Annotated in this window: 330 protein-coding genes, 2 tRNA genes, 1 other RNA gene and 4 pseudogenes; 163 read left to right on the forward strand and 174 right to left on the reverse strand. The window is 41.7% G+C overall.

The window, feature by feature from the left end; genetic code table 11:
• Positions 1 to 597: polysaccharide biosynthesis/export family protein (locus H2245_RS04805; protein ID WP_182406267.1), on the reverse strand; the 597-nt coding region annotated here is incomplete at its 3' end.
• A gap of 1,239 nt (positions 598 to 1,836) precedes the next feature.
• Here H2245_RS04805 and arcC point away from each other — a divergent pair.
• A complete protein-coding gene (arcC, locus tag H2245_RS04810; protein ID WP_182406268.1) occupies positions 1,837 to 2,778 on the forward strand; it encodes a carbamate kinase in 942 nt (313 codons plus the stop codon).
• Between the two features lie 243 nt (positions 2,779 to 3,021).
• Here the strand turns inward: arcC and H2245_RS04815 are convergent, their stop codons facing one another.
• From H2245_RS04815 to fdrA, 4 genes are all read right to left on the reverse strand, one after another.
• Entirely contained in the window at positions 3,022 to 3,516 is a 495-nt protein-coding gene (locus H2245_RS04815; RefSeq protein ID WP_182406269.1) for a DUF1097 domain-containing protein, read from the reverse strand.
• Positions 3,517 to 3,576: 60 nt separating this feature from the next.
• Complete coding sequence (locus tag H2245_RS04820) at positions 3,577 to 4,449, reverse strand: DUF2877 domain-containing protein (protein WP_182406270.1); 873 nt, start codon at positions 4,447 to 4,449, stop codon at positions 3,577 to 3,579.
• 79 nt (positions 4,450 to 4,528) lie between these two features.
• Positions 4,529 to 5,950 (reverse strand): DUF1116 domain-containing protein, encoded by a 1,422-nt coding sequence (locus H2245_RS04825; protein WP_182406271.1) that lies wholly within the window; start codon positions 5,948 to 5,950, stop codon positions 4,529 to 4,531.
• Positions 5,951 to 6,002: 52 nt separating this feature from the next.
• A complete protein-coding gene (gene fdrA, locus H2245_RS04830; protein ID WP_182406272.1) occupies positions 6,003 to 7,541 on the reverse strand; it encodes an acyl-CoA synthetase FdrA in 1,539 nt (512 codons plus the stop codon).
• 398 nt (positions 7,542 to 7,939) lie between these two features.
• On the opposite strand from fdrA, the gene H2245_RS04835 reads away from it, so the two are divergent.
• A complete protein-coding gene (locus H2245_RS04835; RefSeq protein ID WP_182406273.1) occupies positions 7,940 to 8,350 on the forward strand; it encodes a heme-binding protein in 411 nt (136 codons plus the stop codon).
• Positions 8,351 to 8,708: 358 nt separating this feature from the next.
• On the opposite strand, the gene H2245_RS04840 is transcribed toward H2245_RS04835, so the two are convergent.
• From H2245_RS04840 to H2245_RS04875, 8 genes are all read right to left on the reverse strand, one after another.
• Complete coding sequence (locus H2245_RS04840) at positions 8,709 to 9,662, reverse strand: NAD(P)-dependent oxidoreductase (protein WP_182406274.1); 954 nt, start codon at positions 9,660 to 9,662, stop codon at positions 8,709 to 8,711.
• 1,038 nt (positions 9,663 to 10,700) lie between these two features.
• Positions 10,701 to 10,777, reverse strand: a tRNA-Ile gene (locus H2245_RS04845).
• Positions 10,778 to 10,837: 60 nt separating this feature from the next.
• A complete protein-coding gene (locus tag H2245_RS04850) occupies positions 10,838 to 11,644 on the reverse strand; it encodes a pteridine reductase (protein ID WP_182406275.1) in 807 nt (268 codons plus the stop codon).
• A complete protein-coding gene (locus tag H2245_RS04855; protein WP_182406276.1) occupies positions 11,641 to 12,858 on the reverse strand; it encodes a tRNA nucleotidyltransferase in 1,218 nt (405 codons plus the stop codon). The genes H2245_RS04850 and H2245_RS04855 overlap by 4 nt, the downstream gene beginning before the upstream one ends.
• Positions 12,859 to 13,052: 194 nt before the next feature.
• Positions 13,053 to 15,374 (reverse strand): NADP-dependent malic enzyme, encoded by a 2,322-nt coding sequence (locus tag H2245_RS04860; protein WP_182406277.1) that lies wholly within the window; start codon positions 15,372 to 15,374, stop codon positions 13,053 to 13,055.
• 288 nt (positions 15,375 to 15,662) lie between these two features.
• The gene (locus H2245_RS04865) at positions 15,663 to 17,135 is read right to left on the reverse strand and encodes a YdiU family protein (protein WP_182406278.1); all 1,473 of its coding nucleotides are present in this window, start codon (positions 17,133 to 17,135) and stop codon (positions 15,663 to 15,665) included.
• 156 nt (positions 17,136 to 17,291) lie between these two features.
• Entirely contained in the window at positions 17,292 to 18,488 is a 1,197-nt protein-coding gene (locus H2245_RS04870) for a fatty acid desaturase (RefSeq protein WP_182406553.1), read from the reverse strand.
• 600 nt (positions 18,489 to 19,088) lie between these two features.
• Positions 19,089 to 19,967 carry a glycerophosphodiester phosphodiesterase gene (locus H2245_RS04875; protein WP_182406279.1) on the reverse strand — a complete coding sequence of 293 codons (879 nt, stop codon included), beginning with the start codon at positions 19,965 to 19,967 and terminating at the stop codon, positions 19,089 to 19,091.
• Positions 19,968 to 20,387: 420 nt separating this feature from the next.
• On the opposite strand from H2245_RS04875, the gene H2245_RS04880 reads away from it, so the two are divergent.
• On the forward strand, positions 20,388 to 21,332 hold the full coding sequence (locus H2245_RS04880) for a hypothetical protein (protein ID WP_182406280.1): 945 nt from the start codon (positions 20,388 to 20,390) through the stop codon (positions 21,330 to 21,332).
• 134 nt (positions 21,333 to 21,466) lie between these two features.
• On the opposite strand, the gene H2245_RS04885 is transcribed toward H2245_RS04880, so the two are convergent.
• Positions 21,467 to 22,102: a cob(I)yrinic acid a,c-diamide adenosyltransferase gene (locus tag H2245_RS04885; RefSeq protein ID WP_182406281.1), complete on the reverse strand. Its 636-nt coding sequence runs from the start codon at positions 22,100 to 22,102 to the stop codon at positions 21,467 to 21,469.
• Positions 22,103 to 22,366: 264 nt separating this feature from the next.
• Here H2245_RS04885 and cysS point away from each other — a divergent pair, with 264 nt between their 5' ends.
• From cysS to pdxH, 5 genes are all read left to right on the forward strand, one after another.
• The gene (gene cysS, locus H2245_RS04890) at positions 22,367 to 23,827 is read left to right on the forward strand and encodes a cysteine--tRNA ligase (protein ID WP_182406282.1); all 1,461 of its coding nucleotides are present in this window, start codon (positions 22,367 to 22,369) and stop codon (positions 23,825 to 23,827) included.
• Between the two features lie 173 nt (positions 23,828 to 24,000).
• A complete protein-coding gene (locus H2245_RS04895; RefSeq protein ID WP_182406283.1) occupies positions 24,001 to 25,947 on the forward strand; it encodes a mechanosensitive ion channel family protein in 1,947 nt (648 codons plus the stop codon).
• Positions 25,948 to 26,241: 294 nt separating this feature from the next.
• Positions 26,242 to 27,714, forward strand: a complete 1,473-nt coding sequence (guaB, locus tag H2245_RS04900; RefSeq protein ID WP_182406284.1) for an IMP dehydrogenase — start codon at positions 26,242 to 26,244, stop codon at positions 27,712 to 27,714.
• A 274-nt stretch (positions 27,715 to 27,988) separates the two neighbouring features.
• A complete protein-coding gene (glmM, locus tag H2245_RS04905) occupies positions 27,989 to 29,356 on the forward strand; it encodes a phosphoglucosamine mutase (protein WP_182406285.1) in 1,368 nt (455 codons plus the stop codon).
• Between the two features lie 78 nt (positions 29,357 to 29,434).
• Positions 29,435 to 30,079, forward strand: coding sequence for a pyridoxamine 5'-phosphate oxidase (gene pdxH / locus H2245_RS04910; RefSeq protein WP_182406554.1), 645 nt, complete (start codon positions 29,435 to 29,437; stop codon positions 30,077 to 30,079).
• Between the two features lie 128 nt (positions 30,080 to 30,207).
• On the opposite strand, the gene H2245_RS04915 is transcribed toward pdxH, so the two are convergent.
• The 7 genes from H2245_RS04915 to H2245_RS04945 form a co-directional block, all read right to left on the reverse strand.
• Positions 30,208 to 31,605: an HlyD family secretion protein gene (locus H2245_RS04915; RefSeq protein ID WP_182406286.1), complete on the reverse strand. Its 1,398-nt coding sequence runs from the start codon at positions 31,603 to 31,605 to the stop codon at positions 30,208 to 30,210.
• Between the two features lie 102 nt (positions 31,606 to 31,707).
• A complete protein-coding gene (locus H2245_RS04920; protein ID WP_182406287.1) occupies positions 31,708 to 33,324 on the reverse strand; it encodes an MFS transporter in 1,617 nt (538 codons plus the stop codon).
• Between the two features lie 268 nt (positions 33,325 to 33,592).
• Positions 33,593 to 34,228: a glutathione S-transferase family protein gene (locus H2245_RS04925; protein WP_182406288.1), complete on the reverse strand. Its 636-nt coding sequence runs from the start codon at positions 34,226 to 34,228 to the stop codon at positions 33,593 to 33,595.
• 44 nt (positions 34,229 to 34,272) lie between these two features.
• A complete protein-coding gene (locus tag H2245_RS04930; protein WP_182406289.1) occupies positions 34,273 to 34,950 on the reverse strand; it encodes a type 1 glutamine amidotransferase domain-containing protein in 678 nt (225 codons plus the stop codon).
• A 247-nt stretch (positions 34,951 to 35,197) separates the two neighbouring features.
• Positions 35,198 to 36,259 carry an NADP-dependent oxidoreductase gene (locus tag H2245_RS04935; protein ID WP_182406290.1) on the reverse strand — a complete coding sequence of 354 codons (1,062 nt, stop codon included), beginning with the start codon at positions 36,257 to 36,259 and terminating at the stop codon, positions 35,198 to 35,200.
• Between the two features lie 112 nt (positions 36,260 to 36,371).
• Entirely contained in the window at positions 36,372 to 37,592 is a 1,221-nt protein-coding gene (locus H2245_RS04940; RefSeq protein ID WP_182406291.1) for an iron-containing alcohol dehydrogenase, read from the reverse strand.
• Positions 37,593 to 37,947: 355 nt separating this feature from the next.
• Positions 37,948 to 38,586, reverse strand: coding sequence for a TetR/AcrR family transcriptional regulator (locus H2245_RS04945; RefSeq protein WP_182406292.1), 639 nt, complete (start codon positions 38,584 to 38,586; stop codon positions 37,948 to 37,950).
• A 276-nt stretch (positions 38,587 to 38,862) separates the two neighbouring features.
• On the opposite strand from H2245_RS04945, the gene H2245_RS04950 reads away from it, so the two are divergent.
• Positions 38,863 to 40,353: an aldehyde dehydrogenase family protein gene (locus H2245_RS04950; RefSeq protein WP_182406293.1), complete on the forward strand. Its 1,491-nt coding sequence runs from the start codon at positions 38,863 to 38,865 to the stop codon at positions 40,351 to 40,353.
• A 105-nt stretch (positions 40,354 to 40,458) separates the two neighbouring features.
• Here the strand turns inward: H2245_RS04950 and H2245_RS04955 are convergent, their stop codons facing one another.
• Positions 40,459 to 40,689, reverse strand: coding sequence for a hypothetical protein (locus tag H2245_RS04955; protein WP_182406294.1), 231 nt, complete (start codon positions 40,687 to 40,689; stop codon positions 40,459 to 40,461).
• 183 nt (positions 40,690 to 40,872) lie between these two features.
• Here H2245_RS04955 and H2245_RS04960 point away from each other — a divergent pair, with 183 nt between their 5' ends.
• The 4 genes from H2245_RS04960 (at position 40,873) to H2245_RS04975 (ending at position 44,751) form a co-directional block, all read left to right on the forward strand.
• Positions 40,873 to 42,285, forward strand: coding sequence for a DASH family cryptochrome (locus H2245_RS04960; protein WP_182406295.1), 1,413 nt, complete (start codon positions 40,873 to 40,875; stop codon positions 42,283 to 42,285).
• A gap of 53 nt (positions 42,286 to 42,338) precedes the next feature.
• Positions 42,339 to 42,776 carry a DUF3429 domain-containing protein gene (locus tag H2245_RS04965; protein WP_182406296.1) on the forward strand — a complete coding sequence of 146 codons (438 nt, stop codon included), beginning with the start codon at positions 42,339 to 42,341 and terminating at the stop codon, positions 42,774 to 42,776.
• Positions 42,777 to 42,908: 132 nt separating this feature from the next.
• A complete protein-coding gene (locus H2245_RS04970) occupies positions 42,909 to 44,162 on the forward strand; it encodes an NnrS family protein (protein WP_182406297.1) in 1,254 nt (417 codons plus the stop codon).
• A 37-nt stretch (positions 44,163 to 44,199) separates the two neighbouring features.
• Positions 44,200 to 44,751 (forward strand): Rrf2 family transcriptional regulator, encoded by a 552-nt coding sequence (locus tag H2245_RS04975; protein ID WP_182406298.1) that lies wholly within the window; start codon positions 44,200 to 44,202, stop codon positions 44,749 to 44,751.
• A 144-nt stretch (positions 44,752 to 44,895) separates the two neighbouring features.
• Here H2245_RS04975 and H2245_RS04980 read toward each other — a convergent pair whose 3' ends face one another.
• On the reverse strand, positions 44,896 to 45,738 hold the full coding sequence (locus H2245_RS04980) for a carbonic anhydrase (RefSeq protein ID WP_182406299.1): 843 nt from the start codon (positions 45,736 to 45,738) through the stop codon (positions 44,896 to 44,898).
• 335 nt (positions 45,739 to 46,073) lie between these two features.
• On the opposite strand from H2245_RS04980, the gene H2245_RS04985 reads away from it, so the two are divergent.
• From H2245_RS04985 to H2245_RS05000, 4 genes are all read left to right on the forward strand, one after another.
• Positions 46,074 to 46,865, forward strand: coding sequence for an ankyrin repeat domain-containing protein (locus H2245_RS04985; RefSeq protein ID WP_259365086.1), 792 nt, complete (start codon positions 46,074 to 46,076; stop codon positions 46,863 to 46,865).
• Between the two features lie 381 nt (positions 46,866 to 47,246).
• A complete protein-coding gene (locus H2245_RS04990) occupies positions 47,247 to 48,377 on the forward strand; it encodes an MFS transporter (protein WP_182406556.1) in 1,131 nt (376 codons plus the stop codon).
• 249 nt (positions 48,378 to 48,626) lie between these two features.
• The gene (locus tag H2245_RS04995) at positions 48,627 to 50,291 is read left to right on the forward strand and encodes a fatty acid--CoA ligase (RefSeq protein ID WP_182406300.1); all 1,665 of its coding nucleotides are present in this window, start codon (positions 48,627 to 48,629) and stop codon (positions 50,289 to 50,291) included.
• A gap of 241 nt (positions 50,292 to 50,532) precedes the next feature.
• Complete coding sequence (locus H2245_RS05000; protein WP_182406301.1) at positions 50,533 to 51,807, forward strand: enoyl-CoA hydratase/isomerase family protein; 1,275 nt, start codon at positions 50,533 to 50,535, stop codon at positions 51,805 to 51,807.
• 36 nt (positions 51,808 to 51,843) lie between these two features.
• Here H2245_RS05000 and H2245_RS05005 read toward each other — a convergent pair whose 3' ends face one another.
• Complete coding sequence (locus H2245_RS05005; RefSeq protein ID WP_182406302.1) at positions 51,844 to 52,602, reverse strand: IclR family transcriptional regulator; 759 nt, start codon at positions 52,600 to 52,602, stop codon at positions 51,844 to 51,846.
• 643 nt (positions 52,603 to 53,245) lie between these two features.
• Here H2245_RS05005 and H2245_RS05010 point away from each other — a divergent pair.
• On the forward strand, positions 53,246 to 54,166 hold the full coding sequence (locus H2245_RS05010; protein WP_182406303.1) for a hypothetical protein: 921 nt from the start codon (positions 53,246 to 53,248) through the stop codon (positions 54,164 to 54,166).
• Between the two features lie 121 nt (positions 54,167 to 54,287).
• Here H2245_RS05010 and H2245_RS05015 read toward each other — a convergent pair whose 3' ends face one another.
• Together H2245_RS05015 and pal are read right to left on the reverse strand one after the other, a co-directional pair.
• Positions 54,288 to 55,058: a 4'-phosphopantetheinyl transferase superfamily protein gene (locus tag H2245_RS05015; RefSeq protein ID WP_182406304.1), complete on the reverse strand. Its 771-nt coding sequence runs from the start codon at positions 55,056 to 55,058 to the stop codon at positions 54,288 to 54,290.
• 219 nt (positions 55,059 to 55,277) lie between these two features.
• Complete coding sequence (gene pal, locus H2245_RS05020; protein ID WP_182406557.1) at positions 55,278 to 55,790, reverse strand: peptidoglycan-associated lipoprotein Pal; 513 nt, start codon at positions 55,788 to 55,790, stop codon at positions 55,278 to 55,280.
• Positions 55,791 to 56,255: 465 nt separating this feature from the next.
• Between pal and pepN the strand changes: the two genes are divergently transcribed.
• Positions 56,256 to 58,898 (forward strand): aminopeptidase N, encoded by a 2,643-nt coding sequence (pepN, locus tag H2245_RS05025; protein ID WP_182406305.1) that lies wholly within the window; start codon positions 56,256 to 56,258, stop codon positions 58,896 to 58,898.
• Positions 58,899 to 59,013: 115 nt separating this feature from the next.
• On the opposite strand, the gene H2245_RS05030 is transcribed toward pepN, so the two are convergent.
• Positions 59,014 to 60,096, reverse strand: coding sequence for a 3-deoxy-7-phosphoheptulonate synthase (locus H2245_RS05030; RefSeq protein WP_182406306.1), 1,083 nt, complete (start codon positions 60,094 to 60,096; stop codon positions 59,014 to 59,016).
• A 273-nt stretch (positions 60,097 to 60,369) separates the two neighbouring features.
• Between H2245_RS05030 and lpxB the strand changes: the two genes are divergently transcribed.
• The 3 genes from lpxB (at position 60,370) to H2245_RS05045 (ending at position 63,809) form a co-directional block, all read left to right on the forward strand.
• Positions 60,370 to 61,614: a lipid-A-disaccharide synthase gene (gene lpxB, locus H2245_RS05035; protein WP_182406558.1), complete on the forward strand. Its 1,245-nt coding sequence runs from the start codon at positions 60,370 to 60,372 to the stop codon at positions 61,612 to 61,614.
• A gap of 30 nt (positions 61,615 to 61,644) precedes the next feature.
• Positions 61,645 to 62,499, forward strand: coding sequence for a ribonuclease HII (locus H2245_RS05040; RefSeq protein ID WP_182406307.1), 855 nt, complete (start codon positions 61,645 to 61,647; stop codon positions 62,497 to 62,499).
• A gap of 98 nt (positions 62,500 to 62,597) precedes the next feature.
• Positions 62,598 to 63,809, forward strand: coding sequence for a CAP domain-containing protein (locus H2245_RS05045; protein ID WP_259365087.1), 1,212 nt, complete (start codon positions 62,598 to 62,600; stop codon positions 63,807 to 63,809).
• A gap of 21 nt (positions 63,810 to 63,830) precedes the next feature.
• Here H2245_RS05045 and H2245_RS05050 read toward each other — a convergent pair whose 3' ends face one another.
• Positions 63,831 to 64,514, reverse strand: coding sequence for a DUF924 family protein (locus tag H2245_RS05050; protein WP_182406308.1), 684 nt, complete (start codon positions 64,512 to 64,514; stop codon positions 63,831 to 63,833).
• A 108-nt stretch (positions 64,515 to 64,622) separates the two neighbouring features.
• Here H2245_RS05050 and H2245_RS05055 point away from each other — a divergent pair, with 108 nt between their 5' ends.
• The 5 genes from H2245_RS05055 to H2245_RS05075 all read left to right on the forward strand — a co-directional run bounded on the left by H2245_RS05055 (position 64,623) and on the right by H2245_RS05075 (position 72,119).
• The gene (locus H2245_RS05055) at positions 64,623 to 65,876 is read left to right on the forward strand and encodes a carboxynorspermidine decarboxylase (RefSeq protein ID WP_182406309.1); all 1,254 of its coding nucleotides are present in this window, start codon (positions 64,623 to 64,625) and stop codon (positions 65,874 to 65,876) included.
• 269 nt (positions 65,877 to 66,145) lie between these two features.
• Positions 66,146 to 67,420 carry a saccharopine dehydrogenase family protein gene (locus H2245_RS05060; RefSeq protein WP_182406310.1) on the forward strand — a complete coding sequence of 425 codons (1,275 nt, stop codon included), beginning with the start codon at positions 66,146 to 66,148 and terminating at the stop codon, positions 67,418 to 67,420.
• A 173-nt stretch (positions 67,421 to 67,593) separates the two neighbouring features.
• Entirely contained in the window at positions 67,594 to 68,262 is a 669-nt protein-coding gene (locus H2245_RS05065) for a hypothetical protein (RefSeq protein WP_182406311.1), read from the forward strand.
• 367 nt (positions 68,263 to 68,629) lie between these two features.
• Entirely contained in the window at positions 68,630 to 70,933 is a 2,304-nt protein-coding gene (betT, locus tag H2245_RS05070) for a choline BCCT transporter BetT (RefSeq protein ID WP_182406312.1), read from the forward strand.
• Positions 70,934 to 71,150: 217 nt separating this feature from the next.
• A complete protein-coding gene (locus tag H2245_RS05075; RefSeq protein ID WP_220464380.1) occupies positions 71,151 to 72,119 on the forward strand; it encodes a DUF3644 domain-containing protein in 969 nt (322 codons plus the stop codon).
• Positions 72,120 to 72,147: 28 nt separating this feature from the next.
• Here the strand turns inward: H2245_RS05075 and H2245_RS05080 are convergent, their stop codons facing one another.
• Complete coding sequence (locus H2245_RS05080; protein ID WP_182406314.1) at positions 72,148 to 72,609, reverse strand: DMT family transporter; 462 nt, start codon at positions 72,607 to 72,609, stop codon at positions 72,148 to 72,150.
• 39 nt (positions 72,610 to 72,648) lie between these two features.
• Complete coding sequence (locus H2245_RS05085; protein ID WP_182406315.1) at positions 72,649 to 73,092, reverse strand: DMT family transporter; 444 nt, start codon at positions 73,090 to 73,092, stop codon at positions 72,649 to 72,651.
• Between the two features lie 311 nt (positions 73,093 to 73,403).
• Here H2245_RS05085 and H2245_RS05090 point away from each other — a divergent pair, with 311 nt between their 5' ends.
• The 6 genes from H2245_RS05090 (at position 73,404) to H2245_RS05115 (ending at position 77,056) form a co-directional block, all read left to right on the forward strand.
• Positions 73,404 to 74,039 carry an FMN-binding negative transcriptional regulator gene (locus H2245_RS05090; protein ID WP_182406316.1) on the forward strand — a complete coding sequence of 212 codons (636 nt, stop codon included), beginning with the start codon at positions 73,404 to 73,406 and terminating at the stop codon, positions 74,037 to 74,039.
• 88 nt (positions 74,040 to 74,127) lie between these two features.
• Positions 74,128 to 74,544 (forward strand): hypothetical protein, encoded by a 417-nt coding sequence (locus H2245_RS05095; protein WP_182406317.1) that lies wholly within the window; start codon positions 74,128 to 74,130, stop codon positions 74,542 to 74,544.
• 79 nt (positions 74,545 to 74,623) lie between these two features.
• Positions 74,624 to 75,208, forward strand: a complete 585-nt coding sequence (locus H2245_RS05100; RefSeq protein WP_259365088.1) for an HD family hydrolase — start codon at positions 74,624 to 74,626, stop codon at positions 75,206 to 75,208.
• 103 nt (positions 75,209 to 75,311) lie between these two features.
• Positions 75,312 to 75,773, forward strand: coding sequence for an isoprenylcysteine carboxylmethyltransferase family protein (locus H2245_RS05105; protein WP_182406319.1), 462 nt, complete (start codon positions 75,312 to 75,314; stop codon positions 75,771 to 75,773).
• 107 nt (positions 75,774 to 75,880) lie between these two features.
• Positions 75,881 to 76,702 (forward strand): PhzF family phenazine biosynthesis protein, encoded by an 822-nt coding sequence (locus H2245_RS05110; protein WP_182406320.1) that lies wholly within the window; start codon positions 75,881 to 75,883, stop codon positions 76,700 to 76,702.
• A gap of 12 nt (positions 76,703 to 76,714) precedes the next feature.
• Positions 76,715 to 77,056, forward strand: coding sequence for a YnfA family protein (locus H2245_RS05115; RefSeq protein WP_220464381.1), 342 nt, complete (start codon positions 76,715 to 76,717; stop codon positions 77,054 to 77,056).
• 194 nt (positions 77,057 to 77,250) lie between these two features.
• Here the strand turns inward: H2245_RS05115 and H2245_RS12070 are convergent, their stop codons facing one another.
• Positions 77,251 to 77,373, reverse strand: a complete 123-nt coding sequence (locus H2245_RS12070; protein WP_259365089.1) for a hypothetical protein — start codon at positions 77,371 to 77,373, stop codon at positions 77,251 to 77,253.
• 263 nt (positions 77,374 to 77,636) lie between these two features.
• On the opposite strand from H2245_RS12070, the gene H2245_RS05120 reads away from it, so the two are divergent.
• From H2245_RS05120 to radA, 11 genes are all read left to right on the forward strand, one after another.
• Positions 77,637 to 78,251 (forward strand): 6-carboxytetrahydropterin synthase, encoded by a 615-nt coding sequence (locus tag H2245_RS05120; RefSeq protein ID WP_182406321.1) that lies wholly within the window; start codon positions 77,637 to 77,639, stop codon positions 78,249 to 78,251.
• A complete protein-coding gene (tsaE, locus tag H2245_RS05125) occupies positions 78,251 to 78,751 on the forward strand; it encodes a tRNA (adenosine(37)-N6)-threonylcarbamoyltransferase complex ATPase subunit type 1 TsaE (protein WP_182406322.1) in 501 nt (166 codons plus the stop codon). The genes H2245_RS05120 and tsaE overlap by 1 nt, the downstream gene beginning before the upstream one ends.
• Before the next feature lie 72 nt (positions 78,752 to 78,823).
• A complete protein-coding gene (gene mutL, locus H2245_RS05130; RefSeq protein WP_182406323.1) occupies positions 78,824 to 80,629 on the forward strand; it encodes a DNA mismatch repair endonuclease MutL in 1,806 nt (601 codons plus the stop codon).
• Between the two features lie 87 nt (positions 80,630 to 80,716).
• Positions 80,717 to 81,895 (forward strand): tRNA (adenosine(37)-N6)-dimethylallyltransferase MiaA, encoded by a 1,179-nt coding sequence (miaA, locus tag H2245_RS05135; RefSeq protein ID WP_259365090.1) that lies wholly within the window; start codon positions 80,717 to 80,719, stop codon positions 81,893 to 81,895.
• Between the two features lie 378 nt (positions 81,896 to 82,273).
• Positions 82,274 to 82,819 (forward strand): RNA chaperone Hfq, encoded by a 546-nt coding sequence (gene hfq, locus H2245_RS05140; protein WP_182406324.1) that lies wholly within the window; start codon positions 82,274 to 82,276, stop codon positions 82,817 to 82,819.
• Positions 82,820 to 83,123: 304 nt separating this feature from the next.
• The gene (locus H2245_RS05145; protein WP_182406325.1) at positions 83,124 to 84,116 is read left to right on the forward strand and encodes an SIS domain-containing protein; all 993 of its coding nucleotides are present in this window, start codon (positions 83,124 to 83,126) and stop codon (positions 84,114 to 84,116) included.
• Positions 84,117 to 84,307: 191 nt separating this feature from the next.
• Complete coding sequence (locus H2245_RS05150; protein WP_182406326.1) at positions 84,308 to 84,883, forward strand: HAD family hydrolase; 576 nt, start codon at positions 84,308 to 84,310, stop codon at positions 84,881 to 84,883.
• Positions 84,880 to 85,464, forward strand: a complete 585-nt coding sequence (lptC, locus tag H2245_RS05155; protein ID WP_182406327.1) for an LPS export ABC transporter periplasmic protein LptC — start codon at positions 84,880 to 84,882, stop codon at positions 85,462 to 85,464. The genes H2245_RS05150 and lptC overlap by 4 nt, the downstream gene beginning before the upstream one ends.
• A gap of 222 nt (positions 85,465 to 85,686) precedes the next feature.
• A complete protein-coding gene (gene lptA, locus H2245_RS05160) occupies positions 85,687 to 86,172 on the forward strand; it encodes a lipopolysaccharide transport periplasmic protein LptA (protein ID WP_259365114.1) in 486 nt (161 codons plus the stop codon).
• Positions 86,173 to 86,448: 276 nt separating this feature from the next.
• On the forward strand, positions 86,449 to 87,159 hold the full coding sequence (lptB, locus tag H2245_RS05165; RefSeq protein WP_182406561.1) for an LPS export ABC transporter ATP-binding protein: 711 nt from the start codon (positions 86,449 to 86,451) through the stop codon (positions 87,157 to 87,159).
• A 352-nt stretch (positions 87,160 to 87,511) separates the two neighbouring features.
• Positions 87,512 to 88,954 carry a DNA repair protein RadA gene (gene radA, locus H2245_RS05170; RefSeq protein WP_182406329.1) on the forward strand — a complete coding sequence of 481 codons (1,443 nt, stop codon included), beginning with the start codon at positions 87,512 to 87,514 and terminating at the stop codon, positions 88,952 to 88,954.
• A 156-nt stretch (positions 88,955 to 89,110) separates the two neighbouring features.
• Here the strand turns inward: radA and H2245_RS05175 are convergent, their stop codons facing one another.
• Positions 89,111 to 89,725: a septal ring lytic transglycosylase RlpA family protein gene (locus H2245_RS05175; RefSeq protein ID WP_182406330.1), complete on the reverse strand. Its 615-nt coding sequence runs from the start codon at positions 89,723 to 89,725 to the stop codon at positions 89,111 to 89,113.
• A 1,059-nt stretch (positions 89,726 to 90,784) separates the two neighbouring features.
• Positions 90,785 to 91,933, reverse strand: coding sequence for a rod shape-determining protein RodA (rodA, locus tag H2245_RS05180; RefSeq protein ID WP_182406331.1), 1,149 nt, complete (start codon positions 91,931 to 91,933; stop codon positions 90,785 to 90,787).
• Positions 91,934 to 92,268: 335 nt separating this feature from the next.
• Here rodA and H2245_RS05185 point away from each other — a divergent pair, with 335 nt between their 5' ends.
• Positions 92,269 to 93,273, forward strand: a complete 1,005-nt coding sequence (locus H2245_RS05185) for a D-Ala-D-Ala carboxypeptidase family metallohydrolase (RefSeq protein WP_259365091.1) — start codon at positions 92,269 to 92,271, stop codon at positions 93,271 to 93,273.
• A gap of 319 nt (positions 93,274 to 93,592) precedes the next feature.
• Positions 93,593 to 94,150, forward strand: a complete 558-nt coding sequence (locus H2245_RS05190; RefSeq protein WP_182406332.1) for a hypothetical protein — start codon at positions 93,593 to 93,595, stop codon at positions 94,148 to 94,150.
• 67 nt (positions 94,151 to 94,217) lie between these two features.
• Here H2245_RS05190 and H2245_RS05195 read toward each other — a convergent pair whose 3' ends face one another.
• Complete coding sequence (locus H2245_RS05195; protein ID WP_182406333.1) at positions 94,218 to 95,768, reverse strand: pitrilysin family protein; 1,551 nt, start codon at positions 95,766 to 95,768, stop codon at positions 94,218 to 94,220.
• 122 nt (positions 95,769 to 95,890) lie between these two features.
• Positions 95,891 to 97,414, reverse strand: a complete 1,524-nt coding sequence (locus H2245_RS05200) for a pitrilysin family protein (RefSeq protein ID WP_182406334.1) — start codon at positions 97,412 to 97,414, stop codon at positions 95,891 to 95,893.
• A 284-nt stretch (positions 97,415 to 97,698) separates the two neighbouring features.
• On the opposite strand from H2245_RS05200, the gene H2245_RS05205 reads away from it, so the two are divergent.
• The 3 genes from H2245_RS05205 (at position 97,699) to H2245_RS05215 (ending at position 100,479) form a co-directional block, all read left to right on the forward strand.
• Positions 97,699 to 97,986: a hypothetical protein gene (locus tag H2245_RS05205; RefSeq protein ID WP_182406335.1), complete on the forward strand. Its 288-nt coding sequence runs from the start codon at positions 97,699 to 97,701 to the stop codon at positions 97,984 to 97,986.
• 949 nt (positions 97,987 to 98,935) lie between these two features.
• Entirely contained in the window at positions 98,936 to 99,847 is a 912-nt protein-coding gene (ftsY, locus tag H2245_RS05210) for a signal recognition particle-docking protein FtsY (protein ID WP_220464386.1), read from the forward strand.
• Positions 99,848 to 99,909: 62 nt separating this feature from the next.
• Positions 99,910 to 100,479, forward strand: a complete 570-nt coding sequence (locus H2245_RS05215; protein ID WP_259365116.1) for a methylated-DNA--[protein]-cysteine S-methyltransferase — start codon at positions 99,910 to 99,912, stop codon at positions 100,477 to 100,479.
• A gap of 134 nt (positions 100,480 to 100,613) precedes the next feature.
• Here H2245_RS05215 and H2245_RS05220 read toward each other — a convergent pair whose 3' ends face one another.
• A complete protein-coding gene (locus H2245_RS05220) occupies positions 100,614 to 101,366 on the reverse strand; it encodes a YebC/PmpR family DNA-binding transcriptional regulator (RefSeq protein WP_182406336.1) in 753 nt (250 codons plus the stop codon).
• A gap of 340 nt (positions 101,367 to 101,706) precedes the next feature.
• Here H2245_RS05220 and H2245_RS05225 point away from each other — a divergent pair, with 340 nt between their 5' ends.
• Complete coding sequence (locus tag H2245_RS05225) at positions 101,707 to 102,537, forward strand: ion transporter (RefSeq protein ID WP_182406337.1); 831 nt, start codon at positions 101,707 to 101,709, stop codon at positions 102,535 to 102,537.
• Positions 102,538 to 102,594: 57 nt separating this feature from the next.
• Here H2245_RS05225 and H2245_RS05230 read toward each other — a convergent pair whose 3' ends face one another.
• Together H2245_RS05230 and aroQ are read right to left on the reverse strand one after the other, a co-directional pair.
• Complete coding sequence (locus H2245_RS05230; RefSeq protein WP_182406338.1) at positions 102,595 to 103,890, reverse strand: AarF/ABC1/UbiB kinase family protein; 1,296 nt, start codon at positions 103,888 to 103,890, stop codon at positions 102,595 to 102,597.
• Positions 103,891 to 104,142: 252 nt separating this feature from the next.
• The gene (gene aroQ / locus H2245_RS05235; protein WP_182406339.1) at positions 104,143 to 104,682 is read right to left on the reverse strand and encodes a type II 3-dehydroquinate dehydratase; all 540 of its coding nucleotides are present in this window, start codon (positions 104,680 to 104,682) and stop codon (positions 104,143 to 104,145) included.
• Positions 104,683 to 105,185: 503 nt separating this feature from the next.
• Here aroQ and H2245_RS05240 point away from each other — a divergent pair.
• Positions 105,186 to 105,398 carry a cold shock domain-containing protein gene (locus tag H2245_RS05240; RefSeq protein ID WP_182406340.1) on the forward strand — a complete coding sequence of 71 codons (213 nt, stop codon included), beginning with the start codon at positions 105,186 to 105,188 and terminating at the stop codon, positions 105,396 to 105,398.
• A gap of 317 nt (positions 105,399 to 105,715) precedes the next feature.
• Complete coding sequence (locus tag H2245_RS05245; RefSeq protein ID WP_182406341.1) at positions 105,716 to 106,870, forward strand: DEAD/DEAH box helicase; 1,155 nt, start codon at positions 105,716 to 105,718, stop codon at positions 106,868 to 106,870.
• 131 nt (positions 106,871 to 107,001) lie between these two features.
• Here H2245_RS05245 and H2245_RS05250 read toward each other — a convergent pair whose 3' ends face one another.
• The 8 genes and pseudogenes from H2245_RS05250 to ilvA all read right to left on the reverse strand — a co-directional run bounded on the left by H2245_RS05250 (position 107,002) and on the right by ilvA (position 113,576).
• On the reverse strand, positions 107,002 to 107,910 hold the full coding sequence (locus H2245_RS05250) for a sulfite exporter TauE/SafE family protein (protein WP_182406342.1): 909 nt from the start codon (positions 107,908 to 107,910) through the stop codon (positions 107,002 to 107,004).
• A 121-nt stretch (positions 107,911 to 108,031) separates the two neighbouring features.
• Positions 108,032 to 108,298 carry a cbb3-type cytochrome oxidase assembly protein CcoS gene (ccoS, locus tag H2245_RS05255; protein ID WP_182406343.1) on the reverse strand — a complete coding sequence of 89 codons (267 nt, stop codon included), beginning with the start codon at positions 108,296 to 108,298 and terminating at the stop codon, positions 108,032 to 108,034.
• Between the two features lie 152 nt (positions 108,299 to 108,450).
• Entirely contained in the window at positions 108,451 to 109,221 is a 771-nt protein-coding gene (locus H2245_RS05260; protein ID WP_182406344.1) for a YdcF family protein, read from the reverse strand.
• The gene (gene murB, locus H2245_RS05265) at positions 109,211 to 110,287 is read right to left on the reverse strand and encodes a UDP-N-acetylmuramate dehydrogenase (protein WP_259365117.1); all 1,077 of its coding nucleotides are present in this window, start codon (positions 110,285 to 110,287) and stop codon (positions 109,211 to 109,213) included. The genes H2245_RS05260 and murB overlap by 11 nt, the downstream gene beginning before the upstream one ends.
• Before the next feature lie 140 nt (positions 110,288 to 110,427).
• On the reverse strand, positions 110,428 to 110,925 hold the full coding sequence (locus H2245_RS05270; protein WP_182406346.1) for a low molecular weight protein-tyrosine-phosphatase: 498 nt from the start codon (positions 110,923 to 110,925) through the stop codon (positions 110,428 to 110,430).
• 221 nt (positions 110,926 to 111,146) lie between these two features.
• Positions 111,147 to 111,566, reverse strand: coding sequence for an RNA-binding S4 domain-containing protein (locus H2245_RS05275; protein WP_182406347.1), 420 nt, complete (start codon positions 111,564 to 111,566; stop codon positions 111,147 to 111,149).
• Positions 111,567 to 111,647: 81 nt separating this feature from the next.
• Positions 111,648 to 111,797: pseudogene (locus H2245_RS12210) on the reverse strand (excalibur calcium-binding domain-containing protein); the annotation flags it as partial.
• Positions 111,798 to 112,022: 225 nt separating this feature from the next.
• Entirely contained in the window at positions 112,023 to 113,576 is a 1,554-nt protein-coding gene (gene ilvA / locus H2245_RS05285; RefSeq protein WP_182406349.1) for a threonine ammonia-lyase, biosynthetic, read from the reverse strand.
• Between the two features lie 324 nt (positions 113,577 to 113,900).
• On the opposite strand from ilvA, the gene rpiA reads away from it, so the two are divergent.
• Positions 113,901 to 114,560, forward strand: a complete 660-nt coding sequence (gene rpiA / locus H2245_RS05290; protein ID WP_182406350.1) for a ribose-5-phosphate isomerase RpiA — start codon at positions 113,901 to 113,903, stop codon at positions 114,558 to 114,560.
• A 126-nt stretch (positions 114,561 to 114,686) separates the two neighbouring features.
• Here rpiA and argF read toward each other — a convergent pair whose 3' ends face one another.
• From argF to dnaB, 3 genes are all read right to left on the reverse strand, one after another.
• A complete protein-coding gene (gene argF, locus H2245_RS05295) occupies positions 114,687 to 115,607 on the reverse strand; it encodes an ornithine carbamoyltransferase (protein ID WP_182406351.1) in 921 nt (306 codons plus the stop codon).
• Between the two features lie 283 nt (positions 115,608 to 115,890).
• On the reverse strand, positions 115,891 to 116,997 hold the full coding sequence (gene alr / locus H2245_RS05300; protein ID WP_182406352.1) for an alanine racemase: 1,107 nt from the start codon (positions 116,995 to 116,997) through the stop codon (positions 115,891 to 115,893).
• A gap of 149 nt (positions 116,998 to 117,146) precedes the next feature.
• Entirely contained in the window at positions 117,147 to 118,547 is a 1,401-nt protein-coding gene (gene dnaB / locus H2245_RS05305) for a replicative DNA helicase (RefSeq protein WP_182406353.1), read from the reverse strand.
• Positions 118,548 to 118,939: 392 nt separating this feature from the next.
• On the opposite strand from dnaB, the gene pdxA reads away from it, so the two are divergent.
• The 3 genes from pdxA to H2245_RS05320 all read left to right on the forward strand — a co-directional run bounded on the left by pdxA (position 118,940) and on the right by H2245_RS05320 (position 121,985).
• Positions 118,940 to 120,016, forward strand: coding sequence for a 4-hydroxythreonine-4-phosphate dehydrogenase PdxA (pdxA, locus tag H2245_RS05310; protein WP_182406354.1), 1,077 nt, complete (start codon positions 118,940 to 118,942; stop codon positions 120,014 to 120,016).
• Between the two features lie 141 nt (positions 120,017 to 120,157).
• Positions 120,158 to 121,021 (forward strand): 16S rRNA (adenine(1518)-N(6)/adenine(1519)-N(6))-dimethyltransferase RsmA, encoded by an 864-nt coding sequence (rsmA, locus tag H2245_RS05315; protein WP_182406355.1) that lies wholly within the window; start codon positions 120,158 to 120,160, stop codon positions 121,019 to 121,021.
• 127 nt (positions 121,022 to 121,148) lie between these two features.
• On the forward strand, positions 121,149 to 121,985 hold the full coding sequence (locus H2245_RS05320) for a symmetrical bis(5'-nucleosyl)-tetraphosphatase (protein WP_182406356.1): 837 nt from the start codon (positions 121,149 to 121,151) through the stop codon (positions 121,983 to 121,985).
• Positions 121,986 to 122,178: 193 nt separating this feature from the next.
• On the opposite strand, the gene H2245_RS05325 is transcribed toward H2245_RS05320, so the two are convergent.
• From H2245_RS05325 to H2245_RS05365, 9 genes are all read right to left on the reverse strand, one after another.
• A complete protein-coding gene (locus H2245_RS05325; RefSeq protein WP_182406357.1) occupies positions 122,179 to 122,724 on the reverse strand; it encodes a DUF2058 domain-containing protein in 546 nt (181 codons plus the stop codon).
• Positions 122,725 to 122,952: 228 nt separating this feature from the next.
• A complete protein-coding gene (locus H2245_RS05330) occupies positions 122,953 to 125,409 on the reverse strand; it encodes a site-specific recombinase (protein ID WP_182406358.1) in 2,457 nt (818 codons plus the stop codon).
• A 457-nt stretch (positions 125,410 to 125,866) separates the two neighbouring features.
• Complete coding sequence (locus tag H2245_RS05335) at positions 125,867 to 127,651, reverse strand: acyl-CoA dehydrogenase C-terminal domain-containing protein (protein ID WP_182406359.1); 1,785 nt, start codon at positions 127,649 to 127,651, stop codon at positions 125,867 to 125,869.
• Positions 127,652 to 128,010: 359 nt separating this feature from the next.
• The gene (locus H2245_RS05340; protein WP_182406360.1) at positions 128,011 to 129,804 is read right to left on the reverse strand and encodes an acyl-CoA dehydrogenase C-terminal domain-containing protein; all 1,794 of its coding nucleotides are present in this window, start codon (positions 129,802 to 129,804) and stop codon (positions 128,011 to 128,013) included.
• Positions 129,805 to 130,208: 404 nt separating this feature from the next.
• Positions 130,209 to 131,897 (reverse strand): bifunctional diguanylate cyclase/phosphodiesterase, encoded by a 1,689-nt coding sequence (locus H2245_RS05345; protein WP_259365092.1) that lies wholly within the window; start codon positions 131,895 to 131,897, stop codon positions 130,209 to 130,211.
• 107 nt (positions 131,898 to 132,004) lie between these two features.
• Complete coding sequence (locus tag H2245_RS05350) at positions 132,005 to 132,889, reverse strand: 16S rRNA (uracil(1498)-N(3))-methyltransferase (protein WP_182406362.1); 885 nt, start codon at positions 132,887 to 132,889, stop codon at positions 132,005 to 132,007.
• A gap of 278 nt (positions 132,890 to 133,167) precedes the next feature.
• Positions 133,168 to 134,016 (reverse strand): methylenetetrahydrofolate reductase, encoded by an 849-nt coding sequence (locus H2245_RS05355; RefSeq protein WP_182406363.1) that lies wholly within the window; start codon positions 134,014 to 134,016, stop codon positions 133,168 to 133,170.
• A 23-nt stretch (positions 134,017 to 134,039) separates the two neighbouring features.
• Positions 134,040 to 135,464, reverse strand: a complete 1,425-nt coding sequence (ahcY, locus tag H2245_RS05360) for an adenosylhomocysteinase (protein ID WP_182406364.1) — start codon at positions 135,462 to 135,464, stop codon at positions 134,040 to 134,042.
• 382 nt (positions 135,465 to 135,846) lie between these two features.
• Positions 135,847 to 137,742: a TonB-dependent siderophore receptor gene (locus tag H2245_RS05365; RefSeq protein ID WP_182406365.1), complete on the reverse strand. Its 1,896-nt coding sequence runs from the start codon at positions 137,740 to 137,742 to the stop codon at positions 135,847 to 135,849.
• A 429-nt stretch (positions 137,743 to 138,171) separates the two neighbouring features.
• Between H2245_RS05365 and H2245_RS05370 the strand changes: the two genes are divergently transcribed.
• Positions 138,172 to 140,001 (forward strand): mechanosensitive ion channel family protein, encoded by a 1,830-nt coding sequence (locus H2245_RS05370; protein ID WP_259365093.1) that lies wholly within the window; start codon positions 138,172 to 138,174, stop codon positions 139,999 to 140,001.
• Between the two features lie 125 nt (positions 140,002 to 140,126).
• Here the strand turns inward: H2245_RS05370 and H2245_RS05375 are convergent, their stop codons facing one another.
• From H2245_RS05375 to H2245_RS05390, 4 genes are all read right to left on the reverse strand, one after another.
• Positions 140,127 to 140,858: a Smr/MutS family protein gene (locus H2245_RS05375; protein ID WP_182406367.1), complete on the reverse strand. Its 732-nt coding sequence runs from the start codon at positions 140,856 to 140,858 to the stop codon at positions 140,127 to 140,129.
• Between the two features lie 71 nt (positions 140,859 to 140,929).
• Complete coding sequence (gene trpC, locus H2245_RS05380; RefSeq protein WP_182406368.1) at positions 140,930 to 141,826, reverse strand: indole-3-glycerol phosphate synthase TrpC; 897 nt, start codon at positions 141,824 to 141,826, stop codon at positions 140,930 to 140,932.
• Positions 141,827 to 141,969: 143 nt separating this feature from the next.
• Entirely contained in the window at positions 141,970 to 143,064 is a 1,095-nt protein-coding gene (trpD, locus tag H2245_RS05385) for an anthranilate phosphoribosyltransferase (RefSeq protein WP_182406565.1), read from the reverse strand.
• Positions 143,065 to 143,227: 163 nt separating this feature from the next.
• Positions 143,228 to 143,851, reverse strand: a complete 624-nt coding sequence (locus H2245_RS05390; protein ID WP_182406369.1) for an aminodeoxychorismate/anthranilate synthase component II — start codon at positions 143,849 to 143,851, stop codon at positions 143,228 to 143,230.
• A 475-nt stretch (positions 143,852 to 144,326) separates the two neighbouring features.
• Here H2245_RS05390 and glnA point away from each other — a divergent pair, with 475 nt between their 5' ends.
• Both glnA and H2245_RS05400 read left to right on the forward strand, forming a co-directional pair.
• Positions 144,327 to 145,736: a type I glutamate--ammonia ligase gene (gene glnA / locus H2245_RS05395; protein WP_182406370.1), complete on the forward strand. Its 1,410-nt coding sequence runs from the start codon at positions 144,327 to 144,329 to the stop codon at positions 145,734 to 145,736.
• A 199-nt stretch (positions 145,737 to 145,935) separates the two neighbouring features.
• Positions 145,936 to 146,817, forward strand: coding sequence for a DUF4124 domain-containing protein (locus H2245_RS05400; RefSeq protein ID WP_182406371.1), 882 nt, complete (start codon positions 145,936 to 145,938; stop codon positions 146,815 to 146,817).
• Positions 146,818 to 146,941: 124 nt separating this feature from the next.
• Here H2245_RS05400 and H2245_RS05405 read toward each other — a convergent pair whose 3' ends face one another.
• On the reverse strand, positions 146,942 to 147,661 hold the full coding sequence (locus H2245_RS05405) for an SIMPL domain-containing protein (protein WP_182406372.1): 720 nt from the start codon (positions 147,659 to 147,661) through the stop codon (positions 146,942 to 146,944).
• Positions 147,662 to 147,853: 192 nt separating this feature from the next.
• On the opposite strand from H2245_RS05405, the gene ffs reads away from it, so the two are divergent.
• The 11 genes from ffs (at position 147,854) to H2245_RS05460 (ending at position 160,746) form a co-directional block, all read left to right on the forward strand.
• Positions 147,854 to 147,950: signal recognition particle sRNA small type (ffs, locus tag H2245_RS05410), an RNA gene on the forward strand.
• 370 nt (positions 147,951 to 148,320) lie between these two features.
• Complete coding sequence (locus H2245_RS05415) at positions 148,321 to 149,163, forward strand: hypothetical protein (RefSeq protein WP_182406373.1); 843 nt, start codon at positions 148,321 to 148,323, stop codon at positions 149,161 to 149,163.
• Between the two features lie 137 nt (positions 149,164 to 149,300).
• Positions 149,301 to 150,410, forward strand: a complete 1,110-nt coding sequence (serC, locus tag H2245_RS05420) for a 3-phosphoserine/phosphohydroxythreonine transaminase (RefSeq protein WP_182406374.1) — start codon at positions 149,301 to 149,303, stop codon at positions 150,408 to 150,410.
• Positions 150,411 to 150,612: 202 nt separating this feature from the next.
• Complete coding sequence (locus tag H2245_RS05425) at positions 150,613 to 152,448, forward strand: extracellular solute-binding protein (protein ID WP_182406375.1); 1,836 nt, start codon at positions 150,613 to 150,615, stop codon at positions 152,446 to 152,448.
• 129 nt (positions 152,449 to 152,577) lie between these two features.
• Positions 152,578 to 153,357, forward strand: a complete 780-nt coding sequence (gloB, locus tag H2245_RS05430; protein ID WP_182406376.1) for a hydroxyacylglutathione hydrolase — start codon at positions 152,578 to 152,580, stop codon at positions 153,355 to 153,357.
• 57 nt (positions 153,358 to 153,414) lie between these two features.
• Positions 153,415 to 154,482, forward strand: coding sequence for a microcin C ABC transporter permease YejB (gene yejB / locus H2245_RS05435; RefSeq protein ID WP_182406566.1), 1,068 nt, complete (start codon positions 153,415 to 153,417; stop codon positions 154,480 to 154,482).
• The gene (locus H2245_RS05440) at positions 154,482 to 155,600 is read left to right on the forward strand and encodes an ABC transporter permease (protein ID WP_259365094.1); all 1,119 of its coding nucleotides are present in this window, start codon (positions 154,482 to 154,484) and stop codon (positions 155,598 to 155,600) included. Before yejB ends, H2245_RS05440 begins: the two co-directional genes overlap by 1 nt.
• A 79-nt stretch (positions 155,601 to 155,679) precedes the next feature.
• Positions 155,680 to 157,296 carry an ABC transporter ATP-binding protein gene (locus tag H2245_RS05445; protein WP_182406568.1) on the forward strand — a complete coding sequence of 539 codons (1,617 nt, stop codon included), beginning with the start codon at positions 155,680 to 155,682 and terminating at the stop codon, positions 157,294 to 157,296.
• Positions 157,297 to 157,502: 206 nt separating this feature from the next.
• Entirely contained in the window at positions 157,503 to 158,081 is a 579-nt protein-coding gene (locus tag H2245_RS05450) for a PepSY domain-containing protein (protein ID WP_182406377.1), read from the forward strand.
• A gap of 166 nt (positions 158,082 to 158,247) precedes the next feature.
• Positions 158,248 to 158,910 (forward strand): response regulator, encoded by a 663-nt coding sequence (locus H2245_RS05455; protein WP_182406378.1) that lies wholly within the window; start codon positions 158,248 to 158,250, stop codon positions 158,908 to 158,910.
• Positions 158,911 to 158,994: 84 nt separating this feature from the next.
• Positions 158,995 to 160,746 carry a histidine kinase dimerization/phospho-acceptor domain-containing protein gene (locus H2245_RS05460; RefSeq protein ID WP_182406379.1) on the forward strand — a complete coding sequence of 584 codons (1,752 nt, stop codon included), beginning with the start codon at positions 158,995 to 158,997 and terminating at the stop codon, positions 160,744 to 160,746.
• A 64-nt stretch (positions 160,747 to 160,810) separates the two neighbouring features.
• Here H2245_RS05460 and H2245_RS05465 read toward each other — a convergent pair whose 3' ends face one another.
• Together H2245_RS05465 and folE are read right to left on the reverse strand one after the other, a co-directional pair.
• Complete coding sequence (locus H2245_RS05465; protein WP_182406380.1) at positions 160,811 to 161,575, reverse strand: DUF1345 domain-containing protein; 765 nt, start codon at positions 161,573 to 161,575, stop codon at positions 160,811 to 160,813.
• Positions 161,576 to 161,723: 148 nt separating this feature from the next.
• Complete coding sequence (gene folE / locus H2245_RS05470; protein ID WP_259365095.1) at positions 161,724 to 162,320, reverse strand: GTP cyclohydrolase I FolE; 597 nt, start codon at positions 162,318 to 162,320, stop codon at positions 161,724 to 161,726.
• A 370-nt stretch (positions 162,321 to 162,690) separates the two neighbouring features.
• Between folE and H2245_RS05475 the strand changes: the two genes are divergently transcribed.
• Both H2245_RS05475 and H2245_RS05480 read left to right on the forward strand, forming a co-directional pair.
• On the forward strand, positions 162,691 to 163,509 hold the full coding sequence (locus tag H2245_RS05475; protein WP_182406382.1) for an enoyl-ACP reductase: 819 nt from the start codon (positions 162,691 to 162,693) through the stop codon (positions 163,507 to 163,509).
• A 268-nt stretch (positions 163,510 to 163,777) separates the two neighbouring features.
• On the forward strand, positions 163,778 to 164,473 hold the full coding sequence (locus tag H2245_RS05480) for a YoaK family protein (RefSeq protein ID WP_182406383.1): 696 nt from the start codon (positions 163,778 to 163,780) through the stop codon (positions 164,471 to 164,473).
• A 73-nt stretch (positions 164,474 to 164,546) separates the two neighbouring features.
• Here H2245_RS05480 and H2245_RS05485 read toward each other — a convergent pair whose 3' ends face one another.
• Positions 164,547 to 164,711 carry a hypothetical protein gene (locus H2245_RS05485; RefSeq protein WP_182406384.1) on the reverse strand — a complete coding sequence of 55 codons (165 nt, stop codon included), beginning with the start codon at positions 164,709 to 164,711 and terminating at the stop codon, positions 164,547 to 164,549.
• Positions 164,712 to 165,077: 366 nt separating this feature from the next.
• Between H2245_RS05485 and H2245_RS05490 the strand changes: the two genes are divergently transcribed.
• Positions 165,078 to 166,496: a DASS family sodium-coupled anion symporter gene (locus H2245_RS05490; RefSeq protein WP_182406385.1), complete on the forward strand. Its 1,419-nt coding sequence runs from the start codon at positions 165,078 to 165,080 to the stop codon at positions 166,494 to 166,496.
• 142 nt (positions 166,497 to 166,638) lie between these two features.
• On the opposite strand, the gene H2245_RS05495 is transcribed toward H2245_RS05490, so the two are convergent.
• Positions 166,639 to 167,811: a cupin domain-containing protein gene (locus H2245_RS05495; RefSeq protein ID WP_182406386.1), complete on the reverse strand. Its 1,173-nt coding sequence runs from the start codon at positions 167,809 to 167,811 to the stop codon at positions 166,639 to 166,641.
• A 206-nt stretch (positions 167,812 to 168,017) separates the two neighbouring features.
• Here H2245_RS05495 and H2245_RS05500 point away from each other — a divergent pair, with 206 nt between their 5' ends.
• Positions 168,018 to 168,212: an NF038104 family lipoprotein gene (locus H2245_RS05500; protein WP_182406387.1), complete on the forward strand. Its 195-nt coding sequence runs from the start codon at positions 168,018 to 168,020 to the stop codon at positions 168,210 to 168,212.
• A gap of 113 nt (positions 168,213 to 168,325) precedes the next feature.
• On the opposite strand, the gene purB is transcribed toward H2245_RS05500, so the two are convergent.
• Both purB and mnmA read right to left on the reverse strand, forming a co-directional pair.
• Positions 168,326 to 169,723, reverse strand: a complete 1,398-nt coding sequence (purB, locus tag H2245_RS05505; RefSeq protein WP_182406388.1) for an adenylosuccinate lyase — start codon at positions 169,721 to 169,723, stop codon at positions 168,326 to 168,328.
• Between the two features lie 95 nt (positions 169,724 to 169,818).
• Positions 169,819 to 171,045: a tRNA 2-thiouridine(34) synthase MnmA gene (gene mnmA, locus H2245_RS05510; RefSeq protein WP_259365096.1), complete on the reverse strand. Its 1,227-nt coding sequence runs from the start codon at positions 171,043 to 171,045 to the stop codon at positions 169,819 to 169,821.
• A 186-nt stretch (positions 171,046 to 171,231) separates the two neighbouring features.
• Between mnmA and ispF the strand changes: the two genes are divergently transcribed.
• From ispF to H2245_RS05535, 5 genes are all read left to right on the forward strand, one after another.
• Entirely contained in the window at positions 171,232 to 171,732 is a 501-nt protein-coding gene (gene ispF / locus H2245_RS05515) for a 2-C-methyl-D-erythritol 2,4-cyclodiphosphate synthase (RefSeq protein WP_182406389.1), read from the forward strand.
• Between the two features lie 131 nt (positions 171,733 to 171,863).
• The gene (gene grxD, locus H2245_RS05520; protein WP_062533107.1) at positions 171,864 to 172,211 is read left to right on the forward strand and encodes a Grx4 family monothiol glutaredoxin; all 348 of its coding nucleotides are present in this window, start codon (positions 171,864 to 171,866) and stop codon (positions 172,209 to 172,211) included.
• A 174-nt stretch (positions 172,212 to 172,385) separates the two neighbouring features.
• A complete protein-coding gene (locus tag H2245_RS05525; RefSeq protein WP_220464382.1) occupies positions 172,386 to 172,922 on the forward strand; it encodes a hypothetical protein in 537 nt (178 codons plus the stop codon).
• Between the two features lie 240 nt (positions 172,923 to 173,162).
• Entirely contained in the window at positions 173,163 to 175,058 is a 1,896-nt protein-coding gene (gene mnmG, locus H2245_RS05530) for a tRNA uridine-5-carboxymethylaminomethyl(34) synthesis enzyme MnmG (RefSeq protein ID WP_182406390.1), read from the forward strand.
• Between the two features lie 155 nt (positions 175,059 to 175,213).
• A complete protein-coding gene (locus H2245_RS05535; RefSeq protein WP_182406391.1) occupies positions 175,214 to 176,173 on the forward strand; it encodes an AEC family transporter in 960 nt (319 codons plus the stop codon).
• A 122-nt stretch (positions 176,174 to 176,295) separates the two neighbouring features.
• On the opposite strand, the gene H2245_RS05540 is transcribed toward H2245_RS05535, so the two are convergent.
• Positions 176,296 to 177,657, reverse strand: coding sequence for an HmuY family protein (locus tag H2245_RS05540; protein ID WP_182406392.1), 1,362 nt, complete (start codon positions 177,655 to 177,657; stop codon positions 176,296 to 176,298).
• A gap of 136 nt (positions 177,658 to 177,793) precedes the next feature.
• A complete protein-coding gene (locus H2245_RS05545) occupies positions 177,794 to 180,046 on the reverse strand; it encodes a TonB-dependent siderophore receptor (RefSeq protein ID WP_259365097.1) in 2,253 nt (750 codons plus the stop codon).
• Between the two features lie 338 nt (positions 180,047 to 180,384).
• On the opposite strand from H2245_RS05545, the gene H2245_RS05550 reads away from it, so the two are divergent.
• From H2245_RS05550 to H2245_RS05570, 5 genes are all read left to right on the forward strand, one after another.
• Complete coding sequence (locus H2245_RS05550; protein WP_182406393.1) at positions 180,385 to 181,539, forward strand: ChuX/HutX family heme-like substrate-binding protein; 1,155 nt, start codon at positions 180,385 to 180,387, stop codon at positions 181,537 to 181,539.
• 182 nt (positions 181,540 to 181,721) lie between these two features.
• Positions 181,722 to 182,591 carry a hemin ABC transporter substrate-binding protein gene (locus H2245_RS05555; RefSeq protein WP_182406394.1) on the forward strand — a complete coding sequence of 290 codons (870 nt, stop codon included), beginning with the start codon at positions 181,722 to 181,724 and terminating at the stop codon, positions 182,589 to 182,591.
• 116 nt (positions 182,592 to 182,707) lie between these two features.
• On the forward strand, positions 182,708 to 183,694 hold the full coding sequence (locus H2245_RS05560) for an iron ABC transporter permease (protein WP_182406395.1): 987 nt from the start codon (positions 182,708 to 182,710) through the stop codon (positions 183,692 to 183,694).
• 61 nt (positions 183,695 to 183,755) lie between these two features.
• Positions 183,756 to 184,589, forward strand: coding sequence for an ABC transporter ATP-binding protein (locus H2245_RS05565; protein ID WP_182406396.1), 834 nt, complete (start codon positions 183,756 to 183,758; stop codon positions 184,587 to 184,589).
• Positions 184,590 to 184,732: 143 nt separating this feature from the next.
• On the forward strand, positions 184,733 to 185,764 hold the full coding sequence (locus H2245_RS05570) for an ornithine cyclodeaminase family protein (RefSeq protein ID WP_182406397.1): 1,032 nt from the start codon (positions 184,733 to 184,735) through the stop codon (positions 185,762 to 185,764).
• A gap of 117 nt (positions 185,765 to 185,881) precedes the next feature.
• Here H2245_RS05570 and H2245_RS05575 read toward each other — a convergent pair whose 3' ends face one another.
• From H2245_RS05575 to H2245_RS05585, 3 genes are all read right to left on the reverse strand, one after another.
• A complete protein-coding gene (locus H2245_RS05575) occupies positions 185,882 to 186,028 on the reverse strand; it encodes a hypothetical protein (RefSeq protein WP_182406398.1) in 147 nt (48 codons plus the stop codon).
• A gap of 45 nt (positions 186,029 to 186,073) precedes the next feature.
• A complete protein-coding gene (locus H2245_RS05580) occupies positions 186,074 to 187,093 on the reverse strand; it encodes an LLM class flavin-dependent oxidoreductase (RefSeq protein ID WP_182406399.1) in 1,020 nt (339 codons plus the stop codon).
• A gap of 320 nt (positions 187,094 to 187,413) precedes the next feature.
• Positions 187,414 to 188,343: a LysR substrate-binding domain-containing protein gene (locus tag H2245_RS05585; RefSeq protein ID WP_182406400.1), complete on the reverse strand. Its 930-nt coding sequence runs from the start codon at positions 188,341 to 188,343 to the stop codon at positions 187,414 to 187,416.
• A gap of 571 nt (positions 188,344 to 188,914) precedes the next feature.
• On the opposite strand from H2245_RS05585, the gene H2245_RS05590 reads away from it, so the two are divergent.
• The 5 genes from H2245_RS05590 to H2245_RS05610 all read left to right on the forward strand — a co-directional run bounded on the left by H2245_RS05590 (position 188,915) and on the right by H2245_RS05610 (position 195,225).
• The gene (locus H2245_RS05590) at positions 188,915 to 190,558 is read left to right on the forward strand and encodes an AmpG family muropeptide MFS transporter (protein ID WP_182406401.1); all 1,644 of its coding nucleotides are present in this window, start codon (positions 188,915 to 188,917) and stop codon (positions 190,556 to 190,558) included.
• A gap of 50 nt (positions 190,559 to 190,608) precedes the next feature.
• Complete coding sequence (gene prmC / locus H2245_RS05595) at positions 190,609 to 191,511, forward strand: peptide chain release factor N(5)-glutamine methyltransferase (RefSeq protein ID WP_404944659.1); 903 nt, start codon at positions 190,609 to 190,611, stop codon at positions 191,509 to 191,511.
• An 18-nt stretch (positions 191,512 to 191,529) separates the two neighbouring features.
• Positions 191,530 to 192,333, forward strand: coding sequence for a HesA/MoeB/ThiF family protein (locus H2245_RS05600; RefSeq protein ID WP_182406402.1), 804 nt, complete (start codon positions 191,530 to 191,532; stop codon positions 192,331 to 192,333).
• A 126-nt stretch (positions 192,334 to 192,459) separates the two neighbouring features.
• Positions 192,460 to 193,803: an AarF/ABC1/UbiB kinase family protein gene (locus H2245_RS05605; protein WP_182406403.1), complete on the forward strand. Its 1,344-nt coding sequence runs from the start codon at positions 192,460 to 192,462 to the stop codon at positions 193,801 to 193,803.
• A 129-nt stretch (positions 193,804 to 193,932) separates the two neighbouring features.
• The gene (locus H2245_RS05610) at positions 193,933 to 195,225 is read left to right on the forward strand and encodes a YbfB/YjiJ family MFS transporter (protein WP_259365098.1); all 1,293 of its coding nucleotides are present in this window, start codon (positions 193,933 to 193,935) and stop codon (positions 195,223 to 195,225) included.
• Positions 195,226 to 195,317: 92 nt separating this feature from the next.
• Here H2245_RS05610 and H2245_RS05615 read toward each other — a convergent pair whose 3' ends face one another.
• Entirely contained in the window at positions 195,318 to 195,806 is a 489-nt protein-coding gene (locus H2245_RS05615; protein ID WP_182406404.1) for an Lrp/AsnC family transcriptional regulator, read from the reverse strand.
• Between the two features lie 287 nt (positions 195,807 to 196,093).
• Between H2245_RS05615 and leuA the strand changes: the two genes are divergently transcribed.
• Both leuA and H2245_RS05625 read left to right on the forward strand, forming a co-directional pair.
• A complete protein-coding gene (gene leuA / locus H2245_RS05620; protein WP_182406405.1) occupies positions 196,094 to 197,875 on the forward strand; it encodes a 2-isopropylmalate synthase in 1,782 nt (593 codons plus the stop codon).
• A gap of 277 nt (positions 197,876 to 198,152) precedes the next feature.
• Positions 198,153 to 198,662: a hypothetical protein gene (locus tag H2245_RS05625; protein ID WP_182406406.1), complete on the forward strand. Its 510-nt coding sequence runs from the start codon at positions 198,153 to 198,155 to the stop codon at positions 198,660 to 198,662.
• Positions 198,663 to 198,828: 166 nt separating this feature from the next.
• On the opposite strand, the gene accC is transcribed toward H2245_RS05625, so the two are convergent.
• The 5 genes from accC to H2245_RS05650 form a co-directional block, all read right to left on the reverse strand.
• The gene (gene accC, locus H2245_RS05630) at positions 198,829 to 200,196 is read right to left on the reverse strand and encodes an acetyl-CoA carboxylase biotin carboxylase subunit (protein ID WP_182406407.1); all 1,368 of its coding nucleotides are present in this window, start codon (positions 200,194 to 200,196) and stop codon (positions 198,829 to 198,831) included.
• Positions 200,197 to 200,369: 173 nt separating this feature from the next.
• Positions 200,370 to 200,798, reverse strand: a complete 429-nt coding sequence (gene accB, locus H2245_RS05635) for an acetyl-CoA carboxylase biotin carboxyl carrier protein (RefSeq protein WP_182406408.1) — start codon at positions 200,796 to 200,798, stop codon at positions 200,370 to 200,372.
• A 497-nt stretch (positions 200,799 to 201,295) separates the two neighbouring features.
• Complete coding sequence (locus H2245_RS05640) at positions 201,296 to 202,687, reverse strand: MATE family efflux transporter (protein ID WP_182406409.1); 1,392 nt, start codon at positions 202,685 to 202,687, stop codon at positions 201,296 to 201,298.
• Between the two features lie 272 nt (positions 202,688 to 202,959).
• A complete protein-coding gene (locus tag H2245_RS05645; RefSeq protein ID WP_182406410.1) occupies positions 202,960 to 204,000 on the reverse strand; it encodes a hypothetical protein in 1,041 nt (346 codons plus the stop codon).
• Positions 204,001 to 204,286: 286 nt separating this feature from the next.
• Positions 204,287 to 204,754, reverse strand: coding sequence for an EVE domain-containing protein (locus H2245_RS05650; RefSeq protein ID WP_182406411.1), 468 nt, complete (start codon positions 204,752 to 204,754; stop codon positions 204,287 to 204,289).
• Between the two features lie 301 nt (positions 204,755 to 205,055).
• Here H2245_RS05650 and hemW point away from each other — a divergent pair, with 301 nt between their 5' ends.
• The gene (gene hemW, locus H2245_RS05655; RefSeq protein WP_259365118.1) at positions 205,056 to 206,273 is read left to right on the forward strand and encodes a radical SAM family heme chaperone HemW; all 1,218 of its coding nucleotides are present in this window, start codon (positions 205,056 to 205,058) and stop codon (positions 206,271 to 206,273) included.
• Between the two features lie 80 nt (positions 206,274 to 206,353).
• Here hemW and H2245_RS12080 read toward each other — a convergent pair whose 3' ends face one another.
• Both H2245_RS12080 and H2245_RS05660 read right to left on the reverse strand, forming a co-directional pair.
• Positions 206,354 to 206,494, reverse strand: a complete 141-nt coding sequence (locus H2245_RS12080) for a lipoprotein (protein ID WP_259365099.1) — start codon at positions 206,492 to 206,494, stop codon at positions 206,354 to 206,356.
• 101 nt (positions 206,495 to 206,595) lie between these two features.
• Positions 206,596 to 206,736 carry an entericidin A/B family lipoprotein gene (locus H2245_RS05660; RefSeq protein ID WP_182406413.1) on the reverse strand — a complete coding sequence of 47 codons (141 nt, stop codon included), beginning with the start codon at positions 206,734 to 206,736 and terminating at the stop codon, positions 206,596 to 206,598.
• Positions 206,737 to 207,163: 427 nt separating this feature from the next.
• Here H2245_RS05660 and H2245_RS05665 point away from each other — a divergent pair, with 427 nt between their 5' ends.
• Positions 207,164 to 207,706 carry a tRNA (cytidine(34)-2'-O)-methyltransferase gene (locus H2245_RS05665; protein ID WP_182406414.1) on the forward strand — a complete coding sequence of 181 codons (543 nt, stop codon included), beginning with the start codon at positions 207,164 to 207,166 and terminating at the stop codon, positions 207,704 to 207,706.
• A gap of 65 nt (positions 207,707 to 207,771) precedes the next feature.
• Here H2245_RS05665 and H2245_RS05670 read toward each other — a convergent pair whose 3' ends face one another.
• From H2245_RS05670 to H2245_RS05690, 5 genes are all read right to left on the reverse strand, one after another.
• Positions 207,772 to 208,119: a TusE/DsrC/DsvC family sulfur relay protein gene (locus H2245_RS05670; protein ID WP_182406415.1), complete on the reverse strand. Its 348-nt coding sequence runs from the start codon at positions 208,117 to 208,119 to the stop codon at positions 207,772 to 207,774.
• The gene (locus tag H2245_RS05675; RefSeq protein WP_182406416.1) at positions 208,116 to 208,445 is read right to left on the reverse strand and encodes a hypothetical protein; all 330 of its coding nucleotides are present in this window, start codon (positions 208,443 to 208,445) and stop codon (positions 208,116 to 208,118) included. The genes H2245_RS05670 and H2245_RS05675 overlap by 4 nt, the downstream gene beginning before the upstream one ends.
• A gap of 104 nt (positions 208,446 to 208,549) precedes the next feature.
• Positions 208,550 to 208,873 carry a hypothetical protein gene (locus tag H2245_RS05680; protein ID WP_182406417.1) on the reverse strand — a complete coding sequence of 108 codons (324 nt, stop codon included), beginning with the start codon at positions 208,871 to 208,873 and terminating at the stop codon, positions 208,550 to 208,552.
• Positions 208,874 to 208,896: 23 nt separating this feature from the next.
• Positions 208,897 to 209,319, reverse strand: a complete 423-nt coding sequence (gene tusD / locus H2245_RS05685; protein WP_182406418.1) for a sulfurtransferase complex subunit TusD — start codon at positions 209,317 to 209,319, stop codon at positions 208,897 to 208,899.
• A 52-nt stretch (positions 209,320 to 209,371) separates the two neighbouring features.
• A complete protein-coding gene (locus tag H2245_RS05690; RefSeq protein ID WP_182406419.1) occupies positions 209,372 to 210,409 on the reverse strand; it encodes an NADP-dependent oxidoreductase in 1,038 nt (345 codons plus the stop codon).
• A 350-nt stretch (positions 210,410 to 210,759) separates the two neighbouring features.
• Between H2245_RS05690 and glnE the strand changes: the two genes are divergently transcribed.
• Both glnE and H2245_RS05700 read left to right on the forward strand, forming a co-directional pair.
• The gene (gene glnE / locus H2245_RS05695; protein WP_182406420.1) at positions 210,760 to 213,663 is read left to right on the forward strand and encodes a bifunctional [glutamate--ammonia ligase]-adenylyl-L-tyrosine phosphorylase/[glutamate--ammonia-ligase] adenylyltransferase; all 2,904 of its coding nucleotides are present in this window, start codon (positions 210,760 to 210,762) and stop codon (positions 213,661 to 213,663) included.
• A gap of 347 nt (positions 213,664 to 214,010) precedes the next feature.
• Positions 214,011 to 214,940 (forward strand): branched-chain amino acid transaminase, encoded by a 930-nt coding sequence (locus H2245_RS05700; protein WP_182406421.1) that lies wholly within the window; start codon positions 214,011 to 214,013, stop codon positions 214,938 to 214,940.
• Between the two features lie 148 nt (positions 214,941 to 215,088).
• On the opposite strand, the gene H2245_RS05705 is transcribed toward H2245_RS05700, so the two are convergent.
• From H2245_RS05705 to H2245_RS05720, 4 genes are all read right to left on the reverse strand, one after another.
• On the reverse strand, positions 215,089 to 216,069 hold the full coding sequence (locus H2245_RS05705) for a ChbG/HpnK family deacetylase (protein ID WP_182406422.1): 981 nt from the start codon (positions 216,067 to 216,069) through the stop codon (positions 215,089 to 215,091).
• Positions 216,066 to 216,542 carry a GtrA family protein gene (locus tag H2245_RS05710; protein WP_182406423.1) on the reverse strand — a complete coding sequence of 159 codons (477 nt, stop codon included), beginning with the start codon at positions 216,540 to 216,542 and terminating at the stop codon, positions 216,066 to 216,068. Before H2245_RS05710 ends, H2245_RS05705 begins: the two co-directional genes overlap by 4 nt.
• Entirely contained in the window at positions 216,535 to 217,671 is a 1,137-nt protein-coding gene (locus tag H2245_RS05715; protein ID WP_182406424.1) for a glycosyltransferase family 2 protein, read from the reverse strand. Before H2245_RS05715 ends, H2245_RS05710 begins: the two co-directional genes overlap by 8 nt.
• A gap of 105 nt (positions 217,672 to 217,776) precedes the next feature.
• The gene (locus tag H2245_RS05720; protein ID WP_182406425.1) at positions 217,777 to 219,348 is read right to left on the reverse strand and encodes a glycosyltransferase family 39 protein; all 1,572 of its coding nucleotides are present in this window, start codon (positions 219,346 to 219,348) and stop codon (positions 217,777 to 217,779) included.
• Between the two features lie 317 nt (positions 219,349 to 219,665).
• Between H2245_RS05720 and H2245_RS05725 the strand changes: the two genes are divergently transcribed.
• Positions 219,666 to 220,529, forward strand: a complete 864-nt coding sequence (locus H2245_RS05725) for a glycosyltransferase (protein ID WP_182406426.1) — start codon at positions 219,666 to 219,668, stop codon at positions 220,527 to 220,529.
• A 71-nt stretch (positions 220,530 to 220,600) separates the two neighbouring features.
• Positions 220,601 to 221,407, forward strand: a complete 807-nt coding sequence (locus H2245_RS05730; protein ID WP_182406427.1) for a glycosyltransferase family 25 protein — start codon at positions 220,601 to 220,603, stop codon at positions 221,405 to 221,407.
• A 35-nt stretch (positions 221,408 to 221,442) separates the two neighbouring features.
• On the opposite strand, the gene H2245_RS05735 is transcribed toward H2245_RS05730, so the two are convergent.
• Together H2245_RS05735 and H2245_RS05740 are read right to left on the reverse strand one after the other, a co-directional pair.
• Positions 221,443 to 222,138 carry a putative nucleotide-diphospho-sugar transferase gene (locus H2245_RS05735; protein WP_182406428.1) on the reverse strand — a complete coding sequence of 232 codons (696 nt, stop codon included), beginning with the start codon at positions 222,136 to 222,138 and terminating at the stop codon, positions 221,443 to 221,445.
• Between the two features lie 43 nt (positions 222,139 to 222,181).
• The gene (locus H2245_RS05740; RefSeq protein WP_182406429.1) at positions 222,182 to 222,949 is read right to left on the reverse strand and encodes a hypothetical protein; all 768 of its coding nucleotides are present in this window, start codon (positions 222,947 to 222,949) and stop codon (positions 222,182 to 222,184) included.
• A 144-nt stretch (positions 222,950 to 223,093) separates the two neighbouring features.
• Here H2245_RS05740 and H2245_RS05745 point away from each other — a divergent pair, with 144 nt between their 5' ends.
• A complete protein-coding gene (locus tag H2245_RS05745; RefSeq protein ID WP_182406430.1) occupies positions 223,094 to 224,206 on the forward strand; it encodes a glycosyltransferase in 1,113 nt (370 codons plus the stop codon).
• 7 nt (positions 224,207 to 224,213) lie between these two features.
• Here H2245_RS05745 and H2245_RS05750 read toward each other — a convergent pair whose 3' ends face one another.
• The 4 genes from H2245_RS05750 to aspS all read right to left on the reverse strand — a co-directional run bounded on the left by H2245_RS05750 (position 224,214) and on the right by aspS (position 229,005).
• On the reverse strand, positions 224,214 to 225,071 hold the full coding sequence (locus tag H2245_RS05750) for a hypothetical protein (RefSeq protein ID WP_182406431.1): 858 nt from the start codon (positions 225,069 to 225,071) through the stop codon (positions 224,214 to 224,216).
• Positions 225,072 to 225,158: 87 nt separating this feature from the next.
• Positions 225,159 to 225,875: a glycosyltransferase gene (locus H2245_RS05755; protein ID WP_259365119.1), complete on the reverse strand. Its 717-nt coding sequence runs from the start codon at positions 225,873 to 225,875 to the stop codon at positions 225,159 to 225,161.
• A 172-nt stretch (positions 225,876 to 226,047) separates the two neighbouring features.
• Positions 226,048 to 227,016, reverse strand: coding sequence for a lysophospholipid acyltransferase family protein (locus tag H2245_RS05760; RefSeq protein WP_182406432.1), 969 nt, complete (start codon positions 227,014 to 227,016; stop codon positions 226,048 to 226,050).
• A 132-nt stretch (positions 227,017 to 227,148) separates the two neighbouring features.
• Positions 227,149 to 229,005 (reverse strand): aspartate--tRNA ligase, encoded by a 1,857-nt coding sequence (aspS, locus tag H2245_RS05765; RefSeq protein ID WP_259365100.1) that lies wholly within the window; start codon positions 229,003 to 229,005, stop codon positions 227,149 to 227,151.
• Between the two features lie 477 nt (positions 229,006 to 229,482).
• Between aspS and sohB the strand changes: the two genes are divergently transcribed.
• From sohB to H2245_RS05785, 4 genes are all read left to right on the forward strand, one after another.
• Positions 229,483 to 230,463, forward strand: a complete 981-nt coding sequence (gene sohB / locus H2245_RS05770; protein WP_182406433.1) for a protease SohB — start codon at positions 229,483 to 229,485, stop codon at positions 230,461 to 230,463.
• A 209-nt stretch (positions 230,464 to 230,672) separates the two neighbouring features.
• Positions 230,673 to 231,299, forward strand: a complete 627-nt coding sequence (locus H2245_RS05775; protein ID WP_182406434.1) for a DUF1543 domain-containing protein — start codon at positions 230,673 to 230,675, stop codon at positions 231,297 to 231,299.
• A gap of 82 nt (positions 231,300 to 231,381) precedes the next feature.
• The gene (locus tag H2245_RS05780) at positions 231,382 to 232,134 is read left to right on the forward strand and encodes a histidine phosphatase family protein (RefSeq protein WP_182406435.1); all 753 of its coding nucleotides are present in this window, start codon (positions 231,382 to 231,384) and stop codon (positions 232,132 to 232,134) included.
• A gap of 195 nt (positions 232,135 to 232,329) precedes the next feature.
• Positions 232,330 to 233,199, forward strand: a complete 870-nt coding sequence (locus tag H2245_RS05785; RefSeq protein ID WP_182406436.1) for an SDR family oxidoreductase — start codon at positions 232,330 to 232,332, stop codon at positions 233,197 to 233,199.
• Between the two features lie 122 nt (positions 233,200 to 233,321).
• Here the strand turns inward: H2245_RS05785 and H2245_RS05790 are convergent, their stop codons facing one another.
• From H2245_RS05790 to H2245_RS05805, 4 genes are all read right to left on the reverse strand, one after another.
• A complete protein-coding gene (locus tag H2245_RS05790; protein ID WP_182406437.1) occupies positions 233,322 to 235,013 on the reverse strand; it encodes an AMP-binding protein in 1,692 nt (563 codons plus the stop codon).
• 238 nt (positions 235,014 to 235,251) lie between these two features.
• Entirely contained in the window at positions 235,252 to 236,046 is a 795-nt protein-coding gene (locus tag H2245_RS05795; protein ID WP_182406438.1) for an ABC transporter permease, read from the reverse strand.
• 130 nt (positions 236,047 to 236,176) lie between these two features.
• Positions 236,177 to 236,995 (reverse strand): ATP-binding cassette domain-containing protein, encoded by an 819-nt coding sequence (locus H2245_RS05800; protein WP_182406439.1) that lies wholly within the window; start codon positions 236,993 to 236,995, stop codon positions 236,177 to 236,179.
• Positions 236,996 to 237,005: 10 nt separating this feature from the next.
• Positions 237,006 to 237,599, reverse strand: coding sequence for a hotdog domain-containing protein (locus H2245_RS05805; protein ID WP_182406440.1), 594 nt, complete (start codon positions 237,597 to 237,599; stop codon positions 237,006 to 237,008).
• Between the two features lie 260 nt (positions 237,600 to 237,859).
• Here H2245_RS05805 and xthA point away from each other — a divergent pair, with 260 nt between their 5' ends.
• The 3 genes from xthA to H2245_RS05820 all read left to right on the forward strand — a co-directional run bounded on the left by xthA (position 237,860) and on the right by H2245_RS05820 (position 240,794).
• Positions 237,860 to 238,684 carry an exodeoxyribonuclease III gene (xthA, locus tag H2245_RS05810; protein WP_182406441.1) on the forward strand — a complete coding sequence of 275 codons (825 nt, stop codon included), beginning with the start codon at positions 237,860 to 237,862 and terminating at the stop codon, positions 238,682 to 238,684.
• A gap of 137 nt (positions 238,685 to 238,821) precedes the next feature.
• Positions 238,822 to 240,045, forward strand: a complete 1,224-nt coding sequence (gene argJ, locus H2245_RS05815) for a bifunctional glutamate N-acetyltransferase/amino-acid acetyltransferase ArgJ (protein WP_182406442.1) — start codon at positions 238,822 to 238,824, stop codon at positions 240,043 to 240,045.
• 350 nt (positions 240,046 to 240,395) lie between these two features.
• Positions 240,396 to 240,794 (forward strand): DUF4377 domain-containing protein, encoded by a 399-nt coding sequence (locus tag H2245_RS05820; protein WP_182406443.1) that lies wholly within the window; start codon positions 240,396 to 240,398, stop codon positions 240,792 to 240,794.
• 332 nt (positions 240,795 to 241,126) lie between these two features.
• On the opposite strand, the gene H2245_RS05825 is transcribed toward H2245_RS05820, so the two are convergent.
• On the reverse strand, positions 241,127 to 242,560 hold the full coding sequence (locus H2245_RS05825) for an L-serine ammonia-lyase (RefSeq protein ID WP_182406444.1): 1,434 nt from the start codon (positions 242,558 to 242,560) through the stop codon (positions 241,127 to 241,129).
• Between the two features lie 552 nt (positions 242,561 to 243,112).
• On the opposite strand from H2245_RS05825, the gene H2245_RS05830 reads away from it, so the two are divergent.
• A complete protein-coding gene (locus H2245_RS05830; RefSeq protein WP_182406445.1) occupies positions 243,113 to 244,513 on the forward strand; it encodes a solute carrier family 23 protein in 1,401 nt (466 codons plus the stop codon).
• A 31-nt stretch (positions 244,514 to 244,544) separates the two neighbouring features.
• On the opposite strand, the gene H2245_RS05835 is transcribed toward H2245_RS05830, so the two are convergent.
• Positions 244,545 to 245,483, reverse strand: a complete 939-nt coding sequence (locus H2245_RS05835; protein WP_182406446.1) for a DMT family transporter — start codon at positions 245,481 to 245,483, stop codon at positions 244,545 to 244,547.
• 345 nt (positions 245,484 to 245,828) lie between these two features.
• On the opposite strand from H2245_RS05835, the gene H2245_RS05840 reads away from it, so the two are divergent.
• Positions 245,829 to 246,962 carry a WG repeat-containing protein gene (locus tag H2245_RS05840; protein WP_182406447.1) on the forward strand — a complete coding sequence of 378 codons (1,134 nt, stop codon included), beginning with the start codon at positions 245,829 to 245,831 and terminating at the stop codon, positions 246,960 to 246,962.
• Positions 246,963 to 247,048: 86 nt separating this feature from the next.
• Here the strand turns inward: H2245_RS05840 and H2245_RS05845 are convergent, their stop codons facing one another.
• Positions 247,049 to 248,044 (reverse strand): alpha/beta fold hydrolase, encoded by a 996-nt coding sequence (locus H2245_RS05845; protein WP_182406576.1) that lies wholly within the window; start codon positions 248,042 to 248,044, stop codon positions 247,049 to 247,051.
• A gap of 81 nt (positions 248,045 to 248,125) precedes the next feature.
• Entirely contained in the window at positions 248,126 to 248,290 is a 165-nt protein-coding gene (locus tag H2245_RS05850) for a rubredoxin (protein ID WP_182406448.1), read from the reverse strand.
• A 307-nt stretch (positions 248,291 to 248,597) separates the two neighbouring features.
• Here H2245_RS05850 and H2245_RS05855 point away from each other — a divergent pair, with 307 nt between their 5' ends.
• On the forward strand, positions 248,598 to 249,164 hold the full coding sequence (locus tag H2245_RS05855; protein ID WP_182406449.1) for an adenine phosphoribosyltransferase: 567 nt from the start codon (positions 248,598 to 248,600) through the stop codon (positions 249,162 to 249,164).
• Positions 249,165 to 249,295: 131 nt separating this feature from the next.
• Here H2245_RS05855 and H2245_RS05860 read toward each other — a convergent pair whose 3' ends face one another.
• Positions 249,296 to 250,237: a transaldolase gene (locus H2245_RS05860; protein ID WP_182406450.1), complete on the reverse strand. Its 942-nt coding sequence runs from the start codon at positions 250,235 to 250,237 to the stop codon at positions 249,296 to 249,298.
• A 376-nt stretch (positions 250,238 to 250,613) separates the two neighbouring features.
• Here H2245_RS05860 and pheA point away from each other — a divergent pair, with 376 nt between their 5' ends.
• The 6 genes from pheA to H2245_RS05890 all read left to right on the forward strand — a co-directional run bounded on the left by pheA (position 250,614) and on the right by H2245_RS05890 (position 257,963).
• Entirely contained in the window at positions 250,614 to 251,795 is a 1,182-nt protein-coding gene (gene pheA, locus H2245_RS05865; RefSeq protein ID WP_182406451.1) for a prephenate dehydratase, read from the forward strand.
• 222 nt (positions 251,796 to 252,017) lie between these two features.
• Positions 252,018 to 253,133 carry a histidinol-phosphate transaminase gene (gene hisC / locus H2245_RS05870; protein ID WP_182406577.1) on the forward strand — a complete coding sequence of 372 codons (1,116 nt, stop codon included), beginning with the start codon at positions 252,018 to 252,020 and terminating at the stop codon, positions 253,131 to 253,133.
• Between the two features lie 87 nt (positions 253,134 to 253,220).
• Positions 253,221 to 255,662 (forward strand): bifunctional prephenate dehydrogenase/3-phosphoshikimate 1-carboxyvinyltransferase, encoded by a 2,442-nt coding sequence (locus tag H2245_RS05875; protein WP_259365101.1) that lies wholly within the window; start codon positions 253,221 to 253,223, stop codon positions 255,660 to 255,662.
• 240 nt (positions 255,663 to 255,902) lie between these two features.
• Positions 255,903 to 256,853, forward strand: coding sequence for an EamA family transporter RarD (gene rarD, locus H2245_RS05880; protein WP_182406452.1), 951 nt, complete (start codon positions 255,903 to 255,905; stop codon positions 256,851 to 256,853).
• A gap of 65 nt (positions 256,854 to 256,918) precedes the next feature.
• On the forward strand, positions 256,919 to 257,359 hold the full coding sequence (gene folB, locus H2245_RS05885; protein ID WP_182406453.1) for a dihydroneopterin aldolase: 441 nt from the start codon (positions 256,919 to 256,921) through the stop codon (positions 257,357 to 257,359).
• A gap of 28 nt (positions 257,360 to 257,387) precedes the next feature.
• Positions 257,388 to 257,963 (forward strand): 2-amino-4-hydroxy-6-hydroxymethyldihydropteridine diphosphokinase, encoded by a 576-nt coding sequence (locus H2245_RS05890; RefSeq protein ID WP_182406454.1) that lies wholly within the window; start codon positions 257,388 to 257,390, stop codon positions 257,961 to 257,963.
• On the opposite strand, the gene cysE is transcribed toward H2245_RS05890, so the two are convergent.
• The 11 genes from cysE to H2245_RS05945 form a co-directional block, all read right to left on the reverse strand.
• On the reverse strand, positions 257,955 to 258,896 hold the full coding sequence (cysE, locus tag H2245_RS05895) for a serine O-acetyltransferase (RefSeq protein WP_182406455.1): 942 nt from the start codon (positions 258,894 to 258,896) through the stop codon (positions 257,955 to 257,957). The genes H2245_RS05890 and cysE overlap by 9 nt on opposite strands.
• Before the next feature lie 179 nt (positions 258,897 to 259,075).
• Positions 259,076 to 259,516: a YtoQ family protein gene (locus tag H2245_RS05900; RefSeq protein WP_182406456.1), complete on the reverse strand. Its 441-nt coding sequence runs from the start codon at positions 259,514 to 259,516 to the stop codon at positions 259,076 to 259,078.
• Between the two features lie 194 nt (positions 259,517 to 259,710).
• Entirely contained in the window at positions 259,711 to 260,577 is an 867-nt protein-coding gene (locus H2245_RS05905) for an RNA methyltransferase (RefSeq protein ID WP_182406457.1), read from the reverse strand.
• Positions 260,577 to 260,951, reverse strand: a complete 375-nt coding sequence (locus H2245_RS05910; protein WP_310734119.1) for an Hpt domain-containing protein — start codon at positions 260,949 to 260,951, stop codon at positions 260,577 to 260,579. Before H2245_RS05910 ends, H2245_RS05905 begins: the two co-directional genes overlap by 1 nt.
• Positions 260,952 to 261,044: 93 nt before the next feature.
• On the reverse strand, positions 261,045 to 264,746 hold the full coding sequence (dnaE, locus tag H2245_RS05915) for a DNA polymerase III subunit alpha (protein ID WP_182406458.1): 3,702 nt from the start codon (positions 264,744 to 264,746) through the stop codon (positions 261,045 to 261,047).
• Between the two features lie 362 nt (positions 264,747 to 265,108).
• Positions 265,109 to 266,368, reverse strand: coding sequence for an FAD-binding oxidoreductase (locus tag H2245_RS05920; RefSeq protein WP_182406459.1), 1,260 nt, complete (start codon positions 266,366 to 266,368; stop codon positions 265,109 to 265,111).
• A gap of 141 nt (positions 266,369 to 266,509) precedes the next feature.
• The gene (locus H2245_RS05925) at positions 266,510 to 267,958 is read right to left on the reverse strand and encodes a sodium:alanine symporter family protein (RefSeq protein WP_182406460.1); all 1,449 of its coding nucleotides are present in this window, start codon (positions 267,956 to 267,958) and stop codon (positions 266,510 to 266,512) included.
• A gap of 106 nt (positions 267,959 to 268,064) precedes the next feature.
• Positions 268,065 to 269,561 carry an aldehyde dehydrogenase gene (locus tag H2245_RS05930; RefSeq protein ID WP_182406461.1) on the reverse strand — a complete coding sequence of 499 codons (1,497 nt, stop codon included), beginning with the start codon at positions 269,559 to 269,561 and terminating at the stop codon, positions 268,065 to 268,067.
• A gap of 106 nt (positions 269,562 to 269,667) precedes the next feature.
• Complete coding sequence (gene dapA, locus H2245_RS05935; RefSeq protein WP_182406462.1) at positions 269,668 to 270,534, reverse strand: 4-hydroxy-tetrahydrodipicolinate synthase; 867 nt, start codon at positions 270,532 to 270,534, stop codon at positions 269,668 to 269,670.
• Between the two features lie 132 nt (positions 270,535 to 270,666).
• Positions 270,667 to 271,920, reverse strand: a complete 1,254-nt coding sequence (locus H2245_RS05940) for an FAD-binding oxidoreductase (protein WP_182406463.1) — start codon at positions 271,918 to 271,920, stop codon at positions 270,667 to 270,669.
• An 89-nt stretch (positions 271,921 to 272,009) separates the two neighbouring features.
• Positions 272,010 to 272,999: a proline racemase family protein gene (locus tag H2245_RS05945; RefSeq protein WP_182406464.1), complete on the reverse strand. Its 990-nt coding sequence runs from the start codon at positions 272,997 to 272,999 to the stop codon at positions 272,010 to 272,012.
• Between the two features lie 375 nt (positions 273,000 to 273,374).
• Between H2245_RS05945 and H2245_RS05950 the strand changes: the two genes are divergently transcribed.
• Positions 273,375 to 274,181, forward strand: a complete 807-nt coding sequence (locus tag H2245_RS05950) for an AraC family transcriptional regulator (protein ID WP_182406465.1) — start codon at positions 273,375 to 273,377, stop codon at positions 274,179 to 274,181.
• Positions 274,182 to 274,214: 33 nt separating this feature from the next.
• On the opposite strand, the gene glcF is transcribed toward H2245_RS05950, so the two are convergent.
• From glcF to H2245_RS05975, 5 genes are all read right to left on the reverse strand, one after another.
• The gene (gene glcF / locus H2245_RS05955) at positions 274,215 to 275,426 is read right to left on the reverse strand and encodes a glycolate oxidase subunit GlcF (protein ID WP_182406466.1); all 1,212 of its coding nucleotides are present in this window, start codon (positions 275,424 to 275,426) and stop codon (positions 274,215 to 274,217) included.
• Positions 275,427 to 275,438: 12 nt separating this feature from the next.
• Entirely contained in the window at positions 275,439 to 276,497 is a 1,059-nt protein-coding gene (gene glcE, locus H2245_RS05960) for a glycolate oxidase subunit GlcE (protein WP_182406467.1), read from the reverse strand.
• On the reverse strand, positions 276,494 to 277,978 hold the full coding sequence (locus H2245_RS05965; RefSeq protein ID WP_182406468.1) for an FAD-linked oxidase C-terminal domain-containing protein: 1,485 nt from the start codon (positions 277,976 to 277,978) through the stop codon (positions 276,494 to 276,496). Before H2245_RS05965 ends, glcE begins: the two co-directional genes overlap by 4 nt.
• Before the next feature lie 272 nt (positions 277,979 to 278,250).
• The gene (gene ggt / locus H2245_RS05970; protein ID WP_182406469.1) at positions 278,251 to 280,227 is read right to left on the reverse strand and encodes a gamma-glutamyltransferase; all 1,977 of its coding nucleotides are present in this window, start codon (positions 280,225 to 280,227) and stop codon (positions 278,251 to 278,253) included.
• 362 nt (positions 280,228 to 280,589) lie between these two features.
• Complete coding sequence (locus H2245_RS05975; RefSeq protein WP_182406470.1) at positions 280,590 to 281,102, reverse strand: Spy/CpxP family protein refolding chaperone; 513 nt, start codon at positions 281,100 to 281,102, stop codon at positions 280,590 to 280,592.
• A 269-nt stretch (positions 281,103 to 281,371) separates the two neighbouring features.
• Here H2245_RS05975 and H2245_RS05980 point away from each other — a divergent pair, with 269 nt between their 5' ends.
• The 4 genes from H2245_RS05980 (at position 281,372) to H2245_RS05995 (ending at position 286,566) form a co-directional block, all read left to right on the forward strand.
• Positions 281,372 to 282,058 (forward strand): response regulator transcription factor, encoded by a 687-nt coding sequence (locus H2245_RS05980; protein ID WP_182406471.1) that lies wholly within the window; start codon positions 281,372 to 281,374, stop codon positions 282,056 to 282,058.
• A gap of 92 nt (positions 282,059 to 282,150) precedes the next feature.
• The gene (locus tag H2245_RS05985; RefSeq protein WP_259365102.1) at positions 282,151 to 283,719 is read left to right on the forward strand and encodes a cell wall metabolism sensor histidine kinase WalK; all 1,569 of its coding nucleotides are present in this window, start codon (positions 282,151 to 282,153) and stop codon (positions 283,717 to 283,719) included.
• Positions 283,720 to 283,953: 234 nt separating this feature from the next.
• Positions 283,954 to 285,873: a bilirubin reductase, long form gene (bilR, locus tag H2245_RS05990; protein ID WP_182406473.1), complete on the forward strand. Its 1,920-nt coding sequence runs from the start codon at positions 283,954 to 283,956 to the stop codon at positions 285,871 to 285,873.
• Positions 285,874 to 285,936: 63 nt separating this feature from the next.
• A complete protein-coding gene (locus H2245_RS05995) occupies positions 285,937 to 286,566 on the forward strand; it encodes a DedA family protein (RefSeq protein ID WP_182406474.1) in 630 nt (209 codons plus the stop codon).
• A 4-nt stretch (positions 286,567 to 286,570) separates the two neighbouring features.
• Here the strand turns inward: H2245_RS05995 and H2245_RS06000 are convergent, their stop codons facing one another.
• Complete coding sequence (locus H2245_RS06000) at positions 286,571 to 287,050, reverse strand: hypothetical protein (RefSeq protein ID WP_182406475.1); 480 nt, start codon at positions 287,048 to 287,050, stop codon at positions 286,571 to 286,573.
• Between the two features lie 254 nt (positions 287,051 to 287,304).
• Between H2245_RS06000 and H2245_RS06005 the strand changes: the two genes are divergently transcribed.
• Positions 287,305 to 289,194 carry an autotransporter domain-containing protein gene (locus H2245_RS06005; RefSeq protein WP_182406476.1) on the forward strand — a complete coding sequence of 630 codons (1,890 nt, stop codon included), beginning with the start codon at positions 287,305 to 287,307 and terminating at the stop codon, positions 289,192 to 289,194.
• A gap of 226 nt (positions 289,195 to 289,420) precedes the next feature.
• On the forward strand, positions 289,421 to 289,834 hold the full coding sequence (arfB, locus tag H2245_RS06010; protein ID WP_182406477.1) for an alternative ribosome rescue aminoacyl-tRNA hydrolase ArfB: 414 nt from the start codon (positions 289,421 to 289,423) through the stop codon (positions 289,832 to 289,834).
• Between the two features lie 33 nt (positions 289,835 to 289,867).
• Here arfB and H2245_RS06015 read toward each other — a convergent pair whose 3' ends face one another.
• On the reverse strand, positions 289,868 to 291,142 hold the full coding sequence (locus H2245_RS06015) for an amidohydrolase family protein (RefSeq protein ID WP_182406478.1): 1,275 nt from the start codon (positions 291,140 to 291,142) through the stop codon (positions 289,868 to 289,870).
• Positions 291,143 to 291,450: 308 nt separating this feature from the next.
• On the opposite strand from H2245_RS06015, the gene H2245_RS06020 reads away from it, so the two are divergent.
• The 3 genes and pseudogenes from H2245_RS06020 to H2245_RS06030 all read left to right on the forward strand — a co-directional run.
• Positions 291,451 to 291,873 carry a tetratricopeptide repeat protein gene (locus tag H2245_RS06020; protein WP_182406479.1) on the forward strand — a complete coding sequence of 141 codons (423 nt, stop codon included), beginning with the start codon at positions 291,451 to 291,453 and terminating at the stop codon, positions 291,871 to 291,873.
• A 74-nt stretch (positions 291,874 to 291,947) separates the two neighbouring features.
• Positions 291,948 to 292,334: an arsenate reductase (glutaredoxin) gene (arsC, locus tag H2245_RS06025; protein WP_182406480.1), complete on the forward strand. Its 387-nt coding sequence runs from the start codon at positions 291,948 to 291,950 to the stop codon at positions 292,332 to 292,334.
• 217 nt (positions 292,335 to 292,551) lie between these two features.
• Positions 292,552 to 292,880, forward strand: a pseudogene (locus H2245_RS06030) (arsenical resistance protein ArsH); the annotation flags it as partial.
• Between the two features lie 192 nt (positions 292,881 to 293,072).
• Here the strand turns inward: H2245_RS06030 and H2245_RS06035 are convergent.
• Positions 293,073 to 293,507: an MgtC/SapB family protein gene (locus tag H2245_RS06035; RefSeq protein WP_182406481.1), complete on the reverse strand. Its 435-nt coding sequence runs from the start codon at positions 293,505 to 293,507 to the stop codon at positions 293,073 to 293,075.
• Between the two features lie 339 nt (positions 293,508 to 293,846).
• Between H2245_RS06035 and H2245_RS06040 the strand changes: the two genes are divergently transcribed.
• Complete coding sequence (locus H2245_RS06040; protein WP_182406482.1) at positions 293,847 to 295,601, forward strand: LytS/YhcK type 5TM receptor domain-containing protein; 1,755 nt, start codon at positions 293,847 to 293,849, stop codon at positions 295,599 to 295,601.
• Between the two features lie 12 nt (positions 295,602 to 295,613).
• Positions 295,614 to 296,351: a LytTR family DNA-binding domain-containing protein gene (locus H2245_RS06045; protein ID WP_182406483.1), complete on the forward strand. Its 738-nt coding sequence runs from the start codon at positions 295,614 to 295,616 to the stop codon at positions 296,349 to 296,351.
• A gap of 81 nt (positions 296,352 to 296,432) precedes the next feature.
• Here the strand turns inward: H2245_RS06045 and H2245_RS06050 are convergent, their stop codons facing one another.
• Positions 296,433 to 297,884 (reverse strand): YfcC family protein, encoded by a 1,452-nt coding sequence (locus H2245_RS06050; protein ID WP_182406484.1) that lies wholly within the window; start codon positions 297,882 to 297,884, stop codon positions 296,433 to 296,435.
• Between the two features lie 1,022 nt (positions 297,885 to 298,906).
• Between H2245_RS06050 and H2245_RS06055 the strand changes: the two genes are divergently transcribed.
• Positions 298,907 to 299,617, forward strand: coding sequence for a hypothetical protein (locus H2245_RS06055; protein ID WP_182406485.1), 711 nt, complete (start codon positions 298,907 to 298,909; stop codon positions 299,615 to 299,617).
• 96 nt (positions 299,618 to 299,713) lie between these two features.
• On the opposite strand, the gene H2245_RS12215 is transcribed toward H2245_RS06055, so the two are convergent.
• Both H2245_RS12215 and H2245_RS06060 read right to left on the reverse strand, forming a co-directional pair.
• On the reverse strand, positions 299,714 to 299,827 hold the full coding sequence (locus tag H2245_RS12215) for a hypothetical protein (protein ID WP_404944660.1): 114 nt from the start codon (positions 299,825 to 299,827) through the stop codon (positions 299,714 to 299,716).
• 25 nt (positions 299,828 to 299,852) lie between these two features.
• Positions 299,853 to 300,155, reverse strand: coding sequence for a DUF1810 domain-containing protein (locus tag H2245_RS06060; RefSeq protein WP_259365103.1), 303 nt, complete (start codon positions 300,153 to 300,155; stop codon positions 299,853 to 299,855).
• 171 nt (positions 300,156 to 300,326) lie between these two features.
• Here H2245_RS06060 and H2245_RS06065 point away from each other — a divergent pair, with 171 nt between their 5' ends.
• The 8 genes from H2245_RS06065 (at position 300,327) to H2245_RS06100 (ending at position 310,809) form a co-directional block, all read left to right on the forward strand.
• Complete coding sequence (locus H2245_RS06065) at positions 300,327 to 300,974, forward strand: glutathione S-transferase (RefSeq protein ID WP_182406486.1); 648 nt, start codon at positions 300,327 to 300,329, stop codon at positions 300,972 to 300,974.
• Between the two features lie 784 nt (positions 300,975 to 301,758).
• Positions 301,759 to 302,922 (forward strand): L-aspartate--glyoxylate aminotransferase BhcA, encoded by a 1,164-nt coding sequence (gene bhcA, locus H2245_RS06070; protein WP_182406487.1) that lies wholly within the window; start codon positions 301,759 to 301,761, stop codon positions 302,920 to 302,922.
• A gap of 92 nt (positions 302,923 to 303,014) precedes the next feature.
• Entirely contained in the window at positions 303,015 to 303,995 is a 981-nt protein-coding gene (gene bhcB / locus H2245_RS06075) for a beta-hydroxyaspartate dehydratase BhcB (RefSeq protein ID WP_182406488.1), read from the forward strand.
• A gap of 124 nt (positions 303,996 to 304,119) precedes the next feature.
• Positions 304,120 to 305,271, forward strand: a complete 1,152-nt coding sequence (gene bhcC / locus H2245_RS06080) for a 3-hydroxy-D-aspartate aldolase BhcC (protein WP_182406489.1) — start codon at positions 304,120 to 304,122, stop codon at positions 305,269 to 305,271.
• A gap of 104 nt (positions 305,272 to 305,375) precedes the next feature.
• Positions 305,376 to 306,365 carry an iminosuccinate reductase BhcD gene (gene bhcD, locus H2245_RS06085; RefSeq protein WP_182406490.1) on the forward strand — a complete coding sequence of 330 codons (990 nt, stop codon included), beginning with the start codon at positions 305,376 to 305,378 and terminating at the stop codon, positions 306,363 to 306,365.
• 553 nt (positions 306,366 to 306,918) lie between these two features.
• Positions 306,919 to 308,046, forward strand: coding sequence for a carboxypeptidase family protein (locus H2245_RS06090; RefSeq protein WP_182406491.1), 1,128 nt, complete (start codon positions 306,919 to 306,921; stop codon positions 308,044 to 308,046).
• 8 nt (positions 308,047 to 308,054) lie between these two features.
• Positions 308,055 to 308,519: a DUF6977 family protein gene (locus tag H2245_RS06095; RefSeq protein WP_404944663.1), complete on the forward strand. Its 465-nt coding sequence runs from the start codon at positions 308,055 to 308,057 to the stop codon at positions 308,517 to 308,519.
• Between the two features lie 607 nt (positions 308,520 to 309,126).
• Positions 309,127 to 310,809 carry an NAD-dependent malic enzyme gene (locus tag H2245_RS06100; protein WP_182406492.1) on the forward strand — a complete coding sequence of 561 codons (1,683 nt, stop codon included), beginning with the start codon at positions 309,127 to 309,129 and terminating at the stop codon, positions 310,807 to 310,809.
• Positions 310,810 to 311,081: 272 nt separating this feature from the next.
• Here the strand turns inward: H2245_RS06100 and H2245_RS06105 are convergent, their stop codons facing one another.
• Positions 311,082 to 311,600, reverse strand: a complete 519-nt coding sequence (locus tag H2245_RS06105; RefSeq protein WP_259365104.1) for an HAD family hydrolase — start codon at positions 311,598 to 311,600, stop codon at positions 311,082 to 311,084.
• A 266-nt stretch (positions 311,601 to 311,866) separates the two neighbouring features.
• Between H2245_RS06105 and H2245_RS06110 the strand changes: the two genes are divergently transcribed.
• Entirely contained in the window at positions 311,867 to 312,409 is a 543-nt protein-coding gene (locus H2245_RS06110) for a TetR/AcrR family transcriptional regulator (protein ID WP_259365105.1), read from the forward strand.
• Between the two features lie 8 nt (positions 312,410 to 312,417).
• Here the strand turns inward: H2245_RS06110 and H2245_RS06115 are convergent, their stop codons facing one another.
• The 10 genes from H2245_RS06115 to H2245_RS06160 form a co-directional block, all read right to left on the reverse strand.
• The gene (locus tag H2245_RS06115; protein ID WP_182406493.1) at positions 312,418 to 313,209 is read right to left on the reverse strand and encodes a sterol desaturase family protein; all 792 of its coding nucleotides are present in this window, start codon (positions 313,207 to 313,209) and stop codon (positions 312,418 to 312,420) included.
• Positions 313,206 to 313,871, reverse strand: a complete 666-nt coding sequence (locus H2245_RS06120; protein WP_182406494.1) for a CDP-alcohol phosphatidyltransferase family protein — start codon at positions 313,869 to 313,871, stop codon at positions 313,206 to 313,208. Before H2245_RS06120 ends, H2245_RS06115 begins: the two co-directional genes overlap by 4 nt.
• Positions 313,872 to 313,932: 61 nt before the next feature.
• Complete coding sequence (locus H2245_RS06125; protein WP_182406495.1) at positions 313,933 to 314,625, reverse strand: ATP-binding cassette domain-containing protein; 693 nt, start codon at positions 314,623 to 314,625, stop codon at positions 313,933 to 313,935.
• Between the two features lie 205 nt (positions 314,626 to 314,830).
• Entirely contained in the window at positions 314,831 to 316,621 is a 1,791-nt protein-coding gene (locus tag H2245_RS06130) for an ABC transporter permease (RefSeq protein ID WP_182406496.1), read from the reverse strand.
• Entirely contained in the window at positions 316,618 to 317,916 is a 1,299-nt protein-coding gene (locus H2245_RS06135; RefSeq protein ID WP_182406497.1) for an ABC transporter substrate-binding protein, read from the reverse strand. Before H2245_RS06135 ends, H2245_RS06130 begins: the two co-directional genes overlap by 4 nt.
• Before the next feature lie 109 nt (positions 317,917 to 318,025).
• Positions 318,026 to 320,179, reverse strand: coding sequence for an FAD-dependent oxidoreductase (locus tag H2245_RS06140; protein ID WP_182406498.1), 2,154 nt, complete (start codon positions 320,177 to 320,179; stop codon positions 318,026 to 318,028).
• Positions 320,180 to 320,250: 71 nt separating this feature from the next.
• Positions 320,251 to 320,919 (reverse strand): DsbA family protein, encoded by a 669-nt coding sequence (locus H2245_RS06145; RefSeq protein ID WP_182406499.1) that lies wholly within the window; start codon positions 320,917 to 320,919, stop codon positions 320,251 to 320,253.
• A 399-nt stretch (positions 320,920 to 321,318) separates the two neighbouring features.
• Positions 321,319 to 321,630 (reverse strand): LysR substrate-binding domain-containing protein, encoded by a 312-nt coding sequence (locus tag H2245_RS06150; protein ID WP_259365106.1) that lies wholly within the window; start codon positions 321,628 to 321,630, stop codon positions 321,319 to 321,321.
• 462 nt (positions 321,631 to 322,092) lie between these two features.
• Positions 322,093 to 322,165, reverse strand: a tRNA-Arg gene (locus H2245_RS06155).
• A gap of 113 nt (positions 322,166 to 322,278) precedes the next feature.
• Positions 322,279 to 323,085 (reverse strand): hypothetical protein, encoded by an 807-nt coding sequence (locus tag H2245_RS06160; RefSeq protein WP_182406500.1) that lies wholly within the window; start codon positions 323,083 to 323,085, stop codon positions 322,279 to 322,281.
• 568 nt (positions 323,086 to 323,653) lie between these two features.
• Here H2245_RS06160 and H2245_RS06165 point away from each other — a divergent pair.
• The 3 genes from H2245_RS06165 to recD all read left to right on the forward strand — a co-directional run bounded on the left by H2245_RS06165 (position 323,654) and on the right by recD (position 334,976).
• Positions 323,654 to 328,147, forward strand: coding sequence for an exodeoxyribonuclease V subunit gamma (locus H2245_RS06165; protein WP_182406501.1), 4,494 nt, complete (start codon positions 323,654 to 323,656; stop codon positions 328,145 to 328,147).
• A gap of 72 nt (positions 328,148 to 328,219) precedes the next feature.
• Positions 328,220 to 332,671 carry an exodeoxyribonuclease V subunit beta gene (locus H2245_RS06170; RefSeq protein WP_182406502.1) on the forward strand — a complete coding sequence of 1,484 codons (4,452 nt, stop codon included), beginning with the start codon at positions 328,220 to 328,222 and terminating at the stop codon, positions 332,669 to 332,671.
• An 88-nt stretch (positions 332,672 to 332,759) separates the two neighbouring features.
• Positions 332,760 to 334,976 (forward strand): exodeoxyribonuclease V subunit alpha, encoded by a 2,217-nt coding sequence (recD, locus tag H2245_RS06175; protein WP_182406503.1) that lies wholly within the window; start codon positions 332,760 to 332,762, stop codon positions 334,974 to 334,976.
• A 94-nt stretch (positions 334,977 to 335,070) separates the two neighbouring features.
• Here recD and H2245_RS06180 read toward each other — a convergent pair whose 3' ends face one another.
• Both H2245_RS06180 and H2245_RS06185 read right to left on the reverse strand, forming a co-directional pair.
• Positions 335,071 to 335,634: a hypoxanthine-guanine phosphoribosyltransferase gene (locus tag H2245_RS06180; RefSeq protein ID WP_182406504.1), complete on the reverse strand. Its 564-nt coding sequence runs from the start codon at positions 335,632 to 335,634 to the stop codon at positions 335,071 to 335,073.
• 84 nt (positions 335,635 to 335,718) lie between these two features.
• Positions 335,719 to 336,387, reverse strand: a complete 669-nt coding sequence (locus tag H2245_RS06185; RefSeq protein ID WP_182406505.1) for a hypothetical protein — start codon at positions 336,385 to 336,387, stop codon at positions 335,719 to 335,721.
• A 477-nt stretch (positions 336,388 to 336,864) separates the two neighbouring features.
• Between H2245_RS06185 and H2245_RS06190 the strand changes: the two genes are divergently transcribed.
• The 3 genes from H2245_RS06190 (at position 336,865) to H2245_RS06200 (ending at position 340,139) form a co-directional block, all read left to right on the forward strand.
• Positions 336,865 to 338,523, forward strand: coding sequence for a carbon starvation protein A (locus H2245_RS06190; protein ID WP_182406506.1), 1,659 nt, complete (start codon positions 336,865 to 336,867; stop codon positions 338,521 to 338,523).
• 218 nt (positions 338,524 to 338,741) lie between these two features.
• The gene (locus H2245_RS06195; protein ID WP_182406581.1) at positions 338,742 to 339,032 is read left to right on the forward strand and encodes a cory-CC-star protein; all 291 of its coding nucleotides are present in this window, start codon (positions 338,742 to 338,744) and stop codon (positions 339,030 to 339,032) included.
• 90 nt (positions 339,033 to 339,122) lie between these two features.
• Complete coding sequence (locus H2245_RS06200; protein ID WP_182406507.1) at positions 339,123 to 340,139, forward strand: ArsA family ATPase; 1,017 nt, start codon at positions 339,123 to 339,125, stop codon at positions 340,137 to 340,139.
• Positions 340,140 to 340,161: 22 nt separating this feature from the next.
• On the opposite strand, the gene H2245_RS06205 is transcribed toward H2245_RS06200, so the two are convergent.
• Positions 340,162 to 341,805 carry a DUF3482 domain-containing protein gene (locus H2245_RS06205; RefSeq protein WP_259365108.1) on the reverse strand — a complete coding sequence of 548 codons (1,644 nt, stop codon included), beginning with the start codon at positions 341,803 to 341,805 and terminating at the stop codon, positions 340,162 to 340,164.
• Positions 341,806 to 341,917: 112 nt separating this feature from the next.
• Positions 341,918 to 343,339 (reverse strand): DUF2868 domain-containing protein, encoded by a 1,422-nt coding sequence (locus H2245_RS06210; protein WP_182406582.1) that lies wholly within the window; start codon positions 343,337 to 343,339, stop codon positions 341,918 to 341,920.
• Positions 343,340 to 344,048: 709 nt separating this feature from the next.
• On the opposite strand from H2245_RS06210, the gene H2245_RS06215 reads away from it, so the two are divergent.
• Together H2245_RS06215 and H2245_RS06220 are read left to right on the forward strand one after the other, a co-directional pair.
• Positions 344,049 to 345,536, forward strand: coding sequence for a nucleobase:cation symporter-2 family protein (locus tag H2245_RS06215; RefSeq protein WP_182406509.1), 1,488 nt, complete (start codon positions 344,049 to 344,051; stop codon positions 345,534 to 345,536).
• A 241-nt stretch (positions 345,537 to 345,777) separates the two neighbouring features.
• Positions 345,778 to 346,533, forward strand: coding sequence for an SDR family oxidoreductase (locus tag H2245_RS06220; protein WP_182406510.1), 756 nt, complete (start codon positions 345,778 to 345,780; stop codon positions 346,531 to 346,533).
• Positions 346,534 to 346,639: 106 nt separating this feature from the next.
• On the opposite strand, the gene H2245_RS06225 is transcribed toward H2245_RS06220, so the two are convergent.
• The 10 genes from H2245_RS06225 to H2245_RS06270 form a co-directional block, all read right to left on the reverse strand.
• Entirely contained in the window at positions 346,640 to 348,157 is a 1,518-nt protein-coding gene (locus H2245_RS06225; protein ID WP_182406511.1) for a bifunctional 2-methylcitrate dehydratase/aconitate hydratase, read from the reverse strand.
• Between the two features lie 114 nt (positions 348,158 to 348,271).
• Complete coding sequence (locus H2245_RS06230) at positions 348,272 to 348,790, reverse strand: GNAT family N-acetyltransferase (protein ID WP_182406512.1); 519 nt, start codon at positions 348,788 to 348,790, stop codon at positions 348,272 to 348,274.
• A gap of 72 nt (positions 348,791 to 348,862) precedes the next feature.
• The gene (locus H2245_RS06235) at positions 348,863 to 349,429 is read right to left on the reverse strand and encodes a GNAT family N-acetyltransferase (RefSeq protein ID WP_182406513.1); all 567 of its coding nucleotides are present in this window, start codon (positions 349,427 to 349,429) and stop codon (positions 348,863 to 348,865) included.
• A 109-nt stretch (positions 349,430 to 349,538) separates the two neighbouring features.
• Positions 349,539 to 351,392 carry an ABC transporter ATP-binding protein gene (locus H2245_RS06240; protein WP_182406514.1) on the reverse strand — a complete coding sequence of 618 codons (1,854 nt, stop codon included), beginning with the start codon at positions 351,390 to 351,392 and terminating at the stop codon, positions 349,539 to 349,541.
• A 58-nt stretch (positions 351,393 to 351,450) separates the two neighbouring features.
• Complete coding sequence (gene prpF, locus H2245_RS06245) at positions 351,451 to 352,704, reverse strand: 2-methylaconitate cis-trans isomerase PrpF (RefSeq protein ID WP_182406515.1); 1,254 nt, start codon at positions 352,702 to 352,704, stop codon at positions 351,451 to 351,453.
• Positions 352,705 to 352,850: 146 nt separating this feature from the next.
• Complete coding sequence (acnD, locus tag H2245_RS06250; protein WP_220464391.1) at positions 352,851 to 355,484, reverse strand: Fe/S-dependent 2-methylisocitrate dehydratase AcnD; 2,634 nt, start codon at positions 355,482 to 355,484, stop codon at positions 352,851 to 352,853.
• Positions 355,485 to 355,736: 252 nt separating this feature from the next.
• Positions 355,737 to 356,891 (reverse strand): 2-methylcitrate synthase, encoded by a 1,155-nt coding sequence (gene prpC, locus H2245_RS06255; RefSeq protein WP_182406517.1) that lies wholly within the window; start codon positions 356,889 to 356,891, stop codon positions 355,737 to 355,739.
• Positions 356,892 to 357,024: 133 nt separating this feature from the next.
• Positions 357,025 to 357,918: a methylisocitrate lyase gene (gene prpB / locus H2245_RS06260; RefSeq protein ID WP_182406518.1), complete on the reverse strand. Its 894-nt coding sequence runs from the start codon at positions 357,916 to 357,918 to the stop codon at positions 357,025 to 357,027.
• Positions 357,919 to 358,308: 390 nt separating this feature from the next.
• Positions 358,309 to 359,613, reverse strand: a complete 1,305-nt coding sequence (locus H2245_RS06265) for an NRAMP family divalent metal transporter (RefSeq protein ID WP_404944661.1) — start codon at positions 359,611 to 359,613, stop codon at positions 358,309 to 358,311.
• A gap of 225 nt (positions 359,614 to 359,838) precedes the next feature.
• Positions 359,839 to 360,813: a LysR family transcriptional regulator gene (locus H2245_RS06270; protein WP_182406519.1), complete on the reverse strand. Its 975-nt coding sequence runs from the start codon at positions 360,811 to 360,813 to the stop codon at positions 359,839 to 359,841.
• A 192-nt stretch (positions 360,814 to 361,005) separates the two neighbouring features.
• Between H2245_RS06270 and H2245_RS06275 the strand changes: the two genes are divergently transcribed.
• On the forward strand, positions 361,006 to 361,809 hold the full coding sequence (locus H2245_RS06275; RefSeq protein ID WP_182406520.1) for a hypothetical protein: 804 nt from the start codon (positions 361,006 to 361,008) through the stop codon (positions 361,807 to 361,809).
• A 267-nt stretch (positions 361,810 to 362,076) separates the two neighbouring features.
• Here H2245_RS06275 and H2245_RS06280 read toward each other — a convergent pair whose 3' ends face one another.
• The 3 genes from H2245_RS06280 to H2245_RS06290 form a co-directional block, all read right to left on the reverse strand.
• Positions 362,077 to 362,415, reverse strand: a complete 339-nt coding sequence (locus H2245_RS06280) for a hypothetical protein (RefSeq protein ID WP_182406521.1) — start codon at positions 362,413 to 362,415, stop codon at positions 362,077 to 362,079.
• 404 nt (positions 362,416 to 362,819) lie between these two features.
• Positions 362,820 to 363,680, reverse strand: coding sequence for a universal stress protein (locus H2245_RS06285; protein WP_182406522.1), 861 nt, complete (start codon positions 363,678 to 363,680; stop codon positions 362,820 to 362,822).
• A 337-nt stretch (positions 363,681 to 364,017) separates the two neighbouring features.
• On the reverse strand, positions 364,018 to 364,506 hold the full coding sequence (locus H2245_RS06290; protein WP_220464385.1) for a hypothetical protein: 489 nt from the start codon (positions 364,504 to 364,506) through the stop codon (positions 364,018 to 364,020).
• Positions 364,507 to 364,766: 260 nt separating this feature from the next.
• On the opposite strand from H2245_RS06290, the gene H2245_RS06295 reads away from it, so the two are divergent.
• Complete coding sequence (locus H2245_RS06295) at positions 364,767 to 365,396, forward strand: hypothetical protein (RefSeq protein WP_259365109.1); 630 nt, start codon at positions 364,767 to 364,769, stop codon at positions 365,394 to 365,396.
• Positions 365,397 to 365,530: 134 nt separating this feature from the next.
• Here the strand turns inward: H2245_RS06295 and H2245_RS06300 are convergent, their stop codons facing one another.
• The gene (locus H2245_RS06300) at positions 365,531 to 366,286 is read right to left on the reverse strand and encodes a zinc-dependent peptidase (RefSeq protein WP_182406524.1); all 756 of its coding nucleotides are present in this window, start codon (positions 366,284 to 366,286) and stop codon (positions 365,531 to 365,533) included.
• A gap of 267 nt (positions 366,287 to 366,553) precedes the next feature.
• On the opposite strand from H2245_RS06300, the gene H2245_RS12220 reads away from it, so the two are divergent.
• The 3 genes from H2245_RS12220 (at position 366,554) to H2245_RS06315 (ending at position 370,681) form a co-directional block, all read left to right on the forward strand.
• Positions 366,554 to 369,031 (forward strand): circularly permuted type 2 ATP-grasp protein, encoded by a 2,478-nt coding sequence (locus H2245_RS12220; RefSeq protein WP_182406525.1) that lies wholly within the window; start codon positions 366,554 to 366,556, stop codon positions 369,029 to 369,031.
• Positions 369,032 to 369,101: 70 nt separating this feature from the next.
• Positions 369,102 to 369,887 (forward strand): transglutaminase family protein, encoded by a 786-nt coding sequence (locus H2245_RS06310; protein WP_182406526.1) that lies wholly within the window; start codon positions 369,102 to 369,104, stop codon positions 369,885 to 369,887.
• 53 nt (positions 369,888 to 369,940) lie between these two features.
• Positions 369,941 to 370,681 carry a peptidase gene (locus H2245_RS06315; protein ID WP_182406527.1) on the forward strand — a complete coding sequence of 247 codons (741 nt, stop codon included), beginning with the start codon at positions 369,941 to 369,943 and terminating at the stop codon, positions 370,679 to 370,681.
• Positions 370,682 to 370,831: 150 nt separating this feature from the next.
• On the opposite strand, the gene H2245_RS06320 is transcribed toward H2245_RS06315, so the two are convergent.
• The 4 genes from H2245_RS06320 to yghU form a co-directional block, all read right to left on the reverse strand.
• Complete coding sequence (locus tag H2245_RS06320) at positions 370,832 to 372,076, reverse strand: DUF819 domain-containing protein (protein ID WP_182406585.1); 1,245 nt, start codon at positions 372,074 to 372,076, stop codon at positions 370,832 to 370,834.
• 190 nt (positions 372,077 to 372,266) lie between these two features.
• Entirely contained in the window at positions 372,267 to 373,940 is a 1,674-nt protein-coding gene (locus H2245_RS06325) for a DEAD/DEAH box helicase (RefSeq protein ID WP_182406528.1), read from the reverse strand.
• Positions 373,941 to 374,391: 451 nt separating this feature from the next.
• Positions 374,392 to 375,474 carry a DUF1176 domain-containing protein gene (locus H2245_RS06330; protein WP_259365110.1) on the reverse strand — a complete coding sequence of 361 codons (1,083 nt, stop codon included), beginning with the start codon at positions 375,472 to 375,474 and terminating at the stop codon, positions 374,392 to 374,394.
• A gap of 269 nt (positions 375,475 to 375,743) precedes the next feature.
• Positions 375,744 to 376,631, reverse strand: a complete 888-nt coding sequence (yghU, locus tag H2245_RS06335) for a glutathione-dependent disulfide-bond oxidoreductase (RefSeq protein ID WP_182406530.1) — start codon at positions 376,629 to 376,631, stop codon at positions 375,744 to 375,746.
• 273 nt (positions 376,632 to 376,904) lie between these two features.
• Here yghU and H2245_RS06340 point away from each other — a divergent pair, with 273 nt between their 5' ends.
• Entirely contained in the window at positions 376,905 to 378,281 is a 1,377-nt protein-coding gene (locus H2245_RS06340) for a DHA2 family efflux MFS transporter permease subunit (protein WP_182406586.1), read from the forward strand.
• A gap of 105 nt (positions 378,282 to 378,386) precedes the next feature.
• Here the strand turns inward: H2245_RS06340 and bfr (H2245_RS06345) are convergent, their stop codons facing one another.
• The 8 genes from bfr (H2245_RS06345) to H2245_RS06380 form a co-directional block, all read right to left on the reverse strand.
• Entirely contained in the window at positions 378,387 to 378,869 is a 483-nt protein-coding gene (gene bfr, locus H2245_RS06345; RefSeq protein WP_182406531.1) for a bacterioferritin, read from the reverse strand.
• Between the two features lie 81 nt (positions 378,870 to 378,950).
• On the reverse strand, positions 378,951 to 379,439 hold the full coding sequence (gene bfr, locus H2245_RS06350; protein ID WP_182406532.1) for a bacterioferritin: 489 nt from the start codon (positions 379,437 to 379,439) through the stop codon (positions 378,951 to 378,953).
• A gap of 452 nt (positions 379,440 to 379,891) precedes the next feature.
• Positions 379,892 to 380,083: a bacterioferritin-associated ferredoxin gene (locus tag H2245_RS06355; protein ID WP_182406533.1), complete on the reverse strand. Its 192-nt coding sequence runs from the start codon at positions 380,081 to 380,083 to the stop codon at positions 379,892 to 379,894.
• Between the two features lie 308 nt (positions 380,084 to 380,391).
• Positions 380,392 to 381,114, reverse strand: a complete 723-nt coding sequence (locus H2245_RS06360) for a sulfate/molybdate ABC transporter ATP-binding protein (RefSeq protein ID WP_182406534.1) — start codon at positions 381,112 to 381,114, stop codon at positions 380,392 to 380,394.
• A gap of 92 nt (positions 381,115 to 381,206) precedes the next feature.
• The gene (cysW, locus tag H2245_RS06365; protein WP_182406535.1) at positions 381,207 to 382,136 is read right to left on the reverse strand and encodes a sulfate ABC transporter permease subunit CysW; all 930 of its coding nucleotides are present in this window, start codon (positions 382,134 to 382,136) and stop codon (positions 381,207 to 381,209) included.
• Between the two features lies 1 nt (position 382,137).
• Positions 382,138 to 383,022, reverse strand: coding sequence for a sulfate ABC transporter permease subunit CysT (gene cysT / locus H2245_RS06370; RefSeq protein ID WP_182406536.1), 885 nt, complete (start codon positions 383,020 to 383,022; stop codon positions 382,138 to 382,140).
• Positions 383,023 to 383,299: 277 nt separating this feature from the next.
• Positions 383,300 to 384,421 carry a sulfate ABC transporter substrate-binding protein gene (locus H2245_RS06375; protein ID WP_182406537.1) on the reverse strand — a complete coding sequence of 374 codons (1,122 nt, stop codon included), beginning with the start codon at positions 384,419 to 384,421 and terminating at the stop codon, positions 383,300 to 383,302.
• Positions 384,422 to 384,698: 277 nt separating this feature from the next.
• Positions 384,699 to 385,859, reverse strand: a complete 1,161-nt coding sequence (locus H2245_RS06380) for a sulfate ABC transporter substrate-binding protein (RefSeq protein WP_404944662.1) — start codon at positions 385,857 to 385,859, stop codon at positions 384,699 to 384,701.
• Positions 385,860 to 386,309: 450 nt separating this feature from the next.
• Here H2245_RS06380 and H2245_RS06385 point away from each other — a divergent pair, with 450 nt between their 5' ends.
• Together H2245_RS06385 and H2245_RS06390 are read left to right on the forward strand one after the other, a co-directional pair.
• Positions 386,310 to 386,888, forward strand: a complete 579-nt coding sequence (locus H2245_RS06385) for a hypothetical protein (RefSeq protein WP_182406538.1) — start codon at positions 386,310 to 386,312, stop codon at positions 386,886 to 386,888.
• 148 nt (positions 386,889 to 387,036) lie between these two features.
• A complete protein-coding gene (locus tag H2245_RS06390; RefSeq protein WP_182406539.1) occupies positions 387,037 to 387,405 on the forward strand; it encodes a hypothetical protein in 369 nt (122 codons plus the stop codon).
• 162 nt (positions 387,406 to 387,567) lie between these two features.
• Here the strand turns inward: H2245_RS06390 and sat are convergent, their stop codons facing one another.
• Complete coding sequence (gene sat / locus H2245_RS06395) at positions 387,568 to 388,842, reverse strand: sulfate adenylyltransferase (protein ID WP_182406540.1); 1,275 nt, start codon at positions 388,840 to 388,842, stop codon at positions 387,568 to 387,570.
• 404 nt (positions 388,843 to 389,246) lie between these two features.
• Between sat and H2245_RS06400 the strand changes: the two genes are divergently transcribed.
• The 7 genes from H2245_RS06400 (at position 389,247) to H2245_RS06430 (ending at position 401,209) form a co-directional block, all read left to right on the forward strand.
• Positions 389,247 to 390,932, forward strand: a complete 1,686-nt coding sequence (locus tag H2245_RS06400) for a nitrite/sulfite reductase (protein ID WP_182406541.1) — start codon at positions 389,247 to 389,249, stop codon at positions 390,930 to 390,932.
• Complete coding sequence (locus H2245_RS06405; RefSeq protein ID WP_182406542.1) at positions 390,925 to 391,527, forward strand: DUF934 domain-containing protein; 603 nt, start codon at positions 390,925 to 390,927, stop codon at positions 391,525 to 391,527. Before H2245_RS06400 ends, H2245_RS06405 begins: the two co-directional genes overlap by 8 nt.
• A gap of 110 nt (positions 391,528 to 391,637) precedes the next feature.
• The gene (locus H2245_RS06410) at positions 391,638 to 392,276 is read left to right on the forward strand and encodes a phosphoadenosine phosphosulfate reductase family protein (protein WP_182406543.1); all 639 of its coding nucleotides are present in this window, start codon (positions 391,638 to 391,640) and stop codon (positions 392,274 to 392,276) included.
• Positions 392,277 to 392,541: 265 nt separating this feature from the next.
• On the forward strand, positions 392,542 to 394,191 hold the full coding sequence (gene cysG, locus H2245_RS06415) for a siroheme synthase CysG (protein WP_182406544.1): 1,650 nt from the start codon (positions 392,542 to 392,544) through the stop codon (positions 394,189 to 394,191).
• Between the two features lie 157 nt (positions 394,192 to 394,348).
• Entirely contained in the window at positions 394,349 to 395,845 is a 1,497-nt protein-coding gene (locus H2245_RS06420; protein ID WP_182406545.1) for an exonuclease SbcCD subunit D C-terminal domain-containing protein, read from the forward strand.
• A 63-nt stretch (positions 395,846 to 395,908) separates the two neighbouring features.
• Entirely contained in the window at positions 395,909 to 399,904 is a 3,996-nt protein-coding gene (locus H2245_RS06425) for an AAA family ATPase (protein ID WP_182406546.1), read from the forward strand.
• A 54-nt stretch (positions 399,905 to 399,958) separates the two neighbouring features.
• A complete protein-coding gene (locus H2245_RS06430; protein WP_182406547.1) occupies positions 399,959 to 401,209 on the forward strand; it encodes a WG repeat-containing protein in 1,251 nt (416 codons plus the stop codon).
• Positions 401,210 to 401,392: 183 nt separating this feature from the next.
• Here the strand turns inward: H2245_RS06430 and H2245_RS06435 are convergent.
• Positions 401,393 to 404,686: pseudogene (locus H2245_RS06435) on the reverse strand (NAD-glutamate dehydrogenase); the annotation flags it as partial.
• 483 nt (positions 404,687 to 405,169) lie between these two features.
• On the opposite strand from H2245_RS06435, the gene purD reads away from it, so the two are divergent.
• Both purD and H2245_RS06445 read left to right on the forward strand, forming a co-directional pair.
• Positions 405,170 to 406,486, forward strand: a complete 1,317-nt coding sequence (purD, locus tag H2245_RS06440) for a phosphoribosylamine--glycine ligase (protein WP_182406588.1) — start codon at positions 405,170 to 405,172, stop codon at positions 406,484 to 406,486.
• Between the two features lie 252 nt (positions 406,487 to 406,738).
• Positions 406,739 to 408,145, forward strand: a complete 1,407-nt coding sequence (locus H2245_RS06445) for an AarF/ABC1/UbiB kinase family protein (RefSeq protein WP_182406549.1) — start codon at positions 406,739 to 406,741, stop codon at positions 408,143 to 408,145.
• Between the two features lie 142 nt (positions 408,146 to 408,287).
• Here the strand turns inward: H2245_RS06445 and H2245_RS06450 are convergent, their stop codons facing one another.
• Positions 408,288 to 408,980: a DUF938 domain-containing protein gene (locus H2245_RS06450; RefSeq protein WP_259365112.1), complete on the reverse strand. Its 693-nt coding sequence runs from the start codon at positions 408,978 to 408,980 to the stop codon at positions 408,288 to 408,290.
• 275 nt (positions 408,981 to 409,255) lie between these two features.
• Between H2245_RS06450 and H2245_RS06455 the strand changes: the two genes are divergently transcribed.
• Both H2245_RS06455 and H2245_RS06460 read left to right on the forward strand, forming a co-directional pair.
• A complete protein-coding gene (locus H2245_RS06455; RefSeq protein ID WP_182406550.1) occupies positions 409,256 to 409,447 on the forward strand; it encodes a DNA gyrase inhibitor YacG in 192 nt (63 codons plus the stop codon).
• Positions 409,448 to 409,612: 165 nt separating this feature from the next.
• Complete coding sequence (locus H2245_RS06460) at positions 409,613 to 410,794, forward strand: aspartate aminotransferase family protein (RefSeq protein WP_182406551.1); 1,182 nt, start codon at positions 409,613 to 409,615, stop codon at positions 410,792 to 410,794.
• Between the two features lie 157 nt (positions 410,795 to 410,951).
• Here H2245_RS06460 and H2245_RS06465 read toward each other — a convergent pair whose 3' ends face one another.
• Both H2245_RS06465 and H2245_RS06470 read right to left on the reverse strand, forming a co-directional pair.
• Complete coding sequence (locus H2245_RS06465; protein WP_182406552.1) at positions 410,952 to 411,851, reverse strand: LysR family transcriptional regulator; 900 nt, start codon at positions 411,849 to 411,851, stop codon at positions 410,952 to 410,954.
• A gap of 273 nt (positions 411,852 to 412,124) precedes the next feature.
• A pseudogene (locus H2245_RS06470) lies at positions 412,125 to 412,661 on the reverse strand (DNA polymerase III subunit gamma/tau); the annotation flags it as partial.

Below are 412,661 nucleotides of genomic sequence, written 5' to 3' on the forward strand. Positions count from 1 at the left end.
GCCGTATAAAGATACGGGGGCATCAGCAATGTTAAATTCGCCTGGCTGTTTGACTTCGCCGTCGATAAAGAACTTATTGCCTCGATAGTCGATAATTTTGACTTGAGGGTCTGAGAATTTTAGGTAACGTTGAAGTTGTTTTTGTAGATTTGCGGTGAATTGGGGTACGCTGAGTCCACTGGCTTTAATGCGCCCGATAAGGGGGAACTGGACATAGCCTTGTTGATCAACTGGGAATCCTGAGGCGTAAGGGGTACCGCCATTGGCTGGAATGGGGGCAATATCAGGATATCCGGATAGGATAATGCTTAGGATGTCCCCTTGAGAGATGCGATAGTCGGTACGCCCTGAGGTTCTCAGCAGTCGAGATAGGTCGCTATTTGGAACGGCGGCTAACTTTGGTGGTAGGGTGGCTAAGGTCAGCGGTTGAATGTTGAATTCGATGCCATTTTCAGCGACGAAGGCGCCATTAGGAGGAAGTTCACCTGATTTTAACCCTGCGCTTATGGTGGGGGTCGTGGTGCAGCCTGAGGTTAATCCAATCATCAGAGTACAGGCGATAGTAACGCAAAATGATTGCTGAATTTTTAAAGGCATTATGATCAACTTCTACTATGAATTACAGTTTGATAAGCAATTAAACTTAATATGTACTAAAAAACTTCCGCATTCTAACATGTTTAAACGGTTATTAAATGGTTTTATGTATCTTTTGCGGACTTTAGTTCTTATTTAATTAAATTAGTCAACTAATTATAGACCGATAAGAAGAGTTTTCCGTCAAATGGTAAGCGTTAAATTTTACTCATTTATACATATTAACACCCTTGTTTAGAGCGAATAATCAAGGTTTATGCGTCACTACTATGCAAAAAATCCATTAATCTGCAGTTCTTATGAGGCAGATTGCGCTATATAGTATTGAAACTTAAACTGTACTTTTTAGCTTTTTATACCATTATTGGAATGCTCAATTACTATATGAGATCTAAGTCGTTTGTAGTCAAGTTAATTGATTGAATACGTAATGTAGGAGTCATAAATTACTGATCATTTTAGTGGTTTTTACCATAATTATTGACAGTTCATTATGAGTGGTTAGAAGATATGAAGAGCAGCTTTTAAATTAGATAACCTCATAATAAGCTTATCTATACCACATTCATTAGATCAATTCAGGATTTTTTGTGGGGGAATAATTTATTAAAAATAATATGAATTGAAAGTAAATAGAGTGTTATAGACCTATATTGCTTAAATTATTTATTTAAAGTAATTATGAACGCCATAAAAAAGGCTTGCCGCATCATTGCGAACAAGCCTTTTTTCTTTGCGCCATATAAATATGGTGAGCCTAGTATCAACTGAAATTAATATTTAACCACTTGATGTTAAAGGGTGTCATCTATTAATAAATTCCTTATACCAACTAATACATCAATAATTTATTTAAGTGGATAACTACTTATTTAGTCGAATTTAGAGCTACAAACCCTATGAAAAATATTGTTATCTATTGTTAAGCGTAGGTGGTTTATTATCTTTACGCATGTACTTTGTTTATTTCAAACCTTAGCATCTTCAAAGTCATATTCTAGGTAGTAAGATGATCTCAATAATGACCTTCACCCACAAACTCAATATTTGTATCACACCCATGATAAGATAACGAAAAGATAAGATACTACAAGCCAGCCCGTAAAGTAGAGCTGAATCATTAGGGTGGATATCAAAAGATAGCTTTAGTGCTATCGAATCAAACTAGGTCTATATTGTACTCGAATTATTATGAGTAGATATAAAGATGATTAATATTATGACTAACCGGAGGTATTGATGGCAATAATTGTCGTAGCATTAGGTGGAAATGCATTGCAGCGCGATGGCAATGCCTCAGCCGCTGATCAAAAAGCAGTAGCTTGCGAGACGGCAGTAAAGCTGGCGGCAATCGTCAGCCAAGGGCATCAGCTGATTATAGTCCACGGTAATGGGCCGCAGGTTGGTAATATACTACTTGCACAGCATGCCATTGAATCTACAGAGATACCAGCCTTGCCGCTCGATACTTGTGTCGCGATGACTCAGGGCTCAATTGGTTATTGGTTGCAGCAAGCACTGAATAATGAGTTTCAAAAAAACAATCTTAATAAACAAGCTGTTTCTATAATAACTCAAATAATCGTCAACAAAGATGATCCAAAATTTCTTAGTCCAGACAAGCCAATTGGTCCATTTTATGATTCCAAAGCTGAAGCAATGAATGCTGCTGATGGACAAGCTTATACTTTCCATGAGGATTCTGGTCGTGGCTGGCGACGTGTTGTGCCTTCACCAGCACCGGTTGCAATAGTTGAGACGGATGCAATCAAAGCTTTGATAAATGCTGGAGTGATACCAATTGTCGCAGGTGGCGGTGGAATACCTGTCATTAAGCAGACTGATAATAGCCATCAAGGTATAGAAGCAGTGATTGACAAGGATTCTTCAGCAGCCCTGATAGCTGAACTTTTAGGGGCTGATCAATTTATTATATTGACGACAGTGTCGACCGTTATGTTGGGATTTGGTACCCCTGAAGAGACTGCCTTAGAGAGGGTTAGTAGCGATGATATCACACGCTATATTGATGATGGACAGTTTGGCGCTGGCAGTATGCTACCAAAAGTTCAGGCCGCCCAGCAGTTTGTAAATCACTCTGGTAATAATGCCGTTATTGGTGAGCTAAGTGCAATTGAAGCTATTATGGCAGGTCATGCTGGCACAACGATTACCCCTTAGCTTGTTAGTTTTGGGGATTTTTATTACGAGTAGCTTTCTTTTTTAGTACTCATTTTGCCAAGTAGATAGCACAATACTGAACCTATCGTATAGTCAATTCATAATAAAAGAGATACGTTTATAGTAGCATTGTATCTTTTTTAAATGAGATCAACTGTATGATAGGTTTTTTGCTGTCGCTAGGATTTATAACAATTATACGTAAGAACAATTATATATAAGAATAATCATATGCAAAAATAGCTACGCCACAACTTTTTCAGTCATCTTTGGTGCGTACTTTGCAAATATTGCTTTACCCAGCCAATCACAGGCTAGACCTAGGATAGCACCGGCTAACAGCGACAATACAAGCAGCAGCACATTGTTATCAGGCATTGCAAATAATGAAAAGGTACCCACGAAGATACCGGGAACAAAAGCTGTCCACTTAACTTGACCCATCAACACAATACACATGACAAACACGCCAACTGCAAAGGCATAAGCGCCATCGCTACCACCCAACATCTCAGCGCCTCCAATCATTAGCCATGCAAAAAAAACACCGAATAGGGTAGTAATGACGGTCATAAAAAATCCTGATAAAAAACGCATACCCGTTGCAAAGTAAGCTGTCGTGCTCGCAAATCCTGCCCAAGCCACGAGGCCAATTGCACCCGCATAACCGCCCCAAAGTCCACAGAGTATACCGGTAACGGCTGCCGTACCGAGCGTATAGATTAGTTTGTTGTCCATAGGGTATTGTCCTTATCACCTATTTACGTAAGTATCAGTTACTTATTCATATACCAACTTCTAACCATAGTTCCTTGTAGCAATGTTCTGTAGTAACTTCCAAGCATCAAGCATGCCGACGCAAGTATCTTGACCTGAGGTGGCGCCGTGCGCGAGTACCGTTTGTAATGCCGGCTCAAATGCACTGGTTTGACTAGTGATGGCAATAAGTAGCTCGCGCAGTGGTGTGCTGTAGCGGCAGTTAAGTCCAGCACCTAAACAGGCTTGGCTAACCTCAGTTGTCGTTGTGATATTGTCTAAAATCGCCTGCTTCATGGTGATTAAATTGATGCTGTTAGCCGCTATTGAATGGTTTAGAACCAATAGTAGCCCTAGTAGATAATCGTCACCAGACGGCGTTAGTCCAATGCCAAGCCCAATCAGTTGCTTGGTTGCATTAGCAATGTCTTCAGACACTGCCTGTGCCCAAGCCTGCTTTAGTTGCGTGCGTCCATTTTCAAGTCTAGCGACCTGAGCGCTATTAAACACGTCGCCGGACATAGCACCGTAGAAGCTGCCTTTTTTAGCCTGAGCTTGCACGCGTTGTTCAAATTGCTTTAGATAATTGTGGCTTGGTAAGGGTAATTGGCGCTCAGCTAAACTATTGGTCACAAACTTACAGTTATCGAGTACGATAGTTGTGGTGTTAAAAGTAATGGCTATTGGGGACAGTTGAACTGTTTCACCAACAATGCCTAAATTTTGACCAATCCTATGTGAGCCTATCAAACCAGCTGGCGCGTTTGGGCTACCAATTGGAAAAATAGTCAGTAGCTCACCACTATCAAGTTGCAGATTAAGTGCACGATGAAAGGTACTTTTAACCGTAGCAGTCTTAGGAATCTGAATTGCCGTGTGCCAAGCGCTGTCAGCTGTGATAGCGATAAATTGCATTTTGTATAGCTATACCTATTAGTGAGCTTACTATTAATTAAGTCAAAGCCAGTTGCGCCAATGAAGTTAATTGATTTATTTAGTTAATTGAAGCTGCCAGAAGAACAATTGCTTTTTCAAACACCTCAAACGGTGGATTTACAAGACCCGCGCCAATCATACCAATACCAGCGTCTTTATGAGCAATAGCGGTGTTGATAATAGGCGGCACGCCAGTTTCTATAACTTTGATAACATCAATACCCGTTGCGAGACCACGGAAGTTAAGAATTGGAATGGTGATATTAGGGTTAGTACCCGTAGTGATATCCATCATATCCTTTGAATAGTTTAGTGCATCTTCAACGGTACCACCGACCAGAGGAATAATTGCCGGTGCCGCTGCCATTGCAAATCCGCCAATACCAAAGGTTTCAGTAATTGAGCTGTCGCCAATATCAAGGCCTGAATCTTCTGGTTTGTAGCCAGCGAACATAGGACCCATGACTTGCTGAGCAGGTCCGGTAATCCACTGAAAACCATCCATATGTGAGACTCGAATACCAAACTCGGTACCGTTACGGCACATAGTGGTGACGATGGTGCTGTTCTCTACACCATGCGCGGCGTCCATAGCGTTTTTTGATACCGCCATCCAAGTTGGACCTGAGAAATAGTCGCTTGATTTTACAAACTCAAAGACATCTTTTTTCTGCTCATTGGTAAAATCAGTCTGAATAATGTATGGGGCAAGCTCTTGCATCAGTAGCAGTGAACCGGCAAAGTTACGGTTATGATCTTCATCACCCATATGGATGGCTTGAGATAACAATAAGCGGAGGTCAATCTCGCCAGCGAGTTTCATCGCAGCGGATAGCATAGGGCCGTGGACGTCGCGCATCCAGTTAAGGCGATCAATAACGGATTGGTCGTTAGCGCCCATGCGTAGAATTTTTGCGAGTTGTTCAGACAAATTAGTGTAAGAGACGTTACCGTAAGTTTTGTTTTTAACCACATGCATGTACATGGAGGCTGACGTCACACCAGCCATGGAACCGACGCAATCGTGCTCGTGACAGGGTGAGAACTGCACACCCCCTGAAGCGGCGACTTTTTCGGCTTCTTCGATTGTTTTGGCTAGACCTTCAAAGACAATGGCTCCTGTAACAGCACCGCGCATAGCGCCGCACATTGCATCCCATTCGATGGGTGGTCCTGCATGTAAGATAGTGGTTTTGGTCATACCAGGGACGACATCAATAGCTTGCTCATAACCTGTCAGCACTTGATGCGACTGCGTAATCTTCTCAAATACTTCTTGGTTAGCGGCTTTAATCTTGGCGGCTATTTCTGGATGCTGAAGCTTCTTTAAAGCATCACGTACTTCTTGAGAGTACTGGCGCGGTGGTGTCCAGTTGACCTGTAGCGCGCTCGCACTTTGTTTCTCAATATCGCTGGCGAATGAGCTGAGACCAACATTTATAATGGTCATGTCTTTCGCTTTTTTACCAAATAATGACATCTTATTTTTCCTTTATTTATGTGTTTATAATTTACTTAGTAGCGTTTATTCATTATTGAGGTATCATTTTTAGCGCGACATTACCCATATCAACGACTGAATCGACGACATGAACACCCAAGTCTTTTAATTGACTGATCTGACTTCTTTTACCTTGGGGATCACGGTCCGTACCGAGAACGTAGGCAACAATTTGTAGCGAGCGCTTACCATTTCCGGCAGCCTCATAAGCTTGTTGAATTGAGTCAGTAGCCGCTCCGACTGGGTCGTCGTTTGAGCCGTAGCCAAGTACAAAATCAAGCAATATAACTGCGGTTTCAGGATCTTGTGCTTCTTTGATAAGGCGAGCATTACGAGCGGTTGGGTCAATCATTGGATGTGGCCTGCCACTGGTGAATTCATCAGAACCCATATCAAGTAGCGCGTTATCGTGACTAGTGGCACCAACTGGTAATTGATCTTTGGCATTTTTCGCGACATTGCTGACAACATTATCAGTGGCATCTTTTAGAATATAAAACACTTCATCGCAAATAGTTCCACCGCAGAAAACTCCGCGAATAAATTTTTGGGTTTTAGCAAACGAAGAATTAATTTTTTCATAGTCGAAGTCGTAGCTTTTGGTATCAGTATCAACAGATATACCCGCTGCTTGAACGGCTTTTTTTGCAGCTTCTAAGGTATTATTGGTAAAGTGTAGGTTGGCACTATTTTCTGTTGCGTCACTTTCTGTTGAGGTGTCACCAATAAAGCAGGCTACTATTGGCTTATCGATGCCCTTAGCTACTTCAAGTACTTTAACAGCGACTGCTTCTGCTGGTGGTTTTGAGACCAGCACGATAACTTTAGTTTGATCATCTTGCACCAGCATCTTTAAACCATCAATCATCATAATACCGCCGATATCCTCAGATAAATCGCGTCCACCAACCCCAATAAGTTGGCTGATACCACCGCCTAGTGCGTCAACTTGTACGCTAAGTTCCTGCGCGCCAGTACCAGAAGCGGCAACAACACCGACTGAGCCCTCATTGATAGCGTTGGCAAAACATAAACCAACATTATTAATAATAGCGGTACCGCAGTCCGGCCCCATAACCAGCAAACCTTTTTCGTGAGCCAATTGCTTGAGTGCCAATTCATCTTCTACGCTAACATTGTCACTGAACATCATGACGTTTTTATCTTTATTTAATGCTTTACGAGCCTCAGCAGCAGCGTATTCACCGGGTACTGAGATGATAACTAAGTTAGAATCACTATCTTCGATGGCTTTATCGAGTGAGCGGTAGGAGGTTTCCTGATTTTGGTCAGCAACCGAAGCCGTTCGCAGCTCGTCTATCTTCGCTAGTACTTCAGCACACATCTCTTCAGTTTCGCATTCTACAACGTAAATCATGTCACTAGTGGAGGCTGCTTCGATTTCAGGTGACATTAAACCAACGTCGCTGATAACCGCTTTGTTCATCGCAGTGCCCATCCCAATCATGGCTTTTTCCACGCCCGGCAACTTATTTACCTTAGTTGAGAGCGCCATTAGAGTCATTGAATCGGAGTAGACTCCTGATAGTATTTTTGCTTGTACAGGCATTTTTATATCCTTTTTTTAATTATGGTTATAATATGAGTATAGCTTAAGATTTGGGAGCATGTAGCAGTTTAAGTAACAAAGACGATTCCCTGAATTAATAGCTTACTCAAGAAAAAATTTATGAGGTAATATTAATCGATATAAACGAACTCTAGTATTGAACATATCACCTAAGTGAAACACTAAATACAAGAAATTTTGTTAACACTATATATAACATTGTGTTAACAACCTTTTTATTACCGTGATAATTACATGAATATTGACATTCAAAATATTTTATAAAATACAGAGTGCTCAGTTGTTAAAGCAAACCTCTGTTTTTTTTGATTATAGTCTGTGCCAGAACTCTACAAAACAATCAAATTAAACCGAAAGCAGTCAACTCTCGAGCTTATATGGTAACTATTCCTGTATTAACTGGTGAAATGGCACAGAACATGATCAACGCTGCTTTTCTACAAGCTAAAAAGGATCAAGTGATGCTATCAGTAACCGTCGTTGATGCTTCAGGACAGACTTTAGCAGTGTTAAGAGAGCATCAAGCAGGCATGCACACCCTTCGTGCCAGTTATAAAAAATCTTATGCTGCTAATTCACAAAAAAGAGAAACGGCGGTTATTGCTAAGGAAATTGCAGATGGGTCTATTCCTGATGATATTAGATATCTAGGTGAAAGCATGTTGATGATGGATGGCGGCATGCCCATATATATTGATGGCATTGTGGTTGATGGTATTGGAGTAGGTGGTGCGCATGGTAGTCAAGATGTTCGCATCGCTAAAGCAGGTATAGAAGCTTTGAAATAGAGCGTGCTAGACTCTTAGAGTTATCATATTTTAATATACAGACGATTTATTGCGACTTAAAAGCTGTAGTACGATGTCTTCTTCGATCGCTAAACATATTAAAGGTAATAAAAAGTAGGGTATTAGCTGCTCTAAATACCTCTAAGCCGAACTGCAACAGTATGGCCGCTATCATCATACCAATGAAACAAAGAATATTTTTTCGATTTCCCATCTGTTATATCGTTATACTTATAATAAAATAAAACATAATTAAAGTTTAACAGGTAGGGCTGAAATCTCATTTTCTTCCAATAAAAAACAAACCTACCGTGACGATAGGTTTGTTTTGAATTCTTTTGAGCTGTTTTGCACTACTTTAAATAACGATATTTTCTTGTTTGTCTTTTTCCCATGTAATAATATTATTAAAGGTAATTTCGGCTCTTCTTACCATGGCTTCCTCTGTTGCATAGCCGATGTGCGGAACAAGTACCGTATTTGGAGCACTTAGGATAGGATAATCTGTAGGAACGGGTGGTTCCATCTCCACTCTGTCTAAACCAGCGCCAGCGATGGTTCCATTGTGCAGGGCTTCTGCTAAAGCGTTATGATCAACAATTGGTCCAATGGCAGTGTTGATTAAGAATGAACTGGTTTTCATCAATGCCAGCTTATCTTTATTAATTAAGTTTTTGGTCTCAGCGGTTAGTGGTATATGAAGGGTGACAATGTCACTCGTCTTTAAGACGTCATCTAGCGACTTATATTCTACCCCTTTATCCACCAGTTCTTGGTTTATGCTTCTGTTATAAGCAATGACCTTACAGCCATAAGCCAAACCTAACTTTGCGACTGCACTACCTATGTCACCAGTACCTAATATTCCCAAGGTTTTACCATTTAAATCAGTCTGGCGGTAGCCATTCTTAGTACCACCTTCTCTGGTTATCGCATCTAACGGTACAATGTTGCGTAACAGTGCCGTTATTAGCCCAAAGGTCAGTTCGGCTACAGAGTTGGTGCTATAACCGGCGGCATTTGAGACTTTAATGCTTTTCTCTTTACACTTTTCTAAATCGATATGGTTATAACCCGTAAAGGCGATTGAAATATACTTTAGTTTTTCTGCCGCTTCGATCACGTCGCCACTTAGTGGCGTATTAGCGAGTACTAAAACTTCAGCATCTTTGATTCTGACCTTAATAGTTTCATCATCTAACTTTCCATCGTCATATACCACTAACTCATGACCATTATCCGTTAAAGGTTTTGAGATTAAAGTTAATTCTTCATCATTAATTCCTAGGGATTCTAAGATTACAATTTTCATTTTTTATCTTTCCTTATTTTTTATATTTACTTTTAGTAATATTGTTACATTTTTATCTAAGTGTATAATTCTTCAAGCGTTTTCTAGAATTCATTCATATGAGAATAACTAATAGTAATGACTTTACTAATAGTTATGGTTGGTAGAGTCTAGGTTATAGAGCTAAATAAGGCAACCCGTTTAGCATTATGGTAACGGCTTTTACGAACACTCAAGCTCCAATAATGACAATATCACCCAAGAAAAGCAGACTCTATACATCAGTCCTCCATACTATATTAATAACAGCGTGTAGAAGTTTTTCTACCTTCTAAAGCAAAATCATTCTTTGTCATTTGGATATTTTATTAGTATTTTGAACACCATAATATTGAGGTGTTTACTATCTAATAATTTAGAATTTAATTTAATTTTTACTGGTAGCTCTCTTAAGTATAAGATTGCTAATCAATAGAATTAAGCTGCCTGACTTAGTTTCTGCATTGGCGTAAAGCCGTCATTACGCAGCTCATGATTGTAGTGATATAACCAATCTTCAGCATAGCTCAATCATAAGTTGTAATAGTGCTTTTAGCTAAGCTAGTCTTCGTCGATTTGAAATAGTTATAAGCTCTTTTTAGTGTTGGTACGTTGTTAGTCTTATCTCTCGCGTTATACAAGTTATGATGAGGCCCATCATAAACATGGGTTTCCTCTACTTTATCTCGATATAATTTCCTACTAATACGCTTATGTAATGTATGGCGTTTAGATTGTTTACCTACACTACACGTAGAGCAAATCCAGTTAGTACATCGTCCATATAGATGTCAGTACCATTGGTGGCATGATTTACTGAGTCGATAAATTTTTAGTAAGTTTTATCTTCATATTCCACCTAATTATAATAAATAACTGTTATAACAGTATCCAGCATACTTTATTTGTTAAAGGTATCAAAGTATCACGATAGTATCAAAAATTTTAATACTATTATATTTTACTAAAATTTAAGCAATAAAAAACCCTTACAGACCAATTGCTGTAAGGGTTTGAATTTGGTGGGCCCAGTAGGACTTGAACCTACGACCAAAGGATTATGAGTCCTCTGCTCTAACCAACTGAGCTATGGGCCCTAACGTTAGACGCATCATAATACCTGATTCTAAAAGTTTTTCAAGTAAAAAATACATTGTTTAGCGATTACCACCCGCTAAAGTTAAACTACGTCCACCATCGACACTAATAATCTCGCCTGTGACATAGTCTGCTTGTGCTAAATACAGTACGCTATGGGCGATATCATCAGGCGTTCCAACACGTTGCATCGGTATACTATCAATAATATTTTGCTGCTGCACAGGATCTATTGCTTGATCGCTATCCGCTTCGGGTAAAATATTAACCCCCGGTGCAACCCCATTGACCCGAACATAAGGCGCCATCTCTAATGCTAATGACTGCACCATCATGCGATGAGCAGCTTTTGCCATGTTATAGACCGTATAACTGCTAAACGGTTTATTATCTGCATGGATATCGAGTAAGCTAATAATGCAGCCATGCTGGGCTTTTAAATGGGGCATTAAAGCCTGACTCAGCAGTAAGGGCGCTTTGGCATTGCTTAAAAACAGCTCATCCCACTGTGCATGATTAATATGACCAAAGGGTGTGGGGTAAAACCGCGATGCATTGTGTACCAAGACGTCAAGCTGACCAAAAGTCGCAAAAATTTGAGTGGCAAATCGGCGCAAATCCATATCGTTATTAACGATAGCTAAATTAGCAATAATGACCGCTGCACTATTATTACGGCTACGATTGAGCATATCCGCTAGGGCGTTAGCTTCGTGCTCACTATAATTACAATGGATAATAACGCGATAGCCTTGGTTATGAGCTGCATGAATAATGGCAGCACCGATACGTTTGGCACTACCAGTTACCAGCATAACGGGGGCTAGTTGATTCGTTACGTTTGCGTTAGAGGCTGTTTCGTTCATAACACTATTGATATTTTATTATTTATAGCCATCGTTTGCACTTGCAAATGGTCAATACGTGCAAGGCGTAACGCTGCACCGATATCCGCCCCTTTAAGGTCTGGCGCGATATCTGCTATGCCGATAGCATGAAAACTATTCAGCGCTAGCATCATTTGGCGGTGCTGTTGTGCCAATTGTAACACATGACTCGTTACCAACAGTTGAGACAATTTATCTGGCTCTTTATGAGCGCTACAGGCTTGAAGCAAATCTATTTTTTGTGCAGCTGTCAGCGTGTTTATCTCCTTTAAATATTCTGCTTGTTGGATAAATAAACTGGCAAACTGAGTGTGGATTTTGGGCGCTTTAACCGTGTTGCCAATACTGTTAATTTGTTTGACAGTAGCATTTGTATCATGGTTATTATCAATATTAATATTTGAATCAAATAACGCTGGATTGAGACTGGTCATCAGCAATGCCCAACGCTGTGATAGGTTCAATTGCATTTGTGCTGAAAAATAAAGCGCCGTTTGGACAGTCTCACGTATATGAGTATTGTGCCAAGCCTGATGTAGGGGCGCAAAACAAGCTTGCAGTACACCGCTTATAAACAGTTGCTGCCAATAAACTTGCGGGGAGTTCTGCATCATGGCGCGGCTTGATTCTTGCCAGATACGTTCCGCACTTAAATGCGCGAGCTCACCGGAGCTGACCAGCATTTGCATTAAATGTAAGGTTTCTTCAGCAATAGAAAATCCCAAATCATAATAGCGGCTATAAAAACGTGCGGTTCTTAAAACACGTAATGGATCTTCACTAAAAGCCTCTGACACATGGCGCAAAACTTTATCTTCAATATCTTGTAAGCCACCATAATAATCAATGACTTCACCATTAGTATGGCTATCATCAGTAAGGCTAGTTACCTCGATAGCCATCGCATTGACAGTTAAATCACGGCGTTGTAAGTCTTCTTTTAACGTCACTATTGGGCTTGCATGAACGCTAAAGCCCTGATAGCCATGTCCAAGCTTACGCTCTGTACGTGCCAGAGCATATTCTTCCTGCGTATCTGGATGCAAGAAGACGGGGAAGTCTGCGCCCACTTGATTAAACCCAGCGGCAAGCATGTCAGCGACCGTCGAACCTACTACCACAAAGTCTTTATCTTTAACGGGACGACCTAATAGTTGATCGCGTACGGCACCACCAACAAGATAGACTTGCATCGCACCCTCTTTATAATTTTATGAATGTATTTGCTTTATAATAGTTAATGATGCTAAATAAAATGCCAAAAAAAACCAGCTAACGCGATTGTGACGGCGTTGGCTGGTTTTATTATAACAGACTGACACTACAAATTAATGATAGTGAGCCTTTACAGTTAATCTTATCGTAGCGCGTTAATTTATATAATTAACTACTTCTGCTCGTTTTCTAAGTCTTGTGCTTCAGTGACGGCAAGGGCAGTCATATTAACCACACGGCGTGCTGTTGCTGACGGGGTTAAGATATGAACTGGCTTATTGGCACCTAATAAAATAGGTCCAATAGTGGCGCTGCCAGTCGCTGTTTTAAGCAGGTTAAAGGCAATATTTGCCGAATCTACCGTTGGCAAAATAAGTAGATTTGCCGCACCTTGGAGTTGGCTTGATGGCAAATCATGGGCACGGATATTAACATCTAATGCCGCATCACCTTGCATTTCACCATCAAAGTCAAAGTCAACGTTCATCTCACTGAGCAACTGGAATACTTTACGCATTTTCACAGCGCTGGCGCGATCTGAGGTGCCAAAGTTGGAATGCGATACCAAGGCCACACGCGGAGTAATGTTAAAACGACGTAATTGATCAGCGGCCAATACCGTCATCTCTGCCAATTGTTCAGCAGTTGGGTCTTCATGAATATAGGTATCTGCAATAAAAATGTTGCGATCTTGCATCAACACCGCATTCATAGAATAAAAATCACTGATACCTTCTTTTTTACCGATAACGTTTTGCAAATATTTAAGATGCAATTGATAATGACCAAAGGTACCGCAAATCATACCATCGGCATCGCCATTTTCAACCAGCAAGGCACCGACTAGCGTCGTCTCACGGCGAACATCGCGACGTGCAAGTTCAATGCTAACACCATTGCGTTTGTTGTTCTCGTAGTAGCCTTGCCAGTAGTCTTTGTAGCGTGAATCATCATCAATGTTCACAATAGTGATATTGTCACCATCTTTTAAACGTAAGCTGAGTTTTTTGATATTGGCTTCAATGATTGCTGGGCGACCAACCAAGATAGGCTGTGCCAAACCTTCATCAACCACAACTTGCACGGCAAGTAGAACGTTATAGTCTTCACCTTCACAGTACACAATACGTTTAGGGGCTGACTTCGCACGGGCAAAGATCGGCTTCATAACGAAGGCTGAGTTATAAACAAACTCAGATAGACGCTGACGATATGCTTTCATATCTTCAATAGGCAATGTGGCAACACCAGTGTCCATTGCAGCTTGGGCTACAGCAGAAGCGATCTCAATGATTAAGTTTGGCTCTAGCGGTCCTGGAATCAAGTATTCACGACCAAAGCTTGGCGTGTTTTCGATATTTTTGGCGTTTGCCGCTGGAGTAGCTTCCACATGTGCCATTGCAGCAATTGCACGTACACATGCAATTTTCATTTCTTCATTAACTGTCGTTGCACCAACATCTAGCGCACCGCGGAAGATATAAGGGAAGCATAAAGCATTGTTTACTTGGTTTGGATAGTCTGAACGACCCGTTGCCATAATGACGTCTGGACGTACAGAATGTGCCAATTCAGGCATAATCTCAGGCGTTGGATTAGCAAGGGCAAAGATGATTGGGTCTTTTGCCATACGGCGAACCATATCAGCGGTCAACGTTCCAGGCATAGATAAACCTAAGAACATATCCACGTCATCTATAAGCTCGTCAATAGTCGTGGCTGTCGTATCACGAGCATATAACTGCTTTGTTTCATCTAAATTTTCACGGCTGGTAGTAATGATACCGCGTGAGTCAGATACATAGATATTATTTTTATTAACACCAAGTGCACAGATAATATTTAAGCAAGAAATGGCTGCTGCACCTGCACCTGAACAGATAATTTTTAAGTCTTCAATTTTTTTGCCAGTAATGATTAACGCATTTAGCATTGCTGCGGCAACAATAATAGAGGTGCCGTGCTGGTCATCATGGAATACCGGAATATTCATACGTTTGCGTAATGCACGCTCGATTTTGAAACATTCGGGTGCTTTGATGTCTTCTAAATTGATACCACCGAAAGTGGGCTCTAAAGCAGCAACGGCTTCAATAAATTTATCTGGATCTTCTTGGGCAATTTCGATATCGAAAACATCAATACCGGCAAATTTTTTGAATAAAACACCTTTACCTTCCATTACAGGTTTGGATGCCAATGCGCCAATATTACCTAAACCGAGCACCGCCGTACCGTTAGTAATAACTCCAACTAGATTGCTACGAGCCGTATATTTTGCCGCTAAAGAAGGGTCTCTTTGAATTTCAAGACAAGGCACTGCCACACCAGGTGAATACGCCAACGCCAAATCACGTTGGTTTGCAAGCTGTTTGATAGGAGTGACCGAAATTTTACCCGGACGCGGGTGGGAATGGTAATGCAGCGCCGCTTGCTCAAACTGCTCTTTGTCCGTATTGTGATTATCCATATTCAAATTAGTATCGTCATTCATAGTCTTAGCCATTGTTAGAGTAAATTGGAATAAACTGTAATAGAGTGAAATCAACGCTTTAGATTATACTGTTAATGAAGAAACACCTTAAAAGCTGAAGGTGTTATAGACAAACGAAAGTTGACAGCAGTTTATTCTAGCACTATTAATAATTGAGTTCCTAGTGAACAAAGATGAAATATGTAAATATAGCGAAAATTAATATTCAATATTTAGTATATTGATGATAAGTGTTTAAATTGTGATAGAGATATCAATAGTTATATTTTCTTTAGTAAAATACTGGATTTAAGAAGAACAACTAATTGGCAATGGTCTTGCATGTGGCGCAGGCGGACGGCTATCTAAATCAGTAGCAATAGTTTGTACGATATAAGGCGTATTTAGTAAGTCAAAAAGTCGCGCAACTTCCTCAAACTGTCCTTGTTCAGCCGCGTCAATAGCGCATTGTGCCATATCATTACGCAAAATATAGACCGGATTGTTTGATTGCAAATCAAGCACAACTTGCTCTTGGTTAGACGATTGAATTTGGGTCATATAACGCGTTTGCCAATTTTGCCAAACCTGTTTGGCGTCCTCATTAAGCTCAGCAAGCATGGTTAATAACAGTTGCTGCTCATAAGAATATGTCTCTGCTGAGACCAGTCCCAGTAATGCTCGAAAGCTATTGGTATAATCTAATAAGTTATCTTCTAAGAAAGTTAGAAATTCAAACGCTAATATTAAGCTCTCGGACTGATGGGGCAGTCCTAATTTTCGGCACAACCCTTGCTGATAATGCTGCATAAAGACTGGCTCATAGACCTCTAAGCAATCCGCCAAACTGTCACGTGTGACGCCAGCTTGGGTCAAACGCATAAAGTTCGGTAACCAATTATTAAGATTCCAATGTCCGATAGCAGGCTGATTCTGATAGGCATAGCGCCCACTATGGTCAGAATGGTTATTAATCCAAGCAGGGTTAAAACGTTCCATAAAGCCAAACGGACCAAAATCTAACGTGCTACCAGTAATGGACAAGTTATCCGTATTCATCACCCCATGCGCAAAACCAATCAGCTGCCAATCGGCAATCATCCGTGCTGTGCGTTCAACCACCGCTTGTAAAAATGCCAATACTGGCTTCTCGCTATTACGGCATTCTGGGTAGTAAGTATCAATCATATAATCAGTAAATTCGCCCAATAAATCTGGCGCAAAGCTGGCAATCCATTCCACGTGACCAAGACGAATATGACTGTCAGCAACGCGCATTAATGCCGCACCGGATTCTATACGTTCACGGCGTACTGGCGTGTCCGACACGATAAACCCGAGCGCATTAGAAGATGCAATGCCCAATTGCGTGAGCGCATGACCACACAAATATTCGCGAATGGTACTACGTAGCACCGCACGTCCATCACCCATACGAGAATAAGGCGTCAGACCACTACCTTTTAAATGCAAGTCTTGTAATTGACCATCTTTATTCAGCACTTGCGCCATCAGTAAGCCGCGCCCATCACCCAATTGTCCTGCCCATTGACCAAACTGATGACCTGCATATGCCATAGATAATGGTGCAAATTTATCAGGCACATAATGACCACCAAGAATCTCAACCCAACGCGCCATTAAATCCGTGTCATCAAGCCAGCCAAGTTGCTCCGCCACTTGCAAATTAAAATGCCCAGCACGTGGATTATCAAGTGGTGTTGGTAACTGGCGAGTATAAAGACGGGTATCTAAGTTTTTATAAGTATTGTGGTAGCGCATATAAAGTATCCGTGTATATATAAATAATATCAAACCACTATAACATAGCCTAAAAATTGCCTAACTAAAACCCTGCATAAAAAAATCCCCTCTATCTAATCTAGATAAAGGGGAGGAGAAACTTTTAAAATAAACAACTTTTTATGATATGAAGACTTAAGCCGCTTTATTATTATAGCCAATAGAGCGGAAGGCTATTTTTAAATTATCATTATGCGCATGGATTTTTTCTTCAATCTTTGCGTATTCATGCTTAAGATTTTCATCAACTTCATGCAGACGGTCAGCAAACTCAGTCTTTTTCATCTCAATTGCTTTAGCTTTCAAGGCTTGCCATTCTTCAACCGTTTGGGTAAAGGCGTCAAATTCAAACTTAATACGGTCTTGGAAACTTTGCATTGCATGGGTGATATCAAGTCCACCTGATTTCACCGTATCAATTTGCTGATGAGCTTGTTTAAACTGCATTTGTACTTCAGCATGCTTAATCGTGGTGTCATCAACCGTACGTAGCTCAGAAGTTAAGCCTACTTTTGACAATCCAGCAATCAGCCATTTAGTAGGGTCATATTGCCACCATTTCACTCCGTTACGATAGTCGTATTGGAAGAAGTGATGGTAGTTATGATAACCCTCACCCCAAGTAAATATGGCTAAGAAAAAGTTATCACGCGCCGTATTGGTATCTGTATAAGGGCGTGTACCCGTGATATGACATAACGAGTTGATAAAGAAAGTAAAGTGATGGGTTAATACCAGACGTAACAGTCCAGCAAGTACTAACGTACCCCATACATCGCCAACCAACCAACCAACTGCCGATACTAAGCCAACGTTCGCGGCTAATATCCAAAGACCATAATATTTATGCTGAATTTGTAGCACTCTATCTTTAGTTAAATCAGGAATGTTCTTATAATCAAATCTGCCACTTGGATAGTTGCGTAACATCCAACCCATATGGCTAAAGAAAAACCCTCGCTTCGCTGAATACGGGTCATCTAAGCGGTCATCGACATGACGATGATGGCTGCGGTGACCTGATACCCAATCAAAAGCTGAGCCTTGAACTGCAAGGGTAGAACCGAGCAATAAAAAGTTCTTAACGATAGGATGGGCTTTATAAGCGCGATGCGACAACAGGCGGTGATAACCTGCAGTAATACTAATACCTGTCCATACCATAAAGGCACCAAACACACCCCATACTGGCGCACTGACTTGATGGGTTATAAGATACCACGGTGTAATAACAGCAGCAGCAAGTGGCGTCGCTATTAAAACAGCAGCCGGTATCCAGTTGATTGGGGCTTTCTTAAACTCAAGTTCTCGAATATCGATAGTCTCATTCATAGACACCGAATCCTGATTGCTTGCATCAACAGATTTATCCGTTATATAGCCGCGTGTTGCACTAGGCTGCTCATTTAGAACTTCACCAGCCTTGCTATCATCGAACCACGTCTTAAAACGTAATGCTTGAGTGCCAGCCGTTTGTATGAGCGTGTCACCAGACTTAATAGCCAAACGTAAGCCTTTAAGTGGTAAGCCCATTGCTTTTTTTGCAATCATATAATATCCCTAACGGTATTGATTTCAGTCTCTATATTACCCTAAAAATACAGGAAAGTGAACGGTTATACACTAGAAAAATCCTACTAAATAACAATAACTTGTATGAATTATAGAATACTATCTGCTAAAAACCTTACTAGCTATCAGGAATTGAGTAAATGTGTAAATAGTAGCACTTTTGTGTTAAAGCTGGCTTGAATATAAAAGGCTGATTTTCGATGAAGAGGGTAGACGAAAATGAAAAGAGTGCGGTCTGTAGTAGACGTGAAATAAACTCTAAGTAATTGATTGTAATAATTAATCTTGAAGATTTTTATAAGTGATTTTTCATAAGTAATAATGCTGGCAATATATTATTGGTAGAGTAATTTTTTGATTTTATAACAGCTTCGTTGGAATATCGGTAATAATAAAATCAACTTGCCAGTCTACCAGTTCCTTTATATTTTCAATATCATTTACCGTCCACGCGCTAACGAGCAGACCGTAACGATGACAATTTTGAATCACTGCACGAGTTAGCAATGGATAGTAGACCCCAAGCTGTATACAACCAAGCTGCAATGCTGTATTGGGAGCAGTATCCAAACCTTGTTGTGTTCGTACCAACAAGCTGCGTCGAAGCTTATTAAGGGCTTTATGGCGCTGAATCTTGGCATGAAGATAAGTATCAAAACTTGTAACGACAATGGGTAAACTGGCAAGTGGGCTGTCGACCAGATAGTTAGCTAAGGCTTTGATTAACTGACGATAATTAGTTCGATCATGAGTTTTTACTTCCAACTCAATGTGAGTAAAGCGAATCAGAGCATGTGCTTGCGACTCTACGCTGGAGGTTGCTGATAAAAAGGGTGCAATATTAGGTAGTCCATATAAACTATTTCGTGCCCGTTTTTGCAGTTCGAACAATAATTGCGCCGCCGACAGCTTTGATGCTGCAAGTTCTTTTAACGATAAGGGCATGGCTTGTGATAACGCATCTAAAGTAATGATTTGATGCCCGTCTTGTGAATGGCGCTGTATTTCGGTAAGGCTAAGCTGGTCAATACGCGCTTGTAAGCCACACAACCGCAATAAAGTATTGTCATGAAACACCACTAAATGTCCGTCAGCGGTCAACTGTACGTCAAACTCGACCCCAGCCAAACCACGCGCCTGTAAACTGTGTGCATGCTGAAAACCGAACAAAGTGTTTTCTGGTGCTTCACTGCGTGCACCGCGATGACCTAATAGACGAGTGGTTTTAAAGTTTATCATTATTTATAACCAGACTTGAAATCACATAATTATTTTATAGATTATCTATACAGTATATTTAGCGTTAAGATGAAAGCATCTTATCCATAGGAAATTCATATTGAATAATTTATATTCAACGATGTCAATTTTACTAGCCTTGCTATTATTGTAAGAAGAGATTGTGTCGGAGTTAGCAGTATTCTCGCCATTATTTGTTATACTTTTGCAACTAAAAATACTATTCGGGGCTAAAGCTACGTTTTATTTGTATATCAAAGGGCTGACGTGATGACCATTTCAATGAAACCTCGTATAATGGCGTGATTTTTCTATCCATATTTTCTATCGATCACTTTTTATTAGGTGATATCAAATTAAGTGATGTCAAACACCGTCTATCGGCAGTGGCAAAATGAGTAACTTGGGAGCACAACCAGTATGAGCGTCGCAAATAATAGATGGGTAAAATGGCAGCACGTTGCCGGTATTGGTATGCTGTGCGGCTTGGCCGTGACCGGCTGTAGTCGCTCAGATAAAACGGATGATACTGAGGCTCAGGTTGAGCAGCCTGCTACTGAAAGTACCGCTGCACCCGCTGTTGGCTGCGATAATCCATTGGTACAAGATAGGCTCAGAGCATCATTACAAAATATGCTCTATCAGGAAGCGCAAATACTGTCTAACAACTATGCCAATAATGCTGAAATAAGCCTTGAGAGTGGGGCAGTCAGTAGTAAGGTCAATGGGGTTGCCATTAATGTACAAAATGCGTCTGTATTGCAAGAAGCGAATGCCAATGGTATGACAACGTGTCAGGCTACTGTGAGTATTACAGTACCAACTGAGGACTTGTATCAAGCGAGTCAGGTTAATGCCGCGAACAATCAACCGGGTTTAGAGACGGTGTTGGCACAAGGCAATATCCGTATTAATGATAATATGCTGATTGATGATGCCTTTACTTATGTTGCAGGTGCACAGGGTGGACAAGTGCGTGTACGTATTGCTGGGCAGCCTGCATTAACCAGTATTGTAGCGGACATTTTGGCAACGTCATTATTAAAATCAGCTATAGATGGCTTGCAAGTACAAGTACCAATTCAAGTACAGCCGCGTCGCCGTGAGCCAGATCAAAACAACAATCAAAACCAGCCTGTACGTCAACCAAAGCCAACAGCGCCTGCCAAACCTGCTCAGCCGGCACAACCAGCTAAACCTGCGTTGCCATCGACAAAGAATCAAAGCAACGAATCAGCATCAATACCAAAAACGCCGCAAAAGCCTGAAGCAAGCGCCCCTGTCACACCAAAAGCGCCTGCAGCTGTACCAAAAGATGAAACTATTGATATGGTTATCATTGAAGACGATAGCGCTACGTATTAACTATTTTTGAGAGTATAAATTAATAAACTTTAAGTCGAATAAAAACTAAAAAAGCGCCCGTAACTGATTCAATTTATGGGCGCTTTTTTAGTTTTTAAATTTATTCTTTAAAATCTTGTTTATTAAAAGACTGGTTATTTTTGATTATTGGCAAGCTTATGTAACACTTGGCTGTCCCATAATACTTCTGAAACATGGGCAGGATCGGTACAAAATCTAGCAGCGACAAATAGCCAGTCAGATAAGCGATTGATTAAACTAACCGCTGTACTACGAATTGCATTGGGCTGTTGCTGCTGTAATAATACCGCTTGACGTTCAGCGCGGCGACACACAGTACGTGCCACATGCAGCTGACTGACCAATACAGAACCTGTCGGTAAAATAAAGTCTTTTAACGGTGGCAAAGTGGTATTCATCGCATCAATTTGCTGCTCTAACCAGTCGATATGACTGGCATTAATCCCTTCATATTCGGGCATTGCCAGCTCACCACCGACATTGAATAATAAATGCTGAATAATAATAAGTGCTTGAGTAAAATCTACCTCATTTTGTGAGTTTAAGCGCTCAACTAAGAATTGATTAGCCACATTAGATGAGCTCTGTAATAGATGCGCACGCACCAGTCCGATATGAGAGTTAAGCTCATCAACATCACCCATGACGCTGAATAAGTTATCCGCTTTACTGATACGGCTACCATCTGCCATGCCGGTGCTGCCATCATCTCCGGTGCGAGTGTAGATTTTACTTAAGCGATTACCCATGATTCATCCTTATTTTTGCCAGTTATTTATAATTGATTGTTTATTTATAGTATTTTATCAGTTGAAAGTATTCTGGAGCATTGTCTTTGAGCCCGACCATTGTAGTATTTTACGGTTATTTTAGCTAAGATACATTGTTGTTGAATTGGGCAGTTTGTTGGCAGCGGACGGCAAAAATAACTTGTTTAACGCTATTATTGCTAACCACTTATACTTTACTGTGCATCTATATTAATAATATTTTTACCTACAAGGCTATTTATAATGACCACTCCACTTGCTAATGCTATGTCTCAGCTGTCTATTTACGATTCGCTCACGGGACGTAAACAGACGTTTATACCGCTTAAAGCAGGGCAAGTCAGTATGTATGTGTGTGGTATGACTGTCTATGACTATTGTCATATTGGGCATGCGCGGGTGATGGTCGCCTTTGATATGGCGGTACGCTGGATGACTCAGTTAGGCTATCAGGTGAATTATGTGCGTAATATTACCGATATTGATGACAAAATCATCACGCGCGCTGCGGAAAATGGTGAAGATATCGGCGCGTTAACCGAACGTTTTATTATTGCCATGCACGAAGATGCTGAAGCACTGGGCTGTTTAACGCCAAATGCTGAACCACGTGCCACCGATCATATTGACGAGATGCAAGATATGATTGGCACCTTGGTTAAAGAGGAGTATGCCTACGCCGCTGATAATGGTGATGTCTACTATGCCGTCGATAGTTTTGCTGATTACGGCAAATTGTCTAAGCGTAATCTAGATGACATGCAAGCCGGCTCACGTGTTGAAGTTGATAACGTGAAGCGTAATCCGTTTGACTTTGTATTGTGGAAAGCGGCGAAACCTAATGAGCCACAATGGGCATCCCCATGGGGTCAAGGTCGTCCTGGTTGGCATATTGAATGCTCAGCGATGTCAACCAAATGTTTGGGCAATACTTTTGATATTCATGGCGGTGGGCACGATTTGCAGTTCCCGCATCATGAGAATGAAATTGCCCAATCAGAAGCCAGCACTGGCTGTGAATATGCGCGTAACTGGATGCACGTCGGATTTATCAATGTTGACGGCGAAAAGATGTCGAAATCTTTGCATAATTTCTTTACCATTCGTGAGGTAATGGCACGATATTTACCAGAAACGGTTCGTTTCTTCTTATTATCAAGTCATTATCGTAGCCAAGTGAATTTCTCAGACAGCGCCTTAGATGAAGCTCATAATAGCCTAAGTAGACTGTATCACGCTCTAAAAGCAGCGGAGCAACTACAAGGGCAAACGCTTAGCATTAGTGATGAACTTATTAACGAAACTTACAGTACACCAGCTGGGCAAGAATTTATTGCTGCGATGAATGATGACTTTAATAGCTCTTCTGCTATCAGTATTCTCTTTGGACTGGCACGTGATATCAATAAAGCCGCTAAAGCAAACGATGTGGCGCAGGCATGGCAATTGGCAAAACAATTAAAAGCGCTTGCTCAGTCACTCAATATATTGCAGCAACCCGTGCAGCAGTTTTTGCAGGCAATGATTGGTGATGCACCAGTTGACGGTTTTAGTGATGCGGATATTGAGGCTTTAATCCTTGAGCGAGTTGATGCCAAAACCAATAAAAACTTTGCTCGTGCCGATGAGATTCGGGTGTTATTGAAAGAGGTAGGAATTGAGCTAGAAGATAGTCGTGCTGTTACTACTTGGCGCCGTGCTTAATGTTTAAACATTGATGCATTTGGATAGTACTATAATTAAATATCGATATACTTAAACATTAACAATCTTTTTATCGCCTATCTAAACTTATTCTTATAAAAAGTCAGTGTTATGCTGGCTTTTTTTATGGCGCAAGTTAGTTGAGCAGTTACCCATAAAATATATGTCATGCTATGAAAAAAATTCCGCGCCATTTTTCTACTTCTGTTTTCAATAATGATAATCCTCATTTAGCTAAGCAATCACCAATTATGAAAATATGCATCAGTGCTTTATTAACCCTATTTTATTTACTGTTTATGCCGATTGGCTTTGCTGCTACTGAAGAGCCAAATAACACCCGTCAGCCAGACACTTTTATGGGTTATGCTGAGCAAAAACTTGCACGTATAAAAGACAAAGAAATCAGTGTTTCTGAGATGGTAGAGGAGGTCTTTGACCCGTTAGAGACTAATGCCACGCAACAAGCAGGATATTTGCAAGGCGATGAAGGGCTCACGGGTGACTACAATGAAAGCTACTATGCATTGACCTCATTAAATGACGGCCTGCCGCCCTTAGCAAAGCCTGCTAACTTGTCAACGCCACTGGCAACGTTGGAGTTTTTTCAGTCTGCTGTGATGAAGCAGCAATATGATTTGGCAGCCTATGCGCTCAATATGAATCTGCTGGATAAAGAGCTACAGCGCAATCGATCTATTGAGCTGTCTAAACGCTTGGATTTTTTATTAAGTAAAAAAGACTTGTATGTGTTTGATGAATTACCAGACCGTCCCGATGGCTTAATTGAGCCGCCTATTGGTAATGACAGTAGTATAATGGGCGTGCCTAGACGCTCTATTCAGCTTGGCTATATTGATTATCGAGAGCGCCGCGTGCCGATATATTTGCAGCATGTACGGGTAGGTGATAGCGCGCCACTTTGGGTGTTTTCTGCTCAAACGGTGGGCAATATTGATAACTTATATGAACAGTATCGCCCGGCTCAGTTTGAGCGTTATTTACCCGTTTGGATGAAGCTGCGGTTTTTTGGTATTGCCATTTGGGAGCTGGTTGCGCTTGTTGTTTTCTTTTTATTGACCATGGGTTTAGGATGGCTGTTTAGTAAAGCCGCTGGCAAGATTATCAGTCGTTATATCACCGATGAGTACCCTGAAGCTACTATCAGTCATAGCATTGACAGTAGTAATGGCGTGGTGGACTTGGTCAGCAAGTTGACCGTACCGCTGACTTTTACTATCAGTTTTTCATTGGTTTTTACGCTAGTGTCCGGCGGCTTTCCTTATTTGGATGCAGTGGCATCTTCTACGCGACCGATTATTTGGATTGGTTTGGTACTAGGTGCCATGTGGCTTGGCATTCGCGTTATTAACTTTTTTGCCAATCGCTATCAAAATTTACAAATTGAGAATCTTGCCGACGAGCATTTTGATAAAGAACGCATTCGCCGTACCTATGTATCCATATTTCGCCGAGTCTTTATTTTTGTTATGATTTTAGGCAGTATTTGGATTGGTTTAAGTGAGTTTACCAATATCAATGGCTTGGGAAAAACATTATTAACGTCCGCGGGTATTGCTGGCGCGGTTATTGGTATTGCAGCTCAGCCTATTTTGGGCAATATTATGGCTGGTATGCAGGTGGCAATTACCCAGCCGATTCGTATCGGCGATACAGTAATGATAGAAGAAGAATGGACAACGATTGAGGATTTACGTTATACCTATGCGGTACTAAAAACGTGGGATGAGCGCCGATTAATCGTACCCATGCGTCACTTCATCACGGAAATTATCGAAAATTGGTCGCATACAGAATCGCATCAAACCTGTGTAGTGTATCTCTACGTCGACTTTGGAGCAGATATTACTGCCATTCGACAAAAATATTTCGAGCTGGTAAAAGAAAATCCGTTGTGGGATGGCGAGACAGAGCCGGAATTGGTAGCAGTATCCGTCAGCGAAACTGCCACAGAATTGCGCGGGACTGTAGCATCCGATAGTCCATTAAATGCATGGACATTGGAATGCGCGGTACGCGAGCAAATGCTTCGCTATCTATATCAGCAGCAAAAAGAATCTTTGCCTATTGAACGTTTTACTTTTAAGGCTGATGATTAATGCTAAGGTAAAAGTGAATAGGGTAAAGGTACGACAAATAATATAAGTAGGCTAAAATAAGCGGGTAAAATTATTATACGTTGGGTGTACTTTTTTGTTATAATGTGTCGTTATTTTTAAGGGATAAACGCATTGTCAAGAGTAAAGCGATGCTACATTTGCATGGCTACTCTATTAATGATTCATAATGGTCTAACAGCGGTTATATTAATCCGTTGCCAATGATTTTATGTTTGATTGACACCCTTAATGCTAAGCTCCCACCCATCAAAATAACCACCGCTAGGGGTATATATGTTACGTATTGTCGATGAAGCCTTCACCTTTGATGACGTGTTATTGTTGCCAGCCTATTCTGAAGTCCTGCCAAAAATGGTTAATTTATCCACGCGACTGACCAATAGTATCACACTGAATCTGCCCCTTATCTCAGCGGCAATGGATACGGTGACTGAGTCTGATATGGCGATTACGATGGCACAATTGGGTGGAATGGGTATTTTGCACAAGAATATGGATATCGCTCGTCAAGCTATGCAAGTGCGCCGTGTGAAGAAATTTGAAGCTGGTACGGTTGTTGATCCTATTACTGTGCATCCAGAAATGACTATCGGTGAGCTATTAAAGCTTACTCACGATAATAATATCTCAGGCGTACCAGTGGTTGAAAAGGGCACAGATAAAGTAGTTGGTATTGTCACCCATCGTGATTGGCGTTTTGAAACCAATTTGCGTCTGCCCGTTAGCCAAATTATGACCCCGAAAGAGAAGTTAGTGACGGTTCATGAAGGCGAGAGCAACGAAAATATCAAACGTTTATTGCATGAGCATCGTATTGAAAAGGTTATCGTGATTAATGATGACTTTCGTCTGCGCGGTCTGATTACTGTTAATGATTTTGCGAAAGCGGAAAATAACCCGAATGCTTGTAAAGATGAGCAGGGTCGCTTGCGTGTGGGCGCAGCTGTCGGTACGGGCGCAGATACCCAAGCTCGCGTTGAAGCCCTAGTCGCTGCTGACGTTGACGTGATTGTTGTCGATACTGCTCATGGCCATTCACGCGGTGTTATTGATAAAGTTGCTTGGGTTAAAAAGAATTTTCCACATATCCAAGTTATTGGTGGCAACATCGCTACAGGCGATGCGGCTAAAGCGTTACGTGACGCTGGTGCTGATGCAGTAAAAGTGGGTATCGGTCCTGGTTCAATTTGTACCACGCGTATCATTGCGGGTATTGGTGTGCCACAAATTTCTGCTATCGATAGTGTTGCTAGTGCCCTACAGGACAGCATTCCATTGATTGCTGATGGTGGTATTCGCTACTCTGGTGATATGGCAAAAGCGATTGCAGCTGGCGCATCGTGTATCATGGTTGGCTCATTAATGGCAGGCACTGAAGAAGCACCGGGCGAAGTGGAATTGTTTCAAGGTCGCTATTATAAAGCCTATCGCGGTATGGGCAGCTTAGGCGCGATGTCAGGCGAAAACGGTTCATCAGATCGTTATTTCCAAGATGCCAAAGAAGGCGTGGAAAAATTAGTGCCTGAAGGTATTGAAGGTCGCGTTCCTTATAAAGGACCAGTTGCAGGTATTGTCAATCAACTGGTTGGTGGCTTACGCTCATCAATGGGTTATACAGGTTGTGCGACCGTCGAAGAGATGCGTAATAAACCAGAGTTCATTCGTGTCACTTCAGCAGGTATGAAAGAGTCACATGTCCATGATGTACAAATCACGAAAGAAGCGCCAAACTATCGTGTCAATTAATATCTACTTTTATAAACAATAGTATGTTATAAAGTAGATATGTAGAAAAGTCATTGCTAGTCACGTTATTCAATTAATAGTTAACGGCGACACTATACGACTATTGTGACCGCAAGATACAAACAGTCAACAATGCTCACCCATTGTTGGCTGTTTTTTTTGTAAAATAACTCGGCTATAGACTTTCGTAGTAATGTGTTTAGGTTCGCTCATATATGCGTCGATCTACGCTTTTATTTTTAGCAGTTGGTTTTAGGATAAGGAAATAATTATAATGAGCTATTTTGGTACAGATGGTATTCGCGGACAGTTTGGTAAGATGCCAATTACTCCAGATTTTATTCTAAAATTGGGTTATGTTACCGGTCGCGTTTTGATAGAAAATAGCGATACACCTGAGCGTAAGCCTAGTGTTGTGATTGGTAAAGACACACGCCTTTCAGGCTACGTGATTGAAGGGGCATTGCAAGCCGGTTTTAATGCGGCAGGTGTCGATGTATATATGCTCGGACCTTTGCCCACCCCAGCTATTGCTCATTTGACTCGCAGTTTTAGCGCTGATGCAGGTGTGGTTATTTCAGCGTCACACAACCCTTATTATGATAACGGTATTAAACTGTTCTCAGCAGATGGTAAAAAGTTATCGGATGAGATGCAAAATGCTATCAACGATAAAATGCAAGCCATCATGAATAGCACTAATAATGAATCGTTACTTATGCCAATCATTGATCCTGCAAATCTGGGTAAGAACCATCGCATAGATGATGCCAAAGGGCGTTATATCGAATTCTGTAAAGGTACCTTTCCTTATCAATATGACTTAGATCATCTGACAGTGGTGATAGATTGCGCTAATGGTGCAGGGTATAGCGTTGCCCCACGTGTCCTACGCGAGCTTGGTGCCACTGTAATTGCGATCAATAATACACCTGATGGTATCAATATTAACGAAAATTGCGGTTCTACTCATCCTGAAGTGCTGCAAAAGGCGGTTTTAGAGTATGAAGCAGACGTTGGTATTGCCTTAGATGGTGACGGCGATCGTATTGTGATGGTTGATGAGGCGGGTAACCTAGTCGATGGTGATGGTATATTGTATGTCCTTGCCACGCAAAGCGCTCAGCCAGTAGCAGGGGTTGCGGGTACATTGATGACCAATATGGGTCTAGAGTTGGCGCTGAAAGCGGCTGGTATTGGTTTTACGCGTGCTAACGTCGGTGATCGTTATGTGATGCAAGAGCTGGATGCTAATGATTGGATATTAGGCGGTGAACCATCAGGGCATATTTTATGTCTGGATAAAAGTCGAACCGGTGATGCCATTATTGCAGGATTACAAATATTGGCAGTAATGAAAGCGCAAGATAAAGCCTTGAGTGAGCTGACAGAAGGATTTGAAGTATTGCCACAAAAGCTGGTTAACGTACGTTTAACCACGATGCAAGATCCGTTTGCGCATCAAGAGTTGGTCACTGCGTTTGATAGCGCACGTGCTACATTGGAAGGTCGCGGACGTCTACTGATTCGCCAATCAGGTACTGAGCCTATGATTCGGGTCATGGTTGAGTCAGATGATGAGATAGAATGTGACGTCATGGCGAATGATTTAGCTAAGCAAATTAAGACTGTGCTCGGATAATTAACCATTATCTTAAATTGATAATAGACTTTATGATACTAACAAGTTCGATAGCAATAATAAGGAACAGTAATGAGCATGGATTTTACCGATCAGCGGTTATCATACGAAAAAGGCAGTCTTGATCAGTCATCTGTACCGGCATCACCGTTTGAGCTATTAAAAGGCTGGATTAATGAGGCGACGGAGCAAAAAGTAAAAGAGCCTTATGCCATGAGTCTAGCAACTTGCGGCGCAGACAATAAACCTAGTGTACGTATTGTTCTGTTGCGTGAAATTACAGAAACAGGTATTGTTTTTTATACTAATTACGAAAGCGCGAAAGGTCAGGATATCGCTGAAAATCCTAATGCTGAAGTATTGTTCTTTTGGCATGAGCTTGAGCGTCAAATTCGTATTAGCGGTAGTATTGCTAAAATTGATGCTGATAAGTCTGCGGCCTATTTTCAAAAGCGTCCTCATGATAGCCAAGTGGGCGCTTGGGTCAGCCAACCGCAGAGCGGTGAAGTTATCAATCGTGATGTGATGGAGCAAACATTTGCACAGTTGCAAAGTGATTATCCAGAACAATCACCCGTACCCACACCAGAGTTTTGGGGTGGTTATGAAATTACTGTTGATAATATTGAGTTTTGGCAAGGGCGCGCCAGTCGTATGCATGATCGCATTGTCTATTACAAAGAGGCAGATGGCAGCTTTAGTACCAAACGTTTACTACCTTAAGTAATATTGATACTTTACATTTCAAACTTATAATAAGTCGTATATCTAAAAAAATCCCCTTAACCTGCCATATTGATATGGAAGGTTAAGGGGATTTTTTATATTAAGTTAGGTCTTTTAAAGCTTGGTTACTTGGTATCTACATTAACAGTAACCGACATCCCAGGACGCAGTTGCTCAAGCTTAGACTGACCTTGGTCTAAGTCAATACGTACGGGAATACGTTGGGCGATTTTGATATAATTTCCTGTCGCAGGATTGGCAGCACCAGCACTAAATTCACTACCAGTTGCCGGTGAGATATTACTAACCCGTCCACGGAATTTTGTACCACCCAAAGCATCGACTTGAACAGTTGCTGTCTCGCCAACGGTCATATTCGCTACTTGCGTTTCTTTAAAGTTGGCGATGATCCAAACACCTTTTGGCACGATATACATAAGCTGCGTACCAGCGGTGACATACTGCCCTGTTTTAACGCTTAGTTGGCTTAACTGACCCGATTCAGGGGCGCGAATAATTGTATTGTCTACATTAATCTGTGCTTGCTTAGCTGCCGCTTCAGCATTTTTAATATTGGCATCTAATGAAGCGCGGCTTGCGGTGGTTTTTTTGCTGCCTTCTTTCGCTACTTGCAAGTTGGCTTCAGCTTGCTGAACTCCAGCTTGCGCTTTTGCTAATTGGGCTTCGGCATGGGCAACATCGGCTTGAGCAACTGCGCCAATAGCAACCAAACCTTGATAACGGTTAACGTCCTCTCGGGCACTGTTAACACTCACTTTAGCGCTATAAACATCTGCCTCGCGCGCCTCGATTTGCGCTTGACTGGTTCCTGTATCTTGCGCGTTACTTGAACGGTTGGTTAAGGCAATATCGATATTGGCTTGGGCTTGCTCAAGCTGCTGCTGAAAGGTGCGATCATCTATTTTTACTAATAAGTCACCCGCTTCAACACTCGCAAAATCTTCTACCGCTACTTCAGTGACATAGCCGGAGATTTGTGGACTTATAATTGTGGTTTGACCTTTCACAAAAGCATTATCAGTATGCTGTACTGTTGGGGTAAAGGGCGGTAATTTCCAAGCATACAAAATTAAAGACACGCCAATGACAATCAAGGCAATCAGTAAGCCTAAATTAAAAAATGACTTCTTTTTTGGTGACCAACCAGCAGGTCCAGGAATGGGCTCAGTAGGTGGCATCGGCGTATCATCTGCGTCATCGACTGTATTAATATTGTCTATTTTATCAGTTTCAACTGCGTTTATAGGCTTATTAGCATCGGTTAGTAAATCATTAGAGTTATTTGTTTGAACCCTTGTTTTAGATGCTGCAGGCTCAGGTTTAATTGTTATAGTATCGATATTATCATCTGTATTTGCACTAGCAACCACGTGTGTTTCTGCTGGCGCGTCCTCAACGGTTCTAATTACTGGTGATTCAGTAGCTTGAGTATTTTCAGCACTCTTAGCTACTTTGTTAGGGGTGCTTGCGTCATCAAAGCTGTTGGGTTTGTCTTCGTTCATGACGCGCTCCTAAGGGTTTTAATAAACATAATAGATAACTTAAAAAATAATAATGAGAGAGAAAGATAGGTACAGAATACACAATAAAATCTGCACTATCTGCTATTTTTTTCCCATCATTTCTGCTAACGCGGCAAGCTCTTTGCCAAGTGGGTTGCGGTTATGATAACGATAATAAAAATAAACTATCAATAGATAGATTACAGTTATCGTAGCGCTCACTGCCATTAAAAAGAACAAATCGTCATAAGCGGAGATGGTTGCTTGACGCTGAATCCCTTGCAGCATTTGGGTCATCGTTGCCGGATTGCCCGCGTCCATTGAGCTGACCATATCAGCATAATGCATTTGTGTGCGAATGGTGGTAAAAGCTTGAATACCAGCGGCTCCAGCAAGCCCGCCAACCGTTTGTGAGATTCCAAAAATTACTGAAAAACTAATAATATACGCAGGACCATTGGCAATGGCGCGGAACATGCCTTCAAATACCATCGGACCCATAAAGTACACAGCAGCAAAGGCAATTATAAACTGACTGAAATAAAACATAGCAGGAGTAGAGTTCAGCGACACGCCTGTATCTATCCACGCGCCAATTGCAATCAATGCCACCGAAAAAATTACGGGTCTGCGTAAATCCATGGCATTGGTTTTGAAAATACTAATTACTAATGCCAGTGCACTTGCGACTAATATTACGGCATAAAAGACAATCAACTGATCGTTACCATAGCCAAGATTTGCTAATAAACCTGCTGCGCCAACGCTTTGCTCAGACAGCAAAATACGCATGACAGCGCCTGTTATCATAAAGGCAATAATCGTTCGGCTGCGCATCCAGCGGACTTGCAGCATTGGGTTTTTACGGTGCGTTTCAATCCACAAAGCAATAGAAATTGTTACTACAGAAATGATAAGTGGATAGCTGAGCCAAGGCGTCGTCCACCACAAAATGCGCCCTTGTACCAAAAATACGGACAAGGCGGCAAGACCGGTTGCAAAAAAAGCAAAGCTGACAATATCGAGTTTCTCAAACACCTTTTCGGTATTGCCCGGAGGTAGCTCGAGGATATTAATCAAACCGAAGCATATCAATGCCAATCCAACTTGAAATAAAAACAAGCCTTCAAGTTGACCGTCAATCGCAAGATAGGGCGAGATAATACGCGATAAAGGAATCCCAAACTGCACCAAACCAAAGCCTAAAATCAGCCCACTGATACGCCGTGCGGTTGGCATGCCCTGTAAGCAGTAAAAAATGGACAATACCGTCATGGCACTAGCAACTACGCCACTAAAACCACGAGCTATCAGCTCTAAATAATAAGGCTCAATGCTAATACCTGTTGTTGAACTAAGCAGATTGCTACTGACCAACCACTGCATACTGGTCGCTGCAAGTAGAAAAAATAAGGTAATTTTACTAAATAGTGACATACCAAACTGTTGGCGAATTTTGTACAGCAGTACAGTGACACAGGCATTGGTCATATTGTAAGCGACCGATATCCAACCGCCTTCAACAGGTGTTAAGCCCATTGCGCCTTGAATTTGAGTAAGATTGGCGACCAGTAAGCCATTTTGGAAGCTTGCGGTTAAGCCTATAAAAATACCGATAAGCAAATAAAACACTTTTCGGCGCGTAGGATGATCAGGAGTGGCAGGTGAACCCAGCATAAACGGTTGTTCATGGGGTTTGAATTGATAGTCAGTACTCATGGGCTATATATCGTCTGTATAAATGGATGGTGTAAATTCATGAAATCTCTCCCAATTATCAGGCTTTGCCAGATGAGCGCAAATAAGCATCGTCAACTACACTCATGCCGTTTTAGTCTTAGTGCTTATTATTAAAACGATAATCACGATAGAAAAATAAAAATAGCCCAAGACGAGCTTGAGCTATTTTATCATAGTTTTTAATTATCGTTTGCGTTTAGGTGACACCAACTTTTAGTTAAGTATCGTTAAGCATAGGTGCATACCGTTAAGCAGCGCTCGTTTTATCATGGTTCGCTTCTAGACGCATGGCACGTTGATAACTATCAAGGGCGCTCAGCTGCCTGGTGTATTGAACAATATGAGGATAACGTTCTAACTGTTTACTTTGTGCAAGCATCATTAAATTAAACGATAACATAAAATCAGCACCGCTTAGCTTATTTCCTACAATAAAGGATTTGCCTTCAAGCTCGTCATTTAAATAGCTTAGTAGTTTGTGTTTTTCTTCACTGATGTAGCCACTTAAAAACTCATTATCATTAACACCTGCTTTTTTAGTAAATAAATCAAGCAATAAGGGCACCATCAACGAACTCTCCGCAAAATTAATCCATTGCAAATAGTGACCATAATCTGAATTATCTATAGCAGGACGTAAACTATCGGGCGCAAAACGCTCAATTAACATCTCAATGATAGCACCTGACTCTGTATAAACTTCGCCATCCATCTCAATAACTGGAGATTTACCAAGTGGATGGACGGCTTTTAGGCTGTCTGGTGCCAGATGCGTTTTGGCATCGCGCTGGTGGCTAATAAGCTCATAAGGTTGCCCTAACTCTTCTAAAAGCCATAACGTACGTAATGAACGTGATTGATTGAGGTGATGTAAACGAATCATGTGGTTAGACCTTTAGCTATTTTAAATTTGGCGTATTTTATATATTAAGCCTGTAGCTTGGCGAGTAAACGCTTCGCCGCTTCTTCTGATGAGGCTGGATTTTGACCAGTGATTAACAGACCATCTTCGACTACATATGATTCCCAATCAGTGCCTTTTTCGTAGTTGCCGCCATTGGCTTTAAGGACATCTTCTAACAAGAAAGGCACGACGTCTGTAAGCTGAACGCCTTCTTCTTCAGTATTACTAAAGCCGGTAACAGTTTTACCTTTGACCAGATATTCGCCATCAACTTTGACGTTTTTAAGCGCAGCTGGTGAATGACAAACGAAAGCCACAGGCTTATCTTGTTTGATAAACGTCTCAATCAATGCAATCGAGTTTTTATCAACTGCCAAATCCCATAAGGGACCATGCCCACCTGGATAGAATACGGAATCAAAATCTTCAGCTTTCATATCAGCGAGTTTTTTGGTCGTTGCTAGGTGCTCTTGAGCCTCAGAGTCTTCTTTAAAACGTTTGGTGTCTTTGGTTTGGGCGTCTTCAGTGTCACTACTTGGGTCTAGAGGTGGTTGACCACCAGCAGGAGAAGCAAGTGTGATATTGACACCGGAATCTAAAAAAGCATAATAAGGGGCGGCGAATTCTTCAAGCCAAAAGCCTGTTTTCTTACCAGTATCACCCAACTTATCGTGTGAGGTTAGTACCATTAAAATATTCATAATTATCCTTATTTATTATTGACGTTTATAATTGCTATTTATAGTTTAAAGCTATCAGTGCTGTGTCGCAGTTATCATTATAAAATTAGCAGTACCATCAAAAAGCAGCAACGCTACACAAAACTAACTGCACACAGTATTCCTTTTTTAGAACTGACTTTCAGTAGTTGTCTTAACGATTTATGTTGTTAACTGGTTATTTTAAGACACTTTGATATCAGCTATCGCTACAACTTATTCTTATAAATTATTGAACATCAGCGATTTTTACCACGGTTTTACCGAAATTTTTACCGTCCAACATATCAAAGAAAGCTTGCGGTGCTTTTTCTAAGCCATCGACGATATGTTCTTTGGTTTTGACTTTGCCAGATTCTAACCAGCCGCTCATGATTTTCAAAAACTCTGGGAAATGGTCGCCGTACTCTTCAAAGATAATAAAACCTTTGACCGTCAGACGCTGTCTTAATATTAATCCCATTAATACGCCCAAACGATCGCCACCTTCAGGCAGTTCAGTGCCGTTATATTGTGAGACCAAACCACACACAGGGATACGGGCATGAGCATTCAGTAGTGGCATGACGGCATCAAATACTTTGCCACCGACGTTTTCGTAATAAATGTCGATACCATCTGAACAAGCGGCTTTTAATTGCTCAGCAAAGTCATCGGCTTTATGATCAAGACAGACATCAAAGCCTAGTTCTTCAACCGCATAAGCACATTTCTCCGCACCGCCTGCTATACCAACAGTACGTAAACCAAGTTGATTACCAGTTTGTCCAACGGTCGCGCCAACCGGGCCTGTCGCTGCTGCAATGACTAATGTTTCACCTGCTTTTGGTTTACCAATATCAGTCAAACCCATGTAGCCGGTGAAACCTGGCATACCAAGCACACCAAGACCATAAGATGGGTTTGTCATGTTTTTATCAAGTTTTAGTACGCCCATCCCATCACTGACGCTATAGTCCTGCCAGCCTGAATTTGAGACGACTAAGTCACCAACGGCGAAATTATCGACATTAGATTCGACCACTTGCGCGACCGTACCGCCGAGCATTACATCACCGACCTTTAACGGGTCAGCATAGCTTTTGGCATCGCTCATGCGTCCACGCATATAAGGGTCAAGTGACATATAGACGGTGCGTAATAGCATTTGTTTGTCGTTTGCTGTTGGAATCTCGCCAATCGCTAGCTCAAAGTTATCGGCAGTTGGCGCGCCATGTGGGCGGCTGGCAAGTTTGATTTGACGGTTTTGTTGTTGGTTTTGTTGTTGGTTTTGTTGTTGACTAAAGCTCATGATAAATTACCTTCTTTTATTTATTTTAGGGTGTAGCGTTAGCCGCCACTCTAAAGTGACAGGCTAGTAGTTTCTATAATAACAATGTCGCTATAAATATTTATTAAGAGAGTTAAGCTTTACTAGTAATGGCACGCTCTAAGATGCGACGTGATACTGCTAAGTCGTTTTTGCCATGCTCACCTAACTTGACCATTTTGTGTACTTCAAGTTGGCTGATAATAGGGTCAATGGCAGCAGCGTCTAAACCTGCATCTTCTAAGCTGACCGGTAAGCCAAGCTCACGGAAGAAGTTTTCAGTTTGTTTGATAGCCGCTTCAATGATGGCATCATCATTTAGCTCGGCACCATTATCGTCGGCTTTAATGTTCCAAACATTACGGGCATATTGAAGCAATTTTTCTTTTTTACTGTCTTTAAGCTCACGCAGCACGGACGGCAATATGATAGTCAGCGTGCGCGCATGGTCAATCGCGTGCAATGAAGTCAATTCATGACCGATCATATGCGTTGTCCAATCTTGAGGTACGCCTGTACCAATCAGACCATTTAATGCCATGGTCGCTGTCCACATGATATTTTTACGCGTTTCTAAATTCTCTGGATCGGCTTTTACCGCTGCACCTTCTTCAATCAGAATTTTCAGTAAACTCTCAGCAAAGGCATCTTGAATTTTCGCATTCACAGGATACGTCAGGTATTGCTCCATTACGTGTACAAAGGCATCAGCCACACCGTTCATCACTTGGCGTTCAGGAAGCGTCAAAGTTTTAGTCGGGTCTAGAATTGAGAATTTAGGGAAAGCAAGTGGGTTACCAAACGGTAGCTTTGCTTGACGTTCGCTATAATTGATCACGCCGCCTGAGTTCATCTCAGAGCCAGTCGCTGGAATGGTCAATACCGCGCCCAAATCAACTGCTGAGTCAATATTTCTGCAATAACTGGTCAGTGCATCCCATGCCTTATCACGTGATACTGTGCCGTTTTCTTCTGTCAATGACGATACCAGCGCGACAAATTTACTGCCGTCAATGACTGAACCGCCACCAACTGCCAATAAGAAATTAATATTATGCTCATTGACCATATCAGCGGCTTTTAGTAGCGTTGTAAATTCCGGATTGGCTTCGATACCACCAAACTCGAATACCTCGCGATTGCCACTGGCTGCCAATGCTTTTTTGACTTCATCTAACGTACCCGTACGCTGTGCTGAACCACCACCATAGGTAATTAATACACGGGCATCTGTCGGTACAAGATCAGCTAACTTCTCGATCTGACCTTCACCAAATACGATACGGACGGGATTGTAATATTGAAAGTTATTCATAATATTCCTAATAGATTTATAAGTATGAAAAGCGTATTTAATAATGAAAATAAAGTATGCAGGTTATTTGCATCTATTCGCATTATATATTAATTAGACCGGTCGTCTAGTAATTATGTTTAATATTTACAAAACTATCATATAAGCATTTTGCACAATAGGAGTATTGAAATGTCATTCGATCGAATGTTGAGTGGAGAATTTAATAGTATGGTTAAAGAATCCTTGCCTACTAAAGATTGATAGTTAGCCAAACAAGGATATGGAAATAGAAGATAGGCAGGAATATAAAAATGAAGCATGCAGGTGAGTAAATAGATAAACAAAATCGATAAGACAGTAAAAGGAAGAGAGTTTAGCGTCCCATTTCAGTCGTGGTCATCAGCCAAACTTCTGCTAGTGGCGTGTCTGTTTGGCTAACTTTAGCTACTAAGCTAGCGCCCAACCAAGCAAAGTACCAACGCTTTGCCATACTCTCAGCTGACACATTAGCAGGACGAGGGACAGAGTTGTCCTCCCAGCCGGCTTTGATTTGGGTTGCAAGCCAAGTAATGGTTTGCTGGTAACCTGCATGTAAAGCTTTACGCATTGGTTCCGACATGTCAGCAACCTCAGCGCTAAGCTTTACTACCAAGCATTTTTCATGGTCACAGTTATTTTGCTGGGTGTCATACCAGTTTTGAAAATAATCATACAGCTTTTGTTGAGCGCTGACATTTTGTGACCCAATAATATCTAAGCGCTGCTTATACTGGGTAAAGTAGTGGCTGATAATAGCCTCACCAAATGCTTCTTTTGAGGCAAAATAATGATAAAAAGAACCCTTTGGGACGCCTGCGGTATCTAAGATTTGCTTAATGCCAACCGCAGTAAAACCCTTTTGTGCAATGAGCATATAACCCGTCGTTAATAGATGTTCTTTGGTGTTTGATAGTGCAATAGTTGAAGATACGTTATCAGCATTCATTTTTTTTATAGTACTAGGTATAGACATATCGTTTATGTTCTCCTTAGAGAGACGTATTTTTGAGTGTTAATTATTAAACATGAGTGGTTTATAAGAATAAATTACGTTTGTTCAACAAAGAATGAGGTTAAAAGATGTTTATTTCTATACTACCTATGTTAGCATTAGACCAGTCGTCTAGCAAGTTACATTTGTCATAGGTAGTTAACTGCCTATGACGATGAATATCAAATTTTAGAAATAAATAAGTCTATAAAAGAATTTATTCAATCAAATAGAAACCAAAAATAAATAAGGATAATTATGTCAACCGAGACTAAAAATACCCAGCCAAATGCTTATACGGATTTCCATCTGCAGTATATTGCAGGTTCTTGGCAGGAAGGTGCAGATGATAGCGTCAATACCGATACCAATCCCTTTAACGGCGATACATTGGTAACAATTCAGCAAGCCACCAAACAGCAGCTTGATGAAGCGTATCAAGCGGCAAATGCAGCTCAGAAAAAATGGGCGCAGCAAACTCCGAATGAACGTGCTGCTATACTTTATAAAGTGGTCAGTATTTTTGATGAGCGGCAAGATGAGATTATTGATTGGCTCATTAAAGAGTCAGGTAGTACGCGCATTAAGGCGATGGTCGAGTTTAGTAGTGCACGGGCGATTACCCTTGAAGCCGCAAGTTTCCCTAATCGGGTGCATGGTGAGATTCGCCCGTCTAATACGCTGGGTAAAGAGAACTTCATTTATCGCGAACCAATGGGCGTGATTGCGGTGATTAGTCCATGGAACTTTCCGCTACATCTTACCCAGCGTTCTATTGCCCCAGCGTTGGCACTTGGTAATGCTGTAGTGCTAAAACCGGCTAGCGATACGCCTGTTACCGGTGGTTTATTATTAGCAAAAATATTTGAAGAAGCTGGTTTGCCAAAAGGGCTATTAAACGTCGTTGTCGGTAGCGGTAGCGAAATTGGCGATGCCATTGTCACGCACGATATTCCAAGTTTGGTATCGTTTACTGGCTCAACGTCAGTTGGTAAGCATATTGGTGAATTAGCGAATGGTGGCGATTATCTCAAACAAGTGGCGTTAGAGTTAGGTGGTAACAGTCCATTCGTAGTATTAAAAGATGCCGATATTGAACAAGCGGTCAAAGCGGCAGTTTTTGGAAAATTCCTTCATCAAGGTCAGATTTGTATTGCCATTAACCGTATTATTGTCGAAGATGAGATTTATGATGATTTCGTAGAGCGTTTCTTAGCTCACGTTAAAACCTTAAACGTCGGTGACCCGAGTAAAGCAGATACTGCGGTCGGTCCGATTATCAATGAAAAACAAGTCAAGTCGCTCAAAGAGAAAATTGCTAAGACGCAGCAAGAAGGCGCAAAAATGATTTTGAGTGGTGAGATTAAAGGTCAAGTCGTGCCACCGCATATCTTTACTGAAGTCACACGCGACATGGACTTATCCTGTAATGAGGTATTTGGACCATTGGTTGGTATTATCCGCGCCAAAGATGAAGATGATGCGCTATCGATTGCCAATGACTCTATGTATGGGCTATCAAGTGCTGTATTTACTCAAGATATGGAAAAAGGTCTGCGTTTCGCCCGCGGTATCAAAGCTGGCATGACACATATTAATGATATTTCGGTCAATGATGAAAGTAATGTGCCATTTGGTGGAGAGAAAAACTCAGGAATCGGACGTTTTAATGGCGAATGGATACTTGAAGAATTTACCACGCTGCATTGGATTTCGGTTCAGCATACGCCACGCGACTATCCATTCTAAATATTTCATTCTAAACAATCTGCTTTAAATATTTTGGATAGAGACTATTATCAAAAAAAGACTGCCAGTGGGCAGTCTTTTTTTATGAAAAGTTTGAGAATATAATTATTTAAGATGAAAGCCTAATAATCCCTGTATCTCTTCGATAGACACATGCCTGACAAGCGCTTGTTCTTCTACTGACAAGCGATTGGTATGTTCTTTTATCATGGTATGAATACTGCGAGCGACCTCAGATGTTGAGGCATAATACATTTGTGGTTCTTCTTGGGTAAGTTTCGTCAAAAACCTATTGATAAGTTTACGCTTTTGAGCGGAAGCGTGTTCTTCAGTCATGACATTCTCCTAAGTTTTAAAGCAAGTAAGTTACTGCCAATAAAAGGTAAAGTGTTGTGCAATATCGACAATTATTATCTGAGAAAAGAGTAACAGCTCATATGTGGTATATCTTATTTTAAACCATTATAGTCGATACTCAGCAGTTAATTGAGCACATCGCGCTATTTTGGAGTTGCTAATATGTTACACCTGCCAGAAGAAAGTTTGACGGATAACCATACCCCTAAAAAGATCGTCTTAGTATTATTCCATAATGATTTCCGTGTCAATGACAATGCTACATTAGAGCACGCGGCAACGTTAGCTAGCAGTAATCAAGGTCGCTTACTGCTACTTTATGCCTCATCTTTAACTAATACGGATAAGCAAAAGACTTGGAGTAAAGCTTACCACTTTGATGAAATGGGCTTTGCTCGTCAGCAGTTTTTAGCTGAGAGCTTAGCTGATTTAGATGAGTCGCTGCACCATCTTGGCAATAAGTTGCTTTATTTACCAACAGACAGTTTATCGACAGATAATTCACTATCAAAAATAGACACATTTACACAGCTATGCCATCTTATTGAGCAACAATCTGTCACCGATATTTGTGTCAGCCGCACAGCAGACTATGCCCAAAATCAAGCTTATGCTGCTTTGCAAGTTAGATTCCCGCAGATAAGTTGGCACAGTCAGCCAACCACTACCTTATTTACTGCGATGCCCACTAAAGATTTACCCAAAAGTTTTACTCAATTTCGTAAACAGGTTGAATCAAATTATGATTTATTAAATGGAGATAACGACCTTACTGTTACACCAATGCCAAAATTTCTACCGCCATTGCCTGATGATATGATAAGTAACAGTGTATTTTTTTATCAAGCGCAAACGTTTGATAAGCACGCACAGCAGGAGGCACGTTTTAAAGGTGGTGAAACAAGTGCAAGCGCTCATTTGACTGACTATTTTAACTCTGAAGCACCAAGTAATTATAAGACGACGAGAAATGCCCTTGATGATTGGACACATTCTACTAAGTTTTCAGCGTGGCTAGCGAATGGAAGCTTGTCAGTTAAAGTGCTGCTTAATCGCTTAAGACAATATGAGCGCGACGTTATTGCTAATGAATCCACCTATTGGATATGGTTTGAGCTGCTATGGCGCGAATATTTTTATTGGTATGCAATGAATCATCAACAAAAGATATTTTTATTTCAAGGGATCAGTAGTCAAAAGCCAATGACACGTTCAGATAAAAAGCTTGCTCAACAGCGTCTGCAGCAATGGCAAACAGGTACAACGCCATATCCTATCGTCAACGCTTGTATGCATCAGCTTAAAAGTACAGGGTATATGTCCAATCGTGGTAGACAAATTGTCGCCAGCTGTTTTATCCATGAATTGGGTTTAGACTGGCGTTATGGAGCAAGTTATTTTGAGCAGCATCTTATTGATTATGATGTCGCCAGTAATTGGGGTAATTGGCAGTATTTAGCAGGAGTGGGGGCTGATCCAAGAGGGTGTAGACAGTTTAATCTGGTGAAACAAACCGAACAACATGACCCCAATGGTATTTTTATTGATAAATGGCAGGGTAAAGGGATAAGTTGAAATCGATATCGAACTCTAAATTAAAACTTTAAACACGAGATAAATTTACGACTATGAAAAAACCAAGTCCTTACTTAACCTTTGCAGGCGCTATTCCATTCGTCGTCTGCGCTATTTTCATTATTATCGGTATTGATGCTATACCTGTTTTAGGAAATACCGCTCATATTTTGTCTATATATGGTTTGGTCATTGCCTCATTTATGGCGGGTGCGCATTGGGGCAACCATCTTAATTTAGCGGATGACGATACATGGGCGATTAAGCTGCCTATATTTAGTAATATCATCGCACTTGCTTTATGGCTTGGCTTTTTAAGCTTATCAAATGTTGGCTTTATGTGGTTACTAGTCATTGGCTTTATCGCCATGTTAATGATTGATTATGGTCTTCATCAAGCCCATATCATTAGCAATAATTATTTTAAAGTTAGGAAGTATGTCACTTTGATAGTGGTTGTCTCACTTATTGTTATCGCCATACAATTGTAAATAATGTTTTATGTGCATCATTGACTTTTACAAGTACCTTAAAAAATGAAATGAATTGAATATTTTATAAGGTTCATTTAAAATGAATATTTAGGAAAAGTCTTCCAACTTTATAATAATAAGAAGAAAATAATGCAATCTATCAGTCTACCGAGCAAACCGCCAAGCGCGCCACATCCTATCCTTAACTTGAGCTTTCGGATATTTTTTAGTGCTGGTGCACTGTTTGCGATCATCACAATGTCATTGTGGGCATTTATCTTTACTGGAAAGACCAATATAGATGCGCAAACTTTGAATCCTCTGTACTGGCATGGGCACGAGATGATTTATGGTTATGCGTTAGCCATTGTGGCAGGATTTTTATTAACAGCGGTGAAGACGTGGACTGGCGTCATGATGCCGTATGGTTATAAATTGTTAGGTATCTTTGTCTGTTGGCTGCTGGCACGTTTAGGCTGGATAGCTTTTGGCTTAGGAATTGATGTTGGTATTGAGCAAAGTGCTTGGTTATATATAGCTGCAGTATTTGATTTATTGTTTATCGGCTCAATGGCATTTGTGATTTTTCGCGCTGTACTACAAGTAAAGCAGTATAAGCAGATGGGCATATTGGCAAAGCTTGCGTTATTAACGCTCGGTAATGGACTGTGTTATTGGGGCATAATGAGTGCCAATATGAATATGACAAAGATTGGTGTTTATTTGGGTTTCTATCTTATCATTGGCTTGGTATTGACCATTGGTCGTCGCGTGGTGCCGTTCTTTATTGAGCGTGGTTTGAGTATTCCTAATGCGGCAGGCGTGGCAGAAACGGTGACTGTACGTAATAGTAAAGTACAAGATATCGCAAGTTTACTATTTTTCTTTGTTTTTTTTATCATTGATTTATTTTACCCTAACAAGTATTTGCTAACTATAACGGCGCTAGGCGTGGCAGTGGTCAATATCGTGCGCTTAATGGGTTGGTATCATCGCGGTATTTGGCAAAAGCCCTTATTATGGTCGCTATTCATCGCGTTTTTGGGCATGTGTTTAAGCTTTTTGTTGTACGCACTACAACCCTGGTTAGGCTATAACCATAGCATTGCAGTACATGGGCTAGCAATTGCAGGCGTTGGAATGATGACCATAGCTATGATGTCGCGCGTGTCGCTTGGTCATACTGGACGTAGTATTCATACGCCACCCAAAACGCTTAATGCGATATTTGGATTAATGGTATTAGTATTTATCAGTCGCGTATTATTGCCGTTGGTTGATATGAATCATTATTCATTATGGATTATGATTGCTCAAGGTGCTTGGATTGCCTGCTTCGTATTGTTTTGCAGCAGCTATCTACGTATTTTAGCAAGTCCACGTCCTGATGGTTTATTTGGTTAATCGTTATTAAAAAGTATAAAAACAAGAGAGGTTTTAGATGAGATTAACCAATTACAGTGATTATGCGCTGCGCTCATTAATATATTTGGCGACCAAGCCCGACCCGTATCTATTAGCGAATATTAGCGATATTGCTAATAGCTATAACATCTCTAAAAGTCATCTGACCAAAATTATTCACCAATTGGGACAGCTTGGCTATATTGATAGTGTGCGTGGTAAAAATGGTGGTATTCGCTTGGCTTGCGCTCCAAAAGACATTAATTTGGGGGTATTAATTAAAAAGATTGAGCCGGATTTTGCATTGGTGGAATGCTTTGCCACATCATTACCTAGTATTGCTGCTAATAATAAGCAGTATAATGAACAAAGTATGGAACAGGTTATTGGAAAAAATGAGAAGTCTATTATTTTAGTTAATGAAAATAAGAGTGTTGATCGAGAGTCATTAGGCTGTGTTATCAGCCCGGCATGCCAATTAAAAGGGGTGTTTTTTGAAGCATTAACAGCGTTTATGGCTGTGCTTGAACGTTATACATTGGCAGATATTATTACTAATAAGGATGAGCTGTCAGCGTTATTATTATAAAAGCATGTAGTCAGACATTTATTATTCATCGTAAAAAAGCGCCAAGACTATTTAATCAGTCTTGGCGCTTTTTTACGGACTATACAATCAACATAACACTAATAATTGCCACTAATTATGAGTATTTATCAGTTATGAATAATATTAATGGCTAAGCTGTTGTACAGTACGGCTTCCTTGTGGCTGAACTGGACGGTTATTGCCGTCATATAAGTCAGACAATACAGTAAACTGTGTGCTGGCAAGTGTCAGTGGCTGTTTACTGACGAACCATTGCACCTGTTCTGAACAAGGTGGCGTGGTCAGCGAACCTGCATAATGGTAAAAAGTAGCGGCAGTAGGGGCGAGGGCTGACAAATTCATAGCCGTAATCACTTCATCGTCATTTTGCGTGGTACGTAATGTCCCTTCAATTAATGGACGCAATACTTCACTGGTATTGCCAATGTTGAGCATCACGCCAATGACAGCAAGGTTGCCTTGACTATTCGCATGAACAAAATGAATCTCGCCCGGATAATTTTTTTCACCAAACTGATGTTCACTTGGCGTATGATAGTGAAATTGCTTTAGCATATAGGTATCATTATTTAAACGTATGCTATTGTCTTCAGTCGTTGGCGTATACACAACCGTATGACCATTGTCATGAATACGAATATTACTTGACTGGCGATAATTGACCACTGGAGCAATAGCGGTACCGGTAGTTACGCGGCTGATATTAATAGGTGATTGCGCCTGACCAATTTTACAAATGCTCGCACCTTCTACATCGCCCCAAGACTCAGGACCCGTATCCCCGCTATACGACCATTTTGGATGATGGACATCTTTGCCAGTCGTATTTTTGCTGGTTGAATTTTCAACAATACTCTTACTATTTGGCGTAGCAGTTTGGTTGATATTTTGAGTAGTAGAAGTGCAAGCGACAATGCTCATAGCACTGACGGCGATTATTGCAGCCGTTAAATAGTTGCGATTCATTTAATTATCCTTAATATTTTTTAAATTATACAAATATAAACAGTAAATCTAATCAATAATAGTTACTTCACAGTATGATTAGTGTTTTTAATTATTTAAAAACAAAAATAATTTTTAAGCGTGTTTTGTAACAGAATAATACCAATAAAGCAAACACTTGTTTAAATTTTAATTTAAGAAAGTAAGTGGATTTTATGTATTAAAACTATTGAAAATTAATAACTACATACTAAGGTTTTGATACTGTCATTAATATCTTACTCAATGTTGATTATTGTTTAACAAATCTGCATAATAATGGCACTTTATATTTTCCAGTTTTTTAAGGTTAAATCATGAATTTATTTTACAAAATGAGCACTTCAGCGGTGCTAGCAGCGATGTTATTAACTGGTTGTAACAGTTTAAGTACGGATAATAAGTCTGTTAAAGACACAGCAGTTCAAGTAATTCAAGTAGCACCAACACCGCAAACCGGTTTTCGCTTTAGCGCGGCTGAGAACTTTGATATTGCCAATAAAGACAGGTTGTCTTATCGCAATTTTTACTCGAAACCATCAGAGGGTGTAGATGCCAAATGGTTTGATGCCGTAAAACGTGGCGACTTGCCAACGGTTAAATATATGGTGGCAAATGGGCAAAATTTAGAAGCCAAGGATACAGGTAATCTTGACCAAACGGCGCTAGGTTGGGCTGCATTTATCGGCTATGAAGATATGGCGGATTATTTAATCAGCAAAGGTGCAAGCATTTATGCGACTGATAAAGGCGATGTCTATAACGTTATGAAGTCGGCTACTTTAGGTGGAAATACTAATATCGTCAGAAAAGTTCATCAATTATTGAATGCCAAAGCGCCTGTAAATTTAAATGATCAGACGCAAGAAAGTGATGGCGAAACCTTAATTATGGTAGCGGCAAGTAATAACCGTATTGAAACGGTTAAATATCTATTGGCGCAAGGGGCAAATCCAAATCTAGTGGCAACGACCAAAGATAAAAAAATGGGCTCGTATAATCAAGGCGCTTACTCTTATGCCTGTACGCGTGATTTAGTGGATATGCAAAAACTATTGGCTGCTAATGGTGCTATTAATCACCGCACGGGTAAAGCCAGCTGTGAATAAGTATTATGTTGTGTCTTAACTAGCGCATGATTAATTAAAGTATGGTTAGTTAAGGCATAAGATGACGTATTCTAAAAAGGCTGCTATTAATATTAGCAGCCTTTTTTATGCTTTTGAAACTTGTAACCACACTTCAAATTCTATCAAATCGTTTCAATGTGATACCATAATATATGTATTATGCCAAATTCTAGATGATTATAAGTGTAGGTATATTGATGCCTACTATCTCTCACTCACGCTTAAACAATCGCGTCCAACATAGTCAGTATTCTTGTGAATAAACCCATCAGCCCGACTCAAAAAAACGCTCCATTGCATTTATTTCCGCAAACCGATGCGCCTTCGTGGGTGCTCAAGCTGACCATATGTATGATTGGCATGTTTGCCTTTTTACAAGTGTATTCCATTCAGGCAGTATTGCCAGTATTAATGCTCGATTTTGCTGCCACAGAAGTGCAAGCCGGTATGATTGTTGGCGCAACTGTGATGGCAATTGCGATTATGTCGCCATTTTTGGGCATGCTCTCTGATGCTGTTGGACGGAAGTCTTTTATTGTTGGCGCGTTGTTGTTTTTAGCGATACCGACAGCGTTGATTGCTCAAAGTCCCAGTATCGCTTGGATGGGTATCTTTCGTTTTATGCAAGGGTTGTCCGTTCCTGGCATTACGGTGGTGACCATTGCTTATATTGGTGAAGAGTTTAAAGGGCGTGCGGTCACAGAGCTAATGTCGTTTTATGTTTCAGGGTCGGTACTTGGCGGCTTTTTAGGGCGCTTCTTACTTGGGCATTTACATGAATTTATGGGCTGGCGGCATGGTTATTATGTGATGGCGGTCATGACGTTAATAGGTGGCGTGTGGGTCGGAAAAATGCTGCCAAAGTCGAGTTGTTTTGAAGCCAATCCAAATTTCCGCTCAGCGATACAGACGCTTGGGGAGCATTTGACTAATCGTTATGTGGTGACCGCATGTTTACTTGGCTCATGTGTATTATTTTCGCTCGTTGGTTGCTTTACCTTTATTAATTTACATCTTGCTGGTACGCCTTATGAGTTGAGTACGGGACAGCTGGCCAATATATTTGCAGTGTATTTAATCGGCGTTGTTATTACCCCATTATCGACCACTTTATTACGTCGATTTGGTTCAGCGCGTACGGTTCGAGTGGCAGTAGTTTTCTCAATGATAGGTGTGTTATTAACCTTAGTGACACCGTTATGGGGCATTATCGTTGGGCTTGCCATTATGTCATCAGGTGTCTTTGTAACGCAGGCGGCAACCATCAGCTATATCGCTGTCAATGTTGAAAAAGGGCGTTCATTAGCTTCTGGTTTATATTATATGGGCTATTACGCAGGCGGTACGATGGGCGCATGGCTGTGTGGTTTGGCGTATGCGCGAGGAGATTGGTCGATGACAGTATGGTTACTATTAATCGTGCAGATTTTGGCATTGTTGATAGCGAGCTTTGGGATGATTAAGACTAAAAAAATTACTGCTGAATCCTAACAGTGGCTAACATAATACTGTCCTCGGCAAAACAATAATAAACGAACCTCCGGTATTGTTGTGTTTACGTGGGTACACTTTACATGGTATTGCTTTGTTCTTACTATCAATGGGTACGTTTGATTAAGTGACTTTAAATAAGTAACTTTAATTAAATAGCGGTAATTAAGTGGCAAATACTATTGATTAAAAATAGTTAAAAAAACAAATAGTGTATATTTTACTCATGACAACAAGGACGTTAATATCATGTCAAATACTTATCCTAGTGCGCCTTCTGCCTATTCATTCCCTTTGCTGATTAAGCAATTATTAAACCGTGCTAAGACCGTTTCTTTAGACCAAGAAATTGTTTATGCTGATAAACAGCGTTTTACTTATAATGATTTATTTAATCGTATTAATCGCTTGGCGAACGTTTTAGATAGCCTAAACCTTGCATCTGGTGACGTTATTGCAGTGATGGATTGGGACAGTCATCGTTATCTTGAATCCTACTTTGCCATACCGATGTCGCAGTACATTTTACAAACGGTAAATATCCGTTTGTCCCCTGAAAAAGTGCTGTATACCATTAACCATGCCAAGCCTAAAGTATTGTTGCTTAATTCTGAATTTGCACCACTCGTCAAAGACTATCAGTTTGAAAATTCCAGTATTGAACACATTATTTGGTTGGATGATAATGGAGTGACGTCCGAAGGCATTTTTGGTAGTAATCAAAGTCGTGTCACTGGCGAGTACGAGGCGTTACTGGAAGCCGCCAACGATAATTTTAACTTTCCAGATTTTGACGAAAATACCATTGCCACCACCTTCTATACCTCAGGTACAACAGGCGACCCTAAAGGGGTGTTTTTTAGCCATCGCCAATTGGTATTACATACCTTAGCAGAAGCAGCATCGCTGGGCATGCTACCGAATAAGCAGGGCGTTAGCTATGGCGATGTTTATATGCCAATGACGCCAATGTTCCATGTGCATGCGTGGGGATTTCCATTTACCGCCACGATGACAGGGTTAAAACAAGTGTATCCGGGACGCTATGCGCCTGATAGCTTACTTAACTTAATCATTAATGAAAAGGTCAGTATCACGCACTGTGTCCCAACAATTTTGCAAATGCTACTCAAAGAGGCGCAAGATCGTAATGCCAATTTTAATGGACTAAAAATGATTATCGGTGGCTCAAGGCTTACCGAAGGTTTGGCCAAAGCTGCACTTACACAAGGGATTGAGGTATACACTGGATATGGGATGTCAGAGACGGCGCCGCTCATTAGCCTAACAGATTTTAGTCTGAATGAACCTGAGCTGAGCGAAGAAGAAGATATCGCACGCCGCTGTATGACCGGTAAGCCTGTACTAATGGTCGATGCACAAGTCTGGGATGAGCACAATCATCCTGTAGGCACAGGTAAAGATAATACTGGTGAATTGGTATTACGTGCGCCATGGCTGACCCAAAGCTACCTAAAAAATGAAGATGCAGGCGCTGAGCTATGGGAGCATGGTTATATGCACACCCAAGATATTGCTTACATGCGCCGAGATGGGACTATTAAAATCACAGACCGTCTAAAAGATGTGATTAAATCAGGTGGCGAATGGATATCCTCACTTGAGATTGAGACTATTTTATCACTGCATCCAGCGGTAGCTGATGTGGCAGTGATTGGTATTCCTGATAAGCAGTGGGGCGAGCGTCCGTTGGCACTTATAGTTCTTAAGCCCAATTGCCAAAATACCAGCAGCGACGATATTAAAGCGTTGGCTGAACAAGCGGCTAGTAAAGGCATGATTCCCAAATATGGTGTACCTAGCCAGTTCAAATTTGTAGAGGAGTTGCCAAAAACCTCGGTAGGCAAACATGATAAAAAAGTCATGCGTGAAATATACGCCAATCAGACATAGACATATAGAGTCTTTCGCAATACGATTTTGTTCATTTTTTCTTATTTATATTGTCGCAAAATTTTGTTAGGCTATTCTACAAATTAAGTTAGCAATATAATATTAAGCAAACTAAAACCGATTCATGACTGAGTCGGTTTTTATATTTAATAAGCTATAAGTTTACTCACGTATTACGTTAATAAAGCAAAAAGCTAGCAGAATATTAATAATATTTTTTAACCCAAATTGGATGTTTATCATGATAAATGACCGCGATAATAAAAATACCTCATCAATTGCAGGGAATGATTTACCAGAAGCATCCGTTATTTTTAATACCGAACCAACAGATAGTGGTCATCTGATTGGTATCATGATGCTTAATGCACCCAAATCGTTAAATGCGCTTAGTGTGGAGATGTGTAAACTGTTATCGCAGCAGCTCACGCAGTGGCAAGAAGATACCAATGTGGTGGCAATCTTGTTAAAGGGTGCTGGCGATAAAGCATTTTGTGCCGGTGGCGATATCCGCAAGCTGTATAACAGTATGTCGGATACTGCACCAATACCTAATCCTTATGCCACAGAATTTTTTGGACATGAATATCGTTTATTTCGACAAATGCATTTCTATCCTAAACCTTTAATAGTATGGGGCGATGGCATTATCATGGGTGGTGGTATGGGTCTGCTTGCCGCCTGTAGCCATCGTATAGTTACCGAGCGTACGCGTTTTGCAATGCCAGAGGTAACGATTGGTTTATTCCCAGATGCTTCTGGTAGTTGGTTCTTACCGCGTATGCCTGCTAAAACAGGTTTATTTTTAGGATTAACAGGCGCTCAATGTAATGGCAACGATGCGTTATTGGTTAATTTAGCAGAGTATGCAGTGTCAAGCCATGACTATGAGACTGTTTTACAGCGTTTAATCGGAAGTGATTGGCAATCCATAAATACTTTTGATGATGAAAATGGTACTAGTACAAGTTATTCCGATACAGCGCATAATATAGTCAGCCATGCGTTAGCGACTTTGCCTGTGGCAATTCTTGCAGAGAGTAAACTCGGATTATACTGGCAAACCATTCAGCGATTAATGAACAGGGGTGGCCTGGCTGATATTGATAGCATATTGCAAGATGATAACGCATTGGCGCAGTTTGATGCGAGATTTGCGGCTGATGAGTGGACGCAAAAAGCCATTGCCACTTATCGTCACGGTTGCCCGGTCACTATTGCCTTAGCTTATACACTTTATCATCAGACAGCCCAGCTTTCGCTAGAGCAAATATTATATTTAGAGACCAATGTTGCTGTCCATTGTGCTGCAAATCCTGACTTTAAAGAAGGCGTACGTGCGCTACTGATTGATAAAGATAAAAACCCGCAGTGGTTACGATCATTAGCAGACTGCCTAACTGTGGAGGGTCGCCACTATATTCATCAGCATCTCATCAGCCCTTATCCTACCGGTGAGCATCCTTTTGATAATTGGCTAGGCATAGAGGCGCTCGGTGTGCAAACCGTCCGCTAAATAAAGTTGGGGATAAATGGAGTGATATTAATTGACTCAACTTTGTAAATCATAAACCAAGCCTTGGATATCCTGTGCCGCCTCTTGCAAGCGCGGTACGTGCGTTAGCAGCTCTTCTAGCGATATTCGAATCGTTGGAGCATGAACATATAGTGATGCTAAATAACGTGATTTTTTATCTAGTATTGGCACAGCAACCGTTACCATCTCTGAGATAAACTCTTCATTATCGATACCAATGCCAGTTTTAGCGATGCGATCAAGTTCAGCATTTAGTACATCAATGTCGACCATAGTATTTTTAGTAAATTTACTGAGCGGTAAACTATTAAGCATCTTACGGCGGCTGGCTTTAGACAGCTGGCTCAAATAAAGCTTGCCTGTCCCTGTACACCACATCGGTGACTTTGCGCCAACCGGTAAATAAATTTGTAAGGGCAATTCTGTTTGTACGCGATTGGTATAAGTCATATTCATCTGATACGGAATCGCAATGCCGCATGACTCTTTTATATCATCAACCAGTCTTTGCAAAACAACTTGACGCTCATTAAAAAAGTGGCGCTGTTGCCATAGCTCAACGCTCAAATTGCGAACACGTTTACCAGGGATAATACCGCCCGTGATATCTACTGCCACAAAACCTTCATCGACTAGATTTTGAATCAATCGATGAATAGTAGGTTTAGGGATATCGAGCACTTGTGATAATTCAAGAGGAGAGATTGGCTTAGGTGCGTAAGATACGGCTTCAATGATTTCTAACACACGGGTAATCGAGGAAACTTTAGGCATAGGAACACTCGGTAAGAAAAGGGACCAGTAACAGATAAAATAGAACAAAGAACTGATAAGTTAAGAGGTAATAAAATGAGCATAAAAACAGTAATAGTATAAAGTGTTTATATATTATTTAGCAGCATTTTTAATTGTTTTCAAGTAGATAAAAGGGGGAAACATAGCCGGTCAAGTGAACGTAAGATAACAAAGTAGGTCATTCTTTTATAAAATTGTTATTGAGTTTGCACGAGAACTACGACATTATAGCGCCATAGTTTGCCATATTGTTACACGTGATTTGGCTTTTTATGTCTAAATCGTTATTAGAAAGTGACAATAAGTGAGATGAGCATTATCACATCTTATGTTGTAACGTCCTGATTTTTAGGCGCTATATGCTTGTATTGTTATCTACCCAGTTTAGGGGTATTGTGTAACACTAAAGTCATGTTCTATGGTTTCGTGTAGGAATTATTACAATATCTATGCAATCTTTACATAATGGCAAATAAAAAGGGCATCTTTAGGGGTGACTTTTTACGCCAAAATTGTTTTAATCTGCTCAACAAAATGATTGTTTAAAATAAAGGCTAGATAATCGTTTTTTTGCAGGTCATCTGTTTTATATCTATTTGTGTTATATCTGAGGAGCGTAATCATGAAGTTTATTAAATTAACAGCTATTTCTGCTGCTGTATTGGCATCTAGTGCTGCTCTAGCAGCTGATCCTATTGTCGTTGTTGACGATGTAGAAGTTTATGAGGCGCAGCCTGTAGCAGTTGCTTATGAAGTTGAGCCTGTAGCAGTTGCCTATGAAGCTGAGCCAGTTGCAGTTGCTTATAATGCCAACGCAGGTGTTGTTCGTAACACTGCTGGTGCAGTTGTTGGTGGCACTAAAACTTTTTTCCAAACAGTAACTCATCCAGCAGCTATTAGTGCTGAAGTTGGTACACTAGGTTATGGTGCTAACATCGGTTGGGGACTTAACGAAAAAACTGAACTACAAGCCGGTTGGGCAGGTGGTGATGTAGCTGATCTATTCGGTGGTGACTTCGATGCTAACGATATCAACTATGACGTTGATACTGATTTTAGTAACCCGTACTTAGGCGTGCAGTACCGTCCTATGGCTAACTGGTTCACTATGGGCGCTGGTATTATCGTTCCTGATAACGATATCGATGTTCGTGCTAATGCTGAAGGCGAAGGTTTCTACAAAATCGATGGTAAAAAGTACTATACAGGTGTAGCTGCAGATAAGCGCGGCGATGACGACTTTGGTGCTGATGGTGTTGGTAACTTAGAAGGTAACATTCAGCATCGTAACAAGTTAGCTCCTTATGCTACTATTGGCTTCCGTCCTAACATCACCAATAACTTTGGTGTGTTTGGTGAAGTTGGTGCAGCTTATATGGGTAAAGTAGACGCAAACATCAAACGTGTTGGCGGTGTTGATGGCGATGCTATTAATATAGCAGCAGCAGATCAAGCGGCTCGTGATGCAGAAAAAGATCTAGAAGACAAAAGCTGGTTAGAGTGGATGCCAATTGTTAAAGTTGGTGCAACCTACCGCTTCTAATAATGATTCATGATAAATAATATCTGCTATGAATGATTAAGATAAAGAAACGACCTTCGGGTCGTTTTTTTTGTTTTCAAATTTTTATTTTAGGAAGAGCTTTCGAAGTTATGGAATAGTATTAGAAAACGACTACGGTTTGTTGGCAAGGTAAAATTGTAATTTGATAACCGTTTCGGGTATTGTTAATTACAGTATCTGTTGAGTAATCCTCATTTAAGCTAGCAATAAGCTTAGGGATAATTTCTGCATAAGACATGCCCAATCCTTGCGCTAATTTATATTGGTAAATCTTAATAAAGCTTTCTTTAAACTGCCATAGCCATCTAACAATAATGTTACGCTGATATATGGCTAGGTCTGCTAAAATTTCAATCTCAGCAGGATGATAAAATCGCTGCGCCACCTGCCAAGCGATATCTTGAATTTCAATATCGATACCAACGGCACGGTCAGCACTGATAATAACTGCGACTTTATCAGTAAGCTGACTGCTGGCTATATCAACGTCACCAGAATGACTGAAGCATACGTAATAGCCGCTATTACTGAGCCGATAGGGAAATTGGGATTCATCTAAAGTCTCGGTTATTCCTATCTTAACAAGCAGTAATTGTAATAATAAGCGTACACCTTTACGCTGTTGTCGCCGTCTATTTTGAGCGATTTGTCGTGCTGATAAGAGGCTATTAATGTTGTTATCTAATCGGTAAAAAGTATGAGAGTAAAGTTTGGTTAGGCAAGATAATGGTGTAAAAGGAGCTAAGGGCTTGGATGATGTAGGACAATTATATGTCAATGACAATAATGGTGAGGCAATTTGAGCGGTGGCGCACCATGTTATAGGATTAAGCTTAGTGTAGACTATATTTTGCAAAGATAGAGTTAGCATGGTTTCTTATTTACATAGTGATTGAAATAGTTAAGAACATTCAAATTTTTGTGAATAATATTTTTAAAAAAAAAGTTTATATTTTCCATGATATTTTGTCTAATGTTTTATCATAAAAAGAGCCTAACAAAAGTAAATTGCTAGGCTCTTTTTATTCTATACTATTATTATAAGTTAGTTAGCTTGAACATAACTGCTCTTAGCTAAGCTAAATAAACATTAGTATGACAATTCTGCACGGCGGTTTTGAGAATAGGCAGATTCGTCAGCACCTGTAGCAGCAGGACGCTCTTCGCCATAGCTAATCACTTGGATGTTATTAGATGCAGCACCTTGCGCGGTAAGATAGCTACTGACAGATTGAGCACGACGTTCGCCAAGTGCCATATTGTATTCACGGCTACCGCGTTCATCGGTATGACCAGCAATTAATACACCAGCGCCAGGATTTGCGCTAAGTAAACTTGCATGTTGGCTTAATACGCTGGCAGATTGCGAAGTAATGTCACTGCTGTCAAAATCAAAATAAACCACGGCTTGTAAGTTATTAGCAGCAGAAATAACAGCCGCAGAGTTATTAATATCAATACCGCCTGTATAACCAACTTGACCACCAGGAATACCTAGTGGGGCAACCACAACTTCAGATGTAGCGCGTTTGGTGGCACAACCTGTGGTAAGTGCTACAGTCGTAGAAAGTACGGCAAGCGCAGCGATTTTAGCGAAACGCATTTTTGATGGCGTATTAGATAAAGTAAGGCTGGTAAACATAGTGAGCTCCTAAATTTTTAATCAAATTTGTTATTTTAAAACTGCTTATAATAAAACCTAGGCAATTGCTGCTTATAGTAGAAGGTATGTTACGTTATGTAAATAGCATTACTGTAAATCATGTCAAATTTTGCCCATTAATTCAATATGTACTTTGCAATAGGGTACATAAGTTCGTAGTCTAGCCAGTCACCTATAATTTTTTATTGCCATTCTTCTTGCGGTTCGACTGCATTTTAGCTTAACTTATTTGGCCTTGAAATGTTCTAGCCTGAACCAATGTAATCATAAGGCTATTAAATCTTAGAGGTATATAATAAAAGGTAATATGACCAGTCATTCAGGTGTATTTTAACTTTATTATAATGCTTTTATAAATATAATCCGCTATACGATATTTGCCACTACTCAAAAATAGGAATAACGATGTCTATCGCTGAACAAGATGCTCAAATTATTAATCCTGAAATACCTGATGCGCCATCACATCTGCCTCATGAAACCAATCAAAAAATTAATTTAAAAGACTATCAGCCGCCAAGTTTTGATGTCGAAACGGTTGATTTAGATATTAAGCTGTTTGATGACTATGCGCAGGTTGATAGTACGTTGCATATGGTACGAGAAACGGCTGGCGATTTGGTGTTGTTCGGTGAAGAGCTAGAGCTGCTTAGTCTTTCAATGAATGGTAAAGCGCTTGCGTCCGAAGAGTATCAGCAAAATGCTGGTGCATTGATAATTGCAAATGCACCTGATAAAGTGACATTAGAATTATCTGTTAAGATTTGCCCACAGACCAATACTGCCCTTGAAGGCTTATATATTGCCGGCAGTGGTAGTGAGACGATGTTTGTTACCCAGTGTGAGCCTGAGGGCTTTCGCAAAATTACTTTTTATCCCGATCGCCCAGATGTGCTGGCGATATTTACCACCCGTATTGAAGCCGATAAGCGTTATCCAACATTATTAGGCAATGGCAACTTGGTTGAGCAAGGCGGAGTGGCGGACGCACCAGAGCGCCATTATGCGATCTGGCATGACCCAACCAATAAACCAAGCTATCTGTTTGCCTGCGTGATTGCCGATTTAGATGTGTTGACTGATTCTCATACCACTAGTGAGGGTCGCGATGTGACGCTTGAGCTGTATGCTAAATCTAGTGATATTGAAAAATGTCATGTGGGCATGCAAGCGTTGAAAGATTCAATGGTCTGGGATGAGGTTAATTATGGGCGCGCTTATGATTTAGACCGTTATATGATTGTTGCCGTGAGTCAATTTAATATGGGGGCGATGGAAAATAAAGGGCTGAATATTTTTAATACCGCTTGTGTGTTATCAAGTCCGGAAACCACGACCGATGCGCGCAGCTTTAATGTCAAAGCAGTAATTGCTCATGAGTATTTTCATAACTGGACGGGCAATCGCATTACCTGCCGTGATTGGTTCCAATTGTGCTTAAAAGAAGGCTTTACCGTTTATCGTGACCAGTCCTTTTCTGCCGATCAGCAGTCTAGTGCGGTTCAGCGCATTGATGATGTCGCAACTTTGCGCGCCTATCAGTTTAACGAAGATGCAGGACCGCTTGCGCATCCGGTACGTCCTGAGAGTTTTGTTGAGATTAATAATTTTTATACCACGACGGTGTATGAAAAGGGCGCAGAAATCGTGCGCATGCTTGCTAATACCTTAGGGGCAGAAAATTTCCGTAAGGGTACAGATGAATATTTCCGTCGTTATGATGGGCAAGCGGTGACGGTGGAAGATTTTTTATCGGCATTAAGTATTACTGATAGTAAGATTACAGATTTTATTGATTGGTATCGTCAGCCGGGTACACCGATGGTATCAGGTCATCAAGAGTATAATTCTGAGACGCAAACCTTAACCATTATTTTGAGCCAGCAGACGCGTCATGTGCCAGGGTTTGATGCTCCAAAACCATTACCAATCCCAGTTGCAACGGCACTTTTTGATAAAGATTCTGGCAATATCATTGCTGAGCGAATGTTACTGCTTGATCAAGCAACGCAAGTCTTTAGCTTTGACAATGTAACGAGTGAGCCTGTGGTGTCATTGCTGCGAGATTTTAGTGCGCCCGTTCAGCTCAATTATGATTATCAAGATGAAGACTTAGCCTTTTTATTGACTCATGAAACCAATGGCTTTAACCGCTGGCAAGTAACGCAAATGCTGGTCAATCGTATTTTGCTACAAAACAATGATGCTAAAGTGTATTTGAAAGCGTTGGTGGATACGTTGCCTAAACTAGCAGCTGAAGATGCGATGCTTGCCGCGCGCTTATTAGATATACCATCGCAGCAAGAACTGGCAACGGCTATAGCGCAAAGTTATGACCCAGTGCTGATTAAAAAGCAGAGAGAGGAGTTATACCAACAGGTTGCTGAATCGCTAAAAGAACAGTGGGCGGTGCTGTATCAACAATCGCCGTTGCAAGCCTATTCTGACAGTCCTGAAGCGCTTGGCGCGCGGGCGCTACGTAATGTCGTGCTTGATATGTCATTGACCGCAAAAGTTGCAGAAGCTGCCGATTGGGCAAAGCAGCAATACGATAATGCCAGTTGTATGACTGAGCGTTTTGGTGCGTTAAAAGCCATGGTGAATCATCAAGTGGTAGGATATCAGGATTACTTAACTGATTTCTACCAGCGTTTTCAAGCCGATGATTTGGTGATTGATTTGTGGTTTAGTGTGCAAGCATCTGCAGAGCATGTAAATACGGATACTATTCAATCCTTACTGGAACATGCTGATTTTGATTGGCATACCCCAAATCGAGTACGCGCAGTAATTAGCGCCTTTACCTCGCAGCCAACAGTATTGTGGACGCCTGAAGGGCTAGATATCTATATGAGCGTGATTAAAAAGATGGATGAGGCCAATCCGGTGCTCGCCTCACGCCTGCTACAAGTGTTGGCACGTTGGTATACCTTGGTTGAACCACGTCGTCACATGGCGCATGAGCAGCTGCTTGAATTACAGCAAACTGCCACCTCAAAGCATGTTCTTGAAAGCTTGGATACCGTTTTAGGGGCAGCTAATAATTAATCTATATTAAGATTCAAGTTCTTTTAGTGGTTTCAGCAATAAAAAGCCCATCTTATATAGATGGGCTTTTTGATTTTACATTTTTAATAAAATGAATAGTTCATAGAACTAACAATTAGCGATTAGGCAAAACGTCTTTTACAGTATCACGTAAGTTATAAAGCGCGGTGACGGTGCTATCCCAATCTAAGCAGCCATCTGTGATTGATACGCCATATTCTAAAGCGCTCAAATCAGCCGTTAAGTTCTGATTGCCGCCTTTGAGATGACTTTCTATCATCATGCCGATAATAGATTTATTACCGTTTTTGATTTGCTCAGCAACGTTTTGGATAACCATAGGCTGCAAGTACGGGTCTTTACCAGAGTTGGCATGGCTTGAGTCAATCATGATTTTGCTGCTAGTTTTACCTTTGGCTAATTCATTCTCAACTTGGGCAACGGCAGTTTCATCATAGTTAGGTTTGCCATTACCACCACGTAATACGACGTGCGCGTAAGGATTCCCTTTTGATTTGATGATACATACTTTGCCATCTGAGGACAGACCTAAGAAGCTGTGACCGGCTTTTACCGCTTGCATGGCGTTAACGGCAACGGTCATACCGCCATCGGTACCATTTTTAAAGCCTACTGGGCACGATAAACCTGAGCTCATTTCTCGGTGCGTTTGGCTCTCGGTAGTACGCGCGCCAATGGCTGACCAGCTGATTAAATCTTGCATGTACTGCGGTGTATTTGGGTCAAGGGCTTCGGTCGCACACGGCAGACCTTTTTCATTTAAGTCAATCAGCAGTTTACGAGCAGTACGCAGACCTTTTTCGATATCAAAGCTGTCATTCATATCGGGGTCATTAATCATGCCTTTCCAGCCGACCGTGGTACGTGGTTTTTCAAAATAAACCCGCATCACCACAAAAATAGTATCTTCAATTTCTTTTGCCAATATGGCTAAGCGATCTGCATATTCATGAGCCGCTTTAATATCATGAATAGAGCAAGGACCGATAACCACGAACAGACGCTTGTCTTTACCGTCCAAGATATCTTGGATAGTATGGCGACCCTTTAAAACAGTGTTATAAGCCGATTCTGTAAGCGGTAGCTCAGCTTTTAGCTCAGCTGGAGTAATTAAAGGGATGAATTGTGCAATATTCACGTCATCAATATCTGCGTTATGAGTAGCTGGTGTAGTCATAGTTATATGTCGTCTAGCTAATTTATAGGAATATTCATTATGCGTTGAAAACAATGCGTTGACAAGGGCAGTCACTGAGTTAATTGACTGATAACTGGAATGTCAAAACCAATATTTTGTTATACTTGCCGGTTACGTGGGTGCTTAAAGGTGTTTATACGCTTAAAAATGCATCTGTTGTTTGCTTATTATTGAGAATGGTTCATGATTGTCATCACCGCGAATGCGGATACTCAAGCGTCACATCAGGCGTTGGCACATACGCCAGAAGCAATGTCCAAATCTATACCAACCAAATCTAAGCCACTTATCATTGGTATTGTCGCCGGTGAAGTGTCGGGCGATAGCTTGGGTGCTGACTTTATGCAGCAGATGAATAATTTGCGCAGTGACATTGTCTGGGTGGGCGTTGGTGGTGCTAAGATGCAGGCGCAAGGTCTGCACAGTATTTTCCCATTGTCACGTTTAGCCGTAATGGGTTTGGTTGAAGTGTTATCGCAGTTGCCAGACTTACTAAAAGCGCGCCGTGAGCTGCTCGCTGCTTTTGCAACCGCACAGATTAATTGGTTTGTGGGTATTGATGCCCCTGATTTTAATTTGCGTGTTGCTAAGAAGCTGAAGCCGCAAGGCGTGTTTTGCGTGCAGTATGTTAGCCCGTCCATTTGGGCGTGGCGTGAGTCCCGTATTCATGGTATCAAGGCGGCAACTGACCTCGTGCTATGCCTATTCCCATTTGAACTGCCAGTATATGAGCGCCACCACCATCCCGCCATTTGTGTAGGTCATCCTTTGTTGCATACTATGAATCAGACTTTGGTTGATACGCCAACGCATCAGTTGCGTAGCGAAATGGTTTGGCATAATGACGGCTTACAGCAATTTTTTGTTGAGCGTTTTAATGCGGTTAGTCAGCTGATTTGTGTGATGCCAGGGTCAAGGCGTGGTGAGATTCAGGCGATATTACCTCTGATGTTGGACGGTATTGAAAAGTTATTAGCGTTAGATTCCAAGCTTTGTTTTATTATTCCAACGGTTGATAAAAACCATCAGTATATTGTACAAGAGGTGATTGATCAGCGCTCAGAACTCTTGCAGGCTGCCATTGTTGTTGTCTATGATGAAAGCCAGCCGAACTTTAGCCAACAAGCCATGGCAGCATCAGATATCGTAATGCTGGCATCTGGCACCGCCACTCTTGAAGCCATGCTGCTTGAACGACCAATGGTAGTGATTTATCAGCTGAATGAGTTAACCTATCAAATTGCTAAACGCTTGGTAAAAGTACCTTATGTTGCGTTGCCTAATATTTTAGCCGATGCGCCTATCGTGATAGAGCTGATTCAAGAGCAAGCGAGTGGCGCTAGTATTTGCCGTACGGTGACAAAATTATTGCAGCCACGCGCTTATAAGGAGCAATTACAAGCCCTTAGGCGCACCAAGCAAATCTTGCAGCAGCAAAGCAACCATAATCCTGCCAGTAGCGTGATTGAACAATGGTATGCGCAAAATTCTCGCTAATCTTTAGCACATAAAAAAGATAATAAAATTATGACTAAGATAATTATTTTAGATAATCATATTCTACCTATTTCAATAACTATTGAACACATTGAGATTAAAGGTCAATATATCAACCTAGCTGCGCCTATCATGTTAACTGGGCAGCTAAATACCGATAAATTATTGGCAGAATATCAGCTTAAGCAAGATGAGCCATTACAAATTGGTGTCGATGAAGCAGGGCGTGGTCCTTTGCTGGGTAGTGTTAATGTGGCTGCGGCTATATTGCCTAATGCATGGTCAGATTTGATAGAAAATAAACCGCTACAAGATACAGAGTTGTCTATTTTAACCGACTCCAAGCAACTCAGTGAAAAAAAGCGCGATATCCTTTATCCGTTAGTCCAGCAACATGCTATAGGATACCTTATCGCCGATATTCCAGCGGCGGTGATAGATCAGATCAATATTTTGCGAGCGACTATGCTTGGTATGCGCTTATGTACAGAAGAATTATTGATTGCCATAGCAAATTATCTACAGGAAATCTCAAGTAATACACTTGATAAAATACAAGCCGAACTATTATTTGATGGCAATCGCTGTCCCGAACTGGATTACTCAATGCTTGTAAAAATGGGTATCGAAAAGTCAGCCATTGACTGCCAAGCGTGGGTGAAAGGGGATGCACGTCATACCAGTATTGCTGCCGCCAGCATCTTGGCAAAAGTCAGCCGTGACCAAACCATGTATGAGCTGGACTCTCAATATCCACAATACGGAATTGCTCAACATAAAGGCTATCCAACCAAGGCGCATATGCAAGCCGTCGATGATTATGGCGTTTTACCTGAGCATCGCCGTAGTTTTGCGCCTGTACGGCGGGCATTGGAAGCTCAGTAGCAATTGATTGGTTAATTATGAGATGCTGAATAATTTTCCTTCATAAATATAAAAATAGCCTAGGTATTAATACTTTTAATCTAGAATAGGCAATAACCTTGAATACATTAACCAAGAGCATTACGACAGTCATGCTATCGATTCCATTTTTGACGACTTGTGGGGTTCTGTATAAAGGAGAAACCAAAAAATTATCATCCGTATCAACAATATTTAAGCCACATCAGCCAACTAAATCTAAAAATATTATTGAACCAGATATCGTGTCACAAGTTGGTGAGACAGAAATAAAAGCAAATAATATTACCAATGAAAACCACAGCCAAGCAGCAGCTGTTGGTTCCATACTAATTAGCAGTGCCCGTCAAAACTGTGGGTTGGGTGCGGTCACAGTAGACACGGAGCTGACCAAAATCGCTACCCAACACGCGCAATACATGCAGTATATCTTTGCTAATGTCACACCAACCGCTTTTAATGCTCATAATGAACATGAAATCGCTGCTATTAAACAGTGGACAGGGCAGAATAATCCCTATTTTAGTGGCGTTACCATTACAGACCGTCTGGCTAATGCGCAATACTCTAACCGGTTTTATGGTGCGGTTGAAAACATTTCTCATACGGTACTTTTTAATTCAATAGGTAAAGTAGCATCGCCTGATTATGTCGCGCAAACATTAGTAAAATCGCTATTAAGCGCGCCCTATCACCTAAGATCGCTCATGCTACCAACCCTAAGTCACACCGGATCAAGTGCTGTAGCTTATAGCCCTCACGGCAAAGTGGCAGATAAAAGCAAAGGGTATATTTTTGTCAATATTTCCTCACCCACCTATAATACGCATCATGATACGGTTCAAGGAATTTTCACCTATCCTTGCGATAATACCATCGGTACGCATACCGCTCTATATGACGAATCTCCAAACCCCGTGGCACGTACCAAGCGCGATTTAAGAACAGCGCCTATCGGACAGCCCGTCTATATCAATATACCGTCCGCTCAACATATTATCGTCAGGAATATTCGTCTCTACGACATACAGCGTACTGCCAAAGTTAAGGTTGAGCTGCTTGATTATCGTAATGATCCGCATAAAGGCACTAATCATGAACTCAAAGAGAATGAAGCCTTTATTTTACCAATTACGGATAATCATAAAAGCTGCGAAGTGGGTGCACGTAAAGGCTTAAACTGTGGGCTCTATGGTCATAGCGAGTATAAAGTCAGCTTTACTGTGTTAGTAGACGGCAAAAAACTGGAGAAAAAACAATTTACCTTTAAAACCGGTAATGTAAATTACTAAATGCCTAAAAATAAAAAATAACTAAAACGATGAATTAGGCTGCTGTAACAAGGCAAGCTCTGCCGCTGTAGAGACGCGATTAAGCGCCGCATTGCGATGCGGATAACGTCCAAATTTTTCAATGATCGCTTGATGTGTGTAGGCAAAATCAAGGGTTGACGGATCGTTTAACTGCTTAAATAAAGGCAAATATTTCTCATGAATAACTGCAGATTCAGAATGCATAAACGGCATAATCATAAACTTACGCCACGGCATTGGTAAGGTATCAAAGTCTGGCTGAACAATGGCTTCTTGTGCCAATACCAGTGCCATTTTATCTTGGGCAAAGGCATCGGCTTGCCCGCGACATAAATTACGTGAAAATTGATCCAGTACGATAATCTCCGCCAAACGTCCAGCAAGATTGAGCATTAAATTATCTTTATCGAGATTAGCTGTATGGAAATTATCTGTATCAGTTGCTAACTTGCTATTGGCTTGTTGTTCATTGCGTCGCCAATATGCGCATTCACCTTGTATGGCGGCTTGCCAAACCGTGCCAAACTTGTCGTCAATTTGCTTATCAAAATTATCATCGGCTATAAACCAGTATGGCTCATTATCTTTTTCAAACCAAAATTCTAGTACAGCACGAGAATCAGCATTGAGCAGGGTTAAATTAGGTTGAGATTGAGGTATTGAATTATTTGTTGAGAGCATCATAAACTATTCTAATTATCATGGGTTTAGTCTACTATAGCGAAAATATGGCTATTAATCATTATCAAGCGCTATTCGCCACCGTTATCAAATGCTACTAGGTTATCTATTATGAATGTATCGCTCACTGCACAATCTATCAATGTACCAACCCCTTATTACTTTCTTGATGAAACTGCGATTGTTGCTAATATGCAGATTATCGCGCGCTTGTGCGAATTGTCGGGTGCCAAGGCGTTACTCGCGCTAAAGTGTTTTGCGACGTGGGGTGTCTTTGATGCAATGGCGCCTTATTTGCATGGCACGACGTCCTCTTCACTTAATGAGGTTAGACTAGGCTTCGAGACTTTTGGTAATAATGATAATGCAGCGGATAAGTTAGAAAAGAAAGAAACGCATGCATATAGCGTGGCGTATAGCGCTGATGAGATACCAGAAGTATTAAAGTATGCCGATAAAATTATTTTTAACTCGTTCTCGCAGCTGAGTGCTTTTAAAGACCAAGCACAGGCGCAAAATATTCCAGTCGGCTTACGTCTTAATCCAAAAACTAGCAATTCCTCCTTTATTATTGCAGATCCTGCACGTCCGTTTAGTCGCTTGGGCGAGCATGACAAAACCCGTATTGCTGCAGTATTGGATGATATTACGGGTGTGATGATTCATAACAACTGTGAAAATGACAGCTTTGAAGCGTTTAGCGAAAGCTTGGCGAATATTGAAGCGCGCTTTGGCGATATCTTACAGCAGCTCGAGTGGGTCAGCTTAGGCGGTGGTATTCACTTTATTGCCCCTGATTATCCATTAGAAAAGTTAGCCGAACGCTTAAAAGCGTTTAGTAAAAAATATGGCGTACAAGTCTATCTTGAGCCAGGTGAAGCGAGCATTCATGGCGCTGGTACGTTGGTCACTACCGTGTTAGATACCATGCACAATGAAAAAAATCTAGTCGTGGTCGACTCTTCTATTGAAGCGCATATGCTCGATTTACTGATTTATCGTGAGTCCGCGCTGATAACGGCTGTCAATGATGAAACTGTTACTATTGCACCCTTGGATACCGCATTAAATAAAGACATGGTAGATAGGGATAGTGAGGAATTAACTAACAACCCATCAGCAGAAAACACTATTATCTACGGTCGCTCTTGTTTAGCTGGTGATATCTTTGGTGAATATAGTTTACCAAATACCTTAAAAGTGGGCGATACGGTCACTTTTGGTAATGCAGCCGGTTATACCATGGTTAAAAAGAACTGGTTTAATGGTGTTAATATGCCTGCAATTGTCATTCGTCGCCTTGATGGAACGGTTGATATTCAGCGCGAGTTTGATTATCAAGAATATAAAGCAAGCTTATCGTAAGCTGTCTGCCACTCTAGCCCTAATTGACATTATAAATAAGCATGATTATTTGGTGCAGTTAAGTAGCATGGTTATTTTATGATTAATTATTGCCGAAAAGGCGTTAAACATTGTTATAATTGGCGCGGGCAAAAGTAGCTATAGTTGTCCATTGGGTGCGTGGGTTTTCCTCGGTCTTCCTTTTTAATTCACGCATATCATTCACTCGTTTCTGTTTTGCATCGTCATTATTAATGGCACTGACAGGGACACAAAGGAGGATTGTTGCCTTGACATCCACTCAACATACCAAAAAAGCTAAAAAAAACGTACTTATCATCGGTGCAGGCGGCGTGGCACAAGTTGTCGCGCATAAATGTGCGATGAATAATGATGTGCTTGGCGAACTTCATATCGCTTCACGTACCAAAGACAAGTGTGATGCTATCGCCGAAAGCGTTGTCGAAAAAGGTAGCTTTAAGCAGCCTGCAACCTTACACACGCATGAACTTGATGCGCTAGATATTCCAGCAGTGATTGCCTTAATCAAAGAAACGGGCATTCAAATTGTCATCAATGTGGGCTCACCTTTCTTAAATATGAGCGTGTTAGAAGCATGTATCGAAACAGGCGTGGCGTATATTGATACTGCGATTCATGAAGATCCTCGTAAGATTTGTGAGACGCCGCCATGGTACAACAATTATGAGTGGCAGCGTAAACAGCGTTGTGCCGATAATAATATCACTGCCATTTTAGGCGCAGGCTTCGATCCCGGAATGGTCAACGCTTATGCGCGTCTTGGCTATGACATGATGGATAAAGGCTCAGTGACTGATATTGATATTATCGATATCAATGCCGGCAGCCATGGTAAATACTTCGCGACCAACTTCGATCCTGAGATTAACTTTCGTGAATTTACCGGTACGGTTTACTCTTGGCAAAACAGCAAGTGGCAGTCAAATAAAATGTTTGAAGTCAAACGTACTGATGACTTACCAGTTGTTGGCGTGCAAAACAGCTACTTAAGTGGTCATGATGAGATTCATTCGTTATCTGCCAACTTAGATGTGCCAAATATCCGTTTTTGGATGGGCTTTGGCGAGCATTACATCAATGTCTTTACTGTATTACAAAGCTTAGGTTTGTTATCTGAGCAACCAGTAGTTACCGCTGAAGGCTTAGAAGTTATTCCGCTAAAAGTTGTCAAAGCTGTGCTTCCTGACCCAAGCTCATTAGCACCGAACTATACCGGCAAAACCTGTATTGGCGATGTAGTAAAAGGTAAAAAAGACGGTGTTGATAGCGAGGTATTTATTTACAATATCTCTGACCATAAAGAAGCTTATGAAGCTATGGGCAGCCAAGGTATCTCTTATACCGCAGGTGTTCCACCAGTTGCTGCTGCCATGCTTATCGCTACGGGCGAGTGGGATGCAGGCAAAATGGTCAACGTTGAAGAGCTTGATGCCAAGCCATTCATCAATTTGCTGAATAAAATTGGTTTACCAACGCGTATTAAAGATGCCGATGGTGATAGAGCACTTGAATTTGACATCTAGTTGATTATTTAAATATGACGATTGTTATATTTAAATAATAAGATACACCTAAAAACACCGTATTAAGTTTCGACTTGATGCGGTGTTTTTTTATTACTAGCACGCGTAAATTTGCAATTAGGCTTGCGCTTATTTATCCTAGTGTATACAAAGTGCTATAAAGGACAGCTATTTTGACCACAAATTCACCGCTAGAGCGCTATCAACTCTTTGATTTAATCGAAGATATTACCCAGCTTAATGTGTTATTGGTATTAGAATCACCACATATCAATGAGTATATCCACAGACATCCGGCTGCCGGAAATGCTGCTGCCGAGCTGACGAAATTTTTTACCGCTCAAGGCTATGCCAATTGCTTTAACGACGATTTGCCCATCGGTTGTAATATTAAAACGCAGCACTATCCATTTTTAGGCATTATGAATTGCTCTTCATTACCGATGAATAAAGAATTCTATCCGTGCAGCATGGCAGAAGAGAAAGCGGTGCTTGTCGATAAATTGATGGCAATGAGAACACAATTGGGTAAAGGTATTGATGCAGACTATATCAAACCATCTGCGCCAGAATGTGAGCTATTCAGTGAATTTGCTAAACGCTTAATGGCTGTTATTAATGCCACATCAACGAAAGTATCAATAGAAGCACCAAAAGAGAATAATCTTATTATTGTGCCTTGTGGTTTTGTGGCAACCAATTTTGTCAAAAAATTCCAAGCGAATTATAAAGGCAAGTTAAATGTTCTGGATCATCTTCCGCATCCTAGCGTGGCAGATTGGCAACAGTGCATTAAAAATATTACTATCACCGATTGCATTCCGCAAGACATGCTGCCTTAAATATTCAATATTAAGTATCAAATAACGTTAGTATGCTGCAGTTATCTCGTCATCTTACTTATGCATCGTTACAAATGCTTCTACGGTCATCAACTTTATAACCAGCTATCTTTTCAAATAGTTTCAATAAAAAATAGCTTCGATAAAAATAGTTCCTATAAAAAACAGGTCAATCACTGACCTTAGCAAAATAATCGTTGATAAGTGTACCTGTTCATTCGTAGCAATAAGCTCGCGATGCCTTTTCTGTTGCTATACGTTTTTTACAACGCTATTTATTCTTTATGACGCTATTAAATGCGTTATTTACCTTCTTAAAAAAACTATTTAATGGCGTGTACGCTAATTAAATGCAAGGAATACCACCATGACAATTGACCCATCAGACGACAAATTATCTGAAGTGTCTCATTCAAACCAGTCAAATCAGCCAAATACTTCTAATCAAGACGGTGACGATCAAAACAATATTAATCAAAATAATCTTAATCAAACGACTACGCAGACCGAAAAGACAAAAACGCCCTTTGAGCGTAGTCAGTTTGGTGGCTCACAGCGCCAACCCAAAAATCATCTTGATGATGATGTTCCCATCTCAAAAAGTGACCTAAAAAAAGCAGCGCAAGAGCTATCCAAAAACAGTACGGCTCATATTAATTGGAGCGTGCTCATCATCTCATCATTGGTGATTGTAGCGTTCTCGATTTGGGCAATTGTCATGCCAGATAATGCGCATATGACGATGGGACATATCGTTGACTGGATTGCAACGAATCTTGGTTGGTATTACGTGATTACCATGACTTTGATTATTGGCTTTGTGGTATGGGTCGCATTTTCAAAAGAAGGTGATATTCGCTTGGGTCCAGATGACTCGCGCCCGCAATATAAGCTGGGAACGTGGGTGGCAATGCTATTTGCGGCAGGGGTCGGGATTGATTTGTTATTCTTCTCGGTCACAGGTCCGGTCGTGCAGTATCTTACGCCGCCAACGGGTGAAGGTGCCAATGCGGCCGCGCTACAAGATGCCGTAGTATGGACGATGTTCCATTATGGTATCGCTGGTTGGGCGGTGTATGCGCTGCTTGGTATGGCTATGGGCTATTTTGCCTATCGCTGGGATATGCCATTGTCCATTCGTGCGGCACTTTATCCACTGCTCGGTAAACGCGTCAGCGGTCCAGTGGGTCATGGTATCAGTATTGTGGCTTTGGTTGGCACCGTGTTTGGTGTGGCGACGACAATGGGAATCGGCGTGGTGCTGCTGAACGTCGGATTCTCTAAATTGTTTGGTTTTGAAGAAGGCATCACGCTACAGATTGCCTTAGTCGTTGGTGCGGTTATGCTGACCATTGCCGCGACGACTTCAGGCGTTGATCGCGGTATCCGCTGGATATCCGAGCTGAATTTGTGGAGTGCGGTGGCGATGATGGCGTATATTCTCATCGCTGGACAAACAGCATTTTTGTTAAATGCGTTAGTGGAAAATTTAGGACAATTCTTCGTTACTTTACCAGCGCGTATGTTTAAAACCTTTGCTTATGTGCCCGGTAGTAGTGAGTGGATGGGCGGTTGGACGCTGTTCTTTTGGGCGTTTTGGCTGGCGTGGGGACCCTTTGTTGGGGTATTCCTGGCGCGTATTTCTCGCGGTCGGACGTTACGTGAGTTTGTGATTGCTGCGATTACGGTTCCAGTCTTATGTGATTTTATTATTGTCTCTTTCTTTGGTAATTCAGCACTTTATGAAGTCTTACAAGGCAATACCGCCTTTGCTGAGCTTGCCGTACAAAGCCCTGAGCGTGGCTGGTATGCGTTGTTAGAAACATTCCCTGGTGCGACTTTCTTAATTGCCTTAGCAACGTTTTCAGGATTATTATTTTATATTACTAGTGCGAACTCTGGCGCGATGGTAATGTCGAATTTTTCTGCGTCCATTCCTGATCCTTCAAAAGACGGTCCAAAGTGGTTACGTATCTTTTGGGCAGTACTAACGGCAGTATTGACCATTTCAATGTTGCTGGCAGGTGGCGTCATTACCATGGAATATGCAACGCTTATTTTCGCTTTGCCAGTGACGATTATTGCGTATCTGGTGATGTTCTCTTTCTATAAAGCGTTACGCATTGAGCGTGCTGAGCGTGAGGGTAAGGTGCTGCGCCGTCCGTCTATCGCGCCAAGTGGCGGTCATATACCGGAGCGTTCATGGACACAGCGGTTGGGGCGTATGCTTACTTATCCGTCCAAGCGCGAGTCTGTACGCTTTCTTGAGCGTATCGTGCGCCCAGCGCTTGATGATGTTGCCAATGAGTTTCGCCGTCAGGGTTATGATGTCGAGCGTATCAATGCGGATCATGATAGCAATGCAGCGACCATTGACTCAAATGGCATGCTAGCGCCAACAGGACCATTGTTACGCTTGTCGACCAGCGCGACGGATGATTTTTATTATCAAGTATCAATGGTTGAAACCCCGGCACCTACCTTTAGCGGTAAAATGGCTACGGATACTGATGTGTATTATCGTCTAGAAGTGACCACGCAAACGGGTTCGGGCGGTTATGATTTGACCGGATTAACCAAGCAGCAAGTTATTGATGATGTGCTTGAGCAATATGAGGCTTATTTGACGTTTTTGACGACGCCTATGGATATAGATGAAGGGTTAGGTTAAGCGATATTGGTATTGGGTAAGAAGTGATACGATTGGGCAGATGGCGGGAAGATAATTCTGCTATTTGCTATACAGCACAACCCTGCTATAGTCGGAACTATTAATTGAATTACGCATTTAATCTTAGCTAATGTAGTTCATAAATGTATTTATTTTAAATATAGTAGATTTACTTTAATCTTTAAAAAGGTGGTTTATGAAGTCTAGGTCTAGATTAATGTTAGATAAATCAATTGCTGCCATGCTTTCAGCCATAGAGATATATAATAAGCCAGATTTTAAGTATCGTGAAGAAACGTTTGCCATTTTATGTATTAATTCATGGGAGCTTCTACTAAAAGCTAAAGTTCTTAATTTATCTAGTAATAAGTTGGCGTCACTTTATATTATGGAATATAAAGTACTCAAGACTGGTAAGAAATCTAATTTCCTAACTCCTAAGCGAAATAGATCTGGTAACCAGATGTCTATTAGTCTGTTTGAGGCGTATAGAATTATTACTGAAGAATATGGAGTAAGAATTGAAAAAATTGTAAATGACAACCTTATTGCATTAACTGAGATTAGAGATAACTCAATCCATTTCGTTAACGATGACCTTCTTCTTTCAATGAAGGTACAAGAATTAGGAAGTGCTTCGCTTCAAAACTATCTTCACTTAGTATCTACATGGTTTGGTGATATTTTAACTAAATATAATTTTTACCTTATGCCTTTATCGTTCTTTAGAAATTTTGACGATGCCCCTGGAGTAGCTTTAAACGCAAATGAAAAAAAGGTTTTAGATTATATAAATAAATCTGAAAAAGCATATGATAATGACGAGATTGGTGACTATAATTTGACATTAAGAATTGATGTTAAATTTCAAAAAGTTAAAAGTACTTCCGGATTACCAGTTCATGTTACTAATGACATAGGGGCTACGGCTATTATGTTATCTGAAGAAGATATGACAGATAAGTATCCTTGGGATTATGAAGTTCTAAACACACGCTTAGCAAAGCGATATTCTGACTTTAAGATGAACGCTAAGTATCATGAAATCCGTAAAGAATTGGAAGAAGATAAGCGATATGCTTATGAAAGGTTTTTAAATCCCAAAAATATAAACGGTGGGAAGAAAACATTTTATAATCCAAATATTCAAAAAGCATTCGATCAGCATTATATGAAGGTAGTTTAGTGAAAGCTAAGGTGTGATTTTCGTCACCTTAAATATTTACCTTGCTCCTTACATTACTCAAATAAATCAAATACAACGCGCCAGCGAGTAGAGCGATAGCCGCCATGCGTTTTTCATCCAGTCTCAGTTGCGTATTGCCAAACCAGCCAAAATGATCGACCAACAGCCCCATGATAATTTGTCCAGCGATGACCGCCACAATGGTTGCCGCCGTACCAATACGCGGCACGCCAATTACGATAGCTACCATAGAAAACGTACCAAACAGCGCGCCTGATAATTGCCAAGTCGGTACACTAAACATCGTCGCTGCTTGTGGCGGTTCAAAGAAAATCACCAATACCCATAAAATTAACGCTGCGACAACGTTGGCAAGCCATGCCGTTGTCACTACATCGGTACGGACGCTGAGTGTACCATTGATGGAGGACTGCGCGGCAATTGCCATACCGCCCATCAATAACAAAGGGAAGGCAAAGGTTAATAGCATGGGATGTTCCTTAACAACGTATTTTTTTCATCATTATTTTTAATAAATGAGCCAAAGAGCAATCATAATCAGCACCAATGCAAACACTCGATAAATATCAATGGCGCGGCGTTCACTGCCCAAAATCCCAAAATGGTCAATGGCAAGACTGGCGGTAATTTGTCCACATAAAATCCCAACCATCGTTGTGCCAACACCAACTAATGGTGTGGTGATAGTGAGCACAATGGTATATATAAAACCGACCAGACCACCTGTTAATAGCCAGCGTGGCTGCTTGGGTAATATGGCTAAATAGTTGCGTTTGCCTGCGAGTTTTAGCCCGACCATTGCCACACTAAATACGATAACCCCAATCAGGAAGATGGATAAAGACGCTGATAAGCGGCCAATGTTCTCGCCCAACGGTCCTAAAAATGCCGCCTCTAATGCCAGCGCCATGCCGCCCAGAACGACGAATAACAACATCAAAATTTGCTTCATGGCTTCCCTTTTTTTTGTGCCAAACGTTACTTTAACCATTACTTTAACCCTGCTGATAATGACAGCGCCCACATTGTAGGGCCATGTTGAGCGCTAAGCAACTGGATGGCTTGATACAGCGATATTATTTAATAATAGTTAATTAGTAGAATGCTACCAAAATATTGAGAGACAGATATCACTTTGCCATAGTTTCAATTAGACTTGATGGCGAATTGTGGCTACAGCTATCACTAAAATAACCAGCTGAACAAGTTGGCTACTTTATGGACATACCTTTTATTTTTAGCGTGAATTTTCAAGGAAGAGTAATGCACATTCCAAAGCAGTTTAAGCAAGAAAACGATACGGAGCTTTTAGAATTGATGCGCGAGTATCCTTTTGCAACGCTTATCACTCATTCCACATCAGGCATGGAGGCAAATCATCTGCCGATATCTCTGTCATGGCAAGAAGATAAGCTATACCTGCATGCGCACATTGCTAAAGTGAATTGCCTTTGGCAATCTGTAGCTAAGTCCTCAGAAGTGCTGGTTGTTTTTAACGGTCCTAATTGTTATATCTCGCCAAATCATTATCCAACCAAACAGCAAACGGGTAAAGCCGTTCCCACGTGGAATTACGTTGCCGTGCATGTCAAAGGCAGCATCTCCTTTATTAATGATGCTGCATGGATATATCAAGCGCTAGAAAATCTAACCGATGAGCATGAGTTCGGACTGGATAATCCATGGGCGATATCTGATGCGCCCGCGCCTTATATTGACAAGATGTTACCTGCTATTGTTGGTATTGAGATAGCGGTGACCTCTATTACGGGACAATGGAAGTTAAGTCAAAACCAACCATTAGTAAACCAAGTAGGCGTTATTGATGGATTGTCTGCCAGTACAAAGCAAAACGATAAAACTGTAGCGGATATGGTTCAAGCGCAGTTGCAAGCATAAGTAAGTTTTTTGCTAAGAAATACCAATGATTTAAGAAATAAGTTAAACCATATATTTCGTCTTATTTCTTATAATAGGAACTTTTTTAATGCTACCACCAGTCATTCAAGAAGAAGCCACTGGCTGCGGTATCGCCTCTGTTGCTAATATTTTAGGAAAAAGCTATCAGCAGATGAAATTGATTGCTAATTCTATGGGTATTTATGCCGATGATAAATCGCTGTGGTCAGATACGGAATACGTCAGAAAATTATTAACAAACACGGGCGTTAGCATATCGTCAGAGGAAACGCCGTTTGACTCTTGGTATAAACTGCCTGACACCGCTTTACTCGCTATTAAACCTCATTGTATCAATGGTATAAACTATTGGCATTGGGTGGTATTTAAGCGTATTAATGGTCAGTCTGTGGTCTTAGATTCAGCCAGTTATTTACCTTGTAATCTCCGCACGGACTTTGATGCGATGCAGCCAAAATGGTTTATTGAGGTAAAAGGTCTATAATTCTAATTAAAATGAATAAGATAGACTTAAAGCCATTTTTCGCTTTTATATGACCGTAAAACTATCTAAGGAGTTTATCTTGTCAAATGGATTAACAGCAATTACCGAGTATTTTCTCGAGCTTGATGCCTTAAAGCTTATTAATCGACGCACTTATATAGACGGTGGCGCGCGCCTTGAAAATTCGGCTGAACACTCATGGCATTTAGCAATGGCGTGCTGGACGATATCGAGAAGTTTTAAGCTTGACGTCTCTGAAGAAAAGCTCTTAAAAATGGCGCTCATCCATGACTTAGGTGAAATTGATGCTGGTGACACCTTTTTATATGCTAGCGACAGAAGTAGCGCTCATAGCGCCGAGCGAGACGGGGTAAAACGCTTGGAAAGTCATAAAGGCAATGCGGTTACTGAACTGTCCATACTATGGGAAGAGCAAGAAACTGGCACGAGCATAGAGACCAAATTGCTCAAAGTCGTCGATAGAATGTTGCCTTTTTTACACAATATATCGAGCGAAGGTAAAACGTGGCGTGAGCAGAGCATTAAGAGATCTCAAGTATTAAAGGCTCATGCTTTTATTGCCAATGATTTTCCTGATATTCATGCGTGGATGCTTGATAATATTCAAATGGCAGTACGAGAGGGGTGGTTACAGGATGCCTAATTAACGCTATTATTGCTAATCTGACAGAGCTGTAGCGAATACCGACCACAAAGTAGCGTATAGTTTAGGATTCAATAATGATACGTCTTTATAAGGGAATATTATGAATGCTTTAGAGCTTAAAATACCTCCTCCATTGCAAGTCATCATTACTGCTACTGCGATGTATGGCGTATCTAAAACGCTGCCAATGTTGAAATTTTCGGTTACTGGCTCAAAGTGGTTAAGTGTGGGTCTTGGAATTACTGGGTTAAGCGTTGCCGCTATGGGCGTTACTCAATTTAAAAAAGCCCAAACGACGGTTAATCCGAAAACGCTTGAGAATGCTACTCATTTAGTGACCAGTGGCATTTATCAATATACCCGTAATCCGATGTACGTAGGATTGGTTCTAATCTTGTTGGCATGGGCGTTATACTTATCTCATCTTCTAACGTTGGTTTTGCTTGCTGTTTTTATCAGCTATATCACTCGTTTTCAAATTCTGCCTGAAGAAAGGGTTATGAAACAAAAGTTTGGTGATAAATATCGAGCCTATCTTGCACGAGTTAGACGCTGGGTGTGAAGACTAATATCTGATAACTACTATAAAATAACGACTATAAATAACCAGTCGATACCAACTATTTATATACTTCTATCTTTACAACTTATTAGAAATGAGAAAATAATATGCAGCTCGAAATTAATGTGATTGATGCGTTTACAGATACCGTTTTTAAAGGGAATTCTGCCGCAGTTATCATAACCGATAATTGGCTGAGCGATGAATTAATGCAGTCGATAGCCATGGAAAATAATTTATCCGAAACTGCATTTTTAGTAGCGGATGAGTCAAGCAATGATGAATCAATCAATAATGATACTTACCATATTCGCTGGTTTTCACCGCTGACTGAGATTGATTTTTGCGGTCATGCAACATTAGCATCTGCTTTTGTTTTATTTAGCAAGAATCCTGATTTGGCATTGATTAAGTTGGTAGCAAAAGCGGTGGGCGTATTAACTATTGTACAAACGGACAACGGCAAAATACAAATGGATTTTCCCAATAAAAAGCCTGAAAAAGTTGATGTTATTCCTGAGAATTTGTCAGCTGGCTTATCCATCGCTCCGGTTGAAGTGTATCGCAACTCGCAAGCTTATTTTGTGATTTATCCGTCTGAAGCTGATGTGCTGTCCATCGTGCGTGATAACGAAAAACTTAAACAGCTTGCACCGTTTAATGTGGTGGTTACCTGTCAGTCAGAAAGGGATAACTACGATTTTATTTCCAGATATTTTTGGCCAGCAAATGGTGGCGATGAAGATCCAGTAACAGGGTCAGCGCATACGGGACTTGCGCCACTGTGGGCTGAACGTCTGCATAAAAATGAATTGGTCGCTTATCAAGCCTCAGCTCGTGGCGGGGTGCTCGATTGTGTGGTTGCGGGTGACAGAGTATTCATTTCTGGTCATGCAGTACAGTATTTAACAGGGTTTATCACTGTTTAGGAGTAGGTGATTTTGCCTGAATTTCCTGTCTTGAGGACGGTTGGACTTTTTGCAGTTACAGCACTGGCAGAGATAGCCGGTTGCTATTTGCCGTATCTTTGGTTGCGAGAAGGCAAGTCAATTTGGCTACTGGTACCGGGTGCTTTGAGTTTAATGGCTTTTGTATGGCTATTGTCGCTACATCCGACGGCTACGGGCAGGGTATATGCCGCTTATGGCGGGGTATATATTTTTATGGCGATTATGTGGTTATGGACAGTGGATGGTATTCGCCCATCGACTTGGGACATTGTAGGCTCAGTCGTGGCACTTTGCGGCATGGCAATTATTATGTTTGCGCCGCGTAGTAGCTAGCTGCATCTAATAATAGTGCCTAGATTGTGCATTGAATCTTATTTATGAAAGCTCGATTATTGAAACTTGCGTCTCAGTACTTATGCATTCAAAGTTTGTTAAGTTAAATCAACATTAAAAAATGCCAATCAAACCATGTGGTTCAATTGGCATAGTGATTCGAGTAATAGTATTTAATGGTCATACAATCACGATTAATGCTTGCCTAAAATACTGCCGCTATCGTCTTTCTTCGCTTGTTTAGCTGCTTTCTTCTCTTTTGCCGTTAATAGCGGTTTCTTTTTGACATTTTTCTTACTATCTTGACTTTTTGCCATGAGACTATCCTTTTAAGTGAACAATTAATATCTAGTAAAATGAGTATAGCCCTAAGTCTGTGCAATAGATAGCTATCGCTTAGTAGACACTTAGCAAGCATTTAGCAAATAAATACTAGTGTTAATACTTACTTACGGATAGCGACTGATTTGCTATAACTGTTTTGCTATAATAGCGCATAAGCTTGGCGTCACGCTCGGCAAACTGTCATGTAGCACCTGTGAAAAATACAGGCGCTCACTGTTTTGGTTAAATTATTATTATGCGTATCCGTAAACTTTTTAAATTTGAAAATGCTCATATTGTCCGCAATTGTAGCTCTGAGCGCTGCAAACATTCTATTCATGGTCACAGCTATCAAATTGAGTTGATTCTTGAAGCCCAGAGGTTAGACCATGGGCAAATGGTCTATGATTTTGGCTTATTAAAATCATCGATTAAAGATATCATTGATAGCTTCGATCATGCGATTTGTTTTTGGAATCAAGATGATCCTGAATATATCGCGGCTTGCAAAAAATTCAGCGCGCGCTGGATAAGTTTGCCGGTATCGCCTTCAGCTGAGCAATTCTCACGAGTCATATTCTTTTGGTCACAAGAAATTCTCAAGCAAACCCAAATGAAAAATGGTGAGTCGGATGTCAGTGTCTATTCGGTAATCGCACACGAAACTGCAACCGGTTATGCGCAATGCTTTAGCGATGACGTTGCTAATGAGCAAATGGGTAAGCTTGAGCTTGCTGATTTTGAGTTTAGTGAACAAGTCAGTAGCGAGTGGCATGATCCAGAACTGTATGCCAAGCTGATTCGTGGTGAGCGTTTTGTGAATCCAGAAGTGAAGATGCAAGTATCTGTAAGTGATTCAGGAGTTGCCTGATGTCTAATGGTAATGAATATTTGCAAACGTTTACCCTATATTCAGAAGCAGATACGCAGCGTTTAGCCGAGCAACTGGCGGCGTTACCGTTATCAGGTAGTGTGTGGCTGGCAGGAGATTTGGGTGCAGGCAAGACCACATTGACACGCTATTGGTTGCAAGCGCTTGGTCATATTGGCGCAGTAAAAAGTCCGACGTATACGTTGGTTGAGCCGTATCAGATTCAACAGAAAGACGGTACGGTCAAGCCAGTTTATCATGTGGATTTATATCGTTTACAAGATCCTGAGGAACTATCCTTTATTGGCTTTGATGAGTATCTTGATGAGCCAAATGTGCTGATTATTATCGAATGGGCAAGCCGTGCGGACAGTTATTTGCCGCCACCCACTTTATTTATTGATATTAGCCAAGCTGCAAATAACAGTCGTCACGTTGAGTTAAGGCTTTCAAAAGTTGGACAAGCGCAAGGGTTGGATTTATCTTTAATAACAATATAATAAGTGCGTTAGCTCAGTCTTTAAAACCTATATGTTCTAAAAATATGCCTTATAAAAAACGTGTTTACCACTATGCTGGATAATATTGCTATCACTCGAATTAAAAAACTATCACCGCTACTGATCAATCAATTGGCAGCCGGTGAGGTCGTCACGCGTCCGGCAGCTGTGGTCAAAGAGCTGCTTGAGAATGCGATTGATGCTGGCGCGACTCATATTGAGGTGCGTATTACCCAAGGCGGTATGGGTATGATTGAGGTCGTGGATAATGGTTCAGGCATTCATCCTGACGATATGGTCATGGCAATTACCCGTCATGCAACCAGCAAAGTCGCTGATATTGCTACCCTACAAGGGATTAATACCTTAGGGTTTCGCGGTGAGGCACTATCGGCGATGGCGGCGGTGTCACGCTTGACCCTTATGAGCAGTCATGATGACAGTGGGGTTGGTCGCCAGTTACAGGTGGCAGGCGTCTTAGCGGATTTGCCAAAACTGACACCAGTTGTCCATAATCGAGGCACAACCGTTACCGTTAAAGATTTATATTTTAATGTACCAGCGCGGCGCGGCAATCTAAAATCTATTGGTACTGAATTTGCCCACATTGAAAATATTGTTCGTGAGGTGGCACTGGCGCGCGCGGATGTGACGCTCAGTCTTTTTCATGATAATAAAAAACGGTTATTACTATCAGCAAGTTCGGTTGAGACTGATACCAATATTAATAATAGCCGTTTGCCATTATCGCGGCTTGAGCAAGCATTGGGTACAGCATTAACGACCAACGCCATGCCAATCATCGTTGATTTATCCAGTTTGCTACAGTCTGCTGTAGAACCGCTAGAAACATCGGCAATGATTAGTGGTTGGTTATGGACAAGCCAGCAATCGCAAACGACATTGCCAAAACTACTTTACGTCAATGGACGGCTTATTAAAGAAGCGCTCATTAATAATCAATTACGCCAGCTGGCAGCAAGTGCGCAACTCGACGGTATTGGTTATGCACTGTATTTTGACTTGCCAACCCAATGGCTCAATATCAATGTACATCCGACCAAGCAGCGCATAAAAATTAGCCCGTTAAATAATATTATGGCGCATTTGGGACATGTGGTTGGGATTAAGCTTAAAAGCTTGCAGCGTAATATTTGTGCTACAAATAGCAAAGTAGTTAATGATGGCGTTAGTAATATAGATGGTATTACCGATACAAATGTCCCAAGAACATCAACTCCTATCTTAGATTTCAAACAGCAGATAAATAAAGAAATATCGTATAAAAGTGGTGCTAGAAGTCGTTCAGTTCAAAATGAACGCACGCGCCAGCATGTGGCATCATCACAAACGCCTTATCAACGTTCACTAATAACAGGTTTAGTCGCTAGTGATGTTAAATCTGAAAACGCCTGTGACGATAAACTACTTCTAGTGCTTTCTAATAATAACATCACGTTACCTCATTGCTTAGAGGTACTAGACAACAGCTTACCTAGCTATTCTGGTAAAGGTCTATTTTTGTCGACAGAGGATGACCGCTCAGCGCAGGGACTATTATTTTATAGTCAAAATCAGTGTTTATTGATTACAGAGAAAAACTGGCAAACTATTTGGCAAACCGTATTTAAAGATGAACTGGAATCTACTAATAAAGCTGGTATCACTTATTTAGCAGAACCACCGTTATTGATAAAAGATGTAAAGGACATTAACGCTCAGATTATTAATCAACAAATATGTAGCCATGTCATTCAATTGTCGGCTCAGCATTTGGATGAATTTGCAGCTGCGTTCGAGTACGCTTTACAACAACATGCGAGCGCTCGTATGGATACTAAGCAGTTACTCAGCATTATGTTGTCCTCTTCATCATAATAAATGCTCGCATTAATAAGCTAAGCGCTTTTAATTGTCCTTCATTGTTCATTGATTTACGCCACCATTTTTATACAAGGCAAATATATGCAATCGCCCTCTCGTAACTTATCTCATGGTTTGTATAATAAATTAGCGGATAATAGCGTGGTATGCTTGATGGCACCGACTGCCAGCGGCAAGACGGCATTGGCGTATGAGTTATATGATACTGGGCGCTATGAGTTAATATCCGTCGATTCAGCTCTTATCTACCGCGATATGAATATAGGAACGGCAAAACCGACCGCTGAGGAGCTGGCACGCTATCCGCATCATTTGGTGAATATTATTGATCCCATGCAGAGCTATAGTGTGGCTGAGTTTGTCACAGATGTTGCACGACTTATTGATACCTGTCATCAAAACGGCAAGATACCGTTGCTGGTTGGCGGAACGATGATGTACTACATGGCGCTATTAGATGGATTGTCACCAGTACCTGATAGCGACGATAATATACGCCAACAAGTAGAGGCGTGGCGACAAAGTGAAGGCATTCAGACGTTATATGAATATTTGGGCAAGGTTGACCCCGTTTGTCAGCAGCGTCTGCAACCTACCGATACCCAGCGTATCACTCGAGCCGTTGAGGTTTATTTACAGACAGATACGCCTATCAGTGAGTGGCAGCGCCAGCCAAAATCTGCCTTATCACACAATAAAAATCAGCAGTGGCATGCCATTACCATTATGCCTGATCGCGCATGGCTGCATCAGCGTATCGCTCAGCGCTTGGATATCATGTGGCATGAAGGACTAGTCGCTGAAATAATTGGCTTACTCGAACATTATCCTTTGACACCAAATCTACCTTCCATGCGCTGTGTGGGCTATCGACAAGTATTAGAGTATCTGGTGCAAATAAAGCACCCAGTATTTGAGCAGTCGCATTTAGATAGGGCACAGTTTTATGCAGCATTTGCCCCAGTTGAGGTGCCGTCTCAAGTTCAAGTGACTCAAGGTAACGATATTTTGGCAGCGGCACAAAAACCAAAGCCAAATAATACGCCTGAGGCGCTTGCTTGTTATCATATGCAAAATAAGGCATTATATGCCACAAGGCAGCTGGCAAAGCGTCAATATACTTGGTTACGTAAGCTGAATCAGTTGCCTTATGATCAATCAGGCGTATTTATGCTGACAGAATCACTTGATATTGGGCCGCTTAATACTATTTTTAGGTCATGTATTACGATGGAACAGGCAGCTCATTATTTGCGCTAACTTCTGTTATAGTCGTTAGCAGTTATGAATTTCGTTCCATACCTAAAAATACTTAGAATAAAACTAAGATATATAATGACACAAATGATGCTGTGCTGCTTACAGTTACAATGCATAACTATATGCCATATATAAAAGAACGAATAATAAGAAGTTTCCAAGCATAATAGTCATGACTGTTATAATATTAATATATTAAGACAAAGTGTTTCAAGATTAAACGTATTAACTAGATTATTTCAATAAAATAGCTTAAGCAGTGTTAATGCCTATTTAGATACGTTTCATTAATAACAATTATCATTGTATCTGAATATAATTATTATAATTACACCAGCGTTAATACTATAAATATGTACACCATTTAGGAGAGATTTCATGTCAAAAGGACAAACCTTACAAGATCCGTTCTTGAATTCGTTGCGTAAAGATCGCATCCCTGTCTCTATTTTTTTAGTAAATGGTATTAAACTACAAGGTCAAATTGAATCATTTGATCAGTATGTTGTGCTACTTAAAAATACAGTCAGCCAAATGGTTTATAAACATGCCATTTCAACCGTAGTGCCAGCGCGTAATCCAAGAGCTAGTAGCGCTACAGCCGTTACTGGACAAGTTCAAGGATCGCCATCAGGGTATCAAGGTAGCACGGGTAGTGGCTTTGAGCGTAGTAGCCCTGAGCGTGGTACAAGTAATGAGCGTAGCAGCACACCGAGTACTGGCTATGAAGATCGTGGCTTCGCAGCAGGACGCAGTAGCTTTAATCGTGGTGGCTTCGGTCAGGATCGCGGTTTTGAGCGCGGCGGCTTTGGTCAGGATCGCGGTTTTGAGCGTGGTGGCTTCGGTCAAGACCGAGGTTTTGAGCCGCCAGCAGATAACTCAGGCTTTGATCATACGCCAACTGATGATGATAATAATGGCTAGGTAATAGGTTACTACAGCATATAAAGATATTATCTCTTATTTAGCTTATAAAAAGACCTACTCATTAGTAGGTCTTTTTATATTGTCTACCTTTATTTTTTAATATTAAATTTAAAATTAGCCATTTAACCTCATATCTTCTTATAGCTTATATATTCTAAGTTTTAGCGTATCTATATTTAGAGAATATTATTAAGTTTCATGAAGTTTTTATATTAAGCCTAGTACGGTACTAATGACAGCGCAGATGATGTGAAACAAAACAGTAATTTATCACTATTGAATCAAAAAAATGAGTTCATTTATGAGTAATTCTAACCGAAGCTTAACCCATGAGCAGTTTATCTTGACCGCTATTGAAGCCATTACTACTGAAAAGTCGGCACTTGCACTACTCATAGAGCAGATAGACGATCGGTTTGCACAAGCTTGTGATACTATTTTGGAATGTAAAGGTCGGGTGGTAGTAACCGGAATGGGTAAGTCTGGACTGATTGGTCGTAAAATAGCTGCGACGTTTGCTTCTACCGGAACCCCATCGTTTTTTATGCATCCAGGTGAAGCAGGGCATGGCGATTTAGGAATGGTGGTCAAAGGCGATGTGTTGATTGCTATCTCTAACTCTGGCGAATCTGATGAAATCAGAACGTTGTTGCCAGTAGTAAAACGTTTAGGTATTCCACTGATTAGTATTAGCCGTGATAAGCGTGGCATGCTACCTCATGCTGCCGACATTGCTTTAACCTTAGGGCATTCACAAGAAGCCTGTCCGTTAAATCTCGCTCCGACTTCAAGCACGACGGCTACTCTTGCTTTAGGCGATGCGCTTGCCGTGGCGCTGGTTCACGCACGCAATTTTACTTCTGAGGATTTCGCCTTATCACATCCAGCTGGCGCGCTTGGTCGCCAATTGCTCACGCGAGTTGAGGATTTAATGCATACGCGCTTGGAAAATCTACCCGTGATTGATGAGCAAGCGCCTCTTCGTACAGCATTATTTACCATGACCAACGGTCGTCTAGGAATGACTGTGGTGACCGATGAGGCGCAAAAAGTTGTTGGTGTCTTTACTGATGGCGATTTACGGCGTAGTTTAGAGAAAGAAATTGATCTTGACACGACTATGGGTAAAATAATGACACGCAATCCTCGCCATGTTAGCAAAACCATGCGCGCATCTGATGCTCTTAGTGTTATGAATGAGAATGCTATCGGTCAGTTATTAGTAATGGATGAGAACGCTCATTTGGAAGCTATTATTACGGTTCATGACTTGCTAAATGCTGGAGTTAAATAAGTATTAAACGCTATAATGTTTTTATTTGCCAAGCAGCTTATATTTTAAGTAGGGCGCATTTTTATACTGTAGTATTATGACCGAAAAATGATGTGAATTAGAAATTGCTATTAATAGAAGAACGTTGCCAATAAAAGTGTCATAAATTAAAAATATCACAAACTAAAAATAAAATAGATAAGAGACCACTCATGCAAGATTTAATTAAAAAAGCCGGTAAAGTTAAGCTGCTCATAATGGATGTGGATGGTATTTTATCCAATGGGCAGATTATCTATGATGCTGATGGCATTGAGACTAAAGCCTTTTCAGTGCAAGATGGTGTAGGCGTAAAGTCATTAGCACGCTATGGTATTTTGACCGCCATTATTACCGGTCGTAGCAGTGCTATGGTGAATAAACGGGCTGCTGAAATGGGCGTCAATTACGTAATACAAGGGCGCGATGATAAACTGGTTGCTTTGACTGAGCTGTTGTCTACTATTGACAAATCGCTTAATATAAGCGTCGCTGATTGCGCTTATATGGGTGATGACTTACCTGATATTAAAGCCATGCAATCAGTTGGCTTTGCTGCTACTGTGCCTAATGCGCATTCAGAAGTGATCAACCGTAGTGATATGGTCACCACTCGGGCAGGTGGTTATGGCGCAGTGCGAGAGGTTTGTGATCTTATTTTAAAGGGTCATGGATATTATAAAGATTTTATCGCCCATCACACATTACCTCACTCTTCATTAGGTAGTGCTCAGGATAACTTGTCGTGAATACTCGTGTTTTAATTATTTTAGCGTTAATTATCGCCGTTATTGCTGGTTGGTTCTTTCAGCAGCAAGGCGAAATCGCACCTCCTGTTAAGATAGCGCCTTCTGAAGTGGATTATGAAGCGACAGATATTAAGGCGGTACAGACTAACGAGCAGGGTGAGACGGAATATGAAGTAAACGCAGAGTCATTGACGCATAATCCGGTCACTAATCAAGATGAGATGTCCGGCATTACGATGAATTGGGAACCGTCCGATGAGCAGCGCTACCGAATTCAAGCTGGCAGCGCTGCTATCAATCAGCAGACAGGGGAGCTGCGCTTGTCAGGCGGTTTTACCTTGAGTAGTGAAGAGCAAAAAGCAGCAACGGGTATTGAGCCTATTACAGTGACCGGTCAAACCCTCAAAGGCAACACCAAATCACGGCAGGTATATAGTAATGAGCCGGTTAAAGTGGAACAAGGGATGAACCGTTTTCAAGCGTCCAGCATGAAGGCAAATCTTGAAACTGGTGAATATGAGTTTGGTCAAGTTGCGGTTAGCTTTACCCCAGCAGCTCGAAAGGATAAAGCGCTTTTTTAAAGCACTGCCATTTTGTCGCATTGCCCTTTATACTTAACCTATTATTTTTCTGGTTTGTCTTTGTATTTAGCATCTATCTAATATACCTAATCTGGTTTGCCTGAGCGCATTATTTATTCATTATCACAAGAGTAATCATTTATGAAATTCGACTTTTTGCCGACTGTGCGCTCAGTATCGCGCCGCCTTCAAGTTCCACGTTATGTGCGCTCGGTATCAACGATGATGTTGCTGGCACTACCGTTATACAGTCATGCATTGCCGTCAGATGCAAATCAGCCTATTAAACTTTTGGCAGATAAGGCAACGTATAGTGAACGTACCGGGGTAACCAGTTATTCAGGCAGTGTCATTATCACTCAAGGCTCGCTGAAGATGACTGCAGATAATATTACGGTTAATCTGTCTCAAGGGCGCAGCATTAATTCTGCAGTAGCAACCGGTCGACCTGCAACGATGCAACAGATTGTGACTCAAGAAAAGGGTCTCGCAAAAGGGCAAGCAAATACCATTGACTATAATGCCGTTACAGGCATTGTTACTTTGACTGGTAATGCCAGACTGGTACAAAATGGAGCAAGTTTTGCTGGTAATGTCATCCGTTATAGCCTAAAAGCGGGTGATGTTGAGGCCACAGCAGGCGGCAATCAGCGCGTTGAATTGGTGTTCCCGCCCAATAATAGTAACAGCCAGCGTAGCATTCGCTAATTAGCAGCATGATAATGCAATCTTAGTTTCATTTAAATTTTGTAATAGCAAGAGTACGGTATGAGTGATAATAATTTCAACAATACCAGTAGTAACGGTAATAATGTTACTGAGCATGATGGCAATACTAACGACGACATCCGTGGGCAGCAGGCACAAGCAACTGTGCATGAGTCAGCACATGTCAGCTTTAATAAAGAGCCTTATGACAATGAACTGCTCAAAAAAGAATCGACTACTGATTTAAATTTAAACTCAGCCGTTCCTACCTTGGTTATGCAGAACTTGGGCAAGCGATATGGTAAGCGCTGGGTTGTGAAAGATGTGTCTTTTTCGGTTGAACAAGGGCAAGTCGTTGGGCTATTGGGTCCTAACGGGGCAGGCAAGACCACCAGTTTTTATATGGTGGTTGGTCTGGTCAATATGGATAAAGGGCGGGTCACTTTAGGTAAAATGGATTTGTCCAAATACGCCATGCATGAGCGCGCGCGCGCAGGCATTGGTTATTTACCGCAAGAAGCGTCTATCTTCCGCAAACTATCTATTGAAGATAATATTTTAGCGATTTTGCAAACCCGTAAAGAACTGTCAGTAGCAGAACAACGTCAAGAGCTTGAAAAATTGATTGGTGAGTTTCATTTAGAGCATGTACGCCAATCGCTCGGTATGAGTGTGTCAGGCGGTGAGCGTCGACGCTGTGAGATTGCTCGTGCTTTGGCTGCGAATCCTAAATTTATATTGTTGGATGAGCCATTTGCGGGTGTCGATCCAATTTCTGTTGGTGATATTAAAGATGTTATTTTAAATCTAAAAAATCGCGGTATTGGTGTATTAATCACCGATCATAACGTCCGTGACACCTTAGCTATTTGTGAAAAAGCCTATATTGTATCCGAAGGGGCTATCATTGCTAAAGGTACACCGCAAGATATCTTAGATAATGAGCTGGTGAAAAGTGTTTATTTGGGTAAAGATTTTCAAGTATAAGAGTTAGCGTTTTGTAAACGCATCACTTTTCTATAGACCAGTACCGTTTATCATTATGACGCTACTGGTTTGCATCAGATGTTTTTTTGATATATCGCCAAACTTCTCTACAATGTAATGTCTTTTCAATTGAGCTTAGAGACTGATCCTTATTGTATATCGTCTTATTCAAAACATTACTTCTTCTCAAGCTATCATTTTACTCATATCATTATACCTATTACGGTTTATCTAGCAGAGGCAGACGTATCTAAAATATTTGCTATTTTTAGATGCTTTATTGCTCAACTGCTCTCGTTGTCTATTAATAATAAATACTCTTAATTGCTAATTTAAATAAGGCTTATATTTCATGGCAAAAAATAAAAGTAGCTATATCTGCCAGCATTGCGGTGCGCATTTTGGGCAGTGGGCAGGGCAATGTACCGATTGTGGTGAATGGAACAGCTTGGTTGAAGCGCCCAATGTTAGCATGCCGCATCATAATAAAAGCACGGCGAAACCTCATAGCAGTCGTGCTACCCCGCGTATCCCTAGCAGTGATGCAAAAGCAGGTAACTATGCCGGAACACATAGTGCGGTCATGCCACTGAATGCTGTGAGTGTGACGCTGGATACTCGTATGCCGACAGGAATCAGCGAGTTTGATCGAGTATTGGGTGGCGGCTTGGTAGCGGGTTCTGTAGTGCTTATTGGTGGTGACCCTGGCATTGGTAAATCGACTATCTTGCTACAAACAGCGACTAATATGGCGCGCGCTGATTCATTAGCAGGCAGTGCGTTGTATGTGACTGGTGAGGAGTCGCTTGCGCAAGTTGCTATGCGTGCTAAGCGTTTAGATCTGCCAGCGGATCGTTTGCGCGTATTGGCTGAGACCAATGTTGAGACTATTTGTGCCGCATTAACACAAGAACAGCCTGCCATTGCTATTATTGACTCGATTCAGACCATTTATACCGATGCGATTAATTCTGCACCCGGCGGCGTCAGTCAAATTCGTGAATCTGCGGCTATTTTGACTCGTTATGCTAAGCAAACAGGAACGGCACTATTTCTAGTGGGTCACGTGACAAAAGAAGGTACATTGGCAGGACCGCGAGTGCTTGAACACATGGTTGATACGGTTTTGTATTTTGAAGGACAATCGGATTCGCGTTTTCGTATGATTCGTGCGGTCAAAAATCGCTTTGGCGCGGTTAATGAATTGGGTATTTTTGGAATGACAGATATGGGGTTAAAAGAAGTTGCGAACCCTTCTGCTATTTTTCTGAGTCGCTATGATAAACCAGTTGCTGGGTCAGTGGTGATGGTTAGCCGCGAAGGCACACGTCCATTATTAGTGGAAGTCCAAGCACTGGTGGACGATTCGCAAGGACAGCCAAGACGTATGGCGCTTGGGCTTGATTTTCAGCGCTTATCGATGCTGCTTGCGGTTATGCATCGTCATGGCGGTATTCATACCAGTGGGCAAGATGTGTACGTCAACGTTGTGGGTGGAGTAAAAGTTATCGAGACGGGCTCAGACTTAGCAGTGTTACTGGCATGTGCGTCCAGTATCAAGGAGCGAGCATTACCTTCATCATTAGCAGTATTTGGTGAAGTGGGCTTATCGGGTGAAATTCGTCCAGTACCTAATGGACAAGAACGCTTAAAAGAAGCCATGAAGCATGGTTTTACTCATGCTATCGTACCAAAATCCAATGCACCAAGTACTAATAGTGCTCAATTTGCAGGCATTACCATTATTGCAGTAGAACGATTGGATGATGCCATTCAAAGAGCTTTCGAATTATAACTGCTATAAATGTTGGTATTAATAATAAATTGATAGATAGATTAATAATAGATACATAAAAAAGTGCCTTGCTAAATTAATAGCAAGGCACTTTTTTTATAAAATAAATCAGTTCAAATTCAATAAATTAAATCTATAATAATTAATTATCTATAATTAAGGTCCAGATACACGCTCAATAGATACATTACCAACGCCTTTACTGGTGATGCCAAGCTGCTTGGCTGCGCCATAAGATAAATCCATAACACGATTACCATGGAATGGACCTCGGTCATTTACTTTTACCACAACAGACTTACCATTGCTCTTGTTAGTCACTTTCACATAACAGTTCAATGGCAATGAGCGGTGCGCTGCCGTTAAACCATTCATATCAAAGGTATCACCACTGGCAGTTTTACGACCATGGAACTGACGACCATACCAAGAAGCCAAACCATTTTGCTTAAATTTACTGACAGAGTTTGATGCTACTGCGGTTAAACGTTCAAGCACATCTTCATCATCGGTTGCTTGACTGCTATTGCTCGCAAGTAACGAGCTACTAAGGGCCAGTGATGTAGGCTGACGAGCAGATTTAACTAGGCTTGATGCATTGTTATGCTGGCGAGTAAGTTCGCCGAGTACACGATCGATATGGGAGGCGTTATCTTGAGACAAAGTCACAAGAGAGGTTTTGGATTCTGCTGCCTGTACGTTGGAGGCCATTGCTGAGCCCGCAAATACACATAAAGACATAGTCAGTAAACCAGATAAACGCTTATTCATAAATACCTCTATAACTTATACCTTAAAACCTAATCTACGTTAAAACTTACTATTAACGGTCGCAGATTGAGCATGACTGCATTAGACCACTCTAATGACGAGACGTACTCTAAAGCCTTGTATAATACACTATCACCCGAAAGTGTAGTGTCAGAAGCTTTAATAGATTTTAACATATGGATAATTTTTTTAATTCATCATAAGATTGCGGGCGATCGTGTAAATACACATATGACATACTAACAATAATGATATGTTCACAGGACAGAAGATACTGTCACGCTTAAAAAATATAGCATGCTTCAAATATTAATTATCAACAATAATCTACTATTAAAATAATGAAATAGCAAATCACCATTTTAAATGATGATTACCTACTTCGAGCCAGCACTATAGTCAGTAGAGGGTAATGATAAGATACGACCACAGAATATTTTTGTTTTTAAATTTTCTATTACCGTTCAGTGGCTCGTCATAGTTGTCTGAATTCTTATTATAGTGAGTAGCTCCCACCCAACTAGAATCAAATGCTAACTTATTTAGTAGCTCTGTACGGCTTATGTATCAAAAACACAGTAAAAAGAGAGTAACGCAATTTTTTGTAAAAAACAAGTCTTAATACTTAGGGGAAAATATGAAGAAATAGTAGATTGCTAGCCTATAAGAAGTATAAATATTTACATTTATTTCCAATAAAAACAAATAGTTAGTATTACTGATATCAGGGGTATATTAAGGTTAATATTCAGTATTTGTTAATAAATATTAACCATTGAGACACATTGGTTATAACTTAATTGGCTTATTTTTCTGTCTTTTTAAAGTAAAAACCTAAGAGTAACAAGCGTAGATATAAGTGTTTTTCGTTAATTTAGTATATATAAAACATTAATTATTAAATGAGATAAGTAAGAGTAAGCTTAAGAAGGTTATCCTACATAAATATTAATATTCAAATACTTCACCTAGCTTTTCTTCCAATATTTTAGAGGTGGATTGACTCATTCAAGGAGTGATATCCTTTATAGAAGGTGTAGTTATAAAGGATTATATAGCTTACATTAGGAGTTTTTTATGAGTATTGATCGACATTAGTATGCCAAACCCACCCATCAATGTCACAATAGCTGTGCCACCGTAGCTGATAAACGGTAGAGGCACACCAACAACAGGCAAAATACCACTAACCATCCCGACATTAACAAAAATGTAAACGAAAAATGACATAGTAATCGCGCCTGCTAAGAGACGACTATAAGTATCAGGATGAGTAAAGGTAATGTATAGAGCGCGGCTGAGCAGACAAGCATAGAGAAAGAGTAATAGTATAACCCCAACTAAGCCAAACTCTTCAGAGAATGCGGCAATGATAAAGTCAGTATGACCTTCTGGTAAGAAGTGAAGATGCGATTGCGTACCATCTAAATACCCTTTACCCGTGATGCCTCCTGCACCGATTGCCGTTTGCGATTGAATAATATTCCAACCAGCCCCTTGCGCATCTATTTCTGGATTAAATAAAGTCAACACTCTCATTTGTTGATAGTCATGCAATAAAAAATTCCAGGCAAATATCATTATAGGTATAGATAACGCGATAGCACCGCCAATCATCCACCATGATAAGCCCGCTAGAAACAATACGAAAAAACCGCTCGCTGCGACGAGTAATGAGGTGCCTAAATCAGGTTCTTTAGCGATTAATAAAACAGGTAATATGATAAGGATTAACGTTATCGCAATACTAGAAAAAGAGGGCGGCAATTCACGCTTGGATAAAAACCAAGCACACATCATCGGCATCCCAAGTTTCATAAACTCCGATGGTTGCACACTGCCAAATACTGGTAGATTGATCCAGCGCTGTGCACCCATCCGCACTTCTCCAATAATATCCACCAAAACCAATAACACCAGACCTAAAACATAAAAAATGGGCGTAAAGGTGTAATAAAGTCGAGGCGGGATTTGCGCCATAATAAACATCACAACAAAAGCAATACCATAGCTGGCAATCTGCCGTAAAATCATTTCGCTGTCTTGAGCGGAAGCACTATATAAAATAGTCAGCCCAACACAACATGTGGTCAATAATAATAGGGTTGTCCATGGATCAAGATGCAGGCGTTGCCATATAGTCGTCTCAGAATAAGGATCGAAATAGGAGCTCTGACGTGACAGGCGATATTGTGAGCTAAAAGACATAGGCGGCAGGTGACTATACTAAAGAAAGAAAAAATAGAGAGGAAAAAAATAAGTTATAAAAAGAATGTATTTAAAACGGGTGTAAAAACAACTTAATTGTAGCAACTTAGTGATTGTTTAAAAGTGGCAAATTAAAAGCCATAAAACAACGTAACATAAGCGTAAATACTATCATCAAACCGTAACTCTATAGCAATCAAGTAACGTAATTATTAAAACTTATAAGGATAAGTGTTAATAAGCCATAATGAGCCTAGTGTAACGGACGATATTTTAGCCTGTCCATTTAAAATTTGGTAGTATCGATACCATATTTTTTGAGACAGCTGTTTGCAATGAAAAACATAATTATTAATAAGACGAGACGAGTGCTGTGGTCTGATCATAGTCTTACTATCCTCTCATTTGTTTCTGCTAATATTAAACCATTTTTATCGATCTTTGTCTTCGGTATGAGTGCTGCAACGGTTCAGGCTGCTATCATCAGCGATAGTAGTGAGCGCCGGGTCCAAGTGAGACAAAGCAGTGGCACAGGATACATTAGTAAAGCGCAGCCAAATGTCATGGACGATAATGGCATACGTATGGTCAGTCGCAATGAGCTAAATGGCGATAGTATGCAAGGACTCATAGAACAAAAGCAGCGTGAGTTCGATTTCGACGCCAAGCTATCAATCGATGAAAGTAAGCGTGTCCATATTAATAAAAAGCTACCTGCTTACAATACTGTTTATAACACGACTTCTGACCCTGTTTATAACACAGGTAATCGCGATTATAGTCAATCTACAGCACTAGATTTTAATAGCTGGCTTAATACAAATAGCTATCGCGCTCAACAAATTGCCAGTTTTCAACGTTATCTAAACGCCCAGTTGGGTGCCAAAAATGTGCCGCCAATGGCGCAGCTGTTGACCACTGCTCGAAGCTGGGATAAATGTGGCTATGAGCCGTATCAATTGCCGCCACAAGAATTATGGTCAAATATCGTACCAACGCTACGGCTGTATAGTAATTTAAAAAATCAAGGCGTCCTGCCACGTAGTGCCGAAATTCGCTCCGTATATCGTAGCCCTGATTTGAATGCCTGCGCTGGCGGTGCTAATAGTAGTAAGCATATGACAGCGGGAGCGATAGATATTTGGGTGCCTGAATATGAAAACAACTTATGGGCACGCAGTAGTATGCAAGATGGCTTGTGTCAGTTTTGGCAATACCAAGGTGAGATTTACAGCTTTGGACTTGGCTTATATGCAACCGGTGCCATTCATCTGGATACACAAGGCTATCGTAAATGGGGTTTTGACCATGCCAGTAGTAACTCAACCTGCCGATATTAATCGAAAGATGCCATAATATAGTTATTATTATTATTTACCTTCAATAAATTTAGTTCGCACGACAAGAGAAAAAAACTGATGGTCGTGTATATTTCTTTTGTCAAAGGCTGTTAATATCCATAAATATTATATAGAAATCGCTAAATATTCAAATTAACAGATAATTGGTCGGAAATACAGATGGGCGGAGGAGAGGTTCAGAGGGAAATATGTTCTAATACTGGCGGATTAATGTTCATTATTATGTTTAAAGCTTATTTTGATCCTTTCTATGTAAATTGTCGATTATAGGGGTAATAAATAGGCATAAGTGAGATTTATGAAAAGCTTGTGGTCAGCAATAACAAAAACGCATTACTTTCATTTGGGTCGATACTTAGCCATACCGTTAAATTTGGTTCATATATTTCTTATCATTGTTTCTCTTGTAGTATTGGTACTAATCAATATATATAACTCTACAGAGACTGTTGCGTCCTCAGGGGACAAAAATTCAGCGTTAAAAAAACAACAAATTGCTGAAATCGAAGATAGTATTAACAATTCCCATGCCCGTTTAGCCGCTAATCACTTGGATATATGTCCAAAAATGCTACAAAAAAAGGTGGGCGACAATACTATTGAACGCGTGGGCGAAGTGATGATCAATGAATATTGTGATTACTTTTTTTATCCTCAGAGTGGTGAGGTAATTGGTACTAAGGTTAGTGATAGTAAAATTGAAGCTTTATTAATCGTACCAAGTGTGCACAATTTCGCTGATGGTGATTACCGAGTTGATTCTTACGATAAGCATGTCATACGATTGTCCTACAATGGTACTGAGTATCCGCCCAAACAACTAACCTATGATTTCACTATTAGCTTTAATAATTAAGAACTCAGTACTTAATTATTAAAGCTTAAGTTCTTAGCTTGCAATATCATCAGCCTCAGCTCGTTACTTATTTTACCTTTTTGCTATCTTTAGTATTTTTCCATGGATTATTTTCGCCTACCGTTACGATTAAAAAAGTATCGGGCTGCAACGTGTCGCGTAGCGTTTGGTTAACGGCAGGAAGCTGAACCTTATCAATACGCGCTATGTAGTTGTTTAAATAATCATCGGGCAATTGATAAAAATTCATCATACCTAACAAACCATTAATTCCAGCATTGCTAGCAAAACCCATTGGAAAACTATTCTTTAAGTTATCCGTGGTTAACTCCATCTCAGCGTTGTTGATACCTTTATCTAAAGTATCGTTGATAACTTCAATACTGGCATCAATCGCGGCTCGTGCTTTATCATTGCGCGTGGCAAAGCCAATCTGGTATGGACCGCGCGCGAGCATGGGACTCATAGAGCCCGAAATACCGTAAGTATAGCCAAGGTTTTGGCGAATCTCAGTCATCAGACGGGCATTAAAGTCACCACCTGCCAGAACCTCATTGCCAACGGCAAAGTTGGTTTGCTGCTGCTGAGCTTTTGGGTCAGTAGCACGTTTTTCGCCTAATTGTCCCATTAAGACCGTTGTTTGTGTGCTGGGAAAAGGAATATGAATATGCTGCGCTTTCGTTAAGGGTTTAGGCTCTGGCAGCATTGCCGCCTTTTTGCCAACTGGTAGGTCAGCAGTGAGACTGTCAGCCATTTTTTTGGCTTGGCTTAAGGTTAAGTTACCTGTTATCGCCAGTGATGCATTAGCAGCCACCAAATAGCGTTTTTGAAAATCGGTCAGATCCTTTTGTGTAATACTGGGGACTGTATCGAGCGTACCGGAAGTGGGATGGGCATAAGGGTGCGTGCCATATAACGCTTGATTAAAAGCGATGCTGGCAAGGCTGCCAGGGTCTTGTTTTTGTTGTTGTAAACCTACCAATAATCGTGCTTTATTACGCGCTAAAATTTTGGCATCGAAACTTGGCGTGGTCAGCATTTGGGTCATCAACTCAACCGAAGGTAATAAGTGCTCATCATCAGACAAGCTGCGCAAGGATACGATAAACATATCTTTATAAACGCTGCTATCTAAATTAACGCCTAAAGTTTCCACCGCGCGCGTAAAGTCATCTTCAGCTAATGTAGTGGTGCCTTGTGGGAGCATCGTTGCTACCATATTGGCAATGCCAAAACCATCAGCACGAATGTCACCGTCACGTGCGCTACCAGCATTAAAGCGTAAATCAATATCGACAATCGGTAGTGCTTCTGCTCGAACAAAAGCTACTGGTACCCCAGAGCTGGTATTGAAATGTTCAATGGTGGGTACAGTGACTTTTAACGGTTTGACATTATCAAGACTACTGAGTTTTGAGAGTGCGGCAATGGGTGCGCTGGTATCAATCGTGGCAGCCGATGCGCGATTTTCATCGGCATAAGCGGGCGCTACTAAAGCGGTTAATGCGAGAGTTATACTTAACGTCAAAGTTGAGGTTAAAAAAGATTTTCGTATTGAAGGGATATTATCTGTCGTAAATGTTTTTACATTCGGCGATATAGAAGTCTTATAAGTCATCACGCTCTTCTTAATAATAAGTTTTAAAACCATACTGTTTAAAGATGAACACGCATGGTTGATTAAATATGAGTCTGCATAAAGTAGCTAAGGGCACATAGGAGCAATATTAATTAGTAGTCTTAATTAGCGACTTTAGCTCTGGTTATCTTAGTGGTCTGATTCGTTTTTGCTGCGTCAGTCTTTCCTGCTTTATCAGCGGGTGGAACGATATGCATGACAGTTAAGTTGTCTTTAACCAGATATTTTTTGCTTGCTGCCTGAATATCGGCAACCGTAATACTATCGAGCTTAGCAGGTAAAGTCGCAAGCAGTCGATCATCCAGTCCAATAGATTGTAGCGAGCCTATCATTTGCGCTTGTCCTTCCATACTGTCTTGAGCGTAGATAAGTCCGGTGACGGTATTGGTTTTGGCACGGCTAATCTCATCGGGTGCAATTGGATCCGTCGTCAATTTATTGATTTCGGCGATAATTGCCTGTTGTGCCTGCTCTAAACTAACACCTTCACGCGGTGTGGCTTGAATTAAAAACAACCCATCGCCACGATCTAACAAGTTATATGAGGTGCCAACGGAGGTTAGTAAACCTTGCTCGCGAATCAAACGCTTCTCTAAACGCGCAGACAAGCCGCCATCTAATACGTCCTGAGCAAGCGATAAGGCATAAGCTTGCTTCTCATCTTTTGCGCCTATCGTCAGTAAGCTTGGTACGTTATATCCCATGAGTAATACAGGCACTTGTACTGCTTGCTCGGAGCTAACTTGTTTATAACCGCGAAAACCTCGTTGGCTGACAGATGGACGCTGGGGCAGCTGACTGATCGGCAGCTTACTAAAGTAGCGTTTAACCTGAGTTAATACCTCTTCAGGCTTCACATCGCCAACGATAACCAACGTGGCATTATTAGGTGCATACCATGTTTTATACCAGTCTTTTAACTCGGGCAAGGTAATCGATTCAAGCTCGCTCATTGGACCAATGACGGACTCACCTTTAGGGCTGTTGGGCAAAGCCAGCAGGCGAAACGACTCATAAGCCTTTGCAAGTGGATTGTCATCGGTACGCTGACGACGCTCTTCCATTACCACTTGATGCTCTTTGGCAAATTCCTTAGCATCAAAGCGTAAATTGACCATGCGATCCGCTTCTAACTCTAGCGCTAGTGGCAAGCGATTCGCTGGAAACAGCTCGTAGTAGCCCGTATAGTCGTAGCTGGTAAACGCATTATTGACCCCACCAAATTTTGCAATCAGCCGCTCAAAGTCTTCACTAGATACATTACTGGTACCTTTAAACATCATGTGCTCCAGTAGATGTGAGATACCACCCTTATCCAGCGGCTCATCGGTTGAACCCACTCGATACCAAATTTGGGTCATAACCACAGGGGCACGGTGATCTTCTTTGATAATTACCTTTAAGCCATTATCCAGCACATATTCATGACGCCCTGAGATATCCATTGCTAGTTTTGACGGCTTAAGTGATGAGTTGTCAGTTTGCGTATTTGTGGTTTGATTGGCTTGGGGTACTGTGGGCAATGACGATGCATCAGGTTGGGTGAGAGTAGTGGTCTGACAAGCGGCAAGGGTACTGGCAAGGGCTAATGCGAAGGCGTTACGCAAGACAATAGAAGATGACATAAAAGCTCTACTTATAAAAATGATGTCTGAATGAGTTTATGCTAAAGATTTATTTTTGATCTCTGATGCTGCTAAATGGAACAATCTTCTTAAAGTAATCAGATATTAACTGCCAAATTCGACTATAAAATATCTTTAATGTTAGAAATAAAAATGGCAGTTGGTTCAAGTGCTTGTAACGTTGCGCAACCAAAAGTCGAGTAGCACAGTGCCATAATAAATAGTGCATTGATAATGTTAGTTATTGTTTTAGGTATAGTTCTGAACGTTTTATTTGTACGTGAGTGCAGTATACGCAACATGATAGACCTTATTTATTCAAAGTAACGCTGGTGATTGTTAATACTCAACCTTGTCATAACGATTCATTATTGATATTTATTGTCATGGGCTATAATTATAAAGATTTATGCGCCCCAACTATGACACTGGCAGTTGGCTTAAATTCATGTGTTGTATTGCATCCTGTCAAAGACATCATTAATGTTACTGTTGTGCATACCATTCCTAGTTTTAAGTATTTTGAAAAATACGAATTGGTAAGACGTGTTGTAGCAGATAAATTAGCATGAGGAGTTAATGACATAACAATTCCAAAAGTAGTTAATGAACAGGGGAAATAATAGGACAATTATGAGTAAAGTTATAATGGACTTTATATGACGACATAACGGTAAGCAGACTGTAGCGAAGTTTAGCGTAGCAAAAGTCATAATTTTGTGACTAAACCTTAAGCTAACCTCTCTTAGAAGCATTAAATGGAATAGTAATAGCCCTTATCATGGGGCTGAGCGTCGACTGAATTATGCTAAACTATAATAAAAATGCATACTGTTGCTAGTATTGTTGCCCGTGCAGCTATAACCGGCATGATAATTATATTACTCAAGATACCAATTTTAGGGCGAATTTATGAATAATGCAGATAATGCCAATCGTGTCGTCATCAACCTAGATGGAGGGTTTGATGACTTGGATGACGATGATATTACCTTACCCAGCATGCCGGTGCAATCGGTGCCGATAATTGATGAAGCAGACGCGCTAATAGACGTGCAAACTAGTCAGGACGCTTTAAGTCAGCAAAAAATCCAGGTCAATAACGATGTATCAGCACCCAATGTGAGCAAAGATATTGCGTTGGGTACACCCATTATCTCACCAGAAACAACTAAGCCAACTGAAATAGAAGTATCAAGTGGCTTATCAACTGTACCATCAACAAGCTCTCAACCGAAGCCTGTTATTGATCAATCAATCATTCCTAAAATGCCATTACAAGCGCAATTGGGCGACGGAGTAGCGGTTACTTCGATAGCTGTTAATGCTACAAATGCCAGCGCTATAACCTCTAGTATTACTAATAATAATATTACCAATGCTAATAATAAAAGCAATCCCATAGAGTCATCTACGGTTACGCAAGAGCAGGAAAATACATCACAATACTCCGAACAAAACCTGCAAGAAAGCCAAGAGGGTCAGCAACAAGATAAACAGAAAGGTAGCTGGTTTAATCGGATGAAAACTGGACTCAGTAAGTCTCGCAAAAATCTTGCTGAAGGTATGGTTAGTATTCTTATTGGTGGTAAAGAGATTGATGATGAGCTATTAGAAGAAGTTGAAGACCAGCTGCTAGTTGCTGATATTGGCGTGAGCGCCACCAATCGCATCATCAAAAGCTTAACCGAACAAACCGCGCGTGGCGATTTGATATATGCTCATTCGCTTTATAAAGCGCTACAAACCGAGCTGGTTGATATCTTAACGCCAAAAGTTGCGCCTTTAGTTATTGATACTACCAAACAACCTTTTGTTATTTTAGTCGTGGGTGTAAATGGAGTGGGAAAAACCACCACTATTGGTAAGCTTGCCAAACGCTTACAAGGCGAGGGTAAGTCGGTCATGCTAGCTGCGGGTGATACCTTCCGTGCGGCTGCTACTGAGCAGTTACAAATTTGGGGTGATCGTAATGACATCCCAGTTGTCGCTCAAGGTCATGGCTCTGACAGCGCTTCTGTTATCTTCGATGCCATGCAGTCGGCTAAAGCAAAAAATATTGATGTCCTGATTGCTGATACTGCAGGACGCTTGCAGAATAAAACCCATTTGATGGCAGAGCTTGAAAAAGTAGTTCGGGTTATGCGTAAAGCTGACCCCAGCGCGCCCCATGAAGGCATGATTGTACTCGATGCGGGCACAGGTCAAAACGCGATTAATCAAGTTGAGTTATTTAATAAGGTTGTGCCATTAACGGGTATTACTATTACCAAATTAGATGGTACCGCAAAAGGTGGCGTGGTCTTTAATATTGCTGAAACCACTGATGTGCCAATTCGCTATATTGGTGTTGGCGAGTCGATTGATGATTTGCGCGCCTTTAGTCCGAAGCAGTTTGTCGCAGCATTGTTTGAAACCGACGATAAAGAGTAAGTTCTAATAACCTTTCTAAAGGGTTTATAGCTATGATTATCACCCGTGTTGCGCTATCAGATATGACTCATAACCATCGATCATATCCTAAAGCTGCGTTATTGCTAGCAAGTCATATGGTAAATAATGTGCCTAAAATGGTTAGTATAGATTGGCTGTCAGAGAATCAAGAGTGGCAAGAATCTAAGGCTTTAGGACTACTCAAAAAACATTATTCCATTAACGAGGATGGTTTTAATTTTATTGCTCAAGATAACCTTAATGATAATGAGGTTAACCAAGCATTATTATTAAAGGCTATTCAACAAATCAATGAATATACTAACGGTAAGCGCCAGTATTTTGACTTGCCGCTTGATGTCAGTATAGGAACGCCATTCCAGCAAAAAGTATGGGCGTCGCTGCAAAAGATACCTTATGGGAAAACTATTAGCTACGCTAAATTAGCAGATAATATTGATCAACCAACAGCGTTTCGAGCAGTTGCTAATGCCAATGGAAAAAATCCTTTTAGTATTATCGTCCCTTGCCATCGCGTCATTAGTAGCGATGGTAAGCTTGGCGGTTATAGTGGCGGGGTAGATAAGAAAGCGTATCTATTAGCGATTGAAGGTGTCCAATGTAATATATAAATGCTGTGTTAAATACTCATTCTTTAAAGTATTAATCAAGTTAAAAGTAATAAAAAAGCCAAACGCTTTGACCGTTTGGCTTTTTTATTTAATGTAGTTTTTTGCAGTTTAACAAATAGTTATTTGAACCACTACTATTGTGCTTCAAGCTGCGCCATCACCTCATCTGTGAAATTGACATTACTATATACGTCTTGTACATCATCAATATCTTCTAGCATATCAATCATTTTCATTACTTTAATCGCATCATCGATATTGTCAATATCTGCTGTGGTCGCAGGTGACATAGTCACTTCTGCATTATCCGAGACCAAGCCAGCTGCATTTAAGGCATCTTTTACTTGTCCAAAATTTTCTACGTCAGTGATTACTAATAGTGTGTCGCCATCGTTCTCAATATCAAGTGCACCTGCATCCAATGCTGCTAGCATCACTTCATCTTCTAAGCTCACATCATTAAAGCTGATTTCACCACGTTTATCAAATAGGTAAGCGACAGAGCCTGAAGTACCCAAATTGCCATCATGCTTGGTAAATGCGTGACGCACTTCACTAACCGTGCGATTGACATTATCAGTCATAGTCTCGACCAATACCGCCACGCCACCGATGCCGTAGCCTTCGTAACTTATTTCTTCCATATTGTCATTGTCACCGCCGCCGGTACCGCGCGCGACAGCACGATTAATAGTATCTCTTGTCATATTGACGGACAAGGCTTTTTCAATGATGGCGCGTAGACGTGGATTTTTATTAGGGTCGGGGTCACCTTGCTTGGCAGCAGAGACAATTTCACGAATAATTTTGGTGAATATTTTGCCTTTTACCGCATCCTGACGGGCTTTGCGGTGTTTAATATTAGCCCATTTTGAATGACCTGCCATGTTACATCCTTAACTGTTGCTGACGATTTATAGTACTAATAAAACAGTAGTTGATATAGATTCTTATATTTTTTTATTTTACAAAGTTTACATTGTATATTGAGAGACTCAATATGCGCTAAAATTTGTATAAGCACTCATGCAAATAAATGAATATTATATTGTTACCGACGAATTTTTGCTACACTGTCAAAAATTACACCGTGAGTGGGTCATATTATAAACCACTTCTATGTAATTTAATCACTCTCAGCCACTCTATCTCTATTTAAAGCATGCGCAACTATAAATGTATATTTATTTACGCACCCATCCATGAGTTCACGAACCTACTGATTTTATGAAGCAACCAACTGCTGAAGCCGTAACCCATCTGCGTAATCGCATTCACATTATTGTTGAAGGCACAGATACGCGTTTGGGTAAAATTTTTGATGTTATATTGCTAATTGCAATTTTAGCCAGTGTGAGCGTAGTGATGCTCGATAGTGTGCTATATATGCGTTTACAGTTTGGCACGGTATTTTTTTATGCTGAATGGTTTTTTACTATTTTATTCACTATTGAGTATCTTTTACGACTGTTTTCAGCACCTAATCGCTTACGTTATGTATTTAGCTTTTTTGGGGTAGTGGATTTATTATCGGTATTACCAAGTTATTTAAGCTTAATGTTTGTGGGCGTTCAATATCTATTAGTTGTTCGAATTTTGCGAATTTTGCGAATATTTCGGGTACTTGGGCTTAAGGCTTATATGCAGCAAGCCGGATTTTTAGCATCAGCGTTAAAGACAAGCCAGCAAAAAATTACCGTATTTTTCTTGTCTCTGGTATTGTTGGTTACAATTTTTGGCGCGGTTATCTATGTGGTTGAAGGTGCAGAAAATGGCTTTACCAGTATTCCGGTGTCCATTTATTGGGCAGTTGTGACCGTGACCACAACTGGCTATGGCGATATGTCACCTAAGACTCCAATCGGGCAGGCGATTGCGTCTATGGTCATGATAACTGGTTATTCTATCATTGCCGTACCGACCGGAATCTTTACTGCTGAGCTGGCACGTAATATGCGTCCGCAGTTGAACCCTATTGCCTGTCCAAACTGTGGTAAATTTGGTCATGCAGTAAATGCTACGTTTTGCGATCGTTGTGGTCATGCCTTGCATATCTAATCTTTATTTTCATATATTCACTTGCGAATAATTATGTCTTACCTGTCATTTAATTATCTATAAATACTCATGAACCAACAGTGACAAATCAATTTTCACCCCTAAATTAACCAAATTCCAATATTGCCCAGATACGGTGCGATCCAGCATCATTGTGGTTGCAGAAGGTTGAAACTGCCCAAAGTATTTGAGCGAAGTTCTCATCTGAGCGATGACATCGTGATGCACGTGACTGTTTGCAAAGTCAAATGGGCCTTCTTGATAAGGGGGGATAGACAACGGTTTGAGTCCAATTGTTAACCACTGCTGATAAAAATCCCCTGGAACCAAACTGCTATCATCGCGGCGGACTTCTAGCGCAATTAAATCTTGTTCAAGAGCGGTCACATCACCTTTGATGGCATGCTGAGCGAAACGACGAAACAGTTGTACTTCGCTATCACTGTAGCTTCGAATACCGCCAAAGTCGTAAGCAACGACACTACCATCAGCGCGAAAAGCAAAATTGCCCGGATGAGGGTCGCAATGCATTCGGTATAAGCCAAACAGCTGTCCTGCGGTGAAGTGAAATAAATGAGTGGCTATTTTTTGCTTAATATCATTATCCCAGGTTGCGGCAACGGCAAGCGGCTCACCCATCTCTTCTGTCAGTGTCAATACTCGTTTGGAAGAATGGCTACTAATGACTCTGGGAATAATGATACCGTCATCCCGAGAATGAAATCCGCCAAAAATGCGTAAATTGTGCGCCTCTTTAACGTAATCAAGCTCATCGTGTAAGCTTTGGCGAATTTCGGCAAATAGTTGCTCTTGTAGCGCTCGGCTCATATTCAGTACGCCTGCGATTTTAAGCGCCATACGTACTTGTTTTAAATCGCTATCACAGTTTTTGTCGACATCAGGATATTGTACCTTTACGACAACATGCTGCCCTGAAGGCAAAACCGCTTTATGGACTTGACCGATAGACGCGGCTGCAAACGGAGTCTCTTCAAACTCAGCAAATAATTCAGTAATATTCCCTTGCAGTTCGCGCTCAACTTGGGCTTTAATCTGTGCATAAGGCATCGGCGGCGCATCTTTTTGCAGCTTTTCTAATGCCGTTGCCACTTCCGGGGGAAACACATCTTTATACTGTGAAGCAATTTGCCCCACTTTCATCACTGCGCCTTTCATTTCACCTAGCGTTTCTGCGATCTGAATACCCACATCTTGCATCATGTCTGAACGTGCTTGCAGACGTTTTTCTTCGTCACTAGATAGGTGCTTTAATGAATTCTTCGCTGCCTTACCTGCAATACTTGCCGTCATGCCCGCCAATTTCATAAAGCGTTTTCCGGACGATTGTGCCATTCATATCACCGTGTTTTATTGACTGTCTGTGTGTTATTAATTATTTATTAAGTCGTAAGTTATTTATTATTGCCACGTTTATAGGGGCTCAATATCGATACTGACCGCCACTCTATATTGATATTTATGCTCAATATACAAGGTTGCTTTTTGCAATAAATCTAGGGCGCAATAAATACAGTGTAATCAAACTATAAATCTTTAACCAGTTGGCTTGCGTTACTAAAGCTATCCGCCGTGCCAAGTAACCCATTATTCAGCATTTAAATCAATGTTATAGGTATTTATTAGCCAGTAATCCAGCGCTGTTTGATAGCCTAAAGCGCCTAAACCACAAATAACACCCACTGCCACATCGCTTAGATAAGACAAATGGCGAAACGGTTCTCGACTATGAACGTTCGATAGATGCACTTCGATAAAAGGTCTTTGCGTGGCAAGGAGCGCATCACGGATTGCGACAGAGGTATGGGTAAAGGCAGCAGGATTGATGATAATGGCATCAACTTGTACTTTAGCATCAGCCAACAAGCCATAATGTTGGATATCGTCAATCAATTTGCCTTCATAATTAGATTGAATGCAGATAAGCTCAATCCCATATTTTGCAGCTTTAGCAGTGAGCTGTGCCTCAATATTAGCAAGTGTGGTATGTCCATAGATTTCAGGTTCACGCTTGCCCAGTAAATTTAGGTTTACGCCATTCACTAGTAATAGTTTATGAGTCAAGTTTCGAGGTAGCTGTGTGGATACAGATTGAGATTGGACGTTAGGGACAGAAGGGTTGCTCATAAAATTCTCTGTGTATGTATAATAATAAAAGAGTTTGCTGAGTAAAAACAAGTTGTTTCAATATAAAATTTTTTAAATATAAGACCGTTGTTTAGTATTTTTATGAAAGACTATTTTTTATTATGATATTTGTTATTTATGACTATCTATAGTTCTATAACTACTCTTGTAATTACTGCAAGCTTTTATCATAACAGTTTGAAAATTATTTTATAAAAAAATTACACAAAATGCCATATAGTCGTCAAAAATCGGGTTAAAAGGCTTTATGTTACTAGAAACCCATGCTATGATATTTTTTAGGTGGTAAACATTGCAAGCTTGTTACAGATATGCTTGCAAACGACTGGTGTCTAAAAGAATAGCGCTAATAAAGCTAACTTGTTTGGCTTTACGAGTAGTCATCATTTTAGATACTAATTTCATGATTTTATTTAGACCCCGCTTATATGCAATTTAGCAAAGGGATTTGGGGCTAAGCACACTTTTTAGGAAGTAATATTATGTCAGCTCGTGAACAAGGTATTGTCAAGTGGTTCAATGATTCAAAAGGTTTTGGTTTTATTCAGCGCGATAGTGGTGAGGATATTTTTGTCCATTTCCGCGCTATTCAAGGTGATGGCTATCGCTCACTACAAGACGGTGAAAAGGTAGAATTCAGCGTGACTGAAGGTGAAAAAGGTCTACAAGCAGAAGAAGTTCGAAAGGTAGACTAAGTAGCTAAGTGAATTATTTGGTATTTTGTAAAAGTCATTTAGTCATTATTACCGTTGAGTGGTGGTGACTTGATGAACTACTGATATACTAACGAGCCAAGCCTGTCTTATCTTACCGATAGGGGCATTATCACAATGTCTGCGGTGCGATTATGGCATTAGGTTTGGCTTTTTTGTGTCTGATAGTTTACATTGAAGGCTGTTGTAATTCAGACTTTTATACTTAAGAGCTCTATATTTAAAATCTTGTACTTAAGATAATTTTATTAAAGACTTGTACCTCTTATATCAGCCGTTACTATAGTAAGGATAATTTTTTGAGTAACTTCATAACCTTTACGGACTTGCCACTTTCAGAACCAACGTTACGGGCGATTGATGACCTAGGTTTTACGGAACTAACGGCTATTCAAGCAAAAATATTGCCGCATACCTTAGCCCATCAAGATGCTATCGGGCAGGCGCAAACTGGTACCGGGAAAACTGCGACATTTTTGCTAACCATTATGCAGTCGTTGCTGACGCGACCATTTGCTGACGATGAAGAGCGTTATTTGGGAGAGCCACGAGCAGTAGTTATGGCGCCTACGCGTGAGCTTGCCCAGCAGATATTTGATGATTGTATTGCTTTAACGAAATATACGGCGCTGCACAGCGTCTGTATTATGGGCGGCACCAATTATGAAACCCAGCAGCATGAGCTCGAGCGACAATATGTAGATATTTTGGTAGCGACACCGGGGCGCTTGATTGATCTTGTTAATCGAGGCATGGTGTATTTGGATCGGGTGGAAGTGTTGGTGTTAGATGAAGCAGATCGAATGCTAGATATGGGCTTTATTCCTGATATTAAGCGTTTGGTTGGGAAGATGCCAGCCAATACGGATCGCCAAAGTTTACTGTTTTCAGCAACCTTTAATCAAGATGTCATGAATTTAGCCTATCGCTGGCTTCATGAGCCGCAGTTTGTCGAAATTGAGCCTGAGCATAAAACCAGTGAATTGGTGGATCAGCATTTTTATCTTCTAAGCGAGAGTCAAAAGTTAGCAGCGCTTGAGCGTATCCTTAGTGATAACTCTGTCGATAAAATTATTATTTTTGCTAATCGTAAAGATCAAGTGAAGCGACTGTATCATAAATTGCGCCAAGCTCATAAAGTTGTCATGTTATCAGGTGATGTGATTCAGCAAAAACGTGAAAAATACTTGCAACGTTTTAAAGAGGGTCATGCTTCAATATTGGTGGCGACTGATGTAGCAGGGCGCGGTATTCATGTTGATGATATCAGCCATGTGATTAATTATACCTTACCGGATCAGCCAGATGATTACGTGCATCGAATTGGGCGTACGGGACGCGCAGGACAAGCTGGAATTAGTATTAGCTTTGTTAGCGAAGATGATGCCTTTAATATTCCAGAGTTAGAGAAGCATTTAGATACTAAGTTTACGCTTGAGCAGTGGCAAGAATAATTTAGAACAAGCTATGAACTAGCTAATTATCATAAAAAAGCCCTTAACGTTAATCATGACGTTAAGGGCTTTTTATAATGAAAATTACTGAGTTTTTAGTAAAAACTATTGTTATAGCGGTTATCAAAACATTATTGATGAGCATGCTCTGTTGACGCTGAATGCTGGCTATTCATATGAGGTTCACTTGGCATATCATCCATATTTTGCTCCATACTATGATTCATATCGGCATGTGCATTATGTGTCATATCGTGATCCATATGGCTCATATTAGCTTGATGAGACATACTTTCTTTGGACATCATGGCTGAATGGGCGCTATGATCCATAGGCATACCAGCGCCATGCCCAGAGTGTCCACCATGCATACTACTCATAGCTATCGGTACGACGATAACCGCCAGTCCTGATAGCATCATAATCGCACCATTCATTTGCCGTAAGCGCCAGCGTCCGATTTGAGTGCGTAGCCAATTAACCGTGCCATGAGTCGCCACCAACATGGGCACAGTGCCCAAGCCAAACGCAAACATTAATACGGCACCTGTTAATGGATCATGTCCGACCACCGCAATCAATAATGCACCATATACCAGACCACAGGGCAGAAATCCCCATAATAAACCAGCTGTTAACGCTCGTGGAAAAGTCGTAAGTGGGAATACCTTTTTGCGTAAAGGGGCTAACGCTTGCCAAAAGTGCATGCCTAAGCGCTCAAGCTTATTTAAAAATGGTGCGCCAAGCATGATCATACCCACAAAAACCAACACCAAACCAAGCAAAATACGCGGGATATTATTACCCACCATCAGTGGTGCTAACACAGTGGTGCCAATAACGCCGGCTAACAGCCCTAATGATGCATAGCTGAGCAGTCGCCCAACGTGGTAAGTAGCAATTAAGCCACGACGTTTTGCTGGGCTAACATCCTTCATGGATAGCCCAAAAGCAGCAACCAACCCACCACACATCCCTAAGCAATGCGGTGAACCAAAAAATCCCATCAGCAAGGCAGCAACCAATAAAGCAATGGTCATAATAAGTATCTCTTAATATGAAAGGCAGTTTAAAAAACAATTTAAAATTTATATAACGTGATAGGTGGTGTTGCTATGAGTGATTTTAACAATAGATAGCACGATGATTGATTAACGATCATCACTTATTAGTTTCACTCTTATTATCAGCAGTAGAGGAGTTAAGAGCTGTATCATCAATAATAGATAAGTTTGCTTGGTCACTAGCAGCCGTAGTTTGATGAGCATTTATGACTTGCCTACGCTCTTGGCGATCATCCAAAATAATACGCTGAGAAGCGTTGTCTAAGTCTTCAAACTGATTAGATTTTACTGCATAACGTACTGCCCAAATGGCGACCACAAACAGCATTAGACTTAATGGAATTAATAAAAATATGCTGAGCATGAAACACCTCTTGGCTGACGGTTTTGATAAAGGAACACATTCATTATACGCTGTTTATCAGCATAATGAATGCGCACTATGATACTTGCCATTGATTATATTGTATTCATAATCAAATTGATAAGAGAGTACGAGTGTTAAAAATTGTCTATTTAAGGGAAGGTTTTTACTGCACTGCCTCTTGGTGTTAAGAGTTGCTGCTCACTAACTTCGTCAGCATGACGGCAGTTGGATTGGGGTCTGAGAATATCTCGAAGATATGCGGCAATTTCATAGACAGCGCGGCGTGAGTGGGTTAGGTTTTGCGCTGGTTGCATCCAGTCAAGATTGACCGGTAAAGGCGCTGCCATGGCTGTGGTATTAATATTACTGAGCGCAAACTGACGCCTTGCGCGCGCCATATGGTAGCTATCAGTGATTAGATAAACGTGATGTAAAGGTATACGTTTGGCAGTAAAACGCGCATTTTCACACGTGTTCATGCTGGCATTTTCACTAATAATGCCGTCAATGCCATGTTCAATCAGCCATTGCCCAAGCCATGGAGCCTCAGCACCGCTCAAGACTATGGGTAACGGCAAATCGTGATACGCGGTTGCCGCTGTACGAACGCGGTTTAGGCTATAACCGTTTAAGATAGTACGATTATTATGATCATTGGTAAGACCGCCGCCAAGTATGACATAGGCAGTTGGTGGTGAACTCATTGCAGCACCTGTCATCAGCGGTAATGGCAAATGCTGAAATAAATAGACAACGGTGCGCGAAAACAACGGGGTAAATAAGCTGATAATAACCACAATCACCATGGTTGTACCAATGATAAAAGTAATATTGATGATACGAAAAATTTTAATCGTGCGTTCAGCTGAGCGCAAGTAACAGCGCCATAGTCGTTTTGATAACAGACGTCTAGACGGCATGGTTGCCAAGTCCAATCGTTGCGTCCACTTGTACCCACACCGGCTCACGCATAATGGTAATGGCAAATTTTTCATATACACAGCTTGCGATATAGTCTTGTGCCGCTGCTACATTTTTTTGAGTAGCCATAAAGGGCGCATGATTGGTCAATACCAATGCTTGTTGTCTATGCGTCATAATTGGGGCAATACCGCCGCCTTTCAGGCCTACTTGCTCAATGAGCCAACCTGCTGCGACTTTGACCATAGAATCTGGCATAGGGTAGCCGACAATATTAGGGTAAGACTCTTTCAGTTCGGTAAACTGTGCTTGGTGAATAATTGGATTTTGGAAAAAGCTGCCACAATTGGGCAATTGCTTGGGGTCAGGAAGTTTTTGTTGGCGAATATCAATAATTGCCTGCATTACATCGACAGGTATGGGCTTTTGACGACCCTGATTATCAGCATAACGCTGTGCGATCGACTGCACATCGCCATAACTGGCTAAAATACGCGTCGCATCAGTATGTAGACGCAAGCCAACACGGCTAATCAGCCATGTATTGGGTTCCCTCTTAAACACACTATCGCGATAGCCAAATTGACAATCAAGCGCTGATAATTGATGCCAAGTATTGCTCGGTAAATGATAGGCGCGCACATATTGTAAACAGTCGTCTAACTGTACACCATATGCACCAATATTCTGTACTGGTGCCGCGCCCGTCAGCCCAGGAATTAGCGCTAAATTTTCTAGCCCATACCAACCTTGACTGACCGTATATAAAACCAACTCATGCCAGTTCTCGCCCGCCATCACTTCAATATCGACATAATCATCCGTATGTTCAATCAGATGAATACCGCGCATGTGTGGTTGTAACACTGTCGCTTTTAACGTAGCTGGCAACAACACATTGCTACCGCCAGATAATACAAATAAAGGCGCTTGCTCATCATTATTGCGATAGCCCGCCATAAAATCATCAAGCTGCGCCTCATCTGTTAATGTCACTACCGTATCTGCCACGCAAGCTAGTGCCATCGTATTAGCTTGCGACAGATCATGCTGCTGTTTAAGCATCAAGTCATCATGAGTATGCAAAGCAGAGCGTGAAGCTAACGTCATAAAACGACCTATGTGGCGAATGGATAAGGGTTTAAAGTATCCTATAGACTAAAGGATAGAACATAACAAGGCATAGCTATAACAGTAAAAATGGCTTAGTTACTCTTCCAGCTCTCAATCCAAGCTTGCGCACTTGATTCGATACGCTCAATGACCTCTTCAAAGGCATCACCATCACCAGTATACGGATCAGGAACATCATCACCACCATAAGTAGGGTCTTCTTCACTAAATAAAGCCAATTTAGCCAAGTTCTCTTTTTCGCCCCCCACGCTATCTTTGATTGCTTGTAAGTCGGCTAAGTTTTGACCATCCATCGCTAAAATCAAGTCAAAGTCATGGAAATCATCCGCACTTACTTGGCGGGCTTTGAGTTTACTGATGTTATAGCCATGCGCTTTTGCATGACGTTGCGCGCGTTCATCAGGTGCATGACCAATATGCCAATCTCCAGTACCGGCAGAATCGACCTTAATCTCAAACCCTGCAACCGCAGCTTGCTGACGAAAGATTTCTTCGGCAGTTGGGGAGCGGCATATATTGCCTAAGCACACCAATAATACAGATGAAGGGGCAGACGCTTTAATCAGCATAATAGTACCTTTTATAACCATAAAAAAACATGCCAGCACAAACCAGCATCGCAATGTTGGCGTATCGGCATGTCAATAGCGACAGTATTCGCGCTCAGCGTAACGCTTAATTAAGCGGATGGCAATAGCCGACACTAAACAATACCGTCATTCGAGACATTGCCAAATCTCGCTAAGCGCATCAACAAATTAATAATAGCATTACTTAACGGCTTAAATACTTAGTCTTGACTGCTTTTAAAGCGGTGCAAATCGCGGCGCTCTTTCTTATTGGGCTTATTGTCTGGGCGAGCAAGATTGGCAAGTTTGCGCTGCTCCGCATAATGAGCGCGACGTGTTTCACTCTCCTCTGTTTCAGAATACAGTATTTGTGCGGCAGTCGCATTGCCACGTTGCATCGTTAATGCCTCAACAATAACTGTCTTTTCAGTCATTGCCGTGGCAGAGCCTTGACGAATGGTTAACTCATCGCCAACGGCAATCTCTTTGCTGGTCTTTACCCGACTGCCAGCATAATGCACGCGACCACTTTCAATGGCTTGCTTAGCAAGAGTGCGCGTCCGATAAAACCGCGCCGCCCATAACCATTTATCAAGGCGGATTTTGGCTGGCACACCAGCGTTATCATTATGTTTACTCATCAAAACCTCGTTAGCAGATTAAGATATAAATGAGGTCAAATACCTTAATTAAAAGTCTAAGTTTTGTGCAGGTATTACTTATTAATGGCACCACTGCTGCTCACAAGGAACGCCATCATTATTACCGTCCATCTGCGTATTAGGGCAATGTTGAATAAAGTAAGTTGCTTCAGCGCAGGACGTCATTTGTGAACAATGTTGCCTGCCGTCACAAGAGAAATTTGCGGCAACGGGCTGTATGGCTTCATCATCCACGTAAGTTGGCGCAATATTATCAACGTCAGCAATACTCATAGCAGATGATGACACGCCCGCAGACGCGTTACTATCTATATCACCTTTAGCTTGAAAGTGTTGATAGCTATAAAATGCCAATATTAATAATATAACAACGAGCATTGTTTTTTTCATAATGGCATCTTTTTATTACTATTCACTATGTAATTGGTGAGGTGTTTATTTTAAAAATAACTGATAGCCGATATTATCATTGATAGCGATACAGTCATAGCCGATATCGAGCAGCGCATCTTGTAATAAGCGTGAATTGCTCTCAGAGGCTTGTAGCCCGACCAATACCCGACCTTCAGCAGCGCCATGATTGCGATAATGAAATAAGGTAATATTAAAGTCATCACCCAATTTTTCTAAGAAAGTTAATAAAGCGCCCGGACGTTCAGGGAATTTGATTTTTAATAATTGCTCATTTTCGACATGGGCATGACCGCCAATCAAATGGCGAATGTGCGATTTGGCAATATCGTCATCGGTTAAATCATACGCTAGATAGCCGTCAGCGGCTAATTGATTGCTGATAGTCTCGCGCTCTTTATCGCCTTCTTTTAGTGCAATACCTACAAAAATAGCCGCCGGATCCATAGAGTCGGGTGACTGTTGATGGTCGGCACGATAGTTAAACTCAGTGATATTACGGCCATGTAAGCTGCGACAGAAGTTTAAAAATGCACCCGTTTTTTCAGGAATGGTCACGGCAAAAATAGCTTCTTTTTTCTCACCAATTTCAGTACGCTCAGCAATATAGCGCAAGCGATCAAAATTCATATTGGCACCGCAGATAATGCCAACGCAGTTTTTACCTTGTAAATTATTCGCTTTGATATATTTTTTCATACCAGCAACGGAGAGCGCGCCAGCAGGCTCAACGATGCTACGGTTTTCTTCAAACACATCTTTAATAGCAGCGCACACTTCATCATTGGTACAAGTAACGACTTCTGGCTCAACAACAGGTCCTGAGTTATCGCTTTTTTGCATACGCACCACATCGAACGGCAGTTTACCTATTTGGGCAACGGCAACACCATCGACGAATAAACCTACTTGTGGCAGTATTACTCGCTCATTGGCTTCCAGCGCTGCTTTTAAGCTAGCCGATTGATCCGCTTCTACCGCAATGACTTTTACATGTGGTGCCACTTCACCCAAAAATGCTGCAATTCCTGAGATAAGACCGCCGCCGCCAACGGCTACAAACACATAATCCATATTGCGCCATTGTTGGGTCAGCTCAAGCCCAATTGTTCCTTGTCCAGCAATGACCAGTTCATCGTCATAAGGCGGAATAAAAGTTAAGCCTTCACGTGCAGCGCGATCAATCGCATAACGATTTGCCTGATCAAAGCTATCGCCATATAAATCAACATTACCGCCCAATGCTTTTACCGCATCGACTTTAATGTCTGGGGTAGTGGTTGGCATGACGATGATATTGTTTAGCGATAGTTTACGAGCAGAGTAAGCCACGCCTTGAGCATGATTGCCCGCTGATGCACAAATGACGCCACGCGCTTTTTGCTCGTCACTCAGCTGGCTAATACGGTTATAAGCGCCACGTAATTTAAAAGAAAAAACTGGTTGTAGGTCTTCACGTTTTAGACGAATATCATTAGCAAAACGCTGGGTCAGCTTGGGTGCAGGCTCAAGAGGGGTTTGAATGGCAACGTCATAGACGGTGGCTTGCAAGATGGCTCGTACCCAGTGTGACAGCATAACGGTTCCTAATGTAGATGTGAATAAATAGAAGACAAACAATGGTAAAAACGAAATAGATTAGCCTATGCTGATTTTCAGTATCTTGCAAGACACAATTGCAATTTTTGCCATCCATTTTAAGGCGATAAGGGTGTCAGCTTAACTTTAAGTATTAATTTAACCTATAAAATGGGTAGATTATTATAATAATAGGCTGTTTTTAATACGAGAATATCAATGAATGGTTATCAATGACCTCAGACAAGCATAGCCAGTGCTTAGCCCTATCAGTTATAATAAGCGCGCATTTTTTATATTATTTTACCTTGCCAAGGATTTAAGATGAGTGATCAGCACGCACAAAAGCAAGCCGCTGCCAAGGCTGCGCTACGCTATATTGAAGACGATATGATACTTGGTGTAGGGACGGGCAGCACGGTCAATTGCCTGATTGAGTTATTGCCACAGCTCAGACTTGCCGGTGCGGTTGCCAGCTCGCAAGTGACGGAAGATAAGCTGCGTGCGCTGGGTATTGAAGTGGTCGATTTAAACTTTGCCGGTACGCTTGATTTATATATCGACGGCGCAGATGAAGTGAATGCACATTTGCAATTGATTAAAGGCGGTGGTGGCGCATTAACCCGTGAAAAAATCGTTGCCGCAGCGTCCAAGCAATTTATATGCATGGTTGATGACAGCAAGATGGTTGATGTTTTAGGGCGCGCATTTCCGGTGCCGATTGAAGTCTTACCACAAGCACGCTCGTATGTCGCTCGCCAGTTGGCACAATTGGGCGGTGAGCCAGTATATCGTGAAGATTTCGTTACTGATTATGGCAACGTAATTTTAGATACTTATGACTTGGATGTTAGTGACCCTATCGCCCTTGAACAGCAATTAAATAATATCGTTGGCGTAGTTTGTAATGGTATTTTTGCTGCTAATCAAGCGGATATCTTACTCAAAGCTGGCAATGATGGCGTTAAAACTATTCTGCATTAATGCTTGCTGCGTTAAATATTCATTAATAAGTTGATTAATGAATATTTAAGTAAAAGATAAGAAAAAGGCAGGTTACGTTAAGTAGCCTGCCTTTTTTATGTGCTTTTTAATTACGTTTTTATATGATTAAGATAATTTAATTTTATCTTTTAATAAAAATTCCATCAGTGCTTTTTGAGCATGTAAACGGTTTTCAGCTTCATCCCAAACGACTGAACGCGGATCATCAAGCATATCGTGAGAAATCTCTTCACCACGATGCGCAGGCAAGCAGTGCATAAACACCACATCAGGATCAGCTTTATCCAATAGCGATGGCGTCACTTGATAAGGCGCAAAACGACGCGCGCGGGTGCTTTGCTCAGACTCTTGCCCCATACTTGCCCACACATCGGTGACAATAAGATTTGAGTTTTTTGCGGCATCTTGGACATTTTCAACCAAGCTGACGCAATGTGAGAAGCGCTCCATAAGTACAGGATCTGGCTCAAAGCCGTAAGGTGCTGCTATGCGTAGCTCAAAGCCAAACTGATTTGCTGCTTGCATATAAGAGGCACACATATTATTACCATCACCAACCCACGTGACGATTTTATTTTCGATACTGCCGTGATGCTCATAGTACGTTTGCATATCCGCCAATAACTGACACGGATGAAATTCATCAGTTAAAGCATTGATAATTGGTACGCTAGAGTATTCTGCAAAGGTTTCAACTTTTTCATGCCCAAAGGTACGAATCATAATGATATCGACCATGCTGGATATCACCCGCGCGGAGTCTTCAAGCGGCTCACCGCGACCTAATTGGGTATCATTCGGTGACAAAAATATCGCGCTGCCGCCAAATTGTCCCATGCCAGTCTCAAAGGAGATACGCGTACGGGTAGAGGACTTCTCAAAAATCATGCCCAACGTCCGACCAACAAAAGGTTGGTAAATCTCGCCGGCATGCTGCATTTTGCGCAACTCGCTACCGCGTTTGATAAGGGCTTCTAGTTCTTGTTTGGTTAAATCAGATAAGGTCAAAAAATGGCGCAAACTCATAGCAATCCTAGCAGTCGATCACAGTCAATGAAAAAAGGAAGGTTATCAGTGGTCAACGACATGGCAAAATGACCAATACCGTGCTGACAACAAAATTTTAGTATAGCGTAATTAAGGATAATGTAAACGCCCAATTTTGCCATAATAAATTTGACCATTTTTCTATGAAAATGATTTACGAATAAAGCCACTTACTAAAATATTTACCTGCTATTTTGGGACTACTTTTAAGATCGCTTTATTAACGATAAGATTAGGATTTACTATTATGATGTGCTGCTGCCTAACTCTGTACGCGCATCGGTCGGGTACTTAGGCGACATAACAATTCATATCCTATCGTTCCAGCATGGTTCGCTACCTCATCAACATGCGGCGCGCTGCCCCAGAGTATCACCTTACTATCTAAAGCAAGCGTTATAGGCGTGGAGCTGATATCAATGACAATCATATCCATCGCCACCCGACCGCGAACGGGACAAGGGTAGCTTTGATTGGTGCTTTCATCGATAACTGAAACATAAGCATCTTGATTGAGTATGCGCGGATAGCCGTCACCATAGCCAATACTTACCAACGCAGTTCTGGTTTCTTGCTGCGCAATCCAGTGACTGCCATAGCCAATGGCATCACCCACTTTTATCGTTTGTAGCGCCATAATCTGCGCGCTAAAATCCATCGCTGGTTGCAAGTTTAAATCATGCGCACACATATTCTTAATGGGTGAGCTGCCGTATAGCATGATACCTGGACGTACCCAATCGTAATGACTATCGGGAAAATTGATTAATCCCGATGAATTACATAGCGAGCCTTGAATATCTTGGCTCACAGTCTCTCGTAAGATATTAAGCATATCGGCAAAGCGTTGTTTTTGAATGGCATTGAGAGGATGATGAACATCATCAGCATTGGCAAAATGAGTGGTTAATATCATTTGATAGCCGGCATCATGCAAACGCTGAGCGGCATCCAAAATAGTCTGCTCATTAAAGCCCAAACGGTTCATACCGGTGTTATATTTTAGCCATACTTGCCGTGTTGAACTGTCTATCGCTGGGATATTATCTAATGCCCATTCAAGCTGCGGATAATGGTGAATCACACAGCTTAAATCATTGTCAATCGCTTGCTGCCATTCGCTTTGAGTAAACACCCCTTCGATTAAGCCTATGGTTTTAACCCAACCCAAGTCGCGCGCTTCTATTGCCTCTAACAACGTTGCTACACCAATACCATCAGCCTGTGCGAGCGCCGGTAATACCGCTTTAACCCCATGTCCGTACGCATTGGCTTTTACCATGGCTAATATTTTAGCAGTGGGCGCTCGTTTTTTGACTTGGTTTATGTTGTGGGTAAGTGCTTGAGGCTTAATCGTGATGGTGCGCATAATCGGCTTCTTTATTAGCAGGGTTTTAAAGCAAAGCTACAGATCAGTCAAAGCTCTTTTTATAAATAGCAATTTACTATCCGTAGCGGAATAGGATTAAAAAAATGGATGAAAAATAAATTAACGAATAAATAGCAATCACTTAAGTGCTACTCATCATCAAAGCTCCTGCCTTGATAATACTCAGGCGTCAAGTTGGTAAAGCGGGTGAATTGACCCTCAAACGCTAATCGTAGCGTGCCAATAGGACCATTACGCTGCTTACCAATAATGATTTCAGCCACGCCTTTATGGTCTGAATTCTCATTATAAACCTCATCGCGATAAATAAACATAATCAAATCGGCATCCTGTTCAATTGCTCCAGATTCGCGCAAATCTGACATGATTGGGCGCTTATTGGGGCGATTCTCCAAGCTGCGATTCAACTGCGATAGCGCGATAACTGGACATTCAAGCTCGCGCGCTAATGCTTTTAAACTCCGTGAAATCTCTGAGATTTCCCCAACACGGTTACCATCAAGACTAGGCACTTTCATTAATTGTAGATAATCGACAATGATGGCGCCTAGTTTGCCGTCATGGTTTTTGGCAATACGGCGGCAGCGAGAGCGTAGCTCGGAGGGCGGTAGGGCGGTACTGTCATCAATATATAAATGCTTGGATTGCAAATGCTGAATCGCATTCATCATTTTTGCCCATTCATCCTCATTCATTTGTCCTGAACGCAAATGGGTCTGGTTAATTGCTCCCCACGACGACAACAGACGCATCACGATAGATTCTGCCGGCATCTCCATTGAAAATACGACGACAGGCAAATCTTCATTAAATAAAATTCCTTCGGCTAAGTTCATTGCAAAGGTCGTTTTACCCATTGAAGGACGCGCTGCAACAATGACCAAATCGCCCGCTTGCAAGCCTTGAGTTTTATTATTCAACTCCACAAAGGGCGTTTGCAGTCCAATCATGCCATCAGGATTAGATTTTAGCTCTTGGATTTTATCAATCACATTGGTTAAAACCGCCGTAATACCAACGGGTCCACGTTGCTCAGCGCGCTTATTATGTTGCTCATTAATACTAAAAATAGTCGCTTCGACACTATCTAAAATATCACTGACGGTTCTGTCTTTAGGGTTATATGCCAAGGTTAGCATCTCATTGCCAGTCGTAATGAGCTGGCGCAGCGTTGATAGCTCGCGGACGCGCTGAGCATAGGCGGTCAGATTAAATAAAGTCGCTGGGCTTTGGCTTAAAATATCGGCAAGATAGCTGTCACCGCCTGCATTTTTTAATAGCTTTTGTGCCTCTAACCAATCATGCACCATTACCGTATCATAAGGCTCATTTACCGCTGCCAAATGCGCAATCGCATCAAAAATATGTTGATGACGTCCGGCATAAAAGTCATCTTTAGAAACGATATCGGCGATCTTGTCGTACGCTTCTTCAATACTCATTAAAGAGGCCAGTAGCGCCTTTTCAATATCAATATTGTGCGGCGGTGTCTGATTGAGTAAGTCGTCAGTTTTGTCGGTGTCTGCCATGAGTGCCTAATTGTTCATCAGTATATAAAAGTTAAAAGAGTTAGAAATCATAAAATCGACCGCGTCAGGATTATTGCTATGACAAGCGATTACCATCAAAAGCAATTACCATTATAAGCAAATACTGTCACAAGCAATATCTTCAAAAAATGCATTAAGTACCAACAATAGCGGTACCAAAACGAGCGCTAACGACGCAGTAATTGATGTTACAATCAAGGGCGAAAGTCTATCACATTACGAGCACACTGAGTTCTATATTGATGATTTTTCGTCACTACTCGCGTGCGCTTATGCGTATAAATCATACTCTAAGCTACATTTTGAAACACCAGCCTATACTTAAAAAACACAATAAAAACTGATAGTTAAAAATTAATAAGGATATTGCTATGCAAAAACAACCTTTACTGCTAACAACGGGTGAGCCTGCCGGAATTGGTATGGATGTGGTACTAATCTTGGCGCAAGAAAATAAATTACAAGGTTCTGGACGTCCTATTTGGGTGACTGCCGATGCCGAAGCGATGCAGGCACGCGCAGAACAGCTTATTGCTGCGGGCGTGCTACAGAGTTGTCCCGCGTGGCAAATCGTAGATGCGCAAGCAGAAGCAACTGATTTTGTTGAGGCAGTAGCACAGCTGACTAGCAATGATGCGGTTGCCAATGATTTTATCTTGCTCGATGTGCCATGCGGTGCACCTGTGATTGCCGGACAAATTGACATTAATAACGCGATTATGGTCGCTCAGCAGTTGGAGATTGCCCATCAACTTGCTGTCACTCACCAAGTCGCTGCCATTGTCACCGGTCCCTTGCAAAAGTCCGCGTTGATTGACGCTGATATTAAATTGTTAGATGGCACCATGTTCAGCGGACACACCGAGTTTTTTATGCAGCAAAGTGGCTGTGATAAAGTAGTGATGATGCTTGCCAATCAAGCGATGAAAGTCGCGCTTGTCACTACTCATTTGGCATTAAGAGATGTTCCTGCGGCAATTACTAAAGAAAATGTACGACAAACAGTACAAATTGTGCTCGATGATATGCGTTCGAAGTTTGGTCTTAAACAGCCGCGTATATTAGTTTGTGGTCTGAATCCGCATGCTGGTGAGGGTGGGCATTTGGGAATGGAGGAGATTGAGATTATCAATCCGGTGTTACAAGAGTTTATTGCCAAAGGGGCTGATATTTCAGAAGCCATGCCAGCTGATACCTTATTTACACCACGACATCTTAGCAATTGTGATGCCGTTATTGCGATGTTCCATGACCAAGGCTTGCCGGTGCTTAAATCGCATGGTTTTGGTGATACCGTTAATTTAACATTGGGCTTGCCGTATATTCGCACTTCAGTCGATCACGGTACGGCGCTTGATTTGGCAGGGCGTGGCGGTGCTAGTGCTACTAGCTTATACCAAGCATTAGTAATGGCAGATGAGATGGCAAGTAAAGCGTTAGCGGATTAACTGGTCGATTTGTCACAGCGAAAGCGAATGCAAAATACAGTCTGATAATGAGCTGTGATATAATTTCAATATTATAAACATCTCATTTATTGCCTGATTCAATGGCAGTGACTATTTTACTTTTTTAATTAAGAACTATTTATGTCTAAGCCTTCATTTGACGCCAAAACTTTGTCTGATAGTTTACGCGCTGCAAAACACCAACCGCGAAAACGCTTCGGTCAAAACTTCTTACATGATCGTAGTGTGATTCGCGAGATTGTTGAAAGTATTCGCTTAGAGCGCGATGATAATTTAATAGAAATTGGTCCCGGTATGGGCGCACTAACCGAACCGCTACTTGCTGAAGTAGATGCAATGACAGTGATTGAGTTGGATCGTGATTTGGCAGATAGCTTGCGTATTCGCATCGGAGCTAATAGCCATCCGAACTTTACGATTATTAAAGACAATGCCATGAATGTCGACTATCGTGCGCTGTATACTTTAGAGCGCGGTAAGCTGAGAGTAGTTGGTAATCTGCCTTATAATATATCTACGCCAATATTGTTTCATTTACTCAGTTATGCTGATGTGATTCAAGACATGCATTTTATGCTGCAAAAAGAAGTAGTCGAGCGTATTACTGCTGATGTGGGTAGCAAAACCTATGGTCGTCTATCTGTTATCATGCAGTATCATTGTGATACCGATTATCTATTAACGGTGCCTCGCGGTGCGTTTAATCCACCACCAAAAGTCACCAGCGCGGTTTTTCGTTTAACGCCACATATCAACAAACCCATCGTTGCAGAAGATGAACAGTATTTTGCAATCGTAGTACGCGAAACTTTCAATCATCGCCGCAAAACCTTGCGTGCTATCTTTAAAAACTCAACCTTGCTACCAACATTAAGCGAAGATGATTTTGCCGCTTGTGGTATTGATCCGCAGGCACGTCCAGAAACTCTGAGCGTTAGTGATTTTGTGGCACTGAGCAATCAGGCAAAGTCGTTAGAAGTTTAATACGCTAACAGACGATAAAGATAAAATAAGTAGAGCTATTTCTATGTATAACAATAGCCGCCATTCACAAAACGATTATGAACCAGTCGTGTTGATAATCGTTATCTGTCATTGTAATTGAGGTAACATGAGTTTTCGCCATCAATATGTCATCGGTGACTTGCAAGGTTGCCATGCTGCGTTTTGTCATTTTCTTAAAAAGTTAGATTTCGATCCCAAGCAAGATAAACTATGGTTTACGGGTGATTTGGTCGCGCGCGGTGAGGATTCGTTAAATACTTTACGCGATGTCAAAGCCTTGTGCGAACAAGGGGCAGCAGCCACGGTTCTTGGTAATCATGATTTAAATCTATTAGCAGTATGGCGCGGTGTGACTAAAATCCGTAAAAAGGACAAGACTGCACCTATTTTTGCGGCTAAAGATAAAGATGATTTACTACAGTGGTTACGTCATCAGCCTATATTAGCCTATCCTGATGAATGTACCGTGATGGTTCATGCCGGTATTCCGCCGCATTGGACGTTGGATGAAGCAGAATTATATGCTAAGCAGTTAGAAGCACAGTTGCAAGGCAGTTTATACCAGCTGGATAGACTGTTGCCGCATTTATATAGCAATACTGCGGACGACTGGTATGATGGTATTAATGGCTTCACGAAAATGCGTGCGATTGCCAATTATTTTACCCGTATGCGTTTATGCAAACAAGATGGCACGTTAGAGTTTAGCTTTACCTCTAGCCTTGATGATGCCATGCCAGACGACTTTGCTCCGTGGTTTGAATGGCAAGTACCTCGCGAGCGTAAGATATTGTTCGGACATTGGGCGGCTTTAAAGGGTAAGGTTGATTTACCGCATGCGCGCGCGCTTGATGGTGGCTGCGTTTGGGGCAATCATTTGATGGCTTACCGCTTGAGTGATGGCAAGGTGTTTACGTCAAGTGCAAAATGTCCCATGCCTTAATCAAATATCGTCTCAGAAAAAATAGTATTAACTTAGCCAATCTCTGATAGGTTCTATTAATATATATGCCATGCAAAAGCCTTCATAGATTTTATTAGCCTATGAGGGCTTTTTATATTTAAATAAGATTTTTTGTTTTAATAATAAGGCGTGACTGCAAAAGGGCATTCATGCTAAACATTAATAAAAACTATTACCACATTAAATCATCAGGTATCACATAAGCGGCATAAGGATCATCCGTTTCCAGCTCAGCCTCGGATTGATCGTTTGATACAACGATGAAGCCTTCGAGCTTGGCATTAATACGATCGGCTAGAGGGCGCGGGAGTAGCGCATAATCTAAGTCATTATTTTCCTCTAATCGTGCAATCACCACATGACCTGCTACGATTTGGTCATACAGTTTTTGAGTAATATAGAGTTTTTTCACTTTGGATTGATCAACAAACTGGTAGCTAATCTCGCCTGATATTTCTGTAATCTGATGCTGCTTAATCATCTGTATAATATTGGCATAGAGCATTTTTTGCTCTAGCTGCTGTTGTCTTTCTTGATTAAGCTGCTGATCTTTGACAATCTTTTTAGCTTGTGCTTCAGCCAGTGCTTTTTTGGCAGCAACACTTTCTGCATCGCCAGTACGCTTAGCATGCTGAGACTGTTTGCTAAGTTGCTTGGCTTTTTTATTATCCACCAATCCGGCTTTTAACAGTTGCGCCTGAAGGGCATTTTTGGTCATGATCTAATCACCTAAGTAATGAGGTATAAATTTTAAATATAGTAACATCGATGTTTAAAAATAGATGGTAGCAAATTTTGTACGAGCGTGTCATTTCTTAATCTGATATCTTAAATTGTCAAAATATTATCTTTTTAACCGCCTACAATCTTAAATGCTTTAAATATTTTGAATAAGCTATCAATATTCTTAATATTTAAATAGCAAAAATAACGATTAGGGTCGTCACTAACTGGGTAGGTTTGGCGGCTTTTTAGGTTTTGGTAAAGGCGTTTTGGCATCGCCAGCGGCTTTGCTATCAGGACTTGTGCTGTCGTTTACGCCTGCATGAGCGCCCAAGGTTTTGGTCGCTTTATCATACTGAATATCATCGCTGTAAGGTGTACTATTTAAGGCTTCATCGACCAGACCGTCATCAAGATTGATGACCTTTTCTGGCGAGCTATTAGTTAATGTGGTTTGGGTTTCGTGTTCTGTGTTAGCACCCTGACCCTGACCTTGACCTTGAGGTTGATTCTGATAATGAATGTCGGTTTCCACTGTGGTAGCCAACTTAGATTTTGGTAGTATTTTTACATCAGACAAACGCCTGACGACATAGTTGCTGGGTAATGGCTTGCCACTATTTTGTATAGCACTATCGTCAAATATCATATGCCCTTGACTGTCAATCCGCGCGTACTTCATCGGTTTATCACGTGGCCAAAAAAAGTCTGAAGGATGAGTGAGCATATGACTGAATAACTGCTTGGTAAGGCGACTCCATTCCAAAAACTGTACTTCTTTTGAGCGTAGTGCCACAAATAAGGCAAGCGAGAAGCTGACCATCAAGTTGACCATACCAATCATTAATACACCCATGACGGACAGCAGGATGATTTGCCAGCTCATTTGATCGGGTGCTAAGTTAAATAGACCATGTGCTAAGTTTGCTGAAGCAAAGGCAATATGACGAATATCAATGGGTAAACCGAATAAGAAACCAATCGTTGCGGTACTGCCCAAGAATATACCAAAAATAAAGTTACCCATAATCGCGCCAAGATTGGCTTCTATAAAGGTGCCTAGACGCTCAAGCCATGCTGCTGGTAGTAAACGCTGTAAGAAGCGATGGCGACGAATACGCGCGCCAATATTGTTATAAACGGCTAAATTATCATAGTAACCAGCAATCAGTCCTGATAAAAACAAATAAACCCCAGCAATCGCTGCATGCGGCAAGGCTAATGAAGTAAAAGGATCGAGTTCATGTAATAAGTGTCCGGCTTTGTCCGTATTAATCATTGGTATGCCAGAAAAATGTAGCCACATATATGAGATAGTAAAGGCAACCGGAATAGCCATCATAATATTGCCCATGATAGCTATAAACTGGGTACGCATAATATCAACTACCAGTTCTGACAACTTGGTTAACTGATGAGATTTTTTCCCTGAGCTATCAGAAATAGTGGAGGCAATAGCCGCTGCCGTCATGGCTGGCTGTTTGGTGGCGACCGTACCATGCACAATATGAATAAAGACAAAGCCTAATCCGTAAATCATGCTGTTTAAAAAGGCGCGACCCATAGGCGCAATCGCCAGCTGATAGGTCACAATTTTAGTGGTTGCCATAAAGGCGATAATAAAGCCGCCAATCGAGGCTTTTTTAAACATTTTTTGATAGCCGGACTTGTCCGTACTGATGTAGTGTTCACCGACGCGGCTTGCGTTTTCAGTGACTTTTCGCGATAACAGCTTGGTATTGTTATCAATCAAATGACCAATGCTGTAGCGACGATTTGCTGTTACTACTAAGGTTTGAATCAGCTCAATAATAGCGCGATCGCGCTTGAGTCCATCAATAGATACCAGCTTGGTTAAGATACGTATACGCTGTAAGCTTTGATCAAGCCTCAGCATCATATTAGTCAATCGAATAGAGATGCCCGTTTTGTAAATACGCTTACGAACCGTTGCAACAATATCCTCGCACTGCTCAACCATCACGAGTAAGGGGTCAGCACTAACCGCTTGTTCAGGGGTAATATCGGTTAAATTATCCAGCTCATGCGCCTGCCGATATTGATTGACGAACAGTACTGCTTCTTGATTTTGCGCCACAAAAGATGCTGAATAGTTTAATATTTGCGGGTACGACTCCATCAAATCAGGATGTAGTCCAATACCACTAACGCGATACGACAAAATAATGATGGCGTTTAAGATATTGTTTTTGGCATTGGCAACTAAATCTAGATGCTCTTTTCGAACTTTAAGTAACTCAACCAGCACTTCCCAATTGTCTTTATTGATGCTGGCAAGCCAGTGCTCGTCTTGGCGTTGATCAAATAAGTAGCCAACCAACTCAACAACCGAGTCATCTTGCGGTAATAACGGCAAAAATCGGTGACCTATTAAGCGGCGTAGGCTGCTAAAAAAGCCCTCGTCTGACATGATGCCCGTATCGGTATACAGAGCAATTTGCCGATATTGAATGATGAGCTTTAATACAAAGCTGGCAAGTCCATCACCATATTCTGGATGCCGCTGCATAATCTCAATCAATGATTGAATTTTTCTATTGGCAAGGGCTGGGTTTTTCTCAGTGACCCTAAGCTCATCGATCAAGCGCTTGAGCACCGACGCATCGGGCACATCGCTTAAGGCAGTAATCTGCTGCAAAATGCGTTTAACTTCTGACACAAGGTACCCTTTATTATTATTGCTATGATTGTAATGGTATTTGCTTTTGGCTCAGGTTTTCATACTGTTATTTGAATGAGAGCTTCAAAAGAAGGTAGTAGAAAAGGGTGATAAACAAAAATTATAATAGTGCAAAAATATAACCGAATAAAAATAAGAGTAATAAGCCCGGTAATATTACACAAAATAGGCAGTGGGGCTAGAGAAGATTAGGATTATACAAAGTATTGTTAGTTGTTTAATGCCTCTTTGTGAAAGCTTGATATCCGACATCTCATGGTTGTTACTGACCCTTAATGTCAGTTATTCTAATCTGAACGACGAAAAGATGGGCAATTATTTTGTTAGCAATTAATATGGTATAAAAAAAGGCAGTAGTTATACTGCCTTTTTTAACTTAAGATAATTTTTAACCTATTTACATATTATCTTTTGAATTAAGAGCACGCTCTAGCAATTAGCTGGCAGACACTTGAAAGTAATCAAGATCAAAGCTCATGATTGGGTCGCTACCAGCTTCAACCATCTGAGCATGGGCATTAAGGCGTGGCAGGATACGCCCGACAAAATAATCAGCAAGCTTGGCTTTATTGGTATAAAAATTGCCTTTTTGACCATCCGCTGCTTCTACCATCATAGCGAACATATAGGAGTAGCACAGATAGCCAACCGCATGCATATAATCCACCGCACAACCGTTAATCTCACTTTTGCGGGTACTAATATTAGCGAGTACTGTTTTGGTTAGCGTTTCTACCGTATCCGCTGCCGTTAATGTCGCTTGTTTGATGCCGTGCTCTGCGGTCATTGAAGCAACATAATCGCGAATTTCGCCCAAGAAGTTGATGATATATTTACCATCGTTACGAGCAACTTTACGACCAAGAAAATCGAGCGCCTGGATACCGTTTGCGCCTTCATAAATCTGGGCAATACGGGTATCTCGGACGATTTGCTCCATACCCCACTCTTTAATATAACCATGACCACCAAAGACTTGCTGGCAATCAACCGTAGCTTCCAACGCTTTATCGGTCAAGAAAGCTTTTGCAATCGGCGTTAACAATGCCACACGGGCAGCGGCAACTTGAGCTGCTTCAGGGTCGGTGCTGAATTTCTCCGTGTCTAGTTGCTTAGCAACATACATGGCAAAGCAGCGTGATGCTTCGCTATTGGCTTTAGCATTTAGTAGCATTCGGCGTACATCGGCATGATAAATGATGGCGTCTGCAGGCTTTTCTGGGCTTTGAATTTGGGTATCGCTGCGCCCTTGACCGCGCTCAAGCGCATATAATGCTGCGTTCTGATAGGCAAGCTCTGTACCGCCAAGGCCTTGTAGACCCATCGTCACACGCTCATAGTTCATCATGATAAACATTGATGACAAACCGGTGTTTTCAGCACCAACCATCCAGCCTTTTGCGTTATCAAAGTTCATCACACAAGTGGCTGAGGCTTTGATGCCCATTTTATGCTCGATAGAACCGACTGCTAAGGTATTGCGTTCACCTAAGCTACTATCATCGTTGACTAGGAATTTCGGTACGACGAATAAAGAGATGCCTTTTGAGCCTTCAGGTGCGTTAGGTGTTTTTGCCAATACCAGATGAATAATATTTTCGGTTAAATCGTGCTCGCCACCAGTGATAAAGATTTTGGTACCAGAAATCTGATAGCTACCATCGTCATTAGGGATAGCTTTGGTTTTGATAATACCCAAGTCTGTACCCGCATGTGGCTCTGTTAAACACATCGTACCTGACCATTCACCTGCGTACATTTTTTCTAAATAGGTTTGTTTTTGTTCTTCGCTCGCCGCTGCGTTTAAGCACAATGTTGCGCCAACGGTCAAGTTCGGATACAAGGCAAACGATTGATTGGTAGTGAATAACATCTCTTCGGTCAGCATCGTGACCATTTTTGGAAAGCCTTGCCCGCCATATTCAGGGTTGCCGCCCAACCCTACCCAGCCAGATTCGGCATATTGCTGATACGCCTCTTTAAAACCAGTCGGGGTTCTGACCACACCATTACCTTGGAATGTCGCGCCTTCTTCATCGCCACTTTGGTTGATAGGAAGTAGGACGTTTTTGGATAATTTTGCCATTTCTTCTAAAATCATATCGACCGTTTCCATGTCAACATGAGAGAGATTAGCATTGTTTTGCCAAAACTCAGGGGCTTTAAAGACGTCTGTTAACATAAAACGCATGTCATTGAGGGGAGCATTATAGACAGACATAAATATTCCTTTGATAGTAATAAATGAAAATAACGGAGCAAAGTAAATTTGTTTTGTATGATTTTTAAAAGGTTGTTATTAATAGCTATTGTTAACAACCTTTATGGATTACAGATACTTGTTATTGGTTCAGAAAGTTTAGCAAATTAGTTTCTTAGCTTGTGTATCTCTTCGTGAATTGTGCGTACACCAAAAGTTTATGTGATTGCCTTGTATATACCGAGTATCTAATAATTAAATAAGGGCTTAGTAAATAAATATTGACCCGTAAAAAAGGCAACATCCCGGAGTATGTTGCCTATTGAGTTTAATTCAAGTTGAATTTAATATTGCTTACAATAAGCGATTAATGATGCTAATTAAAAAGCAAACTGTTCAACATCCATACTCATGTATGGCTCAACGCCCGTGCTGATACGCTGCACATAAGTTGTGGTACGCGGTAAGAGTTTGGCGTAGTAGAATTGCGCAGTTTTAATTTTTGCATCATAAAACGCTGATTCAGTTGTGCCGTTAGCAATCGCCGTCTGCGCAACCAGTGCCATACGCGCCCATAGATAGGCGAGGGTAACGTAACCGCTAAAATATAGATAATCAACTGCTGCACCTCCGACTGCTTCAGCATTTTCGGTGGCTTGCATGCCAATACGCGCAGTTAAATCGCCCCATTCTTTGAGATGCTTAGCAAGTGGGCGGATAAATTGTCCCATCTCGTCGTTGTCTTTATTATCTTCACAGAACTGTTGAATCACTTGTACAAAGTTGGCGAGTAATTTGCCCTGTGAGCCGAGCACTTTACGACCAAGCAAATCTAAGGCTTGAATCTCAGTCGTTCCTTCATAAAGACAAGCAATACGGGTATCACGGACATTTTGTTCCATACCCCATTCGCTGATATAACCATGACCACCGTAAATTTGCACACCATGATTTGCGGCTTCTAAACCAGTTTCGGTTAAGAATGCTTTGGCAATTGGAGTGAGTAATGATAGCATTTGGTCAGCAAACTCGCGCTCATCACCATTGCCTTTGGCTACGGTATCAACGAAATGTGATAAGTAATACATTAAGGCACGACCGCCTTCAGCAAAGGCTTTTTCCGTTAATAACATATTACGGACGGCAGGATGCACAATGATTGGGTCGGCAACCTTATCAGGTGCTTTAATACCCGATAGCGCGCGCATGGCAAGACGGTCTTTTGCATAGGCAAGTGAGCCTTGGAACGCATATTCAGCAGCCGTTACGCCTTGCACTGCCGTACCAATACGCGCCACATTCATAAAGGTGAACATGCATTGTAAGCCGCGATTTTCAGGACCAATTAAGTAACCGACTGCGCCATCAAAGTTCATGACACAAGTCGACGAGGCTTTGATACCCATCTTATGCTCGATAGAGCCGCAAACGACGTTGTTTCTATCACCTAAGCTACCATATTTATTGACCATAACTTTGGGCACGATAAATAACGAGATGCCCTTAGTGCCCGCAGGTGCGCCCGGTAGACGTGCCAATACAATATGAATAATATTGTCAGTCAAATCGTGCTCGCCGGCTGAGATAAAAATCTTTTGCCCTGTGATATTGTAGCTACCATCGTCATTTGGCTCAGCTTTGGTACGGATAATACCCAAGTCAGAACCGGCATGCGCTTCAGTCAGACACATGGTGCCTGACCATTCGCCCGTGACCATTTTTTCTAAATAGGTGTCTTTTTGAGCATCTGTACCATGATGTTCGATGGTTTGAATGGCGCCGTGCGACAGACCGGGATACATAGAAAATGACCAGTTCGCTGTGCCCACCATCTCATTAATCACAGTTGATAATGAGAACGGCATATTTTGCCCGCCAAAGGCTTCTTCAGCCGATAATGCAGGAAAGCCAAGCTCACAAAACGCTTTATAGGCCTCTTTAAAACCTTTAGGCGTAGTCACTTCACCATTATTAAAATGACAGCCTTCCGCATCGCCACTTTGATTGAGCGGTGACAGCTCATTTTCTGCAAAACTTGCCGCCATCTCAAACAAACTGTCCATCAATTCACGGTCAGTGTCTTCAAATTCTGGGATGGTTTTATAATGACTTTCGCTATCAAGCAGTTCATGCATGACAAATTTGATATCGCGTAGAGGTGCTTTGTATTGCATAAGGTCCTGTCCTATTGTGAATACGAATATGAATAAGATATGACCGATATTGTGTAAGCAATCTGCTCATTAAACGACTGTCTAAATTCACAGTACCGTAATTATTGAGGTCATATTTCTGCATAAAAGATAGGCGTTCACAGAAGATTATACAAGTTTGGCAGTAATACTGATAAGTCATCAACCTGCCTTGCATCTTACGAGCAATCAAGGGTAACTGATAAGATATCCGTGATGTTGAATAAAGAAAATCACTGTAATATTAGTGCCTTAGAATAAGGCTTATGGGAAAGGTAGTAGGGTAGCTTGCAGTAGAATTATAGTCGATTATCAAAAACTAATGATAAAGTTTCAGAGCGGAACGTTAGAGGCTACGGTCACACTATAGTAAATATTGATGTTGATTAGGCTCGACGCATTAGCATGGTAGTGGCATCCTCAGCGGTAAGCGGACGGCTAAATAAATAGCCTTGTCCATATGTGCAGCCAATATCCAATAATAACTGCCATTGTTCGTCAGTCTCGATACCTTCAGCAATAACTTTCATATCTAAAGCATTTGCCAGCTCTAATATGGCTTTTACAATTGCATATTGAATATGGTCATCGACGATTTTTGAAATAAAGCTTCTATCAACTTTAATAAAATCAAAGGGATATTCTTGTAAGTAGCTAAGAGAAGCGTACCCTGTTCCGAAATCGTCCATTGCTAAGCAAACACCAAGTGCTTTAAGTGCCACCAATTGCTGTTTAACGCTCAAATGGTTAAGCATCAATGATGATTCGGTGATTTCAATATGTAATTGATGTGGATACATACAATGCTGATCAAATAATGTAACGATAAATTCGAGAAACTCAGGATGAGTAAACTCAGCGGCGTCAGCATTAATACAAATATGCTGAGTAAAACCTATCGCTTGCCAAGCAGATAATTGCTCAGCAATTTGAATTGCCATTTGGCAAAACAGATCGAAAGACAGCTTATAGGTAATGATAGCATCGATAAAATCGACGGGTTGAAGCAAACCGCGTGTTGGGTGTTGCCAGCGTACTAAAGCTTCAAACCCTGTGATTTCTCCCGTCGCTAGCGTTATTTTTGGTTGATAATAAGGGATAAATTGACATTCATCGATAGCGGTTCGCAGTTCAGCTTCTAACTGCAAGCTATCAATACAAACATAGTTGATTTCTTCGCGATACCAACCCACATCATCGCCACCATTCTGCTTGATATAGTTAAGTGCTTTCTCCGCTTTGGAGAGTACCGTTGACAGCTGTGTGCCATGCTCAGGAAAATAGCTGACACCAACAGAGATGCGCAAATAAATAACATTGCCATCAAGGGAAAAAGGGCGCTCACACATTTGCATCAAACTATTAATCTGATGGCGCACCATACGAGTGTCAGTAAGCTCAAATGACAGCGCAAAATCATCACCACCAAAATGAGAAAAGCAACGTAAGTGAGTCAATTTAAGATCATTAATTCGTTTAACAAAAAGGTTCAATAAGGTGGTTACCTTATCCGTTCCTAAAGTGCTGGCAAGCATCCGATAACGGTCAATATTAAAGCGCGCGATTGCCACTTCTTGATAGCTTTCTAACAGCAAATCACTGGTTTGGCTTAAAAACACTTTTCGATTAGGCAGACCTGTGTCTTGATTAAAATTGAGTAAATGTATTAACTCTTCTTTATCTTTGGTGACTGCGGAAGTATCACGAACCATACCGACATAGTAAACCTTAGAAGCTAAATCTAATTTACGAAACGTCATATGGCAGTTTAAAGTTTGTCCATAACGGGTTGCTATAGAAAAATTATTCTCATAAAAGCCATCTTTATCGAGATGTTCAGCCACACTCAGAAATATATCTCGTTCAACATCTGGCAAAAAATCGACAGCGTAAACACCTAGTGGACGTCCAATTAAAAAAGCTTCTTGATAACCAATCATCATCTCATAAGCGGCATTCGCTGACATATAACGTAAATTAGCATCTAATATAAATAGACCATCTTCAAGACAATCACATAATTGAGTCAGCAACTGCTGCTTTATATGTTCGGTAATTGGACTAAAAATAGTCATAAAATGTCTCATGGTGAATACAACAAACAATACAAGACCAGCAAAACTGGCGCAAAAGAATTTTTCTACTTTTTATAGCTATATATACCAGCGTTGTACTGTAACAGCTAGTTTATCAATGCGTGTAAAATAGCTAAGGCAACCACTGGAGCTGTCTCTGTACGCAGCACCCGAGTCCCGATTTGCCAAGGGGAAAAACCTACCGCTTCTGCTTGTACGCTCTCCTCCTGACTGAGTCCGCCTTCAGAACCAATCAGCAACTCAAGGTAAGGTCTCTTTTGTGCCAATACGGGTAATAATGTAACTGGCATCAAAGGCTGACCGGCGGCAGGTACGCTTAACATTAAACGTAAATTAGCTGGTTGCCTTAAAACATTATAATAAGAGTCTTGGCTAAGGGCTGCCACTAGTGGGCTGACGGCTAAGTCTACAGCAATACCGCTAGAATCTGCTTGTTGCAGCCATACTTTAAGAGGCTGGGGCGCTAAAATAAGAGGTGGACGATTTAAGCCGCATTGCTCACAAGCGGCTATAGCTACTTGTTGCCAGTGAAGTAGTTTTTTTTCTACTTGGTCAGGTTTTAAATTGACTTCACCGTGTTGACTACTGAGCAACTGAATGGCAGTAACCCCCAGTTCAGTTGCCTTTTGAATAGCATAATCCATGCGTTCACCTCGACTCATCACTAAGCCGATTTTGCTTATAATAGGCGCAGTACGGTCATTGCTATTAGTGGTCAATAATTTCGCCGTTGCCTGTTTTTTACTGATAGATTGTAGCTGTACGTGATACTCACCGCCAAAACCATCAAATAAAATCCCTTCATCGCCAACATTGGCACGCAAGACACGGCACCAGTGATGAATGATGGTATCAGTCAATGGAATGTCACTTCCAATAGATAATGTGTTTAATTTTGGCAAGCGTTCAGTCTTGTTATTAGCATGTTGATCTGTTGCATCATGACTAATAGCATAAAAAAATCGGCGCATGCTTTTCTTTCCTATGATGAAATACTAGTAAATAAAAATTAGAACGAAAAAAATTAAATCGAAATGTCATTTTTCTATTTTAAAATCGCGCTTGCTTGTTAATGAATATTACCATCATCTAGTAAAGATATAGTATAAGACCAAAATAAAGTTTACTATAGCAAATATTTTAGTGTGATGGACACAAGCAACATAAAAATTGGGATAAGAAAAACAGGATATAAAAAAACTGGCGTTCCTAAGAACGCCAGTCGAATACACCATTTATCTATCAGATATTAGGTAGTAAGACCCAATGCTTCTACTAAGCGCTTATTTGGTTCAACCTTATTCATGCTATAAAAGTGCATGGCAGGAACACCTTCATGGATCAAACGCTCGCATAAGCGATAAACGATATCAAAGCCAAATTCACGGATGGCACGACGATCATCACCGAAGTCAGCAAGCTGCTTACGCACATAACGTGGAATATCAGCGCCACAACTATCAGCAAAGCGTATCAGATTGCTAGAATTGGTAATCGGCATAATGCCAGCAACTAAAGGTTGGGCAACCGTATCGATACCGCGTTTTTCTAAGCTATCACGCAAGTACAGATAACTGTCTGCATTATAAAAAAACTGAGTAATCGAGGCATTAGCACCCGCTTTATATTTATTAACCAAGTTGTCGACATCAGACTCGAAGCTCCGCGCTTGAGGGTGCATTTCAGGGTAGGCGGCCACTTCGATACGGAAGTGATCTCCTGAGTGCTCACGGATAAACCTTACCAAATCTACTGCAAATGGTAGCTCACCCATACCAACTTGACCTGACGGTAAGTCACCACGAAGTGCAACAAGGCGCTTGATACCTAAGCTTTTATAATGATCAAGCAACCCCGCGATTTCGACTTTATCATCACCGATACAAGACATGTGCGGCGCGATATCAGTATCACCGCGCGCGCATAACGCCTGCACGATATCTAAAGTGCGACTGCGTGTTGAGCCTCCAGCACCATAAGTCACTGAAAAATAAGCTGGTGACAAATGGTTTAGCTCATCATAAGTACTGAGTAGTTTTTCATGTCCTTGCTCAGATTTGGCAGGGAAAAACTCAAAAGAAAAAGCGGGCTTACTCACAGTCGTGCTCCTCAGTACTACTATTAGTATTTATAAGCGTCAGGCTTGAACGGACCTTCAACTGGCACGCCTAGGTATTCAGCTTGTTTTTCAGTCAGTTTTGTTAGCGTACCATTAAAACCAGCAACCATTGCTGCAGCGACTTCTTCGTCTAACTTCTTTGGCAACACTCTAACGTATAGGTTTTCAGTACGCTTATCAGCTGGCAAATCCGCGAACTTTTCTTCGAACAGATACATTTGCGCCAATACTTGGTTAGCAAATGAGCCATCCATCACGCGTGATGGATGACCAGTAGCGTTGCCTAAGTTTACTAAGCGACCTTCAGCTAATAAAATGAGGTAATCGCTCACGTCATCAGAACGGAAAATTTGATGCACTTGCGGCTTAACTTCTTCCCAGCGCCAGTTATCACGCATAAACTGAGTGTCAATCTCGGTATCAAAGTGACCGATATTACACACCACAGCGCCTTTTTTTAGCGCAGCTAGCATGTGTTTGTCACAAACATGATAGTTACCAGTAGTGGTGACAATCATGTCAGTGTCATCTAACAGGCGAGTATTGATGCCTTCTGCACCGCCCGTATTGTCGCCATTAATGTACGGTGATAATACTTCGTAGCCGTCCATACAAGCCTGCATCGCACAGATAGGATCAACTTCTGAAACCCGAACAATCATGCCTTCTTGACGTAAGCTTTGTGCTGAGCCTTTACCCACATCGCCATAACCGATAACAAGGGCGCGACGACCGGCAAGGAACATGTCCGTACCGCGTTTGATCGCGTCATTTAAGCTATGACGGCAGCCGTATTTATTGTCATTTTTAGACTTAGTCACCGCGTCATTAACGTTGATAGCAGGTACTTTTAATGTGCCTTTATTTAACATCTCAATTAAACGGTGCACGCCAGTAGTGGTTTCTTCTGAGATACCATGCATGTTATCGAGTAAATGAGCATAATCATTATGAATCAATGCGGTTAAGTCACCACCATCATCCAAGATTAAGTTGGCATCCCAAAGCTGACCAGATTCTTCGCCACCAACATGTATTTGCTGACGTAAGCACCATTCGTACTCTGCGTCCGTTTCACCTTTCCAAGCAAATACAGGAATACCGGCAGCAGCAATCGCAGCTGCAGCATGGTCTTGAGTTGAGAAAATATTACATGAAGTCCAGCGTACTTCAGCACCAAGCGCGACTAAAGTCTCGATAAGTACGGCAGTCTGAATCGTCATATGAATACAGCCGACGATTTTTGCGCCTTGCAAAGGTTGTGCTGCTTCATAGCGACGACGCAAGCCCATTAAGGCAGGCATTTCGGCTTCAGCAAGAGTGATTTCACGGCGACCATAATCGGCTAAGCTAATGTCAGCGACTTTATAATCTGTGAAAGCGGGATTGATCGTATGGGCAGAGGGGGCTTTAGACACTGCGTCCATAATATGCTCCTATCAGTGATAAATTTATGATAAAAAGAATAATAACGCAGGTGCCGTTGTTTGCCCTGTCAATAATCAGCACCAATTAGTATTGTGATTATTCAACAGTTACCGAGCCTAACATAAAGAATAAATAGTAAGATTTAAATATAAACCAGACTATTGATATTTATGGTGCAACACCTCTCGGAGGTCGTTATTGTAAAGGATGATGAGTAATTTGTCACCTATTGGCTTAGATAAATAATGAAGATAAATAATATGTTATTAAACACTATAGCGCGGTTTTAAAAGACTTGTTCTTAATGCTGGGCAATAAAAAAGGTCACCAATTAATGATGACCTTTTTATTTATTTGAACTTTAAGAAATATTAAATAAGCTTAGAACCAGCTATAGGTGAGTGAGGTGAAGAAGTTTGTGCCGTCAGTATCATAACCTGGCGTTGTTATATATTTTTTATTAGCAATGTTGTTCAGTCTTGCGGTCATAGACAAGTTATCGCTCAACTGATAATTACCGCTGATGTTAAATAAGCCGTAACTATCGACAGATTGCGCGTCGGTATTGGCAATACCACTATAGTAATCATCCACATATTGATATTCAGCGCGAAGATCTAGGCTTGGTAAGCGGTAACCTGCATATACTAATCCTTTGTGCTCAGGACGATAAGGTAAAGAGTTGCCATTATAATCATCTGCTCTACTGCTATAGTCGCTATTATCTTTGGCGCGTTGATAATCATAGCTACCGCCGAATAAATAATTATCTAGCACCCAATCTGAAGTTAGCGATATACCATTAATTTTGGCATCATTTATGTTTAGAGTTTGGTAAGTGGGCGCAGGAGAGGCGATCAAGTCATCGACTTTATTATGATAGCCTGTAAGTCGGGTAGTTTGGAATAAAGTGTTGTATTCCATAAACGCTTCATAGTTGTCACTGGTTTCAGGCTTTAAATCAGGGTCACCACTAAAACCTGGATAGATATCGTTAAAAGTAGGAGCACGGAAGCCCTTAGCATAACTGGCACCTAGTCTAAAATTTGGGTTTAGGTGATAAGCTCCGCCTAGATTATATGTAGTTTTATTGCCATATTGAGAGTTGTCATCAAAGCGCAGATTTGCTTGGGCGTCAAATTGATTGTTCGCCAATACGTAACCTAAAAATGCACTTTTCACATTACGGTCATCGATACTGTAAGCGGAGCTATCGAGGCCTTGATTGAGATACTCTAATCCATAAATCCCTTGACCTACAGGCAATTTATGCTGACCAATAAGGCTGATTTGGTCTTGCTTAGTATTATAAATGCTTTGGTAAACTAGGTTGTCTGATTTATCAATGGAGTGACCATATTGTAGTTTGAGTGAGGATCCGGGTAAATAACGCCAGTCAACAAACGCTTGCGCCGCGCCATTTTCTTGGTCAGCTTGGGCGTCTTTAAAGTTGCCGTCATCAAAGTTGGTATTGGATTTACTATAAAGCGCACTGGCACCAGCAAGCCACTGCTCATTGATACGTTGATTTAAGGCAATGCTAAAATTATTGCTGCTAAACCCATCATTGTCTTTATTGTATTTACTAGTATTCGGCAAAGTGGCATTAAAGCCTTTAATTTGATTGCGACTTGCCCCAAGGCTGATAGTTGTGCCCGTATCGTTGGTGAACTGAGCACTGGTTCCATAAGTATATTGATCATGCGAGCCTGCACCTAAAGTCACAGAAGCGCCACTTTTTTTGACATTATTGCCTTTAGTAAATATCTGAATCACGCCGCCCATGGCATCTGCACCATAAATACTAGAGCCGGATGCGCCATATAAAATCTCGATACGGTCGATTTGATCAGCTGGTAACAGATTAAGTGCAGCGCCACCCAGACTCGCTGAACTATAACGAATACCATCGATGAGTACCAAGATTTGCTTACTGTCATAACCACGAAGATAAAAGTTATTGGCTGTTCCCATGCCGCCATTAGAGTAATGGCTAAACCCAGGCTGGCGTGTAACAATTTCAAGCGCGCTTTGACCTTGATAACGCTTTAGTTCTTGTTCATCAATCACGCGCGCTTGCGCGATGGTATTACTAAGTTTAGTCGGCGTACGCGTGGCAGTCACCACGATTTTATCAAGCTCAACTTGCGGTAGCTCGTTATCGTCAGCGACCGTTACATCAGTCGTGGCAGCGGTAACGTTAACGGCAAATACACCAAGAGCACTTAAAATACACAACCGAAGAGAGGTGGTTGAAGATGAGCGTGATAAAACCATAATGAATTCCAAAGTCAAAAAGCAAAAGTTACAATAGCAAATCTTTAAGTAATTAAAAGTTACAAGAAACACTAAATAAATTACATGCGCTTATTATCTATAAAAGTAACGGCTTTATAAACCATTTTAAGCTAACGTTTATTCAGTATAAGCTGAACTGTATTCATGTTATGGCGTTATGACTAATACACTATTATGGATATCGGATTATGCTTCTTAGGAGTCAATATCAAGTAGCATATTGCAAACAATAGGAACATTTTTATTGCGATGATAATCCTTTACCATAGCTGTTTAATCGTGCGGTCTATTTTCTCTAATACGAAGAGGTTTGTTTTGTTTATTAAGCGTCACCTAAGTTCATTCAGCATCTTTTTACGGCTTATATCGCAATTGCGCTTGGTGTCGAGTGTATTGCTAACATTTATCATGGCGCTATTTTTAAGCTTATTGATATTAATCATACCTAAGTCAGCATTGGCAGTTGAAGCAAGTGTTCTTGGTATTGGGGGTGGCAGTAGTGAGGAAGCTGTGAGCGAGCCGGTGCCTGATGCATTCGGACGCGATTCGCCACGCCATACGGTACAAGGGTTTATCAGTGCCTTGGGTGATAATGACTATTTGTTAGCAAGTAATTATTTAAATTTATCAAAATCTGAAAATCCCACTACAGTTGTGCGCCAGTTTAAGCAAGCACTGGATGCAGGGGGGCGCTTTCAGTCAGAGTTACAGATTAATAATACGCTAGAGGGCAACTTAACCGATCAGCTACCGCCAAGCCAAGAGAAGGTTGGCAGTATTAAAATTAATGATAAAGATGTGCCTTTACTGCTGGAACGCGTCGTTGCTAAAGATGGTGAACAGTATTGGCAGTTTTCTCGCGAAACGCTAAATTCTATTCCAGAAGTCATTGAGGATACTAAGCCCACCTTAATCTCGCGTTATACCTTGGATGGATTTGAAGATAAAAAGCTGTTTGGCTATCAAATTACTGATTTAATCGCTGCAGTCGCCATTACCATTGGTAGCTTTGTGTTGACCTATATTTTGGTTTGGTTGTGGTATCACTTATTGAATATCATTTATCCACGCTTACGCAGAGAGCCGCTTGGCTTGCCTGATAAGGTCATCTTGCCACTTTCTGTGGTCATTATGGCACTGATGCTATCCGAGATTATGGTGTATTTTGGGGTATCGGTCACGCTACGCGAACCTGTTAATCGCTTTACTGAAATTGCCTCGTGGCTGGCGCTGACATGGCTATTGCTACGAGTCATCGACGCTATCTTTACTCGTGCGGTCAATCTCAGCTATAAAAAGAACTATACTGAGCGAGTATCTATTTTAGGATTGCTGCGCAAAATCGTCAAAGCGCTGCTGTTAATATTTGCCATTATTGTCATTTTTGGTAATTTGGGTTTTGATCTGACGACTGGTATTGCCGCATTAGGTGTTGGTGGTTTAGCGCTGGCATTGGGGGCACAAAAGACCATCGAGAACTTGGTCGGTAGTGTGGTTGTGGTAGCCGATTCACCAGTACGAATAGGTGACTATTGTAAGTTTGGGACATATGAAGGAACAGTAGTCGATATTGGTATTCGTTCTTCGCGTGTGCGTACGCTTAACCGGACGATAGTAACCGTACCAAATGGTGACTTTTCATCCATGCAAATTGAAAACTTTACCTCACGCGATATGTTCCACTTTTTGCATTACTTGTATATTAAGCGTAATGCTGATATCGATGTGGTCTTTAAAATGGTTGAAGCGCTAAATAAATTTTTAGACACGCATAAATTGACCAATCAAGAATGGAATCAGGCGAATATCTCAGAGCTGCGCCAAGATTGTTATGTCATACAATTGCGCGCTTATGTGAATGCTGTTGATGCCACCGAATTTTATGGCAAACAAGATACCTTATTGATTGATGTTTTATCTCTGGTGAATAAATATGATGTTGAACATGCGTTGCCGACGCAGCAGCTTATCATGGAGCAAAATGAGCATATAGACGTGCAAAAAAATGCTATAGAAGAAGTAATAGAAAACGATGATATAGAAGAGTTTAAAACAGAGGATGATTTCGAGAATCTTAATAATGATAGCAGGGTTGATTTAAGCAAAGAACCTACACATACTGCTGAAAGCCCCAATCCTACTGAAACTAATAATAAAAAATCGATTATGGGTCGTGAGTTTAAATATATCAAACAAGGCTTTCGTTTTCCTAAAATGAAAAATCATAAGTCTCATTAAGGATTGTGTGTACATCGTATCTAACGATGCGCTGGTATAAAACATTAAGATTGAACAGACGTAAAAAAAGGACTGCATAAGCACAGTCCTTTTTTTATGGCAAAATAATATCAAATACTTTTTATTTATTCAGCATCGGTCTTGTTCTTTTTGAGCAATACCAATACCGCGCCATTGCCGCCATCTTTTGGTGGAGCTGAGCAAAATGCCAGTACTTCTGGCAGTTGGCGCAACCAGCCATTAACACAGGTTTTTAGAATAGCTTCACTACCTTTGCCGTGGACGATTTTCACTGAGGTTTCATTATTTTGTTTAGCTTGGCTGAGCAACTGCGTCATTGCCACGCGTGCCTCTTCAATAGTGCAACCATGAATATCAACGGCATCATACCAACGTAATTTACCTTGTTTTAACTGTGTAAATATTTTGTTTTGCAGCGTTGGGTTTTTATAAGATAAATAAGCTTCACCCGCAACCGGATTTAGTAACGCCTGCATGTCTGACAGCCCAGCGCCTAAGTCCGCAGCATCACTGCCTTGCGCCGCTGCACGTTTTGATAACGTTGCGGCATCAGGCTTACTGCCTTTTTTAGCACCAGCAGGTGAGCGGACATTTTTGTCATCAAGCTGATTAACGCCATGCATCGCTTGCATAAACAATACTTTGTCATCATCAACGTGCTCAGAATCGAGCTGCTTTACCGTTTTCTTAACTTGTTTTTGAGTCAGTAAAGAGACCGGCTCCGTCGGCTTTCCGTTGTCGCCATCAGGTGCAGTAGTATCACGACCTTTGCTCAGTTGACCTTTTAGCTCTTTGAGTTGGTCTTGCATTTCTTGTGAAAATAGAGAATTTGCCATAAAAGTGAACGCATCTGTTTAATGAATGAATAGGTAAGAATGGTTAAATAAGTACTGCTGTATTCGTTACTTTACGCGCTCAACGAGACGCTCGCAAGTAAGGATTGTAACGCTTGTCCTGGATGCTCTGTCTTCATAAACTGCTCACCAATTAAAAAGTGCTGGATATCATGGCGCAGCATTAATTCAATATCGTCTGCGCTATGAATACCACTTTCAGTGACAATTAGCGGCTTTAATAAAGGTTCTTTATTATCAGCATGGTCATTATTATTATCGGTAACTAATGCTTGCAGTAATATATTTTTTAAATCTAGGGTGGTTTGCAGATCCACCTCAAAAGTGTTTAGATTGCGATTATTAATACCATAAATATTATGGTCTGAGCGCGGCAGCTTTAGTGCGCGTGCCAATTCTCCAGCAGTATGCACTTCAATCAATACATCCATACCTAGCTTGATACTCAATGCGTGTAACTCGTGCACTTGCGCATCATCAAGACACGCCATAATCAGCAAAATACAGTCCGCGCCTAGCAAGTATGATTGATAAATTTGATAGACATCAATCATAAAATCTTTGCGCAAGACAGGCAGCTGACAGGCAGCACGTGCTTGCACGAGATAACTGTTATTGCCCTTAAAGTAATCACGGTCGGTTAACACGGATAGGCAACTGGCACCCGCTTGCTCATATTGTGCGGCAAATTCGCTTGGCTGGAAGTTATGATTGATAATGCCTTTAGAGGGAGAAGCTTGTTTAATTTCAGCGATAATGCCGATACCTTTGCCCATGTTTGCCGCTCGTAAGGCGTTGGCAAAGCCGCGACGATGACGAGTATCAGCAGCAACTTGGGCTTGCAGCTCGGCAAGCGATACCTCGTTAATAGCGGCGCGAATTTCTTCGTGTTTAGTGGCGACAATACGTTGTAATACTGAGGGAATGGCAGAATCTGAAGTGGCAGTCATGGTGATATCCGTATACTTATAAGTGTTATAAAGCTCAATTGAAGTTATTTCTTACATTAAAATAGTTATTTAAAGTATTACCATTGTTTAAAGTAAGGCGGCTGTTTAAAATTAGATAACCCATCAAAACAACCGTTTAAAAGCTAGTTGTGCGACAACTGTTTGGTGTGCTCAGCCAGTGCCTGAAGCTTAGTTAATGCCGAGCCATTTTGAATGACTGCTTGCGCTTGTCGTACGCCACTAGCATAGTCGCTGGCAAGTCCGGCAGTATAAATAGCCGCCCCAGCATTTAGAGCAATCATATCGCGAGCTTTTAAAACTGCGCGCTCAGAGGTATCGTCACCAGATAAGGCAGCCCGAATCAAAGCAAGGCTTTCTGCTGGTGAATTGATATCCAATCCAATGAGAGTTTGGGATTCGATTCCGGCATCTTCTGGCATGATGTCATAGACAGAGATTTCACCATCTTTTAACTCAGCGACGGTGGTGGAGGTGGCAAGGCTAATCTCATCTAGGCCATCTTTTGCCCCAACGACCATCACATGCCGCGCGCCAAGATTTCGCATAACCTTTGCCATTGGCTCACATAAGCGCGCAGTAAAGACGCCAATTACCAAATTAGGTACGCCAGCAGGGTTGGTCAAAGGACCTAAAATATTAAAAATCGTTCGTGATTTTAGCTCACGGCGTACCGGATTGGCATAACGCATCGCGCTGTGATGATTGGGCGCAAACAAAAAGCCAATACCTTGCTTTTCAATACAATCCAGCGTTTGCATCGGTGTTAGCGCCAAGCTGATACCGGCTTGCTCAAGCAAATCTGAGCTGCCAGACTTGGTAGAGACACCGCGATTACCGTGTTTGGCAACTTGAGCACCTGCCGCTGCCGCAACTAAGGCTGATGCTGTAGAGACATTAAATAAATTGGCACCGTCGCCGCCTGTACCGACAATATCAACCATATGATTGCAACCTTGTGGTGCAATATTCTCTGCCAACGCCCGCATGGCACTGGCAGCAGCGGTAATCTCATCGATAGATTCTCCCTTCATGCGCAGACCGGTCAAAATAGCACCCATCATTGCGTTGCTACATCTGCCTTGCATGATAATCAGCATCACCTCATGCATCTCATCAAAGGTTAAATCAATATGCTGAAAAATGCGATCTAAAGCGCTGGTCAGTAAGGTGTGAACGTCCTCATCTGAAAGGTTAGCGATATCATCAGCGCGGCTCATGGAAGTTAAAAGAGTAGGGTTTATAGATTGGCTGTTCGTAGCCAAATTATCAACATTCATTATAAAGGTCTCACTTTCTATTATTATTTTATATTCATGATAAAGGCTATTTAAAGCGTTATGATTTTATTTGGTGTAGCTAAAATAAGACGCTAGCCTAAAACTAGCCAACTTGTGGTAACTCATCGGTGCTTAGCTTTGCTAAATTATGGGTTTTCAAAAAGTTATTCAGCAGCTGGTAACCGGCTTCACTTAAGATGGATTCTGGATGAAACTGCACGCTTTCAATGGCAAATTCTTTATGACGGAAGCCCATAATCTCCTCAATACTGCCATCCTTATTTTGCGTCCATGCCGTCACTTCTAAGCATTCAGGCAAGCTGGTTTTATCGACCACAAGTGAGTGATAGCGTGTGGCTTGAGTAGGGTTAGGTAAATCTGCAAATACGCCTTGATTATCATGATACACGGCAGATAAACGACCATGCATGACTGCGCCAGCTTTGACCACTTGACCGCCAAACGCTTGCCCGATAGCTTGATGACCCAAGCAAATGCCTAAAATAGGAATGCTTCCTTTAAAGGTAGCAATGATATCTAATGAGATACCGGCGCGATCAGGATCGCAAGGACCCGGACCAATCACAATGATATCCGGTGCCAGTGTTTTAACATCTTCTAAAGTAATCTGATCATTACGCCAAACGGTGATGTCCTGCTGCAATTCACCGAAGTACTGTACAATATTGTACGTAAAGCTGTCGTAATTATCGATCATTAGAATCATGATGGGTTCAACCTATGGATGTGTTTTTGTTTTATAAAGGTAGGTTTATGGCTATATACTTATCATGCTGAATATATGATAGGCAATATAGGTAATACTTATTGATTGTGTTTATTTGAACGCTCACATTTTTACCGAGCACTGTTATCTTACCATTATTTTATGTTCTGTTAAATGTCGTCTGTAGCTGCGCGCTGCTTAAAAATATTATTCATATAAAGCTATACAAAAACCCTGAATAATGAGAATCTTATGCCCAATAATGATAAACAGCGTGTGAAAGGGTGCATAACAGTTCAGCATTATTGGTCAGATATTGCTAAAATAGCGCCAGCGTTGAACAAGTTTGCAAAAGTTTGCGTGAAATCACGATAGCACAGTGTCACTATAGACCTTGCAAACCCATTAACATCATCCGTAATGTTAGCTACGATCTTAAATCGCAATACTATGATAATCACGAGGGAAATTTTTTATGTCGAATAAATTACTAGATCTTATCAAGTCATCTAATGCTAAATGGGTTGACTTTCGCTTTACTGATACCCGAGGCAAAGAGCATCATATGAGCTTTCCCTCTCATACCATCGATGAAGAAGTGATGGAAGATGGCAAAATGTTTGATGGTTCATCAATCGCTGGTTGGAAGGGTATCGAAGCGTCAGATATGATCTTGCGTCCTGATCCAGAGACTGCATTTATCGACCCGTTCTTTGATGCGGTTACCGTGGTTGTGACTTGTGATATTATTGAACCATCAACTTTACAAGGTTATGACCGTGATCCACGTTCTATCGCGCGCCGTGCTGAAGAATACTTAAAGTCAACCGGTATTGGTGATACTGCATATTTCGGTCCTGAGCCTGAATTTTTCGTATTTGACGAAGTAAAATGGTCGATTGATATGGCAGGCGTGAGCCATGAGATTGTTGCTGAAGAAGCAGCATGGTCAACCAATAAAGACTACGAATGGGGCAACATGGGGCATCGTCCACGTGTCAAAGGTGCATACGTTCCTGTACCACCAGTGGATAGCTCGCAAGATATGCGTGCGGTTATGTGCGACCGTATCGAAGATATCGTAGGTGAAGGCTGTATCGAAGTGCATCATCACGAAGTTGCGCCTTGCCAGTTAGAAATCGGCGTTACCTTTAATACTTTAGTGCGTAAAGCGGATGAAGTACAGCAGCTGAAATATGCGGTTCATAATGTTGCGCATCAGTTTGGTAAGACGGCAACCTTTATGCCAAAGCCTATCGTTGGTGACAATGGTTCTGGTATGCATGTGCATATTTCTATCTCAAAAGATGGTGTCAATACCTTCTCGGGCGATGAATATGCTGGTCTGTCTGAGTCGGCACTATATTTTATCGGCGGTATCATTAAGCATGCCCGCGCGCTAAATGCTATTACCAACCCTTCAACCAACAGCTATAAGCGTCTAGTACCGCATTACGAAGCGCCTATTAAATTGGCTTATTCGGCATCTAACCGTTCAGCGTCTATCCGCATTCCGCACGTTAGCAGCCCAAAAGCGGTACGTGTTGAAGCACGCTTCCCTGATCCAGCTGCCAACCCATATCTAGCCTTTGCTGCGTTATTGATGGCTGGTCTTGATGGTATTCAAAACAAGATTCATCCAGGCGAAGCCGCTGATAAAAACTTATATGATTTGCCACCAGAAGAAGAAGCATTGATCCCAACCGTTGCTGAAAACTTAGAAGTGGCACTGCAAGCGTTAAGAGAAGATCATGAGTTCTTATTAAAAGGCGATGTATTCACTAAAGATATGTTAGAAGCCTATATCGCACTTAAAGAAGAAGAAGTCCAACGTGTGAATATTACTGTACACCCTGTTGAATTTGACTTGTATTACAGCTGCTAATCGATCGTTAAAATCTTGACTTATTAATAAATTAAAACCAGCTAAGGATAACTTGGCTGGTTTTTTATTGGCTGGATTTTAATGGTTTTTTAATAATTGTTAATGCATAACTAGACTTGTAAAGACAGAGGCAAACTGTCATCTTCTAAAAAAGAGGCTGACAACTATAATGAATATTGAAAGCAAAGGTGGACTGACAATGACACGATTAATGAAGGAATTCGCATCAAAGCGGCTATTATCAAAAGGGTTAGAACAAAATGAAGGGATAGCTGCTCAGGGGCACAAGGTGGTATATAAAAAATATAAATTAGCCAGCCTATTAATAGGCGTAGCGGTATTTTATGCGCCAATGAGCAATGCGGCACCCGTTTATAAAATTGTGGATGAACAGACAGGACGCGTTACCTTTACTGATAATCCACAAAAATATGAACAGCAAGCAGGTAAACTAATTAGCCAAATAACCACTGTTACGCCTACTACTAACAGTTCAGCCAGTGCCAATGCTAATAATAGCGATGCAAATGTCAATACGACTCAAACGCCAGCCAATCCATTAGCGTCTAATAGATCTAATAGTAATGCCAACACAGCGCCTGCTCAACCTTCGACCGCTTCTCCAAGAGTAAACTATCAGTTAACCCTCCTTGAGCCAAGTACGGAGCGTGCGTATCGCCGTCCTGCCCAAAGTATTGACGTTAAAGTACAACTCAAACCCGCCCTACAAACAGGTGATATTATTACTATTTATTTGGATGGTAATCAAGTCGCACAAGGGCTAAGTACATCCATTGCTACGGTAAATATTTTGCCCGGTGCGCATACTATTAAGGTGGTGGTGAGCAATGAGAAAGGTCAGAGTATGGCGCAAGTATCGCGTACCGTGTACGTGATTCAAAACACGCCGACTCTACAAGATAATAAGAGAATTGCCCAACAGCTTTTGGCGTATGAGCAATTGCCTTTGCATCAAAAAATTCTGCTCAAACTGCGTCAAGATAATATACAACTGAACACGCCTTCTAATAAGCCAAAAACGGATACACCGATGACGCTTGAGCAACCAGCGATTAAGTAGATTGTGGTAAATAATATTATATGAAGAACATAGTCACTGATTGCTATAATTTAAATTACAGTTATAGCAACGCCTATTTAAATAAAATAAAGGCAATCTCTATATTTAGCGATTGCCTTTATTGCTATTTGGTCAATTCAATCGTACCGCCCGCAGTAACCGAAATAGTACTATTACCTGATTCAAAGCTTTGACGAGGTACGGACGCGTCAGCCGCTTCTGCTTTCATATTCATACTGCTATACATTGGGCGTGGATAGTTATTATTGTTGGTATTAAGGTTGACTGTTAACACGCGATAGCTACGTGCGTCCCAAGCGCGAGTTAGATTTTTTGCTTGGTTTTGAAAGGCGCGTGAGGCGTCTGTCATTAGCTTTTGTTCAATCGTATTTTTCTTAGTATCTGAAACCCCGAAGTTAAGATTATCCATCACTAGCGTCTCTTGCAGTGCTGCAATCAGCTGGCTGGTCGCGGCAAAATCAGTGCTTTTTATGTCTATATTGGCTTGTCCCGTCCAGCCGATAATTTTGTCATTTTTATCGTAGCGCGGATAAGTGCTTTGCTGTCCGGTACTGACCGTCACACTCGGATAGCGTTTGGCGATCGCTAAGGCTTTATTGACGGTGGTATTAAGCTGTGTCGCCAGCGTTTTGGCATCGGCAGCTTGAGCCTTTTTATAAAGGCTGGCACGCACTTCGTCATTTGCCACTTCTTCTTTTACTTCCGTCTGAAAGTTGAGCTGATCATAACCGGTTGGGGCGGCTTGTGCGCCTGTCATAACAAAGGTAAGAAGGCAGGCGGCACTAGATGCCATGAGTGCTTTGTTTAGTAGAGCATTTTTCATGATAAACTCCTCAATAAGAACGGCAATGAAATAGGTTTTTGTTGATTATTTGGCTAAAATAGCAAATTCTAAATAATATGTTGTAACAATTTTGTCAGCATATTGCTAGATTCTACATCGTTCTAAGAAAACAATTTTGCTTTAGGGGTTGTAATACTGCAAAAATCTTGTATAATTTGCGACTGGTGGCTCCATTGGTAGCCTCGCAACATTGAATTATGAACCCCGCCAGGACCGGAAGGTAGCAACGGTAATAATTATAATGTGTGCCGAGGATGTGCTGATGGAGTCGCTTTTTTTTGCCTGAAATTTGGTAATGCTTAGTATTTGGTAATTCCTAAGAATAGTTAAGATTTTTTCTGTACGAAGTCCTTCATTTGTAAGGACTTTTTTTGTTCAATTTTTGCATGGTGTATTTACTGAATACTGACAATGATTAGTGTTCATGTTTAATAGTGAAAAGATCTATTGCGTACTTACAGCGACTGGCTATATTAAAGATAAGAGGCAGCAGGGTAGTGATTAAATAGCTTATAATACGTATTGGTTATAACTTTCAGAACCTTTGATGTTGTCATGTTAAATATCACGAATCGACACTTTGTGAGCATAACGATAGACAACTAAGTTGTGATAAATAAGTAGGATAGTGTGCACTAATGAGTGATGTTCAAGACAATATAATCTTAAGACAACGGCAAATGCAGCAGCGTCAGATATTGGCGATGATGGGCATACCGCAATGGGTGCAAGCTGACTCGCCAACGATAAATATGGCAGATATGGTGCTGCCAGAAGCTACTTTAAATGATAATATAACTACAGATACGCATATTTTAAATGCTGAGCAAACTCGTGTTCAATCGCCAGCGAATCAATCTCTGAGCCATCAATCACAAGAATTGCAATCCGGCTCTCCTATTTCGTCCTTGAACGAAAATATCCCAACACATTACTCAGAAACTCATTTAAACACGGCGCTACAAAGTCCGGTTAATCTTACCGATGATACTAACCCGAATCAAACGGCAGAAAAAACATACAGTATTGACACGCTATCTCATGTATCACAAGTAGTAGAGCCACTCGTAGATTCATTAATAGATAAGTTCGGTAATCAAGAAGCAGATGATAGTCAAGCGACAGTAATACCATTTGATTTACAAGGAGGGCGTTATGGCAATTGGGTATTATTGGTCGATATCCAAGCACTAACCAGCGTCAGCCAAAAGTTGTGGCAGAATATTACTCAAGCATTATCACTCTCTTGTGAGACCAGCTCTTTTCCTATTTGTGCGGGCATGGATACCGCCGAGCTTGCCAATGCCAGTCTAGCCGGTTACATTTTTAAGCTAGGTAGACGCGAAGATATCCACGTTGCCGCACTGACCACATTACCAGATGGGCTGCACCATCCTAATATGGTCAGCGTACCGACATTAGATGAAATACTGGGCAATGCTGGCTTAAAACGTATTTTGTGGGAAAAGGTGTCAAACTAGCCGCTATTAGTAGTGTTCTAATGATGTTTCAGCGGTGTTGCCTTACACGACATACTCCTTTAAAGTAAGGAGCTTGTTTAGAATCTTATCAATTGATGCATCTTTTTTGCTACTCATCCACCTTTAGGATAATGATTATGACCACAACGACTACGGCACATCGCTTACCAAATTTCTGTGCAGGTCCGGCAGCTATTCCTACGCCTGTCTTAGCACGTGCCCAACAAGAACTGCTTGATTGGGAGGGTCGCGGTCTATCGATAATGGAGATGAGTCACCGCAGCAGTGATTATGTGGCCATTACTCAAAAAGCAGAAACTCAGCTGCGCTCGTTGATGGACATTCCAGATAACTATAAAGTACTGTTTTTACAAGGTGGCGCAAGTTTACAGTTTTCAGCCATTCCTTTGAATTTATTAAATGGTGGACGCGCAGACTATCTAACTACAGGCGCATGGTCGGGTAAGGCGATAAAAGAGGCAGAGCGTTATGCTGCGCTAGGTCTAGGTGAGATTAACCTAGTCGCGACGGGTAAAGGCGATAACTTTACTGATGTACCAGCGCAAAATGAGTGGAACATTAGCGGCGATGCGGCTTATTTCCATTATTGCGCCAACGAGACCATTCACGGTTTGCAAATATTTGAGCCACCACAAGTTGATGCACCTATTATCGTTGATATGTCATCTTGTATTTTATCGCAGCCGATTGATGTGTCCAAGTTTGGTATGATTTACGCAGGGGCGCAAAAGAATATCGGTCCTGCAGGATTAGTCATTGTTATCATCCGTGAGGATTTATTAGGTCGTGCTAGTGACTGGTGTCCAATGCTGCTTAATTATGAGCATCAAGCAGATAAAGAGTCGATGTCCAATACACCGGCAACTTATTCTTGGTATCTTGCAGGCTTGGTGTTTGACTGGTTAGAAGAACAAGGTGGCGTTGCTGCTATTGGTAAAATTAACCAGCAAAAAGCGACATTACTGTACGATACCATTGATAACAGCGCCTTTTATAATAATCCAGTAGCGCATAATCATCGGTCTATTATGAATGTTCCGTTTACTTTAGCTGATAGTAACCTTGATAAAGTGTTCTTAGAAGAATCAGAAAAAGCAGGCTTGCTTAATCTAAAGGGTCATCGCGATGTAGGTGGTATGCGTGCGAGTATCTATAATGCAGTGCCGCTTGAATGGGTACAGTTATTAGTAGACTTTATGCAAGACTTTGAGAAAAAATACGCTTAAGATTAAAACTATAACAAGAGTAGTTGTTTTCATAAATAAAAACGTCGCTAAAATAGTGGCGTTTTTTTATCTCAAAATAACTTACCTGAGTTCATTACTGCAAAGCATTAGGTTAAAAAAGCTAAGTTTGGTATGATAAATTTTTGTAAATTGCTCTTATGATTCTATTGTTGTTCCTAACCACAGGTTTATTATTATCATAATGCCTATAAAAAATAAGCTCTTTATTGCCATTTGCTTTAGCTGCGCGCTAAGCTCGATATCGCCTGCTATGGCAGCGCCCATCACAACGACTGCGCTTGGGCATAATAGTACGGCTGAGTATGTTGACGCGCCCTTTATGCCTTACGCCAATCCAAATGCGCCAACAGGTGGCACGTTATCACTTGATGCGCGTGGCACCTTTAATACGGCAAATAAATGGATGACGACTGGTGTGGCGATGATTGGCACCGACTATCTATATGATACCTTGATGACAGGCTCATTAAATGAAGCCTTTACCATGTATCCGCAGCTGGCAACGAGCGTCACTTACGATCCTGATGATAGCAGCTGGATTATTTATCATATCAACCCTGCCGCGCGTTTTTGGGATGGCTCATCAGTTACCAGTAGCGATGTTAAAGCAACTTATGAGGCGTTATTGACTAAGGGTCCGATGTTTGTTCGTAGCTATTTGAGTGATATTAAAGAGATTCAGACCCTGAATAAGCACCAAGTAAAATTTATCTTTGCCTCCGATGACAATAAAGAAATACTGCTGACGGTCGGGCAGTTTCCTATTTTTGCCAAATCCTCTATTGATGCTAATTTTGAGAAAATAAGCTTAACGCCTTTGATGGGAAGTGGTCCTTATCAGCTCGGGCGTGTCGATGTTGGGCGCTCAGTGACATATATACGCGACCCCAATTATTGGGGGCGCGAGTTGATGGTTAATCGTGGTCGCTATAATTTTGATATGATTAAGTTTGTTTATTATCAAAGTGATGAGATTGCCTTTGAAGGCTTTAAATCGGGTCAATATCGCTTTCGTCCGGAAAACAAAGCTTCAAATTGGGCGACGGCTTATAATTTTCGCGCGGTTAAAGCAGGCTTGATTAATAAAGAGTCAATAACCAGTGAAAATCCTGTGCCCATGCAAGGATTGGTGATGAACGTACGCCGACCGATTTTTCAAGATATTCGAGTGCGTCAAGCCTTAACGGCGGCTTATGATTTTGAATGGATGAATAAAACCTTATTTCATGGTCAATATGAGCGATTGCAAAGTTTTTTCCATGGTTCAGAGCTTGCTGCGACGGGTATACCATCGGTTGCTGAGATGCAAATTATTAAGCCTTTATTAACCCAGCTTGAACCTCTACAACGCCAAGCAGTGTTGGATGAGTGGCAACTACCAGTTAGTGACGGCGGTGGTTTTAACCGTCAAGGATTGTTAAAAGCACGACAGTTATTATTAGAGGCTGGATTTTATTATCAAGATATGAAGTTGTATCAGCCAGACGGTAAACGTGCCGACATTGAGATTCTAATGACCGGCGATACGATGGGGCGGGTATTACTGCCTTATATTCGTAATTTACAACGCTTGGGGTTCGATGCAAAATTACGCCAAGTCGATGGACCTCAGTACTATGAGCGTATGCGTAATTTTGATTATGATATGACTGTTGATGTATTCGCACAGAGTTTATCTCCCGGTGCAGAGCAATCAGCATTTTGGGGCAGTATTGCCGCTGATGAAGCAGGTAATAATAATACCATTGGTATTAAAAATGCTGCCATTGATAGTGTTATCACCAAACTTAGTGATGCCAAAAGTCGAGAAGAGATTATTTTATACACTCATGTATTGGATCGCTTGCTACGTGCTGGTTATTATCTGGTACCGTTATATGGTAAGTCCTCCACCAATGTCGCCTACTGGAATCAATATCGCCATGCTGAAAAACTGCCTACTAATGCGGTTGGTGTTGATTACTGGTGGGTGGATAAAGAAGCGGCTGCACGCGTTGATAAATATCTCGGACAATAAGCTATTTTTATAAGCATTATAGATTAAGGTATGATTAGGGCTTTTTAAAAGTGATATGAGTATAGTCGAGCCAGCTTTTTTAACGTTTTAATATAAACCACCAAAAATAATTTTTGCTAAGGATTTAATATGAGTATCCATATTCACCCGATTAAAGCGTTTAATGATAATTATATTTGGACATTGATTAATGATAATAACAAACAAGCCATTGTCATTGACCCCGGGCAATCCGCGCCAGTCATCGACTATTTAGAGGCGCAAGGATTGGAGTTAACGGCGATTTGGACGACTCATCATCATCATGATCATATTGGTGGAGTAGCTGAGTTACAAGAGCATTTTCCGATGACCCATCTTGTTGCGCATAGTGAGCACAACGTTGATGAAGACCAAACAATTAAAGATGGCAGTAAGGTCAATGCTTGGAGATGCACAGCTCAAGTGTGGGATATCTCTGGGCATACTGCCAGCCATATGGCTTATGTTTTAGATATTGAGGGAAGTAAGCACTGCTTTTGTGGTGATACGCTATTTAGTGGCGGCTGTGGTCGTGTTTTTACCGGTACAATAGAGCAGTTATATAACAGTTTTAAGCGCTTGAACGGTTTGCCTGCTGAAACGCTACTTTATCCGGCACATGAGTACACTGCCAGTAATATGCGTTTTGGTCTATCGATTGAGCCTGAAAATATAGCCATTCAGCAAGCATTACTACAAGCTGAAGAAAAGACCGCGCAAGGCATCCCCACGCTGCCAGTAACTCTCGCGCATGAACGAGCAGCGAATGTGTTTTTACGGGCAGATGTGCTCAGTGTTATCAGTGGTGTTAAGGCACAATTGCCACTTGTCGACGATAAGCCGTTAACCGTGTTTACCGCTTTACGATCGCTGAAAAATGATTTTTAGGTAATAGGTTTTTACATTAATTTTTGTTTTATTCTTGCCTGCTAGGAAGCTAACATGATGGGTCGTTATATCTTAAAAAGGTTGTTATTGATATTACCGACGCTATTTTTAATCCTGCTGGCTAATTTTGTAATTGTGCAAGCGGCACCGGGTGGTCCTGTTGAACAGCAAATTGCATCTATTGAACAAAGTGCGAAATATGATGCCGTCAATGGCAGTGTCGGTGCGGGTAGTGCCGGTACTAGTAGTACTTACCAAGGAACGCGCGGACTGTCTGAGGATATGGTAGCGACAATTAATAAGCAATATGGCTTTGATAAATCTGCGCCTGAACGCTTTTGGTTGATGCTAAAAAACTATGCGCGTTTAGATTTTGGCGAATCGTTTTTTAAAGGACAATCGGTAACAGAGTTGATTGTCGAAAAACTACCGGTATCTATCTCACTTGGGCTATGGAGTACACTGCTTATTTATTTAATTGCGATACCGCTGGGGATTTATAAAGCGATGCATCATGGCTCAGCAGTGGATAAAGCCACAGCAATGCTGTTAGCAGTCGGGCACGCGATTCCGGTATTTGTGTTTGCAGTAATATTATTGGTGTTTTTTGCCGGTGGTAGCTATTGGCATCTGTTTCCGCTACAAGGGCTGACCTCTGAGAATTTTGACCAATTATCACTGCTTGGTAAAGTTAAGGATTACTTTTGGCATTTAGCATTACCACTACTAGCAAGTACGGTAGGCGGTTTTGCGGGATTGACTTATTTAACCAAGTTTAGCTTTTTGGAAGAACTGGGTAAGCAGTATGTATTGACGGCGCGCGCTAAAGGATTAAACGAGCGCCAAGTGTTATATGGTCATGTGTTTCGCAATGCGATGTTGATTATTATTGCTGGTATTCCTGCGGCTATCGTCGGTATATTCTTTGCCAGTAACTTTTTGATTGAGATTATTTTTAAACTGGATGGACTTGGATTGCTAGGCTTTGAAGCGATTCAGCAGCGCGATTATCCAGTAATCTTTGGTACTCTATTTATATTCACTTTGGTTGGTTTGCTATTACAGCTAATTAGTGATTTAAGTTATCATCTGATTGATCCACGTATTGATTTTGAGGGTCGCTAATGTCAAGTATTCAGCCACCCTTGATGACTAATGGGTTAAATAAATCTAATGCTCAGCCACCACAAACACCACTCTCAACGCCACCAGCAACTAGAAAAAACCGTTTAAATCCGATATGGCAAGCACGGCTTAATCGGTTTCGTCACAATCGCTTAGGAGTGATATCACTTATCGTTTTTACGCTCGTTTTTTTCGTTTGTATGGTGGCTAATGTGATTGCCAATGACAAACCCCTTGTTGTGCAGTATGACGGTAGTTATTATTTTCCAGTGCTAAAAGCCTACCCGGAAACCGCATTTGGCGGTATTTTTGAGACTGAAACCAATTATAAAGACCCTGCGGTGCAAGAGTTTATCAACGCGCAGGGCTATTATGTCATGCCGCCCATTCCCTTCGCCGATCAAACGCCTAATGTCGAGCTAGGTATTCCGTATCCGGCAGCGCCTAATAGCCAAAACTGGTTAGGCACGGATGATATGGGGCGTGATGTGCTGGCGCGTATTTTGTACGGGTTGCGTGTGTCGTTGTTATTTGGCTTGGCATTAACGATAGCTGGAGCGCTGATTGGTATTATCGTTGGAGCGATTCAAGGGTACTATGGCGGCTGGGTAGATTTGGCAGGACAGCGATTTATGGAAGTGTGGGGCGGCATGCCACAGCTGTTTATGATTATTATTTTAGTCAGTTTGTTTAGCCCAAGTATTACTGTCTTGTTTGGCATGATGCTGTTATTTGGCTGGATGGGCTTGGTTGGATTGGTGCGAGCAGAGTTTTTACGAGCGCGTAACTTCGATTATGTCCGTGCGGCGCGTAATCTAGGAGTGGCGGATAGCCAGATTATGCTACGACATATTTTGCCTAATGCGCTGGCATCGAGTTTATCGCAATTGCCTTTTATTCTTACCGCCAATATTATTGCCCTGACTTCCCTAGACTTTTTAGGTTATGGCTTGCCGCCCGGTTCGCCATCACTAGGGGAGCTTATGGTACAAGGTAAAAATAATCTTGATGCACCGTGGCTGGCGTTATCCGGATTCTTTAGTTTGACCTTGGTATTATCACTCCTTATTTTTATTGGCGAAGCGCTACGCGATGCGTTTGACCCGAGGCGCTCTTAATATGACCACGTCAAAATTTAATAGTAGAGCGGCTAACAAATCCGAAAATAGTGCCAATGATAAGACGTTAAATACAGATATGGTGTTAACAGACACACTATTAACGGTAGCTAACCTAAGTATTACAACGCAAGCAGGCGCGTTATTGGTTGATGATTTATCTTATGAGCTAAAATCTGGACAGACGCTGGCGGTGGTAGGAGAGTCCGGTTCAGGAAAATCCATTGCTAGCTTGGCGTTATTAGGACTGTTGCCTGAGAGTTTGACGATTAACGGCGAAGTAACGCTGGTAGGTGTTGGCAGTCTCCAGATTGCAAATGATAGCACCCGTAATCGCTCGCTACGGGAGATTCGTGGTCAGCGTATTGGGATGGTATTTCAAGAGCCGATGACCGCGCTCAATCCGCTACACACTGTCGAAAAGCAAATTGCGGAATCCCTACGTTTAAATGGTATTCCAAAAAAACAGTGGCATGCGCAAACGATAGCGCTTTTACATGACGTCAATATTAGTAATCCAGAAGATAAATTATCCCGTTATCCACATGAACTGTCCGGTGGTCAACGTCAGCGCGTGATGATTGCTATGGCATTGGCGCAGCAGCCGGATATTTTGATTGCTGATGAGCCGACCACTGCTCTTGATGTGACTTTGCAGCATGAGATTCTAACGTTACTTGATACGCTCAAGCGTGATCGCAATATGGCAATGATTTTAATTAGCCATGATCTCAATCTTGTTAGGCGTTATAGTGATGAGATTATTGTGATGCGCCAAGGACAGACTATTGAGCAAGGCAACACCTTAGCAATTTTTAGCTATCCTAAAGCAGAATATACCCGCACACTAATGAATCAAGACTTTGGTCAGGCGCTTAATATAAGTAATAATGACGCTGTAGAAAAGCAAACACCAGTGCTAAAGGTGAACAATTTACAAGTAAAATTCTCTATAGAAAAAAGCTTCTTTGGCACTACCACGCGCTGGTTCGATGCGGTAACAGATATTGATATGCACCTATACACGGGGCAAGCATTGGGCATTATTGGTGAGTCAGGCTCTGGTAAGACGACCATTGCGCTGGCATTGAGTCAGCTTTTGACCAATCAAGCGCGTGTTAGTGGACAAGTATTGGTAAACGGTCAAGATATCACCAAACTGTCTAAAACAGCACTGAGTCAATTCCGCGCTCAAATCCAAATGGTCTTTCAAGACCCGTTTGCCAGTATCAATCCGCGCATGACCGTCATGCAAATTATCGAAGAAGGTTTATTGGTACAAGGAATCGATAAGGCAACGCGGATTAAAGCCGTATTGGATAGCTTACAGACCGTACACCTTCCTGCCGATTTTATAGAGCGTTATCCACATGAGTTATCTGGTGGTCAACGTCAGCGCGTAGCACTGGCGCGCGCCCTCGTCATGCAGCCGCGCTTGCTAATTTTAGATGAGCCAACCTCGGCGCTTGACAGCACCACACAAGTGACCGTGGTTAATTTACTCCGTGAAATTCAACAAAAATTAGATATCAGCTACGTATTTATCAGCCATGATTTAAAAGTCGTCCGTGCATTATGTCAGCATATTATGGTACTCAAAGATGGCATCTGTATCGAATCGGGCGCCACTGAAGATGTTTTCAATCAGCCTCAGCATCCTTATGCACAGCGCTTATTGCAAGCAGGACTGTTATAGTTTAGATTTTTTAGCTCAGTTTAGTTAAATTCTATTGATTGAATATCCACATCAAATTTTCGGTAGTTATATTTTCCGCGCTTATATAATCTTAGTGTCACGCTAAGTTTCTCCTATGTCTAGTTTTGTATGATGGAATCATCACCCCAGCGGCTTATAACAGATAAGCGCTGTAACCAGCAAACAAAAAAGAGATAGTATTACTTATGTCCACTTTAACCATGCTCAATCACCTATTCCTTATGATACTCAACGTTGCCGGCGTTAGTAATATGGCTAATGCCGTCGAGCAAACGACGCCCATCGCCACTTTACCAGCCGCCACTATAGTCAATAAAAAAGAGAAAATCACGCTTGAACAAGCCTTGGTAGTTGCTAATAATATGGTTAAAGGCGATGTGATTGAGGCGGAGTTTGAGCCAAGTAATGAGCAGGCTAATGGGAAATATGAAATCAGTATCATTGCACAAGGTATCGCGCATGAAGTTAACATCGATGCCAATACCGGTAATGTGTTAACCATTAAGCAAAAAGCTTTAAAGACTAAAGGTTTAGCAGAATATAGTGCCATGAAACAGGCGAACGTAAGTCTTACACAGGCGCTTGAGCAGGCAAAACAAACCATTAGTGGGACTGTTGTTGAAGCAGAGTTTGATGGTGACAATGGTAAGTCTGTTTATAAGGTTAAAGTGGTTCAAGACGCGCAATTACATAAGATGGTAGTTGACAGTTTAACTGGCGCGCTTATCACTAATCCTATAAAGGTCGCTGATAAGGCTGCTTAATGTTAACTAAACTTCAAATAGTAATGATAACGCGCATAAAATTTTATCTAGATTTTGATATATATAATTGTTAATACGTAACATTGTTAATACGTAACGTGGGAAGCGGTATACTTGCTGGACGTATCCTATCTATAATAATAAGCGATAACAATAAGGCTGTCTGATGCGAGTGTTACTGGTCGAAGATGATGAGATGATTGGCGAAAGTTTGAGTGATGCCTTGCAAGATGAGGCGTATATCGTCGATTGGGTCAAAGATGGTCGCCAAGCTATTTTGACCCTAAAAGTGCAGCCTTATGACATTGTTTTATTAGATTTAGGTTTGCCTGAGGTGGATGGCATGGGCGTACTGAATACCATTCGGCATGCTCAAATTAAAACGCCCGTCTTAATTATTACTGCCCGTGATGAGGTCAAAGATAGGATAGCAGGGCTGGATTCAGGCGCAGATGATTATGTCGTCAAGCCTTTTGAGCTCGGAGAAGTGTTTGCGCGGATGCGAGTGCTAATTCGTCGTGCGCAGGGGCAGGCGGACAATTTGCTTATTGTGGGTAATGTACAACTGGATACCACGCACAAGCGCGTAATTATGGATGATAGCCCTGTCGATTTGACGGCAAAAGAATATATGCTGCTTAACATTTTCATGCTTTCGCCTGAAAAAGTGATGTCGAAAACTGAGCTGGAAGACTCCCTTTATGGCTGGGGCGGCGAGGTTGAAAGCAATGCCGTTGAGTTTTTAATTCACAGTCTTAGAAAAAAAATAGGGCAACAGAGAATTAAAAATGTTCGAGGTCTAGGTTGGTATATTAGCAATAGTAACTAATAACAGCAGCTAACGGTAACCGTTAATATGCTTTCCATATGTAATGACGTTGCTTGCTATTATTTATTTTTAAAGAGTCCTGCCATGCTGCCTGTCCGCCAACACTTTAAATCCATGCAGTTTCAGCTGATTTTTTGGTCAGTGCTAACGCTATTATTGTTAGCAATAGTCGCTGGTGGGTATGGATTTTGGTATAGTTATGAGGATTTTAATGACTTTCAAGACGACAATCTTAAAAGTATGTCAGCGTTACTGGAACAAACAATTGATATTAAAGACTCTGATGCTAGCCCGCTACAAAAGAAGAAGAAAATCCATTTTGAAACCGATGAGGATGAAGGTAGTATCACCGTTGATGTGCTTAACAAGGCATGGACATCAGCAAAAACAGATAAATCACCGCAAAAGAATAAGACAAAGCGCAATAAAGAGCCCGATAATGGCGATTTTAAAAATACCAGTCTTAAAGATACCAATATTAATGTTAACAATATCAGCTCTGATGATATTAGTTTAAAAAATCTTGCATTAATACCCGCAGGTATCAGTACCCAAACGATAGATAATAAAAAATGGCGCGTTTATCGCAGTGACCATGAGAGTCGTGTCATCATTGTACGTCAGCGTACTGAGTTTCAAGAAGATTTAGCTGAAGCCAATGCTATGCAAGCCTTTTTGCCATTACTTATTGCCATGGCATTTTTGATGGTGCTGCTACCTTTTATCATGTGGCGGATGCTCAAACCTGTACGCCAGCTGCATAGTGAGATTAACAGCCGTCAAGAAAGTGATCTAAGTCCCTTATCTATCAATAATCTGCCAACTGAACTTCTGCCATTAGCCCAATCGTTAAACCGTCTATTAGCCTTAGTGAAAATTAGTATCGAGCGTCAGCAGCGTTTTATTGCTGATGCCGCGCATGAGTTGCGCTCGCCATTGACTGCGGTTTCCTTACAACTGCAACGCTTGCAACGCATTAATAAGGATGAAGTAATGGCGGAAGGATTAACAAAGCTTGCTATTCGCCTAAAGCGTAATCAGCAACTGGTCGAGCAGCTACTAACGCTTGCTCGTGCTGGCAATATGACGATGATTAATCAAGCTGAGTATGCACCGGTTGCAGTCAATGAGGTCATAGAGCAGGTTATTGGGCTGCTGATTCCTATTGCCGATCATAAAAATATAGCGCTGAGCGTTCAACTGGATACTGATGCTAAAGTAGCAGTAGAAGAAACGGTCTTATTAATGCTGATTAAAAACCTTGTCCAAAATGCCATTGTTTATACACCAAAGAACGGACAAGTGGCTATTAGATTGTTTTATCTTCCTAACCCTATCGATGCGTTAGAAACTACTGCAGTAAACCCTTATGCGAACTTTGGTACGCAGGTGATTCACTCAGGAAAGCCACATAAATTATCCGGTGCAGGGACATTGGCTGGTACGCTGGTATTACAAATCATGGATTCGGGTGCGGGTATTGCTGCTACTGATTATGACGGCGTCTTTGAGCCCTTTGTTAGGTTAAGTCAAACAGTATCAACCGCAGAAAATTTGATGGAAAAATCGAGTAATACAGCGCGTTCAGACAGCGTTGCAAAATCTAATTTAACAAAAAATTATGCAGAAAAAATAACTGTGCTAGAAACAGGTACTAGGATAGAAAAAGAAAGTAACATAGATAGAAGCAATGAAATAGAAGGGACAGGATTAGGACTCTCTATTGTTAAAACCATCTGCCAGCAAGCAAATATTGATGTCTTTATGGGTGCATCTACCTTAATCTCAGGCTCCGATCAACAAGCAACTGGGCTGTGTATCACCCTTGTGTTTTAGTTAATACTGCTACGGATAGCTGATTATAGGGGCTTATTATAAAAGACTTGTTATAAGGAACTTATTATAAATAACTGGCAATAATATTAATTAATAATGAAATGATAACTAAGTTGAATACAAATGCGACAATGCTATGTAAGGTTGCAAGCGCCCTCCCAGCAGTTGAGGTAAAAGCAATATCAGCGGTTTGACCTGAAGTGCCAATCGCCACTGCACCATAAAAGAAGTCTTCAAAGCTAACGTTATCTGTTGGCTTGTGCGGCTTATTAGTCTGGTTATTAGAATCTTTACTCAACTTTTCATCTTCTTCACTTATTTGGTTACTATCAAGGTCATTATCTAGCAAAGTTTCAGGAAACATAAACGGCTTTAGCGCCCCTTTACGCTGTTTAGCGAAGTATAAATAGGCATATTGCAGTGCAAAAATAATCTGTATCATAAACCAAGTGATAAAAATAGTAACGACGGTCAATATGATGGTCAGCAGGCGTGCCGTTCCGGCATAATCTTTGCCAATCTGTGTTTGCGCAACAATAGCCAACAAACAAATTAAACTCCCCACTATAATCAGCGCTAAAATAATTGCTTTACCTTCGTGCGCTTGGTTTAAATGGCTATGCAAGGTATTGTTACGCATCATGACCACGATGCTGATAATATAGAGTATCACTGCACTGTCCCAACCGATGATAAAACTGGTGCTTAAAGACCCAGCCTCTATTATCGCTACTGCAAAACCTATCATGGCACCTATTATTAAACTGCCAAGCAAGCGCCAGTGACTGGCTAGCCAAGACGGTCTAATATGATGTTGGGTCGTTAGCATAAGAGCTCTCGTAAAACTGCCGCTAATCTTTTCTTGATTAATGTATGATTCTTAGTCTTTTATATTAAACCATGCACCATAAAAAAGGACGCCACTGCGTCCTTTTCTTGATTCTGATATTTTTATACTGGTGAATAGCCAATATGTATTAAAATGCAGGTTGGCGTTTCGGAATAGCGCTCAAAAACTCATTACGCGCTTGGTTGTCATGGACATATTCACCAAGCATTGCTGTCGTACGCGTGGTTGAATGTTGCTTGTTAATACCACGCATCATCATACACATGTGCGCGGCATCCATAACCACCGCAACGCCGCGGCAGCCTGTTACATCCATAATCGTTTGCGCCACTTGTTCGCTTAAGTTTTCTTGTACTTGCAAACGACACGCAAACATATTCACGATACGCGCAAATTTAGATAAGCCTAAAACTTGCCCGTTTGGCAAATAACCAATGTGAGCCACGCCATGAAACGGTAGCAAATGATGCTCACATAACGAGTAAAATTCGATATTTTGTACCAACACCAACTCACGATTGGTCGATGGAAACAGGGCATCATTTACCACTTCATCTAAATCTTGGCAATAACCGCGCGTCAAATGTGCAAATGCTTTAGCCGCACGCGTTGGCGTATCTATAAGACCGGCGCGCTCTAAATCTTCACCGGTTGAGCCGATCAATTGACGATAAGATTCGATGCTTTCTTGATAATCTGTTGCTATGATTGGGGTGTTACTCATAAGTTTGGCAGCCATCCAAAATGTGGGTATCGCTTAACGCTAAATCCTTGTTTACAAACAACGGTTGTAAAGGATTTATATAAAACCGTGCAAGCTTGGAAGGGGTAAGATTATACTTGAAAATGGGGCAACTTAACACTGCTATCCCTAATACCGTATGTTTTATTGGACACTATTCGATGGCACTATCTAATAGCCAATGTCTGTTAATAAAGCGGTAATAGTTTACGAGTGTTTACTTAATTTGTTTCGTGTATAATAAGACAGCTCTTTTTGTCCGGATTATGTCAGTAGTGGATAGATTTTATTTATAGTAAACTGCTGTTATTAATAATAAATACTCGCCTCAAACCTCTAACAAGGAAATATTATGCTACTTCAAGGACAACGCTTTGTCGTGACCGGCATCGCCAGTAAACTTTCTATTGCTTGGGCAATTGCTGAAGCTTTGCATCGCGAAGGTGCCTCATTAATATTAACCTATCCTAATGATAAAATTAAAAAACGTGTGGATATGGCAGCTGAGCATTTTGAAGCTGACTTGGTACTTGAGTGCGATGTGGCATCGGATGAGTCCATCAAAGCCTGCTTTGAGCAAGTAACGGCGCATTGGGGCGACGGTATTAATGGTGTGATACATGCTATTGGCTTTGCACCGATGGATCAGTTAGATGGTGACTTTACCTCAGCGACTACCCGTGAAGGCAGTCAGATTGCCCATGATATCTCAAGCTATAGCTTTGTTGCCCTTGCTAAAGAAGCGCGCGAATTATTAGCCATGCGTCACGGTTCTATGTTGACCTTAACTTATGAAGGTAGTATTTCGGTCTTACCAAACTATAATGTCATGGGTATGGCAAAAGCTAGTTTAGAGGCAAGTGTCCGTTATTTAGCGACGTCGATGGGCGGTGAGGGAATTCGTGTGAACGCTATCTCAGCCGGTCCTATTCGCACATTAGCAGCAAGTGGCATTAAGTCTTTCCGCAAAATGCTAGATATCAGTGAAAAAATTGCTCCGTTACAGCGTAATATTACTCAGATGGAAGTCGGTAATGCGGCTCTATTTTTATTGTCACCATGGGCATCTGGTATCACAGGTGAGATTATGTTTGTTGATGCTGGGTTCAATACCGTTGCCATTAGCGAACAATTGATGATGATGGATGCGGTAACTCCTAATCAGAAATAATATATTAACTAGGATACAGTGCTAACTGACAGTACTTATATATTAATAGCAAAGTATCAATAGCAATGTGTTAATCATTATAAAAAGGTAGCCTATGGGCTGCCTTTTTTGTTGCTCCCAGATATGAGTCACATCAGCGTATAATAGCGCTTTTGGTTCCTCTAGCTTCTGTTTTTAACATTCTTAATAAAAAGGCTGTCAGTAGCAAAGCTTTTGAGAGTAGATGCTTTAGTAGTAGGATTTTAATAGCAGAACATAGGTGGCGAGTATGATTACCAGACTTCCCAGATGGATATTTTGGGGCGGTGCAGTATTGGCATTTAGCGCAGGCTGTGTGAATACCGCAGCACTGATGGGCTTTACCAATTTGTCGGTATCGCATGTAACAGGTAACGTAAGCTTGTTTGCTGCCGCTGTGGCGCATTTTGACGGGCGCAGTATCCTTTATATTGGCGCATCACTATTGTCGTTTTTGCTGGGCGCAATCTTGAGTGGCTATATCATTGGGCAAAAGTCGCTCAAACTGGGCAGACGTTATGGTAGTGCCTTATATCTTGAAGCGACCCTACTGCTTATCAGCTATTTTTTATATAAAGAGCATGACTATCTCGGTCAATTAACCGCTGCAATGGCTTGCGGATTGCAAAATGCAATGGTAGCGACGTATAGCGGCGCAGTTATTCGTACCACGCACTTGACAGGATTGACATCAGATATGGGCGCTACAATCGGCAATTGGCTGGCAGGTCGCCCTATCAGTAAGCCCACGCTCGGTTTCCAAGCTATTATTTGGTATTGTTTTTGCGGTGGCGGCGCAGTTGGTGCTTTTTTATACGCCAGAATCGGTTATGGTGCTTTATTTGTACCCATCACTATTGTGTTGGCGGCGGCATTTTTATATAACCATGCATCAGATAATCTACCAGAACGACGCCAACCTAGAAAAAAGCGCTTACCAAGATGATAAGCGCTTTTTTTATCTGAGACATTCTTTACTTAAGATATTTTGTATAAACCATTAAAAAGGTAGGAGTTCACTACTCTTCATCTTCTTCTTCATGATTTTCATGATCATGTAAGCCTTTCATCATATCAAGAGCGCATTCATCGGTGCGCTGTTGGTCTTTTTCAGCCAGACCATCTTGGTTGATATCTTTCGGTGCCATTTTAGTGGTTTTATCAGTTTTATTAGAATTTGGCATGGTGTACTCCTATTTATTATCAGGATATTAAAGACACTTTTGCAATAACATTCAGAGAGTCTTTAGATTTGGTTAACCTTTAAAGTATGGAAGAACGACTTTTACTTGTACATAGGTGTATGAAGCACATTTGGTATCGGTGTGTAACTAATATTAAGAATATTTATGTGAATAACTCTTTTATTGTTTACTAAATCAATTCAATTTGTATCGATAATAGAATAAAATCATATCGCTATTAACTATGTGTTTATTAATGTACTGCCATGTAACTATTCATTACGTGACAATTGCTGGCTTATATTAAGATATATGATGCAGTTTAGGGCGATTTGAACTTTATTCTTGGATACCAAGGGATTTTTTATGTCAGAGCAATTAGACAGCCATCTGCCAAAAGATGGTAATGAGTATTTATTTACGGATACCTTTCCAAAAGGTACAGGTAAGGGTTTAATAGTGGTGGCAATCGCTGCAATTATTAGTATGGTTATTTACAATGTATTACCGTTTGATATAAATGCTAGTAAAGGGCTAGCGATGCTGTTCTTTATTGGGGCGTTATGGCTGACTGAAGCCGTGCATGTGACGATTACTGCGCTGTTAGTGGTAGTGGTTGGTACTCTCATTGGTATACCAGAATTTAATGCTGAAGTGGGTTTACAAAGCTTTGCCAATCCGACCATTTATTTGTTTTTTGGTGGTTTTGCTTTGGCTGCTGCCTTACATGTTCAGCAGTTGGATAGAAAGATTGCTATCAAAATCTTATCTTTATCAGGAGGTAAGCTGAGTACGGCAGTATTTTTAATCTTTGGGGTGACCGCCTTTTTATCAATGTGGATATCGAATACGGCAACAGCAGCGATGATGCTGCCGCTAGCGCTTGGTATTTTAACGCAGGTAGACCGTAAAAATGATCGCGGTACTTTTGTATTTGTCTTGTTGGGAATCGCTTATTCTGCAAGCCTTGGTGGGTTAGGCACGATTGTTGGCTCACCGCCGAATGCTATCGCTGCTAAAGCTTTGAATATTAATTTTGTCGATTGGATGAAGTTTGGTGTGCCGATGATGCTGGTATTATTGCCGACATTATTGGGTGCCATGTATCTGTACCTTAAACCCAATCTAAATCGTATCGTGGTGTTTAATGAAGAAGCGCCTATTCCTTGGAATAAACCGCGTGTAGTGACCATTACGGTATTTATCATTACCGCATTAAGCTGGATATTTTCCAAAAAAATCGGTACAGCGCTGGATATTGCGGATACTGATGCCATTGTGGCATTATCGGCAGCTGCCGCAGTGGTGAGCTTAGGGTTGGTCTCATGGAAGCAAGTGTCTGACAATACTGATTGGGGCGTTCTTATGTTATTTGGTGGCGGTATTGCGCTGTCGACCATTTTGAAGGTATCAGGTGCGTCGTTAGTACTAGGGCAAACAGTTGCTAATGCTTTGTCTACTGCACCACTTATTTTAGTCATGCTGGCGGTATCGGCATTTATTATTTTCTTAACAGAGTTTGCCTCAAATACCGCATCAGCCGCGCTACTCGTACCAGTTTTTGCCGCCATTGCTGAGCAAATGGGCTTGCCGAATGAGGTGCTGGTCCTAATTATTGGTATTGGTGCGTCATGTGCCTTTATGTTGCCAGTTGCCACGCCGCCTAATGCGATTGTGTTTGGTACAGGATTGATTAAGCAAACAGAGATGATACGGGTTGGGGTTATTTTAAATATCATTGCTACGATTATTGTGGGACTGTGGGCATATTTCTTCTTAATTTAATTTATTTAAAAGTGATATTCGCTTTAGCCTATTAGCAGTAGGCTTTTATTAGCTAAAAACACCGTACAAAAAACCGATTGTTGAGAATGTTCAACAATCGGTTTTTTTAATGAAGGTTAAATAAAGCTAAAGTTATTAGAGCTTACTCAGGATAGTTAACCCATATCCAGCCATTTTCTAGCCACTCCATTACCTCATCAGGGTCAATCCCTTCCAAATCATCAAGGCTTAAATGCTCGCCATTAGATAAGCGTACAAGTAGCGCTATCGATATTTCATGCAAATCATCTAAGCGCTGACCATTGGCATATAGGGTAATGCCATCAGAAGTTTGAGTGTGCAATAAGCGATTACTATAATCGGCTTGTAGCGTCGCACCAGTTGCCAATGCCGCTATCATCTCATCGGTCGTTGCCGTATCTTCTGGCACAAGTACATCATATTGACGCTTGCTCACCACCTCGCACACGGCTTGGTGAATAATCGTGTCACCGCGCTCAGATTGTAGCAATTGCAATAATTGCGCTTTAATTGCCTCAATACTGTCGGTCTTTAATTCACCTGACGCTTGCACAGCTTGTGGCAATAACATGGGTATGAATAAAGCGCTGTCATTGGTCGCCACATCCGTTAAGCTGTCAATAATTTGCATTAAATTTGGACGGCGGCAGCCAAATGAGAAGGTCAAACAATCATCTTGCGCCACACCAAAATGCGCTAGTTTGGGCGGTACATACAGTACATCACCGGCTTCCAAAATCTCATCAAAAATAATATCGCCCATATCATCAAATAGGCGTATCGGCTCATCAGCGACAAATTCGGTTTGCTCATCACAAAACTTGCCCAATTGCCAGCGTCTAGAGCCAAAACCTTGCGCTAAAAACACATCATAATCGTCATAATGCTTGCCAACAGATCCACCTTTTGGTGCATAAGAGACCATAATATCATCGCGCTGCCATTGCGGAATAAAATCAAGCGCCTGCCATAACGCGCCAAGTTCTGGCGACCACTGCTCAAGATTCTGTACTAATACTGACCATTGCTCAGGTAGATTATCAAAATCTGCTTCAGTCAGTGGGCTTTTTTTAAGCTGCCATTGCGGCTGACCGTCTTGCTTGCTCGTAGCTTGAGTTAGTAGCCTTGCGGTAGCGTCCTCATCTATTGATAAGCCTAAAATATCTTCTGGTTCAAACATACCGATTAACTGCGGTAAGCCTTGCTTGATCAAAAGTGGTTTTTTTTGCCAATAGTCGCTTAAAAACTGCGCGGCGGTGATTGACTCGGGTAAACAACGTTTAACAGCACTCATTGATAAATCCATGTGATTAATTTGGCATTGAACGAATAAAAGCTTAATTTTTAAGATAAAGATGGGCTTTACTTTAGAAAATGTAAGGAATCGTATATTATTGGCGATTATCATATAACGGATATTTTATGATGAGCTCCATTATCAAGCAAATCGCAACATAAAAGAGTCGTCAAAATAGCCATCACGACACGCCTAGGAACTTTATGAAAAAACTATCCATTATCGTCATACTTGCTAGTATGTTTTTGTTACAAGCTTGTGTGCACAAACTCGTTACTGTACCCGTAAAAGTTGCGTATAAAACTACCAAAGGTGTGGTTAAAGGCACCGTTGCCGTGACTAAAGCCATTATTCCGGGCGATAGTGATGACGATAAAGAAGATAAAAGGAAAAAATAAAACCTTATTCATCGGCTATGCTGAATGACAGTTTAGCCGATGAATAAGGTTAGCAGTTAATCGCAATGAGCACCTAACCGGTACTCATTGCTTTTTTTTATGCTTCAGCTGGGTTATTTATCGAGCTTAGCAATCCACTCTTTAATCGTGCGCGCTTGCTCAGCTGCGTTACCGATATAAGTCGCTGGCGTCATCTCACGTAGACGCGCTTTATCCGCATCACTAACCGCAGAGAGCTCATCACTTTCAACGAAAGTCAGCATTGCTTCACGGGTCATTGCATTGCCACGTGTTAGCGCTTTTAGCTTCTCGTATGGATTTTCAACACGGTAGCGACGCATCACGGTTTGAATCGGCTCTGCTAATACTTCTTGGGCGTTGTCCAAATCATCGTTTAAACGCTGCGCATTCAATTCAAGTTTGCCTACGCCTTTGAGGCACGCATCATATGCAATCATACTTTGTGCCAGACCAACACCGATATTACGCAATACGGTAGAGTCGGACAAATCGCGTTGCATACGTGAAATTGGTAATTTTTCACCCAAATGAGCAAGCATGGCATTGGCTACGCCAAGATTGCCTTCAGAGTTTTCAAAATCAATTGGGTTCACTTTATGCGGCATGGTAGAAGAACCAACTTCACCATCTTTTAGACGCTGCTTAAAGAAGCCTAAGCTAATATATTGCCAAATATCACGATTAAAATCGATTAAGATGGTATTAAAACGCTTTACCACATCGAATAACTCAGCAATATAATCATGCGGCTCAATTTGCGTGGTATAAGGATTAAACGTCAGTTCTAAACGCTCATTAATAAAGCTTTCGGCATGACTTTGCCAATCAACGTCAGGGTATGAAGCGTAATGGGCGTTATAGTTGCCGACCGCGCCATTAACTTTGCCGAGTAGCTCAACTTGACCCATTTGCTTGATTTGCCGCGCTAAGCGGTAAGCGACATTAGCCATCTCTTTACCTAAAGTCGTTGGGCTAGCCGTTTGACCATGGGTACGTGATAACATCGGTTGATCAGCGTGAGTAATTGCTAAATCAACAATACTATCCGTCACTTCTTGCATTTTAGCAACGACAATTTCGCGACTGTCTTTTAGCATTAATGCATACGATAAGTTGTTAATATCTTCACTGGTACAAGCAAAATGAATAAATTCTAATGAATCCTCAAGTGCCGCCTGACCACGGAATTTGTCTTTGATGAAATACTCAACTGCCTTCACATCATGGTTGGTCGTCGCTTCGATATCTTTAATCGCTTGTGCGTCCGCTTCACTAAAATTATCAACGATAGCATTTAAAAAGGTATTGGTATCGGTATCAAATGCGGCTAATTCACCAATGGCAGCATTTTCGGCTAAAGACTGTAACCAGCGAATCTCAACGGTCACGCGTGCTTTAATCAAACCAAATTCAGATAAATAAGGGCGCAAGCTGTCGGCTTTGGACGCATAGCGACCATCGATTGGGGATAGGGCAGTAAGTAGATTCATAACGATACCTCAAGTAGTGATCAGAAGGGATGGAAATTAAGAATAAATACAAGTTAAAAAATAATACAACGCTGAAAATTTACAGAAGAATATGATTAAAACCCGCAAGGCGCATCAATAGACGCAATTACGCCGCCGCCTAAACAGACTTCATCAATATAAAAGACGGCTGATTGACCAGGGGTAACAGCACGTTGCGGTTCATCGAAAACGACACGCACCTCGCTGCCATTTTCATTAGCAGCGAATACGCTACAGGCTTGGTCGGGCTGACGATAGCGACACTTTGCCATACAGCGTAACCCTTCATTGCTAAAGATATCAGCAGGTGGCAAACCATCGACCCAGTCCAGCTTATAAGCCTGTAACTCATTACTCAGCATCATAGGATGTTCGTGACCTTGACCGACGATTAGGCGGTTCTTATCCAAATCTTTAGCGAGTACAAACCATGGCTCTTCAGGGCGGTCTTTCACACCGCCAATACCGATACCACCGCGCTGACCTAAAGTGTAATACATCAGCCCGTCATGCTTACCAATAATGTGACCATCGTCTGTGACAATATCGCCTTTTTGCGCAGGTAAGTACTGCTGTAAAAAGTCTTTAAAGCGGCGCTCACCAATAAAACAAATACCGGTTGAGTCTTTTTTATTGGCGGTAATTAAATCATGTGCTTCCGCAATTTGACGAACCACTGGTTTTTCAAGCTCACCCACTGGGAATAATGTTTTGGCGATTTTATCACCACCAACCGCATGTAAAAAGTAGCTTTGGTCTTTATTATTATCAAGACCGCGTAGTAATTGCGCTACTTCAATACCGTCGTTATTCTCATAATTCACGCTGCGACGCGTATAGTGACCAGTAGCGATATAATCAGCGCCAAGCGTTAAGGCATAATCTAAAAATGCCTTAAATTTGATTTCTTTATTGCATAAAATATCGGGATTGGGCGTGCGTCCGGCTTTGTATTCGGCTAAAAAATGCTCAAAAACGCGATCCCAGTATTCCATGGCAAAGTTAGCAGTATGTAATTTTATGCCAATTTTATCGCATACCGCTTGCGCGTCGGCTAAATCGTCCATTGCCGTACAGTATTCAGTGCCGTCATCTTCTTCCCAGTTCTTCATAAACAGACCTTCGACTATAAAACCTGCCTGTTGAAGCAAAACAGCAGAGACAGAAGAGTCGACACCACCTGACATCCCAACAATCACTCGCGTGGTCGTAGGGTTTTTAATATCAGAGAGAGTCAAGGCTCGCTGGGCGCTGACAGAATTTGGAGATTGGGTGGCGGATGTATCGGACATAGCTAACATAACAAAGCGCTCAACTACTTATGGTAAAATAAGCGTCATATTATAACAGCTAATTGAAACGGGTGGCGAGCTGCCCAGCTATTCGGCTATAAAATTTTAAATAATGAGTATTGATAGCTTTTAGAAATATCGTTTTATACGTTAAATTATCCCTGTATTTTATCCTTAATAAGCTTTGGAATAATCATGATAAAAATCGGTCAAGGTATCGACGTTCACGCTTTTCATAATACTGGTGAGCAGCAACAATATGTGGTGCTAGCAGGTGTGCCTATTGAGCATACGCACAGTTTGCTGGCGCATTCTGATGGGGACGTGGTATTGCATGCGCTTGCTGATGCGCTACTTGGGGCGTTGGCACTTGGTGATATTGGGCAGCATTTTCCTGATACCGATGCCACGCACGCAGGTTTAGATTCGCGCATATTATTACGTTATGTTTATGGCAAAGTGCAGGCGGCAGGTTACAAGCTGGGTAATGCCGATATCACCATTATGTGTGAGCGTCCAAAAATAGCCCCTTATAATCAGGCTATGCGTGATAATATCGCCAGTGACTTACAGACAGACGTGTGCAATATTAGTGTCAAGGCGACTACCACTGAAAAATTAGGGTTTACGGGTCGACAAGAAGGCATTATGGCAAATGCCGTGGTATTATTAGTGCCGAGTGTGTCTGGCATATAATCTACTGATTGCTGCGTATAGCTACTGATTACGCTTGTAATAAGGCCATGATTGCCCCATGTAGCAGCAACACGCCAAATTTAATGTGAACGATCTTTTTTAAGATAAAAATTTAATAAATAGGAGTTTTTATGACTGAGCAAACCCAAACCCCAGCTAGCGATGTTGAACAATTGATTCGTGATCAAATTCGTGACAACAAAGTTATTCTATACATGAAAGGCACACCGCAATTTCCGCAGTGTGGTTTTTCTGCGCGTTCTATTGAAGTGTTGACTCAAATCGGTCGTCCATTCGCGTTTGTAAACATCTTAGAAAATCCAGAAATCCGTGCGACGTTACCAAAAATTGCCAACTGGCCAACCTTTCCACAATTGTGGATTGACGGCGAATTGATGGGCGGTTCTGACATTATTTTGCAAATGTATCAATCAGGCGAGCTTAAGCCTTTGGTTGAAGCGAACAGCCCAGCTGCCTAATATTTGCTTTAAAAGATTAATCTAAGTTTATAAAAGTCCGAGAAGTCCAGTACTGACTTCTCGGACTTTATTGTTTTTAGTCGCAGAAATTTTTATTGTTTTTCTGCTTTTTGACACTATATAGTGCTCAAGACTACTGCCGTATTAGTGCAAATTAAATAACAAGAGAGTGTTATGAATCATCAAAAAATAGAATCGCAAACCGTCCATCAAGAGACAGAAAACAAAGAAGCGCGTGAACAACAGGCACTTGAGTTACGCCGTGAGCGCCTAAAAGCAGAGTCTGCGCGTATTATAGACGTTGCCAACACGGAACCGCATTCTGCGTTGCGCTGTATTCATCAGCTCAGTGTGGCAGGCGGTGCAACCGAAGCCACCTATTTGGCGATTGAACAGCGCATCATGACCGATCAAGACCCAGCCGGTGCTTATCATTTAACGTTACTGGCGCAAAGTACGCTTGATTTACCGATTGATGTGCGTCAGTTGGTCGAATTGGTCATTGCCGAAGGTGATAATCAACAACGATTAGCGTTACTTAAAAACTTGCGTGTGCCACCGGTTGATATGATTAAAACGCAAATTTTAGCCAGTAATGACAGTGACGCTATTGCACATATGAACAAGTATTTGCAAGCCAATCCACAAGGGCATGGTAGCGAACATATGCTGAGTAGTGGTCAATCTGATCAGATTGTACCATTAAGTTAAGCTTATTTAGGATAATCCAATTTATAAAATAGGATGGCTTCTATGCAGTGGTCAGGGTCTATTTGAAGGCTGCTACTGCAAATAATTGCAAAGCATCTCAAAAAAGCATCCAAAAATTGCTATAATTACCAGCTATTAATTTTCTACAGACGACCAATGCACATTGAACAATCGGCAAGTTATGGTTAACGAATCAATAACTTGCAGGGCGATCGTAACCATTTGTCAAGCGAGGCATACATGCAATACCCAAAAATTTACGACGTGGTAGTGATCGGTGGCGGTCATGCTGGTACAGAAGCGGCACTGGCAGCGGCGCGTATGGGTGCGCAGACCTTGCTATTGACCCATAATATCGAAACGCTTGGGCAAATGAGTTGTAATCCGGCAATTGGTGGTATCGGTAAATCGCATCTGGTGCGTGAGATTGATGCGCTTGGCGGTGCAATGGCGCTAGCAACCGATAAATCGGGTATTCAGTTTCGGGTGTTGAATAGTCGTAAAGGGGCAGCTGTCCGAGCCACACGCGCGCAAGCGGATCGCATTTTGTATAAAGCAGCGATACGCCATACGCTTGAGAATCAGCCGAACCTTGATATATTTCAACAAGCGGCTGATGATATTTTGGTTGAAAACGGTCGCGCTACGGCGGTTGTGTCAGCCACTGGGATTGTTTTCAAAACTGAAACTGTGATTTTAACGTCAGGTACGTTTTTAGGTGGCGTTATTCATATTGGGCTTGAAAATTCAAAGGGCGGGCGCGCGGGTGATCCACCGTCTATTAAACTGGCGGATCGGTTACGTGAGTTGAAATTGCCAGTTGGTCGCCTGAAAACCGGAACGCCGGCTCGTATCGATGCGCGCAGTGTTGATTTTAGTGTCATGACCGTACAACCGGGCGATACGCCGTTGCCAGTGATGAGTTATATGGGCGATGTATCTATGCATCCTGAGCAGGTCAATTGCTATATCACCCATACCAATGCGCGCACGCATGATATTATTCGTGAAAATTTAGACCGCTCGCCAATGTTCTCAGGCAAAATAGAGGGCGTAGGTCCGCGTTATTGTCCATCTATTGAAGATAAAATTCATCGCTTTGCTGATAAAGACAGCCATCAAATCTTTATCGAACCTGAGGGTTTGACCACCCATGAGCTATACCCCAATGGTATATCAACCAGCTTGCCGTTTGATGTACAGCTAGAATTTATCCATAGTATGAAAGGGTTAGAGAACGCGCACATCACGCGCCCTGGTTATGCGATTGAATACGATTATTTTGATCCACAAAGTCTGAAACCCACTCTTGAAACCAAGTCTATCGAACGTCTGTATTTTGCGGGGCAAATCAACGGTACAACGGGCTATGAAGAAGCAGGCGTGCAAGGCTTACTAGCCGGAACCAATGCCGCATTAGTCACCACTAATAATAGTGACTTTGATATCTGGACACCACGCCGAGATCAGGCATATTTAGGTGTGCTAGTTGATGACTTGATTACCCATGGCACGACCGAACCGTATCGTATGTTTACCAGCCGCGCTGAATATCGCTTATTGCTGCGTGAAGATAATGCGGATCAGCGTTTGACGGAAATAGGGCGTAAGCTTGGCTTGGTTGATGAGGTGCGCTGGTCAGCTTATCAAGAAAAAATGGAAGCAATTACTAAGGAAACAGCGCGCTTAAAAGACATGTGGGCAACGCCTATCAATGATTTGGGGGCAAAAGTAAGCGCGCAAACCGGCGAGGTGTTGTCAAAAGAGTCAACGGCTTATGACTTACTAAAACGTCCGCAAATTCATTTTCCTGATATCGCTGCCATTACGGGCTCTCAAGTCGATACCTTAGTGGGTGAGCAGATAGAAATTTCGGTTAAATATGCCGGTTATATCGACCGTCAGCAAGAAGATATCGAGCAGATGAAGCGCTTAGAAAATACGGCGCTGCCCGTAGATTTTGATTATAGCGCGGTGTCCGGCTTGTCTAATGAGGTGGTACAAAAGCTGGCGCAAGTACGTCCGGCAACCTTAGCGCAAGCGGGTCGGGTCAGCGGTGTTACTCCAGCTGCCATTCAAATTCTAGCAATGACGGTTAAAAAACAGAAAAAAGCAAAAGCGGCGTTAGCGTTATAACTCATTTCAATATTGGTCGTTTTAATCTGTACTGATTTTCCCACATTAATTTCTGATTAGTAACGAGTTGATAGCCAGTTATTCCCGAATTGCTTCTTAATTAACTATAATGCCACGTTTGTTAAGCGTGGCATTATGCTGACCTGAGTCTGTCTATGATTGCAGCCATTATATTTGCCATTACGATTATTTTGCCCAACCTGATACTTATGGGGTTGGGTTTTTTTATGCAAAAAAATGGACAAGCCAGCAAAGCATTTATTGACCAAGCATCGAGTTTCGTATTTAACTATTGCTTACCCTGCTTATTATTTTTTAGTGTGATTAATAGTGAAGTGGATTACGCCAAGCAAGTTATTTTAATCATGGCTGGGGTGGCGGTCACCTTTATCTTGTTTATTGGCTCAGAGATGTATGCCAGTCGCTTTATCCGTAAACCTGCGGATAAAGGGGTATTTGTCCAAGGCGTATTCCGCAGTAATATGGCTATTATTGGTCTGGCTACGGTCGCCAACGCTTATGGCGATCAGGGCTTAAGTATCGGTGCCGTTTATATGGGCGTGATAACGATTTTATTTAATATCCTTGCAGTCATTACCTTAAGTCGGGTGTCCAAAAGCGCAGAAGATACGTGGGTCAGTCGTACGCTTATGATTTTAAAAAAGCTGGCGACCAATCCGCTGATGATTGCACTCATTGGGGCATTTGCGTATAAAGCATTGGCATTACCGCCTTTAACGGGCGTGATTCAGACCACAGGGAATTTGTTAGCGGCGGTGGCATTGCCGCTAGCATTAATTTGCGCGGGTGCCAGTATTGACTTGAGGTCAATGCTGAGTCCTTCTGGGCTATCCATGCAGGCAAGTATTGGGCGTATCGTGCTTGCGCCGCTAGTAGCTATAGGCGTTGGGCTTAGTTTTGGTTTAACGGGTATGCATATGGGCGTGCTGTTTTTAATGGTAGCAGCGCCGACGGCAGCAGCAAGTTATGTGATGGCAAAGGCGATGGGCGGTAATGAGGTGCTGGCGGCAAACATTTTGGCTTTTACCACTGTCGTTGGTTTATTTGGGATGGCAATCGGAGCAGCATTGTTGCGCGGTATGGGTTTGATGTAAAAATTTTACATGAAAAAAGCTATACGTGAAAAAGTAATTTTGTCTAATGCTAAAATAACCCATTAAAAAAACCAGTATTGTTAAGGCAAGACTGGTTTTTTTAACGCATAACTTTGTAGAAATTACTTTATTGCTGGTTGAATATCAAAGTGAAATACCCATGAGCTGGCAGCTTGAGCACTACCATTGGGATAATTGATACTGTCTAAGCGCATCCGTGCATAGCTGTTACCTTCAGCAGATCGTAGCAATACGCCTTTACTTGCGTTTTTTGCTTTAGCAGTCAACTGATGGGTTGCGCCATTGTAGATATACCAGCCAAAATCCAAATTGGGGAAACTACCAGTATAGGCAGGATTGAGATCTGAGCCTTGACGGTCAATTACCCAGCCTGTCTGCGGCTGATAGTTGCTCACAGTGGTCAAATCCTTCAATGTTGCCTCACTGCCATCCGTCATAAATTTACTGGGAATAACTTCGCCTTTGTCCGCGCCTTCTTTATTAACGTAATAGCCATTTGGCTTGATCGCAAGCGCACCGCCGACTTGACCTTTACTTACCTCACTGCTTGAGTCACCACCATTTAAAATCACATCGTTACGTTTAAAACCGATATGCCATGCACTGTTTTTATCAGAGCTATGTTGTCCTGTTTTTAAATTAACATATACCCATTGGTCATTGCTTGAGGCGTCAACAGTCAGGGTTTGGACATTATTCGGTAAGGCAGTATCAATCCAGCGGATTGTCGGCTGAGCTGATTTGCCGGTATCGCTATAATAATTGATAATTTGCAAAGCATAAACGGGCTTTAATACCGTGCTGTCAGTTGACGGGTCACGATAATCGGTTGTGATACGATAGACACGATTGTTAGGGTACAGTTGGTGCTTGCCTTGTAAATTGTATTCAAACCACGGTTGTTCAGCAAAAATACCACCGCTACGGTCGGCAATATAATGACTGGCAATGTCGCGCCCACTGTCAGGGTTTTGAGTTGCATTGCGATAACGTCCCAAATCCTGCCAATCCATAAGCCCAAATACGCCGCCCTTACCTGTACCTGAGCTGCCACTGTTTGACCAGAGTTTGACCCCACGTGCTTGATTTTCAAACTTCACATCCCAAGTTGTGCCACTACAATCACTGGCAGCTTGCGCATCAAAGTCATAGCACGACTGAGCGTTGGGGGCAAAATTGGTGACTTCCCAAGTGGCAGATTTGCTGAATTGTCCGGCATTCACCGGTGGCATGGGTGGGGTTCCGCCAGTATTGCCACTGCTGCCATTATTGTTGTTTCCGCCACCGCCACTATTATTATTTCCGCTGCCGTTATTGCTGCCATTATTACTACTATTAGTCGTGCTACTGCTATCATCACCACCGCAGCCTATTAAACTTAACGATAACAGACTGCTGATGGTTAAGGTGAATAAGGAGCGGGTCAATGTATTTTGATAGGAAGTAGCGGTAGAGATGGTCATATGGTTTGCATCGAAGGTTTTGATAATAGAATTTTTAGGATCTTTGTTTATTTTATTAATAGTGTTTTTATTAGAATTTTGACAGGTAAATAGCACGATAAAAATATGAACTTATAAATATGAGCTTAAGCCCTAATTACCAATGATAACTGGCACCAAGCAGCCATTCACGATTGTCAATCGGGCGATAGTCATTGCTATTACTGATATTGCGTTGCACATCAAATATATTATTGATGGCGACATAAACGCTTAAATTTTTGCTGGCATCATAATTAAGTTTGCTATCAAGCGTCCACCACGATGGCGAGTAAGACATATCTGCTGTGCTAACGAGCTGTTCTGACTCGTAGTTAAGACGCGGAATCAGTTGCAACTTATCATTGATTTGATAATCCAACGCCAGCATCACCTTATGATTGGGTTTATAGGTCAATTCGGTGTCACTGACATTATTATGGGTCTTGATATAGGCATAGTTGGCCTGTAGTTTGGCGTTGTCTTGTAATTGCCAATCAACACCGATATCGCCGCCATACGTTTTGGCGCTATCGACATTCATATATTTATAAACCGCGATATTGCCCTCAAAGGTGGTTGGGTCTTCATCAGTTTGAATCAAATTATCAACGTTATTATAAAAACCATTCACACTCACATTGAGCCGTTCACTCAGTTGACCTTGATAACCTAGTTGATAGCTGGTTGATGTTTCAGGCTGTAAGTCAGGATTGCCCAGTACTTTATAGCCCAAATTGCTATGGTCAAAGACGTAATAGCGCTCTTTTAAATTGGGCACACGGTAGCCACTACCAATGCTACTGCGAAAGATATGCTCGCGCCCTTGAGAGTCTAAATGGTTGTATTTGACCGCAACTTTAGGCGCAACATGGTCACCAAAATCTTCGTCATTTTGATAGCGAATGCCACTCAGTACTTCCCAATTCTCATCAATGAGCCAATCATCTTGTAAATAAAACTCCCCCACATCCCGACTGACCTTATCTTGCGTCAGCTCGCTGGTTTGATTTTTAATTTGGCTCAGCTTGTCTTGCTGTAGTTGCCCACCAAGTTGTAATAGATGTGTGTGCCGATCGGACAATACCCATGCTGGCAAGTCGAGCTGTGCTTGAGCAAGGGCAGTAGTGATGGTGCTGTCGCGAGTGCTGGTGATCATTTGATTGGTTTTGGTCGCGGAGTTGCTTTGATAATCCTCATATAACGCTTGGGCTGACAGTTTATACACCTTACTGCGGTCATCGGCATTAGGTGCAATGTCAGTGCGACCGCCAATGGTCACGCGTTGCTTGGTAATGCTTTCATCACGTTGCTGAGGCAAGTAACGTGGCGCGACATAATAGTTAAATCGGCTGATATCGTCCTCTTTATAATGACTGGTCTCTAACCAATATTGGCTGTTTTTTAATAGCCGTGACTCATTATTATCGTTAGCTGCTTTATCTTGCAGTGAACGTTTACCGTCTGGGGTATAAGTCAAGCGCGCGCTGAGTTGAGATTGCTCGCTTTTGTCTTTGAGCTGCGCCCATGCTTCAGGGTTGAGGCTAAGACCTTGCTGATCGAGATACGAGCCAGATAGCCTAGCGTGTATGCGCTCACCTTTATCAAGTGCCCCTTCCATGCTCGCCTCAACATAGCGCTTATTGGCATCAAAACCATTTCCGGACGGATTTTGTTTGCCATTGCTGGCAATTTCAGTAGTGATGTGGGCGCTAGTGGCATGAATAGGTTTGGTAATGATATTAATCACCCCGCCCATTGCGGCGCTGCCGAACTGAGCCGACGCTGCGCCTTGTACGACTTCAATTTGCTCAATATCCATATTTAAATATTGATTAAGATTGACCGTTGAGCCTGTACTGGCAGTAATCGGCAAGCCATCAATCAATACCAACACCTGATCGCCAGTAAAACCCTGCATACTCACCTCATAGCCCGTTTTGCCATGTACTTCGCGCAAATAAACATTTGGCAATAAGGCTAGGGCGTCTTTGAGCGTATGCGCATGATTGTCATCGAGTTTTTGCCGACTTAGCACTTGCACACTGACCGGTGCATCACTAAGCGTGCGGTCTGAGCGCGTTGCGGTCACAACGATAGGGTCAAGTCGAGTTGTCGGCAGCGGCTTATTTGCTACGCTTGCTTTTACTGTATTGGTTCCAGAATTTGCTATTTGTTTAGCGCTATCAACGCTGCTATGACTGTCGGTTAAGTCAGATGCTGCTTGAGCAGATAAAGGAATTAACGCAGAAAGTATCAATGCCATGCTTGCCGCTAAAGGATGAGGATAAAACAGCTTTTGATCTGTCTGCTTTTGAGCGATCAGATTTGAAGTATTCATGATGGAAATAAGTGAGAGTAATCGTGACATGAGTAAAGTAAATCCCAATACCAATAAGAAAATAAAACCCTGAAACTAAGAGCAGATGACAAAATATGTTACGGAATAATTAATCTTCAGTAAGAAAGTGCGAACAGGTTAATACAAATGATATTAGTTATCAATATCTAAATAATAATTATTATCATTTACAAATTAAAAAAAGCCAGTTATAGTAGCCGCCACGATGAGAAGCTGTATAACATGACAAGACTATGGCAAGGCAGCTAAGCAAAACATACCTGCCACGCGACTCATTTCCGAACAATGTATATTTAATTGTTATTGTTTATCTATCTACCTATTTTTATTTATTTATGGAGCTGACTATGAGCTATGCTTTATCACTTACTGAAAAAAACACTGCATTATGGCAAGCCTATCAAGATAAAAAATCACAAACGCCCATGCTATTTCCAACTGAAGGCGCTGCGGTATTAGGCGTAAGCGAGCTTGAGTTGATGTTAGCAGCACCGCATAGCCAATATATGGGTGGTGAATGTAAAGTGGTGCTCCAGCAGTTTGAAAACTTTGGTGAAGTGGAAAGTATTGTTAGAAATGCATTGGCTGTCCATGAAAAAACTGCCGCTTATCATAACTTGAAGCTTGGCGATAAAATGGGTTTGGCGCTTAATGTGGGCGGTTTGGACTTGCGCTTTTTTATGGGGCGTTGGCAGCATATGTTAGCGGTGACGGATATCAGTCGTAGCGATAAGCCGTCGTATAGCATTCAGTTTTATGATGAGCAGGGCGCAGCGATTGATAAAGTATATCTGCGTAACTTGAGTGCGGAGATAATTTCGCGCTGGCAAGATATGATTCAGCAGCAAGTGGAAACAGTCAGCCAAGACGTACTGACATTGGTAGAAAAAGAGCCCGACACTGAGTGGCAATATAAGCAGTTGAGTGATGATAAGCGTGACGAACTACAGCGCAGATGGCGCAAGATGACAGATGTGCATCAGTTTTATTACTTATTAAGCAAGCTTGAAATTGACCGCGCCAGTAGCTACCGTCAAGCGCCTGAGCAGATGACACGCCAGTTAAGTGTTGACGCGGTGGTCGCTACATTTGAGCAAGCGCGTGATATCGAATGCCCGATTATGATTTTTGTTGGTAATAGTGGCATGGTACAAATTCAAACGGGTACGGTGAAAACCTTAAAACGAATGGGCGATTGGATTAATATTTTAGATAAAGCTCATAATAATTTTACTCTACATCTCAAAGATACCGCTCTTGCGCAAGTATGGTGCGTGAAGCGCCCAACGGCAGACGGCATTGTGACTTGTATTGAAGGCTTTGATCATCAAGGTGTCAGTATTTTTAGTATCTTTGGGCAGCGTATTGAAGGCACACCCGAGTTGCAAGCATGGCAAGATATCACCGCAAAAATTGTAGCAGAATATTCATTGGAAGCGTCAAAATTACAGACTAATGCTGAGACAAGTGCCGGAACCAACGCTGAAAAAGAGTTGGCTTAACTGCACATTTTAAAGCTAACAGGATAAATGAACATCATCATTGCTTCTGATACTTAATGGTTAAAGGCTGTTATCTCGCCCTTTATACCCATTAAGTGTTAGATCCAAGTTCAATTTATTCGTGCCATCAATATAATCAATAAAATTCTGCCACTATCAAAGTTAGCAAAAAAGGAGCATTTATGTTCTCTCTATCAATAGATAAATTAGCAGTAACTAAATCATCATTAGGCAAATTGAATACAAAATCCGCAAAACCATTTATCACTGCGACTGTCATCACCTGCGCCGCAATCGTGCCGTCATTATCCGCACACGCTTATAACCGTATTGTCGCTATGAGTCCAGATGTGGCGGATGTGGTTGTGGCATTAGGCAGCGCTAATAAACTGGTCGGCAAAGACGCCACAAATGATAATCCAGCACTCAAAAATGTCCCTGCAGTGGGTATGCATCGTAATATTACCGCTGAATCCATCTTGGCCGTCAAGCCTGACCTCGTGCTCGGTAGCTACATGGTGCAGCCTGCCAGTATTTATCAGCGCCTAAATGGTTTGAAAATAAAAGCGGTGAATGTAGCGCCCAAAGAAGAAGTGGCTACCTTTGCCAATAGCATCAAAACCATCGGCAGCTATGTTGGTAAAAAAAATCAAGGTACGCGCCTTGCCAATAGTTGGAATAAAGAGATGCGCCCCATGCCAAAAACTGGCAAACGCTACCTGCTCAGCTACGATGGTCGTATTGTGGCGGGTAAAGGAACCGTCGGCGATGAGCTGATACGCCGCGCTGGCGGTATCAATGCTGCTAATGTATCAGGTCTAAAGCCAATGTCACGTGAAGGGTGGCTAGCGGCGAAACCAGATGTCATTATTATCGCAGAACACAATCAAGCGGTGGTTGGCGGATTAAGAAAATTTAGCCAACGTCCTGAGATTGCGGTCAGTAATGCGGGTAAAAATGGTGGTGTACACTTTTGGTCAGCGGATACATTTTTACGCTACAGCTTAGAATCACCACAAGTCCTCAAAAAAATCAATAGCCTCGCAAAATAGCCGTACAGTAAAAAGGGTGAGAATGGTGGGATTATAATCTAAGCCTGTCACCATATTTCTTAATGCCAATATCTCTGTTAAGGCGTCTCTCTATTATTTAATAAGACTATTTTATTATGGCAAATACACTCATTGCGGCTGTCCCTGTGCCAGTCAGAAAATATAAGCACACCATTAGCTATATTGTGGCGGTTATTGGCTCGTTATTGTTAATTTGGTTGGCGCTAGGTATTGGTTTTGGCGACTGGTCAAATCCGATGAATGTGGATGACACCATCTGGCAGCTACGCTATCCACGCGTGGCAACCGCGCTCTTGGTTGGCATGGCACTCTCGGTCAGCGGTGCGGCACTACAAGCGTTGTTTGAGAACCCACTAGCAGATCCCAGTTTAATTGGCACGTCAGGCGGTGCGGCACTGGGTGTTGTGTTGGTATTGGCGATGGGAATTGGCGGTATTGGCATTCCACTAGCAGCCTTTACAGGTAGTGTTTTGGTCTGTTTGTTCATTCTTTCCTGTCATCGATTTTTAGGTGGTGGTCAGATGGGATTATTAATATTAGGATTTGTTATTAGTGCCTTTTGTGGGGCTGTTGTCAGTTTAATTTTATTTATATCTGATGATATGGTGCTGCGTTCTGCAACCAATTGGCTGTCTGGCAGTATGGCAGAAGCGGGATTTGTACCGCTGCGTTATTCTATTATTTCTATGATATTGGGCATGGCGATTTTATTGCCATTAGGGCGTCAGCTTGATGGGCTTATGCTGGGTGAGAGCGCTGCAAAATCTTTAGGAATTAAAGTTGGGGCAGTGCGCTGTTTGGTCGTTATTGCCTCTGCATTATTGACAGGCGCTGCCGTATCGCTGGCAGGGGTAATCGGCTTTATTGGTATGATGGTACCGAATTTACTAGCGATATTGTTCGGTGGTGGGCGCATGCGCTTGATGATATGGTCAGGGTGGCTTGGGGCGATGATGCTATTGGTGATTGACGGTATGGCGCGTCATGTGGCGTATCCTGTTGACGTTCCAGTTGGTATTGTCCTCGCCTTACTTGGCGGTCCTTTCTTTATTTGGCTATTCGTACGCAGTAGTCGCCGTTAGCTACAACTTAGATAGCAATATTAATTTTAAGCATAAAAATAATGAATAAAGGGTAAGCGTTATGATTGAGTCTACCATTTCTTTATCGTCAAAATATTATAAACATAATAATAGCCTAAGTAATAAAAATGATAATTTGTTGGATATACAAGGTATTCAAGTCGCTCATGGCACCAAAGTTTTATTAAATATTGATAAATTAACCTTACCCAGTCAAAAGCTAATTGCCTTTATTGGTCCCAATGGTGCAGGCAAAAGCACTTTATTACACGCTATATTAGGTCAGCATACTGGTACAGGACTTAAAACAAACGGTCAGATTCTGATGCAAGGACAGCCAATAACGGAGGTGTTAAACTGTGGGCATATTGCATGGGTCGGGCAACATGAGCGTTTTGAATTACCCTTGACCGTTCTTGATTATGCTTTGCTTGGTGTATCGCCCAATCTTGCTTGGTACAAACGCCCAAATGCTGAACATATAAGCCAAGCAATGCACTTATTACATGATTTTGAGCTCAGCACATTCGTAAATGCGCGAGTACAGACCTTGTCCGGTGGAGAAAAGCAGCGTTTAGCGATAGTGCGAGCACTAATGCAAGACACGAAAATTATGATGTTTGATGAGCCGACCAATCATTTGGATATTCGCCATCAGCGTTTTTTATTACAATATCTGCAAAGGCTGGTGCACCGTCAACGCAAAAGTATACTTGTCGTATTACATGATTTGACCCATGCCCATCGTTATACAGATGAGGTAGTGTTATTGAATCAAGGTAGAGTGGTAGCGCAAGGGTTACCAGATGTAGTAATGACCAGTCGACAGTTAAGTGAGGTGTATCATGTCGATATTAAAGCTCATCATACTGAAGACGGTTTAGTATTCGTATAAGTAATTTATGGGGTTTCTCTATATAGAAAGATGCCAATTTTGGATTGCTATTGGTATTGCTGATTTATCTCGGGTAGGGCATGATAAGTGGTTCGCTACAATGGATCTGTTAGGCGTTTTCTCATTTATAAGGAAGAATCATAATGCAATGGTTAAACCAAAAAGCTGTTACCGAACACCTAACTATGCAATCGGCTATCGATACGATTGAAAATCTGCTTCATCAGCAAGCTGAGCACCCAAGCTGGGTTAAATCGCCTGAACGTTTGGTTATAGAAACGTTTAGCGAGGATAAGGAGCATAGCACAGGCTCACATTTATCAATGCCAGCCACTATCTATGATGGCGCGCAAGAGTACACTGCGGTAAAGTTAGTAACCATTTGCCCTGATAATCCTAGCCGTGATTTGCCAACCACTACTGCCATTATTACCGTCTCTGATAACGCAACGGGTGAAATACTCGCTGTAATGGATGGGGTTTATATTACTCAAGTTCGCACTGCTGCATTATCAGGCATTGCAACCAAGTATATGGCAAAAACAGACTGCCAAAGTGTGGCGGTAATAGGCTGTGGCGGCATGGCGTATGAACAATTAAATGCAGTACTGACCGTGCGTCCAGAAATAAAAAAAGTCTATCTATGGAATAGAAATACAACAGGATCAGAGCAGTTTAAAACTCAGTTCGCTCGCGATTATTCGCAATGGAATGTTGAGTTTCAGGTTTGTGCACAGATTGTCGATGCTGTTACAGACGCAGATGTTATCAATCTAGCTACTCGCGCGACACAGGGGTTATTCAGTGTTGACCAAATCAAACCCGATGCCCATATAAACGCAGTTGGCGCTTATTTACCGTCAATGAAAGAAATTAGTAATGATGTTATAGAAAATAGCCGCATGGTTGTCGTTGATGATTTAGCAGGCTGCCATCACGAAGCGGGCGATTTAATCCAAGCAAATGATGCAACATATTGTACGTGGACATGGGATCAGCTCAGCGGTGATTTACAAGCGTTAGTAACTGGGAAGCTTACTAAGACCAAAGCTGCCAAGACTGAATCTGACATCACTGTTTTTAAATCTGTAGGCGCTGCAAGTTTTGATGCCGCTGTAGCACTATATATAGCAAAACGTGCCCAACAACAAAAAATTGGTACATCACTTTGCTAGAGGTCAAAAACTAAGTGTGTAATAAGCTTTATTAATTATAAAATATAACTTTACCTATGAAAAAACCTCCTGTTTATATATAAACAGGAGGTTTTTAATATTTAGGTGATTCATCGGTTAACGCCGATTATTGCGTTTTTCTTCTCGCCGTTTTTTACGACCTGGGCTAATATGATAAGTAAAATAACCAGCAATAATCATAACCACGATAAAAGCAAGGATATATATAAATATTGAAATGCCAATAGGAGGAGATGCGTCCATAACAATAACCTCATTAACGTGAATCCATAAAGGATGACACAATAATTATGCTGGCATTGAATCCGATTGTAAAGTAAACAAATTTAACTGCGGTACTAAATCTAATGACTTCAAGCGTGCTGCTTGGTCATAAATATTAGCAGTAACAAGCAACTCGTCGGGTTCATATTTCGCAATAAAATCAGCAAGCTTAGGTTTGACGGATTCAACTGAACCGACAAAGGATACGGATAAGGCGCTATCAACCATCGCTTTTTCTGTTGAGCTCCATATTACGTCCATATCTTCAACAGGTTTTGGCATTTGTCCCCGAACGTCACGGCGCAAATTCACAAAACTTTGCTGCGCTGACGTAAAGTGATACGCTGCTGTTTCGTCATCATCAGCAAGAAGTAAATTTGCCGCTAGCATCACATAAGGCTTATTTAAATGAGCAGAAGGGCGAAAGTGATCACGATAAGTGCTGACAGCCGAACTGAGCATTTGTGGTGAAAAATGAGAAGCAAAAACATACGGCAAACCTAAATGTCCAGCTAGCGTCGCTCCAAATAATGAGGAACCTAATATCCAAACAGGCACTTTTGATTTTGCCCCAGGGAATGCTTGAACGGGACTACTGTCCGTATTGTCACCTAATAAATAAAATAATTCTTGTATATCTTGAGGAAAACGTTCTGCATCACTCATTTGTCGACGTAGTGCTTGAATAGTAATACCATCTGTGCCAGGCGCACGTCCAACGCCTAAATCAATTCGATCACCGTATAACGCTTGTAGAGTACCGAATTGTTCAGCAACTATTAGTGGGGCATGATTAGGAAGCATGATACCGCCTGCGCCAATACGAATGTGTTCCGTCTGACTGCCGATATGAGACAATAGTACTGATGTTGCAGCGCTAGCAATGCCTGGCATATTATGATGCTCTGCCATCCAATAGCGATTGAAGCCTACCTGTTCTGCCCGCTGAGCCATCTCAACAGTTTGAGCAATGCCTTCAGCAACAGTTTTACCAGTAGGGACGGGCGCTAAATCCAAAAAGGATAAGGGAATGTTCTTACTCATAAATCACCTATCAATACGATATCAGCTCAATATTCGCACTGTTATATTAATAATAGCACTGTATTTTTGTTATAAAGGTTTAGTAGATGTAATAGAACCACCATTTCACTACCTATATTGAACAATGTACTTGTTTATAATTTTTTCTACTTTGTCTAAAAGCAAGTACTCGGTATTAATGCGTACTAGAGTAGAACAGTTAGACAAAGAAGCTAAATTTAAATAAAAAAAGACTGCACTATTTTTATAGTGCAGTCTTTATTATAAACTTTTTCATTACGAATAAGTACTATTTACTACCGTTAATCGGATTAACAGTGCTATTTGCTAAATTGATTCTGACACAGCTCCATAAAAGCGCGCCCATACTGACGAATTTCGGCATCATCGCGTACTGCCATCCAGCTGGTAAAGCGTCCAAAATGATCGACTGGGATTGCAGTCAGGTTATGATAGTGGCTGGGCTCAAATGCCATCTCAGCAATAATACCGATACCTAAGCCTAAACCTACATAAGTACTAATCACATCCGCATCAAGCGCCGCTAGAACAATATCAGGCTCAAGACCAGCGTCACTAAACGCTTTATCAATAGCGCCGCGACCGGTAAAGCCCCCATGATAAGTAACTATCGGATAGCTGGCAAGGGTAGGTAAGTCGATACTCTCAAGCCCAGCAAGCTCATGGTCACTCGGCACAATCACCCGATGCGTCCAATCATAATAACGATAACAGCGTAGATAATTATTATGTAGTAATGATTCAGTCGCAATACCAATATCTGCCTGCCCTCGAATGACCATTTGGGCAATGGTTTCAGGGTCTGCTTGTTGTAAGATTAAATTTACTTTAGGAAAACGTTCTTTAAATTCTTTTACCACATGCGGCAATACATAGCGCGCTTGAGTATGGGTGGTTGCAATGGTTAGCGTGCCGATATTAGGATTATTGAAATCAAGACTGAGGTTTTCAATGGTTCGAATTTCTGCAAAAATAGATTCAATATGCGGCATCAGCGCCGTACCCATAATAGTAAGACCAGTCAGACGTTTACCTTGGCGTACGAACACTTCCGTTTTGAGCTGATTTTCAAGCGCGGCGATATGTTTTGAAAGGCTTGACTGACTGGTATGTAGTACTGTTGCTGCTTGGCTTAGATTATAACCATTGACCACTGTATGCCAAACGGTCTCCAGCTGCTTGAGCTGAATCTGTAGATGCCGTTGATTCACTACTACATCAATTGCCATAATCCATAATCCCTAATCAATATAAAAATATAAATTGTCTCTATATGAGAAATAAAAAGTACAAGAAAATCAAGATACCTATAAAAAATCTAATGCATTGCTAGCAGCTTAGTGTAATTTAAAGTTAATATTCTTGTATATAATAAATAGTTATCTAATTATACCATTTAGGAATAATAAGGAAGCAAAAAATTAACTTTATTGATTTCGTGTTTTTTGAATAGAGAGCAATATTTTTAAGCTGTAACTTACCCATCGTTGTTAAAGTTTATAACAGCCAAGCAATCTTAAGAAACACAGAGTTGCGTTTTAGATGTAAATTAGAAATTATAAAAAGCGAAGTGTAGTTGCTTGTGTAAAAATATCAGCAGAATGTCTAGTCAAGATAGGCGTTCTGAAGTACCATTATGCAATTTTGTAGTATGAAAGGTTTTCTTTTTACAGGGCTAGGCAGTTTTTTACGTTTATTTATACCGAGCAGCATTTTTATTCTAAAAATATTAGGTATAAGTATTGATTAAGAAATAGCGCACTGTGGTGTTCTTTTTGTTTTAAGTTTTGGTGAGTTATTATGTCTGCTGTCCAATCTGTACCACCCAATCCTCCAGTCGCCAAAAAATCATGGGGCGAGGCGGCAAAAGCTTATCTTGATCGGCGTGCGCTTATCATGCTGTTCTTAGGTTTTGCCGCTGGCATTCCGATTCTACTTATTTTCTCAAGTCTGTCGTTATGGCTACGCGAGGCGGGTATCGAACGTGGCGTGGTCACGACGTTTAGCTGGGCAGCATTGGGCTATTCGTTTAAGTTTATTTGGGCGCCGCTTATTGATGCAGTGCCATTGCCTATACTAACTAAGTGGTTGGGGCGCAGGCGAGCATGGATGCTGGTTTCACAGTTGTTGATTATTGGTGCTATTTGTATCATGGCCAGCGTCAATCCTATTAATGATGATATGTTAACATATATGGCAATAGGCGCGGTGTTGCTCGGATTTTCATCAGCAACGCAAGATATTGTCATTGATGCCTATCGAATCGAGTTGGCACCGCCAAGTCTACAATCAGTACTATCGGCGATGTACACCGCTGGTTATCGCTTAGGGATGATTTTCGCGGGAGCAGGCGCTCTGTATTTAGCCGACTATTTTGGCTCAACGGAAGCATTATATAGTTATGAAGCATGGCGCAATACGTATTGGATTATGGCAGCCGTTATGGGTGTCGGTGTCGCGACGACTTTAATTATTCATGAGCCTATTAGTACGCAAGTTAGAATTGAGCAGAAGTCGACTGATTATGTCAGATTGGTATTTGTATTTTTATTATCGGTATCTGCGTTCGTTATGACGTTTATCTATGCTGGGCAGATACTACCTGAAAGTGACAGTGTCGCTATCGAATTTTTATTTGAAGTAGTGCGTATGCTGTCTAGCTTGGCGATAGCGCTAGTAGTGGGCTATCTACTGGTAAGGGCTGGTTTAGTTAATAAAAAAATGGCCTATGTCACCTGGATTGAGCCTATTGTCGATTTCTTCCGCCGCTATGGTAAAAAGGCGCTGTTGCTATTGGCCCTCATTGGTCTCTACCGAATCTCTGATATCGTTGCTGGCGTCATGTCGAACGTTTTCTATCAGGACATGGGTTTTAGCAAAACGGATATCGCTACAGCAGTGAAGTTGGTCGGTGTCATTATGGTCATTGGTGGCGGCTTCTTAGGCGGTATCTTGGCGCAAAAAATACGCATGATGCAAGCGATGATGATTGGGGCAATATTAGCGGCAGTCAGTAATATGTTATTTGTCTTGCTGACCTATCATCCTGGTAGCTTGCAATATATGTATCTGGCAGTTATTTTTGATAATTTAGCAGCCGGTCTTGCCAGTGCCGTATTTATTGCTTTCTTATCAGCGCTGACCTCAATTCGCTTTACCGCCGTACAATATGCGATTTTCTCATCACTGATGACCTTATTGCCTAAAGTTTTGGGTGGCTATTCAGGTACTATTGTCGATAACATGAGCTATCCATTCTTTTTCACCTTTACCTTTTTAATTGGTATTCCTATTTTGGTACTGATTTATTTGGTTGATAAACATATTGTGATTGGTGATAACGATGATATTTATGGTGACGATAACAGCAGTGGCGGTGATAAACTTACAAAAGCCAATCCAAGCTTGACCGATACTAATGAGCCACCACGTGCATCAGAATAAGGCGTGAATGAACATAAAATGAGTACACTAATAATAATGAAGAATCGTTGATGACCATGCCTAATATACAAAAAATGACTGTAAAAGACATCAAGCAGCAGGCTAAAACGATATCAGAAAAATCGGCTATTCCAACGTTTTGGATAACTGATTGGCTGCTTTATGTTATCAATAAGCCGGCATTGTTTTTAATGACTGATCCTGATTATTTATTGTCGGCAACAGAGCAAGAGCGATTTGCTGCCGGCATCACGCAAATGCACAACGGTATACCGTTAGCGTATTTGACAGGCACACAAGAATTTTGGTCGCTTGGTTTTAAGGTCAATGAGCATACATTAATACCAAGACCCGACACTGAAGTGCTGGTCGAACAAGTGCTGCATTGGATAGCCAGTCAGCCGAATGACAGTACACCCAATAATACAGCACCTAAGCGTTTGCTAGACTTAGGTACAGGTTCAGGCTGTATAGCGATTAGTTTGGCTCATGAATTAAAACACGCGAGCTGGCAAGTCACCGCTGCTGACTTATCGTTAGAGGCGTTGAAAGTTGCTCAGTCTAATGCAGTAAGTAATGAGGTTGATGTTAAGTTTGTGCACAGCAGTTGGTATCAAGCATTACCGATTCATGAGAATGAGTTGTTCGATGTTATTGTCTCCAATCCCCCTTATATCGACGAAAATGATGAGCATTTACAACGCTTGCAAGCAGAACCTATTAGCGCTTTAAGTGCCCCTAATTATGGTTTGGCTGATATCGAACATATTGTTCAGCAAGCAGGAATATATTTGCGTGCAGGCGGACTCTTGGCAATTGAGCATGGCTTTGATCAAGGTTTAGCAGTGCGCCAGCTATTTTTAAATAATAACTTTAACGCGGTAAAAACGGTGCCAGACTACGGTGGTAATGAGCGTGTGACGCTTGGGTGTTTGGCTACAATCGACTCTTAATCATAAGTGTGATAAAACATGCACCCTAATATTGATACCCACTTATCAAAAGAATTAACAGATGAAGAACTTCTTCGTTATGCTCGCCAAGTCTTGCTCGATGGTTGGGATATTGATGCTCAGTTGCGGCTTAAGTCTGCGCGTGTCGTTATAATTGGCGCAGGCGGTCTTGGTTGCCCTTCTTCTGAAACGCTGGTGCGCGCTGGTCTTGGACAGGTGCATCTAATTGATGATGATGTGATTGAAGCCAGCAATTTGCAGCGGCAAACGTTATTTTTACCTACTGATATTGGTCAGCCTAAAGCCTTGACTGCAGCAGCGATGCTCAAAGAAATCAATCCGTTGATTGAAGCGCGTGGCACGGTTGCTCGTCTTAGCGAAGACAATGCTGATGAGCTGCTCGATATTACATCTGGCAAGCCGGACTTGCTGTTAGATTGTACGGATAATTTTGCGACGCGCGATATCATTAATCGTATTAGTGTTCGCTATCAAATTCCGCTATTATCGGCTTCTGCGATTGCTATGCAAGGACAGTTGGCATTATTTGAACCACACTTAAATAGCGGCTGTTATTATTGTGTGTTTGGTGAACATGATAGTGAGGCGGTTACTGATGAGCGCACCTGTGCCAATTCTGGGGTGCTAGCCAGTACGACGGCGATTATGGGCAGCTTACAAGCCAATGCGGCTTTGCAATATTTAGGCTTGAATCGCAATCCACTGGCTAATAAATTATTATTATGGGATGGTAAGCTGATGCAGCAGCGCGTGATGGGCTATCGACCAGATAAGCTATGTCCTGTCTGTAGTAATCATTAGCATTTGATTAATGGATGGCCGTTTATTGAATGTGCTATTAATCAATATATAATTATTCAAATTATTATCCATCAACTTTCATTCTATTTATCTACTTATTTTTTTCCCTCTATATAGTTGTCTTTTATGAAAACTCATCGCCCTCATTTATTAAAGCATACTTTCAATGTTATGAATCGCGTTCGACAGACGGCTAGTGTTGCTGGTCTATCAGCGTTGCGTGTGGCGAAAGGTGAAAAACCTGATGCAACCATGTTAAAAGATACCTTTGAGCAATTGGGTACGACTTACATCAAAATTGGACAGTTTGTTGCTAGTACACCTTCTTTATTTCCGCGTGAATATGTTGAAGCGTTCCAAGGCTGTTTGGATCAAACGACGCCATTATCATACGATTATATTGAGCAAGTACTGACCGATGAGCTGGCAGTTAACGGGCGCATACTAGCAGATAGTTTTGCTTATATTGACAAAAAACCCTTAGCGTCTGCGTCTATCGCCCAAGTTCATGCGGCGCGGTTGCATAATGGCGACGAGGTAGTTTTAAAGGTACAAAAGCCAGATGTAGAAACCATCATGCAAACAGATTTAGGGGTGTTGCACGCAGCAACTAAGCTATTAGAGCTGGCAATGCCTTCTATGAAATTTGCTAGTATTGCCCCAATTATTGATGAAATTCGTTTGCGTATGCTGGCTGAAACCGACTTTATTGCCGAAGCACACAACATACGTGATTTTCAGCAGTTTTTATCGGTATCGGGCAATACGCGTGTGGTTGCTCCTACGGTATACGATGAGCTGACGACGAAGCGCGTGCTGACGATGAGTCGATTGCACGGGGTATCGATGATTGATGAAACCGCCATGCGTCAATATTGTGATGATCCAGCGCAAGTAATGGCAGATACGTTAAACACTTGGTTTGCCAGCTTGATGTTATGCAATAGCTTCCATGCCGATCTGCATGCGGGTAATCTCATGTTGTTAACCGATGGGCGCATTGGGTTTTTGGACTTCGGTATTGTGGGTAAGCTGAAAGCTGAAAGTTGGCGCGCTTGTATGGGCATGATGCAATCATTGCAAGATAATAATTATCAAGCCATGGCGCAGCATATGGTTGATATGGAAATGACGCATGGGCGTGATATCGATGTGGCAGCGTTAGCGCAAGATTTGCAACGGATGATGCAGTCGATTATGGCTGAAGACAAAGTTTTTACCAGTGGTATACCTTTTAACACGAAAGAGCAGGCGGATGAGCTTAATAAAATGATGCTGGAGATTGTCGGTGTGGGTAAGCGCCATGGGATTCATTTTCCACGTGATTTTGCTTTATTAACTAAGCAACTCTTATACTTTGATCGCTTTATGCGTACGCTGGCACCTGATATGGATATGTTTAGTGATCAAAGGGTGCAGATACTTGGGCAAGACAGCTTAGCATCAGATGTGGCAATGATTAGCAAATAATAGTTTTTTATATGAGCCTTTTCATAAAATTTTATAAGCGATATTGTTTTAATTTTTCCTAAAATTATTTTGCGTACAGATGATTAGGATTGTGCGCTATCTATCATAATGTAGCGATGTAACATTGTCATGATGATCTTTTCCCAAAGCCATAGCAAATTTATCATTACCAATCAGACAGCAACCGCTTTTATTGGGCTGTATTGCATGGCGGTGGTGATGGGATTCGGTCGTTTTTTATTCACTGCCACCCTGCCTGATATAATGAGCCAATTGTCACTATCAACACCAATTGCAGGCTGGCTTGCCTCTATTAATTATATTGGCTACTTTTTTGGCGCGCTTATTGCGATATTTGTGCCACATCGATTGACATGGCAGATGTTGATGCTATGGGTAAGTGTCAGTATCGTGACTACTCTGCTGCTTAGCATGTCGCAATTATCATTAAATATATGGTATGGGATTCGCTTTTTGGCAGGGGTAGCAAGTGGGGTAGCGATGATTTTAAGCTCGTCGCTCGTGATTCAGCGCTTTACTGATGAGCGCCGCTATATGCTGTCCTCCATTCATTATGCGGGTATTGGCGCTGGAATCAGTGCGTCTGCCATCCTTAGTTGGGTGCTATTAGCGTGGGGTTTTCATTTTGACTTAATATGGCGCAGTGCAGCTATCATCAGTTTACCTGTGGTGATATTGCTGTTTGCCATTCGTCCGTCTAAACCGACAATAGTAGATAATTCAAACCTTGCTGATAACAATAAAAATAGTCATAAGGTCAAAAAAAACTCTATTTATCAAATCTATATTGAGTTTAAACGGGCGATTTATGACGCCGTAATTGGTCATACGACCGCCATTGCATTATTATCAGCCAGCTATCTGCTGGCAGGTTTTGGTTATATTACTTCTGCAACTTTTTTACCAGTAATGGCAGTGCAGCGGCTAACGGAACAAAGCACGACTGGGCAAAATAATTCAGGGTTGTTAATATGGTTGATTGTCGGTATTTTTGCCATGCTATCAAACCCTATCTGGGGCGCGCTTGCCAAACGTATTGGTGAGATTAAAACCTTAATGGGCTTAACGTTATTACAGTCTTTGGGCATGTTATTGCCATTATGGTTGGATGGCGCGTCAGGGCTATACGGTAATGCTGTTATTTTAGGACTAACTTTTGCCGGTATTGTGTCCATGACCCTAGTCATTATTAAAAACATCAATCCTATTTATTCTAATTTACTGATGGGGCTTGCTACTTTAGCCTATAGCATTGGGCAATTTATTGGACCATTAGTAACGGTTGCATTAGCTGGGCAAAGCAATAATTTTAATGCTGGCTTACAAGTTGCAGGTGTCGGATTGTTCTTCAGCTTAATATTATTAATATGGTTTTATCGCCAGACGAGCATTACTAATTAACAAGTTAAAGCAAAATATTATCCTATAATTAATTTGAACGTGTGCTGTCAAATATTTTAAAGCTAAATAGTGTGTTGTTAAATTAAATGTCATTAGATAATACTGCGGTTAAAAACTTCGCGCAGCTCAAAGCTGGTATGAACTTGCGCAACACCTTCAATACGATTTAACCTGTGTAATAAAAACTCTTCATAATGTGCCATATCGCGCACGCGCACCTTTATTAAATAATCTTCGCTGCGACCAGTGACAATGCTGCAACTGATGACCTCATTAAAGCTTTGTATTTTACGCTCAAACATCTCAAAACGCTCTGCCGTATGGCGATCCATACTAATTGCAATCCATACCGCTAAAGGATAACCAAGCTTTTGCGCATCGGTTTGGGTCTGGTAGCCAGTAATAATGCCCGTATCTTCTAGACGCTTGATTCTACGCGCGCACGGCGTTGCGGACAAATTAACGTGCTCAGCAATCTCAGTAATACTCATGCGCGCGTCGGTCTGTAACAATCTTAAGATACGTTTATCGATATCGTCGATATCAGGTATTAAGGAATTATGAGAAGTGCTATTAATCATGAATTTTAAAATAGTAGTGAATAAAACTAATTATAACGATTAAATGAGTGTTTATCACTAAAATATGTAAAATACTGGCTAAATAAAGCAGATTTCTATTGCCTTTATTTTGTTATTATAATGTCATCGACACTGGTTATCTCGTCTGATAAATGCAGATTGGCTTACCTGTTAATTATTAGACTATGCTAGTTATTAAGTTATTAAGTTATTAAGCTGCCAAAACTATAAATTTCGTTTTTTCCTATTTCTATATATCTTCTTTATCTATTATCCAAGGATTGATTATGTCTAACCATGCCACACGCACGTCAGCCCCTAAGTCATCAACAGTGACGCCAAAGCACAGTGCTTTTGATTACAAAAAGTACCGTCCTTTTGCATTTGCGCCGTTATTATCGGATCGCACGTGGCCAAGTAAGACAATTGAAAAGTCTCCAATTTGGGCAAGTGTGGATCTGCGTGATGGCAATCAGGCATTGATTGACCCGATGACCATTGACCAAAAAATGCGTTTTTTTGAAACGTTAGTAGGCGTTGGATTTAAAGAGATTGAGATTGGCTTTCCGTCAGCGGCGCAAGTTGAGTTTGATTTTGCCCGCAAATTGATTGAAGAAAATCATGTGCCGGCTGATGTGACCTTGCAAGTATTGGTACAAGCGCGCGAGCATTTAATAGCCCGTACCTTTGAGTCCTTAAAAGGGGCAAAACGTGCCATCGTGCACGTTTATAATTCAACTTGTCGCATTCAACGTGAAAAAGTATATGGTAAAGATAAAGCTGAGATTAAAGAAATTGCCATCACTGGTGCCAAGTTATTGGTTGAATATGCTGCCAAATATCCAGAAACTGAGTGGGTATTTCAGTATTCGCCAGAGAGCTTTAGCCAAACTGAGACGGAATATGCCGTAGAAGTATGTGATGCAGTCTGTGAGATTTGGCAGCCTGAAAATGGTCAAGAAGTTATTTTGAATTTGCCTGCGACCGTTGAAGCCTCTATGCCTAATGTCTTTGCTGATCAGGTTGAGTATTTCTGTCGCAATCTAGCCAAGCGTGAGCATGTGACTGTAAGTTTGCATACTCATAATGACCGTGGCTGTGCGGTTGCTGCTGCTGAGCTTGGTGTATTGGCAGGCGCGGATCGTATTGAAGGTACGCTGTTGGGCAATGGTGAGCGTACGGGAAATATGGATATAATGGTCATGGCGATGAACTTATTTAGCCAAGGCATTGACCCTGAGCTTGATTTTAGTAATATGAGCGAAATTGTGCAGGTAGTGAGCGAATGCAATAACTTGCCACTACATCCGCGTCATCCTTATGTGGGTGAACTGGTCTTTACTGCTTTTAGTGGCTCGCATCAAGACGCCATCAAAAAATGTTTGGATTATAATGAGCAGCATAACGAGCAGACAGCCAACATTTGGGATGTTGCGTATTTACCGATTGATCCGGCACATATTGGGCGCAGCTACCAAGATGTGGTACGCATCAATAGCCAATCTGGTAAAGGTGGCGTTGCGTATATATTACAGCGCAACTATGGCTTTAATCTACCGCGCTGGATGCAAATTGACTTTAGCCGTGTGGTTCAGCATAAAGCCGAAACCACCGCACGCGAACTACAAAACGATGAGATTTTACAGGCCTTTGAGCAGACGTATTTGCAGCAAGGTGGTTTTGAATTGCTAGACTACAGTGTTAATAATAAAGGTGGAGAAGTTTACTTTAATGGTCAGGTACAAATGAATGGTGACACTATCACCATTGATGGCACTGGTAATGGTCCATTATCCTCATTCATTGATGGTCTAGCCAAGCATACTGGTAAGTCATTGCATGTAATCAACTATGCGGAGCATGCGATCAATCCTCAGCACAGTAATAACGGTATCGATGATGACAATAACAGCGACAATAAAACCAATGCCAATGCTGCTGCCTATATCCAGCTTAATGTAGATGGTGAGGTTTACTCAGGTATTGGTACGTGTAGCAGCACCGTATCCGCCATGTTAAAAGGCGCGTTGTCTGCATTTGCCCAAGCCCCAACAACTTTGTCTGCATAGACTGCATGATTTAATGTCATAATTATTGGCTGAACGTAAAAATAAGATACAGTTGATAAAACGCCATAACTGCTGCGCAAGCATCAGTTATGGCGTTTTTTATGGTTTATAGTTACATATTATTTAATGGCTGTTTTATGCCGGTCTTATAACGCAGTTAGTATCGCTAACTGAGCCTTCTGCTTTTGAAATAGCATATTGTTACTTGTATTCTTACTATCTAAGTCTTACGCTAAAGACTATTATTTATTATTGGTTTTTTAAGAAAAGGTTTATTATGGCATCGCTTGCACTGGCTACATTCACGTTGGCATCTGTTTTGTCTTCATTACCTTCAGCAGGGGATAAGGTTGGTCAATCTGTGATTACCACCCATATCAGTCCTGCCATTGCTGGGCAGTGGGAGATTGATTTGGCAGACCTCAATATTAAAAATAAATTAACACCAGAGTCTGCTACAGCAAAAGCGCCGATATTAGCAAACACAGAATTATCAGGTCAGTGTCGTGAGTTATATAACTTTGCTGCTGACAATGAAATGTGGGCGGTGAGTGGTAAAGAATGGACGTATGGTCGTTATCTGGTCACACACCTCGATGAAGGGTTGCCAGTTATTGCCATGAAAACTGTATACGATAATAACGAAGTGGATTGTTCTGGCAATAAAATTGATCAAACTAATGAATCTTTTATTGCCTTTTTAAAGCATCAAGGTAATGAGATGCAGTGGTGCGCGGATGCTGAAGGCAAAGAATGCTTTATGAGCTTTCACCGTGTACGACCGTAGTTCTTAGCAAAATTATTGATTAGTAAAGTAATTAGTAAAGTAATCAAATAAATGACACCAAATACAAAAAAGCCGCTATCTATTAAGATAACGGCTTTTTTAATACTAAAATGATTAATAACGTGTTCAGCCTATAAGAATAAAACAACAGTTATTATTGAAAAAACTATAGCGATGCTTCAGTTTTTTCTTTATCTGCTACTAATAATTCTCTTTCAAGATAATGAATATTTTGAGCTTCAGTAGTAAACTTCTCATCAGCTAAAATCACGTCGCGATGGAGAGAAATATTGGTATTAACCCCTTCAATAATCAATTCGTCAAGAGCATGCAACGTCTTAGCAATGGCTTGCTGGCGCGTTTGTCCATGACAAATAAGCTTACCGATGAGTGAATCGTAGTAGCTTGGAATAACGTAGCCCGGGTAGAGATGCGAGTCAAAACGTACGCCTGCGCCACTTGGGGCAAATAACTGCGTTACCTTACCAGGAGATGGCATGAAAGTCTTGGCATCTTCAGCATTAATACGGCATTCGATAGCGTTGCCTTGAACTTCAATTTCGCTTTGACGATAAGATAAACCATAGCCTGCTGCAATTTTTAATTGCTCAACCACCACATCGATGCCGGTAATCATCTCAGTGACTGGATGTTCAACCTGTACACGTGTATTCATCTCAATAAAGAAGAATTCATTGTTTTCGAATAAGAATTCAAATGTACCTGCACCGCGATACTTTACCAATTCACACGCTTTCACACAAGCATCTAAGATAGGTTGGCGCACGTCATCTGGAATGTCAGGAGCAGGGGCTTCTTCTAATACCTTTTGATGGCGGCGCTGTAGCGAGCAGTCACGATCATACAGGTGAATAGCATTACCATTACCGTCGCCCAATACTTGAATCTCGACATGGCGTGGGTTTTGTAAATAACGCTCCATATAGACGGTGTCATCGCCAAACCACAGCTCAGCTTCTTGCTTTGCTGCTTGCACTTGACCGACCAGCTCATCAAAGCGCTCAACCACGCGCATACCACGACCACCACCGCCTGACGCAGCTTTGATCAGTAATGGAAAGCCAATATTGCGCGCTTGCTCTTCAGCATTGTGCATGTTGACTGCGCCTACTGAGCCTGGTACCGTTGGCACGCCTGCCTTTTTCATGGCATTAATGGCAGATACTTTGTTACCCATTAGGCGGATATGGTCAGCATTAGGACCGACAAAGGTTAACCCCGCTTCCTCAACGCGCTCCGCAAATTCAGCACTTTCTGCTAAAAAGCCATAACCGGGATGAATGGCGTCAGCGCCCGAGATTTCAGCAGCGGTCAAGATAGTACTAATATCTAGGTAACTTTGGTTGGCATTGGGCTTGCCAATACAAATCGCTTCATCAACAAAGCGCAAATGCATTAAGTTTTCATCAGCAGTCGAATAGACGCCAACGGTTTCGATACCAAGCGCTTTACAAGCACGGACGATGCGTAACGCAATCTCGCCTCGATTGGCAATGAGCAGTTTTTTTATCATGGGGTCATCCTTATCAAAGCGGCAGTCATTAACTCACCTGTTATGGCTGATTGGCTTATATGGGCGTTTACCATTTAGATAGCTAAATAAATAGTGATTCAAATAGTAAGCGCGGATACAGTAGCAATCATAAAAAGTGAGCAATCATAACCATATAAAGTAGGCAATTACCGTTAGGCTTTATAGCGTACTACCGGTTGGCCAAACTGTACCACTTCAGAGTTATCCACTAAGATTTCATCGATGACACCACTTTGAGTAGCTTCAAGCGGATTCATAATTTTCATGGCTTCAATGATACCTATCGTATCACCTGCCTGTACTTTTTGTCCGACCTTAACAAACGGAGGATCATTAGGGGTAGGAGCCGAATAAAACACGCCCACCATAGGTGAGGTCTCAACACTACCAGCTTTCACTGCAGCCTTAGCGGCTGGTGCAGCAGGCGCGGCACCTAAAGCAGGCGCTGCCATCATGGTTGGAGCAGGCGCAGCATAATGACGAGTCAGACTGATGTGTTCATCATCTGAACTCACTTCCAAGTTGACCAGTTCGTTTTCTTCCATAAGAGCGACAAGCGTGCGTATTTTTTCAATATCCATAATTTTTATGACACCTTTTGATAGGGTTTAAGAGGAATGTAATAGGAGTTAAGAGGTAAATAGTGTAACAAAATATTGTTTGATTAACTGCTAATGATACCTATATTCAGGACAATGAGCAATCAATGTACAGTTGTTAACTGGAATTTTTACATATTTTTAACGTTAAAGCGAGCATTAGTGAGACTTGCTTTATATTTCAAGACTTTTATTAAGGGTAGCTTTATTAATTTAGCACCAATTCATTACAACTATGCTGGCAATACGGTAATAGTCACATACTACTATTAATATAGTCTATGTCGCTTAGAGTCGCTAGTACTGGTTACTAGATGCTACGATAAAGATATATAAGGAAAGTTTAAAGAGGACATTCAATAAGGATAATCAATTAAAACATTTAAATAGTTGAGCAATAAAAAAACCGTCGCGTAATAATAGGCAACGGTTTTTATCATTATTTTAGCTTTTATTAATAATTTTTAATCACTCTGTCTTTAACGACTAACCTCGGTTGCTTCAGCTGTCCAATGAGCGTGTAAGCGTTTTTGTTGATAATATAAGCGTAACGTAAGCAAAATAGAGGATAGGAATAATCCGGCAATTAATGCCATCCAAAACCCTTGTGCGCCTACGTTAGTATAGCGCACCAAGTAAATACCTGCTGGCAATGCAACGATCCAATAGCAGAATAGCGTCACCCACATCGGCACGGTCGTATCCTGCATACCGCGTAAAATACCGGCAACATTCACTTGCCAGCCATCAAACAGCTGATAGGCAAGCGCAAAAATTAATAAATGCATTGCTTGCGCGCGCACTTCGACATTGTCAGTAAAAGCGGCTGCTAATTGAGGTCTAAAGAGCCAAATGCCAAGCATGGAAATAAAGGCAATGATGACCGTCCAAATAAGTCCTGTCGCTTGTACATGACGCACAGCAGTGAGATTTTTTTCACCAAAACGATTCGATACCATGATGGTTAAAGCCATAGCAATGGATATGGGAATCATAAACAGCTGTGAGGTAACTGATAAAGCGACCTGATGCGAGGCAGTCGCTAGCTCCCCTAAGGGACTAATTACCAAAGCCCCTAAACTAAATAAACTGGCTTCAAAAAAGATAGAGATACCAATGGGTAGTCCAAGTTTAAGTAGTTTTGTAATTTGCACGCGATTAGGCGCGGTAAAGCCAAGGAAAAAACGAGTACTGGCAAATTGTTCACGCTTGGTAAAGGCAGTATAAGTGGCAAGCAAAATTACGTTAATCCATAATACAATCGCCGTTGCCACCCCGCAACCTGCACCGCCCATCTCAGGCATCCCAAACAGACCGTGAATAAAAATATAATTCAGCGGTATGTCTGCCAATAAACCAATAATACTAATCACCGTAACGGGTTCAGGTCGTCCAACCGCCTCGCAATAGCTGCGCAATACCGCGTATATCGCAAGGGCAGGGAAGCCAAAAGATACCCCATGTAAATATTGGGTGGCAATAGGCTGGATATTGGCGGGTACACCCATGACTCCCAAAACATTGGGCGCTAAATTAACAATGACAAATCCAATAATCCCAATAACCGCTGCCGTCCATAGCGACTGCTGAGTGATATGCGGTACATTAGCGTGATTGTTTTGACCAATTGCCTGACCAATCAAAGGCGTGGTAGCAATCAAAATACCAGTGGCTAATAAGAATAACGGGAGCCAAATACCTGCGCCAACCGCAACAGCTGCCAAATCGAGTGCCGATACTTGTCCTGCCATAATCGCATCGACAACGCCAAGGGCAGCTTGGCAAAACTGGGTAACTAAAATAGGTAAAGCAAGAATGCCTAAGCGTAAACTGTAACTCTTAAAATCTACAAATGATATTGGGGAAACCATGGTTAGCAACTTTTCATTATTCACGGTGGTTAATATTGATGGACGAAAATCGCTATTAATAAGATAAAATCTGAACGCTAAAATAAAAATAACCCGTCCATTCAATAGATGAGTGGACGGGTTAAAAGTAGACAAGATGGTAAAGAAGCGCAAGCATGATGTCAACGGTTATGACGCAATATCTAGCTGGCTGATATTAAAAATGTAGGTATGACCCTACAGATATGCCGCGTCATTCAGCACATCGCTTATGTCTTTAAACGACTATGCCACTATAGTGCTTCAGGTAAATCCAGCACAATCGCTTGATAACCAATTAGCTTGTTATTTAAATCGAAAGCTTGCACAACAATAGCGTAGTTAGTAGGATTGGCTGGAATGACCGGTGCAAATTGGGTTTCATTGTTGCTTAATACCACATTCTGCTCATAACCGTTGGCACCTGAGCCTGCTTTATTCACGTTAATTTGACTTACTAAAATCCGCTGAGTATTGGTAGGATTTTTCCAAGTAATATTTTTTTGGCTACCGATACCAGCGACAGTAACTGCCATATCGCCAAGTTTATAATCGAGAGGATAGGTCACGAAATTGGCGCGATCGCTTAGCGTATAAGTAACAGGACAGTTAGCATCACCGCTGGAAAGCTTTTTACCGCCTAAATAATCTTGATATTCAAAGCTGCCCATCCAAGGTGCACCCAGCTCTTTATTCTTAAAGCTGCCCGCAAAGGTTGTTAAAAGATTTGGGGCTTCAAGGTTTAAATCATTCACATACTTAATATCCAAGAATTTCAGTGTATCAAGACTGCCTGTGACTTTGCCAGCAATATAGTTGTCTACTTTGATGCCAGTATTAACATCGAGGGTGCGGTTTTCTTGACATGCTTGCTGCTGATAGCTGATACGACCATCAACACTGCCAGCCCCGGCTTCACTGATATCAAAGTATACGGCACCGATATCGATATCATTGTTATCACCGTCATTGAGTTCAATAAAGTGACCCGCGTATAACCCGCCACGCCCGCCTTCTGGAGTCAGTTTATCCAAAAATTTATCTAAAGACTCTTCTGGTAAAAAGATAGACTTTAAAATCTCAGCCATACTTTTTTCATCATTACTGAGTTTGCTTTCAACCTTTTTATATTTGTCTTTCACTTTATCTTCGATACGGTCATATTTATCTTTGACCTGGTCTTCAATACGATCGTATTCTTCTTTGACTTTCTCGCTATCACTGCCGCATGCGCTAAGACTGAGGCTTAATAGACTGACTGTCAATACTGATAGTAGCAGTTTGGGTGTGCTCATAAATATATCCTAAAAAGTGAAAAGTCGTTAGCACGCTATAGGTGAGCTATGAGTAAAATAGCTAAGAAGCGGACATTTGTATAAGTATAGATGAATATAGCAAATTTACGACAAAGTTAGAAAAATAGAGCTAGAAAAATTATCGGGTACTATATTGAAATTTAAAAAAATGTTCAAGGAAGAATAATCGATCAAATATAGCAAATACTGAAAAGGAATTAAAATTTTTGAAGAGCTGCATTTAGCTAAGTAGTTACTTGACACGCTACACTACACACTTATCCCTTTATTGTGAAGTTTCTACCAAATCCATAATCGCGTACCAATGCTTAGGCTCAAGGGGTAGAATGGTTAACTGCTCGCAGCCCTTTCTAAGTAACAATGAATCCTCAAGCGCTGGCAGAAACTTAAGCGTCGATAGTGGCAGGATATCATCAAACGCTCGCTCAAATCTCACGTCGACCATATACCAGCGTGGCGCGTCTTCCGTTGCCTTCGGGTCGTAATGTCGGTGTTCAGGATGGAATTGGGTGGGGTCAGGGTAGCCAGCTTTAGCAATGCTAACAATACCCGCAACGCCTGAAGGTTTAGCACTAGAATGATAAAAAAAGGCGGTATCGCCAACCTTCATATCATCGCGCATAAAGTTACGGGCGCGATAATTGCGCACGCCATCCCACATCTCTGTGCCTAAACGCTGTATGTCTGTTATTGAAAAACAATTCGGATTGGATTTTATTAGCCAATATGCCATCTTTTGTATCCTTAGCTAGAATTTATTATAATGATGTCGCGTTAATCAGAGCTATTTTGCCAATAATGACGCGGGGTTAATATGAGCGTTTGTTAATGGTTTTGTCATTGAACTGCCTTTCTTAAATTTAACCTTTTTTTTAATGCGCTTAGGCGTTATCCTAGCGCTAAATTTTTGCTGTTAATAACAGTGTTATAACCGATAAATAAGTTACTTTATGTCTGAACCTGAACAGCTTTTACAAAGCCAATTACAGCACCATCAATCGTCGCATTCTGCTCATATAGAAAATGCTTTTAATATGAATAATATCAATGTATTGAGCATTCCACTGGCGTTATATATACATATTCCGTGGTGCGTGAAAAAATGTCCGTATTGTGACTTTAACTCGCATGAACAGCCTGAGGATATGCCGTATGCCATGTATGAAGAGTACGTAGACGCGCTATTATTAGATGCGCGTATGCAGCAGCCATTGACTCAAGGGCGCAAGATTGGCTCAATATTTATTGGCGGTGGCACGCCGTCATTATTGCCTATTGCTCAGTATCAGCGCTTGTTTAGTCAATTGCGCATTATTTTTGATTTTGCGAGTGATATAGAAGTCACAATGGAAGCCAATCCGGGAACATTGGAACATGCGCCCTTTGCTGAGTATTTAGAAGTAGGAATTAACCGCCTGTCCATTGGTGTTCAAAGTTTTGCTGCTGATAAGCTTGTGACACTTGGGCGTATTCATAATCCGGAGCAAGCAGTGACGGCTATTAAGGCAGCGCGTGCAGCTGGGTTTGAGCGGGTCAATGTGGACTTGATGCATGGGCTGCCGCAGCAGACATTACCTGAGGCCATGTATGATATTCAGTTGGCACACGATGCGGGCGCGACTCATATTTCTTGGTATCAATTAACCATTGAGCCTAATACCGTATTTTATCGCAGTCAGCCCTTGTTGCCTGATGAGGATAGTTTGGCAGATATCGAGCAGGCAGGGCAGGCGTTATTGCAACGTTTAGGCTATGATAATTACGAAGTTTCCGCTTGGGCAGGCGCATCCGATATGTCTTGTCGACATAATGTAAACTATTGGCAATTTGGTGATTATCTAGCGATTGGTGCTGGCGCGCACGGTAAAGTGAGTATTGCGGATAAAGTGTTAAATAGTCTTGGGGATAATGAATTATTGGCTCACTCTGGCATTTATCGCTTTAGTAAGTCAAGATTGCCAAAAGATTATGTTGCCCAGTCTGATGGAATGCTAAGTGCCCCTAAAATGGTCGGCTGGCAAACCATTGCTCAGGATGAGCTGGTCAGTGAATTTATGCTTAATGCCTTACGGTTACATAGTGGCGTCGACTGGACAATATTTGAAGCCAGAACAGGGCTAACCTACGCCATTATTGCAAATGAAATAAAGGCTTTGGTGGAAAAAGGGTTGCTGATACAGAGTGCTGATAGATTACAACCAACGTTGTTAGGTCAACGTTATCTTAATCAGATATTACGAGCATTTTTATGACGTATGAAAAATCATCATAAAGAGTAATAAAAAAGGCCTACCATTGGGTCAGCCTCTTCAAGGAAACAGCTAATAAAAACTCAAATGTTTCCTTGAACTTCTTGAGCAGTACTACTTATAGCATTACCAGCGATTGATAAGTCTTGGCCTAGACCTGCGAACGTGTTGCAGCCAGTTAGTACAAACATAGCGGTCAAAGATGCGATAATTACTTTTTTCATAGTAGTGTCCTTAAAAGGAATAAAATTACGATAATTTATACAAAGTATAAAAAAAGGCCTACCGTTTGGTAAGCCTCTTAAATATAAAATCTAATTAAAACTTAGATTTTATTTTGTACTTCTTGTGCAGTGCCAGTTACAGCATTACCGGCGCTTGATACGTCTTTACCAAGACCTTTAAAAGTGTTACAACCAGTCAATACAAACATAGCAGCTAAAGATGCGATGATTACTTTTTTCATAATAATGTCCTCAAAAATAAATGGATTCTTACAAGTAACGACAATAATGGAAAGTGTTTTACTTAAACATCACTGGCAATATAGAGGATAAAATCGTAATGCGATAATGCCAAATAAAAAAGCATACTGGCATTTTTCTCATTATCAAGTTGTCCTTTGCAGATATCATAGTGAAAGTAAAAAAATATGCCCAGTACTAAAATGTAACAATTGACAGCAAACTGTAACTTTTGATTACCTATCGCTATAGCGTATTTCATAAAGCGGTTAGGTGGTAAAACGATTTATCCTATAAATCCAAATGCTTAAGTGGATAGTTATCCTATTATTAACATTGCTATTGGTAAAATTATTAACGTTAAAAAAATATTTCTACTTCACATTCATTGCCTACATATTGTTCTCTATCCATCGTTACGGAAATATCATGACCATTCATATCGTGTTAGTAGCCCCCAAAATGCCCAGTAATACCGGCAATATTATTCGTTTGTGTGCCAATAGTGGCGCACAATTGCATCTGGTAAAGCCTTTGGGGTTTGAGCTTGATGATAAAAAACTGCGCCGTGCAGGACTTGACTATCACGAATATGCACACTTGAAAGTGCATCAAGATTGGCATGCAGCAAAGCAGGCATTAACTGCAGCGAATTGTCATATTATCACTGCTTTAACCACCAAATTAAGCAAACCGTTTTATAATTACGATTTTACTGGGGAAATTGAAGGTAATGTACCAAGCGTGGCATTGGTCTTTGGCTCAGAGACGGCAGGGCTAGCCGATGAGATTCGTGAAGATGTCGGTACCGACAACTGGTTGCGCTTACCGATGCTGCCTGACTCGCGTAGCCTAAACCTGTCTAATAGCGTGGCAATTTGTTTATATGAAGTATGGCGGCAGCAGGGTTTTGCAGGAGATGAAGGTCGCAGTATTGGTTATGAGACATTGACCGTCTATGACCCAAAATAATACGTTTAAACACTTAGTATAAATGCCTTAATAATTGAAAAATATAGCCCAAACAGCATGTACCGCTATAAGCAATTTGGCGGTTTAGGTAATCCTGCCAGACGATTGACATGGCGAGCAACCAAACCGGTATTAAACAGCTGCTGCAACTTTTGGTTGCTAATATCATATTCAGGCAAGCATTGTTGTAGCCATTTAATCAATGGGCGCGTTGATGGCGCGTGATTAAATTTAGTGAAAAATGCGCGAACTTGCTGCAAAATCTCTAAATGTTCAATATTTAAACGAACATCAAGGGTATCTGCAAGGTGTTGGGCAAGCGCTGGTGTCCAAATAGTATAATCACAAAGGTGTCCATCTTTATCCAATTCGACGTTAGCCGTTAGATTATCTGGTTTGATGGCAATATTCATAAGGCGATGGTCACCACTTTATCAAATTGGGTATCTTGGGTCAGTTTTACCCAATCACTATCTGTCAGTAATGCGCTTAACTTCCCCTCAAGCTTCAATTGCGCTGATGTCTTGACACCCAATTCCGCCACATCCGTTGCAAGGGCGTATATGCCAGCGATGCCTTCTATGTCAGTCTCATTTATATAGGCATTGAACCAATCAATAAAAGCTACGGTCGTACCCAATAGAATAATGCTATCGCCTGCGCGCCACGTCCGTGCCATCTCATTGGTATTGCGTCTGAGTGTATCCATTGGACTATGTAGTTGATATAAGGTCGCCATATAAATATCCGTTGTTTGCCAATTTCACTAAATGTAAAGTATTAGAGTTACTGCTAATGGACTTAATTGTCAATGATGCCTTGTTTTGTAGCTGTACTCACCTGTTAAAAGGTAAGAATTTGGTCAAAATATTGAGTATCAACAACTTCAGGTACAAAGGTTAATTGCGCCGCCAAATCGTTAGGAAGCATGCCGGTCACCCAGCCACTAAAGACATCGTCAGGTAACCAAGCGGCTGGCATATCATACAATTCTAGTGACTGTATCATCCCATGCAAACGCGATTTGGGTTGCATCAATAATCCAAAAACAGGCGCGTCCAAATAAAGCTGTACTTGATGCCCAAAGGTCGCTAAGGTTAAAGCAAGGGCGCAACCTTCATAGCTTGACATCTCAGTAGGCGTGCGCAATTGAATCAGTAAGTTCATCTGTTATCCTTAATAAAACCGTTCTAAAACTGTATCAGACGGCAGTCGCTTTGCATCATCATAGCAAGTTCACTTAAACCGACCAGATGAAACCCTTTAGCGATATTATCACCCTGTAGCTGATGGCGCGCGCTATTATCATCGTCGCTCACGCCACGACTCAAAGCGGTGCTGACACAAATGTCGAGTGGCAGCTGATAATGCTCAGCCAATACCTGCCATTCTTGAGTAAGGTTGGTTTGATCTGCGGACTGCCAACGTAGACGATTCGCCGTATATGCAGCATCGGCATAGAAAAACACGTTTATCGCTGGTTTAGTAGTCTCGGTATTTGCGCTTATTTCTGCTTGCTCAAGAACCGCTTGGGCATAACGTAGCGCTAAATGCGCAAGTGGATGACTGGGATCAGCAGTAATCAGTAAAAGTGGGGTGGATTTTATGGTCATAATTGGGTAGTCACAAGTCAGTAGTGATTAATAATGATAGCGTATTATAGGCTTAAAATTCTTCGGCATCGGCAATTTTAACCATTTGCTTACCAATATTCTCACCTGAAAACAAACCCATAAAGGCAGCAGGAATATTGTCAAACCCATGAATTAGGTTTTCTTTATAGGTTAGCTTACCCTCGTTATACCATTCGCTCATTTGTTTCTTGGCATTCTCAAAGTCATCACTGAAATCGTAAGCTACAAAACCTTCCATGCGTGCACTTTTTTTGATTAATTTATGCATGGGTCGTGGACCTTGAGGTGGATTTTCTTCATTATAATCGGCGATTTGCCCACAAATAGCAACGCGAGCGTGCTTATTGATATTGGCAAAGACAGCATCGAACAGCTCGCCACCGACATTATCAAAGAACACATCAATGCCATCGGGACATGCCGCTTTTATTGCTGCGGTTATATCTTCGGTTTGCTTATAATTAATCCCTTTATCCAGACCTAAGTTGTTTTCTAAATAATCGATTTTCTCAGGTGAACCTGCAATTCCAATCACTCGGCAGCCTTTAATTCGAGCAATTTGAGCAGCGATACTGCCTACTGCACCAGCAGCGCCAGATACAACGACCGTTTCGCCTTTTTTTGGTTGCCCAATGTTCAGCATACCGAAATAAGCAGCTAAACCCGGTATGCCGAGCATACTGACAGCAGTGGAGATAGGCGCAAGGGTAGGATCTACTTTTTCGATATGGTCTGTACTTACCGTTTGGTATTTTTGCCAAGCAAACCGTCCGTGTACAATATCGCCTTTTTTAAAATTATTATGTTTACTATCGATAACCTGTGCGACGGTTCTACTGGTAATTGGTTGATTTAATTTAAATTTATTGCCAGCAGCGTCGTCAACGCCTTTATCCATGAATCCGCGCATACCGGGGTCGACTGATACATAAAGGCTTTTTATCAACACTTCGTTGTCTTTACAGGTCGGCATATCGATATCATTAAATTTAAAATTATCTGCTTGGACAGCGCCTGAAGGGTGTTTCGCCAGTACGATTTCTTGGTTTTGTTCTTTGTTATTGTTCATTACTAATGACCTTTTTATTAATCAACTATTTTTATTAAGCGGTTATATCACTACAAGTATTTCTACTGTATTGTTTTTCTAATCAGCTTTTCTTTCAATAGGGCTTTTAGTACATTTTTGAATGGTGAGTGAGTTTATAACACTACATGGTTGTCATTCATCGCCTATCATTTTTAGATAAGTATTCCATGCTACTATAAAGCACATTGTATTGAGCCGTCTGTATAGCATTTGATTTGCTGCTTTATAAGCAGTTCAGTTATGCTTATTTTATAAAAAATATAACTAATATTATTCGCCATTTTCTCTAGATCATATCGTTAATCTAGGCTGCAAGGGGTTTTAACATTATGTCATCTGTTGTGCCATCAGCTATACCCTCCGTTACATCGACTCCTACGTCCAACGTCACAAACTGTCAGCCTACAACCGAACAATTACAAGTTTTGCAGACTGCCAGTGAATTTGCTTATCATGTGTGGGAGAGCCGGACAATTTCGTGTCAGACATTTATACGCAGTTATCCGTTAGCGCAGACGTTGACACGGCAGCAAATTGACGATTTAATTCAAGATTATACGCTTGATGAGAATTATCAGGTTGCCGATGAATCTCTAGTAATGAGTGGCTTGCGTCATTTGCGAATGCTGCTGATGATGCGCTGGATTTGGCAAGATGCATTAGGGTTTGTTGCGCTTGAGCAGCTCACTGACGAGCTGTCTGAGTTTGCTGATGGTTGTATTGTATATGCAAAGGATTATACGTATCAGCAACTGATAGCGCAGTACGGTCAACCGACTTTTAGAGATGCTAGAGGGGTTGTGCATATCGATGATATGGCAATCATGGCGATGGGTAAGCTTGGCGCTCATGAGCTAAATTTATCTAGTGATATTGACTTGATATTTATCCATCAAGCACGTGGTGAGACTGATGGTGATAAAGCCAATGGCACGCGCAGCATCGATAATAAGCGTTTTATGACACGTCTTGGTCAAGGTATTATTAAGTTGCTTGACAACTGTACTGCCGATGGTTTTGTATTTCGGGTAGATATGCGCTTGCGTCCTTGGGGCGATGGCAGTGATTTAGCGATTCATTTATCCGCGCTACAAAAATATTTTAGCAATCATGGTCGGGCATGGGAGCGCTTTGCTTGGTTAAAGGCGCGCGTGGTCGGACAGATTGACCCGCCGTTTTATGAAGAATTGCAGGCACTAATTAAGCCGTTTGTGTTTCGTTATTATGTCGATTACAGTGCGTTTTCCGCGTTGCGTGAGATGAAGTCTTTGATTCAGAATCAAGTGGCACAGCGCGAGGATTTAGATAATATTAAGCTTGGCGCTGGTGGTATTCGAGATATTGAATTTATTGTTCAAGCGTTCCAGCTCATTTATGGTGGGCGGCATCCGCAGCTACAAATTAAACCCTGCCTGCAAGCCATGTATGAGCTATGTAAACTAGAGTATCTTGACCAAACCACTTATGAGCATCTGCAAGCAGCTTATCGATTTTTACGCAGGCTTGAGCATGCTATTCAAGCGATAAATGATCAACAAACCCAGCGCCTTCCACACGATGAGCAATGGCAGCACAATTTGGCAATAACCCTTGGCTTTGATGATTGGGCAGCACTGCTTGACACCCTCAATAAGCATCGAGAAAATGTCAACGTACCGTTTGAGCGGATGGTGACTGAACGGAAAATACCGACGCAAGATAATGTAACACTTGAGCCATCCAGTTTTGATACGCAAATGGCACAGCTTGATACGGTATTAAGTGCCGAAAGCCGCACTCAACTACAAAATTTTTGGCACTCAAAAATGGTGGCAAGTCTCAGTAAAGAAGCAAGAGTCCGCTTAGATAATGTCTATCCGGTTATTGTGCACGCTTTGCTCACCCATCAAGCACAGGAGCGATTGGTAAATACAGCGTTGCCGCGTCTTATAGCGCTACTAGAAGCCATTTGCCGCCGTTCCATTTACTTGGTTATGATTGCTGAAAACCCAAATGCGACCGCTGCGCTGATTCCTATGTTGTCCGCCAGTCCTTGGATTGCCCATGAGCTGGCACGTTATCCAGTATTGCTGGATACCTTTTTACAGCAGCGCTATCGTCATTTGCCAGACAAACCAGAGCTGCGTGATATTTTACGTCAGCAGCTGCTACGAGTTGAACCTGACGATGAAGAGGAATTGCTGAGCGTTTTGCGTTTGTTTAAAAAAAATCAAGTCTTAGCAGTGGCAGCAAGTGATGTGTTAGCTGAGCGCCCGATTATGAAAGTCTCGGATTCATTAACTTATATTGCAGCAGTGGTATTAGAGGCAGCGCTTGAGCGTGCCTTTGCCGAAATGGTCAAGCGTTACGGTTATCCTATTGCTCAAGATGGCGATCCAGTGACGGAAGCGGATTGCGGCTTTGCCATTATTGGTTACGGTAAATTAGGCGGTTTAGAATTATCGTATTCGTCTGATTTAGACTTGGTATTTTTGCATAAAATAAAAGAGCAGGGCATGACCACTGGTGAAACTTCCGTCAGTGGTATGAAATTTGCGGCACGCTTGGCGCAAAAACTGATGACTTATCTGAATACCCAAACGCGCGATGGGCGCGCTTATGAGGTAGACATGCGTCTGCGCCCTTCTGGTAATGCTGGCATGATGGTCGTCTCCTGCCATGCGTTTGAGACTTATCAGCTAGATAAAGCATGGTCGTGGGAGCATCAAGCATTGGTACGGGCGCGCGCTATTTGTGGCGATAAACGGGTAACAGCGCGTTTCTGTGCCATTCGCCGAACGGTATTGGCGCTGCCGCGTACCCTTGAACAAGTGCGTATTGAAGTCACCAGTATGCGCTTAAAAATGCAAAAACATCTTGGCAGTAGCCCACGAAAACAACAAGATGGCAAATTTCATCTTAAACAAGATGCAGGCGGCATTGTTGATATTGAGTTTTTGGCACAATTTGCCGTGCTCGCTTATTCCCATCAGTATCCTAGCCTAACCAAATGGAGCGATAACGTACGGATTTTTGAAGAAGTCGCTGCACTTGGGATTTGGGAAGCGTCCGTATGTCAAGACTTAACTGACGCTTATCTGCGTATACGTGCAGCAAGCCATCAGCTGGCACTGTCAGAGCAGTCGCTCTTGGTAGATGAAGCACTTTGGCATGACACGCGGCTACTTGTACAAGCACAGTGGCATCATTTAATGGGCGTGGCTGCAGATGATATAGACGATAACTCATTTTGAGATTTTGACTCAGGTTACAACTGAGGTAAGCATTAGAATTTAGGGCAGCTTTAGTGAATATGATGCTCATTATTATACAGACTATACACTCTGTATAAAAAGATGATAAAAAAAAGCCTGATGGGAGCAAACTAAAAGATTTCATTTCATTTCGCTGCCAGTGATATAATATTTTACACCCTATAAAAAAGGCGTGGAAACTGACCTTTAAAAACGATAAGAACGGTTAAAATCCGCCTATAAAATATCTATATTTGAAAATGGGCGACAACGATACGGTTTTATTGTATTTTATTTACTCAACGAAAAAGAAAGTTAGACACTTACGCTAGCATAAGGATTATTGAATGGATATGTCAAAAGAAGACGGTAAGCTTTGGATGAATGGTACGATGATTAATCAGCCAGACGCTAAGGTTCATATATTTACCCACAGCTTACATTATGGCATAGCCGTGTTTGAAGGTGTGCGTGCCTATCAAACCGATGATAACCGCACGGCAATTTTTCGCTTAAAAGATCATACTGAGCGTCTGCTTGGTTCTGCTAAGATTTTTCAGTTGGACGTGCCGTTTGATGCTGCAACCCTTGAGCAGGCGCAAAAAGATGTGGTCAAACAAAACAATTTAGCAGAAGCTTATATTCGCCCATTGATTTGGATTGGTGCAGAAAAGCTTGGCTTGTCCTCACGTGATAACAGTATAAATGCCATGGTTGGGGCGTGGCATTGGGGTGCATATCTTGGTGATGAAGGCATTAAAAATGGCATCCGTGTCAAAACTTCATCATATACCCACCATATGCCAAATGTAACCATGTGCAAAGCAAAGGCTTCAAGTAACTATCCTGTATCCATCATGGCGAACCAAGAAGTCACGCGCAGTGGTTATGACGAAGCTATCTTGATGGATCCGCAAGGCTTTGTATGCCAGGGTGCAGGCGAAAACTTATTCTTAGTAAAAGATGGTGTGCTACATACGCCAGATTTAGCAGGCGGTGCATTGGACGGCATCACTCGTCGTACCATCATTCAGTTTGCTAATGACTTGGGTATTAAGGTTATTGAGCGCCGTATCACGCGCGATGAGTTTTACTTAGCCGATGAAATCTTTATGACTGGTACTGCTGCGGAAGTCACGCCTATTCGTGAATATGATGATCGTGTTATTGGCAACGGTGGTCGCGGTGAGCTGACAGAAAAATTGCAAACCTTATATTTTGATGTGGTTCATGGTCGCAATGAGCAATATATGGATTGGTTAAGTTTTATTGATTAAGTCTTTTTGATAAGCAATTCTTATAAGTAATGTCGACAAGTAACAAGCGATATACTAAAAAGCCGAGACTATGATAAGTCTCGGCTTTTTTTAACAAAGAAAGGTATTAGTAATAGTCTTTATAACAGCTATTAGTTATTGACACTAATTATCTAATATCCGACCAACGCAGCAAACGTACGTCGTAATCATATAATAACTGTTCAAATTGATGACTCATTAGCCACTCGTATTCATGCTCACGCGCTATTTTAATCTCATCTTGCCAGTGATTGGCTGGAATGGCAGGATGGCACATAATCAGAGTTGTGGTGACATTATCGGGTAGCGCAATCGGAGCCGCGTGAATGGCTGGGGTAGTGGAGCCATATTGTGCATAGGTACCCAATGATTCAATACTGAAGGGCAATGTATGCAGCGCAGGCGCTAAATATGGTGTGCGTGGGGTATTGGCTAACCAACGCTCCCACAACACTGCAAGCTCTTGAAAACCAGCATCAAAGCCATATACCCCACCAAAATAATCATTTGTCGTAATATGGTTTTCTGAACATAGTTTGCGCCACGCATGACCACCAAGACCGTAAATAATCCAAGATTTGAAATCATTAACCAATGGCATAGTGGCACGTGCGCTAATTGAGTTTCGCGTTTCTTCACCATAACGGGCACTGAGCTCTTTAATCAGGCTCTGACGAATGAAGGGGAACTGATGAATATGTTGGTGACCGTCAATAAAAATAGGCGCGCGACCAAAGGTATTCTCAAAACTATCCAGTTGTCGACGAATGATATCAGTCACTTGTGCTACTTTAAGACGTCGCAGGTAGCTACTTATCACCAAAGATTTTAATGAACTACGCAATTCTGAGGGAAATATACCTGTGAAGTCTAAGTGCAAGCCAATATCTACATTCAATTGTGTCAGTGTACTGATATCACCATCAGTAATATGACCACCTACCATATAGCTACTGGCACCAACACGTCCACGTTCCGCTAGACGAATAACGGCATCATTGACTGCGCTGGACAAGCCAAGATCATCAACATTGATAATAATGGCACGGGCGGATTTTGACGGTAGTGTGCTCTTTTGCCGAGCAGTTTTATGTTTTATTGTAATCATGATTTAAATGCCCAAAGTTTACCCAATGCAAAAGTCATAACAGTAATAATAGCGGTCACGACCAACCATATCAGTATGTAGTAGCGCTCACCTAACCAGTTGAGTCCCAGTACGAACAATCCTTGATTGACTATAAATCCGGCAGCGGAACTGGCGAACCATTTTAGCAGTGTTTGTAACGTATTGGTTTTTTCCCTATAGGACGTGTCTGCGTTGTCTTGACTAGTGTTACTATTGATAGTATCAGGGATAGAATGACGAAAGGTGAGATAAAAATGACCCATAAAGCTAACAATAAATGCCACTAAAAAAGCGAAAATATTTGCTAAAGCTGGGCGAGTGGCAGTGATATTAACGATACCAACCAGCACTAAAAAATGCACTAGAGCCGCACTTGCACCTACTACCAAAAACCAAAGCGCCTGCTTAGATGATGACGGTTTAGACGACGATGTCGTGCTGGCATTATTCATGACTAGTAGGAGCAGTAGGCGAATGCATTTGAAGAATAGAGCGGTTCTCTACCTTCTCATTTATAATGTTGTCATTAACAATGCAATTATTTGCAGCATTTTCGTTACCATCATTACTACTAATGGTCTCACTAATCAAGTATAGAGGACGCTGTTTTACTTCTTCATATAGTCTGCCGATATATTCACCAATCACGCCAATACATACCAGCTGAATGCCTGTTGAGAACATAATACCAGCCGCTACTGTCGCCCAACCTTCAACATCATTGCCAAATAATATTGTTTCAATAACAATATACAAGCCATATAAGAAAGCCAGTGCGGAGACTGCAAAGCCCATCCGTGATATTAACCGTAACGGCTTTTGTGAAAAAGAGGTAATGCCGACCAGTGCTAACTCAAATAAACTGCCAAAGTTAAATTTGCTCTCACCAGTATCGCGATTGTCCGCAGTAAATGGTAGATAAACCGTGTTAAAACCAACCCAAGCGTACAAGCCTTTCATAAACCGTTGCCGCTCAGGAAGTGCGCGCAATGCCAGCACCACCTTACGATTCATCACTCGAAAATCACCAGCATTGGGTCGAATCTTATAGCGTTGGCTGTCTTGAATAAAATGATAGAAACTACCTTTTAATGCCTTTGCAACTCGACTTTCATGAGGGCGGTCTGCTTGAATACCTGCCACCATGTCGATATCAGACTGCGTCATCATAGTGAGCATTTGTGCTAATACGGATAAAGGGTGCTGACCATCCGCATCAATCATTGTCACAAGCTCACCTTCTGCGATGGCAAGACCAGCGCTCAATGCAGGCTCCTTACCAAAGTTACGCGATAATCGCACCAAATGCAATGTCGTATTTAGTGGGCAGATAGGCATTAATCGCTTGACCACGCCGACCACATCATCACGGCTACCATCATCAATAATGATAATCTCGCAGTTTGCTAAAGGTTTATTTGCAAGGCTATCTTGATGAGAAGATTTAAGTCCAGCACTATCATTAGTATGAGCAGGCAATGCTGCCGTGAAGGCAAACACTTGAGGTAAAAATGATTGCAAAGCTTCTGCATCATTATACGCTGGCATAATAAGCGACAAATAAGGCTGGACTTTAGACATGAATACACTCATTAGCATTGGTTAGCAGGAATAACTACCGAACAGTTATGCATGGATATCTATTTCTTATGATGATTACTGTACCGATTGTCATTATGTTGACGATTATCGTACCGACTTTTGGCAATGTATTGGCACATAAGCCACCCAATTCACAATAAGTGATAGCTTAGCATTACTATCGCGCCAATTAACTTGCCATTGGCCTTGATGTTTAACCCAACCTTTATTCGTACTATTAAGCGCAGTATTAGTCAACTCATCGAGCAGGGGCAATTCAATATCATTATTATCTTGCCACATTACTAACGTACCATTTTTTTGTAGGCGCTCGCTTGTCATCCATGGTGAGTGGCTTGCAGGTCCTGAAATCATTTGTGAAGGAAAGCCATTATTCATCGCAACCAATGCACCAAGCCAGCGATCACCTGACACGCTATCTAAAGTACAGATGCTTAATGACTGCCATGTCTCTTGCGCCTGCGCAGCTAATGCCTGTTCAGGCCACTGCATACGAGAAGGTTTATGGCGTATTTTATCACCGAAACCCACATATACCATCATCAATACTGTGGCAAGTATCAACCAGATAGTTAAGGCTTTACGAAGTTTTACCGTGGCTACAGCCTGTGCAGCAGGGATAATAAATGACGCTGCCAATAATCCTGACAGTCCCCACATAGGCATACCCCACATATCACGCAGACCAATGCCAAACACTAAACTTAATACAACCACCACCATCATGGGTGCGATCCAAAGATACCACAACAGTGCTGCACCAGCTGGTAAGTTATGCTTGTAGGAATATACACTAAATAGACGCTTACGATTAAAAATAAGCATCAATAATAAAGGAGTATGGGCAGCCAACTGGGCTGCGATAAAACCAATCCCACTAAAATGGCGCTTAATACTGCTGGCAAGCGCACTTCCTTCTTGTGAGCGTCCATTAGCATAACTAAGCGGCAGCCAATCATTCTGTATCAGCCAATACAGATGCGGTGAAAAAATAATTAGCATGATAAAGGCAGCGAGCCATGGTTGCGGTTTTTTAAGAAGTGCCCACTGTTTTGGTAATGCTAAGTAAAGCGCCATAGGAATCAGCAAAAAGATGACGGTATATTTCGTCAACATTCCTATACCGCCCAATACTCCAAGCAATATCCAGTCAGTCAATAGATTACGCGTTAACGCTTGATAAAAAGCTAAGTATAGCCCGACCCAAATAGGAAATTGAGCAATATTATGGTTGAATTCAAGGCTTGGATAGACATAATAAGTGACCGCAAGGGTCAACACACTACCGAGTAATGCCGTCTCTTTTGACCAAACTTTTTTACCCAGCTGATAAACTAAAACAAGCGTCAGTAAAATATACAATTGACTGAGTAAATAAGGACCAATATGTCCAAATATTCGGTAAAAACTGTACAATACCCAAGAGGAGAAAGGCGGATGCTTATAATAGCCCCATTGCCATTCACTGCCCCAATTAATACCTTCGCTGACGTCAAGTGGTACACTGCTGGAGAGGAAAGCTGGCGCAACCGTCCAAATCAGGAAGTAAGCCAATAAGAAAAAACCAAACAACTGCCAGTTTTTTTGTCTATCAATAATGCCATCACATGGTAACATTGTATGAGAGTTGGGCTCGTTGTTGAAGAACTGGGTCATGACTACACTCTTCTTATCATTCGATCGGCACCGTGCCCGAAATTACGTAACTCGTTTTATCACAGTAATTTATAATTACGATGGACTAATATTGTAAAGTTGAGCGATATTATAGAGAGTATCGATAAGTGATAATAGTAAGAAAATATTTATTCTGCGGTATAGAGTTAATCTCCCAAATTATTGTTGTGTGAAATATGTAACGTAAATCAGCTAAACACTATATAAATAAGCACGATATTAATTTTTTAATTCATGCTTTTAAAAGCTACGCAATACCCATTTCCGAATGGTTCATTAGATTAAGAGAGTATATTATGGACGATGAAGTTATCAAAGTATTTGTTGGATGTGATCCCAACAACTGTGATTTAGAACAGATGATGGTACTGGATTACAGCATTCATAAGCATACCAGCTTACCTGTTGAAATTGTATGGATGCAACTATCACGCGATCCTAACAGTTATTGGTACTCAAACCCTGAAACGGGTGAGGGCTGGAATACATCTAAATGGGCAACGCCTTTCTCAGGATTCCGCTGGGCAATTCCAGAGTATTGCGATTTTACTGGAAAAGCGATTTATATGGATGCTGATGTTGTTATTCTAAGCGATTTAGCAGAACTATGGAATTATCCTATTGGTGGACAAGCGATAGTAGCCGCAAAAACAAATGCCGATATGATCCGTTTATGTACTTGTGTATGGGACTGTAGTGCTGCAAAAAATGTAGTATTACCCATTGAACAGTTAAAAAAAGATATTAATGCTCATAAATTAATGATGAGTATGATTGAGAAGAACCCACAGTTGGTTGAACCTTATCAAGACAGTTATAATTGTGTAGACGGAGAATCATTAGCGATAGAAGAAATCAAGATACTACACTACTCAGATATGGGTACTCAGTTTAGTCATAAATATGCATTAGCAAGAGTGAAGGAAGAAGGTTTTCAGCATTGGTTTGATGGCAATATCATGCCACATCCAAGATTAGAGCTGGTCGAGTTATTTGATAGCTATTATAATGAAGCGCTTGCTGCTGGTCATCAGCTCGATAGCTATCGCATAGACCCTTTTGGACGCTTTCCAAAAAAGACCCATCGTCGCTATAAAGGTAATAGAATAACCCGCCCAAAAGATTCCAAATCATTTTTTTCGCGATTTTTTAACCGTTGAACTGTCAAATGAAACTGTTAATTATCATTAAAAGATAGCTCTATTTTTAATTACGGATTTTTGAGAACTTAATGAAAAAGCTTATTATTAGTTTAGAAAATGCTCACGATAGAAGGCAGCACATAAAAGAACAGTTTGAAAGTAATAATATTTCTTATGAGTTTTTTGATGCAGTCAATGCCACTCAGATTGACACTGTTGCTAAGAAATTGAATATTCCAATTACTAATACACGACTAGGGACAAATGAAATCGCCTGTTTTTTGAGTCATGCTAGCATTTGGCAGTTAGCTGTAGAAAATAATTATCCATATGTTTGCGTTTTTGAGGATGATGTTTATTTAGGTGAAAATGCAGAATTTTATTTGAATAATATCTTAGAATGGAAGCCTGATGACGCTCACATCTTGAAACTAGAAGTTTATAATAAAGACATTAAAGTTAATGGACGCTTTAAAAGCCTAAAGGTTGGCGACAGAAAACTTGTAAAATTGGCGACAAAGCATACTGGCTGTGCAGGGTATGTAATTACACTCGAAACCGCTCATATTTTACTCGATATAGTACGAAATTATGAGGGATTAATTCCTGTTGACCATATTGTTTTTGGTGATTTTTTACATAATTATGATGCTAATATATATCAGATTTTGCCTGCAATTTGCATTCAAAGTCAGCATTATAAGCATGCTAAATCACTCATTAGTTATCTTGAGCATGAAAGAAATGATAGATATGGAATGCCTAAAAATAATAAGAAATTTATGGATAAGGTAGTTAGAGAAGGAAAACGACTAATTAAACAACCTATCAATATTATTGAAAGGATTAACCTTAGATTAAAAGGGATTAAAGAGCTAAGATTAACCTTTAGATGAAGAATATGCTATTGGGTTTTAGAGGTCTTAAAATATTAGCTAAATATACTGTATGCTATGATAGCAATAACAACTAAAACTCCTAAACCAATAATCCGATTGCGTGTTCTTATGTTTTTCCTTTTAAGCTTTGTTTGACCACGACTTGCTTGGTATTGTTCGATATAAACTTCACCATCGTAGTTTTTATCAAATATTTTTATATAACCGGGGTTTAGTGGCTCGACAGTTAAGGTATCGCCAAGCTTGTCCATAGCAACATCCAAACTGTCCTGATCAACTTGAGTGCGTTTGCCATTCACCTGCTCAGTAATCCATTGTTCAACAAGTTTAGTAGTGTTGTTGGTATTTTTAAAGAACATGGTGCTGGCTAGATAATCATGCGACATACCAGGCATCCCTTTGGTTTTGTAAAAGGCAACGTCTGCTACGATACGATTAAAGTAATCCAAAGGTTTTTTTACAAGCGCATCAGCGTCTAAATATAAGATATCTTTTTCTGAAAATTGCTGTAAACATTCTAAGATGAAATGTGGTTTGATGCGGGTATTTGCTTCCCAATATCCTGCATCTTCGACTTCTTTAAAATAATAATTTAAGTTGAAATCGTCAAGAGATTGTTTTAAAGACATCGCATGATCGCGATAGCTGTCGGTGTAGAAGCAACACACAAGAAAGCTATCAGGAGCATTCATATTTATAAAAGATGAAGAGGGTAAAGTTGTTGTCATGAGTCACTCAATAAATTAAAAACAAGTAAGATGGTTCAAAAACTTAAAGTGAGTCTGACCACCATTTAGATTTTTCGTCTTTGTGTAATGCGCGCATAGTAGCAAAGGCACTATCATTACTTTGCAGCTTATCAAAAACGTTCAATAATATAGACGTTGCTAGCTTATCAGAGTGAGAAAAACTTTCATAACGGTTACGCATATTTTTTAAAGTGTCGTCGGAACCGATACGAAAATAGGTTAAGCCATTGTATAAAGGAAGGTCACTGCGATAAAGTGCTTCTATGTTGTCATCGACTAAGGGTATAGAGTCAGAATCAAACTGTAAAAAATTTTTGGTTTCGTAAACTCTGAGCGTATTCATGAGAGTGGAGACATTCAACAAAATAGCAGCTCTAACCCTATCATTTGTCTGATCAATAAACGTATCACAAGCTGAAATAATCCATCGTAGCGATAAATGATTTAATAAATAATCTGTTTCTGTATTCCATAGATTCTCAAATTCAGCAAAGGTCTCATCCGTTTTGTAGCCTCGACGTAGTAATACAATTAAGTTCGCATGATAAAAACACAGTTCCGACTGTTCAATAAATTGATGCTTTAAGTTATCCAAATGCTCTTTTAAATCCTTTGTGCGAGGCTTATTAGTTATAGCCATAGGATTGCACATTGAGGGAGTAATAATCGAAGCCTTCATCTCATCAATACTTTTTTCAGTAAATCTATTAATAATTGCTTTAGCATTAAGTGTTTTTTCACTCTTAAATAATAAAATAAGCTGACGCTGCCATCCTGAAGATGTTGTCATATCATTAAAGCCTTGCTCATAAAGATAATTATATTGAATTGTTGCATGGAGTAGTTCAGTGAAGTAGTTTGACAAATATTATGACATTAATCTACTGATGCTCAGTATTTATCTTTAGAACTTACTAAATATATTAAGAATCTTATGAATCCACCCATTATCTTATTCATCTTAAAAGCACTGGAAGGGCGCGGTGCAGAACGCATGGTCACGACATTAGCGCGTGCTTATATTGAGATGAGCTATGATGTGCATGTATTGTGTTTAGAGGACACAAAGGATATGCGCTTAGACCCTCGCGTACATTACCATATCGTGCATTATAATGAGCCGTTATTGGATACAGAAATGGAGCAGGCAGCGACTTATAAACAAGTTGCAGGGCGCATCGATAACTATGTGCTTAAGAATATAGGAATGCCTGAACTAATTCTGGCGAATATCTACAAAGTCAATTGGATTATGGCATATAGTCAGTTGCCTAATATCGTAAATGTCTTACATACCGCGTTATCCAGACAGTTTGAAGAGGATTTAAAGAGCACTCCTAAACAGATGATTAAACATTTAAAAATAGTTTATCGCGCTCATCCTTGTAGCTGTGTGAGTGATGGCGCGCGTCAAGACTTGTTAGCTCTTATCGGTAATTCTGATAAAGTAACGAAGATCTATAACCCCTGTGATGTGAATCAAATCCAAAAATTGGCAAGCCAGCCTTTTTCTCTTAAAGAATTTGGCTTGACTAATAAAAGCTATATCATTCATGTTGGTTCATTTGACAGTATGAAAGGTCATCGAGACTTGCTGCACGCTTATGCTAAAACACAGCGTAAGCTGCCATTAATTTTGGTCGGTAAAGGGCGACTTGAAGAAGAAATTAAACAGCTGGCATGTGAATTAAGTATTAATAACGATATCAAATTTTTGGGATTTCAAAACAATCCTTATCCTCTTATTGCTAATGCTGCATTGCTGATATTAAGCTCAAAATTTGAAGGGTTTGGCTACGTTATCGTTGAAGCGCAAGCATTGAATGTACCGGTGATTAGCACCGACTGCCCATTTGGTCCAAGAGAGTTGTTACCCAAGAAAAACCTAGTTGATGTTGGTGATATCGACGGATTGTCAGTTCTAATAGATGAGGCTGTAGTGTGTCCAGACACTTACAATGTACCTCTTAAGCAGCAATTGTCACCCATTATTATTGCTCAACAGTATTTAGATTTTTTATTATCAATAAAGAATGATACTAATTAAAAGATCATTAATTAAAATTAAAAAGAGATTGAGAAATAGGGGAATGGTTGATAACTGATACGCCGTGCGATTTATAGACTTTAGCCAATAAATCAAAGGATGGCACAATACGCTCATGAACTGCTTTGTCGAGTTTACTTGGTGCGCTATTGCTAGCGCTTTCATAAAATCGTGGCTGGCTGCTGTTTAGTAAGTCAATACCGTACAAATGAATAGCACTTGCTTGACGAGCAAATGCCAATTGCATTGCTACATAGGCAACCGTTCCCGCCTCTACAAATCCATGAGTAATATCAAGTGATACACCAATGGCAGCAGGCTTATGACTTGCATCAATTATAAAATGGTCATCATCTGTAAAACAAGATAATGGCTTTCTTCTATGCAGCCATTTATTTTTAAAGGTCAACTTACTTAATAAAGATTGGTTTGATTTGACGCCCCAGGGTCTATCAACTGGGTATAAGATGCGCATTGAATCATAATAAGTGCACATGATTTCGGGGTGCGTGATTACCATTGCCTCGAACACTGCTAAAGTAGCATATAAAGGCTGCCCTTTATAGTAGGTCTGTAAAATCTCAGGTTGATGATTGATAAAGCGATCATCACTAATCACATAACCTACTACTCTAGTGAAATCATGTTGACCAATAAGGCTAATACTGCCATTGATAAAAATAGTAGCAGTATCTTGCAGCATTGAAAATGATAATTCAGAAATTGAAGGACCGGAGGCAATAATATTAACGGCTTGCCCATGTAGATTCTGTTGTGCTTCACTGGCATTAAACGCTTTAATAGTAATCAGCTGATCGTTAATAACAAAATCAGCGGTAGGAGGTAATGCCAGATTTAGCACCATATTATAATCCGATTTAGTCAGTGATTGTTTTCTACAGGGTTGCAATAAGCCTAAACAACAGATATTAACGCCTATTTATGAAGGGTGTTACTGCCAATAATCTTGTAACCAAGGGCTTGGTTTGACATGACGATACCATTTTCCGCCGCCTCCACGAATGGCATCGGGTGGATTAATTTCTCCGTGAAAAATGACGATTTTTGCCCCTTCAGGCAGATAAGGCGCGCGTACGAAATTTAATGGAGTAGGCGCCATACATTGGTATTTAAAGCTGACACACCACGTTTTATCCCAATATTCTAAATGATGATGTTCACGCAGATAGTTGGACAAGTACGCCTGCTCATGGCGAACTTGAGTGCGAATGGTTTCAAAGTTGCGCTCAAAATTTGCTAGCAAATCAGGATATGTACCCATACCAATATTAAAACGATAAACCGAGCTGTTACCGATCATACGCCACGGTTTTTTCCAATCACGGATAATCACCACGCTATCGTCGTGCTCAGTTTGATAAGTAAAAAACGCATCGATGTTATCTACAATAACGATATCAATATCTAAAAATAATGCGACACCTTTTAAATCATATAATTCTGGTTTAAAGGTGGTGAGTTTTTTCCAGCCTCGTTCTGGTCCTGCTGGTAGATTAAGTTCCGGTATAGGGTAGCACTGTACCGCAGCATCAATACCAACACTGTCATCGGTTAAGCAGACCATTTGAAAATCTAAGGTTAAATGACGACTGACCATATTATATAGACGGTTAACATACTCGGCACCGTATTTATCACCCCACTTCATACAAATAATATAGCGCTGTTCAGGCACATTAATGTCTGTTTCTAGGACAGAAGAAGATGAATTTCCAGTTGCGTCAATTGCCATGATGCGCTCGTATTAGTATTGATAAAAGTAAAGTTACTCGTTTATCTTAGCGTAAACCGTCTTATTTGTATGTTGCAATCATGAATGCTCAATCTTTAACGTTTTCATCGTGAATGCTATGAACATCACCGTCCATATAATTGTTAGAAGAATACTGGGTACGGATAAACGTATCAAGTGTTGCAGGGTCTGCGCGATACGGGTCGTTTAAATAAGGTATATGTTTAAAACGCCGATAACCCCACATATAATGACTGAAATTTGCTTGAATCATCTGTTCCATTGCCTGATTTAAGGCATAGGTAGAGATAGACACATTACGGTCATATAGCGCCGGATCGTTTAATTGATAGCAATAAATATCAAATCCCTGTCCGTCATCACGTCGAATACAAGACAGACCTACCAAAGCACACTTTGTTTTGCTTGCTAACTTGGAAGCAAGGGTACTGGTGAGCGTTTCAATACCAAAAAATGGTACCACGACGCCACCTGATGGTTCGGGTACATGGTCGGGTAGTACGATGCTAAAGCCACCTTGCTTAAGGGTTTTAAATACTGCTTTCACACCGCTACCATCAGTCGGGACTAAGGTAGCATTTAGCCGTGCCCGTCCTTGTAATATAAAGTTATTGGTAATATCGCCTTTAACAGGCTTATACATGATGGTTGGCGCGCCAAATTGATTAAGCCACGCATTCATCATCTCCCATGTTCCTAAGTGCGGTACGATGGCGAGCATTCCGTTAGGATTGGCAAGCCCTTCTAATAGGATTTCTTTATGATGAACATCACGAATTTGAGCGATGCTCCATTTAGGCGACATCGCCCAACTTTTAATAGATTCAACACTGCTTAAGCATTGATTTTGCACAATACTTTTAACCAACGCTTGTTTTTGCGTATCTGTTAACGTCTGAGCAACCAGTTGCAAATTAATATTAATGGTGCGCATGATACTTAAGTTTGGGAACTTTACAATAACCCACGCAGCAAAACGTGCCAGCGTCTGCAAGACAGACAGTGGCACGAATTTAAATATTTCATATGGATTCATAATCACTCACATATTTGTGATTGATATGCTCGTAAAGGGCATATCAATCACGGGCATATAAGTCATGGCGCAATGAGTCAGATAGTAAAAAATATCTGCACATCGTTAGACTACTTGTTCAGCAGGTTTGCTTTATTCAGTAGGTTTATTAGTATCAGCCTGTACTTTTTCGCGGACACGAATACCCAATTCACGCAGCTGCTTGGTATCAACCTCGGCAGGCGCTTGAGTTAGTGGACACTCAGCAGTTTTGGTTTTTGGGAAAGCGATGACATCACGAATAGAGTCTGCGCCTACCATCAACATAATTAAACGGTCTAAACCAAAAGCCAAACCACCATGCGGTGGCGCACCATATTTTAGGGCATCAAGTAAGAAGCTGAACTTGTCTTCGGCTTCCTGTTCATCGATACCAAGTGCTTCAAATACAGCCGTTTGCATCTCAAGGGTATTGATACGTAAGCTACCACCGCCCACTTCAGTACCGTTTAGTACCATATCATAAGCAATAGATAGGGCAGTTGCTGGGCTTTCTTTTAACTCGGCAACTGAGCCTTTTGGCTTAGTAAATGGATGATGCATTGATGTCCATTTACCATCGTCAGTTTCTTCAAACATTGGGAAGTCGGTAACCCAAAGTGGTGCCCACTCGCAGGTGGTCATCTCTAAATCTAAACCAATTTTTTGACGTAGCGCGCCCATTGCATCATTAACAACACGAGCTTTATCGGCACCAAAGAAGATAATATCGCCATCTTCTGCGCCGGTGCGTTCAACTAGGCTAGCCAGTACGTCGTCAGTCATATTCTTGATGATTGGCGACTGTAGACCAGACTCTTTATCAACGCCGTTATTGATGTTGCTCGCGTCGTTAACTTTAATATAAGCCAAACCACGTGCGCCATAAATACCAACGAATTTGGTATATTCGTCGATTTGCTTACGGCTTAATGAGCTACCACCAGGAATACGTAGAGCAGCAACGCGACCTTTTGGATCGTTCGCAGGACCTGAGAATACTTTAAAATCAACCGCTTGCATTAAGTCAGCAACATCAATCAATTTAAGCGGAATACGTAAGTCAGGCTTGTCTGACGCATAGTCACGCATCGCTTCAGCGTAGGTCATACGCGGGAACTGTTCAAACTCAATATTCATCATCGTCTTAAAGACGTGCTTGATCAAACCTTCGTTGATATTCATGATTTCTTCTTCATTTAAGAAGGAAGTCTCAATATCCACTTGGGTAAATTCAGGCTGGCGATCTGCACGTAAATCTTCATCTCGGAAGCACTTAGCGATTTGATAATAACGATCAAAACCAGCAACCATCAATAATTGTTTAAACAGCTGTGGCGACTGCGGGAGCGCAAAGAAGTTACCCGGACGCGTACGTGATGGCACGAGATAATCACGCGCACCTTCTGGCGTAGCACGGGTTAATATAGGCGTTTCAACATCTAGAAAGCCATGGTCATCTAAATAACGACGAATTGCTGAGGTGGCTTTGGCACGGAATACCATGCGATCCTGCATTTCTGGACGACGCATATCAAGGTAACGATATTTTAAACGCAAGTCTTCTGATACCGTTGTTTTCTCATCATTTAATGGGAAAGGCGGGGTCTCAGACTTTGCTAATACTTCAATCTCTTTGCCTAATATCTCAATCTGACCACTGGTCATATTGGCATTTTCAGTGCCCGCGTAGCGTTGGCGAACGCGACCAGTAATTTTTAGCACATATTCTGGACGTACGGCATCAGCAGTGGCAAACGCTTCTGGCGTATCTGGATCGACAACCACTTGCAGAATGCCTGCACGGTCGCGCATGTCTAAGAAAATCACGCCACCGTGATCGCGACGACGATGTACCCAGCCGACGATAGTAATGGTTTGCTCAAGTAAGCTTTCAGTTACCGCGCCGCAATATTCATCTCGGTATTGGCTGTGAGTGGTTTCACTTTGCATCATAGTGCTGTTCGTCATAATAATAGTTGTCCAGTTATCAGCCCGATTCAAAAAGTCAATCATGCAGCCCTATGCGTAGCGTTCACTGCTAAGGTGAGTCATTAGCAAAAAAAACAGCACAGACAACGCGATGTAAACAAATGGTCATCACGTAGGCTACAGAAAATTAAATGTAAACGCATATTATGCCTAAAGTGCTTTTATTATACAACCGCACCAACACATTCAGGCAGGATGTTCGCTTGCAGCCACTTTATTAAGCGCTCGGAAATAAGGACAATATTACATTAAGAATGTCATTAACTGTAGATAAGCTGTGACCTAATAAGTCAGTCATGTAAGTGATTGGTTAAATATGACAACTAAGCTTGAAAGTGAATCGACAAGCGCGCATATTAAGCGCACGTTTATAACCCTATCTATTGCCAAATGCGATAATACAAACACAATGTCGTCAATTAATATATAACAGTAAGTATTTAAGGAATTATGATTATGCTTTTTCATCCGCCCAAAAACCCTGTTGAACTCAAAGTCATGCACTTAAATAAAAGCCAAGCGCAGCGCCAGCAGGATTTGGTAGAAGCCACGCAAGGTAAGGCTGCCCTTAAGCAATTTAAAAAGGCGCTCGCCAAGCAAGATAAGAAAGATGCCAAAGCCAAAAGTAAGCGTAAAGGAAAAGGTAGAGATACATCTGCGCAAGTCTTTGTCCTTGATTTTGATGGCGATATGAAAGCCACTGCTGTCAAGCATTTGCGTGAAGAGATTAGCACGCTTATCAGTACCGCCAATAAAGGCGATGAAGTCGTTATTCGTCTTGAGTCTGGTGGCGGCTTGGTACACAGCTATGGTCTAGCGGCAGCGCAGTTGGCGCGACTGAAGGATGCCGGTCTTAAGCTAACAGTATGCGTCGATAAAGTCGCTGCCAGCGGTGGATATATGATGGCGTGTGTGGCAGATAATATCGTTGCCGCGCCATTTGCGATTATCGGCTCTATTGGTGTGGTCTCGCAATTGCCAAACTTTCATAAATGGCTAAAAAATCATGATGTCGATTATGAGATGTTTACCGCAGGCGATTATAAGCGCACGGTGACTGTATTTGGCGAAAATGACGATGAAGACCGTGCCAAGTATCAAGAAGAGCTTGAGCAAACGCATGAGCTTTTCAAACATTTCGTTAATCGTTATCGCGGTATGCTGGACTTAGATAAAGTAGCGACAGGCGAGCACTGGTATGGCGAAGATGCCGTACATTTAAATTTGGTCGATCGCTTGCAAACGTCTGACAGCTACTTGCTAGAGCTTATGGAAAATCATGACGTTTATGCCTTACATTCACGCCAAAAGCCAACCTTTGCAGAAAAGCTGGGTTTATCACAAGCGGCAGAGTCAGCGTTAAATATTGCAGTGGACAAGTTACCTGAGGTGCTATCGCGTTTGGATTTTAACAGTCGCTTTAATATTTTAAAATAACGTGTCATAAAGTAGCGTGCCATAAATTGACTTATTATCATAAGACCGTATGATTTTATAAAAGGCGTGTCCTTAATGGGTACGTCTTTTTGCTGTGTGCATGTAACTAGAATCTAAAGTATTTTATATATAAAGCTCAATGTATCATCTAAAGACAGCACAGAGGTTTTTTGTAATGATAAGGATAAGGCCAAAAATAAGGAGTTAGAATGCCGACATTGTTTATGATTAAAATTGGGGCGAGACCAAAAGGGCGCTTGATTGAGCAGCATGATATCTATTTTGGTGTTGGGGAGCGGATTGGCGACTTTGTTGAAGCGATTAATAGCCATTGGTCTGAGGTTAAGAATAAGTGGCATTTAGATGCTTATCGGCAAGTAACGATAGTAGATAATCACTGTATTCAGTGGCAGGCAACCACCGAAGCACCAAACTCTAATACAGAGAAAGAATTGAAACTGTTCTTTATTAATTTAGGCGGTTATTTGGCGGGCGAGTTTGAAGAGCTTCATCATAAATTATTAATTGTCGCGCCAACTCAAGCGGACGCTATTAAACAAGCAAAGCAATCAACGTTTTATCAGCGCTATAGCTTTCAAGATAAAACTACGCCTTTTAATGCCGCGTCTCATATTGATGACAAGCAGCAAGTCGATATTGATGAGATTTATAATGTGAATGATTTACTCACTGGCGGACGATTAATTATCACACCACTCACAAATGTAGAGATAAATACTGAAGCGGACAGGGCATTAGAGCAGGAAGATAAGTCTTACATTGGCTATCTTAGTTTAAAAAAGCTCCGCACGTTAAGTGACGCCGGCATACTATAATGTCAATATAACGTCAATGAACATAAAGCAAATTTTATTAAAAATAACTATTACCTAAAATTATCAGCAAATGGATACCATCATGACAACCATTCTCTTAGCGCGCCACGGTCAAGCATCGTTTGGACAAGCAAATTACGACCAGCTTTCAGACTTAGGTTGCGAGCAAGCACGCCTGCTTGGGCAACATTATGCGCGGGCAGAGCGCCGTATTGATGCTATCTTTAGTGGCAGCTTGGTACGCCAGCGTGATTCAGCAGCGCATTTTTGGTCGCAGTATCAGCCAGTGCTAGAGGGATGTGGTGAGTTGCCTATATTTGATATGGCGACTTCTAGCAATTATGTGTTGCCTGCGTTTGATGAGTTTAATCATGAAGATGTGTTTATGAAGTCAACGCCTCATTTACGCACACAAGCGCAAATTGCCGCTGAACTTGCGCGAGACAACCAGCCATTAATGCGCTTAGGTGAGATGTTCGGGCAAGCCATGCAGCGCTGGCATGCGGGTGGTCATGATGAGGATTATGTGGAAAGCTGGCCTACGTTTAGTCAGCGCGCCCAGCAAGCATTAGAGGGCTTGCGTACACAATTAGCAGAATCAACACACTTAGGAGAAGACAGTACGGTATTAGTATTTACCTCAGGGGGCGTGATTTCAGCGATAACTGCTCATTTGTTAGAGCAAGGCAGTCAAATGGCGTATCAACTGACCAAAAGCTCAGTCAATACCGGCGTTACTGCTATCGATGTACAACAGCCTACTCCGCAACTTTTATCTTTTAATGAGCATAGCCATCTATTTATACAAGGCAAGCGCTTTGTGACTAAGCATTGATTAGCTATTTAACTTTTATAGGTAATTGACTGCGTGACTACCTATAAAAGTTAATACATAATCGCCATTTAGGTATCGACAAATATCTATTATAATATGCGACTTCAATTTTTTTATTTTTCATTTGTATTATGCTTTTCCTCCCCTATGCATATCGAAATATTGACCTGTGTAGTTACCGATAACGGAGTGCCCATGCCACATAAATTAATAGAACGAGCCACCCAAACTGCTAAGCAAGGTAGCCTGCAAGTATATAGCGCCATTCAACCAGCGCGCTATTTAAAAGGTTTGTTAAAGCAGCAAGTGGGACACGGTAAAACGGTGCTAATCACGGGTGCCAGCTCAGGGCTCGGTGAGAGTATGGCGCGTTTGTTCGCGACGCTCGGCTATAACCTGGCAATTTGTGCCCGTCGTACTGAGCGCTTAGCACAATTACAGGCAGAGTTGAGTGCGCGCCATCCGGACATTCGTATAGAATATCGGGCGTTAGATGTCAGTGATTATGCTTCTGTTTTTCATGTCTTTAATGCCTTTGCTAAAGATTTTGGTCAAATTGATCGGGTGGTGGTGAATGCTGGGGTAGGTGAAAGTCGCCGCATTGGTAAAGGTCGTTTTGAGACCAACCGTCGCACCGCAGAGATCAACTTTGTCTCAGCATTAGCGCAATGTGAAGCCGCCATGACGATATTTCGGGCGCAAAATAGTGGACATTTAGTGGTGATATCGAGCATGTCAGCGATGCGTGGATTGCCGAAACATATGACCACTTATGGCGCATGCAAAGCTGGCTTGGCTTATTTAGCAGAAGGCATTCGTGCAGATATGATTTTGGATAATTTGCCTATTAAAGTGTCCACTATTTATCCGGGCTATATTCGTACTGAAATTAATACCAATGCCAAGCCGCTGCCATTCGAAGTCGATGCAGAAACTGGTACGGCGTCAATTGTCGCGGCGATTGAAGCAGGCGTTAATGAAGCATGTGTACCCAGTTTGCCGTGGTCGATTGTTGGGCAAGCCATGAAGCATTTGCCTCTGTCTATGGTTAATAAAATCAGTTAATCGAAACTTATGAACAAGGTATATACTATATTTTTTTAGATTTCGCTGAAATCTAAAAGAGCCTCTACCCTAATAAAAGTAGAGGCTCTTTCTGTTTTACAGTACTTAGTGAAGGGCTACTGTTAGGCTTGGTCTGCTGTATGTTTATCACGTAACTGCTGGCGTAGAACTTTACCGATGTTGGTTTTTGGTAGACTATTAACAAATTCAATATGGCGTGGGCATTTATAGCCTGTTAGATGGTCAAGGGCAAACGTTTTGATGATTTCTTTTGTTAGATTATTATCCTCTCTTATCACGTATATTTTCACCGATTCTCCTTGATTATCATCCGGAATACCGATAACGGCACAATCAATGATGCCTTGGCAATCAAGCATAACGGTTTCAATTTCATTAGGAAAGACGTTAAATCCAGACACCAATATCATGTCTTTTTTGCGGTCAAGTAATGTAATATAGCCCTTATTATCCATACTGACAATATCGCCAGTACGAAAAAACCCTTCTTTGGTAAAGCTGTGACTATTATCCTGATTGAAGTAGCCTGCCGTTACATTTGGACCCTTAATACACATCTCGCCCGGCTGGTTGAGGTCAACGCGGCTATCATTTTCATCAATGATAATGACGTCTATGCTGGGTACAGGAATGCCGATAGTGCCATTAAACTTACGGTCAGTGACTATGTTAGCAGTACCCCCAGCCACGCCTTCAGTCATACCCCAGCCTTCAATCATAGGACAGCCGGTTACTTTAAGCCAGCGCGCTGCAGTTTGTTCGGTTGCTGCCATACCGCCTGCTTGCGAGATTCGTAAGGCGCTAAAATCAAGGTGCTGAAAGTTTGGCTGATCAAGTAAGCCTTTAAACATCGTATTAACAGCCGGAAAAATATGGAACGGTTGTTTGGATAAAGTCTTAACAAACCCGTTCATATCACGGGGATTGGGTACCAATATAAAAGTATAGCCTGAACGCATACCTAATAAGGTCAGCATAAAAGCGAAGATGTGATACAACGGCAACGCCATTACCATATTGATATACACCTCATTTATTTCTGAAGTGACTGGACGGTACCAAGCTTCAGACTGTAACGCGGCGGCGACAACATTGCGTTGGGTCAATATCGCCCCCTTTGATAATCCTGTTGTACCGCCCGTGTATTGTAAGATAGCCTGTTGCTGCAATGTGGTTTTTGGTGGAATAAAAGGCAGTTGTTTGCCTTTTTTGAGTACTTCAGGAAATTTGGTTAAAGCATGGGCTGGGCTGTCGAGCTTGTATTTAGGTATTAAACGCTTGACCTGGTGAATAACCGTATTGACCATCACGCCTTTGAGTCCCATCATATCGCCCATTTTTGAGAGTACAATATGCTTGATTGCTGTCTCATCGACTACTTGCTCGAGCGCTTGCGCAAAATTATCGACAATAAAAATAACTTTGGCACCAGAATCGTTTAACTGGTGGCGTAGCTCACGACCGGTATACAGCGGATTAATGGGAGTGCAGATATAGCCTGCGCGAAGAATACCAATCATAATTGGGAGGTACTGTGGCACATTGGGCATCATCAGCGCCACTATACTGCCTAGCGGTAGCCCTTGCGCTTGTAGCCATGCCGCAATCGCAATCGAAGCTTTGTCCACATCATCATAAGTATGCGTCACGCCCATGCAGATGCTGATAGGATGCCTACGATAGCGGTCAAAACATTCTTCATATAAAGCAATCAAGCTGCTATAAGCATCAGGATCAATGGTTTTAGGGACACTCGACGGATATTGCTCAAGCCAAGGTTTATTGTCTGTCATGGTCGATTCCCTAAGAGCTAGTAATATTGTATTAAAAATAGGCGCGTCATCTTAACATAATGATAATTGATATAAATAATACCAATATAGAACGTGAAAGTACGCTAAAAAAGCTAGACGATTAGGGAATGAGATGCCTCAGCAAAAACGGTGGGTAAAGTAATTAAGTGTGGAATGACTATATGTAACCATAAGCAGTTATTAATCATCCATCATTAGTAATACCCAACTGGGAATATCAATTAGGCAATATAAGTTGTTGCTCACGATTAAAAAACCGACGATAAATGAGTAAGGCGCTTAATGTGCAGCCAAGCGTACTGCTCACACAAATTAAAAACATAGTGACAATTTGATAACGCACCGCCTGAGTCGGGTCAGCGCCTGCCAGTATTTGCCCCGTCATCATTCCAGGTAAGCTGACAATGCCGACCACCAGCATTGAGTTTAGCGTGGGCGTCATTCCATTAATAATAGCAGCACGAATGGAATCATGTACCGCCTCAAATGGCGTCGCTGATAATGTCAACCTCATCTCAATACGAGCGTGTTGTTCATGAATGTCATTAATAAGTTGATTACTGGTTAAAGAGATGGCGGTGAGGGAGTTACCCAATATCAGTCCCAAGATAGGAATAATAAATTGCGGCGTATACCAAGGCTGCACTTGTAAAATCATACCAATAGCAAGTCCAGTTACCAAAATAGCGGACGCACTGACCGCAATAAAGGTATCTACTAATAGACCTTTATAGCCCCATTTTACCCGATTTTTAGCGGCGCTTGACGCAATCAAGGTCATGATAGTCAAGATTATCAAAACCTCGTACCACTGCTCGCGAGCAAATATCCATGCCAGTATTAGCCCAATAAAACTAAGCTGAATAATGGTACGCACTGCTGCCATCAATAGTGTTGAAGTCAAGCGTAAACGCAACCGCCACGAAATGACAAGCACCAACAATATTAGGCTGCTGGCAAGCACCACATCCCAATAAGTTAGTAAGATTTGTAGCTCATGCTTGTCAGTCATTATGGGCTATCAGCTTTTAGAAGTTAGTATTTAGAAATCAGTAATCATTAATTAAAAAAGAATATACGTCTGCTACGTTCACGATGATGAAGGTTGAAAGAATAGGACAAAAGGTTATGACTTAATATATTTAGGATTGAATGTCGTTTAATGATATATCGGTTAGGACACCTGATTGCATAAGCCAGTGTTTATTAGTAAATGGCATAATGGCGTTCGTATCGTGTGTAACCCAAAGCAGGGCACGCTTCGGCTCAGCCGTTAACCACTGTGTTAGCCATCGTATGAAATAATGCGCGGTTTCTTCATCAAGTGCTGCAGTAGGCTCATCTAACAGTAAAATCTGCGGCTGTAATTGTAACAGCCGTAGGGTATTAACCAATTGACGTTCACCACCCGATAGGTGCGCTGCTGACAGGTGTAGCAGGGATTGATTACGCCCCAATAAAGTTAACTGCTCAACGTGCCAGTCAATATCAAAAACGCGATGTTGATGGGCTTGAAAGGTGTAGGGCAGTTTCAAGTTGTCCAACACACTACCTTCTACTAGCTGGGGATGCTGCGCCAGTAGCGCTACTTTGGCACGCCATTGAGTTGCCGGCATATCATGGCTATTTAGACGCTTATATTTATCACAAAGCCAAACATCACCTGTGGTATAAGGTACTAATCCTGCTAGCACCCGAAGTAATATAGATTTACCACTACCGGAATGACCCGTTAGTAACGTTAGCTGCCCTGATAACAATTCACCACCAGCCGCTTTTATTAACAAGGGTGCGTCATTATCTTGAGCAGCTATTGATGATTTTAATTGCTGATTTAGTGTTTTATAGCGATTGATACTAATACCGAAAAAGCTATTATCTTTATTTATAGGCAAGTGGTGACTGCCATGCACCCAAATATTGTCAAAAGACAATAATGGGCTGGTGGTAAAGTTAGGCATCGACAACGGATTATGACTGCAAGCTTTGCTGCGTCATAGCCTGCTTAATGATATCTTGTAGTTGCTCTGGTACGCGGATAGGACGGATAGGGGCAGCACTTGGTGCTGCTTTGTCAGCTGACTGATTTGATGATTCATGACCTTTGGCTTGATTCTGCACACAGGCGATGACGATTTTGGCACTACTTAATAGAGATGCTTTAGCGTTAGTCATATTATCAGGCAAGCCACTATCAGCAGGGAAATTGCGATGGATACTTTGATAAAATACAATACTAGCAGGCTTTAGCTCTATCTTATCAATACGAACACTGATTAATTCATCTAGAAATATAGCTTTACGATACTGAAGCTCCACTTGGTTCACCACAAAGTGCTGAATTTGCCCATCATCGGTTTGTAAAAAGTAAGTGTTTAAACCAAGAGTTGTAAACCAATCGCGGCGGCAGTTTTCAAAAAACACCAAATGATTAGCGTGATAGACTATACCACCAGCGTCGGTATGATTAATATAGACGTGATAATCGACTGCAAAGAGAGGCTTAATTGCTGCAGAGGTTGCTGTAGGTATAGAGGTGTGTTTTTCCGTAATGATGGTAGACATAAAATAACCTGTTAATAGTATTTAAAGTTGTTATAAAGCGTACTGCAATAATTAAGAAGGATGGTAACTTTACCGGATAAAACCTTCATGTAGTACAAATAATACAATGCTAATATTAATCATACCAATCATCGGCAAACTATAGCAAAATAAACCATCATTTTAAGCAGATTATTTGCGATTTTTTCTAATAAATTGTATTTACTTCCATTAATTTTTAATTCCCAATGAACTTTTGACTGAAAACAATAGGATAATGCATGAGCCGTTTTGTTAGCTTTAATATCAATGGCATTCGCGCCCGCCCACATCAACTTGAAGCCTTACGCGACATCATCGATCCTGATATCATTGGTTTGCAAGAAACTAAAGTCCATGATGATCAGTTCCCGATTGAGATGGTCGAAGACTTGGGTTATCACGTCGAGTATTTTGGGCAAAAGGCGCATTATGGCGTGGCGTTATTGTCTAAAGTTGCCCCTATTTTTGTGCAAAAAGGTTTTCCTAATGACGATGAGGATGCACAAAGGCGCTTTATTCATGGGCGTTATGTGTTGCAAGGGCGCGAGATTGATGTGCTAAATGGTTATTTTCCCCAAGGCGAAAGCCAAGATCATCCGACCAAATTTCCGATGAAGCGTGCGTATTATGCCGATTTGATAACGTATATTAATACGCTAAAAGCTGAAGGTCGCTCGCTGATTATCATGGGTGATATGAATATTGCCCCAGAAGATATCGATATAGGTATCGGTGAGGTAAATGCTAAGCGTTGGTTAAAAAATAGAAAAACTTCATTCTTACCGGAAGAGCGTGAATGGTATTCAGAGTTGATGGGGCGCGAGCTGACTGATACGTATCGTCTTCATTATCCAGAAAGTTCAGATTTATACAGCTGGTTTGATTACCGCAGTCGTGGTTTTAACGATGAGCCTAAGCGCGGCTTGCGTATTGACCATATTCTTTGCACGCCCGATTTAAAGCCACATTGCATTGGTGCGGGTATCAGCTATGAGCTGCGAGCAATGGAAAAGCCGTCAGACCATGCGCCCATTTGGTCAGCTTTTGACTTAAATCAATCGTAATTTTAGCAGTGTCTTTTTTAAATGGATAAAGAATAAATACTGGCAAAATGCTTTTTTATTATCTATTGTACCATTAGTGATTTTTACCTATACGTTTCTCAAAGATTCATTTAAAACTAAAAATTAAGGATTTTATAATGGCTGTTGGCAATGTTGCAGTACCTGAAACGATTTATGCCATTGATGGTATTAGACTCAGTACCACCGCTGCAGGCGTACGTTATCCCAACCGTGATGATTTGGTCGTGATTGAAATAGCCGAGTCTGCGTCAACTGCCGTCGTCACTACTAAAAATGCCTTTTGTGCCGCGCCGGTTCGCGTTTTGCGCGCCCACTTTGCCGAAGCTGCTCCGCGCTATTTAGTGATTAATACGGGCAATGCCAATGCAGGTACGGGCGCAGATGGTCTGAAGCGGGCTGAGGCGATTTGTATGGCTTTAGCAGATAAAGTAGGTGTGAATGCCAATACCGTATTGCCATTTTCTACGGGGGTTATCGGTGAGCCGTTAAATAGTGACGCGGTAATAGCTGGGCTTGATAGTGCTGTAAGCAATTTAGGCGCTGATAATTGGCTTGCGGCTGCCAATGGTATCCGCACCACAGATACGATTCCGAAAGTTGCCAGTCAAAAAATTAGCGTTACCGGCACTGACTATCATGTTACAGGCATATCTAAAGGCTCAGGAATGATACGCCCTAATATGGCAACTATGCTTGGTTACGTTGCTACTGATGCCAATATTGCACCTGATTTGTTGCAAGAAATGCTGACGGCAATCAATGAGCAATCCTTTAACCGCATTACGGTTGACGGCGATACCTCAACGAATGACTGCTGCGTTTTGATTGCTACTGGAAAAGCAGACGCGTCCGTGATTGATAGCCCAGAACATCCGCATTATCAGCCCCTGTTTGCTGCTTTAACCGATGTCTTTGTACGCTTAGCACAGCTTATCGTTCGTGATGGCGAGGGCGCTACAAAATTTATTACCGTTAAAGTAACAGGCGGAAAGACCACTCAAGAATGCTGTGCTGTGGCTTATGCTGTGGCGCATTCACCGCTCGTCAAAACTGCGTTTTTTGCCAGCGATGCCAATTGGGGACGTATCCTTGCAGCGGTAGGCTATGCAGGCGTCGAAGATTTAGATACTGAACAAGTCAACGTCTCGCTTAATGAGGTGATGATTTGTCAAAATGGCAGTGTGGCTTCTGACTATACAGAAGCTGCAGGCAATGACGTCATGAGTCGTCCTGAGATTACCATTCATATTGATTTAGCTCGTGGTGAGGCAAGCGATATCGTTTATACGTGCGACTTGTCTTATGATTATGTCAAAATTAATGCCGATTATCGTAGCTAATAGGAAAATTTTTTAGCGTGAAAACTCTTACTGCTACTTTGTTCCTTGTATTTAGTATTAGTATTTTCCTAAATATTTTTATCAGATAAATGAAGCCGGAGAGGTACGATAGAATAACAACGGTTGCAAAAGCTGACGTTAACTTACAAAGTAGTTATAGAGCAATAGGTTTTGCACAGACTATACTCAATGAGTTGAGATAAAAAGGCTTTAACTTAGTTTTTGAATATGATTATTTTAATGCTTATGATTATAAAATTACCTAAAGTATTAAGACGATTTATTTTGATAACTGGTATAAAGCCTCAATAAGGAAATTAATTAAATTGTCAGTCATTGAGGATAAAAAAATGAAAAAATTATTATTGGCAGCGTTAGTAGCTACTTTTACCTTAGCAGGTTGTTCGACTACCGATTTGGTTGATGAACGGGCGATGGTGGTCGAAGGACAAGCCGTTACTGTTAAAGTGATTAACATTCCAAGTCTTGAGGTAGAGATTGCGCCCCGTAAAGCCATATGTGAAATGACAGATAGCGCAGGTATGAAAGTTGAAGCAGAATGTTTACAATATCGTCAAACCTATCAAAGAAACTTTAATACTCTAACTGGCAATATTCAAGGCTTTACTTACGAGCCAAACTTCCGCTATGTACTAGATGTGCGTCAAGAAGCCGTTGCTGATACCACTTCAGGCGTTGTTAAACCAGTTTGGATATTAAATAAAATTATTTCAAAAACGGCAGAATAAGTGAAAAGCATTAACTTTTAAGCGTTTGATGATTAATGATAAGCTTTGTTTATTGCATAATCCTATTTTAGGAATTATCAGTGAGTAAAAAAAGCCTCTAATAAATTAGAGGCTTTTTATATGGAAATTTACTGATTACTTATATTAAGTCATTTCTTTAATATGAACGAAAGTAAATAAATATGCTAAAAATAGCTAAATATTACCAAACTGCTGGTTAATAACCTGATAATGTCTGGACTATTTTCCTTGTGTAGCTGCAATTTATCTCATTTTTAGCATTATTTTTAAAATCAAGACACCCTTAGAGAAGGCTTAACAATAGTAATAAATTAGCACTGACTGTATTTTACGCTGACGCCATGAGTCGCAGTAGGGATTCTGTTATCAGCATAGACAGCCAAGCCGCCACGTGAGGTTTCTTTATAGATATCTAGCATGTCTTCACCAGTTTGCTTCATGGTTTCCACAACTTTATCAAAAGAGACAAAGTGTTGACCATCCCCTCGGCAGGCAAGACGAGCGGCGTTCACAGCTTTTACCGCGCCCATTGCGTTTCGCTCGATACAAGGCACTTGCACCAAACCACCTACGGGATCGCAGGTTAGTCCTAAGTTATGCTCAATACCGATCTCAGCCGCATTAAGACATTGTGCCGGATCACCGCCCAGTATTTCAGCTAAAGCCGATGCAGCCATTGCACACGCAGAACCGACTTCACCTTGACAGCCAACTTCTGCACCAGAGATGGAAGCATTTTGCTTGATTAAGCTGCCAATTGCGGTTGCATTAAGCAAATATTTACGCGCCCCTTCAATACTATAATTGGATAAAAAGTCTCGGTAATAATGCATGACCGCAGGAATAATACCGGCAGCTCCATTGGTTGGCGCAGTAACGACGTTGCCACCATTAGCATTTTCTTCATTAACTGCTAGGGCATATAAGTCAATCCAGTCCATTGCCACAAGCTTATCTTCTTGGCTACTAGGCAGGTCTTTTTCTGCACACAGCTGTAAGTACAATGCTTGCGCGCGGCGTTTGACATCAAGACCACCAGGCAGAATACCGCTATTTTGGCAGCCCCGAGTTACGCAATCTTGCATTGACGCCCAAATAGAATCTAAGTAAGCGTTTACATCATCTTCATTACGACAATGTAATTCATTTGCCAATACCAGTTCACTGATACTCAAACGATGCTGACGACACTGCTGGAGTAGCTCTGCGGCAGTATTAAATGGATAAGGGATACTATCAATATTAGGGGTGGCATGATCTTCGTCAGGGTTGGTCGCATCCTCTTCATTAATTACAAAACCGCCACCTACTGAATAGTAGGTCTGCTGATAAATATTACCATCTGCTAAGGTGACACGAATCGTCATCGCATTGGGATGGTATGGTAGTACGGTCTCACCATACCAGTGAATGTCACTTTTGGTATCAAAAGCGATGGTATGTTCACCTGCGAGATTTAATGTTTTATCAGAAAAAATAGGTGAAAGATACTGACTCGTTAAGCGGGTATCAATGGTGCTTGGTTTGTGACCAAGTAAGCCGAGTAAAATAGCCGTGTCAGTAGCATGACCTTTACCCGTTGCCGCCAATGAACCATATAGCTCAATTTCTAGGGCGGCTACCTTTGTCAATATTGTTTGCTTATGAAGAGATGCTAAAAACAAATTAGCTGCCACCATTGGACCGACCGTATGTGAGCTTGATGGACCAATACCAATCTTAAATAAGTCAAATACACTAATCATAATCAGTTACCAAATAGAGTGAAATAGAGTCAGCATGAATACTATTGCTTAGAAATATAATGCCAATATAGCAAATATGATAGATAGGAATACATACTGCTAATTGTTTGGTTTTGGATATCATCTATAAGTTTTTTAAACCTAATTGTGCAGATAATGGATAAATAATATCTATTTTTTACTATTAAATTCCGTTATGATGCCTGGCATCATCTTCTATGTAACATCCTGTAATACAGCTTATATCATAAACGATATTGTCGATATAAAAAATATTGAATATAGGTATGTGGCGCTGTGTTTAGTAAAACATATCTTACAGCATACATCTAGAAGAATATAGATATTCTATAAAAGCAATAACTGCTGGCTCAAACTGACTAGACAAGATAATGATGAAGAGAAAGTGTCACTCCCATTCAAGAGTTATAGCACCAGAAATCCATCATTTATCTTATAGTGATTTACCTTTCAACAGGTTATTTTATAACTTGTGCTAGCGATTAAGCTTCTATTATTATCACTGGTTCAGATTACTTAGGAATAGCGCGCATGACCTCCCAATCAGAGCATCCCTCTCAGTCACAGCAAAAACCTCTAAACAAACAAAGTGCAAGCCCTGAATCAAATGCGGTCCGCTTTGCTCATAATCCGGACTTTGATAATGGACGCTGGTTTCCAACGTGGCGTCCTTATCAAGGCGATCTTGATCGTCATCCTGTTGGTATCAATGAGTATTTGCCGCCTAGCAAAAGTGTGCTACTTGGGATGCAACATACCTTTGCGATGTTTGGCTCTACTGTCTTAGCGCCTTTATTAATGGGGTTTGATCCAAACTTAGCTATTTTGATGTCTGGTATCTGCACAATCATATTTTTTATGATTACTGGTGGGCGGATGCCTAGTTATTTGGGTTCGAGTTTTGCTTTTATAGGACCCGTTATTGCGGTAACTGCCTATGCAGGGGTCGGTTTTAATGCCAACCTAAATGTCGCATTGGGCGGTATTATGGTCTGCGGTATCATTTATGCGTTGGTTGGCTTGTTGGTGATTAAGACGGGTACGGGATGGATTGAGCGCTTAATGCCGCCGATTGTGACAGGTGCGATTGTGATGATTATCGGTTTAAACCTTGCGCCAGTTACTATTCAAGGGGTTTCTGCCAATCAGTTTGATGCATGGATGGCAGCATTAACCGTATTACTTATTAGTGGTGTGGCAGTCTTTACCCGGGGTATGCTCAGACGCTTATTGCTCTTGATTGGAATGATATTGTCTTATGTTGCTTATTTTGTAATGACCAACGTACTCGGCTTTGGCGTGCCCATTGATTTTAGTGGCATAGCTGCCGCTTCATGGTTTGGTCTACCGGGCATTCACGCACCACGTTTTGAGATGAGTGCTATTATTTTAATTGCGCCAGTGGCTTTTATTTTAATTGCCGAAAACTTGGGACATTTTAAGGCGGTGGAGGGTATGACTAAGTCGCACGTTACGCCTTATATGGGGCGCGCGTTTTTTGCTGATGGCTTAGCAACCACGTTTTCAGCAGGCTTTGGCGGTACAGGCGTGACCACTTATGCGGAAAATATTGGCGTCATGGCGGTAACTAAAGTTTATAGTACCACCATATTTGTGATGGCAGGTATTGTGGCGGTATTACTGGGATTGTCACCAAAATTCGGTGCAATTATTCAAACTATCCCACCAGCGTTACTAGGTGGCGCGTCCATCGTGGTATTTGGGTTAATTGCCATTGCTGGCGCAAAAATCTGGATTGACAGTCATGTTGATTTTAGCAAAAATAGTAATTTGATTATTGCTGCTGTCACTGTGATTATGGGAACCGGTAATTTTAGCTTGCATATTGGCGGCTTTGATTTGGGTGGCATTGGAACCGCAACCTTGACCGCCATTGTGCTAAATGCTTTATTTAACCGTCAACGTGATTAACCTGTAATTTAATATAGAAGGATGAGCGTTATCATTTTACCTTTATTTCTTTTCCTTTATGTCTGCGCGCAAAGAAGCGATAACGTCTGAGCGCGCGATTTTTTGGTTTTAGCGAGCCCAAATAAATCGCTAACATTGTGAGCAGCGCGCCACTCCATTGTAAGGTATTAATAGGTTTATCTAACCAGCTATAATCAATCAATAAGGCAGCAATTGGCTCAGTTAATAGTAATAAACCAGTTAATGTTAATGACAACTTGGGAATAGAGTAAGCAATCAGCCCCCAGGCTAAGCACTGCATGACGGAACCATAAATCAATATCCAGCCTATCTCAGCCCATGTATTTGGCAATATATGACCCATATCAAGAATCAACATGGGTACTATCATTGCTGCCACACCGCCGATACTAATTAGTTGCATCAAAACAAATATCGGTGTGGGCTCGGCATCATGAGTTTTACGTATAAAAGTCATCGACGCTGCTAGCATAGCACCTGAAACAATACCGGTGACAAATCCAAAAACTGCCTTATCATTCTGCGCAAATTCCGGACTGCCAATCATTGCCACGCCCAGTATCGCTAGACACAAGCTGACCAGTTGTAGAGGCGACTGACGCTCATTAAAGTATAAAAATCCAATCGCCGCTAAAAAGAAAATCTGTAAGCTATTCAGTAGCGTTGAGATACCCGGACCCACTGCGTGAATACTCTCATGCCAAAATGCTAAGTCAAAGCCTAAAAATACCCCAGATAATAACGCAAATATAATCGCTGGTTTTGAGCGCGGTAAGCGCTGCTTTGTCCACACTGTTAATAATGAGAATATCACCCCTGAGATTGCGAGCCGCCAAAACGCCATTGCCCAGCCGCCAATATTGACATGAGCGACTATTAGGCTGCCTAAACCAAAAATAACACAGCCTATAACCAAGCCAATGGGTGCAGAACGTGACGAGACCGCCATACGTAATCCTTTTATGAATGGAGGGAGATATTAAGTGGACGGTATTATAAAGTTTAAACCACAATACAAATACGATCAGTTTATATATTTCTTATTATTAAGTCGGTTTTTCAGAATATTTTATGTATGACAATCGATAAGCGCACCAGTCTAGCCATTCACAAAAACTGTAGTATATAAGGGTATTATTACTTGACTCAAGTCGGCAATTAAGCCACTATTCATTGAATTTATACTTTATCATAACGATTAGTCACTGCGTTACGAACCTTATTTATATCAAATTATTTTTCTTTATTTTATCTTAATCTCCTTTAATTCATTACGTTTAGTCTGGGTTTTACTATGTCTCAACGCTTTACATCACCTTATCATAATCCGCTTAAAGGCACTTTACTTACGCTAGCAAAGCCGCATTTATATTTTACGGTAAGCACGATTATGGCAGCTTTATTTATGGTTCCAACTGCGCAAGCCGCCAGTTGTAAAATCCCTAAAAGCTATTATAAAAATGTTTCTTGTACGGCAGCTCCTGGATATTTTTTGGCGATTAAAGATTACGGTGAGCCAGTCGCCTTAATTAATAGTCAAGGTAAGGTTGTTACCGATTTATCATCTTATCAAAAAGTAGATGCGACTAAAATGGGTGACGGCTTAATGCCCGTGTTGCGTAAAGGTCGAGTTGGCTACATTACTATGCAAGGGCGAGAAGTCATTCCACCTATATATGATATGTTGGGTAGCGGTCAGAGCTGGGCGAGAGCAGCGTCAGAAGGACGTATTGTGGTTAAAAAATCAGGACAGTTTGGCGTTATTAATACCAGTAATCAAACGATTGTGCCTTTTTCAGCAGCGATTAGTGATATAGACAATTATAAAGGCGGACGTGCCCGCATTCGTAAAAATAAAGCCAGCAGTTGGATAGATAAAAACGGCAAGCCTTTTGAGGACTTCGCCGCGACACCAGCAGCTGATCGTAATGAATCGCGTGAAAATACCAAATCTAATGTTTCTGCTAATACGCCTAAAAATGTTGGTGATAAATATGACTCGAAATTGCCTCCTCGCACCAATCAATCAGTTTATGAGTCTATGATTGAAGAGGATATAGCCACTGATAGCGAATCGTATCAGCAACCTGCCAGAGGGTTTACGACTTTACAGCCCAACCAGCAAGATGGGAAATGGGGATTCGTTGATGATAGTAATGTAGTGATGATTACTTATTCATTTGATGAAGTACGACCTTTTTCAGAAGGGCTGGCGGGTGTCCGTGTCGATAATAACTGGGGCTTTTTAAATCTAGGCGGAGAAGTGGTTATTCCTTTTGATTTTGATAATAATCGCATTTTACCCAGTGATAAGGCTACAGAAACGCCGTCATTTGTATTTAAAAAAGGTAGAGCGTGGGTTAATAATCTTAGTAATGGTGCCAAAATGTGTATCAATAAAGAAGGGTCTTATGTGGGTTGTGAATAATGGCATTCATAGAAAAGAGGGCAACGCAAATAAATGATTTATCTGCATTGCCCTCTTTTTTATTTTACAACTAACACAAAGCTTTCTTAGTCAAGTAAGTGATTACTAATTAACTCAACCAAATAAGGCTGATAATAAGCTGGAATATCGTGTGCCATTCCGTCGATGAGATGAAACTTAGCATTAGGAATGGTTTTTGCAACCACTCGTCCCTGCGAAGCTGGTAATAGTCCATCCGCGCTGCCATGAATCACAATGGTTGGTGCTTTCACCTGTTTACTAAAGCGACTAATAGAACCAGAGGATAAGATAGCATTGAGCTGCTGTACCGAACCAAGCGGGTGAAAATTGCGCTGATAGCGTAATTTGGCAATCTCACGAACCGTGCGCACATTAACATGTCCCGGTGTGCCCACTGTTTTCATAAACCAGACGCTATGACGTACAATATCACGTTCAGAATGGCTTTCGGGGCGATTAATCAAAGTGTAAAGCTGTCGCGGTTTGGGTGGGCGTAAAAAGGCGCGATTGGTGGTGGTAAACATCAACGCCATACGTTTAACTAAGCTTGGATAACGCGCCGCCACGATTTGCGCAATCATACCGCCCATCGAAGCACCAAGCAGATGCGTGCTGCTTAACCTCAAGGCTTTAATCAAACGTACGGTATCTTCAGCCATGTCGGTTAGATTATAAGCGACTTGCTGTCCTTTATTCGACAATCCCGTTTGCAAACGCAGCATCATCTTTAATTGACTAACACGCGGAAGCCCATCAATTTGTACTTTTGAGGACAGACCAATATCGCGATTGTCAAAGCGAATAATGAAAAAACCAGCGTCAATCAAGCGCTTCACAAAATCATTGGGCCAAAAGACCATTTGTGAACCAAGCCCCATGACCATAAGAAGAGGTGGATGATTAGGATTGCCACCTGCCTCAACACACAGCTCAATACCATCACCAATATCTATCATGGCTTGATACAAATGCTCGCTCAGATCAGACGCTCGCCACTGATGTTCGCCAAATTTTTGCCATTCAGGGGTTGGATAAGTCACAGTATGAGCAGACGAATCCATGTCACGCGAATCTGTATCATTAAGATCGCTTGACTGTACTACAGGCTTTGGATAACTTGAATTCGCCATGAGCGCTCCTACTTATAGTTGTATCATCTCAAAATCTAATTTACCCACGCCGCACTCAGGGCAGGTCCAATCATCAGGGATGTCATCCCACAACGTACCGGGGGCAATACCTTCTTCAGGGCAACCTAGCGCTTCATCATAAATCCAACCACAGACAATACATTCATAACGTTTCATATAGGATCCTATCAATTATCATCAGTTTTGCAGTCTACAAGCAGAGCACAAAAACGCGAGTAGTGTAGCATATAACCATAATTGGTATGGTTAAGTTTACACTTGTATATTGAGATAAGGAGGTTTTTATCAAGGCTTTAAGAGGCATTTATTATCAATTTATAAGTAAGAGGCTGCCACATCCAATTTAAAAATAGTGCTAATTATGCTACAATAATTGCCGTTTATAACCTTATAGGCATGAGGTTGTTGACACGTTTTTTATCATTATTATATTTTATTAAAGCTATTTAAATTAAGGGTTATTATGAGCTTCACCGAAGCGAACGTTCCTACCACCGCTTTTGAATCATCTACTGTGCTCAACACCGATCATCCGTTTTGGCAGATTATCCGTACCGTCCCAAATTTTCCTAAAGTCGGCATTGATTTTTATGACATTACGCCATTACTGCGTAGTTATATTGACAGCGTTATTGATGCCTTACTGGCGGCATTACCAGCTGGGTTGTTAGATGAGGTGGATTGCTTAGGTGCAGTTGAGGCGCGTGGGTTTGTATTTGCAAGCTTACTGGCAGGACGTTTAGGTAAAGGGATGATTTTGCTCCGTAAACCGGGCAAGCTACCGCCGCCAGTTGCTAATAAATCCTATGCACTAGAGTATGGTAAAGACACCCTTGAGATGCAAAATAACTTACCGCCTGAGCGGGTCTTGTTGGTCGATGATATTTTAGCTACGGGTGGCACTTTAACCACCGCCTATGAGCTGTGCAAATCCGCTGGCCATACTGTGGTCGGGACGCTGGTATTGCTCGATTTAGTAAAATTACACGGGGCGTTTCCTGTGCCAATTTACACAGTATTAAGAGCTTAAAACTAAGTGCCTAAAAAAGAACTTAAAACATGATAAATAAAAAAGCGCGCTGATGGTTTCAGGGCGCTTTTTTATTTGTTATGACTTGTTTTTAACTTATGACAGTTGAAAGTGGCTGCTAAGATTAAAATTTAATGACGCATTGCTGCTAATGTTTGCGCAAGCTCATCGCGCGCACCGATAAAGCCATCAATACCTTTAGGTAATAAATCTTGGGTAATCTTATCTTGTTGATAAGCCTGACTAAACGCTTCTTGATTTAAACTGGCGCGACTCATAGGCGTTGCGTCCATTGCCATTTCATGTGAAAGCTGACGTGTAACAGGAATATCTAAGGCAGCAAGCTCATCAATAAGATTTGGTGCAATGGTCAATAAGTCACAGCCAGCCAGTGCTAATATTTGCTCGACTGAGCGAAAGCTTGCCCCCATAACTTGCGTCTTATAATCGTGTTGCTTGTAATATTGATAAATCAATTTTACTGATTGAACACCTAAATCGTCAGCAGCAGCAATCTCTTGGCGACCTTGTTGATGCTTTTGCCAATCTAAAATACGTCCAACAAATGGTGAAATTAAGGTGACACCAGCATCCGCACAAGCAATGGCTTGATGCTGCCCAAATAGCAAGGTTAAATTACAGTGAATACCTTGGGTTTCAAGATAGCGCGCTGCCTCAATACCTTGCCATGTTGCTGCCATTTTAATCAATACACGCTCTGCATCAATGCCCGCGCGTTGATACGCTTCCATAAATTCTAACGCTTTGCTAATCGTCGCTTGGGTGTCATAAGACAAGCGCGCATCGACTTCAGTAGATACCCGACCTTCGATCAACTCTAAAATATTACAGCCGACTTGAATAGTGAGCGCGTCAATCACGGCATCAACATCACCTTGATAATGGTTCATAGTGTCTGAGAGCATGGCTTGATTGTCAGGATGAATAAGGGCTTTGGTAATCAGGCTTGGATTGGTGGTCGCATCAATAGGTTTTAATCGCTCAATGGCGGCAAGATCGCCAGTATCAGCGACAATAGTGGTCATCGTACAAAGTTGCTGCAATGCGCTCATCATTTATCCTTTGTTATAGTCAATTGATCGTTATTGATTTCATTTATCATATTGCAAATAGTTCATGCTATAAATGTATGCTGCTGCCAGCATTTAGTCCTAAACTTTAGCACAGTTTTGTGCCAGAATTTATCTATAGTTGTTTGGCAAATATTAATTGATAAGATTTCTCTCATTTACGCATGTGCACTTTCCCTAGTTTTTGTTATAGTATGGACAGTTGTATCAGGCTGTGACATATTTACGGGTAAATAGTAGGGCATTAAGGCTTGATAATGTTTGGCAGCAGACGATAAGTAGGGTAATACCTATGAGAGTCGTACCTATAATGATAAAGTTAATAATAAATAATACGTTCTAAAAAAGGATAGGCGGTATGAGTGAGCAGTCAGCAGAGCAAAACATGGATAATCTAAACCAAGTAACCCCCGATGTGAACGACACCTCATCCGAACAAGCGTTTTTAGATCAGCTGCGCCAAAATATTGATGCGGTAGACTGTGAAATTCAAACCCTTATTAATAATCGCGCTAAGCTTGCTCAGCAAGTAGCGGTGGTTAAGAAAAGCCACGTGGCTAATAGCGCTAATGCACCCACAACCAATCCTATTTTTTATCGTCCTGAGCGTGAAGCGCAAGTGTTAAAAGCGGTTATGGCTCGCAATACGGGGCCTATTGCTGATGAAAAAATGGCACGTCTATTTCGTGAAATTATGTCGGTTTGCCTAGATTTAGAAGCACCGCAACGTATCGCATTTTTGGGTCCGCTTGGCACCTTTACTCATGCCGCAGCACTAAAGCATTTCGGCAAAGCAGCAGATACGGTACCTCTTACCACAATCACTGATGTGTTCCGTGAAGTGGAAGCAGGAACAGCAATGTATGGTGTAGTACCTGTAGAAAATTCCTCTGAAGGCGTGGTAAACCATACCTTAGACGGGTTTTTATCATCAACGTTAAAAATCATTGGTGAAGTGGAATTGCCAATTCATCAAAACTTTTTAGTTGCTGAGCATACTAAGATTGATGGTATCAGTCGTATTTATTCCCATCAGCAGTCATTAGCGCAGTGTCGTCATTGGCTTGATGTGAATTATCCGAATGTCGAGCGTGTGGCGGTATCTAGTAATGGTGAAGCGGCGCGCCGTCTAAAGAATGAGTGGCATTCTGCGGCGATTGCAGGGGATGTGGCAGTCGCAGAATATGATTTACATAAGCTATACGCCAATATTGAAGACAATCCAAGCAATACTACACGCTTCTTAATCATTGGTCATGAAGCGGTCGCACCATCTGGTCAGGATAAAACCTCTATTGTGGTCTCTGCCCATGACAAAGCTGGTGCGCTGATTGAAATCCTTAAGCCACTCTCTAAGCATGGCGTATCAATGACCAGTATCGAGACGCGTCCTGAGCGTCCTAATAAATGGGCGTACGTCTTTTTCATTGATATGGATGGACATATGCAGGATGCCAATGTGAAAGCAGCGATTGATGATATTCGCCCATTGGTTAAAGATGTGCGTATCTTAGGTTCATACCCTAAAGCGGTGATTTAAAGGTTCTTATAGCGTATCTGTTAATCATGATATCGGTTAATAGCGTATTTATTCATGATAGTTTTATTGCCATGAATAATGATGGTGCTTAACATAGTGCTTAATAATGGCTTCCCTTAATATAAAAGGGGTAATGACCTCTAAGGACAGAGTATGCAGCCGAATCAATTAACCCAAGATATCCAAGGTACAAAAGGAAACACGGCAAATTCGACGTCATATATGTCACATGCGCCAGTGACGGCTTATGATAGTATCCTAACGTTAATGCCGTATGAGACGGGTAAGCCGATTGAAGAGCTGACTCGCGAATACGGAGTATCAGATGTTATTAAGCTTGCTAGTAACGAGAATCCTTGGGGCTGCTCGCCGTCTGTTACTTTAGCAATTACTGAGCAGTTGAGTCAGTTGGCGCGGTATCCGGATGACAGTGGCTATTATCTCAAGCAAGCGCTTGCTGATTTTAATGATATTGACGTTAATTGCATTACCTTAGGTAGTGGTGCCAATGATTTGCTTAATATCTTGGCGCGTACGTTTGTCGGTACGGATGACGCGATTGTTTATAGTCAATATGCCTTTGTGGTCTATGCAATGCTGGCAAAAATGCAAGGTGCAACGGGCATTGAAGTGCCAGCGCAGTATTTTGGTCATGATTTAAACGCCATGCGCCAAGCGGTTACTGACAATGATAATACCAAAATCGTTTTTATTGCCAATCCTAATAATCCAACGGGCACACAGCTTGAACGTGACGCAGTGCGTGAATTTGTAGCTAGTATGCCAAGCTCAGTGCTCGTCGTATTAGATGAAGCCTATATCGAATATAGCCCAGAGAGTAACAATCGTGCCTTATTAGATGAGTTTAATAATGTGGTGATTGTTCGTACCTTTTCTAAAGCGTATGGGCTGGCAGGTCTGCGTGTGGGTTATGCGTTGAGTTCAGCACCCATTGCTGAGTTATTAGACCGAGTGCGTCAGCCGTTTAATGTTAACCGCCTTGCCGTGGCTGCTGCTACTGCCGCGCTAAGCGATCAAGAATTTATTAATAAAGTACGCTTAAGCAACGACGAGCAAAGGCGCTGGTTAGGGAAGCAATTTGATGCTTTAGGATTGGGTTTTATTAAGTCGCATGCTAATTTTATTATGGTTGAAATGCAAGTTGAGATGGAAGACGCCACAGCGGCACTTGTCAATCAAGCGCTACTTGAGCAAGGGATTATTGTACGCCCATTAACAAATTACGGGCTGCCTGATTGGCTACGTATTACCGTCGGTTTGGTAGAAGAAAACATGCGCCTGATTGATACTTTGCGGTCAATTCTGTCCGATGATTAAAAAATCCGACCAGAGCTAAATGGTGTGATTTATTGCCATTTATTCAAAAAACTTATAAAAAATTATTCAAATAAACTATGTAAAAATATGATGCAAAACATAACGCAAGATTCAGACAGTCAAGCTTTGGATAGGAAAACTGCTAGCCATAAGCCCATTAAGGGCAAGACAAAAGCTTATACTAACCATCAATCAGCAACACCATTATTTAAGCAGGTGTGTGTCATTGGGCTTGGGCTTATTGGCGCAAGTTTGGCACAAGCTATTAAAGACAATGGGTTGAGCACGCGCTTGGTTGCTGTCGATAGGCACGTGCCAAGTATAGAAGCGGCTATTGCTCAAGGCTTATTAAACGCTGGCAGCTCTGTGCTACAAGATGTGGTGTTGGGCAGTGATTTAATTGTCATTGCTGTGCCTGTACAAGCAGTACAAGCCGTATTTTCTGATATTAAAGCCGCTATGGACAGTGGTCAGTTGGCAACCGACTGTATTATTACCGATGTGTGTAGTACCAAGGTCAATATTATTAATGCCGCACAACGTGTATTTGGTGCTTTACCTGTTGGTCTAGTGCCAGCACATCCGATAGCTGGTGCGGAAAATTCTGGCTATGATGCGCGCCGTGCTGCTTTATTTGTCAAACATAGTGTTATTATTTGCGAGCTGGCAACAACCAATGTATTAGCGATTGCTAAAATACGTCAGTTATGGGAAGGCGTGGGTGCAACGGTTATGGCAATGGCAGCCGATCATCACGATTCGATATTGGCGCATACCAGTCATTTGCCACACCTGCTTGCTTTTAATCTTGTAGAACAGCTTGCCAGTCACAATGATAATTTAGATATGTTTCGTTATGCCGCAGGTGGGTTTCGAGACTTTTCTCGTATTGCTGCCAGCGATCCAAAAATGTGGCATGATATCTTTTTTGCCAACCAAAGCGCTATTGTAAGCGCCCTTGATGAGTACAGCGACTATCTGCAAACGATGCGTCAGCTTATCATTGATAAAAATTCAACCGCCCTGATGGGACTTTTGGGCCGTGCGCAAGCCGCACGGCGACATTTTGGTCATATGTTGACCAGCACCCCTTATACGGATATTTCTGCCATGTCAGCTTCTTATACAATTACCCCAAGTCAAACCGTTTCCGGCACTATTGCTATTCCTGGTGATAAGTCTATCTCGCACCGCAGCATCATGCTCGGCAGCTTAGCTACTGGGGTAACGCATGTTACTGGATTTTTGGAAGGAGAGGATGCCTTAGCAACCTTGCAAGCCTTTCGCGATATGGGCGTGACCATTGAAGGTCCTGAGAATGGTAAGTTGACCATTCATGGCGTGGGTATGCATGGCTTAAAACCCAGCAAAACGCCGATATATATGGGCAATTCTGGTACCAGTATGCGCTTATTGGCAGGCATCCTAGCGGCGCAGTCATTTGATAGCGTATTAACGGGCGATACCAGTCTCAATAAGCGTCCTATGGAGCGCGTAGCCACACCGCTACGTGAGATGGGTGCTGTAATTCAAAGTACAGGACATAAAGGCACATCGCCACTGAGTATTACTGGGCGTGACAAAGTTGGCAAACCGTTACAAGGTATTGATTATAATATGCCCGTTGCATCGGCACAGATTAAGTCTTGCTTACTATTAGCAGGATTGTGGGCAGAGGGAACGACGACCGTCACTCAGCCTGAGATTAGCCGCGACCATACTGAACGTATGTTATCTGCATTCGGCTATCCGGTAAAAGTTGAGGGGAACCGTATTAGTGTGACTGGCGGTGGCACGCTCACGGGCGGTGACATTGCGGTGCCAGCAGATATCTCATCAGCGGCATTCTTTATGGTTGCCGCTGCTATCAGTCAAGGCAGTGAGTTGACTTTAACCCAAGTGGGTATTAATCCAACCCGTACCGGTGTAATCGATATCCTAAAGCTTATGCAAGCAGATATTACCTTGAGTAATAAGACTTATATTGGTGAAGAACCAGTTGCCGATATTACCATCCGTGCTTCTAATTTGGTTGGGATTAAAATTCCAGAAAGTCTGGTTCCTTTAGCGATTGACGAGTTTCCGGTTCTGTTTATCGCCGCCAGTTGCGCGCAAGGACGTACCGTACTAACCGGTGCAAAAGAGCTACGTGTTAAAGAGTCGGATCGCATTGCCGTTATGGCGGAAGGGTTGCAAGCCCTTGGCATTGATTGTACCGTTACTGACGATGGGTTAATTATTGAAGGGCAAGGGTCACATGGGCAGACGAGTAAGGTAGTTGGCAATGCAGTTGATAATAGCGCACCTGTCTTCGGTGGTGGACACATTGTCTCGCATCATGACCACCGTATTGCTATGAGCTTTGCAGTTGCGAGTTTGCGCGCATCCGAGCAAATTACTATTGAAGGCGTTGAAACTGTCAATACCAGCTTCCCTGGCTTTGCAGAGCTTGCCAATCAAATCGGTATGGCGATTGAAGTGCATAGTGTTAATACTGATAGTGCAGATGACAATAATGATAACGCTTAATTTTTATTAAAGAAGCGTTATAATAGGCACTCAATTTAATTTTTTTTGAAATCGTTTGTAGCAATGTATGAGTGTCGCAGTTGGCACTGATACATTGCTTTTCTCTTTTATTACTTTTATATTTTATTGATTTTTAATATCACGTAATCTTTTCGCCTAGTGCACTTAACATCTTTGCCTTTTTTAAAGTTGAGTAAAAAGGATAAGGATATACGTTGCGCCAAAAAGTTGTTTTGCCTTATGTCGTCCGAAACTATTGTCAAAAAAGCAGTTACACCGATAAAAACCACCAGAAGTGGCATTATAACTGCGCTTATTGCCTTTTTTATCTGGGGCGGTTTCCCACTATATTTTAAGCGTTTGGTAGATTATGATGCTACCGAGATTATCGGTCATCGTATTATCTGGACATTTTTATGTTTGTCGGTGGTGCTGGTAGTCACCAAACGTTGGCAGTGGATCGATACCCTTAAGAAAAACCCGAAGTGGATCGCGTTCAGTTTTATATCAGGGCTAATTATTGGCACTAATTGGCTCACGTACGTGTGGGCAGTCAATAATGACCGCATATTAGAAGCAAGTTTAGGATATTTTATTGGTCCACTCGTCGGCGTGGCGTTATCAATGATACTATTCAAAGAGCGCCTGCGTACGCTACAATGGGTAGCGATTGGATTTGCGCTGTTATCCGTGGTTATTCAAGTGGTAATAATGGGCAATTTGCCATGGATATCATTAATATTAGCATTTAGCTTTAGCACTTATGGCACCATTCAACGTCAGACCCCTTTGGCTGCTGTCGATGCCATGTTTGTAGAGACGGCAATGCTAGTACCCATCTGTCTATGGTGGTTTTGGCAAGCGGATGTAATGAGCAGTCAGCTAAGTTTTTGGTTTACTTCAAACATCTGGCTACTGATGCTGGCAGGTCCGATTACCTTGATACCGTTGTTACTGTTTAATAGATCAACCAAGCTGGTTGCTTATAGTATTCTTAGCTTTATGAATTATCTAACCCCGACTTTTATTTTCTTTTTAGCTGTGTTCTATTATAAAGAGCCTTTTGACCTACATAGTCTTGCGGTATTTGGTTTGATTTGGCTGGGACTATTATTGTTTAGCATTGACTTATGGCGTCATCGTCCCAGTAAAAAAGTGAAAGCGGCTAGTATGCAAACTGACAGTTTGTAGAAAATACAATCAATAGGGTGCAGTTAATACTTTAATTAGAAAATACAATAAATAAGGATGCGAGCATGTTCCATACCCAATCTGATGTGGTGTTTGTCAAAGGCTTAAAGGTAGAGGCGGTGATAGGGGTCTATGATTGGGAGCGCGCTATCAACCAACCGATACTTATTGATATTGCCCTTGAAACAGACATTAGTAAAGCAGCTCTGTCTGATGATGTAAACGATGCGCTTAATTATAAGGCAGTTTGTGATGATGTCAGTGCTTGGTGTCAAGAAATTCAGGCTGAGTTGCTTGAGCACTTAGCAGGGCAAATCGCAGATAGGCTGATTGCAAACTATTCTTGTAAAGCCGTGACGTTAAGTGCGGCAAAACCGACTGCTATTGCACAGGCGGATGCAGTTGGAGTACAAATCACCCGCCATGCTCCAGCTGCCAAAAGTCAAAACGATGCATTGCAAGATGATACAGTGCAAACGACCGATAAAACATCTTCTGATATCTAAGGCGATGCATAAAAAGAAACAAAACATTATGCAAGACAAATCATTGTCGATAGATATTGCAACGTTAAATCAATATGAGCCTAAGTATTTACAGGCGCAGATGGTAACGGCAGTTATCCTTGCATTGGGCAGTAATCATCGCGCCACAGAGTATTTATCGCGTGTGCGTGAAAAACTCGCGACCCTTGGCAAACTAAAATGCTCTGCTGCCTTTGAAAATCCAGATTTTACAGCGACCAAAGAGCAGCCAAAGCCGAATTATACCAATCAGTGTGTTTATTTAGAATTAGACTCAGGAATGAGCTTGCAACAATTACAACAATTATTCAAATCATTTGAAGGTGAGTGTCATAGAGTCCGTGAATCGGCATCTATATTACCTGCGTTGTCTGAAGGTAGCTTAGCTCAAACTGAATTATCTCAAGTTGTCTTGCCACCAAGTGCATGGCGACAAGTCACAATGGATATTGATATTTTATTGATAAAGTCAGAGGATAATGAGGCGAGTGGCAGCTGCTGGATAATAATGGCAGATCGTTATCCCTTTAAGGCACATGAAAATGCTGGGATAACTGCATTAATTGCAAGAGATGTCTTATTTTAATTCAGTATTTGTATGATCTGCGTTACTTTCCAAGTGATTTAAATCACTGTTATTTAAATCACTTCGACCAATCACATCGATATCTTCTAAGCACAATTTATCATACTCTTTTGTGCAAAAATCAGGATCAATCTTGCACATTGCTGCTTGCAATTGATCAAGGCGATTTTCTGATTGTTGAATATGTTCGAGCATTTTAGCAAAAGCTTCAGCAACAGGGTCTTGGGAATAAGGGTCGATACCATACGCTTGAAAAGCGGTTTCTCGTGCTGTAGGACGCTTAGTGCTGGACTCTGACTGACTGTCTAATAATGATATCGCTTTTTCTTGCGGTACTACCTTATCGGCGCTACTGGATAACGGATTACCTTTTTCATCATGATGCTCTGATATCATGCGTGCTGCGCTACCAACCATCGTTGCGCCTGCTGGCACAGCTTTTACCACGACTGCATTGGAGCCGATTTTAGCATTCTTGCCCACGGTAAAAGGACCCAATACTTTAGCACCGGCACCAACAATTACCCCATCTTCTAAAGTCGGATGACGCTTGCCATTATTCCAGGAGACACCGCCCAGAGTAACGCCATGATATAAAGTCACGTCGTTACCAATCTCAGCGGTCTCACCGATGACCACACCCACACCGTGATCAATAAAAAACCGGCGACCAATTTTGGCAGCCGGATGAATTTCGATACCAGTCATAATACGTGAACCGTAAGAGATGACGCGCGCTGATAGTTTGTGGTCATGTTTCCATAGGTAATGTGCGCTGCGATGTAGTATAAGCGCATGAATACCTGGATAGGTGAGTATGACTTCTAAGCTATTGCGCGCAGCAGGATCCCGAGTAAAGACGGCATCAATATCTTCTTTTAAGTCTTTTCTAATGTGGCTGAATGATTTGAATAAGGCGGTTGGCAATGACATAAGGCGTCCTATCGTATTTTTGATTACAATCTCTTTAGTTATAGCAGCTTTGTATTATAAAACATAGCCATGAGTTATAAATAAAAACAGATTGGAATCTAACATTAGTTTTTTATCTAAAGGCGACCATTTTTGTCCGCAATACTGCCACATGTATTTCGCCTTCACTGCAATATCTATTAGTTGCTGGTAGTATATTTTAGCAACTCGACCACTTGTTCAGGTGTTTGCGCCCATGCCATTGCTGCAGCGTCAACTTCTTTCAATGGATGAATAATATCCTCAGCATGCAGCGTGATATACGGCTTGCCCAAGGCAGCACAGCAGCCAGCGTCGAATGCAGCGTTCCATTGTTTGTATTTATCACCGAAACGAATAATAGCTATATCGCATTTTTGTATGAGGTTTTTAGTACGAATCGCATTGACCTTCGACGATTTATGGTCACGCCAGAATGAATTATCGTCTTTACCCAGCACATCGCCAGCCGCGTCGCTAGCTTCATGTTCGGTCACAGCAGATGTGAACTCAATGGGAAGACCAAGTTCTTTTGCGCCTTGCATGATTTTCTGACGCCAATCAGTGTGTATTTCTCCAGATAAATAGACTGTCCAATTCATAATTAACTCCGTTTTATTATTAAATGATGTGCAACTGCTAGTTAGCGATTGCTGGTATTGATTATAAAAATAATAACTACTAAATGTTGGGTGTGGCGCGCAGTAGTATATCAGTCGCAGTCAATATAGGGTAGCCAATGCTAATATCTCTAATACTGATAAAAGTTCAGCGCGATATACTTTATACGTAAGCTTTAGTCTTTTAGAAGTTTAGCGACTAAGGCGCTTAATAACTGAAACTCTTTTTGGTCCAGTTGTATACGTGAACCAAGACGTGATAAGCGTAATGGTAATGATCTTAGATGATCGCTATCAGCAAGACCACGCTGAACCATCAGCTCAGTGACGCGCACCGTTAATTGTTGTAGCTGCTGTTGAGTAATGGCTGGCTCATCCCATTGTTGCCGAATATAAGTGTTTAATATGGGTGACACATGACTGTTTGACGCTTCATTATTATCTATTGTTCCACCACTATACATACTGCTAGAGATGTGAGTTTGAGCATAAGCAAAAATAAAGCTGGCAATCACCTGCACAGCCGAGGCGACATTAAGAACAGGATAATCGGAATTGGCATCAATCTGAATATGGTAATCGGCATACCCTAACTCTTCATTGGTCAATCCACGATCTTCACGACCAAATAGTATAGCGATATTAGGTATGGCATCAGTGCTATTTTGCTTATTAGTAAGGCTCTGATTGTCAATAAAGTCCAGCATAATTTTGGCTGCTTGTGTCGGCGTGACTACAGGGCGCGGCATATGACGGCTGCGGCTGCTGGCAGCAAAAACCAGTTGGCAATCAGCGATAGCTGTCTCTAATGTCGGGGTAATCGTTGCGGCTGCCAAAACGTCGTTGCCACCTGCCGCATGGGATACGCTGGTCTCATCAATAGGCAGTTTAGGATTAACCACAGTCAAGCGTGACAAACCCATGGTATGCATTGCCCGTGCTGCTGAGCCGATATTTGCTGGTAAGGTGGTATTTACCATAACAACTTGCAAACAAGATAAATAATCGTGAACGGTATGTTCTGCTACAAATGGATTACTCATTAATTATTCAGCCGTTGATTGATTTCATTTTCAACCTCTTTTAATGCTAGCGCTAGTGCTTCGACAAGTAACCTTGATTGGTCGATTTTCTGAGCGCTGCAGGCAGATTGAAGTTGATCGCTAAGATTAATCAGCTGTATTGCACCCAAATTGGCGCTTCCTCCTTTTAATGCATGAGCAGCTTCAAAACCTGCCACATTATCATTATTTGTCAAGGCGGAGTATAACGACGCAATACGCTGTTTACTGTCAGTAAAATAAACTTGAATAAGCTCTATAAAATCCTCTTCGAATAAATCACGCATGTCTTCAAATTGCTCTATATTAATAATTTCCCTATCAATAGAATGCTTGGACGAATGTGCATTAACCACGATGAGATATCCCTTTAATAAAATGAGAGGAAGCTGCTTCTTTTATTGCAGGAGCGCTGGCTATCAATGTAAATGTTAGTTATGGAATGTGTATTAGTTATAATGTAAATGTAAGTTATCCGCGTTAATTATACTCTTTAACTGTTGTAGATTATCATCATTAGGATAGATGCGCCAATGCTCAGACAACCCAACATTAGCAATAGCATAATCTGCATAGATACTTAGCCCAAGCGGAATGCAATTATCATTTAGGGGAATGTCTATGTTATTAAGTGCATTATCATCATGATTTTGATTAATATCTTGGTCTAATGCTAATAAATCATTGCCATTTTCATCATATAAACTGCTGTCTTCATTTATCACATTATTATTGTAATAATCATTAACGTTGCTATCACTTTGTCCGTCTTGCTCATTACTCTGATTCAGGCGCGGTGCAGGTATTAAGTCAGCTTGGGCAGATTTAAGCACCGGTTGCATGCGCGTTAGTAAGTCAATATCGCTTGCATGAATTTTAACACTGATTTTTTTTAGCCAACGCAGGCGTGCATCAACCATGCTCATGGCATTATCAAGACGGGCAAACAAACGTCCGTCACGCTCACGGATACTGCCTTTGATAATGACCACTTCATCAACTTTTAATTGTTCTTTGACGCGGTTAAAGCGCTCAGCGTAGCAGCTGACTTCAAGCCTTGAGGTGCCGTCATCTAAAATAATGACGTTACGATTACCGAAGTTGGCAATATCAATGATTAATCCTGCAAAATAACAGCTGCCGTTATAGCCAGTATCAGCCAATTTGTCGAGTCGTGCACCTGAGGTATAGCGCTTTAGCTCATCTAAGTATTCATTGATTGGATGCCCTGTTAAATATAGACCCAAAGTGTTCTTTTCAGCTTTCAGACGGTGCTTGTCACCCCAAATAAGCTCTGGGGTCATAACCAGTGGCGGTGCAGCGACGACGCCATCCGTTTCACCAAACAAATCCATCATACCGATTTCGCGGTTTTGACGGTCTTGCTCCGCGGCTTGCACGGCACTTGGTAGCTGACTCATTAATGCGCCACGAATCTCATATGCTTCATCTGATGGCAAGTCAGGTCGTAAAATGGCTGCAAAGTCATCAAAACAACCAGCGTTTATCAGTCCTTCAAGGGTACGCTTATTGACCTTTTTGATATCAACGCGGCGGCAAAAATCATATAGGTCTTTAAAAGGTCCTTCACGGCGGCGCGCATCGACGATAGATGCAACAGCACCTTCACCAACGCCTTTAATCGCGCCCAAACCATAAATAATATTGGTCGGCGTATCGGCAACAAAATGCCATTCACTACGGTTAACCGATGGATTGACTACCGTTAAAGCAAAGTTTTCACGGCAGTCATTGATAAAGAACACCACGTTATCGGTGTTGTTCATATCTGATGTGAGTACGGCTGCCATAAATTCGGCAGGATAGTATTGTTTTAGATACGCGGTCTGATAGGCGAGTACGCCATAAGCGGCAGAATGCGAGCGGTTAAAACCGTAGCCAGCAAATTTTTCCATCAAGTCAAACACGCCGCCAGATGTCGCTTCGTCAATACCTTGAGCAGTTGCGCCAGTGACAAAAATATCACGCTGTTTTGCCATTTCTTCAGGTTTCTTTTTACCCATAGCGCGGCGTAGCATATCCGCCCCGCCCAAGCTATAGCCTGCCATTACCTGCGATATTTGCATGACTTGTTCTTGATAAACAATAACGCCATTGGTATTTTCTAAAATGGGCTCAAGATTGGGGTGGTCATAGATAACTTCTTCGCGACCATGCTTACGGTCAATATACATCTCAACCATGCCAGCATCGAGTGGACCGGGGCGATAGAGCGCGCACATGGCGATAACGTCTTCGATATTGGTCGGTTGCAACTTAGCCAAATACTTTTTCATGCCCATACTTTCTAGCTGAAAGACGGCAGTGGTTTTGGCATCTTGCAAGAGCTTATAGGCTTTAGCGTCATCAAGTGGCAAGTCTTCTAATACCAATTCTGCCACGCCTTCTTTTTTACGGCGCAGGTTAATGTTCTCGACAGCAGCATTAATCACCGTCAAGTTACGTAGTCCTAAAAAGTCAAATTTTACCAGCCCAACCGCTTCGACATCATCTTTATCAAACTGGCTGACACGATGACCTTCGTCATCACAGTAAATGGCACTAAAATCAGTAATCTTGTGCGGCGCAATTAACACGCCGCCAGCATGTTTACCGACGTTTCTGCAAATGCCTTCAAGCTTAATGGCCATCTCCCACACTTCAGTAGCATCTTCATAATCCATATTGTCAGGATTAGAAATCAAGTCTTTAAGCTGTGGCTCTTGTTCAAGCGCTTGACTAAGTGTGATGCCCGGTGTTTTAGGAATAAGTTTAGACATTTTGCTGGCAAGAAAGTAGGATTTGCTTTGCGCACGCGCTACGTCTCGTACAACCGCTTTTGCTGCCATCGTACCAAAGGTAATGATTTGCGAAACAGCTTCTCGACCATAGGTCTGCGCCACATAATCAATAACGCGGTCGCGACCTTCAATACAAAAGTCAATATCGAAATCGGGCATGGAGACACGCTCGGGATTCAAAAAGCGCTCAAATAATAAGTCGTAGTGAATAGGATCGAGGTCGGTAATATTGAGTGCATAAGCGACAAGCGAGCCTGCACCGGAACCACGACCGGGGCCGACTGGGACGCCATTGGCTTTTGCCCAGCGGATAAAGTCCATTACGATTAAAAAATAACCGGGGAAACCCATTGATAAAATAACTTTTAGCTCATACTCTAAACGCTCATCATACCTTTGGCGAATATCACTCCAATTATCACTACGTATGTCAACTGGAAATAGTTTGTCTAAACGATTTTCAAGCCCGCGCTGCGATTCTAAGCGAAAGAAAGATTCAGTCGTCTCACCTTCAGGTACTGGAAACTCTGGTAGTACATTAATACCAAGCGTCAACGTTACATTACAGCGCGTTGCCAAGCGCAAGGTGTTGTCAATAACCTGCGGGATATCGGTAAAGAGCTGCTGCATTTGTGCTTGAGTTTTCAGATACTGCTCATCAGAATAAGTCTGCGGACGATTTTGATCGGCGAGTACGTAAGAGCCAGCAATACAAACCCGCGCTTCATGAGCATCGAAATCGTCTTGCTCCAAAAACCGCACATCATTATGAGCAATGATAGGAATATGATGTTTTGCACCCGAGTAAATAGCCGCCTTAATAAAGGCGTCTTCACCCGTACGATTGGTGCGCTTAATCGCAAAATATAAGCGATCAGCAAACTGCGCTTGCCACTCTGCAAGTAGCTCATCGGCTTTTTCCGGCATAGAGCCGACTAAGGCCTGTCCAACGTCTGACTTTTCGGTAAAGAGTACAATCACACCTGCCGCATGCTCAAGAATATGACTACGTTTAACAATAGGCACACCATGATTGGCAGGGTCAGCACGACCTTCGGTAAATCCAAGCGACACGATACGAGTGATGTTTTGATAACCCTCATTATTCATTGCCAGCAGTACCAAACGCGAGTCCTCATTATCCATGATGACTTCGCTGCCGATAATAGGCTTAATACCCGAACCTAAGCAAGCACGATAGAATTTTACCGTCGCATACAGGTTGGATAAATCCGTCAAGGCAAGGGCGCTTTGATTGTCTGCCGCCGCCGCTTTAACCAACGATTTAATACGAACAATAGAATCGGTAATGGAATATTCGCTGTGGATGCCAAGGTGTACAAATGCCATAGAAGACTCTTACGGATGCAAATAAAAAAGAAGAATACTAATAAAGAGACTAGTATAGAAGTAAGAAATACTTAATTATCAATGCTTTAGTTGATAAAAAGGCTGTAATAGCCTTATATTTCTGTCCTAATATTGGGCGCTAATCATAGCATTATTTAGCGTCTACAGCCACTTATTCAGTGACGTAGGTATTGTTAGTTGAGCTACATAATAAATGGCTTAGAAATAATATTTACTGAAAATAAGAGTGGTTCTATAGCAGATTTAAGCAGACCGTTACCTTGTTAAGATATAAAAGGTATTAAAAAAGCCCTCTATATCATAACAATATAGAAGGCTTTTTTAATACTAACAATAATAACTCAATGAGATTTTTTACCAAAACGATCAAGCTTATACCCCTTAGGGTCAATAGTGTGTGGATCGTCAAAATAGTACTCAGCAATCATCCGTGCACTCACGACCGATTGAGTCAAACCTAAATGATGATGACCAAAGTTTAAAAACACTCGCCCAATTCTATCAATGACTGGCAAAGAATCCACTGTCGTTGGTCTAAAGCCCATCCACGGCACACTATCATCAGTATTTAATGGTGTTTTTAACATAGGCTGTGCATGTTGCAGTAGCTTGTGCGCACGCTGCATATTAGGAGGCGCATCGAGCCCTGCGTATTCCACTGTGCCCGCTAGGCGTAAACCACCTTCCATCGGTGTCATAATAAAATGCCGATCCAAACTCGATACCGACATGTTTAAGCGCTTGCTCTCATGCGGCAGCATCAAGTGATAGCCACGCTCAGTATCCAGTGGCACTTTAACGCCCGTAAGTTGTTTGGCTAATGCTTTTGAGTAAGCGCCTGCTGATAGGACAACTTTAGAGGCAATAATATCGCCGTGGTTAGTTTTTAAGTGAATACCGTCCTCGCTTGGCACAGCTTCAAGCACGTGGCAATGCTCAATGATATGACCTCCAAGCTGCCTAAAGGTGTTAGCAAGACTATCGTGAATGGCTTGCAGATTGGTAAAATGTCCAGTCTCGGAGAAGTATAGAGCATCGAGCTTACTGTTGTCCAAGGCGGGCTCATACTCTGCAATACCTTCTTTGGTTAGCAGATGATTGACCACCCCAACATCATTAAGACGTTTACCATAATCGGTTAGTATCTTTAGATTAGTGGGGTGCTCTATGGTTAATAGTGAGCCGCTGGTATGCACCCACTGATTTAGCTCAAATTGAGTTGCAAAGTTTTGCCATGCCTCTAAGCTGCTTTGATTGAGGTTTAATATCGCCTTATGAATACGGTCAAAAGGCTCAGAGCGCATATTTAACAAGAGCTGTAGCGCCCACGGCATCAAACGCGGCAGATAGCGCCAATCTAATCGTAGCGGTCCAGTAGGATTAAGCAGCATGGCGGGAATATGACGTAACATACTAGCGTCAGCAACGGGGAATACCTGCTCGGTTGCTAGATGTCCTGCGTTACCTGATGAAGTACCCTTACATATCTCATCGGCTTCGAGTAGGCATACCTTTACCCCACGTGCCTGTAGCGTTACCGCCGTCGTTAAACCAATAATACCACCACCAATAATATGTATATCGAATTCTTGAGTATTCATAAGTGCTCTCAACAGGCTAGTATAAATGAGATTGATAGGTTCCGATGAGCTATAATATATTTTATAAGAGCAAGCTCTCGGTGTCATAATAAAAGTAAGGGTTTTTATTTATAAAAGTATCAGAAATACTCTAATTAATATTTAGCGCTTATCATGTCTATCACTATATTCTATCCAGAAATCCGCATTTTCAACACCAGCTTTCCTTGGGTCGAACACAGGATTGAGCCCTAATTTCATTTGCTTATCATAGTCTTTCAACACTTTTAGAGCTGTTTTGCTGAGTAAGACAATGGCGATAAAGTTGAGGTAACACATACTGCCAAAGCCAATATCACCTAGCGCCCACATCATGCCTACCGACTGTATGCTGCCGCTAAAACAGACGATTAAAAATACGATTTTTAATAACGGTTTTAAGATAGGGTAACGCATTTTGCTATCTAGATATACCATTGTGGTTTCGGCGATATAGTAATAAGCAATCAAACAAGTGAAAGCAAATAAGAATATAGCAATCGCAACGAAACCGCTGCCGTATTGGCTAAATACAGTGGATACTGCTGCTTGTGTAAATGCAGTTCCAGCTTCAATACCGGGCAGATTTTCGACCAAAGTCAGTCCTTCTGTAGGAATGACATTATACATACCCGTAGATAAAATCATGAGCGCAGTTGCGGTACATACGACAACCGTATCGATGTAGATAGAAAAGCTTTGCACTAAGCCTTGTTTGGCAGGGTGTGAGACTTCTGCTGCAGCTGAGCTGAAAGTCGCTTCGCCTGCGCCCGCAACGTTTGAAAAGACCGCACGACGTACACCCCAAGAAATAGCTAGACCAATAATACCGCCAAAAACTGCATCCATACCAAAGGCGCTTTTAAAAATTAAGGCGAACATAGCAGGCAAGTTTGAGGCATTAAAGGATAATACGATGACCATCATGGCGATATAACCAATTGCCATAAAGGGGACGACTTTACCGGCAAAGCTGGCAATACGTTTGACGCCCCCAAAGATAATAACGGCTAGCATGGCAACAATAATAATACCAGTTACCATGGGCGGTATATTAAAAGCTGTGTTAAATGAATCGGCAATAGTATTGGCTTGTACGCCCGGAACAAGTACACCGTAAGAGAGACAAGTCACAGAAGCTACAATGACGGCAAATGGCTTCATCTTTAGACCGCGCTCAATGTAGAAGGGTGAGCCGCCGCGATATTGACCATCAACCTCATGCTTATACACCTGCGCAAGGGTTGATTCGATAAAAGCACTGGCACCGCCAAGCAGACCCATAATCACCATCCAAAATACTGCGCCAGGACCACCTGCGGCAATGGCAGTAGCAACTCCAGCGATATTACCGACGCCAATTCGACCTGATAATGCCATGCAAAACGCTTGGAATGAGCTAATGCCTTGGTCAGACTGTTGTTTGTCAAATAACAGTCTAACCATCTCTTTGAGGTAGCGGAACTGGACGCCGCGTGTCATGACAGTAAAGTAAATCCCAACACCGAGTGCTAGGTATACTAACGCATCACTCCATATATAGCCGACAATGGTATTAATAATCGCTTCCATGATCTTACTTCCCTGTAAGTATGTGACTAAAGTCTTAGATTATTTTTTTAATATAAAATGCGGTCATATCACCGTATTAAGCGACATGACCGCGTTACCAAAGCTATCAATTTACCAACCAAATGGTTTTGGTTTGCGTATATTGTGATAAGGCTTCAAGTCCATTATCACGACCACCGAATCCTGATTGCTTATAGCCACCGAATGGCGTGGTAATATCTCCTTCTGAAAAGCCATTAATAGAAACAGTGCCTGCTTTAATAGCGGAAGCAACCCGATAAGCACGCTTGATATTTTGCGTATAAAAAGACGCCGCTAAGCCAAATTCAGTATCATTGGCAAGCGCGATGGCTTCTTCATCCGTCTCAAAACTGGTCACTGCAAGCAAGGGACCAAAGACTTCTTCTTTAAATAGCGTCATATCGGGCGTGACATCATCAAAAATAGTCGGTTCGATATACCAACCGCTACCCAATTCAGTATGAATTTTGCCACCTGCCACTAGGGTTGCGCCTTCTGCTTTTGCCGTCTCTAAATAATGACAAACTTTTTCAAAATGCGCTTTTTCAATCATAGGACCAATGGCGGTATCGACATCATAAGGCGAGCCGATTTTCCAACCTTTAAGCCCTTCTTTAAGCTTATTCAGGAGGGTTTCTTTTTGACTGCTATGTACTAGTAAGCGTGAGCCACAACTGCAATTTTCACTCATGTTCCAAAAGGCGGCTGATAAAATATCATTAATCACAGCATCGTCTAATACGGCATCATCAAATACCACTTGTGGGCTTTTGCCACCGCATTCTAAAACGATTTCTTTCAAGTTGCTTTGCGCGGCATATTGTAAAAATAGGCGACCCACTTCTATTGAGCCTGTGAATGACACCATATCGATATCCATGTGACGACCGATGGCAGCGCCAATAGTTTTACCCGTACCACAAATTAGCTGTAACGCTTCTTTAGGCACACCTGCTTCATAAGCCAATTCGGTTAAGCGGTAAGCAGATAATGAGGTTAATGCGGCAGGTTTAACAATGACGGAGTTGCCCATCATCAATGCTGGTGCCACTTTCCATGCATACATTTGTGCAGGGAAGTTCCATGGCAGCACCGCACCTACGACACCGATGGGCTCTTGGATAATAAGTCCTAAAGCGGCGCTACCAGTAGGGGCGACTTTACCAAATACTTTATCAGCGGCTTCGGCATACCACTCAAAAGTTTCGATGGTTGCTGGAATATCGGTATTTAAGCATTCGGTAATGGGTTTACCCGCATCGACACAATCTAATGCTGCAAGTTCTTCTGAATGCTCATGCATGAGGGCGCACCAGCGCTGCATGATGGTTTTACGCTCGCTAGGGGCTAAGCGTCGCCACGTGCCGTTTTCAAAACCGTCACGCGCAGCTTTCACGGCAGCATCGACGTCTTCTGCTGTCCCTGCGGCAATTTGACCGATAAGGGTGTTATCAATAGGAGTATGATTGTCTAATGTCGCCTCGGATTGAGGTTCAGCAACCGTTAATTGACCTGCCCATAATTTTTGTTGTTTGGCTTGCTCAAATACTTGCTCTTTAGTAGTTTTTTCTTTAGTAATCATTTTTATCATCCTTGTCTGCTTAGTTTGATGCCGTAAGCTTGTGTTTTGAACACGGCATCAGCTTTGGCGTTAGTTATCCTTGACATTATTGTTACTAAATTCAGTGCTATTTAGGCAATAATGCTAAAAATTCTGCTTTTTCGTCCGCTGGCATGTCAGTCAAGGGCACACGTACTGAACCGACATTGACGCTGCCTTTTAAACAACCGGCTTTGGCTTTTTGGTTATAGTTGCCAGATTCCATAGAATGGATAGCGGGGTAGATTTTGCTCATGATATGTTTGGCTTTGTCCCAGTCGCCTTCTTGAGTGGCATTAAAGAGGGCGACTTGTTCTTCTGGAAAAACGTTAGCTGCGCCCGCAATCCAGCTTTTTGCGCCCCAAAAGAAGAAATCAACCGGTTGGTCGTCACAGCCACAAACCACTTCAAAGTTATCAAAATTTGCTTGCAGCATGCGTAGCGCATGACTAAAGTCGCCGCTGCTTTCTTTAACGCCCACGATATTAGGATGTTTTGCTAAGTGCGCCACCGTGTCAAAATCGATGCTCACGCCAACACGAGCAGGGAAGTTGTACATGATAATCGGCAGCTCACTGGCGTCCGCGACTTTTTCAAAATGGGCGATGATACCGTCTTGCTCAGGTAAGCTATAAGGCGGAGCAGATAGCATTAAGCCGTCATAACCTAAAGTTTTGGCTTGTTCGGCAAGTTTAATAGAGTGATCAGTTGATAAGTTGTTGATACCAGCGATTAACGTAACTTTACCTTTGGCAGCTTTAGCGATGGTGGTTAGCACCAGTTCACGCTCTGCGTCTGAAAAGGTGTAGTATTCACCAGTAGTTCCGCAGGCGACAATACCCGTCACGCCTTTGTCAATAAATGCTTCTACTAGCGTGGTTAAGGTTTCGGCATCGACATCGCCATGGTTGTCAAAAGGGGTGACGATTGGGACTAAAATTCCATTTATATTCATGAGACTATCCTTAGTTATTGATAAATTGGTTATTGATGATTTTATTCATAGTGATTTAAAGTTAAATCGCTTATTTTTTTTACCTTTCTTTCTTGATATGGCTTTCTTGACATAGCGTCATAGAGTTTCATATCAGGCTTTCTTAAAACGGTTTAATCGGTAAGGGGTCGGGTCGATAGTGTGTGGCTCATCAAAATAATACGCTGCAATCATTTGCGCACTGACCACTGCTTGCGTTAAGCCTAAATGCTGATGACCAAAATTTAAAAATACGCGACCAATATTATCGATGACAGGTAATGAGTCTGCGGTTGAAGGACGAAATCCCATCCACGGCACGCTATCTGTGGCATCTAAATTTTCTTTAAGCATTGGCTGCGCCAGTGGCAAGAGCATTTGCGCGCGTCGCATATTGGCAGGCGCATCTAATCCGGCATACTCTACCGTCCCTGCCAACCGTAGCCCATCTTGCATCGGAGTCATAATGAAGCGCCGATCTATACTTGATACGGGTATTTGCAAGCGCGTATTTTCATGAGGAAGCATCAAGTGATAGCCACGCTCAGTATCTAAGGGCACGCTCACACCAGTCAGTTGCTTGGCAAGTGCTTTTGAATGCGCGCCTGCAGATAGCATTACCTTATTTGCCGTCATTTCACCTTGACTGGTGGTGAGAAGAATCCCTTCTGCATTAAGCGTGGCTTCAAGCACACGGCAATGTTCAATGATATGACCGTCCAGTTGTCGAAAGGTATTGCTAAGCTGACTGATGATGGCTTTTAAATTGGTAACGTGACCGGTATCAGGAAAAAACAACGCATTCAGCTGATTGTCTTGCAAGGCAGGTTCACGTTCTTGCAATGTCTCTTTACTCAATAACTCATTTGCTACGCCAATGTCGTTAAGACGGTTGCCATGAGCGATTAAATGCGCAATGCTGGCAGGCTTTTCGACTGTTAATAATGAGCCTTTTACCTGTACCCAATCATTGAGCTGCCACTGAGTGGCAAAGTCTTGCCATGCTTGTAAACTGTGTTGATTTAACTGTAATAAAGCCTTATGAATACGGGCAAATGGCTCAGGGCGCATATTCATTAATAATTGGATTGCCCATGGCATTAAGCGTGGCAAGTAGCGCCAATCTAGCCGTAACGGACCTGCAGGATTAAACAACATCGCTGGGAGATGACGTAAGATACTGGCGTCAGCAATGGGGAACACTTGTTCGGTTGCTAAGTGACCCGCATTACCAAATGAAGCACCTTGACCCACTTCGTTGGCATCAAGCAGTGCTACTTTTACGCCCCGCGCTTGCAACGTTACCGCTGTCACTAGACCGATAATACCGCCACCAATAATATGTAAGTCGAAGTTTTGGGTGTCCATAAATGCTCTCGATAACTCATATTTACTTCAGCATAGGTACTTAAAATAGACGAATACAAATTTTTTCAGTGCTGTAAATTTAGCTCGCCTTATAAAGAAGATATGCCCCACTTAAAAGGATCATTATCTTGTAAAATTAAGCGGGTTTCTGCACAGACATAAGAATGACCACAAATTGTTGGAATAATGGTATTGTTAGGATATGTGCCCGTTTGGTCGAGCAGGCTAGGCGTTGCGTATTGATAACTGCCGGTAAATGAGCTGCCAACCACACCTTGTTGGTGCCATAAGTGCTCAGGTGCTAATTTGTTATCAGCGGCTAAGCAGGCAAGTTTGGCGCTAGTGCCCGTACCACAAGGTGAGCGGTCATAAGCAGCACCCGGACATAACACAAAGTTTTTGCTATCAATGTTAGCTTCTGTGCTATCGGCAAACAGCTCAATATGGTCAATCTCACCACCGTCTTTCCCTGTGATATTGCCCGCGACTAAAGCTTGTTTAATCTGGATACATACTTGCGTCAGCGCTTCAACATTATTGGCAGCAATATCTTGTCCATGCTCACTCACCAAAAAGAACCAGTTGCCACCCCACGCGATATCACCGCGAATCACACCAAGCTCAGGGACATTGACTTCAACTTGTTTTTTATAGCGATAAGAGGGGACATTTTGTACGCTGCAGCTACCGTCGTCATGTAAAGTGGTTTTGACCAAGCCGACTGGTGTTTCTAACCAATGCTCGCCTGCAGTGATTTTTTGTTGATGCGCTAAAGAAATCATTACGCCAATAGTGCCGTGCCCACACATCCCAAGGTAGCCGGCGTTATTAAAAAAGATAACTCCTGCAGTGGCTTTAGGGTTGGTGGCAGGTAACAGCAAAGCACCAACAAGAACATCATTGCCACGAGGTTCTAAAATGATACTTTGGCGTAGATGATCAAAGTTTTGCTTGAAGTAGTGCAACTTGTCTTGAATGGTGTCGCCAACCAGAGTAGGAAAGCCATCATAGACCATACGTGTGGGCTCACCACCGGTATGCGAATCTATAATCTCAAAGTTATATAGTGTAGAAGCCATGACCGACATCCTAATTCATCCGTGTAAAAGGTACATTCCATTGTCATTCATCAGACCCGATATCTTCCTAACTACTGAATACCTAATACGTCATAGCCAGTACTGAATATCTAAGGTCTGTATATAGATTGGACTTTTTTAAATGTATCGTCTTGCTGTTTTTTTGGTAAAAAATGCGCATTTCTGCATAGTTGATACTTAAATTAGCGAATGTTTTAATGAGAAGGTACGAAGGATTAGTAGCGTACCGCGAATAAATGGGGAATAAAAAAGAGGAGGTTAGCCTATAATTTAGGTATGCTTGACGGGAGCATGCCACGAGATACGATATTAAAAGTGACAAAAATAGGAGGTAAGAAAGTGAAAGGAAGTGATATGTTTAATAACGCTATAGAAGAAAAAAAACTGGTAGCCGTACTGCAGCAGAGTTTAGATAATTATTATCCAGATAATAGTTCGGTGTTTATTGGCAGTATTTCACTGTTATTACCGCTACTGGATACTTTGACTAATGTTGTATTTTTTGTAAAAGATGAGCAGGCGCGTTATCAGTTGGCGAATAAAACGTTATTGAAACGCTGCAAATTGAATAAGCATGAAGACATTGTCGGTTTTACCTCAGAAGAGGTTTTTTCTCACCGTCAAGGTAAAGACTATGTGCTGCAGGATTTAAAGGTAATTCAGGAAGGAAAAGTGATTGTTGATAATTTAGAGCTACACAGTTATGCGTCAGGCAAGCTTGGTTGGTGCTTGACCAATAAGCTACCTATTTATAATGTCAATAAGCAAGTGATCGCCATGGTGGGTATTTCGGTTGATGTCGATGAAGATAATGAGCGCATTTTACGTAAACACGCTCGGTTGGCTGATGTGGCACAATTTGTACGCGACAATTTGGATCAAAAAATTAATATCACGGAGTTGGCAGCATTGGCGAATTTAAGCCTATCGCAATTAGAACGGACGTTTAAAGCAGTGTTGAATATGTCGCCTTTGCAGTTTGTACAAAAACTGCGGCTTGAATACGCTATTAAATTATTAGCCAGACATGAGATGTCAATTACCCAAATTTCATTGAACTGCGGCTATGGCGACCATAGTGCCTTTAGTCGCCAGTTTAAACAGTTCACAGGTATGTCGCCCACTCAGTTCCGCAAAGCTCATTTATCTATCACAACTTAAATAGGGCTGTTTAAACGACAACAGATAATTGAGCTAGCTTGGATCTAATAGTTCAATCCAGTGCTTCACTGGTATGTTGGATCGGCTGCCTAAATGCAGCTGGCAACCAATGTTGGCGGTGACGATTTGTTCTGGATTATCAATCGTTAAGTCTGCCAATTTATTGCTCAGTAATTTTTGACTCATCTCAGGCTGAAGGATGGAATAAGTACCGGCAGAGCCACAGCATATATGCTTGTCCTTGGTGCGAGTCAAAGTGATACCTGCTTGTTGCAAGATTTGCTCAACATGACCGCCCAATTGCTGAGCATGTTGCAATGAGCAAGGGCAATGCACAGCTGTTTTACGTCCTTTATCTTGCAATTCCAGCTGGCTCAAGTCTTCTTTTAATAATACTTCACTAAGATCTTTGGTTAGCTCACTGACGCGATGCGCTTTGGTGGCATATTCTTGGTCATGGCTCAACTTTTCGCCATACTCTTTGACCATTGAGCCGCAGCCCGAGGCGCTAATGACAATGGCTTCTACGCCCGATTCAATATAAGGCCACCATGCATCAATATTACGGCGCATAAATCCTAGCCCTTCTTCATGGGCGGTCATATGATAACTGACAGCACCGCAGCAGCCAGCATCTGGTGCAGTGAACAAGCTGATGCCAAGTTTATCAAGGACACGGGCTGCCACAATATTGGTATTAGGCGTGGCTGACGGTTGGGCGCATCCGGCAAGTACTAGCATGCGGCGCGTTTGCTGCTGCTTTGGTAGCGCAAGCTTGACTTGTCTAAGGGGTACTTGGGATTTTAGCGTACTCGGTAATAGTGGTCGCACCGATTGCCCTAAGCGTAACAAGAACCCGAAGCGACGTGAGTAGGGCAGCACTTTACGAATCAGCCAGCGCAGCAGTTTTTGTTGCAACGGACGTTCTAATTGCTCCTCCATGATATCGCGACCAATTTCAGCTAAGCGTCCATATTTTACGCCAGAGGGGCACGTGGTCTCACAGCTGCGACAGGTCAGACAACGGTCTAAATGCGTCTGTGTTTTTTCACTGACATCACCAGTCTCAAGCATCTGTTTCATTAGATAAATACGTCCGCGTGGACCATCGCGTTCATCACCCAACTCTTGATAGGTAGGGCAAGTGGCATTACAAAATCCGCAATGCACGCAGCTGCGCAAAATGGCGTCTGCTTCCTCAATGTCTGGATGATCCAGATACTTCACATTAATTTGGGTACGCATAATGATTTCCTATTACATCCAGCTGTAGAGACGACCGGGATTAAAAATACCTTGAGGATCAAAGGCATGCTTTAACCGTTGGTGCAATTGTCGTAGGGCTGTTGGCTTAGTATGAAAAACGTCTTGAAGCCTATCGCCACCTCGATATAGGCTGACTTGACCTCCTGCGCTTGCAGCAAGTACTTCTAATTCTTCAACAGAAAAATCACCGCGTAGCCAACGCTGACTACCGCCCCAATCAATGAGCCATTCTGCTTCTGGTAAAAAGTGTGGCGCATTGCTATTAACTGAGAAACGCCATAACGGTGCATCATCAGAAAAATAGGCTAATTGCTGCTCACGTAGCTGAGTCCATAAATCATTGCCGTTTTCTAATACGGTGCCTTGCCACTGATTCATTGTACTATCGACGGCACTTCGCGCGCCTTCTACACGCAGATATAAATGATTATCGAACCAACAAGCAGCGGTTAATGGTTTGGCTTGACCTGCCAAAAGATTCATCGTTTCAATGGCTTGCGGTGCTGCCATTTCTTGCTTAAAGGTAATACTCGCTTTAGGTTTTGGCATGACTTTGAGACTAACCTCGCTAATAACACCTAAAGTGCCCATCGCGCCTGCCTGCATGCGTGAGACATCATATCCGGCTACATTTTTCATCACTTGACCACCAAAACGTAACTCTTCTGCACGCCCATTGATCAAACGTATGCCCAGCACGTGATCTCTAATTGAGCCATTCCAAGGTCGTCCGGGTCCTGATAAATGACAGGCTAACGTCCCACCTAAGGTCGCTCGTCCATCGAATAGCGGTGGCTCAAATGCTAACCTCTGATTGTGCTCTGCTAAAGCGGCATTGATATCGACTAGAGGCGTGCCAGCGCGCGCGGTCAGTACCAATTCAATCGGCTCGTAAGTGACAATACCACTGTGCTCGGCAAGACTGAGAGGTTCGCCCTCAACTTGGCGACCCATAAAGTTCTTACTACCACCGCCAATAATACGTAACTTAGTACCATCATTACTTGCTTGTCTTACCTGTTCAATCAGCTCCTGACTGATGTCCTTCATGCGAGCTCTCCCTGCTGGTGTGAATGTTCATGCATTGATTCAGGTCTAGCCCCATCAAGCGCGCGATATTCTTGGCAGCGCTTCAGAACAGGAATACCCTTTCCTGGATTTAAGGTACCAACTGGATCAAAAGCATGTTTAATCGCATGAAATTGACACAGCTCTTGCTCGTTAAATTGCACGCTCATTTGACGCAGCTTTTCTACGCCAACGCCATGCTCTCCTGTGATACAGCCGCCTACTTCAACGCACAGCTCAAGGATACGCCCACCAAATTCCTCGGTTCTTTCAAGCTCACCTGGCATATTGGCATCAAATAAAATCAGCGGATGTAAATTACCGTCGCCGGCATGAAATACGTTTGCTACTTTTAATCCGTACTCTACGGAGAGACGTTGCATTTCAGTCAATACATGGGCAAGTTGGCTACGCGGAATGGTGCCATCCATGCAATAATAATCCGGTGAAATTCGACCAACAGCAGGGAATGCAGACTTTCGACCCTTCCACAATAGAGCGCGCTCCGCCTCAGTTTGCGATACGCGAGTAGTAATAGCACCAAGTTCAATAAACAGCTGCTCCACCTCACGAATCTGCTCGTCAACCTCAGCGACTGTGCCATCAAGCTCACACAGTAGCAGTGCCTCAGCGTCAGTTGGATAGCCTGCATGAGCAAATGCTTCTGCTGCTATAATGGCAAGACTGTCCATCATTTCAAGCCCAGCGGGGATGATGCCTTTTGCAATTACCGCGCCGACTGCATCACCTGCGGTTTGTACATCAGAAAATGCCGCCATGATGACTTGTGCCTTTTCAGGGCTGGGTAATAACTTGACGGTAACTTCTGTAACAATACCCAGTAACCCTTCTGAACCAGTGATCAATGCCATTAAATCAAAGCCGTTACTGTCTAGCCCCTCACTACCGATGCTAATCAAATCGCCCTCAACTGTGACCATTTCTACTTTTAATAAGTTATGGACGGTTAGCCCATATTTTAGACAGTGTACGCCACCTGAGTTTTCCGCGACATTACCACCTATCGTGCAAGCAATCTGGGAGGAAGGATCGGGACCATAATACAAACCATACGCACTTGCCGCCTCGCTAATCGCAAGATTGCGTACGCCAGGTTGCAGGCGAGCCATACGGGCAAGAGGATCGATATCGAGAATGTGTTTAAAACGTGACAAGACTAACAATACGCCATCAGGATTGGGCATCGCACCGGCACACAGCCCTGTGCCAGCACCACGGGCTACCACCGGAATCTGATAGCGGTGACAGATACGCATGACCTCTTGCACTTGCGCCACCGTATCTGGCAATACCACGATCAGCGGCATATCACAATATACTGACAACCCATCACACTCGAACGGTTTTTGCGTTTCTTCATCGCTGATGACATATTCCGGCTTAATAAAAGCGCGAAACATATGCACGAGTGCCGATTTATCCGGTCTTTCGCTCTGGTTCATATCGCTGCTCTCCCTAGCTTATATGGTGTATATGTCTGATATTTATCATCAATATAAAAATAGTGCCACTTTTAACGTCTATAGTCCATTAATAATGAGACAAGTTGACTCAATTTTTGTCATTAATAACAATTAAATAGCGTTAATGATTAACAAGCCACGATTTAACTATTATTTAACTGTTATCTAAAGTGAAAGTGTCACCTCATTGATGGGGTGACACTTCTTTTAAGTTGCTATCAATTTTTTAACTATTAATAATATAAATAGAATTAATATCCAACCACAGCAGCATCAACAATGCGCGGATCTGACGAGCCATACACGCCATTTGGAGTAATCATAATGGATTGGGTTGAGCCCATGGCTTCTTGGGCGCTCACTTTATGTCCCATTGATTCAAGTTTTCTAATCGTATCGATATTCAATGCTTTTTCAATACGAATTTCATCCGGTAACCATTGGTCGTGAATACGTGGCGCGTGCGTGGCTTCAGCGATATTCAAATCATGGTCAATAACGTTTGAGATTACTTGAGTGACCGTGGTGATAATGCGACTACCACCGGGGCTACCCGTCACGATATATGGCTTTTTGTCTTTGAACACTAAAGTTGGGCTCATAGAAGATAAAGGACGCTTGTCTGCGGCGACAGCGTTGGCTTCACCGCCCAGTAAGCCGTAACCATTAGGCACGCCTGGCTTGGCAGAAAAGTCATCCATCTCATTATTGAGTAAGATACCCGTACCTTCAGCGACCAATCCGGTGCCATAAGAGAAATTCAGGGTATAGGTGTTTGACACCGCGTTACCGTCTTTATCCACAATGGAAAAATGCGTGGTTTGGTCACTTTCATACGGTAGTGGATTGTTGGCTTTAATGGTCGCGGCAGGCGTGGCTTTGTTTGGATTGATTAGATTGCGTAATTTATCGGCATACGGTCGCGCTGTCAGACCTTTTACTGGTACATCAATAAAATCTGAATCACCCAAATACTCAGCGCGATCAGCATAAGCCAGCTGCATGGCTTCACTCATAAGATGAATAGTCTGTGCACTATTGTGACCATAATCTTTTAATGGATAGCCTTCTAAAATATTTAAAATCTGCACAATATGAATGCCGCCAGATGACGGTGGTGGCATGGAGACAATCTCATAGCCGCGATAATTACCTTTAACCGGTTCACGCGCAATGGCTTTATAATTTGCCAAATCTTGCAAGCTCATGCTGCCGCCTGCTTCATTTACTGCTTTGACTAACTTGCGTGCAGTTTCCCCTTTATAAAATCCATCTCCTCCTTTAGCGGCAATAAGCTTTAATGAGCGGGCAAGTTCAAGTTGTTTTAAGCGCTCACCAGGTTGATAAGCACTGCCATCGGGTTTAAAAAATATCTTTTTAGTGCTTGACCATTTTTGCAAACGCGGACTAAGGGCTTCTAGCGATTCAGTCAACCCAGGGGTGACGATAATGCCTTTTTCCGCCAAAGCAATCGCTGGTGCCATAACAGCGCCGCGGCTCATACTGCCATGCTCTTCTAATGCTTTTAATAATCCGGCAACCGTTCCGGGTACACCAACTGCTAAGCCATGATAGCGAGATAAGTCGCTGACTGCGTTACCTTCTTTATCAAGGTACATGTCCCGAGTTGCGCTGCTTGGCGCTTTTTCACGATAGTCAAGCGCTACTGTTTTACCTTTTTTGGCATCATAAATCATCATAAAACCGCCGCCGCCGATGTTGCCAGCACGAGGCAATGTGACTGCCAAAGCGAAGCCGACTGCTACGGCAGCATCAACAGCGTTGCCGCCTTGCTTTAAAATTTGCAGACCAATATCAGAGGCAATGGCTTCTTGGCTTGCGACCATACCATTTTTTGCCCATAACGGATGCTCAATAGCATCATTTGAAAAGATAGCTTGGTCGGCTTTGGTGGCGGTTGCGATAAGTGATGAACTTACGCCGGGTGCATTTTTTATGCTGTTAGAGCTGGCGCGAGTGATCCGCTGTGTTTGTGTCACGACAGTTGGCGCGTCGGTCATGATAGCGAGATTGATAGCGCTGGTGTTAATACCACTGGCATTTATCGTATTAGTATTTAGCGCTTGTTTACTAGGTTCAAGCGCATGTGCAGATATGGAGACTAGAAAGGTGCTACTTATGAGTAATATTGCGGCTTTGATGGTGGGTTTATTTTTAGAATGAACATGGGTAGTATCTTGCTGAGTTTTTGATAATACAGTTGGCATCGCAAATTCCTTTTTACGAGTGAAGAAAGAGGTTTGGTTAACTCTCCATAATAGTGACGAATAAATGTGATATAAAATCGCTACGAGACAAACACACTATCCGTATCTATAAAACCATAAACTTTTGTTGCTCAGATTAGTCTATCAAAAAGGATTGTAAAGGGCTGTAAAAAAATGCTTATGAAAAAGTAGCACTTAGAAAATAGAATAAGAAAAATAACATTGAAAAATCTCTAAGGAAATATCAATTAAGTTGCTGAAACCAAAAAAAGGCGCATCACGATGGATGCACCTTACTTACTAAACAACCTGATAACTAATTTTAACGCTTTATCTATTATCCATTTAATGCTGTTTATAAGTTACATATTTTTTTGATAATTACTATTGGCTTTACGATTTTGTAGGTGTTGACGACCTTTAGCTTGACGCTCTGACTTTAGCTGTGCCATTTTGGTGCGCTGTTCAGGCGTCAACACTTGCGAAATTGCATGTTGGGTTTGAACACGTTCAATAAAGCGTTGTTTGGTTTTTGCGGCTTCCTGATCTGCCAAACGGTTGAGCGTGGTGTTATTCAACGTTTTACTGTCAGTAAGGGTTTGAATCTGTTTCTGCATTTGCTCACGTTCTGCTTTATAGTCGCCACGTTTATCTTTTTGTGCGCCATATTTTTCTTGCATAATCGCTTTGATTTGCGCCTGTTGCGTGGCGGTCAAATTAAGCTGTGAGTAAGGGTTGTGTGCGCCCGCTCTATGTTGTTTTTGTGTGCTGCTTTGCGTTGCAGTGTCGGTGGCTGGGCTAGCAGCATTAGCGCCTGCAGTGATGGCAAAAATGCTTGATGCTGCAATTACAGTGCTCATTAATAATTTTTTCATTATTTGTTCCTTAAATTATTTTCAAAAGTATATTTTGTCGTCGTAAAGATGTCATGTTTAAAGCATTTAACGGCAATGTCACTAACTGCTATAAAACAATACGTGCTGTCGATAGAACCTATAATAGAGCAGACCGACGTTACGAACATTTATGAAACATTAAGAAAGGTAACGTTTGTAGCGCCTTGTCCTATACTTGCCTGATAATAGAGAATATAAGGTGCTGGAAGATAAAGCGCTTAATTATGCTTAATGATAAAGGAGTTAAGATGCCAAATATTCTACTCGGTGATGACGACGAGGAATTGACTCAGTTATTACAAGAATATCTGCATAATCATGGTATTCACTGTGAGTGTGTCCATGACGGAGAGGCGGTCATGCGACGACTGAAAGCAGCAACGAATGATGCTATTTCTTATGACTTATTGGTACTCGACATTATGATGCCAAAAATGGATGGCTTAAGTGTGCTGCGTCAACTGCCGACGATCAGTGATATTCCCGTTATTATGTTGACCGCAAAAGGGGAGGAGATTGATCGAATTATTGGGCTGGAGCTTGGTGCAGATGATTACATTACTAAGCCGTGCAATCCGCGCGAGCTGCTGGCACGTATCAACGCCGTCATTAAACGCACTAATGTGGCATCTTCAGAGCATACGCCGCTACCGGATAGTCGCTTGCAACTGGATCAAACCCAGCGTATTTGTCAGATAGATGATATCGAGCTACAAGTCACCGGCACGGAGTTTGATTTATTGGTGGCATTGTTAAGACAAAAAGGGGAGGTAGTGAGTAAGGCGTGGCTATCAGAGCATGTTTTACAGCGTGAGCTACAACCGTTCGATCGTAGCCTCGATGTGCATGTGTCGCGCCTACGCAAAAAGATGCAACCTTTCCATGATGAGCCAATCAAAGCCATTCGGGGCAAAGGCTATCAGTTGGTATTATGATAAAAAATACTTTGGAAACTAATTCTATAAAAAAATTATGTTTTAATATACCAATTACCTTATTTTGGCGGCTGTTTTTAAGTTTACTATTCATGATTTTGATTACCTCGCTGATATCCATTGTCGGGGAACGCTGGCTTAATGAGCAAGAGCTGGCAACGCGTATGGACAGCCAAGTCGAGAAGTTGTTGTCTAAACGAGAGATATTGATAGTAGCGCTACAAGCTGGTGATATGACAGCGGTTAAACGATTGTATGCAGATGATCGTCGGTTGATGAATCAGATTAGGGTCTACGATGAGCAAGGTGCAATCATTTATCCACGCTATCGGTATCGAGAAGGAATGCCAAGAGGTCGAGATGACAATCGTTTAAAGGAACTGCCCCCCACAAATTCAGCAGATAATCGCCGCCTTGATAACGAGCGTTTGAATAACGACAGCTCTAATAGCAATGAGTCGGATTATAGTCGATTTAGTGATAAGGCGCGTGCCAGTAAAAATCCTTATGATATATATAGCCTAAGTAATAGTGATAGCAATAATATAAATGCAAAACCTTCGCTACTTGATGATATTTTGCAGCCGATGCCCCCGCATAAAGCCATTGCCGATGTAGACAGTCGCCCTGAATTGGCTGAAGTAACCGTTACACTACCTAATGGCGAAACTGCCATTATTCAGCTACGACCGCACCTCCTGTTTAAAGACGTACTAGAGCTACAGCGAGGACATTTTACTTTACGCCTAGCTCTTATTTTACTCTTTAGTATTTTAGTCTGCTATTGGCTAAGCAGAACAATGTCCAAGCGTATTTTGCGTGTCCAACACAGTATTCATCGTATGCTTGAGGGCGATTACCAAGCTAATCCTGATTTGTCTCATCTTGGTAGTGACGAGATAGGGCTGCTGGCAAAAGATGTGGCGCAGCTATCAGTACGTTTGGCTGCCAGTGAGCTGGCACGTAAGCAGATGCTTAGTGATATCTCGCACGAATTGCGCTCACCGCTGGCACGACTTGATGTCGCCACGGAGTTGACCCGTGATTTTGCCCCCAATGCCAGCCGATATTTGGATCGCATTGATAAAGAGTCGGCGCGTATGAATGAGCTGATTGAACAAATTATTCGCATTCAATCCCTGCAAATGCAGCAATACACCATGAACGATAGAGAAGGCGAGTCCGTTGATATTGCAGAAATTATTAGTGAGATTGGACAAGATGTGTGCTTTGAGTTCCAACATAAAGAGGTGCACTGGCAGTGGAATGCGCCTACCGCGCCTTTTATTATTACTGGAAATCAAGAACAGCTATATAGCGCCCTTGAAAACGTGATTCGTAACGCTTTTATGCACACGCCTGCAGGCTCGACTGTCACCGCTGCTATTAAGAAAGTACCATTGACGCAAACCACATCAGGCATACAGATAAGTATCAGCGATGAAGGTGGCGGCGTGGCTGAACAAGATTTAGAACGCATCTTCCAGCCCTTTGTTCGATTGGACTCTGCTCGTCACAGGCAAACGGGTGGCTATGGTTTGGGATTAGCGATTGTGCATGCGGTGGTGATGGCACATCAAGGTCAGCTTGAGGTGCACAACAGTGAACCTAATGCTCAGAGGGTCAAAGGTTTAGTAGTAACTATAGGTTTGCCAATATAATCATAGTTGTTAATCTTATCATCTACTGTGCTCGAGCTGTCCTCTTGTTGCATAGTGACTTGCGGGTAGTGTGATGCCATGCCATCATTGGCTTCTTGCACCGCTTTTGACGAGCGAAAAATCTTAATCTAATAAAATATTAAACCTCACAATTAAAGCACGGAATGAGAGGATAGCGGGAGACGACCATTTAAAAGTGACGGTTATTTCTGGAATATAATTAAGAGAATGGTTATGAAGATATTGGAACCGATCACGATTGGCGGTGTAGTTTTTAAGAATCGCATCATGTTTCCGCCACTGACGACAGGGTATGAAGCCAAAGACGGTACGATTAGTTCGCAAAGCAATGCCTTTTATACACGCCTCGCTAAAGGTGGCGTCGGATATATCGTGTTGGGTGATGTCGCACCTATCCGCAGCTTTGCACCCACACCTAAGCTATTTGATGATAGCCAAATAGCAAGTTTTCGCCTGCTTGCTGATAATGTACATGCTTATGGCGCTAAACTTGGTGTACAAATATTCCACCCAGAATATGATTGCGATGCCCTTAATGCGTTGTTTGCTGCGGGTGAAATGGACAAAGTACGTGCGCAACTACATCATGATATGCAGTTTTTCGTTAATGAGGTGTCTGAAGCTGACTTGATGGCTATTATTGACAAGATGTGTGCTTGTGCAGTGCGCGCTCAAAAAGCAGGTGTGGATGTCATTCAAATACATGGTGATAGGTTAGTGGGCGCGCTGTGTAGCACGCAAATGAATACACGCAAGGATAAATTCGGTGGCTCTCTTGAAAATCGTACTCGTTTTGCCTTGATGTTGGTGGCTGCATTAAAAAAAGCCGTACCAACCATGATTATCGATTATAAATTATCAGTAGTCACTCCTGAGCGCGGTAAAGGTGGCATTGACGAGGTTGACGCGCCACAGTTCGCACAGTGGCTTGAGGCTGCTGGCGCGGATATGTTGCATGTTGGGCAGGCGAATCACACCGGTAATATGGCTGATACGATTCCACCGATGGGGGTGCAGCCTTACTGTTTTTTTGCAGATATTACAGGCGATATTAAACAGGCAGTTTCTATTCCTGTCAGCACTTCAGGACGTATTATTGATCCAGATATGGGTGAAAATATGCTCCGAAATGGCAAGGCTGACATGATTGGCATTGGTCGTGCGCTGTTGGCTGACCCTGATTGGACGAATAAGGCTGCCACAGGTCACGCCCAAGATATTGTCCGCTGCATCTCATGTAACGAAGGTTGCGTTGATAATGTTCTCAATCGCTCGTTTATCGCCTGCGTGGTCAACGCTGAGAATGGCTTTGAAGAAACGCGCTTTATCACACTGGCTAAAACTCAGAAAAATATTGTCGTCATTGGTGGCGGTCCTGCAGGATTAGAGGCTGCCCGCGTCGCTGCAAAAAAAGGGCATTGCGTCACTTTATTTGAAAAAGAAAATAAGCTGGGCGGGCAGTTGAATATTGCCAATATTCCTCCTCGCAAAAGTGAAATCTACCGTGCTGTAGAGGATTTGGTACAGGCAGTCCACCGTGAGGGCGTGAAATTGCATCTTGGGGAAACTGCTACTGTCTCAAATGTGCTGGCGTGTACGCCCAACGCTGTAATCGTAGCCGTTGGTGCGTCAAGCTTCACACCGCCTATAGTAGGCGTGGATGGTGAAAATGTTCGTGATGCGTGGAAAGTACTTGCGGGTGAGCAAAAAGTATCTGGTCAGGTGGTGGTTATCGGTGGCGGTATTGTTGGTTGTGAGACGGCAGAATATCTTGCTGAACAAGGTTGTAAAGTGTCTGTAGTCGAAATGCAAGGTAAGATTGCAAGTGACATAAGTACGACTATCTTACCGACCATGCTTGAGAATTATCGAGTTTATGGCGTAGAACAGTATTTGAATCATCAAGTAGTTAGAATTGATACGGAGGAATTGCATTGCGTGGACGAGAACAGAAAATCCGTATACATTCCATGCGACTACGTTGTTATTGCCAGCGGTGCACGTTCTATTGTTTTTGATACTTCAGGATTTATGGATCAAGGTATTGATGTGGTCAGAGTAGGTGACTGCTTAGAAGTAGCAGATATCTCACATGCTATCAAAACAGCATATGACGCCGCTAATGTAGTCTAAAATATCTTGACCATACACGTTAATTAAAATATATCACTGAGATCCTATAATCGAGAATATAGAATGAATCAAATAAGCGCTTGGGTGCTGATGATTATGGCAAAGTTTGGCTATTTTGGCATTGTATTTGCCATGTTTGCTGAAAACGTTTTTCCACCGATACCCTCTGAGCTAATTATGCCAGCTGCTGGTTTTGCCGCGGCGCAAGGTCAGCTGAATCTGATACTGGTCATAATAGCTGGTACGTTTGGCGCTGTGTTAGGCGCATTGCCATTATATTACTTGGGCAGTGTGTTTAATAAAGAGCGCTTAGTCCTATTCACTCAAAAATATGGTAAATATGTATTTGTTAAACCAGATGATGTTTTGGCGTCTGATGATTGGTTCAACAAACATGGCAAAAAAGCAGTTTTTTTCGGACGTATGGTACCCGGTATTCGCTCGCTCATATCTATTCCTGCCGGTATGAATCACATGCCTATAGGCTCTTTTTTAGTATTAACAACAGTAGGTGCCAGTATTTGGACGACCGTGCTAACGCTTGCTGGCTATTACTTGGGCAAGAATTATGCCCGTATCGAAGTGATGCTCGCGCCTTATTCAAAAGTGTTCTTATTACTAGCAGCTGTTATTATTGTCGGCTTTTTTATCAAGCGACATTTGTCTGACAAAAGAAATGATAAGTTAACCTGATTAATTAATTTGCTAATGAGTTTTCCAAAATATAATAATGGAGTTTTAAGTTTACAGATCTTTTATCTGTATCTCGCCCCAAGTGACAAAAAATACTTCCAGCCCAATAAGAGACGCGCCAAGCAGCAGTCAATCCGGTGGACGCTCGCCTTGTAGAAAAATAGCAATAGGTACACCGACCACCGACCAAACGGTACCAAGCAAACTTAACAAAATTGGATTGCTTGTTTTTTGTAATAAAAATAATAGTAGGAACGGCGCGGCAAAGATAAACGCTTGTATGGCAATAACTATAAATGGCAGCGTCTAGCCCATCGGTACTACCAGTGAAAAGGTAGGGCAAAGTAACCGTAGTCAGTAAAAATGCTGTTCCCGTTATAGCACAAAAAAGAAACGCCAATGCGGTAAGACCAATTAAACAAGCAAAGGGAATGAGCCACGCGTGCTGGTGCTGAGTGATTTTTTGCCCCGTGGGTGTACACATAAAGTATCTTAATTAGTAAAAAGAATCTTAATAACTTATAGCGCTTTATAAGCCGCTTGTCATTAACCAGTATTGTTTCATTTCTTAAAGTCTAGTAGTGAAATATACTCATTAGTGCCAATAAAGTATTAGCATTTATTTCATTAATAATAAGCAACTTATGTAGAGTTATATTCTTAGAATAATTGCTAGATTTTATAAAAGCCGTTACAATTAATAAATTAATCTGCCATATTTTAGACAAGGAAGTCAATATGCATACTATCTCTCAGCCTATAAGCCATTTACCTATTAAAAAATTAACGCAATGTATACTTGCTATCACCTTCTCGGCAATAAGTTATTCTCATGCCAATGCTGCTCAAGCTAATTCATATGGTAGTGTGACATTTTTTGGAGATAGTTTAACGGACGGTGGCTACTTTAGTCCGATAACCCAAGGTAGCTTAGGTTTAAATCAATCAGGGCAGTTCACTACGAATCCTGATAATACATGGGCAACTTCATTTGCTGAGCAACTTGGCACCACATCGGTTGCCAATAAATTTGGTAGTGAAAAGACCGGTAATAACTATGCTATTGGTGGCGCAAGAGCCGGCGTAGATGTTGTTAGTGAAGATGGTATTCCTATTATTTCTGTTAGCAATCAAGTTAATGGTTATCTCGCTAATAAAAAAGTCGATCCTAACGGTGTGTATGTGGTGTGGGCAGGCGCAAACGACTTACTTGAAGCAGCTAAACAAAGCTCAACCAATGCAATCCAAACTATTTCAACAGCAGCTGGTAGCCAAGTTGCAGCTATTAAAGCATTAAAAGATAATGGTGCAAACTATATTTTAGTACCCAATATTCCAGATGTTGGACTAACTCCTAGAGCCATTTCGCAAGGTGCAGCCGTTCAAGCTCAAAGTACTCTCGCTACCAGTATATATAACCAAACTTTGTACAACGGTGCTGTTGCTACTGGCGCAAATATTATACCGCTAGATACTTTTAGTTTATTACAACAAGTTGCTGACAATCCTTCTGCTTATGGTTTCACTGATGTAAAAACGCCTGCTTGTGGTGGTGTAAGCTCATTAGAATGTGGACGTGACGACCTTATAACTTCAAACGCTAATAACAGTTATTTCTTTGCTGATGGCATCCATCCCACAGGTCGCGCTCATCAACTGATCGCAGACTATGCCTATGCAGTCGTCACGGCTCCGAGCCAAATTGGTGTGTTGCCCCATATTGCAACGGCAACAGGGCTGGCTATTAATGAGCGTTTACAAACGCATGTCAATGAGATTCAAAGTAGCAAGCAAAAGCCTGCCCGTACCTTGTGGGCAACCGGTGAGTTTGAAAACCAAGACATTGCAGGGTTTGAAAGTGATGGTAATACGCAAGTCTTATTGGGTGTAGATTTCGCTCATCCCAATTCAGCAAACGCTGTAACAGGATTATATGGCAACATCACCCAAAAAGATTTTGAGAATTCAGGTGTTACCACAGGTCTTAGTAATATTGGGTTAGATGAAGTCGGTTTTGGTGTTTATCATAGCCATACTCTAGACAAGTTTGGCGGTGTGCAGGTCAACGGTGCTGTTGGCTTTGGCAACATGGATGTCGATGTCACACGTGCGGTCACGCTTGGTGGTAATAGACAGGACTTTAAATCTAATGCTGACGGTAAGCGTTATTATGCCAACTTGCAGGCAGGTTACCCGATGCAGGTAAGTGGCATTGGTATCACGCCATATATTGGTGCAACAGCCAGTCGTGTAACAATAGATGGATTAAAGGAAAAAGAGATGTCTGGCATTGCCATGCAATTTGATGAGCAAAAATATAATACAACTTATGGCAAGCTTGGGGTAAAAGCCAATCATAATGTGGCTCAGAATCTAAATCTATTCGGTGATATTCATTACCAAAAACAGCTTAGTGATAATCGTAAAGCGGCATCGGCACGTTTAAATACGATAGCGGATATTAGCTTTGATACCCCTATGGTACAAACTGACGACGATAATTTTGCAATGACACTGGGTCTATCTAAAAGCTTCGGTCAGCTTAATGCTAATGCAGGTGTGACGCATTCGCAAGGAGATGATGATAAAAACACCAGCTTGTTTGTAGGATTAAGTGGCGCATTCTAAAAAATGTAGTAATATTTCCTAAAAATTTACAACCTGAATAGTGAATTTTAAACATCAAAAAGCCGCTACATACAGCGCTGTATGTAGCGGCTTTTTAATTGGTTTGAGGGCGTATATTTAGAATGTATTTTGACAGAGGACTGCTATCGTTCAATGCAGTGGCTGTCTATCGGCTAATGGTTTATGATAAACCTTTATAACTATTTATTTAAACCGAAAGAGAATTATGATTTTTATTACCAATAATATTAGCCTTAACGACTATGAGGTGGAGATTCATGCCATACGCGCACAAGGTGCTGGCGGACAAAATGTCAATAAAGTCTCCTCAGCCATTCACCTGCGCTTTGATATTTCAGCTTCAAGTTTGAGTGCCACTAATAAACAGCGTTTATTAGCCAGTAAAGACAGCCGGATAACTAAAGATGGCGTGCTTATCCTTAAGGCGCAGCAATTTCGTACTCAAGAACGCAATAAAATTGATGCATTGGAACGTCTCAAGCAATTTATCGTCGCTGCTACTCATATCGAGAAACGTCGTAAGCCTACCAAGCCAAGCAACAATGCTCGGCGTAAGCGTATGGATAGTAAAACCCAGCGCGGTAGAACAAAAGTACTGCGTGGTAAAGTGGATATTTAGATATATGTAACGGTAGGATTTTTTACTAAATAATCACTGGTCAAAACAAATAAAAGCTGCCGCATTGCAAAAGGTCTGCTTGCCGTTTTTAAATCCTGCTAAAGCTTGAGCATTGGTTCTAATGGCATTCACCGCATCTTTTGCTTCTAATACCACTAAAGTCGCAGGCGCACCTATGGTTATTTTTGCTTGCATCGATAACACTTTTGCTGCGTTTTTACCAATCATATCAAAGACTGTTTCTATATCTTTGTCTTTTGAGAGTTGCGCAATATTGGCATACATATTTCCCATTCTGATAAGAGAAGCATCCCCATAAGGCGTAAAGGCGTTTAGAATATTATTACTGGCTATCGTAGTATTAATGCCCAATTCTGCCAACTCATTGGCGTTCACCATCCCTCTTGGAATTAGTTCTTTGTAATCACGTCCGTTTAAATAAATATCGGTTGCAGGCAAGACGGTTAATGATATATCCGCGAATTTTAATAATCCTGCCATTGCGCCGCGTTTTAAGGTATCCATCGCCGAAATTTTGGTCACATGACCGATGGAAACACGCCCTTGATAATGACGTTTGATGGTTTCTTCAACCACTTTAGGGATGCTTGAGCCTTCAGGGTCTAAGTCAAAATCCAAATGAAAATCAACATTGACATTAAACTGCTCTGCTAAATCAAATATCATCTCGATATGACGGTCTGGATGCTCATCTTTATAAGGGCAACCACCAACTAGATCCGCCCCTTGTGTCAACGCTTGCTGTAACAGCGCATAAGTCTGTGGCGCCGTGGTCAAACCATCTTGCGCAAAGGCACAAATCTCGATATCCATTGCAAAAGCATATTTCTCCCGCGCTTTTTTAATCGCATTAAAGCTGCGTAATTGCGTTTTGGCATCCGTTTCTACAAAGGTACGCATTCCGACCGTGCCTTTTTTTATTGCCATCTCTATCACTTTGCTGGCACGTTTATATACATCGGCTTCACTAAATTCTTCTTTAGCTTGCCCAGTCTCATTCACTGCTTCTTCTAAATCACCGCTTTCCATACTACAGCGGTCGAGTATGCAAGCTTTATCAAGGTGGATATGGCTTTCATAAAAGCCTGCGCAGACAAAATTGCCTTTAGCATCATAAATGCTGGTGCTATCGTTATTTTCAGTGGCTTTATCTTCGCCTCTTTCAGTATGACTATCATCAATAATATGATTGTCATCTTCAATAGCAGCAATCAGCCCGTTTTTTATCTTTATCGTTACTATATCCTGATGACCTTCCAATCGGGCATTTTCAATAATAATATCCATGACTTTTACTTTTCCTATGTTTATTGGCAATATATTTAATGAACTGGCGCTAACCTTATAAACAAAACGGTGATAACTACATTACTGTGACCGCTTAATAATAAACTGCTCAACAATAAACAGTGAATAAATTCAATTCTCTATTGAGTCAGCGCAGGTACGGTGCTATTTTACAGCCCTTGCTTACGTCTGCCGTTCAGCAGTAACACAAATGATGTTAAAATAACGATTTGTCCATATTTCGCCCACAGTTTCACTCATATTCTCGCCCAAAGTGGATATGCCCAATTTTAAAAAGGAAGTGAGTCATGATTAATACCAAAATATATAAATCCGTCTATACATTGGCTGAAAAGCTACTAGAAGCGGATAGAAAAGGGCATCAAGAAGCCTTTAATTGGCTATATAGCGAGCTAAAAGCAATTTGTGTCGACAATGATAATACGGATAAAGACCATCCAGAACAATGGGAAACGCTAGCAGATTTCACAGCAGACTTAGACGAAGCGCTAGTCATTTACGATAAGGCACTAGAGAAAGCCAAAGCCATCAATTCAAAAGATCATTTGTCATCAATTGCGTTTTCTATGGCAGTCATTCAAATTGAATTGGGGCAAAAGGATGCTGCTATTACCAGCCTACAGAACGCAAAGATAACCGCTAATAAGATTGAAGATAAAGAGTTTAAAGTAGAAATTGATGAGCTGCTCACTAAATTGTTAGCTGAGTAAATCGATGCAATATATCGCTAATAGCTGCTATTCTCACTAAAATTATGACAATTCTTACCTGACACAAGGTCGTTATGACACCCATTATTTTTCACAATCCGAACTGTGGTACTTCGCGCAATACCTTAGCCATTATGAAAGCGTCAGGTGAAACGCCTAATATTATCGAGTATCTAAAAACGCCGCCCACACGAGATTATCTGGTTGAACTGCTCGACTTAATGAAAATTTCACCGCGTGAGTTATTACGGCAAAAAGAGATGGTTGCTTTGGAGCTGGATGATGCAGGGTTGTCTGATGAGCAGCTTATCGATGTCATGATTGCGAATCCTATTTTAATCAACCGTCCCATTGTGATCACTGATAAAGGTGCTGCATTGTGTCGTCCTTCAGAGCGAGTGTTTGACTTATTAACGCATCCTATCAGTCGTTTTATTAAAGAAGACGGTGAAGTATTATAATATCTTGGTAGTAATGCGATAAGTCATACTCCAGAAGCAGTAATAGATTTGAATGACTTGTCAAATATTGACAATGAATATTTGCATCCGATTGATATTGAGTCTTTGATTGGAGCATACGACCCGCGCCATGCCCAAAGGTATTGGTGCTGTACGGCTCGTTACGTGAATGCTAATTTTCTAAATTAGCCGCAGAAGAAGCAAGCCGAATATTACGCTGGTATGGTCAGAGGGTATGCTGTGGGTAAGTACTGAGCGTCACGGCAGCATCACCTGTCTTATGAAAGCGCAGATTAATTGGATACCAGTGTCATTTGGGGGTGTGCGACCTACACAAGGTAAAACACTGGCAATCAGCCGCGTATTCTTGGGCGTTGGATGTGTATGATTACTATCCCTAATCAATCTTCTATCCCAAAAGTCTTTTTAGAATTTAATGACGACAATCGGATGCAATTATCGCCTTTATATCAGAGTATCGTCGATGTGTGTGAAGAGCTGGTGAAATTCACATGGCTTACACGTGGACGTGCTGATTACGCTACCGTTACTGTTACTGTTACTGTTAGTAACCTTATTGGCTTTGATGTCGTTGGCTGCCAATGATAACTAGCTAAATGATAACTGGCTAAATGATTAATAGTAAAATAATTAACCAAGCAGAGTGTTAAATGATTAATAGTAAAAAGCCTGCCGATAAATACCATTTTATCGGCAGGCTTTTTATTAGAAAGGTAACTAACGCTTATTTTTTGCCTTAAATGGTTCTGAGAATTGAAGGATTAGAAAGTTAACAACCGACAATATAATCGCAATCTCATAACGCCCATAAGCAACTGAGATGCCGATAGCCGCTGTATTCCATAAACTTGCTGCAGTTGCTGTTCCTTTTACGCTATCATCGCCTTTAAAAATAGCACCACCACCAATAAAACCCATACCAGTAATAATAGCGTACATGATTCTCGCTTCAGGTTGTGAGCCATGATAGATATCTACAGCAACCAGCATAAAAGCGCACGATGCAATACTCACCAAAGGAAAGGTTCTGAGTCCTGCACCCTTATCCTTCATTTCACGGTTCAGGGCAATCGGTAACGACAGTATGAAAGCAATACCTAATTGAAGAAAATGATATACCATTAATTTTAAGCTTAAATCAAATTCAAACATGATACAGAGTACTCTTAGCAGTAGACTTTATAGTATTAAACGCTAATTATGATAATTCAATATATGATACTTAAAAACCTTAATTTTTATAATAGTGAGTTTGTATATTGATTGGACTTACTATATGACAAACTATTATCGGTTATTATTTAAGTTTAGAGTAGGATGGTTAAATGAGTAGGACTGATTTCTTAATGTGATTCAAAGAAGTCTAATAAAGAAATATATTCATATCTCTTTTTGCAGCTTTATACTTTTGTCCTATATAACTCTTGTAAAAGCGGCGAGGTACGCACTTATATTATCTTTTAATTAGGCAAAAAATAATAGGAATAGCAAATGTTAATGTGGGAATTGATTACACAAATGTTGTCAAGGATGACACTTATTATAACCATTGCCTTTCTAATCACGAGATTGTCTATCTTTAGAAAAATGATTTATCATCGGGTCGGTATCGGCGGTTTATTCGTTTTAATCAGTATCTTTGGTATGTTTGGTGTTATTGGCAATTATACGGCATTGGTTGTAGAGCCTGGCAATCAGACGATTGTCTCAAATTTATGGAATCCCACTCTTGAGTCAAATAATGCCCTAGTAGATACCCGGAACATCGGCATCATTATTGGCGGCTTTTTTGCAGGTCCAATCGTTGGCATAGGCGCATCCTTAATTGCAGGAGGGCATCGTCTATTAATGGGCGGCTTTATTAGCGGCTCTATTTTCTGGATATCTATTTTAGGAGGTGGACTTGCAGGATGGTTTGGCTACAAACGGCGCGGTATGAGTCTTATTAAACCCAAACACATGTTTTTCATAAGTATTATTATCTTAACCATTCAAATCATAGCCATTCCTATCTTAAATGCTGATCATATGAGGGCACTTAAACTAATAAGTTTTACAGGCATTCCAGTTATTGTTATCAATAGTATTGGTGTCTGGATATGTGCGATGATTTTTTACAATGCAGTGCAAGAAGAGGAGAGCACAAGAGCAAATCAGACGGTAAAAACATTCTCAATTGCAGATCGTACCTTTTCTTTATTTCGCGCAGGCTTGGATGAAAACTCTGCTAAAGAAAGTACAAAAATTATTAAACAGTTAACAGGTGTGGAGCACGTTTCCATAACAAGAGGGCTACGCGAACTGGCGTACACAGGGACAGCCACGGATCAGAAGAGAAATATTGAGCAGGATTTAATGCTGCGTAAAAAGGTCTTAGAAACAGGAAAATCTGTATTAAGTGAATCAAAGTCAAAGTGGGTGTTTTCAAATAAAGCTAAGAGCAGAGCGTCGGTAGTGCTGCCATTTTGTGTTCATGACAAAACAATCGGCACTATTACCTTTTACTATGGCAGTTCGATACATATTACAGCGGTTGAAAGAGAACTCATAGAAGGATTAGGAAAGCTTTTCTCGAGCCAGCTAGAAATTGGTGAGATTGAGCGTCACAATAAATTATTACAAGATGCAAAAATAGAGGCGCTTCAGTCACAAATTCAACCTCATTTCCTATTTAATGCCCTAAATACGATTGTGGCATTATGTAGAATTGATCCCATGCTTGCCCGAGATTTATTGTTGCACTTATCGACTTATCTGAGAAACAACTTATCGGGTATTGGAGATTTTCTAGTATCGGTTAATAAAGAGATGGAGAATGTACAAGCCTATTTGGCGATTGAACAAGCGCGTTTTCCCAATAAGTTTGATGTGCAGATAGCCATCGATGATAATGTCGCCGATTTGCTTATTCCGCCATTTATTATCCAGCCCTTAGTTGAAAATGCAATCAAGCACGGTGAATTTAAAAAAGCAAAAATAAAAGGTGTTGTTCACATTGAAATTAAAGCCAGTACTAATAATTTAATTGCCATTAAAGTTAAAGACAATGGTATAGGTGTTCATCCAAATCGAAGGATAGATTTGGGTGAGCGTGTGGTCAAGTCATCAAAGGACGGCAGCGGAACGGCATTATTTAATATAAAAGAACGGCTTACTGCTTTATATAGTCAAGATGCTAGGTTTGCTATCAGTAGTAATCCTGGTAAGGGAACGTGTGTTTCCATTACATTGCCAGCTAAAACTTAGGGAAAAGTGCTGATGAATGTCTATGTGATTGAAGATGAAGTATTGGCAAGACAAGAATTGATTTATTTGCTAAATGATACAGGAAAGGTAACTGTAGTTGGTGAAGCAGAAGATATTCATCAAGCCCTGTGGGATATTAATGAAAAACAGCCAGATGCGGTATTTTTGGACATAGAGCTTGAAAATGGCAATGGTCTTGATCTTGCCAAGCAATTTAGGAATATGAAAAATTCGCCTATGATTGTTTTTGTGACCGCCTATGATGAATATGCAGTAGACGCTTTTGAGCTTGATGCTATAGATTATATCGTCAAACCAGTTGATAAGATTAGACTGACAAAAGCGATCAATAAACTGATAAAACTCGGAGGACAGCAGGAGTTAGAAACCGAAGTTGAGCCACCAGTTTTAGAAAACAAGGACAAAAAATACAGCATTACGGTCAAAGAAGAAGGCCGAATTATTGTAATTAATACTAAAGATATTTTATATATCGGTACTGAAAATCGTCAAGCTTATATTCAGACTATAGATAAGAAGTATGAAACAGATACCCTGCTTTATAAGATAATGGACAAACTTGGAGATGGGTTCGTTCAAGTGCATAGAGGCTATATTGTTAATATCAAACAAATAGCCGCCTTAGAGCCTTGGTTCAATCGAACTTACTTAATCGTTTTGAAGGATGGGTCTAAAGTGTCGGTAAGTCGCTCGTATGTGAAAGCCGTTAAACAAGTGCTTGGGTTGTAATATCACTTAAAAATTGTGATATGAAGCAAGAGAAGAAAGGATAATTTATCCTTTCTTCTTAATACTGCTAACAATACCTAATTATGACCAACCTATCAGTTGTGCGAAAATCAATGCAGCGATAGCAATGGTCGCCCACGCTCCAAAAAGTGGTAAGAAAAAGCGTAGCCATTTTTGGTAAGGAACGCCAGCAATCACAAGCGCTGCCATAAAATAACCACTGGTTGGGAAAAGTACGTGCGTAAAACCATCGCCGAGCTGATACGCTAGAACTGCAGTTTGTCTGGTGATACCAACGATATCAGCAAGTGGGGCCATAATCGGCATGGTGACTAACGCTTGGCCACTACCAGATGGAATGATTAAGTTAATGCCTGTCTGAACAAAATACATACCAACCGCTGCAAACTCAGGAGGTAAATTGCCAACTAAAGCGCCTAACGTATAGGCAATCGTATCCATGATATTGCCATCTTCAAAGATAACCGCGATTGAGCGTGCTAAACCGGCGATGAGCGCACCCATCAATACATCTCGAAAGCCTTGGTTGAAGCCATCACATATTTCAGTAAGTTTCAGACCAGCGACCAAGCCAACTGTTACGCCCATGATAACAAACAAGCCTGACATCTCTACCATGAACCATCCTTGCTTGATGACACCGTATACCAGTACACCAAACATAATGAAAGTTGTATATGCTGCTAGTTTTTGACGAGGTGACATGGTTAAGACATCATCGCTGACAACCTTAGTAAACTCTATTCTTTTTGCACGGTCTTCTTCATAAACATAACTCTTTAATGGGTTGTTTTTAACTTTTTGAGCATAGCGCATGATAAAGAGAACAGCGGTAGCAATCGCTAACAATAATACGATTGTGCGTAATCCCATCCCTGAAAAAACAGGTAGCCCGGAGAGTTTTTGTGCAAGTCCAGTATTGATTGGGTTGAGTACACCAGCGCTAAAGCCAGCAGCAGTGCCACATAACGCAATAGAAGCTGCCGTTACGGAATCATATCCTAAGGCGATAATTAAAGGCATAATCACAGGGATATATACTAAAGATAACTCTACGGTACCAATAAGTGTGGCAATAAAGGCAAAAACAGTGGTCAATACAGCGATGAGTAACAAACCATTATTAGCGAATTTTCCGGCAAGTTTATCAACCGCTACTTCAATAATACCGGTTTTTCTAACCACCATAAACATGCCACCGATGATGAGAATAAAGAATATCACCTCACTTGCTTCAATTAAACCTCTAGGCACAGCCGTTAAAAATTCAGCAATTCCAACAGGCGTTTGTTCTATCAGGCGATAAGACGTGGCATCAATTGTGGTTCTGCCTTCTGGTCCAAGAACCCGATCGTATTTACCCGATGGTAGAAAATGGGTCAAAATGGCTGCCATACCACTAAATACAAATAAGATGACATAAATATGAGGCATCTCGAATTTCTTCTTCTGCTTATGTCCTGTTTTTACGTTATCTACTTTGTCTACGTTATTAGTATTGTTCTTTGACATATCGTTCACTCCAAATAATCCGTTTCAGAGAATATGACTTACCTGTCCTATACCATCAAAACTGTAATATAGAAAGGCTTAACAATGTCGTAAATCGTACGAAACGTACCCATGTCAAACGAGTGGTACATAATTGCAAACGAGTTGTCCTTTTTTATATCATTTTTACTAAATGCCAAGTTAAATAATTAATTACTAAGGCAGGTGTTATTCTTTAGGCTAGCTACAAGTTAACTTATAAATTCACATAACAACTTATAAACATAAACAAGTGAGGACTCATTGTTTTCTAGCTCGGCTATACATTTTTAAAATTAATGCTAATTAAAAAAGAACTGATGAACAATTAAAGGCAAACAAATATAATTAATAGTCATTAGATGGATTATAGATTGAAACTTGTTATTTTAATGTGCAATTGGAACATTGTAGTAATAGCATATAGGGAATACTTGAACAGTGCCTTAGCATAAAGCTGCACTGTTTTAAAAGTAGAAAAAGTATGTTTTCGAATGGTTTTCGTGTCGTCGGGAACCAACAGATTTTCTGTAACCTTAAATAGTATTTATCATGAGCATTGATAGATGATAGGTTGATTGACTATTATCGCTTCTATAGATTTTAGTGCTTCTATAGGTTTGAAATTACGTCTGATTAATGAGATAAATGATTGTAATGTGACAATAATACAGCGACGGTCAACGACCTCTGTAATTGTAATAAAGAGGAGGAGTTTGACAAAACGGTTGATGCTAAAATAGTGTTAATGGCTACAGTAATCAAAAAATTATGGTTTAAAGTTTTAGAAAAGCTTAGTAGTTCCGCTAAATGTATAAGAAGCATCAATTATTAAACAAAGCTATGTTTTAAAGTGAGTTATTAAATATCTTATATTTTTTGCTAGATAAGAATTTGCTATGTAAATTTACATTAATACACTGAACAAAAGATGGTACTGGCTTAGTATTAGGTAACAATATTTCGCGTAACTCCATATTTAAATACTATAAGGACGAGAAACTATGTCAGATAAGCCTCTTAATATCGATAATATCAGTAACAACAATAAAGAAAATGAGGCAGTAGATGCTCATAAAGACAGTCCAGTAACCTCTGTAGAGGTACTAAAAGGCGATCACGTAATTTTTGAAGAAGATGAATCTGATAAAGAAGACAAGTCTGATAAAGAAGACAAGTCTGATAAAGAAGATAAGTCTGACAAAGAAGACAAGTCTGATAAAGAAGGTAAGTCTGATAAAGAAGGTAAGTCTGGTAAAGAAGGTAAGTCTGATCAAGAAGACGAGTCTGATAAAGAAGGTAAGTCTGATAAAGAAGACGAGTCTGATAAAGAAGATAAGTCTGGTTCAACAATTAACCATATATATCAATGGGCGACTAAACTTAAAGATGAGCTCATGTCAGATAGAGAAGATAAATCTGGCTCTGAAGATACTGATAAACAAAGCGCGACTGTTGCCAATATATATCAATGGGCAACAAAGCTTAAAGACGACATTCTAGCTGAAACATCAGGTATTACTCATGAAGTTTCTGAGAAAGCAGTAGCCATGCTACTAAACAGACTGCTTGATGGTGTGAAAGCTGAACTTGAAGCGCTAGATAAGAAAGTAGAAAGCTCTGAGAGCTCAGCAGATGACGTAGCAGAAGAGCGCAGTAAAATTACTGCGAAAAAAGAAAAATACCAAAGCATGATAGATCAGTTGGAAAGTTAGGCTTTAAAGTAAGATATGATTAATATCAATCCAATGTTAGACGTTTAAATAAAGCGTTTAGCATTGGATTTTTCTATTTCTATCGAGCTTATTCTGTTATTTGACTTGTTGCTCTAAAATAGACATTGTGTTCAAATCATAGTTGCCTGAAAAAAACTGGTTTAAAAGCAGCTCAAAGACTGAGTCTTTACCAGCGGCTATAGCAAACAATGTTAATGAAGAGTGCAGTTTTAAATTATCGGGCGTGCTGAATTATTGCAGCAGCACTCTTATGAGAGTGCTGCTGCAATAATTCAGCACATTCTAATAGCCGCTTACCAAGTACCTTGTGTTGTAAGTATTGCTGCGCTTGTGCCGTGTTATCTAAGGCAAAACGCTGTGCCATCGTACTGTAGCCTAGACCCCGAATCTGCGGAAAGATAAACCACATCCAATGTGTACGCTTTTTACCCTGAGGTAACTCTTTGATTACTGAAGAATAGATAGTATTTTGAGCTTGGATGAAATCATCAAAGCTTACTTTATTCGATGTGCTCATGTCATACCTCCTTGTAAAATACTTAATTATCTTATATGTATTATATAGACTGTATGATTAATTTTATTACAGACTAGGCTCAAAATATATAATAGTTGGAATCAGTAGATTTGAGTCCATTATTTTCCTTTCACCTTTATAGTAACTACATAGTAACTGCGAAAAATACCTATGACCTCATTACTTCCTTGCTTGTATTCTTTTCGTCGCTGTCCCTATGCGATGCGTGCGCGTTTGGGTCTCTTATTTGCAGAGTTACCTATAGAGATTCGGGAGATCGTTTTAAAAAATAAACCTGCTCAGCTGTTATCGATTAGTCCAAAAGGAACAGTGCCTGTTTTGCAGCTTGTCGATGATGAGGTAATTGAAGAGAGCTTAGAGATAATTATGTGGGCGCTTAAGTGTCAAGACCCTCAAGGGTTATTAGATATAGAAGTTTTGCATCAAGCCACTGTTCTGATTGAACAAAATGATAACGACTTTAAACATTGGCTGAATTGTTATAAATATGCTGATCGCCATCCCGAGATGACTCAAATAGAATATCGACAACAGGGTGAAGCCTTTTTACATGTTTTAGAAGCATTACTAACTAAAACCCCTTTCCTGTTAGGGAATAGCGTGAGCCTTGCCGATATTTGTATCATGCCTTTTATTCGTCAATTCGCTCATGTGGATAAAAATATTTTTAATAATCTACCCTATCCAAACCTGCAGGCGTGGCTACAAAATTGGTTGGAACACCCGTTGTTTCTTGAGGCGATGACCAAGTTTACACCATGGCAAGACGGTGATGAGGTAGTGATTTTTCCTTCATAACATAAAGCGATCAGAATTTTCTGGTAAACGAGTAGAAGAAGTAGCAAAAATTTCATAATCGATTTTCTATATTAAAAGTCAGATGTATACCAAAGTTATTCTGGAAGTCTTATTTGAATGATATGAAGACTTATAACAACATAAAGATTTTAAAATTTATTTTTAAAACAACGATTTAGCCTATATCATAGCTCATTAAAGGCGCGACATAACGTGAGTTTAGCCACCAAAAAATATTGATTAAATGATTGTTAAGCGCAGATTTGAAAGGCTTTTTTAAGGTATTTATTTGTAAAGCAAATGCCTATCATTTTAATTATTGAACGGATGTCATTGATAAAATATCTATCTCTCAGATAATTTTAAAGAATGCTATTCGGTAGTCTTGGCAGTATTGGTATGAAAAATTTAGCAAGCTTCGCGAAGGTGGTCGAAAAATATTATAGGCTCTACTACTTGTAATAAAGCAGATTTCCCTGTATCTTAATAACAACTTTCTGCTGATGCTATATTCTATTGAGTTGACTCGTATTTATAGTTTCTCAACCAAAAAATATAAGCCGATTATTCGCATAAACGTTTACCGCAACAAACACCATAGAAAGAATGCAGTAAGTAGTAAAATGATAAATTACCTGCAACTTCATTCTTTTAATAACATGGTTAACTTTTAAAACCTGCAAAAAACAAAAAACAAAACTGTATGAGTCAGGAAGACTCTAGACTTTAACCTGCCTATACAATTTGTATGTAACCTTTGTCTATACTTACAAGGATGTGAATCATGTCACTACAAAACCCAATTTTTATTCCTGGTCCTACTAATATTCCAGACAGACTACGTCGCGCGATGAATGTGCCGTCTCAAGATCATCGTGCGCCTGATTTCTCAGATACCTTTTTGCCTGTGCTCTCTGGTGTCAAAAAAGTAATTGGTACGCAAGATGGTGAAGTTCTGTTATTTACCTCTAGCGGGACAGGCGGTTGGGAAGCGGCTATCAGTAATACTTTATCACCTGGCGATAAAGTTCTAATTGCACGCTACGGTATGTTTTCTCATCGCTGGATCGATATGTGTCAACGTCACGGGCTTGATGTGCAAATCGTTGAATGTCCTTGGGGAACTGGTGCACCTGCCGATAAATTTGATGCTATTTTAAGTGCAGATACAGAGCACGAGATAAAAGCGGTCATGGTTACGCATAACGAGACAGCGACTGGGGTAATGAGCGATATTGGTGCCGTTCGTAAGGCAATGGATAGCGCTACTCATCCTGCTCTATTGTTTGTAGATGGCGTCAGCTCAATTGCTTCTGTACCTTTCAAGATGGATGAGTGGGGCGTCGACGTTGCTGTTGCTGGTTCGCAAAAGGGTTTTATGCTCGCAACAGGTATGGCAGTATTAGGCGTTAGTCAAAAAGCCTTGAGTCATATGGACGAAGCTAAGCTACCACGCACTTATTTTGACTTCCGTGATATGTTGAAAGCAAATGCCAATGGCGGCTTTCCTTATACACCACCATTAAACCTAATCTATGGTTTAAGAGAAAGTCTTGAGATGTTGGCTGAGGAAGGGCTTGAAAACGTTTATGCGCGTCATTATCGTTTAGCTGAAGGCGTACGCCAAGCCGTTAGTGCATGGGGTATGAAACTATGTGCTCAAACTCCTGATCTTTATTCTAATACTGTAAGCGCTATCTTTGTTCCTGAAGGTTTTGACAGTAATGAGCTTACCGATCACGCTTTTAATAAATACGGTATCTCTTTTGGTATTGGTTTAGGCGAGATGAATGGTAAGGCTTTCAGAATTGGTCATTTAGGTTCATTGACTGAAGTGATGGTATTAGCAGGACTAGCAACAATTGAGATGGCAATGGCTGATTTGAACTATCCAATCACGCTAGGTCAAGGTGTTGCAGCTGCGCAAGAATACTTCCGCAATAACTAATTGTCAAATAAGAAAAATTAGTAATCAGATATAAAACAAGTTAAGAAGAAACCACTTAACAAATTAACAAAAATCTCTAAGGTATATTTTTTATGATAACAAATGACGATGGATTAGTGATTCCAACTCTTGATGATATGTTAGAGGCTCATGAGCGTATCAAGCCGTATATTCATCGTACACCAGTGTTGACCTCTCAGTTCTTAAATGAGTTGGCAGGCTGTGAGATGTTCTTCAAATGCGAAAACTTCCAAAAAGCAGGTGCATTTAAAGTACGTGGTGCATCGAATGCAGTCTTCGGTCTGTCTGAAGAAGAAGCCAAAAAAGGCGTTTGTACGCACAGCTCAGGCAACCATGCTTTATCTTTGTCTTATGCTGCAGGTCGTCGTGGTATACCTTGTAATGTGGTCATGCCTTATAGCGCACCAGAAGCTAAAAAAGCTGCGGTACGTGGTTATGGCGGTATCATTACTGAATGTGAGCCATCTACCACTTCACGCGAAGAAGTATTTGCTAAAGTTCAAGCAGAAACTGGCGGCGACTTTATTCATCCATACAATGACCCACGCGTAATCGCAGGTCAAGCGACCTGTTCACGTGAGTTTTTAGAGCAAATGGAAGAAAGAGGCGTGAAGCCGGATATGGTTGTTGCGCCAATCGGTGGCGGCGGTATGATATCTGGTACTTGCTTAACATTATCGAATCTTGCACCAGACGTTAAAATATACGCTGCTGAGCCATTAAACGCTGATGATGCTGCACGTTCCTTCAAAGCGGGTCATATCATTGCTGATGATGCACCTAACACCGTTGCTGATGGCTTAAAAGTACCGCTTAAAGACTTAACGTGGCATTTTGTTAGTAATTACGTGACTGATATCTTGACTGCGACAGAAGAAGAAATCATTGAAGCGATGAAGCTAACGTGGACTCATATGAAAATCGTTATTGAGCCAAGTTGTGCGGTTCCACTTGCCGTTATTCTAAAAAATAAAGACGTCTTTGCAGGTAAAAAGGTTGGTGTCATTATCACTGGCGGTAACGTTGATCTTGATAAATTGCCTTGGAACTAATTATCGGCGAGTAAGTATTGTTAAATAAGTATGAATTAAGCGTTAAATAAGTATGAAAATGCGCAAGTTCAAACGCATTTTCATACTATAAAATACAATCAATGAAAACAAATGGAGCATAAGTATGATTACTGAAGAATTAGAAGTTGGTTTTAACGTCCCTGCTGAAGTTGGTATGGATGAAGCTGATATCCAAACTCCTTGCTTGATATTGGATCTTGATGCTCTTGAGCGCAATGTCAAAAAAATGGGCGATTATGCGAAAGCCCATAACATGCGTCATCGTAGCCATGGCAAAATGCATAAATCAGTTGACGTACAAAAACTGCAACAAGAGCTTGGCGGCGCAATCGGCGTATGCTGTCAGAAAGTTTCTGAAGCTGAAGTATTTGCACGTGGCGGCATCAAAGATATCTTAGTATCAAACCAAGTACGTGAGCCTGCCAAACTTGCTCGTTTAGCAAATCTGCCTAAATTAGGTGCAAACATTACTGTTTGTGTTGATGACGTTGATAGCGCAGCTGAACTATCTGCTGCTGCAACTAAAGCCGGCACGCAACTTAATTGCTACATTGAAATTGACTGTGGCGCAGGTCGTTGTGGTGTGACTACCACTGAAGCTGTTGTTGAAATTGCTAAAGCGATTGATGCTGCTGAAAATATCAAATTTACTGGTATTCAGGCTTATCAAGGCGCAATGCAGCACATGGACAGCTTTAGCGATCGTAAAGCTAAAACTGAAGTCGCTATCGCTCAAGTACAACATGCTATCGATGCATTGACTGAAATCGGTCTAAAACCGGAATTCGTTTCTGGCGGCGGTACAGGTAGTTACTACTTCGAAAGTAACTCAGGTGTTTTCAATGAGTTACAGTGTGGTTCTTACGCATTCATGGACGCTGACTACGGTCGTATCCTAGATGAAGACGGCAACCGTATTGATGCTGGTGAGTGGGAAAATGCTTTATTCATCCTAACGTCAGTTATGAGTCATGCCAAACCTGACAAAGCGATTGTTGACGCAGGTTTAAAAGCACAATCAGTAGACAGTGGCCTACCATTCATCTACGGTCGTGATGATGTTGAATACGTTAAATGCTCAGATGAGCATGGCGTTGTAAGTGATCCTAACGCTGTATTAAAAATCAATGAAAAATTGAAGCTTGTACCGGGTCACTGTGATCCTACTTGTAACATCCATGATTTTTATGTTGGTGTCCGTAACGGTAAAGTTGAAACTGTATGGCCAGTATCTGCACGTGGTCGCGCGTACTAATCTTTATACGCTGAATTAGTTTAGTTTTCTAAATGGGCTGTTGTAGCTTTAGCCTACAGCAGCCCATTTTTATTTGAGAATTGTATAATAAAAAGGAATTTATAATGAGTGAAGAAAACAACGAAGGTCTATTGATCGTATCGGAAGATGCTTGTAAGTCAGTGATTGATCGTGATTCTGCCTTTACCGCAGTCGAAAATGTATTTGCATCTATGTCACGTGGCGATGCGTACAATTTCCCTGTTATTCGCGAAGCAATTGGTTATGCTGATGCGTTATATGGCTTTAAATCAGGATTTGATCGTGCTGGTAAATCATTGGGTCTTAAATCAGGTGGATATTGGCCAGGCAATGCGGCTAAAGGCTTAACCAATCATCAATCAACGATTTTTTTATTCAATCCTGATAATGGCAAATTACGCGCACTAGTTGGCGGTAACTATTTAACTGCCATACGTACTGCAGCAGCGTCTGCGGTATCAATCGCCCATCTAGCACGCAAAGATAGTAAAGTGCTTGGTATGGTCGGTGCTGGTCATCAGTCTACTTTTCAGCTACGTGCTGCGCTTGAGCAACGCAATTTTGAAAAAGTAGTCGCTTGGAATAAAGATGCAGATCGTCTTGGAAACTTACAAGCAGTTGCTGAAGAACTAGGCGTGCCATTTGAATCTGTTGAACGCGAACAGTTGTGTGCAGAAGCGGATGTAATCATTACTATTACCTCAGCATTTGAGCCTCTGCTTATGAAAGAGTGGATCAAACCGGGTACGCATATTGCTTGTATGGGTACTGATACGGTTGGTAAGCAAGAAGTTGATGAAGCATTAATCGCTGCTGCCACGGTATTTACTGACGAAATTGCCCAGTCTATTAGTATTGGTGAAGCGCAGCATGCTATTAAATCTGGTGCTATAAAGCAAGACGATATCACTACCCTAGGTGACGTTATCAATGGCGACCATCCAGGTCGTAGCTCAGATGATGAAATCACGCTATTTGATGGTACAGGTGTTGGCCTGCAAGATTTAGCTGTTGCTTCTGCTGCTGCCAAACTTGCTGTTGAAAAAGGTCAAGCTCAGAAGATTTCTTTATAACAATTCAGATAGTTATCTTACGTTAATTGTCTTAAAGCTTAGTATATAAAGATAATATACTTTAAAGCAGCCAAATAAATGATTTGGCTGCTTTTTTATATTCAATAGATAAATATAGTTAATTAATTGTACAAACTTAGCGTTTTACTGAATAAGAAGATAGAAGATAGAAGATAGAAGATAGAAGATTTCTCATTAGTTACATTATCATTTACTGAACTACACTAGTACTAAGAAAAGCAGTGAGTTTTGATATAACAGGCCAATGTGAAACTGTATTACCGAAAGTGATTAATTCTTTATAAATTATCATTAGGCTCCTTTAACATTTAAGATAAAAAAACATATAATGATTTTGAAGGAATCGAAGTCACTAGGGATTATGTCTAAATACAATGATGAGTGACCTCACCAAAATCCACACTGTCGTCTAAGACTTATAGTACATAAAATTTTGGTTGATTTAGTTTATAAAAATACTGTAACCTAAAAAGTAGATGAATTAGAGGTTATTCTTTAAATCATAATTGTACAAATTGATTAAGGAAAGGTTATGCGTATCACTGCTAATTTTGATTCAGGTAATATTGAAGTTATTAATCTGGAGGATAAAAAAGACATTCAGTTGGCGATTCGTCCAGATTTTGGCGGAGAGTTTTTGCAGTGGTTTAACTTCCGTTTCGAAGGTCAGATTGGATCGCAATATGTCTTTAATATTATTAATGCTGGTGAAGCGTCATACCTTAAAGGCTGGGAGAATTACCAAGCGGTTGCCTCATACGATCGTCAGCATTGGTTTCGTCTGCCAACCTCTTATAAGGACGGTAAATTAACTATAGTGACAGATATGGAATGCGAAACCATCCAGATTGCTTATTTTACACCTTACAGTTATGAGCGTCATCAAGACTTATTAGCAGCCGTGCAGACACACGCACTAGTAAGTTTAGAGCATTTAGGGGAGACTTTGGATAAGCGCGACTTAACTTTAGTCAAAATTGGTAATAGTGATAGTGATAAACGCAACATTTGGATTATTGCGCGTCAGCATCCTGGTGAAACAATGGCTGAATGGTTAGTCGATGGGCTGATACATAGCTTATTAGATAGCAATAACGCGACCGCTAAATTATTATTAGAGAAAGCTAACTTTTATATTGTACCTAATATGAATCCTGATGGTAGTGTGCGCGGACATCTACGGACTAACGCAGCAGGGGTGAATTTAAACCGTGAATGGTTAAATCCCAGTTTAGAAAAAAGTCCTGAAGTTTTCCATGTAATTCATAAAATGGAGGCGACAGGTGTGGATTTGTTTTATGATGTGCACGGTGATGAAGCCTTGCCTTTTGTTTTTTTGGCGGGTTCACAGGGGACGCCAAGTTACAACGATAGGTTGGCTACTCTACGAGATAGATTTTCAGAAGTACTAAAGCTCGCCAGTGCTGACTTCCAATCTGACGTGGGTTACGATATCGATGCACCGGGGGAAGCGAATATGACTGTCGCCACTAACTGGGTTGCTGAACGTTTTGACTGCCTTGCCAATACTTTAGAGATGCCGTTTAAAGATAACGATAATGTGCCCGATGCCGCTAGAGGTTGGTCGCCAGAGCGTTCGATTAAACTAGGGGAAGCTTCGTTGGTTGCTATGTTGGCAGTCGTTGATGAGTTGCGCTAATAGATAAAATAAAATACAAACCCGTACTCATACCTAGAATTAACACTGACAATCTGATAAAAATGGACATGGTTAGGTTTGAGTGGCATGTGGGATTCGCCAGTAGACAAAAGAACAAATCCATCCATGATATGCATCAAGTGATTCTTAAAAAGTATGAGCGATTAATAACTTCAGGTGAATTAATTAGCTACAATTATTTTGGTATAGAGTGGAGCGTAGAGCCATTGACCGCGTTTTATGATTGGCTGTATGTGAATGCCCTCAAGCAAAATCCTCAGCTGCATGAAGAGGTCATGCAATATCAAGCCTTTACTGATATGGAATTTAATCCAAAAAAATCCATCCATTGTGCAGCTTATGCTCTAGCGATGTTTGTGGCGCTCAATAAACGAGAGTTGCTTGATAATGTTGAAGACCCTGCGGTATTTTTTAACTTATATCATGATTTTAAAGTGAGTAATACTGAGTAGCTTTTGGAAGAGGGTTAGGGAAGTAACTATCCTGTTATTTTGTGCTATGATTTAACGGTATCCACTTTTTTGCTATCGATGAATACTATTTATGATACCGTTGTTTTGGCTTTATACCACGCTATGCATTAATTTAATTATTAAATCAATGCATAGCGTGGTATAAGGTCTGCGTGATGATAAGCATTATTAAAATATATTAACAGAGTGCTCAAATTGCGCATCAATTATTAAGCGTAAGCTATTTATTAAAAGTGTTAATAGCCTTATAATAGATAATTGTAACAACATATTTAATAGCAATAGAATACCGCTATATTCATTCGAATCGCGAGTCTATGCTCATTATTGTTGCAAATTTAACCTTTATGATTCTAATTCAGTTTATTGTTTCTTATAAATAATTAGATTTTGATTATATTAACCATTTTTATGCTTAAAATGGTTACTAAAGTTGACTTTTTGCACTAAACCCCGGTATTTAGCACATCACCTCAGTGACACACTAAATAAGAAAAAGATGCTGATGCTATGTATAATGCAGCACTGTACAATACAGCACGAGCAGACTTTTTTACTCATACGCCTTTAATAAGAAGATTTCATTATGTCGAACAAACGTCCGTTATATATTCCTTTTGCTGGGCCCGCACTATTAGAAACCCCTTTATTAAATAAGGGTAGCGCTTTTTCATCAGAAGAACGTGATAGCTTTAATTTAACAGGTTTATTACCTCACAACATTGAGACGATTGAAGAGCAATCATTACGCGCTTATCATCAACTTCGCTCATTTACCAGTGATATAGATAAGCATATTTACCTGCGTAATATTCAAGATACTAATGAGACGTTATTCCATCATTTGATTGAGCAGCATATTGAGGAAGTTATGCCCCTCATATACACCCCAACGGTTGGTCAAGCTTGTGAAAAATTCTCACAAATTTATCGCCGTAAGCGCGGTTTATTTATCTCGTATCCTGAGCGCCACAAAATCGATGATATGCTACAAAACGCCACTAAACAAAAAGTAAAAGTAATTGTTGTCACCGATGGTGAACGTATCTTAGGCTTAGGTGACCAAGGTATTGGCGGAATGGGTATTCCAATCGGTAAATTATCTTTATATACAGCTTGTGGTGGTATTAGCCCAGCTTACTGCCTACCAATTTTGTTAGATGTTGGTACCAATAATCAGCAGTTACTTGACGACCCTATGTATATGGGCTGGAGAAATCCAAGAATTTCTGGCGATGAATATAATGAATTTGTAGATCTATTTATTCAAGCCGTTAAACGTCGCTGGCCTGAAGTGTTATTACAATTTGAAGATTTTGCCCAAGAGAACGCAACACCGTTATTGAATCGATATCGTGATCAGCTATGTTGCTTTAATGATGATATTCAAGGAACTGCTGCTGTTTCAGTCGGTACATTGATTGCAGCGTGTTTAAATAAAGGTCAAAAACTCAGTGAGCAAAGAATAGCATTCTTAGGTGCAGGATCCGCTGGTTGTGGTATCGCCGAGCATATTATTCGCCAAATGCAGCGTGAAGGGTTATCAGAAGAGCAGGCGCGTAAACAGGTATTTATGGTGGATCGTTATGGCTTACTAACCGATGACATGACAGAACTGCAAGAATTCCAAGCATCATTAGTACAAAAAAGATCAGATATTGAGAGTTGGGATAAAGGTCAGGAGCTCAGCTTAGCGCAAGTAGTTAAACAAGCAAAAATAACAGTATTGTTTGGCGTGAGCGGGCAAAAAGGTCTGTTTACCAAAGAGCTAATCGAATCGTTATGTGCTAATACTGAACATCCAATTGTATTGCCACTGTCAAACCCAACGTCACGTATTGAAGCCACACCGCAGGAAGTGACTAACTGGAGCAAAGGTAAAGCAATCGTTGCAACGGGTAGCCCTTTCCCTAATTCAACTTTTGATGGTCAGAATTTTGAGGTTTCTCAGTGTAATAACAGCTATATCTTCCCAGGTATTGGTTTAGGCGTTTTAGCAGCACGTGCGACGAATATCAGCGATAATATGTTAACGGCTGCTAGCCAAGCACTTGCAGACATCTCAATGGAATATGAAAAAGCACCCGGTGCTATATTACCGCCTATTAAATATATCAGAGAGATCAGTGAAAAAATAGCCTATGCTGTTGCGCTACAAGCGGTTGAAGATAAATTAGCATTACCTGTAACCGTAGAAAATTTAGAACGTCGATTGAGCTCTAATTTCTGGTTACCTAAATACCGAAATTATCGCCGTACTTCTTTCTAGTTTTGTAAAATATTAATAAAAAAAGCCGAATGTTACTTTTAATCGTAACATTCGGCTTTTTTTATTAAGTTGCATTTATGAAAGAAATAGCTTTGCTAGAAACGATATCTAGTTAATAAGCATTAATAACTTTGCAGTGATTTTGGCATACAGATTTTCAATACTTCGCAACACATAGTCACGATGATTTTGATTGCTGGCATGGTCTATTATAGATCGTAATGATAATGTACTAATGGTTTGAAGTGGCTTGGATAACGCGAGTTTATGTCTCAATACAATAATTCTTTAGCGACCATGCGATAAGTTTCGGGAGTAGATTTAAATTTACCAACACTCTCAACGCTAAAGTTATGTTCAAAGAATTCGGTTAATCCCGCCTTTTCTAATGGAGTGGGTGATGTGCTACTAGGCGAATTGGTCAGGGTTACCAATCGAAAGCTTGCATCACGCAAGCGGGTGAGGGCGGGGATAACGTCAGGATGGGCTGGCATGTTGCTTAAGTGCTGTTTTAGTTCGGTGATGCCGCTGTCTATAATCTCTATCTGATGAATAGTCGCTATCATCTGAAAGGCACCGGCACCAAGCTCACCAAAGGGTGTATGAAGTCCGGATAACGTCATGGTTTGTGAATATAAAACCAGCTGTGCAAACCATTCACGCATAATGGCTCGATCGCCGAATACGCGCTTAAATAACGGCTCGAGACTGGTAATATCGAGTAAGGTCTCGTTGACATCGAATACGATAATAGATGGAAATCCATTCTGAGTTATTTTGTTCTGAGCCATGAGGCATCCTTTTTCGTATAGTCGATAAAATAAGGGCCATAATATAGCGTGGCTGCTTAACTTTAACTGGACGGTAAGGACTATTTAAGATGAAATTGAGTAATTATTCAAATTTATGCTGTCGCGTTTATCGTGCTGTCATTAGCTACTCACTGATCGCGACTTTGAATAAACTGGAATCCATCATGGCTCGTGCAACCCTTCATAATCGACAAGACTCTTTAGATCGAGCTTTACAGCTGTTCTGGTAAAAGGGTTTTCATGCTATGTTTTTAAAGGATATAGAAAAAGCGCTCGATATACGCCCTGGTAGTATCTACGCCGCCTTTGGTAGCGAGGACGTGCTATTTCAAGAAGCACTGGATTATAATGCCCGTACGGCAATGGTTGAGCTAGAACGTACCTTGAGCAAGCACCGATCGCCATTATTGGGTTTGGCAGCTTCATTGCGTTTACTTGGCGGTATACGCAATGAAGCGTTACCGAGCCGTGCGTGTATGCTGGTTAAGAGCTTATTAGAGATTGGCGCACGTGAGGCGTCAGCTTTGCAGAAAGTCAAAGGCATGCTCGCAGGGATGGAAACACACTTTACCAATTGTTTTATCAAATCGCAGCAGCTTGGAGAGATAGACGGTCAGTTAAATCCATCACGCCTTGGTCGAAGGCTGCAAGCTGAAGTCATTGGGCTTCGTGCTTTTGCTCAGCGTGAAATTGATAGTAGCGCTGTCCATGAGGTCGCCGAAGATATGGCGTTATCGTTGGAGGCGCTTTATAAAGGTGATATCAATAACATGGCAGCAACCAATTAATAAGTCACTCATTTATTCTGAAATGGCATTATTAACAAGCGCCACAATGAAGCATTTTGTTTGGCAGTAGGATATTCAATCAAACCGATATCAAGTTGATCATCGGTTTTTTTTGCGACACTTGTATAGCTACCGAATAATTTATCCCACCAAATGACACTAAAGCCATAGTTAGAATTGGTCTCATTGACGAATTGGCTATGGTGTATACGGTGCAATATTTGGGTCATTAATATAAGGCGTGCTGGCTTTTCAATAGCTGGTGGCAGGCGAATATTGGCATGATTAAACAATGCCAAACCATTTAACGCGATCTCAAATATAAGTACTGCTATCGCAGGCACGCCCAGTACAATGACGGCAATCAGCTTTATCAGAATACTGAGTATAATTTCAAGCGGATGAAACCGAAGACCAGTGCTGGTATCGACATGCGCATCGGCATGGTGAACCCGATGCAAACGCCACAATATAGGGACGCGATGAAACAGTCGATGTTGCCAATAGATTAAAATATCAAGCAAAATCAAACTAAGTACGATGATTATTACATTTGGCAGCTCTATTAGATTAAATAAGCCAATACCATTTTTCTGGGTATAAATTGCCACCGCCGTCAGACCAATCGGTACTGCTAAGCGCGAAATAAGCGATGAGGTGAATACCAAACCAAAATTAGCAACCCAACGCTTACTGTTCTTAATGAGGGATTGTCGTGCGGGTTTTCGCCATTCAAATAGCATCATTATCACTAAAATGCTAAAAAAGAAGCCGAGTCGCCACCATATTTCATGTGTCATCGGTTTGCTCCTTTTGTTTCAGTTTCTATGCTGGATTGGATGTTGGCTTCTTGCCGCTTAAGGGTATGGTAGCCGCCGTATATGCGAGTAAAAATAGTAATCGTACAGGCAATAGCAAAGAGCGTTGCGAATAAGGCAAAATGCTGTGGCCAAATACAAAAAGCGATAAACAGCGCAATGGTTTCTGTGCCTTCGGTTAGACCATTTAAGTAATAAAAGCTTTTATATTTAAACTGTGGTCTATCAATTTTAAACTTTTCAGCCGCAATAGCAAATGCTAAAAAGCTGGAGCCAGTACCTATAAATGTCGCTAATAATAAGGCACCAGCAATAGCATTTTGCTCAGGATTGGCCAAAATAAATCCAAACGGAATAGCAGCATAGAATAAAAAGTCGAGAGTAATGTCTAAATAACCTCCAGCGCTTGAGCTTTGATTAGCATATCTCGCCAGCGGGCCGTCAAGCCCATCTAAAACTCGGTTCAAAATGATAGCAATCAATGCCGCATACCAATACTCAAAGGCGATTAGTGGTACGGCTAGTAACCCAATTAAAAATCCTACCACCGTCAGCTGATCAGCCGTTATAGAACGCTTGTGTAGTAGTATCACTACTGGCGTTAACAGTGGTTTTATAATGGGAGTGAGGTACTTATCTAGCATGCTGGGTGCCTTTTGGGTTTAACTGCTGACTCTAAAATTAGGGTGCTGAATGGATGGCTTTTTAGTGGATAGTTTTTACATTAACGCCTTCTAAACTAACATTCTCTAAATGAATCACTTTGCCATTAGTTGCCTCAGCATCGCTATGATCGTGGGTAACCATAATAGCAGGTAGGTTACGATTACGAATTTGCTCAAATACCAATTGGCGCGTATCCACTCGCAACTGGGTATCCAGTTTACTAAATGGCTCATCAAGTAAGATAGCTTTCGGTTCGCTAAGAAGCAGTCGTAGTAACGCAACCCGCGCTTGTTGTCCACCAGATAGACTATCAGGATGGCGGTTGCCCATACCTGCTAAGCCTACTTGCGTCAGTGCCTCTTCTATTTTTGCCAGCCTTTGTTTTTTATTCCCTTTTTCACTACTTTCTGTATTAGTTTTAGGCATTGCAAAGGCAATATTTCCGGCAACTGATAAGTGCGAGAACAATAGCGCATCTTGATACAATACTCCGATATGTCGTAAATGCGTCGGTAGGTTGCTAATATTCTGACCGTCAAGTAATACTTTACCAGTGGCAGTAAAACTGCTGGCAAGTGTGCCCGTCAGCCAGTTTAATAGACTCGATTTACCACTGCCCGAAGGTCCCATGATAGTGAGTATGTCGCCGCCATTAACTTGCTCATTTAAGCTAAACAGTAATTGGTCTTGACGGAAAAGCTGTAAGTTTTTTATCTGTAAAGAGGATTGCATCAAGATACCTTTGACGTCATGCATGTTTAAAAATATGAGCTTTGAGCGCTTCGCACCACAGTTTATTAAAAATAAAAGAGCGTTATTTATAGCAACTAGCTACTGGTATAAATTTTTCTTGCTTGCTGTTCGCCAGCGTGACAGAGGCTGCAAAAAATCCATACCAGTAGCACTGTCCCGTTTTTTTTAGTTTAATTTAATTGTATTAATGCTTTGCACTTTTAAAAAAGTATTTAGGTAGTAGCCACGCTAGGGTAAAACCGATTAACGGTAGCACCATTTGTATGATGGCATAAACGGCGCTGGTGCGTCTGCTGGCACCATTAGCAAGGGTGACCGCTTCTGTAGTTATAGTGGCTATACGCCCGCCACCACCTAACAAGGTTGGTAAGTACTGCCCAAAACTGATCGCCAATCCTAATGCCACTGCAATCAAGATAGGTGCAAATAATTGTGGTAATTTAACCTGAAAAAATACTTTGCTAGGGGTAGCGCCAAGGCTTGCAGCTACATTAGCAAAGCGCGGATCTAAGCGCCGATAGCTACTTGATAGCGATAAAAATACATAAGGCAGTACGAACAATAAATGGATAAAGACGACGTTAAAAAATGCGGTTTGGTTATTGACCAACTGCTGTAACCATACCAAGCCAAATAAAAAGGCAATGCTGGGTACTAATAGTGGTAAATAAATAATCAAACTGGTAAAAGGGGATATAGCTTTGTCAGTCAGCTGTTCTGATTCTAAACACAGCAAAGTGAGCACCACAGCAAAAGTGGTCGTCATTAGACCGATAGTAATTGTATTAAAGAGGGGGCTGCCTATCTGCATAAAAGCGCTTTGAAAATGCAGTAGGACAAATTGTTCTGGTAGTGCTGCGGGAAAACGCCAAAATCCTGCAACCGACCACATCACCAGCCCAATCAATGCCGTTACTATAAAACCGATAACCACAGTAGTGACGACTACGGTTATTTTTTGCCAAACAGTATCGCCATAATTACGCTGACCATTGGTGATGGACTGATGACATAAGAACTTTACAACCTTTTCACCAGCCAGCCAAAAGACAAGTAAGCCAGCGGTTAAGGCAAGTTGTAATATTGCACCAGCAGAGGCTTTGAGACGTAAGTTTAAATCAACATCATTAAACCAATTTATAATGGCAACAGCCAATGTTGGCGGGGTATTGGGACCTAATATAAGCGGCATCTCGACACTGGCGCTGGCATAAGCAAGTACGGCAAGTATGGGCAAGCGTAATAACGGATAAAGGCTGGGCAATACTACTTTAAAAAAAGCCGTCATTGGGTAGTAGCCTAAATTAAGCGCTACTTTGTGCTGCTGGCGTAACTTTTTGCCAAATTCAGGTTGCGCCAATGCGCCGAGCGCCATGAGCAATAAGAAGGGCAGCTCTTTTAGCGTTAAGCCCAAAATAATACTGATACCATAGGCATCGTGCGGAAATATACCGTGCGGTGCCAGCTCCCAGCCAGTTAACCACGGTGAAATCAAACGGGAGAACATACCAGATGGCGCAATTAAAAAGCCAACGGCAATCGCAGCTGCTGCGTGTGGAATGACTAAAATAGGACTAAGTAGACGCTCAATACGATTGAGCCAAAAACTATTGAAAAAAGTAGCCAGCATCATGAGTGTGATAACAAAGGCGAGCAGGGTACTTATTAATCCAGCTGCTATGCTTAAATCAATCATTTTCGCAAGCCCCGGCGTTTGCCAAAGCGCCTTAAAACCTTGCAGTCCAAATGTTGTTTGCTCAAGTGCTGGCGCCCAACCAAAGGCCGGTAATAGCACACTGATTAAACCGCCAAGTACAGGCAATATAAGCAAGAGTAATAAAAATCGTGGGCTCAATTTTACAAGCTTTGTAAAGTTATCGACCTTGTAATGCGCTATTGGTACGCTATCGGTTTCTTCACTCGCAGTTCTCTTAGACTCTTTGTCGTCTAATTTTTTATTAGGCTCGGTACTCATGGACTGACCCCATAGTGCATCTGCCAGCCTTGTATAATTGCCTCAACCCAGCTGGGATGCGGCTCGCTCACTGTGCGTTTGATACTATTAACAGGCAAAGCGCTAGGATGTGGCGTACTTATTTTAAATAGTGCTTGTTGCTCGGGGCTGAGTATGGATTGAACCAGCACTGTGCTATCACCCCAAATATGAGGTTTTTGTTTGTGGGCCTGTGCGGCAGGGCTAAGTAAAAAATTAGTAACCAATTGCGCGCTTGCTTGATGACTGGCGTTATAAGGGATAGCGACAAAGTGAGTGTTACTCAAACTACCGTCATTCATAGCGTAGCTACGAATACTTGTCGGTAAGTCATACCGCTGTACCGCAGCAGGTATTTCTGGCGCTGAAAAGGTGAAGGCTAAGCTGAGTTCGGTATCATCCACTAAGCGGCGCATCTGCGCACCACTTTGCATAAAAGACTCACCCTTGCGCCATAGTGTCGGGTGTAATTTGTCTAAAAAATGCCATAATGGGTCTAATACTAGTGCTGTATTCTGCTCGGTCGCTGGCTGGTTCAGCTGTGCCTTTATGTTGGCAGGACTTTGCTCATGGAGCATGACTAACGCATATTTCAAAAAGCTCATACCCAAAAAATCAGGCGGCTTTGGGTAACTAAAGCGTCCGGGATGTCCGGCACTCCAGCGTGCTAGCTCATTTAATGTGGTCGGTGGCTTATTGTTTTTTGTTCCATCAATCGCTAAGCTGTCATAATAAAAAGTAAGCGACGCCTGCCCCCATGGGGCTTCCATGCCTTCAGTAGGAATACCAAAATCAAAGGTAACGGTAGGGTTGTTATCAGGGTCGGTAAGGGTAAAATTTGGTAGTTTATTGGACCATTGTTTTAATAATAATGAGTGCTCACTCATGGTGGCAAAATTAGCCCCATTTATCCATACCAAATCAACACTACCTTGGCTGTTGTTGTTGGCTGATTTTTCGGCTAATACTCGGCTGACGGCTTCGCTGGTATCGCTGAGTTTGACATGCACTAAGTTGATATTGTATTTGGCCTTAACTTGCTTGGCCACCCACTGCAGATAAGCATTTATCTGCGGATCACCGCCCCACGCATAAAAGTAAACCTCTTGGCTTTTACCCTGTGTTTCTATTTGCTGCCAATATGATTGATTTTCGATACTGGTATGGGTAATTGCCGTGCTTGATGTAATCCCCAAGCAGATACTTAAAAAAACACCGATTGCCCCCCAGTAAAGGCGGTAGCGTGTCAGTATTAGCCAAGACTTCATAGAGGGCATTTAGTGTCTACTTTTTGTGTAAGATTAGTGTGGTCTAAAATTAATGTTTATTGCTTTATTTAATAAGAAAGTCAGTCAAAGATAAAACATTTTAAAACATGCTAAAAAACTATCCTCGACGCCACGCATGATATTTTTCTATCCATTTTAAAACGCCTTCAGGCGCATGTGACCGTTTCCATTCACCGGCTACCGACTTATTACCTTCAGCCCAAGTAGGGTAGCTATGAATGGTGCCCAGTATTTTGTTAAGCCCTAAATTATGCTTCATAGCCAATACAAATTCCGCCATTAAGTCGCCTGCATGTTCAGAGACGATAGTGACCCCAAGAATCTTATCTTTACCTTTTGGGGTGATGACTTTGATAAAGCCTTCAGTTGCGCCTTCAGTAATAGCGCGGTCTAATTCTTTAAACTCAAAACGAGTCACTTCATAATCGATGCCTTTTTCGATAGCTTCTTGTTCATTGACGCCCACGCGAGCGACTTCTGGATCAATAAAGGTCGTCCACGGTATCACTCGATAATCTACTTTAAACTTTTTAAGATGACCAAATAAACCGTTAACGGCGGCGTACCATGCCTGATGTGATGCCACATGCGTAAATTGATAAGGACCGACGATATCACCTGCAGCGTAGATATTCGGATATAAAGTCTCTAGATATTCATTGGTTACAATCGTGCGATCTGTTTCAATGCCTAATGCTTCAAGACCATACCCTTCAAGCCGAGCGCTACGGCCAACAGCACAAAGCAGCTCATCATATTCAATAGCAACTTCTTGTTGTTGACGTTCAACGATAAGGAATTTTTTACTACCGCGTGCTTCGCAACGTATCGCTTGATGCTCGGTTAAAATATTAACGCCACTTGCTGTCAGTGACTCAAAAGCAAAACTTGATACCTCAGTATCTTCTTTTTTCATCAGGCGAGCGCCCCTTTCAATTTGGGTAACGCTTGAACCAAGCCTGGCAAAACTTTGTGCCAGCTCACAGCCAACCGGTCCGCCCCCAAGTACCACAAGCCTTTTAGGCGCTTCATCAAGTTGAGCGAATTTATCCCATATGGTATCGCTAGTGACATAGCCGGTTTCTTCAATACCCGGTAGTGGCGGTACAAAGGGGCGTGCTCCTGTGGCGATAACGATAGTACGTGCTGTAAGTGTTTGCGTACCGCCATTGTTAAGTTTGATTTCTACCGTCCATGGGTCAATTAATTTAGCGTAGCCTTTGAGGACTTCTACGCCCAAATCGGTATAACGCTCGACACTGTCATGCGGCGCAATATCGTCAATCACTGTTTGTACACGTGCCATTACTTTTTTGAATGAAAATTGTGGGGTCATATTTTCTAAGCCGTAACGCTCGCCATGACGAATTTGCTCAGCAACTTTGGCGCTTTTAATCACGGTTTTACTGGGTACGCAGCCATAGTTTAAGCAGTCACCGCCCATCTCACCAGCTTCGATTAAAGTGACTTTGGCTTTCACAGCTGCCGCAATATAGCTAGTGACTAAGCCGCCCGCACCAGCACCGATGACTATCATATTACGGTCGAATTTTTTTGGTTTATTATAATCTTTATAGACGCGACGTTCTTTAAATCCATTCAAAATCGCTTTAGCAATCAGCGGAAAGAAGCCTAATAATGCGAAGGATAAAATCAGATTAAGCGATAAAATACCTGATAAGCTCTCCACTTGTCCCAATTGCGTACCAGCATTTACAAACACAAAAGTACCAGCCAACATGCCAATTTGGCTTACCCAATAAAATGTCCGTGCTTTAATAGCGGTGAGACCCATTAGCAGGTTGATTAAAAAGAATGGAAATATCGGCACTAAACGCAAAGTAAATAAGTAAAATGCGCCTTCTTTTTTAACGCCAGCATCAATAGACGCAAGACGTTCTGGGAAGCGCTGCTGAATCGTATCGCGTAGCAGATAACGTGAAACTAAAAAGGCTAACGTAGCACCAATGCTGGAGGCAAAAGAGGCGACCAATAAACCTTCAGCCAAACCAAACAAAGCACCTGCGGCCAAGGTCAAAATAGCTGCGCCCGGTAAGGATAAGGCAGTTACCAATACGTATAGTAAGAAAAAGCCACCAATAACTAGTAATGGAGATTGCGCTTTATATTGCTCAAACTCCGCCATTGAGCCTTTTAGCCCATCCAGCGTCAGCAATTGGTTTAGGTCAAAATAAAAAAACAGAACGATAGCCAGTGCTGCAATCCCTAATAAAACTATTTTTTTAATCATAAAATGTCCGTTTAAGTAGTACAGCAAAGCTCTGAATGTTTAGATATGGTCTGACTGGCTTTAGTCGGATATCAATCGGGCATTTCAGCCAACTGTTTTAGAATACTGATATAGCTCTCCACCCCTTGTGCACCGCTGACGAGATGACGGTCGTTAAAAATAACTGCTGGAACACTCTGGATGCCTTGTTCACGCCAGTGCTGTTCGGAGTCGCGTACTTCTTTTGCAAAGCGCTGTTCCTCAAGAACGGTTAATGCTTCTGCACCATCCAAACCAATCTCTGCAGCTATATCCGCAAGTATTGCTTTTTCAGAAATATTTCTATTGTTGGTGAAATATGCGTTGAATAATGCCTGTTTTAAATCATTGGTACGCCCATATTGATTGGCCCAATGTAGCAGTTGATGGCAGTTAAAAGTGTTGTGTACTAAAGTATCGGCATTAAAACTAAACTTAAAGCCAACTTCTGCACCTGCTACTGTCATTCTGTCTCGACTCTCTTGGACTTGCTGTGCAGTACGATTGTGTTTTTTGGCTCCGTGCTCGCGCAAATTTTTGCCCTCAAGTGTCATATCAGGATTTATCTCGAACGGATGCCAATGAAGCTCATATGCGGTATTGGTCTGCTTCAATGCTTCCGCCAGTTGACGATAGCCGATGATACACCAAGGGCAAGATATATCCGATACGATATCTATTTTTAATAATTGCTTTGATAATGACGGCTCTGAATGTTCCATATAATTTTCCTTTAACGATTGTCTATCACTTTAACTAAAAAAATGGTTGCCCGATTGACTTCTGAACAACAATTTTTTATGCGATAGTTTTTTGAACAACAGTACAAGAACAATAAAAAGGTTATAAAACCCCAAACGAGTTAAACTATTAGTCCGCATGATTAGTCAATTTTGTGCCATGCAAATTTTTGGAATGGCTTGTCTATCGGAGTATTGGTCAGATGGCTAGTATGGATTATTAGTATAGTTGCTCATGACTTTTTGAGCCACACCAAGAATAATTTCAAGAATCTGACGCTTGGTGAACCCAGCCTCATGATTTTGAGTGAATGCTCATATTTATTGTAAATAGTTAGTCTTGAATTTTGTATGTTATTTAGTTTTTTCTCAAGTAGCTGTTTAATTTGATTCGTAATGCTGATGCGCTAACTGAATAAAAGCTTTCGTAGCTGCGTTTTGGTAAGCGCCTTTTCGTTGCAGTAATACCGCAGTGCGCTGAAATAAAGAGGGTGCCAGTGCGATTGCAATCAGCTTATCTCGATTACTTACGATGTTGGATGGCAATAATGTAGTCAATTGAGTGTGGTGTACGATTTCAAGAACAGCGCTTAAGAAATTGGCCTTCATCAGCACCTTTGGTCTTATGTCGTGTTGCCGGCAATAATGTTCAATTTGTCCACGAGTGACAAACTCATGGCTGAGCAGTATCAATCATTGCTCGCTTAGTGTTTGAAAATCAAACTCCAATATTAATAAAGCCACCTGAATATTTCTAGAAATAGTAAGAGCTCGCTAAAGCATAATAATAAATGCCTAGTGCATTTTATATATACAACTAGGCCTAGCGCTTTGATTTATATAAAGATTTTATTGATAATGCTATATCCTAAAAAAATATGCTTTACTACTTGAGAAGTAAGAGTAGTGTTGCCACGCTACTTATTACTTATGAGTAAAAGTTGAGTTCTATACTCTGATTTAATTAAAGTAAGTACATTCTAAACCCTTAAGAAGCAACTTTTGACTTTACTATGACGGTATCCTATTTTAGTAATCAGTTTGATACCGTCATTTAACAGATAGATAAAAGTAAATAAAGACGGCTAAGCAACAAAAAACCCTGTAGCCAAAGGGATACAGGGTTCTAAAGTGATATAAAAATATATTTTAAAGTGCGCCCACCAAGACTCGAACTTGGATCGATCACTTAGGAGGCAACTGCTCTATCCTGTTGAGCTATAGGCGCGTTATAGGGTGCCATTGTAAAAAAAAGAGACAACAAAAGCAATCTGTTTTAAGGTAAAGGTTAGCCATATTTTTTTATGATTGGTTGTATCTATGTACAGTTTCTCTCTTCTCTCACTTATCACCATTGCTCAGCGCATCGGCAAGCTTAACATTTGACTCCCCTCGAGCGCGTCTGTGACTGGATGCTGGGTTAAATAGCTCATCCACGCTATTTTTATAGCCGTCTACATCATCATAACCGTGCTTTTTTAACACATCTTGTCCACTACTTGAGAGTAAGAAATTACGAAAGCTGATAGCAACAGGATTTTCAGTCAGAATAACACCGTCAACGGTGTGCCCATCTTTTATCGCATAATTAAAAGAGGCAAGGTGACGCGCTTGATTATTATCATTAGCGATGGGTGGGTCAATATTATCTGGCTGAGTGGTCTGTTGTGCCATACCGTCGAGATTAACTTTACTCGCGTTACGCTCAGTTTGAGCCTTATTTAATAAGTCCTGCAAAGGAGATAGTCGTGATTGGGATATTTTGCTATCGGCAATAATAATATCTATATTAACAATAAAATTAGAGTCTTTCTGATCAGTGGTATTTGTATCCGGTAGAGTAAATAGCATTGTTGAAGTAACATAACGTACTAACAGTTGCACGTCTGGGTAGCGTTTCTCAAATTTGGTAATGATATCATCAAGCGTTATCTGCATACTTTTTTCTGCTTGTACGTGTAAAATGCTGATAGGGGCTGTATTACTTTTATCGTCGCTATCAGTGTCTACTTGCTCATTTTGGCTCACAGCAATGGGTAATGGATTGGTGTTTTTAAGATTGTTGTGCCATAACCAAGCAAAAACGCTAATAACCATAATAAGTAGCAATATCAGTAGACCAACCAAAATGAGTTTATAGTCTTTCATAGGGAGTTGCTTATCTTTTAGGAAATGGTCAAATAGGGAGTAAAAACGGTAGTACTAATCAGAAGGTAAAACTCTATAATATTTACGCATGACACAATTTTTGCTCAATAAAAAGCTATTCATCTTTTTAAATACGACACCAGTTGTCGCAATATCACATACGTTACTAGTAAGCCTCTTGTGTTAATGGCACACTACAACGCTATTTATTTTACATAGCCTAAACATTATTATATGCAAGACGATTTGGAGCTAAACTATTTATTTGTGCTTTATACATTTAAAGAATGCTGATAGTTATATGAATTATTGAAAGCATAAAAGGGTGTGTATTTTAGCAGAAAACTGAAAATATCACGACTGTTAAATATCTTTGCTAACGGTAATAATTGTCCCCTAATAATGTACAGAAAGTAGTTCTAGGCAACGATAGAAAAGTCGTTAAGTTTTATGTTTGCCAGCTATGCTAGCATTTACGCTCAATGTACGCGTGTTACCATAGAATGTCGCTTATTGATAATATGCGCTCTTTACTTCTTGTTTTATCGTCCCAATTTGATGGTTATCTATGTTTACGATTATACAATCCCACCGCACCGAAAATCTTGTTGATCAGCTTCTTGTTCAATATCAGTCTAAAAATCAGCCTGTTTTTGAGCCTTTTATTGTCATTGTACCTTCAATGGTATTGGGCGATTGGTTGGATAAAACCATTGCGAGCCGTGCAGGTATCAGTACTTTGGTGCGTACTAAATTTTGGGGTCAGTATCAGTGGACGCTTATGCAGGATGTGTTGACTCGCCATAACGCGTATTTATTAGAGCAGAACCCTGAAGCGGTGACCTTTAATGTGCCTGAGGTTGCGGTATTATCACCAACGGTGATGCAGTGGCGATTATTTGGCTATTTGACTTACTACCAAGATTTGATTGTTGCAGATGAAAAACATCCGGTTAATCCATTATTAGCGTCTTTGATTGATGGGCCAAAAGAGAATGTACTACAAGACATTTTACTACAGGATAAGGCCCAACAAGATGCGCGTATTTGGCAGCTGGCAAGTGATTTGGCGCGGGTATTTAATCGTTATTTAACCCATCGTGAAGATTGGCTGGCACTATGGTCATATAACAAGCCGCTTAATGTGGATACGTTGATAGCAGATAAAGATGCCTTGTCATTGCGCTTTGATAAATATGCGCGCGGCACACCTGAATGGTTGGTTGAGCATTATGCTGAGTTAGAAGTTGCTCAACGCTTCTTATGGTCGCATTTATTTGCCGATGTGCATCAGCACCGCGTTGTATTGGAAGAAATATTTTGGCAAGCACTAAAGTCAAATAAGGCTAGCGAGCAAAACCAGTTACCCAAAGTGCTGCGTATCTTCACCATTCAGCAGCTACCACAGACTGAGCTCGACTTTTTGCAGCGCTTGTCACAATACATGGATATTACGCTGTTGCATTACAATCCATCAAAACTGTTTTGGGCAGATATTGTTGATAAATCGTGGTTACAGCGCCAGCAGATTATTAATCCTGAAAGTGTATTTTTGCGTGATTATGGGCATAGCCTGCTGTCACGTTTGGGCAAGCAGTCGCGAGATACCTTTGCGATGCTTGCCAACTTGTCAGGTAATGAGCAATATCAAGATGCGCTTGTAGAGTGGCAAGATAACTTTGAGAATAGTGATGATGAGTTTGGTCTTAGTTTTGATGATAGCTTCTATGATGTTGATGATGCTAATAGCTCTCAAATTGCGCAAAATAGACCAAGTTTATTAAGACGTTTGCAAAACGATGTGTTGATGCTTGATGAGAAATCTACCCAGCAAGCAACGGCTGCAAAAGTTTCGCAGGAAGTGAGTAAGCAAATAGAGCTGGGCTTTGATAAAGAAGAGCAAGAAACACCATGGTATGAAGATGAGGCATTAGAGAACAAGCGCTTTGAAAAAGACCGTTTTTGGGCAATGTCTGCGCAAGATAATAGTCTAAGCATTCATTCGTGCCATAGCTTGCAGCGTCAGCTCGAAGTGCTGCGCATTATGATTGGGCGCTGGCTAAATGAACCTATCAAAACTGGTGATAAAAAGCGCCATATATCAGACATTGTTGTCTTGCTGCCTGATGTTGAACGTCATCATGCATTGATTAGCTCTATTTTTGTTAATGGTAAAGGTCAAGATGGTTTGACCCTACCTGCTAAGGTAACCGGTGTTGTCGATGCGGATATTCGTCAGTTATGGGAGGGCATTATTGGTTTTTATAAGCTGTTAGGCAGCCATAGTGCCCGTTTTGAAGCGGCTGAGGTCTTAGATTGGCTGATGCTAACGCCTTTGTTTGAAAACTTTGGGCTAACCCGCGAACAAATGAGCCGTGGTTGCGATTTGTTGGTAGAGGCGGGCTTTATCCGAGGCTTTGATGAGCTGCATCTTAAGCAGACCCTAGATAGTAACGACTTTGATTATCGATTTAGTTTTTCGCAAGCGCTAGATAGATTAACCTTAGGTCTGATTATGCCAGAAGCTAAGTTGAGCGACTGCCTATATCCCTTAGATAAAGATGAATGGCCAAGTACTGCATTGCCAGAAATGACCCTACCGCTGCCACAGGTGAGCCTAAACGATGCGATGATTGTTGAGGCCCTTTGCCGTATTTATGCGGGTTTGGTTGAACGACGCGATGACCATACGCAGAAAATGAAAGCAGAAGACTGGCTCGATCAGATTGAGACACAAGTCATTCATCGTTACTTTGGCGATGTTGATCAAACACGCACGATGCGCGCCATCTATAATGCCATGAATGGTTTTAAATCTAGTCTGCGAGCCAATCGCCATTATAGACAGTACTCTAGTGGTGATAGCGCCAATAAAGAAGTAGAGCAAAAGCTAGCGAGCGTTGAGCAGTTGCCGCTCAAGCTGAGCTTTATGCTAGATAGTATTGAGGCGGAGCTTGAAAGTCAGCAGGTCAGTGCTGAGCCGACAGGTGTCATTACCTTTGGTAAATTTGGTGCATTAAGAAACGTACCTTTTGACTTGGTAATCATGCTGAATATGAATCTCTCTGAATTTCCCGGGCGTGACCGTGATAACCGCTACGATTTGATGAAAGCCACCAACGCCCGTCGCGGTGATAGAGTCAGTGAAGATGATGATAATGGGGCGTTCTTAGACGCGCTGCTGTGCGCACGGAGTGCTTGCTGGATATTCTATAACGGTCAAAGCCTGACGGACACTCATGAGCACCTGCCAGCTAATCCAGTCAGTGAGCTATTACAGTTTTTACAAGGTGAGATACAGTGGCAGGTGAAATCGCTCGAAACATTGGACATGCTGCCTGAGAACATTGACTCAACTACCGAGAGCCTCAAGCGCTATTTGCCTAAGCTGATTAAACAGTGGCTGTTGACTGAGCATCCAGCATTGCCTTTTCATGAGAGTTTATTCGAGACAGAAGTTGAAGGCGATAGCTTTTCTGAGCAAGCGTCTAATCCCAGTGCAAATAATGGGATTAACGATACTGAAGACAATAGCGCTATTGATATCACCGATGAGTTGGATGCTTTGTTGAATAAAGCCATACGTAAAACCAAGTTAGCGCAAAAAAAGCAGTTTCCGCCTGCGCCGCTTTGGCAAGCTGTGTTTGATACCTTAAAGGGGCGAGTATCTAGCGAGCATCCAAAGCTGGTAGGCTTACCGACAAAAGCGCAATATGAATCAATTGCTCAGCTGCTTGGTCAAGGTTTGGGTCAGCTTGGGCAAGTAGACAGTTCAGTCTTTGCTTCATTGATTGAGATGTTAGCGCTAGATAGTACTGTTGCTGATGTCAGTGATAGTAGCGATATGAATGAGGCACTTATCAAAACAGTGTTTGATAGCGTGTTTAACATTGGGGAGATAGACATTGAAGGGATGCTCGCCTACCAAGTTCGCCACCCTGCCAAGACTTTTTTGCGTACTCAAAAGGTGCATGTGGTGCAAGGCGAAGAGGCAATGGCGCATCAAGAGCCACTGTTTTTAGACAGTTTAACCACCTATCAGATTAAAGAGCATTTGATAAATACACTAGCTAACGATGCCACTGACAAGAATGATGATGGCGAGGCTAAAAAAGACAGTCAAATTTTGATGTATCAAAAAATCATGCCAGCAGGTGTGGCTCGGCAGACCACGTTGCCCAATCAACAACAAAAACTGCAACAGCAATGCCTAGAGTTCAAAGAGCAGTTAGTTGCTAATGGCTTTGATGAGGCTGGAGAAGGTAGTATAGATGGTTTACAGTTACTGACGCCAACCTCTGAGCACCCTGTGCAGATAGAGCTAGCGGCTGTGCTAAATCGTACTGACAATGGGTCACTACTTAAGCTACTACCTAAAATTATTAAGATAAAAGGCTCAGTACCAATATTAGCACCAGTACTAATACCAACATCAGCCCTGATAGATACTCATAATAGCCGCTCTTATCTACAGGCTGGCATGCCGTATGCTGAGCAATCACCTAAGCAGTGGCTAAACATATTGCCTAATTCTGGCAGTCCTAAGCATTTACTCAAGTTTTGGTTGTCGCATCTGTATTGGCAAGTTGCCAGACGAACTACTGCTGAGCAAGCGGCATTAAATGATGGCGTGAGCATTTGGCGCTTTAATAAGTCCAGCTCGCAAGTCAAAAAGTATGACAAAGTAATTGCATTTAAACTAAGCCCAATCGTATATGAAGACGCATTGGCTGAGTTAATTAAGTGGGCGATTTTTGCCAAGCTATCTGGTCAAGTGCCTATTACGTTATTGCCGGAATATGCACTCAGTTATCTTGATAAGTATCTAAAAGCTGAAGAAGGTGATGGTGGCAGCTATTGGCCAAAACGAGCAGACTTCTCAGACTGGCTAAGGTCTGGCTACCATACAGACACCGTATACGATACCTGCTCGCAACATGCTATTTGGCAATACGTACTGCGTGACCAAGATGCGTTTAAAGCCTTATCATCGGCATTGATCACCTTAGCACAGCTGCTGTATGAACCAATGTTTGTGGCGCTAGACGGCTTAGATGGCTAACAAATAACTGGCTAAGACAGCTTGTTTTTAGCCGATTAATCTCATAGATAATAATAAAAAGTGTACGCCTATATGACTGATTTTACTGACACAAGCGATATCGTTGATATATCTATACAGCCCCACTTATCTGATGACTACCTAGATGAGTCACATAACTCATTCGATAAGCCGACTCATATGTCTGAGAGCGAAGGTATGAATAAGGCTATGATTGAGCAAAAGGCTGATGTGATACCGGCGGTTGATGTTGCGTTGTCAGGTCGACATCTGATCGAAGCCTCAGCTGGTACTGGTAAGACTTGGACACTAACTGGGATTATGCTACGTCTGCTGATTGAAGCGCGGCGTGCACCAGAGCAAATTATTGCTACGACCTTTACTCGAGCCGCTGCAGCTGAGATGCGTCAGCGTATCCACGACCGTTTGGTGGATTTTTATCAATTATTGCAGTGGGTTAATAGCCTGAGTGCTGACTCTAATAATAAAGATACCTTGTATCCTAACGTATTGCAGGTGACGCCTGAGACGGCTAACGATAAAAAAACAAGCAAGGATTTAGACGTTGAAACAGATATTAATGAATTCAATCAAGACATTGGCTATGATCAACAAATCGCTGCTGAAAAACGTGCACAGGCAAAAAAAGAACGTGAGTGCTGGCTAGTAGAACAGGCTAAGTACGCTCGCTTAGATAGCACTATGGAAGACCCTATTAATCTGCATTTGATTGGGTTTTTGCTTAACCATGTGCACAGCTATCCAATGACCGAGGCAATTCGACGCACTGCGCTAGTACTAACCACCTTGGATAAGCTGTTTGTAGGCACGCTTGATAGCTTGGCGCAAAAATGGTTGATTGAATACAGTAGTGAGACCGGTCATCAGCAAGGTATGGCCATTATTGAAGACAGTAGTATCGAGCAAGTTACTGACAGTATTATTCATGATGAGCTGAGGCAGTTCCAAAGCAAACTGTATCATGAGCAGCCTAAGCTATATGCGCTAATGGATCAGCAAGGCAAACTGACTGCAGTTAGCGATCATAAAAAATATGTGACGCGCTCGCTTAACTTTATTTCAGTGCCGATTGATGACATAAAGCTAGGGCAAGGTTTTGATTTTGAATCGTATGAGCGACTGCTTAATGAGTTTGCTCAGTTAGATTTGGCAGATATCCAGCCGTATTTAAATCCTGATTATAGAAAGTCTCAAGGGTTTAATGGGCGTTCTAATTTATTCAAACAGTTTGATGCTGTTATTGAGGTGCATCAAAAGATAGCGGAATATCAGCTAGCATTTACTAGTTATTTAAATGAACGCGAAAGCAAGATTCTTACTTCATTGCAGGATTCCAGATATCCTAATGAAGATGGCAAAATTAAGAATTTTAATAAGAATAAAGAAAGAGAACATGAAGCTTTTTTCGAGTTAGAAACCATCAGCAAGCTAATGGCTCTCTTAGATATGGCTGACGGTCTAAATCAGCACATGGTGTTGTTATTAGCCAATCTTAATCGTCATATCGTGCTTGCAGTACGTGATAGATTACCAATCATCTTAGAAGAGCGCGGTGAGACTACCTTTAGTCTACAAATGGTACGCTTAAACCAAGCGTTAACGGGTCGGCAAGGAGAGAAGCTGGCACGTTATATTCGTCACCATTATCCGGTCGCTCTGATTGATGAGTCGCAAGACATCAATGGCGAGCAAGCCATTATGATTGAAAGCATCTATTTGCCAAAGAGTAAACGTAAACAGTCAGCCACTAATAAAGCCAGTCATGAGTTCTTACTGTTGGTTGGTGATCCAAAGCAGGCAATTTATGGATTTCGTGGCGGGGATGTGGCTAATTACAATTATATGAAAGCACAGTTTGAGAAAAGCAGTCTTTGGACGCTTGATATTAATCGCCGCTCAAATGCTGGTGTGATTGATGCACTCAATTGCTGGTTTGGCATGTCAACGGTAAAGACGGGCGAGAATAAGTTAGCCCAGCTAGGTTCTGGTATTTATTATCAGCATATTAAAGCTGCAAAGCCAGAAAAGCAGCTGTCTTGGTTTAATGAGCCAACTACTCAAAGCAGTACTTTAGTGACCGATGTGCTCTCCGCTCAACCAGTGAGTTTATTACACCTACCTTATGACAAAGATAAAGAGCTTGAGTACGATGAGCATGAAATCACCGCGCGTCATATTGCGACTTTACTTGGTAGTGGCCAGACCTTAAAAGGTAAACCAATTCAGCCCAGTGATATAGGCGTGTTGGCGCGTACCAAAAAAGATTTGAAACGGGTTGAAGACGAGCTCGTTAAGCTTAATGTGCCAACCTTGACCACCAGTGATGTCAGTATCTTTGAAACCATCATGGCAGAAGATGTGGCAGCACTGCTCAGTGCCATGCTATATCCATATCGTCATGACATGATTAATCGGGTTTTGACTAGCCATCTGTATGGCCTAAGTATCAAAGACGTCAAAGCCATGATGACGGACCATGAGTCAGGAGTTACGGATAGTAGTAGCTTGAGTAGTGCTAGTACGAAAGCGATTGATAATAAAAAGAGCTATCAAGACTTTATTACCTACCTAAAACAAGGTGCTCAAAATTGGCAGCACTTTGGTGTCTTGTCGGCACTGCATTACCTATTAGATAAAAATCCCGTACAGCCGCAAGGCGTTTGGCAAGCCTTAGCGTCTCATCCAGAAGGCGCTCGTCACATCATGGATTTGCGTCATATGATGGATGTCTTGGCCCAGTATGGCATAGGTATGGGTGAGCATGAACTATTGGCTTGGTTTAGACAGAATATAGATGCTGCGCCTAATAGCGATTGGGCTAAGCAGTACCCGCTACCCACTGAGTCTGGTGTGCAGCTGATGACCATTCATAAATCAAAAGGGCTTGAGTTTCCCATTGTCTATGTATTGGGTATGGGAGATGCCAGTAGGCAGTCGGGTAATAAAGAAGATTATGGCTTGTATTTATATAATGCCCAGCAAGCTCCATCGATTTTAGTGCAACAATCAACAGAGAGTCAATCGACGGGCAATCAGCGCCGCTTCTCACCTGTAAAAGGCTCTGCGACCACCGAAGGCTATTACACTGATATCGAGACAGAAGAGGACTTTGATGAGCTGCGCAGGCTTGGCTATGTTTCTTTTACTAGAGCCAGTGAGCAGCTTTATATAGTGTTACGAGATCCTAGTGGCACAAGAGATATGGGTCGTAAGCCTGTGTTTTATTGGTTTGATTCATTAGATGCAAAATTTGATTTGCCTGATAGGCTCAAAGGCACCATAGGGATGATTCGAGGGCATCATGTTAATGATTTTTATAACAGCTACCATGGCAGTAAAGATGCTAATGCAGTAGGCTCAGCGAGTAACACAAAGCTTGCCACTTCCAAGCCCATAACTAAGGCTATCGAGTATGCTGCGTTTTCAGAGATTATGAGAACAGATTACTTTTATGGTTGGGCTAAGACCAGCTTTACGGCTTTAGCTCGTCAGCTAGATGAATCTACACAGGCGCTGGCTGTGGTGGATGAACGTATGGATGATGCCTTAGATATTGATATAACAGAGTCGGCAGTATCGTTCACTACTAAAGATTCTCTTAAACCAGAAGATGATATCCGTTTTACTTTTGTGAAAGGTGCCAATGCCGGTACATTTTTGCATGAGATATTTGAAAAAATTGATTTCAGTAATAAATCGCAGTGGTCTCAGGTGATTGATAGAGCGGTTAGTAGTTATCAGTTGCCTCTAGTTTACAATAGCGCTGAACAGCAAAGCCGATTATTACAATCGAAGAATAAAGAAGATACCCGTCAAATTGATCTAGACTCAATAGATGCTACCAAACATCAAGCATTGCTTGGCTGGATCGAAGAGGTGCTACAGGCGCCGCTATTAGCGTCCAATCAACCACTACAATCTATTAATACAGAACAGAGATTTGCTGAATTAGAGTTTAATATGGGGCTGTCAGAGCGCTTTAGAGCGCAAGATATTAATAGACTCTTTCAGCAATATCTTCCAAATGAAGTGGACAAACACGTTAATCTTATTCCACAAAATAAAACGCAGTTGTATCGTTATCTGCGTGGTGAAATTGACTTAGTGTATGAGCATGCTGGCAAGTATTACGTGGTCGACTATAAAAGTAACTATTTAGGTAATAGCCTAAGCAGTTATAACGAAAGTACACTTAAGCAAGCCATGTCCAAAGCAGGATATTGGCTACAGGCAGCGATCTATCAAGTGGCATTACATCGCTTCCTTGCCATGAGGGTTGGTGATTATGTAGGTAATGAAGAAAAGTACCTTGGGGCTGTTGAATATGTCTTTTTACGGGGCGTGTATGACTCAGACTCTCAAGCGACTGCCAATGTATCACAAAACGTTAATGAGCCTGATAATAGCCACTCAATGCGCAATGAGCGCTATGGATTAGTCACTTGGGATATTCCAGTTGAGTTTATCAAGGCATTAGATGCGTTGTTTGGGTTGCCAGATTAGCGGGCTATAAATAACGAATTAAATAACGAATTAAATGATTAATTACCATGATAGCGATTAACTGGGCAACAATAGAGATAAGAATACTATGAGTAATAATAACAATAAGAGCAGGGCGGCAGTAAGCTTACAAGAAAGTTGGGCTAGTAACATCAGTGACTATATTTTGCTGCGCCGTCAGCAAACGCATGTAGCGTATAACGTAACTGACTTAGCGGCTGATATGGACAGCAAACAAATCGATAAAACTGAAGAAAAAGGCTTGTTTAGCGCTTTATTCGTTATGTTGGCAACTCACCTGGAAGAAGGGCATACCGTCTTAACAATTGAGTTAGCTGAGGATGAGATACCGCTACAAGGTCAAATTAATGGCGATTTGGTCACTCTATATACTTGGCAGCAGCAATTACTACAAATGCTAGCAGCGCCAATCTTAGCATTGATTGACACTCGAATAGAGACGCAGCTAGATGATGATTCTACAGCTGAAGCTGAGTTATCATTATTTGTCTTGCTAGATATTATGTTTGCCAAGCGCGCTCAGCTATGGGCGCAGCTAGCACTTACTAATCATGAAAAAGAGATACTGATTAAACGGTTTGACACAGTTGTTATGCTTTACCAACTATTAAAAAACACGGATTTAACCTCTTTTGTTGAATTAATTCATCAACAAAATTTATTTATTGACGCTAATGCTAATAGCAATACTATTAATGATGAATATAAAAATAGCCTAAGTGAAATAAATAAGCCTATCATATACAAAATAACTAAAAAGCAAAACAGCAACAAGCCAAAATTTTTATTAACTTTTTGGCTACATCGCTCGTGGCAAGCAGAATTTAATTTAGCGCAGCAGGTTAGTAGTATTTTAAATCAAAAAATAAAACCTCTAGAAATATTAATACCAGAAAAATTAAAGGAGCAGCAGGTAGCGGCTATCAATGTGGCTAATAACAATGCTTTTAGTATTATTACTGGCGGACCAGGTACAGGAAAGACTTATACTGTTGCTCAGTTAGTGATTGCGCTGCAACAAGCTGCAGAGAGTGGGGGTGATGAACATAAGCACATTAAGTTCAGTACTGACAGTGCCAGTTTAGCGTTAGCGGCACCAACGGGTAAGGCTGCCCAGCGAATGCAGGAGTCTTTACAAGCGGCTCTAGATGCAGCGAATGTGCAGCTACAATTGCAAGAAGCTAAGACCATTCATCGCTTGTTAGGCATTGGTCGGACGGGTAGACCTCGTTATGATGCCAAAAATCCACTTGGCGAAGATATTATTATCGTTGATGAGGCATCTATGCTCGGAGTTGAGTTGGCGAATCATCTTGTAAGTGCAGTCAAGCCAGGTGCCAGATTGATACTGTTGGGAGATGCGAACCAGTTAGCAGCGGTAGATGCCGGAGCAGTGCTGGCTGACTTGTGCCGCATTCCATTATTAACACACATACATGCAGAGCTAACAGAGAGTCAACGATTTAGCGCAGACTCAGGTATTGGTAAGCTCGCTTATGAAATCAATCAGTCAGAGACCGATACACAAGCTATTTGGCAGTTATTGAAACAGGATGCAGCGCTAAGTTTTCAGTATGTAAATATCTTACAAGCAGAGAATATTATAGATAGTAAAATAAAAAATAGCCTAAGTAATATTAAAATTATTTCAAACCTCACATTAAACTACCATAAATATATGAGAGAGGTTAAAAACTTACTAAAAAATCCAACTGAAAAATCCATGCCAGAATCAGTAAAAAGTACACTTACATCATTAATGCAAACATTTAACCAGTTTAGAATTTTAACTGCAGGTCATAATGGTGAATGGGGTGATCATTACATCAATAACCATCTCACTCAGTGGCATCTTGCTGAGCTGAAGTTGCCGCTCGGTCAAAATACATGGTTCCATGGTCGTCCCGTTATGGTCCTACAAAACAACTATGAACTTGGATTATTTAATGGTGATATCGGTTTTTGCCTTCAAACAACAGATGACAGAAGCCGACTTGAAGTGTTCTTTGAGAACAAAACGCAAGGAATTGCCGTCAATTTGCTCAATGAAGAGGTTATTGCTACGGCATATGCAATGACCATTCATAAATCACAAGGGTCAGAGTTTGAGCATGTAGCCATTACTTTTGATAATAGTCATGCAAGACTTTTAAGCAAAGAACTTATTTATACAGCTGTAACACGTGCCAAAAAACGGGTGTCTATATATAGCACGAGACACGCTTTTGAAAAAGCTGTCCAGACACCGACTGAGCGTCGTACTGGCTTGGCATTACAGTTTTAGTTAGTATTAATTACGCTAATTATCAACAAATAAGCAATAAAAAAGCACTCACTGGGTGCTTTTTTATTATGATATCAATTCAACCAAAAATTGATTACATTTTGTCTTCTTTAATAGCATAAATACCCGGCAGATGGCGCAAGTAACCATGAAAATCCATACCACAACCGTAAACATAGCGATCAGCAACGTTGATACCAACAAAATCTACATCAAAACCTTTAACTTTACGATCATGTTCTTTATTAAGTAGAACACAAGATTCGATAGACAAAGGACTTTCTTTACCGAGCTCTTCGACAATGGCTTTTAGTGTAATACCTTCGTCAAAAATATCATCGATCAATAAGACATGTTCGCCCTTGATACTAACATCAGGCTTAAATTTCCAATCAAGCTCATTCGTACCTTGGTTATCACGATAGCGTGAAGCGTGGATATAATGCATGCGATGATAAAAAGTTAGGTGAGTCAATAGCTGACCGGCTGGGATAAGACCGCCATTCATAACGACCATAACAATCGGGTTTAGACCAGCATAGTGTAGATTAAGCTGTGCGGCTAGGCGCTCATAAGCGGCGGCAACTTCGATGCTGCTGATTAGGCATTCTGAGTTGCGTAATGTTTTTTCGATTTCTTGATTGCTGATTTGGGTCATGGGTCGCGCCTTCGGTAAAAAGTGCTGCTTATTTTAGCAAATTTTAGCCCATTTGCCCAATACAACCTGTATATTGCGACAAAATTAATCGTTCATTTGTATTAAATAAGGACGATAAAAGGTTGCAAGGCGATTTAGACCCGCATCGGGTAACTGAGGCAATAGTTTATTCAGTGCCATACTCATGCCTTTATCAATTGCTGCTTTGGCAACAGGAACAGATTTACGTTTAATCATGCCAAGATTTAGTGTTTCTGTAAATCGGCTCATAAAATGGTTTAAAGACGCTTCTGTCATGGTTTCAAGTGCAGTTTTGAATTTCTCTCTGTCAACCGTGTTGGGAGTGATAGCGGCAAAACCGTCACAAATCGTCTGAGCAGTCGATTCGGATAATTTAAACCCCACTCGGCGCATACCTTCATTATCAATGAACATACTTTGGCTTTTTAAAAAGTCAAAACTTGGCAAGATATCTTCATTATTATCTTTACCTAATAGCACATTTAATAACGTCTCTGTTGTGCGCTCAATCGTACTAACTATTTTTTGCATGGAGGCTTTTCGTTCAGGATTGGGTATAACGTCGATTAGGCTAACTAATAGATTATCATTCAACTCACGGGCAATTTGCTGGGTGAGTTCATTACGATATGGATAGTAATCTACCGACGATTGTGATTCGATAAGCTGTTCTGCCTCATCAATCATGTGATTCAATTTATCTGACGGTAAGAAGCCAAAATAGTATGTCATTAAAAAGCCTTTTTTTATTAATGCGTTTTATTCGTTATCTGAATTTAATTTTTTAGGATTTTAATATAAGAGAAAAACTTATTTTCGTAGCGTTTATATACTGTTCATAAAGTCAAGAATAGTACGATATATTAGTGATTTACAATCCTATTAATTGATTAAAAGACACTAATAGTAGTTTATATAAAATGAGCATGATTTAACCCGTTATTTACTTCTTTTAACATATTATATTAATGCTAAAAGATTGCTTATTTGATATATAACGTTACATTTTATGTCAAATCAATTACAATTAATAGGGTTTATCGTGCCTTTCAGGTGGTTATCACAAGGCAGTTTTATTATAAAAATAAGGATTTTTAATAAGTTTAGCGTAATAGTGTTTTATAAATAGTATCGCGCCAGCAGTTACTAGAAAAACAAGAATTAAGAAAAACTCAGCCCGCACCTTTACGAAATCTAAGGAGAGAATAGATGAACAGTGCCATTGTATTATTACTTGGCGTCGCTGCGATGATATTAGGGTATATTTTTTACTCAAAATTTATTGCTACTAAAATTTTGGCATTGGATAACAACCGTCCCACTCCAGCTCATACGATGAAAGATGGAATAGATTATGTACCTACCAATAAATATGTATTATGGGGGCATCATTTTACATCAGTAGCAGGTGCTGCGCCAATTATTGGTCCTGCTATTGCAGTCATTTGGGTGGTGTTTGGTACCATATTGATGGCGGGTGTTCACGATATGTCTGCGATATGGGCAAGTATGCGCAATCGAGGTCAATCTATCGGCTCAATCGCTGGTACGGTCATGGGTACACGCGTTCGTAGCCTGATGATGATTGTCATCTTTTTACTACTGCTTATGGTTAATGCTGTATTTGGCGTTGCCATTGCGAATATGATGATTAAAACGCCGTCTGCTGTGTTACCTGTTTGGGGCGCATTGGTGGTTGCCTTTATTATCGGGCAGTGTATTTATCGTTATCATATGAATTTGGTTTGGGTATCTATTATTGGGGTGGTAGCGTTATATGGATTAATTTACCTTGGTCCTATGTTCCCCGTTGTATTACCCGAGACTATATTTGGTCTGCCTGATAATGCCGTTTGGATTATCATTTTATTTGCCTATGCGGCGGTAGCTTCATTATTGCCGGTATGGATGTTGCTACAACCGCGTGATTATATTAACGGTTTGCAATTATTTGTTGGTTTGATTCTATTATACGCGGCTATCTTTATTTCATCGCCTGATATCGTGGCACCGGCAATTAACACTAATTTACCAATAGACACGCCGTCTATTATGCCGTTATTGTTTGTGACTATTGCTTGTGGTGCGATTTCTGGCTTTCACGGCTTAGTAGCAACTGGCACGACATCTAAGCAAATTGATAAAGAAGAGGATGCACGCTTTGTAGGTTACTTTGGCGCACTTGGCGAAGGTATGCTGGCACTGGGTGCGATTCTTGCGGCAACCGCAGGCTTTGCCTCATTAAGCGATTGGGAAGCCGTGTATCAAAAATTCGGTGACGGCTCTATCGGTGCATTTATTGATGGTGGCGCAACGATATTAAACGCGGGCGTTGGTATCGAGATGGTATTGTCCCAAACCATGCTAACAGTCATGGCAGCGTTATTTGCCGGTACGACGATGGATACAGGCGTGCGCTTGCAACGTTATATTTTCCAAGAGTTTGGTGAATTTTATAATTTACCAGTATTAACCAAAGGTAGCGTTGCAACATTTTTAGCAGTCGGCACCTGTTTACTATTGGCATTTGGCGCCGGTGGTATTGGTGGCGAAGGTGGTATGATTATCTGGCCATTATTCGGTACGACTAACCAGTTAATGGCAGCATTAACGCTGATGGTTGTTACCATTATTTTATTACGTAAAGGCAAGCCAGTCTGGTATACCTTAGCACCATTATCGTTCCTACTGGTGATGACCGTATTTGCATTACTTATCCAGCTTAAAACGTTCTACGTTGATGGTAATTGGTTACTTATCATTATGGATATTATCATTTTGATTGCTACCATCTTAGTGACTTTTGAGAGTTTCTCAGTGTTACGCCGTGAATGGTCGCTGTATAAAGGTAAAAATCACCCTGAATAGGGATTAAAAGTAGTTATTAAGATGTCTAAATAGAAAATAAAACGCTGGCAGCTGCTAGCGTTTTTTATATCATGGCATCACGAAATGGATATACTATAATTAGACTTATGCGTTTCCAAAGTATTTTATGAGCAGCAAGCTAGGGAGAGCAAATGAAAAACTCAGAGAATAAGCCAAATATAAATCAACACTTAAAAAAGATAGCGGCAACAGAGGGCATGCCAGCTCATTACGATGAAGAAATAGATAATAAAGTACCCTTCTGGCAACGGTTTGTAGCAGGATTGAACGAGTTTTATCATGCACCCTACAGACAAACGATGGCACGGGCAGCACGTGACGAAGAAGATTTTTTTATGCTATTAATGTTTTCTGAAAGCTTGGGTATTGATAATCCTGCTAGTTTTTATACTCTAGAATTACAGCCGTTATTCTTAGAAAATTTTCATGAGTGGCATACTCGTATGGGCATGGACAGATGCCCGTTTGACCATATTGGTTGCTGCTAATTGTTGCTAAAAATTTTGAAGTAATCAGTATTAAGTAAAAACAGCACCTATAAAAATACGGCTAATAAAAATAAAAACTGGAATTAAAATATGGTATTACAACCGTTAAAGGCATTGGTAGCACAGCTATCCACGCAGCCGATTATCTTTGTCGGCGGTAAAGGTGGAGTGGGCAAGACCACTACTGCAGCAGCACTTGCCAGCTACTTTGCCAGTCAAGGCAGAAAGACACTGATTGTCTCAACAGACCCAGCCCATAGTTTGGGTGATGTCTTAAACACACGTTTATCTAATGAAAAAACCGTCCTAAACCCTTATCTTGATGCTATTGAGCTTAATCCAGATATTATCGTTGACGCTCACTTTGCTCAAGTAGAGCGCACTATAAAAGGCTATGCCAACCCAGATATGATGCCAAAAATACGTGAGCATTTACGACTATCGAAGTCAGCTCCAGGGGCACAAGAAGCGGCAATGCTTGAGTCGATGTGTCAGCATTTGGTCACAGCAGCAGATGGCGGTTATGAGCATATTATTTTTGATACGGCACCGACTGGGCATACATTACGCTTGCTGGTATTGCCTGAGATGATGGGAGCGTGGACGGATGGATTATTAGCGCAGCAACGACGGCAAGCCAAATTACGTTCAATTGCCACGCATTTAGATACTAATAGTAGACATACAGATAAAAAAGGTGTACCGAACCCATTTGCTAAACATACTCCGGATCGCTGGGCACAAGCAGTAAACGTATTAGAACAACGCAAAGAATTATTTCGTCAAGCGGGGTTATTACTTCATGATCGTGTGCAAACGGCAATTATATTAGTAATGACGGCTGATATTTTGCCTTTAGCGGAAACGAAACGTGCGATTGAGCAGTTAGAAGAAAACAATCTCACTCCAGCAGCAATCGTGGTTAATCAATTGATTAACCCAGCGCAAACCGATCCATTCTGGCAACAACGGGCAGACAGACAACAGCAGTTGATGAATGATATTGAGCGCAATTTTAGTAATTATCCTATCTATCCTGTTTATTTACAGCAAACAGATATTCGAGGTACTGAGGCATTAAGCAAATTGTTCACCCCAACTGTTTAATTAATGAGTGAAGATTATTTTTTTAGTTTTCACGTGACTGAATTTTATTAGACAGCGACCAAGCTGCATCTGTACGCAAACTTTGCGCTTGCTCCGATTTACCGCTACTTAATGATGACCATTGCGGCTTACCGCGTGCTTTTTTAAGCTCACTAGGTAATTTATGGGTTGCCCACGGGGTAACGATAGCAGCATTATTATCGTTGTCTGTATAGTTATTATACTCACTGCTGTATAGCATTTGGGTGGCATCTGTTGCCGCGTGTCCACGATGACGCAGCGCCGCTAATAAATCAATCGCCCTTGTTGCCAGTAAAGTTAAGGTCGCAGGGTCAATATATAACCGCTTAACCCCGGATAATTTATCAGCGATACTGGTGGTATTGGATAATAACCCACCAGCAATACCACCCAAAGCAGCGCCCAAACCTAATGTAGTTCCTAATGCGGCAGCATCAATTCCAAGCCCTAGTAACGCGCCAGCCGCCGCCCCAGAGGTGGTACGTATGCCATAGCTTTTGAGCAATTCAGGATCAAACGGATCTTGCTGATAGGCTTTCAACTCAAGTGGGGTTGCTGCGACTGCATTATCATAAAACTTATAAGCATTTAACAACCGCTGTTGCATAGCACGCTCGCTTTGACGCACTCCCTCTTGCATCTGCTGCAATATAGGCATGGGGTCATCATCATCGTTAATCTCACGCACAAAGGCGGCAATATCTAACAAAAAGTCTGCAATGATAATATTGGCTTCATCATAGAGCTGCGCCCAATCCTCAGTCCGACGCTGCATCAATTGCTCGAGCATCTCAGCATGGGTCAGCATAGTGGCAAGGTTCTGCCAAAGTCTCATCTCATCGGTAAATTCAAACGCAACAGAATCAAAACGAGTAGAAATATGCAAGTTCCGCCGTGCCAGCATGGTTTGCCAGGCGTCAATATTGGCATCTTGGCTGTCAGTAAAGTTAAAAACGGGCATTACAGGAATTGCTGCCCAAGATAATATTGCCAATTCATCTTTGTACTTACCAAGTACGGGCTCACGGGCATCAACAACATAAATTGCCATATCACTTGCCAGCAGCTGACGAATAACCTTAGCTTCTTGGCTATAATCGCCAAAACCATCAGCATAACTGGTACTGGTATCAGTACCTTGATCATAACTTTGAGCAATATCAGCGGCTAAAAACTGTTGTAAACGCTCGATACCATCACGGCGACTGGCCGTATTGTCTTCAAGCCAATCCATAAGTCCAGACGCGTCCTCTAAGCCGGGTGTATCATATAACGACACTAACGCTTCGCCCGTTTGACTGTCAGTTAATTGTGCCCGCTCAACGTGACGAGTAGTCGCCGCTTCGTTTTTCACTTCACCAAAATAGACATCGCGTAGCAGGGTACGCAAAATAGACGTTTTACCGGTATTAGTGTGCCCAACCACAGCCAGTCTTAACGGCTCACCACTGGCTAGGGTGGTTTTTGTACGAGCAGATTTTGGAGTGACATTCAACGTGCTATCTAATGGCTCGTTTGTTAGGTTAGGTATTGGATTTTGTATAGTCTGTTTTTGCAAAGGTAGATGCTGTATATCAGTTGTGGCAGCATACGGATTCTGAAGCGCCGCATCATGATCTTTATCACTATTATTTTTATTGTCCATAGGATTACTATTGTCCTGATTCATAGTCGAGTATTAATGATAAATGTATATGAGCATCGGTTGATACAATCTAATCAGCAAAAAAAAGAAATAAGTTAGTCAAAGAAGGCGCTTAAGGTAGGTGTACCAGTCCTATGTTCCGTGCTGCCAGTGCCGTTTGCCATTGTTGATGGCGCGCCAGTTGTGCCGCAGTTTGTCCTTTAGCGTTTATAGTGTTACTGGTATTATTGTTGGCTGCCTGATGGCTTTGAGGCGACTTTACGCTTACTGGTCGCAGCAACTGCACAATGACGCCGTGTTTAGCATGAGTAGCGATATGATCCAGCTTACGCAGCGTACCACGATCAGGCAGCGCATTTGCGTGGATACCGAGCCAAACCTGAACGGGATACTGATTAAGATAAGCAGTTAAGCGCGCCATGTCATCACGGTCATCAACAATACCAAAGTTTTCAACCGCATCAATACTTTTATTATCAGAATTATCCCCATCAAACCCAATTTGCCACCATTTATCAGGAGCAGGATACTCCAATAAAGCAACTAGTTTTTTGCCGGTACTAACTTTAGCTTGCGGAGCAACAGGCGCTGCAACTTCAAAAAAATCATCAACATCGACCACTTGACGCTGCCAGAAGTTAATAATCTTTTGATAATAAGGCAATTTAATATCTAGACGCATTTTTTTGCGACGAAACATCAAGGCACAAAACCCCCATGCTATTGCTCGAGGGACAATGCCATACATCAGTAAACTACCAATTAATAAGCCTGCCCACTGGCGCGCGATAGATAATGGCAGAGCATCTGTCACCAATCGACTTTGTACAATCGCAGCATCATTAGGTACATCAAAGCCTACCAGATTTGGCAACCAGCCAATTATGTGGGTGAGGGTAATCAGTGCCTTATCTGATAACAGCGTCGACTCCCAGCTAAAGCTGTACTGGCGCACAATCAACAAAAAAATAATTGAAAACAGCATTCCTGTTAAGGTAGCAAGCCAAAGCTGATGATTGAATCGTCCCAGATACCAACGCATACCGCTATGGTGCAACTGCTGCTCATACAAGCTGACCGCTGCTTGAGTAATATCATCTTTACCCCGTATCAACCGACTGGGACTTACAAAATTTGCAAACCAATTTGCTGATGGCTTACCTTGATTGACCATACTCATTATTAGCCAGCTCATAAGCATGAGAGTATGAAAGCCAAGCAAACATACCAAAACATAGAAAAAATTCACCACATTGGACTGCAATAAAGTGAACAATCCTAAAAATCCTGATAGGCACCACACCACACTCATCACGGTCATAATACCTTTAATGCGACCGTCAATCTTTCCTAGAACACGGGTTAGTGCGCCATTACTATCAATACGTGAGGCGCGCCGATGTAGTTTTTGGATAGGCGTACCACTCTCGTTTTGCAACTTTTCAGTGATTAATAGCGGGTCAGTTGCAAAGACATGGTGATCCGTCTCAAGCAAGCGTACCAGTTCAGTCAGTTGGTCTTGTGGTGAGAACATCGTTGTCGTCACATCCATATCAAAAGGGAAAATAAAGTGGGGCAAATCTACCAGCGATGACTCAGCGATAGATAAATTATCGGCTGACTATGACCATTTACTTTGCAAAAACAGCTAATTTTTACAAAATCATGATCTTTTATGTTCTATAAAATACAGTTTTTTTACTATTAAGTCATTATAAATGAACGACTTGTCACATAAACTGACCAAATGGTCAAAAAATTGCTGGCAGTTATTATCAATACACGCTATCCTAAAAGTAAGTTATCAGCAGTAGAGTATAACCAAAATAATCAAAAGTGTTATAATTCGGTTATAAATCGAAAAATTGATTATGATGGCAGTAGACGGTTTTGATGCTCCTGCATCAGTCAACCGTAACATCAAGGATTTCTTCAGCCCTTATATTAATACAGATACATTAATATTAATAAAGTTATGAAGAAGGACAAGATAAGTGCACACGCACGCTCTAATTATTGACCCCTATTTTGCTGTGTATAAAAAGCGCATAAGCGTGTCGAGCAAAATAAGGATTATAAGTACTAAATGTATGAGTTCAGTGTTTGAGTACTTAGCGTAAGAGCGGCATCTAGCCTCTCATAAGCTCAGTCGTTGTAAAACTTAATTTGCTATAGTTCTACGTCATTCAAGATGTATCGGTTAAGATACGTTTAAATATAACATGCAGGGAGCACACCTATCTATGGATATCAAATCCACCTCTAACCCAACCTTTGCACGACCAGAAGATGAAAATCTTGGTGTTGCTGCTAATATTGCCTATGGCTTTCAGCACGTTCTTACCATGTATGGTGGTATTATTGCAGTGCCTTTGATTGTTGGGCAAGCAGCAGGGCTAACACCTGCTGAGATTGGTTTATTGATTGCCGCCTCATTGTTTATTGGTGGTTTAGCGACGTTATTACAAACGATAGGTATCCCGTTCTTTGGTTGCCAGCTACCGTTGGTTCAAGGGGTATCTTTTGCTAGTGTTGCAACTATTGTTGCCATTGTGACAGCAGGAGGCGGATTACCTTCAGTATTCGGTGCGGTGATTGCAGCGTCTATTCTCGGCTTCTTAATCACACCCATTTTCTCCCAAATTATTAGATTTTTCCCGCCATTAGTGACGGGTACGGTTATTACTACCATTGGTTTGACCTTGATGCCAGTTGCTGCACGTTGGGCAATGGGCGGCAACAGTAAAGCACCTGACTTCGGTAGCATGACGAACATCGGTCTTGCGGGTTTTACCTTATTAGTGGTATTGCTATTAAGTAAAGCGGGCAATGCTGCTATCAGTCGCTTGTCAATCTTGCTGGCTATGGTTATCGGTACGGTCGTTGCATGGGCGCTAGGCTTGGTAGACTTCTCTGGTGTTACTACAGGCTCTATCTTTGCTTTCCCAACCCCGTTCCACTTTGGTGCGCCTAAGTTTGAACTTGCAGCCATCATTTCTATGTTCATCGTAGTACTGGTTATTTTGGTTGAAACCTCAGCTGACATCTTAGCAGTTGGTGATATTATTGAGACTGATGTTGACTCAAAACGTTTAGGTAATGGCTTGCGTGCTGACATGGTTGCTAGTATCGTTGCGCCAATGTTTGGTTCTTTTACTCAAAGTGCTTTTGCTCAGAACGTTGGTTTGGTTGCAGTAACCGGTGTTAAAAGCCGTTTCGTAGTAGCATATGCGGGTATCATCTTAGTAGTTCTTGGATTAATGCCAATTATGGGTCGCGTTATTGCTACGGTTCCAACCGCAGTACTTGGCGGCGCTGGTATTGTACTGTTCGGTACGGTTGCAGCCAGTGGTATTCGTACCCTAGCGCAAGTGAGCTACACTAACAATATGAACCTTATCATTGTTGCGACCTCTATCGGTTTTGGTATGTTGCCGATTGCAGCTCCTGCGTTTTACGATCAATTCCCAGACTGGTTTGCGACTATCTTTCATTCAGGCATCAGCTCATCTGCCATCATGGCAATTGCTCTGAACCTATTATTTAACCACATGAAAACGGGTAACTCAGAGAATCAATCAGTATTTGCGGCGGGCACAGAAGTTCGTTCAGTACATCCTGATTTGATGATTGACTTAACTGAAGGTGATTACTTCTCAGAAGGTAAATTATATGATGTTGAGCATAATGAAATCCCAGTAGCTACGGTGCAAAAGACGGCCGCGCATTAGCAAGTATTCAAAACGAAAAGTTAGACTTACTTTGTTAGAATAAGCTCAAGTATTGATAAAACTGTCTTTATTAGCCGCCCATTGAGGCGGCTTTTTTGCGCGCACAAGAAAATAAGTTATAACTTATTTCAACTAGAAAGTGCTCAAAAAAGTAGCCATAATCTAGACATATCGTTAGCTATCATAGTAATGAGAAGTGATGATCATTTAAAATAGTGAAAAGAGACGACAAGGAGTCAGTATGAAACATAAAACGTATCTTATCATCGGCGGTACAGGCGGTATTGGTCAAGCCATGGTAGAACAGCTGGTTGCCAGTACGGTGAATGAGCACAGCGGTATTCAGGTCTACGCAACTTATAATAAAAGCGTCCCTGAGTTTGAGGCAGACAATTTGCATTGGTTGCAAATGGATGTCAGTGATGAGACCAGTATTAAACAAGCAGCAGATGCCATACGACAGTACAGCAGCCATCTTGACTGGGTGATTAATTGCGTTGGTTTACTACATACTGAAACGACACAACCTGAAAAAGCTCTGCGACAGGTCGAGACTGATTTTTTTATACAAAATATGCAGATAAATGCGTTAGCAAGTCTACTGATAGCCAAACATATCAAGCCACTATTGGAGAAGGCTGAACGTAGCCATGCTGATCCTGCTATTTTTGCCACCATATCGGCACGTGTCGGCAGTATCGGTGACAATCAAATTGGTGGCTGGTACAGCTATCGTATGAGTAAAGCAGCCCTGAACATGGGTATGAAAAACCTCAGTATTGAATGGAGTCGCTCGCTTAAAGATATGTGCGTGGTGGTCATGCAGCCGGGTACGGTTAATACTCAGTTATCAGCACCGTTTCAAAGCAATGTGGCTGATGGACACCTATTTACGCCAGCCTATAGTGCGGAATGCTTACTGGAAGTACTTGCCAATATGAGCGCAGCTCAGTCCGGTAGCTTTGTGGATTGGGCAGGGGAATCCATACCGTGGTAGCGCTACGGTATGGATTCTAGGATTAAAGTTAAAACGTAGCGTTAAGTAAATGTAAAAAATGGCGTTTAAAAAGTTACTATAGAAAAATAAATGAAAAGATGTGACGTTAAAGTGTCGCAAACAGCGCCATAAACTCATTAACAGGGGTTTTTTCTAGTTGATCTTGATTATTACAAAGCGCAATAATCTCATCACAACGACTACTGATAAAGCGGGTGGCGAGACTGGCTTGAAATTTAGCCTCAAGTATTGGAATGCCCTCATGCCGGCGACGTTTATGCCCAAGTGGGTATTCGACAGCCACTTTATCGGTACTGCTGCCATCTTTAAAGAAAATTTGAATGGCATTGGCAATTGAGCGCTTATTAGGGTCGTGGTAGTCTTGCGAATAACTTGAGTCTTCTATTACTACCATCTTACAACGTAAGGTATCAATGGTTAGATGATGCTCTGCATGGTAGTCATCTTCATAGTTTTCTGCCATCAAGTCGCCAGTTAACAGCGCCACAGCAACCATATATTGCAAACAGTGATCACGATCGGCAGGATTGTCAAGTGCGCCAGCTTTTGAAATGATACGAATGGCAGATTCATGCGTGGTAATAACGATTTTTTCAATATCGTCAATATTTTCTTCAATACGTGGCGCTAAAATGACCGCTGCTTCACAGGCGGTCTGGGCATGAAACTCGGCAGGAAAGCTGATTTTAAATAAAACATTTTCCATTACGTAACTACCAAAATCACGCTGAAAGGTAAACTGACGCTCGCTCTCAGGCTTAAGCGCTAAATCAGCATTGGTATGGCTAAACAGCACATCATAAAACCCCCACTGCGGCGCCGTGAGCGCCCCAGGTATGCCCATCTCGCCGCGTCTAGTGATATCAACCAACCGTACGGCGCGACTGGTGGCATCCCCTGCTGCCCAAGACTTGCGGCTACCGGCGTTGGGCGCATGACGATAAGTACGTAGCGCTTGTCCATCAACAATCGCTTGTGAGACAGCCGCCATAATGCGCTCGCGTGGTAGATTGTACAGCTTGGCAACGACTGCTGTGGATGCTAGCTTGACTAAGAACACATGATCAAGACCTACGCGATTAAAAGAATTCTCTAACGCGATAACGCCTTGGATTTCGTGTGCCATAATCATGGCTTCTAACACGTCTCGCATGATAAGGGGAACGCGCCCTTGGCTAACGTTTTGCTGACTAATATAGTCCGCAACCGCCAAAATCGCCCCTAAATTATCCGAAGGATGACCCCATTCAGCCGCCAGCCAAGTATCATTATAATCAAGCCAGCGCACCATACAGCCGATATCAAAAGCGGCTTTGATAGGGTCAAGGCGGTATGACGTACCGGGAACACGTGCACCATTTAAGGTAATTTGATCGGTGCATTCAGCCCCTAAATGTTTGGTACATTCAGGAAAGCGTAATGCCAGCAGACCGCAGCCGAGGGTATCCATCAGACAATAACGCGCGGTATTCCATGCGTCGGTACTATTGGGAGAGTCGTTATCTATCGAGTAATTGAGCACGTAATCGGCAATTTTTTGGATTTCTACATCATATTCTGGACGGACATTGCTCTCTACCGTCGTCTTTTCTACACCAGCCATAATCATCTCCTCATCCGTGAGTCGCGGTCATCTATAGGCATTAAAAATAGCATAATCACCATATAGCCACAGTGACATAGTGTAAAATCAAAACCCTTTAGGTTTTGAGAATCACTATGCCGTTAGCACCATATGAATATGCTCAATACCCTCGGCATCATATGCAGCCCCTTCACAGACAAAGCCTAAGGATTGATAAAATTCAATCAGATAGGTCTGAGCAGACAGATGTATCGGCTGATTAGAGAAATAGGTATGGCAATAATCAATCGCCCGTATCATAAGTTTTCGCGCCAAACCATGATCGCGATAGTCTTCTAATACCAAGACGCGACCGATAATGGGGTAGCGTGGTTCGGTAGCAGACTTTAGAATACGGCAATAGGCCACCAATTGCGGATTAGTACTTTGATTTTCATTGCTGTCTTGATAAGCAGATAGATGCATCGCGTCAATATCAAGACCATCCGCGTCAATATAAACACAGTTTTGGTCTTTTACAAAAACCTGTTCTCGTGCTTGGATGATGTGATAGACCTGATAGCCACTGAGCTCATCAAAGGATGTCAGTTGCCATGTGAGTGATGATGGTGAAAAAAGTGTATGGTTGCTACTTATAGTGCTACTTTTCATAGTTTTGAGCGCTCATGGTGTCATTTAAAAATGTGGCATTTAAAATAAATTCTATGCTACCTATACAGCCGATTAAATCATTAAATACACCACACCGATAACAAACAATACCGCTAAAATTAACAGTATAAAATTTAGAATAGTGCTGGTACTTGAGCTTTGCGTTGGCGCTTTGACTTTCTTAGCGGGATATAAAACCATATTGACATGCTCAAGACCATCTGCCAAATAAAAGTCACTATTCGCACTAAATCCTAGTGATTGGTAAAAGTTAATTAAATAGGTCTGTGCGGCAATGGCGATTGGGGTTTTCTTACCATATTTTTTATGGCAATACTTAATAGCCTCCGTCATGATTTTGCGCGCTAAACCATTACCTCGGTACTGAGGCAACACCAATACTCTACCAATAGCAGGAATGGACTCTGCGGAAGCGTTAGGCGTAATAATGCGGCAATAACCAATCAGTTTTTCATTGTGATGTGCGACAAGGTGCAGACAGTCAAAATCAGCCTCATCAATGTCTTGATAAGCACAATTTTGCTCGACCACAAATACCTGTGAGCGCGCTTTTAAAATATGATACAGATCAACTGAGGTCAGCTCATCAAAGGTTTTTATAGAAAATTCAGGGGTCATAGGAAAATAGCTTCTGGCAACTTATGGGGTATAGGATAAATAGGTTAATTATAAGACTATTTTGATTCACTATTATAACGGTTTTAAGGTATAACGCGTTAATATCCACTTAACCGTGTAAGGTTTGACTGATTTTATCCAAATTTAAGCTATCTGACATGGCGCTGAATATCTCAAAATACTTGCCGCGCTGCTCATATAAATCCTCGTGAGTGCCCATTTCGACTACGCGTCCATCCTCTATCACCACCAAATCGTCGGCATCGATAATTTGGGCAATATTATGGGAAACCATAATCACCGTTCGGTCTTTTTTAATCAAATCTAAACTCTTTTTTACCTGTTGGCTGGCAATCGCATCAAGGCTTGCGGTTGGCTCATCCAAAAATACAATCGGCGGATCTTTTAAAAACATTCGTGCCAGCGCAATACGTTGCTGCTGTCCGCCTGATAAGGATTTTGCGGTACTCTCATAGCCTTTTGGTAACGACATGACTTGCTCATGAATCGAGGCTTTTTTTGCGGCAATGATAATATCCTCATCACCTGCATTCATATCGCCATAGCGGATATTTTCGCTAATCGTACCTGAGAAAATATGATTACTCTGCAACACCAAACCGATATTTTGACGCAACTCATGAGTATCATAATCGGCTAGATTCTGACCATCTAAGCATATCGTGCCGGCATCAGGCTCATAAAATCTCACCAATAGATTAATAACTGTACTCTTGCCAGCGCCACTTAAGCCCACCAGCGCTGTAATGCGGTTGGGCTTGATGGTAAAGCTGACATCTTTTAACGCTTGAGTACCATTAGGATAGGTAAAATCAACATGTTTAAGTTCAATAATCCCTTTTAGGTCCTTGCTGCTTAAACCGGCAATTTCTTCAACCTGATTATCGTCTTCTAAAATCTCAAAAAATCCTTCGGCGTAGGTCAACGCATTATTAATTTGATCGTAAATACGATGTAATTGGCGAATGGGTGCGGCGACATTTTGAAATAACATAACATGAAATAAAATCATACCAATAGTCATCTGACCTTTTAGCACGAAATAAGAGGTCAGCACAATGATAACCACCACACCGATTTGCTCAATAAAGGTCTTTACCGCATCATAAATAAAACCAATACTACGAATACGCAACTGATTGGCGGTCATGTCTTTTTGAATGTTTAAATGTTTCTCAGCCTCGATAGACTCACGCACAAAAGATTTCACGACACTGATAGAGTTAATCAGCGAGATAACCAGACCGCTTTTGGCTTCTCTAAAGCCACGCATTTGACGACGAAAACCTTGCAAACGCTTTGCTTGTTTTTGACTGATAAAAAAGTAAATAGGTATGATAATCAGACCAACCAAGCCTATCCAAAAGTTGGTCGAAAACATAATAATCAGCGAGACAATGGCACTGGCAAACAGAGGTAGCATATCGATAAAGAAGTTTTGCACCAAGCTGGTTAAGCTACTAACACCATAATCAATACGGGTTTGTAATTTGCCACTGTCGTTTTCACTACTGGTATAAAATGCCATACGGTAAGTTAAGATACGCTCAATAATTTTTTGTGATAAATCACGAGACAGATTGATACGAATTTTTTCACCAAAGAAGCGTTGCCCAAAAGAGATGAATATTGACAATATCTCTTTAGTCAGCAATACCGCACTGATGATGGTTAACATGCGCACGCCAGCTTCCCAAGGCTCAGCAAGGGTGGCGATTTCGGTCAAAGTGTCAACAGCATAGCGCAACACAAAGGCATTGACCTGCGCTGTAAAGGAACCGAGCACCGTCAATATCAAAGTAGCAATAATGAGTAAGCGATAAGGCTGAGCAAATATGGCAAGCTTTTTGAGGATATCCCACAGCAACGCCCGCCGCTCAACTTTTTTGAGCGGCGGCTTGTTATCCAGTGGGAACTTACTGAGGGTAGGTGGGTTTGGCATGCTATTAGCGTAAAGTAAACTGACCTAAAAAGCTATACAAGGCATAGACTAAAGAGGATTAAAAAGCATCTGCTGGCACAAAAACCTCACCAACCATGATACGACGAGCAGAGCGACTCATCGAAACTTTCTTAGCTTGCCAGCGTCCATCGACTTGTTCTGTTTTTCCGCCTACGAGCAATGTGCCAGAAGGATGACCAAAACGCACTTCATATAGTTGTTTCGTCGATTGCCCAGCACCTGCTGCTTGATTGACAAGTGTGCCTTGTGTCGTCGCTGCTGCTGCAATGGCTACTGCTGCGGTACCCATCATTGCATGATGCAGTTGTCCCATGCTCATCGCACGTACGACTAAGTCAATATCTGCTGCATTAACTGCTTTGCCACTTGATGCGCTATAACTTTGCGCAGGGGCAACCCAAGCAATTTTTGGAATATGCTGGCTGGTTTGAGCCTCACTAACGTCTTTAAACAATCCCATCGCCACACCGCCTTTGGCACGGATATTCTCAAGCTTAGTAAGCAGCGCGCTATCGCTGTTGATATCACCCTGCAATTCAGTTCCGGTAAAGCCTAAATCTTCTGCTTTCATAAAGATAGTTGGGATACCAGCGCTGATAAAGGTCGCTTTAACGCTATCGGCACTTAAACCACAGCCAGAGACATCAAAGTCATCTATTAAATTGTTTGTTGGAAACATATCGCTAGATGAATCTACCGGATCAATGAATTCAATCTTAACCTCAGCAGCTTGGAAGGTCACACCGTCTAACTCAAAATCGCCAGTTTCTTGTACTTGTACCTTGCCTTGTGCATTTAAATAGACAGGCACATGGGCGATAATGGTTTTACTGATATTTTCTTGCCAGATACGCACTTCGCAAATGCCATTTTCAGCACTACTAGCGACCTTATCAGTGTCGATTAAGCCCATGTTAATCGCACAAGCACCAACCGCAGCAGTTAAATTACCGCAGTTACCCGCCCAATCAATCATCGGCTTGGCGATATTGACCTGCCCAAACAAGTAATTCACATCGTGATTTTCCTTACCGGCTTTAGATAAAATCACCGTCTTTGATGTGCTAGAGCTACCATTACCTAAGCCGTCTATTTGCTTACCATAATGGTCGGGGCTTCCAACGACTCGTAATAAGAAATTATCTCGTGCTTGTCCTGCGACTTGGCAACGTTTAGGTAAGTCAGAGAGCTTAAAAAAAGTACCTTTTGAAGTACCGCCACGCATATAAGTAGCAGGGACGGAGATTTGTGGGGCAAATTTTGGTTGGTTTTGTGAAGTTGATTGGGTCATTTTTTATTCCTTTTTATATTTTATGTATAAATTGCTTAAATTGGTGTCTTGGGTAAAGGTGAAAAACGGATATAAAAAAACCGATGCCATATAGACAGTCTATACAACATCGGCTCCTTTATATTTCATGCGCTACACGTTAATGCTTATACAATATCCAACGTGCCATCAATAAACTCTTTGGCAAAGCGCTGAAGCATACCGCCAGCGTTATACATTTTGACCTCGTCAGCGGTATCTAATCGGCAGATAATCGGTACTTCAGTTTTGCTGCCATCAGCACGATTAATCACTATCGTCATCATCCCGCCAGCGGAGACTTCACCTGTGACGTCGAATATTTCGGTACCATCGATGTTGAGGGTATTGCGCGTCACACCTTTTTCGAACTGTAGCGGTAGGGCGCCCATTCCAACCAAGTTTTGACGATGGATACGCTCAAAATCTTCAGCAACGACGACTTCCACGCCTGCTAAACGTACACCTTTGGCAGCCCAATCACGGCTTGAGCCTTGACCATAGCCGTCGCCTGCGATGATGATAAGCGGTTGCTCACGGTTCATATAGGTTTCAATCGCTTCCCACATGCGCATAACTTGACCTTCTGGCTCCACACGAGCGTACGAGCCTTGTACCACGTTACCTTGCTCATCACGTATCATCTCATTTAAGAGCTTTGGATTGGCAAAAGTCGCACGCTGTGCGGTCAAGTGATCACCGCGATGGGTGGCATACGAGTTGTAGTCCTCAGCAGGTAGACCCATCGTATCAAGGTACTCGCCAGCCGCTGAATCACCTAAAATAGCGTTAGACGGTGATAAGTGATCGGTAGTGATATTATCCCCTAACACCGCTAATGGACGCATACCTTTTAGCTTGTTGATTGCCGCCATTTTGCCTTCCCAATACGGCGGACGGCGAATATAAGTAGTCTGCTCACGCCAGTCATAAAGTGGGCTTAGGGCTTTACCCGTATCTTTTTTGGCTTCATCAAACATCGGGATATAAACAGCGTTAAATTGCTCAGGCTTTACTGCTTTGGCAACGATAGCATCAACTTCGTCATCATCGAACCAGATGTCTTTTAGGTAAACCTCATTGCCATCTTGGTCTTGGCCTAATGAATCTTTTTCAATATCAAAGCGAATGTTACCGGCGATAGCATAGGCAATCACCAAAGGTGGTGACGCTAAGAATGCTTGCTTGGCATACGGATGGATACGACCATCAAAGTTACGGTTGCCAGACAGGACAGCCGTGGTAAATAAGTCATTATCAATAATTTCTTTTTCGATATCAGGGTCTAATGCGCCACTCATACCGTTACAAGTCGTACAAGCAAAGCCAACCACGTCAAAGCCAATTTCTTGTAGCTCAGACATCAAGCCGGCTTCTTCTAGGTACATTTTTACCGTCTTAGAGCCTGGTGCTAATGATGTTTTTACCCACGGCTTACGTAATAAACCTTTTCCATTGGCATTACGAGCAACAAGACCGGCAGCAACCATATTGCGTGGGTTAGAGGTGTTGGTACAGCTGGTAATTGCGGCGATAATCACCGCGCCATCTGGCATCAAGCCATCTTCTGGCTCAGGTAATTTGTCTTCAGGAGCGTGAGCAATACCTTTGGCAACTAAGTCCGTGGTGGATACGCGAGCATGTGGACGAGAAGGGCCAGCCATGTTACGGACGACTGCTGACAAATCAAAATCAAGAACACGGTCATAAACCGCATTTTCCATACCATCAGCCCATAGACCAGTTTGTTTGGCATATTGCTCTACTAGTTTGATTTGCGCTTCGCTACGACCAGTTAGGCATAGATAGTCGATGGTTTGTTCATCGATATAGAACATCGCCGCGGTTGCGCCATATTCAGGGGTCATATTTGAGATAGACGCACGGTCACCAACGCTTAGCTGGCGCGCACCTTTACCGAAGAATTCAATATAGGTTGAAACCACACCAGCATCACGTAAGAACTCAGTCATCGCGAGTACTAAATCGGTACCGGTAATGCCTTTTTGCAACTTGCCCGTTAGCTTAACGCCGACGTAATCAGGCAGGCGCATATATGATGGGTTACCTAGCATGACGCTTTCAGCTTCTAAGCCACCAACACCGATAGAAATAACACCTAAAGCATCAACCATTGGTGTATGACTGTCAGTACCGACAAGCGTATCAGCAAAGGCAACTTTATAGCCGTCTTTACCCTTAGCTACTTGTACAACAGGTGACATCTTCTCAAGGTTAATTTGATGCATGATGCCGTTACCAGGCGGTACGACGTTGACGTTATCAAAGGCATACTGACACCAGTTGATAAAGTGGAAACGGTCATCGTTACGACGCTCTTCAATAGCACGGTTTTTCTCAAAAGCGTTTTCTTCAAAGCCGGCATGTTCAACCGCTAATGAATGGTCAACGATTAATTGCGTTGGTACGATTGGATTCACTTTTGACGGATCGCCACCTTGTTCAGCAATGGCGTCACGTAAACCAGCCAAGTCAACAAAGGCGGTCTGACCTAAGATGTCGTGACAAACGACACGGGCAGGGTACCAAGGAAAATCTAAATCCTGTTTGCCCTCGATATGTTGCTTGAGCGCAGCCGTTAAGTCTTCTGGTGGGCAACGGCGTACTAAGTTTTCACATAATACTTTTGAGCAGAACGGTAGTTTGTCATACGCGCCAGCTTCAATATTCTCAATAGCTTCGCGGGTGTCAAAGTAATACAAATCGGTATCGGGAAGTGGCTTTTTGAATTGGTCGTTCATTGGTTGTATTAAAGCGTTGTCCATGGGTCACCTTTGGCTATTGGCTGGTTGGCATTCAAAAAAAGAGGCTTTCTCTTAGCAAAAACATCATCAGTCGTATTAGAATCAGAAGTAGGTTTTGCTAAAAAAACATAGTTAAAAAGAAAATGAGGTTATGAAGAAAAAACAAAGTTTTGGCTGCTAAATGAATATATTTAGCAGCCAAAACCGTTACCTAGCATAAACGCTTATACTGGGTAACGAATAGAGATACTAACGCGCACTTATCTCTGGTACTGAGCGCAATTCTTCACCGGTATATTCCGCACTTGGGCGAATAATACGGTTGTTAGCACGTTGCTCGAATACGTGCGCTGCCCAACCTGTCAGACGTGAACACACAAAGATTGGCGTGAACAGTTTGGTTGGAATACCCATGAAGTGATAAGCTGAGGCATGGAAGAAATCTGCATTACAGAACAATTTCTTCTCACGCCACATGACTTCTTCACAGCGTACTGATACTGGGTAAAGTACATCATCACCAACGTCAGCAGCCAGTTTTTCAGCCCAACCTTTGATAACGACGTTACGTGGGTCAGATTCGCTATAGATGGCATGACCAAAGCCCATAATTTTATCTTTACGAGCCAGCATCGCCATCATCTCTTTTTCGGCTTCATCTGGTGAGCTAAATCCTTCAATCATATCCATCGCTGCTTCATTCGCGCCACCATGCAAGTGACCACGTAGTGAGCCAATCGCGCCAGTGATACAAGAATGGATGTCAGACAAGGTAGAGGCACAAACGCGAGCAGTAAAGGTTGAGGCGTTAAACTCATGCTCAGCATAAAGAATAAGCGATACGTTCATTACCTTAGTGTGTAGCTCGTTTGGTTTTTCACCTTTTAGCAGATGTAAGAAGTGACCGCCAATGGTGTCATCATCGGTTTCTGTCTCGATACGCACGTTATCATGCGTGAAGCGATACCAATAGTTAATGATTGACGGAAAAACAGCCAACATACGGTCTGCTTGGTCGTTTTCTTCAGCAAAGTCGAGCTCGGTCTCAAGATTACCGAGCATTGAACAACCAGTACGTAACACATCCATTGGGTGGGCGCTGGCAGGGATACGCTCAAGCACATCTTTTAATGCTTGAGGTAAACCACGTAAGCCTTTTAATTTAGTTTGATATGCCTCAAGTTCACTTTGAGTAGGCAAGTTGCCGTATAGCAACATGTAAGCCACTTCTTCAAAAATACATTTATCCGCCAATTCTGAGACGTCATAACCGCGATAGGTCAGACCAGAGCCTGATTTACCAACGGTAGATAAAGCCGTCTTGCCAGCGACTTGACCGCGTAGACCTGCGCCTGATAACTGTTTTTGAGTTTGGTTTTGTCCTGATTGGTTTTGTGCTGCCATGATAAATTCCTTTTTGTTGGTAGCTAATATTGAATCAAAGATAAAGGTGTTATAACTCTTGCATACTGCGCTGGCATACTAATTGATACAAAATCCAGCGCCTTTCACTTTCAATAACGGTTAACTGCTAAAACTACTTATTATCCGCAAACAATTTATCTAGCGTTTGCTCAAACTCATGATAGTTTAAGAAATCATAGAGCTCCATTCGGGTTTGCATGGTATCGACGACTTTTTCTTGCGTGCCGTCAGACAACAGATGCTGATAAACATTTAATGCCGCTTTATTCATCGCACGGAAGGCTGATAGCGGGTAGAGCACCATATCAACGCCAACGCCATGTAACTGTTCGGTGGTATAAAGATCGGTCTGACCAAATTCGGTCATATTCGCAAGTACGGGAATATCAAGCACGTCAGTGAATTTGCGATACATCTCGATATCCGTCAACGCTTCAGCAAATATCATATCAGCGCCCGCTTCTTGAAAGGCAACGGCACGTTCAACAGCCGCATCAAGACCTTCAACAGATAAGGCGTCAGTACGCGCCATCACCACAAAGTCATTATCAACTTTGGCATCAAGTGCTGCTTTTAAGCGATCAACCATTTCTGAGATACTAACGATTTCTTTATTCGGGCGGTGACCACAGCGCTTCTGCGCCACTTGGTCTTCGATATGTACCGCAGCAACACCGGCTTTTTCCATTTTACGAATGGTTTGGGCGATATTAAACGCGCCACCAAAGCCAGTATCAATATCAACCAATAATGGTGTATCAACGGCATCGGTAATACGGCGCGCATCTTCTAAGACGTTATCAAGGCTAGTCATGCCAAGGTCTGGTAGACCAAACGAGGCATTTGCCACGCCAGCACCAGATAGATATAGCGCTTGGTGACCGACTTGCGTTGCCATCATAGCGGTATAAGCGTTAATCGCGCCTGCAATCTGTAGTGGTTGATTATTATCATTTTTTTGTTTCATTGCACTGCGAAAGCGAGCGCCTGCTGAATGTGAAGTCATGCGTGTATCCTTGCGTAGAGGGTTATTCTTCTCAAAAAATGATTAGGCGTTAGCGCTTATTAGCCTTGCCTGTATGTCCTTAGAGTATAGGTAATTACTCTATTTTTGAAGGGGCGCTTATTCTTTATTATTAAAATTTAATAACAATATTATGTAGTTAAATTAAATATATTTGACTTATGAATAATACTATCCATTAATCGTTGATTTAGTCATCTTGTTATTCATTTTGGTAGAACCAGATGATAGTTTGTTATCTATTATTTAACATTTGGTTACAATTTTAGCTATTAGCCTTTATTATTATCAATAAAAAAGCCCTCTTAGTTTAACTAAAAGGGCTTTTGCTATCTTAAGTATATAATTGTTTATACTGGCTAACAGTTGCTCTTAACCAAGAATACCCGCAAGGTTGGCTAGAAACAACAAGGTAAAGCCACCTAAAAACACCAGACTTGCAATCGAATAAGCATTCATGCCGGCTGATAGTTTTTTATGGTTTTTTACGAGCGAGTAGTTTAACCAACCAAAGATAGGTGCGGATATAAATGCCGATATCATCGCGAACTTTAGCATAGCGCCTAATTGTCCGGCAAAGAAGCTAATAATCACCAGACCGCCACCGATAGCATAAGTGGTCCAAAAGGCGATTTGCTTTTTGTTAATCTCATCTTCACCTTTAATCAAACGCCAGCATTCGGCATTGGCACGTCCGTAACCGTCGGCACAGGTAATGGTGGTTCCAAACATACACATAAAGGCGACAAAGGCGACCAGTAGTCTTGACCATTCACCGATAGTGGCGGTATACATATTGATAAGCTGATCAATATAAGCGACCCCCGCGGTTTGAATCTCTTGACCGGAGCCGTATTGTACGAAAACACCTAGCGCTAAAAAGAACAAGGCTAAAACAGCAGAGACTAAGAAACCGACATTAAAATCTAGCAAGCCCTGACGATGCGTTGTATTATCCGCTTTTCTTTTGGCTGAGGTCCACATCGAGGTAATAGCAGCGAACTCAAGTGGTGCTGGCATCCAACCCATCAAAGCCACAATAAAGCCTAAAGTTGCCAAGTTCCAAGGAGATGCCGGAACAAAATCTGCAACCATCACCGTCGGCTTGCCAGCGGCAATCATCACCGCCACCACGGTTGCGGATACGAGCGCAATCATAATCCACTTAGTCACACCATCAAGCAGCTTATAGTGACCAGCAATCAGGAAAAACCAACATACCGCAACGATGATGATAGCTAAGGTAATGCTTGATAATCCCAAAGAAGCTGGCAGCATAAAGCCTAATATAACGGCAGCAAGTAATGTCACTGCACCCGTACTAATCACCGCCGATAAAATGGATAAAATAAAATAAACCCATAGATAGGCTTTTGAGCGTTTGGCATAGCCTGCAATTAGACTCTCGCCAGTATCATAGACGTAATCAGTACCAAAGCGGAAGAAGGGGTACTTGAAGACGTTGGCTAGAATAATCATAATCGCCAGCTGCCAGCCGTATAGGGCACCTGCTTGCGTAGACGAAATTAGATGTGAGCCGCCAATAGCAGCAGTCGCCATTAAAATACCGGGACCAAAAATTCGCCAGCTAAAGCCTTCTTGTGCCACTTTAGTATTAGGTTCGGTTAAGTCAATAGCGGTACTATTATCAGGGTTGTTAAGTTGTTGTGCAGTCATGAGTACCTCAAAATAATTCAAGCTGCAAGCCGTCACCATCCTGTGAGTGCTTGCCCATTGCAATTTGCCAGTAATCATTACAGCAAAGTATAAAAGACATAAATCGTGGCGGTGACTGTATCACAACTCGCTTAATTCAAGATAATGATTATTTTTACGGATGACAGTAATAGATAGTTAGGTATGCGCTATATTTTTTAGTGGTGCTTTGACAGCATTAAACCATTAAACAAATTGTTGACGACGATAAGTAATTCCGCGGCGCTCATAAACTTGATAAGTAGCATTTAGTAAATCGGGGATTTTTGGATGAATAAAATCCTTTAGCGTATGCAGATAAATAGGCGAGGTTACGTTTTCATGAATCAGACGCTGATAGCTAATCTGTTCAGTGCGTACCGTCTGTAGGCTGGCGGGTACTAAGGTAACCCCTTCACCAGCAGCGACTAATCCAAGTGCTACTTGTAAATCACTCACCTTAGTGGTTGTAAATGGCGTGATACCATACTGCGCAAACAGATGTAGTAACGGTTCAGTCTCTGTGTTAACAGTAATAACTTTACCATCCGTTTTTGAGGAAGCGCTGCTATCGGCTATTTGCGCTGGCAGGTGCGTTTGGTGGTATAAGATTAAGCGGTTATTAGCCAAATCAATCAAACGTTGTTCAGGGATATGGGCAAGAGGATGCGCTTTTGGCAGGGCAACCACATAACGCTCGTGGCGCAGTAGTATTTGCTGAATCCACGGATCTTGATGAGAAAAACGACTAAAACCGATATCAATTTCGCCACTCTTTAATGCCTCAATTTGCTGATAAGAGCTGATATCCTTCAGATTGACCTCGATATCAGGATCCTGCAGCTTCAGGGTTGCGATAATATCGGGTAGCAAGCCGTATAATACCGAGGGTACAAAGCCAATGTTCAATGTTGAACTCGGCGCAGCAAGTCTCTTGGTCATACTGGTAATCGTGTCCAGCTCAGTTAACAGCGTACGCACTTTATCATAAAAGAACTGTCCAGCTTCGGTCAGCTGTAGCGGTCGATGATAACGATCAATGAGCGTCACATTCAGCTCTCCCTCCAGCTGCTTTAATAATCGACTTAAGCTGGGCTGCGATAATCCGGTTGTTTTTGCCGCTGCACTAAAGCTTTGTAAGGTTGAAATCGCAATAAAAGCATTCAGCTGCTTTAAATCCATAAGATCATATCCTAATACTGACCACCAATAAAATTATATTTTTAGAATAACTGATTTCTGGCATGATTTTTGCTTATTTTATAAGACCATACATTGTATATAAAAATATAACGCGTGATGACATGCGATGAAGGTGATTAGCCTCTAATCGTCATATCCTCACTAAAAACGATAACAGTGGCTGAATATTCTATGAAAAACTTGCAACACTCTAATGATGCTAATCGACAATCTGATGCCGTCAGTTGCAATATGGAAACAAAGAATAGAAAATCTCATTGTAGTATTTATGAAGATTTCATTAATAAAGTTCAGCCGCTAAATAGCAATAAACAAGGTGAGAATAGTTCTAACAGCGATGGCTTTACAAGGATATCGCTGCTAGAACCACTGAATGAAAAAGAGCTGCAGTTTCTTACTAACAGCATTGAAGACAGTAGTACAGATAGACCGTTGCTATATATTTCTGAGTCTGAGTCTGAGTCTGAGTCTGAGTCTGAGTCTGATAATATAGTACCGGTTATTGATTTAATAAAAACTAAAGATATAACTGATTATCGTAATAGTCAGCCACTCAAACCATTAATCCATAAAAAACCCAAGGTATCGACAGAAAAAACTGCCAGTAACATCAGCTGGCTGGCGACTGGACTAGTGTGCGGCTTGTTATTAAGTATTGCAATTATTTTTATACTGGATAAAACAGGATTATTACCAACGTTAAGTCAATCCATTCAAAGCAATCATATAATAGAAGAAAGTAGGGTAGAGGGTAACAAAGGAGTGGCGATTAGTGAGGAACAGCGCCAAGCTAATCCTCAAGATAAACCCGAAATACCAGCAGAGAGAATCACACAGTCACTGCCTTTGACGCCTGCAACATCTAAACAATCTATTGAGACTGCCCAACCGCACATAACATCTAATCCAAGTATCAGTATTGACGATTTTCGTGAGGAAGCACAAAGTACGTTGTATCGGGAGATTAAAGATTGATCAGATATCATTTGACGTAGTATTAGCTTTATTTAAATGAGTGGACGTCATATAGAAGCTATGCTTCCTTCTTATTTATTGTTATGACAACATGACTCGAGTGGTGAGCCGACACAATACACCACTTCGTGACCGGCTCTAACTCATATTTAAGCTACTGAGTAGGTAAAAAAATCTCATATAGATGGTGCTATTTTATTTTTAAGTTGTTTTTAACAAAAAAATAAAAGATACAGTGAGTTTTCTGGCTCAATTTACGATTTATTATTAGCTTTTATGTTCCGATTTTAATATCTTAACTGCCTCATTATAATAATCCATATTAAGCAATTGACTAGGAGTTTTGGGCGAAGCATTAAAGGTGCCTCTTTGTAGTCTGGGGCCTAAATTGTAGCTGATACTATCGAAACTTTTATCACATAAGATACATTTGTAGGTTTGCCCTGTCGTCTTAATAGGAGGCGCTAAACCACCGCAGCGGCAGGTACTAGCCGTTCTTTTTAAAAGTTCAGCGTTATGACGGACTAAATTATTAGGTTCATCATCCGCATATCTCTGTTCTACTTTTTTGCTAAAAATAAAACGCATTAATTGAGGTAATTTCAACGATAGCTCCTTATTTGATATTCTCATACAGTATAGATTGTAGAAAATATATTAGGCAACTTTTGTCTAATTTTTTAATCATTTCAGATGAGTAGCTGTAATTTGCAGACAGTCTGTATTTAATTGTAAAAAATAGTATGCGTGACTAATGATTTTTTCAATTTGGCAGCATATTTTAGGATAAAAACTCCTTAAGATTAGAGGTGGTATGCCTCTCAATATTTATACTAAAAGTCAGTTTTTCAGTCAGTACAACGCTGTGTATCGACTGAAAAATTCCTAACATTATGAGAGGGGTCAAATATATTTTTGAGTTAATAAGGTAGTTGAATCAATAATATTAGTAATATTTCAATGAGTATTATTAGTCAACCTCCTTATTTAATGTTTAATAACGAGGGGATTTAACGTACTAGGATAACAGGCGAGAGGGTGCTGGCAATAATCTCGGTTGTGGTGCTTCCTAAAAACAACTGACTCCACTTCGAACGCCCATAAGCGCCAATCACAATGATATCGACATTGTTTTCAGCTTGAAACGTCAGTAATCCATTTACCGCATCAGTGGCAGGCAAGTGATGCGCCTTTACCTTAAAGCCTGCAGACAACAGCTCTGCGGTTGCCGCTGCTAGGCTTTGCTTAGACAGCTCATCATGATTGCCAACCATCACAATATGACCTTGCATATCCTTTAATAAATAACTTCTAGCGACCATTTGTGTGGCAGTAATGGCTATTTTACTGGCATCAAAAGCAATCATGTACGAAGTAGGAGCGATAAACGCTTCTGAGCATATCAAGATGGGTATATCTGAAGCACGAGCAACGGTCTCAATTTGGCTGCCAATATTGATTCTCTTGTTTTGATGATCTTCTCCGCGCCGTCCCATCACAATAGCGCGATTTTTCGCTTTAAAATGTTCAATAGCAGGTAACAGCTTGCCGTGGCGTTGGTAGACATCGACTTGTATATCAAACTTACTTTCAATATAACTCTTCGCATCTTTTACCAATGCGGTGCTATAGCTATTGACCACTTTAGCCCTTTCTTCATCGAGCTGGGACAGCTCTTCTAGTAAATCTTGTCGACTATTAATACCTATTGCGCCAGATAAATCTCGTCTTATTGATGCCGGTACCTCAATAGAATTTAATAAAGCGACCGGTAAGCCTAAGCGACTGGCATACCACGTAGCATAATCACAAACTGATTCTGTGACTGCCGAACCATCAATACACGCTAAAATATGCTTTTGTGTGGTCATTATTTTTTTCCCTAATGTTATCATGTTCAACAAATGAAATTACCAACGAATGTCTAAGCGATTATAATAAGACTAAAACAAAAAAGGTGTAATTGTTTTAGTCTATCCACAGTCATAATATGAAAGAGTGGAATAAACTTTGGCAAGCTATACGTAAGATATGAGACTATCATCAGATAATATTTATTTAACATAATATACATTATGCGAAAACACACTTGTAAGTTTGAAGATAAGTATTGCAGTTAGAGATATAGGTTTAATCATTACCAAGGCTATAACTTATCGTCCAATGTTATTAATAAAAACTTGATAAATAACTTTGAATCAGTCTTTGTTACTGACAGGCTTCCTTTAAATATGCCTTTAATGATGTGCCTTTGTTATCTACAATGACATCATGTACTAGGCATTCTTTATCATTGCATGCCAGCTCATAATCTACGGTGCTGCCTTGTGCTAGATTAACTTGTACCAAACCTTGCTTGGTGACAGAGAATTCCTTATCTTGAGCATAGTCAGGATCTTGCGAATCCCACAACACATCGTAGCCGATATGACAGGATATCTGCGTCTTATCAAAATACTCTTGTTCCAATTGCATCGCAGCTTGCAAATCTTTACTGGCGTATTGTTGTAGCACAACGGGAGAATCTTCTCCTTCATTGTCTACATCCTGCTGGTACATTTTTTTTATGGTGGTTACTTTCTGAGCTGTTCTATCTAGCACAGGCGTTTCTGATTTGGTCGTGGCGCTGTCAGCTATAGCAACATTGGTAGTCAACCCTAAAGTAAATAATATGGTTAGTAAAGCAAGTGGTTTCATGGTGTTCTCTAAAACTAATCAAGTGATAAAACAATAAGTTAAGTCTGTTTTGTACGTAGGTTAATAACTCATTACACCATATTTATTCTATTATTTGGCGATATAATCGTATCGTTCTGGTTGAGTATGCTAGTAGCAATATGACATCAACAACTCATTACAGCGTATTCGTTTAGCTTAATCTAAGGTGTTGTTATAATAGAATTTAAGTTGATAAAAAATCTTATGGTTCCGTGACTGAGCACGGTAAGGATATGATTATGAAACTGCCTATGTATCCCCTTGCTATCAGTGGTGGCTTGACTTTGTTACTGTCTGTAGTAGGTTGTCAATCAGCAACCATACCTCCAGTTATCTCCAACCCTCCGACTCAACCAACTACACCAGATAGTCAGAAAACCGTGACCCAACAAGCCATGCATATCCAACGCGCATTGGCTAATAATGACTATGCAAGTATCACGAATGACATTCACCCCACCAAAGGTGTACGTTTTTCGATGTATGCTTATGTGGATTTAAATAAAGATAAGGTGTTTAGTCGGGCGCAGTTTACGCAGTATTTAAGAGAGTCAAGAATTCGTTTTACGTGGGACGACCTTGATGGTACTGGCGAAGATTATGTGGTGCCTTTGCCGGTATATTTGGACAGTTGGATTGATGCCAAAAAATTTGATAATGCGCGTATTACTGTAAATAAGTTTGAATCACGCGGTAATATGATTAACAACGTGCTTGAAGCCTATCCGGGCGCTGATGTGGTTGATTTTATTTATAGTGGTAGCGATAAGTATGATGGTATGGACTGGCGTGGTATGCGCTTGGTGTTTGAGAACTATCAAGGCAAACGTTATTTGGTCGGTATTGTGAATGACAGATGGACGGTATAACCCTTCAACTGATATGAGAATAATTAAACATAAAATTGGGCAGTGCGCCATTTGATTGATGCCCTGCCCTTTTTATTTGCTTGTATTTCTACTTTATAAATGTCTTTATATTCGATTTTTGAGAGAACTAACTGCTACGATTTAGGCTGAATTGGTGTTTGCAAAAAGAACTTTACCATCAGCTCATAAATTTCAGGATAAGCGTCTATTAGCTTCTGCGGTGTCTCAAAAAATACTTCACTAAGTACTGCAAAAAACTCAGCTGGATTGGTCGCGCCATAACGATCTAGCCCTGATTTACGATGGCGCTGAAAGTCCTCAAAATCTCGTGTCATCACCTCAGTCCAGCGCTTCGGATTCATATCTGGTTGCAATGGCGGAAAGCCATTGGCGCGACCATTTAGCATATCGAGCTTATGCACAAACTCGTGAATGACGACATTGTGACCATCGCGCTCGCCTGAATACTTGGCATCCTTCCATGACAAGATAACCGGACCGCGCAGCCACGCCTCACCGCTACGATGCTCATGACCTTCATGGACAATGCCAAGCTCATCTACCGTCGTACTTTCGCTGGTATAAGAGCCATGATAAATAATAATGGACGACCAGCCAGCATACCACTCAAGGCTTAGGTTCAGTATTGGCAAACACGCTTGCAAAGCAATCGATTGCTTCACAACATCAGTAATCTCAAAACCTTGAGCGCCTGTGATGGATTTATCCGCCAAGAACAAAGTCGCCAGCTCAAACAGACGCATTATCTCGTCATCACTTAACCTATCCAGTATCACGATACGCTTGGCAGCTTGCATCCAGTCATCACGCGTGAACTTGCTGTTTTCCAAGATACGCTGATTACGCCAGTCTTTTATCATGCTGAACATATGGTTTGTCCTTTCTTAATATACAAGATAATTAACCACTTAAGACGCATCTATCGCAGCAGTCAAGCGCAGCGATGATGTTGATATATAGAAGCCCCCCCCACTATTACCGTTTGCCATATTTACCGATAAGCTTTGATAAAAACAGACTTTTCTTTTAACGCAATTGTTAAGCTTAATTACCTAACAATTATTGTGTATTACCCAATAGTCACGCTATAGTTTCTATTATAAGGGAAACCACCATCAAGGATGAATGAGGTTATTATGGAGCATAAATCCAACCAGTCGCAAAGTCAAAGTCAAGCGCAGAATCAGGCGCAAAACCAAAAGCAGTCAACTAAAGCTAAAATAGAAGATAACGCTACGGTAAAAACTCAAAATCAAGAGCAATCTTCACCCGTACCTAATAATTCTGATCTTGATACCGTCAATGATAAACAAGGGCCAAAAGCTGAGAGTGAAGAAACGCAAATTCAAAAGACAGAAAAACGGCAAAGCTTTGATGAGTTGCAAGAGGATGACGGGCAGTATCGTCCCGTTGCGCAGGCTATTGGCAACTGGCTGAATAGTGCCAGTATCGATACCTTAAACCATCTTAATGAACAAGCGGCTGATATCTTCTACCGTAAGGGCGTGACTTTTACCGTCTATAGCGATGCCAAAAATATCGAGCGTATGATTCCGTTTGATATTATCCCCCGCGTTATTGCTGCCAGTGAATGGCAACTAATAGAGGCTGGCTGTAAGCAACGTATCACCGCACTTAATGCTTTTTTACATGACATTTATCACGACCAAGCCATTATGAAGGCCGGTATCGTCCCTGCCAGCTACGTCTATGCCAGCGGCTGCTATGAGCCTTGGATGATGGGCATTACCCTTGATAAGCCGATTTACTCCCATATCAGCGGTATTGATTTGATTCGTGATGAGACGGGGCGTTTTTGTGTATTAGAAGACAATCTGCGCACGCCATCTGGCGTGTCTTATATGCTGGAGAGTCGTAATATTTCAGAAAAGCTACTCGCCGATTTATTTACTAAAAATTCTATTTTGGGTGTGAGTGACTATCCGCAGCGCCTTAAAGCCTGTCTTGCCAGCGCCGCCAGTAAGTATGACCCGCAAATCGTCATTTTAACGCCCGGACGCTTTAATAGTGCTTATTATGAGCATGCCTTTTTGGCGCATGAGATGAACGTGCCACTGGTTCATGGCTATGATTTGGTGGTTGAAGATAGCAAAGTTTATATGCAAGGGATTCGCGGAAAATTGCAGGTCGATATTATCTATCGGCGCATTGACGATCCGTATATTGACCCCTTAGCATTTCGCTCGGATTCCATTTTAGGCGTGTCAGGGCTAATGAGCGCCTATCGTGCTGGCAATGTCGTGATTGTCAATGCACCCGGTACTGGCGTGGCGGACGATAAGAGCTTGTATCCTTTTGTCCCCGATATGATTGAATTTTATTTGGGTGAAAAGCCTATTTTACCCAATATCACCACCTATCAGTGCCGCAAGCCTGATGAGCTACAATACGTATTGGATAATTTAGATAAGCTAGTAGTAAAAGAAACGCAAGGTTCGGGCGGCTATGGGATGCTGATTGGTCCGACCTCAAGTAAGCCAGAGATTGAAGCGTATCGTAAGCGCTTATTAGACAATCCAAGTGGTTTTATTGCCCAGCCGACCATTGCCCTATCGACCAATCCAACCGCCATTAGCGATGGTATTGCCCCGCGCCATATTGACTTGCGTCCCTTTATCCTAAGTCATGGCGATGGCACCGTGGATATTGTACCGGGCGGCTTAACCCGTGTAGCAATGGTTGAAGGCTCGCTGGTTGTGAACTCGTCTCAAGGTGGCGGCATTAAAGACACGTGGGTGATTGATGATAGCAAGTTAACCACACGTTCAAAAAGTGGTCGTGTATCTCCTAGATCGGTAAACAATAACGCACCAGCAGTTAATGCCGTCGTTAAAGCTTGCGCCGATACCTATCTGGCTGACCCATCGCCTGCTGCATCAGAATCTAGCGCCACTTATTCCAGCTACTATGATCGCGTGCAGCCTATCGAGGCAGGATATGAAGGTCGAATCGATGCGCCCATGATATTGCTGTTATCAACAGCCAGCCATCTGATTTGGCTCGGACGCTACAGCGAGCGGCTGTATTATTATGACAATATCATGAAGCAGCTGATTAAAGGCGATTTGAAAAAGTCACAAGTACAGCATCTGATTCATCATTTGGGCTTTGCCGTCAGTAGCACTGAGTCATTAAAGGTGATGAAAGCGCAGCTGATGTGTGATTTAGAACAGAATCGGATTCCCAATGTCATTCAGTCAATCGAAACCAATATCCAAGAGGCAAAAGGCGTGATTGGCAAAGACACGGCTGAGCTCTATAACCTCATTAAACGTCTTGCCAGCGCTGGCACCTACCGCGCCGCTACTTTGCAACTACATGCTTGCAATGCCGCAATGGCACAAGAACATGCTACGGTCACTTGCTTTTGGCAATTAGGACGGCATTTTGAGCGCCTTGAGCGGGCAGTATTATTAGAAGAAGACGCCATGGTAGCCAGTCTTGAGTTTAAACATTGGATTAATGAGCTGCCAGAAAATACGCGCTGGCGTGAGCTGATACGCCTCACCAATCAGATGATTAAGGGCAAACGCTTTAGTGACTTTAATCTCATTAGCCAAGAGTTTAACCTCATATTGCGCCAAGGGGTTTAAGGGTGTACGCCGTTCCCTTTAACAAGGGCAAATAACCGCTATAAAAGAATAATTAAAATAGGGATATATTATGAAATTACAAATCAGTCATCAGACCAACTATTATTATGGCGAGCTGGCGCACCGCAGCGTACAGTATATTCGCATGACACCCATGCAGTTGCCGCATCAAATTATTCATCAATGGAGTGTTATGCTGCCTAAAGTTGCCACCAGTCAAAAAGACGGCTTTGGCAATGATTGGCTAACCCTTAGCCGCAACGAGGCACATAATAATCTACAGATGCAAGCATCAGGTATCGTCGAAATCAATACCGATACCGAGCGCTTAGAGGATATGGCACAAGTGCCCTACCTGCTATTTACGGTACAAAGTCCGTTAACCCAATGCTCAGAGGCAATGCGTGCTTTTGCTGCGCCTTATCTAAAAAACCCCACTCATGACACCTTAAAAGCCATGGCTGCTGACCTTATTACAAAGATGCCTTTTATTAAGGACATGACCCATGTTGGCACCACTGCTGCCGAAGCCTTTGCCATTGGTGCAGGCGTCTGCCAAGACCATACCCATGTGTTCGTCGGTTGCTGTCGTGACCAGCATATCCCGGCGCGTTATGTGTCCGGCTATCTGTATGATGATACTGAAAACCATATGGCAAGCCATGCGTGGGCGGAGGTTTGGTTAGATGGTTACTGGTATACTTTTGATGTCTCCAATCAGCTGTTTGCGCCAAGCTCACACGTGTATGTGGCCATTGGGCGTGATTACTTAGATGCCGCGCCAGTACGCGGGGTGCGCATGGGTGGCGGTTACGAGAGTCTTTATAGCCAAGTATTGGTAACGCGATTGTCTTAACTGACATATGAACGGTACGATTGATAATTGTTATTTATTATTAAGGAAGTTTGATGACTTATTGCGCCGCTATTCGGCTAAAAGAAGGCATGATTTTCGCTAGCGATACTCGAACCAATGCTGGCGTGGATCATATCTCAACCTTCAGAAAGCTCTATCAATATGGGGTTGAGGGCGAACGTTTTATTGTGCTACAAACGTCTGGTAGCTTAGCAACCTCGCAAGCAGTCTTTACAAAACTCCAGCATGATATTGATCAGCGCCAAGAGAGCAATCTTCATACGGTCGCTACCCTATTCGATGCCGCGCAAATGGTTGGCGAATGTATGCGTAACGTTATGAACCATGCCAGAATTATTGCCAACGATCCCAGTAGCAGGACCTTTACCAGCTCGTTTATGCTGGGTGGTCAAATAAAAGGACAAGTGCCTGAACTGTATATGATTTACCCTGAAGGCAACTGCATCCGCGCCACCCAAGATACGCCGTTTTTTCAGCTTGGTGAAAGTAAATATGGCAAGCCCATTCTGGATCGTGCAGTCACTTATGATACTGATGTAAAGCATGCGGCACGGGCGCTAATGTTGTCTTTTGACTCAACTATTCATTCAAACTTATCCGTTGGCATGCCCATCGATGTGGTGCTGTATCAAAATGACAGCTTAACCTTGCCAAAAGGTCGCCGTATTGATGAACATGATGCCTATTTTAATACCATACGTTATGAGTGGGCAGAATCAATACGCCGCAGCTTGATTGAGCTACCTGCCTGCCCTGATGATTATTGGACGTAATTAATGAAACCAAGTCAATTAGAACAATTTAAGCGCTATTATTGATGGCATAAAGAAAAATAAAAAAAGGAGTGCTGAGTTAAAATATGACTGCCGCTCCTTTTTATCTTATCTATCAATATTCTTAGGCAACTGACCGTATAAATTACCTTAACTGACCACCAAACGCATCAACTGTGTGCTGATATAACCCCCCACTGTGCCCATTGCATAACCTAGAATACCTAAAAATACACCAACCGGTGCAAGCGATGGATGAAACGCCGTAGCGACAATAGGTGCTGACGACGCACCACCCGTATTTGCATTTGAGCCGACTGCTAAAAAGAAAAACGGTGCGCGGATGATTCTCGCGGCAATAAAAATAATGATTATGTGAATAATCATCCAGACAAAACCAATCAGCAGTAGTCGCCACTGCGATACAATACCGGCAAGATTAATTTGCATCCCAATAGCGGCAATTAAAATAAAGATAAATACCGTGCCAATTTTCGACGCGCCAGCATGATCGAGCCGTCTAATTTTAGTAAAAGAGAAAACGACGCCAATTAAAGTGATAATCACCACCATCCAAAAAAACGCGCTGGCAAAGCTATATTGCACTGCCCACGCATACGGCGCAAAAAATGCCGCGATTTGTTCTCCAGCAAAATGTGCCAAACCAACCATGGCAAAACACAGTCCAAACATCACCATCAAATCATTTAAAGTTGCCGGGCGCGCATGATCACGCTCATAGCTCTCAACTGCCGCAATTACTCTCTCAATACTACTGTTGTCTGCCTTTAACCAACGATCAATTGTAGCGCGGTGTTTTGCCATGACCAGTATTGCTAGCAACCATAACGACGCATTAGTGGTATCAACCAGAATCATCATCCCAAATAAATTATCATCAACCCCAAACAGCTCTTTCATTGCCGCTTGGTTGGCTGCCCCGCCAATCCAACTACCAGCAACGGCTGAAAATCCGCGCCAAAGCGTGTCATCGGTAAACATCTCCGGTGACACCCATTTTGCCAGTCCCAAGCTGATTGGACCACTAATGACAATTGCCACCGTTGCCGCCAAAAACATGGCGATGGCTTTCCAGCCCAAGCCCAATATCTTTGGAACGTCCATGGATAAAGTCATTAGCAGTAAGCTTGCTGGCAATAAATAGGTGGCGGTAAAACCGTATATCTGCGCGCCAACACCATCCGCAAAAACGCCCAAGCTATTGAGCGATGCCGGTATAAAGCAGCACAACACAATTCCCGGTAGCACCGCATAAAAACGTCGCCAAAATTTACCCGGTAAGCCTTGGGTATAAAACACCAAGCCAATAATCGCCATGATAATACCAAATGCTACAGGAAGACTTTCTATGGCTAAGTTAGAAATCGCATGCATCGCATAGCTCCAAATGGCAGGAAACAATAAAAATTGGCAAGTATAAACAAGCCCAAAACTACGTGCAAGTAGGTGTTTTAAGTCCGATATCACCAAAAACTGCTTAGACTTAAATACAGACACAAAAAAGCCAGATAACAAGTATCTGGCTTTTTAATAGAGTCTCTAGTAAGCAACTAAATGAATAGGCTTATGAAGAGGTGTTACCACGGTTGCCACCGTTTGGACGACCTTGACCACCGGTACGGCTGGCAGGACGACCTTGGCTACCGCTTGGGCGACCACGACCCGTTGCAGCACGATCACCGCGTGGAGCGCTTGCGCCATCACCACGGCTAGGAGCACCAGTGCGCTTACCTTGATACGGCTTGCCACCTGAACGCTCATTTGGTTTGCCTGACGCGTCACGTGGCTTACCTTGATAACCGCTGTCATTGCTTGCGCGTTGACCAGTTGCGGCGCTGCTATCGCTTGAACGACCACGAGCATTAGCAGGATTACCTTGATAGCCACCGCTTGAACGACCACGGCCTTGACCATTACCGCCGCCAGCTGAACGACCACGACCACGGCCACGAGGACTGCCTTTGTTGTCACTAGGAACGTAAGTTTTCTTAGCTTCCATACCTTCGATAACACATACTTCCACTTTGCGATCTAAGTAGCGGTTAATGGCGTTAAGCTGTGGACGATCATCTATACTACATAGGCTGATAGCAACACCCGTACGACCGGCACGACCACAACGACCAATACGATGCACGTAATCTTCAGTTTGGCGTGGTAAATCGTAGTTGATAACATGCGATAACGCTGGCACGTCAAGACCACGGGCAGCAACGTCAGTCGCTACTAGGATTTTACATTTACCATTACGTAGGTCTTGCACAATGCGGTTACGCTTGCTTTGTGGCAAATCACCATGTAAGAAGCTGGCTTTATGACCTTGTTCTTGTAATGATTTTGCTAATTTTTCAGTGCTACGTTTGGTTGCAGCAAAGATGATAATTTGTTCCATATCTTTGGCACAAACGATTTTATCAAGCAAACGGTTTTTGTGATCAAAATCATCACAGTAATATACTTTTTCCTCGATGTGTGCAGATTCAACTTTAATTGAAACACGCTCAGGATTTTTAGTAAAGCTGGCAGCAATCTTGCCAACCGGACCGTCCCACGTTGCTGAACACATGATGGTTTGACGACTGCTAGGCGCAGCTTTCAAGATATCATTGATATCGTCAGCAAAGCCCATGTCTAGCATGCGATCCGCTTCGTCAAGTACCAAGATTTCAAGGCTTGATAAGTCAACACGACCGGCATTGATATGGTCAAGTAAGCGACCTGGGGTTGCAACAATAACTTGAACGCCTTTTTTCAACGCAGTAATCTGACCGTTATACGGTGCGCCGCCAACTAATGGCACACAGAACAGACCGCGCATGTCTTTTGAGTATGTACGTACGCTATCATGTACCTGCTGAGCAAGTTCACGCGTTGGCGTTAGGATAAGGGCTTTGGTTAATTTATCAAAGCTAGTCGCACGGCTTAAGCGATCAAGTACTGGGATCACGAATGCCGCCGTTTTACCACTACCGGTTTGCGCAGACAATAAAAGGTCACGACCAGCTAGGGCAAAAGGAATGGCTTCTGCTTGAATAGGTGTTGGATGAGTATAACCACTACGCTCAAGCGCGCTAAGAATTGGCTTGGCAATATTAAGGTCAGTAAAGGTGGTTTTGTTTTCTTCAGTCGCGTCATTAGCAGGCGCTTGAGTATTATTATTGTCTGAAGTAGTCGTTGCGGTGTCAGTATTTTCGATGATGCCGTTTTCAGCAGCGATTGCAGATAAGATGTCAGTCATGAATATCCTTGGTGGTATAAGCTGCTGTAAATTCAGCAAACTTGATGCACACCACTGATAACCGTTCATCATACAAACCTTTTATCAAAATAATGATAAATAAGTATGCACGCTGTCTGACGTATTTTGGTGGTAGTGCCGAGTGTCTTATCCTTGTCTGTTCTTAGCTGTCCATCCATGCTTTGTCCAAAGCAGATAAACGCAAATCACAACCAATCTAGCACATGCTAGTAGATAAGATATGAGTCAAAAATAATGGGATTATTTAAGTACACAAAATCATCGGCAACAATTACTCATGGTCATCCTAGACCCAAAATCGCAGGCGATGTTATCAATCTCATAATTCACGTCAGTCTAAGCTAACGTGGAGACGCAGTATAGCACAGTAAAATAAATAGTATCATTTATTTTTACCTTTATTTTAATATTAGGTTTATTTGACTGCTCATTAGCGAGATACTTTTACTTCTGTCACATAGGTTGGCATTCTCCACGCGCCGCCAACTTCAACCAATCGGCACAATCCGGTACTGCTCTCATAGCTCTTAGTGAAGCGCGTTCCTGTCCAAATCCAGTAAGTTTGATTTAAACAGTCACCAAGACCGCGCCCTTTATGTACCGCACTGATTTTACCGTTATCATAGTCCGTGGCGTTGGTGGTTACTAATACGGGATTATAAGGCGGGCTGTCGTTCATGACCCAGGCACCGCTACCTGCATTGTATGCGCTCAGCCAGCAACCATGCTGCACGAACATCTTGGTACCGTTGAGACGATTGATTCGCCACGGTGAAGTATCACTGAGGTTTGGGCAGTCGCTACTCACGTCTTTGATAGTCGATTGCATTAAAGCTGCCAGCTGTGAGGATTTCATACTAAATTTTTTATTACTGTTAGCCCGCAGTGTCGCATTAGGCGTGACGAGGCGCAGCTGCGGCGCAGGTTTTGGTGATAAGACGGTATTATTAGATTTAGTGACCGGAATAGTGTTGATGAAAGCGCTAGAAGTGCCTATCCGTCCCTGCGCCTCATCAGCTTTGAGCATGACCGCCGTTGCGCCTTTATCCGAAAGCCGCCAGCGGGTATTACGCAATACAAGCTCAATTTTGCTGGATTTATTGATGGCATCGAGTAACGCGGTGACTTGGTCGGAGGTAAGATCAGCATCACCAGATGCAGTAGAGAAAGCCTTCGTCTCCCCTAAATCTTTGTCGTTAATAAATAAGGAGATACGATGCCGGTTGCCGAGTTGCAACAAAGCTTTGGATGAGCTGTCTTTTGCGCCGCCAAGTTTGACCTTGCCTATGACGCCTGCATTAGCACCCGCTCGGCGAATCAATAACACTGATACTGGAAGATTATTATTATCCTCGGTTTGATAACCTGCCAGCCGGCAAGTGCGAGTGTTATCACAAATCACCTGCCAATCTTGGTAGGTAAATTCAACCGGAGCTGCTGCCATGATTTGCTGGCTGATAAGTCCTGCGCCAATAGCAGTAAAAATGGATAATATTCTTTTAGAAGTTATCATTATTTTTTTTGTCATGAGCCTTTTTATCTTAATAAAAGTGTACAATTTTATCTTAACTCAGCTATGTTTCTGTCCGTTGTACTAATGTACCATTGTGTAAATGAATAACAAAGTTAATTTTGTTAAACAACATAAGTTTGCAAATATTAATATATACAATAAAAAAAGCTGATAGAGAAAATGTCTATCAGCTTAAACATTGCTATGACTGGTCACTACATTTTTCTATAACGCCTTTGATTTTGATACTGCGCTTTCATCTTCACATGTTATTGAATTTCCGTTATTGGTTTTAACGACAACGCCACACCACGCTTTACCGCAGGGCGTTCAGCAATCCGTTGTGCCCAGCGCTGCACGTATTGATAGCTGTCTACTTGCAAGAATTCAGCGGCATCATAGAGTTTACCCAACACCAGCTGTCCGTACCACGCCCAAATAATAATATCGGCAATGTTATAGTCTGCGTCATTATTACCGCACATATAAGTGCGTTGCGCCAAATGCTGATCTAAGACATCTAGCTGACGCTTGGTCTCCATAGCATAACGATTGATTGGATATTCCATCGGTTCAGGGGCATACGCATAAAAGTGCCCAAAGCCACCGCCTAAAAATGGCGCACTACCCACCTGCCACATCAACCAAGACAAACATTCCGCACGCGCAGCACCTTGCTTAAGCGGTACGAGTACCTCAAATTTCTCCGCTAAATATAACAAAATAGCACCGGATTCAAAAATCTTGACAGGTTCACTAACTTGACTGTTACTATCTCCTTCGTTTCTAGTAGCTGAATAATCAATCAATGCTGGGATTTTAGAATTAGGATTAATAGCAACAAAGTCTGAGCCAAACTGATCGCCTGCTGAGATGTCAATTTGATAAGCGTCGTATTTTGCCTCCTCAATACCAAGCTCCAATAATTCCTCTAACAAGATATTCACCTTGACACCGTTTGGAGTGTTCAGCGAATACAGCTGCAGTGGCGCGTTCCCTATCGGTAGTGTTTGCTCATGACGTACGCCTGCCGTTGGGCGATTGGTACTGGCAAACTTACCGCCATTTTCTTTATCGTTTGTCCATACTTTTGGTGGCGTATAAGGGTTATTTTCGTTCTTTGAACGGTTGCTGGTTTCTTGGTTGTGGTTACTCATGGGATATCCTTTTGCTAAAAGTGAGTGGTTTTGTACAGTATGACCTTACTATAGCGAGAGTGTGACCACTGGTGACAGTCCTATCCTGTAACTACTGTAGTTTTTTTAAGTCGCTTTTTTAGCACGCTATTATTATCTCGCTACCGTTACTTAGCCTATCTTTTGTTCTGATTGATGACTTCTTATACTAGAGTTTTTATGATGAATTATGACAATAACGATGCCAATATTGATAATGACAAGCGTGGCGCAAATAACAACACTGGCGGTTCTATGGTAACCTTAACAGCAACCCAAAATAAATATCTACCGTATGTGCTGGCGGTGGCGCTGTTTATGCAAATTTTAGATGCCACTATTTTAAATACCTCACTACCGCAAATGGCACAAGCATTGGGAGAGTCGCCCTTAAAAATGCAGTTGGCAGTAATTAGCTACGCGTTAACGCTGGCGATTTTTATTCCTATCAGTGGGTTTTTAGCAGATAAATATGGGACGCGGCGGGTATTTTTATCCGCGATAATTATATTTTGTATTGGTTCACTATTATGCGCCGCCGCGACCAATTTAGACTTTTTAATTGGTGCAAGGGTGATTCAAGCGCTGGGCGGTGCGATGATGACGCCTGTCGCCCGGCTGATTTTGGTGAAATCCTATCCGCGCAATCAGCTATTAACCGTGATGAATTTTGCGGTGATTCCGGCACTCATTGCGCCGTTAGTCGGACCGTTATTGGGCGGCTACTTGGTACAGTACGCCAGCTGGCATTGGATATTTTTGATTAATATCCCAATGGGAATTGTTGGCTTTATCTTAGGCAAAAAGTTGGTTCCTGCATTATTTGAGGATACTCAGCGCTTAGACTGGTCAGGCTTTATTTTGTTTGCAGCAGCTGCCTGTGGGTTTACCCTTGCTGTTGAGTTTGGGGCGCAGCCTGGTCGAGGTCTTTATGGTGTGTTATTGGCGGCAACAGCATTTATTCTACTTATCGCCTATGTTTGGCATGCAAAGCGCCGACAAGCACCGCTCTTTCCTTTGAGTCTGTTTGGTATCCGCACCTTTCGCATCGGTATTGTTGGCAACTTATTTACCCGTCTCGGTATCAGTGCGGTACCGTTTTTGCTGCCGTTACTGCTGCAAGTGGTGTTTGAATTCACGCCTTCACAAGCAGGCTGGTTACTAGCACCCATTGCCGTTGGCGCGATTGGCGTAAAGCCGTTTGTCAGTAAAATTATCCAACGTTATAGCTACCGTAAAGTGCTGACATACAACACCTCATTATTAGGCATATTGATTATTTTATTGGCACAATTTAATGACCCTGCGTACTGGCCATGGTTTATCCCTGTCCTTACATTAATGGGCGCTTGTAACTCGATGCAATTTAGCGCGATGAATACCATTACCATTGGCGATTTACAAGGGACGCAGACCAGTAGTGGTAACAGCTTAATGGCGGTCAATCAACAGCTGGCAATCAGTTTTGGTATTGCCTTTGGCGCAGCGATGCTAAACGTTATGCGCGAGCGCTTTCATATTGATACGCTTACCGCCTTTCATATTACCTATTGGCTGCTTGGTATCTTAACCATACTCTCCGGTCTGCATTTTTTACGCCTAAAACCAGAAGATGGACAAGGGTTATATTAAAAAATTAAACCTAAATTTCAGACCTAAAAAAGCCAGCAGATATTTATATGAATAAAATAGATGCTGGCTGTTTGTACAATTTTTAAGTTTTAAAACAGATGAAAATTAAGGCGCTTTATCGCCACCCATTTGTGACTGGATATAGTTCTGTAACCCAACTTCTTTAATCAAATCTTCTTGCGTATCCAGCCAATCTTCATACTCTTCATTACCGTCTTTTAGTGTTACCAACAGCTGGCGTGACACATAATCTTGACGCTGCTCACACAACATGATGGCGTCAGTAATGATAGAAAATTTCTGCTTTTCTAAACGTAAATTACAATCAATGATTTCTGGAACGTCTTCACCAATCAGGATTTTGCCTAAATCTTGGAGGTTTGGCAGCCCTTCTAATAGCAAGATACGCTCAATCAAATCATCTGACCATTTCATTTCTTGAATGGACTGATGGTAAAAATTGTCATTTAGCGCCTCTAAACCCCAATGGCGCGCCACCCGTGCATGCAAAAAGTATTGATTAATGGCAATTAATGACTGCCCGAGTACTTTGTTGAGTGCTTGAATAACTTCTTTATCACCTTGCATACTCTTTCTCCCTTATAAATACCTTAAAGCTCATACTTCCGGATTGAATCCATCGCCATCTTCTGCTTAAGAAAATTATGGTCAGACAAGATTGGGCGATACTTCAGCCATTTGGCTTTGTAGGTAATTCGGTAAACCTACCATATCGATAAGGCGGAGCTGCTGCTCAAGCCAATGGGCATGATCTTCTTCGGTGTCTTTAAGCTGGACGACCAGCATCTCGCGGCTGACGTAATCATACTCTGCTTCACAAAGCGCAATACCATCTTTTAAATGTTGTTGGACTTCATACTCAAGATTAAGGTCAAATTGCAGCATCTCAGGCACAGTAGCACCAATATGAATGTCATTCACTTTCATATTTGGTTTGCCGCCGAGCATTAAAATACGGCGGATAATCGCTTGCGCATGCAAGGTTTCGTCATGCATCTCATGGCTGATACGGTCATACAGCTTGCCGAAATGCCATTCTGCATACATCTCAGAGTGAATAAAATACTGGTCACGAGCAGCAAGCTCACCACCGAGTAAGAAGTTTAAATAATCAATAACTTTTTGGCTGCCTATCATCACGTGTACTCCCTTATTATTCAGCGCACTGCCCTTCTCTTACGACCGACTGCTTGATGTCTAATTCATCAAAACCGCAACAACAACTTGGCAAGTGAACTGCTTAGTAAAAATCGATAATCCAAACTCAAAACGACTTACCTGTAAGACAGCTAGTGTAGCATACCGGTAAATTATGGCTTGTAACGTTAGTAACTAAGAATAAGATGGTAAGTGATAACCATAACCAGCCATCACTACATTAACCGTTACTTCCTATTATTGTAATAAATAATAGCAGCATAGACTATTGATAATAAGTAAATGCGCAAAATCATATAACATTATTGATAGTATTAAGAGTTAACAATGCAAAAAAGCACTACTTTATTTAAAAAGTAATGCTTTTTCAATAAGGCTTATTTCTTAAAAGAGCATGTCATCAATGAAAATGCCCTAGCAATCGGCTGCTGTTAAACCGCAAATGCCAACATATCCAGCTTAGCATGATGCGCATCGAGATAATCATTGACCATCGGCTCACAGCATCCACAACACGTTGCAACGTCTAGCGTATCTTTTAAACCATTAAGGGTATCAATACCAGAAGCAATAGCTGCTTTGATTTGTTTATCTTTCACGTTATTGCAGATACAAACGTACATGTGTGGGCTCCTAGCGAGATAGTTGCCTGTGCTGATGGATATCAGTCCGGCATCTATTGGCTTAATAATCAATATCTTAAAACGTATGAGTTAATGACCATTATAATAACGATAATTATTACCATTTACAATAACTTTTAACAAATTAATCAATTATTTAATTTTTTCATTATTATGACTAGTTAGTAGTCATTATACGCTGTCAACAAAAGCCATAAAAAAAGACCTCATAAGAAATGAAGTCTTTTTGATAGTAGCGGCAGAATAGTAATGTGAATCTGGTTAAAGCACCGATTTTTAGGATTATATTATACCAAATCTAAGAAATCGCTCACAAAGGCATTGGCAGGATGATGAATCAACTCTTCTGAGGTGCCAACCTGCTCAACAATACCGTGATTCATAATTACAATCTCATCGGAAACCGCACGCGCCTCTTCTTGATCGTGAGTAACCATGATGCTGGTAATACCAAGCTCATGATGGATGTTCTTTAGCCAGGTGCGCAGCTCTTTACGAACTTTGGCATCCAGCGCACCAAAGGGCTCATCAAGTAACAATAACTTTGGCTTAACAGCAAGTGCCCGTGCCAGCGCAATACGCTGCCGCTGACCGCCCGATAGCTGGTGCGGATAAGCGTTGGCAACTTGCGGCAATTGTACTAACTCTAACAGCTCAGCCACGCGCTTATTGATATCAGCTTTACTGGGGCGCTCCGCCTTTGGTAATAACGTCAGCCCAAAAGCGATGTTATCGGCGATGTTTTTATGGCGAAACAGCGCATAGTGCTGAAACATAAAACCGATATGACGCTTTTGAACAGGCGTATTGGTCACATCCAGCTCATCAAATAATATCTGCCCAGAATCCGCATATTCAAGACCGGCAATGATACGCAACAAGGTGGTTTTACCGCAGCCTGAAGGTCCAAGAAGTGTGGTTAATTTACCCGTGGGTACGGTGATGCTAATATCATTTAGGGCAGTAAAATTACCAAATTTCTTATTAACGTTTCTAATCTCAATGCTCATAGCATGGTCTCTTATTATTTTTAACGATTGCTCTTAGCCATTATCTTTAGTATTAAAAGGTGCGCTTCAGTCACTTATGAATTACTGATTAGCTACTCATTTGGCTGCGTGGGGATGGTGCTATTGGCACTAACTGGCAATTCAGGCGCACTTACTAAGCGTTCAGATTTGGCAAATTTACGCTCTTGTAGCTTGGTCATTACTTGCTGTACCAACAGCGTTACTAAGGCTAAAGCAGCAAGCAAGCTCGATAAAGCAAAAGCGGCGGTAAAGTTATAATCATTATAAGCAATCTCAACCAATAGCGGCATGGTATTCGTCTCGCCGCGAATGTGACCTGAAACTACGCTGACCGCGCCAAACTCACCCATCGCCCGTGCATTGGTTAAAATCAAACCATATAACAGCGCCCATTTTATATTAGGCAGTGTCACATGCCAAAACGTTTGCCAACCAGTTGCGCCAAGAGTCAATGCTGCTTGTTCTTCCGAGTCACCTTGAGTTTGCATTAACGGAATAAGCTCACGCGCGACAAACGGAAAAGTTACAAACAACGTTGCCAATACAATACCCGGCACCGCATAAATAACCTGAAAGCCCATGCTCTCAAGCCAGCCGCCAATGGTAGAGTTCAGTCCGAATAGCAACACGAACATCAAACCTGCAACTACTGGCGACACAGAAAACGGCAAATCAAGCAAGGTGGTAACCAGCTGCTTACCTTTAAAATGATAACGGGTCACCAGCCACGCAATCGCTATACCCATCACCATGTTAATCGGCAACACAATCGCTGCGGTAATCAGCGTGAGTCTGATGGCTTGCAGCGCTTCAGGATCAACCAGCGAGGCAACATAAAGCTGCCAGCCACCTTTAAAGGCTTCATAAAACACGGCTAGCAGCGGAAAGACCAACATCACAATCATGAATAACACGGCAATGGTGATAAAAATGCGTCTGATCCACGGCGTATCTTTGGTCGCAGGGTTACTTTGGTAGTCGTAGCTATTGGCGATTTGCATATTAGCGAGATCCTACGCGGCGCGACAGTTTCCACTGCACTATATTAATGGTTAATAAAATCACAAAGGAGATAAGGAGCATAAATAGCGCCACTGCCGATGCGCCTTGCACATCGAACTGCTCAAGCTTACTGATAATAATCAACGGTAAAATCTCTGATTGCATCGGAATATTACCCGCAATAAAAATTACCGAACCATACTCGCCCGTTGCCCGCGCAAACATCATGCCCGCACCCATCAATAACGCTGGCAATAGCTCAGGCAAAATCACCTTATTAAACGTCGTTAAACGATTGGCACCTAGTACCGCTGCCGCCTCTTCAAATTCAACGGACAATTCAGCCAATACCGGCTGCACAGCACGGACAATAAACGGAAAACTCACAACAACCAGAGCCAACCAAATACCAATTGGGGTAAAGGCAATTTGAATATCAAACTTATCAAACCATTGCCCGATTAAACCATTCGGGGCATATAAAGTCGCAAGCGAAATTCCCGTGACCGCCGTTGGTAAAGCAAAAGGTAAATCAACCAACGCATTAATTAACGACTTACCCCAAAACTCATAACGCACCAATACCCACGCCACCAACGTACCAAATACCATATTGGTAAGCATTGCCAAAAACGACATCCAAATACTCAGCTTAATCGCTGCGGCAACTTGTGGCTGACTGATGGTCTCCCAAAATCCTGTCCAGCCCATTTGCGTTGTGGTATAGGCCATCATCGCAAACGGCAACACGACTAATAACGATAAGCTAAAGACCGTAATGCCCATACTCAGACCAAAGCCTGGCAGCACATTGCGCTGGCGCAAGCGGGTTAACCAGCCCTTTTTGTGAGTCGCTTTGCTGGCTTGAGAAGGGGTAACACTCATAGTAAAGTCCTATAGCCTATCTGCTGGCATATATCAAAAGTCCATGTCGTGGCGCATAGCATGGGATTAGTAATGGGTATTATTATTTATTGTAGGAATCGTATTATTTAGGGTTCTAGAGCTCAAAGCATCATCATTCAGAGTAGCTCTATAATTGAGATAAAATAATAAAGCAAGAAAGAAAGTGAAAACAGCTTGCCAGCATAAATTAGCTAACAGAGTAACGGCAATAAGGACAGGCAATGACGCCCTGTCCTTATCTTTTTATGACGGTTATTTACTGCGGTGGATTGACCGCTAATTTATCAAACACGCCACCATCACTAAAGAATTTACCCATGATGTCATCCCACGAACCAAAGGTATCATTTGGACGGAAGGTTTCGATAGGTGGTAATTTATCACCGTTTTTATCAAGAACGCTTTTCACACTAGGACGCAAGTAAAGATCAGCGGCTAATTGCTGAGCTGGCTCACTCCATAAATAGTCAAGATAGGCTTTTGCTGCTGCCGTGCTGCCTTTTTTGTCGGTGACTGTTTTGACGATAGCGACTGGGCTTTCAGATTTAATCGAATATTTAGGATAAACGATATCGACTTTCCCCGCGCCAAACTGAGTGGCAGCAAGATTGGCTTCATTTTCAAAAGTAACAAGAACATCACCAATACCGCGCTGGACAAAGGTCGTCGTAGCAGCGCGACCGCCATTTTCATAGACTTTGACATTTTTTAGTACGTCTTTGACGTAGTTTTGAGTTTTGGCATCATCATTATTAAATGCGTGTAGACCATAACCATATGCCCCTAAGAAAGCATAACGCCCATTACCGGTTGATTTTGGATTGGCAAGGACAATCTCAACACCCGGCTTGGTCAAATCTGCCCAATCCTTGATGCCTTTTGGATTGTCTTTACGCACCAAAAATACAATGGTGCTGGTAAAAGGAACGGCGTTATCCGGGAATTTGCTTTCCCAATCGGCTTCAACCAAGCCTTTTTTCTCAAGCAGCTCAACGTCTGAACCCTGATTCATGGTAACCACGTCCGCTTGTAAGCCATTAGCAACCGACAAGGCTTGCTTGCTAGAGCCGCCATGAGACTGGTTGACGGTGATATTGGCATTCGGATTTTCAGTTTTATAATGCTCAATAAACAGTGGGTTGTAACCTTTATAAAAGTCACGTGCCACGTCATAAGAGACATTCAACAGCTCAATATTTTGACCTTCAGTCGCAGCTGGCGTGCCATCAGCATTGGGTGCTGTTGCAGCTGTATCATTGTTATTATTGCTACAGCCAGTCAAGCCAAGGGCTAAGGCAACACCAGTTACACCAAGAACCGCACGGCGTTTGCTTTTGGCGGTATGAGTGGATAAGTCAGCAGCGCGATATGATGTCATAATTGCCTCAAATAGATAGGTGATCAATGTCTAGGGGAATGCAAGTATGCTAACAGCGCAAGCTTATTATCTTTAATGATGAATATGCGTATATTATTGCCAAAATGGAATAATGAAAAAATATAGTTGTTTTTTAGTGCCGTATTATTCTATAGGCGATTGTTTTTTTGGCTTTATAAATGAATAACTGGCTGATGATCAGGATCAGCCAGTTGGGGTTTTAAGCACTTCTTATGATGATTGATTTAGGCTGTTATTAAATTAGAGATTAACTGCCTTACTTTTCTGTCTTTACTGCCAATTTATCAAACAACGCTCCATCCACAAAAAACTTATCCATAATGCTGTCCCAAGCTCCAAATACGGCGACTGGCTCAAAAGTTTGAATGTCTTTTAGCGTACCAGCATGGGCGGCTAACACTTCTTTATTGCTAGGACGTAAATACAGTTGTGCCATGAGCTCTTGTGCTGGTTTGTCCCACAAGGCTTTAAGATAGGCAGTTGCAGCGGCGGTAGAGCCTTTTTTATCAGTCACTGAACTCACGATTGCCACTGGATTATCAATGTTAACGGAGTAGCTGGGATAAACAATCTCAACCTTACCTTTGGCATGCTGCGTTGCTACCAAATGCGCTTCATTTTCTGTGGTAATCAATACATCACCTAAGCCGCGCTGGGTAAAGCTAGTGGTCGCTGCACGCGCCCCATTGTCATAGGTAACCACGTTTGAAAGTACCTTTTTCATAAAGTCATTAGTCTGGGTTGGCTTATCGACTGACTCTTTAAACTGGTGTAATCCTGCACCATAGGCACCCAAAAAGGCATAGCGCGCAGTGCCACTGGTTTTTGGATTCGGCATGACCACTTCGACATCGGCGCGCGCCAAATCGTTCCAGTCTTTGATTTGTTTAGGGTTACCGTCACGCACCAGTAAAACCATGGTGGTGCTATAAGGGACAGCATTATCTGGAAATGCTTGACGCCAATCGGTTTTTACCAGCCCCTTTTCAACCAGCATATTCATGTCACTTTCTTGGTTTAAGGTCACAACATCTGCCTGTAGACCATTCGCCACAGATAATGCTTGCTTACTAGCGCCGCCGTGTGATTGCTTGATATCAACCTCACTATTGGGATACTGAGCTTGATACGTGCTGGTAAATAGCGGGTTGTATTCTTTATAAAAATCGCGTGACACATCGTATGAGACGTTCAGTAAGCTGATATCTTTGTTCTCAGCTGCTGCCGTATTATCCCCAGACGCCTGCTCTTTTTTGGCTTCGGTGGGGTTACAACCGCTCATTAATAATACAGTTGTGAGCGCGCCACCCATCAATACTGCACGTGATGCCATGCGAGTCTGTGCTGCCTGTAAAATAGGCGTTGTGTGATGAGATAAAGCATCTTTATGAATAGCAGCTTTAGTAATATGTGGCATCGGTGGCTCTCTCTAAAAGTAACGGGATAAAAAAGGTGCGCCCATTATTAAGGCATCAGTTATTGGTTATAATTTAAATTTTCAGATTAAAAGCTATGGTAAAGACGTGGCTTAGGTTTTATCATTCAAGCGGTTAATAGGCACGGCAAGAATGAAGTAAGCACGCTGCTGACCATGAAAGCTATGCTAGCAGTTTGCACGGATATCGCTTAGTGACAAAAGCGCTTATCAAGTGATTAACTTGGCATAAGTACGTTTATTAGCTATTCTTTAATAGTCAAGATGATAAACTGGTTATGCAATAAGACGATAAGCCTTATATAGCAAAGGTTAAGGGAATTTTTTTGTTCTCGTTTTTACCAAGGTGGCGGCTGAGCGTTTTTGACTTATTGCTATTGCTGGCATCGTTATGCCCAAGTCCTATTTCCTTATTCTTACCGAGGTACGTTTATGACCCTATTTCCCCTAGCATCACGTTTACAGACACGCCCTTTTTTGCTATCTACTGCCCTTATCACTGGTGTTATGCTTTTAACTGGATGTCAAAGCGGCATCTCCACTCATACAAACACGAGTGCTGAAATAAACAGCGTATCTACGCCACTGTCAGCAGCAATATCAGCGCCAACCACAGTATCAACACAAAGCAAACTCACACCAGCGGTGCAAACGGTTATCGGTGATTACGCGACTGACGGCTATAGCAAACGTCAGCAAGGTTATGACTGGGTCGGAGTGATGGTACGTCCGTTTGGTGACGCAGAAATTGACATTAAAGTGCGCGCACGCGGCGATATTAAAAATCCCAGTTGCAGCTATGATGGCAAGGCGACATTAATGGGGCAAGATCAGGCACATGGCGTGATTTTTCAGACTGTGGCTAATAATAGCGTGACTTTTTTGCAGTTTAAGGACGGTAAACTGACTATTGATAGCCAAGATAAAATGGCTCTACACTATTTTTGTTCAGGGGGTGATACTTTAGCGGGTGATTATCAAAAGCTGGCAAGCCAATTGGTATTGAGTTAAATAGATGTCGTCTACCTGTAATGATACTGTCCGCTGCAGCATGTACCTTATTGATAACATTTTACGAAAGAAGTCGTTTAAAATAGTTTAGCGATGATTGATTAGAGAGGTCTAAATGCTCAAGCTTAAATTGTCCATCATTGGTGTTATGCTGCTTATAGTTGCGATGATAGGCTGTAGTCATGCAGTGTCTAATCGTAATGACTCCGTAGAAAACAAAGATAACAATGCCCCAAGCAATGCGCCGAACTCGGCAGTAAAGAAAGCTGCAGAAGATATAACACTACGTGGAGATTTCAAAAGAAGTTTTGAGATTCATGAACTAGAAGCTAATGGTACGTTATATTATGTGTCGGATCCGAAGCAGCTATTGATGGCAGCATCAGAAAAAATGGGACAAAGGCACTACTCTAAATTTTTTACTACTTGCGTCGTTGGAATGGTTGGCTCAGAGGGTGGATATGGTCCTACCAGTAAGTATCAAAATCAAATTACCGTTCATGATCTCTGCGTATAACACTGTTTCTGTGATCAATTTAATGATACTTATTCAGCATCAAGCTACCTGAATTAACTTCATCAGTCTCGAATACGGTTGCGATGATGTGACAGTAAAAATAAAAAAGGTAGCAAACCTAGCGTTTGCTACCTTTTTCGTATTTCATCTACGTAGTCGAACTTATACTGCAGACGCACCAACCAGTTTCACTTCAGCACGCTCTTCCTTGGCGATATTGGCATAATAACGGCGCAAAATCTCTAAGACTTCTGGACGGCTAAAGTTGTCTGGCACTTCCTCATCTTCTGATAATGCCTTACGCAACTTCGTACCCGATACTTTGACGTGCTGTGACGCATCATGCGGGCAAGTTTTACTCGATGCCATCGCGCCACACGCATTACACCAGAACGTCCAATCAATATTTAACGGCTGAGTAATTAAGTCATCTTTTTCTAACTTCTCAAAGATGGTTTGTGCATCAAAGGCACCATAATAATCGCCAACACCCGCATGGTCACGCCCAACAATCAGATGGCTACAGCCATAGTTTTGGCGGAACAGTGCATGGAGTAATGCTTCACGTGGACCGGCATAACGCATGTCTAGCGGATAACCCGCTTGAATTACAGTATCTTGTTTAAAGTAATTATCGATTAACGTTTTAATCGCTTCTTGACGGACTTCGGCAGGGATATCACCTGGTTTTAGCGCGCCAAGTAACGAATGAACCAAGACCCCGTCACAAATCTCAATTGCGATTTTAGCAAGATATTCGTGTGAGCGGTGCATGGGGTTACGTGTTTGGAAAGCCGCAACCGTTTTCCAGCCTTTATCCGCAAGGATTTGGCGAGTTTGCTCAGGGGTTTTATACGTTTCAGGATACAAGGTTGGGAATTCGCCTTCGCTGAGTACTTCTACACTACCGGCAATATTCACCTCATCTTGGCTGAGGACTTGTTGAACGCCTGGATGCTCGCTGTCAGTGGTAGTGAAGACTTGCTGACACTCATGTTCTTTATCAATAGTGTAAGTTTCTTCAACGGTTAAGACACCCATAATCTCGCCACTTTCGGCAACTAGGGCAACTTTATCACCTTTATTTAGGCTATCAGCAGTGGCTTTTGGCGCAGATAAGGTAATCGGGATTGGCCAAAACAAACCCGCATTCGCGCCGGTTTGCAAACGCATATTATCGACCACGCCTTGCCAATCGGCTTGATTCATAAAGCCATCAAGTGGCGTAAAGCCGCCAATGCCCAGCATAATCAAATCACCGCGCTCGCGTGAGCTTAATGTGATTTTCGGTAAAGTTGCGGCAAGCTTGAGCGCTTGAGCACGGAAGTCACCGGTTAATAATAACGGCTTTAGCTCTTTGCTACCATGAGGTGGTACAAGTTTTGACGTATTTTTTGAGATAGTGTCTTTTGAGGTCGTTTCGGCAAGTTGGGTCATGAGAATCCTAAACAGAGGGAAAATTGGGTGAAATTACCATTGATTCATTTTTGCTTGATGTTTTTGGTTAATCTTTGCATAAGCAGTCGCTAACTAGCGGATGCCTATAGGCTACCTAACTTTCGTTATGAAAATTTATGCTGTGTTTTACTATGGATATGACTTAAAGGAATTTATCTTTAAAACATTAAGCTTATATGATGTAAAGCTGTTTGGTTGTTGAGCCGTTTTAACATGCCAAAAACTGACGGCAATACACGAAAATTATTTTTATTACTTTTTGTTCGTACTTCTTGTTGGTACTTTTCACTATTACCGTGTTTTAACCCATGGTTTATTGTTTCATTTTTGCTACCCTATCTTTTTGCTATCCGCTTTTTTAAATTTGAAATTGAGATTACGTCATGTATCAATATAACTATGCTGATCAAACGTTGGTTGAGGAACGAGTCGCCCAATTTCGCGACCAAACTCAGCGCTTTTTGGACGGCTCGCTACCAGAAGAGCAGTTTTTACCGCTGCGTCTGCAAAACGGGCTTTATATTCAGCGTTACGCGCCCATGTTGCGTATTGCCATTCCCTACGGCTTACTTGCCAGCTATCAGTTGCGCAAATTGGCCGAGATTACCCGCTTGTATGATAAGGGTTATGGGCATTTCACCACTCGTACCAACATTCAGCTGAACTGGCCAAAATTGGAAGATGTGCCAGATATTTTGGCGCATTTAGCATCGGTGCAAATGCACGCGATTCAAACCTCGGGTAACTGTATTCGTAATACCACCACTGACCCGTATGCCGGTATTCATCAAGATGAAATCGCTGACCCGCGTCCGTATTGTGAAATTATCCGTCAGTGGTCAACCTTTCATCCTGAGTTTGCTTTTTTACCGCGCAAATTTAAAATTGCCGTGATTGGTACGGAAAATGACCGCGCTGCCACGCAAGTCCACGATGTTGGCTTGCATGTGAAGAAAAATGAAGCCGGTGAGATAGGTTTTGAAGTGTTGGTTGGTGGCGGCTTGGGTCGTACGCCAGTGATTGGTAAAACCATTAATGAGTTCTTACCGCGCCAGCATTTGCTTAGCTACCTTGATGCGATTTTGCGCGTGTATAACTTACATGGTCGCCGTGATAATAAATATAAAGCCCGTATCAAAATCTTGGTAGAAAGCATGGGCGCGGCAGCGTTTGCCAAACTGGTCGATGCCGAATGGGAAGCGCATACCAAAGATGGCGCGCTGACCTTAAATGACGATAATTTTGCTACTGCTGCTAGCTTCTTTACTGCGCCTGATTATCAGTCGTTTGATGCGCTACAGGTACAGTCTGAGCTGCAACAACAACTGAGTGCGGATAAAGATTTTGCCAATTGGTATACCCAAAATACCGTTGCGCATAAAGTTGCAGGCTACCGTGCGGTAGTGATTTCTCTTAAAGCTGGCTTGGTTGATGATAAATACATCCCATCTGGTGACGTCAATGCCGATCAAATGGACGCCTTAGCTGACCTATCTGATCGTTATAGCTTTAGCGAGTTGCGCGGTACTTATCAGCAAAACCTCGTCTTTGCTGACGTACAAATCAATCATTTGTATGAGCTGTGGCAGCAATTGGCAGTGCTACATTTAGCCCGTGCCAATATTAATACTTTAACCGACATGATTGTTTGCCCCGGCTGGGATTACTGCTCACTGGCGAATGCCACCACGCATAATATCGCTGAGCAAATCGAAAAGCAGTTTAATGACCTCGATTATCTCTACGATTTGGGCGATATCCGCCTAAATATGTCAGGCTGTATGAATGCCTGCGCCCATCACCACACCGGCGATATCGGTATCTTGGGTGTTGATAAAAAAGGTGAGCATTGGTATCAAATCAGCTTGGGTGGTAACTCAAGCAATGATGCCAAGCTGGGCAAAATATTGGGTCGCGCAGTTGCCGCTGACGATGTTGCCAGCACCCTACAAGTTATTTTAGATACTTATCTTGAGCTGCGCGGCGATAGCGATAACCAGGTAGAACGCTTTGGTGATCTGGTCGATCGCGTTGGCATTGCCCCATTTAAGGAGAAGGTCTATGGGTAATCATCATGTGCTAAACAGCCAAGGTGTTGATATAAGTAGTCAAGATACATGGCAGGCACTGACCACGTCTGAGCTGCCAGATGGCGTAGCTCTCACTGAGCTATCCTTGAGCGAGCTGCTGCATAAGCAAGACAAACCCGATATTCTGATTCCCCTTACTGATTTATTAAAACCAACAGGCGAACTTGCCAGCGGACTATTACAACAGGTTTATGCGCTCTTAACCGAACATACCAGTCGTTTAGGGCTTTGGATGACCGCGAATACGGATACCGATGTGTTGGTAGGCTTGCGTGATTTTTTATTAACGCAAGCGCTAATTGTTATTCATGTGCCCGCCTTCGCTGATGGTCGCGGCTTTAGCTTTGCCCAAACGCTACGCCAGTTAGGTTATAAAGGTGAGATTCGCATGGCAGGCGCCTTTGGTCGCGATCAAATTGCCTATTTGCTACGGGTTGGCGCTGATAGCTTTGTGCTCAGCGAACATGATGTGCAATCGGGTGTTGAGGGCGGTCTTAGCCAAGCATTCACTGCCCTTGCCAGCTCTTATGATGGTCAAGATGCGACTGCTTTACCGATGTTTGCAGGCGTTTAGTATTAATCTCTTAAATATATTATAAGTCGTTATTGCTTTTAAATTATTGTTCTTAAATTTTTCGTTGTTTCCAAGCAACTTTTAATCAATTATCAACCTAGGATTTTATCATGAGCCAATTACACTCAAATTTAGATATCGACCAAGCCAACCAAGACTTGCAAGGCAAAACGCCTGAGCAAATTGTTGAATGGGCATTAACCCAAGCTAAAAATCCAATCATTACTACTAACTTCCGTCCGTATGAATCGGCAATTTTGCATTTGGTGGCAAAACAGCGCCCTGATATCACTGTTTTATGGGTGGATTCTGGCTACAACACTGATGCCACTTATAAGTTTGCTAATAAAGTTATCCGTGATTTAAATCTAAACGTAATCACTTATATCCCAAAACAAACTGCGGCGCATCGCGATGTAACGATGGAAGGTATTCCGGGTATTGACAACCCATTGCATGACGAATTCACTGACCAAGTTAAACTTGAGCCATTCCGCCGAGCCCTTGATGAGTTAAAGCCTGACGTGTGGTTCAATGCCATTCGTAAAGACCAAACTGAATTCCGTCAGAATCTTGATGTACTGAGCTTGTCTAAAGATGGCGTGTTAAAAGTAGCGCCATTGTTTGAAAAAACCGATGCCGATTTAGACGTATATCTAGAAGAAAACAGCTTACCGAACGAGTTTGACTACTTTGACCCTACTAAAGTAGAAGAGCACCGTGAATGTGGTCTGCATACTCAGCTATAAGCTTGTTTGCTAAAAAGCGCTGTTAAAATAAGTTTTAACAGACAGTAAAATCCCCGCTTATATAATGTAAGCGGGGGTTTTTTTATTCCTTCTAATACGGCTGTCAAATACAACATACCAATTTCCTCACTGCTATTCCTTTTCCCCGCATAAACTACTACTCACATTAAAAAATGGAATATGCTAATGCCAATACGCTACGTGAGCCGCCGCATGTGATAATTCATAATAGCTATATATATTAAATTGAATCATTGGTAATACTATGAATACCTTTCCGCTATTTTTTAAATTAGAAGGTCGCAAAGTGCTTATCGTTGGTGGCGGTGACGTGGCCTTACGCAAAGCTGATTTGCTGAGCCGTGCTGGCGCATGTATCATGATTCTTGCGCCGAGTATCTGTGCCGAACTGCAAGCTTTGCTCACTAATGATAGCAGTGATAATAAGCATGAGCTGATTTACGAGAACTACAATAAAACCTATATGACAGGGTCGCGTGTGATTATTGCCGCTACCGATGATGAAGCGCTAAATCATCAAATTCATGCCGACGCTACCGAATTAAATATTCCGGTGAATGTGGTCGATACACCGCATTTATGCGACTTTATTTTCCCAGCCATCGTTGATCGCAACCCGATTGTTATTGGTATCTCGTCCAACGGTAAAGCGCCGGTGCTCGCGCGTTTACTACGCGCCCGCCTTGAAACCCTCATTCCACAAGGTTATGGCAAATTAGCAAAACTTGCTGGCGAATTTCGTCACGAGGTTAAAGCCAAAATACCGACTCTTACCGGACGTCGCCAGTTTTGGGAACGCGCCTTTGAAGGTCAAGTTAGTGAGCTGATGTTTGCCGGCAATGAAACCCAAGCAGCCGCGCAATTACAAGCAGATTTGAACCATACTGCCGCGCAGATTAGTAAAAGTGCAGAGTTATCAAACGTCCAGACCTTATCGTTGCAAGAAAAAAACGAGGTAATTCAGTCAGAAAAACAGCCGGTTGGTGAAGTGTATATTGTTGGTGCAGGACCGGGTGACCCTGAGCTACTAACCTTTAAAGCGTTACGGTTAATGCAGCAAGCGGATATCGTCTTTTATGATGCGTTAGTCTCGCCACAAGTGCTTGATTTGTGCCGCCGTGATGCTGATAAAGTATTTGTTGGTAAAAAACGCAGCAATCATGCCGTGGCGCAATTGGGCATCAATGAATTACTGGTCAATGCAGCAAAAGAAGGTCGACGCGTGGTACGGCTTAAAGGCGGTGATCCGTTTATTTTTGGGCGTGGTGGCGAAGAAATTGAAAGCTTGCGCACGCATCATATCCCTTATCAAGTTGTACCGGGCATTACGGCGGCAAATGCGGCTGCCAGTTATGCTGGTATTCCGCTAACCCACCGCGACCATTCTCAATCCGTGCGCTTTGTTACTGGATTTTTAAAGGCGGGCGCACCAAATGGCAACTTTAAAAACTTCCTTAATACCGATGAGACGGTGGTCTTTTATATGGGGCTGCATTCACTAGCCCGTTTGACCGAAGGCTTAATTGATGCTGGGCGCGCTGCCGATACGCCTATTGCGATTGTCTCTAATGCCAGTATGACCAATCAGCAAGTGTTGACCGGCACCATTGGCACGATTGTTGCCTTGCAAGAACAAGCGCAATTGCCAACGCCAGCGCTACTGATTATGGGCGATGTGGTGGCACTGCATCATGACTTGGCTTGGTATAACGTCAATCACCAGCAGCACAATCAAAATGTTAGTGACACAGATGAGAATTGGCTACGCGGAGGCTCAGCAGCTACTCCAAAAGAGGATAACCTTTCTCGCCAGCAAGCCCATGCCTTATCAATGGTTGCAAATGTAGCCGAGCTGAAAGCGGCCGACAGCTTCGAGCAGTTGGTGATTGGTTAAAATTAGAAGTTCTTCATTTATATAATAACCCTCACTCGTCATTGCACTGGTGGGGGTTTTGCTATGTGTACTTATATATACCGCTTGTCTTATGCAGCAAACCCCACCAATTCTTGCTAGAATAATCACTGTCCTCACTTCTTAATTAAGTCTAACTATGTCCGTAGTCGCCACCATACCTTTAACCATCCTCCATACCTCCGACTGGCATTTGGGGCGTAGACTCTATGGGCGCAGGCGTTACGATGAATTTGCCACCTTTTTAAATTGGCTTACGGATACCATTACCGATCAAAAGGTAGATGTACTTATTGTCGCTGGTGATATTTTTGATACCATGACACCAAGTAACCGTGCTCAAGCGTTGTATTATGAGTTTTTGGGCACGGTATCCAAGTCTTGCTGCCAGCATGTGGTTATCGTGGCTGGCAATCATGACTCCCCAACCTTTTTAGATGCCCCAAGCCAGCTGTTAAAGTTTTTAAATGTGCATGTTGTCGGCACCGCTTGTGAAGACGTGAGTGATGAAGTATTGATTTTGCACGATAACAGTAATCTACCTTATTGTATTATTGCCGCAGTACCGTATTTGCGCGACCGCGATGTGCGCAGCAGCCGTGCTGGCGAGTCGATGGACAGTAAAGATGCCAGCGTTATCAGTGGTATTTGCGCCCATTATGATGCGGTGGCTAATGTTGCCAAAGCGCATCAACAAGATATTGTTAAAACCTACGCACGTCATATTCCCATTATTGCCACTGGGCATTTATTTGCTGCAGGTGGCAGTACTACAGCTGACGATGGCGTTAGAGATTTGTATGTCGGTAACCTAGGGAAAATCTCTGCGGAAATGTTCAGTCCCTATTTTGATTATGTTGCGCTTGGGCATTTGCATGTGCCGCAGCGCGTGGGCGGACGCGATCATATCCGTTATTCTGGCTCACCTCTTGCTATGGGTTTTGGTGAAGCACGCCAGCAAAAGCAGGTTTTATTGGTAAAATTTGGCAAAGTAGATGCATTCACAGAATCAAATCCGTCTACATCAAATGATGATGGTCATCAAGTTCCATTATCGCAAAAAACAACCTCGCGCAAACCCATAACGCAAGACTTCACGAATGATTTATTTGGTTTTGATGCAGTGGAACCGGTAGAGGTTGCGCCAAGCAAAACAGTAAATACCGATGAAGCCCAATTATTAGAACACAATCTATTCAACCACGATAAATCAAGGCAGATGCACGTGTCCGCCCTATGCATTCCTTGTTTTCAGAAATTGGCACAAGTCTCAGGTGATTTAGTGACGATTAAATCGACTCTTCAAACCCTAACCCAGTCACACCCACTATCAGAGCCCATTTGGCTTGAGGTGATTTATACTGGTGCAGATATGGTTAGTGATTTACGTGAGCAGATTGATGGTATGGTGACAGGGTTGCCGTGCGAGATACTAAAGATAAAAAACCCACGCACGTATCATAATGTACTCAATCAAGAACTGGCGTCTGAAACCTTACAAGACTTAAATGAGATGGAAGTGTTCGAGCGCTGTTTACGGGTTAATGAAGTCACCGACGCGCAAAAGCTGACCTTACGTAGCGCTTACGAGCAGATTATTCATGCCATTTATGATGAAGATCATCACGCAGAATAAAATCCAGCACGATACCACCTATTTTACAGCATTTAGCGTTCACCCAACTGATAAGACCTGCCCATGCGACTGATTGAACTGCGCCTAAAAAATCTCAATTCCCTAAAAGGTGAATGGCATATTGATTTCACTGACCCCGCTTTTGTGAATGAAGGGATTTTTGCCATTACTGGTCAGACGGGCGCTGGCAAGACCACGATTTTGGACGCCATTTGCTTGGCACTGTATAGCCGTACACCAAGACTTGGCGACATCACAGGCTCAACCAATGAGATGATGACCCAAGGTACTGGTGAGTGCTCAGCCGAAGTAGTGATAGAAATCGGTGATCGGCATTACCGCTGTTCTTGGTATCAGCATCGGGCGCATAAAAAAGCCAAGGGTAACTTATTGCCTATCAAGCATGAAGTCAGTGACGTGGTCAGCCAAAAAATATTGGAAGAAAAAAAGTCTAAGACCGCAAGCTATATTCAACAGTTAATCGGAATGGATTTTCAGCAATTTACCCGCTCTATTATGCTGGCACAAGGCAGTTTTGCCGCCTTTTTAAAGTCAGATATTGCCGATAGAGCCGCTATTTTAGAGAAAATCACCGGCACCGCGATTTACGCGCAAATCTCTAAAAACGTCTTTGAAAAAAAACGTGAAGAGGATCATAAACTTGCCACCTTACAAGCTGGCATTGATAGCTTGCCGTTATTAAGCAGTGAGGAAGAAGCGCAGCTGATAGAAGAGATGCACACTCATGAACAGTCGCAAGCTTGTGAGCGCGAAGCCTTGAAAGCCGTTAGTGAGCAATTGCAATGGTTGGATAAAGTGGCGGATTTACAGCACCAGTTAAGTCACTATCAAGCGCTATTGTCAACTGCTGAACAAGACGAGCAGTTCTTTATGCCGAATGCTGCGCGCTTGGATGCCGCCAATAAAGCGCTGGAGATAGATAGCCCGTTTCGAGAGCTGGTTTATAATCGTGATAAAGTCACACAGTTGAGCACTGAAAAAACAGGGTTAACGGATAAATTACCCAAGCAGCAAAAATTACTAGCGCAAGCGACTCAAGATTTACAAGCAGCGACTACCTCTCAGGCGCAAGCCAGCGCAGAGTTACGCGATACCTTACCCATCATTACAAAAGCGCGCGCATTAGATGCCGATATCAGCCAACAATCACGCTTACTTAACGATGCTAATGAGCGTAAACAGTCGCTGGCAAGCCACATCAGTCAATTATCTAGCGACATTCAGAACCATCACCATAGTGTAGAGGACAGCAAAAATCAGCTTATTCCTATCACGGATTACCTTGAGAACCATACACAGCTGACAGCGCTTGATACCGATATTGCCTTGTTTAACAGTCACGGTAATCGCTTAAAATTGCTGTTACAAGATAATGCGGCATTACACTCAAGTCAGCAGACGCAGCAAGCTCAAGCGTGCCAGCTCCAATCCCTTATTAATGACTTATATGCTCCGCAAACGGCAGATAAGTTACAAATTATAGAAAATAAGTCTGCGCTTAGCCTCGTACAACAGCAGCAAAACCAGTTGCTCCAAGACCGCTCACTCAGCACTATGCGCCGCCAACAAGAGGATATCGATAAGCGCAGCTCGAAGCTTGAACGTATCGATTTCAAGTTGCAGCAGCTGACCACATTATCAAACCAATTTAATAGCACAAAAAAGCTACTTCCTAGCCTTGAGCAAGACTTAAAGACGCTTCAAGATGTAGTCAGTGCGCATCAAATCGACCTTATTGACGCTAAGCAGCAGCATAAAGACAAACAAGAATATATAAGTCTGCTACAAAAAGTTGCCGCGCTCGAAGATTATATCATTGAGCTGAAAGCGGGTAAGCCATGCCCTCTCTGCGGTTCTATCGAGCACCCTTATATTGATAAAAACCGCATGCATCCCTTATTGGATAATGTGGTAAATAATAAGTCTGACAATAGCATTGAGTATAAACCTTCAAAAATGGCTCAGGCGCAAACGCAAATTGCCGAATTAGATAAACATATTGATACCTTAGAAAAAAACTTATCACAAGCCAATATCAATTATGCCACTACACAAAATCGCCTTATTATTGAGCAAAAACAACTGACAACGCTACACCTGCAAGCAAAGACTTTATATAGCGATATTCAAGTTGAGCTGACCGCTTTACTTAGTAAAGAGGCAGATGTTTTAGCAAGCGTTGATACAATACGTAATCCGCTTCGGAAAATGGTAAATACCATCACCACCTTGAGTGGTCAGGTACAGTCCGGATTAGTCGATAGTGAAAGTATCAGTGAAAGCATTGCGCATTTATTATCATTATTGGGCACTGCCAAACACAGTCTAATGCAAGAAAAAAATAATATTAAAAACACCTTAATGCATTACGATACACTGACACAAACGAGTGACGATATCAGTGCCACCATTGCTACAGCAGAACAAAAATTACAGGCGCGCGCAGCTGACCTCAATCAGCACACCACCGCACTGCAACTTAATGCGCAAAAAACAGAGGACGTTGCAAAGCGCATCACGGCTAATTTTACTGAGTTAGCGAACGTTCTTGCAGCCTTGTTAGCTATCCTTGATAACTATGCAACGGGCAAGCCAGATGTAGATTCAGTTATAGAAAATGCTATTTTAGGTATCCGCTTAGACTTCAGATTAGACTATAAAGATTTCATAAAACCTTTAATCGACAGTATTCGCAAACAAACGATATTGCCTAGCACGGATTATAATGAGCATTTAGATCATTTACGCCAGCAGCACAGTCGGTTATTACAGTTAAAAGATCATTTTTATCATCAAAAAGACACGCAAAATAATCTGCTAAACGCACTTAGCACCCTACATTCTCAAATTGAAACCAAGCAAACACAGTTGGATAATGATAATAGTGAGCTAAACAAGCTTCAGACGTTTATCAACGCCCGTACTGCAGCGTTTAATACCCTGCAAAATGAGCGCACACAGATATTTGCCACTAAGCATCCAGATGAAGAAGCCGAGCGCTTACAAGCAGCGGTTGATGAGGCAAAGGCAAAACACTCGCTGACGCAGCTACATTATGAACGCGCCGAGCAAGTGACAGCGCAACTACAAGCACGCATACAGCAGTTATCATCTGAGCTGACTCTAGCTAGCCAAACCTTGAACGCGCAAGCAGACACTTTTGCGACGTTATTAGCCCAGTCACAGTTCGCTACTGAAGCCGACTTTGTGCAGGCACGCTTAGCAAAAGAAGAACGTGATGACCTAAGACAGAGCCAGTCTACTATTCAACAAGCATTAAATCACGCCAACACACAAATGAATCATATCCAAACGTCACTAAATGAACAGCTTGCCACGCCAAAAACCCTTGAGCCAAAAGAAACGCTTACTGATAAGGGCACGCAATTACAAGCAACTATCGATGCCAGAATTGCAGAGATGGGCGCGATGCAGCAACAACTAACCGCCAATGAGCAGCAAAAAAATGCTCAGCTGGAACAGAATTTAGCGATTCAAGTACAAAAACAGACCATGCAAGTGTGGCAGCAACTATACGAGCTGATAGGCTCAGCGGATGGCAAAAAATACCGTACCTTTGCGCAGGGCTTAACCTTTCAAGTAATGATTAATCATGCCAATAAACAGCTGGCAAAAATGAGCGACCGCTATTTACTTATTCATGATGAGCACAATGCGTTGGAATTAAACGTCATTGATAATTATCAAGGCGGTGAGGTGCGCAGTACTAAAAACCTATCCGGCGGTGAAGGCTTTATTATCAGTCTTGCTTTAGCGCTGGGCTTATCACAAATGGCCAGCCAAAATATTCGCGTCGACTCGCTGTTTTTAGACGAGGGATTTGGTACCTTAGATGAAGAGTCGCTTGATATTGCTTTAGACACGCTCACCAATTTGCAACAAGAGGGTAAGCTTATCGGAATTATCTCCCACGTACCGGCATTAAAAGAGCGTATTATGACTCAGATTAAAGTCAAAAAAATCGCTGGCGGCTTTAGCGAAATCAGTGGTCAAGGCTGCGCTAAGATTGCTGGCTAAAAATGTGTTTTCTTAAAGTATTAAGCATTTACACCCTGATATTAGGAGGTTGGTATGATGATACTTCGCACGATGTATGCTAAGAAAATAAGCAGTGCCCAGTGTGCGCTCACTTGCTATACACGGAATTTTCACCCAAATATTTTTCAAACTAGAATAGTTTTCCTACCCATTAGTATAGCGATTGCGACAACGCTGGCAGTGTCTACAGCAACCACTGCCTCGGCATCAATGAACTGTGCCGATACGCTGCCGAGCAGTTATTTTAAGCGCATTGAGAATGACAAACAGTTTGCTGGTAACCTTATACAGCTGGCAGACGGCACTCAGCAGCTACAAGATCCAACAGGTCGCGTTGTTTTAGATAAACTGACCAACGCCTATGTGCTGATGAATAAGTACGTATGGGCGCAGCGATATGGCAAACAAGGAGTGGTGACCGCTACAGGTCACGTGATTGTTCCGTTTAGATATGATGATGTCACTTTTGAACCCGATATTTATACCAGCTTTATCCTCAGTAATCACACGCCAGACGGAGTCACCAAGCAAGGTATCATTGATCGCCATGGCTATTGGATTTATCCTTTACCTGTAGAAACCAGTGCTAAACAATCCAAACAAAAAGTACAAGTCCCTGCTCCACGCCTGCGCGCCGCAAGAGCACCGCGCGCCCTACTACCCACCTCTATCAGTCACGCGCATTATGATAGTAATAAAGATCGCGACTATTTTGTGATTGCAGCGACTGGGGCTGGCACGTCAAAGTCCATTATAAAAACACCCAAAGTAGGGTTATTGGATGATAAAGGCACATGGGTCATTCCCTCAGTTTATGATGCGCTTCAGCCATTAAATCCTTGTACCGATAAGCCACTTTATCTGCAAGCCCGTATGCAACAGAAAACAGCACTTATCAACCAGCAGCACAAGACTATTATCCCGTTTGCGTCCAATCAGCATGTAGAAGCCTTTAATAGCAATGTGACGCCGCTATTATTTTTACGCAGCACTTTAGTTGCAGGTAGCACCGCAACGGGATTTAGCGAGGATATTAAAGACGACATTGTCAGCGCACAGATTATTGATGCCACTGGTAAAATACGATTAGCATCAAGTGCACCCATTACAAAACTGCTGTATCACCAGCTGTATATGTATCGGCAAGCAGGAAAGTATGGTGTTATCAATGATCAAGCCAAAGTGGTTTTAGCGCCGCAATTTACCAGCTATCGTGATGAGGGTGATACCGTTTGGGTTGAAAAACAAGGAAGAATGGTGCGCTTAAAAACGCTTCTTAGGTAATATACAGATTAAATGATAGGCTTTTAAAGTTGCTAGCGTGAATCAACAATAAAAAACCACTATTAATCATAATAGTGGTTTTTTTACAGAATTAGCTATCATAAGTTATGATTTATTAATAAGTAATCATTGTTCAGCCAGTTATTTTCATTAACGACTTCTTGATTATTTTTACGGTTACTGCTATTTGGTGACTAAGACACTGATTTCACTCATTAATACTGATAATGTCGATAGGCTAATCACATTTTCTTCATCACTACTCTCCAACTCATTGAGCTTTTGCATTTCTGCTTGTACAGCGGCAAGCGAGTGATGATGGTGCACTTTCCAATCTTCAAACGCTTGCGCTGGATTTGGCTGGGATAATAGCGTGTCCATTAATAAGCGCAAACTACGTGTGACTTCATTTGCAAGTGCATGACGGGCACGGCGATCCCAGTAGTCGTGCTGCGGTAAGCTTGATATGTTATTAATCAACCAATCAAGCTGCAACACTTGATAAGCCTCGAAATACAATGCCGCAATCTCATCAACTGGACGCTCGTAGCTCTCCGCAAGTCTCGCGGTATCAAGGGCGTCAACATGATATGGCAACATGGCAAATAGCGCAGCGTCACTGTCAGACAAACCATCTTGAATTAAGCTTGTGGTTTCTTGTTGCAAATGCTGGGCAAACTCTTGCTCGATAAAGCCGCCTTTTTGGGTCAATTGTCCAACGCTACCGACAAAACGCTCAATTAAATCGTTAACGTTCAAGTCTGGACCAAAGGCATTAATAAACCACACCACACCACTTTCGATGGCATCACGCAAGCGCAGCTCCAGCTGTAGCAAGCGTGTAGCATCTACTTTATTATCTAATGCTTCAAGTAGCTGCCATACGACAGGTACTTCAAAGACTTCACGCGTTACTGTATAAGCACGGATGATGGTCGATAAAGGCTGCCCAGTTTCTTCCGTTAAGCGGAATAACGCTTCGATACCCAGACGATTGACCACGCTATTGGTGAGATAAGTGCTGATAATTTCGCGGTGCAAGCGATGTTCAACCATTTCATTAAAGAAACGATCTGATAGCTCAGCGGGGAAATATTTGCGTAATTCATTCACGAAATAAGGCGCATCAGGCACATCGGACAATAATAAATTATCATAGACCCACATTTTTCCGTATGCCATGACCACTGCCAGCTCAGGATTGGTTAAACCTGTACCCGCTTTTTGGCGACGAGCGATTTCGTCGTCAGATGGTAAATATTCAATTGCTCGGTCAAGGCGTTGCTCTGTTTCCAACAGCTGAATATAGCGTTGATGATCGCTTAGATTTGCCGCAGCGCGCAAATGACTCAACTCAATCGCTTGAGGTTGCAGATAGTTTTGGCGCAATACCCGCGCTGCAACACTATCAGTCATACTTTCTAACAATTCATTACGTTGCTCAAGTGTCATGTCGCCTTTTTCAACGACTTCACCCAGCAAGATTTTAATATTCACTTCATGATCCGAGCAGTTAACGCCGCCCGAGTTATCAATAGCATCGGTATAAATACGACCACCGGTTTGTGCATATTCGATACGCCCTCGCTGGGTAAAGCCTAAGTTACCGCCTTCACCTACAATCGCACAGCGTAGATCGCCACCATTTACTCGTACTGCATCATTTGCACGGTCGCCCACATCAGCATTGGTCTCAGCCGCACTTTTTACATAAGTGCCGATACCGCCATTCCAAATCAAATCAACCGGTGCACGCAACAAGGCGCTGATAAAGTCATTAGGCGCAAGGTTGTCTTCCGTAATCGCAAACAGCGCTTTCATCTCAGGGGTGATAGCAATGGTTTTGTCAGTACGCGCAAATACACCACCGCCTTGGCTAATCAATGACTTGTTATAATCTTCCCACGTTGAGCGCGGCAATTTAAACAAACGCTCGCGTTCTGAATAAGAAGCTGTTGTATCAGGATTAGGGTCGATAAAAATATGTAAATGGTTAAATGCTGCCACCAGCCTGGTATGCGTTGAGCGCAACATACCATTACCAAAGACATCGCCGCTCATGTCACCAATACCAATGACTGTAAAGTCATCTTGGTTTTGGATGTCCATGCCGCGTATTCGGAAGTGACGTTTTACTGACTCCCAACCACCACGCGCTGTAATTCCCATGGCTTTATGGTCGTAACCGACCGAACCACCAGAGGCAAAGGCATCGCCCAGCCAAAAGTTATATTCTGCAGATAGCGCATTGGCAATATCCGAAAAAGTAGCCGTGCCTTTATCAGCAGCAACCACCAAATAAGGGTCATCTTCATCATGACGCACGGTATTGGCTGGCGGGACAATGTTACCATCAACGATATTATCGGTCACATCGAGCATACCGCGAAGGAACGCTTGATAGCAGGCAATACCTTCCGCTTGAAACGCTTCGCGACCATCTGCTATGGTTTTGGATTTAACAATAAAACCACCTTTGGAACCAACAGGAACAATCACCGCATTTTTGACCATTTGTGCTTTAACCAGTCCTAAAACTTCCGTGCGGAAATCCTCTGCTCGATCCGACCAGCGTAATCCGCCACGTGCCGCCTTACCGCCGCGCATATGTACCGCTTCCACGCGTGGTGAATAGACAAATATCTCAAACATTAACTTCGGTTTTGGCAAATTAGGAATTGCGGATGCCAAAAATTTAAACGATAAGCGGTCTTTACGCTGACCATTGTTATCGACTTGATAAAAATTGGTACGCAACATGGCATTAATCAAATCTAAATACCAACGCAAGATGCGATCTTCATCCAAGCTATCAACATCTGATAACGCTGTTTTAATTTGTTCTTGGAACTGTGCTATTTTTTCTGCACGCTCACTGTCATTATGACTAGGGTTCATTTTTGCATCGAACAATTCTGCCAATAGCACACTAATGGCGCTATATTTAATCATTGTCTGTCTGATATAACGTATTGAGAACCCAGCGCGGGCTTGGTGCATATATCGCGACAACGCACGTAGTACCACTACATCATAAGTATCCAATTTTGTGGTTAACACCAGCTCATTAAAGCCGTCATCATCGACACGCCCAGACCAAATCTCTTGCAGACTGTTTTCAAACTGGCTGCGCACCACTTTCATATCGACATTATCAACATGCGCCAACGTCAGCTCATACTCTTGCATCCAAATGGGCTGTCCTGCCAAATCAAAGGTATACGTCTGCGCGGTAATTACCGCTACGCCGAAGTTTTCAAGCACAGGCAATACATCAGATAAGGTTACTGGCTGCTGATTACCGTAAAGCTTTAAGTGTAATTGATTGTCTGCATCTGTTGCCGATTGATACAAATGCCAAATCATAGGCTGGCTTGCGGTCAAGCTTAATAAGCGCTTGATATCATCCTGTACTGTTTTGTCATCAAAACGGGATTGGTGAATGGGTGGAATATGATCTAGAAAACGCTGGCGCAGCTGCTCTGTTGGCAAATTATTCTGCATCTCAGTAGTATGAGCACACGGTTGGATTGTGTGCGAAGCGTTTGGCATAACATGAATCCTTTTATGATAAAGCGTAATGAAGGTTGTTATATTGTCCAGCTATCTGTTTTGATGATCTTGCTTATTAATGCACGTATCATTGATTTTCTTCTTACCTAAGACTTGTGCGTGACAGAGTTCGTCACCTAAAGTGTAACGCACCTATACAATATTGCCCACCCCCCAACATCATTTCATGAATCAAGCCTACCTTGATAACCTTTATGAATATGATAAGCACTATATCATTATAGAATATATGATTGATTATGATACTCATGGCAATTCATGCTGTTTTCTTGTTAGAATATGTCGACGTGTTAACACTTAATTGACTGAATATAAAATAAACATTAATAACGCTTTCGCTATTTAACCTTTGATAGCTACTACTGGATACTAAGGGCAAAACAGATGATGAATATTTTAGTGATTGGCTCAGGTGGTCGCGAACACGCGCTGGCGTGGCAATGTGCAAAAGACGATAAAGTACAAAATGTGTATGTCGCGCCCGGCAATGCTGGTACTGCTTTTGAACATAAATGCCAAAACGTAATGCTAAAATCTACGATAAGCGATACTGATCATAGCCCTGTCATTGAATTTTGCCAAGATAACGCCATTGATATGGTTATCGTTGGTCCTGAAGCGCCCCTTGTTACAGGTATTATTGATGCTTGCCGTGATGCCGGAATCCCAGCTTGGGGACCAACCGCCTATTGCGCGCAGTTAGAAGGCTCAAAAACATTTGCCAAAGAATTTATGGCAGCCAATAATATCCCAACCGCTGCTTATCAGGGCTTTACCGATGCCGACCTTGCCAGGGCTTATATTGATGAGCAAGGTGCACCCATTGTCATTAAAGCGGATGGACTTGCCGCTGGTAAAGGCGTTATCGTTGCTGAAACCATTGAACAAGCTTATTCCGCCATTGATGATATGTTAGCTGACAATAAGTTTGGCGATGCGGGTAGTCGCGTGGTCATTGAACAGTTCTTACAAGGTGAAGAAGCCAGTTTTATTTGTATGGTCGATGGCGATAACATTTTACCCATGGCAACCAGCCAAGATCATAAGCGAGCATTTGAAGGCGATACCGGTCCTAATACTGGCGGTATGGGTGCTTACTCTCCAGCACCAGTAGTTACCCCTGATGTTCATGATAAGGTTATGGCGCAAGTCATTCGCCCAGTTGTTGATGCCATGAGAGCTGCCGGTCATCCTTATACTGGATTCTTGTATGCTGGCTTGATGATTGATGACGCTGGCAATCCATTTGTGATTGAATTTAACTGCCGTTTTGGTGATCCAGAAACGCAGCCTATTCTTATGCGCCTAAAGTCATCAATGGTCGATTTGGTAAGCCAAGGGCTAGCGGGTCAATTACCTGCACAAGCAGAATGGGATACACGCTGCGCCCTTGGTATCGTTGTAGCGTCTAAAGGCTACCCTGAATCGTCTTCTTCAGGCGATGCCATTACTGGCTTGCCTGCATTAACCACTGACCACACTAAATCAGTTAAAGTGTTTTTGGCAGGAGCGGCAATCGACCCTAATGATGCACAATCGGTGTTAACCGCTGGTGGACGCGTTTTATGTGTCACCGCCTTGGCAGATACCATCTTAAGCGCACAGCAAAAAGCACTTGCTGTTACTGCTGCCATTAGTTTTGATGGAGCACATTATCGCCGCGATATTGGTCACCATGCTATTATCCGCGAGCACAACCAATAAATTATAAATAACTATATTTTCTAATGTTTTAATCTTTGACCTAGTACATCACTAGGTCATTTTTTTAAGCTGTAATTAATCTTTTTATCCTACCTTACCTTCATCATTACAAAGCAACCTCAATAAGCTGGTCGTGACTTATCAACCTCCTGTCCGTTCTATGATACAATTTTGCTTATTAGCATCATACCCTCCTTGTATTGTACGTCTGATGCCCACAAATCATGACTAACTTGATGAATGATTATATTTATGGAACACGATACGTCTAACTCTTCTAAAAGCAAGCAATCTATTGATAACCTGAAAACGTCAGGATTTGAGCGTCGCTTGTCGATTGCTAAAACCTCCTTAAATGTAGGACGACGCTGGGCTGGCAATAGTGTTTCTGGGATTTTCTTGGATAAGAAGGCCCGTACCGCGCGCAACCAAGCCTTTATGGAAGCGCAGGCGCAATATGTGGCAGAAGAATTGGGCAAATTAAAGGGCTCTGTGGTCAAAATTGGGCAAATGCTGGCATTATATGGTGAACATGTGTTGCCGCGAGAAATCACTCGTGCGCTGCAAACGTTAAATGACGACACTGCCACCTTATCGTGGTCAAAAATAGAACAAAATCTACAGCGTATATTGGGTGATAAGCTAAAAGAGTTAAAGGTAGATACCGTACCTATTGGCACCGCGTCACTAGCGCAAGTCCACCGCGCTACCATTATAGCCACTGGCGAAGAAGTAGTATTAAAAATCCAATATCCGGGTGTGGCTGAAGCAATCGATTCCGATTTAGCGTTATTTAAGCGATTATTAAAAGTCAGTAATGTCGTACCACAAACCCGCTCATTAGATACTTGGTTTGAAGAAATACGCGATTTATTACATAACGAAGTCAATTATACGGTTGAAGCAGCAACAACTGAACGTTTTTATGGACGCTTGCAGAATGACCCACGCTATGTGGTGCCCAAAATTAACCGTGCATATTCTAGTAAACGCTTATTGTGTATGTCTTATGAGCCTGGAGTCACGGTAACCTCTGATACATTAAAGTCATTACCTTCTGAACGTCGCAACGCCATTGGTCAAGCCGCCATCGAAATTATGATGCAAGAGATATTTGTCTGGGGCGAGATGCAAACTGATCCCAATTTTGGTAACTATTTGGTGCGTTTAAGTGATGATAATGCGACTGATAATAGCAAAATAGATAAACTGATATTGCTAGATTTTGGTGCTATTCGGCAGTTTGACCATAACTTATTGACCATAGCCCACGCTCTATTACGAGCAGGCTATTATCATGACCACACTGTGATGATGGCGGCAATGACGGGTTATGAGTTCTTTGATACGATGAGCCAGCAAGTTAAGTCTAATGTAGCTTCTTTATTCTTGTTAGCAACTGAGCCCTTTAGTAATCCTATGCTAAATACTGATATCCCTAAATTCTGTTTAGATGCAGAAAATCGTTATATCTGGGCGCACAGTAAATTGCATTCACGTATTTCTGCTAATGCCAGACGCGCTATGCAGTCCTTTGAGTTTAATTTACCTCCCAAAGAGTTTATGTTTATTAGCCGTAAGTTTATTGGAGCTTATACCTTTTTAACAGTGATGGATGTGCATACTGACTCTAATACTTTGGTTAAACCTTATTTATAGTCAGTAGCTCAGTTTTTTATAATTAATATAGATAGTTTTTGAACCGCTTTTTAGTAGCGGTTTTTTTATTTTATTAATATAAATACTTAGGCTATTTTATATATATCTCTACTTTCTAGTTATTATACTCGTTTACTCATGCTCAGAAACTTGCAACCCAATTATCAAAACGGGTTTGATAACCTTCTGGTTTTTGCATTATAAGCTCCCAACAAGCCTCATTACGCGCTAAATATTTAACTTCAAAATGAGTCCGCTGACTATCGCTTGCTACTGGTTGACGCAATGTGGGTAGTTGCCATACTATTTTCGCCTGCTGCACAGCGTTATCCATATACGCTTCAATATTGGTGGCTAATACCACTTCTCCACCCTCTTGTAGTCGAGATAATAAAAATTCAAAAAAGGGCATGTTTAGCCATTGTTGATTGGGATTGTGCTGTTCTGGATTTGGATAAAGGATATAAACCTTTGCAATACTCTTAGGTTTAATAGCATGAACTATCCATGCAATCGCATCCGCATGAACCGGTATTAAATTAGCTAAATTCTGCAGCTCTGCTTGCTTAGCGAAAGCTTCAAACTTATTACGGGTACGTTCAATAGCGATTAAATGCTTATTTGGATGGGCAGCAGCAAAGCTGAGGGCGTGTTTGCCTTTTCCTGCACCAATTTCAATAATAATTGGCATGCTGTTGGCATCTTTATTTAAAAGCATACTAGGCTTGCTAAAATCACGTGGTGCTGATAATTTTTCTGGCTGAAAAGCACGTTGCTGTTGGTGAGAGAGAGATGTTTCATTCATTTTTTCAAAAGTTACTGTTTCATCAGTCATAAAATTTTTGCCTTGTATTTAGATGTTTTGCGTTGTTAATGATATAAGATATTTATTTCTTGTATCTTATTACTTAGGCTATTTATAATTATACTCAATAGTGTCAGACAGCATTTATAAATTTTACTTAAATAAGACTCATATTTGTCTTTTAAGATGCGCATGCTATTATAATAGCTTGAACGATCCGTTCCTACGCTGTTTCTATTCATATACTGCTTTTACATCTTATTATTCTAATTTTTTGATATATTACGAGGCTCACCTCAGTTATTATGACGCCATCAAACCCAAGTCCGCTACCAAAAACCTATCCCTGTCCTCAATGTGGCACTCATACAGCATGGCAAGATAATAAATCGAAGCCGTTTTGTGGTGAGCGCTGTAAGCTTATAGATTTGGGTGCGTGGGCAAGCGAAGAATATACATTACCTGCTGAAGTGTCACCTTTCTCTGATGAATTATAAAGGCATGAGCGCTGCTTAATTGATACATCAATATATTTATACCAGCACTCTTTATCATCTCTCTTTATTTAACGGGATTAAAATGAAAGCTTGCCAGTAACGTTAGCTTTTAATGATAACTATAGTGATTGTCTCATTTACCATTTACTTTTTTAAGGATATTTCATGTCAGCTACTTATCTGATGCCTACTTACGCTCGTCAACCTATCAGCTTTACACGTGGTTCAGGTAGTTGGTTATACACGCAAGATGACACCCCGTATTTGGACGCACTAACTGGTATTGCAGTATGTGGTTTGGGACATTGCCATCCGCAAGTGACAGAAGCGATTCAGCAACAGGCGGCAACGCTCGTGCATACCAGTAATCTATTCGGCATTGATTGGCAGGAACGCGCTGGTGAAGCCCTTTGCACAGCCGCGCAGATGGACAGTGTGTTTTTTGCTAATAGTGGCGCTGAAGCCAATGAAGCGGCGCTAAAAATGGCACGTTTATATGCCTATAATCAAGGCTTTAAACAAGCAAAAGTCATTGTAATGGAACAATCCTTTCATGGTCGTACCTTATTATCCCTATCGGCAACAGCGAATCCAAAAGCACGCGAAGGCTTTTTTACTTTAGATGATGACTTTATTCGCGTGCCTTTTGGCGATATCGAAGCAGTTAAAAAAGCGGCAATAGAGCACGATGATATTTGTGCAATATTGGTCGAGCCAATTCAGGGTGAAGGCGGTCTTAATACGGCAGCAAATGGCTTTACTTATTTAGAACAACTACAAGCAGAATGTGACGCGCACAATTGGTTATTTATGATTGATGAGGTACAGACTGGTAACGGTCGTACGGGTAAATACTTTGCTTATCAGCACAGCAACGCACGTCCTGATGTGTTGACCACAGCCAAAGGGCTTGGTAACGGTTTTCCAGTTGGCGCTTGTATGGTACGTGGACGAGCAAATGGCTTATTTGGTGCGGGCAGTCATGGTTCGACGTATGGCGGCACACCGCTTGCCAGCCGTGTGGTACACAGCGTGTATGACGTATTAGCAAATAGTGACATTATGGATAATGCCGTCACAGAAGGACAATTTATCCGCGACGGTATCACCGATGCGCTCGGGAAATTTGGCGTTAGTAGTCGCGGTGCTGGGATGATGATTGGTCTTGCTTTGCCTGCAACGATGGACTGTAGCCAACTGGTTGATAAGGCTCGTGACGAGCAAAAACTAATTATTAATGTTACAGGCGGTCATGTGATTCGCCTATTGCCGCCACTAAATATCAGCCGTAATGACAGCGAACAAGTGGTAGAGCGCCTGCTTAAATTATTACAGCCTTTATTTTAAAGCCAGCTTAAAAATATTTCTTAAAAGCATTACATTAATATATAGCTTAAAAAATAGCGTTTTAAATATTGTTCTAAAAAAGCCCTTAGACGACTAATCTAAGGGCTTTTTATTGTTTATTAACAGACTACTCATTAGCTATTTACAGCATTAAGCCTTAACCGGCATGAAAGTATTTTTTTAGCACTTCTAAGCAGCGGGTTATTTTAGCAGGCTGTTGTTCTCGACTGAGCGTCACGGCATATAACACAAAGCTTGATAATTGATAGCCCGTTAACACTTCAACCAAATCGCCATTTTCTAGTTCTTTTTTGATATCCATTTCCATCATTCTAACCAAGCCATGTCCTTCTTTGGCTAAGGTTGTCGCCATAAAGACATTGTTGGTATGAATACGTGACGCCATTTTAGTACGTATTTTTTTACCTGTCTCTGTCTGGGTTAGCTCTACTTGATTAGGATCTTTCATGATATCAATGCAAATAAGCTGATGATCAACCAAATCTTTGGGAATTTCAATCTTATTATTCTGACGTAAATACTGCGGTGAGGCGACCAGCAATTGACGAACATCGGTGAGCGGATGGCTGCTTAATGTCGAATCGTTAATACTAGGACTCATACGAATAGCAATATCAATACGCTCATCAATCAAGTCAATATAATGATTGTCTGCAAAATAAGTGATGCTTAAATCGTCATGTGCAGCCATCCATGTGGATAAAGCTGGCAGAATATGATTCACCCCAAGCTCAGGCGTAGTAGCAATACGTAGGCTACCTGCCAGCTCATCACGCAACTGATTGACCTTAATTCTGCCTTGCTCTGCCGCGCTGACAACGTCTCTTGCCGCGCCATAGAAGCTTTCACCTGCTTCCGTTAAGCTTAACTTACGAGTTGAGCGATGTAGTAAAACCACTCCTAACTCATTTTCTAGGGCTCGGATTTGTTGGCTAACTGCACTCGTAGTGATGCCAAGTTCACGAGCTGAACCACTAAAAGAACCGTGTCCGACCACACTGGCAAACACAGCCATACCGCGTAAATTATCTATCATACTCTCACCTAGGCTGTTTTACAGTTTTTAATATAACTTAACCATTATATCTTATTTTGAGTATTTTTTTATATGCTTTACCGTATTGATTGGTTAGCATAACTTACTATTAAAGCTAATAATATCAAGGTGTTAACGCTTTATTATACATTTTAAAGAATAGACGCTAGCGTTCATTTAGCTTTAAATTAAAAAGCGACCATCAGAAAATAGTTTGCATTCTTTAATATATATTAACGCTCTATCGATTAAGTACAGCTCAACAACTACTCTTTAATTCAATTTTACTTTGCCCATTTTGCCTTCACCACGCTCGCTCAAATAACGCATGACAGGCGACTGCTGTAACTTTGACTCTGCGGCAGTCGTCGCTTGTATCAAACGTTGATGTTGGCGGCGTTCAGGAGTTTGGTTATCCGCTTGCATAATATTGGTATCTGTCTGCAAACTAATCTCTGTCTGTGGAAACTGCTGTTGCAACTTCGCTGTCAGCTGTAAAAACGTACTTTGTAGATGCTTACTGTTAACGCCAGTGATAAATACAGCGTTACCGTTGCATTTACCTGTCATCATGCCTTGACGTGCCAGCGCGCGCTCATCTTCAGCTAAAGTGTCCGCTTCACGAACCGTCTGTAACCAATAATCCCATTTTTCTGGTGTCCACTCGCCCGTTAAAACTTGCGGTAGGCAGCGTAGCAAAGTACGCGGATCGTCTGTCTGAATTAATAACTGAGAATCATTTCGATCGGGTTCTACAATTGGTTCTACAATTGGTTCTACAATTGGTTCTACAATTGGTTCTACAATTGG

Origin of the sequence: Psychrobacter sp. GP33 (genome assembly GCF_014119005.1) — a bacterium.
Taxonomy (GTDB): domain Bacteria; phylum Pseudomonadota; class Gammaproteobacteria; order Pseudomonadales; family Moraxellaceae; genus Psychrobacter.

Bases quoted from the DNA above. Each gene is read 5' to 3' on its own strand.
- H2245_RS04885 (WP_182406281.1), bottom strand. From the start codon at position 22,102: ATGGGTAATCGCTTAAGTAAAATCTACACTCGCACCGGAGATGATGGC.
- H2245_RS05075 (WP_220464380.1), top strand. From the start codon at position 71,151: ATGTTAGATAAATCAATTGCTGCCATGCTTTCAGCCATAGAGATATAT.
- H2245_RS05800 (WP_182406439.1), bottom strand. From the start codon at position 236,995: ATGCCTAACTTTACCACCAGCCCATTATTGTCTTTTGACAATATTTGG.
- H2245_RS05225 (WP_182406337.1), top strand. From the start codon at position 101,707: ATGAAGCAACCAACTGCTGAAGCCGTAACCCATCTGCGTAATCGCATT.
- H2245_RS04955 (WP_182406294.1), bottom strand. From the start codon at position 40,689: ATGACTGAAGAACACGCTTCCGCTCAAAAGCGTAAACTTATCAATAGG.
- H2245_RS05150 (WP_182406326.1), top strand. From the start codon at position 84,308: ATGCAAGATTTAATTAAAAAAGCCGGTAAAGTTAAGCTGCTCATAATG.
- H2245_RS05525 (WP_220464382.1), top strand. From the start codon at position 172,386: ATGAATCATCAAAAAATAGAATCGCAAACCGTCCATCAAGAGACAGAA.
- cysS (WP_182406282.1), top strand. From the start codon at position 22,367: ATGACCACTCCACTTGCTAATGCTATGTCTCAGCTGTCTATTTACGAT.
- glcF (WP_182406466.1), bottom strand. From the start codon at position 275,426: ATGCGTACCCAAATTAATGTGAAGTATCTGGATCATCCAGACATTGAG.
- H2245_RS05005 (WP_182406302.1), bottom strand. From the start codon at position 52,602: ATGCCTAAAGTTTCCTCGATTACCCGTGTGTTAGAAATCATTGAAGCC.
- H2245_RS05480 (WP_182406383.1), top strand. From the start codon at position 163,778: ATGATTACCAGACTTCCCAGATGGATATTTTGGGGCGGTGCAGTATTG.
- H2245_RS05145 (WP_182406325.1), top strand. From the start codon at position 83,124: ATGAGTAATTCTAACCGAAGCTTAACCCATGAGCAGTTTATCTTGACC.
- pal (WP_182406557.1), bottom strand. From the start codon at position 55,790: ATGCGTTTCGCTAAAATCGCTGCGCTTGCCGTACTTTCTACGACTGTA.
- H2245_RS05175 (WP_182406330.1), bottom strand. From the start codon at position 89,725: ATGAATAAGCGTTTATCTGGTTTACTGACTATGTCTTTATGTGTATTT.
- H2245_RS05640 (WP_182406409.1), bottom strand. From the start codon at position 202,687: ATGGTTTCCCCAATATCATTTGTAGATTTTAAGAGTTACAGTTTACGC.
- bhcA (WP_182406487.1), top strand. From the start codon at position 301,759: ATGTCACTACAAAACCCAATTTTTATTCCTGGTCCTACTAATATTCCA.
- H2245_RS06320 (WP_182406585.1), bottom strand. From the start codon at position 372,076: ATGCATGCGATTTCTAACTTAGCCATAGAAAGTCTTCCTGTAGCATTT.
- mnmA (WP_259365096.1), bottom strand. From the start codon at position 171,045: ATGTTAGCTATGTCCGATACATCCGCCACCCAATCTCCAAATTCTGTC.
- H2245_RS06385 (WP_182406538.1), top strand. From the start codon at position 386,310: ATGACCCTATTTCCCCTAGCATCACGTTTACAGACACGCCCTTTTTTG.
- accC (WP_182406407.1), bottom strand. From the start codon at position 200,196: ATGATAAAAAAACTGCTCATTGCCAATCGAGGCGAGATTGCGTTACGC.
- H2245_RS04825 (WP_182406271.1), bottom strand. From the start codon at position 5,950: ATGTCATTATTTGGTAAAAAAGCGAAAGACATGACCATTATAAATGTT.
- fdrA (WP_182406272.1), bottom strand. From the start codon at position 7,541: ATGCCTGTACAAGCAAAAATACTATCAGGAGTCTACTCCGATTCAATG.
- prmC (WP_404944659.1), top strand. From the start codon at position 190,609: ATGACCATGCCTAATATACAAAAAATGACTGTAAAAGACATCAAGCAG.
- cysG (WP_182406544.1), top strand. From the start codon at position 392,542: ATGAATACCTTTCCGCTATTTTTTAAATTAGAAGGTCGCAAAGTGCTT.
- H2245_RS05105 (WP_182406319.1), top strand. From the start codon at position 75,312: ATGAATGCTTTAGAGCTTAAAATACCTCCTCCATTGCAAGTCATCATT.
- H2245_RS04815 (WP_182406269.1), bottom strand. From the start codon at position 3,516: ATGGACAACAAACTAATCTATACGCTCGGTACGGCAGCCGTTACCGGT.
- folB (WP_182406453.1), top strand. From the start codon at position 256,919: ATGTTCCATACCCAATCTGATGTGGTGTTTGTCAAAGGCTTAAAGGTA.
- H2245_RS04970 (WP_182406297.1), top strand. From the start codon at position 42,909: ATGCAATCTATCAGTCTACCGAGCAAACCGCCAAGCGCGCCACATCCT.
- H2245_RS05585 (WP_182406400.1), bottom strand. From the start codon at position 188,343: ATGGCAATTGATGTAGTAGTGAATCAACGGCATCTACAGATTCAGCTC.
- H2245_RS06045 (WP_182406483.1), top strand. From the start codon at position 295,614: ATGAATGTCTATGTGATTGAAGATGAAGTATTGGCAAGACAAGAATTG.
- H2245_RS06100 (WP_182406492.1), top strand. From the start codon at position 309,127: ATGTCGAACAAACGTCCGTTATATATTCCTTTTGCTGGGCCCGCACTA.
- H2245_RS05690 (WP_182406419.1), bottom strand. From the start codon at position 210,409: ATGAACAATAACAAAGAACAAAACCAAGAAATCGTACTGGCGAAACAC.
- H2245_RS06110 (WP_259365105.1), top strand. From the start codon at position 311,867: ATGTTTTTAAAGGATATAGAAAAAGCGCTCGATATACGCCCTGGTAGT.
- H2245_RS04840 (WP_182406274.1), bottom strand. From the start codon at position 9,662: ATGAAAATTGTAATCTTAGAATCCCTAGGAATTAATGATGAAGAATTA.
- H2245_RS05350 (WP_182406362.1), bottom strand. From the start codon at position 132,889: ATGCGCCGATTTTTTTATGCTATTAGTCATGATGCAACAGATCAACAT.
- H2245_RS05775 (WP_182406434.1), top strand. From the start codon at position 230,673: ATGCCGACATTGTTTATGATTAAAATTGGGGCGAGACCAAAAGGGCGC.
- H2245_RS05750 (WP_182406431.1), bottom strand. From the start codon at position 225,071: ATGGTGCTAAATCTGGCATTACCTCCTACCGCTGATTTTGTTATTAAC.
- H2245_RS05755 (WP_259365119.1), bottom strand. From the start codon at position 225,875: ATGAAGTGGGGTGATAAATACGGTGCCGAGTATGTTAACCGTCTATAT.
- H2245_RS05670 (WP_182406415.1), bottom strand. From the start codon at position 208,119: ATGAATATTGCCATCAAACCAGATAATCTAACGGCTAACGTCGAATTG.
- H2245_RS05780 (WP_182406435.1), top strand. From the start codon at position 231,382: ATGACAACCATTCTCTTAGCGCGCCACGGTCAAGCATCGTTTGGACAA.
- H2245_RS05220 (WP_182406336.1), bottom strand. From the start codon at position 101,366: ATGGCAGGTCATTCAAAATGGGCTAATATTAAACACCGCAAAGCCCGT.
- H2245_RS05345 (WP_259365092.1), bottom strand. From the start codon at position 131,897: ATGACTATTTTTAGTCCAATTACCGAACATATAAAGCAGCAGTTGCTG.
- H2245_RS05610 (WP_259365098.1), top strand. From the start codon at position 193,933: ATGATGATCTTTTCCCAAAGCCATAGCAAATTTATCATTACCAATCAG.
- H2245_RS05080 (WP_182406314.1), bottom strand. From the start codon at position 72,609: ATGCTATTAACCTTTGCCTTCCCTTTGTTATTGATGGGCGGTATGGCA.
- H2245_RS06295 (WP_259365109.1), top strand. From the start codon at position 364,767: ATGAAACTGCCTATGTATCCCCTTGCTATCAGTGGTGGCTTGACTTTG.
- H2245_RS05485 (WP_182406384.1), bottom strand. From the start codon at position 164,711: ATGCCAAATTCTAATAAAACTGATAAAACCACTAAAATGGCACCGAAA.
- H2245_RS05260 (WP_182406344.1), bottom strand. From the start codon at position 109,221: ATGCCGTCTAGACGTCTGTTATCAAAACGACTATGGCGCTGTTACTTG.
- H2245_RS05760 (WP_182406432.1), bottom strand. From the start codon at position 227,016: ATGAATCCATATGAAATATTTAAATTCGTGCCACTGTCTGTCTTGCAG.
- H2245_RS05370 (WP_259365093.1), top strand. From the start codon at position 138,172: ATGGCGCTATTTTTAAGCTTATTGATATTAATCATACCTAAGTCAGCA.
- H2245_RS04980 (WP_182406299.1), bottom strand. From the start codon at position 45,738: ATGAATCGCAACTATTTAACGGCTGCAATAATCGCCGTCAGTGCTATG.
- H2245_RS05215 (WP_259365116.1), top strand. From the start codon at position 99,910: ATGACTCATAACCATCGATCATATCCTAAAGCTGCGTTATTGCTAGCA.
- lpxB (WP_182406558.1), top strand. From the start codon at position 60,370: ATGTCCAAATCTATACCAACCAAATCTAAGCCACTTATCATTGGTATT.
- sat (WP_182406540.1), bottom strand. From the start codon at position 388,842: ATGACCCAACTTGCCGAAACGACCTCAAAAGACACTATCTCAAAAAAT.
- H2245_RS05545 (WP_259365097.1), bottom strand. From the start codon at position 180,046: ATGTCACGATTACTCTCACTTATTTCCATCATGAATACTTCAAATCTG.
- H2245_RS06380 (WP_404944662.1), bottom strand. From the start codon at position 385,859: ATGCCACATATTACTAAAGCTGCTATTCATAAAGATGCTTTATCTCAT.
- trpD (WP_182406565.1), bottom strand. From the start codon at position 143,064: ATGAGCCGCGCTGATGATATCGCTAACCTTTCAGATGAGGACGTTCAC.
- H2245_RS05335 (WP_182406359.1), bottom strand. From the start codon at position 127,651: ATGTCTGTCTATAATGCTCCCCTCAATGACATGCGTTTTATGTTAACA.
- arcC (WP_182406268.1), top strand. From the start codon at position 1,837: ATGGCAATAATTGTCGTAGCATTAGGTGGAAATGCATTGCAGCGCGAT.
- arsC (WP_182406480.1), top strand. From the start codon at position 291,948: ATGACACCCATTATTTTTCACAATCCGAACTGTGGTACTTCGCGCAAT.
- ftsY (WP_220464386.1), top strand. From the start codon at position 98,936: ATGAAAACTGGACTCAGTAAGTCTCGCAAAAATCTTGCTGAAGGTATG.
- H2245_RS05340 (WP_182406360.1), bottom strand. From the start codon at position 129,804: ATGCAATACAAAGCACCTCTACGCGATATCAAATTTGTCATGCATGAA.
- H2245_RS05740 (WP_182406429.1), bottom strand. From the start codon at position 222,949: ATGACAACATCTTCAGGATGGCAGCGTCAGCTTATTTTATTATTTAAG.
- H2245_RS06300 (WP_182406524.1), bottom strand. From the start codon at position 366,286: ATGTTCAGCATGATAAAAGACTGGCGTAATCAGCGTATCTTGGAAAAC.
- leuA (WP_182406405.1), top strand. From the start codon at position 196,094: ATGTCTAACCATGCCACACGCACGTCAGCCCCTAAGTCATCAACAGTG.
- H2245_RS05605 (WP_182406403.1), top strand. From the start codon at position 192,460: ATGAAAACTCATCGCCCTCATTTATTAAAGCATACTTTCAATGTTATG.
- lptB (WP_182406561.1), top strand. From the start codon at position 86,449: ATGCAGAACTTGGGCAAGCGATATGGTAAGCGCTGGGTTGTGAAAGAT.
- pdxH (WP_182406554.1), top strand. From the start codon at position 29,435: ATGGATTTTACCGATCAGCGGTTATCATACGAAAAAGGCAGTCTTGAT.
- H2245_RS06230 (WP_182406512.1), bottom strand. From the start codon at position 348,790: ATGAAAAGTAGCACTATAAGTAGCAACCATACACTTTTTTCACCATCA.
- H2245_RS05195 (WP_182406333.1), bottom strand. From the start codon at position 95,768: ATGACTTATAAGACTTCTATATCGCCGAATGTAAAAACATTTACGACA.
- cysE (WP_182406455.1), bottom strand. From the start codon at position 258,896: ATGTCATTGCCAACCGCCTTATTCAAATCATTCAGCCACATTAGAAAA.
- bfr (WP_182406532.1), bottom strand. From the start codon at position 379,439: ATGATAGGCAGCCAAAAAGTTATTGATTATTTAAACTTCTTACTCGGT.
- H2245_RS05820 (WP_182406443.1), top strand. From the start codon at position 240,396: ATGAAAAAATTATTATTGGCAGCGTTAGTAGCTACTTTTACCTTAGCA.
- H2245_RS05500 (WP_182406387.1), top strand. From the start codon at position 168,018: ATGAAAAAACTATCCATTATCGTCATACTTGCTAGTATGTTTTTGTTA.
- H2245_RS05860 (WP_182406450.1), bottom strand. From the start codon at position 250,237: ATGAGCGCATTGCAGCAACTTTGTACGATGACCACTATTGTCGCTGAT.
- H2245_RS05975 (WP_182406470.1), bottom strand. From the start codon at position 281,102: ATGAAAAAATTATTAATGAGCACTGTAATTGCAGCATCAAGCATTTTT.
- H2245_RS06265 (WP_404944661.1), bottom strand. From the start codon at position 359,613: ATGACTGCACAACAACTTAACAACCCTGATAATAGTACCGCTATTGAC.
- H2245_RS05440 (WP_259365094.1), top strand. From the start codon at position 154,482: ATGTCAAGTATTCAGCCACCCTTGATGACTAATGGGTTAAATAAATCT.
- H2245_RS06040 (WP_182406482.1), top strand. From the start codon at position 293,847: ATGTTAATGTGGGAATTGATTACACAAATGTTGTCAAGGATGACACTT.
- H2245_RS06290 (WP_220464385.1), bottom strand. From the start codon at position 364,506: ATGAAACCACTTGCTTTACTAACCATATTATTTACTTTAGGGTTGACT.
- H2245_RS05365 (WP_182406365.1), bottom strand. From the start codon at position 137,742: ATGGTTTTATCACGCTCATCTTCAACCACCTCTCTTCGGTTGTGTATT.
- betT (WP_182406312.1), top strand. From the start codon at position 68,630: ATGACAATTGACCCATCAGACGACAAATTATCTGAAGTGTCTCATTCA.
- H2245_RS06130 (WP_182406496.1), bottom strand. From the start codon at position 316,621: ATGAGTACCGAGCCTAATAAAAAATTAGACGACAAAGAGTCTAAGAGA.
- H2245_RS05715 (WP_182406424.1), bottom strand. From the start codon at position 217,671: ATGTCTAAAGTCCAGCCTTATTTGTCGCTTATTATGCCAGCGTATAAT.
- H2245_RS04875 (WP_182406279.1), bottom strand. From the start codon at position 19,967: ATGATAAACTTTAAAACCACTCGTCTATTAGGTCATCGCGGTGCACGC.
- H2245_RS06325 (WP_182406528.1), bottom strand. From the start codon at position 373,940: ATGACTGACATCTTATCTGCAATCGCTGCTGAAAACGGCATCATCGAA.
- H2245_RS05325 (WP_182406357.1), bottom strand. From the start codon at position 122,724: ATGACCAAAAATGCCCTTCAGGCGCAACTGTTAAAAGCCGGATTGGTG.
- H2245_RS06180 (WP_182406504.1), bottom strand. From the start codon at position 335,634: ATGACCCAAATCAGCAATCAAGAAATCGAAAAAACATTACGCAACTCA.
- H2245_RS06425 (WP_182406546.1), top strand. From the start codon at position 395,909: ATGCGACTGATTGAACTGCGCCTAAAAAATCTCAATTCCCTAAAAGGT.
- ahcY (WP_182406364.1), bottom strand. From the start codon at position 135,464: ATGGACGCAGTGTCTAAAGCCCCCTCTGCCCATACGATCAATCCCGCT.
- H2245_RS06315 (WP_182406527.1), top strand. From the start codon at position 369,941: ATGACTTATTGCGCCGCTATTCGGCTAAAAGAAGGCATGATTTTCGCT.
- H2245_RS06220 (WP_182406510.1), top strand. From the start codon at position 345,778: ATGAAACATAAAACGTATCTTATCATCGGCGGTACAGGCGGTATTGGT.
- H2245_RS04995 (WP_182406300.1), top strand. From the start codon at position 48,627: ATGTCAAATACTTATCCTAGTGCGCCTTCTGCCTATTCATTCCCTTTG.
- H2245_RS05825 (WP_182406444.1), bottom strand. From the start codon at position 242,560: ATGATTAGTGTATTTGACTTATTTAAGATTGGTATTGGTCCATCAAGC.
- H2245_RS06165 (WP_182406501.1), top strand. From the start codon at position 323,654: ATGTTTACGATTATACAATCCCACCGCACCGAAAATCTTGTTGATCAG.
- H2245_RS06185 (WP_182406505.1), bottom strand. From the start codon at position 336,387: ATGACATACTATTTTGGCTTCTTACCGTCAGATAAATTGAATCACATG.
- H2245_RS05460 (WP_182406379.1), top strand. From the start codon at position 158,995: ATGCTGCCTGTCCGCCAACACTTTAAATCCATGCAGTTTCAGCTGATT.
- glnE (WP_182406420.1), top strand. From the start codon at position 210,760: ATGTCATCTGTTGTGCCATCAGCTATACCCTCCGTTACATCGACTCCT.
- grxD (WP_062533107.1), top strand. From the start codon at position 171,864: ATGACTGAGCAAACCCAAACCCCAGCTAGCGATGTTGAACAATTGATT.
- H2245_RS06195 (WP_182406581.1), top strand. From the start codon at position 338,742: ATGCCAGCTCATTACGATGAAGAAATAGATAATAAAGTACCCTTCTGG.
- H2245_RS04975 (WP_182406298.1), top strand. From the start codon at position 44,200: ATGAGATTAACCAATTACAGTGATTATGCGCTGCGCTCATTAATATAT.
- cysW (WP_182406535.1), bottom strand. From the start codon at position 382,136: ATGCAAATCGCCAATAGCTACGACTACCAAAGTAACCCTGCGACCAAA.
- hfq (WP_182406324.1), top strand. From the start codon at position 82,274: ATGTCAAAAGGACAAACCTTACAAGATCCGTTCTTGAATTCGTTGCGT.
- H2245_RS05925 (WP_182406460.1), bottom strand. From the start codon at position 267,958: ATGGAAGCGATTATTAATACCATTGTCGGCTATATATGGAGTGATGCG.
- hemW (WP_259365118.1), top strand. From the start codon at position 205,056: ATGAATAATATCAATGTATTGAGCATTCCACTGGCGTTATATATACAT.
- ispF (WP_182406389.1), top strand. From the start codon at position 171,232: ATGATAAAAATCGGTCAAGGTATCGACGTTCACGCTTTTCATAATACT.
- H2245_RS04990 (WP_182406556.1), top strand. From the start codon at position 47,247: ATGTTTGCCTTTTTACAAGTGTATTCCATTCAGGCAGTATTGCCAGTA.
- miaA (WP_259365090.1), top strand. From the start codon at position 80,717: ATGCAATCGCCCTCTCGTAACTTATCTCATGGTTTGTATAATAAATTA.
- H2245_RS06115 (WP_182406493.1), bottom strand. From the start codon at position 313,209: ATGACACATGAAATATGGTGGCGACTCGGCTTCTTTTTTAGCATTTTA.
- H2245_RS06140 (WP_182406498.1), bottom strand. From the start codon at position 320,179: ATGATTAAAAAAATAGTTTTATTAGGGATTGCAGCACTGGCTATCGTT.
- H2245_RS05575 (WP_182406398.1), bottom strand. From the start codon at position 186,028: ATGGACGCATCTCCTCCTATTGGCATTTCAATATTTATATATATCCTT.
- H2245_RS05450 (WP_182406377.1), top strand. From the start codon at position 157,503: ATGTCCACTTTAACCATGCTCAATCACCTATTCCTTATGATACTCAAC.
- H2245_RS06410 (WP_182406543.1), top strand. From the start codon at position 391,638: ATGAGCCAATTACACTCAAATTTAGATATCGACCAAGCCAACCAAGAC.
- H2245_RS05845 (WP_182406576.1), bottom strand. From the start codon at position 248,044: ATGGATTCGTCTGCTCATACTGTGACTTATCCAACCCCTGAATGGCAA.
- H2245_RS04870 (WP_182406553.1), bottom strand. From the start codon at position 18,488: ATGAATGAGACTATCGATATTCGAGAACTTGAGTTTAAGAAAGCCCCA.
- H2245_RS05795 (WP_182406438.1), bottom strand. From the start codon at position 236,046: ATGACTGACAAGCATGAGCTACAAATCTTACTAACTTATTGGGATGTG.
- H2245_RS04820 (WP_182406270.1), bottom strand. From the start codon at position 4,449: ATGCAATTTATCGCTATCACAGCTGACAGCGCTTGGCACACGGCAATT.
- H2245_RS05270 (WP_182406346.1), bottom strand. From the start codon at position 110,925: ATGCTGATTAAAGCGTCTGCCCCTTCATCTGTATTATTGGTGTGCTTA.
- acnD (WP_220464391.1), bottom strand. From the start codon at position 355,484: ATGAACGACCAATTCAAAAAGCCACTTCCCGATACCGATTTGTATTAC.
- H2245_RS05805 (WP_182406440.1), bottom strand. From the start codon at position 237,599: ATGTCTACCATCATTACGGAAAAACACACCTCTATACCTACAGCAACC.
- H2245_RS05730 (WP_182406427.1), top strand. From the start codon at position 220,601: ATGAAAAAGCTTATTATTAGTTTAGAAAATGCTCACGATAGAAGGCAG.
- H2245_RS05230 (WP_182406338.1), bottom strand. From the start codon at position 103,890: ATGGCACAATCGTCCGGAAAACGCTTTATGAAATTGGCGGGCATGACG.
- H2245_RS06360 (WP_182406534.1), bottom strand. From the start codon at position 381,114: ATGAGCATTGAGATTAGAAACGTTAATAAGAAATTTGGTAATTTTACT.
- arfB (WP_182406477.1), top strand. From the start codon at position 289,421: ATGATTTTTATTACCAATAATATTAGCCTTAACGACTATGAGGTGGAG.
- xthA (WP_182406441.1), top strand. From the start codon at position 237,860: ATGAGCCGTTTTGTTAGCTTTAATATCAATGGCATTCGCGCCCGCCCA.
- H2245_RS06340 (WP_182406586.1), top strand. From the start codon at position 376,905: ATGGTAACCTTAACAGCAACCCAAAATAAATATCTACCGTATGTGCTG.
- H2245_RS05040 (WP_182406307.1), top strand. From the start codon at position 61,645: ATGACTAAGATAATTATTTTAGATAATCATATTCTACCTATTTCAATA.
- serC (WP_182406374.1), top strand. From the start codon at position 149,301: ATGACCACAACGACTACGGCACATCGCTTACCAAATTTCTGTGCAGGT.
- H2245_RS06390 (WP_182406539.1), top strand. From the start codon at position 387,037: ATGCTGCTTATAGTTGCGATGATAGGCTGTAGTCATGCAGTGTCTAAT.
- pheA (WP_182406451.1), top strand. From the start codon at position 250,614: ATGAGTGAGCAGTCAGCAGAGCAAAACATGGATAATCTAAACCAAGTA.
- H2245_RS05565 (WP_182406396.1), top strand. From the start codon at position 183,756: ATGATTGAGTCTACCATTTCTTTATCGTCAAAATATTATAAACATAAT.
- H2245_RS05120 (WP_182406321.1), top strand. From the start codon at position 77,637: ATGCGTATCCGTAAACTTTTTAAATTTGAAAATGCTCATATTGTCCGC.
- alr (WP_182406352.1), bottom strand. From the start codon at position 116,997: ATGCGCACCATCACGATTAAGCCTCAAGCACTTACCCACAACATAAAC.
- H2245_RS06090 (WP_182406491.1), top strand. From the start codon at position 306,919: ATGCGTATCACTGCTAATTTTGATTCAGGTAATATTGAAGTTATTAAT.
- H2245_RS05000 (WP_182406301.1), top strand. From the start codon at position 50,533: ATGATAAATGACCGCGATAATAAAAATACCTCATCAATTGCAGGGAAT.
- H2245_RS06285 (WP_182406522.1), bottom strand. From the start codon at position 363,680: ATGACCACACAAAAGCATATTTTAGCGTGTATTGATGGTTCGGCAGTC.
- glnA (WP_182406370.1), top strand. From the start codon at position 144,327: ATGTCGAATAAATTACTAGATCTTATCAAGTCATCTAATGCTAAATGG.
- H2245_RS06450 (WP_259365112.1), bottom strand. From the start codon at position 408,980: ATGACTGATGAAACAGTAACTTTTGAAAAAATGAATGAAACATCTCTC.
- H2245_RS05580 (WP_182406399.1), bottom strand. From the start codon at position 187,093: ATGAGTAAGAACATTCCCTTATCCTTTTTGGATTTAGCGCCCGTCCCT.
- ilvA (WP_182406349.1), bottom strand. From the start codon at position 113,576: ATGCTGTCACACTGGGTACGAGCCATCTTGCAAGCCACCGTCTATGAC.
- bhcD (WP_182406490.1), top strand. From the start codon at position 305,376: ATGAGTGAAGAAAACAACGAAGGTCTATTGATCGTATCGGAAGATGCT.
- H2245_RS05250 (WP_182406342.1), bottom strand. From the start codon at position 107,910: ATGACCATTGCTTTATTGGTTGCTGCCTTGCTGATGGGATTTTTTGGT.
- H2245_RS04940 (WP_182406291.1), bottom strand. From the start codon at position 37,592: ATGAATAACTTTCAATATTACAATCCCGTCCGTATCGTATTTGGTGAA.
- dapA (WP_182406462.1), bottom strand. From the start codon at position 270,534: ATGAATATAAATGGAATTTTAGTCCCAATCGTCACCCCTTTTGACAAC.
- mnmG (WP_182406390.1), top strand. From the start codon at position 173,163: ATGCAATACCCAAAAATTTACGACGTGGTAGTGATCGGTGGCGGTCAT.
- H2245_RS04930 (WP_182406289.1), bottom strand. From the start codon at position 34,950: ATGAATATTTTAATGGTACTAACCTCACACGATAAGTTGGGTGATACT.
- H2245_RS05490 (WP_182406385.1), top strand. From the start codon at position 165,078: ATGTCAGAGCAATTAGACAGCCATCTGCCAAAAGATGGTAATGAGTAT.
- H2245_RS05665 (WP_182406414.1), top strand. From the start codon at position 207,164: ATGACCATTCATATCGTGTTAGTAGCCCCCAAAATGCCCAGTAATACC.
- glmM (WP_182406285.1), top strand. From the start codon at position 27,989: ATGAGCTATTTTGGTACAGATGGTATTCGCGGACAGTTTGGTAAGATG.
- H2245_RS05535 (WP_182406391.1), top strand. From the start codon at position 175,214: ATGATTGCAGCCATTATATTTGCCATTACGATTATTTTGCCCAACCTG.
- argJ (WP_182406442.1), top strand. From the start codon at position 238,822: ATGGCTGTTGGCAATGTTGCAGTACCTGAAACGATTTATGCCATTGAT.
- H2245_RS05540 (WP_182406392.1), bottom strand. From the start codon at position 177,657: ATGACCATCTCTACCGCTACTTCCTATCAAAATACATTGACCCGCTCC.
- H2245_RS06170 (WP_182406502.1), top strand. From the start codon at position 328,220: ATGACTGATTTTACTGACACAAGCGATATCGTTGATATATCTATACAG.
- H2245_RS05945 (WP_182406464.1), bottom strand. From the start codon at position 272,999: ATGGCTTCTACACTATATAACTTTGAGATTATAGATTCGCATACCGGT.
- H2245_RS06055 (WP_182406485.1), top strand. From the start codon at position 298,907: ATGTCAGATAAGCCTCTTAATATCGATAATATCAGTAACAACAATAAA.
- H2245_RS04880 (WP_182406280.1), top strand. From the start codon at position 20,388: ATGAGCGTCGCAAATAATAGATGGGTAAAATGGCAGCACGTTGCCGGT.
- H2245_RS05615 (WP_182406404.1), bottom strand. From the start codon at position 195,806: ATGATTAATAGCACTTCTCATAATTCCTTAATACCTGATATCGACGAT.
- H2245_RS06160 (WP_182406500.1), bottom strand. From the start codon at position 323,085: ATGAAAGACTATAAACTCATTTTGGTTGGTCTACTGATATTGCTACTT.
- rpiA (WP_182406350.1), top strand. From the start codon at position 113,901: ATGAGTGATCAGCACGCACAAAAGCAAGCCGCTGCCAAGGCTGCGCTA.
- H2245_RS06060 (WP_259365103.1), bottom strand. From the start codon at position 300,155: ATGAGCACATCGAATAAAGTAAGCTTTGATGATTTCATCCAAGCTCAA.
- H2245_RS05710 (WP_182406423.1), bottom strand. From the start codon at position 216,542: ATGAATAATGCCAGCACGACATCGTCGTCTAAACCGTCATCATCTAAG.
- H2245_RS05390 (WP_182406369.1), bottom strand. From the start codon at position 143,851: ATGATTCTAATGATCGATAATTACGACAGCTTTACGTACAATATTGTA.
- H2245_RS05030 (WP_182406306.1), bottom strand. From the start codon at position 60,096: ATGACTACACCAGCTACTCATAACGCAGATATTGATGACGTGAATATT.
- accB (WP_182406408.1), bottom strand. From the start codon at position 200,798: ATGGATATTGAAAAAATACGCACGCTTGTCGCTCTTATGGAAGAAAAC.
- H2245_RS06270 (WP_182406519.1), bottom strand. From the start codon at position 360,813: ATGGATTTAAAGCAGCTGAATGCTTTTATTGCGATTTCAACCTTACAA.
- H2245_RS05550 (WP_182406393.1), top strand. From the start codon at position 180,385: ATGAGCTATGCTTTATCACTTACTGAAAAAAACACTGCATTATGGCAA.
- H2245_RS04850 (WP_182406275.1), bottom strand. From the start codon at position 11,644: ATGAACGAAACAGCCTCTAACGCAAACGTAACGAATCAACTAGCCCCC.
- H2245_RS05850 (WP_182406448.1), bottom strand. From the start codon at position 248,290: ATGAAACGTTATGAATGTATTGTCTGTGGTTGGATTTATGATGAAGCG.
- H2245_RS05725 (WP_182406426.1), top strand. From the start codon at position 219,666: ATGGACGATGAAGTTATCAAAGTATTTGTTGGATGTGATCCCAACAAC.
- pdxA (WP_182406354.1), top strand. From the start codon at position 118,940: ATGCAAAAACAACCTTTACTGCTAACAACGGGTGAGCCTGCCGGAATT.
- H2245_RS06455 (WP_182406550.1), top strand. From the start codon at position 409,256: ATGACGCCATCAAACCCAAGTCCGCTACCAAAAACCTATCCCTGTCCT.
- yejB (WP_182406566.1), top strand. From the start codon at position 153,415: ATGGGTCGTTATATCTTAAAAAGGTTGTTATTGATATTACCGACGCTA.
- H2245_RS04960 (WP_182406295.1), top strand. From the start codon at position 40,873: ATGTTACACCTGCCAGAAGAAAGTTTGACGGATAACCATACCCCTAAA.
- yghU (WP_182406530.1), bottom strand. From the start codon at position 376,631: ATGAGTAACCACAACCAAGAAACCAGCAACCGTTCAAAGAACGAAAAT.
- sohB (WP_182406433.1), top strand. From the start codon at position 229,483: ATGCTTTTTCATCCGCCCAAAAACCCTGTTGAACTCAAAGTCATGCAC.
- H2245_RS12070 (WP_259365089.1), bottom strand. From the start codon at position 77,373: ATGGCAAAAAGTCAAGATAGTAAGAAAAATGTCAAAAAGAAACCGCTA.
- H2245_RS05465 (WP_182406380.1), bottom strand. From the start codon at position 161,575: ATGCTAACGACCCAACATCATATTAGACCGTCTTGGCTAGCCAGTCAC.
- trpC (WP_182406368.1), bottom strand. From the start codon at position 141,826: ATGACTGCCACTTCAGATTCTGCCATTCCCTCAGTATTACAACGTATT.
- pepN (WP_182406305.1), top strand. From the start codon at position 56,256: ATGTCTATCGCTGAACAAGATGCTCAAATTATTAATCCTGAAATACCT.
- rarD (WP_182406452.1), top strand. From the start codon at position 255,903: ATGTCGTCCGAAACTATTGTCAAAAAAGCAGTTACACCGATAAAAACC.
- H2245_RS05650 (WP_182406411.1), bottom strand. From the start codon at position 204,754: ATGGCATATTGGCTAATAAAATCCAATCCGAATTGTTTTTCAATAACA.
- H2245_RS04925 (WP_182406288.1), bottom strand. From the start codon at position 34,228: ATGATTCGTTTACATCACCTCAATCAATCACGTTCATTACGTACGTTA.
- dnaB (WP_182406353.1), bottom strand. From the start codon at position 118,547: ATGGCAGACACCGACAAAACTGACGACTTACTCAATCAGACACCGCCG.
- H2245_RS06225 (WP_182406511.1), bottom strand. From the start codon at position 348,157: ATGGCTGGTGTAGAAAAGACGACGGTAGAGAGCAATGTCCGTCCAGAA.
- H2245_RS05700 (WP_182406421.1), top strand. From the start codon at position 214,011: ATGGATATGTCAAAAGAAGACGGTAAGCTTTGGATGAATGGTACGATG.
- lptA (WP_259365114.1), top strand. From the start codon at position 85,687: ATGATGTTGCTGGCACTACCGTTATACAGTCATGCATTGCCGTCAGAT.
- H2245_RS05455 (WP_182406378.1), top strand. From the start codon at position 158,248: ATGCGAGTGTTACTGGTCGAAGATGATGAGATGATTGGCGAAAGTTTG.
- H2245_RS04860 (WP_182406277.1), bottom strand. From the start codon at position 15,374: ATGAATGACGATACTAATTTGAATATGGATAATCACAATACGGACAAA.
- H2245_RS12220 (WP_182406525.1), top strand. From the start codon at position 366,554: ATGGAGCATAAATCCAACCAGTCGCAAAGTCAAAGTCAAGCGCAGAAT.
- H2245_RS05965 (WP_182406468.1), bottom strand. From the start codon at position 277,978: ATGAACCAGAGCGAAAGACCGGATAAATCGGCACTCGTGCATATGTTT.
- H2245_RS06035 (WP_182406481.1), bottom strand. From the start codon at position 293,507: ATGTTTGAATTTGATTTAAGCTTAAAATTAATGGTATATCATTTTCTT.
- rsmA (WP_182406355.1), top strand. From the start codon at position 120,158: ATGTCTAAGCCTTCATTTGACGCCAAAACTTTGTCTGATAGTTTACGC.
- H2245_RS06205 (WP_259365108.1), bottom strand. From the start codon at position 341,805: ATGGACAATAAAAATAATAGTGATAAAGATCATGATGCGGCGCTTCAG.
- bfr (WP_182406531.1), bottom strand. From the start codon at position 378,869: ATGCAAGGTGATAAAGAAGTTATTCAAGCACTCAACAAAGTACTCGGG.
- H2245_RS05625 (WP_182406406.1), top strand. From the start codon at position 198,153: ATGGCATCGCTTGCACTGGCTACATTCACGTTGGCATCTGTTTTGTCT.
- ggt (WP_182406469.1), bottom strand. From the start codon at position 280,227: ATGCCAACTGTATTATCAAAAACTCAGCAAGATACTACCCATGTTCAT.
- H2245_RS05720 (WP_182406425.1), bottom strand. From the start codon at position 219,348: ATGACCCAGTTCTTCAACAACGAGCCCAACTCTCATACAATGTTACCA.
- H2245_RS06420 (WP_182406545.1), top strand. From the start codon at position 394,349: ATGTCCGTAGTCGCCACCATACCTTTAACCATCCTCCATACCTCCGAC.
- H2245_RS06210 (WP_182406582.1), bottom strand. From the start codon at position 343,339: ATGTTCTCACCACAAGACCAACTGACTGAACTGGTACGCTTGCTTGAG.
- H2245_RS04865 (WP_182406278.1), bottom strand. From the start codon at position 17,135: ATGCGCTACCACAATACTTATAAAAACTTAGATACCCGTCTTTATACT.
- H2245_RS06375 (WP_182406537.1), bottom strand. From the start codon at position 384,421: ATGACATCATATCGCGCTGCTGACTTATCCACTCATACCGCCAAAAGC.
- H2245_RS05400 (WP_182406371.1), top strand. From the start codon at position 145,936: ATGACACGATTAATGAAGGAATTCGCATCAAAGCGGCTATTATCAAAA.
- H2245_RS06120 (WP_182406494.1), bottom strand. From the start codon at position 313,871: ATGCTAGATAAGTACCTCACTCCCATTATAAAACCACTGTTAACGCCA.
- H2245_RS05785 (WP_182406436.1), top strand. From the start codon at position 232,330: ATGCCACATAAATTAATAGAACGAGCCACCCAAACTGCTAAGCAAGGT.
- H2245_RS05375 (WP_182406367.1), bottom strand. From the start codon at position 140,858: ATGGCAAATTCTCTATTTTCACAAGAAATGCAAGACCAACTCAAAGAG.
- H2245_RS06145 (WP_182406499.1), bottom strand. From the start codon at position 320,919: ATGGAACATTCAGAGCCGTCATTATCAAAGCAATTATTAAAAATAGAT.
- H2245_RS05705 (WP_182406422.1), bottom strand. From the start codon at position 216,069: ATGATTACAATAAAACATAAAACTGCTCGGCAAAAGAGCACACTACCG.
- H2245_RS05745 (WP_182406430.1), top strand. From the start codon at position 223,094: ATGAATCCACCCATTATCTTATTCATCTTAAAAGCACTGGAAGGGCGC.
- H2245_RS05275 (WP_182406347.1), bottom strand. From the start codon at position 111,566: ATGAGTAAACATAATGATAACGCTGGTGTGCCAGCCAAAATCCGCCTT.
- H2245_RS05675 (WP_182406416.1), bottom strand. From the start codon at position 208,445: ATGGCGACCTTATATCAACTACATAGTCCAATGGATACACTCAGACGC.
- H2245_RS05555 (WP_182406394.1), top strand. From the start codon at position 181,722: ATGTTCTCTCTATCAATAGATAAATTAGCAGTAACTAAATCATCATTA.
- H2245_RS06215 (WP_182406509.1), top strand. From the start codon at position 344,049: ATGGATATCAAATCCACCTCTAACCCAACCTTTGCACGACCAGAAGAT.
- ccoS (WP_182406343.1), bottom strand. From the start codon at position 108,298: ATGCTCAGCATATTTTTATTAATTCCATTAAGTCTAATGCTGTTTGTG.
- H2245_RS05185 (WP_259365091.1), top strand. From the start codon at position 92,269: ATGAAAAACATAATTATTAATAAGACGAGACGAGTGCTGTGGTCTGAT.
- H2245_RS05875 (WP_259365101.1), top strand. From the start codon at position 253,221: ATGATGCAAAACATAACGCAAGATTCAGACAGTCAAGCTTTGGATAGG.
- H2245_RS05240 (WP_182406340.1), top strand. From the start codon at position 105,186: ATGTCAGCTCGTGAACAAGGTATTGTCAAGTGGTTCAATGATTCAAAA.
- murB (WP_259365117.1), bottom strand. From the start codon at position 110,287: ATGCTTAAACAGCAGCATGATCTGTCGCAAGCTAATACGATGGCACTA.
- H2245_RS05010 (WP_182406303.1), top strand. From the start codon at position 53,246: ATGAAGTTTATTAAATTAACAGCTATTTCTGCTGCTGTATTGGCATCT.
- H2245_RS04915 (WP_182406286.1), bottom strand. From the start codon at position 31,605: ATGAACGAAGACAAACCCAACAGCTTTGATGACGCAAGCACCCCTAAC.
- H2245_RS06020 (WP_182406479.1), top strand. From the start codon at position 291,451: ATGATTAATACCAAAATATATAAATCCGTCTATACATTGGCTGAAAAG.
- H2245_RS04895 (WP_182406283.1), top strand. From the start codon at position 24,001: ATGAAAAAAATTCCGCGCCATTTTTCTACTTCTGTTTTCAATAATGAT.
- H2245_RS05855 (WP_182406449.1), top strand. From the start codon at position 248,598: ATGAGCTTCACCGAAGCGAACGTTCCTACCACCGCTTTTGAATCATCT.
- H2245_RS06015 (WP_182406478.1), bottom strand. From the start codon at position 291,142: ATGGATATTATTATTGAAAATGCCCGATTGGAAGGTCATCAGGATATA.
- H2245_RS06000 (WP_182406475.1), bottom strand. From the start codon at position 287,050: ATGTGTACACCCACGGGGCAAAAAATCACTCAGCACCAGCACGCGTGG.
- H2245_RS06330 (WP_259365110.1), bottom strand. From the start codon at position 375,474: ATGATAACTTCTAAAAGAATATTATCCATTTTTACTGCTATTGGCGCA.
- H2245_RS05190 (WP_182406332.1), top strand. From the start codon at position 93,593: ATGAAAAGCTTGTGGTCAGCAATAACAAAAACGCATTACTTTCATTTG.
- H2245_RS04920 (WP_182406287.1), bottom strand. From the start codon at position 33,324: ATGAGTACTGACTATCAATTCAAACCCCATGAACAACCGTTTATGCTG.
- H2245_RS05985 (WP_259365102.1), top strand. From the start codon at position 282,151: ATGATTTTGATTACCTCGCTGATATCCATTGTCGGGGAACGCTGGCTT.
- H2245_RS05995 (WP_182406474.1), top strand. From the start codon at position 285,937: ATGAATCAAATAAGCGCTTGGGTGCTGATGATTATGGCAAAGTTTGGC.
- H2245_RS05405 (WP_182406372.1), bottom strand. From the start codon at position 147,661: ATGAAAAATGCTCTACTAAACAAAGCACTCATGGCATCTAGTGCCGCC.
- H2245_RS04835 (WP_182406273.1), top strand. From the start codon at position 7,940: ATGGTAACTATTCCTGTATTAACTGGTGAAATGGCACAGAACATGATC.
- argF (WP_182406351.1), bottom strand. From the start codon at position 115,607: ATGAGTTTGCGCCATTTTTTGACCTTATCTGATTTAACCAAACAAGAA.
- hisC (WP_182406577.1), top strand. From the start codon at position 252,018: ATGTCACATGCGCCAGTGACGGCTTATGATAGTATCCTAACGTTAATG.
- H2245_RS05475 (WP_182406382.1), top strand. From the start codon at position 162,691: ATGCTACTTCAAGGACAACGCTTTGTCGTGACCGGCATCGCCAGTAAA.
- H2245_RS05055 (WP_182406309.1), top strand. From the start codon at position 64,623: ATGAATGTATCGCTCACTGCACAATCTATCAATGTACCAACCCCTTAT.
- rodA (WP_182406331.1), bottom strand. From the start codon at position 91,933: ATGTCTTTTAGCTCACAATATCGCCTGTCACGTCAGAGCTCCTATTTC.
- H2245_RS04855 (WP_182406276.1), bottom strand. From the start codon at position 12,858: ATGCAAGTCTATCTTGTTGGTGGTGCCGTACGCGATCAACTATTAGGT.
- H2245_RS06445 (WP_182406549.1), top strand. From the start codon at position 406,739: ATGGAACACGATACGTCTAACTCTTCTAAAAGCAAGCAATCTATTGAT.
- H2245_RS05900 (WP_182406456.1), bottom strand. From the start codon at position 259,516: ATGAATTGGACAGTCTATTTATCTGGAGAAATACACACTGATTGGCGT.
- H2245_RS06105 (WP_259365104.1), bottom strand. From the start codon at position 311,600: ATGGCTCAGAACAAAATAACTCAGAATGGATTTCCATCTATTATCGTA.
- H2245_RS06200 (WP_182406507.1), top strand. From the start codon at position 339,123: ATGGTATTACAACCGTTAAAGGCATTGGTAGCACAGCTATCCACGCAG.
- H2245_RS05590 (WP_182406401.1), top strand. From the start codon at position 188,915: ATGTCTGCTGTCCAATCTGTACCACCCAATCCTCCAGTCGCCAAAAAA.
- H2245_RS05560 (WP_182406395.1), top strand. From the start codon at position 182,708: ATGGCAAATACACTCATTGCGGCTGTCCCTGTGCCAGTCAGAAAATAT.
- H2245_RS05085 (WP_182406315.1), bottom strand. From the start codon at position 73,092: ATGAAGCAAATTTTGATGTTGTTATTCGTCGTTCTGGGCGGCATGGCG.
- H2245_RS06005 (WP_182406476.1), top strand. From the start codon at position 287,305: ATGCATACTATCTCTCAGCCTATAAGCCATTTACCTATTAAAAAATTA.
- H2245_RS06355 (WP_182406533.1), bottom strand. From the start codon at position 380,083: ATGTACGTTTGTATCTGCAATAACGTGAAAGATAAACAAATCAAAGCA.
- H2245_RS05835 (WP_182406446.1), bottom strand. From the start codon at position 245,483: ATGGCGGTCTCGTCACGTTCTGCACCCATTGGCTTGGTTATAGGCTGT.
- H2245_RS04945 (WP_182406292.1), bottom strand. From the start codon at position 38,586: ATGTCTATACCTAGTACTATAAAAAAAATGAATGCTGATAACGTATCT.
- H2245_RS05890 (WP_182406454.1), top strand. From the start codon at position 257,388: ATGCAAGACAAATCATTGTCGATAGATATTGCAACGTTAAATCAATAT.
- H2245_RS06125 (WP_182406495.1), bottom strand. From the start codon at position 314,625: ATGCAATCCTCTTTACAGATAAAAAACTTACAGCTTTTCCGTCAAGAC.
- H2245_RS05940 (WP_182406463.1), bottom strand. From the start codon at position 271,920: ATGGACACCCAAAACTTCGACTTACATATTATTGGTGGCGGTATTATC.
- H2245_RS06400 (WP_182406541.1), top strand. From the start codon at position 389,247: ATGTATCAATATAACTATGCTGATCAAACGTTGGTTGAGGAACGAGTC.
- H2245_RS05905 (WP_182406457.1), bottom strand. From the start codon at position 260,577: ATGAGTAATCCATTTGTAGCAGAACATACCGTTCACGATTATTTATCT.
- H2245_RS06465 (WP_182406552.1), bottom strand. From the start codon at position 411,851: ATGATAGATAATTTACGCGGTATGGCTGTGTTTGCCAGTGTGGTCGGA.
- aspS (WP_259365100.1), bottom strand. From the start codon at position 229,005: ATGACGAACAGCACTATGATGCAAAGTGAAACCACTCACAGCCAATAC.
- bilR (WP_182406473.1), top strand. From the start codon at position 283,954: ATGAAGATATTGGAACCGATCACGATTGGCGGTGTAGTTTTTAAGAAT.
- H2245_RS05050 (WP_182406308.1), bottom strand. From the start codon at position 64,514: ATGATGCTCTCAACAAATAATTCAATACCTCAATCTCAACCTAATTTA.
- H2245_RS06430 (WP_182406547.1), top strand. From the start codon at position 399,959: ATGATGATACTTCGCACGATGTATGCTAAGAAAATAAGCAGTGCCCAG.
- H2245_RS05980 (WP_182406471.1), top strand. From the start codon at position 281,372: ATGCCAAATATTCTACTCGGTGATGACGACGAGGAATTGACTCAGTTA.
- H2245_RS04965 (WP_182406296.1), top strand. From the start codon at position 42,339: ATGAAAAAACCAAGTCCTTACTTAACCTTTGCAGGCGCTATTCCATTC.
- glcE (WP_182406467.1), bottom strand. From the start codon at position 276,497: ATGAAGGACATCAGTCAGGAGCTGATTGAACAGGTAAGACAAGCAAGT.
- H2245_RS05110 (WP_182406320.1), top strand. From the start codon at position 75,881: ATGCAGCTCGAAATTAATGTGATTGATGCGTTTACAGATACCGTTTTT.
- H2245_RS05680 (WP_182406417.1), bottom strand. From the start codon at position 208,873: ATGAACTTACTGATTCAATTGCGCACGCCTACTGAGATGTCAAGCTAT.
- aroQ (WP_182406339.1), bottom strand. From the start codon at position 104,682: ATGAGCAACCCTTCTGTCCCTAACGTCCAATCTCAATCTGTATCCACA.
- dnaE (WP_182406458.1), bottom strand. From the start codon at position 264,746: ATGGCATTTGTACACCTTGGCATCCACAGCGAATATTCCATTACCGAT.
- recD (WP_182406503.1), top strand. From the start codon at position 332,760: ATGAGTAATAATAACAATAAGAGCAGGGCGGCAGTAAGCTTACAAGAA.
- H2245_RS06065 (WP_182406486.1), top strand. From the start codon at position 300,327: ATGACCTCATTACTTCCTTGCTTGTATTCTTTTCGTCGCTGTCCCTAT.
- tsaE (WP_182406322.1), top strand. From the start codon at position 78,251: ATGTCTAATGGTAATGAATATTTGCAAACGTTTACCCTATATTCAGAA.
- bhcC (WP_182406489.1), top strand. From the start codon at position 304,120: ATGATTACTGAAGAATTAGAAGTTGGTTTTAACGTCCCTGCTGAAGTT.
- H2245_RS05790 (WP_182406437.1), bottom strand. From the start codon at position 235,013: ATGACAGACAATAAACCTTGGCTTGAGCAATATCCGTCGAGTGTCCCT.
- H2245_RS05320 (WP_182406356.1), top strand. From the start codon at position 121,149: ATGAGTTTTCGCCATCAATATGTCATCGGTGACTTGCAAGGTTGCCAT.
- H2245_RS06310 (WP_182406526.1), top strand. From the start codon at position 369,102: ATGAAATTACAAATCAGTCATCAGACCAACTATTATTATGGCGAGCTG.
- H2245_RS05600 (WP_182406402.1), top strand. From the start codon at position 191,530: ATGCACCCTAATATTGATACCCACTTATCAAAAGAATTAACAGATGAA.
- guaB (WP_182406284.1), top strand. From the start codon at position 26,242: ATGTTACGTATTGTCGATGAAGCCTTCACCTTTGATGACGTGTTATTG.
- H2245_RS06275 (WP_182406520.1), top strand. From the start codon at position 361,006: ATGAAAAACTTGCAACACTCTAATGATGCTAATCGACAATCTGATGCC.
- H2245_RS05645 (WP_182406410.1), bottom strand. From the start codon at position 204,000: ATGAGCACACCCAAACTGCTACTATCAGTATTGACAGTCAGTCTATTA.
- H2245_RS05830 (WP_182406445.1), top strand. From the start codon at position 243,113: ATGACCTCCCAATCAGAGCATCCCTCTCAGTCACAGCAAAAACCTCTA.
- H2245_RS12080 (WP_259365099.1), bottom strand. From the start codon at position 206,494: ATGAAAAAAGTAATTATCGCATCTTTGACCGCTATGTTTGTACTAACT.
- mutL (WP_182406323.1), top strand. From the start codon at position 78,824: ATGCTGGATAATATTGCTATCACTCGAATTAAAAAACTATCACCGCTA.
- H2245_RS06135 (WP_182406497.1), bottom strand. From the start codon at position 317,916: ATGCCCTCTATGAAGTCTTGGCTAATACTGACACGCTACCGCCTTTAC.
- prpB (WP_182406518.1), bottom strand. From the start codon at position 357,918: ATGACTTCACATTCAGCAGGCGCTCGCTTTCGCAGTGCAATGAAACAA.
- purD (WP_182406588.1), top strand. From the start codon at position 405,170: ATGAATATTTTAGTGATTGGCTCAGGTGGTCGCGAACACGCGCTGGCG.
- H2245_RS05930 (WP_182406461.1), bottom strand. From the start codon at position 269,561: ATGATTACTAAAGAAAAAACTACTAAAGAGCAAGTATTTGAGCAAGCC.
- H2245_RS06405 (WP_182406542.1), top strand. From the start codon at position 390,925: ATGGGTAATCATCATGTGCTAAACAGCCAAGGTGTTGATATAAGTAGT.
- H2245_RS05425 (WP_182406375.1), top strand. From the start codon at position 150,613: ATGCCTATAAAAAATAAGCTCTTTATTGCCATTTGCTTTAGCTGCGCG.
- prpF (WP_182406515.1), bottom strand. From the start codon at position 352,704: ATGACCCAATCAACTTCACAAAACCAACCAAAATTTGCCCCACAAATC.
- H2245_RS06460 (WP_182406551.1), top strand. From the start codon at position 409,613: ATGTCAGCTACTTATCTGATGCCTACTTACGCTCGTCAACCTATCAGC.
- H2245_RS04950 (WP_182406293.1), top strand. From the start codon at position 38,863: ATGTCAACCGAGACTAAAAATACCCAGCCAAATGCTTATACGGATTTC.
- H2245_RS05415 (WP_182406373.1), top strand. From the start codon at position 148,321: ATGAGTGATGTTCAAGACAATATAATCTTAAGACAACGGCAAATGCAG.
- H2245_RS05495 (WP_182406386.1), bottom strand. From the start codon at position 167,811: ATGAGTGCTGTTAAACGTTGTTTACCCGAGTCAATCACCGCCGCGCAG.
- H2245_RS05095 (WP_182406317.1), top strand. From the start codon at position 74,128: ATGCTACCACCAGTCATTCAAGAAGAAGCCACTGGCTGCGGTATCGCC.
- H2245_RS06235 (WP_182406513.1), bottom strand. From the start codon at position 349,429: ATGACCCCTGAATTTTCTATAAAAACCTTTGATGAGCTGACCTCAGTT.
- H2245_RS06240 (WP_182406514.1), bottom strand. From the start codon at position 351,392: ATGCCAAACCCACCTACCCTCAGTAAGTTCCCACTGGATAACAAGCCG.
- H2245_RS05660 (WP_182406413.1), bottom strand. From the start codon at position 206,736: ATGAAAAAAGTAATCATCGCATCTTTAGCTGCTATGTTTGTATTGACT.
- H2245_RS06050 (WP_182406484.1), bottom strand. From the start codon at position 297,884: ATGTCAAAGAACAATACTAATAACGTAGACAAAGTAGATAACGTAAAA.
- H2245_RS04935 (WP_182406290.1), bottom strand. From the start codon at position 36,259: ATGAGCTTTAGTCAACAACAAAACCAACAACAAAACCAACAACAAAAC.
- gloB (WP_182406376.1), top strand. From the start codon at position 152,578: ATGAGTATCCATATTCACCCGATTAAAGCGTTTAATGATAATTATATT.
- purB (WP_182406388.1), bottom strand. From the start codon at position 169,723: ATGAATCTACTTACTGCCCTATCCCCAATCGATGGTCGCTATGCGTCC.
- tusD (WP_182406418.1), bottom strand. From the start codon at position 209,319: ATGACCATAAAATCCACCCCACTTTTACTGATTACTGCTGATCCCAGT.
- folE (WP_259365095.1), bottom strand. From the start codon at position 162,320: ATGAGTAACACCCCAATCATAGCAACAGATTATCAAGAAAGCATCGAA.
- H2245_RS05920 (WP_182406459.1), bottom strand. From the start codon at position 266,368: ATGAATACTCAAGAATTCGATATACATATTATTGGTGGTGGTATTATT.
- bhcB (WP_182406488.1), top strand. From the start codon at position 303,015: ATGATAACAAATGACGATGGATTAGTGATTCCAACTCTTGATGATATG.
- H2245_RS05015 (WP_182406304.1), bottom strand. From the start codon at position 55,058: ATGCTAACTCTATCTTTGCAAAATATAGTCTACACTAAGCTTAATCCT.
- H2245_RS05090 (WP_182406316.1), top strand. From the start codon at position 73,404: ATGCACATTCCAAAGCAGTTTAAGCAAGAAAACGATACGGAGCTTTTA.
- H2245_RS05200 (WP_182406334.1), bottom strand. From the start codon at position 97,414: ATGTCATCTTCTATTGTCTTGCGTAACGCCTTCGCATTAGCCCTTGCC.
- radA (WP_182406329.1), top strand. From the start codon at position 87,512: ATGGCAAAAAATAAAAGTAGCTATATCTGCCAGCATTGCGGTGCGCAT.
- H2245_RS05840 (WP_182406447.1), top strand. From the start codon at position 245,829: ATGTCTCAACGCTTTACATCACCTTATCATAATCCGCTTAAAGGCACT.
- cysT (WP_182406536.1), bottom strand. From the start codon at position 383,022: ATGAGTGTTACCCCTTCTCAAGCCAGCAAAGCGACTCACAAAAAGGGC.
- H2245_RS05950 (WP_182406465.1), top strand. From the start codon at position 273,375: ATGTTTAATAACGCTATAGAAGAAAAAAAACTGGTAGCCGTACTGCAG.
- H2245_RS05735 (WP_182406428.1), bottom strand. From the start codon at position 222,138: ATGACAACAACTTTACCCTCTTCATCTTTTATAAATATGAATGCTCCT.
- prpC (WP_182406517.1), bottom strand. From the start codon at position 356,891: ATGGCAGCACAAAACCAATCAGGACAAAACCAAACTCAAAAACAGTTA.
- H2245_RS05445 (WP_182406568.1), top strand. From the start codon at position 155,680: ATGGTGTTAACAGACACACTATTAACGGTAGCTAACCTAAGTATTACA.
- H2245_RS05570 (WP_182406397.1), top strand. From the start codon at position 184,733: ATGCAATGGTTAAACCAAAAAGCTGTTACCGAACACCTAACTATGCAA.
- H2245_RS04985 (WP_259365086.1), top strand. From the start codon at position 46,074: ATGAATTTATTTTACAAAATGAGCACTTCAGCGGTGCTAGCAGCGATG.
- H2245_RS06190 (WP_182406506.1), top strand. From the start codon at position 336,865: ATGAACAGTGCCATTGTATTATTACTTGGCGTCGCTGCGATGATATTA.